Below are 448,988 nucleotides of genomic sequence, written 5' to 3' on the forward strand. Positions count from 1 at the left end.
TCGCATCCTCGACATGATCCGTACCATTCCCAACGTCACGTCCGACCTGTCTATCGCTGTCGCTGTCGCGCGCTGGGAAAAAGAGATGGACGTGCGCGAATATCTCTCCGCCAACGACGAATGAGTTTGCTATGCTCTTGCGCCGCTCGATCGCCGCCGCCGAGCTAGTCACCTGAATCTGAAGTTCGGCTCATTGTTTTTTGGCAGAAGCGTTTAACGGCGGCGAGTATTTCGTCGGCTGATTTGACCCATTTGTAGGGTTTGGGATTTTCGTTGTGAGCGGCGATGAAGGCGGTGATATCGGCCTCGAGTTCCGCCGTGGATCGGTGGACGCCGCGTTGCAGCTGCTTGAGCGGCATCATCTTCGTCAATCGCAATGGGCTGAGGTGGCGAGATGCGCCGAGAGAATATGGCCCGGCAAAGACGCTCTACAATCGCTGGAAGCGGTGGAGCGACAAGGGCATCTTCATCCGGATGATGGAAGGCCTGGCGACACCTCAGGCTCCCGATCGCAAGACGATCATGATCGACGCGACTTATTTGAAGGCCCACCGCACGGCGTCGAGCCTTGGAGTAAAAAAGGGGGCCGGGACGCCTGATCGGCCGCACGAAGGCCGGTATGAACACCAAGCTTCATGCCGTAACCGATGCAAATGTCCGCCCGATCAGCTTCTTCATGACCGCCAGGCAGGTCAGCGATTACACCGGCGCAGCTGCTTTGCTCGACAGTCTGCCCAAAGCGCAATGGATGCTCGCCGACCGGGGCTATGATGCCGACTGGTTCCGCGATGCCTTGCAGAAAAAGGGCATCACGCCCTGCATCCCGGGCCGGAAAATACGGAACAAGACCGTAAAATACGACAAGCGTAGTTACAAACGCCGCAATCGCATCGAGATCATGTTCGGCCGCCTCAAGGACTGGCGGCGCGTCGCCACACGCTACGATCGGTGCCCGAAGGCCTTCTTCTCCGCCATAGCCCTCGCCGCAACCGTCATCTTCTGGCTCTGATCAATGAGTCCTGACCCTAGGCCAGGAGCAGGAGGATCGTCTCAAGGTGCGGCAACGACTGGCCGCTCAGGATGCGATTCTCGAAATAAATGCCAGTGCCGAGCACGCGATAAACGCGTCCGGTCAAAGCGTAGGCTAGGCTATAAACCGAATGATCAAGGCGGGAAGTTCCGGTAATCAGCTAAATCTCTGGACCGGTCAAAAGCGCCATACTTGGGCTAATATTTACGCGCACAATGGACGCATTGGTTTTGAGGCCAGTATCCCTCCACTGCACTGGCATCGGCAGTGGGGTGTTGAAGTTTCCCGCGTGTTCCCCGCCATCATCACGAGCGCGCTAATAGGTCAGCCCCTATGTAAGCTCATCGAACATCCATTTTTGCAAGGATCGACCGAAATCACGGATGCGGAAAATGATTTTGGAATTCAAACCATCATTTCCGTATCGGACCCTGTTCGCGCGATCAAGTGGGAGGATTTGATTGCAGCTGCGCCATAATCGGGAGTTCGGGACGAAACCGGTTTATGTCAATCATATCCAGATGTCCGGACTGAACACATGTCATACTCGGATCGAACATTGCCGAAGCTGGATCTTCCTCGTGAGGAGTGGTCACCGAGACAGATCGCCCGCTCCGACGATGACGGACAACAGATGGCTTGTAAGCGCAGCCGCGCTCCTTCGATAGGCGATCTCTCCCCAATCATCCCAACGGTGCACCCGCTCGGCGAGCCAGGCGAAGAGGTCATCGCGCGATCTTGCACCGGCGAAGGATTGCGACCAGACGATATTGCGCGTCGGCATCCGAGCGCCAACCGTAAGCCCGGTCAACGTCACCAGGTATCGCCTTCCCAGATTTTCGCGCGCAAACAGATGGCGACGAAACCCAACCTGCTGCTCAAAGGTCATCAGCGCCCGCTCTCGTGCCTCGGCGTCGAGCCCCTTGTTCGCACTGACCGCCGCCACAACCGCCGACATTGGCAAACGCTCGAATCCCGGCTCGCGCGTGGCCCGCAGCATCATGAGGACCGACTTCCCCAATGAGCTCAGCCCCCCATCGAAGACGTTCCTCCCCTCCGATGTCTCGACCATACCGATGCTGGCGAGCCAGCACTGATAGAATCGCCAGAACATCATGTCCCCGCCGAAAACATCGTGGTTGCTCTCCGTGCCAAACCAGCTCGCGTTGATCGCGGTCATGACCCTCAGCATCAGTTCATGCTGTTCAGGTGCGAAGTGGACCGGGGGGAAGCCAAGTTCTCCTTCCCAGAAGGCGTCCCTGACGCTCGACCAATGGCGTCCCGCTGCATCCTCGTAGCCGCGCGGATTGGCTCGAAGCCACCAACCCCACGGGAGGTCGCCGGCGTGGCGATCAAAGTCGGCCACGGCCACCTCCGCGACGGGGATCGAGACCGATCGGCGGCGGCTGGTCGTCGCGCTGTGGCGCTGCGTCCCCCTCCGCGATCGCGCGCAGTTGAGCAGCGAGCGCGACCGTTTCCCGGACAACATAGGCATCGTCGCGATAGGTCCGTGCGAGTTCCGATGACTTAGGCCTGGAGGAAATCTGCGCATGTCTGGGAATGAGATCGTACGCATGATCGCAACTGAAGCCGAACCACCATGCGTGCGGGTCTTCGACCCGGTGATCGGTAGCGTGCGCTACCGGATGGTAGGCCGCCGGGCGTAATGTCACGTGGCAGATGCGGCGCGCCTCGACGGCTAAACGACGCGCCGGACTCGGCCCTTCCTCGCACAGTCGTGAATAGGTCAAACCGCCATGCACCTCGATCCCGATGTCCGACGGAACTGCGCCATTATCCCAGCCCCAGAGTGGGTGGTTGTGGGGAATGCCGACATATCCGGACAGAAAACCATCGTCCGTGTCACGCAACATGATGCAGTCATAGCCACTCGCCTCGTCGCGCCAGCTGACCTTGTCCGCCTCTCCGAGCCACGGACCCTTGCCACCGGGCCGCGGTGCCTGATCGTAGAATATTTCTTCCGCGGGGACGACGCCCGCGCGGGTCGCATAAGCGCGACCGGTTACGAGAACGACGCCGCCCTCTCGCATGACATCGCCTCCGTCGCCGATCAGCTTCGCCACAGCGAGGTCGGAGCCGAGGATCGGCAGCAGTGTGCCGTCCGTGGCGGGCGCAACGGCAACCGTGGCTGCCTTTCGCATGACGGTCGTCTTGCGCCGCCCAGCGGGCACTATCGCCTTGGACGTGGTAGTTTTAGCCATGTCTTCTCTCCAGCTTGATCTGCGGAACGGATGCTGATCGCTTCCGGCTACGCGTCATGGTGCTGCCCCGGTCGGTACACGGGCGCGTCTCGTTCCCGGACGTCGGCACGCGATGATCGGTCCAGCGCCCCGAGGCTTCCCTGCCGACTGCATTGCCCAGCTGCGAGGGCGGGAACGGTACGCTGACTACGGTTCATGCGATGCTTTGTAAGATTATTAGTTACAATATTGTTCGATATATCCGAAAACGACTAGAGTCAACCGGCCGGACGAAGTCGTTCGTTTGACCGAACGCTCGTTGATTTCTATGGGGTTGCTCTAATGTTAAGTTGTGTCGAAGGAGGTCATGGACATGTCGTTGGCGATGAGGCTGCAGAACCTTCGCACGGCAAAGCAGCAATCGCTTCAAACAGTAGCTGACGCCATCGGCGCGTCGAAGGCGCATATCTGGGAGCTTGAGAAAGGCACCGCCACAAATCCGTCGATCGAACTTGTCCGAAAGCTCGCCAATCACTTTGAGGTATCTATCGCAAGCCTTGTCGGTGAGAAGCCGGACGAAGATAGCGATGACGAGCATTTGCTCGTCATGTACCGTGATCTGAAATCTCTCGACCCCCAAGATCGCCTGGTCCTTGGGGATATCATCAAAGGCATGCAGAAGCGCCGCTCTGGGGGGTAGCGGAGCGGGCGCTCTCAGCACTGGTCTGAAGGCCCGACCCATACCCTCTTGGTTGTTACCGGCGCCACGTCCGCAGCAAAGGAGTTCGGCGCGGTCGGCGCTTTGGTCGATTCGGCTATTGCCGGTTCAGTCAGTCGGTCTTGGGGCGAATATTCGCATAGCGGATATTCGGCTCGATCGATCGAGGATGTTCAAGAAATTGGTAAGCTAACCGCGCTAAATTTCTTCCCATGAAATGGTTTTTTGTAATCGCACTGGCGCTGACCCCGCTTTCCGCGTCCGCGCAGGACATTAGTGGAACGGGCCGTGCAAAGGACGGCGACTCCCTCGACATGGCGGGGATCGTTGTCCGCTTACACGGCGTCGATGCCCCCGAGCTTTACCAGACATGTTCGCGTCAGGGTCAAAGCTGGGCATGCGGGAAAGAAGCGTCGGCGAAACTGGCGCAACTGGTCAATGGTGCCGAATTGCGCTGTGAGCAGCGCGATGTTGATGACTATGACCGGATCGTCGCCAGCTGCACCGCACGGCAAGTGGACCTGGGCCAGGCGATGGTTGAAGCAGGCCTTGCGGTCGCATTGCCACAGTTTAGCGATCGCTATCTCAGCGCCGAGGCGCGCGCCAAGGCCCTCAAACTGGGCATCTGGGCTTCCGACTTCCAGCAGCCGGCGGATTATCGGGCCGCCAATCCCAGGGCACATCGGCCTAAGCCGCAGGCATCCGTCGTGCGCCAGCCTATTGCATCGTCGGCGCCGTCCGGCGTCTATTACCGCAATTGCAATGCGGCATGGGCAGCGGGTGCCGCGCCGTTATACCGCGGCCAGACGACCGAGCGGATCGCCATCGCGCACGCGGTAAGTAGTCAGGAAGGTGAAATTGGCGCCCGCGGGCGCCGACGCCTTCGCATCGCGGAGCCGCTCAAGCAGCGAGAATTTCTGTCCGCCGATAAAATCGGGGTCGACGAAATCCTCGAAGCCGAAGCGGCCCCCATATTCGACATGCCATTTGACCTGATGATAGTCGGCCGGGACCTTCACCGGTCCCGAGCGCGCGATCGCGGGATCGTACAGAACCACCACATCGTCGAAGGCCTTCGGGCCGTCGGCCTCGAACGTCACTTCGACGACGCAGGATTGAGGCACGAGGAGGTTGAGCGCATTTTCCCAGAACACCCGCGCCTGGTAATTGTCGCCGTGCCAGCGCGCCGTGACCGCATTGCTCATGATCGCATCTCGCCTCGGGGGTTAGGACAGCGGAAACTTCGGACCGAAAAGCGCTCGCCACGCCTTCAGCGCCTCGCCATTCCGTCCGCGCCGCGCATGGTCGATGGCCAGCGTCGCCTCGCGGCTCGCCTGCTGGAGGAGGTCGCGTGCGCGAGTCTTGCGCGCGAGATCCATCCCGTCGCTGACCGGCGGTCCGAGGCCGGCCGGATCGGGCCACGCGTCGAAGATCCGGTCGGCGAGCGTCGAGAAGAAGGCCTGGATTTCATAATCGAAGCGGCCGTGCCAGCCGCCGTGGAGGCATTCGAGCGCCATCACCTCGATCAGGAACGACGGCTTGACCGGCTTCTCGCCGTGACGCGCCTGATTGTTCCAATATTTGACCATCCGGACGAGCCCCTTCCATTCGCTGGAAAAGGCCTGATGCGCGGTGGTCGCTTTCTGGGCGTGCGTTTCCGGGTTGGTGCGGATCCACTCGCCGAGGTCGCGGTCGGGAATCTCATAATCGTCGCCGTCGGCGAAGGACGGGACGACGTCGATGCTAAGCACGCGGTAATCGGTATTGTCGTCGGCATCGGGCACGACCCCGAACGAAATGCCGACCGACCGCCCCTGTTTGCGGACCGAGTCCTCGCCATATTTGTCGACCAGCGCCGCATGGAAATCGTCGATCACGACCGACGGCGTCTTCTGCCGGTATGCCTTTTCATCGTCACCGAGCACGAAGAAGATGTCAATGTCCTTGAGCGGCTTGGTCTTGGTCCAGCGCTTGTAAGAGCCCGTCAGAAAGTCGCGGTCGATCGCAAAGCGCGTCCGCAGAAAATCGCGGACTTCGGTGTGGCGCTTGCTCGCATTCGCCTGCTCCTTGTCGTTGAGCTCGAGCCGGCTCTTGAACTTGCGGAAGGCTTCCTCGGTCGTGAGCGTCATGCGCGCCTCCAATAGGCGGCGCTCGCGCCGAGCCCGTTATGATCGATGGTGCTGCCGAGCGCATGGCGTGTCAGCCCGGCGGTCGACCGGCACGCGCCGTCGCCCCAGCCGCTAACGCTCGGGTGCCCGGGCGTCACCTGAAGCACGATGTCATACTTGGCGTGCGACGGCGCGACGCCTGCTTTCTTCATCGCATATTTGAGCTGCTCCATGTCGGCATAGAAACTGCCGTCGCCGCCCGACCATTCATAAGCGATGTCGAGATCCCAGCGATGGATCAGTTCGTCGGTCACCGGATGAAAGATTTCGAGCACGACGCGGCGGAGATGCCCCGACTCCATCCACGAGCGGATCGCGCGCTGGTTCTTTTCCCAGTCGGCGACGAATTGCGCCGGGCTGAGCCCTGCTTCGCGGATGATTTCCTTGAAGCTTCTGAGGATATTGTCGGCCACGAAGGTGACCGAATGGGTGTAGCTATAGGCTGAAACGACGGTCATGATCCGAGAAACCCCGCTGCATCGAAGCTGAGCCCTGCGCTCGCCTCATGCGCAGTGGCTCTCCGATGTCTGCGCGGCCGACGCCGCGTCGACGACCGCGTGGCGCCAGCGCCGCGCGATCGTCCTCGGCGGCTTTTCGACGGGAGCCGACCTCCCCCACGACGCCGCCGACCTCGAAGGGTTCGGCCACAGTCCCGATCACGAGCGGCGGGCGCTGGCCGGCCTTCGTCTCGTCCGCGACGCGTCGGCGCGCCATTGGTGGCGGCAATTTGTCGAAGCCGAGAACGCCGACCAGGCTTTCGCGGCGCTCACTCTGTTGCGCCGGACCGCCGATCGGCGGTCGGCAGCGTGGCTCGGCGTCGACGTCCGCTTCGACCGCGACAGCGATCCGATCGCCTGGCGCAAGGCCGCGCATTGGGAGCTCAACGAGCGCGACTTCTGGAACGAGGCCAGCAAGCGCGAGAAAGAAGCTGCCCGCCAGTTTCTAGACAAGAAGATCTCAAGAAATATCGCGCCCTGGTACCGCGCGGGCAGCGCGACCTGACCGAACCCGGCCAGATCACGCGTCGCGGGGATCGACAATCCGCATCGTATCGGGGTCGATGAGCAAGCGATAGCCGCCCGCCTCGGCGAGCTTATGCGCATAGGCGTCGAGGTCGGGCACGTCGGCACTGACGTCGAGCGGCTTGAAGGCGGTCGAGCGGTAGCGAACCGCCCCCTCGACCGGCTCCATCCGGATCGCCACCGCAAAGCATATCGTATCGCCCGCAAGGTCGGCCCAGTTGTAATAGAGCGCTTCGATCGCCTCGCCCTCCGCCGCATCCAGCTCGGCGCCCTCGAACGCATCAATCTCGAAGCGTGCCACCGGCGCCTTGTTTAGCAAAACATCCCCGGCGATCGCGGCCAGCTCGGACTCCCATATCGCGTCGAAACGAAAGCTCTCGGCGGGCTCGACCCCCGCCCGCGCCCACGCCAAATCCGAACAGAGATGGGCCGATGGCGGCAAACACGCCAAAGGTCGCCATGGCATATGCCGCCGTTCGGGTGCCGCCATCGCTCATGGCAATGGCGAACAGGCCGTAAAACGCGACCGGCAGCAGGATCGTGGGCAGGATAAACTGCGGCATGCGCCAGCTCTTGCGAATTTCGGCCATACTCTCGATGGCGTAGAGCCGCGATTGAGGGACGAGCGATGGTGTGTCTGGGTTGGTCATTACGCGGCCTCCTCAAAACGGGTCTCGTCAGATTCTGGACGCATCAAGCTGGAAAGCGCATCTTCAAGGCTCGCAGCCTCGACCCGCAAATCCGTACAATCCTCCGCAATGTCCAAGAGCGAGCGCAGGGTCGCAGTGGCATCGTTGCATAGCATTCGAACCTCACCTCCCGATCGCTCCACGCGGATCGCGCCCGGCAGTTCGGCAAGCTGCGCTACGGAACGACGGGTGCGGCAGCGGATGGTCGAACCCGCAGTCCCTGCGCGGATGTCATGTGTCGAACCATCGGCGATCACGCGGCCCCGATCGATCACAACGATGCGATCGGCCAGCACCTCTGCCTCCTCGAGATAGTGCGTTGTCAAAAGCACCGCCGCGCCCTCATCGGCGGTGTCGCGAACGGTGCTCCACAGGCCGCGCCGGGCTTCGGCATCGAGGCCGGTGGTCGGTTCATCGAGGATCAGCAGATCGGGCCGCCCGCATATCGCAAGCGCGAATTGCAGTCTGCGCGTCTGCCCGCCCGAAAGCGCGCCCGCCCGGCGGCTGGCAAGATCGATCAGCCCGGCCAGGGCCAGTGTCTCCTCTACCGATCTGGGCATGGGATAATAACCGACCTGAAGCGCCACGATCTCCTCTACGGTCAGGACATCGGGCAGGCTGGCCGATTGCAGCATGATGCCGAGCCGTGCCCGCGCTGCCGGGCGGCGTGGATCGAGGCCGAAAAGCTCCGCCTCTCCGCGATCGGCCAGCAGACGACCCGTCAGAACGCCGACCGCAGTGGTCTTTCCCGCGCCGTTGGGCCCAAGCAACGCGGTCACTTCGCCGGGGCGGATATCGAGTTCGAACCCGGCCAGCGCCTGAACGCTGCCCAATCGCTTTTCCACGGCGATGAGCCGGGCAATGGCGGATAGGTCGGATGTCATGGCAATCTCCCTTGCTGGGTCCGGGTTTTGCCATCCGCGCAAAGCATTTTGCAGTGACATACGGCACTGCCAAAACATGACAAATGTCACTGCCCACGCCGGTGTAACGCGGTCTATCCGAAAGGCAGTCACCCGTTAAAAGGCGGACCTGCCGTCAAAAGAGGACCAGCATGACCAGCACACCCATAAGCCGCATCGTCCGAAAAGCCCTGATCTCAAGCATCGCACTGGTTGCGCCCGTAGCCGCCATCGCGCAGCCCACGCTTATCCGCGATGTGCGCGTGTTCGACGGGGTGGATGTTCACGAAAAGCGCTCAGTCCTGATCGACGGCAACCGGATCGTGGAAGACGACTTTCGGGGCCCCGCACCCGGCGATGCGTGGGTCGTGACGTGTGCTGGCTGCACGTTGATGCCCGGTTTGATCGACGCGCACGTGCACGCCTATGCCGGTCTGGACGATGCGCTGATGTTCGGAGTGACGAGCGTGTTCGACATGTTCACTTTGCCGACCATGACAGCGGCATCGCGGGCGCGCACCGCCGCCCATTTGAATCCCGGCGAAGCGGATCTGTACAGCGCCGGCATTCTAGCAACCGCACCGGGCGGCCATGGCACGCAATTCGGTATCGACGTACCAACCCTGACCGCGCCCGAAAAGGCCGACGCCTGGGTCGCCGCGCGCATTGCCGAAGGGTCTGACTACATCAAGATCGTGGTTGAAGAGGGTGGCGGGGTCATCGGTCGCAGCTTGCCGACGCTCGATCAGCGCATCGTGACCGCGCTGGTCGAGGCAGCGCACCGCCGGGACAAGCTGGCGGTTGTGCATACGATCACCAAGGCGGCTGCGCAGGTGGCGATTGCTGCGGGTGCCGATGGCCTTGTCCACTTCTTTGCCGATGCGCCCGTCGATGCGGAAATGTTGGCCGCGATGAAGGAGCGCGGCATGTTCGTCAGCCCGACCTTTGCGGTGTTCGAGAGTTTTGCCGGTCGCGGGGGAAGCGGCGAACTGGCCGAACATGCGGGGTTTGCCACGCTGCTCGGACGTGAGGCTGTTGCGAACCTTTCAGCGGCCACCGAAAGCGACCGGATAGGCGCCTTTGCCCCGGCTATGCAGGCGAACATTCTGGCGCTGACCAATGCGGACATCCCGATTCTGGCTGGAAGCGACGCGCCCAATCCGGGGACATGGTTCGGCGTGTCGCTGCACCGCGAACTGGAACTGCTCGTCCAGTCGGGCCTCAGCCCGCAACAGGCGCTGGTCGCTGCCACATCAGCTCCAGCGCAGGCGTTCGGGATCGCGGGTCACGGGAGAATCGCAGACGGTGCCTTTGCCGATTTGTTGCTGGTGCGCGGCGATCCGACACGCGATATCGCTGCCACCCGAGATATTGTCGAAGTCTGGAAAGACGGCCAGTCAGCAGAGCCGCTGCGCACGGAACGCCGCGAACAGATCGCTGCTGCCAGCGCTCAGGGCGGAACGGCGAAACCCTTGCCGCAGGATGGGAGGATCGCAACATTCGCGCAGACCGGCGAAACGGTGATGATCGAGGCGCCGTTCGGCAGCTGGAACGTCTCCACCGATGCAATGATGGGTGGCAAATCCACCGCGCAGGCGTCGCTGACCCCGGACGGCGCGCTGCGCCTGACGGGCACGGTCGCAGAGGGCAGTTTTGCACAATGGGCCGGAATTTCATGGATGCCCGGCGAGCGGATGATGGCACCCGCCAATCTTTCAAGCGCAACCGGCATTGCATTTCGCATTCGTGGCTCAGCGAGCGGCCCCGGCGTGATGGGCTTTTCCGAAGCGGGCGGCCAGCAGCCAGCGCTTTCGCAGATCGAGATCGGCGAAAACTGGCGCGACGTCACTGTGCCCTTCGCCGACCTCCCGCGCTTCGACAGCAGCGGAACCACCATGCTGCTGATCGGAATGTTCTCACCCGGCGATTACTCAATCGAGGTTGACCAGATACGGCTGGTTGTAGAGTGAGCTGGACCTTGACAAAAACCTCTCCCTTAGCAGTGTACCCATTCGATAGGCGAATAAGGTGAGCGTTACAGAAAGCATCACGAGCAGACATTCGGCAATCCAGCCGAAAGCACGACATTCACGCCAGACACTTTTTTTGACGAAACGCGCTATTGGCGCCTACAGAACAATTTACTGAAAGCTGGGTGAAACAACAGTTAGGTAAGTTCGACTCCGAACGAATCCATTGACACTTGTCCTGCGCACGATTATTGGAAAGTTGCGAGCCGGGCCCCTCTGGCGGACGATGTGTTAGAGTGCATTGTCTGCGATGTCGGATCGCTCCCCAGAAGGGGGGCTGATCGTCTGGTGCACACAATTCACACATCAGAACTCTGCTACCCTTCGGATCGACATCGAAGGAGGATTTATGGAACGATTTTTCAGGCGACGAGGTGGGTCTGCCGTCACGGGCATTCAATTTGATGCGGGACTGCGCAAGCACCTCACCGGGGTATTCGCCTATATGGGCGGCGGTCTGGTCCTGTCGGCAGCGATTGCTTTCGCTGTCGCCAATATAGTTCCGCTCGCGGCGCTGATTTTCGGCACACCGCTCAAATGGGTGGCCATTTTCGCCCCGCTGGCACTGGTGATGTTCGCCTCATTCCGCTTCGAGAAACTCTCGATGAGCGCGTTGCAGGGCCTGTTCTGGGGCTTTGCAGCGTTGATGGGTGTGTCCTTGGCCAGTGCACTGCTGCTCTTCACGGGCGCAAGCATCGTGCAGGCATTTCTTAGCGCGGCGGTCGTCTTTCTGGCGATGGCGCTGTGGGGCTACACGACCAGGCGCGACCTGTCCGGTTGGGGCAGTTTCCTGATGATCGGCCTTGTCGGGGTTGTCGGCGCATCAATCGTGAATCTGTTTCTGGCGTCCGGCATTCTGTCTCTCATTGTCTCGATCATCGGCGTGATCGTGTTTACCGGTCTGACCGCGTGGGACATGCAACGCCTGCGGAGCGAATATTTCGCCTATAGCGAGATGAACGCGGGCTCCGGGCAGATTAGCCTGGGAAAACTGCAGATGATGGGGGCGCTCTCCCTCTACCTCAATTTCGTCAACCTGTTTCAGATGCTGCTGAGCCTCTTCGGCCAGCGGCAGGAAGGATAAATCATGCGTACTCAAGAAACCGTCGCCTCGATGCTGTGCCCCGTTTGCAAGACCGGGCTATCGATGTCCGACCGAAGCGGCGTGGAGATCGACTTCTGCCCTTCCTGCCGCGGCGTGTGGCTGGACCGGGGCGAGCTCGACAAAATCATCGAACGCACGCAGCCGCCAACCGCTCGGGAAGCGGAAAGTCGCAGCCCGGGGCGGCGAGAAGGTTCGGGTGGGTTGATGGGCATGGCGGCATCGATGCTCCAGAGCGATGACGGTCGCTATGATCGCAGCCGCGATGACCGCTATGATGACCGCTACGACAAGCGGCGTCCACGAAAGAAGAAATCCATCCTGTCCGAATTTTTCGACTGAATGGCACAGGCGTCCGGTCCTTTCGAGAAAGGGCCGGACGCTTTCTTGCAAATATCAGGCGCTTGGGCACTGCGCTCTTTGAGGTCTCCCCATGACCATATCATTCCTCCTGCTCGACCTGTCCATTGTCGCGGCGGCATTTCTCTCTGGCATGTTCTGGTGGTTGGCGAGCCGGAAGCGGCTGCGCCGTATTTGCCGCGACGAAATGCTCGACCACGCTGATTTCAACCGAATGGTCGTTGCCTATAACCGAACCCAGATTCTGAACGCACGCGCCGCGATCGCGACCGCCATTGCGGGCATTTTGGCTGCAATTCGCTTGTCCGGCGCTATGATTGCCGAGCTAATCGCATGACAGTCCTCTTCATGATCGTTGGCCTGTTTCTCCTTGCGATCGGCGGTGATATTCTGGTCCGCGGCGCCGTCGGTGTCGCATCGAGGCTCGGTATCTCGCCCTTGCTAGCCGGACTGACGATTGTCGGCTTTGGCACCTCGACGCCAGAACTGGTCACCAGTCTGTTCGCCGCTTTCGAGGGCGCGCCCGGTATTGCGGTTGGCAATGTGATCGGCTCCAACGTTGCCAATATTCTGCTTATTCTCGGTGCATCTGCGCTGATCCTGCCTTTGGCGATTAACCCTGCGGGATTCCGGCGCGACGGTCTGGCGCTGGTCGGTGCGACCTTCGCCTGCCTGATCGCCGTACTCTTGGGTTACCTCAGCCGTCCGGTGGGCTTCGCGCTTATGGCTCTGCTTGTCGGCTATATCCTCTGGGCATATCGTAGCGAACGACGACGCCCTGACGCAGAAGCGGAAATGCACGAACATGTCGTGGCTGAAGTGACCATTCATGGCATGAGCCTGATCGCTGCATTGGGCCTCGCCATCGCGGGGATCATCGGCACGATCCTTGGTGCACGGCTGCTGGTTGATGGTGCGATTGTGATCGCTCGCGATTTCGGCGTAACGGAAACCGTGATCGGCCTCACTGTCGTTGCGGTCGGTACGTCACTGCCCGAACTTGTCGCCTGCATCATTGCGGCCTTGCGCCGGCACCCGGACGTTGTGCTGGGTAACATCATCGGTTCGAACATCTACAATGTTCTCGGCATTCTGGGCGTGACGGCGATTGTTCATCCAATCACGATTCCGCCGCAAATTGCAGCGTTCGATGTTTGGGTGCTGCTTGGCGCGACGGCGTTGTTGGGCCTGTTTTTACGGACGGGATGGACCCTCAAACGCTGGGAGGGCGGTGTATTTCTCATGCTCTATGCGGGGTATGTCTGGTATCTGACCGTTTGACTAAAGGCCCACCTGGATGAGCATGTCACCAAACCCTCCCACGCTTCGCCAACGCGTGCGTTCAATCGTCGAAACTCGCCAATTTGAGCATACCATCACCGCCGTGATCGTGATCAACGCGGTCGGACTTGGGTTGGAAACTTCGCCTGAAATTATGTCGAGCGTCGGCAGGGTCATCTACACCCTTGACCGGCTGGCAATAGCGATTTTCGTGGTCGAGCTTGCGCTGAAGCTATTCGTCTACCGCCTGAACTTCTTTCGCAGTGGCTGGAACGTCTTTGACTTCGTGATCGTCAGCGTAGCGCTGATACCGGCCTCGCAACAGTTTTCCGTGTTGCGCGCACTGCGTGTATTAAGAGCCCTCCGGCTAGTCTCGGTCGTGCCCAGCATGCGCAAGGTGATCGTAGGGCTGTTCAGCGCGATCCCCAGCATTGGCACGGTCATTCTTTTGCTGGGCCTGCTGTTCTATATCAGTGCGGTCATGGCCACCAAACTCTTTGGCGCGGCATTTCCCGAATGGTTCGGCACCCTCGGAGCGTCGCTGTATTCGCTGTTTCAGATCATGACGTTGGAAAGTTGGTCGATGGGGATCGTCCGCCCGGTAATGGAGCAATTTCCCTATGCCTGGGCCTTCTTCGTGCCCTTCATTCTGCTCACGAGCTTCATCGTCCTCAACCTTTTCATCGGTGTCATCGTAAACGCCATGTCCGAAGCAACCGACGAGGAAGCGCACGACGAACGCGAGGAAATCTTGAGCGAGTTGCGAGCGTTAGGTGAGGAATTGCGAAATCTTCGCAGGACTGTCGACGGAAAAAACTGAAGCGGGTCTTTTAGCCGCTCGTTCGCGGCGAATTTTCCGCTTATCGCCTAGAACGCCGCTACACTTGGCTCCTCCGAAATTGATCAAGCAACCATCAGTGCGGATCGATCGAAGTTGCCACAGACAGGACATCTCAGGACAGCTCGACCTGTCTTGCGCTACCTGTCCAAACTCTCAAAAAGCGAATTCGATCGATACCAGGGGTGCATGACCGATTACATCAGGTCCATCGTCCTCGAAATCCTGTTGACGCAGATAGACCAGGCCGAGCGAGAGATTGTCGTTCACATCATAGGAAACACCAACCTGAGTGCGCAGACCGGTTATCCCTTCGTCGCTGCCAACATTGTTGCCTCGCAACGTCCAGAACAGTTCCGCATCGGCCTTCGCCGACCATCGGCCTTCCGGATCGATCGGGACATACACGCCCAAGCGTGGACGCAGCCTCAGGCCCATGCGATCGGCATCGTCGACGAAGCGCTGTTCCAGGCGCAGCCGTGTTCGGAAGATGCCGTGACTGCCGGACAGCTGCTGCATCAGGCGCAACTCGTCGCTGCCGCCATCGTTGATGCGGCGTTCCACCGCGCCAGCGAGCGTGAACTCGTCAGACAGGTCCTGCTTCACCCATAAGCGCGCAAAATATGTATCGACCCTGCCGTCCTCACTGCTGCGAAAACGCTGCGCAGTCTCGAGTTCTATGCCGGTATCCTCATCCAGGTCGGTAGATACTGAAGGGTTCAGCCAGAACTCCAATGCTTCGTCCTGAGCCGAGGCCGGAGATGCCATAATGGCACCTCCGGCGGCGATGGCGGTAAGCAGACTACGCATCATTCAGATGGAGCCACGACCAGGCGGGTACCCTGCGGCTGAAGCGAACGGGCCGAGGGACCGAGCGCTCCTCGCAGTGTTGCGATCTGCTGCGCACTCGCCTCGACCGGAGTGTCGGCTACGTGCCAGTTCACCCCCTCGCTGCAGGGAGGCGTGGTGAGCGAACCCATATATCGATAGACGTCGAGGTCCTCCGGCACCATGCTGTCAATGTCGAAAGTCACCGCAGTGCCGTTGCCGCCCGCATGCGCTTCGAGAATGTTGGCGAGGCCAGCATTGCTCTCGCCTTCCTCGAACATCACGCCCAGAACGCCCAGTCTGCCGTCGTCGGTTGCGTGAACGAAATGGGCAACGAGCGGGAAGCGCTCGCCGTTGATCGCGTGCTCGGATGGCGTGTGGAAGTGAACCTGAAGCAGGTTGAACATCATCCCGCCCGAATTCATTCCCTTGCCTTGCGCGTCGGTAAAATCGACCTGCACCTTTTCTTCGCCCAGCGCCATCGTTCCCGATGCGCTTCCGAACATGGTCGCCAGTTCGACGTCGGCGCGCGCGTTCGGTGTGCCGAGGTCGATCGGCGACTGGTTAAGGCCGGCATCGCACAGCGCATAGTCGGTATTTTCGAGCGACCAACGCTCGTGGGTAACGCCGTCGCCGAAGCTCCAGTCCTTTTCCTGCGCCACGGCGACAGTCGAGATGCCAAGCGCGAGTGTGGAGGCAAAAATGAATTTTTTCATGATGTGTATCCTTGAGTAAAACCGGATCAGAAGCGGTATGCGAGACCTGCGCTCACGACCCAGGGGTCAAGCGCATGCTCGCTTTGCAGAGCGACCGTATCTCCGGCGGTGAAGGTCGCGGTGGTGCCGACGAAGTATCGCTTTGCGTCGAGCGAAAGCTTGAGGCCGCGATCGTTCAGCGGAACGTCGAGGCCTGCCTGCAGGACAAAACCGAATTCGTCCGACAGATCGACTTCGGTGGTGCCAAAAGCAGCGGCATCGGCACCTACATCCTCTCCGAATATCAGGAAGTAGGTCGGGCCTGCGCCGAGATAGGGCTTGAAGCCGCCGCCGAGATCGAAGTGATATTTGGCTGTCACGGTCGCCGGAAGGATGACCGCATCGTCGATGAGTTCGGCCCCGGCGAGCGCACCGGCGCCGCGCACGTCATGGGGCGTCACACAGCAGATCGTCTCGAGCGAGAAGTTCGGGGCAATGAAATACTCGATGGCAATCGTCGGCACATAGGAATCGGTGGCGCGGGTCTGCGACCCGGCCGGAAGGTCGATGAGATCCGTTTCGACCTCCTCGATTTCACCATTGGGGAGAACGCCGGTCGCGAACCCCTTGACCTGGATTGAGCCAGCCTCCTGGGCCACGGCGGGCGCGGCGAAGGGAAGCGTGAGGACGCTTGCTGCGAGCGCTGCTAAATATCTGGACATGTTGAAAATCCTTATGGCTCGGAGAACCGGCTCCCTCATCAGGGCGAGACCGGGTTCCGAGGGGATCAGTTGGTCTGGTAGGGGAGCGAAGAGTGATGGAGGACGATGCGAAGCTTGCCGTCCGCCCCGCGCACATAGCCCCAGGTCTTGTCGACGGTGGTGCGGTTGCCAGAAGCGTCGATGACCGTGACATTGCCCATGGAGGTCGCCGAATTACCGTTGGTCAGGATTCCAGCATTCTCGATTTCGTAGCTCCGCCAGCCCTTGAGGGCGAAGCCGCTGTCTCCGGGATAGGCGGGATTCCCTCCAACGAAATACGAGATGGCCCCGTCACGATCTGTACGGAAAGTGGTCGGCGCGGCTGCGAGGGTGGGTTTGAACAGGACCGGGCCAAGCCCGTAACCATAGGCGCTATCGATCACGTTCTCAGCAAGTTGCTTGGCTGCAGCATGCCCCTTTGTGTCGTATTCGGTCGCGATGGCTACGAGCGCATAGCCCCAGGCGCGCTGGGCGGCTTCTACCTCGGCGGCAGTGATCGGCGCATGTGTTGGCGCTGCGACCACATTCGAGCCGGCAGCAACAGCCGATTCCTGGGCCATCGCCGGGGTTGCCAGGGCAGCGAGGGGAAGAACGAGTGCAAGGCCCGCGCGGCGAAGGTTGGCATTCTTCATCTGACAACTCCTTTGTTCGGCAGCTAAGAAATTTCATCGCTGCGGGTCAGGTTTTAGATTGGCTGCATCGCCATGACGCTGAGATAGCCGCATGAATGAGGCCGCAAATCCGCCGGATGGCAGGCCTTTCGGCCTAGGCCACCTGGCCTATGCACTTTCCGCAACACGCTTTAGAGTGCGCGTAATGCGACAGGATTTTCCTCAATTGGCCGGCGACATCGAGACGGCCGCGGAATTGCGCGAACTCTACCGCGCCGCCGAAGCGCGAGCTGCTCGATTACGACTGTTATCGCTCAGCGGGCGGGAACTGGTTCAGGCCGAACCCGGGAGCATGGATTCTATCTTGCGCAAAAGCGCTGAAAGGCTTGCCTTGTTCTTGGGAAGCCGTTCGGGGAGCTTTACGCGGGATCCGAAATCTTCCGGCTTTCCGATTACAATCCCTGGCAAGGGCAATCTGGGCCATGCAGCGGTGGTTGTTGCCGGTTTTCGCTCCCTCGACGATATCATTGACAAGGAAGACCGCGACGCTTGTCAGACACTTCTCGGAATGATGGGGTCTGCAATAGACAGGGCCGATCGCGAAGATGCCGTAGAGAGCCTGCTCGAAACGCTGAAGGATCGCGAAATCCGTCTCGAACAACTCGTAAGCCGGATTTTCTCGGCGCAGGAAGACGAGCGTCGCCGGGTCGCGCATGATCTCCACGATGGCGTAGCGCAGTCAGCCACCGCTCTGGTGCGAATGCTCGAACGGTCAGCCGATCTCGCTCATCGAGCGGATGATGCAGACGCTTCGGCCCGAACGATCGAAGTCGCTCGCGGACTCGTAAAGGAACTGCGCAGGGTCATTGCAGGATTGCGTCCAACCATTCTAGACGATTTGGGATTGATCGCCGCTTTGCACGCGCTTGCAGACGCGTTGGAACAGGACGGGTATTCCGTGTCGCGAAGGATCGACGACGATTTCCGGCGACTGCCGGGCTACGCTGAAACCGCGCTTTATCGCGTAGCTCAAGAAGCATTCTCGAATATCCGCAAGCATGCCGGGGGGCCGTGTCCCGTCATCATTGAGGCCACGTCCGGCAGTGATCCTTACGGCCCCTCACTTCGCATTACGGACAATGGTCACGGTCCACAAAATGCCGCTTCCGGTCACGCTGCAACGAACGATGGGCACCAAGTGGGCATTGAAGGGATGAAGGAACGTCTGGCGGTCATTGGTGGCTCGCTCGACTGGGGAGTCGGCGAGCACGGTGGAGTGATAGTAGAAGCCAGACTTCCGGGAGCTGGCCAGCGATGAGCTTTCCGCGCATCCTCATCGTCGATGATCACCAACTCGCCAGAGAGGGTTTGAGGGCGGTGCTCGATGGCGCTGGCGCGGATGTTGTCGGAATGGCCTCGACCGGCGAGGAATCGGTCGAAATGACTGCGGCGCTCGAACCTGATATTGTTCTGATGGACGTGCGTCTTGGCGATGGCATTGACGGGCTTGAAGCGACGCGTCGCATCCAATCGCTCGGCTTGAACACGCGCGTCATCATGCTCACACTTCACGAAATGCCCGCCTATGTGCGCGAGGCCCTTGCTGCAGGGGCCGCCGGATATGTGCTCAAGGACACCGCGATCGGCGATTTGCGTGAGGCGATCGAGCAGGTCATGGCAGGACGCTCGGCCCTTCCTCTGGACCTGGTCGGAGCGGCAATGCGCGCGCCATCGCGGCCCGGCGGTCAGAGCGACCCGGCCGTCTTGCTGACCCCGCGCGAGCAAGATGTTCTTGTATTTGTCGCGGAGGGGCGAACCAATAAGGAAATCGCTCGCGAACTCGGCATCAGCCCGGCAACGGTGAAGGCGCATGTCGAGCGGATCATCGGCAAGCTCGGCGTGGCGGATCGAACTCAGGCGGCGGTCCTGGCCGTGACGATGAAGTCAGCGGCTTCCTGACCATGATCGACGGAGGCACCCGCAAAACTTCTCGGTTTTGGGCGGACCGGCCGCTCGCGGTTAAAGGTCTCGTAGTCGTCATTCTGCCGCTGGCAATTCTGCTCGGCTCGCTTGTGTCGCTCTATCTTGCGAGCAGTGCTGAAACACGCGCCGAGAATGACGTGCGCCGGGCGTTTGCCATCCAGCGCGACACATATCAGGTACACGCGTTGCTCGCCGAGGCTGCGGCAGGCGTGCGCGGCTATGTTTTGACAGGTGAGGAGCGGTTTCTTCAATCCTACCGGCAAGCGCAGGACGAGGTGCCAGCGACGATGGCGCGGCTCGATACGGCCATTGAAGACCCAGTCGTTCGCGGACATTTTGAGACACTGCGCCTGCGCGAGCGCGACAAGCAGGATGGCCTCAAGCAGATCGTCTCGCTGGCAGAAAGGGGGACGGAGGTGTCCAGCGAGGTCGAGGACGCGCTGATCGCCAACAAACTGGCTCTAGACGAGGTGCGCCGATGTATCGATGACATCCAACGCCGCGAAGCGATCGTACTCGACGAGCGCCGTGCGCGCGTGGACGAAGTGCGCCGCGGCTTTCTCGTCGTGACCGGCGTCAGCGCTCTTGTGGGCCTTCTGGGAAGCTTGTCGGCTGTTTATCTATTCTCGACCGGGATCGTGCGAAGGGTGCGCAAGCTCGAAGCCGACGCGCAGGCACTCGCCGAAGGGCAAAGACTGACCGATCGGCCCGAAGAGACCGACGAAATCGGCCGTCTCGCTCAGCGACTGGTCCGGGCCAGCGCACTACTACACGCGCGGGAACACGATCTGCGGACCAGCGAGGAGCGTTTCCGCCTGGTGATCGAGAGAGTGCGTGACTACGGCATCTTTGCGCTCGATCCGGATGGAAACGTGACGAGCTGGAACCTCGGGGCGGAACGGATCAAGGGCTGGCGCGCCGAAGATATTCTCGGTCGCCATTTCAGCAGGTTCTATCCGCCGGATACCAGGGATCACCTGCCAGCTGAAATGCTTGAGCGCGCCCGGCAGAGCGGCTCGGCCGAAGACGAAGGCTGGCGCGTCCGCAAAGATGGTACGCGCTTCTGGGCCAATGTCGTCATAACCGCGCTACGGGACGAGCAGGGGGAACTGCAGGGTTTCGCCAAGGTTACCCGGGATATGAGCGAACGTCGGCGTTCGGAAGATGCGCTCAGGACCGCGCGCGAGGAAGCCGAAGCTGCAAGCCTGGCCAAAAGCCAGTTCCTGTCGCGAACCAGCCATGAATTGCGAACTCCGCTCAATGCCATCCTGGGGTTCGGACAGTTGCTCGAAATCGACGAGGAGAACTTTCAAGGCAATCATCGCGAGGCAATTGGGCAGATCACCAAGGCCGGCAGGCATCTCCTGTCGCTCATCAACGATCTGCTCGACATCTCGAGCATCGAGGCAGGAGGATCGGATCTCAAGCTCAACCGGATCGAGATGAACGAGCTGCTCGACGAGGTCCATGCGCTTGCGTTTCCCATAGTCGCGAGCGCCGGCCTTTCCTACGAACTCGAACAGGCGGAACAGCCGGCATTCGTCCGCGCTGACAGCCGCAGGGTTACCCAGGTCATTCTCAATCTCGTTGGCAATGCTGCGAAGTACAACCGCGGGGGCACGTTCGTTCGCCTCGCCTGCATATCGGGCGACGATTTCGTGAAAATCACAGTGGAAGACGATGGCCCCGGTATTCCCGCCGAAGTAGCCGAGCGGCTCTTCACGCCGTTCGATCGCCTTGGCCAGCAAGACCGCGCCAAGATCGAAGGAACCGGTCTGGGGCTTGCTCTTTCCAAGAGCCTGATAGAATCCATGGGCGGCGAAATTGGGTACGAGCCCTTGCCCCGAGGCTCCCGTTTCTGGTTCAAGCTCCCGCGTCCGGTAGCCGAGGACGATACGCCCGCCGATGACCTTTCACCACTGACCGAAGAGACATCATGCCAGCTCGACTGATCGACACCGCCGAAATTGTCTCGCGCCGGATTCTAGCCATCGATGACGAAGAACCCAACGTCCTGCTTCTTCGCAGCCTGCTGGAGCGCGAAGGCTATACCGATATCCACTGCCTGACTGATCCGAAGTCGGCTCTGGCGGCCTACATCGATCTCGAACCGGACCTCGTGTTACTCGATCTCATGATGCCCGAGGTCGATGGGTTTCAGCTGCTGGAGGCTTTCGGACGCCACGACCGGGCGGAAGAATTCAGGCCGGTACTCGTCTTGACGGCTGATACGACCCTGCAGGCGCGCCGCCGGGCGCTGGCCTTGGGGGCAAAGGACTTCGTCGCGAAACCCTTCGACGTTGTCGAGGTCGCGCTGCGTATTTCAAACCTGCTCGAAACGCGGGTCCTCTACGAACGCCTCAGGGACTCCTGACCATTTGTAGAATGCCTGTCTTATCCCTGCGCGATCACTGCGAACAGGAACATGCAATTACCGAACACGAGCATTCCGCCGAACACACGTCCCACCCCTTGAATAGACATACCGCGCAGAGCACTGCGAGGAAGGAGACGGTCATGGATGTCCGGAAGCCGACGATCACTAACGCGACCATCAGGGGCATAACGCCAGCCTTTTTGCAAGGCCAACCGCGCGCATGACGGGGATCGCCTCCGACCAGTAGCGAGACCAGTCCCCCACAAGGGACCGCGCGTGACGAACAGTTCGGCCAGCGCCGCCAGCACATCGTCGCTCTTCAGCTTACGCGCCACGGGCAACGCCATGCACTCCCGGCTCGCCTCGTCGATGATCGACAGGATGCGGTATTTGCGACCATCGTGGGTGCGACCCTCGACGAAGTCATAGGACCAGACGTGCCCGGGATATTCCGGCCGAAGCCGGATGCACGATCCGTCGTTCAACCAGAGCCGCCCGCGCTTCGGCTGCCTTTGCGGCACCTTGAGCCCCTCGCGTCGCCAGATGCGCTCGACCCGTTTGCGGTTCACATGCCACCCTGCATTGCGCAGCAACGCCGTCACTCGGCGATAGCCATAACGACCATATTGCCGCGCCAGCGCAATGATATCCGCGGTGAGAGCTGCTTCGTCATCGGCCCCGCGAGGCACCTTGCGCTGTGTCGATCGATGTTGCCCGAGCACGCGGCAGACCCGTCGCTCGGACACCGGCATCATCATTCTGATGTGATCGATACAGCGCCTTCGGCGCGCGGGGCTCAGAAGTTTCCCCGGGCGGCCTCCTGCAATATCAGCTTGTCTAGCGTCAGGTCCGAGATCGCACGGCGAAGCCGCACATTCTCCTTCTCCAGATCCTTCATCCGACGTGCCTGATCGGTCTTCAGGCCGCCATATTCCTTACGCCACCGATAATAGGTTTGCTCGCTGACCGCGATCCGCCGACACGCCTCCGCGGTCGTCGCGCCCTGCGCCAGCACAACCTCCGCTTCACGCAGCTTGCCGATAATCTCTTCCGGGCGATGCTTTTTGCTCGGCATTCCATGTCTCCTTCGTAATCCAAAATATCATCAATTTTGGACCACTCAGAAGGGGGCAGATCAGATCGTCAGATCGACCATAGGCTCCTTGTTTGCGCTCACTTGCTTCAGGAGCGGGGCAATCACTTCAGGCGAAGGCTCCGCTTCAATATGGAACGAAACCAAATGCTCTCGTGGACATTTGGCTGCCATTGCGAAACTCCTTGACCCATATTGCGCAAATAGGCCGCCGGGTGCCACCGGCTGCGGCTTTCGACATCAGCCGCAGCCTTCACAGAATTAGTAACGAACCGTCAATTCCAGGCCGATCGTCCGCGGCGTGACGACTTCTACCTGGGTCATGGGTGTGAGTGAGAACGGGTAGAAATTGCGGTTCGTCCGGCCACGGCTTCCGCCGAGATTTTCCGCAAATACTTCTACCGACCATTGATCGGCATTCACGCCCAGACGGGCATTGACGATCGTATAGGCCGGCAGGCGGCTGTTCGCAGCCAGCGTCGGATTAAAGCGCGTGTTGCGGTCGCCGGTGTTCTGCACGCTAAGGAACGCAAAGCCCTCGAGCGTTTTGGACAGCGCATGCGTATAGTCGATCGAGCCGTTGAATTGCCATTTGGGCACGAAGGGCGCCCGGTCTCCTTCCCGGCCACCAACAAAGCTCAGATCTTCGGTCAGCTTGCTGTCGGTGTACCCCAGGCCGCCGCGCAGTGTCAGCCCTTCGGCGGGCCGGATGATCGTCTCAAGCTCGGTGCCCGTGATGTCGAGGCCCCCAGCGTTGACGAAGACGTTGAAACCGCATCCCAATTGCGCAGTGACCTGCGGGTTCTTCCACTTGATCTTGTAGGCGGACACATTGACCGTAAGCGCCCGGTCGAACCAGCTGGTTTTGGCGCCGACTTCATAATTCCACAAGCTGTCAGACTTGAAGCTGTCGGGAGCGGCGCTCAGGCCGCGCGCCGCGAGATCGGCTGCGCAGGTCGTGGCGGGGACCGGTTCGTTGGTACCGCCGAGCCGGAACCCCTTCGCCGCCTGCGCATAGACCATATGATCGCGGTCGAATTCATAGGCGAGGTTGAACTTGGGGTTGAACCCGTTTTCCTTGTTCCGGAAGGGAAAGGTGCCGGTGTTAGGATCCGCGAAGATGCCTGCGAACTGGACGATAGAGCTCTGTTTCGCGTCGAAGTAACGACCGCCAACCGTGGCCTTGAGTTTGTCGCCGATCGGCACGACGATTTCGCCGAACAACGCGATCTGCCGTTCTTTCAGATTGATGTCGCTGGCGAACAGCTGGTCACGATTCGCCCCGAATGCCGGGCTGCTGAAACCGCCCGCCGCATCGACGCCCGCCACAGTCAGGTCCTGATCAAAGTGGTTGCGCTTGTTTTCGTAAAAAGCGCCCACGGTCCACTGTACCGGCGAGCTCGATTTGGACGACAGGCGAAATTCGCCGCTATAATCGCGCTGGTCCGCATTGTTGCCGATCACCCCGAGCGGCAAATTGCGATAGGTCGGCGCCACGAAACTGACGAAGGTGCCAGTTTCGATCAGATAGCCCAGGTCCTTCTTGCGATAGGACCCGACCAGCGTGACGTCGAACGGGTCGAGTTCCTGGTTGACCGTCAGCGAGGCGATAAGATTGCGGTCGACATAAGGCTCGTTCACCGCGACCGTCGTGTTCAGATACCCCGCCTCCTCGGCATAGACACTACGCGCAGCATGACGGGATTTCTGATAGGAGACAAAACTGTCGATCGTTGTGTCGGCACTCGGCGTAAAGCGCGCGGCGATCCGTCCGCCCTTGCTCACTTCGCTGTTCACATTGTCCTCGCCGGTCACGACATTGTCGATGAAGCCGGCGTTATGCTTGTAGAAACCGACCGCGCGGATCGCGAATTTATCCTGTACGACAGGGATGTTGACCATCGCGTCGATCGTACGCGTCGTGCCGCCATGGTCGATGCCCGCCAGCTGGCCTTTGGCGCTCGCTTCGAAATCGCCGGCGTCAGGCTTTCTGGTGATCAGGCGAATGGCTCCAGCCATCGAACCCGCACCATATAAGGTGCCCTGCGGCCCGCGCAGCACCTCGACGCGCTCAAGGTCATAGAGCTTGAGGTTGGGGCTGAAGCGCTGGACCGCGATCGGCGTCTCGTCGATGTAGAGCCCGACCGTCTCCTTGATCTCGGCCTGGTCCTGATTAACGGGTCCGGTCGTGACCCCGCGCACGACGACCTGCGTGTTGGCGCGATTTCCGGTCAACGACAGACCGGGGGTCTGCCCGGCAAATTCTTCGATCGAGTCGGCACCAAGCTTCGACAATTCCTCCGAACCAAGCGCACGAATGCTTGTCGGGACATCTTGGACGGTCTCCGAGCGCTTGCGTGCGGTCACCACGATTTCGTTGCCGCTGGCTTCGCCCACCGCCTCATCGGCGGCTGGAGCAGCCCCCTGCGCCTGAGCCAGCGCGTGCGAGCCATGCATGCTGATGAAGCCGACGGTCAGCATCAGCACGGCGCGGTTTGAGAATGAAGCCACGGGGTCCCCCTTTTCGATTTCCAACGGTGTTTTCGATGACATGTCATTATTGTGTATTTTATCCAATATCAACGAGAATCTTTGTCGACGTCGAAGCACGGACATGCCTGCGCGGATGGAGAGCGCATTAAAATTTCAAATGGATTCGATCTATATATTTGATATTAATGTATAATATCTCGACCTCACACTCGCCTCCGCCCGACAGAGCAATTTTAGGAATGGAGATTTTATCCAATTGAACTTTCACGCCCTTAGCTGTATCAAAAGTGAAGAGACTGCCTTCCGGCATCCTCACGGGTCATTTTCGGGCAAGGATATGATGGACACTCTCGTCAAACAGCCGACTGGCAAGTTTCGCCGTATGACGGTTGCCGACTCGGCGACCGACGAAATCCGGCGCCGGATACTCGCGGGCGAACTTGCCGACGGAACACCTGTTCGGCAGGACGCGCTGGCGGAAGAACTCGGCAGCAGCCGCATTCCGATCCGCGAGGCGTTATCGCGCCTCGAAGCCGAAGGCCTGGTAGCGAGCTACCCGCATCGCGGATATGTCGTGACGGCGCTGTCGCGCGACGAGATCAAGGAGTTGTTCGAGCTGCGCGCGATGCTCGAGCCCGAACTGCTTCGCGTCGCCATCCCCCGGATGACCGAGGAGCATTTTGCGGAAGCACAGGCCGTGCTCGATCAATATACCGCCAATCTCGATAGCGAGGACGTCCATTTATGGGGTGAGCTCAACACCCGCTATCATCTGGCGCTTTATGCGGCATCGGAGCGGCGCAAGACGATCGAAATCGTCCGCAGCCTGCTGGTCAACACCGACCGCTATACACGGCTCGTCATCACGCTCGACCACGGCGTCGACAGCGCCAAGGATGACCATGGCGGCCTGCTGGATCTGTGCCGGCGCGGCGCAATCAACCAGGCGGTCGCGTTGACACGCGACCATATCCAGCGCGCCGAGGCTGGACTGCTCGACATGCTCGACAATCAGGCTCCCTGACGCATCATGACATCACAGAAAATAATCGATGTCGCCGTCGTCGGGGGCGGCATCATCGGCATCGCATCGGCGCTTGCGCTGCAGGCCACTGGCCGCTCGGTCGTCTTGATCGACCGTAGCGAACCCGGTGGCGGCTGTTCGGCAGGTAATGCGGGTGTGATCGCCACCTCGTTTGTCCTGCCGCTGGCGAGCGTCGCGCATATTCTTGCGGCACCGCGTATGCTCCTGAGCGCCACTGGCCCGCTATCGATGCCCCTGCAACACACGGGACATTATGCTTCATGGATGTACCGTTTCGCACGAGCGGCGACGCCGAAACGTCGGCTTCATGCGATCGCGTTGCTGAAACTGCTCAACGGCCGGGCCCTTGTCGCATGGCGCGATCTGTTGGGTCCGGGCCTTGCGGCTCAGTTCTTGCGCGAGAAAGGCATGCTCGACATCATTCGCGCAGATCGCCCCACGAAGAAACTATGGGCACACGCCGAAGCGCTCGCGTCAGAAGGCATCGCGCTCGATCGGCTTTCTCCCGACGAGGTTGCGGATCTTGAGCCATCGCTCACGCGGCGAATAAGCGCCGGCGTTCTGCACCGGGATGTTGCCCATGTGACCAATCCGCTGGACCTCTCGCGCGCTTTGGTGACCCGCTTTCGGACCGGCGGCGGCGAGGTGCTCCAGCGCGATGTCTCCACCGTGGCGCCTGAAGGCGACGCGGTTGCGATCCGCTGCGCCGATGATCGAATTCTGGCGGGCAAGGCGCTGATCGCGGCAGGCTGGTGGTCGCGCCAGCTCGTCGAGCCGCTAGGCCTCGCCTGCCCGCTGCGGGCCGAGCGCGGCTATCATGTCATGCTGCCCGGCAACGCCGATCTTCTCGGCAGGCCGGTGTCGTTTCATGAGGAGTCCTTCCTTGCCACCCCCATGTGGGGCGGGCTCCGCCTCGCCGGAACCGTCGAGCTGGCCCCGCCGTCCGCCAAACCGGATTGGCGGCGCGCGGATATGCTGCCCGATCTTGCCGAAGCCTATCTCCCGCCGCTCGACCGCGAGGGCAGCTTGCGCTGGATGGGCAGCCGGCCGTCGTTCGCCGACTCGCTGCCGGCGATCGGGATCGTGCCCGCCGCGCCGAACATCCTCTACGCATTCGGCCATCAGCATCTCGGGCTGACCCAGGCGGCGGTGACCGCAGAATATATTCGCGAACTGATCGCTGGCTCGGCGCCCGCTAATATCGAAAACTTCTCTCTCGCCCGGTTCGGCAGGGCTTCTGCACGCGCATTCGCAGACCAGGAGCTGGCAGCATGAAGCTCCTCGACGACCGACAGATCCTTGCGCTCGCGCTCCCCGACGAACTGATCGATGCCATCGAACATGCCTTTGCCAGCCCATTTGGCGCACCCCAGCGGATGCATTGCCACTTGCCGGGCGATGACAACGCAACCTTGCTAATCATGCCAGCATGGCAATCGCGCAGCGAACTCGGGGTCAAGATCGCGACGGTTGTGCCGGACAATTCGGTCAAAGGGCTTCCGACGATCAACGGCATCTACCTTCTGCTCGACGGCGATACCGGCATCCCGCAGGCCATATTGGATGCGCCTGCGCTGACTGCCTTGCGCACCGCCGCCGTCTCGGCCGTCGCGTCGCGTCACCTCTCACGCCCCGACGCGCAGTCGCTGTTGCTCGTCGGAACGGGTGCCTTGATTCCGCATCTCGCCCGCGCGCATGCCGCTGTCCGCCCCCTCGAACGCATCATGATCTGGGGCCGGAATCCCGACAAGGCGCGGCGCGCTGCGGATATGCTCTCCGGCGTGGCGGATCGGATCGAGGCCGTCTCCGATCTCGCGCGTCATGTTGCGAAGGCCGACATCATCAGCTGCGCGACGCTCAGCCGCGTCCCGCTAGTCGAAGCCGACTGGGTCGTCCCGGGTACACACATCGATCTCGTCGGGAGCTTCGCGCCGGATATGCGCGAAGCCGATAGCGACCTCTTCGCGCGCGGCCGCCTCGTGGTGGATACGCAGACCGCGCTTCGAGAAAGCGGTGACCTTATCGAGCCTTTGCGCCGGGGTCATATCGCCGATCCTGCCGTGGACCTTGCTGCATTGCTGGGCGACGCCCGCCTGGGGCGCCGGCATGACGCGGACATCACGATCTTCAAGTCCGTCGGGACCGGGCTCGCGGATATTGCTGCCGCCCGATATCTTCTGGCGAAGTCCGAGGCGGCAAACCGGACGATGGAAGTTCAGGCATGACTGGCACCCCGATGACATACCCGCCGAGAGAGCAAGCCTGGTGGATGGTTGCCGTCTTCTGCTTCGCCGGCTTCATATCCTATACGCACCGGCTGATCCTGAGCGTGCTGGTCGACCCGCTCCAGATCGACCTCGGCATCGGCGACGCCAGCATCAGCCTGCTGCAGGGGGCGGCCTTTGCCATCATCTACGTTCTGGCGGGACTGCCGCTCGGACGGCTGGCCGACCGTGGCCGCCGCCGCCGTATCCTGATCGGCGGCGCGCTGATCTGGTGTACCGGGTCGATCCTGTGCGGTCTCGCGCCGGGCTTCTGGACCCTGTTCGCCGCCCGCGCGGTTGTCGGTATCGGCGAAGCCGCGCTGGCCCCCGCCGCAGCGTCGATGATCGGCGACGCCTTTCCTCCGCATCAGCGTGGCACCGCAATCGGCGTGTTCTTCATGGGCATGGTGGTGGGCGGACCGGCGGCGGTCGGGATCGGCGGCGTCCTGCTGGGAGCGGCGCAAGACGGTGCGTTTCTGGCCGTCCCGTTGCTCGGCACCCTTGCGCCCTGGCGGATCGTGCTGATCCTGATCGGGGTGAGCGGGCTCCTCGTGCCGATCCTTTTGCTGACTGTACGCGAGCCCCAACGGTTGGAAGCGATTGAGCAAGCCCCACTTTCCCACGTCATCGCGCGGCTTGCCTCGGACCGTCTGGTCCTCGGTACATTGCTGATCGCGATCGCGCTGCTTTCGGTTGGCGACTATGGCCTGTTGTCCTGGGTGCCATCCGTTCTCTCCCGCCTGTTCTTGTGGAAGCCGGAGCAGATTGGTTCGATTTTTGGCCTTGTCACCGCCATCGCCGGTATCTTTGGTGCGTTGCTCGGCGGTGTGCTCTCCGATCTTTTCGCGCGACGCGGCGGCGTGCGCGGAAGGCTTGGCTTCAGCATGGCGGCGGCGTCTCTTGCAGGTGTTGGCGCCCTGCTCGTTGCAGCGCCGCATCCCGCGTTGGTGCTGCTCGGCCTGGGTCTGTGGACTTTATGCTCGGCGATCGCGGCAACCGCGGGCGTCGCGGCGCTTCAGGACGTCATTCCCGGCGACCTGCGCGGTATCGGCATGTCACTTGTGGCATTCTGCAACACTCTCCTCGGCCTGGGCATGGGGCCTACGGCTGTTGCCTTGGTCACCGAGCGCGGGTTCGGCAATCCTCTGGCAGTCGGTTATTCGGTGGCCTGCATCGTCGTGCCGGCGGCGATGCTGTCGATCGGACTATTCCATATGTCGCGTAGCGCACTGTTGCATAAACGAGGAGGACGCGATGGCTGAAACGACGAACCCGCTGCCACGCGGAATCCCGCAAGACGCGATGGTGTGGGACAATCACGCCTGCATGCCGCTGCGGCCCGGCGATGATGCCTTTCTCGATCAGCTCGCGCGATGCCGTGATGCCGGTTTGACCGCGATTTCGCTGAATGTCGGTTTCGGCGATCAAGGCATTGCCGAACATGTCCGCATGCTCGGTCATTTCCGTTCGTGGCTCGCAGCGCGGCCCGACGACTATATGCTGATTGGGTCTGCTCAAGATCTTCGCGATGCGAAGGCGAGCGGCAGGCTGGCTGTGCATTTCGACATCGAGGGCATGAATGCACTGGGCGAACAGGCGAGTCTCGTTCACCTATATTACGACCTTGGTGTCCGCTGGATGCTGATCGCCTATAACCGCAACAATCCGGCGGGCGGCGGATGCCTTGACGACGACGGCGGGCTGACCGCGTTCGGACGCGAAGTGATCGGCGAGATGAACCGCGTCGGCATGACGCTGTGCTGCACGCATACCGGTTATCGCACCGCGCGCGAAGCGATCGACCTGTCAGCCGATCCGGTGATCTTCTCCCACTCAAATCCACGCGCGCTGTGGGACAATCCGCGCAACATCCCCGACGACCTGATGCGCGCCTGTGCGGCGCGTGGCGGCGTGATCTGCCCGAGCGGCATCGGCATCTTCCTCGGCGACAATGACAACAGCACGGAAACCTTCGTCCGGCATATCTTGCATGCGCTCGATGTGGTTGGCGAAGATCATGTCGGGATCGGCCTCGATTATGTATTCGACCCCGCCGAACTCGACGAATATGTCACCGCCAACCCCGCCCTTTTCCCAAGCAAAGGGCAATATGGCGCGGGCATGAAAATGATTGCGCCGTGGCGTCTTCCTGAAATTTGCGACGCGTTGCGCGACCGGGGAGTAAGCGATCCAACTCTTTGCAAGCTGCTCGGCGGCAATCTTTTGCGGATAGCCGATCGAGTATGGCGCTGACCTGATGCCATCGTTGTGATCTCTGGTGCGGCCCCCTTTAATACTTGATCACCGCAGGGATAGTTGGCCGATTGCGGTCGGACAGCTTGCAAACACGAGTAGTGAAAAGCAGACGTGCCGGCGATCATTCAATCGCATGTAACTGCGACGCGTTCCGGACTCGACGCTGCCTCTTGCCGACGGGATCGCGGCCATAGGCGCCGGTATTGCGGCGCCACGCACAAGCCAATCCGACGCAAAGACGTGAAACGAAACTTTGTACCGTTATGAACCGGATCGTGGCCGACGTGATTGCAAAACCGCAATATTTGGTTCAAATATGCAAATGGTTCAACGAAACCAGACGCTATTCTCGCGCTATTCGAACGCGGAGGGGGACTTGGAATATAAATGTGCGGCTCGTTCGGGCCACACCCTGAAGAATGAAGAAAGCGGTCGCGGTCAATTGATCGGGGCCGTTGTAAATGCACGCGAAAGCAATCATTTCTTTAATCTTGAAGGCTATCGATCGCCGCCATTGCACGGGCTACCCTGGCAGCAACGGTGTCCGAGCAACCTTGACGCAGGCTCGGCATTGCGCATAGGGGCCACGCCGTGGCTATTGACTCAGGAGTCGAAAGATGAACTTCTTCGAGCAGAAACGGGGGGCCACAGCAACTATGTCGCAAGATACAACTGCACGGCAGCTCACACCGACGACATCGCAGCACTCGGTCGAACTGTGCGATGTCCGTCTCGACCTTCAATTGTCGCGCGAAACCTTGTCGCGCATGAGCGAGGTCGATCACCGCACGACGCGCGCCTTCACCACGGCTACCCGGTTCGCCTTTCGCTGATCCGTGCGGCATCGCCTGCCGCATGACGCAGCCCGAACTGCTCATTACCCAGCCTGTCGGCCTTCACGGGTTCGCCATCGACGATAGCGGTCGGTCGCAGCTCGCGGAAATGCTGAGTGCGGGACCCGGCAATGAAGCGGCCGGAGCGATCCTCGACCATGTCGCGCGTCTCGGTGGCTGCTACGCGATCGTCGAGGAACCGTACACCGACCAGGATTACTCGTCGGACTACGTCAATTTCTACGCGTCGGCGTTCAAGGACTATTCGCGGCGAACGAAGCGCAACCATTTCTTCAACGCCGACGTCGCCGACATTTTCAAGCAGTCGATTTCGGCGCAGATCGAGGCGCTTTCCGGGTGCAAATCCTATCTTGGCTTTACGGTTGTGCGTCCGATCCGCCAATCGCCTATCGGGCGGACCATCCTCCGATTCCCGGACAAGATCGCGGGCCACACGGTTCGTTGCGCAGCGCGGGCGAAGTTCCGTGCGCATTTGCTGGGGGCGGAGCTGCACGTCGAAGGGGCGCCCTTCATCCAGCAAGACGCGCGGGTAGGCGCCTGCGCCCAAGCGGCGATCTGGATGGCATGCCGGCCGATCCACGAGCGGCACCGCCGATCAGGATGGCATGCGGTCAGCGATATCACCCGGCTCGCGACCACGCCGACTGACAATGAATTGAGCGCGGCGCTGCCGCATGGGTCTAAGGGGCTCAGCCCTCTTCACATCGTTCGCGCCCTCCGCGGCATGGGGCACCAGCCCTATTGCGCGAACTATGGCGACGAGGATGTGGATGGTTCCGACGCTTCGGCGGTGGCTGATGTCGTAGAAGCGGATGCTTCCGCAACGGGCGATCCGGCAGCTCTAGCAGGCTGTTGAAAAAGTGGTAGCGCGCGAGGGCTGATCGTGATTCACTTTCCGGGATCTGGAGGTGATCGATGCGCGGTTCTGACGAAGGCACGGGAGCTTTGTTTTCCTATGTTGATATAGAGGCGCGGATAAGGCGGGATCATCCGCTTCGGCAGATCCGGCAGATAACCAATACGGCATTATCGGCGCTGGACGGGGATTTCGAGGCGCTTTACCCGCGCCGGCTCGGCCGGCCCTCGATCCCGCCGGAGCGGCTGCTGCGGGCCATGCTTCTGCAAGTATTTTACGGGCTTCGATCGGAGCGCCAGTTGATGGAACGGATCGAGTTTGACCTTCTGTTCCGCTGGTTTGTCGGATTGGGTGTCGACGAGGCGGTCTGGGACCATTCGAGCTTCAGCACCAACCGGGACCGGCTGCTCAGCGGAGAGATCGCCGCCAAGTTCCTGCGCGCGATTTTGGCCCAACCGAAGGTAAAGCGGCTGATCTCAAGCGATCATTTCTCGGTGGACGGTACGCTGATCGAGGCCTGGGCGTCGATCAAGAGCTTTCGCCGCAAAGATGGGAGCGACGATGACCCCCAGGGTCCGGGCCGCAATGCGACACGCAACTTCCACAAGGAGAAGCGGTCCAACGAGACCCACCAGAGCACGACCGACCCCGAGGCACGGCTCTACAAGAAGGGCGACGGCCAGCCTGCCAGGCTTTGCTATATCGGCCACGCCCTGATGGAGAACCGCAACGGGCTGGTGGTGGACGGCGGCATTACCCAGGCCAGCGGTACCGCCGAACGGGAAGCCGCGCTTGCGATGCTGGACCGGCGCCGACGGCGGCGTCGGATCACATTGGGTGCCGACAAGGCCTATGACGTGCGGCAGTTCGTGGAAGATTTGCGCGAGCGGTCGGTCACCCCCCACATCGCGATCAACGGGCATCTCTCGAAGAATGGCAAGGCGCGCGCGACTGCCATGGATCGGCGCACCACCCGTCACCCCGGCTATGCGATCAGCCAACGCTGCCGCAAGCGCATCGAGGAGGTGTTCGGATGGGGCAAGGCTTCGGCCGGCCTCGCAAAGGTCAAGCTGCGAGGACGGGCCAAGGTCGATGCGGTCTTCACCCTCGCCTTGGCCGCCTACAATCTGATCCGCTTGCCCAAGCTCCTCGGAGCGTTGGCATGAGCCCCGGCGGCAAATGGCGCATCGTCGAGATGCCTGACTTCCCGGCCGATTATCCCGATATGGTCGAGCCAGCCTATATCCTGTTCGAGCATAAGGGCGGAGGCGAGTTTGCCTTTGGCTGCTGCACCGGACACATATGGGAAGCGAGCAGCGCGGAGGCGACCAGGATCGACTTCTCCTGGGACGGCAGCGACGAAATGACCGAAGTATGCGGAGATGGCTCCGCCGAACTCCAGCCAGACGGCTCTCTCTACGGCGAAATCTGCTACCGACACGGCGACGAATATCCCTTCATCGCTCGCAAATGGACTTCTTCAACAGCCTGCTAGAGGCCGGCCTGCTCGACACTGCGATCCCCACCATCGTGCGCTATCTCGATTCTGCGCTCCCGGTGATTCTCGGCATGGCGAATATTCATCATGACGAGCGGGACGGTCATGCGATTACGGCGGTCGGCTATGTCGAGTCTTCGGCACCGGTCCGTGCTGGCGATAGCTACGATTGCTTCGTACGCGCGCTCGTCGTTCACGACGACCAGCATGGGCCGTATCGCCTTCTCGCGCTTACCGCCGACGACGTCGCCGCACTTCCCGCCGACCAGCTCTTGCGGATCGATGGAGAACCGGTGATCGCGGCCGATGAAGTCACCCATATTTTTGTGCCGCTGCCGCCAAGGGTCGTGCGGCTTGGCGATCACGCCGACCTGATCGCCAAGGAGGTGGTCGGCAAGATACGCGATCAGCACTTGCAACTCGGACAGGCGCTTAAGTCCTTGCCCAAGGAGGCGATCGACACGCTTCAGGCTTTCTTCGATCTCAAGGACAGCGGGCAGCTCGTCTTTCGGACCTATCTCACGACTGCCGCGCGTTATCGCCACCATCTCGCGGCGGCCGCGCTTCCCGAGGACGTAAAGATCCGGGCAATCAATCGCGAACTGCCGCATTTCATCTGGGTTACCGAGATTCTTGATCGCGACGCCTCGCCCGGAGCGCCGGGCGAACCGCGCGAACTGCTAGGTCATACGGTAGTCAATGCCACGAGCGCGATCGAGAACGACACCGACCTCTTGTTCGCGCACCTGCCGCATCTCGATTTTCAGCGCGACGTCAACCCGAAGGACGGCGAAGGCGACTTCCGCGACCACTTCACGGGCGTGAAGCTCGGTGGTTCATACCGTCAGCGTATCCGCAGCTAGGGGCGCGGCATAACCGACGGCAGGCTAACATTGTCCGGAAGCATCGCGCTCGTCGCCACCACCGCTTTGGGATTACGCAGCGTGAGATCGACAAAATCGCAATAGGTCCCGCTCGCGAGCGCCCGGCAGAGCTGTCCCACCTGAAGCGCGGCCGCGACGACCGCGGTCGATGGCACGCCAAGGCTCTGACCAGCGATCGCGAGCGCGCCGCATTGCGGGAGCCGACCTTCCACCACAAGCTTTTCGAGGCCGGGGTTGAGGGCAGCCTCGGTCGGGCCGGTGACATCCGGCCAGGCGGTCTGGGGAGTCATTCGGCCTGGGAAGGCGTGAAGGCGCAGATCGAAAATTTCCTCCGCGCTGCTGCCGAGCCCGGCGTCGATCACGAGGTCAAAGCGGCCATCGGCGGCGAGCCGCCGGGCGTCGAGATTATCGACGCCGGCAAGCGCTACTCGCGGCTCCCCGTCTTCGGGCCGGCTAGATGCCCCGAAACTGCGCTCGCAGATCCGGGTCTCGAAACCGAGGCGATCGGCATAGGCGCCGAGCATGCGGGCCTTGCGATGACCGATCCATGCCGGTTCGGTCAGGATTTGCGTCAGCCGATTTTCCTCACCGACGCGATCGCGATCCTGGACGAGGAGGTGGGTCAGCCGACGGTCGGCAAACGGCAGCAGCTCGAGAAGAAACATTGTCGCCTGGCCAAGATTTCCAAGACCGAGCAGCCAGAGCGACGCAGGCAGGCGCGTAATGTCGCCCGGGTCGATTTCGGGCGCGGCAGGATCCCACAGCGATAGGGTCAGGGGCTGGCGGCCTGCCAGCAGGTCGCCCAGAATATGTCGGCGAAAGGCTTCGCTGACCGCAAGGGCGCCGGCCGCGGCGCCGGCAATTACATTGCCCTTGCCTTCGCTTTGGGCGGGATAGGGTGCGACATGGGCTCGCCAGCCCGACACCGTCAAATAGAGATCGGCGGCCGACTGCGGATGGCTGCCGATGTGAAGGCGGTAGGGCTTGGCCGGGATATTGCGGCTACGGCATCCGGCCGCTTCCAGGGCGCGCATGAGCGGCGCCCCGACATGACTGCCGACAATCACGGGCACCGGATCGAGGCCACCGATAAAGACCCCGCCGCGAAACATGCGCGAAGCGGTAGCCGCGATGGCCAGCGCTGCAGCTTGCCCCCATTGCGTGGCCGCCGCTGCCGCATCGATCGACAGCTGGACCTGCCCGCCCTCGAGCCGCGCTCGCGCCAGATCGACGTCGGTTCCGATATCATGTTCCAGAAGCAGTTGCGCTATCCGGTCGTGCTCGAACTGAACGGTCATGCGAACCTCCGCAGACGAAAGAAGCCGGGGCCGCGGGCACTGTGATCCGCCCAGTCCGCACCGCCGAGATATTCGTAAATTCCGATTTCGCCCGGCCCCGTCCGGCGCGACGCGAAGTCGGGGACGATTAGCGCGAGATGACCGCGCCGGGGCATCATGGGGTGCGCCCGGTCGGTGCTGCTCTGACCATAGCCGCCGGGATGCGTGTGAACATCAGCCACGACGCGCCAGCCATGGCGCGCGCAGACGTCCCAGACCTTGTCCATCTGGCCGCCGTCGAACAGGATGATGCCCTGCAAGGCGTCCGGGTCGATATCGTCGTAGAGAAGATAGCCACGCACGAAGCGGTGGTCGCCTTCGATTGTGCCAAGCAGGAAGGCTCCGCTTTCGCGGCGGCCTTCGCCGCGCTGCGCAAGATCATGCAGCAAGCGGGACCACAGCCGCGCCGGGCAGTTCAAGCGAACCGGGGGCGACAGACGCGCCGCAATAAAGCGGATCAGCGAGAAGATCATGAACGGTCTCCAGATAATCGGTGATGTCGCAGCCGGCGCGCCAGGCAAGGTCGGCATATTGGTCGGGCCAGTGCGTTCGCCCGATCCGGTCGATGGGATGGTAGAGGCACGGACCCCAGGTCGAGAAGCTGGGCAGATACGCTCCGCCGCTCTGGCGGGGCCGCTCCTCCTGGATCAGCGCCCGGTCGAGCGCGCCGTGCCAGAGCTCGCCGGTGGGCGCGAGCGCGGGATAGCCGTCGCAGCGCAGCCGGAGCAGGAACCACTCGGGACTGTCCGGCATCGGCGGCGCCGCGATCTCGAAAAAGGCGAAGGGAAAGGCGAGTCGCGCGAGCCGCCAGCGGCCCCGCTCCTCGCCGATCCGAAACGCCCCGGCGACAAGATCGCGCCGCAGCGCGGCCTCGTCGGGCGGAAAGGCGGGCAGTTCCACGAGTCAGCCCTGCGGCTTCACATTGTGGACCAGCACGCCTTCCAGCGCGCAGGATCCGTGCGCGGCCTGACCGAGATGGGTATCTGGGGGCACAACGCGCCCGTCCACCTTCACCTGGAACTGGGCCGGCTTGCCTTCCAGACCGAAGGCCTCAGGCGAAATCGCCCAGCGGATGACGCGGCGGATCGTCGCATTCGGACGAAAAGCGCGCTCGTGCGACTGACCTTCGTAGGACAGGCGTACCTTGATACGCTGGCGCGTCGACGCGTGAAGGACACGGAACTCGCGGCGCAGGTCTTCGATGATCGTCGCCGCGTCGGCCAGCGGCTCGTCGGCATCTTCGAAAGCAAGCTCCTCGATGTCGGTACGGCCGGTTTCCTCGCGGATACGAGCGAGGATATGCGCCACGTCGGCGTCATCGGGAACGGCAAGCTCGATCGGCTTGGCCATGCCCTGCACGGTGAGGATGAGAGAGAAAGCGTTGATGGCGGTCATGTTGAAGGGCCTCCTTTTGAACCCTGCCGCCGCTTCACCATATTCCGGAACCGATGTCAATAACACAAACATCATGTGCCCGTTTTGCAAACCGTTTGCGTTGCAAACAAGGCCCTTGAGCTTGGCTCAACTGTTTGCTACGTTGACGAACCGCTCCCTAGAAACGGCCAACATGCAAGATCCGCTCTACACATTTTTCGGCAGCCGCGTCCGCGCGCTGCGCGAACGCCGGCAGGTCACGCAGGAAGAACTGGCGCGACGCGTCGACCTCTCCCGGACCTCGATTACCAATATCGAGAAGGGTCGCCAGCGCGTCCTGCTCCATCAGATCGTCGATCTGGCGCACGCCCTCGATGCGAAACCCGGGGACCTTTTTCCTGCACCGGCTGCGGCTGAAAAGCCGCTGCGTGACGATGTTGCACAGCTCGTCGAGAAGCTGAAGAACGAAACACCCGGACCTTGAGCGAATTGCCTATCGCCTATGCGCGGATACGCAAGGCGGCTTCGGACCTGATCGCCGGACAGGATGCTCCGCCGCTCGCGCTCGAACCTATTTTGGCAACACTGGGCGTCGAGCTAAGGCGCATCGACGTCGCCGACGATATTTCCGGAATATTGATCCGATCAGCGGAACGGAACGTCGTGGTCGTTAACGCCAAGCATTCGGAGGTCCGGCAGCGCTTTACGATTGCCCACGAAATTGCCCATCTCATGCTGCACGAGGGCGAGGAAGTGCATGTCGATTCGGCGTTCCGCGTCAATTTACGCGACCCACGCTCGGGCACTGCTGAAAACATTGAAGAGGTCGAGGCGAACGCGTTTGCTGCCAATCTGCTGATGCCCGCTGAATGGATACGCAAGGCGCTTGTCGGAACCTGGATCGACGTCAACGATGACAGCGAAGTCGCCCGCCTTGCCGACGTCTTCGCCGTCAGCCCGCAGGCCATGCTCATCCGGCTGACAAATCTGCTGCGACGCTAGTCCGCTAGGGGTTCGCGCGGTGCCACGATATCCAGCCATGACTGGATCGCCAGCGGAACATCGCCGCCATCGCGCATGTCGAACGTTACCTCATTCTGCTGTTGAATTCGGCACACCGAAAAAGCAAGTTTCTCTTCGCGGCTGTTGTCGACAAGGATCGCAGCATCGGCGACCGTTGCAGCGAGCCTGATGGCCATCTGAGTGCGCGGGAATCGGTCGGCAAGCTTGGCGGCGTCGACCGCGTGGCCGCCGCGGGCGACACGGGTCTGGACGCGAAGCGTGGAAAGTACGGCATTGGCGAGCCCGACGAACAGCAACAAAACGAAATAGCCATTGGCTTGCATCTGTTTGATCTGATCGATCTTTGACTCGATGCTGCCGTCCTCAAGCTCGCGCCAGTGAGAGAATACCGTCTCCATCGCAAAGGGCACGCCGTTGCTGAGCGCTTCGGCAACGAAGGCCTGTACGCCATTTTGCGCAACCTTCATCCAACTTTCATTCTGATCGCGCAGCGTTCGCGCCCACTCCGGGAGCGGCGCAGACGCGCTCGTCTCGGGAAGGATCGACAGCATCATGCGGTCGGCGTTCACCAGCGGAATCTGGAGTTGCGGTGCCAGATGCTGGTACCACATCGTCGACTTGCCCGACCCGTTATGACCCGCGAGGATGATGGCGAGCGGTTTGCCCGACGCGAGTTGCGCCGCCAATATGCCGTCGACCGCCCGGGCGAGGGACGTCATAGTTTCTGGAAGGTGCCGTTCACAAAGTGGCCGCGTTCGACTTTTCCATCGAGCTTGCGGATAACCTCCTCGGGCTTATCGGCGTCGACGTGATAAAGCGGAACATCCTTGCGCGGCGAGATGCGGACGCCCGGCTTGATGATCTTCATGCGCGCGCGCTTCAATGCCGACTGACCAAGAGCGACGTTAGCGGCGACTTGCGCTTTGGGGGGCACAGCCGCGCGAACGGTCACCGACCCGAAAGTAACAGAGCGCGTTTTTCCAACCGACTTTTTAACGGTCATGCGAGCCATTTGACACCTAGAATGTTTGCTTTGCTGACAATCAATTTGGCGCCTGCCGCGCATTTGTGCAAGCTAGAAAGTGTAAAGGCAATGTTTGCAACATAAACCAAGCCCCTACCGGAGCGTCGTCGACCCATCCCGTCGCGCGGCGCACAACTATGATCACAGAGCCCGATCACTGCCACTGGGATCGACGATCCGCATCGTGTCGGGGTCGATCAGCATGCGATAGCCACCCGCCTCGGCGAGCTTTTGCGCATAGGCATCGAGGTCGGGTACGTCGGCGCTGACGTCGAGGGGTTTGAAAGCGGTCGAGCGATAGAGGCCGGCCTCCTCTACCGGCTCCATCCGAATTTCTACGGCAAAGCAGATCGTATCGCCCGCAAGTTCGGCCCGGTTGTAATAGAGCGCTTCGATCGCCTCGCCCTCCGCCCCGTCCAGCTTCGCACCCTCGAAACTATCGATCTCGAAGCGCGCCACCGGCGTCTTGTTCAGCAAAAGATCTCCGGCGATCGCTGCCAGCTCGGACTCCCATATCGCATCGAAGCGAAAGCTCTCACCGGGCTCGACCCCCGCCCGCTCGAGAAGCTGGCGCCAGCGCTCGAGAATCGTGGCGATCTCGGGCATTTCATTAAGATAGGGGCCCGTCAATGGCTCGGTTAGCGCCGCCGTGACCGGGACCGCGTTATCGCGCCAGCGGTCGATCGTAAGCGATCCGCGCCCTTCGGCAAGATAGGTCAGCGCGCGCGTCAGCTTCATCCACGCATCGAGCGACTTGCGGCCGTCGTCGAACAGACCGACCGTCTGAAAATGCAGCCCGTCCCGCGACATCCGGATCGTGAAGTCGGCATGCTTCACATACAGTATCGCATCCGCCTCGATCGGCGGGATGACGACGATTTCGGCCTTGAACCGCACCGGCGGTACGAAGGAATCACCGCGGATGACGATCTCACAGTCCCCAACTTTTGGCGGGTCGACCCGAAACTCCTCGATCCGAGCAAGCAGCGGACCTTGATAGGGAATGCGGATGCCAAAGCGACGGTCGAACATAGTGAGGCGCTCGGGAACGAGCGGTGCAATCCCGAGCATCAGGTCCTTGAGATGATCCTGGCCCTCGATGCGCACCACCGCTTCGCCTTCCAGATGGCCATCCTCATATCCGAGTTCGGCAAGCTGGCGCTGCTTCTCGAAGACATAAGCCACCGGATCGTCACCCATCGCGGCGGCGAGCGCCATTTTGAGGCCCTCCGGCGTAAGCTCGAACGGCACGCCGATGCGGCGATAGTCGAAACTGATCGAAGCGCGGTTGATCGCATAGTCCTGTCGTGCCTCGGCCAGGCGAAGGCGCCGCAGAATGCGAGAGAGCTGCGGTCCGAGCAGATGGATAAGATAGCCGCGAAGCGGGTCGCCAGCGGGCGTCAGGCGAAAGACGATCACGAAAGCAGGCTGCGCGTTCTTCGCAATGAGGTCGACCGCCGACAGCTTCGCGGAGACGCGATTCCCGCGCTCGCCCGCCGTCGACTTCAGCTGGATGATACAGGTGGAGGGTTGGCGCTGATCGAGCGGCGTCGCGCGCCCAGCCTCTTCGAGCAGAAATTCGACGAGAAAGTCCCAGCCGGTGACGTCCTGTAAGCTCTTGTTTTGCCTCAGACGGGCACGATCGCAAAGATGGGCGAAGAGAGTCTCGCCGGCACGACCGAGTTCGTATGATGGAAGCGCATCATTCATGCTGCCCCGCTACCAGCTTTTGGGCGCCAATCGAAGCGGTCGCTGGACCATGTTCGATGAATTGCGGCGCCCGCCCTTGATGCGGCGACCGCGATTCTGCAGACACGGACGACATGGGCTGCTCCTGCCCGCTCTTCCCTAATCATCAGGACATTCGCTCCATGATCTCGACCATCTCAAATTGGCAGACCCTCATCGGAAGCTTCTTCGCTGTCGGCGCCGCTTTCGTCGGCGGCACTTATATTACGCGTCAGATCCATCAGGCAGACCGCCTCGAAAGCGGGCGGCTCCGTCGGCGTTTGCTCGCCGCGCGCGCGGTTCTGCCACTCGCCCTGAGCACGCTTTCGCATTACGCGCGCGATTGCGCGATCGAACTACAAAGAGCTTTGGGAACGATGCGCGGCGATCATCTCGGTCGGGCCGAAGTGCTCGTTTTTCCCGCGCCGCCTGCAGAAGCTATCACCAGTCTAACCGAGATCATTGAAGCCTCTGGCGACGATGACATCTCGTTTCCGATCTCCGAGCTTCTTTCCCGGCTTCAGGTACAAAGCGCCCGTCTCGCCGGTCTCGAGGACCGCGAACCGAGAAGGATCGTCGCAGAGCGCGAGCTGCGCGATCATCTGCTCTACACCGCTGAACTCGCAGCGCAGGTTGCGAACATGTACGAATACGCGCGCCGCGAGCGCGACGACATTCCTCTTCACCTGCAGCGCGGCGATGTGAACCGATCGCTCAGCATTTTCGGCATTTACGGCGACGAGCGCGAGGAGATGGCGGCGGCCGCCCTTCGGAGCTGGGATCGTGCGACGCTGCGTCGCCTGAAATCAGGCGAAAAGGATCCGGCGAGCCTTCTCACTCTGGTCGAACACAACCCCGACTATATCCAAGAGCAGCTCGGCATCGAAGCCGTCGACGAGCAATTCCGGTTCCGCGGCCATCGATACGACCGGCTGATCGATGCAGCCGCTTACGCTCTCATTCTTGAGTCCCGATCCGCTGCGCGCTCGATATAGCGGCGAAATCCGCACACCAATTCACTCGATTGTGAAGCGAAGACAGAAATTCATCATGAGCGCCTTGCAGTCAACCTGCTCGACAGGGGCGAGGAATTCTGTGCCATCGAGCGTGCCGCCAATCGAGGCGATGCCTGAACGTTTGTAAGTCGGCAGCGAAAAAGAATAGAGCAAAACATAGCCGCATTTCGTGCGTCAAATCCTATGGCCGCTTTCGCACTCAGGTTACTCGCTGTCGAATGCCAGTATGCAGGCGCGTTCCTGCCGGTAAGTTCTGAAAGGCCCGAAGGGCAGCTCTTAGGCATCGGTTTCGCGGCCGGCTATGACTGGGATCAGGCGCAAAGCAGCCTTTACAGATCACCTCACCAACGGCTATCGCGGCAGCGTGCTCGCAATCGTGAGTACACCTACTGAGTACACATGCGTCGTTTCACGTCGCGGAAAATGGCGGAAAACCGTGGGCTTCCAGCCCATCCGACCCCTCCCGTAGGGGTCACCACGGTCAAGCGCGCGGTCGGCGCGTTTTTTCTGAAAATTTCCGACCCAACGGCCCCTTCGTCTAGCGGTCAGGACGTCGCCCTCTCACGGCGAAAACACGGGTTCGATTCCCGTAGGGGTCACCAGCATTTCCGCGGGTTTGCGGGGATGGCTGGGGAATTTTTCTAATGCATCCCTAATATCCACTCTGCATCACGCTTACATTATAGGCTTGTTCAAGCCACACGCAGGCGCGGTTGCGCGCCTCGGTCGAGCGGCCAGGCAGCGCGAGCTGGTTGATGCCCCAAGGCTCCGGAAAACCGGTGTTGATAGAGTCTCCTCGATCATCGAGTCGAGTTCGGAATTACTGATCATGCCACGGCCTGCAATCCTTTGCGCTGGATGATCGAAAGCAACCGCAACGCGGGGCCACCCGGACGTTTCACACCCCGCTCCCAATCCGACACCAGATTACGCGATACGTTAAGATAGGCCGCGAACACCGGCTGCGAGACATGCTCGCGCTCGCGGATCGCGCGGATTTCGTCGCCCGCCAGCACCGGAGCCCGAGCAAGACACGCCTCATCAAAGGTGCGCAGCGTTGCACGCGACACAACTCCCGCGTCGTGCGCGTCGCTCATCATCTCATGGATCGCGCCCGCGATCTCGCTGCGATAGCCCTTATCCTTCGTCATCGTTGCCATCTTCGATCTCCACAGCGTTCCCGACTCCACCAGCCGGTCCAGTTCCTCGCCGTTCCATTCCAACGCTTCGGTTGCCGCGTCGCGCAACAGCGCCAGGTCGACTTTCGCTCCTTCCGCGCGAAGCGCTCGAACCAGCCTTTCTTAAAAATGCGCGTTATGGTCGGTTCTCCTCCTTAGCTATCCTTACAAAACACATAGCATTATATTTCAATATCGGGCATCGGCCTTCGAACGCGCCGAAGCGCCCATTCTTGCAGCTATCGGCACCATGGTGCCTCGCCTGAGCGATGTTGCAGGTCACATCCATCTGATCCTGCCCGAACCGACCCAGCACGCGGCCTGTTTTCGCGCATTGGCGGCGGGTGGCGACCGAATTGTTCGTTGCTTGGCCAGCGCCGACGATGGGATGGGGGGAGAAGCGATAGCGGCGGCGCCATCCTGCTCTTTCGCTGACAGGGTCGGCAAGGAAATGTTCCTTCCCCTGCCGACCCTATTCGTGTCCGGTCACAGCCAAGCGTTGTTCGGCGCGGCCCATCGACAACAGGATCGGATCCGATGCCTGCCGCGCGGCAAAATCAGCCTTGCTCGCGATCCCTTGCCAGGTGATGCCGATCAGCGATTGCGCAATCGCCCCGCCTAGCGTGTCGCCGGGGCCGGGCAGGATGATGACGTCGGGCGCATATTCTTTGACCGCGACCTGCACCGAGCGCGCAAAATCATAAGGCGCGAGGATCTGGTGGCCGAAGGTGTAGTCCCAGATCGCGGCGGGGTCGCTGGCGAAGCGGCGCCAGATGTGGCCGCGGCCATCGACCAGCGGGATCGCCGGGGTGCCGAACAGCGAGGTAGGCAGTTCGGCCTTGGCCTTGTCGGCGCTGCCGAACATCAACGGGGTGTGGAAGGGGCCGTGGCCGGCGAGGCGCAGCGGATCGCGGCCCGGGATCTGCGGCGCGGCGGCGAGCAGCGCGGCAAGGCCTGCCTCATTGCCCGCAAACACCAGCATTCCGGCGAGGTCGATCGACAGCGCGAGGGCGTGGTCGGGGCGCGCGGCGATGGCGGCGACGAGGCCCAGCAGTTGATCGCTGAGACCTGGGACCGGGCGCCAATTCTCCTCGACGACTTGCAGCAATATCTGCCCGCCGGGGCCGTGGGTCTGGCTGTTGAGACCCATCGCATTGCTGATGCGGAAACCGTCCTCGACTGACACCGCGCCGCCAAGCGCCAGCGCGCTGTACCAGCCCATCGAATTGCCCGCGACCGCGACAACGTCATATTGCTCGCGGTCGATGCTGAGAAAATCAAGCGCGGTTGCGGTGTAGATCAGCGGTGCCGCGACGTCGCCGCGCATATGCGTGGCAACGCTGAAACGCTCGGCGCCGTCGAGTTCGGTCACCGTCGGCTGGCCGCGGTCACGTCGCTGGGCGTCGAAATTGGCGATGACATCGGCGAAGCGCGTGCCGTGCAGCCGCGCGATGCTGCCGAGTTCGCCCTTGCCATAGGTGCCGCGGCCCGGGGCGACGACAAGCGCAGTTTTCCGCGCGGTCATGCGAGCATCTCCTTTGCGGCGGCATAGATCGAATCGCGGCTCGGCAGGGTCAGCGTCGCGGCCTTGCCCAGCGGAATGAAGCTGTCGTCGGCGGCGATGCGCTTCAGCTGTTTATCGGGAGTACGTTCGACGAAAGTCGCCATCAGCGCCTCGCTCTGCGAGCCGGTGATACGGCATTCGTCGACGATCAGGACGCGCTTCGCATCGCCGACCGCGGCGACGAGCTTGTCTTCGTCGACCGGGCCGAGCCAGCGCAGATCGATCACGCGCGCCTGGACGCCATCGGCGGCAAGCAATTTTTCCGCCTGCCGCGAGAGATAATAGCCATTGCCATAGGTCACGATCGCCAGATCGGCACCGCCGCCATGGATGCCGACGTCGCCGAAATGGATCGGCGCGCCGTCGCCCGGCGCTTCGTAGGTACTGGTCCACAGACCATCGCCCTCTTCGTGAAGATCGCGGGTCATATAGAGTGCGATCGGTTCGACGAAGACGACCACCCGCTGCTCTTCACGCGCCAGTCTGACGCACTCGCGCAGCATCGCCACCGCGTCGCGCCCGTTCGACGGCACCGCAAGAATCACGCCCGGAATATCGCGGAAGACGGCGAGGCTGTTGTCGTTGTGGAAATGGCCGCCGAAGCCCTTCTGGTACCCGAGCCCCGCAATGCGCAGCACCATCGGATTGGTATATTGGCCGTCCGAGAAGAAGCTGAGCGTCGCCGCCTCGCCGCGGATCTGGTCCTCGGCATTGTGGACATAAGCGAGAAACTGGATTTCGGGCATCGGCAGGAAGCCATTATGCGCCATGCCGATCGCGAGCCCGAGGATCGCCTGTTCGTCGAGCAAGGTGTTGACGACGCGCGCCGACCCGAAACGCTGGTGGAGCTTCGCGGTGACATTATAGACGCCGCCCTTTGGCCCGACATCCTCGCCCATGACGGCGATTTCTTTGTGCGCGAGCATCAGGTCGGCCAGCGCCCAGCTCAAAAGCCGCGCCATATGCTGCGGCTTGTCCATCGCGCCGGCATCGCTGCCGAACATCGTCTTGCGGTCTTCGTCCGACGGGGTGTTCACGCGGGTGATGTCGCGCCGGGGCGGGACGATGCTTTTCATGACGTGCGCGGCGGTGGTGATCTTCGGGCGCAGGATCGCGGCCTCGGCTTGCCGCGCGAGGGTGGCGCCGATCTCCTCATAGGCATCGGCGATGTCGGCGGGCGTCATCCACCCTTGCTGCGCCATCAACGCCGCGCCCGCGAGCAGCGGATCGCGTGCCTCGTCGGCCTCGATCAGCGCCTTGGGCAGATAGGCGCCCTGCACGTCGGACCCGGCGTGACCATAGAGCCGCACCGTCGCCATGTGGAGAAATACCGGCTTGCGATACCGCCGCGCATAGTCGGCGGCTTCGCACGCGCCGGCATAGGCCGACACAAGGTCGCTGCCGTCACATTTGATGTAATGCAGTCCGGCGCGGTGGCGGAACTGCGCCTCGATCCAGCCGGTTGGGGTGCGCGTCGAAATGCCGATCCCATTGTCTTCGCACAGGAAGATCAGCGGCATCGGCGAGCCCTGAAACGCTGCCCAGCCCGCGGTGTTGAACGCGCCCTGCGCGGTCGAATGGTTCGCTGAGGCGTCGCCGAAGCTGGTCAGCACGACGGCATCGTCGGGCAGTGGCAGCCCGGTCATGCCAATACGGCGCGCGATGCCGATCGAGAAGGCGGCGCCGACCGCCTTCGGCAGATGCGAGGCGATCGTCGAGGTTTGCGGCGGGATATTGAGCGCTTTCGATCCGATCACCTTGTGGCGCCCGCCCGAAATCTGGTCTTCGGATGAGGCCGCAAAGCTGAGCAGCATGTCCCAAGTCGGGGTCTGCCCCGGCACGTGCCGCGCGCGGTGCAGTTGGAAGGCGTTCGAGCGATAATGGAGGAACGCCATGTCGGTGACGCGCAGCGCCGCGGCGACCGCAGCGTTGCCTTCATGCCCCGACGATCCGATCGTGTAGAAACCTTCACCCCGCGCCTGTAGCGTGCGCGACAGCCGGTCCATCTGGCGGCTGGTCAGCTGCGACAGGAAAATATCTGTCGCGTCGGCGCGCGACAGGCCCGCGGTCGCCGGATCGGGTGCATCGGCGCGGTCCGGCAAGCGGCCGCCCGCCAACACGCCGAGGAATTTTTCATGTACTGCCTGCGCCGCGTCCACCGACATCCTCCTGTTCGGCCTTTTGCCTGATTGTCCACGTGGTTACGCGCGCAACCATCGGCCCCATGCGGCAGCGCGCTATAACGGGGCAGACCGGTACGCAAGCATCTCTTGCCTTGGCGCGCCGCCTCGCGCTACGCTTTGGCGCGATGACAATGCACGGCGGAACAGTCTTTTGGGCATGATGTCGCTGTGGATCACCCAGGCGTCAGCGGCCGCCGATGCTTCGAGCGCGGGCAGCGGCTGGCTGATCGATCCCGAGCTCGTCGATCCCGCCTATAGCCAGACGATCGCGGGCGGCGAAATCCAAACGGTATTTCCACCGCCCCCGCCCCCGCCGCCGCCGACCCCCGAATGGCTGAGGTCGCTGTTCGACATGATCAGCAGCTTTTTCCAATGGAGCGCGCCCGCTGCCAAGCCTTTGCTGTGGATCGGCGTCGCGCTGCTGGCACTGTTTTTGCTCTATCATTTTGTCCCCGCCTTTGCGCGCTGGGTCGACAATCTGCCGTTCCGGCGCAAGGCGGGCAACGATGACGGCACCGATGATGTCGGGCTGGCCGAAGCTGGGGCAGCGCGCGCGTTGCTGAGCGAGGCCGATGCGCTGGCGGCCGAGGGGCGCTTTGCCGAAGCCGTCCACCTGCTGCTCTATCGCAGCGTCGAAGATATCGAAGGCCGCCGCCCTGGGCTGGTCAAGCCCGCGATGACCTCACGCGACCTCGCCGAAGCGCGCGATTTGCCAGGGGTTGCCCGCGACGCATTCAGCCGCATCGCGCGTGCGGTCGAGATCAGCCTGTTCGGCGGGCGTTCGATCGACGCCAGCGCCTGGCAACAATGCCGCAGTGCCTATGCCGAACTGACGGTGCCAAAGAATTGGGCGCGGACATGAGCGGCGGGGTAGCAAGCGACGGCGGGTTCAACCCGCGCCTGATCGCGGGCGTCGTCGCGATCGGCGTGATCGCGTTCATCGCGCTGTGGGCGCTGATCGCGCTCGGTCCGCAGCTGAGCAGCGGCAACGACGGCGGCGGCCATGCGCTGTCGAAGGCCGCGCCGGGTTACGCCGGAATCGTCGACCTGCTCGAACGCAGCGACGCCGCGGTGGACCTGCGCCGCCGCGAAGAAGCGCCGATGCTGGAGGATCCCGAATTGTTGATCCTCACCCCCGGCCATACCACCAAGGCCGACGACCTTGCCCGTCTGATCAGCGAACAGCGCGGCGGGGCGGTGCTGATCATATTGCCGAAATGGCGGACCGGCCGCCATCCGTCGAAAGCGGGTTGGGCAGGGGGCGGCTTTGCGTCCGCGCCGTCGCCCAAGATGCTGCCGCCCGCTGCTGGACGCATCGACAAGATCGGCAGCGAGCCCAACGCGCGCGGCGCGCAAGCGAAAGGCCATCTGGGCGGCTCTCCGATGGCGCTGACGCTGCCCAACCTGCGCACGCAGGTGCTGAACGCGCCCGATCTGGAAACGATGATCGCCTTTCCGCACGGCGGCGCGGTGCTGGCGAAGCAGCCCGATGCCGCGATTTACATCCTGTCCGACCCCGATTTCGTCAACAATCTGGCGTTCTCAAGCCGCGATCGCGCCCGCGCGGCGGCGATACTGGTCGATGCGGTGGCCGAAGATGCGGGGGCCTATAGCGTCGCGTTCGACGTGACGCTGAACGGCTTTGGCAGCCAGCGATCGCTGCTGCGCTTTGCCTTTGTGCCGCCGTTCATCGGCATCACCCTGTGCCTGATCGCCGCGGGGCTGCTTGCATTGTGGCAGGCGTGGATGCGCTTCGGTCCGGCGCTGAAACCAGCGCGCGCAATTGCGGTATCGAAAGCGGCGCTGATCGCCAACAGCGCCGACCTGATCAAACAGGCGCGGCGTGAGCTCGACGGCGCCGATGCCTATGTCCGCAGCCAGCGCAGCGCGATTGCGCGGCGGTTGCACGCGCCGGACGGGCTCGACGACGCCGCGACCGACCGCTGGATCGACAAGCATCTGCGCGTCGGCGGCGAAACATTTTCCGCGCTCGCACGGCGGCTGCCGCTCGCACGCAACACTCATGAGTTTTTGGCAGACGCGCAGGCGCTGCACGACATCAGGAAGGATTTACTGCGTGACAGCCAATAATATCGCAACGGGAGTGGGAGGCGTCCAGGCGCTCGGCGCCGCGATCGAGGCCGAGGTCGCCAAGGTCGTGTTCGGGCAGGGACCGCTGACCCGCATGGTGACGATCGCGCTGCTCGCGGGCGGCCATGTGCTGCTCGAAGGCCCGCCGGGAACCGCGAAGACCTTGCTCGCGCAGGCGTTCGCGCGCGCGACGGGCCTCGACTTCGGGCGCATCCAGTTCACTCCCGACCTGATGCCGGGCGACATCCTGGGGTCGAACCTGTTCAACTTCCAGACGTCGAGCTTCACCCTGACCAAGGGGCCGATCTTTACCGAGCTGCTGCTCGCCGACGAAATCAACCGCACCCCGCCCAAGACGCAGGCCGCACTGCTCGAGGCGATGCAGGAACGCCGCGTGACGATCAACGGCGAGGCCCACGTGATGAGCCCGCGCTTCACCGTGCTGGCGACGCAGAACCCGATCGAGCAGCAAGGCGTCTATCCGCTGCCCGAGGCGCAGCTCGACCGTTTCCTGTTCAAGCTGGTCGTCGATTATCCCGCCGCCGACGAGGAACGACGCATCGTCGCCGACCATGGCGGGCGCTTTAAAAGTCCCGCAGTCGCCGATTTCGGAGTGACGAAAGTCGCGAATGCGAAAACGATCGAAGCCGCGATCGACACGATCGCCACGGTACGGCTGGCCGACGAGATCGTCGACTACATCGTCCAGCTCGTCCGGGCGACGCGCGAGAGCGCCGATCTGGAATGCGGCGCCTCGCCCCGCGCCGCGACATTGCTGGCGCGCGCCGCCTGCGCCGCGGCGGCGCTAGACGGGCGCGACTATGTCATTCCCGACGATATCCAGCGCCTCGCGTCGGGCGTGCTGCGCCACCGCGTCATCCTGTCGGCGGCGGCGGAAATCGAAGGGCGCAGCGTCGAAGAGGTCGTCGCGGCGCTGCTCGAGCGCGAAGAAGTGCCGCGGTGATCGGCACCTGCAATCGATCCTGCCTGTCGCGCAGCGATGGGGAAGGGGACCGTCGCCGAAGGCGATGGTGGAGGGGCGACGACGTTCGCGCCAAAGCCTCTCCGTCAGCGCTTCGCGCTGCCACCTCCCCAAGGCTCCGCCACAGGGAGGAACTATCCCCATGATCTACCCAACCCGCCGGGCGATCTATCTGCTGCTGCTCGGCGCCCCGATCGCGCTCGCGCTGGGGCTGGTGCGGCCCGAGCTGTGGCTGGTCGCGCCCGGGTGGATCGGGGTAATCGTCGCGTGCCTGATCCTCGACACCATCGCGGGCGCGAGTCCGCACCACCTCGCGCTCGACGCCCGTTTTCCGCATCTGGTCGGGGTCGGTGATCCGTTCGACCTAGCGCTGGCGGCGCGCGGCCCCGCGGTCCCGCCGCGCGCCGAACTGGCGCTCGCGCTCGACGAGCGGTTCGTTGAAGGCGGGCGGCTGGCAGGCGATATGCGCCGGACAAGCAGCGGCGAGGGCTTGACCCGCACCCTTTCGCTCACCGCCTCGCGGCGCGGACAGGCTTTGATCGAGGCGCTGTGGATCCGCTGGGCCGGGCCGCTCGGGCTGGTGTGGAAACAGCGCCGCTTTGCGATCGACGGCGCGATCAGCGTTGTCCCCAGCCTGCGCGCGGTCACCGACGAAGGCAGCCGGTTGTTCCAGCGCAACAGCTGGTTCGGACTGCGCCAGCAGCGCCTGCGCGGCGAAGGTACAGAATTCGAAGCGCTCGCCGAATATCAGCCGGGGATGGACCGCCGCGCGATCGACTGGAACGCGTCGGCGCGCCACGTCAAACTGCTCGCCAAGGAATATCGCGTCGAACGCGACAACCGCGTCGTGCTGGCGATCGACAGCGGGCGCACGATGGCCGAACCCGTCGGCGGGATGCCGCGCGTCGATCGCGCGGTGTCGGCGGCGCTGCTGCTCGCCTATGTCGGGCTGAAACTGAACGACCGGATCAGCCTGTTCTCCTTTGCCGCCAAGCCGCACACGCTGACCCCCGCCTATATGCACACGCAGGATTTTCCGGCGTTGCAGCGCACCGCGAGCCTGATCGATTATGCGCACGTCGAAAGCAATTTCACCCTCGCGCTGACAACGCTTGGCGCCCAGCTCAACCGCCGCTCGCTGATCATTCTGTTCACCGAATTCACCGACGCCACCAGCGCCGACCTGATGATCCGCGCCGCCGGACGATTGGTGAAGAAACACCGGCTGCTGTTCGTCGTCATCAAGGATGAAGAGGTCGAAAGCGAGGAACGTCGCCGCCCCGAAACCGGCGCCGACGTCACGCGATCGAACGTCGCCGCAGCAATGCTGCGCGACCGCCAGCTGGTGATCGCTCGGTTGCAAAGGCTCGGCGCCGATGTCGTCGAAGTGCCCGCTGACGCGATGGGGGCGAGAGCGGTCGAAGCCTATCTCGGCATCAAGCGGGCGGGCACCTTATGATCCCCGCGGCCGCCCCGACGCGCGCCCTCGACGCCCCGAGCTTTTCGACCGGCCGCTTTCGCGCCGAACGCGAGGCCGACTGGATCGCGTTCGACCTGCTGCTTACCAAGCTCGAGAAAAAGGGTGTCAAGGCGCTGACCAGCGACGAGCTGTTGCAACTGCCCCTGCTCTATCGCGCCACGCTGTCGTCGCTGTCGATCGCGCGCGCGACCAGCCTCGACAAGGCGTTGCTCGATCATCTCGAGGCGCTGTCGATCCGCGGCTATTTCCTCGTTTATGGCGTGCGCGAGACGCGTTGGAGCCGCATCCGGCGCTTCTTCCTGTACGACTGGCCCGCCGCGGTGCGGTCGGTGTGGAAAGAGACGATTATCATTTCGCTGATCATCCTGCTCGGCGCGAGCACCAGCTACTCGCTCGTCGCGAGCAACCCTGAATGGTATTATAATTTCGTCGGCGAAGACATGGCGGGCGGCCGCGATCCACGCGCCACCGCCGAATATCTGCAATCGACGCTGGGCCATGGCAAGGCGGCGAACGAGGGCGAAAGCGGCCTGCACGTCTTTGCGACCTATTTGTTCACGCACAACAGCCGCGTGTCGATCCTGTCCTTTGCGCTGGGATTTGCCTTTGGCGTGCCGACGATGATGCTGGAATATTATCAGGGGATTGGGCTGGGCGCGATGATGGCGCTGTTTTCGGCCAAGGGGCTGGGGTTCGACTTCGGCGGCTGGCTGTTCATCCACGGTACCACCGAATTGTTCGCCGCGGCACTGTCGGGCGCCGCCGGGCTGCGCATCGGCGCCGCGGTCGTGTTTCCCGGCGCGCGCAGCCGGTTACAGGCGGCGGCGGAGGCGGGGCGGACCGCGGGCAAGGTGATGATCGGGGTCATATTGATGCTGTTCATGGCCGGACTGCTCGAAGGGTTCGGCCGCCAGCTGATCACCGACACGATGCTGCGTTATGGCATCGGCACGCTGATGCTGCTGTTCTGGATCGCCTATTATTACATCCCGCGCCGCGAGGATGTGACATGAGCGCCGCTGCCGCGCAGGCCAACGCCAAATCGCGCAGCGCGCGGGCGAAAAAGGTCCGCCAGTTCATCACTCCCGAGGGGGTCGATCTGGAATTGCGCATCGCAAGTTCGGGGCTGCGGTTCGGGGCGCTGCTGGTCGATCTGATCCTGATCGTGCTGGCGTTATTCCTGTTCTCGCTCGTGATGCTGTGGATCGGCTTTGCCTCGCAATCGGACATCACCATGGTCGTCTGGATGCTTGGCGCCTTCCTGCTGCGCACCTTCTGGTTCATCGGCTTCGAGCTGGGATCGCGCGCCGCGACGCCGGGCAAAAGGCTGATGGGCATTCGCGTCGTGGCGCGCGACGGCGGGCGGTTGACCGCCGACGCCGTGGTGGCGCGCAATTTGATCCGCGAGCTCGAGCTGTTCCTGCCGCTGATGATGCTGGGGTTCGGCGCGGCGGAGGATATGGTGTCGGGCTGGACGATGGCGGCGGGGGTGCTGTGGTCGCTGACGCTCAGCCTGTTCCTGCTGTTCAACCGCGACCGGATGCGGATGGGCGATCTGATCGCCGGGACGTGGGTGGTGATGGCACAGCGGGTGAAGCTCGACGCCGATATCGCCACCGGCACGGCGGGCGACGCGATGACGTTCAGCGAGGCCGAACTGGCGGTGTACGGCATTTTCGAATTGCAGGAGCTCGAACGCGTCCTGCGCGGCAGAGACGCCCGCGCGATGCGCGAGGTCGCCGACACGATCCGCGCCAAAATCGGTCGCCCCGTCGCCGAAGAGGATGACGTCTTCCTGCTGAGCTACTACCGCCAATTGAAAGCCCGGCTCGAACGCAAATTGCTGTTCGGCAAACGGCGAGAGGACAAATATGCCAGTGACTGACCCGCATTCGGTAACCGCTGCGCTGCACCAGCGGCGATCGATCCGCAAATTTACCGGCCAGCCCGTCGATCAGGCGCTGCTCCGGGATATTTTCGCCGCAGCGCAGCGTGCGCCGTCGGGCGGCAATCTGCAGCCCTGGCAGGCGACGGTGCTGACCGGCGCACCCTGGGCGGCGGTGAAGGATGCGGTCGCGGCGCGGCTGGCGATGGGGCGTGAGGGCTATCAGCCCGAATATGACATCTATCCCAAGGGGCTGACCGATCCGTGGGAGACGCGGCGCTTCGGGGTCGGCGAGGGGCTCTATGCCGCGCTCGGCATCCCGCGCGAAGACAAGGCGGGTCGGCTGGCTCAGTTCGTGGAGAATTACCGGGGTTTCGGCGCACCGGTGATGCTTTTCCTCCACTGCTCGCGCATCATGGGGCCGCCGCAATGGTCGGACATGGGCATGTGGCTGCAATCGGTGATGCTGCTGCTCGTCGAGGCCGGCCTCGCCAGTTGTCCGCAGGAATGCTGGGCGATGTATGGCAAGACGGTGCGGGAGACACTGGCGCTGGGCGACGACCAGATTTTGTTCACCGGTCTCGCGATCGGCTATGCCGACGAAGACGCCGCGGTGAACCAGTGGCCGGTGCCGCGCGTAGGACTGGACGAAGTGATCGATTGGCAGGGATTTTGAATATGAAGCGGCAGCGGATGTGGACACAATATGGGCTGGCGGTGCCGTTGATGCTGGCGGTCGCGGGTTGCGCCGCGGTGCCAACCCCCGCCCCGCCACCGCCGCGTCCGGCTCCGGTCGCCGCCGCGCCGACCCCGGCACCGCTTCCGACCCCGACCAAGGGCTGGGAAGAGCGCGCCGTCGATAGTGGCGCGTGGCGTTATGATGCAGGCAGCCGCGCTGCGGCGTTCGTCCCGACCGGCAGCGCCAATCCGCTGCTCACCATGACATGCAGCGGCAGCGCGATTCGCCTGACCTCGGCACTGGCGGGCGCCGTCAGCCTGCGCACGAGCGCCGGGACCGACGAGATCCGCTTCGATGGCGGCAGCGCAATGCTGCCCAACCGCGATCCGCGGCTCGACCGCATCGCGTTCAGCCGCGGACGGTTCGCGCTGGAAACGCCGGGCGGCGGCGCGCTGACGCTGCCGGTGCAATCGGAGATCGGGCGGGTGATCGAGGATTGTCGATAAAAAGATCCTCCCTGTCGCGCAGCGATGGGGTGGTGGCAGTCCGAAGGACTGGCGGTGGGGCAATGGCGTGCCGTCGCAAGGCCGCTCCACCATTCGCTTCGCGAACGGTCCCCCTCCCGATGGCTTTGCCACAGGGAAGATGGGCAGTTATCCCCCCAGCTGTACCGTCCCGCCCTTGATCCAGCCCCAGCGGCACGGACCCTGATATTCACGCGCATTGGCGACCGATTTGCCGACCCCGCACATATCGGGGTCGGTCCCCGGGGCGGCAAAGACCACTCCGAACCAGGCGTCGTCATTGGTCGCTTCGCACAGCGACACATTGGCACCGCCCGCCAGCTTGGCCTTGACCGCGCGCATTTCGTCGGGCGCCCAATAGACGTCGGTACCGCCCGCCTTGACGCGACTGATGCTCGAACAAGCAGGCAGGCTTGGCCCCTCGGTGCCGATCATCACCGCGCGCGTCGCGAGCGGTTCGCCCGCCACGGCCGGAGCATTTTCGGCAGGCGGTTCGGGCTGGCTGCATGCGGCGAGCGGCAATGCCAGCGCAGCAGCCAGCGACAAAGCGATACGGGGGGAGCGATACGTTTTCATGCCCCGAATCTAGCCGCCGCGGCGTGACCATGCAACGCTCGTCGCGAAAGCACCAAGACCCGCATTTTCGCTTGGGTTTTGCCGCCTTCGACCCTATATAATCGGCATGACGGACACCCCTGAAAATACGGCGCCGAGCGCCAATGCCAACTTGCCCAATGCCAATGCTTATGGCGCCGATTCGATCAAGGTTCTCAAGGGCCTGGATGCAGTCCGCAAGCGCCCCGGCATGTATATCGGCGACACCGACGACGGGTCGGGACTGCACCACATGGTGTTCGAGGTGTCGGACAATGCGATCGATGAAGCGCTCGCGGGCCACTGCGACCTCGTCCTGATCACCCTCAACAGCGACGGATCGGTCAGCGTCGAGGACAATGGCCGGGGTATCCCGACCGGCATCCATGCCGAAGAAGGCATTTCGGCGGCCGAGGTCATCATGACCCAGCTCCACGCCGGCGGGAAGTTCGAGAACACCAGCGACGACAATGCGTACAAGGTGTCGGGCGGTCTGCACGGCGTCGGGGTCAGCGTCGTCAACGCGCTGTCCGAATGGCTCGAGCTGACGATCTGGCGCGACGGCGAAGAGCATTGGATGCGGTTCGAACATGGCGATTCGGTTGCGCCGCTCAAGGTCAACGGCCCCGCCCCTGCGGGCAAGAAGGGCACGCGCGTCACCTTTCAGGCATCGACCGAAACCTTCAAGAATGTCCTCGAGTTCGATTTCGAAAAGCTGGAACATCGCTACCGCGAACTCGCGTTTCTCAACTCCGGTGTCCGCATCAAGCTGGTCGATGCCCGCCACGCCGAGCATCAGTCCCACGATCTTTATTATGAGGGCGGCATCGGCGCCTTCGTCAAATATCTCGACCGCAACAAGAACGCATTGCTGCCCGATCCGATCGCGATCAGCAGCGAACGCGATGGCATCGGCATCGAGGTCGCGCTCGAATGGAACGACAGCTATTATGAAAATGTGCTGTGTTTCACCAACAACATCCCGCAGCGCGACGGCGGCACGCACCTTGCCGCATTCCGTGCCGCACTGACGCGCACGATCAACGGTTATGGCGACAAGTCGGGCATCCTCAAAAAGGAGAAGGTCAGCCTGACTGGCGATGACATGCGCGAAGGCTTGACCGCGATCGTGTCAGTCAAGCTGCCCGATCCCAAATTCTCTTCGCAGACCAAGGACAAGTTGGTCAGCAGCGAAGTGCGTCAGCCGCTCGAAAGCCTGATGGCCGACCGGATGACCGAATGGCTCGAGGAAAACCCTGCCTATGCCAAGGCGGTGATCCAGAAGGTCATCGACGCCGCCGCGGCGCGCGAAGCCGCGAAAAAGGCGCGCGAACTGACGCGGCGCAAGGGCGCGATGGACATCGCCTCGCTGCCCGGCAAACTCGCCGACTGCCAGGAACGCGACCCCGCCAAATGCGAATTGTTCCTGGTCGAGGGTGACTCGGCAGGCGGATCGGCCAAGCAGGGCCGCGACCGCAAGGTTCAGGCGATCCTGCCGCTGAAGGGCAAGATCCTGAACGTCGAGCGCGCGCGCTTCGACCGGATCATCTCGTCGAAGGAAGTCGGGACGCTGATCCAGGCGCTCGGGGCCGGGATCCGCGACGAATTCAATATCGAAAAGCTGCGCTATCACAAAATTGTGATCATGACCGACGCTGACGTCGACGGCGCGCATATCCGCACGCTGTTGCTCACTTTCTTCTATCGCCAGATGCCCGAGATCATCGAGGGCGGCTATCTCTACATCGCGCAGCCGCCGCTCTACAAAGTCGCCAAGGGGCGCAGCGAGGTTTACCTCAAGGACGACACTGCGCTTGAAAATTACCTCGTCGACGGCGGCATCGACGCGCTGATGCTCGAAACCACCGGGGGGGCGCGGTCGGGCAACGACTTGCGCGATCTGATCGACCATGGCCGCCGCCTGCGCGCGCTGATGCGCTATGTCCCGCGCGGGCATAATTACGAACTGGTCGAGGCGTTGGCGCTCAACGGTGCGCTCGATCCGGCGCTCGACAGCGCCGGGCGTGCCGCCGCGGGCGTGCGCGCCGCCGAATGGCTCAACGCCGCCGAACGCGCGCTGACCGGCGGGATCGAAGCAAAATGGACGATCACCGCCAGCGACGGCGGCTATACGCTGGAGAAGCGCTGGCGCGGTGTCAGCGACCATCATGCGATCGACGCCGCCTTCCTGGCGAGCCAGGAAGGGCGCCGCTTGCACAAGCTGGCCGCCGAACAAGCCGAGACCTATGCCCACCCGGGCCGGTTGGTGAAGGGTAGCAGCGCCGCGGCGATGGCCGCCGACGCCGCCGCGCTGGCGGCGGCCGAGGCCGCGGACGACGATGCCGAAGCGAGCGACAGCGACCTGCCCACCGCGAGCGTTGGCAAGGTTACCCCGATCACGCGGCCGTCCGAACTGCTTGAGGCGATCTTCGCGCACAGCCGCAAGGGGCTCGCGATCAGCCGCTACAAGGGACTGGGCGAAATGAATGCCGAGCAATTGTGGGAAACCACGCTTGATCCATCGAACCGCTCGCTGCTGCGCGTCGAGGCCGAACAGGCCGACATCGCGCACGAAATCTTTGAGCGACTGATGGGCGACGAAGTCGAACCGCGGCGCGAATTCATCCAGACTAACGCACTGTCGGTGGCGAATCTGGACGTATGATTTCGATTGGTTCCGCTCAAACGGTACCGATTCCAACCTCCGGACGCAAATAGACGTCAGTCCAACGCGCGGTGGCTTGCGTTGGTAAGCCACCGCTGCTTTTGGCGCTCCTTCGATAAGGGGATGATGTCATGCGGGTCTTTTCAGCGATGCTGATGCCGCTTGTGCTCACGGTTTCGGCCGCAGCGCAGGACGTAGAAGTTTCCGATCAGGCCATTGCCGCGATGGTCCAGGAAGCCGAAATCGGCAGCGGAGTCGCGAGCTATTACGGCCGCGAACTCGCTGGCAACCGCACCGCCAATGGCGAGCGTTTCGATCCCGACGAATTGACCGCCGCGCACCGCACCCTCGCCTTTGGCAGCAAGGTGCGCGTCACCAACACAGCCACCGGCGACAGCGTGATCGTCCGCATCAACGACCGCGGCCCTTTTCATCGCGGCCGGGTGATCGACGTCAGCCACGCTGCCGCGCGGGAAATCGGCATGCACCGCAGCGGCACCGCGCGGGTGAAGCTGGCGCTGCTGAACGACGATTGACGGGCGTAGAGTAAGGTCGGGTTGCGACCAATTGCAGTCATTGGCGGACAGTGGCACACGAGCCACATGTTATCGATAATTGCCGCCGCAGGAATTCTCTCAATGAGCTTGAATCAAGTTCCGATCGCGGCAGAGCGCCTAGCAAAAGAGGAGATGTCTGACGCTGAAATCGTCAGCGCCCTGAGGGACGCTGGAGACGTGCCCAATACCGTTCGAACGGTCAGCGTATATTTTGCTGGAGAGGATGGACCGATCAATCGGCTTAAAGGCGACGCAATTTCCTTAGGTTGGCGACTTGCTGATGTGAGTGACGCTAACGGCACACTCTATCTTTGGCTTGAACGAGAACAATCGACCACGCCAGAAGATTTGGCTCGTCTTCGGCAAGACACACTGAGGATGGAAGCTCATTACAAGGTGAAATATGACGGATGGGAAACATCGGTCGAAGCGGCAAACTACTGAACCGATCCCAACTTCGCGGCGCCCATTACGTTGTCCGCTCCCCACCCCAGTTCTGCCATTCATCCGCCGTTGGTCAATCGAACACCGACCATCCCGCCGCACAGGCGAAATGTTCGAGCGCGACGGCGCCCGCGAGCGAAGTCCCGGCCTCGTTAAGCCCCGGCGACCACACCGCGATCGATCCTTGCCCGGGGGCGATGCATAGTATGCCGCCGCCGACGCCGCTCTTGCCCGGCAGGCCGACGCGGAAGGCGAATTCGCCGCTGTTGTCGTAGTGGCCGCAGAGCATCATGATCGCGTTGATGCGGCGCGCGCGGTGCGCTTCGACGATCTGTTCGCCGGTGAGCGGATCGCAGCCTTCCATCGCCAGGAACAGCCCGGCACGCGCGAGCTGGCGGCAGCTCATCGCGATTGCGCATTGACGAAAATAGACGCCGACGACGGTTTCTACGGGGTGCCGCAAGTTACCGAACGCATCCATAAAATGGGCGAGGCTGCGGTTACGCGCGCCGGTTTCGGATTCGGAAAAAGCAACGTCGAAGTCGATTTCGACACGGTCATCGCCCGCGCGGGCGCAGATAAAATCGAGGATTTCTTCGGCGACCGCATCACCCTCGCGCCCGTCGATCAGCCGGTCGGTGGTTGCGATCGCACCCGCGTTGATCAGCGGGTTGCGCGGAATGCCCTGCTCGCTTTCGAGCTGGACGACCGAATTGAAGGCGCTCCCCGACGGCTCGCGACCGACGCTGGTCCACAGGTCGCTGCCGACGCGGCGCAGCGCGAGCGCGAGCGTGAATATCTTCGACACCGACTGGATCGAAAAGGCTTCATCCGCGTCGCCCGACGTGTGGACGGTGCCGTCTGGAAGGGCGAGCGCGAAACCGAGCTTGTTCGGATCGACCTTCGCCAGCGCCGGGATATAATCGGCGACGCGCCCTTGCCCCAGCTGCTCAGTCGCCAGCAGCATGGCCTCGTCGATATGATGGCGGAGGTTCTCGGTCATCCGCGATGCCTACCGCAGGAGCGCCGAACGGGAAAGGCTTGCCGCCGCCTCATCGCGGCCCCACGTTCTCCATATGAACCTCCCCGCCCCTTTTACCGACTGGTTCGCTGCGCGCGGGTGGCGGCTGCGGCGGCATCAGGCCGATATGCTCAGAGCTGGTGAGCGCGGCGAACATGCGTTGCTCGTCGCCGCGACCGGCGCTGGAAAGACGCTGTCGGGGTTTCTGCCGACGCTCGTGGACCTGACCGCGCACCCGACCGACCGGCTGCACACGCTCTACGTGTCACCGCTGAAGGCCTTGGCTGCCGATGTCGAACGCAATCTCCTCGGCCCGATCGCCGAGATGGGACTTCCCATCAGCGTCGAGAGCCGCAGCGGCGATACGTCGTCGGACAAGAAAGCGCGCCAACGCAGCCGGCCGCCGAACATATTGCTGACCACGCCCGAATCGCTGTCGCTGCTGATCTCCTATCCTGACAGTTTCTCGATGTTCGCCGACCTCAAGACGGTGGTGATCGACGAAATCCACGCCTTTGCGCCGGGCAAACGCGGCGACCTGCTCAGCCTTGCGCTGGCGCGGTTGCAGGCGATCGCGCCGGGCCTGCGCCGCGTCGGGCTGTCGGCGACGATCGCCGATACTACCGCGTACCGCGCGTGGCTGGCGCCCGACAGCGATGCTGGCAGCGTGACGCTGGTGGAGGGGGAAGCGGGCGCCGACCCCGACATCCAGATCCTGCTGCCCGAGGGCGCCGTGCCATGGGCGGGGCATTCGGGGCGTTATGCGGTGCATCAAGTGATGGCGGAGGTCGCCAAGAACCGCACCACGATCATCTTTTGTAACACTCGCGGGCTCGCGGAGCTGATCTTTCAGGAATTGTGGAAGGTCAACGACCTGTCGCTGCCGATCGCGATCCACCACGGCAGCCTCGACCGCGAGGCGCGCCAGCGCGCCGAAGCGGCGATGGCCGAAGGGCGATTGCGCGCGCTCGTCGCGACCTCCAGTCTCGACCTCGGACTCGACTGGGGCGACGTCGACTGCGTGATCCAGATGGGGGCGCCCAAGGGGTCCTCGCGGCTGCTCCAGCGCATCGGGCGCGCCAATCACCGGCTGGACGAGCCGAGTAAGGCGCTGATCGTCCCCGGCAATCGTTTCGAATATCTGGAGGCGCAGGCGGCCTTGGATGCAGTCAAGGCGGGCGAGCGCGACGCCGACCGCTTCCGCCCCGGCGCGCTCGACGTGCTGGCGCAGCATGTGATGGCGCTCGCCTGCGCGGCGCCGTTCCAGGAGGATGCGCTGCTGGCGGAGATCCGCTCGGCAGCGCCGTATCGCTGGGTTGATGCAACGCTCTTTTCCCGCCTGCTCGGCTTTGTCCGCGACGGCGGCTATGCGCTCAAAAGCTATGACCGCTTTCGCCGCCTTGCCCCCGACGGACAAGGCGGCTGGCGCATCGCACATCCCAGACTCGCCGCCCAGCACCGGCTCAACGCCGGGATTATCGTCGATGCGCCGACACTCGATGTGCGGTTCAAGAACGGGCGGCGGCTCGGCACGGTCGAGGAATATTTTGCGAGCACGTTAAGCCCCGGCGACACCTTTGCCTTTGCGGGGCTCAGCCTGGAGGTTGAGAGCATCCGCGACTCGGACGTCCTCGTTCGCGCCACGACGAAGCCGGCGCGCATTCCCTCCTATGTCGGCGCGCGCATGGCACTGTCGACGCGGCTCGCCGACCGGGTCCGCGGCTTCCTTGCCGATCCGACGAGTTGGGCACGCTTTCCCGCGGATGTCCGCTTCTGGCTCGAGATGCAGGCGCTCCGCTCGGTGTTGCCGCGCCCCGGCGAGCTGCTCGTCGAAACCTTCCCGCACGAGGGCAATCATTATCTCGTCGCCTATCCGTTCGAGGGGTGGAACGCGCACCAGTCGCTCGGCATGCTGATCACCAAAAGGATGGAGCGCGCCGGGTTGCAGCCGCTAGGCTTCGTCGCCTCCGATTATGCGCTGGCGATCTGGTCGCTGCGCCCGGTCGCCGACCCGGCCGCGCTGTTCGACGCGGCGATCCTTGAGGATGAATTTGTCGAATGGGTCGAGGGATCGCACCTGCTCAAGCGCGCCTTTCGCGAGGTGGCGGTGATCGGCGGGCTGATCGAGCGCCAGCACCCCGGCAAGCGCAAGACTGGCAAGCAGGTGACCTTTTCGACCGACCTGATCTTTGATGTGCTGCGCAAATATGAGCCCGACCATCTGCTGCTCGAAGCCGCCTGGGCCGATGCCCGCGAGCGGCTGACTGATGTTGCGCGGCTGGGCGACCTGCTCGACCGTGCGGCGGGGACGATGCTGCACCAGAAGTTGGAGCGCATCAGTCCGCTGGCGATCCCGGTGCTGGTGCTGATCGGGCGCGAAAGCGTCGCCGGCGCCGATGTCGATGATGCCCTGCTCGGCGAGCTGGCCGACAGCCTGGCCGATCAGGCGATGCGGCCGACGTAGCGGTGCCGTGCGGCGTTTCGCTTGCTGCCAGCCCGGATGAGGCGTAGATTACGCCCAAACATACAGAGGATGCCCGCGATGACCCACCTTTTCAGGCGGTCGATGTTCTGGACGGCACTACTCGCCGCGCCGGTGCTGATCGGCGCCAGCCAGACTCCCCCCGCGCCGCCCGCCGTCGCCGTTCCATCGGACGGCAATCTGGCCGACGTCCTTGTCGAACCCGGCACGGCCAGCGAGATCGTCCCGTTCATTCAGCCGTTTGACCTTGATGCGACGCGGCGGATGTCGGTGCAGGTCATGGTCGGCGGCAAAGGCCCGTTTGCTTTCCTCGTCGATACCGGCGCCGAACGGACCGTAATCGCACGCGAGCTCGCCGCACGGCTCGAGCTGGTCGAAGGTGCCAAGCTGCGGCTCGCGACGATCGGCGGGTCGGCGACGGTGCCCAGTTTCCGCGTTGCCGCGCTGCAAATGTCGAACCTGCACCTGGCGTCGGTCGAGGCGCCCGCCTTTCACGGTCGTCATATCGGCGCTGCCGGGCTGATCGGCGTCGACATGCTCGAAGAACGCCGGGTGCTGATCGATTTCCGCAACGAAAGGATGCAAATCCTGGAAACGCGCCGCCGCGCGCCGTCGCTGATCAAGGATGATGACGCAATCGTCGTCACCGCGCGCAATTCGGCCGGCCGGCTGATTCTGTCGGACGCGCGGCTGCACGGCAAACGCATCGACGTCATCGTCGACACCGGCGCGCAGACCAGCGTCGGCAACATGGCGTTGCAAAGACTGGTCGCGGCCCGGCGCGCTAACCGGCTGCCGTTTTCCGCGACCGAGTTGACCGCAGTGACGGGCGAGGATGTTCCCGCCTTGCGCACCGCGATCAAGCGCATCGTCATCAACGGGCTGGACATCAACGACCTGCCGGTCAGCTTTGCCGACAGTCAGGCGTTCCGTGTGCTGGGGCTCCACGACCGCCCCGCGCTGTTGCTCGGGATGGACAGCCTGTCGTTGTTCGACCGGGTGGAGATCGATTTCCCCAACCGGCGCGTCGTGTTCGACCTGCCCGACGGGGCGAACCGCCAGACTGGGCAGCGCTTTGCCGCGCACATGGTGCTGCCCGGCAGCTAGCGCGCTTGCGGGCTATCAGCAGCATTGCCATAGCGGCGCCATGTCCGCCGCCGCGCCCTTTGCCTATGCTGGCCAGTCTTTTCAGATGCTGCCCGACCGCGCGCTGTTCTGGCCGCGCCACGGCGCGCTGATCGTCGCCGACCTGCATCTGGAAAAGGCGAGCTGGTATGCGGCGCTGGGCCAGCCGCTGCCGCCCTATGACAGCCATGATACGCTCGACCGGCTCGCGCGGCTCGCCGCAGCAACCGGCGCGCGCGCGATCTGGTGCCTTGGCGACAGTTTCCACGACCGCGATGCTGCCAACCGCATTGTTCCCGCGATCGCCGCGCGCCTGCGCGGGCAGGCCGCCGCGACGCGGCTGCTGTGGATCGCGGGCAATCATGACGGGCTGACCGGCGGCGCGTGGGGTGGCGAGATCGCTGACGAGCATGTCGTCGACGGCATCGTCTTTCGGCACCAAAGTCTGGCTCACGAAACCCGGCCCGAAGTGTCGGGGCATTTCCACCCCAAGCTGCGGCTGAATGTCCGCGGCCGCCATGTGTCGCGCCCCTGCTTTGCGGGCAATGAACAGCGACTGATTCTGCCCGCCTTTGGCAGTCTGACCGGCGGAATCACCGCCACCGACCCGGTGATTGCCGAAAATTTCGCTGGACCCTACCAGGCGATGCTGGTGGTGCGCGGGCGCCGACTTTGCTTTCCCTGCCCTGGCGGCGTGCGCGATGACGCTACGGCAAGCCGCACCCTTGGCGCCAGCTAGCCGCTAAGCTTCACCGAACGCGCGCTTTTTGGCTGTGGCCGAAATGCATCACCCGACGAAAAACGACGCAAATACGGGCCTTCCGCTGGATCGAGCACGCAATTGAGTTATGTTCCGAAGGCAACAAAAATAATTAAAAGTTGAGAGGAGTGCCCGACATGAAATCATCTTCCCTTTGTGCTGCCCGATTTATGCGCACCACCGCGCTTGGTGTTTCAATCGCCATGGCGGTCGTCGCGATGCCCGCTTTCGCGCAAGACGCGACCGCTGACGAAGTCGTCGACGACAGCGACAACACCCCGATCATCGTCACCGCGCAGGGCCGTTCGCAGCTCCTGTCCGACGTGCCGGTCGCCATCTCGGCGGTGAACGCCGAAACGCTTCAGAACAGCGGCGCCAACGACATCCGCCAGCTCAACCAGATCGCGCCGTCGCTGCTCGTCTCGTCGACCGGCTCGGAAGCCAATGGTTCGGCGCGTATCCGCGGCATCGGTACCGTCGGCGATAACCCCGGCCTCGAAAGTTCGGTCCCCGTGTTCATCGACGGGGTTTATCGTTCGCGTTCGGGCATCGGCCTCAACGAACTGGGCGAGATCGACCGCGTCGAAGTGCAGCGCGGCCCGCAGGGCACCCTCGGCGGCCGTAACTCGTCGGCTGGCCTGATCAGCATCTATTCGAAAAAGCCCGAGTTCAACTTCGGCGCGAATGGCGAAATCACCTATGGCAATTATAATTTCTGGCGTCTTGCCGGCAGCGTCACCGGCCCGATCGGTGACACGCTGGCGGCGCGCCTCGACGGGGTGTGGGTCAAGCGCGACGGTTTTTACCGCGACACAACGAACAATACCGACGTCAACGACCGCGACCGTTATTTCCTGCGCGGCCAGTTGCTGTTCGAACCGACCGATGCGCTGTCGATCCGCCTGATCGCCGATTATACCTATCGCGACGAGAAATGCTGCGCCGCGACCTATGTCGACAACAGCGTCAATCCGTTCATCGGTAATCTGAACAACCCGTCGACGCCGCTCACGCCGTTGCAGGCCAATGGCAACAACATCATCAACGTACTGCGCGATCTTGGCCAGCCGCTGTCGGCGTTCGGCCAGGGCTATGGCCGCGCAATTTCAGTCAGCCCGGGGCGCAGCTTCGCTGGCGAGACCAAGGACTACGGCATTTCGGGTCAGATCGATTATGATTTCGGCGGCGCGACACTGACCTCGATCACCGGTTATCGCCAATATCGTTCGAGCCAGGCGTCGGACACCGACTATGGTTCGGTCGATATCCTGTATCGCGCGCCGAGCGACGATGCGTATCGCCAGTTCCACACCTTCACCCAGGAACTGCGCCTGCAGGGCGAAGCCTTTGACGGCACGCTCGACTGGCTCGTGGGCGGCTTCTACGCCAATGAAAAGCTGACGGTGCGCGACAATCTGCGCTTCGGTAGCCAGTATGGCCGCTTCGCCACGTGCCGCATCATCTCGGGTGGTGGCCTTGCCGGTCTCTACTCGCCGACCTCACCCGGCTGTCTCGCCGCACGTCCGGCCGCATTTGGCGCAGCGTCGCCGGCGATCTACGCAGCGTTCGACGTGCTCGACAGCATCAACGACCGCGGCACGACCAACGATCGCTATTTTCAGGAAGGCACCAACTGGGCGCTGTTCACGCACAATATCGTGCACATCACCGATCGCCTCGATCTCACGCTGGGGCTGCGCTATACTAACGACAAGAAAAAGTTCAACGCAACCTTCGGCAACGACAACACTGGTTGTACCACGGTGCAGGGACTTGTCGGCGGCTTTACCGGCGTTCCGGCGCTGGCGGCCGTATCGCAAGGCCTGATCGGTCTGTCCTGCCAGGGCAATTCGACCGCCGAGCTCAATGGCGTATCGATCAACGACGATCGCAGTGAAGACGAATGGACCGGTACGGCGATCCTGTCGTACAAGCCGACCGACGACCTGCTGCTCTATGGCAGCTTCGCGCGTGGCTACAAAGCGGGCGGGTTCAACCTCGACCGCTCGGCGCTCAAACCGCCGGTTGTTTCTTTCGCCTCACTTGGCGGCGCACAGGCGCTGGTGAGCAATCTGCAGTTCGATCCCGAACTGGTCGACAGCTATGAAATTGGCGCAAAATATTCGACAGGCCCGTTCAGCCTGAGCGTGTCGGCGTTCCGATCGGATTTCAGCAATTTCCAGCTGAACACCTTTAACGGTACGGTGTTTCTGGTTGCGACGGTCAATGGTTGCGACAATCTCATCGGCGGACCCGATGCCGATACCGACCTGAGCAACGCAACGGGCACCTGCGCGGCCGACGACGTTGGCTATGGCGTGCGCACCCAAGGTTTCGAACTCGAAGCCCAGCTTGTTCCAGCACGCAACTTCCGCATGGCCGCCGGCCTGACCTACGCGCGTACCAAATTCCGTGGCGATCTGGTGGGCAACAAAAACGGCTTGGCGCTTGATCCAGCACTGCGCAAGCTGCCCGGCGACAATCTGTCGAACGCGCCCGAACTGGTCGCCACCGGCAGCGTGACGTGGACGCCGGACATCGGTAGCAGCGGCCTCTCCGGCCTCGTCTATATCGATGGTCGCATGACCAGCGACTATAACACCGGGTCCGACCTGTTCCCGCAGAAGTCGCAGGATGGTTATGCACTGTTCAACGCACGCGTCGGGGTGCGCGGCCCCGACGAGAAATGGGGCGTCGAGCTGTGGGCGCAGAATATCTTCAACAAGAACTATGCGCAGGTCGCGTTCAACTCGCCGTTCCAGGCGGGGACAACGTCGGCACCGTTCACCGACCCGCAGTATCCCGGCGGCCGCCAGATTTTCTCGCAGTTCCTGGCTGAACCCAGGACCTATGGCGTGACGCTGCGCGGCAAATTCTGACCGCTAGCGATCCTTAGAATATTGAGGGCGGGGCCCGCGGCCCCGCCCTCTTTTTTTGTCCGCGGCACTGCCGCCGGAGTCAACCTGTCACCTCTGACGAGCTGTGGGGCCAGAATCTTTTCAACAAGCGCCATTACCCGATCGGCCCCGACATGCCGTTGCAGGGCGGCGGCACCTTCCGCGCCGTCGCGGCGCCCGCGGCGAGCGGACTCGGCGGCGCTGCCAACCAGTTATTCGTCGGTTTCCCCGGCGAACCGCGCACCTATGGTGTGACGCTGCGCGGCCAGTTCTGATCCGACCTCTTGCCCTCCCCCATGCGGGTAGGGCGTAGGGAGGGCCTGCCGCAGCCGGGCACTGTTGCGTCAGGCCCTTTCCTTTGGCGCTACCGCGCGCGCGCCGCCTGATGCGCGATGTCGGTCATCAGCTTGCGGAACAGCACCCCGCCCGGTGTGCCCGATGATTTGAGCGCGCGTTCGCAATCGATCAGGCGGCTCATCAACCGTGCGACACGCACCGAATCCCAGATGCGCAGCTGCGCAGTCACGGCATCGCGTTCCTTCCAGAAAATGCCGCTGGTGCGCGCTGCGACGACGGTTGCCGGATGCGCCCCGGCATCGACCTCGGCGCGCAACCGCGCGAGCGCCAGCGCGCGGATCGCCAGCGCGCGGATGATACGGATTTCGGCGACGCCGACCGCCGTCGCCTTCGCCAGCATCGCAGGCATTTCGTGCACCTTGCCGCCCAGCGCGACATTGATGCACTCGCTGACGTCTTCCTCATGCGTCGCGGCGCCCAGCGCGGCGATGTCGGCGGCGGTGACCTGGCGCTGGCGATCGGCGGCGGCGTCGAGATACAGCGCCATCTTCTCGATCTCGCGTCGCATCAGCGCTTGATCGCCCGACACCAGGTCGATCAGCAGCTGCGCGTCGGCATTGGCGAGCCGCAGCCCCTGTTCTGCGGCGGCGCTCATCGCGATACCGACCAGCGCGCGGCGGTCGGGCTGGTAACAGATCGCGGCGACGGCATGGTTCGACCCTTCGACCAGCTTGACCAGTTTCGACTTGGCGGTGACCGACGCGCCGGTCGCGATCACCGGGTTGATGACGGTGTCGGCGGCGAGCAGTGCCTCGACCGCGGGTACGCTGTCGTCGCCGCTGCCGGTGAGTTCGAGGCGGATGATCCGCGCCGGTGAAAACAGCGACATCGACGCGGCTTCGGCGGCGAGCAGCGAGGGATCCTGCGCGAGCTGCGATCCCGACAGGTCGAGCCGCTCGGCCTCCTTGCCCGCGAGCCCGACCAGATAATTCGCAACCGCGGCCATCGTCGCCTCATCGGGACCGGTCAGCAGGATTAAGCGGAGCGCGGGGTCGAGGCGCGACTGACGTTCGAGGTCGGCGGGCTTGACCGTCTTCATCGCCGGCTACGGAGTCGGCGCGGGCGTCGTCGCTGGCGCCTCGGTAGCAGTCCGGCCGCCGCCGCGATCAGCGAACACTGCGAGCCGCGTGACGATCTGGTCCGAAATCCCCGACGCCAGCCGTTCGAGCGCCGATGATTCGGCGGCGATCGTTGCATATTCGCTGCCGACGACGTCGATCCCGGCGTCCTGCGCCGCGGTCGCGTCGAGCAGCACTTCGCCCGAAGCGGCATCGACGAGCTGATAGCGGGCGCGAAGGGTGCGGCGTTCGCGCGTCACCGCATCATCGGCGCGGACGCCAAAGCCGGTGATCGAATCCTCGAGCCGCACATCGAGACGGAGGCGTTTGCCGGCACCCTGCCCGCCCTGCGTTGCCTGCAACCGGTCGCGCAGCGCGTTGCGGACGAGCCAGCCGCTATGCCCCTCGATCGGCGCGACGCTGACATCGGCGAGCACCGTCGCCACCGCGCCGCGGCTACCGTTCGCGTAGAGCGGACGCAGCCCGCAGCCGCCGACCAGCAGCGAGGCAGCAACGAGCGAGGAGATAAGGAGGTTACGCATGCTCAGAGGATGCCCCCAAATCCCGTTTGTGTCGAGCGAAGTCGAGACACGCTGACGGCGTGCAAGACCCATGGGCGTCTTGACTTCGCTCGACGCCAACGGAGATGGGGATGTTCGCCGGCAAGATCATGTCAGGGCACGATGTTGACGAGTCGGTCGGGCACTACAATCACCTTCTTCGGCGTCGCACCGCCGAGCAGTTCGGCAATGCGCGGGCGCGCGAGCGCCGCGGCTTCGACCATGTCCTTGTCGAGCCCCTTGGCGAGCGTCATCGTATCGCGCAACTTGCCCGCCATCTGGATCGCAATCGTCACCTCGTCATCGATCAACAGGGCGGGATCGGCGGTCGGCCATGCCGCATCGGCAACAAGCTTCGTTGCGCGCAACTGCGCCGGAAGCGCCGCCCACGCCTCTTCGGCAAGGTGCGGCATCATCGGCGCGACGAGGCGGATCAGCGTCAGGCACGCTTCGGCGCGGGTCGCTGACGGTTTGGCCTTTTCGATGTCGTTGGCGAGCGCATGAATTTTGGCGACCGCCTTGTTGAAGCCGAGCGCTTCGATGTCGGCACCGACCCCGGCGATCGCCTGGTGCAGCTTGCGCGCGAGCGCTTTGTCTTCACCGCCGTCGCCGACATTTTCGGTGTCGCCGAACAAGCGCCACAGCCGCTGGACGAACCGCCACGCGCCCTCGATCCCCGCCTCGCTCCACGGCAGATCGCGCTCGGGCGGGCTGTCGGAGAGCATGAACCAGCGCGCAGCGTCGGCGCCATATTGGTCAAGGATCGCGTCGGGATCGACGACATTCTTTTTCGACTTCGACATCTTGATCACACGGCCGACCTGCACCGGAGCGGCATCGGCGGTGAGCGTCGCGCCGTCGGCGCTGCGCTCGATCTCGTCTGGGGTGAAGTATAGCGGCGGCAGGCCTTCGCCCTGCTCGCGACTGTACGTCTCGTGCGTCACCATCCCCTGTGTGAACAGGCTCGCAAAGGGTTCGACGATGTCGATCATCCCCATCTTGTTGAGCGCGCGCGTCCAGAATCGCGCGTAGAGCAGGTGAAGGATCGCATGTTCGACGCCGCCGATATACTGGTCGACGGGCAGCCAGCGGCGGATCACCTCGGGATCGAACGGCCGGTCGCTCGGCGAACTGGCGAAGCGCAGGAAATACCAGGACGAATCGACAAAGGTGTCGAGCGTGTCGGTTTCGCGCATCGCGTCGCCGTCGCACGACGGGCAGCGGACATGCTTCCAGGTCGGGTGACGGTCGAGCGGGTTGCCGGGGATCGAGAAATCGACATCGTCGGGCAGGACGACGGGGAGCTGGTCCTTCGGCACCGGCACCGTGCCGCAGGCGTGGCAGTGAATGAACGGGATCGGCGTACCCCAATAACGCTGGCGCGAGACGCCCCAGTCGCGCAGGCGCCACACGGTGGTGCCCTTGCCCCACCCTTCATGCTCGGCGCGCGACACGATCGCAGCCTTCGCCTCGTCGATCGTCATCCCGTCGAGGAAGCGGCTGTTCACCAGCTTGCCGGGGCCGGTATAGGCCTCGTCACCGGTGAAATGCTGCGCGGTCTCGTCGCCATCGGCGATCACGCGGTGGACGGGCAGTTCATATTTGCGCGCAAAGTCGAGGTCGCGCTGGTCGTGCGCCGGGCAGCCGAAGATCGCGCCAGTGCCATAGTCCATCAGCACATAGTTCACGACCCAGACGGGCAGGTGCAGCGCCGGATCGAGCGGATGCTCGACGGTCAGACCGGTGTCAAAGCCGAGCTTCTCGCCGGTCTCCAGCTGTTCGGCCGACGTGCCTTGCCGGCGGCAATCGGCGATGAATTCGGCAAGCTCGGGCGCGTCGGCGGCGAGGCGCTCGGCGAGCGGATGGTCGGGCGAAATCGCGGCGAAGCTGGCGCCGTAGAGCGTGTCAGGGCGCGTCGTGAAGACGTCGAAACCGGCGGCGCCGCCGACGAGCTTGAACGAAAACTCCAGCCCCTGCGATTTGCCGATCCAGTTTTCCTGCATCAGCCGTACCTTGTCGGGCCAGCTGTCGAGACCGCCCAGGCCTTCGAGCAATTCGTCGGCGAAGTCGGTGATCCTGAGGAACCACTGCGACAGCTTTTTCTTCTCGACCAGTGCGCCCGAGCGCCAGCCGCGGCCGTCGATCACCTGCTCGTTGGCGAGCACGGTCATGTCGACCGGATCCCAATTGACGTAGCTTTCCTTGCGCGTCACCAGCCCCGCGGCGAACAGGTCGAGGAACAGCGCCTGTTCCTGCCCATAATAATCGGGATCACAGGTCGCGAGTTCGCGGCTCCAGTCGATCGCAAGGCCGAGGCGTTTCAGCTGGCCGCGCATCGCGGCGATATTGTCGCGTGTCCAGCCGCCAGGGTGAACGCCCTTTTCCATCGCGGCATTTTCGGCTGGCATCCCGAACGCGTCCCAGCCCATCGGGTGGAGGACGTCGTGCCCGGTCATCTTCTTGAACCGCGCGAGCACGTCGCCCATCGCGTAGTTGCGGACATGCCCCATATGGATGCGCCCCGACGGATAGGGGAACATCTCAAGGATATAGGCCTTGGGCTTGTCGGCCCCATCCGAGTTCTTGGAGTCGGTGGTGGCAAAGCTGTTCGCTGCCTCCCACGCCGCTTGCCAGCGGGCGTCGGCGGCGAGAGCGCCAAAGCGCGGTTCGCGGGTCATTCGTCGGTTACCCCGTTTGTCTGTGTGTCGGCGCGAACCCGCGCCGCCGGATTAGTCCTAGAAGGCGCTGCGGCGCAGGTCGCGGGCGCGGGTGAGGATGATTTCCTCAAGCTTTTGCACCGTTGCCGCCTGCACCGGTGCGTCGACCCAAGCGGCGCCCTGCGCGACTTGGCGCGAGGCCGCGACGCGGAGCGCGTCGGCGCGCAGATCGCGGTCGAGGATCGATACCGTCACCTTGATCCGCTCACCCGGGTTGCCCGGGTTTGCATACCAGTCGGTGATGATGACGCCGCCCGACGAATCGGCCTGAAGCAGCGGCATGAACGACAGGGCATCGAGCGAAGCGCGCCACAAATAGCTGTTCACGCCGATCGTCGTCACCTGGCTGGCGGCGAGGTCGGCGCGCGGCCGGTCCTTGCTGGCGCAAGCCGAAAGCCCGAGCGCCGCGAGCCCGAGCAGCGCGAACGCGACCGGACGACGACCGCGCGAAGCAAGGACGGAAAGCTGGGACATGCCGAAAACACCTTATCTTTTTGGGCGCTGCCGGATCGCAAGACCCGCGCGGCGCAGAACGATATTGCCAGCGTCTCTATCGCCCTTGCCGCCGCCCCGCAAGCGCGGCAATTTCGCCGCTGCCGCGGTTCAGATTCTGGTCAGATTCGGGGACGACTGTGGTGATCGCGCAACAATTTCACCCAAAAGCGGTTCTGCTGTAATAATTTGCTGGGATTCTCTGGCAAAATCGTCACAGGAGGCCTATCTCCTGAATCAGTTGGGGTTGGAGTCGCAGGGTTATGACGCGGAAGCCGCGGCATTTTTGGAAGGGCAGTCTCACCGCTTTGGCGGTGGTTTCGCTCGCCTTGCCGCCAGCACTCGCCGCGATGTCGCGCTCGGAGCGCATTCGCGATACCGCTTTGTCCGAGACGCTGCTGGGCCAGTTCACACCGGCATCGGGCGATCCGCGCCTGATCGCGCGCTACGCCAAAATGTCGGCCGAACAGCGCCGCAGCTTCAGCTTTACCCCTGCGCTTACCGATGACAGCCGCAAGAACCGCGCGATCACCGTGGTGATTCGCGCCCGCGACGACGCATCGAGCGCCGCGCGCACGTCGGCGTTGGCAGCGGGCCGCACCGCGCCGATCGCGATCACCCCGGTCGCTTATAATCTGGGCGCGTCGGTCGGGATCGAAAGATTCGTCACGCCCACGTTGCCGCGCGGCACCGACTTGCGCAACCTGCCGGTCGCCAAGGCGCCCGAACAGGCCGAAAAGAAGTCGCGCTTTGCAACGCGCATGATCAGCCGCCCCGCCGACCCGAGCGGCGCGACCGACCGGATCACCGCACCGGGCGACACCACCGCAGTCGATGTCGTCAGCAGCTATCGCCTGACCAAGAATATCGATGTCACCGCCGGGGTCCGCTATCGCAGCGACGACCGTGTCGAGCCGCTGACCGATGCCCGCCGCGACAGCCAGGCGGTTTATGTCGGAACTGCCTTCCGCTTTTAACGCGGTCGGCGTTTCGGCGCTGCTTTCTCCCAAGCATCAATCGCCGCCCAGGCTGGTTTGATACCGCTCGCCCCACGGTTGAGTTGACGCGCGCGCGCCGCCGTCATTCCGCCGAGTGCGACCCCTTGCGCTTGCGTCATTCGCGCCAGCCGCAGCCACGCAGCCGGACCGAGCGCCTCAGCTCGCGGATGCGAGCGGGTCCGATAGAGCGGTGAAATGAAGGCGCCGTCAGCTTTGGCACGGCGGGCGCGGCGGGCTTCGCGCGCGTCGTGCACCGGCATCGTGACGATCAGGCCCAGCCGGTGCGCCTGCGCGGCGCGGCGGGCGTCGTGCTGGCGGAGGTAAACGCCATCGGCGCCCCACCGCCGCGCCACGTCGGGCGTACCGGCGAGCACTATCGTCAAGCCGCGTGCCCGCGCCGCGCGCATCAGCCGTCGCAACAGGCGCCAGCGCGCGCTGGGGGCGAGGCTGTCATGGCGCAGGACGATCCCGCTGCCGGGTGGCAGCAGCGCCGCCAGCTGGGCGATTCCGACGATCAGCCGTTCGTCGCTGAATAGCCATTGCGGCGGCAGGGGCTGGCGTCGGATCATCGCCCTTCCTATAGGCGCGTCGCAGGCGCACGCAACGCGCCGGGATGGGAAGATGATGAGCGACGCGGCGGACAGACTGAACGAAGTACAGGCAAAGATCGCCGAATCAGCAACGCGCGCCCAGCGACGTGCCGACGACATCTGCCTGATCGCGGTGTCGAAAACACATGATGCGGCAGCAATCCGCCTGCTGATCGCCGCAGGCCAGCGCCATTTCGGCGAGAATCGGGTGCAGGAAGCCGCCGCGAAATGGCCCGAACTGCGCGGCGAAGCGCCGAACGTAACGCTTCATCTGATCGGCCGGCTGCAATCGAACAAGGCCGACGAAGCCGTGGCGCTGTTCGACGCGATCCATTCGGTCGATCGCTCGTCGCTCGTGCAGGCGCTGGCAAAGGCCAGCGAAAAGGCGGGCAGGCAGCCGCAGTTGTTCGTCCAGGTCAATATCGGCGACGAGGAACAAAAGGGCGGTTGCAAGGTTGCCGACCTTCCCGCGTTGCTGGCCGAAGCGAAGGACGCCGGGCTGATAATCAGCGGCCTCATGGCGATCCCCCCCGCCGACATCGAACCCGCGCCGTTCTTCGCGCTACTCGACGAACTGGCCGAGCGGAACGGCCTGGCAGGGCGCTCAATAGGGATGAGCGGCGATTACGAAACCGCGGTGATGCTGGGCGCGACGCATGTACGCGTCGGGACGGCGCTGTTTGGGGTGCGGGATGTGGCCAACGGCTAACGACCAAACCAACCGTCACCCCCGCGAAGGCGGGGGCCGCTGTCGGTCTACGCGGGAATAGAATCAAAAGCCGCTGGCGGCCTCCGCCTTCGAGGAGGCGACGATAGGGGCGAATGTCCACCCCCCATCAAATACCGCCTGTCCAACCTTTATTGATACTCCACCGTCACCGGAATCCGCCCGCGGTAGTCGCCGTCGTCGGCGCCCGCGATCTGCAGGCGGCCGCCAAAGCGGAATTGCAGGCGGCCGTCGGGGCCGAGCCGCGGAGCGGCGGACAGGTCGGTGATCAGGCCGGTGACGCGCGCGGTGCGGCCGTGACCGCCCTCGAGATCGACGCTGGTGGGCAGGATAACGCGCACTTCGGCACCCGGCGCCCCGCGCACCGTGACGGTACCAGAGAGCGCAAAGCCGCCGAGGTCGACGACATCGCCGCTGAGGCGGCGCGCGCCCGAGACCGGATCGACCGCAACCTCGCCGCCCATCGCGCCGACCGCGATGCGGCCCATGTCGAGCCGGGTTTCGACCACGACGCGCAGCGGCACCTCGGCCTCGCGCGCCGCCGCGCTGGTCAGCTTGTCGGGGGCGCAGAGCTGGCACTGCGCCGCCGCAGCGGGCGCGGTGGCGAAAGTCAGCACACAGGCAAGGAAAAGGCGCCGTTTCACAGCCGAACGCATAGCTGCACCATGGTTAACCCCGCGTAAAACGCCCGCACCGCTAATCGCTGGCTAGTTTTGCGCTTTTCGGCCACATGTGCGCGATGCAGACACCCCTGCCGTCCCCCCGGCTGAACGCGCTCGCCACCGCTGTGCCGGGCCATGATATCCATCAGGCCTTTATCGATTGGGCGACCCCGCGACTGGCCGACGAACGTGTGCGCGCGATCTTTTCGCGGATGACCGCGCGGTCGGGGATCGAGCATCGCTGGTCGGTGCTGCCCCCCACAGCGGCGGGCGGATCGCCGGTTGCGACGGGCGGATTCTACGACGTTCCGGGCCTGCCACCGACATCGGCCCGGATGCACGCCTATGCCGATCATGCCCCCGAGCTCGCGATGCAGGCGATTGCCGCGCTCGGCGATGCGTTTGACCCGGCGCGGATCACCCATATTGTCGTCGCCAGCTGCACCGGCTTTGTCGCGCCGGGGATCGACCAGATCCTCGCGCGGCGGCTGGGGCTGGCGGCGACCGTCGAGCGGGTGCTGATCGGCTTCATGGGCTGTTACGCTGGGGTCACCGCGCTGCGCACCGCACGGCATATCGTGCGATCGGAGCCGCAATCGGTCGTTCTGGTGGTCAGCGTCGAGCTGTCGACGCTCCACCTGCAGCTTGAAGACGCCCCCGAGCCCCTGCTCGCGATGCTCCAGTTCAGCGACGGCGCCGCGGCGGCGATTGTATCGACAGATCGCATTGGGTTCGAGCTGGGCGACGGGGCAAGTCTGGCGCTGGAGGACAGCGCCGATCTGATCCGCTGGGACATCGGCGACACCGGCTTTGCGATGCAATTGTCGGGCGAAGTGCCGGGACGGCTCCGGGATGCCTTGTCGTCCCCCGCGGTCCGAAACCAGTTGTTTGGCGCCGGGGATCCACCGCCGCTGCTCGCCGTCCATGCCGGGGGGCGCTCGGTGCTCGATGCGGTCGAGCATGCACTCGACGTTCCGCCCCAGACGCTTGCCGACAGCCGCGCAGTGCTCGCGCGCTTTGGCAATATGTCATCGGCGACGATCCTGTTCGTACTCGCCGACATGATGGCGCGCGAAGCGACGGGGGAGGGGCTGGCAATCGCCTTCGGCCCCGGCCTCGCCGCCGAAGCGATCCGCTTCACCGCGGCATGAACCCCCTCACGAGTCTTCGCGCGCCGATCGACGCCGAGGAGGAGATGGACGCAGCAGAGCTGGCGCCCGCGCGTTATGCCAAAGTGCTCGCCGACCTGTCGCGGATCAACGCGCTGACGCTGGCGGCGCGCCCAACGCTCGGTTTCCTGGACCGCGTAGCTGCCCGCGGGGTCGGCGACCGGCCGTGGCGGATCCTCGATGTGGGCTTCGGCAGCGGCGACATGCTGGCGCGGATCGCCCGATGGGGGACAAAGCGCGGCGTCACGCTCGACCTGGTCGGGATCGATCTTAACCCGAAAAGCGCGCCGGTGGCCCACGCACGGCTCGGCGGGCGGGCGCAGCTAATGACCGGCGACTATCGCGATCTGGCGGGACAGGGGTGGGACATCATCCTCTCCAGCCTCGTCACCCATCATATGACGGTGGCCCAGCGCACCGAATTCCTGCGCTTCATGGATGCCGAGAGCGCGCGCGGCTGGCTGGTGAACGACCTCCACCGTCAGCGCCTGCCTTTTGCCGGCTATCCGCTCCTCGCGACGCTGGCGCTGGTCGATCCGATCGTCCGCCGCGACGGCCAACTGTCGGTCGGACGCAGCTTTCGCCGCGCCGAATGGCAGGCGATGCTGGCTGCGGTACTTCCCGAAACCGCGATCCACGCGCGCGTCTTTCGTAGCTTTCCGTATCGGCTCTGCGTCGAGCGCATCCGGTGACCGACGCGATCGTCATCGGCGCCGGACCGGCCGGAACCGCCGCGGCGATCGGGCTGGCGCGCGCGGGTGCTAAGGTGCTGCTGCTCGAGCGGTCGCGCGAAACCGGCGACACGCTGTGCGGCGGGTTTCTGAGCTGGCAGTCGCTGGCGCGGCTCGACGCGCTGGGCATCGATCGCGCGGCGCTGGGCGGGCAGCAGGTCGGCCGAGTGCGACTGTTTGCCGGATCGCGCCGCAGCGAGACCAGCCTGCCGCAAGCGGCGATGGGGGTGTCGCGCCGCCGTCTCGACTCAGTGCTGCAGGCGGCGGCAGTCGCGGCGGGAGCTGAATTGCAGCGCGGGGTGCATGCGACAACGATCGACGGCCAAACCGTCCAGACGCGCGATGGCGCAACGCTCGCTGCACCCGCGCTCTTCCTCGCCGCGGGCAAGCATGGCTTTCGCGGCCAGCCGCGCGAAGTGGCGCCCTGGCAACAGCACGACCCGGTGATGGGCTTGCGGCTGCGACTGCCACACCACGCCGCGCTCGACCGCCTGATCGGCGATGCGGTCGAGCTCCACCTGTTTGACCGCGGCTATGCCGGGCTGGTGCAGCAGGAGGACGGCAGCGCGAACCTGTGCCTCGCCACCCACAAATCGCGGCTCGACGAAGCGGGGGGCGACCCCGGGGCGCTGCTGCGCGCGCTCGGCGCCGCGCATCCGATGCTCGGCGAGCGACTGGCCTATGCCGACTGGTCGTGCGGGATCGATGCAATCGGCCATGTCCCCTATGGCTGGCGCACCGCCGACACCGAACCGGGCCTGTTCCGCCTCGGCGATCAGGCGGGGGTTATCCCCAGCCTTGCGGGCGAGGGCATGGGGCTGGCGCTCGCCAGCGGCGACGCGGCGGCGGCGGCGTGGCGTCACGGCGGTGCAGGCGCCGCGCCCGTCTTCCAGCACCAGCTGGCGGCGCGCATGGCGCGGCCTTTTGCCATCGCCAACGTCGTCTGGCGCGCAGGCGAGAATCCCCGCACCGCGGGCGTATTGACGGCACTCTCTTCCTCGTTCCCGTCGCTCGTCCGTTGGATGTCACAAGCGACGCGGATCGCGGCCGGTTGACCGCGCCCCCCTTGCAGCGGCGCGATTTCGATCCGATATTGGCGGCAAAGCAGGCGCCGCCGCACATCGACCTGCGCCCAAGGAGACATCCATCATGACCGACCCGAACACCGCCAAGCCGCTCGACCCGATGGCGCACCATGTGCTGCGCGAAGGCGGCACCGAGCGCGCCTTCACTGGCAAATATACCGATCACAAGGGCGACGGCATGTACCGCTGCGCCGGGTGCGGCGAGCCGCTGTTCGACAGCCGCACCAAATATGACAGCGGCTCGGGCTGGCCGAGCTACACTGCGCCTGCCGAGGGCGGTGCGGTCAAGGAATTGACCGATACCAGCCACGGCATGGTCCGCACCGAAGTGCGCTGTGCGAAGTGCGAAGGCCACCTTGGCCATGTCTTCCCCGATGGCCCCGGACCGACCGGGCTGCGCTATTGTATCAACAGCGCGGCGCTTGACTTCGCGGGTCGCGCACCGGATGACGCCAACACCGACGCAGGCTGAACTGCCGTCGTCGAGGGGCTGACGTCACACGGGCTGTCGCGACAGGGCGCAGCGAGGGAAGGAATATATCGCTTTGCGCCGCGACCGACAGCCGTCATCGTCAGGAAAATCATCATCGTCGGGCAAAGGCCCGCGCACGTCTGACCTCGGCGAGCCATCGCGCTTTCGCGTCTGGGTGCGGCGGCTGTTTCGCTGGGGGCTCGGCCTCGCGGTCGTCGGCCTTGTCGCGCTGGCGGTCGCGGTCGGTATTGCCGTGCAGCGGATGCCGAGTTTCGAGGAGCTCAAGAAATCCCCCGCGGGGCAGACGATCCGCGTCCGCGCCGCCGATGGCACCGTCTTCCTGTCGATCGGCCCCAATTACGGCCGCTGGCTGTCGCTGCGCGAGACGCCGCAGGTGATGCAGGATGCGATGGTCGCCGTCGAGGATCGGCGCTTTCGCTATCATCCCGGGCTCGATCCGGTCGGCATGGCGCGCGCCGCGACGGTCGCGGTGCAGAACAGGGGCAGCGGGCGCCGCCTGCAGGGCGCCTCGACGATCACCCAGCAGCTGGCGCGCAACGTCTTTCTGTCCAACAGCTATAATTTCCGCCGCAAGGCGCGCGAGATGATCCTCGCGCTGGCGCTCGAATGGAAATTCTCGAAGGACGAGATCCTCGAACTCTATCTGAACAAAGTTTATTTCGGCGGCGGCAGTTACGGCATCGACGCCGCGTCGCGCCGCTTTTTCGGGCATAGCGCCACCGAAATGTCGTTGTCCGAGGCCGCCGTGGTCGCAGGTCTCGTCAAGGCGCCGTCGCGCTATTCGCCGACGGCCGACGCCGGAGCCGCACTCAGCCGCGCCGGGGTCGTGCTCGGCGTGATGGTCGACGCCGGGGTGATCACCCAGAGCCAGGCCGACAGCGCGGAACCCGCCAATGTCAAACTGGCGCAGGAAACCGGGCAGAACAGCGCCCGCTATTTCAGCGACTGGGCACTGCCGCAGCTCGACATGCTGATCGACGAGGGCAGCGAGGCGCTCGACGTCTACACGACGATCGACCTCAATATGCAGCGCGCCGCGACCGCGGCGATCCAGGCCAATACGCCCGGTGGAGTGCAGGGCGCGCTGGTGTCGCTCGACCGCGACGGCGCGGTGCGCGCGATGGTCGGCGGCAAGGATTATGTCACGTCGAACTACAACCGCGCGACGCAGGCGCTGCGCCAGCCGGGGTCGGCGTGGAAATTGTTCGTCTATATGGCGGCGCTCGAGGCGGGGTATAAGGTCGACGATCCGGTGGTCGATGAACCCGTGACGATCAACGGCTGGTCGCCGCGCAACTCGTCGGGGCGCTTTGCCGGCACGATGGATTTGCGCAGTGCCTTTGCCTATTCGGTCAACACCGTCGCCGCCAAGCTCGGCGACGAAATCGGCTTTTCGGCGGTTGCCAATATGGCGCGACGCTTCGGCATCACGACGCCGGTCAACACCCATCCGTCGATGGTGCTGGGCAGCGCCGAGGTGCGGGTGATCGACATGGCCGCCGCCTTTGCCGCGGTGTCGCGCGGCGGCATTTCGGTCGAACCCTATGGCATCACCAAGGTGACGACCGCCGATGGCCGCCTGTTGTACCAGCGCCCCGCCGAACGTGGGCAGGTGCTGGTCGACAATTGGGTCGCCGCGGGGATCACCGACCTGCTGCAAACCGCGGTCAACACCGGCACTGGCCGCGCCGCGCAGATCGGCCGCCCCGTCGCGGGCAAAACCGGGACGACGTCGAGCAACAAGGACGGCTGGTTCCTCGGCTTTTCGAGCGGGCTGACCACTGGGGTGTGGATGGGCCGCGACGATGCGAAAACAGTTGGCGGGCTGCAAGGCGGCCGCGCCCCGGCGCAGGCCTTTGCCGATTATATGCGCGTCGCCGTCGCGCGGCGCCCGGTCGAAGCGTTCGACACCGAGGTTGTGCTGCCCGAATGGCAGCTGGAGGACGAAGGCGAGGCCTATCTGGGCGAACCCGGCGAGGGCGCGTTGGTCGACGAGAATGGCATGCCCATCGAGCTGCCCTATGACATGCGCCCGCCCGAAGAAGCCGCGCCGCCGCCGCTTGAAGAGGGCCCGGTGCTAGACCAGCAATGGATCGAGGAACAGACCGGGCGTCGTGGATCCGGCGAAACCGGCGCACAGCCAAAAACGATTATGGCGCCAAAGACCGCGCCGCCAGTCACCAAATCATCGCCGCCGCCGCGACCGCAACCGGAAGATTTCAACTGAAACGGTAGCGGTGAAGCCCGCGCCCTTCGCGGCGCAGCCAGCCGCGCGCTGCGGCGACATCACCGTCGTGGAGTTCGTCGACCAGCGCGTGAAAAGCGGGGCCATGGTCCATGTGCACGAGATGCGCGACTTCGTGCGCCACCGTCGCGCGGCGGACATGGTCGGGCGCCATCACCAGCCGCCAGCTGTAGCGCAGGTCGCCATCATGGGTGCAGCTGCCCCAGCGGCTGCGCGGATCGCCGACCCCGACGCGGCCCACTGCTAGTCCAGCGCGCGCGGCAATCTCGCGGCTCTCACCCTCGAGCAACGCAAGCGCCTGAGCCTTGAGCCAGCGCTCGACCCGGCGTCCGACCGTTTCGGCGGGGCCGCCAACGCGCAGCGCGTCGGGATCGATCCCGATCGCGCGCGGTGCTGTCGGGATCCAGTCGACCCGGCGATCGATGCCCTGGAACGGCACCGATGCACCGGGACCGACGAGCACCGGCAGCGCCGCTTTGCCCACCTGCTCGGTGAGCCATTCCTGCTGCTCGCTTGCCCATTTGAGCGCCGCACGGACGTTGGTCCGCCGCGGCACCGTCAGCCGCAACTGGCCGCGCGCCGCGTCAAACACCAGCCGGTAGCGTCGCGACTGCGCGTGCTGGACGACGCGCACCGGCCACGCGTCATCGCCGACCTGGATGTGCGGCGCCTCGGCGCGCAAATTAAACCACGCGTTCGACAAGGTGATTTTCCAGTGGCCCGGCAATATCCTCGCTGACCGTCCAGCCAGCGATCGACTGGCCCGCGCGATGAACCGCATCGCGATCGCCGCACACGAGGTAATGCCATTCCGGCAAGGGCTCACCCTCGGCGCGCAGTCGATAGGCGCAGCTTTGCGGCAGCCATTCGATTGTACCGACCTTCGCCTTGGTCAGCGTCAGGCAATCGGGAACATGACGGCGGCGATGTTTGTAATCGCCGCAGCGCGCGGTGGTGAGGTCGAGCAGGCGGCACGCGACGTTGGTCGGATAAATCCGTCCCGTATCCTCATCCTCGATCTTGTGCAGGCAGCATTTACCGCAGCCGTCGCACAAGGCTTCCCACTGCCCGGCGTCGAGACTGGCGAGCGGCGCTTCCCAAAAGGGGCGTGGCGCCGCACCGCCGGTCACTGGACCCATTTCGCCAGATCGGCGGCGACCGCAGCGGGCGCGCCCTCGTCGGCGTCGGTCGATGGATCGTCGAGCGGCAGCAGCGCCAGCGGCTTGCCGGCGGGGTCCATCAGGAAGGCGAGCTGGCTGTGCGCCATCAGATAGCGATCGGGGGCCGAGCCATCGACCTTGTTGTAGGTGACGACATAGGCCTTGGCGACGGTGGCAATCTGTTCGGGGGTGCCGGTCAGGCCGAGCAGGCGCGGATGATAGCGCGCGACGAAGGGCTTCAGCGATTCGGGCGTATCGCGCGCCGGATCGACGGTAATGAACAGTGGCGCGATCTTGGCGCCGCGCGCCGGATCGGCCTTTTCGAACTGCGCCAGCCCGCGCATCAGCTTTTGCAGGTCGACCGGGCAGATGTCGGGGCAAAAGCTGTAGCCGAAATAGACGAGGCGATATTGTCCGGCGAAATCGGTGTCGCGGACCGTCTTTCCGTTCTGGTCGGTGAGCGTGAACGGGCCGCCGATGCGGGCGCCTTCGAGCGGCGGGGTCGCGGGCGGCGCATCGACTGGGCCACCACATCCTGCCAGCAGCGCGCCGAAAGCGACGATGAGGCTTGCACGGACAAGCTTTTGTCCCATATTCGCGATATTCATCATGGGGCCAGCCTTGGTCGGCTAGCCCGTGAAAATCAACCATTCTCGTCGCGGCGTCGCGACGGTTTTTGCCAGGGGTCCCCCAGATCATGTTCCGACGCGCGGAGTTCCGCCTCGCCGCCTTCCTCTTGGCCCTCGTAGGGGCGGCGGCGCTGCTCCCCGGGCCCGTTCAGGCGCAATTCCGCGGTGGCTATGCCTTTTTGCAGGCGGTCGAGAGCCGCGACGGGACCAAGGCGACCGACGCGCTGAAAGATGATCCGGCGCTGATCAACAGCAAGCATCCCGAAAACGGCGAGACCGCACTTGTCATCGTTGCCAAGCGCCGCGACGGGACCTGGCTGCGCTTCCTGCTCGCCAAGGATGCCGACCCGGCAATCGCCGACAAGCAGGGCATGACCCCGCTGATGCACGCCGCGCTGCTCAATTTCACCGATGGCGCCGAGGAATTGCTCAACGCCAAGGCACCGGTCGACCAGACCAACCGCCGCGGCGAGACCGCGCTGATCCTGGCGGTGCAGACCAAGAATGTCGCGATGGTGCGCCTGCTGATGCGGCGCGGCGCTAACCCCGACAAGGCCGATCATGCCACGGGCATGAGCGCGCGCGATTATGCCAAGCGCGACGACCGCACCGGGCAGCTGGTTACGATCCTGGAAGCGAAAGTCGGCGGCCCCGAGCGCGACTTGGGGCCAAGCATCGGACCCAATTGATCAAGACAATGTGATATGTAATTTGACAATCACATTACAGTGTGAGACATTGCCCTCATGTCCACACAGCTCATCGACCGCATCCGCGGCATTGTCGACGACGGGGCCATGTCCCGCTCTGGCCTCGCGCGCGCCGCCGGCCTCCACGCCAACAGCCTGCGCGACCTCGACTCGCCGGGATGGAACCCGACCGCCGAAACGCTGCGCAAGCTGGAGAACTGGCTCGCGCACGGCAGCGACCTCTCACCGATGGCGACGCCCGAAGAGATTATCGCCGAGGCGCGCAACGGCCGCATGTTCATCCTCGTCGACGACGAGGACCGCGAGAATGAGGGCGATCTGGTCATCCCGGCGCAGATGGCGACCCCCGATGCGGTCAATTTCATGGCGACCCACGGCCGCGGGCTGATCTGCCTGACCCTGACCAGGGCGCGTGTCGACCAGCTCGGCCTCGAACTGATGAGCCGCCAGAACGGCACCCGCCACGAAACCGCCTTCACCACCTCGGTCGAGGCGCGCGAAGGGGTCACCACCGGCATCTCCGCCGCCGACCGCGCCCGCACCGTGTCGGTCGCAATCGACGCCTCGAAAGGCCGCGACGACATCGTCACCCCCGGCCATGTTTTTCCGCTGATCGCGCGCGATGGCGGCGTGCTGGTGCGTGCCGGGCATACCGAAGCATCGGTCGATATCGCCCGCCTCGCCGGGCTCAACCCGTCGGGGGTGATCTGCGAGATCATGAACGACGACGGGTCGATGGCGCGGCTCGACGACCTGATCCCGTTCGCGCGGCGTCATGGGCTGAAGATCGGGACGATCGCCGACCTGATCGCCTATCGCCACCGCAACGACCGGCTGGTCGAATGCGTCGCCGACGATCCGTTCGAATCGGATTATGGCGGCGACTGGCGGCTGAAATCCTATCGCAACAAGATCGATGGCAGCGTCAATCTGGCACTGCAAAAGGGTGCGATCGATCCCGACGGGGTGACGCTGGTCCGCATGCATCCGGTGTCGATCTTCGACGACATCATGGGGCGTCCGGGGCCAAAGAAGCGCCGCCTGCAACGCTCGATGGAGGCGATCGGCCAAGCCGGATCGGGGGTCATCGTCATGCTGATGCGCCCGCTGCCCGGGTCTGCGGCGGCCGAGGAAATCCCGCCGCCGTCGGGTGGCATGGACCTCAGAACCTATGGAATCGGCGCCCAGATCCTCGCCGATCTTGGCGTGCACGCGATGGAATTGCTGACGCCGTCGCACAATAATCTGGTCGGGCTGGAGGGCTATGGCCTGTCGGTCGTCGGCGAACGCTCAATCCCCGGGGAGGCCGCATAATGGCGCATGTACTGATCGTCGAAGCCCGCTTCTATTCAGAACTAAACGACATGCTGCTCGACGGCGTGCGCAGCACGCTTGAAGCCGAAGGCCACAGCCATGAAACGGTGACCGTCCCTGGCGCACTCGAAGTCCCGGCGGCGATCTCGCTCGCCGCCGACACCGGCCGCTACGACGCCTATGTCGCGCTCGGCGTCGTCATCCGCGGCGAAACTTATCATTTCGAAGTCGTGTCGAACGAAAGCGCGCGCGGCATCATGGCGCTGACCCTCGACGGCCTCGCGATCGGCAATGGCATCCTCACGGTCGAGAATGACGAACAGGCGCTTGCGCGCGCCGACAAGACGCGCAAGGATAAGGGCGGCGAAGCGGCCAAGGCCGCGCTCGCCATGCTGGCCCTCAAGGAGCAATTCGGCATTGGTTGATAGCGCACCTCCCAGCCGTTTTTCTGTCGTGGAGCGCGGCGGCCGGCTGGTGGTGATCGACCGCGAAACCGGCCAGACGCCGCTTACCGCGGCGCAGCGCATGGAAATTCACGACCGCGAGTTGGGGATCGAACCGATCCGTCCCGAGCAGCGCGCCAGTTTACCCGATATGTCGGCAGCAGCGCGCGCCGAATCGGGGCTGAGCGCGCGGCCCGCACCGATCCAGTCGCCTGCGGCAATCCCCGTCCCCGCCAAGCCGCGCGTTGCCGCCGCGACGGCCGAACAGGGCAAACGGCCCTGGTCTTCAGCCCCGGGCGACCGGCCCGCGCTAAAGTCCAATGCACCCGCTCGCATCCCGAACCGTCCAGCACCGCCAAGCGGCGCCCGCAAGACGATCGTCACTGGCAAATGGTGGGATGCAAAAGGGCCGCGGACGATCGAACTTGGCCCCAAGGGGCAGCAGGTGCTGAGTGGCGGCTTTCTGACGTTGTTCGTCGTCGCAATCATCGCGGCGATTGTGGTGCTGTTCATCCAACCATTGCTGCTGTTCGTTGGCGCCTTCCTGCTGTTCCGTTTCGGCAACAACATCCTCGGTCCGCTCGGCGCCGGGATTGTCGACAAGGCGATCGCCGAGAAGGGTTAGCCCGACTTCCGCCAACCAATTTCCGTCATTGCGAGGAGCCGAAGGCGACGCGGCAATCCAGAGCAGGCGTATACCGCTCTGGATTGCTTCGCTCGGCTCGCAATGACGAATGTTTACGCGTCCACCAGCGCCGGATAGTCGGTGTAACCTTGCGCCCCCGGCGAGTACCAGGTCTGCGGGTTGTCGGCGGCCCATGCGGCGCCGCTCTTAATCCGTTCGACCAAGTCGGGGTTGCCGATGAACGGACGACCAAAGGCGATCGCGTCCGCCACGCCGCTGGCCAGCGCCGTTTCGGCCTCGGCGACATCATAGTCGCTGTTGAGGATCAGCGGCCCTTTGAACACCTTGCGGATTGCAGGCGATTGCTTCGGCACGTCGGTGTTGCCGAAGGTGCCGTCGGGCCCGGGTTCGCGCAGTTCGAGGAAACCAATGCCGAGCGCGTCGAGCGCCGCGGCGGCGGCGGTGAACAAAGGCTCCGGATTGCTGTCATCGACGCCCTGCGAATTGCCATTGGGAGACAGCCGCACCGACACGCGGTCGGCGCCCCAGACGCCGATCAGCGCTTCGGTGACTTCGCGCAGCAGGCGGACGCGGTTTTCAACCGGCCCGCCATAATCGTCGTCGCGCAAATTGCTGTTGTCGCGCAGGAATTGATCGATCAGATAACCATTGGCGCCGTGGAGCTGGACCCCGTCGAACCCCGCGCGCTTCGCATTCTCGGCGGACTTGGCGTAGTCGGCGATCAGGCGCGGAATTTCGGCAAGTTCGAGCGGGCGTGCAACTTCCAGATCGCGGCGACCAACCGGCGTGTGCGCGCGGCCTTCGCCCTGCGTCGCCGACGCCGACACAGGCAGCTTGCCATCGTTGAACACCGAATGGACGAGGCGGCCCATGTGCCACAGCTGCGCGACGATCCGCCCGCCCGCTTTGTGGACGGCGTCGGTCACAGGCTTCCAGCCTTCGACCTGCGCGTCGGTCCACAGGCCGGGGGCTGACGGCCAGCCGAGGCCTTCCTGCGAAATGCCGGTCGCTTCCGAAATGATCAGCCCCGCCGAGGCGCGCTGGCGATAATATTCGACCGCGAGTTCGGTCGGGACGAACCCGGCGGCGGCGCGGCCGCGGGTCAGCGGCGCCATGATGATGCGGTTCGGCGCCTCGATGGCGCCCAGCTTGATCGGGTCAAAAAGCGATACGGCCATAAATCCTCCACGTTCCAAAATCTGCGCGACGACCGATCAGGGCGCCGCTATGGCCCGCGAAGCTATGGTCGCCGCTGGGCCTGCACAATGGTCAGTATCAAAAGAAAATCTAAATGACAGCCAAGATCGAAAGCCTCGACCAGAAAGACGGTGCGGTCCGGCGGGCCGGGCGCTGGGCGTTTCTCGCGCTGCTCGCGGGCAATATCGCGCTGTCGCTGGGCGCCCTGCTCGTTCGCCTCGCTGATACCGGACCAACCGCCTCGGCCTTCTGGCGCATGGCCATCGCGCTCCCCTTCCTGCTGGCGCTGGCGTGGCGCGAGAGCGGCGGGCGGTTGCCGCCGAAAAACGCCATCGTCGTGGCCAGCGTCGCGGGCATCTTTTTCGCGTTCGATCTGGTCGCCTGGCATATCGGCATTCTTCAGACCAAGGTCGCCAACGCGACGCTGTTCGGCAATTGTGCCAGCTTGCTGCTCGTTATCTGGAGCATTTTGCTGGCACGCCGACTGCCCCGCGGGTGGCAGGCGGTGGCGATCCTGCTCGCCTTTGCCGGTTCGGCGCTGCTCATGGGGCAAAGTTACGAACTGTCGCCGGCCTACCTCGTCGGCGATCTGCTTAGCCTGTTCGCCGGGGTGCTCTACACCGGTTACGTCCTGTTGATGCAGCGCGTGCGCGGGACACTCGAACCCTGGACCGCGCTCGCCATTTCGTCGGTCGTTTGCGTCCCGATCCTGCTGGCCACCGCGCTCGGGCTGGGGGAGACGATCATGCCGCAGAACTGGACGCCGCTGATCCTGCTCGCGCTGACCAGCCAGATTATCGGCCAGGGGCTGATCACCTGGTCGTTGCCGCGTTTCTCGCCGCTCGTCATCGGGCTCACCCTGCTCGTCCAGCCCGCGGTGGCCGCGCTGGCGGGATGGCTGGCGTTTGGCGAGCTGCTCGGCCCGCTCGACATTTTTGGCGGCATGCTCGTCGGCGCGGCGCTGGTTTTGATCCGGTTGCCGAGCCGCCGCACAGCGCCTATCTGATGGGCATGGCCTCGATCCTTCCTGCCGATCCGACCCTCGACGAGATTCGCGCTGCACTGGCGCCGCTGATCGCGCAATCGGCGGCGTTCGACGGTTTCGGCGCCGCTGCGCTCGCCGACGCCGCGCGCCGCGCCGCGGTCGACCCCGACGTCGCCCGCCTCGCCTTTCCGGGCGGCGGACGCGACATGGTCGATGCCTGGTTTGCCGACATCGACACGCGCATGGCGGCGAAGTGGCCCGCTGAAAAGCTGGCGGCGCTGAAAATCCGCGAGCGGATCACCGCCCTCGTCGAAACGCGCATCGACCTGCTCGCTCCCGATCGCGAATCGCTGCGCCGCGCGCTCGCGCTGCTGGCGCTCCCGACCAATGTACCGCTTGCAGCGAAGCTCGGTTGGCGCAGCGCCGACATCATGTGGCGGCTCGCCGGCGACACTGCGACCGACTATAATCACTACAGCAAGCGCGCGATCCTTGGCGCGGTATATGCCTCGACGATGGCGGTGTTCCTGAATGACGAAAGCGACGGTTTTGCCGACACCCGCGCTTTCCTCGCGCGCCGGATCGACCAGGTGATGCGCTTCGAGAGCTGGAAATATCGCCGCGCCGCGCGCAGCCCCGAACGCCCCAGCCTCGCCCGCTTCGTCGGTCGGCTGCGCTATCCGGGGCGTTGACCGCAGCGATAAGGGACTGGCGCCGCTCGCCTGTTATTGATAATCGCTAGCAAATGAACCCAAAGCTCGATTCTGCCCAGCTCGGCGTAGCCGTCCGCATTTCCCGTATCGATTGGGATCAAATGTCGCATGACGAGGGGCGACGGCTGCGCGAATTCGGGTTGATGGAGGGCATCGAAGTCACCCCGCTGCACCGCGGCAGCCTGTTTTCGCGCGACCCGCTGGCGCTGGCGATCGGTCGGATGCAGGTGATCATCCGCGCGCGGCAAGCGGCGATGATCGAAGTGGCGTCGACCGCACCATGACCGCGGCCATCCCGGCGATCGCGCTGGTCGGCAATCCCAACGCCGGCAAATCGAGCCTGTTCAACGCGCTGACGGGCGCGCGGCAAAAGATTGCCAATTATCCAGGCGTCACCGTCGAGCGCAAGGCGGGCCACGCCAGCTTCGCCGACGGGCGGCCGATGTCGCTGGTCGACCTGCCCGGCAGTTACAGCCTGACCCCCGCCAGCCCTGACGAGGCGGTAACCCGCGATGTCGTGCTGGGCCAGCAGGCGGGCGAACGGCGTCCTGACGCACTGGTCGTCGTCGTCGATGCCGCCAATCTCGATAATCATCTCTGCTTCGCGCTCGAACTGATCGCGCTCGGGCTGCCGACGGTGGTCGCGCTCAACATGCTCGATCTGGCGGAGCGCGACGGGCTGACGCTCGATCCCGCGATCCTGTCGCGCGAACTCGGCGTGCCGGTGGTGCCGACCGTCGCCGTGCGCAAGCGCGGGCTGACCGACCTGCTCGCCGCGGTCGACGGCGCGATCCTGTCGCACCAGACGCAGACGACCCCGCAGTCCGCCCCGCCGCCGTCCGACGCGGCGCTGCACCAGCGCGCCCGCGCGATCGCGCGCGCCGCGACGCTGTCCGAAAATCCGGTGCGCCGCTGGACCCAGCGCGTCGATGCCGTGCTGCTTCACCCCGTCGCTGGCTTCCTGATCCTGCTCGCGCTGATGTTCGTAATGTTCCAGGGGGTCTACGCCTGGTCCGAAGCCCCGATCGGCTGGATCGAAGGCGGCATTGGCGCGTTGCAGGGCGCGGTTGATGCCGCGCTGCCCGACGGTTTCCTGCGCGGGCTGATCATAGAAGGGATCCTCGGCGGCGTCGGGTCGGTGGTCGTCTTCCTGCCGCAGATCCTGATCCTGTTCCTCTTCATCCTCCTGCTCGAGGCCACGGGCTATATGACCCGCGCCGCCTTCCTGATGGACGGCATCATGGCGAAGGTCGGGCTGTCAGGGCGCGGTTTCATCCCGCTGCTCTCCAGCTTTGCCTGCGCCGTCCCCGGGATCATGGCGACGCGCGCGATCCCTGATGCGAAGGACCGGCTGACTACGATCCTGATCGCGCCGCTGATGACCTGTTCGGCGCGGCTGCCCGTTTACACGCTGATCATCGGCGCCTTCATCCCGAACACCAATGTCGGCGGTTCGCCGGTCGGGTTGCAGGGGCTGGTGCTGTTCGGCCTGTATCTGTCGGGCATCGTCGGCGCGCTGGTCGTCGCGCTGGTGCTGCGCCGCACCCTCGCCAAGGGGACCGCGGCGGGCTTCATGATGGAAATGCCGCGTTACCAATGGCCGCGGCTGCGCGATGTCGGAATCGCGCTGTGGCAGCGCGCGTGGATCTTCCTGCGCCGCGCCGGGACGATCATCTTCGTCACCACGATCGCGCTGTGGCTGCTCCTCAGCTATCCCAAGGTGCCGACCGACAGCCGCGAAAGCCAGGTCGACTACAGCGTCGCCGGGCGCATCGCGAGCGGGCTGGAAGTCGTCGTCGCACCGATCGGGTTTAACCATGACATCGCGCTCGCGCTGATCCCCGCGATGGCGGCGCGCGAGGTTGCGGTGTCGGCGCTCGCCACCGCCAATGCGATCGAGGCGGGCGACGATGAGGAAGCGATGGCGCAGTCGCTGAGCGAGCGTTTGCAGGGCCGCTGGAGCATCGCGACCGCGCTCGCCTTCCTCGCCTGGTTCGTATTTGCGCCGCAGTGTATTTCGACGATTGCGATCACCAGGCGCGAGACAAACGGGTGGAAATGGCCGCTGTTCATGGTTGGCTATTTGTTCGCGCTCGCCTATGCCGCTGCTGGCATCACATACTGGACAGCCGTTGCCTTTGGACTAGGCTGATCCTTCCAACTTTCTAGCGGAGCGGAGCGGCATGGCTGGCAGCGTCAACAAGGTAATTTTGATCGGCAATCTCGGCGCCGATCCTGAAATCAAGTCGTTCCAGAATGGCGGCAAGATCGCCAACATCCGCATCGCGACCAGCGAACAGTGGAAGGACCGCATGACCGGCGAGCGCAAGGAGCGCACCGAATGGCATAATGTCGTGATCAACGGCGAAGGGCTGGTCGGCGTGGTCGAGCGCTATCTGAAAAAGGGCTCGAAGGTCTATATCGAAGGCTCGCTGCGCACCCGCAAATGGCAGGACCGCGATGGCAACGACAAATATACCACCGAAGTGGTGATTGCTGGCATGGGCGGCACGCTGACCATGCTCGACGGCGCGCCCGGCGGCGGCAGCGGCGGTTCGCGCAGCGGTGGTGGCGAGGATAGCTGGGGCAGCGGCGGCGGGTCGAGCGGTGGCTCGGGCGGCGGCTGGAACCAGGGCGGCGGCTCGGGCGGATCGTCCGGTGGCGGCAGCGGCGGCAGCGGCGGCGGACGCCCGCCGTTCGACGACGACCTGGACGACGACGTCCCGTTCTGACGATAAACTGACACGATGCTGAGCGAACAGATCACCGCCGCGGACGTTGCGCGCGGCGTGTGCCGTCTGTTCGCGCAGGCGGGGCTGGTCGCAATCCCTGAAGTGCCTTTGCCCAACGGGCGGCGCACCGACCTCACGGCCATCGATGCCAAGGGCAATATTACGATCGTCGAGATCAAGGTCAGCCGCGCCGACCTGCACGGCGACGGCAAATGGCCGGACTATTGCGACTGGTGCGACAATTTTTACTGGGCGCTTGCATCGGGGCTGGACCCTGCGATCCTCGATACGCCCGACTATCGCCCCGAAACTTCGGGCCTGATCATCGCCGACCGCTATGGCGCCGCGCTCGTGCGCGAAGCGGCAAGCTGCAACCTCGCCCCAGCGCGGCGCAAGGCGGAACTGCTGCGCGTCGGCAGGCTCGCAATGCGGCGGTCGATGGTGGCAACGGACCCCGAATTGGCGGCGGGATGGATGGAAACTTGACCGTCGCCTCGGCGAAGGCGGGGGGACGGATCAGGAACGCGCCTGCATCCGCGCCAGATAGCGCGCGAGGATGTCGATCTCGAGGTTGACCGGGCGCCCCGCCGCCGCTTCGTCGAGCGTCGTCATCGCCTGCGTGTGCGGGATAAGGTTCAAGGTGAAATGCGCGCAGCCATCGGGTTGGTCGGTCACGTCGTTCACTGTCAGCGACACGCCATCGATGGTGATCGATCCTTTCGGCGCGATATGCGGCGCCAGCGCGGCGGGCGCCGCGACGGTGACCGTCACGCTGTCGCCCACCGGGACGACCGACACGATGGTCCCTACTGCATCGACATGGCCGGTAACGATATGCCCGCCCAGTTCATCGCCGACCTTCAATGCGCGTTCGAGGTTCAGGCGGCGACCCGTGTCCCACATCCCTGCTGCGGTGCAGGCCAGCGTTTCGGCGCTGGCGTCGATCGCGAACCAATGACCATCGGCGTCCTGCCCCTTGTCGACGACGGTCAGGCACGCACCCGAACAGGCGATCGAGGCGCCCAGGTCAACGGTCGCGGTGTCGTAGCGGGTGGCGATGACTAGCCGCGTATCGCCGCGATCTTCGCGCGAACGAACGGTGCCGATGTCTGTAATGATGCCGGTGAACATGGGGCGCGTTATCCTTCTCTGATCCGCTCGTAAACGTCGAGCCGGTCGCTGCCAAGCAGGCGGCTGTCGGTCTGGCGCCAGCGGCCATGGGCGTCGGCCAGATCGGTCAGGCCGATGTCGCCGAGGGCGGACTTGCCGCCGCCGATCAGGATCGGGGCGCGGTAGAGCAAAAGCCGGTCGACGCGATCGGCGGCGAGGAAGGCCGACGCCGCCCCGGCGCCGCCCTCGACCAGCACCGAATCGACGCCGTCGATCGATTCGGGGGAAGCGACGGCCGTCCATCCGTCAGGTGCTTTGCCCGAAGTCAGCAGCAGCTTCGTCGGGCTGCGATCTTCCAGTCCCGCCAACCGCACGTCGAGGCTGGGGCTGTCGGCCACCAATGTCCCGCGCCCCACGAGGATTGCCTGATGGCTCGCGCGTTCCAGATGACCATGCGCACGGGCCCGCTCGCCGGTGATCCAGCGGCTCGATCCGTCGCCCATCGCGATGTACCCGTCGAGCGAAGTCGCGAGTTTGAGCGTGACAAACGGCCGTCCAGCGGCCTGCCGCGTCCACCAGGGCGCCATCACGGCGCGCGCTTCGGCCGCGAGCACTCCCGTGACGACCTCGATCACCGCCGCCCGCAATCGTGCGATGCCCTGACCATCGGTGCGGCGATCCGGATCCTGCGCGGCGAGGACGACGCGCGAGACGCCTGCGGCGATCAGCGTGTCGGTGCAGCAGGGGCCGCGCGGGCTTGGATGGGCGCAAGGTTCCAGTGAAACATAGGCTGTCGCGCCGCTCGCCATCTCGCCTGCCGCCGCCAGCGCCACCGCCTCGGCATGGGGTCGGCCTCCGGACTGCGTCCAGCCGCGTCCGACGACCCTCCCGCTCTTGACGATCAGGCAACCGACATTGGGATTGGGCGCCGCCGTCGGTCGGCCCCGCCGCGACAAGGCGATGGCGACCGCCATCCAGTCGGCATCGGCGGGAGCGCGCTGCATGCGCTCAGTTGGCGACTTGTGATTGCGGCCCGCGCGCCGCGCGCTCGGCGATGGTCGAGCGCTGGGCGGCCACCGGCTTTTTCTGCCGAGCCGCCGCCGCGGCTTCTTCGCCCAGCGTTTCGCGAGTCACCTCGTCGGCTTCGGCCGAATCATATTCGACCCCCATCATGTCGGCCAGTCGCTGATATTCGGCACGCTTTTCGGCGTTGCGACGCGTCGTTTCCTTGGCGCGGGCCACCCATTCGGCGCGAATCTCGTCCGCACTGCGGTCCGCCGCCCAGTTCTCGAAATAGATAATCTTTGTTTCGGGCTTTTCATAGGGGATGAGCTGCTGGGAAAAGCCATAGAAAATGACGAGCGGCAGGGTGATTGCGACGCCCCAGCTGGCCCAGCGGTGCGGGCGCGGCTGACGGATATAGGCCCAGAAATCGGACAGGCCGCCGCCGACATCAACAGTCTTAAAAAGTCCCATTGGCCCAATTTAGGCGATGTCGCGGCAATTTGCGAGGGGGATGGACGATTGCACCGAACGAAGGCAGCACCTGCTAACGATTGCAAAAAATGCAATAGCAGATGCTCATTTCGCAGTTGCACAATTTTTTGTGCGCTGCAATATGAGCATGCCTTTTAGGCATCCTCTCCCAAAACTTTCATGGGCCACCCTCGGGTGGCCCTTTTTTTTCGACCTTTTTGGTTGAGAGAAGCGGAGGTGAGCAGTTGCCCAGCGATTCGCGATTCACGCTTGCAGCGGCATCCGCTTTTCGAATCGGCGCACTTCGGCGATAAAACTGCCCGGCAACGCCGTCACGCCGCCGCTATCAAGGTCGATATGCGCATAGCTGATCGCGATGTCGGTCAGCCGCTCGATACCCCGAAAAATCGCGCAATGGACGGTGAAACTCGTCCGCTCGAAACGGCTCACCCGCGCCGCGATGGTGATCTGCTCGTCCAGTCGCGCCGGGGCATGATATTCGATTTCGCACCGCGTCTCGCGGATGTCCGTACCATATTGGTGAAAATAGGGTCCGGGCTGGCCTTCGCCAAGCGCGCGGAAATATTCGGTCACCCCGATATCGGCATAGATCAGATAATTGCCGTTGAAGACGATGTTCTGCCCGTCGATCTCGTTGAAACGCACCCGTACCGTCTCATGCACGCGAAAATCGTCCAGCGGCACATCCCAGTTGCTGCGGTCCAACACCAGCTTACGCCGCAAGTGCGGCAGCGGTGCGGTCGAGCGGCGCGCAGGCGGCTGCAAGCCAGCCGCGGTCGTCCGCGCTCATTCCCGGCGCCAGCTTTTCGAACACCTCGGCATGATAGGCATCAAGCCAGTCGGCCTCGGCGGACGACAGCAACGCGGTTTCGACCAGATTTTGCGCGATCGGGGCAAAGGTGATCGTCTCGAACCCCAGCATATCCTCTTCGGCGCCGTCGATGCTGAGCGGCACCACGATCACCAGATTTTCGATACGAATGCCGAAGGCGCCGGCCTTGTAATAGCCGGGCTCGTTCGAGAGGATCATCCCCGCGTGGAGCGGCTCCTCGGTCCCCGCCTGTCCGCCTGCGGGCTTGGCGATGCGCTGCGGTCCTTCGTGAACCGCCAGATATGTGCCGACACCGTGGCCGGTGCCATGCGCATAATCGACCCCGTCGGCCCACAGGTACTGGCGCGCGAGGATGTCGAGCTGGCTGCCGCGGGTCCCCTTGGGAAAGCGCGCGGTGGCCAGCGCGATATGACCCTTGAGCACTTGGGTGAAGCGGCGGCGCATTTCGGCAGTCGGCGCGCCGATCGCGATCGTGCGCGTGATGTCGGTGGTGCCATCGGCGTACTGCCCGCCGGAATCGACCAGGTAAAGTGTCCCCGTCTCGATCGCACGATTCGTGGTCTCATCGACCTTGTAATGCGGCAACGCGCCGTTCGGCCCCGCGGCCGAGATCGTGTCGAACGATAGATCGACAAGCCCGCCGCCCTCTTCGCGGAACGCGCGCAGCTTTGCCGCGGCGCCAAGTTCGTCGAGCCCACCCTGCGGCGCGACATCCTCCATCCATTGCAGGAAGCGCGCCACCGCGACACCATCGCGGACATGCGCGGCGCGGGTGCCGCCCAGCTCGGTCTCGTTCTTGATCGCCTTGGGCAGCACTGCGGGATCGCGGTGGCGTTCGATTTTCGCCCCGGCCGCTTCCAGCGCGGTGAAAATCGCCGCGACCGCGCGGTCGGGATCGACCGCGACTTTCTTGTCCTTGAGGTCAGAGAGCGCCGCTTCGAACGCGCCGCGATCATGGATCCGCACGCTGTTGCCCAGATGCGCGCGCACCGCGTCGGTGACCTTTTCAGGCGCGATGAACAGATCAGCGGTGGCATCCGAATGCAGTAACGCAAAGGCCAGCCCGACCGGGGTGTGGCTGACGTCGGTGCCGCGAATATTGAAGGTCCAAGCGATCGAATCGAGCGCGGTCATCACCGTGGTGTCGAGACCGTTTACATTCAGCCAGTCGGCGATCACTTCGCGCTTCTCGACCGCGCTCTGTCCCGCGAGCGCGACGTCGTGGACCGCGACCGGCGCCGCGCTCGGCGCCGGCTGGTCATCCCACGCCGCGTCGAGCGGATTGATATCGACCGCGACCAGCGTTGCACCCTTGGCGGTCAAAGCGCGGCCGAGCGAACGCGCCCAGTCGATGCCGTGCAGCCAGGGGTCGAAGCCAATCTTCTGCCCCGCAGCGACATTGGCACCCAGCCATTCGGCAACGCTCGACTGCGGTACCCCGACATAGTCGAACAGCGACCCGTCGACCTGGTCGCGCACCTGCACCGTATAGCGCCCGTCGACGAACACCGCGGCCTTGGTCGGCAGCACCGCCGCCGTCCCCGCCGAGCCGCCAAAGCCCGTCAGCCACGCCATGCGCTGCGCATAATCGCCGACATATTCGCTCATATGCTCGTCGCTGATCGGCACGACAAAGCCGTCGAGGCCCTGCGCTTTCAATGCGGCGCGGACGCGGGCGAGACGTTCTGCATGGATGGCGCTGGACATCAGACGTTCCTTGTTTCTACATCGCGGCGATCCCGCCCATATCGGGCGACACCGCGGGGGAATTTTTGATGCGCGCTATTTGGATGTTTCTGGCGGTAATTGCCACCCCGCTTGTCGCATCAACGCCCCTGCTCGCCCAACAGAAAGACGCCGCATTGACCAGCCCGACCCCTGCCCTGCCCGCCGCCCCGGTCGCCGAGAAGCGCCCGCACGAGACGGTTCTGCACGGCAAAACACTCTCAGATCCCTATCACTGGCTGAAAGACGAGAGCTATCCGGTGATCGATGACCAGGATGTGCTCGACTATGTGAAGGCCGAAAACGCCTATTTCGACGCGGCGATGAAGCCGCACGCGGCGCTCGTCGAAACCCTGTTCCAGGAAATGAAGGGCCGGATCAAGGAAGCCGATTCGAGCGTGCCGCAGAAGGACGGCGACTGGATCTATTGGGTCGAATATGAAGAGGGCGCCGAATATAAGAAATGGTACCGCAAGCCCGTCGCGGGTGGTGAAACGGCCCTGATCCTCGACGAAGTCGCGATGGCCAAGGACAAGGAATATTTCCGCCTCTCCGACGTTGCGGTCAGCCCCAACGGCAAGCTCATGGCCTATGCGGTCGACGACAATGGCTCCGAACGCTTCGAAGTCCGCTTCACCGATCTCACGACCGGCAAGGCGCTGCCCGACGTCATCCCCGGCACCTTGTCGTCGCTGGTGTGGACCCTGAACAGCGACGCGTTGCTCTATGGTCTCGCCAACGAGAATTGGCGCACCGACAATGTCCGCCTGCACAAGCTCGGCACCCCGCTGAGCGAAGACAAATTGCTCTATAAGGAAGCCGACATCGGTTTCGGGGTCGGCATCGGCAAGACCGCGGCGGACAATTATATCGTCATCGCGACGGGCGATAACGAGACGAGCGAAGTCTATCTCCTCCCCGCCGACAATCCCGAAGCCAAGCCACTGCTCGTGTCCGCGCGCAAAAAGGGCCGCGAGTACAGCGTCGATGAGCGCGAGGGGACGCTCTACATCCATACCAACGACGAACACGCCAATTTCCGCGTCGCCACCGCGAGCCTCGCCAAGCCCGGCGAGTGGAAGACGCTGATCCCCGGCTCGGACGCGACCTACATCACCGGACTCGCGATCTTTCGCGACTATTTCGTCGTCGAAGCGCGCGAGCAGGGCGTCGATCAGGTCGATATCCGTCGTTACGACGCCCCGCTGACCCCCGGCCGCATCCAATTCCCCGAGACGACCTATGTCGCGGGGCTGGGCGACAATCCCGAATATCATCAGGACAAGCTGCGCCTCGACTATGAATCGATGGTCACCCCCGACACGGTGTTCGATTTCGATGTCGCTGGCAAAAAGCTTGAAACGCTGAAGGTGCAAGAGATACCGTCCGGTTACACCAAGGACGAATATGTAACCGAATTGGTAAATATGCCCGCGCGCGACGGTACGCCAGTGCCGGTGTCGCTGGTGTACAAGAAAGGTACCCCGCGCGACGGCAGCGCGCCGATGCACCTCTATGTCTATGGCTCCTACGGCTACCGCGTCCCGCCGGGTTTCTCGACCACCCGGCTCAGCCTGGTCGATCGCGGCATGATCTATGCGATCGCGCATGTCCGCGGCGGCGACGATCTCGGCCGCGCCTGGTATCTCGCGGGCAAGACGACCGCGCGCAAAAATACCTTCAATGATTTCATCGACGCCGCCAAAGGCCTGATCGCGGCGAAATACACCAGCGCCGGCAAGATTTCGATCGAGGGCCGCTCTGCGGGCGGGCAGGTGATGGGGGTCGTCTACAACGAGGCGCCCGAATTATGGGGCGCGGTGCTCGCGGGGGTACCTTTCGTTGATGTCATCAACACGATGGTCGACGAAACGCTGCCGCTGACCCCCGGCGAATGGCCCGAATGGGGCAATCCGATCACCGACAAGGCGGCGTTCGACTTCATGTTGAGCTACAGCCCCTATGACAATGTGACCGCCAAAGCCTATCCGCCGATGCTGGTGTCGGCGGGGCTCAACGACCCGCGCGTGACCTATTGGGAACCTGCCAAATGGGTCGCCAAGCTCCGCGCGACGCGCACCAACGATGCCCAACTGCTGCTGCGCACCAACATGGGCGCGGGTCATGCGGGCAAGTCGGGCCGCTGGGGCGCGCTGCGCGAAGATGCCGAGGAATTTGCTTTTGTGCTGACGCAGCTCGGCGTGGAGAAATAATGTACCGGTACCGATAGCGCGCCGGTTGCGACAGGCGCGCGACATTTCGGTACAGGGGTGCGACAATTGGCAATCATTCCCTCCCCAGCACAGAGGGAGAGGATTTGATGACCATAAGATTGACGGTGCAGCTTCTGGGCGCAGGGGCGCTGCTCACAAGCGCTGTGTACGCCGAAGCCGAACCGGTTGCCGATGCAGCGACGATTTCCCAGCGCCTGCTCGACACGCTACGCGAGACCAACGGCGTGCCGGGCATGGGCGCCGCGGTGTGGCAGGATGGCCAGATCGTCTGGGATGGATCAAGCGGCCTGCGCGATGTAACAGGCGGCGCCCCGGTGACGCACGATACACTGTTCCGCCTTGCCAGCGTGTCAAAGCTGTTCACCGTCACCGCTGCCGCAAAGCTTGCGGAAGAGGGCAAGCTCGACCTTGACGCACCGGTACAAGCGCAGCTGCCATGGCTCGGTGCCCGCTGGCCCGCGATCACCCCGCGCCAACTCGCCGCGCATACATCGGGGCTGCCGCACTATCAGGACGTCGATCGCGATCGCGGCGCCGTGCATTATCAGACCGGGCGCGAGGCGGTCGCCATCTTTGCCGATCGCGACCTGCTAAGCCCGCCCGGCACCGCTTACAGCTACTCGTCATGGGGATACACGCTGCTCGGCACCTGGGTGGAGGAGCACGCTGGCCAATCCTTCCCCGACTATGTGACGCGGCAACTGGTCCCCGGGCTCGCGATCCGCGCCGACGCAACGCACAGCGGCGATACCAATGCGTCGCGCGCCTATGGTTTCGATGCCGGGCGCATCGTCGAAATGCCGCGGCATGACTTCAGCTATACCTGGGGCGGCGGCGGGCTGAGCGGGACGGCGGGCGCGGTGGCGACCTTTGGCGGGCAGATGATCGACGCAAAGATCGTCCGCCCCGCCACCTTCGACGCCATGCTGGTGCCGGTGCGGCTCGCCGATGGGCGCCCAGCGGGCGAGCTCGACTATGGCGTCGGTTTCGGCTGGCGCATCAGCCGCGACCCTGACGGCGCGCCCTTTGTTCACCACAATGGCAGCACGATCGGCGCGCGCAGCACCGTCGGACTATGGCGCGCCGAACGCACCGCGGTCAGCGTGCTGGCAAATGCCTCATGGGTGTCGCGGATGGAACCCACCGCGCAGATGATCGCGGCGCCGTTCCGGCCAGCCCCGGCAGGGCTTATCGCCACCGCCTGTCCGGTCGGCGCACAACGCTACCGCGGGACATTTGGCGATGCGGCGGTCGAAGGCGCCGTCCGTTTCCGCATCGAACAGGGGCTATGCATCGGCACTGCCGAACAGCACACCGCGATGCGCGGCTATTTTGGTACCGCGATGCAGCGAACCGACGCGCCGCTGACGCTGGTCGGGCTCGATCCTGAGGGCGGCCTGGCCCGCGCCAGCCTCGTCAACCCATTCGGCATCGCCGACCTGCGCGCGCAAGCCGACGGCAGCTTTACCGCCGAGATTGCCACCGGCCGCCGACTCGTCCTGCGCTTCGATCAGCCCGGCAAATAGCTACGGACCACCAGATCGCGCTCGAGCATCGCCGCGCCTTCGAACAAATGGCCGGCGATACCGAGTGATTCGGCCCCCGCGACATTGGCCGCCACGTCATCGACGAACAGAGCCCCCGCAGGGTCGATCCCGAATCGCTCGATAGCTAGGCGATAGATCGCGGGATCGGGCTTCATCAGCTTTTCAGTGCCGGAAACGATGATGTCCCGGAAGCGGTCGAAGATCGGCTGGGTGGGACGGAATCCTTCCCAGAATTCATGCCCGAAATTGGTGATCGCAAACAAAGGCACGCCCGCCGCGTCGAGCCGCTCGACGAGTTCGAGGCTGCCGGGCATCGGCGCCGGGATCGTTTCGTTGAAGCGCGCGGCATAGGCATCGATCAACGCGGCATGGTCGGGAAACTCGGCCTTGCGCTCGGGCAGCATGTCGGTGAGTGGGCGGCCCGCGTCATGCTGGAAATGCCACTGCGGCGTGACGACGTGCGTCACGAACCATTCCAGCTCGGCCTCATCGGCAATCAGCTTGGCGAACAGATGGCGCAGGTCCCAGTCAAACAGGACACGGCCGACGTCGAAGATCACGCTTTGGCGAATCATACGCCCTCCAGACACGCGAAAGCGCCGCCGGAAGCATCCGACGGCGTTACGCTGGTCATCAAAAGCAAACGGGGTGAAATCACCCCGCGCCGGGGCATCAGCCCTGGCGCGCCTTGAAGCGGCGGTTGGTCTTGTTGATCACATACGTGCGGCCACGGCGGCGGATAACGCGGTTATCGCGGTGGCGGTCCTTCAGCGACTTCAGGCTGTTGCGAATCTTCATGGTTCTTGTCCGTAAATCTTGGCGTATTGACGCGAAGCGGCGCAACTATGGGGATGCGGGTAAAAAGTCAACCGGCTGGCGAAGAGAAAACGTCGTCCCCGCGAAGGCGGGCACCGTTGTCCGGCTTACGCGACGCCGCTGCATAAACCGCCAGCGGCCCCCGCCTTCGGCGGGGGCGACGGGATCGCTACCCTGCCAGGGCCTTTTGCCGCCGTCTCTGCACCGACGAGCCAAACCCCATCGCCTCGCGATACTTCACCACAGTGCGCCGCGCGATGTCGTGGCCCTCGGCGGACAATTTCTGCGCGATCGTTTCGTCGGACAGAATAGCCTTGGCATCCTCGGCCTCGATCATCGCCTTGATCCGGCTCTTGATCGACTCGGATGACACCGCGCCGTCGCCGTCGGTCGCCGAAATGCCGCTCGAGAAGAAATATTTGAGTTCGAACAGCCCGCGCGGGCAGCTGAGATATTTGTTGCTGGTGACGCGGCTGACCGTCGATTCGTGCATGCCGATTTCTTCGGCGACCTGACGCAGGGTCAGCGGGCGCATGTGCGCGACGCCGTGCAGGAAAAAGCCCTCCTGCTGCTTGACGATCGCGCTTGCGACCTTGACGATCGTGCGCTGGCGCTGGTCGAGCGCGCGGACCAGCCAGTTGGCGCTCGCCAGCTGTTCGGACAGCCACGCCTTGCTCTTTGCCGCCGCGCCCGTCGCTAGCTCGGTGTAGTAACGCCGATTGACGAGCAGCCGCGGCAGGGTGCCGCTGTTGATCTCGACCGCCCAGCCTTTGGCGGTCTGGCGAATGAAAAGGTCGGGGACGACCGCCTGCGTCGCATCGCCGCCGAATTTCAGCCCGGGTTTGGGATCATAGTTGCGCAATTCGCGGATCATGTCGGCGAGATCTTCGTCGTCGACGCCGCAGATACGCTTCAATTGCGGAAAGGCACCTTTGGCGACCAGATCGAGATGCGCGATCATCGTGGCCATCGCGGGATCATAACGATCGGCTTCGCGTGCCTGAATCGCAATGCATTCGGCGAGGTCGCGCCCGCCGACCCCCGATGGGTCGAAACCTTGCACCCCCGCGAGGACGCTCTCGACCAGCGCGAGTGGCACGCCGAGCCGCTGCGCGACCTCGGCCAGGTCAGCGCGCAAATATCCGGTGTCGTCGATCAAGGCGACCAGCTGCTCGGCGATCATCGCTTCCAGCCCGCTGAAGCGTTCGCCGACCTGCGCGAGCAGATGACCGTGCAGCGTCTCGTCCTCGCCCGCGAAGCTGTCAAAATCGATGCCCTCGCTGTCGCTGCCCGACAGGCCGACATTGTCGCTGGCGCTGTCGTGGTGAAAGCTTTCAGCGGTCATATCGACATCGAGGTCGTTCGCGGTGCCGCTATCCGACGATAAGGCATGGTCGGCGTCGAGCGAGGCCGCCTCCGTCACGGGCGCGTCATCGCCCAGGCCGTCATTCGTGTCGGCTGCGCTGCCATCGTTATCGCCGGGCGTCGCATCGAGCAGCGGATTGCCTTCCAGCGCCTCGGCCAGATAGGCTTCGAGTTCGAGGTTCGACAGCGCCAGCAGCTTGATCGCTTGCTGCAGCTGCGGCGTCATCACCAGCGATTGCGACTGGCGGAGATCGAGGCGCGGACCCAACGCCATGGCGGCTATATTATTTCCCGCCGTGCTCCCGCGAAGGCGGGAGCCCATCTCTGGTCGGCGCTATTTCGAACCTACCGGAGACGGGTCCCCGCCTTCGCGGGGACACACGGAAATTTTTCTGGCGGCGGTCCGCAAAAATCACAGCGAGAAACCCTCGCCGAGGTAGAGGCGGCGCACTTCTGGATCCGCGACCAGCTCCTCGGGCGACCCCGCGAGCAGGACCTTGCCGTCATAAATGATGCAGGCTCGATCAACGAGGTCGAGCGTTTCGCGGACATTGTGATCAGTGATCAGTACCCCGATGCCGCGCGTCTTCAGATCGGCGACCAGGTCGCGGATGTCGCTGATCGACAGCGGATCGATGCCCGCGAACGGTTCGTCGAGCAGCATGATCGACGGATTGGCGGCCAGCGCGCGGGCGATTTCGGCGCGGCGCCGCTCGCCACCCGACAGCGCCATCGCCGCCGCATCGCGCAGCCGGGTCAGGCCGAATTCGTCGAGCAATTCCTCGAGCCGCCTCTCGCGCGACACCTTGTCGGGTTCGGCGAGTTCGAGCACCGCGCTGATATTCTGCGCCACCGTCATGCCGCGAAAGATCGAGGTTTCCTGCGGCAGATAGCCCAGCCCCAGGATCGCGCGGCGGTACATTGGCAGCGCGGTGATGTCCGACCCGTCGAGCATGATGCGCCCCGCGTCAGGCTTCACCAGCCCCATGATCGAATAGAAACAGGTCGTCTTGCCGGCGCCGTTCGGGCCGAGCAGGCCGACGACCTCGCCCTTGCCGACCGAGAGCGACACGTCGGACAGCACGACGCGCTTGTCATAGCTTTTGGCGATCGAAATGACCGCGAGACCGTTGCCCGCCGCCGCATCGTCGCGCGCATGCGCCTTATGCTCCGCGACGCCATGATCGGCGTCGGCTATCCGCGTCGCCGGGGTCGCTTCGTCGTGGGTCATGCTGGATCGCTTCCTGAGGACATATGCACGGGCGTTACCCGAGGAGCGCCGCCAAGGTCAATCTGGCAAGATATTTGCAGGGCTGCTCCCCTCCCTCCGAGGGATGGGTTAGGGGTGAGTCGCCGCAGGCTTTTTTTTGGCCGCATGCCCACCCCCGGCGCCTCCCTGGAAGGGAGATAGAGACTAATGCCCCGCTTGCGGTCCGCGTGCGATCCCCGACAGGGCGAGCTGTTCGTCGATCGCGGCGAGCAACCGCGCCAACGCCGCGTCGTCGTTCGCCTCGGCGCGCGCCACCAGCACATCCTGCGTGTTCGACGCGCGGAGCAACCACCAGCCGTCGTCGGTGAGCACGCGCGCGCCGTCGGTGCGATCGACCTTGGCGCCCGACGCCGTCAGCCGCGCCAGAACTTCGTCGACAATGGCGAATTTGCGCACCTCATCGACCTGGAAACGCAGCTCTGGCGTGTTGACCATCGGCGCCATCGCCGCGCGCAGCTCGGTGACGCTCTGCCCCAGCTTCGTCGCTGCTTCGATCAACCGCACCGCGGCATAGGGCGCATCGTCATAGCCATAATAGCGATCGGCGAAGAACACATGGCCGCTCATCTCGCCCGCGAGCGGGCTGCCGACCTCCTTCATTTTCGCCTTGATCAGGCTGTGGCCGGTTTTCCACATCAGCGGCGTCCCACCGAGTTCGCTGACCCGATCGAACAGCGCCTGGCTGGCTTTCACATCGGCGATGATCGTTGCGCCGGGCATGTCCTGCAGCAGCGCCGCGGCATAGATCTGCAGCAACTGGTCGCCCCATATCACCCGGCCGTCGCCATCGATCGCACCGATCCTGTCGCCGTCTCCGTCGAAAGCGACGCCGAAATCGAGGTTCCTCTCGGCGACAAGCTTACGCAAATCGGCCAGATTCTTCTCTTCGGTAGGATCGGGATGGTGGTTCGGAAAATGACCGTCGATGTCGGTGAACAGCAAATGATGCTCGCCTGGCAACTTCGCCGTCAGTTTTTCGATGACGGTCCCCGCCGCGCCATTGCCCGCATCCCAGCCGACCCGGTAGGCGCCGCCGGCAAAACCCTCGACCAGCCGGTCGACATAGGCATCGATGATATCGATGCTCTGCGTGACACCGTCGCCAACGGCCCAATCCCCCGCGGCAGCCATTTCGCCGATCCGCTGAATATCGGCACCATAGAAAGGCCGCCCCTGCATCACAAATTTGAAGCCGTTATAGTCGGGGGGATTGTGGCTACCGGTTATCTGGATGCCGCCGTCCACATCTTCGGTTGAGGCTGCGTAATAGAGCATTGGCGTCGGCCCGAGTCCGACGTTGAGGGCGTCGACGCCCGCGGCGTTAATCCCCGCGACCAGCGCATCGCACAGCATCGGCGACGACAGCCGCCCGTCATAGCCGACCGCGACACGCTTGCCGCCGCCGCGCGCAACCAGCGTCGCAAAACTGCGCCCGATGGCATAGGCGTCCTTGTCCGACAGCGTGTCGCCGACGACGCCGCGGATGTCATATTCGCGCAGCATCGTGGGGTGGAAGATATGGGTCATCGTTGGTCCTCGTTGGGAGAGAGAAATCTCAGGCGGCAGCGAACAGATCGCCGTCGGGATGAAACCGCTCGCGCGCGGGAAGGTTCAATCCGCCCATCGCCTCGCGCAGTTCCTGCCGCGCGACGACATGACCGATGCCCATGCCGCCGAGATGCGCCTTGTCGAGCAGGGTCAGCCCGGCGGGGAACAGCTCGCGATAGATGACGCGCTCGCCAAGCCCCGGGATGACGCGAAAACCGACGCGGCGCGAAAGCTGGCTCAGCGCCTCGCCGACGCGGCGCATATTGTGCGCGTCGACATGTTGGAGCCGGTTGCGCAGGATGATCCAGTCGATCGTCCGCCCGTCGGTCTTGGCGCGGGCTTTCCGCGTGTCCCAGATCAGTTCGGAGTAAAAGCTGGGGCGGGTGACCTGAAATGTCTCGGGGTCGACCTGGCCGATCAGGTCGAAATCGATGAAGCTGTCGTTGATCGGAGTGACCAGCGTATCGGCGGTCATCGCCAGATGGCGTGCAAAGACATCGTCGCGCCCCGGGGTGTCGGCGACAAAATAGTCGCAATCCGCGGTCATGCGCGCGACCTGCGCGTCGAGTTCTTCAATCGTCGCCCCCTCGAACACTTCAAACTGCGGCATCGGCAGTTCGATGTCGCGGCGCTTTGCCGTGTTGGTGCGATTCTCGAGATAGCGGTGAAAGGTGCGCTGGCGCGGATCGAGGTCGAGCCCGGCGACCTTCCAGCCCTGGCTCGCCAGCGCGACCGCAAAATGCACCGCGCAGGTCGATTTGCCGGTCCCGCCCTTTTCATTGGCAAAGATGATGCGATGCGGGGCGGGTTTGATCACGCTGTTCGTCATGGGCCGTTGCGATTTTCCTGTTGGCGCGGCATGGCGGCCGCGTCGGTGGTGCATAAGCGCCGCCATTATCGGAGGCAGGGCAGCCGTGCAAATCATCCGTGACATCGCCACGCTGCATCGCGCCATCGCCGCGCTGAAGCAGGACGGCAAAAGCGTTGCCTTGGTGCCGACGATGGGCGCGCTGCACGATGGTCATCTTTCGCTCGTGCAGATGGGGCGGCGCGTTGCGGACCATGTCGTCGTGTCGATCTTCGTCAACCCGACCCAGTTCGGCCCGAATGAAGATTTCGCCGCCTATCCGCGCCACGAAGCCCGCGATGCTGCGTTGCTCGTCGAGGAAGGTGTAGCACTTCTCTGGGCGCCCGATGTCGGGGTCATGTATCCGGGCGGTCACAGCACCCATATCGAGGTCGCCGAACTCGGCGCCGATTATTGCGGCGCCGCGCGCCCCGGTCATTTCGACGGGGTCGCCACCGTCGTCGCCAAATTGTTCAATCAGGTGCGCCCCGATGTGGCGATCTTTGGCGAAAAGGATTGGCAGCAGCTCGCGATCATCCGCCGCATGGCGCGCGATCTTGATTTTGCGCTCGACATTTTGGGGGCGCCGATCGCGCGCGACCCCGATGGCCTCGCGCTGTCGTCGCGCAACGCCTATCTCTCGCCCGAACAGCGCAGCGCCGCCGTCGCCTTTCCGGGCGCGCTCAGGACCGCGGCTGCCGCGCTGGCGAACGGCAGCGATATGTACGAAACGCTCGCGAAGGCCGAAGCGGCGATCGTCGCCGGCGGGTTCGACAGCGTCGACTATATCGCGCTTGCCGATGCCGACAGTCTGGAAAGGCTCGACATTTTTCGCGCTCCCGCGCGGCTGCTCGCCGCCGCGCGGATCGGAAAAACGCGGCTGATCGACAATTATCCGGTGGGTTGATGAAAGCGGAAACGGCCAAAATCAGCCGTTTGTGCATCCTATCCCCCAGAAATTGCCAATCAAGTTAACGCTTTGTTGACCATAAGCCGCAAGGGTGGACCTCGAAGCTTCCTGTGGGGGGAAGCGACAGGGGGTTTTTATGGCCAACAGTCTGAAGTCCGCGCAATATCTAATCGAAAGCCGCTTGCTCGACGCGGCGCGCGGCGACGCCAACGCGTATTTCGATCTCGGGATCGCCTTTTCGACCGGCACCGGCGGGGTCGATGTCGACCTGATCCAGGCACATAAATGGTTCAACCTCGCCGCGCTTGGCGGCAACAAGGAAGGCCAGCAATGCCGCGCCGACCTGTCCGATGAAATGAGCCGCGACGAAATCGCCGAGGCGCAGCGCCAGGCACGCGCCTGGCTCGATGAAACTGCGCGCCGTCCGGCCGCGCGGCGGTTTGCGGCCTAACAGGCTGTTGAAAAAGTGGTAGCGCGCGAGGGCTGATCGTGATTCACTTTCCGGGAGCTGGAGGTGATCGATGCGCGGTTCTGACGAAGGCACGGGAGCTTTGTTTTCCTATGTTGATATAGAGGCGCGGATAAGGCGGGATCATCCGCTTCGGCAGATCCGGCAGATAACCAATACGGCATTATCGGCGCTGGACGGGGATTTCGAGGCGCTTTACCCGCGCCGGCTCGGCCGGCCCTCGATCCCGCCGGAGCGGCTGCTGCGGGCCATGCTTCTGCAAGTATTTTACGGGCTTCGATCGGAGCGCCAGTTGATGGAACGGATCGAGTTTGACCTTCTGTTCCGCTGGTTTGTCGGATTGGGTGTCGACGAGGCGGTCTGGGACCATTCGAGCTTCAGCACCAACCGGGACCGGCTGCTCAGCGGAGAGATCGCCGCCAAGTTCCTGCGCGCGATTTTGGCCCAACCGAAGGTAAAGCGGCTGATCTCAAGCGATCATTTCTCGGTGGACGGTACGCTGATCGAGGCCTGGGCGTCGATCAAGAGCTTTCGCCGCAAAGATGGGAGCGACGATGACCCCCAGGGTCCGGGCCGCAATGCGACACGCAACTTCCACAAGGAGAAGCGGTCCAACGAGACCCACCAGAGCACGACCGACCCCGAGGCACGGCTCTACAAGAAGGGCGACGGCCAGCCTGCCAGGCTTTGCTATATCGGCCACGCCCTGATGGAGAACCGCAACGGGCTGGTGGTGGACGGCGGCATTACCCAGGCCAGCGGTACCGCCGAACGGGAAGCCGCGCTTGCGATGCTGGACCGGCGCCGACGGCGGCGTCGGATCACATTGGGTGCCGACAAGGCCTATGACGTGCGGCAGTTCGTGGAAGATTTGCGCGAGCGGTCGGTCACCCCCCACATCGCGATCAACGGGCATCTCTCGAAGAATGGCAAGGCGCGCGCGACTGCCATGGATCGGCGCACCACCCGTCACCCCGGCTATGCGATCAGCCAACGCTGCCGCAAGCGCATCGAGGAGGTGTTCGGATGGGGCAAGGCTTCGGCCGGCCTCGCAAAGGTCAAGCTGCGAGGACGGGCCAAGGTCGATGCGGTCTTCACCCTCGCCTTGGCCGCCTACAATCTGATCCGCTTGCCCAAGCTCCTCGGAGCGTTGGCATGAGCCCCGGCGGCAAATGGCGCATCGTCGAGATGCCTGACTTCCCGGCCGATTATCCCGATATGGTCGAGCCAGCCTATATCCTGTTCGAGCATAAGGGCGGAGGCGAGTTTGCCTTCGGCTGCTGCACCGGACACATATGGGAAGCGAGCAGCGCGGAGGCGACCAGGATCGACTTCTCCTGGGACGGCAGCGACGAAATGACCGAAGTATGCGGAGATGGCTCCGCCGAACTCCAGCCAGACGGCTCTCTCTACGGCGAAATCTGCTACCGACACGGCGACGAATATCCCTTCATCGCTCGCAAATGGACTTCTTCAACAGCCTGCTAAACCTCCCGAAATCTCTTCGTCGTCATGCCGGACTTGATCCGGCATCCATTCCGGCGATGACGCATGGACCCCGGATCGCGTCAGGGGTGACGAAATAGCCCAAGCTCATTCCGCCCGCCGGAACGGCATATGCCCTTCCAGCCAGTCCATCTCGGCTTCTTCGGCGCGGCGTTCCTGCTCCAGAAAATCGGCCACCGCGCGGCGGAACCCGGGATCGGCAATGAAATGCGCCGACCAGGTCGCGACCGGACCATATCCGCGCGCCAGCTTGTGGCCGCCCTGCGCGCCCGCCTCGACGCGCGCCAGCCCGCGTTCGATCGCGATGTCGATCGCACGGTAATAGCAAAGTTCGAAATGCAGATAGGGGATGTCGACAAGGCAGCCCCAATAACGCCCGTAGAGCGTGTCGGCCCCGACGAAGTGTAACGCCCCCGCCACGGGCCGAGCGTCATCATAGGCGAGTAGCAATACCACCTGCTCCGCCATCCGCGCGCCAATCAGGTCGAACGCCGCGCGGGTCAGATAGGGCTGCCCCCATTTGCGCGCGCCGGTGTCCTGATAGAACAGCCACATCGCGTCCCAATGCTCGGGGCGGATCGCGTCGCCGGTCAATTCCTCGATCCGCAGCCCTTCGACCGCCCGCGCCCGCTCCTTGCGCAGCTGCTTGCGCTTGGCGGACGTCAGCGTGGCGAGGAAATCGTCGAAGCTGGCGTAACCCGCATTGGCGAAATGGAACTGGATGTCGCGGCGCACCAGCCACCCGGCGCCTTCGAACAGCTGCATCTGATCGGGCGCGACAAAGGTCGCATGTGCCGACGACAGCCCGTTCTGCCGCACCACCGTTTCGGCGGCGCGGATCAACAGCCGCGCGTCGTCGCTGTCCGGCGCCAGCAATCGTGGCCCCGGCACCGGGGTAAAAGGCGCCGCGATCTGTAGCTTGGGATAATAGTCGCCCCCCGCGCGCGTCCACGCGTCGGCCCAGCCTTGATCGAAGACATATTCGCCCTGGCTGTGTGACTTCAGATAGGCGGGCGCGGCGGCGAGCAGCACGCCCGCCGCGTCCTCGACGAGCAGCGGCGCCGCCTGCCAGCCTGTACCCGGCCCGACACTGCCCGAGTCCTCGAGCAGCGACAGGAAAGCGTGGCCGACAAACGGATTGCTGCCGTCATGCAGCGCGTCCCACGCCGCGGCATCGACCGCTTCCACCCCGGTACCAAGCGAGATCGTCCGCGCCGGGGAGTCGGCTTCGGCCATTTACGCCGGGCGCACCGCGACAATCGCGTCGGCCTCGACCGCGGCGCCGAGCGGCAGAACCGCGACGCCGACCGCGGCGCGCGCATGGCGACCGGCATCGCCAAACAGCGTTTCGAACAGGTCCGACGCGCCATTGGCGACCTTCGCCTGATCGGTGAAGCTGGGGGCGCTGTTGACGAAGACGCCCAGCTTGACGACGCGCTCGACGCGCGACAGATCGCCGCCCAGCGCCTGGGCAATCTGCGCGATCAGCATCAGCGCGACGCGCTGCGCCGCATCCTGCCCGCCTGCGACATCCATGTCGTCACCTAAACGTCCGGTCACGACCTGCCCGTCGCGGAAGGGCAGCTGGCCGCTGACATAGAGCAGGCCGTCATGTTCGACGACGGGAACATAGGCGGCGACCGGCGCGGCGGCTTTGGGCAGTTCGAGCCCGAGTTCGGCAAGTTTCGCGGTGATATCCATGGTGATTCCTTCTTAAACGGGTTCGGGGGCCGGTGCGGGGACATTTTCGGCAAGCCGGGCGAGGATCCAGTCCTGCGCCGCCGCCCAGTCGTCGATGCGCGCATGGGCATGTTCGGCGGGCGCAATCTTGTCGGCGATCGCGGGTTCGCCGACCAGATGAAGCCGCCACACATCGGGCGCTTCCTGCGCGACCGAATGATGATGCCCCGCCAGATCGTCGATGAACAGCGCGACCGAGGGCTGATATTGCTCGATCAACCGGCGCACCGGCTCACCCTTGCCGCCGCGGCTGCCGATCACCGGCGCGTGAAAATCGTGCAGCGCGAGTTGCTCGATCCGTGCCTGCTGATGCTCGGGGCCGACGTTGGTAAGCACGACAATGTCGGCCTGCTCGGCGATCGCCGCCATTGCCTCAAGCGCGCCCGGGATCGGATATTGCCGCGCCATCTCGCCGCGGAAAAAAGCATCGAGCAGCGGCCAGACTTCGGCCGCTTCCAGCGGTGTCCCGCATTCCTTGCGCTTCAATGCTCCGGCAAAGCTGGCGTCCTCGATGCGGAACAGCACGCCATGTTCGGCGTCGACCCATTCGGCGAAAGGCACGACCATGTGCATCAGCACCTCGTCGCAATCGGTGATGACGAGTGGGCGGGTCATATACGCATTCCTTCAAGGCGCTCCGACGCTGCGGCGATGGTGGCCGGCGGCACCTGCAACGCATCGGCGCAGGCGACAAGGTCGTATTCATGGGCGGTCAGGAACGACAGGATCGCCGCCAAGGTTGCGCGTTCGCTCAGCGATGCGCGCAGCTCGTCGGGGGCAAGGCCGGTCAGCGCCAGCAGCCGCTCGGCGCGCGGTTCGTCGCTCAGGATCCACCCGAGCGCCTGAAGCGCCAATGCTGCGTCGTCGTCGTGCAAGGCAGTTTTCCCTTCAAAGGGAGGCAATTGTGTCATGCGGCCGATTCGCCTAAACGGGCGCCATACGCAAGGTGGGGAAGCGAATAATCATGGGCAAGACCATATTGGTCGTCGAAGATAATGAGCTGAACTTGCGCCTGTTCTGCGACCTGCTCAACGCCCATGGCTATACCGCTCACCCGGTGCGCGACGGTCGCGATGCGTTGGCCAAGGCGCGCGAGATTGCGCCCGACCTGATCATCATGGATATCCAGCTGCCGCATGTCGGCGGGCTCGAGCTGATCGGCCAGATGAAGGCCGACCCGACGCTGCGCGCCGTACCGATCATGGCGGTCACTGCCTATGCCGGGAAGGGCGATGAGGAACAAATCCGTGCGGCAGGGGCCGAGGCCTATGTCTCGAAACCGATTTCGGTGATCAAATTCATCGAGAGCGTCGGGGTGTTTGCCTGACGCAAACGGCCAGTTTCGACAAGAACCAGCCGCTCCCCGGCGAAAGCCGGGGTCCCGGCTTTCGCCGGGGAACAAACTGCCCCCGCATTCCAATTCAAACGCGACATCTTGGCCGCGCCCACGAAAAAGGGCGGCGCAGATGGCCGCCCTTTGATCGTGTTTCGGAGTCACGTGCCTCCGGATACCTTGCGCCGGATAATGCGTTTTCAAACCGCGCGGACATGCCGCGCGGGAAAATGCCTCACTTGATCTTCGATTCCTTAAACTCGACATGCTTGCGCACGCGCGGGTCATATTTGCGGACCGACATTTTTTCGGTCATCGTGCGCGGGTTCTTTTTCGTCACATAGAAAAAGCCCGTGTCGGCGGTGCTCACCAGCTTGATCTTGACGGTCGTCGGCTTGGCCATGGCCCTGTTCCTCGAAATATATGCACATCCGCCGGAGGTCCGAAGGATGTGGCGGGACTTTGGCCCCGACGTTGGTGTGAAAAACATAGAGGGCCGCGCACGAGGCGCCGCCCCCAATATCCGCGCGCCTCTGACCGGATTCGCCGCTTCTGTCAAGCAAAAGAGCGGGCGGACGGCGCACAGCTGTCCGCCCGGGAGGGGGTTCGGTGGGCGGCTAGGCGGAGCTGATCTCAAAGCGAACCGTCATCGTCTTCCAGCTTTCCTCGGCCACGCCACCGCGCGTCGCGGGCTTGAAGCGCCATTTGGCGAGGGCGCGGCGTTTGGTTTCGGCAAAAAAGCCCGGGCTGTCGGTGCTGACCAGTTCGACCGCCTTCACCCGCCCGTCGGTGCCGATCAGCACGCGAACTTTGGCGACGCCTTCGATCTCGCGGCGTTGTTCGCTCGCCGGATAGTCGGGCTGGAACGCCCCGGCGTAGCGCGGATCAAGTTCGGCGAATACCAGTTTGGGCAAAGCTGGTGGATCGGCGGGCCGGGCTGGAGGTCCAGGGTCGATCGGGCCAACGTCGACGATGACCGGCCCTTCGACTACACCATTATCAAAGGAAGGCATTGTTTCGACGAGAGGTTTCACCGTGTCGGTCGCGGACGCGGTTCTCGGCACGGGCTTTGCGTCGGGAGTCGGCTGGGGCGGCGGTGGAGGCGGCGGTAGTTTGATCAATGTTCCGACCATCGGGTCGGTCTTGGGTATCGTATCAACGATCATCGGCGACAGCGCCACCGCGATGACCAGCGCGGCGGGCAGGCCAACGGCAAGAAGTGCCGCGACCGGGTGGCGGCCGGGATCGCTGCCATAGATGTTGCGGGACGAGGTCGCCGATCGACCCGCGGGTGCCGTGGTCACTTCGGGGGCCGTCAGGATGGTCGAAATCAGTGGTATCAGGGTCATGGCATCTCTCCTTGCCTGTCAGACCCGGCCCCGCCGTGTTTCGACCACCGCTATCGGCCAAGTCAGATCGTAGTGATAATATATCATAACGCCTTTTGTCAAGCGCGGCAGTAGGCAAGAATGGTGGCGCTTTTGCACCGTGGTTCGGTTAGCTGGCGGCCAACCGCGCTATCGCCTGATCCTTGGCGATCAGCGGCAGCAGTTCGGCCATGTCGGGGCCGTGGTCGCGCCCGGTCAGTGCGCGGCGCAGCGGCAGGAACAACGCGCGGCCCTTGGCGCCGGTCGCCTCTTTTACGGCGGTGGTCAGCGCGTGCCAGGGGTCGGCGCTCCAGTCGATCGCGGGCGCCGCGGCGGCGGCGGAGTCCAGCACCGCTCGATCCATATCCTCGACCGGCGGCGGCGTGAGCGGTCCATCGAAAACAGCCGTCCAATCGGCCGCTTCGGCGACCGTCATCAAGTTCGGCCGAATCGCATGCCAGCGCGCCGCGGTGATCGCCGCGGGCAGGCGGTTCGCGACCGCTTCATATCCAGTGTGGTGCAGGATCTTCTGGTTCAGCAGCGCCAGCTCGGCTTCATCGAAACGCGCCGGGGCGCGGCCGAAGCGCGTAAAGTCGATATGCTCGATCAGCGGCGCCAGGCTCGTCACCGGTTCGACCGGGTCGCTGGTGCCGAGCCGCGCGAGCAGCGCCGCGAGCGCGATCGGCTCGATCCCCGCGTCGCGCAGGCTGGCCATGCCGAGCGAACCGAGCCGCTTCGACAATTTGCCCTCGGTCCCGACGAGCAACGCCTCATGCGCGAAGCGCGGCGGGGTAGCACCCAGCGCGGCAAACATCTGGATCTGCGTCGCGGTGTTCGACACATGATCTTCGCCGCGCACGACATGGGTAATCCCCATCGCAATATCGTCGATCACGCTGGGCAGCAGATAGAGCCAGCTGCCATCGGCACGCCGCACCACCGGGTCCGACATCGTTTTTGGCTCAAAGTTCTGCTCGCCACGAACCATATCGGTCCATTCGATCGGTGCGTCATGGTCGAGCCGGAAACGCCAGTGCGGCGCGACGCCCACGGGTACCGGGGCGTCGGCGGCTTTGCGCTCATAGACCGGCGGCAGCCCGCGTGAGAGCAGGATCTTGCGGCGGATGTCGAGTTCTTCGGGGGTTTCGTAACAGGCATAGACGCGGCCCGCCGCCTTGAGCTTGTCGAATTCGGCCTCGTACAGCGCGAAGCGCGCCGACTGGCGTTCCTCGCCGTCGATGTCGAAGCCCAGCCACGCCAGGTCGGCGCGGATCGCATCGACATAGTCTTCTTGCGACCGCTCGAGGTCGGTATCGTCGATGCGCAGCAGGAAGCGGCCGCCATGTTTGCGCGCCCACAGCCAGTTGTGAAGTGCGGTGCGGACATTGCCGACATGCAGGGTGCCGGTTGGCGAAGGGGCGAAGCGGGTCACGACGGTCATGCCGCGCGCCTATAACCGCTTCGCTCCCCGCATGCGACCCCGTCGTACAGCGTCAGCCCGCGCGGCGGCGCCCCGGCCAATAGGCCCAGGCGATAGTCAGCAATGAGACGATCAGGATGACGCTATATTCCACCCCGTTGCGCCCCGCGCCAACGACAAACCAGCCAAAAGGCAAATGGACCAGAATCATGCCGAGCGTCAGGATCGCGGCATGGCCCAACGCCGCAAAACTGGTCCAGCGGCGCGCCAGCATCAGCACCGGTCCAACCAGTTCGAACAGCGTTACGCCGAGCGCCCAACCAAAGCCCATGGGAAAGCCCAGCGTTTCCAGCCAGACACCGAACGGCGCCACGCCGCCGGCAACCAAGCGAAAAGTCCCGTGGATCAAAATCAGCAGCGCGACGGTGATCCGCAGCACGTCGAGCGCCCGCTCGGCCTTTTGCGGCGACGCCTTTTCTCCCAGCAACCCCATATCTCGCCCCCCGTATTGCAGTTTCCCGATCCGCAATCTTAGCACCGCCACACGGCCCTACGAGGATACACCGACGTACCGGTACCCGCAGGTCGCGGTCAGCCGGTGCGGAAACCGTGGGTGATCGGATAGCGCCGGTCGCGGCCGAAGTTGCGCGTCGACAGCTTGACCCCCGGCGGCGCCTGCCGCCGCTTATATTCGGCGAGCATCAGCAGGCGTTCGATCCGCACCACCGCGTCGCGGTCGAAACCATGCCGCGCCACGACATCGTCGACGCTCGCCTCCTCTTCGACCAGCATGTGCAGCATGCGGTCAAGGTCGGCATAGGGTGGCAAGCTGTCCTCGTCCTTCTGGTCGGGGCGCAGTTCGGCGCTCGGCGGTTTGGTGATAATCGTCTCGGGCATCACCGGGGCGACCGGATTGCGCGACAGCCGCGGCACATTTTCATTGCGCCATTTGGCGACGGCGAACACCGTCATCTTATAGGCGTCCTTCAGCGGGTTATAGCCACCCGCCATATCGCCATAGATCGTCGCATAACCGACGCTCATCTCGCTCTTGTTGCCGGTGGTCAGCAACATCGGCCCGAATTTGTTGCTGAGCGCCATCAAGGTCACGCCGCGGATGCGCGACTGGACATTTTCTTCGGTGATATCGACCTCGACATCGGCAAAGCTGCCAGCCAACATCGTGTCGAACGCCTCGACCGCGGGGACGATCGAGATCGTGTCGAGCCTGCACCCGATCAGTTCGGCACAGCTTGCCGCATCGTCGAGGCTCGCCTGGCTGGTGAAGCGGCTCGGCATCATCACGCACCACACCCGGTCGGGGCCGAGCGCGTCGGCGGCAATTGCGGCGCAGATCGCCGAATCGATCCCGCCCGACAGCCCGAGCACGACGCCGGGAAAACGATTGCGTTCGACATAGTCGCGCAAGGACACGATCATCGCGCTATAAATATCGGCCGGATGCGCCTCCCATTCGGCGATCGCGCCCGCTTCGCAGGTCCAGCCGTTCGCGCCCCTGGTCCAGCGCGTCACCCGCTCCTCTTGGTCCCAATCCTTGAGGCGGTGGGCAGTCGATCCATCGGCGTTCAGCACAAACGAACAGCCGTCGAACACCAGTTCGTCCTGCCCACCGACGCGGTTGAGGAAAATCAGTGGCAGCCCGGTTTCGGCGACACGCCCCGCGAACACCTGGCTCAACCGCCGTTCGTCCTTGTCGATTTCATAAGGGCTTCCATTGACCGAAATCAGCAGCTCGGCGCCCTGGTCGGCCAGATGCCGCGACACTTTGGGCAACCAGCCATCTTCGCAGATCGGCAGCCCGAGCCGGACCCCGCGCCAATCGACCACATCGGGGAGCGGGCCGGGTACGAAGATTCGTTTCTCGTCAAAAGTGCCGTAATTCGGCAACTCATGCTTTCGCCGCGTCGCAACAACTTGGCCTCCGTCGAGCAGCGCGACGATGTTATACAGGTCCGCCCCGTCGCGTTCGACCGACCCGACAAGCATCGCCGGTCCCCCGTCGGCGGTATCCGCCGCCAGCTCGGCGAGCAATCTCGCGGCGCGCTCGGCCAGGGCAGGCTTCAACACCAGATCCTCGGGCGGGTAACCGATCAGCTGGAACTCGGGGTAGAGGATCAGGTCGGCCCCGGCGTGCCGCGCCCGCACCGCGCGCATCGCATCGACATTGGCGGCCAGGTCGCCGACCGACTGCGTTATCTGGGCCAGGACGATGGTGAGCGTGTCGACTGCGTCGGTCATACCGCCGAGCCATACCCCCCGCCGCCGCGATTGCAATGACCCAAGGGGTCAGCGAACGCGCGGCGTCAACTTCACCCTTCCCCTATCGCCCCCCGCTGGCTAAGGGGCGCGCAATCCTATCCGCCGCGAAAGGGCCGCGCACCCCATGAAACTGATCTCCGGCAACAGCAACCTTCCCCTCGCCCGCGCGATCGCGGACTATCTGGAACTGCCGCTGACCGACACCAGCGTGCGCCGCTTTGCCGACGAGGAAGTGTTCGTCGAGATCCACGAAAATGTTCGCGGGCAGGATGTCTTCATTGTCCAGCCGACGAATTTCCCGGCCAACGACAATCTGATGGAGTTGCTGATCATCACCGATGCGCTGCGCCGCGCTTCGGCAAAACGTATCACCGCGGTCGTCCCCTATTTTGGCTATGCCCGCCAGGATCGCAAGCCCGGTCCTCGCACGCCCATATCCGCCAAGTTGGTTGCCAATCTGATTACCACCTCGGGCGCCGACCGCGTGCTCGCGATCGACCTGCACGCCGGGCAGATTCAGGGCTTTTTCGATATCCCGACCGACAATCTCTACGCCGCGCCGGTGATGAGCGCCGACATCCAGGCGCGCTTTGCGGGCAAGAATCTGATGGTCGTGTCGCCCGACGTCGGCGGCGTGGTGCGCGCCCGCGCGCTGGCCAAGCGGCTCGACAACGCCCCCCTGGCAATCGTCGACAAGCGCCGTGAACGCGCTGGCGAATCCGAAGTGATGAACATTATCGGCGACGTGTCGGGGCGCTTCTGCATCCTGATCGACGACATCGTCGATTCGGCGGGGACGCTGTGCAACGCCGCGGGCGCGCTGAAGGCGGCGGGGGCCGAGGGCGTTGTCGCTTATTGCACCCACGGCGTGCTGTCGGGCGGCGCGGTCGCCCGCGTCGAGGCCAGCGAACTCACCGAACTGGTCATCACCGATTCGATCCAGCCGACCGACGCGGTCAACGACAGCAAGAAGGTCCGCGCGCTCACCGTCGCACCGCTGCTCGGCGAAGCGATCAAGCGCATCGCCGACGAATCGAGCGTCTCCTCGCTGTTCGATTAATCCGTCATCGCGCCAGCACGGCGCCGACGATCAATTCCAGTTCGCGGCGAAAGGCCGCATGATCGGGCGCTGCATGGACAAGGCCCTTCGCGGTCCAGCACAGCGCCTGCGCCAGGCTGCCGGCGCGCGCGACCGCGGTCCCGGGACCGCCGCGCCGGATCGCATTCGCCATCGCCGCCACCAGTTTGCGTTCGGCCGCACGCACCGCTTCGCCCGGCGCGGGCGCGGCCATCGGGGCGACGTCGATCCCATGGGGCGAGGCGCGCAGCATCGCCATATGCTGGCCAACCCATGTATCGAGCGCAGTCGCCAACCGCGCAACCAAGGCGGCGGCGGGGTTTTCCAGAGCCCGCAACGCCTCCGCGAGCGACCGGTCGATCAGCGATTGGGTGGCCCATTCGAGCAGCGCGCCCTTCGATCCGAAGCGGTTGTAGAGCGCCTGACGCGACACCCCGGTGGCCTGCGCCAGATCGTCCATCGATGCCTTGCGAAATCCGGTGCGCGCGACAACGTTTAAAAGGGAATCGGCGGAAATACGGTCGGACATAAGCGCAATTTTACAAATTATACGATATTTGTAAAATTGATATATTCCGCAGCTCCGCCCGCAACGCGGTGGTCTGGGGCTGGCGGGAACAGCCGTGCTGCGCTAGCGCCGATGACATGACGATAACCTCTGATCTCATGCTCGCCAATCGCCTCGCCGACGCGGCTGGCGACGCCATCCGCCCGCTGTTTCGCGCCGCCTTTGCCCACGAAGCCAAGTCCGATGCCTCGCCGGTCACCGAGGCCGACCGCGCCGCCGAAGCGGCGATACGCCGACTGCTCGATGCCGAGGCGCCTCGCGACGGCATCATCGGCGAGGAATATGGTGCCGAGCGTCCCGACGCGGCGCGCCAATGGGTGCTCGACCCGATCGACGGCACCGTCAGCTTCATGGCGGGACGCCCGATTTTCGGTACGCTGATCGCGCTGCTGCAGGACGGCTGGCCGGTGCTGGGCATCATTGATCAGCCGATCAGCGGCGAACGCTGGGTCGGCGCGCTGGGTCGGCCGACCTTGTTCAATGGCGAGCCCGCGCGCACCCGTACCTGCCGTACCCTCGCCGATGCGACACTCGCCACAACCGGCCCGCAATATTTCGACGATCATGATGCCGAGCATTTCATGGCGCTCGCGGCCAAGACCGCGCACAAAAGGCTGATCTTTGGCGGCGACTGCTACAATTACGGCCTGCTGGCCAGCGGCCATGTCGATCTGGTGGTCGAGGCGGGGCTGAAGCTGCACGATTTCGCGGCGCTCGTTCCCATTGTCGAGGGCGCGGGCGGGACAATGTGCGACTGGAACGGCGACCCGCTCAACGCCGACAGCGCGGGCCATGTGATTGCGCTGGGCGATCCGGCACGGCTCGAAGACGTGATCGAAGGCCTCGCCTGCGCGCACTGACGTGCGGCGACCTCGGCCTCAGAAAATGCCGAGGAACTTCTTGCGCTGCTTGCCGCCCTCTTCCTTCGACAGTTTGCCATCCTCGCCCTTCGCCGTCGTGCCTTTGCCGACATCGTCGCGCACTTCGCCTTTCGTCGTGCGCTGCGCACTGGCGCGCGCACCCGCAAGGATTGGACCGCATTGCGCCGACTTCGCATCACCCGGATCGACGAAGGGGATGATCACGGCGAGCGGGGTGGCGACGATTGCCAGCCCCAGCCCTGCCCCCGCGCGGCCCATCAGCTGGTCGCTGATCGGATCGAGGCGCGGCGCCGCGAAATAGCCGCCGACGCTGACCGGCGACTGGCCCGAGAACAGGCTGAACTTCTTGCCGTCGGCGCGCACCGCCATGTCGATCGCCTCGGTACGGAACGAAAAACCGCCGCGCCCGACCATGACGTTCTTTTGCGTGTCAATCAGGATCGGGTCGGCAGCGCCGACGCCATTGCGCACGGTGAAAGCGATCACCCCGCAATTGATCTCGACCGGCTTCTTCAACTTATCCTCGAACAATTTCTGCACAAAGGTGCCGACGTCGAGCTCGGCAAGCTGGACGTTACGCGTCCAGAAACTGCCCTTCGGCAGGACGAAGGCCATGCGACCGTTCGAACTGGCGAGCGACTGGCGCAGGCTATCGCCATGGCCGACCATCTGGATCCGGCCGCTGACGGTGCCGGTGGTCCCCGATTCGGCCACCCCGAAGCGCGCCAGCAAGTTGCCGAGCCGCGTCGGCGAGAGGCGGATATCATAAGCGGTGCGCACGACCGCCGGCCGCGAATCGATCGAAACGTCACTCGCTACCTTGCCGCCGGCGAGCAGGAAGGTCAGCGGTTTCATTTCCATCAGTCCGCGCTTGAGCGACAGCGTCAGATCGACATTGCTGACCGGAAAACTCTCAGCGCGTACCTTGGCAACCTTGTAGCGCAGATCGGCGTCGAACGCTTTGAGCGAGTCGGCGCGCAGCGGCGAATCGGGAAGAACGCGCGGCCGGCCGCCGACGGTCCTGATCACGCCATCGGTGCCCATCCGGTCAAGCCGGTCGACCTCATAACCAATGAACGGCCCGGCATCGATGATATTGAGTGACCGGGTACTGAGGTTGGCGTCCAGATAGACGCGCCCTTTCGGCATACTGACTGCGAAGGTTCCCGCCAGGTCGCTGTCGCCAAAGACGCCTTTCAGACTGGTGAATTTCCAGACCGAACCGTCATAACCAAGCTTCGACGTCGCGCGGTACCGCCGGGTGTCGGGAATAGCGACGCCCAGAAAATCGAACAGGCGCGACAGGTTCTCGCCGCGCGCAGTCAGCGCCAGATCGGCACCGACCAGCTCGGTCGGGCCGGGCAGCGTGCCGACCAGATCGACGGTGTTCCCGAGCCCGATCGCGCGCATCGTCAGCCGGTTCTTGCCGCCCGCAACCGTCTGGTTCGGCGACGACAGCCGCCCGGTCAGCGTGAACGGCTGCGCGCGCATCGTCCCGCGCCCGTTGAACCCGATCGCTTCGTCGATCCGGCTGCCCGTCGAGCGCACCGTATCGATGTCGATATCAGCGAACAGGCGCAGCCGCGGGTCGCGATAGGTCAGCCCGCTCTTGGTGATCGCGGCGCGCTCGATCGTCGGCAGGTTGAGCGGCTCGGGCGGCCGATCGGGATCGCCAAAGGTCCAGCTGTTGTGCCGGTTCTGCGCGTCCCATTCGAGCGCCACCTGCGCCTGATCGATGTCGGCAAAGGTCATCACGCGCTTGCCGACGATCAGCGACAGCGTGGCCAACCGGGTATCGACGCGGCGGGCGGTAAAAAACTGTTTCGCCCGCGCCCATTCGGGATTGGCGATGCGGATGTCTTCGGCGAGGAATTTGACGTTGAAAGGCGCAAAATAGAGCTGGAAGTCGCCGCCGATCGCGACCTCCCGTTCCAGCTGCGACGACGCGACGCTTTCGAACGTCCCCTTCAAAAAGCGTCCCTTGGTGATGAACAGCACCAGCCAGATCGTCACCAGCAGCAGCAGCATGATCGCCGCCGTTCGTGCTGCGATACGCACCGCACGCGGCCGCTCTTTCAGCCAGCGGGGGGTCCAGATGCGGCGTGCAAAGCTCGACAGGACGCTAGACCAGCCCGAATCGGACGGCCCGCCGCCGGGGATGGCAGTCGCGGCGGGCGGATGGCCCATCTGTCCGGTGGGCAGGTTCATCCGCTGTGAACGAGCGCGAACACCCTTGGTTCCGCTGGCCCGGCCCGGTAGGCTTGCATTTGCGGGCGAATCCCCCTAAGCGCCCCGCTTCCGATTGTGTCGGCTGGCTGAAAGGGCTGCCAGGCCGATACGCAAACGGACTTCCAAAGGAGACCAAAATGCCCAAAATGAAGACCAAGAGCGGTGTGAAGAAACGCTTCAAATTCACCGCCTCGGGCAAAGTGAAGCACGGCGTTGCCGGCAAGCGTCACCGCCTGATTTCGCACAATTCGAAGTATATCCGCACCAACCGCGGCACCAGCGTGCTGAGCGATTCGGATGTGGCCCATGTGCGCCTCTGGGCGCCCTACGGCCTGAAGTAAGGAGCGCTAAGGCATGTCACGCATCAAACGCGGCGTCACCACGCGCGCCAAGCACAAACGCGTATTGGAACAGGCGAAGGGCTTTTACGGCCGTCGCAAGAACACCATTCGTATCGCCAAGCAGGCGGTCGAAAAGGCTGGCCAATACGCCTATCGCGACCGCAAGGTTAAGAAGCGCAATTTCCGAGGCCTGTGGATCCAGCGTATCAACGCCGCGGTTCGCGCCGAAGGCCTGACCTATTCGCAGTTCATGCACGGCGTGAAGCTGGCCGGGATCGATCTCGACCGGAAAATCATGGCCGACCTGGCGATGAACGAAGCGACGGTGTTCACCACCATCATCGCGCAGGCAAAAGCGGCGCTGCCCAAGGCAGCCTGACGTTTTTCAGCCAAGTGACGAGAAACAAGGGCGGTCCCGACGGGGCCGCCCTTTTTCGTTGGCGCGATCGCGTTGAAATGTCGTCAGGGAGCCAAAAGTCGACAGCGAACGCTCGTCACCCAGGACTTGATCCGGGGTCCAGCTTTGCACGCAAGGTCCGCGATCGCCGCAAGCAGCGGCATTAAGGGTCAAGCCCGGGATGACGAATGACGTGGCAGCACCCCACCCCACCGCCGCCATTCCCCCACGCGACCTTGCCATGCCGCCCCCAATCACTAAGCAGGGTCCGATGCCCGCCGCCGCTCCCAAACCCGCCAACAGCAACAGCGCCGCCCCCGCCGCGACGCCGATGATGGCGCAATATTGGGCGCTGAAGGCGCAGGCGGGCGGCTGCCTGCTGTTCTACCGCATGGGCGACTTCTTCGAGCTGTTCTTCGACGATGCGAAAGCCGCGGCAGCGACGCTCGACATCGCGCTGACGTCGCGCGGCGAGCATGAGGGTCAGCCGGTGGCTATGTGCGGGGTGCCCGTCCATGCCGCCGAATCCTATCTCGCCCGCCTGATCCGCGCCGGCCACCGCGTCGCGATCGCCGAACAGGTCGAAACCCCCGCCGAAGCCAAGGCGCGCGGCGGGTCGAAGGCGCTGGTGGCGCGCGCGATCGTCCGCTTCGTCACCGCCGGAACGCTGACCGAAGAAAGCCTGCTCGAAGGGCGCAGCGCCAACCGTCTCGCCGCAATGGCCGAGGTCGGCAGCGAGGGTGAGGTTGCGATTGCGGCCGCCGATATTTCCACCGGACGGTTCGAGGTCGTCGCGGTGCGGCCCGAGGCGGTCGATGCCGAACTGGCGCGGCTCGCGCCATCCGAACTGCTCGTTAGCGAGAGCGCGGGCGAGCTGCCGATTTCGTCGGCACGCCAACTCGTGCGGCGGCCCCCAGCCGACTTTTCGAGCACCGCGGCGCAAAAGCGCCTCGAAGCCTTCTTCGGCGTAAAGACGCTCGACGGTTTTGGCGCCTTTTCGCGCGGCGAAATCGCCGCAATGGGGGCGCTGGTTGCCTATCTCGACCATGTCGGCACCGGCGCGCCGACCTTTCTCCAGCCGCCGGTGCGCCATCTGGCGTCGGGGCGCATGGCGATCGACGCCGCGACGCGCGAAAGCCTCGAACTCGTCCGCACCATGGCTGGCACGCGCGACGGCAGCCTGCTCGGCACGATCGACCGCACCGTCACCGCAGCGGGGGCGCGGCTGCTCGCCGACGATCTCGCCAGCCCGCTCACCGACAAGGCGGCGATCCTCGACCGGCTCGATCTTGTCGATGGCCTTGCGCGCGATGCGCTGTGGCGCGGCGAACTTCGCGCCGCGCTGCGCGCGCTGCCCGACGCGGGACGCGCGCTCGGCCGCCTCGTCGCGGGTCGCGGCGGACCGCGCGATCTGGCGCAGTTGCGCGACGCGCTTGGCGGCGCGCGGCTCTTGCGCGAGCGCCTCGCGCACCGCCCTGATCTGCCGCCCTTGCTCGCTCGCCTGCTGCCTGCGCTCGACGGCCACGGCACGCTGGTTGACGAGCTCACTCGCGCACTGATCGAGACGCCCCCGGTCGATGCCGCGCAAGGCGGCTATATCGCCGAGGGTTACGATCACGCCCTCGACGCCTTGCGCGAAACGGCGCGCGATGGGCGCAAAGCCATCGCGCTGCTCGAAGCAGGCTATCGCGACCGCACCGGCATCGCTTCGCTCAAGATCCGCCACAATGGCGTCCTCGGCTATCATGTCGAAGTCCCCGCCAAACATGCCGACACGCTGATGGCGCCCGAATCGGGTTTCACCCACCGCCAGACGCTCGCGGGCGTCGTACGCTTCAACTCGTCCGACCTCCACGAAGCGGCGAGCCGGGTGACGCAGTCGGGAATCCACGCCGTCGCCGCCGAAGCCGCGCATCTCGAATCGCTCACCGAAGCCGCAACCGCGCGCCGCGAAGCGATCGCCGCGAGCTGCGACGTGCTGGCGCGGATCGACGTCGCTGCCGCACTCGCTGACCATGCGATGAGCCACAATTGGTGCCGCCCAGACCTCGCCGAAACGCCGTGCCTCGACGTCGTCGGCGGCCGCCATCCCGTGGTCGAGGCCGCGCTCGCGAAAGCGGGCGATCGCTTCGTCCCCAATGATCTGTCGCTATCCGAAACCGACCGGCTCTGGCTCGTGACCGGCCCAAACATGGGCGGCAAGTCGACTTTTCTGCGCCAGAACGCGCTGATCGTGGTGCTCGCGCAAGCGGGCGGGTTCGTCCCCGCTGCCTCGGCAAAGCTCGGCCTCGTCGACAAATTGTTCAGCCGCGTCGGCGCCAGCGACAATCTGGCGCGCGGACGTTCGACCTTCATGGTCGAAATGGTCGAAACCGCCGCGATCCTCGCCCAGGCGACCCCGCAAAGCTTCGTCATCCTCGACGAGGTCGGGCGCGGCACCTCGACCTATGACGGACTCGCGCTCGCCTGGTCGGTGGTCGAGGCGGTGCATGAGGTGAACAGGTGCCGCTGCCTGTTCGCGACCCATTATCACGAACTGACGCGGCTCGCTGAAACGCTGGGCGCGCTGTCGCTCCACCATGTCCGCGCGCGCGAGTGGCAGGGCGACCTGGTGCTGCTCCACGAACTCGCCGATGGCCCCGCCGACCGCAGCTACGGCCTCGCGGTCGCGCGCCTCGCCGGGGTTCCCGCGGGGGTCGTCAAGCGCGCCGAAGCGGTGCTGGCGAAGCTCGAAGCCGGGCGCGAGAAAACCGGCGGCCTCGCCGCGGGGCTCGACGACCTGCCGCTGTTCGCCGCCACCCTCGCCGCTGTGCCAGCCGAAAAACACGATGCGCTGCGCGACGCGCTGGCGCAAATCGACCCTGACGCGCTTGCCCCGCGCGAGGCACTCGACGCGCTCTATGCGCTCAAACACCTGCTGGCGGACGAAGCATGAGCGACATCTTCGACAAGCTCGAACAGCGCCGCGCGATCATCGATCGCCGCGCCCTCGGCGACCGGCTCGACGCCATCGCCGCCGAGACGCAGGATTCCGCCGCGCGCCGCCGCGCGATGGTAGCGCTGCTCAAGGCGGCGCTCGACGACGGGCGCGCCGAAATCGAACGGCGGCTGCTCGCGCACCCGTCGTCGGGCCGCCTCGCCGCCAGCGCCACCGCCTTCCTGATCGACCAGATCGTCCGCCTCAGCCATGATTTCACCGTCGGCCACCTTTACCCCTCGGGCAATAAATCGTCGGGCGAGCGGCTCACGCTAATCGCGGTCGGCGGCTATGGCCGCGGCGAAATGGCGCCGCACAGCGACATCGACATCGGCTTCCTCACCCCGTTCAAGCAGACAAGCTGGACCGAAAGCGTGATCGAGGCGCAGCTTTATACGCTGTGGGATCTGGGGCTGAAGGTGGGCCATTCCAGTCGTTCGGTCGACGAGATGGTTCGCGCCGCAAAGGATGATCTCACTATCCGCACCGCCTTGCTTGAAGGCCGCTTCATCTGGGGCGACCGCGAACTTTATGATCAGGCATCGGCGCGTTTCGATGCCGAGGTCGTCGCGGGCAATGCGCGCGCCTTTGTCGCCGACAAGCTCGCCGAGCGCGACGAGCGGCACAAGCGCATGGGCGATTCGCGCTACGTCGTCGAACCGAATGTGAAGGAGGGCAAGGGCGGGCTGCGCGATCTGCACACCCTGTTCTGGATCGGCAAGTTCATCCACCGCGTGCGGACCGTCCCCGAACTCGTCGACGCCGGGCTGCTGTCGGTCCGCGAGCTGCGCCAATTTGCCCGCGCCGAAAATTTCCTCCTCGCCGTCCGCTGTCACCTCCACACGATCGCGGGGCGCGCCGAGGACCGGCTGACCTTCGACGTCCAGCGCGAGATCGCCGCACGCATGCAATTCGCCGAACGCCCCGGCAAAAGCGCGGTCGAGCGCTTCATGCAGCTCTATTTCCTCCACGCCAAAAGTGTCGGCGACGTCACCGGCACCTTCCTCGCGCATCTCGACGACCAGATGGCGGCGCGCGGGCGGCGTTTCCTGCCGACGATCCGGCGGCGTCCGGGCAAGCTCAACGGCTTCGTCCTCGACCGCGGGCGGCTGGCGCTACCCAGCGACGATTTCTTTCAGCAGGATCCGGTGCGCCTCATCGAAATCTTCGCGCTGGCCGACAAGCACGGGCTCGAAATCCATCCGCAGGCGATGCGCCAGGCGCGCCACGAGGCCAAGCTGATCGAGACGCAGGGGGTGCGCCGCAACGCGCGCGCGAACGTGCTGTTCCTCGACGTGCTGACATCCCCACGCGATCCCGAAACGGTGCTGCGCTGGATGAACGAGGCGGGTGTGTTCGGCCGCTTCGTCCCCGATTTCGGCCGCGTCGTCGCGCAGATGCAGTTCGACATGTATCATCACTATACCGTCGACGAACACACGATCCGCGCCATCGGCCTGCTCGCCGACATCGAACAGGGACGGCTCAAGGAAGACCACCCGCTATCGACCGCGATCATGGACCAGATCCATTCGCGCCGCGTCGTCTATGTCGCGGTGCTGCTGCACGACATCGCTAAGGGGCGCGGCGGCGACCATAGCGTGCTCGGCGCCGAACTGGCGCTGCGCGTCTGCCCGCGGCTGGGGCTCAGCGACGCGGAGACCGAGACCGTCTCGTGGCTCGTGCGCTACCACCTGCTGATGTCGGCGACCGCGTTCAAACGCGACCTCGCCGATTTCAAGACGATCCTCGACTTCGCGCAGATGGTGCAAAGTCCCGAACGCCTCCGCCTGCTCCTCGTCCTCACCGTCGTCGACATCCGCGCCGTCGGCCCCGGGGTGTGGAACAGCTGGAAACGCCAGTTGCTGACCGAACTCTATGACGCCGCCGAAGAAGTGCTGCGCCTCGGCCACAAGCAAAAGGGTCGCGAACAACGCATTGCCAGCAAGAAAGAGGCGGTCGCGGCGCAATTCGGCTTCGACCAAAAGACTTTCGACAAGGTCGCAAAGCGCCTGCCCGAAAGCTATTGGATCGCCGAACCGGTCGAGGTCATCGCCGCCAACCTCGTCCATATCCGGCAGGCTGGCGATTCGCCGCTGCACATCGCCGCGGTCCCCGACGATGATCGCGGCGCGACGCTGGTGATGGTGCTCGCCGCCGACCATCCCGGGCTGTTCTATCGTATCGCAGGCGGCATCCACCTCGCCGGCGGCAACATCATCGACGCGCGAATCCACACCACCCGCGACGGCCTCGCGCTCGACAATTTCCTCGTGCAGGATCCGATCGGCCGCCCGTTCGACGAGCCGGGGCAGATCGGCCGGCTGACCCGCGCGATCGAGGATGCGCTTGCCAACCGCCACAAACTGCTCCCCAAACTCGAAGCCCGCGCGCTGCCGCGAACCCGCGCCGAAGCCTTCCGCATTGCCCCCAACGTCTTCGTCGACAATAAGGCATCAAACCGCTTCACCGTGATCGAGGTCAACGCGCAGGACCGCCCCGCGCTGCTCAATCAGCTCGCCTATGCGCTGTTTCAGTCCAAGGTGACCGTCCACAGCGCCCACGTCGCCACCTATGGCGAACGCGCGGTCGACACCTTCTATGTCACCGACCTGATCGGCGACAAGATCGACAGCGCCGCGCGCGTGAAGTCGCTGGAAAAACGCCTGCTGGAGGCGGCGACGAGCCAGAGCGAGGAAGCGGTGGCGGCTTAGGCCTTGCGCCCCAACTCGCGGGCGAGCGCCAGGAACGCCGCCAGCGCGGCCGATGGATGACGGCGGCCCGGATAATAGAGCGCGAGACCCGGAAACGGCGGGGTCCAGTCATCGAGCAGACGAACGAGCCGGCCCGCGTCGATGTCGGCAACAACATCCTGTTCAAAGAAGAAGCCGATCCCCACACCCGCAACCACCGCAGCGCGCGCGATCGTAACATCGTCGATCGTCATTGGGCCTCTCACCTCGACCTGCGCCGTCTCGGCGCCTTTCTCGAAATACCAGCGATAGAGCGAACCATCGGGCAGGCGCACGCGGATGCACGCATGGGTAGTGAGGTCGGTGGGAACACGCGGCGGCGCATGCGCGGCAAGATAGTCGGGCGACGCGACGACGGCAAACCGCTGCGCCTCGCCGAGCGACAGCGCGATCATGTCGGTGGGAACCAGCGACGCAACCCGTACCCCCAGGTCGAACCCTTCCGCGACAATATCGACCAGCCGTCCGTCGGTCACCACATCGACATGCACGCCCGGATAACGGCGCGCATATTCGAGGATCAGCGCCGCCAGCGCGGAGCGCGCCGCGAACGGCGGGGCATTGATCCGCAGCGTGCCCGATGGCGTTTCGCCGCGCGCGCGGACGATCTCGATCGCCTCGCGAACATCGAGCAGCGACGGCCCTATCCGGTCGACAAAGATATGTCCCGCGTCGGTCAGTGCAACGCTGCGCGTCGTCCGGTTGAACAGGCGGACCCCCAGCTCGGTCTCGATCCGCGCGATCATGTGGCTGAGCGCGGTTGTTGACAGGCCCAGGTCGATCGCCGCCTGTCGAAACGATCCGCGCCGGCCGACCGCGAGCACGGCGTCGAAATCGCGGAGCGCAAGACGCGTCATTATCCCGTAATTTTCATCAAAACATCCAACATTGGCCTTCTTATCCGGATGATGCCGCGGGTTTACATCGGAGGCAAGCCAAAGACCGGAGACTCGCCATGCAACTACCCCATCCCGTTCAAACCTATTTCGACGCCGACCAGCGCGACGACACCGCCGCCCTGATGACCGCCTTTGCCCCCGATGCGCTCGTGCAGGACGAGGGTCGTTCGTACTACGGCCATGCGGACATCGATTCATGGTGGCGCGACGCCAAACAGCAATTTGCGCATCAGGCGGCACCGTTTGAGATCAAAACCGAAGGCCGCAGAATCAGCGTTCGGGCAACGGTGACCGGCAATTTCCCGACCAGCCCGGCAACCCTCACCTATCATTTTGTGCTGGCGGAAGATCGCATCGCCGAGCTGGAGATTCTACCATGACCAGCTTTCTGTCGCTCGTCGGCAAGCGCGCGCTCGTCACATCGGGGACGAAGGGCGCGGGCAAGGCTACCGCCGATTTGCTCCGCGAACTCGGCGCGGCGGTGTTCACGGTCGCCCGCAACGCGCCCGATGACAGATCCGACGCCATGTTCATCGCTGCCGATCTGACGACGGCCGAAGGGTGCGAGCGCGTCGCCGCCGCCGCGCTCGACCGGCTGGGCGGCATCGACATTCTCGTCCATATGCTTGGCGGCTCGTCGGCCCCGGGCGGCGGCTTTGCCGCGCTCACCGACGCGCATTGGGAGCGCGAGCTTGCGCTCAACCTGTTTCCCGCCGTTCGGCTCGACCGCGCGCTCGTCCCCGCGATGACCGCGCAGAGGTCGGGCGTCGTCGTCCATGTCTCGTCGATCCAGCGCTTATTGCCATTGCCCGAAGCGACGACCGGCTATGCCGCAGCCAAGGCGGCGCTGTCGACCTACAGCAAGGCCTTGTCGAAAGAGGTCGCGCCACAGGGCGTGCGCGTCGTCCGCATCGCCCCGGGCTGGATCGAAACCGAAGCCTCGGTGCAGCTCGCCGAGCGCGTCGCGCGCGAGGCGGGGACCGATTATGCAGGCGGCAAGGCGATGATCATGGCTTCGCTCGGCGGCATCCCGCTGGGCCGCCCCGCAAAGCCCGAAGACGTCGCCAACCTGATCGCCTTCCTCGTATCGGACCGCGCCGCGTCGATAACCGGGACCGAATATGTGATCGACGGCGGGACCATCCCGACAGTATGATCGATGTTCAGCTGTCGATTGGAGCGCGGAGCGAAAAGGTCGGATCCGACTGCTACGCCCAAGGCATCGGCGTCGGGCCGACCGGTCAGTTCCAGGCGCGCGCCATGAAACGGTCCTTCGCGCCGTTCAGCACGTTTAGCGCTTGCTCGATATTGCGGGTGCGGGCCTCGTCGGACTTCAGCCGGGCGAAATAGCGCAGCATCTCTTTCTGCAGGCTCGGCGACAACTGGTCCCATCGCGCCTTGGCGACCGGGTTGGCGTCAAGGCGCGCGGCAAATTCGGCCGGCATCGCGTGCTCGGGACCGCCGCGATAGCTGTCGTCGAACGCCACGCTCACTTCGACGGTGTCGCCAACCGTGGTGACTGACGCCTTGCGGATCGGGCCGTTGAGATAGAGCAGGAAGCTGCCGTCCCCCGCGGGCATCATATTGACGCGCGCGGGCGGTTCGGGCTGACCGTTCACCTGCACCATCACCGGGATTGGCCGTTTCCAATCAGGCCGGATCTGCTGCGCCCGCGCTTCGCTGACCATCACATAGGGGTTGATACCCCGCAGCTCGATTTGGGCCGTGAACTTCATGGCTGACCGGCTGCCCAAGCGAGCATCACCCCCGCAGCACCGCCCCAACCTTCGCCGCCGCCGCGACCACCTTGTCGGCAATCGCCTTCAGCTCGGCGTCGGTGAAGCTCTTCTCGACCGGCTGCAACTCCACCTCGACCGCCAAGCTCACCTGCCCCTCGGGCACGCCCTGGCCGGTGAAGCGGTCGAACAGGCGGGCATCCACGATGCTCGCCTTGTCGGCGCCGCGGATCGCGCGCACCAGCTCGGCGGCCGTCAGGCTGGCCGGAGCCAGGAACGCGAAGTCGCGGCGCACCGATTGCAGCGTGGGCGGGGTGAACGCCGCGCGCGCGGGGCCGCTGGCGCGCTTTGCCGGGATCGCATCCAGGAATATCTGCACCGCCATCACCGGGCCGTCGACATCGAAATGGCGGGTTAGCAGCGGGTGGAGCGCGCCGAATTCGGCGAGCACCGCCTTGGGGCCGAGCCTCAGCGTCGCCGACTGGCCAGGGTGCCAGATGCTGCCCTCGCTCACCGCGTCCATCACCTGCAAGCGGTCGGCGGGCGCGCCCGCAGCGTCGAGCAATGCCAGCGCCGCGGCCTTGGCGTCGAACGCGTCGAACGGCGCGGCCTTGCCCGCCTGCCACCCGCGCGCGCGCTTGTCGCCGGCCATCAACACGGCCAGCGTCGGATGCTCGGCATCGGACAGGTAACGCCGCCCGATTTCGAACAGGCGAATACTGTCGGCGCCGCGGTTCTGGTTGCGCTGCGCCGCGGCGAGCAGGCCGGGGAGCAGCGACGGGCGCATGACCTTCAGATCTTCGCTGATCGGATTGGCGAGCGACCAGGCGCCGCCGCCGAATGGCGCCGCATCGCGGTCGCTGATGAATGACCAGGTCACCGCTTCGTGGAAACCCGCCGCCGCCGCGGCGCGGCGCATACGGCGCTCGAGCATCTGTTCGGCGGTCGCGGTCGGTTTGGCCACGCCGTCGCTGCGCGGGAGCGGCACCGATGCGATCGCGTCGAAGCCGGTGATGCGCGTGACTTCCTCGACCAGATCGGGGGCGCCATCGATGTCACGGCGCCAGCTCGGTACGGCGACCTGCCAACGGCCGCCCTGTTCGATGACGGTGAACCCCAGCGCAGCCAAAATCTCCAGCTGCCGCTCGGGCGCGATCGCGATGCCGCCCAGCGTCGCCGACAGCGCGGGATCGTAATCGACCGTCTTCACCTCGGCGGGCGGCGCCCCGGCGCGGGTGACTGCAGAGGGGGTGCCGCCGCAGATCGCCAGCACATGCGCGGTCACGATCGCAGCCGCGTCGTCCAGAAACGCCGGATCGACCCCGCGCTCAAAACGGCTGCGCGCGTCGCTGGTGAGCGCCAGCGCCTGCCCGGTCAGCGCGATTCGTTCGGGGGTGAAATAGGCGACCTCGATCAGCACATCGCTCGTCGTCTCGCTGCAACCCGAATGCTCGCCGCCCATGATTCCGGCGATGTCGTGCACGCCGATGTCGTCTGCGATCACCGTCATCGTGTCGGTGAGCGTATAATCCTTGCCATTGAGCGCGGTGACCGTCTCGCCCGCCTTGGCACGGCGCGCGACAAGCGGACCGGTCAACTTGACGCGGTCATAGATATGGCTGGGACGGCCCAGGTCGAACATCACATAATTGCTGATGTCGACGAGCGCCGAGATCGAGCGCTGCCCGATCGCTGCGAGGCGGCGACGCATCCATTCGGGCGCGGTGCCGTTGGCGACGCCGCTGATCGTGCGGCCGTAAAAGGCGGGGCAGCCCTCGGTATCGTCCGTCCGGATTTCGGTCGCGGGCTCACCCTCGCCGATGATCGTCGGGACGTCGAGCGGCTTCAACGTGCCAAGGCCCGCGGCGGCGAGGTCGCGCGCAATCCCACGCACGCCCATGCAATCCTGCCGGTTCGGGGTGATCGAAATGTCGATCACCGGGTCACCCGCGCCGCTATAATCGGCAAAGCTGGTCCCCACGGGCGCGTTCTCGGGCAGTTCGATGATCCCGTCATGGTCGTCGCCCAGCTCCAGCTCGCGCGACGAGCACATCATGCCGTTCGATTCGACCCCGCGCACAGCGGCGACCTTCAGCTCCATGCCGTTCGCGGGCACCACCGCGCCGGGCAGCCCGAGCACACCGATCAGCCCCGCGCGCGCATTCGGGGCGCCGCACACCACGGTCAGCGCCGCGCCGCCGTCGCCGGTATCGACGGTCAGCACCTGCAATTTGTCGGCCTGAGGATGTTTCTCGGCGGTCAGCACTTTGGCGACGCGGAAGCCTTTGAGCTTGTCGGCCGGGTTCTCGACGCTTTCGACCTCGTGGCCGATCCGGTTGAGGGTGGCGACCACGTCGTCGACGCTCGCGGATGTGTCCAGATGCTCTTTGAGCCAGTCGAGGGTGATCTTCATGCCGAAATCCCCCCGCTCAGCGTTGGGACACTCAGCGCCCCGAATCCATAGTGGCTGAGCCAGCGCAGATCGCCGTCGAAGAAGGCGCGCAAATCGTCCATGCCATATTTCAGCATCGCCAGGCGGTCGACTCCGACCCCGAAGGCAAAGCCCTGCCATTCATCGGGATCGAGCCCGCAGTTCGCGATCACGCGGCGGTTGACCATCCCGCTGCCGAGCAGCTCCATCCACGCATGGCCATCATCGTCGCCATGCCCGCCCACGATGCGGCGCCCCTTTTCCTGCTTGTAACCGACGTCGACCTCGGCCGACGGTTCGGTGAAGGGGAAATAGCTCGGGCGCAGCCGCAGCACGATGTCGTCGCGCTCGAAATAGGCCTTCAGGAACGTCTCGAGCGTCCACTTCAGATGCCCCATATGAATACCGCGGTCGATGACGAGACCTTCCACCTGGTGAAACATCGGCGTGTGCGTTGCGTCGCTGTCGCTGCGATAGACGCGGCCGGGGGCTATGATCCGGATCGGCGGTTCTTGCGACATCATCGTGCGGATCTGCACCGGCGAGGTATGGGTGCGCAGCAGCATCGCTCGGCCCTCGGCGTCGGTGTCGGGGAAATAGAACGTATCATGCATCGCCCGCGCCGGATGCGTCTCGGGAATGTTGAGCGCGGTGAAATTGCGCCAGTCGTCCTCGATCTCGGGACCGGTCGCGACGGCAAAGCCCATGTCGGCAAAGATCTCGGCGAGTTCGTCCATCACCTGACTGACCGGATGGACGCTGCCGCGCGGCGCGGCATCGGCGGGCAGCGACATATCGATTGCCTCGGCGGCGAGCTTGATGTCGAGCGCCGCGGCGTCGAGCGCGGCTTTGCGGTTGGCAAGCGCCGCGGTCACGGCTTCGCGCAGCGTGTGGATCTGCGGCCCCTGCGCCTGCCGCTCGTCGGGCGTCATGCCGCCCAGCGATTTGAGCAGTGCGGTAATGCTGCCCGCCTTGCCCAGCGCCGCGACGCGCAGCGCCTCGAGCGCGTCGAGATCGCCCGCCGCCGCTATGTCGTCGACCAGCCGGGTCTGGATCGCCTGAATATCGCTCATCGTTTCTCGTCCTGCAGCGGCCGCGCTTCGCCCGCGCCGCCGCTTGCACCGAAGGCGATGCATGGGTCAAGCCCTTGGCGGGTCAACTCCCGGGCTTGTGCAGCCCTTGTACCGCGGCGCCGGCGGCGGCGGCGCGGGCTTTGGCGGCAGCGCCCAGGATCGGCTTGGGCCGCGCGGCATATTCGCGCGGGCTCATCCCCATGAATTTGGTGAAGTCGCGCGTGAACTGCGCCTGATCGTAATAATGGTGATCCATCGTATCGATCCACGCCATCGACGGGTCGAGCATGAAGCGCGCCAGTGAGCGCAGGAAACGCTGGCGCCGCAGCAGCAGCTTGGGCGAAAAGCCGAAGGCGCGGTGGCTGAGCCGCTCGACCGAGCGTTCGGATAGCCCCAGCTTGGCCGACAGGTCGGCGACGGTCGACAGGTCATGGTCAACCAGCGCACGGTGCGCCGCGAGGATTGCGGGGTCGTCGGGCGGTGCGTCCCCCAGCAAAGCGCAGAAATGGGCGTCGATCATCGCCGCGGCGGCATCGACGTCATTCACCCCGCGCAAGGTTTCGCCGAGCGAGACGAAGGCAGCAAAGGCGGGGTGCGCCGCGGCGTCGCAAAAGCGGTCGGCCAGATCGTCGGCGGCCAGCGGGATGAATTTCGCCCAGCCCATCGGGACGATCCCGATCCCCCACACGCGCATATTGCCGGCGGCGAAATAGCTTGCGGTGCTGGTCGGGCCGGTGGCCACAAAGCGCGGCGTTGTAACCGCCGGGGCGCCGCCAAGGGACGCCAGCGGCAGCTCACCTTCGATAAAGCGCAGGTTAGCCCATTCGGGATGGAGATAGTCGGCGACGCGACTGCCCGCCGGCACTGACACTTCGGTCAGATAGATGGTGCTGAGATAGGGACGCAGCGCCGGCGACACCGCAAAGAAACGGGTGGCGATTCGGACGTCGGTCGGTTCAGGCTCGGGCGCGCTGGGTTCGGACATCAATCTCCCTCTAACGAGCATTAACGACGAAAAACAATATTTTGACGCTATTCCTTGTCGGGTTTGTACAATTTTCTATGCCCCAACTTCTTCATAGTTGCGCCCACCTCCTTTGGAGAAGCTCTCCAACGGACAATGAATTTGTGAACTTCACCCGGCCGGCAGCTTTCTGCGACCCACGGCTTTTCGGAACGGGCGGGGGGGCGATGGTTCCCAATGGAACCCTTGTCGAAGCGGCGCGGAGCGAAAGCTCCGTGCCGCTTCTTCGTTTCTGACGCGGGCAGCGGAGGCTTTGGGATTGAGAGCCGACGCCGACCACCAGATCACCATATTGGCGGGGTTACAATCGCCGCCGGTGACGTTAGGGAATGGGTTCGGGCGCGCGCCGGACAATTTGGATAGGGGATGGATGATGGACAGCGGCAGCAAGGTGCAGTTTTCGGACCGCGAGGCCCTGCTCTATCACGAACATGGTCGGCCCGGGAAAATCGAGATCGTCGCTTCGAAACCGATGGCGACGCAGCGCGACCTGAGCCTCGCCTATTCGCCCGGAGTTGCCGTCCCGGTGCTGGCGATCGCCGAAGATCCCGCCAAGGCCTATGATTACACGATCAAGGGCAATCTGGTCGCGGTGATTTCGAACGGCACCGCAATCCTGGGTCTTGGCAATCTGGGCGCGCTCGCCTCGAAGCCGGTGATGGAGGGCAAGGCGGTGCTGTTCAAGCGCTTTGCCGACGTCGATTCGATCGATCTCGAGGTCGATACCGAAGATCCCCAGCGCTTCATCGAAGCGGTCGAACTGCTCGCGCCGAGCTTTGGCGGCATCAACCTCGAAGACATAGCGGCGCCCAACTGCTTCATCATCGAGCAGGCGCTGAAGGAAAAGATGAACATCCCGGTGTTCCATGACGATCAGCATGGCACCGCGATCATCACTGCCGCGGGGCTGATCAACGCCTGTTACCTGACCGGGCGCGACCTCGCGACGGTCAAGGTCGTCGTCAACGGCGCCGGCGCCGCCGCCATCGCCTGTACGTCGCTGATCAAATCGATGGGGGTGCGGCACGAAAATGTCATCATGTGCGACCGCAAGGGCACCATCTATCAGGGCCGCCTCGAAGGCATGGATCAGTGGAAATCTGCGCATGCGGTGCCGACCGAAGCGCGCGACCTGACCGAAGCGCTCGTTGGCGCCGACGTGTTCCTGGGCCTGTCGGCGGCAGGCGCGCTCAAGCCCGCGATGGTCAAGGACATGGCCCCCGCGCCGATCATTTTTGCAATGGCAAACCCCGATCCCGAAATTTCGCCCCCCGACGCACGCGCGGCGCGGCCCGACGCGATCATCGCGACCGGGCGGTCGGACTTTCCGAACCAGGTCAACAATGTCCTGTGCTTCCCCTTCATCTTCCGCGGCGCGCTCGACGTCCGCGCGACCGCGATCAACGAAGAGATGAAGATCGCCGCCGCCTACGCGATCGCCGACCTCGCGCGCCAGCAGGTGCCCGAAGAGGTCGCCGCGGCTTATGGCGGGCGCGCGTCGAGCTTTGGCCCCGAATATATCATCCCCTCCCCCTTTGACCCGCGGCTGATGGAAATCGTCCCCGCCGCCGTCGCCAAGGCGGCGATGGAAACGGGGGTCGCGCAGAAACCGATCGCCGATCTCGACGCCTATCGCACCTCGCTCCGCGCGCGGCTCAACCCGACGACGTCGGTGCTGACGCTCGCCTATGAAGCGGCGCGCGCCAATCCGAAGCGGGTGGTGTTTGCCGAGGGTGAGGAAGAGGTTGTGCTGCGCGCCGCGATCCAGTTCCGCGATGGCGGCTATGGCACCCCGGTGCTGGTCGGGCGCGAGGGGCTGCGCGACAAACTGAAGGAGATGGGGGTCGCCGACCCCGAAAGTTATGAGGTCCACAACAGCGTCAATTCGCCGCATGTGCCTCAGATGGTTGAGATTTTGTACGAGCGCCTGCAACGGCGCGGATACCTGCGCCGCGATGTCGAGCGGATGGTCAACCGCGACCGCAACATCTTTGGCTCGCTGTTGCTCAAGCTTGGGCTGGGCGATGCGATGATCACCGGGGTCACGCGCACCTATTCGCAGACAATGCGCGAAGTGCGGCGGGTGATCGACCATGCCGAGGGCAAGACGCCGTTCGGCATCCATGTGCTGGTTGGCCAGCATCAGACGATCTTTATGTCCGACACCACGGTCAACGAGCGGCCGAGCGCTGAAATGCTCGCCGATATTGCCGAACGCACCGCGCAGGTCGCGCGGCGGATGGGGCATGAACCGCGCGTCGCGTTCCTGTCCTATTCGACCTTTGGTAATCCGCCGGGCAGCTGGCTCGACAATATTCGCGATGCGGTGGCAATCCTCGACCAGCGCAAGCCAGGTTTCGAATATGAAGGCGAAATGGCGCCCGACGTCGCGCTGAATGAAAAGGTGATGGCGAAATATCCGTTCTGCCGCCTGTCAGGACCAGCGAACGTGCTGGTCATGCCTGGGCTGCAATCGGCGAACCTGTCGGCAAAGCTGATGCGCGAACTGGGCGGCGGTGCCGTTATCGGCCCGATGCTGGTCGGGATGGAACATCCGGTGCAGGTCGCGACCATGGCGTCGCCGGCTTCGGATCTGGTCACGCTGGCGGTGCTGGCGGCGGGCGGGATCGCGCAGTAGTTTCTTTAATCCTCCCTGTCGCGCAGCGATGGGGAGGGATTGGCGTATATGCTTACTGCCCCGTGGGCGCACCCGCACCCGGCGCACCGACCGCGCCGATATTGCCGAAGATATCTTCAAAGAAGCTGCGCTCGCGGCCCAGCGTCGGGGTCTTGTCGCCTTCGGGGCTGATCCGGCTCACCAGTTCCAGCCCGGTGCGGTCGACTGCCGCGACATTGCCCGCGGTATCGAAGCGGACGCGCAGCACCTGCTGATCGATCGGGCGCGGCTTGGCAAAGGCGAGCTGGCGCGTTTCGCGCGAGACATAATAATATTCATTGTCGCTGAACTGGCCGACGAAGGTCGGGCGACCGAGCGTCTTTTCGACCGATTCGCGGTTGTCGACGCCGGGGGTGATCGCGCTGGTCAGCAGCGGATCGACGACATAGCCCTGCCGACCCTTGAGCTGCGAACAGCCGGTGGCCGCCACCGCGACGAGGACGCCAAGGGCGATCAGGCGCGCGCGAGGGGCGGCAAGCGAAAAGTTGAAATTCGACATCAATAATCTCCGTTGCGCCGGTCCACCGCTTCTGTCGGCGGTCGGCGCTGGCTCACGCGCCTCTTAACCGCAAGCGGACGCGGCGCACAAGCTGCTTGTGGCGCGGCAAAGCTTGCCAGAAGCTGACCGGCCCGGCGCGCTGCCACCCCTTTTCCGCGGCGCCGATTGCGCCTAAGCGGGGCGCATGTTCTCACTTCGCAATCTCTTTCGCTCGCAGCCAGACCCGCGTGAGGCGCGTCGCCCGCTGTGGAATGCCGTGGTGGCGACCGCGCGCGCGCCGCACTGGTATGCGTCGGGCGGTGTCCCTGACACGCTCGATGGTCGCTTCGACATGGTCAGCCTGGTGCTCGCACTTGTCCTTCACCGCATCGACGAAGACCCCGCGCAGGCCCGCGCCGGGGTCGAATTGACCGAATTGTTCGTCACCGACATGGACGGCCAGATGCGCCAGATCGGCTTTGGCGACATGGTCGTCGGCAAACAGATCGGGCGAATGGTCGGTGCGCTCGGCGGACGGCTCGGCGTTTATCGCGCTGCCGACGGGTCGGAGGAACTGCGCGCCGCGCTGGTTCGCAACTTGTGGCGCGGTAACGAGCCTGACGCGGCGGGGCTGGCGCATGTCATGGCCGAGGTTGCGAAACTGCGCGCGGCGCTGGCAGCGACGCCGGTGCCCGAGTTGATTGTCGCGGATCGGCTGGACGGAGCCGCGACGTGAGCGACGCACCCGAATTTTCGCTGATCCTGACGCTGGCCGACGCGGCGCAGGGGCGTTCGGTCGCGGTCGAGGCCGGTGCCGAGGCGCGCACGCGGATCGCGCAGCGGCTGGAGTTGATCGCGGTCGATCGCTTTGCCGTCACCGCCGAGATCCGCACCGTCGCGGGCGGCATCGGTGCCAAAGGCACGGTCGACGCCAGCGTCGTCCAGCCGTGCGCCGCGACCGGGCTGCCGGTCCCGGCGAGGCTGAGCGAGCCGTTCGACCTGCGCTTCCTGCGCGACATCGACGCGCCGGTTGATGCCGAGGAAGAGATTGAGATCAGCAGCGAGGATTGCGACCTGCTGCCGCTCGACGGCGACCGCGTCGATCTGGGCGAAGCGGCGGTGCAGACGTTGTCGCTCGCGCTCGATCCCTTTCCGCGCCACCCCGACGCCCACCGCGTGCTGGCGGAAAAGGGCGTGCTGAGCGAAGAGGCTGCGGGGCCGTTTGCGGCGCTGGCAAAGCTGAGCGGGACGCCCAACCTCTAAAGGCAGCACATTGATCCCAATCCGTTTGTGCTGAACTTGTCGAAGGGCGACCGGATCACATTCTGGCCTCGACGCTTAGCGGCGGCCTTCGGGCTCGGCCTTCAGCTCGTCCTCGACGAGATCGGCGACCGCGGCGTCGAGACCCGGCTCATCATCTGCGGGCGGCGTTTCGGTGGCAGGCTTGGCCGCACCCTCAGCCGCCGCAGCCGCCTTTTCTTCACGCGACGGCGGCAAAGCACCACCCAGCGCATTGGCCAGCCCCAGCAATTGTTCGCCGATCACCTGGTCAACCGCGGGCGCGATGTCGGCGACCTTGAAGCGCATATACCCCCCCACGACATAGTCGAAGCGAAGCGCACTGCCGGTTGGGGTTTCCTTGATCTGGATCGTCAGCGTGCCGTTCAGCGCCTCGCCCTGCAGCGGTCCGAAGGCACCCGACAGGCGGAGTAGCTGGCCGGGTTTCGAAAACAACACCCGAGCATGCTGGACGCTGCCGACCCCCGCGCCGGTGTCAGGCAATTTTTCGCAGAAGCAGCCGCCCGCCTGCGAATCGAGCCAGAAGTTCGCGGCGTCGCCCGACCAGCTGTGATCTTTCGACCACCAGTTCTGCGGCATGCGAAGCATTTTCCACACATCGGCGGGGGTCGCGGTGACCTGCGCGGTGTGCGCGACGGTGAAACCCGCCTCGCTCTGGTCGACGACCTTGGCGGTCGCGGCGGGCGCCAGAGCCAGTCCAGCCGTTGCTGAGATTGCCGCCGCCACTATTGCTTTGAAATTCATCACCCGTCCCCCCCCCTTGCCGCAACCGGACTTCGTCATTGCGAGCAAAGCGAAGCAATCCCGGGCGGCCCTGCACCGCGCTGGATTGCCACGGGGCCGTGACCGAGTCACGGTTTATCCTGAGCGGCTGGCTGGCCAACCAGCCGAAGGGACCCTCGCGCAATGACGATCAAGCGCGGGTGTTAGCCAGCAGGCGTCAGGACCGCTTCGATCGCGTCGTTGACCTGATCGATCGGTGCCATGCCATCGACCCGCGTCACGATGCCGCGCGCGTCGTAGATCGGCAGGATCGGCGCGGTCTTGGCGCGATATTCGGCCATGCGCGTGCGCACCGTTTCCTCATTGTCGTCGGGACGACGCTTGAAGTCGTGGCCGCCGCACTGATCGCAGGTGTCCGCGACTTTGGGTAGTTTGTAGCGATCGTGATAGCCCGCGCCGCAATTGCCACAGGAAAAACGCCCGGTGATGCGATCGACAAGCGCGTCTTCTTCGACCAGAAGTTCGATGACATGGTCGAGCTTGCGGCCACGATCGCTGAGGATCGTGTCGAGCGCGTCGGCTTGCGCCGCGGTGCGCGGGTAGCCGTCGAAGATCACTGAAACATCGTCGCCAAGCTGGTCGAGCCGTTCGCCGATCAGACCCGAGACGATTTCGTCCGACACCAGCTCGCCCGCGTCCATCACTGCCTTGGCCTGAACCCCGATCGGCGTTCCCGCCTTGACCGCAGCGCGCAGCATGTCGCCGGTCGACAGCTGGACCATGCCATGCTCGTCCTCGAGCCGCACCGCCTGCGTTCCCTTGCCCGCCCCCGGCGGACCGAGCAAAATAATATTCAGCGTCATGGAAGCCCCTGTTGCCTCTGCCGTATCGCAGTTGCCGTAGCGGGCGCGTTAGCGCCGCGCAACGCCGCCCTTCAATTTGGCCTTTTTGATTAGATCGCCATATTGATGCGCCAGCATGTGGCTCTGGATCTGGCTGATCGTGTCGATCGTCACGTTGACGATAATCAGCAGACTGGTGCCGCCGAGTGCGAAGGGCAGACCCGACTGGGCGATGAAATATTCGGGGACGAGACAGATCGCCGCGAGATAGGCTGCACCGAGCACGGTGATGCGCGTCAGCACATGGTCGAGATAGGCGGCAGTGTTCTTGCCGGGACGGATGCCCGGAATGAAGCCGTTCTGGCGCTTCAGATTGTCGGCGGTTTCTTCGGGATTGAAGACGACCGCGACGTAGAAGAAGCAGAAGAAGATGATACCCGCGGCATAGAGCGCCATGTAGAGCGGCTGACCGTGCGCCAGATACTGGTTCAGCGTGATCAGGAAATCACCGGTCGCGGTGTCGCTCTGGACATTATTGCCCATCATCTGGGTGACCGTCAGTGGCATCAGCAGCAGCGACGAGGCAAAGATCGGCGGGATGACGCCGGCGGTGTTGACCTTGAGCGGCAGATGGCTGCGGTCTGCCTGCATCCCGCCGCGCTGCGTTGCGCGCTTGGGATATTGAACGAGGACGCGGCGCTGGGCGCGTTCCATGAAGGCGATGAAGGCGATGATCAGGATCGCACCGGCGAACACTGCGACCACGGTGCCGCCGCCCATCGATCCTTCGCGCACCTGGGTGAACATCTGCCCAAAGCTGCGCGGCAGCTGCGCAAGGATCCCCGCCATGATGATCAGCGACACGCCGTTGCCGATCCCGCGCGCGGTGATCTGTTCGCCGAGCCACATCAGGAACAGGGTACCGCCGACGATGCTGATCACGGCGCCGACGCGGAACATCATCCCGGGGTCGACAACGGCGGCAATGCCCTGGCTGGCGCCAAGCGTTTCTAGCCCGACGGCGATGAAATAACCCTGGATCGCGGTCAGGAAGACGGTTCCGTAGCGGGTATATTGGTTGAGTTTCTTGCGCCCGCTTTCGCCTTCTTTCTTGAGGGCGGCAAGGCTGGGCGACAACGCCGCGGCCAGCTGCACAACGATCGAGGCGGTGATGTAGGGCATGACGCCGAGCGCGATGATACTCATGCGCTCCAGGCTGCCGCCCGAGAAAGTGTTGAAAATGTCGAGGACGCCGCCCGAGGCAGCCTGGCTGTACAGCGTCGACAGCGCGACGGGATCGACCCCGGGAAGCGGGACGAACGACAGGAAGCGGAAGACGATCAGCGCGCCGATCGTGAACCAGATGCGGTTCTTGAGTTCGGTCGCCTTGCCGAATTTCGAAAAGTTCAGATTGGAAGCAAGCTGATCGGCGCGAGAGGCCATGGGTATTTTCCTCGGGTTCCGGACCGCGCCCCCCGCGACCCGGCGCCTATGTGCGTTCGGAGGTCACGAAGCGCAAGGGGAAAGGCCCGATTCAAATGCGTCGGGGGCGGCGCGGCCCAATGCCGCCCGCCCCCAAAGACATTAGTTCTTCTTGGCAGCCGCTGCGGCTTTGCGCGTGGCCTTCTTGCCTTCGCCTTCGGGCTTGGCCTCGGGCAGTTCGACCTTGCCACCGGCCTTTTCGACCGCTTCGATCGCGCCCTTCGAAGCACCGGCAACGGCGAAGTTGAGCTTGGCGGTAAATTCACCCTTGGCGAGGAGGCGGACGCCGTCCTTGCCGCCGCGGGCCACACCAGCAGCCTTGAGAGCGGCGTGATCGATCACAGCCTTGGCATCGAGCTTCTTTGCGTCGACCAGCTTCTGGATCATGCCCAGATTGACGATCGCAAAGTCCTTGCCAAAGATGTTGTTGAAGCCGCGCTTCGGGATACGCATGTGAAGCGGCATCTGGCCGCCTTCGAAGCCGTTGATCGCGACGCCGCTGCGGGCCTTCTGACCCTTTTGGCCGCGGCCGGCGGTCTTGCCCTTGCCCGAGCCGATGCCGCGTCCGACGCGCATGCGGCCCTTGCGGGCGCCGTTGTTGTCACGAAGTTCGTTCAGTTTGATCGTCATGGTTGCACTCGCTTTCGCTGTGGTCGCGCTATGGACTGCCGCATTCCGGGGAAAGGCGTTCAGTCCGGTTCAATTTCACTCGATGGTTGAAAGCCGGGATACGCCCCGGCCTTTTCCATCACGATGGCCTGGGCGACATAGCCGCGGCCATCAACACTGGTGATCGACGGGCTGCCGTGGAGCTGCCAACCCCGGTTGAGCATTCCTTCGACGCGGGCGCAGAACGCGCTATCGTCGGGACCGGTCAACAGGCGGTAGAGCTTCACCGCACTTTAGCCCTCGACGACTTCCACCATGTGCGGCAGCTTGCGGATCATGCCACGCACTTCGGGGGTGTCGACCAGTTCGACCTCGCGGTGCATCTTGCCCAGGCCGAGGCCGGTCAGGATGGCGCGCTGGCTGCTCGGCCGACGGATCGGCGAACCGATCTGGCGAATCTTGATCTTCTTGTCAGCCATGATCTTACTCCGTCACCGCCGCGGCCTCGGCTTCGGCTGCACGGTCGGATGCACCGCCGCGCTTGATCAGATCCGACACCTTCTTGCCGCGACGCTGCGCGACCGACTTGGGGCTGGTCTGTTCGCCGAGCGCCTCAAAGGTCGCGCGGATCATGTTATAGGGGTTCGAGGTGCCGTTCGACTTGGTCACGACATCCGCCACGCCCAGCGATTCGAACACGGCGCGCATCGGGCCACCGGCGATGATGCCGGTACCGGCGGGCGCCGAGCGAACCGTGACGAGGCCAGCGCCGAAATGGCCGCGGCCATCATGGTGCAGCGTGCGGCCATCGCGGAGCGGAACGCGGATCATCGACTTCTTGGCGGCAGCGGTCGCCTTGGAAATGGCTTCGGGCACTTCGCGTGCCTTGCCATGACCGAAACCGGCGCGGCCCTTGCCATCGCCAACCACGACGAGCGCAGCGAAACCGAAGCGCTTGCCGCCCTTCACCGTCTTCGACACGCGGTTAATGTGGACGAGCTTTTCGATCAGCTCTTCGCCGCCGTCATCGTCACGCGGACGACGATCGTCGCGGCGACCACGGCCACCGTCACGGCCGCCACGGTTGCCACCCGGCCCGCCAGCGCCGCCGCCACGACCGCGGCGCGGAGGAGCCTGGCCCGTCACATCAGCGTTGGTCGTTTCGGGTGCCAGAACCGCTTCGGGCTGGTTGCCCTGCCCTGTGGTGTTTTCGTCAGCCATATTAGAACTCCAATCCGCCTTCGCGAGCCGCGTCGGCCAGCGCCTTGATGCGCCCGTGGAACAGGAAACCGCCGCGGTCGAACACGACCTGCGTCACACCCGCCTTTTTGGCGGCAGCGGCGAGGCGCTTGCCAACGTCGGCAGCCGCCGCGGTGGTCGCGCCGGTCTTGCCGCGGACATCCTTGTCCAGCGTCGAAGCCGCAGCCAGCGTCTGGCCGGCGGCATCATCGATAAGCTGAGCATAGATATGCCGGCCCGAACGGTGCACCGACAGGCGCGCACGCCCACCGGCCCGCTTGCGGAGGGCGGTACGAACGCGCTGACGGCGTTTTTCGAATTGGGTAAGATGTGCCATGGCTTACTTCTTCTTGCCTTCTTTGCGGAAGATGTACTCGCCGCGATATTTGATGCCCTTGCCCTTATAGGGCTCCGGCTTACGCCAGCGGCGAATTTCCGCTGCAACCTGACCAACCTGCTGCTTGTCGATGCCGCTGATCTCGATCGTGGTGTTATCGGGCGTCTTGATCTCGATGCCTTCCGGCACCGCGAAATCGACATCATGGCTGTAGCCGAGCTGCAGCTTAAGATTTTTGCCCTGCGAATTGGCGCGATAGCCGACACCGGTGATTTCGAGCACCTTGGTGAAGCCCTCGGTCACGCCCGTAATCAGGTTCTGAACCAGCGTGCGCTGCATGCCCCAAAAGGCGCGAGCTTCGCGGGTGGCGTTCGCGGGCTGAACCGAAATGCTGCCGTCGCCAACTTCATATTTGATGTTGTCAGACAGCGGCATCGCGAGCGTGCCCTTCGGACCCTTGACCGACAGCTGGCCACCATCGATCGCGGCGGTGACGCCGCTGGGGATCGCGACTGCTTTTTTACCAATGCGTGACATCAGAACACCTCCGCCAGCACTTCGCCGCCGACATTATGCTCGCGAGCCTCGGCGTCCGACAGGACGCCGCGCGGGGTCGACACGATGGTGATGCCCAGGCCGTTACGCACGATCGGCAGTTCTTTCGAACCCGAATAGATGCGGCGGCCGGGCTTCGAAACGCGCGCCACATGGCGGATCGCCGGCTGCCCTTCGAAATATTTCAGCTCGATGCGGATGCCCTTGTGCTCGCCCTTGGCACCCAGCGCTTCTTCGCTGTAGCCACGGATATAGCCTTCGCGCTGAAGGACGTCGAGAACGCGGACACGCAGCGTCGAGGCCGGCGTCAGGACGCTGTCCTTCTTCGCCGTCTGGCCGTTGCGGATGCGGGTGAGCATATCACCCAAAGGATCGGTCATTGCCATCTTGTCTGTCCCTTACCAGCTCGACTTAACAACACCGGGGATCAGGCCCTTGTTGGCCAGATCGCGGAGCTGAATACGGCACAGCCGGAATTTGCGATAATAAGCGCGCGGGCGCCCCGTCAGCTCGCACCGGTTACGGATGCGGGTCGGGTTACCATTGCGCGGGATTTCCGCCATCTTGAGGCGCGCAATCAGACGCTCGCCTTCGTCGAGCGAGGTATCCGCTGCAATCGCCTTCAGCTTCGCGTAACGACCGGCATATTTCTTCACCAGCTGCTTGCGACGCTCATTTTTGTTCGTCGAACTCAGTTTCGCCATGACTTAAGTTCTCTTTCCTTTTGAGAGAGAGCCAGCCTGATCCTTAAGGATCAAGCGGCTGCCTTTTCTTCGGCTGCGATCGGGAACGGGAAGCCGAACAGCTTGAGCAGTTCGCGGGCTTCGTCATCCGTGCGCGCCGTGGTGGTCACGATCACATCCATGCCGCGCACCTGGTCGATGCGGTCATAGTTGATTTCGGGGAAGATGATCTGCTCTTTCAGGCCCATGGCATAATTGCCACGACCGTCGAAGCTCGTCGCCGACACGCCGCGAAAATCGCGAATGCGCGGCATGGCGATGGTGATCAGGCGGTCGAGGAATTCGTACATGCGTTCGCGGCGCAAGGTGACCTTGCAACCGATCGGCATGCCTTCGCGCAGCTTGAACTGAGCGATCGACTTCTTGGCCTTGGTCACGACAGGCTTCTGGCCCGCGATCAGCTCCATTTCAGCAGCTGCCGCTTCGACCTTCTTCTTGTCCTGCGTGGCTTCACCGACGCCCATATTGAGCACGATCTTTTCGATCTTCGGCACTTCCATTGCGTTCTTGTACCCGAACTTCTCGGTCATCGCCTTGACGATCACATCGTCGTAGCGCTTCCACATGCGGGGGGTGTAATTATCAGCCACTGATGGTCTCCCCGGACTTCACGGCGACACGCACCTTTTTGCCGTCCTTGGTTTCGAAACGCACGCGCGTCGGCTTGCCGCTCTTGGGATCGGCAATCGCGACCTTGCTCGCGTGCAGCGGCGCTTCCTTGCGTTCCAGACCGCCCTGCGGGTTGGTCTGGCTCGGCTTGCGGTGCCGCGTGATGACATTGACGCCCGCGACCACAACCTTGCCGTCTTTTGGCAGGCTCTGCGTCACTTCGCCGGTCTTGCCCTTGTCCTTGCCGGACAGGATGACAACCGTGTCGCCCTTCTTGATCTTGGCCATACCCATGGTCAGAGAACCTCCGGTGCCAGGCTGATGATCTTCATATAACCACGGCCGCGCAGCTCGCGGACGACGGGGCCAAAGATACGGGTGCCGATCGGCTCCTCGTTCTTGTTGACGAGCACCGCAGCGTTGGTGTCGAAACGGATCACCGAGCCATCGGCGCGGCGCACGTCCTTGCGGGTGCGGACGATGACGGCGCGATGCACGTCACCCTTCTTCACCTTGCCGCGCGGCTGAGCTTCCTTGATCGACACGACGATGACGTCGCCGACGCCGGCAACGCGGCGCTTCGACCCGCCCAGCACCTTGATGCACTGGACGCGCTTGGCACCGCTGTTGTCAGCGACTTCCAATTGTGACTGCATCTGAATCATCGATGCATTTCCTTCTATTTTGGCCTACCGGGAAACCCCGGCGGTTCCGTGAACTGGTGTCAGCCTTCGGCCGCGGCGGGAGCAGCCGTTGCCGGCTTGCTGTGGGTGTCGACCTTGTCGAGCACCTTCCACGTCTTGAGCTTCGAAATCGGCTTCGTTTCCTCGATGCGGACGGTTTCGCCGGCCTTGATGGCGTTGTCCTCATCATGGGCGTGGTATTTTTTCGAACGGCGGATGATCTTGCCGTACAGAGGGTGCTTCACCTTCCGTTCGACCTTCACCACAACGGTCTTGTCGCCCTTGTCGGACACCACCGTACCGGTCAGAATGCGCTTCGGCATCGATAGTCTCCTTACTTCGCGGCCGAGCGCGTGCGCTCGGTCTGCTGCGTCTTGATGCGGGCGATCGAACGCCGGACTTCCTTGACGCGCGATGCTTTTTCAAGCTGGCCGGTGGCCGCCTGGAAGCGGAGGTTGAACGCCTCGCGCTTCAGTTCGCCAAGCTGTTCCGACAGCTGATCGTCGGTCTTGGCCTTGAAATCTTCGGTCTTGGACATGGCCCTTAACCCTCCAGGTGCGAGGTGTCGCCGAGACGGGCAATCACCTTGGTCTTGATCGGCAGCTTCATCGCCGCACGTTCGAATGCCAGCGCGGCCACGGGGCCGGGAACGCCGTCGAGTTCGAACAGGATGCGACCCGGCTTGACGCGTGCGGCCCAGAACTCCGGCGAACCCTTGCCCTTACCCATGCGGACTTCGGCCGGCTTCGACGACACGGGGACGTCGGGGAAGATGCGGATCCACAAACGGCCCTGACGCTTGATCGCGCGGCTGATCGCACGACGCGCCGCTTCGATCTGGCGCGCGGTGATCCGCTCGGGTTCCAGTGCCTTCAGCCCGTAGGAGCCGAAGTTCAGGCTGGTCCCACCCTTGGCATTACCATGGATGCGGCCCTTGAAGGCCTTGCGAAACTTGGTTTTCTTCGGTTGCAACATGTCAGTTGTCCTTAGCGGCGATCTTCACGAGCCGGACGGACGCCGGTCGTCTGTGCATCGAGCATCAGACGGTCGGTCGCCATCGGGTCGTGGCCGAGAATCTCGCCCTTGAAGATCCACACCTTGATCCCGCACACGCCATAGGCGGTGTGAGCGGTCGATTCGGCATAGTCGACATTGGCACGCAGCGTGTGCAGCGGCACCCGGCCCTCGCGGTACCATTCGGTACGTGCGATTTCCGCGCCGCCGAGACGGCCGGCGCAGTTGATGCGGATGCCTTCGGCGCCCAGACGCATCGCCGACTGGACCGCGCGCTTCATGGCGCGGCGGAACGCAACGCGGCGTTCGAGCTGGTCAGCAATACCCTGGCCGACGAGCTTGGCGTCAACTTCGGGCTTGCGGATTTCGACGATATTCAGCGACACGTCGCTGCCCGTCAGCTCGCCCAGCTTCTTGCGAAGCTTTTCGATGTCTGCGCCCTTCTTGCCGATGATGACGCCCGGACGGGCGGCATAGATCGACACGCGGCACAGCTTGGCCGGGCGTTCGATCACGACCTTCGAGATCGCTGCCTGCGGCAGGGTCTTGAACACAAACTGGCGGATCTTCAGATCCTCGACCAGCATGCGGCCGTAATCCTGACCTTCGGCGAACCAGCGGCTGTCCCAGGTGCGGTTGACCTGCAGGCGCAGGCCGATCGGATTGCTCTTCTGGCCCATATTACGCCTCTTCTTCCTGTTCGCGCACTACGATGCGGATGCGGCTGAACGGCTTGACGATCCGGGTCGACTTGCCGCGGCCGCGTGCGTGCCAGCGCTTCATCGAGATCGACTTGCCGACGCTTGCTTCCTGGATAACCAGCGCATCAACGTCGAGGTTGTGGTTGTTTTCCGCGTTGGCAACGGCGCTGGCGAGAACCTTGCGCACGTCGACAGCCATCGCCTTCTTCGAGAAGGTGAGGATGTTCATCGCGTCTTCGACCTTGCGGCCGCGGATCAGCGCGGCGACGAGGTTCAGCTTCTGCGCCGAACCGCGAATCTGCGTGCCGACCGAGAGAGCCTCATTATCCGCAACGCGGCGGGGGGACTTTTCCTTGCCCATTAGCGTTTGCCCTTCTTGTCGGCAGCGTGACCGGGGAAGAAGCGCGTCGGCGCAAATTCACCCAGCTTCATGCCGACCATGTCTTCGTTGACCGATACCGGCACGAACTTGCGGCCGTTATAGACGTTGAAGGTCAGCCCCACGAACTGCGGCAGGATGGTGGACCGGCGCGACCAGGTTTTGATAGGCGCATTGCTGCTGCCTTCCTGGGCCGTTTCGGCTTTCTTGAGCAGATGGAGGTCCACGAAAGGACCCTTCCAGACCGAGCGAGCCATGGCTTACCTCTTCTTTTTCGCGTGACGCGACCGGATGATCATCTTGTCGGTCGATTTGTTGTGGCGCGTGCGCGCACCCTTGGTCGGCTTGCCCCACGGGGTAACCGGATGACGGCCGCCCGAGGTACGGCCTTCGCCGCCGCCATGCGGGTGATCGACCGGGTTCTTCGCAACACCGCGGGTCAGCGGGCGCTTGCCGAGCCAGCGGCTGCGACCGGCTTTGCCGAGGTTGGTGTTCTGGTTGTCGGGGTTCGACACCGCGCCCACCGTACCCATGCAATCGCCGCGAATGTACCGCTGTTCGCCCGAACCGAGACGCACGATGACAAGACCGCGGTCACGACCAACGACCTGCGCATAGGTGCCAGCCGAACGGGCGATCTGGCCGCCCTTGCCCGGCTTCATTTCGATGTTGTGGACGATCGTGCCAACCGGCATCTGCGACAGTTCCATCGCATTGCCCGGCTTCACGTCGGTCTTTTTGCCTGCGATCACCTTGTCGCCGACTGCCAGGCGCTGCGGCGCCAGGATGTAAGCGACGCGGTCCTTGCCGGCATCGTCCTTGCCATAGTTGACGAGGGCGATGAACGCGGTGCGGTTGGGGTCATATTCCAGACGCTCAACCGTACCCTCGACGTCCCACAGGCGGCGCTTGAAATCGACGATGCGATAACGCTGCTTGTGGCCGCCGGCGATGCCGCGCGAGGTGACATGACCCTTGTTGTTGCGGCCACCGGTCTTGTTCTTGCCTTCGGTCAGCGCCTTGACAGGCTTGCCCTTCCACAGCGTCGATTTGTCGACGAGGATCAGGCCGCGCTGCGCGGGGCTGGTCGGATTATAGGATTTAAGTGCCATTTTCTTTGCCTCTTCCTACAATCAGACGCCGGTGGTGACGTCGATCGACTGGCCTTCGGCCAGGCGAACGATCGCCTTCTTCACGTCGCTGCGGGTGTAGGGCTTGCCCTTCCAGCGCTTGGTCTTGCCCTTGGTGATGAGCGTGTTCACGCCGATCACCTTGACATCGAACAGCGCCTCGACGGCGGCCTTGATGGCGGGCTTGGTCGCATCGCCTGCGACCTTGAACACCACCGCGTTAAATTCGCTGAGCATCGTCGATTTTTCGGTGATCACTGGAGCCAGGATCACGTCATAATGACGAGCGTCGACCGTTTTTGCCTTAGCCATTGAAGCGTGCCTCCAGCTTTTCGAGGCCGGCGCGGGTCAGGACCAGCGTATCGGCGCGCAAGATGTCATAGACGTTGGCGCCCATCGCCGGCATCGAGTTGATGCCGATCAGGTTGGCCGACGCCATGGCGAAGCTTTCGTGAACCGCATCGCCATCGATGAACAGTGCGCGATTGCCGAGTTCGAGCTTGCCGAGCTGGCCGGCGAGCGCCTTGGTCTTGGCATCCTTGAGCTCGAGCGTGTCGAGAACGAGGATCTTGCCGCCCTTCGCCTTGTCGCTCAGCGCCATTTTCAAGCCGAGGGTGCGGATCTTCTTGTTCAGCGAGTGGCCGAAGGTGCGCGCGCGAGGACCGTGCGCCTTGCCGCCGCCGATGAAGATCGGAGCTGCGCGGTCGCCGTGACGAGCGGTACCGCCGCCCTTCTGGTTGCCGAACTTCTTGCCGGTGCGCGACACATCGCTGCGTTCGCGGGCGGCGCGAGCCGGACCGCGGCGCTTTTCGAGCTGCCAGCTGACAACGCGGTGAAGGATGTCGGCCCGCGGGTCGACGCCGAACACATCGTCATTGAGATCGATGTCTGCGCCGGCCTTGCCGTCAATGGTGTGAACCTTGACCTTCATGATCAGGACTCCTGTGCGCCGTCGGTGGTGGCAGTGTCGACCACGGTGTCTTCAACCGGGGTTTCCACAGGCGCATCAGCCGGGGCTTCGTGATTGGCGTTCGCAGCGCTCTTGATGCCCGCCGGATAGGGAGCTTCGGGATGACGCGGCAGCTTGACGGCGTCGCGAACCATCAGCCAGCCACCCTTCGAGCCAGGGACCGAGCCCTTGACGAAGAGAAGGCCGCGCTCGACGTCGGTGCGGACGATTTCGAGATTCTGCTGGGTGCGATTGCGCGCGCCCATGTGGCCGGCCATCTTCTTGTTCTTGAAGACGCGGCCCGGATCCTGGCGGTTACCGGTCGAACCATGCGCACGGTGGCTGATCGAAACGCCGTGGGTCGCACGCATACCGCCGAAACCCCAGCGCTTCATCGCACCGGCAAAGCCCTTACCCTGGGTCACGCCCTGGATATCTACGATCTGGCCGGCGACGAAATGGTCGGCCGACAGTTCGGCACCGACATCGAGCGTCGCGTCGTCAGCGACGCGGAATTCGACGACCTTTGCCTTGGGCTCGACTTCGGCCTTGCCGAAAGCGCCGCGCTGCGGCTTGGCGACGTTCTTCGCCTTGGCCGATCCGGCACCGAGTTGGACGGCGACATAGCCGTCGCGTTCTTGTTCGCGCACAGAGATAACCTGACAGCCTTCGAGGCTCAGGACGGTGACGGGCACGTGGCGGCCGTCGTCCTGAAACAGGCGGGTCATCCCCATTTTCTTCGCGATCACGCCAGTCCGCATGATCATACTCCTCAACAGAGGCCGGGCGGACCATTCCGCACGGCGTGTGGGCCTCCGTCGGGGCGAACCCCGGTGGAAACCCTCCCAGCCCAGAATTTCGATGGTCGCCCCGTCCGGGCTGAGGTGCCGCCTTCCCAGAGGAGAAGCGGCGAGACGGGGGACGCAGCCCGGTCGATATGCCTTCCAAAGCAAGCGACCGGCGGTATCCACCCTATCGTCGGTCCGGAGCACTCCGGACAATGCAGTCACCGAAGGGACTGCCGATAGAGACCCCGGATCAGATCCGGGGCTGCGTTGGCTTAGGCCAACTTGATCTCAACATTTACGCCCGCGGCCAGGTCGAGCTTCATCAGCGCATCGACCGTCTGCGGGGTAGGCTGAACGATGTCGAGCAGCCGCTTGTGGGTACGCACCTCGAACTGCTCGCGCGACTTTTTGTCGATGTGCGGGCCGCGGTTCACGGTGAATTTTTCAATGCGCGTCGGCAGCGGGATCGGGCCGCGAATAAGCGCTCCGGTGCGACGTGCCGTATCGGCAATGTCGGTGGTAGCCTGATCGAGCACGCGGTGATCAAAGGCCTTGAGGCGAATGCGAATATTCTGCGTTTCCATGACTATTCCAGTCGAATCCCGTCTGACGATGCGAAAGAGCCGAAATGGCCTGTTCCGGCCCCCTAGTGGAAGCCGGCTCGGCCATCAAAAATCTTTAAGCTACGAGCCGCCCGAATCGCTTCCGAATCAGGCGGCTCGCGGCCCTATATTACTTTGTGATCGTCGCCACAACCCCTGCGCCGACGGTGCGACCGCCTTCGCGGATTGCAAAGCGCAGACCCGGGTCCATGGCGATCGGCGCAATCAGCTTAACCGCCAGCTGGACGTTGTCGCCCGGCATCACCATCTCGGTGCCCTCGGGGAGGATGACCTCGCCGGTGACGTCGGTGGTGCGGAAGTAGAACTGCGGACGATAGTTGGCAAAGAACGGCGTGTGACGGCCGCCTTCGTCCTTGGACAGCACATAGACTTCCGAGGTGAACTCGGTATGCGGCTTGATCGTGCCGGGCTTGCAAAGAACCTGGCCACGCTCGACTTCTTCACGGCCGACGCCGCGGATAAGCGCACCGACGTTATCGCCAGCCTGGCCCTGATCGAGCAGCTTGCGGAACATTTCGACGCCGGTCACGACAGTCTTCTTGGTGTCCTTGATGCCGACGATTTCGACTTCTTCACCCACCTTGACGATGCCGGTTTCGATACGGCCGGTGACGACGGTACCGCGACCCGAGATCGAGAACACGTCTTCGATCGGCATCAGGAAGGGCTTGTCGAGCGGACGTTCCGGCTGCGGGATCCACGCGTCGACGGCTTCCATCAGCTTCAGGATTGCGTCCTTGCCGATGGCGTCGTCGCGGCCTTCGAGAGCGGCAAGCGCCGAACCCGGGATGATGGGGATGTTGTCGCCGTCGAAGTCGCGCTTCGACAGTTCTTCGCGGATTTCGAGCTCTACGAGTTCGAGCAGCTCGGGATCGTCCAGCTGGTCGACCTTGTTCAGGAAAACGACCATGGTCGGCACGCCGACCTGCTTGGCGAGCAGGATGTGCTCCTTGGTCTGCGGCATCGGGCCGTCAGCAGCCGACACCACCAGGATCGCGCCGTCCATCTGGGCAGCACCGGTGATCATGTTCTTCACATAGTCGGCGTGGCCCGGGCAATCGACGTGCGCATAGTGGCGGGCGCCGGTTTCATATTCGACGTGTGCGGTCGAGATGGTGATGCCGCGCTCGCGTTCTTCGGGCGCCTTGTCGATGTTCGCGAAGTCGACGGCGACGCCGCCCGACGTTTCGGCGAGCACCTTGGTGATCGCTGCGGTCAGCGAGGTCTTGCCATGGTCAACGTGACCGATGGTGCCGATGTTGCAGTGCGGCTTGTTCCGCTCAAATTTTGCCTTGGCCATGATCTTACCCTTGTCCTTCGTCTGGCGTGTCTAAATGCTCAGAAATTGTTCGTTCGGCGGAACCGCCTGTTGAAACAGGCGCCGCCATTAGTCGGCTTTGCAGAAGAGGGCAAGCCCCGCGGGGTGAAAGCGGCCCGAAAGCCGTTCACCCCACAAAAAGCTTACGCCATTTTGGCTTTCACCTCTTCGGCGACGTTCGTCGGCACTTCTTCATAATGCGAGAATTGCATCGAGTAGCTAGCGCGACCCTGGCTGAAACTGCGCAGCTGATTCACATAGCCGAACATGTTTGCCAGCGGCACGATCGCTTCGACGACCTGGGCGATGCCCCGGCTGTCGGTGCCCTGAATCTGGCCGCGACGGCTGTTAAGATCGCCGATCACGTCGCCCATGAATTCCTCAGGGGTAACAACCTCGACCTTCATCACCGGCTCGAGCAGCTTGATGCCGGCCTTTGCCGCCACTTCGCGCATCGCCGCACGGCCCGCGATTTCGAACGCCAGCGCCGAAGAGTCGACGTCGTGATAGGCGCCGTCGGTTAGCTTGATTTCGAAGTCGATGATCGGGAAGCCGATCATGTGACCGTTTTCGGCCGACTCGCGCATGCCCTTTTCAACCGACGGGATGTATTCGCGCGGAATGTTGCCGCCCTTGATCTCGTCGATGAAGGTGATGCCCGCGCCGCGTTCGCCGGGAGCAACCGTCACCTTGACGCGGCCGAACTGGCCCGAGCCACCCGACTGCTTCTTGTGGGTATAGTCGACGTCCACGGCCTTCGCGAGCGATTCGCGGTATGCCACCTGCGGCGCGCCGACGTTGGCTTCAACCTTGAACTCGCGCTTCATGCGATCGACGAGGATGTCGAGGTGAAGCTCGCCCATGCCCTTGATGATCGTCTGGCCCGATTCATGGTCGGTCGACACGCGGAACGAGGGATCCTCGGCAGCCAGACGGTTGAGCGCGATGCCCATACGTTCTTGGTCGGCCTTGGTCTTCGGTTCCACCGACAGCTCGATGACCGGCTCGGGGAATTCCATCCGCTCGAGGATGATCGGCGCGCTGGTGGCGCAGAGCGTGTCCCCGGTGGTGGTTTCCTTGAGGCCTGCGAGCGCCACGATGTCGCCCGCAAAGGCTTCTTCGATGTCTTCGCGGCTGTTCGCATGCATCAGCAGCATGCGGCCAACCTTTTCCTTCTTGTCCTTCACCGAGTTCAGGTACGTGCCCTTGTTCAGGGTACCCGAATAGATGCGCGCGAAGGTGAGCGAACCGACGAACGGGTCGTTCATGATCTTGAAGGCGAGCAGCGACAGCGGCGCATCGTCGGCCGGCGGACGCGAATCGGGGGTTTCGCCGTCGAGCTTGAGACCCTGCACGTCGGGAATGTCGAGCGGCGACGGCAGATAATCGACAACGGCGTCGAGCAGCGTCTGCACGCCCTTATTTTTGAACGCCGAGCCGCAGAGGACCGGAACGAACGCCTGCGCCAGCGTCCCCTTGCGGATCAGCTTCTTGAGCGTGGCGACGTCGGGAACGGTGCCTTCAAGATAGGCTTCCATCGCGTCGTCGTCCTGTTCCACGGCGAGTTCGACGAGCTTTTCGCGATACTCAGCCGCCTTGTCGACGAGGTCGGCGGGGATTTCCTCATAGAAGAATTCGGCGCCGAGGCTTTCGTCCTTCCAGATGATCGCGCGTTCGTTGACAAGGTCAACGAGACCCTTGAAGTCGCCTTCGGCGCCGATCGGCAGATAAAGGACGGCCGGGGTCGCACCAAGGCGATCAATGATCGTCTGGACGCAATAATAGAAATCGGCGCCCGTGCGGTCGAGCTTGTTGACGAAGCACATCCGCGGCACTTTATACTTGTCGGCCTGGCGCCACACGGTTTCCGACTGTGGCTCAACGCCGGCAACTCCGTCAAACGCGGTGATCGCGCCGTCGAGCACGCGCAGCGAACGCTCGACTTCGATCGTGAAGTCGACGTGGCCGGGAGTGTCGATGATGTTCAGGCGATGCTCGGGGCCCTGGCCTTCTTCGGCCTTCCACAGGCAGGTGGTGGCCGCAGACGTGATCGTGATGCCGCGTTCCTGTTCCTGCTCCATCCAGTCCATCGTCGCGGCGCCGTCATGGACTTCGCCGATCTTGTAGGACTTGCCGGTGTAGTAAAGGATACGCTCGGTCGTTGTGGTCTTGCCGGCGTCGATGTGCGCCATGATCCCAAAGTTGCGATAATTTTCGAGCGGATGGCTGCGTGCCATGGTCTTTTCCTTGGATGTGGGGGACGGTCTTGCGAGCCGCCCCCGATATAGGAAGAATTGTTGCGATTGCGAGACGCCGGAGCGTCCCGGCAATTACCAGCGGAGTCTAACCTGCCCCGCTGTTACCAGCGGTAGTGCGAGAAGGCGCGGTTCGCTTCGGCCATACGGTGGGTGTCTTCGCGCTTCTTCACCGCGTTGCCGCGGTTGTTCGACGCGTCGAGCAGTTCACCCGACAGGCGCGCAGCCATCGTCGTTTCGCTACGGTTGCGCGCCGCAGTGATCAGCCAGCGGATCGCCAGCGCCTGCGCGCGGTCGGGACGGACTTCGACCGGAACCTGATAGGTCGCACCGCCGACGCGGCGGCTGCGGACTTCGATGTTCGGGCGGATGTTCGCCAGCGCTTCGTGGAACACGCCGATCGGTTCCTTCTTGGCACGGGCTTCAACCGATTCGAGTGCACCGTAAACGATGTTTTCGGCGACCGACTTTTTCCCGTCCAGCATGACGCTGTTCATGAATTTCGACAGCACCGTATCACCGAAACGGGGATCGGGCAGGATTTCGCGGCGTTCAGGACGACGACGACGAGCCATAGGTTATTCCTTTACAACAGCATCCCGGCGCGAAGCGCTCTGGGATGATCAAATAGCCGAAAAAGCGGTCCTTACTTCGGACGCTTCGCGCCGTACTTCGAACGGCTCTGCTTGCGGTCCTTCACGCCCTGCGTATCGAGCACGCCGCGCAGGACGTGGTAACGCACACCGGGAAGATCGCGGACACGACCGCCGCGGATCAGCACAACGCTGTGTTCCTGGAGGTTATGGCCTTCGCCGGGGATATAGGTGATGACTTCGCGCTGGTTGGTCAGGCGGACCTTCGCAACCTTACGGAGCGCCGAGTTCGGCTTTTTCGGGGTGGTCGTATAGACTCGGGTGCAAACGCCGCGCTTTTGCGGGTTTGCGTCCATCGCCGGGACCTTGGACTTCACCTTTTGGGGAGTCCGGCCCTTGCGGACCAGCTGGTTGATCGTGGGCATGAATGCTTCACCTTTAAATGTCCGCCCATCAAAGCGAACGGTTACTGTACCGCGGTGGATGAAGCATCGGTCCGAAACGCGCAGAAATCTGCGAAAAACGGGCAACCTTGTAACAGCAAAAGACCCCGGCTGATCATATCGATCTTCCGAAGGCTTCATCCGCGCCAGCAATGTTCAGCGCTGTTGTAACCGAAAAAGGCGGTTAAGCGCCGCTTTCGATCGACGCGGCCCCTAGCCGCGATTCCCCCGACGGTCAAGGGGCGAGCAAGATTGTTGCGCTGCCGCCGCCGGGCTATCGGTGGCCGATGCCCGCAGTTCGTCACGCCAGCTTTGCGCCCCAAATCGGCCCCGACACCCGGCTGCTGATCCTCGGCAGCCTACCCGGCGCGCGGTCGCTCGCCGAACACCAATATTATGCCCATCCGACAAACCAGTTCTGGCGCCTGATCGGCGCGGTGATCGACGAACCGCTCGCTGATCTGGATTATGACGAGCGCCTGCTCCGGCTGCGCGTTGCGAAGATCGGCCTGTGGGACGTCATCCGCACCGCCGAGCGGCGGTCGAGCAGCGATAGTGAGATACGGGAGGTTGAAGCGCACGATCTCGCCCCGCTGGTTACGGACTTGCCCGAACTGCGAATGATTGCGTTCAACGGTGGCACGGCAGCAGCCATCGGTCGCCGTCAAATGTCCCCGCCGCTCGGCATCACGTTTGTTGACTTACCATCGAGCAGTGCGGCGAACACCATCCGCTTTTCGGCGAAGCAGGAACAATGGCAGCAATTGGCTGAGGCGCTGATCGACGATTAATCCTCCCTGCGGCGAAGCCGTGGGGTGGTGGCAGCGCGAAACGCTGGCGGAGGGGCTTGGCGCTACCGTCGCGGCCCCTCCACCGCTACGCGACGAGGAGGATTAAGAACGATCAGTCGACCACCCGCCCCCGCGCCATCACGAAATCGACTTGCTTCAGAACCCGCACATCGGCGATCGGATCGCTGGCCACCGCTATGATATCGGCACTCTTGCCCACGGCAATGCTGCCGATGTCGTTCGAGAGGCCGAGCAGGTCGGCGGCGTTTACCGTCGCCGCTTTCAGCGCCGCGACCGGGGTCATGCCGTGTTGGACCATCAGCTCGAACTCGTCGCCGTTGCGGCCGTGTTTCGATACCCCGGCATCGGTCCCGAAGGCGATTCTCACGCCGCGCGGGACGAGCTGTTCAAGGCTCTTGCCGGTGATCGAGATGCGCCACTGAATCTTGGCCAGCACGTCGGGCTCATAGGCGGCAGCATTGGCCGCAATGCGTTCCTTATAGCCGTTCACTGTCGACAAGGTCGGGACATAATAGGTTTTCGATTTTGCCCACGCCGCGATCGTCGCTTCGTCGAGGATCGTGCCATGTTCGATCGAATCGGCCCCGGCATCGATCGCGAGGCGGATGCCGTCGGCGCCATGCGCGTGGACCGCGACCTTCTTGCCGAACAGGCGCGCAGTTTCGACGATCGCCTGCGCCTCGTCGTCAAACATTTGCTTGCCCAGTCCGGCGCCGATGCGGCTGTTGACCCCGCCGGTCGAGGCGAATTTGATCACGTCGGCGCCGCGGCCAACCTGAAGTCGCACCGCGCGGCGGCAATCGTCGGCGCCATTGCAGGTGTTGCCCGCGCCCGCAAAGAAGGGGCGAAGCTCGTCGCGATAGCCAAGCGAGCCGTCCATATGCCCCGCGCTGCCCGAAATGCTGGCCCCCGCATCGACGATGCGCGGCCCCTGCACCTTGCCCGCCGCAATCGCATCGCGCAGCGCCAGCGTCGCGCCGTCGCCATCACCGAGGTTGCGCACCGTGGTAAAGCCGGCACGCAGCGTCTTCATGCCGTTGACCTCGGCATTGAACGCCTGCGCCGCGGGGCTGAGCGTGATATCCTCCAGCTGACCCGCGATCCCGCCCGCGTCGCTGGTCAGGTGGACGTGGCTGTCGATCAGGCCGGGGAGGACATATTTGTCCTTGAGGTCGATCAGGGTCGCGCCGGGTTCGGCGGGTTGATAGCCGTCGGCGACCGCGATGATCCGACCGTTCTCGACGATGATCGTCGACGCGCCCCGCACCGGCCTGCCCGGCTCGGCGAGCAATTGCCCGGCGTGAATAACGGTGCGCGCGGGCGCCTGCGCGGCGAGCGGCGTAGCCAGCGCGGCGCCAACAAGCGCGAGCGAAAGACAATGGATCGGTTTCATGTTGGCATCCCCTGATTTGACGTTGGGCACCGTTAGAGCCGATCAGAAGCCCATCGTAAAGCGCAGCGCCGCGCCCTTGTCTTCGGGCATCGCGGCGATATGACCGGGATCGCGGCGGACCCAGCTGTTGGCGATCAGATCACCGCCCAGCAGCGACAATGCGTAGCTCGCCTCGACCACCAGTTCGCGGCCGGTCGGCGCAAGATTATAGGTACGGCGGCCGAAGTCGGTCTGGCCGCTGGCGTAATCATGCGCGACGGGCAGAAGCAGGTCGATGCCGCCGCGCGAGACGCGCAAGGGCTGGGCGAAACGCAGCGCGGCGCGATCGCCGGAACGGAAAAGCTGCGCCTTTGCGATGTCGAACGAAAAGGCCGACGACCACAGCGTCCCACCCGCTACGAGCCCGCCGCGATCGGGACGGGTCCACATCTGGCGCCAGGCGCCCGACAGGCTCCAGCCGTTGGCAAGGTCGATACCAAGGCTTGCGTCACCGACCAAGCTGGTTGCACCCCCGGCGCCGAAAACCGGGCCAAGCCGCGCGCCAAGCAAGCTGTCCGATTCGCGCAGCCAACTGCCGCCCAGCACGGCGCGGGCCGGACCGAAACGGGTGTCCCACGCAGCGCCGACCCGTTGGTAACGGCTGTCGCGGCCCGCACGATAGCGGAGGAGCGGATCGTCCTGCCAGCGCGAACCCGACACCCAGCCATTGTCCAATACGATGCTGATATGGTGATGAGGCGTTATGTTGTGGCGCAGCATCGACCCGATGCCGGGGCGAACGGCAAAACCCAGCCCCTCGTGCGCGCCGTCGCCGATCAGCATCGCATGTCCGCTCTCGCCGCGCTCGCCCGCGAGCAAGCCACCTGCCCCGCGCCCGGCGGCAAAGCCGATCCGCGTCCGCGCGTCGAGACGCGTCACCACCGATGCGGCAAGGGTGCGTGCGCGCTGCGCGTCGTGGAACGAGAGGCCTGCCAGCGCATCGTCCCCGCCTGCCCCCGGCGTCGTCACGAGCGACAGCGCCGTTGCGCGGCTGGCCGCGCTTTGCTGGCGAACCAGCCCACCGATCGCGCCCGGCAGTTTGAAATCGGGGCGGCGCAGCGCCAGCGACCGGCCGAAATCGACGCTGAACGCGCGTCCGAAACCGTCGGTGACGAGGCCGGTGGTCGTTCCCATGCCGGCAGTGCCCGCGTCGCCCATCGGCCCGCCGAGCATGCCGAGCGGCTGGCCAAGATCGACCGCAGTCACCGTGCCCGCAAGCGTCGTCGCCCCCATCGGCTGAAAAGCGCGGGCGATGTCGAGGATACCGCGCCCAAAAACTGCATCCTCGCCCGCCGCCCCGGCGTCGCGTGCCGATTGATAAAGCAGCTGGACGATCTGCTGGCCCGACAGGTTCGGAAACGCCTGCGCCAGCAGCGCCACCGCGCCCGCAACCTGCGGCGCCGCAAAGCTTGTCCCGTTGAGCAGGAAGACAAAATTGCCCTCGGTCCTGAGCGCGCCATTTTCGTAGGCGCAGCAAACCCCTTCGCCGAGCGCGGAGAGATAGGAACCCGAATAGACGCCGGCACGATTGCTGAAGGTGGAACTGGCGCCATTTTCGTCGACCGAACCGACGATGATGACGAGGCCGCCCCCGGCATCGCGCATCCCCTGCGCGAAACGACCCGGATTGTTCGGATCGTTGCCGTCTTCGGTCGTGTCGCCCTCATTGCCCGCTGACAGGATAATGATCACCCCTGCCGTGGTGGCGCGCTGTACTGCGCTGCGCAGCGTTGCGCCGGGCGGATCGCCGCCGCCAAGCGAAATGTTCACGACGCGCGCACCGGCGGTAACGGCCCGATCGAGCGCCGCAGCGATGGCGCTCCCCGGGAACTGGCAGCCGCTTTCCTCGGTGCCGGGATCTTCTGCGGCACAGCTGCCCGGCCGGTCAGCGCGCAGGACGAGCAGTCCGGCATTATAAGCGATGCCCATTGTCCCGGCATCATTCTTGGCTCCCAGCAGCACCTGCGCGACATTGGTGCCGTGGTTGCCTTCGCCGTTGATGCCGCGCGATCCCGCGACGTCGGCCGACAATGGCGAGATGCGCCCGGCAAACTCGGGGCTGTCCTCATCGATTCCATCGTCGACGACGCCCGCCAATATGCCCTGACCTGTTGCCCCCGACTGATAGGCAGAAATCGCGCCATGATAGTTGACCCCGTCGGATCGCCGCGTTTCGGCGGTGTTGAAATTGCCCGTCGGCGGAGGCGTTGGCGTTGGCGTTGGCGTGGGGGTCGGCGCGGGTGCCGATGGCGGCGCCGGAGTTGGCGAAGGCCGCGCCCCGCCCCCACCACCGCAACCGGCGAGCGGCAGCGCGGCGAGGCTGAGCAGCAGGGGTAAAGACCGCCCGGCTATCCGGCGGATGCGTTTGTGTCGTTTTTGATACGCCATCGCCGTTCCCTTTGCCCTGATCGCTGCTATCCTAGCCGAGCGAAGAGCGAAGCGGTAGCAAAGAGCGGTTAATTGGGGGTTCCAATCATCCCTGTCGCGCAGCGATGGGAAGGATTCCATTGCCGGCCTTGCCGCCGTCCACCCCAATCTTTATGCGCCGCGGCGACATGCCCGTTTCGCTTGACCATATCGACTGCTGGATCTTCGATCTCGACAACACGCTCTATTCGCCGTCGGCGAAGCTGTTCGACCTGATCGACGAACGTATGGGTGCTTTCATCATGCGGCTGCTCGACTGCGATGCGGTCGAAGCGCGGCGGGTGCAGAAGCTGTATTTCCACGATCACGGCACGACGATGGCCGGACTGATGCGCCATCACGGCGTCGACCCCGAAGATTTTCTGGTCGACGTCCATGACATCGCCCTCGACCGCATCGCGCCCGACGATCGGCTACGCGCGGGATTGGCCCGGTTGCCAGGCCGCAAGCTGGTGTTCACCAACGCCGACGCCGATTATGCGGCGCGCGTGCTCGAAGCGCGCGGCGTCGCCGACCTGTTCGGCGGCATCTGCGACATTCGCGCGACCGCCTATACGCCCAAGCCCGACCCCGCCGCCTATGCGGCGATGATCACGCACCTGGGCATTGACCCGGCGCGTAGCCTGTTCGTCGAGGATATGGCGCGCAACCTGACCCCGGCCAAGGCGCTGGGCATGACCACCGTCTGGCTGGACAATGGCAGCGAAAGCGGCCATCGCGACCACTTGCCGGACCAGGTCGATTTTCACGTGAGCGACCTTGCCGACTGGCTCGATAGCTTGCCTGCACCCTGGGGGATTTCATGACGACCGACCTGCAAACGACGATCGACACCGCGTGGGAAACGCGCGACACTTTGGGCCTGACGACGCAGGGCACAGTACGCGAGGCGGTCGAAACCGCGCTCGCCGGGCTCGACGACGGCAGCCTGCGCGTAGCGGAACGTGACGCGGGCGGGACATGGCAGGTCAACCAGTGGCTGAAAAAGGCAGTGCTGCTGTCGTTCCGCCTCAACGACATGGAACTCATCGAGGGCGGCCCCGGCGGCGCGCGCTGGTGGGACAAGGTGCCGTCGAAATTCGCCGGGTGGGGCGAGAACCGCTTTCGCGACGCGGGTTTCCGCGCCGTTCCCGGTTCGATCGTCCGTCGCGGCGCCTTCATCAGCAAGGGCGCGGTGCTGATGCCGAGCTTCGTCAACATCGGCGCCTATGTCGGTGAGGGATCGATGGTCGATGCCTGGGCCACCGTCGGCAGCTGCGCGCAGATCGGCGCCAACGTCCATTTGTCGGGCGGCGCCGGGATCGGTGGTGTCCTAGAACCGCTGCAGGCCGGACCGGTGGTGATCGAGGACGGCGCCTTTATCGGCGCGCGCGCCGAGGTCGCCGAGGGCGTGATCGTGCGCCAGGGCGCAGTGCTGTCGATGGGCGTTTACCTCGGCGCATCTACCAAGATCGTCGACCGCGCAACGGGCGAGATTTTCATTGGCGAAGTGCCACCTTACGCGGTTGTCGTCCCCGGCGCGATGCCCGGCAAGCCGCTGCCCGACGGGTCGCCCGGCCCGTCGCTTTACTGCGCGGTGATCGTCAAACGCGTCGATGCCAAGACGCGCGCCAAGACCGGGATCAACGAGTTGCTGCGCGACTGACGCCCCTCGCCGCTCGTCAAACGCTACCTCGGGTTGGTAGAACAGCCCCAAGTTGCGGCTCGACGCGATCAGCATGACTATACGAAAGGCGCCTTCGTCACCGCCTTTGTCGAACAAAAGAATGTCGCGGGGTTTACGCGTTCGACCGTACCGTGTTCGTCGACCGCCGCGACGGGCCGATCGCGATCAGCGAAAGCCGGCGGCGCAAGTTCGGGTAATATCTCCAGCTGACGATGACGGGGACACTTTGAGCACCGTCATCCCGGGGAAGGCCGGGATGACGAGGCAAGGGCGTCACGCCGCTTTTTACCGCTCGCTGAGATAATAGCGCTCGCGCGCGTTCAAATCGTCGTTGAGTTCGTAAACGATCGGCTGGCCGGTCGGGATTTCGAGGCTGGTGATGTCGGCGTCCGAAATCCCCGACAGATGTTTGACCAGCGCGCGCAGGCTGTTGCCATGCGCCGAGATCAGTACCGTCTTGCCCGCGGTCAGCTGCGGCACGATCGCGCTTTCATAATAAGGCAACACGCGTTCGATCGTATCCTTCAGGCTCTCGGCCGCGGGAATATCGATGCCGGCATAGCGCGGGTCGCTCGACAGATCCCATGGCGATCCGGCTTCGAGCGGCGGCGGCGGGATGTCGAAGCTGCGGCGCCAGATCTTGACCTGATCGTCACCATGTTTCGCCGCGGTCTCAGCCTTGTCGAGTCCGGTCAGCCCGCCATAATGACGCTCGTTCAAACGCCAGTCTTTGGTCACGGGAAGCCACAAGCGTCCCATCGCCTCGAGCGCCAGATTGAGCGTCTTGATCGCGCGCGACTGGACCGAAGTGAAGCAGGTGTCGGGGGCGATGCCCTTGGCCTTCATCAACTCGCCTGCCGCCCACGCCTCGGCGGCGCCCTTTTCAGTGACATCGACATCCCACCAGCCGGTGAAGCGGTTTTCGAGGTTCCACTGCGACTGGCCGTGACGGATGAGGATGAGCTGGGGCATTTCGGATCCTTCGGGTGGAGGGTTTCGCTGCCCCTTAGCGTGGCTTTCCTACGAACGCCAATGCCCCTCTTGAAATGGTTTAACCCGCACCCAGATTTGCAGCATCCGGTCGCCGAAACGGGGCCGGGTGGCGATCGCGGCGCGCCGCCGCGGTCCCTGACTTCGCTTTTGAGAAAGGAAGAATGACCATGCGTAACAGTTTTGACTGGACCCCCTATCGCCGTTCGACCGTCGGTTTCGACCGATTGTTCGATTTCCTCGAAACGAGCGGGTCGGGCGCGGAAAATTATCCGCCATTCGACATCGAAAAGATCGCCGATGATCATTTCCGCATCACCGTCGCGGTCGCCGGGTTCAAGAGCGACGAGATCGAGATCGTTGCGCAGCAGAATATGCTGACCGTCAACGGCCGCAAGGCACCCGCGGCCGAAGGCGAAGGTCGCCAGCTGCTGTACAGCGGTATCGCGACGCGCGCTTTCGAACGCCGCTTCCAGCTCGCCGATTTCGTGCGGGTCAGCGCGGCCGACCTGGCCGACGGGCTGCTGATCATCGATCTGGTGCGTGAAGTGCCCGAGGCGATGAAGCCGCACAAGATCGCGATCGGCGGCAATGCGACCCCGACGCTGGTCGAGGACAAGCAGGCGGCATAAGCGCCGCGAGCCCACGCCCTGCGGGGCATCGTGAGCGGGGTCCGGAGTCCCTTCCGGACCCCGCTTTCGTTTTTAGAGCGCGCACGTCATGAAGCGGCTGAACGGGTCGGGCTTGTAATCGGCGAACGGCGCGCAATCGTCGAAACCATAGCGGCGGTAGAGCGCAATCGCGGGTTCGAACGCGGGGCCCGATCCGGTTTCCAGACTGAGCCGCTGGAGCCCGCGACCATGCGCTTCGGCGATAATATGGTCGAGCATACGCGCGGCGACGCCGCGGCGCAGGAAGGCGTCGGCGGTGCGCATCGATTTGATCTCGCCATGCCCGGCACCGAGCATTGTGAGCGCGCCGCACCCCGCCAGCGCATCACCGTCATGGATCGACCAGAAGGTCACATCGGGCGCATTCAGACCATTGAAGTCGAGGAAGTGACAGCTGCCCGCGGGCGAATTGGCGAGCATCCCCGCGAAATGCTGTTCGAGCAGCGCGCGGATCGCGGCGCCGGACAGATCGTCTTCGACGATCCGCCAGCCGCCTTCCCGCGCGCTGGGCGTCACAGCATCTGATCGAGCGTTGCGAGGCACGCGTGCGCCAGCAGCTTCGAGCGTTCGGGCGACCAACCGGCGACCGGATCGGGCAGGTCATCATTGTCCTTGAATGGCATTTCGATCGTCATCGACACCGCGCCAAAGCGTTCGGCGAGCTGGGTCGTCGACATCGACAGATTCGCTTTGCCCGGCGCCGATTCGCTGTAGCCGAGTTCGACCTGGAAATCGGGGGTGTTCGCCGCCAGCGCGGTCTGGAACGCCTTGTATTTTTCCAGCTGCTCGGGCTTCAGCGACGGGATGCCTTCAAAGCCCGCGATGAACACCGCCGGGATCGCCTCGTCGCCATGGACGTCCATCGCCCAGTCGACACCCGTCTCGTCCATCGCGTTGCGGACACACAAGACTTCGGGGCTACGCGCGGTGGTCGGATTGTCCCATTCGCGGTTGAGGTTCACCCCGGCGAAATTGGTACGCAAATGGCCCCGGCACGACCCGTCAGGATTCATGTTCGGCACGATGTGGAAGCGGCATTTGTTGAGCAGCGAACGCGCATGCGGATCGGCGGGATCGGTGAGCTTTTCGAGCGCGCCCTCGACCCACCATTCGGCCATGCTCTCGCCGGGATGCTGGCGCGCATAGAGCCACACCTGCGTATCGCCGGTTCCCATTTCGAGGCAGTCGATCGGCTGGCCTTCGAGGCTGGTGCCGAGGCAGCGATAGGTGACGCCTTCGCACTCGGCGACCGAGGCGACGAGGTCGTGGTGACGCTCCATCGAGAAGGGGGCGAAATAGGCGAGGTAGAGGATCGGGCTTTCGGCGGTGTGGCGGATCGTCAACGTACCGGCATCGTAGCTGGTGTCGAGGCGGAACCAATTGTCGCGGTCATAACTCGCGCACGCCGCATAGCCGGGCCAGCCGTCGGGATAGGCTGAGGCATCAAGCCCGGTGATCGCCAGCTCAAGCGCATCGCCGACCGCGCACGACACGCGGAAGTGAAACCATTGAAAGAAGTCGGATTCGCGGTCCTTACGGATCGAAAGGCGCGCCGCGGTGCCGTCGATCGAATCCACGACGATGTTGCCGCTGTCAAAAGCGGCGTTGATGGTGATGGTCATGGGACGCTGATAGTGCGTCCCGATTCTCCGGGGAAGTCCTTGAATAAGGCTTCGGCCAATTTTGCCGCGGCGAGCGACGGCTGCGACGCGGGCGCCTTTACCGGAATCGCGGCGAGCGCGCGGCCTTCCCACAACGCCTGGCCGGTCGCGGCATCGTCGATGCGTACGGAGAGCTGCAAATCGACCATCCGCTTGGGACCGCCGCCGAGATTGAGACCGATGCCGAGCCCGACGCCCGACCCATAGCTGCCGGTCGAACCACCAACCCCGACCGATACCGGCGATCGTCGTCCCGCGCTGGATTGTTCGCTCCGTTCAAAGGCGACGCGGACCAGCAGCGGCGCACGCTCATTGCTGCCCGCCGCGACCAATCCCTGGCGCTGCAATTGCTGATCGACCGCGGCGCGATAGCTGTTCCATTCAAACGACGGCATGCCCGCGCCCGGGCCGTCGAGCGGCGCGGTTGCGATGGCGTAGCGCGTCCCCGGCGCCCAGCCGGGCACGGCGTTATGAAAGCGGGTAACCTCAACCGGCGGCACCGCGGTGGCGCAGCCGCCGAACGAAAGCGCCGCTGCACAGAGCAGGGCGACAGAAATTTGACGCGTCATTCGGGCATCATGCGCCACCAAATATGGCTTGGCAATGAACTGGGTGCTGCCGCGGCGCGGCGTCTTGCGCCTCAGCGATAGAAGATGTGATTGTCGATCTGCGCGATGCGCGTCTTGCGCCAGCCCGGCGAGACGTAGCGGGCATGAAAGAACAGCGCGCCCGGCGCATGATTCTTCCAGCTGCCGTCGCGGGCGATCTGCGCGATCGCGATCGCGTTGTTCCATTGCGCGCCCTCACGGATCGCCGGCATCTTGCCGCCGCGCACAAAGCTGAACTGGCTGCGCTGATGGACGACGCCGCACAGGCTTTTGGGGAAGCGGCCCGACTGGGCGCGGTTGATCACAACATGCGCGACCGCGAGCTGGCCGACGAGCGATTCGCCGCGCGACTCGAAATAGACGGTGCCGGCAAGGCAGCGCAGCTCGGGATCCATGTCCGCAGGGCGGGGGGTCGCGGCGACCAGCGCGGCGAGCGATTCGGCGGTGACCGGGGCCGGTTTCGAATCCGGGCTCGGCGTTTCGTCGGTATTTTCGATGATGCCATCGACCGGCGCATCGGCCTTGATCGACAGATCCGCCTGTTCAGCGACAACCGGCGTCTCGACGCTGGGTGCGATCAGGGCGGGAAGATTGGCGTCGGCAGCAAGATCGCTTGCAAAGCCGGGTTCCGCCAAAAGCAGCATGGTGGCGGCAGTCATGCCGACGGCAGCCACGCTGGCTACGTTCAAAATACGACTCATAGTGTCCGTCAAAAGTGCGGCCGATGAACCGAAACTTCCAAAACAGGTGGGGGGCTATGGCCCAATACCGCCTGCGGTCATCGTCCGACTGCGTGTCCAACCCGTTTTTCCGGGGCATCACCAGGGCGATGCAACCGACGGAGCGACCTACGCGTTATCGAATGCGCGCCACCTATGTTGCACCGCAACAGAGTCAAGTTAATGCGGCCCATTCCGCGACGAGTCGTGGCGCATCTGCGATGTCCAGTTCAACAATCCACAGATCGGGATCCGCCTTTTGCCGCCGGTCCTGGTAGTTGGCGCGCGATTCACCGTCTTTGGAGTCATCAGGGCCGACAGCCTCCCAGATATAGTGGCCGGTCGCCGAAAAACGCCGTTCAAGCAGCGGCCCGGGCTGCCCGCGCTCGGTACATTGGACCAGGATGATGCCCGAATGTTCGTCGCCCTTGGCGAGCACGGTCGCAAAGCCGCCCGCCGATTCGGTCCGGCGCAGCAACAGGTCGACGAGAAAACGGCTGGTGAGCCGCGTCACGGGAAAGGTTGCGCTGCGGCGTTATGCCGCGTCACGCGTTTCAGTATCGGCGAGCAGCGCATAAAGGGCCTCGTCGCTCTTCGCCCCGCGCAGGCGTTCGGCGATCGCTTCGTTGCGCAGCATGCGCGACACCCCGGCGAGCGCCTTGAGATGATCGGCACCGGCGTCGAGCGGCGACAGCAGCACGAACAACAGATCGACCGGCAGGCCATCGACCGCGTTGAAATCGATCGGGCGTGACAATTGCAGAAACAGCCCGCGCACCCCGGTGAGGTCCGCCATCTTGGCATGCGGCAGCGCGATACCGCGTCCGAATCCGGTCGAACCGAGCCGCTCGCGTTCGAGCAAGGCTTCGCTGACCTCGCCCGCGTCGAGGCCGAGCGAACGGCTGGCGAGGTCGCCCACAAACGGAAACAGCGCCTTTTTCGAATCGAGCTGCACATGCGCGCGCACGGTCGCGGGATAAAGAAGGGAAGAAAGATTCATGGTTCTGGTCAAATCTGTGTAGCCGCCGGGCGAAGGGGCCGGCCGTTCCTGGGCAATGGATTGCGGATCGGTCGTACCGGCGCCCCGCCATACCGGCATAGGACGTTGTTGGGCGCGGCCCTTATGCCGGTTGGCGAAGAAAATCCAGCCTTATCGTGGTTCGACCCAGCCGATCGTCCCGTCGTCGCGGCGATAGACCATATTATGCGCACCGGTCTTGCTGTTGACGAACAGCAGCGCGTTGGTGTTGCGCAGGTCGAGCATCATCACCGCGTCGGACACGCTGCTGCTGGGAATATCGACGCGCGTTTCGGCAATGATCGCCGGCGCGTCGCCGGCATCCTCGTCGCCGCCGACGTCGAACACGGTATAGCCTGCGTTATCCTCGATCTCGTCGACCGTCGGCGATGGCACCGCCACGCCGTTGTTATGGTCTTTCAAGCGCCGCATGTAGCGCCTGAGCTGCTTTTCGATGCGTTCGGCGGCGCCCTCGAACGCGACATGCGCGTCCTGCGCCTGGCCATGCCCCTTGAGCACCAGCCCCTGCATTACATGCGCAACGATGTCGCACTGAAAACTGTCGTGCGGTCCTTTGCCAAAGATCGCGTGCGCGCCGATCGCCCGGGAGAAATATTTGTCGGCAATCGCGTTCATCCGATCCGACACATGCGCCTGCAGCGCTTCGCCGGTTTCGATCTGGTGGCCAGAGACGCGGATTTCCATTTTTCTTCTCCTGCTATGTCCGATGCGATGACATCAAGGGAGCGTCATCACACCGTATCGAGCCACAGCGGCTGGTTGAGCCCTGCGACAAAGGCGGCATGGCGCGCCAGATCGGCGGCCGATGCCATATGGGGTCGGGGTTCGCGGAACGGACGGTCATGGCCACGCGCCGCCACGGGGGAGGGTGGGGACGCCGCCGCCGATCCGGCGGCAGACGAGGCCAGCCCCAGCCCGATCTGCCGCCCGCCGGTCATTTCGATGTAAAGATGGGCGAGTAGTTCGGCATCGAGCAGCGCGCCGTGCTTGACGCGGTGGCTGCGGTCGATGCCGTAGCGGGTGCAAAGTGCGTCGAGGCTGTGTTTGGCGCCCGGGTGGAGCTTGCGCGCCATCTGCACCGTGCAGCACATCCGCGCCATGTCGAGCGCGGGACGTCCGGCGCGCGCCAGCTCGGCATTGACGAAACCAAAGTCGAAGACGGCATTGTGCGCGATCAGCGGCGCGTCGCCGAGAAACGCCATCAGCTCGTCGATGCGCTCGGCAAACAACGGCTTGTCCGACAGAAACTGGATCGACAGGCCGTGCACCGCTTCGGCAGCGGCGGGCATGTCGCGTTCGGGGTTGAAATAGGCGTGGAAGGTCTGGCCGGTCTCGCGGCGGTCGACCAGTTCGATACACCCGATTTCGACCAGCCTGTCTCCGGTCTTGGGATCGAATCCCGTGGTTTCCGTATCGAAGATTATCTCTCGCATTGAGCGATCAATCTGGACCCTATCGGGCGCGGAAACAAGAGGCGATGGCGCGAATCTGGCGATGCGTCTCGCTTTTGGGTCCGCCCGTGTCGATGACGAAATCAGCGCGCGCACGCTTGACGCGGTCGGGAACCTGCAGGCGGCGGATCGCCTTCAGCCGTGCATAGGTCATCCCCGGGCGGCGCATCACCCGCTTGGTCTGCATCCACGTTGGCGCCGACACGACCGCGATCGCGCCAACGCGGCGCCAGCCGCCCTTTTCGAACAAGAGCGGGATGTCGAGCACAACGACATCGCGGGCGCGGTGGCGGGCGAGGAATTTCTTCTGCGCCCGAAACACCTCCGGATGGACGATCGCTTCGAGCGCGGCGAGCTCGTGGCGGTTGCCAAGCACCAGCCCGCCAAGTTTCTGCCGGTCGACGCCGCCGGGACCGGTCGTGCCGGGAAAGCGCGCCTCGATCGCCGCGACGAGCGCGCCGCCCGGGCCTTGCAACCGGTGGACTTCGGCGTCGGCGTCGAACACCGGCACCCCTTCGCGCTCGAACATCGCCGCCGCGGTCGACTTGCCCATCCCGATCGAGCCGGTGAGGCCGAGGATGAACGGCCGCCGCAGCCGCGAACCGGGGCGCGGCCGATGTGTCATGCGGTCAGCAGCGCGCGCAATTCCTCGTCACGGCCCTCGGGCGGCGCGGCGCCGAAGAACAGCTCGAAGGCAAGCGCGGCCTGGCCGATCAGCATGTCGAGCCCGTCGACGGTGTCGAGCCCACGCGCCGCGGCGGCCTTGAGTAGCCCGGTCTGGAGCGGAGCATAGACTAAGTCGTAAACGATCGCATCGTCGGGCAGCGCAGACAGATCGAGGTCGAGCGGCGGCTGGCCGGTCATGCCGAGGCTGCTCGAATTAACGAGCAGCGCGGCCGGCGGCAGCTGGGCTTCGAGACCGAGTACTTCGCCTTTCAAGCCAAAGGTCGCGAGTAGCCCCATTGCCTTCAGCGGGCTGCGATTGAGAATCGTCACATGCCCCACCCCGGCGCGCGCGAGCGCGAACAGCACCGCGCGCGCCGCGCCGCCCGCGCCGACGACGATAACCGGGGCACCCGAAAGGTCGATCTCGGCAAGCGGCGCATAGAATCCCGCCGCATCGGTGTTGGTGCCAATCACCGACCCATCGCGCTGGCGCACGATCGTGTTCATCGCGCCAATCGTGCCGCGGATATTGCCGGGGTCATCGACCAGATCCATCACGGCGACCTTATGCGGGATGGTGACATTGCAACCGCGCCAATCGGGATCCGTACGCCGCTGGTCGATAAAGGCCGCAAGCGCGTCGGCTTTGATGTGCGCGCGGCGATAGTCGCCCGCAAGACCGAGTGCATCGAGCCAGAAATTATGGATCAGCGGCGATTTCGATTGTGCGATCGGGTCGCCGATCACCTCGGCATAAGGGGTGCTGCTCATGATGTAGCCAATCCGGTTGTCCGCAGCCACGCCAGCAGCGGGAGCATCGGCATGCCGATGATCGTCCAGGGATCGCCCTCAACCTTTTCGAACAATTGCACGCCCGCTCCCTCGATCTCATAACAGCCAACGGTCCAGCGGATGCTGTCCCAATGCTGCGCGACATAGGCGGCGATGAAGGCGTCGGACAAGGGGCGCATCCACAGCTTCGCCTCGCCGATCGCGCGCCAGACCGGGGCACCGTCGCGCGCGGCGACCGCGGCGCTGAACAGGCGGTGCCGCGTCCCCGCCATGCAGCGCAGATGATCGGCCGCCTCTTCGGGCGTCTCGGGTTTCGAAAGCATTGTGCCGTCGTCGAGCGCGAGCGTCGAATCGGCGCCGATGACGGTGACGCCGGGCAGCCGCGACGAGATTTTGACGGCTTTGGCCTCGGCGAGGGCATCGGCAATATTGCGCGGCGTCTGGCCCGCGGTGAGCAGCGCCGCGGTCAGCGCCTCCTCGTCGACATGCGCCGCAGTCGTCTCGAATTCGAGCCCGGCGGCGCGCAGCATGGCGGCGCGGCCGCTGCTTTGCGAGGCTAAGAGAAGGGTCATGCGGCGCCGCGGTCCTCGACCAGCTTGATCACCGCCGCCGCGGTTTCCTCGATCGAGCGGCGCGTGACATCGATCACCGGCCAACCATTGTCGGCAAACATGCGCCGGGCATAGGCCAGCTCGGCTTTCACGCGTTCATCATCGACATAGGCGGTTTCGGGGGCCTGGTTAAGCGACAGCAGCCGGTTGCGCCGCACCTGCACCAGCCGGTCGAGCCCAGTCGTCAACCCCACGATCATCGGGCGTTTCAGTCGATACAGCGCCTCGGGCGGCGGCGATTCAGGGACAATCGGGATATTCGCGGTCTTGAAGCCGCGATTGGCCAGATAAATGCTGGTCGGGGTCTTCGATGTCCGCGACACCCCGGCAAGAACGATGTCGGCCTGTTCCCAATTTTCCCAGCCGATGCCGTCATCGTGCGCGACGGTGAACTGGATCGCCTCGACCCGCGCGAAGTAAGCGGCGTCGAGCTGGTGCTGACGCCCCGGGCGCGCTTTCGCTTCCTGGCCCAGCATCCGCGACAGCGCATCGGTCACCGCGTCGAGCGCGGGGACGAGCGGCAGGTTGAGTGCCCCGGCGCGGCGCTCGAGGCTGACGCGCAGGTCGCCATTGACCAGTGTGAACAAGATCATCCCCGGACTCGCCTGCACTTCGGCCATGATCCGGTCGAGATGCGATTCCGATCGCACCATCGGCCAGAAATGGCGCACCACCTCGACATCGTCGAACTGCGCGATCGCCGCCTTGGCGATATTTTCGAGTGTCTCGCCCGTGGAGTCAGATATGAGATGAAGGTGAAGCCGGCCCATCGCGGCACCATGGCGGGAAGCTGCGGAAAAAGGCAATCCCGGATCCGGTTCGAGGTATCGAAAAGCGGCCTGTGGATAAGTTTTGGACAAGCGTGGGGAGCAAATGGGGACGGGGGATTCATCCCCGACGCTGCCGATTCCACTCGATCACTTGTCCACAAGGGATGGAATCTATCCACAGGCTGTGAATTAAGGGCACAGCGGGCCGCGACTCTGGAGCAAAGGGCGGCATGATGAGAGTCAAGCTGTTGGCAAAAACGACGCCTCCGCCTAAAGCCGCGCTGTTCGCCGACCAACAAACCACCACAATATTATCTAATATTCTATTGCAGAGAGAAAGAGGGGCCGTGTGAAGGCGTCACCGAAGAGTTTGCTGGCGGTGCTGCGCGGGGCGCGGCAGGAACGCCCGCCCTTGTGGCTGATGCGTCAGGCCGGGCGATATCTTCCCGAATATCGCGCGCTGCGGGAGACCAAGGGCGGTTTCCTCGAGCTTTGCTATGATCCTGAAGCGGCGGCGGAGGTCACCCTGCAGCCGATCCGGCGGTTCGGGTTCGACGGGTCGATCCTGTTTTCCGACATCCTGATCGTCCCCCACGCGCTGGGACAGAAATTATGGTTTGAGGCGGGCGAGGGGCCAAGGCTGGCCCCGCCGCTGGTCGATAGCGCCCTGGCGCAACTCGAAGCGGCGCCGGAACGGCTTGACCCCATTTATGCAACCGTGGCCCGCGTCGCCGCTTCACTCCCTGCTGAGACGACCTTTCTGGGCTTTGCCGGCAGTCCGTGGACGGTCGCGACCTATATGGTGGCGGGGCAGGGGTCGAAGGATCAGGCCGCAGCGCGGCGACTGGCATTTGGCGACCCCGCGGCGTTCCAGGCCATCATCGATGCAATCGTCGATGTTACCGTAATTTACCTGTCGGGGCAGATAGAACATGGCGTCGAGGCGGTGCAGTTGTTCGACAGCTGGGCCGGCAGCCTGAGCCCGGCGCAATTCGAACGCTGGGTAATCGCCCCGAACGCGGAAATTGTCCGCCGCCTGAAAGTGATGCATCCTGACACGCCAGTGATCGGTTTTCCCAAGGGGGCGGGCGGCAAGCTGCGCGCCTATGCCGATGAAACCGGGGTCGATGCGATCGGTCTCGACGAGACCGTCGATCCCGACTGGGCCGACCGCGTGCTGCCGCAACATCTGCCGGTGCAGGGCAATCTTGATCCGCTGGCGCTGGTGGCGGGCGGCGCGGCACTGGACGCCGCGATCGATCGTATCCTTGCGGCTTTCCCGGCGCGTCCCCATATCTTCAACCTCGGCCATGGCATCGTCCCCGACACGCCGATCGCCCATGTCGAGCATCTGATCAGACGGGTTCGCGGCGGATAAAATGGCAGACTGGGCAGGATTTCTGGGGGCGACGATGCTTTGGGTCAAAGCGGCGCATATCATTTTTGTCATCTTCCTGATGGCCGGGCTGTTCATGATGCCGCGCTTCTTTGTCTATCACCACCAATGTGCCGTCGGATCGGACGAGGATAAAAAGTGGATCGAGCGCGAAGACCGCTTGCGCCGCATCATCCTGAACCCGTCGCTGACGATCGTCTGGGTGCTCGGGTTGCTGCTCGCCTTCAATGGAAATTATTGGGGCGAGACCTGGTTCATTGCCAAATTCATTCTGGTGTTTGCGCTGTCGGGCTACCACGGCTGGATGATCGGCTATTTCAAGAAGCTGCAACAGGGACAGCGGCCGCTCACCGAAAAGCAGCTCCGGCTGCTCAACGAAGTTCCCGGCGTGGCGGCCGCGATCATCGTCATTCTGGCGGTCATTCGGCCCTGATATCCGCTGTTCCCGGCGCAGGTCTGATTGACTTGCTCCCGCGGCGGTTATAGGGGCCGTGTCAATCCCGCCAGTCGGGCGGCGCTTCCCAAGCGCCGAAGCTATCGCAAACGGTCGTCCCACGGCCGGATAGGCACCCCAGCGGTGCAATGAAAATCGACTGCCAATTGTCCTGAAATTCACCTGGAATCCATCCATGCATCTTAAAGAACTCAAAACGAAATCGCCCGCCCAGCTGGTCGAAATGGCCGAGGAACTGGGGGTCGAAGGCGCTTCGACGCTGCGCAAGCAGGATCTGATGTTCTCGATCCTCAAAGAGGTCGCCGAGGATGAGGAAATCATCGGCTCGGGTACGATCGAAGTGTTGCCGGACTCGTTCGGTTTTCTGCGTTCGTCCGAAGCCAATTATCTCGCCGGTCCCGACGACATCTATGTCTCACCGAACCAGGTCCGCAAACATGGCCTGCGCACCGGCGACACCGTCGAGGGCGAGATCCGCGCACCGCGCGACGGCGAACGCTATTTTGCGCTGACCAAGCTGATCAGCGTCAATTTCGACGATCCCGATGTCGTTCGTCACCGGGTTAATTTCGACAATTTGACCCCGCTCTATCCGAACCAGAAGCTCTCGCTCGACACCGTTGATCCGACCGTCAAGGATAAGTCGGCGCGGGTAATTGACCTCATCAGCCCGCAGGGCAAGGGCCAGCGCGCGCTGATCGTCGCGCCGCCGCGCACGGGTAAAACCGTACTGCTGCAGAATATTGCCAAAGCGATCACCGATAACCACCCCGAGGTGTATCTCATCGTCCTGCTGGTCGACGAACGACCCGAGGAAGTCACCGACATGCAGCGCAGCGTGAAGGGTGAAGTCGTCTCCTCGACCTTTGATGAACCTGCAACGCGTCACGTCCAGGTCGCCGAAATGGTGATCGAAAAGGCCAAGCGCCTCGTCGAGCACAAAAAGGATGTCGTCATCCTGCTTGATTCGATCACGCGTCTGGGCCGTGCCTACAACACCGTTGTGCCGTCGTCGGGTAAGGTGCTGACCGGCGGCGTTGACGCCAACGCGCTGCAGCGCCCGAAGCGCTTTTTCGGCGCCGCGCGTAATATCGAGGAAGGCGGGTCGCTATCGATCATCGCCACCGCGCTGATCGATACCGGCAGCCGCATGGACGAAGTGATCTTCGAAGAATTCAAGGGCACGGGTAACTCCGAAATCGTCCTCGACCGCAAGGTGGCCGACAAGCGCATCTTTCCGGCGCTCGACGTCGGCAAGTCGGGCACGCGCAAGGAAGAGCTGCTCATGGAGAAGGACAAGCTCAGCAAAATGTGGGTGCTGCGCCGCATCCTCATGCAGATGGGCACCATCGATGCGATGGAATTCCTGCTCGACAAGATCAAGGATTCGAAGACCAACGAGGATTTCTTCGATTCGATGAACCAATAGGCCGGATGCGCGCGGCATGATCGTCGAGCACGCGCTGTTGCAGGTTCGTGCCGGCGAAGGGGCCGCGTTTGAAAGCGCTTTGGCCAAAGCGCGCCCGCTAGTCGCCGCGTCGCCCGGATTTCTGGGTATGGAAGTGCGGCGCGGGTGCGAAGCGGTGGAAACCTACTTGCTGATCGTGCATTGGGACCGCATGGAAGACCATCGTGATGGTTTCCGCTGCTCGGATCGATATGACGCGTGGCGGACGCTGTTGCATCATTTTTATGACCCCATGCCTGTCGTGCAATATTTCGGAGAGCCTGTGTGATTGACCTTTTGTTGACCGCTGCCACCACGGCTGCGCAGGGACTGGGTGGCCCCAGCGAGATGTGGGGCCATATCGTCAATGATTTTTCGAACATTACCGAACCAGCGGCAATGGCAGCCTTTATGCAGGTTCTGCTGATCGATCTGGTGCTGGCGGGCGACAATGCGATCGTCGTTGGCGCGCTCGCCGCGGGCCTGCCTGCCGACCAGCGCCGCAAGGTGATCATCATCGGAGTTCTGGCCGCGCTGGTACTGCGGATCGCCTTTGCGCTGGTGGTTACCCAGTTGCTGCAGATCGTCGGACTGATCTTCGTAGGCGGCTTGCTGCTCGCCTGGGTGGCGTGGAAGATGTGGCGCGAACTGCGCGAGGGCTCACATTCGGCAGGATCGCCCGAAATCGCAGGGGATGAGCATTCGGGCCTGAGACCCGCCAAGAGTTTTGCCGCCGCCGCCTGGGCGGTCGCTATCGCCGACGTCAGCATGAGCCTCGATAACGTGCTTGCGGTCGCCGGTGCGGCGCGCGAACATCCGGGGATCATGATCGTCGGCCTGATCGTCGCGGTCATCCTGATGGGCGTCGCGGCGAACATTATCGCCAAGTACATCGAGCGGTATCGCTGGATCGCCTATTTCGGCCTTGCAGTTATCGTCTATGTCGCGGTCAAGATGATCTACGACGGCTGGGTCGATCCGTCGGTCGGGCTCGGAACCTTGCTGGGCTAGACAGCATAGATGTCCCGACGCCGACTGGTATCAGACCAGTCGGCGTCGGGACTATCGCGGCGTGTCGGCTTGGTTTTCGCCGTTCCCGCACCATTTAGGCTCAATGTCCCCACTCCATCTCACCAAGGTCGCGGTTGGTTGCGCGCATGTCGAGACGTTCGCGCGCCGGGTGGCGACGCGCGTGCGCGATGGTGAGTTGCGCGTGCCGACGCGGATGCGGCCCAAGCGGATGGACGAGCTTGTTGGCGGTTACCTGCACTGGATCATCAAGCACCGCATCGTCGCGCGGCAGCAGATTTTGCGCTTCGATGATCGCAAGGATGGCCGCGTCGACATCGTCTGTTCGGAAGATCTGGAGATTCTGCCGCCGCTGTCGAAGCGCGCGCATCAGGGTTGGCGCTATCTGGCCGATGACGACGCGCCCAAGGGCATGGCCGACCATGACGGCGTTGCCGACCTGCCGCCGCACCTTTACCGCGAACTAGCGGCGCTGATGCTGATCTAGCACGGCGCGAACGCTATCCCTGCGCGGCGAGCATTTCTCCCATCTTCTCCCAGACCTTGTTGATGGCCTTGAGCGGGCGCACCATCACCTTGAAATCGATGATCTTTCCGTCGTTGTTCCAGCGGATGATGTCGACACCGTTGATATGGATGCCGTCGAGCGTCGTCGCGAATTCGAGCATCGCCTGGTCGCCGTCAATGATCTCGCGCTCGTAGCGGAAATCGTCGCCGCCGAGCACATGGCTGGCGGCATGGAGATAGGCGAAGACCTTGTCGCGGCCAGCCTGCGGCGAATGGACGACGGGCGAGTGGAACACCGCATCTTCGGCAAGCATATCGCGGAGCGCCTGCGGGTCGCCGCCGCCTTCCATATAAGCGTGCCAAGCCGCAACGCCTGCTGCGGCCGTCATGCCAGATGCTCGGCTAAAAACGCTTTGGTGCGGCCGTCGGCGAGCTGCGCGCCCGCTTCATTGCGGCGATTGCCGCCGGTTGCGGCAAAGCCATGATCGAGGCCTTCATAATCGTGGAGGGTGACCTTGGGATGCGAATCGAGCCCTTCGTGCATCTTCGCCTGTGCTTCGGGGCCGACAAGATGATCGGCCGTCGGGATATGCAGCATCAGCGGATGCGCGATGGCGTGGCTTTCGTTGAGCATCTGGTCGATCATCACGCCATAATAGCCGACCGACGCGTTCACGTCGGTGCGTGCTGCCGCCATATAGGCCAGCCGACCGCCGAGGCAGAAGCCGACGCAGCCGACCTTGGTGGCGCCCTGCGCGTGGAGCCAGCGGATCGCCGCCTCAATATCCTTGACCCCGTCGTCGGCATCATATTGGCCGAAATAGCCAAAGGCTTCCTGCAACTCCGCCTCGACATCGGGATCAAGCTCGACTCCCGGCGCAAAGCGCCAGAACAGGTCTGGAGCGATTGCCAGATAACCCTGCGCCGCCCAATCGTCGCATTTTTCGCGAATCCCCGCGTTCACCCCAAAAATTTCGGGAATGACGATGATCGCGCGCGACGAATCGGCATCGGGGCGCGCGACATAGGCGGGGATCGTATTTGTCGCGTCGAGCGCGGGGATCGTGATGTTCGTCGCGGACATGAGGGGGGTTCCTGACTCTTGCTAAATGGCGTTGAAAGCGCGAAGCTAGCGGGGCTGCGGGCATGGCTCAAGCGGCTTACCGGTTTATCGGGGCGGAGACAGGCGATGAAGTTCAATATCGAGATCGATTGCACCCCGCAGGAAGCGCGGCAGCTGTTCGGCTTGCCCGATCTGGAGCCGCTGCACGATGTCTATCTTGACCGCGTCAAGGAACTGATGGCGAAGGGGATTACCCCCGACATGGTGCAGGCGATGGTCAAGACCTGGGTGCCGATGGGCGAGAGCGGGCTGGGGCTGGTCCAGTCGCTGCTCGGTCAGTTTGGCGGCGGGCTGATGGGCGGCGCGAGCAAATCGGCTGCCGCGGACGACGAAAAGCCGGCGCGAGGGCGCAAGAGCTGAATCAAGACAGCGTAAACGACACGATCTTTGCCCTGTCGAGCGGGATGCCGCCGGCAGCGATTGCCGTCGTGCGCGTCAGCGGGCCGCAGGCGGGTGCCGCGTTGCAGATGCTGGCGGGGCGTTTGCCCGCGGCGCGGCGGGCGACGCTCGCCGAGATCAAGTCCATGGACGGGGAGCCCCTCGATCGCGCGCTGATCCTGTGGTTTCCCGGTCCGGCAACAGCGACGGGCGAGGATTTGGCCGAGCTGCACCTGCATGGTGGACGCGCGGTTGTCGCCGCGGTCGAGGCAGCGCTGGCGGCGCTGCCGGGGTTTCGGCGCGCCGAAGCCGGCGAATTTACCCGGCGGGCGTTCCTCAGCGGGCGTATCGATCTGGCCGAGGCCGAAGGGTTGGCCGACTTGCTGGCCGCCGAGACCGAAAGTCAGCGGGTGCAGGCTTTGGGCATGGCGAGCGGACATGTGTCGCGGGCGGTCGCGGGGTGGCAGGAACGGTTGCTGACGCTGATGGCGGGAGCCGAAGCGGAGCTGAATTTTGCCGATGAGGATGATGTCCAAGCTGGCGAAATTGTCACTCTAAAGTTGGTCGCTGGAATGACGGATTTGGGTCAAGAACTCGCCGGGTGGCTGGCGCGGCCGGCGGCGGAGGTGATCTCCGAGGGGTTGTCGGTGGTGATCGCCGGGCCGCCGAATGCAGGAAAATCCACACTTATCAATGCGTTAGTTAGGCGTGAGCTAGCGATCGTATCGCCGGTGGCGGGGACGACGCGCGATGTGATCGAGACGCCATTGGCGCTCGACGGGATTGCGATGCGTTTTTCGGATACGGCGGGGCTGCGTTCCGAAAGTGCCGACAACATCGAGATGATCGGGATCGATCGCGCGAAGGCGGCTGTCGAGGGAGCGGATATTCTGCTCTGGCTGGGGGCGCCGAACGATGTCCCGAACCACCCGCGCACGATCCTGATCGCGGCGCAGGCGGATCGGTGGCGCGGCGATGCGGCGGCGGAGGCCGAGGCGGCGCGGTACGACTTGATCCTGTCGGCGGCGACGGGGGAGGGGATGGAGGCGCTGCATCGCATGATCGTCGAGATGGCACGAACGCTGTTGCCGCGCGAGGGCGAGGCGGCGCTGCGGCAGCGGCAGCGCGCCGCGCTAGGCAAGGCACGCGACTGGCTGCGGATTGCCGCGGGGTCGCGCGAAGCGTCCGACCTGATCCTGCTCGCCGAGCGGCTGCGGCTTGCCAGCGGTGCGCTTGATCGAATCACGGGGCGCGCAGGGGTGGAAGTCATGCTCGACACGCTGTTTGGACGTTTCTGCATCGGAAAATGATGTTCCACGTGGAACTGCGCTCTTGAGAAAATCTTGTGTGCGCCCTTTTTCTGTGTGAGATTATGAGAGCCTTCGCGCGGTGGATTTCACATGGGCTTTCGGCTATGCGCCGACCCAATCATGCATAGCAGCACAATATATGATGTCATCGTCGTCGGCGGGGGGCACGCCGGCACGGAGGCGGCGGCCGCGGCGGCGCGGCTTGGCGCGCGGGTGGCGCTCGTCAGTTTTGATCCGGCGTTGATCGGGACGATGTCGTGCAACCCGGCGATCGGGGGCCTCGGCAAAGGGCATCTGATGCGTGAGGTCGATGCGCTTGATGGCTGGATGGCGCGCGCGGCCGACAGCGCCGGGATCCATTATCGGATGCTCAACGCGTCGAAGGGCGCGGCGGTGCAGGGGCCGCGGATCCAGGCCGACCGGACGCGCTATCGCGATGCGATCCAGCACCTGCTCGCGGCCGAGGTTGGCATCACGGTGATTGCGGGCGAAGCGGCGGCGCTGCGACTGTCGGATGATGAAGCGGTTGTCGAAGGGCTTGAACTCGGCGACGGAACGTCGCTGAGTGCGTCCGCCGTCGTGCTCGCCACCGGCACCTTCCTGGGCGGGCGGATGTTTCGCGGCGAGGAGCGGATGATTGGCGGCCGTATTGGTGAGGATGGCGCGCATCGGCTCGCCGAGCAGTTGCGCGCTGCCGATCTGCCGATGGCGCGGCTCAAGACCGGGACGCCGCCGCGGCTCGACGGGCGAACGATCGACTGGGCGCGGCTGGAAGAACAGCCGTCGGACGGCGGAACATGGACCTGTTCCACGTGGAACAACGCGCGTTCAGTGCCGCAAATTTTTTGCGCGATCACGCGCACCAACGCCGAATCGCACCGGATCATTGCCGACAATCTGCATCGTTCGCCGCTGTTCACCGGCGCGATCGGGGCTGCGGGGCCGCGCTATTGCCCGTCAATCGAGGACAAGATCCACCGCTTTTCCGATCGCGACGGGCATCAGGTGTTTCTGGAGCCCGAAGGGCTGGACACCTATCTCGTCTATCCGAACGGCATTTCGACGTCGCTGCCTGCTGATGTCCAATTGACCATGTTGCGGACGATGGAGGGGCTGGAAGCGGTCGAGATGGTCGTGCCGGGTTATGCGGTCGAATATGACCATATCGACCCGCGGGCGCTCGACCGGACATTGCAGGTGCGCGCGATGCCTGGTCTCTATTGCGCGGGACAGATCAACGGCACGACGGGTTATGAAGAGGCGGCGGCGCAGGGGCTGGTCGCGGGCGCCAATGCGGCGCTGGCGGTGCAGGAGCAGGCCCCGCTGATCCTCGACCGCTCCGAATCCTACATAGGGGTGATGGTCGACGACCTGGTGTTGCAGGGGGTGACCGAACCCTATCGCATGCTCACCGCGCGCGCCGAATATCGGCTGCGGCTTCGCGCCGACAATGCGGCGACGCGGTTAACGCCAAAGGGGATCGATCTCGGTTTGGTGCGACCAGCAACAGCGACGCTGTTCGCGGCGCGGCAGGCAGCGCGCGCCAAAGCCGAAGCCTTGCTTGCGGTGGCGGTGACAAGCAACGACTATGGTGCGATTGGCATGGGAATCCCGGGCGATGGCATCGCGCGGACGCGGATCGAGCTGCTCCGGTTTCCGGATGTGTCGATTGCGACCTTGGCGCGGCTCGCACCCGAACTCGATGCGATCGATCCGACGATCCTCGCCGAGCTGTTCGAGGATGCGCATTATGCGCCCTATATCGCGCGGCAGGATGCTGAACTACGGTCGCTGGCGGCCAACGAGGCGATCAGCCTTGATCCGGCGCTCGACTATGCGGCGATAGGCGGGCTGTCGCGCGAGATGGTCGAGCGGCTGGGCAAGGCACGGCCTGAGACTCTGGGTCAGGCAGCGCGGATCGACGGGGTGACTCCGGCGGCGTTGACCGCGATCATGGTGCATAGTCGGCGCCGGGCGGCATGAGACCATAGCGGCAGGTTATTGGAATCTAACACAAAAATACAAATATGGCGGCTTCGTCTGCGGCGGACGATTTCGGCTACGGCGCGAAGCTTAATGCCGATGGGGGTTGTCGCCGTTCGTCCCTGGCGCGCCTTACGGCTCATCTGATCGAACGGAAAACATAGGTGACGCTGAATCAATGTGCACGAGGATCACGATGAATGTCAGGCGCATCTTGGAGCGCGTCGACATAAACGGGAATCGTCATTGCGAAGTGCGAAGCGACGCGGCAATCCTGAGACTAGGTAAGCCGCTCTGGATTGCTTCGCTTCGCTCGCAATGACGAAGAGGGACCGATGTAATTTCATCAGGCTCCAGTATTTTTGTGTCTTGGTGTGGGAAATTCATGTTGGCCCGATGTCGGGCTACTTGTTGGCGCCTTTGCGCCTTTGCGTGAATTTTATGGGATCACGCGAAGGCGCCAAAAAGTGGGAACGGGGATTCGTGCTTGCGAGGGAATGACGGATTGGAACGTGGATGATGGACAACGGTGACGCGATACTGGGCAGTGAAGCGGCGGCGCGTGACTGGATCGAGGCAACCTTTGCTCCGTCAGCCGAGAATTGGGGGCGGCTGGAGCGGTTTGCGGCGATGCTGGTGGCCGAGAGTGGGCAGCAAAATCTGATCGCTGCGTCGACGATTCCGATCTTGTGGGTGCGGCATATCGCCGACAGCGCGCAACTTCTGGCGCTCGATCGCGATCGCGACGGGCTGTGGCTCGACCTGGGGAGCGGGCCGGGTTTGCCGGGACTCGTCGTCGCGCTGCTGAGCGAGCGGCCGATGATGCTGGTTGAATCGCGCAAGCGGCGGTGCGATTTCCTGCGCGCGGTGGTCAGCGAACTGGCGCTGCCGCATGTCGAGATCATCGAGGCGCCACTCGAACGCATCGAAACGCGCGCTGCAGCGACGATCAGCGCGCGCGCTTTTGCGCCGCTCGATAAACTGATCGACTTGTCCGCCCGTTTTTCCACCGAATCGACGCGCTGGCTGCTACCAAAGGGGCGAAATGCGGTTAAGGAACTGGCGTTGTTGCCGCAGGCATGGCAGAATCTGTTTCACGTGGAACAAAGCCTTACCGACGCCGACAGCCAGATTCTGGTCGGAACCGGGCAAATCACGGATAAGAAGCGAGGAAAAGCATGATCCGCATTTGCGTGGCGAACCAGAAGGGCGGGGTTGGCAAGACAACGACCGCGATCAACCTGGCGACCGCACTCGCGGCGACCGGCTGGCGGACGCTGATCATCGACCTCGATCCGCAGGGCAATGCCTCGACCGGGCTGGGGATCAAGCAGGCGCAGCGCGAATATTCGAGTTACGAGTTGCTGCGCGGCGACGCGACCTTGCGCGAATGCGCGATCCCGACCGCGGTGCCGCGGCTCGACATCGTGCCCGCGACGGTTAACCTGTCGGGGGCCGAGATCGAGCTGATCGAATTTCAGGACCGGTTGCACCGGATGCAGCAGGCGCTGTCGGGACCGGACGCGGCGCATTGGGATATCTGCCTGATCGATTGTCCGCCGTCGCTGGGGATGCTGACGCTCAACGCGCTGATCGCCGCCGAATCGCTGATCGTGCCGCTGCAATGCGAATTTTTTGCGCTCGAAGGATTGAGCCAGCTGCTCACGACAGTCGAGCGGGTGCGCGAGCGTTTCAACCAGAAATTGTCGATCCTGGGCGTAGCGCTGACGATGTTCGATCGCCGCAACCGCTTGACCGACCAAGTGTCAGACGATGTGCGCGAGGTGCTCGGCCCGGTGGTTTTCGACACCGTCATCCCGCGCAACGTCCGCCTGTCCGAAGCGCCGAGCCACGGCCTGCCGGCGCTGATATATGATCATCGTTGCGCCGGGTCGGCGGCTTATATCGCATTGGCGCGCGAGCTGATCGATCGCCTTCCCAACGTCCGCAAGGCTGCATAAATGGTTGATAAACAAGACGAAACTGGACCTTCACCAGCGCGCAAGCGGCCGTCGGGGCTGGGGCGAGGGCTGAACGCGCTATTCGGCGATGTGGCGGCTGAAGCGCCGGTGCTGGCGACGGCTGGAAGTGCCGCAAAGGCGGTGCCGACGGTGTCGGGCGACGCGGTGCAGCATGTGCCGCTGGGGTCGATCCGCCCGTTGCCCGGCCAGCCGCGGCGTCATTTCGACGACAACGCCATTACGGAGCTTGCCGATTCGATCGGGCTGCGCGGACTGTTGCAGCCGATCATCGTGCGCCGCGATCCCGACGGTGACGGCTACCAGCTGGTGGCGGGCGAGCGGCGCTGGCGCGCGGCGCAGCGCGCCGGCCTTCACCAGATTCCGGCGCTGGTGCGCGAACTCGACGATGCCGCGACCTATGAAATCGCACTGGTCGAAAATATCCAGCGCCAGGACCTCAACGCTATCGAAGAAGCGGGCGCCTATCGCCGCCTGATCGACGATTTCGGGCATAACCAGGAAGCGCTGGCCAAGCTGGTCGGCAAATCGCGCAGTCATGTAGCGAATCTGATGCGGCTGCTCGACCTGCCCGACACGGTGCAGGCGCTGGTCGGCGACGGATCGCTGGCGATGGGGCATGCACGCGCGCTGATTGGCGCCGAAGATGCCGAGGCGATTGCGCGGCGCGTGGTCAAGGAAGGCCTGTCGGTGCGCGCGGTCGAAGCGCTGGTGCGCGAGGGCAAGGGCGGCGGCCGCAAGGCGCCGCTGGAATATAAGAGCATGGATGGCGTCGGGCGCGACCCCGACATCGTTGCGGTCGAGCGCCACTTGTCCGAGCTGCTCGGGATTGGCGTGGCGATTCAATATGCGGGGGGCGGCAAGGGCAATCTGACGTTGAAGTTCGCGTCGCTCGATCAGCTTGATATGATTTGTCAGCGGCTGAGCGGCGAAGCGATCTGATCCGCTTCAGTTTGCTATTTGATTCGCGCAGAGGTCGAAGAGAGACGATTTCAAAATCTCTGCGACCTCGGCGCGAAATCCTCCTTTCACCGATTCGAGCTGGCGCCGCGCGCTTAATTTGTGCCAGTCCGGGCCGTTAAAGAAAGACAAGCGGTCCCCACGACCCCTCAACATCAGGCTAAGACCCTGATTTAACTCGCTTACCATGGGTAAGGCGGGCCGATTCCTACTGCGCTGTTAACCAAGCTTGCTGGCAAAAGCTGAACTTGTCGCCCGCTAAACAAGTCGGCGAATGGGGTGGGATATCCATTCGCGTTTCGACAATCAGTTTTCGAATTAAGGGACCAAACATATGCGCAAATTTGGAATGAAGCGCGCCATCGTCGGCGCCGCGATTGCTGCTCTCGCCCTGAACGCCCCGGCGGCGCATGCGGCTTCGGCAACGGGTACGGCCACGGCCAAGATTCTTCGTCAGATCACGCTGACCAACATCAGCGCCCTGCAATATGCGACGATCATCAGCGGTGCGTCGGCCTCGACGGTCGCCGTTTCGACTGCCGGTGTCCGTACTTGCGGTGCAAGCCTGAGCTGTCTTGGCACGGCGACCGCCGCCAGCTTCAATGTTGACGGCACCGAGGGCGCCGTGGTCCTCGTCGGTGGCGACTCCAGTGTTTCGCTCGCCGGCTCGCTCGGCGGCACGATGACCTCGTCGCTGACCTACTCAGCGGCGAACATCACGCTCGGCGCGACGGGCGGTAGCTTTCAGGTCGGCGGTACGCTGAGCGTCGGCGCCAACCAGGCAGCGGGTGATTACACGGGCACGTTCAACGTGACTGCCGACTACCAATAAGGTGGGGGATATGGCGGGCTGAATAGTCCGCCAGCAAATTAAGGGGTCGCCGGGCGCAGGTCTGGCGACCCCTTTTCTATGCGCGGCGTCCAAGTGATGGACATGGCAATTCACCGCCGTGGTTAGCGAAATATCAACCATGTTGGCGCAGGCAGGATGCGACCATCGGAAGGGTGTGGGCCTTTCCGGACAAACGATTGTGGGGATCGTATCCATGTTACGCTTTTTTAAAGGCTTCGGCCTGCTTTCTGTCGTTTTGCTCGGCGTCGTGACGGTGCCGGTTCAGGCGGCGGGCGACCTCCTCGTCGCGCCGACGCGCGTCGTGCTCGACGGTTCGCGCGGGACCGAGGTGGTGCTGAACAATATCGGCGCCGAACCCGCGACCTATCGTATCAGCCTAGAAATCAAGCGGATGACCGCGGTCGGCGGGCTCGACGAGATCGCCGAGGAAAACGCCACCCCTGCCGAGCGCACCGCGCTCGGCATGATCGCGTTCAGCCCGCGCCGCGTCACCCTGCCGCCCAATCAGCCGCAGGTGATCCGCGTCGGGGTGCGGATTCCCGAAGGCACGCCGCCAGGCGAATATCGCGCGCATATGTTGTTCCGCGCCGTCCCCGATGCGGCCGCCGCGGTCGCCGCCGATGCCGCGAAGCCCGCGGCGACGGGCGTGTCGATTGCGCTGATACCGATTTACGGCATCACCATCCCGGTGATCGTCCGCGTTGGCGATCTCGGAGCCGAGGCGGTGATCGGCGACGCATGGGTCGCCGAGACGCCCGACGGCCCGGCGTTCAATTTCGGGCTGACGCGGACGGGCAACCGCTCGGTCTATGGCGATATCGAGGTCACGCGGCCGGGGGCGAACGAGCCGTTGCTGCGCGCGCGCGGCATCGCGGTCTATCCCGAGGTTGGCGCGCGCGAGGTTTCGCTGCGCGTCCCACCCGAACTCGCCGCCAAGCTGAAAGGCCCGGTGCGCATCCGCTATACCGAGGACCGCGAAGTCGGTGGTGGTACGATCGACGAGGCCGAGCGGGTGGTGAAGTGACGGTTTAAGGACGGGGCGAAAGCCCAAGCCGTGATCCGCGCGGCGCTGACCCGATCGAAACCGGCGATCCTTGCCGGACTGGCGCTGGTGGGACTGGTTCCCGCTGGCGCTCAGGCCGTTGATAAAGCGCCGGTTTCGCTGGCGGCCGACAGCTGGGCGCCGAACGAAGACGACAGCTGGCTGTTCGACATGCGGTCGGGGCAATATCAGCTCGGCGACGGGGTGCGCGGGTACCAGACGCCGCAGGGGATTTGCGCCGACCTGGCCGACGTCGTGCTCGCGCTCGACCTGGCGGTGCGTGTCGACAAGAAGTTGCGCCGCGCAACCGGTTGGGTGTTCGACGAGCGACGCAGTCTGACGATCGACCGTGATGCGGGTGAAGTGCGCGCGGGCAGCCAGAGTTTCCGGCTCTCCGCATCGATGATCCGCGACACGCCTGCGGGCTGGTGCGTCGATCTCGATAGTTTGAACGACTGGCTGGGGGTGCCAATCGTCGCCGATCTGTCGAACGCGGTGCTGCGAATCGAATCGAAGGATAAGCTGCCGTTCCAGCTCGCCGCCGAACGGCGCGCGCGCGCGGCGGGGATCGGGCCGCAGGCGAAATTCGACCTCGCCAGCCTGCCGCAGGCGTCGCGGCCGTATCAGGCGTGGGCGACGCCGTCGGTCGATGTCGTCGCATCGGCGGGGTTCGTGTCGGACAAGCGCGGCGGTTCCTATATCCAGGGGCGCTACGAGGTTTTTGCGGCAGGCGAGGTGCTGGGGCAGAGTTTCGACGCGCGGCTGTCGTCTGACAATGAAGGGGTGCCCGACAGCCTGCGGATGCGGCTGTATCGCACCGATCCCGAAGGGCGACTGCTCGGGCCGCTGAAGGCGACGCATTATGCGGTCGGCGATGTCAGCCTGCTGTCGACCGGTGCGGTCGCGTCCTCGGCGCCCGGACGCGGCGCGGTGGTAACCAATCGCCCGATCGAACGCCCCGACAGTTTCGACAAAACGACCTTCCGCGGCGATCTGCCGTCCGGGTGGGACGCCGAACTCTATCGCAATGGTCAATTGCTGGCGTTCACCAGCCCCAATGGCGACGGTCGCTATGAATTTCTCGACGTACCGCTGCAATATGGATCAAACCGCTTCGAAATCGTGCTTTATGGTCCGCAGGGCCAAATCCGGCGCGAAATCAAACAGGTGCAGGTGGGGATGGATTCGATCCCGCCCCAGCAGACCTGGTATTGGGCGGGGTTCGCGCAGGAAAATGCGGACCTGATCGAGTTCGGCGGTCGGCGGCGTGGGCCGTTCCGGCGCGGCTGGCGCGGGACGCTGGGGATCGAGCGTGGGCTCGATACGCGCACGTCGGTCGCGGCTTATGCCCACAGCCTGATGATCGAGGACGTCCGGCGCAATTATGCCGAGGTGGCGCTGCGCCGCTCGATCGGACCGACCTTGCTCGAAGTGGGCGCCTCCCAAGCCGACGATGGCGGTGGCGCGGTGCGCGCGAGTTGGCTCGCGGCGTTCGGCGAAACCTATGTCCGCGCCGATGCGATGCGCGGCTGGAACGATTTTGTTTCGGACCGTTTTATAAGAAATATCAACGGTCTCTATTCGATCTCGGTCGATCAATCGGTCAAATTGGGGCAGGCCGTGCTGCCGCTGCACTTCGATGTTCGTCATATCGAACGACGGTCGGGGATCGATAGTATCGAGGCCAGCGCACGCGCGTCGGCGAGTTTCCGGGCGCTGACCTTTACCGGCCAGCTTGACTGGAGCCGCACCAAGGCGCCGATCGGCCCAGACCCGCCCGACAATCTGACCGCCAGCCTGCTCGCCAATGCCCGGATCGGGCGCGTCCGCCTGCGTGGTGAGGCGCGCTTTGCGCTGTCGGGCGACAGCAGCGATACGCGCGTGGCGCTGGTCGGCGAATGGGCGGGCGCCGGACGATCTGGGGGCGACGCCGAATGGCGCGCCGAGCTGGGCTATGATCGCGGGCTCGAACGCGCGCGCGTTGGCGCTGGATATACACGCCGTTTCAATCACTTGCAGCTGAGCGGCTTTGGCGAAGTGGCGAGCGATGGTTCGCTCGCGGCGTCGCTGTCGCTCGCCTTCAGCCTGGGACCAAAGCCGAACGGGGGCTGGCGCGTCTCGAGCGAAAAGCTCGCAAGCCGCGGCCAGGTGATCGCCGACGTGTGGATGGACGATAATGGCGATGGCGTCCGCCAGCCGAGCGAAGCGGCGCTGGCGGGGGTGCCGCTGACCGCTGGCCATGCCTATATCGAGCAAGCGACCGGCAAGGATGGTCAGGGGGCGATCGACGGGCTTGAACCATTTCGCCCAGTGCTGATCGGCATCGACGCCGGCAGCTTGCCAGATCCCTATGTTCAGCCCGCACGGCCGGGCGTGGTGGTCACGCCGCGGCCCGGCGTCGCGACGCGAGTTGCTTTGCCGATGGTTGCGGCAGGCGAGATCGAGGGGACGCTGCGCCGCGATGGCGGCAACCCGGTCGAGGGGCTGAGCCTCGAGCTGATCGACGCCGAAGGGCGCGTGCGCGCCACGACGCTGACCGAGTTCGACGGCTATTTCCTTTTCGAAAGCGTCGCTTACGGGCGCTACACGGTGCGGCTGGGCAAGGCGTCGGCGGCGACGCTGCGGCTTGATGGCGGCTTTGCGATCGCCGCGGTGCCGGGCACGGCAACGCCGCGGGTGCGGCTGGGCACGCTGGCGCTGCAGCCGCTGCGGCGCGATGTGGCGGTTCAGGATGAAGCGGCGACGGGCGCGGGCAATGGCGCGCGCGGGCCGCCGGGGGCATCGCCCGATGGCGAAGCAGCCTTGGTGGATTTGACCGTATTGCCCGGCGCCATCCGACGCGAATAAGATATAAAGAAATCTTTATATCCTTGTTGACATGGCCACCGGTAGCGCTAGGTTGGCGATCGTCGAGGTTCTTTGCGTCGCCGCGCGGCGTAAAGCTAAGACGGGAAGCCGGTTAAAAACCGGCGCTGCCCCCGCAACTGTAAGCGGTGAGCGGCGGTCGATACGTGTCACTGGTTCGCAAGGAACCGGGAAGGCCAGGCTGCCGTGCTGATCCGTGAGCCAGGAGACCTGCCTCGTCAGATACGTCCTCCGGCGGGGTGTCCGGTCAGGTCGCATGCATGGCTGCGCCCGACCCTTGCTTCGCGGGCGCGGAGCACCGTGTTTGTGCGTCTGCCTGTCGCCCTTGCCCTTTTGCAAGGTGCCAAACATGACTGTCAGCGTCGCCACCCTCGGCTTTCCCCGTATCGGCCTTCGCCGCGAACTCAAATTCGCGCTTGAAAACTATTGGTCCGGCAAGTCGTCCCTCGCCGCGCTGCAAACCGCCGCGTCGGCTCTCCGCGTGGCGGGCTGGGCGCGGCAGAAGGCGCTGGGCGCCGATATCCTGCCCTCGAACGACTTCTCGCTCTACGACCATGTTCTCGACACCAGCGCGCTGATTGGAGCGGTTCCGGCGCGCTACGACTGGTCCGGCGACACCGTCGAGGCCGACACCTATTTCGCGATGGCACGCGGCGCACAGGGGCCGTCGGCTTGTGGCCACAGTCACGACACCACCGCGCAGGAAATGACCAAATGGTTCGACACCAATTATCATTTCATCGTCCCCGAACTCACCGCGGGTCAGACCTTCAAAATCGCCTCGACCAAGATTTTCGATGAATTTGCGGAAGCGAAGGCGCTCGGCTACGCAACCCGCCCCGTCCTGCTTGGCCCGGTCAGCTATCTGATGCTTGCCAAGGGCAAAGCGGTCGAGCCGCTCGCGTTGCTGCCGCAACTGCTCGACGTTTACGCCGAAATCCTGTCGCGTCTCGCCAAACTGGGTGCCGAGTGGGTCCAGATTGACGAGCCGTGCCTCGTGCTCGACCTGTCCGACCAACAGCGCACCGCGTTCGAGCGCGCTTACGCCCGCCTCGCCACCCGCGGTCCAAAGCTGATGCTCACGACCTATTTTGGCGGCCTCGGTGACAATCTCGACCTGGTTGCCGACCTGCCGGTCCACGGCCTGCACCTCGATCTTGTCCGTGCCCCGGATCAGCTCGAACCCGCGCTGGCGAAGCTACAGCCGCACGTGCTGCTCTCGCTTGGCATCATCGACGGGCGCAATGTCTGGCGCGCCAACCTTCCCGATCTTTACTGGCGTTTCAAGGACCTGGCCGGAAAACGCGACCTGATCCTCGCACCGAGCTGCTCGCTGCTTCACGTTCCCGTCGATCTCGCGCTCGAAACCGCGCTTGATCCCGAGATTGCCCAATGGCTGGCCTTTGCGGCGCAAAAGATCGAAGAACTCGCCGCGCTCGCCAGGGCGCTGAACGAGGGCGAGGACGCCAGTTTTGTCGCCTTTTCGGCCTCGCGCATCGCTGCGGTTGCGCGGCAGACCTCGCCCAGGATCCACGATCCCGCCGTCGCCGCGCGCCTCGCCGCGCTCGATGACGCCGCGACACACCGCGCCTCGCCCTTCGCCGCGCGTCGCGACGCGCAGCAGGATCGTCTTGCGCTTCCCGCCTACCCGACCACGACGATCGGCTCGTTCCCGCAGACCCCCGAGGTCCGCAAAGCGCGTGCCGCCTTTATCAAGGGCGAGATCGACGCCGCCGCCTATGACCAATATCTGCGCGTCGAAACACGCGCTGCGGTCAAATGGCAGGAGGACATCGGCCTCGACGTCCTTGTCCACGGCGAGTTCGAGCGCAACGACATGGTGCAGTATTTCGGCGAGCAGCTGCCGGGCTTCGCCTTCACCCGCGCGGGCTGGGTGCAAAGCTATGGCTCGCGCTGCGTCCGCCCACCGATCCTCTACGGTGACGTCTCGCGTCCCGCACCCATGACGGTCGCGTGGTGGCGCTACGCGCAGGACCAGACCGACTTGCCCGTTAAGGGCATGCTCACCGGCCCCGTCACCATCCTCAACTGGTCGTTCGTCCGCGACGACCAGACCCGCGCGGCGAGCTGCCGCCAGATTGCGCTGGCGATCCGCGACGAGGTACGGGATCTGGAGGCAGCCGGTGCCGCGATCATCCAGATTGACGAGGCGGCACTGCGCGAAGGCCTGCCGCTGCGCCGCGCCGAATGGCAGCCGTATCTGGACTGGGCGGTCGAATGCTTTCGCGTTGCTTCGTCGGGCGTGCGCGACGACACGCAGATTCACACGCATATGTGCTATTCGGAGTTCAACGACATCATCAGCGCGATCGGCGCGATGGACGCCGACGTCATCTCGATCGAGACCGCGCGCTCGCAGATGGAGCTGCTCGACGCCTTCGCCTCCTACGCTTATCCGAACGAGGTCGGCCCGGGTGTCTATGACATCCACAGTCCGCGAATCCCCGCCGAACGCGAGATGACCGACCTGCTGACGCTGGCGGGCAAACATTTGCCGCCGCAGCAAATCTGGGTGAACCCCGATTGCGGGCTCAAAACGCGCAAATGGGACGAGGTGCGCCCGGCATTGGTGGCGATGGTCGCGGCGGCTAAATCCATGCGTAACAGCGCCCGCATCAAGGAGGCTAATGATGCAAACTGAACCCAGGATACCCGACGGCCAGCCGGCGGTGCGCGTCACGGCGATGCCCGCCAATGCCAATGTCTATGGCGACATTTTCGGCGGCTGGCTGATGGCGCAGATGGACCTGGCGGCTTCGTCGGTGGCGTCGCGCCACGCACGCGGCCGTGCGGTGACGATTTCGGTGGAAGGCATGACCTTCCACCGTCCGGTCTTTGTTGGCGACGAGGTTTCGGTATTCGCCCGTCTTGCCAAGGTCGGGCGCACGTCGATGCACGTCGAGGTCGAAGCGTGGTCACGTGACCGCCACGCCGACGAGGATAACCGGGTCACCCAGGCGGTGTTCATTTTCGTCGCAGTGGGGCCGGACCGGCGACCACGGGCGGTGACCCCCCTCGTCGCCGTTTAGCCAGCGGCATATTCAGAAGGCCAAATTAACCACTTTTTATCCATGATTGGCCACAGCGGAGGGGAGCATGAATTTGCCTGTGGGGAAGTCAATCAATGTCCAATCGATCCGGTTCGCCGAAAAACCGTCCGACCAGCGCCGATGTTGCCATCATTGGCGCCGGACCGGCCGGGTTGACCGCGGCCTATCAGTTGACCCAGCAGGGGTACCGCGTGACGGTGATCGAAAAGGATCCGGTCTATGTCGGCGGCATCAGCCGCACGGTCGAGCATGAAGGCTTTCGCTTCGACATCGGCGGCCATCGTTTTTTCTCGAAAAGCCGCGAAGTCGTCGACCTGTGGAACGAGATCCTTCCCGACGATTTCATCGAGCGCCCGCGGATGAGCCGCATCTATTACGAGGGCAAATTTTATAGTTATCCGCTGCGCGCGTTCGAGGCGCTGTGGAATCTGGGCGTCGTCCGCTCGACTTTGTGCATGGTGAGCTACGCCAAGGCGAAGCTGTTGCCGAACAAACAGGTTCGCAGCTTCGAGGATTGGACGATCAACCAGTTCGGGCAGAAGCTCTATTCGATCTTCTTCAAAACCTACACCGAGAAGGTGTGGGGCATGCCGTGCGACGAAATGTCGGCCGACTGGGCGGCGCAGCGCATCAAGGGGCTTTCGCTCGGTGGCGCCGTGCTCGACGGGTTCAAGCGCAGCCTGGGGCTCAACAAGCGTCCGAATGACGGCATGGCGACCAAGACCTTGCTCGAAACCTTTCGTTATCCCCGGCTGGGCCCGGGCATGATGTGGGACGCGACGCGCGACAAGGTCGTTGCGGGCGGCAACCATGTGCTGATGGCGCATAGTTTCAAGCAGCTGACACAGGATCAGGTGAGCGGCCGCTGGCGGCTGACCGCGAACGGTCCCGACGGCGACGTTGTGATCGACGCGGCGCATGTGATCAGCTCGGCGCCGATGCGCGAGCTGGCGGCGCGTATCCATCCGCTGCCCGCCTGCGCGCTGAATGCCGCGCCGAAGCTGAAATATCGCGACTTTTTGACCGTCGCGCTGAAAATCCGGTCGGAGGATCTGTTCCCCGACAACTGGATCTATATCCACGACAGCAAGGTGCAGGTCGGCCGGGTGCAGAATTTCCGCAGCTGGTCGCCCGAAATGGTCCCCGATCCGGAGCTCGCGTGCGTCGGGCTCGAATATTTCTGTTTCGAAGGCGACGGGCTGTGGGCGTCGAGCGATGACGATCTGATTGCGCTGGCGACGAAGGAAATGGCGATCCTTGGCCTTTGCGATCCCAAGGACGTCGTTGGCGGCGCGGTGGTGCGGCAGGAAAAGGCCTATCCGGTCTATGACGATGATTATGCCGCGCATGTCGAGACGATGCGGTCCGAGCTGGAAGCGCGCTATGCGACGCTGCACATGGTCGGGCGCAACGGCATGCACCGCTATAACAACCAGGATCATGCGATGATGACCGCGATGCTGACGGTGCGCAATATCGTCGCGGGCGAGCGGGTCTATGACATCTGGGGCGTCAATGAGGACGCCGAATATCATGAGAGCGGTACCGAGGGGGAACAGGCGGCGCTGGCGTCGGTCCGCGAAGTTCCCGCGCGCGTGACGAAGGCCGCCTGAGGGCGCTGGCCGGAGGCGCTTTGCCATGCTCCCCGTCACCAGATTGATCGGATCGATCCGGCGAGGCGAAATTCGCTGGCTGAACTATCTGCTCGCCAGCGTGCTCGCGCTGGGGAGCGACGCGGCGCTGTTCCTGCTGCTGCTCGATTCGGGGCTGGCGCCGATGCCGGCGTCGGCGGTCGGTTATTGCGCCGGCATCCTCGTCCATTGGCTGGTTTCGAGCCGGCTTGTCTTTGCCGACGGCGCCGCGGCGCGCGGCACGGGTGAGCGGCACCGCCAGAAGATGTTGTTCGTCGGGTCGGCGCTGGTCGGTCTTGCCGTCACTACGGCGATCGTCGGCACCGGCAGCGCGTTCGGGTTCGACCCGCGACTCGCCAAGCTGGGGGCGATCGTCGTCAGTTTCCAGACCACCTATCTGCTCCGCCGCCATATCGTTTTCCGGGCCGCGGCAACGTGACCGAAGCCGCAGCGCCTGTTGTTGGCGGCGCGGTGTTGCCTCCGTCGTCAATTTCGGATGGAGTGGGTGTGAGCCCCTGGTTTACGCCGGTAAGGATCGCGCTGATCCTGTGGGCGGCGATGAGCCTGATCGCGATTATCGTGAACTGGCAGGCGATCGGTGCGCTCGACCTGTCCGATACCGACGATGCGATGCGGATGGCGCAGGTGCGCGACCTGCTTGCTGGGCAAAGCTGGTGGGATCTCAAGCAATATCGCGTCAATCCGGCGGGCGGCGGGGTGCTGATGCACTGGTCGCGGATCGTCGATGCGCCGCTTGCGGCCGGCCTATTGGTTCTGGAGCCGCTGTTCGGGCAGGACATGGCCGAACGGATTGTGATGACCTTGTGGCCGCCGATGCTGGGCGCGGCACTGTGCGCTGCCTGCGCGCTGGGTTATCGTAACCTGTCCGACTGGCGGATCGCCTATATCGTGCCGCTGTTCCTGATCATGGCGGGGTTCATCGTCATGCAATTCCGCCCGCTGCGCGTCGATCATCATGGCTGGCAGATTCTGCTGGCGATGCTGCTCATGGCACAGGCGCTGCGTCCTGCGAGTTGGCGTGCGGGACTGTGGGGCGGACTGTTTGCCGCGGCGCTGCTGGCAGTATCGATCGAAGGTTTGCCGATCGTGGCGCTATTTGCCGCGCTTGCGGCGCTGCGCTGGGCGTTGCACGGTCGCACTGTCGATCGTGATCGTCTGTGCGGCCTTATGGGCGCGCTGGCGGGCGGCGCTCTTCTCGTTCAGTTCGCTACGCGCGGCCCGATCGGGCTGGTCGGAACCTGGTGCGATTCGCTTTCGGCGCCCTATATGGCGGCGTTCGCTGCGGGGGCGGCGCTGACTTTTGCCGCGGCGCGGGCGAACCCGGCGGCGCCCTGGGCACGGTTTGGTCTGTTAGGAGCTGCCGGTTTGGCGGCGGCGGGGGCGCTGGTGTGGACCGAACCTGCCTGCGCCAAGGGGCCTTTTGCATCGCTTGACCCGATTGTGGCCGAATATTGGTATCGGCATGTGCTCGAAGGCCAGCCGTTATGGATGTCGAAGCCGCACGATGCGATCCACGTCCTGGTGCCGTCGCTGATCGGGCTCGCCGGATCGGTGCTGGCGTGGCGGGGGTGCCGCGAGATGGCCGATCGCCGCAATTGGGCGACGGTGATTGTCGCGCTGCTGGGCGCCGCGGCGCTGTCGCTGCTTGTCCTGCGCAGCGCTGCCACCGCGCATCTGTTCGCGCTGCCTGGCTGCGCGTGGCTTGGGCTGCGCCTGTGGACGTGGGCGCGGACAATTTCATCGGTTGTCCCGCGTATTGTCGGTTCAGCCGCCGCGGCGCTGACCCTGCCATTGATCGGCAGCACTGCGGTTGCGGCGGTGCTCACGGCTATTGTGCCGTCGCTGCAAGCCGAGGAAGCACGGGCTGCGGCGAAGAAGGCGACGGAAAGTCGCTATCAAACGACGTGCCTCGACCCTGCCGCGATTGCGGCGCTCGATATTCTGCCAGCGACCACGGTCCTGACTCCGATCGACCTTGGCGCGCCGGTGATCTTCTGGACCCGGCATAGCCTGGTTGCGACGCCGCACCACCGCAACAAGGATGCGATGGCGGACAGCATCCGCATCTTTGCGGGTGATCCGGCGAAGGCCGAGACGCTGGTCCGCCAACATGGCGCGACGCTGATTGTCTTTTGCCGGACCGCCAACGATCTGACCAAATATCGCCACGCGCGCAAAGATGCGCTGGCGGCGCAGCTTTACGCCGGGAAGCCGCCGACGTGGCTTGAAGCAGTGCCGATTGCGTCGCGTGCCGGACTCTCGGTTTGGCGGGTCAAGCCCGCCGCAAGGTGACGTCTCGGCGTCAATTGGGGTGGCATCAGGCAGGGCGGAAGGTCAGCGCGGCGCCGTTCATGCAATAGCGCTTACCGGTCGGTTTCGGCCCGTCGTTGAAAACATGACCAAGATGGCCACCGCAGCGTTTGCAATGCACCTCGGTGCGTGCATAGCCAAGGTCATAGTCGGTCGATGTCGCGATACCGCCCTTGAGCGGCGCCCAGAAGCTGGGCCAGCCGGTCTTGCTGTCATATTTGGTTGTGCTCGAATAGAGCGGCAGCGCGCAGCCGGCGCAGACGAAGGTTCCGGCGCGTTTTTCCTTGTCGAGCGGATGACTGAACGGGCGTTCGGTGCCGGCTTCGCGCAGCACATAATATTGCTGCGCGGTCAGACGCTTTTTCCATTCGGCGTCGGACAGGCGCCAGCCGGGTGCGGCCTGTGGGCGCGCCGATTTGGCCATCAGCATCGGCGCGGCGATGATACCGACGCCAAGGGCGAGGCCAGCGAGCAGGTAACGGCGGTCGATCATGGCGGACTCCTGACCCGGTGGTCGGGTCTTCACGCTAGATACGTGGTTCGGCGGCGCCAGGTTTCAAGCGGCGTCAATATTTCTCCAGCTCGACCTGCATATGGCGATAGCCATGGACGAAGCTGGCGTGGACGCGCTCGGGTTCGGCGAGCACATTGACGCGCAGGCGGCGCTTCTGCATTTCGGAGATCAAAGTGGTGAGCTGCAATTCGGCGACGCGCGCGCCGACGCAGCGGTGGATGCCATAGCCGAAAGCGAGGTGGCGGCGCGCGTTATCTCGGTCGACGATGATCCGGTCACCGTCGGGGAAAACGCTCTCGTCACGGTTCGCCGAGGCGTACCAGAGCGCGATCTTGTCGCGCTTTTTGATCTGGTGGCCGAAAAGCTCGGTATCTTCCATCGCGGTGCGGCGCATGTGCGCGAGCGGGGTCTGCCAACGGATGATTTCGTGCATCGCGTTGACCGCGAGTTCGGGGTCGTGGTTCGCCTCGAGCTTGGCGCGTTCTTCGGGGAAACAGTGCAGGCCATAGGCATAGGCCGACATCGAATTGCGCGTCGTGTCGTTACCGCCGACGATGAGCAGGATCAGATTGCCCATGAATTCATGCTCGCTCATATGCTTCATCGCGTCGGATTGCAGCATGATCGAGATGAGGTCGTGCTCGCCGGGGTTGAGCGCCTTGCGATCCCACAATTCCTTGAACGCGGCGCCCATTTCAAACGCCTTCGCGGTGCGCGCATGGCGCAGTTCGGTGGTGTCGAACGATTCGATGTCGCCGAGCGCGTCGGACCAGGCGGTCAGCCGGTGGCGTTCCTCCCAGGGAAAATCGAACAGGATGGCGAGCATGTCGGTGGTGAGTTCGATCGACAGTTTTTCGACCCAGTCGAAGGGCTCCCCGACCGGCAGGGTGTCGATCAGCGCCGCGGTGCGCGCGACGGTGTCGGCGCGCATGCGCTCGATTTCGGACGGGCCGAAGGCGGGGGCGACGGTGCGGCGCTGCGCCGTGTGCTGCGGCGGATCCATCGCGATGAACATCGGCAGCGGGATCTCGCCCTCTTTCAGATGCTCGACGCCATCGCCGGCGACGGTGATCCCGCCATATTCCCACGATGAGGAGAAAATCTTGGGCAGTGCCTCGATATGTTGGATCGGTTTGTAGGTGGTCACCGACCAATAGGGGCCGAATTTCGAATCTTCGCAGCGATAGATGGGCGATTCGGCGCGCAGCTGGCGCATGGGTTCCTGCCAGCGGTCCTCGCTCCATAATTCGGCGCGGCTGACGTCGAGCGGGTTGGCGATTTCGGGGGCGGTGCGAATTTGGGTGGCCATGGGGCAGCTCCTCTGAAGGGCCGTCTCGTGCGGCCGATTCAGTTGCAGAATGCCACTATTTACAGCTTTGTCAATGACGGTCGGCGGCCTGCGCAGTTGCAGCGGCAGCGGTAGCGGCAGGCGCTGCCGCCCGTCCGCTGCGCCGCCAGAATTTCCAGCTGCCGCCGCCGCTGAGCACTCCGGCGCGGAAGAGACGCACCGAGAGGAAGATCACGAGCGCGACCCAGATTGCCTGCCAGCCGAGCGCCAGCAGATGCACCGCCTTGCTGTCGTCGGTCGCGGCGCGTGCCGCCATCGCGAGGGGTGACGACAGGGGGAAAATCTGCGCGATCGTTGACAGGCTGCTGCCCGGAGCGCTCGCGGCGGCGGTCGACAGGCTGAACATGCCGACCTGAAAGATGGTGATCGGCAGGCTGAGCATCTGGATTTCTCGCACCGTCGCTGCCTGCGCGCCGACGCCGAGGAATACCGCGCCGAGGAGAAGGAAGGACAGAATGAAATAGACAAAACCGATGCCGAGGAAAAAGGGCCAGCCGGTGGCAGGCGCCGCGGCGAGCGCCGCGGTCGCCTTGCTGGCGCTTTGCACCGACGCGAGCGCCGCCGGATCAATTTGCAGCGCGGCGATCAGTCCGCCGACAAGCGCCATCGCCAGCCAGAAGGCGATGAATAACACCGCGACGCCCAGAAAACCGAGCAGCTTACCGAGGAAGACGCTTTCGAGCGGCACCGCGGCGGCGAGGATTTCGATGACCTTGTTGCCCTTTTCTTCGGCGAGCGAACTGACCGTCTGGCCGGCAAGGAGGAGGGTGAGCAGGAAGATGATGAAGACCGCGCCGAAGCCCAAAGATTGCTGGAGCGCGATGCTGGTGCCGCCGCTCGACAAGGCTTCGAATTTGGGTGCCACGGGAGGTAGGGGCCCCGCGGCCTTCGATCGCAGCACATCGTCGGCGAGCAGCGCGAGATAGTGACCCGCGTTGCTGTCGGCCTCGCGCTCGATGATGCGCGGGGCGGCGAGCGGGCCGCTGAGCACGGCGTAGGTGTCGCTGCCCTTCTCGCGCGCGATGGCGATCGGGTCGGTGGTGGCGGGGCCGGCGATGCGGACCTCAAGTACGGGCACGCGGCGCGCGACGCTGGCGCGCAGCCGTGCATCGGCGGCGCGCAGCGCTTCGACATCGTCTGCGCCGACCACCGCGACGATGCGCCCTGCGCCGCGCGCGCTGTCGGCCAGCTGCGAGGCGCCCATGCCCCCCGCGAGCCCCATGCCGACCATGAACAGCGGCGCGAGCAGGAACAGCAGGAAGGTCGGGGTGGCGACGATCGCCAGAAAGTCGCGGCGCGCGATGACGAGCATGTTTTTGAGAAAGGGGGTCATGCCAGCGCCTCCTCGACCGCGTCGGTACTCGCATCAGCATCGAAACTCGCATCGACCTGCCGGACGATATGGACAAAGGCGTCGTGGAGCGCGGGGCGGGTGATCGACAGCCCCGCAACACCCAGCCCGCTGCCCGTGATCCGCGCCAGCAGTGGTTCGACGTCGGCATCTTCGATCGGGAAGAACCAGCTGTCGCCGCGCGGCTCGGCACCGGCGGGGAGCAGCGCCGCGATCGCCGCCGCATCGGCGTCGGCGCGCGGTGTGTAACGCACCTGCATCGGCAGCAGGCTGCGTGCGTCGTCGACCGTGCCTTCGAACCGGCGCTGCGAGCGGGCGATGATCGCGAGCCGGTCGCACAGACGCTCGGCATGCGCCATGACATGGGTCGAAAACAGGATCGTCGCGCCGCGATCGCGTTCGCGACGGACGAGCATTTCGAGTCGTTCCTGATTGACCGGGTCAAGCCCCGAGAAAGGCTCGTCGAGGACGATGAGGTCGGGGGCGTGGACGATCGACCCGATCAGCTGGATCATCTGCGCCATGCCCTTCGACATCTTGCGGATCTTTTCGTCGATGACGCGTTCGAGCCCGAGCTCGGTCATGAAGGTCGCGGCGCGGCGGCGGCCTTCGGACCAGTCGAGCCCGCGCAGCGCGCCCATGAAGGCGATGGCTTCGCGCGCTTTCATCCCCGGATAGAGCCCGCGTTCTTCGGGCAGATAGCCGATACGGTGGCGCACCGCCTGCGGCCGTTCGCCAAAGACGCGGCTGGTACCCTCGTCGGGGTCGATGATCCCCAGCGTCATGCGCAGGCTGGTCGTCTTGCCCGCGCCATTGGGGCCGAGGACGCCATAGATGCTGCCGGTCGGCACCGTCAGGCTGACATCGTCAACCGCCTTGAAATCGCCGAAATATTTGGTGAGGCCTTTGGCCTCGACGCTGAAATCGTTCAAGCTGCAGTCCCTGGTCTGATCATCCGTAAGCTATGGCACGGACAGGCGGCTCGCGTATAGAGCGGCAATGGTTGCCGAAGCCTTGTCTGTGTTGGAAGACCGCCTGGAGGCGGTGGCGCGCGCGCATGGCTTTGTTGCGTTCGGGATCGCCGACGCGGGCTCCGCGCCGCAAACCGCCGAGCGGTTGAATCAGTGGCTCGCTGAAGGCCGGCACGGCGACATGATCTGGATGGAAAGCCGCGCCGCGCAGCGCGGATCGCCACAGGGGCTGTGGCCCGAGGTGCGATCGGTGATCGCGCTGGGGATGAGCTATACCCCGGCGCATGACCCGCTGGTGCTTGCTGAGCACCCCGACCGCGGGCGAATTTCGGTCTACGCGCAGGGCGGTGATTATCATGACGTCGTCAAACGGGCGCTGAAGGCGGTGGCACGCTGGCTGGTCGCCGAGGCTCCCGGCGCCGAAGTCAAAGTGTTCGTCGATACCGCGCCGGTGATGGAAAAGCCGTTATCGGCGGCGGCGGGCCTTGGCTGGCAGGGCAAGCACAGCAATCTGGTCAGCCGCGAGCATGGCAGCTGGCTGTTCCTCGGCGCGATCTACACGACGCTGGAGCTGGTTCCGAGCAATCCGGGGCGTGACCGTTGCGGCAGCTGTACCGCATGTCAGGACGCCTGCCCGACACAGGCGTTTCCGGCGCCGTACCAAGTCGATGCGCGGCGCTGTATTTCCTACCTGACGATCGAGCATGATGGCGCGATTCCGCATGAGCTGCGCCGCGGGATCGGTAACCGGGTCTATGGCTGCGACGACTGTCTCGCCGTCTGTCCATGGAACAAGTTCGCCGAGACCGCGCACGCGCACCGGGCCTTCCTGCCGCGCGCCGAGCTGGTCGCGCCGTCGCTGGGCGACCTGCTCGCGCTCGACGATGCCGCGTTCCGGCAGGTGTTCGCGGGATCGCCGATCAAGCGCATCGGGCGTGGGCGAATGGTCCGCAACGCTGCGATCGCGGCGGGAAACAGCGGCGATGCCGGGTTTCGGCCGGTGCTGGAGCGGCTGACGGAGGATGAAACGCCGATGGTGGCGGAGGCGGCAAGGTGGGCGCTGGACGAATTGGCGTCGTGACGTCAACCTAGCGGCGCAGCGCCTCGATACAGCTCGGCACATTGGCGTCGCGGCCGTCGGGGGTGCGTGCGTCGACATGGGTCGCGAGCGGATCGGCGCCTTGTTTCGGCGCGTAATAATAGACGTCGAGGATGCAGGCGGCGCCAGCGAACTGCAATTTGCGCGCTGCGCCTTCGGCGACGTCAAGGCGCGGCTTGCCGAACAGGCTGAGCGCCGAATTTGCCGAGCGGCCGATCAGGCTGTTGTTTTGCGTCGGCCGCGGCGCGGTGATCGGACCTGCCGCCGGGGGCGCCTTGGGCGGGGTCGCGCGCGGAATCGCGTTACCCGCACAGCCGCCGAGCAGCAGGGCGAGGCCGGTGAATATCGCCAAGCGATTGTTGTTGATCATTACTTCCGGTCCCCGCTCCGCAAATGGAGCATGTGGACCGCCATAGCGGCGCTGACGATCGGCGCCAACAGATTGGCGACGGGCACCACAAAGCTTGCGGCGGACAGCAGCCCGAGCGACCAGCGCGCGGGCCGGTCGAGCCGCGGGCGGTCGGGGTGGCGCGCCAGCACCATCGCCTCAAGATCGCGGCCGAGCAGCAGGCCGTTGACGAACAAAGCGAAAATTGGGGTTCCGATGCCGGTGACGAGTAGCAGGATGTAGATCGGCAGCGCGAGCAGATTGCCGCCGATCAGCCGCACCACCGACGCAAGCGCGAGACGGATATTCTGCCGCCAGCCGACATCGACGGCGCGGGCGGCGGCGGCGGGATAATGGCGTCCTTCGACATCGGCGACGATCGCGTCCGCGAACAGCCCCACGACGACGATCGCGACGGCGCGGAACAACAGCCAGCTGCCCGCGATGATCGCAAGGACGACCAATATTCCCGCCATGTCGCGCTCGCTCGCGCCGAGCCATTGCCAATGATCGAGCGCCCAGCGCGCCGCGAAATAGAGCGCAGCGCCTACGACGATCAGCAGGAGGAGGGTGAGCGCCAGACTTTGCAGCAGGATGCGCAGCACGCGCGGGTTCGGCACATCGCGGAGCGCGAGCAGAAAGGCGCGGACGGCACGGGTCATGTTTGGGGGATGCGAGGGGGCGGGGCGCGCGTCAAGCGCCGCGCTTGCCTTGCCGCGCCGCCATCACTAAAGCGCGGCAGCTTTTTCTCCCGCATCACAGGATATTTTATGGCCTCCACCGCCCGTTTCGACGTTGTTGCCATTGGCAATGCCATTGTGGACGTCCTTGCCCGCGCCGACGACGCGCTGATCGAGCGTGAAAATCTGGTCAAGGGGTCGATGCGGCTGATCGACGCCGACGAGGCCGAGCGGCTCTACGGGGCGATGGGGCCGGCGATCGAAATGTCGGGCGGCAGCGCGGCGAACACCTTGGCGGGCATGGCGGCGCTTGGACGCCGCTGCGGCTTTATCGGCCAGGTCGCCGACGATCAGCTGGGGCATGTGTTCACGCACGACCTCACCGCGCTGGGGGTCGCGTTCGACACACCGCCGTCTGACGGGGGCGCGCCGACCGCGCGCTGTCTGATCCTCGTCACCCCCGACGGCCAGCGGACGATGAACACCTTCCTGGGTGCGTCGCAGAATCTGGGCCGCGAATCGCTCGACGCAGCGCTGATCGCCGACGCCGACATCCTCTATCTCGAAGGCTATTTGTGGAACGCCGATGCCTCACGCGCCGCGATGGCGGAAGCGATCGGGCTCGCCAAGGCGGCGGGTCGGCGCGTCGCCTTTACCCTGTCCGACACTTTCGTCGTCGCGGGGCATGGCGAGGATTTCCGCCGCATGACGGCGGCGCGTGATATCGACATCCTGTTCGCCAACGAAGCCGAGCTGCTCGTGCTGGCGCAGGAAGGCGATTTCGAAACCGCGCTCGCCAAGGTGGCTGCCGATGTCCCCTTGCTGGTCGCGACGCGCGGCGCGCATGGCGCGGTCGCGGTCACGAACGGCGAGCGTACCGCAGTTGCAGCCGAGGCGATCGATGATGTCGTCGACACGACGGGGGCGGGTGACCTGTTTGCCGCGGGCTTCCTGTCGGGCCTGGCCGAAGGGCGCCCGATCGCCGACTGTCTGACGATGGGCGCCGTATGTGCGCGCGAAATCATCGCCCAAGTTGGCCCGCGGGCGCAGACCGACCTGCGCGCCAAGGTTGCGAAACGGCTGGGTTAGGAACCTTCGCCGGTCCGAAGCGTCCTATCCGCCAAATGGCACAGGAGGATGATATGGCCGACGAAATTCACGAAACGCGCGCGCCCGACGGGTCGACGCACACCACGACGATCATCGATCGCGAACCGCGGCGCGGCGGTGGGTTGGGCATGGGCCTGATCCTGCTGGTCGTGCTCGCGGTCGCAGGCTTCGTCGCATTCCAATTCCTCGCCAACGACAGCGCCGAAACGGGCGCGATCACCGAGGCGGCGCAAAAGGTTGGCGATGCGGCGCAGAATGTTGGCGATGCCGCACAGGATGCGGTGAAATAAGCTACGCCCGACTTTAGACGGCGGTCGGTTCACCGGTCGCCGTCTCCGGGTGTTTCTTGAACAGCGCGCGATCGGCGGGGCCGAACCCGCGGGTCCAGATCAGCCACGAATAGATGCCGAGGATGACCGGCACGCCGATCAGCAGTTCGGCCCATTCGGGCAACTGCGTTGCGCCCCAGCCAAGGATCGCGGCGCCCGCGGTTGCCCACACCAGTGCCCAGCGCAGGCTGTTCACCGGGGCTTGCAGCACATGCGCGAGCAGCCGCGCTTTTACCACCGAGGCAAAGCCGAGCGCGAGCATCAGCGCGACCGCGACCGCGGCGGCGTAGGTGATCGGCGGTAGCCCCATCGATTTAGCGATCAGGATCAGCGTGACGCTCAATATCGCCTGCAGCGCCAGCGTCGCCATGCTGATCAAAAGATTACGGTGGCGCGCGACATAGACCAGTGCCGCTTCGCTGACGACGGCGGTCGCGGCGACGACTTCGGCGGCGAGCAGGAAGGCGAGCGCCGCAGTTCCGCTGACGAATTCGGGGCCAACGAGGCCCATGACGGCCTCACCCGGAATGCCCAGCGCAAGCGCGACCCCGGCCTGCGCCGCGATGATCCAGAAGCCAACCTGGCTGACTTGTGCCGCCACGGCGGCAAGGCGCTTTTCGGCAAGATTGCGGGTGATGACCGGGCCGAGGATCGGCTCGAAGCTGGTTTTCAGCTTTTGCGGCAGCGAGGCGACCTGCTGCGCCATATAATAAATGCCGTAGATCGTCGGCGAGGTAAACTGGCCGAGGATGAACAGGTCGAGGCGGCGCGTGCCCCATTCGATCGCGTCGGCGGCGGCGAGCGGCGCGTTGCGCCGCGCAACTGCGATCAGGTGCGCGGGGTGCGGTTGCCAGCCGCGCGGCCCGCCATAATGGCGCAGCATCGGAATCAGCGCGGTCAGGAAGGCGCCGAGCATGGCGGCGGCGTAGGACAGCATCAGCCCGTCGCGGACCGACACGAACCAGAAACCCGCCGCCGCGGCGCTGATCACCCAGGGTTCGACAATCGCGCGCGCGCGCACCGTCGCGCCGATGTCGAAGCGGTAAGCACAGGCGGCGAGCGCGATATCGGTTCCGGCAATGGCAAAGACGAGCAGCGCCATCCAGCGATCGGCGCCGCCGATGTCGCCTGCGGGATACATGAGCTGCGGCAAGGCGAAGAGCAGCGCCGATCCCGCCGCCGAGGCGAGGAAGGCTACGAACATCCCGTCCCACACGACCGTGCGATGATCGGCGCCGTTCAAACTCAACTGTTCGGCGAGGCCGCGTTTGAGCCCGAGCGTCGCGAGCTGCGCAACGAGTTCGATGACGAGCACGGCAAAGGCGAATCGCCCGACCGCTTCTGGACCGTACCAGCGGCCCGCGACGTAGAGAAAGGGCAGGCGCGCCACGAGGCGCAGGATGAAGCCGAAGAAATTTGTCCGCCCGCCCTTGGCGAGCGCGGCGGTGTCGGCGTCGCCCGAGGGGGCTGGTGCCGATGCGGGCGCGGCTGCGCTGTCCGTCTGGCTCAAGCCCGCCGCCCCTTCTGCTGGTCCCCGGCGCGCAGTCTAGCGCGATGCGGCGGTGCAGGCAATTCTCTGCTAAAGCTCACCGACCCTCGGATCGCAGCGGGCGGCTGAGCAGGGCCTGAATGGCATCAGCAACGCGCGTTTCGCCCGCGACCAGCCGCGCCACGGTATCGCAGATCGGCATGTCGATGCCGTCGGCGCGCGCCGCTGCGGCGATCACCGGGGCGCTGAACGCCCCTTCGGCGACGGTGCGGCGGTCGGCCATCAGCGTCTCGGCATCTTCGCCGCGCCCCAGCCCCTGGCCGAGCGTGAAGTTGCGCGAATTGGATGAGGTGCAGGTCAGCACGAGGTCGCCGAGCCCGGCGAGGCCTGCCAACGTCTCCGCTTGGGCGCCGCGCGCCAGGCCGAAACGCGTCATTTCGGCAAAGCCGCGGCTGATCAGCGCGGCGCGGGCGTTGAGCCCGAGCCCGGCGCCGTCGACGATGCCGCAAGCGATGGCGAGGATATTCTTGATCGCGCCGCCAATCTCGGCGCCGATGACGTCGGTCGAGACATAGGGGCGAAAATGCGGGCGCGCGATCGCGCCCGCGATGGCGGCGGCAAGGTCGCGATCGGCCGCGGCGAGGGTGATTGCGGTCGGCAGCCCCGCGGCAACCTCATGCGCGAAGGTCGGTCCCGACAGCACCGCGTGCGGTCGCTGCGGCGCCAGTTCGCGCGCCATGTCGATCGGGAAAGCGAAGCTGCCCGCCTCCATCCCCTTGCTGCAAAAGATCAAAGGTGCGTCGCCCGCCGGGAGTTCGGCGAGCACGGCGCGCAGGAACGGTACCGGCACAACGACGAGCAGCGCGTCGCAAGCGGCCATGTCGGTGAGTGCGCTGGTTGCGGTCAACGAGGCCGACAGCGCCGCGCCGGGCAGAAAGACCGGATTGCGATGGTCGGCGTTGATCGCGGCGACGACATCCTCTTCGCGCACCCACAGGCGGACGGGCGCGCCGTCGGCGGCGAGGAGTTGCGCCAGCGCGGTGCCCCAGGCGCCGCCGCCGACAACGCCGAAGTTGCGATATGACGTCATGCTTTCACGTGTCATGCTTTGACTCCGGCACCGCGCACGGTTTCGGCCGCAGGATCTAGCGGCCAGCGCGGGCGCGCGGCGACCGACAGATCGTCGAAAAGCCCCGCGGCGAAGCGCTCGGCTCCGGCCCAGGCGATCATTGCGCCATTGTCGGTGCACAGCCACAGAGGCGGCGCGACGAAAGGCCGGCCGAAGCGTGCCGCGAGATCGGTCAGCGCGGCGCGGATCGCGCCGTTGGCGGCCACCCCGCCCGCAACGACGAATGCCGTTGCATCGGGACAAGCCGACAGCGCGATACGGCTGCGATCGACGAGGCAGTCGACGACCGCTTGCTGGAACGAGGCGGCTAGATCGGGGATGCTGTGCGTTCCGGTGGCGGCAGCACGCGCGACAGCGCTTTTGAGCCCGGCGAAGGAGAAATGCGGCTCGGCGCTGCCGACCAGCGGTCGCGGCAGCGGCACGGCGTTCGGATTGCCGTCCTGCGCGATCCGCTCGACCGCGGGGCCGCCGGGATAGCCGAGCCCGAGCAGCTTGGCGGTCTTGTCGAACGCTTCGCCCGCGGCATCGTCGATCGTGGTGGCAAGGCGGCGATAATCGCCGACGCCCTTGACCAGCAGCAACTGGCAATGACCGCCCGAGACGAGCAGCAGCAGATAGGGAAAGGCGAGGCCGGGTTCCACGAGGCGGGGCGACAGCGCATGGCCTTCGAGATGGTTCACCGCAATCAGCGGTTTGCCCGCGGCATGGGCAAGGGCCTTGCCGGTGACAAGCCCGACCATCACCCCGCCGATCAGGCCGGGACCGGCGGTCGCGGCAATCGCGTCGACGTCGGCGAGCGAGACGCCAGCATCGGCGAGGACGCCGGCAATGATCGGTGCCAGCCGGTTGACATGCGCGCGCGCCGCGATTTCCGGAACGACGCCGCCGAAGGGGCTGTGCTCGGCCTCTTGCCCCGCGACGCGGTGCGCGAGGATGCGCCGGTCGCTGTCAACAAGCGCCGCTGCAGTTTCGTCGCAGCTCGATTCAAGGCCAAGGATGAGTGTCATAATCGTTCGCATCCCTTACCCGCCCCTTTATCGGCAGGGCAAGCCGCGCTAGCAGCGTCGCGATGACTGACTTACCAACAATCGAACAGCCGCTGCGGATCGGTACCCGCGCATCGCCGCTGGCGATGGCGCAGGCGCATATGACGGTGGCGGCGCTGATCGCGACGCATGGCCTTGCTCCCCAAGCGCTTACCATCGTGCCGATGACGGCTACCGGCGACCGCATTCAGGACCGCGCGCTCGCCGAGGTTGGGGGCAAGGAGTTATGGACGCGCGAGCTTGACGCCGCGCTCGACGCCGGGGTGATCGATATCGCGGTCCATTCGCTGAAGGATGTCGAGACGCTGCGCGATGCGCGGTTTGCTCTCGGCGCGATGCTCGAACGCGCCGATCCGCGCGACCGGCTGGTGGTGCGCGAGGGGATGGAGGCGACGAGCGTCGCCGACCTGCCGCACGGCGCGCGGCTGGGGACGAGCAGCCCGCGCCGCGCCGCGCAAATCCGGCGAATCCGCCCCGATGTGGCACCGGTGCTGCTGCGCGGCAATGTCGCGACGCGGCTGGCGAAGCTGGCGGCGGGCGAGGCCGATGCGACCTTGCTCGCGGCGGCGGGGCTCGACCGGCTGGGGATGCATGCGGTCGGTACGGCGCAGGACACCGCGGTGCTGCTGCCCGCGGCATCGCAGGGCGCGATCGGCATTGAGTGCCGCGCCGACGATGGCGACACGCTCACGCTGTTGCTGGCGATCGATCATGCGCCAACGCACCGCGCGGTGGCGACTGAGCGCGCCTTTCTGGCAGCACTGGGCGGCGATTGCCGCTCGCCGGTCGCAGCGCACGCGCACTGGCGCGATGACGGCATGCTGCAACTCGACGCCGAGATTTTCTCCGAAGACGGCGCCGATCATGCCGCGGGTCACGCGCTGATTGACCATGCCGATGCGGCGGCGGCGCTGGCGCGGCGGTTGCTCGATGACGCCCCCGAGACGGTGCGGCGGCTGTTCGCGGCATGAGCCGCGGCCTGCCGCTGATCGTCACCCGCCCCGAACCGGGCAATAGCGCCACCACCGCGCGCGCGACCGCGCTGGGATTTGATGCCCATGCGATGCCGCTGTTTGCCGCGCGGGCGCTGCCGTGGACGGCGCCGGCGCCGCAAGATTTCGACGCGATGCTGCTTACCAGCGCGCAGGCGGTGCGGTTGGCCGGACCGCAGCTGACGCGCCTCGCTCCGCTACCGGTTTATACTGTGGGCGCCGCGACCGCCGATGCGGCAAAGGCGGCGGGACTGACGGTCGTTCAGACGGGCGAGGCCGACGCTCAAAGCCTTCTTGATGGCATGACGTCAGGCAAAACCTCCCGAATTCTTTGGCTTTGTGGCCGCGAGCGATCCGAATTCGATCCGCGCGGATCGGCGCTGGAACCGGTCGCCTGTTATGCGATCGATGCGGTGGGGCCACCCCCTGCGTGGGCGCCGCTGGTCGCCGCACCCGCCGTGCTGCTCGCCCATTCGGCGCGCGCGGCGAAGCGGATTGCCGACCTTGTCGGCCCACATCGCGCGCATCTGGCGCTGGTCGCGATCAGCCCCGCGGTCGCGGTCGCGGCGGGAGAAGGCTGGGGCGAATTGGCCGCGGCAGCGGCGCCGACCGACGCGTCAATGTTGGCACTGGCGCATGCTTTGTGCCACAAGGCGGAAAAATAGGGTCGTTCGAAAGAGACATATGGCAATCGACAGCATCGACACCCCCTCGCCCATGGCCGAGGCGGTCCCGGCGAGGGGACCATCGTTTCGCCTGCTCGCCATCGGGGCCCTGCTCCTGCTGCTGGTCGGCGTTATCGGCGGTGGCTGGGCGGTGAATCGCTGGTTGACCGGCGATGCTACCGCACCTGCGGCGAAAGCGATCGACACGCAGGCGGTCGGCGATCTCACCGACCCGGCGCTGCTCGCGGGCGCCGCGCCGAAAGGCGCCGCGGTCGGACAGCCGTTGATCGTCGCGCCGGTCGATGGCGCCAATGCGCTGGCGGCGCGCGTTGCCGAACTCGAACAACGGCTGTCGCGGATCACGCTTGAGGCCGAATCGGCGTCGGGCAATGCGTCGCGCGCCGAAGGGCTGCTTGTTGCCTTTGCAGTGCGCCGCGCGCTCGATCGCGGGCTGTCGCTCGGCTATCTCGACGCCCAGCTGCGGCTGCGTTTTGGAGACGACCAGCCCAACGCGGTGAAAACGATCATCGAAACGTCGCGCGAACCGGTGACGCTCGAACAATTGCGCACCGAACTCGACACGCTGGCACCGCAGCTCGTCGGGCGCGGTGGCGACGACAATGGCAGTCTGTGGACGGGTTTTCGCCGCGAGCTAAGCGAGTTGTTCGTTGTGCGCGCCGCGGGAACGCAGTCGCCGCGCGCCTCAGAACGGCTCGAGCGCGCGCGCCGCTATCTTGGCGCGGGTCAGGCCGACAAGGCGATTGCCGAGGTTGAAGCGATGCCCGGCGCCGCGATGGCGAATGACTGGCTGATCGATGCGCGGCGCTATCATGAGGCGCGGCGTGCGCTTGACCTGATCGAGACCGCCGCGATATTGGAGCCGCGCGACAGCCCGGCTGCCGCAATCGCCCGCAACACCGCGGCACCGACCCCCTAGCGCGCGTCCCGATAGGGGCTGCCCGCCTTTAAGAGAAAGCGTCTTTGCATGGCCCTCGCCGACCCGCAGCGCATCGAAGCGCTCGACCCGCTCGACCCTCTTCAGCTCGATGCCGAGCTCAGCGAAGAGGAGCGGATGGTGCGCGACACGGCGCGTTCCTATGCAACCGATGCCCTGTTGCCGCGCGTTACGTCGGCGTTTCTCGATGAGCGGTTCGACCGCGAGATCATGTCCGAAATGGGCGCGCTCGGCCTGCTCGGCGCGACGATCGATCCCGAATATGGCGGCGCCGGGCTGAACTATGTCAGCTACGGGCTGATCGCGCGCGAGGTCGAGCGCGTCGATTCGGGCTACCGGTCGGCTTGCTCGGTGCAGAGCAGCCTCGTGATCCACCCGATCAACGCTTATGGCAGCGAGGAGCAGAAGCGGAAGTACCTGCCCGGGCTGACCTCGGGCGAACTCGTCGGCTGTTTCGGGCTGACCGAGCCCGACGCGGGCAGCGATCCCGGCGGGATGCGGACGCGCGCCGAAAAGATCGCAGGCGGTTACCGCCTCAAGGGCGCGAAGATGTGGATCACCAACTCGCCGATCGCCGATGTGTTCGTCGTGTGGGCGAAGTCGGAGGCGCATGACGGCGCGATCCGCGGCTTTGTGCTCGAAAAGGGCATGAAGGGTCTGTCGGCGCCGAAGATCGAGGGCAAGGTGAGCCTGCGCGCATCGGTCACCGGTGAGATCGTGATGGATTCGGTCGAGGTGAGTGAAGACGCGTTGCTGCCGCATGTGTCGGGGCTGAAAGGCCCGTTCGGTTGCCTCAACCGCGCGCGCTACGGCATCGGTTGGGGCGCGATGGGCGCGGCGGAGTTTTGCTACGAAGCGGCGCGCAATTACACCGGCGAGCGCAAGCAGTTCGGGAGGCCACTGGCGGCCAACCAGCTCATCCAGTTGAAGCTCGCCAATATGATCACCGAAATCACGCTGGGGCTGCACGCGGCGCTGCGCGTAGGGCGGTTGATCGACGAGGGGCGGCTGATTCCCGACGCGATCAGCCTGCTCAAGCGCAACAATTGCGGCAAGGCGCTCGATATTGCGCGCGTGGCGCGCGACATGCACGGCGGCAACGGCATTTCGGCCGACTATCATGTCATCCGCCATGCGGTGAACCTCGAGACGGTGAACACCTATGAGGGTACGCACGACGTTCACGCGTTGATCCTGGGCCGCGCGATCACCGGCATTTCCGCTTTTGGCGGATAGCATTGCGAAGCCACTCGCAGACATCCGCGTCGTCGAACTGGCGCGGGTGCTTGCGGGGCCATGGTGCGGGCAATTGCTCGCGGACCTCGGCGCCGAGGTGATCAAGGTCGAGCGGCCGGGGTTCGGCGACGACACGCGCAGTTGGGGACCGCCATTCGTTACTGGCGTCGACGGTGAAAATCTCGGCGCGGCCTATTATCACAGCACCAACCGCGGCAAGAGCGGGGTGGCGGTCGATATTGCGACCGCCGAGGGGCAGGCGCAGGTCCGTACCCTGATCGCCGACGCCGATGTGGTTATCGAAAACTACAAGGTCGGCGGGCTGGCGAAATATGGTCTCGACCCTGCGACGCTGATTGCCGATTTCCCGCGGCTGATCGTCTGCTCGATTACCGGTTTCGGGCAGACCGGGCCTTACGCCCATCGCGCGGGTTATGATTTCATCATCCAGGCGATGGGCGGCGCGATGTCGCTGACGGGCGAGCCCGACGGGGCGCCGCAAAAGGCGGGGATCGCTTATGCCGACATCTTTACGGGGATGTATTCAACCGCGGCGATTCTTGCGGCGTTGCGGCGGCGTGACGCCACGGGCCGCGGGGCGCATATCGACATGGCGCTGCTCGATTGTCAGGTCGGGGTGCTCGCCAATCAGGCCGCCAATTATCTGGCGAGCGGCGTGTCGCCGGGGCGGATGGGCAATGGCCACGCCAATGTCGTCCCCTATCAGGCGTTCGCGACCGCCGACGGCCAGTTGGTGATCGCGGTCGGCAATGACGGTCAGTTTCGTAAATTATGTATGATTTTGGGCGAGCGGGGTTGGGCCGATGATGCGCGTTTTGTCACGAATGCGGCGCGGCTTGCCAATCGCACCACGCTGATTCCGCTGCTCGCCGCCAAGATCGCAAGCTGGGACGCGCAGCCGCTGGCGCTGGCGCTGGAGACGGAGGGTGTCCCCGCAGGACCGATCAACGACATCGCAGCGGTGTTTGCCGACCCGCAGGTTGCGGGGCGTGGGATGCGGTTTCGGCCCGAGGGTGCGTTTGTTGACGGGCTTGCCAGCCCGATCGTCATTGATGGCGAACGAATGGTCGCGGCTGGCGGGGCGCCGCCGCTCGCGGGCTAGAAAAAAGGGGCGCCGTTGCCGACGCCCCTTTCCCCCTTTTTTCCGATATTCAGTAGCTCAGAACTTCACCGTGCCGGTGACAAAAACCTGGCGCGGGTTGCCGTAGAAAGCGGTCAACGTGCCTTCGGTGCCGAGCGCCGAGGTCGGCAGGCCGTTGCCGCCGATCACCGGCACGCCCGTGGTCGGGTTGACGTTGATGAAGTTATAGCCCGAGGTCTTATATTCCTTGTCGGTCAGATTTTTGCCGAATATGCCGATGCTCCAGCGATCGTCGGGGGCGGTATAGACGATGCTGGCGTCGAGCAGCGCAAAGCCCTTCTGGTCGATGTAGGGGTTGGGGATTTCGAACTGATAGGTCTTGCTGCGGTACGATAGCGTCGTCCCGAAACTGAGGTCACCGTCGCCGATCGGTGTTGCGTAAGCGAGGGTGCCGCTGGCGGTCCATTTCGGCGTATTCTGCACTTCACGGAAATCGGCGACGTCGGTCGGCACGCCGCCGATGTTCGACACATATTCCTTATAGTCGGCGTCGATGTAACCGAGTGCGGTCGACAGCGTCAGCCGGTCGCCCGCCGCCGCCAGATCTTCACCAAGTCGAACACGGCCTTCGAATTCGACGCCCTTGAAGGTCGCCTTGCCGGCGTTCGACACGACGCCGCAGAAACTGGGCAGGCCGCTAACGGTACAGGCGACCGAGCCCGGGATCTGGACGTCGGTGTAATCGGCATAGAAACCGGCGATCGCGACATTGACCGCGCCGTCCATCAGGCTGCCCTTATAACCCACCTCATAGCTTTCGACCTGTTCGGGACGGAAGCTGAGGAACGCGGCGATTTCGTCGTCGCTGCGGGTGCCGTTGCCGTCGGTGTCGGGGGCGTTGACGCCGACGCCGCGCGGATCGAAGCCGCCGCCTTTGAAGCCCTGCGAATAGCTGGCGTAGAGCGTGTGGTCGGGAGTCGGCTTGAACGACAGCGAGGCACGCGGGGTGAATTTGTTAAAGCTGCGCTTGCCGTTGAAATCGGTCCCCGGGGCGCCGAAAGGAACCCCGGCGCCGCCGAAGACGGGCGATCCGCCGCCGAGATAATTCTGGCGCAGGATCGATGCTTCGCGCGTGTCCCACGTATAGCGGCCACCGACCGACAGGCTGAGCTGGTCGGTAAAGTCGAACGTCGCATCGCCGAACACGGCGAAGGTCGTGGTGTCGACATCGGCTTCGGTAAAGGCGGTCAGCCCGGCGAAGGTATTAAAGATGCGGACGTCGAACAGGGTGTCGGCGGTCGCGTCGAGATAATAGAAGCCGAGCAGACCTTTCAGGCGGTCGCCCTCATAGAGCAGCTGGAATTCCTGGCTGATCTGTTCGTTGAAGTAGAAGCCGGGAACGTCGACGTCGACCGCGGGCAGCGCGTCGAAGTCGATCGGGGTTGCGGACGTGTCCTTGCGCCAGGCGCTGATCGACCGCAGCGTCAGCGTGTCGGTCAGTTCGGCAGTGACATTCATCGCGAGGCCGTAGGATTCGATCTCCTGCGTCGGATCGACAAGGCCGCCGCGGCTGTCGAACACATTGTCGAGCACCGGCGCGCCGGTGGCGATCGACGGGATCAGGCGGTGGCCGCCGCGCGGCGCGCTCTTGTCCTTGGTGTAGTCGCCCGAAATGCGGATTAGCACCGGCTGGCCATAGCCGCCGAGCTCAACGGTGCCGCGGCCGGCCCAGACGTCCTTGTTGTAATTTTCCAGGCCGGTGGTCAGATTGTCGCCGAACCCGCCGCGCGACAGCCGCGCGATCGAACCGCCGACGCGCAGCAGGTCGCCGATTGGGGCGCTGGCGGTGACAACCAGATCGGCCTGGTCATAGGTTCCGAGCGTGCCCTTGATCTTGAGCGAAAATTCCTCCGGCAACTGCTTTGTCACATATTTGACCGCGCCGCCGATGGTGTTGCGGCCATAGAGCGTACCCTGCGGCCCGCGCAGGATTTCGATGCGTTCGACGTCGTAGATATCGAGCACCGCGGCCTGCGGGCGGTTGAGATAGACGTCGTCGAGATAGAGGCCGACCCCCTGTTCAAAACCCGAAACCGGGTCCTGCTGCCCGACGCCGCGGATGAAGGCGCTGAGCGTCGAATTGGTGCCGCGCGATACTTCAAGCGTCGTGTTCGGGGTGGTCTGGCCGATGTCGGTAATGTCGATCGCGCCGGCCTTGGCGAGCGCCTCGCCCGAATAGGCGGTGATCGCGACCGGAACGTCGATCAGGCGCTCATCGCGGCGGCGCGCGGTGACGATGATTTCGTCATCGCTGGTATTGGCGTTGGCGCCTTCGTCTTGCGCAAAGGCGGCGGGCGCAAAGGCGAGCATGGACAGCGCGCTCGAAGCAAGAACGGCGCGGCGCAGCGAGCGAGCGAAAGGACGCATGTTGGACTCTCCCATGTAAGAAGCGGCCGCTTGCCGCCCTTTTCGTTTTTCTTGGGCTCGGTGCTTGCCAAGCCGCGACGCACCCAATAATGAAACATGAACCAAGTTTCAACTTGGAATATGACTTCGACGTTTTTTGCTTGCCAGTGGTGCGAAAAAGCCACGATGCAGCGAGGGGCGTGCGGAAGGGAGACGGGAAAGAGTCATGGATCAGCCGCAAGACGGAGCACCGGACACCGCGGGCGAAGCGCGCGACAAGACGCCGCGTACCGAACGCGGGCGCCGAACCTTGCGCAAGCTGCTTGACGCGGCAGCGGTCGAGTTCGGCGAGCGCGGTTTTCATGAAGCGTCGATCAGCGGCATCACGCGGCGTGCGGGGACTGCGCTGGGCAGCTTTTACACCTATTTCGATTCGAAGGAGGAAATCTTCCAGGCGCTCGTCCGCTACATGAGCGAGCAGTTGCGCGACCATGTCACGCCGCTGGTCCAGGCGGCGCCCGACGAGATCAGCGCCGAACGCATCGGACTTGAATCGTTCCTCGGCTTTGTGCGCGAGCATAAGGAAATCTACCGGATCATCGATGAGGCCGAGTTCGTCGACTATGCGAGCTATCGCCGACATTATGAAACGACGGTGGCGCGCGTGCGGCAGCGGCTGGAGGCAGGCGCAGGGCGCGGCGAGATTCGCGCCGATGTGGGAGAGATCCACGCCTGGGCGATCGGCGGGATGAACGTTTTTCTGGGTATGCGCTATGGCCTGTGGGACGAGGACGCCGATATTTCGGAGATTGCGCGGATCGCGAATGATTTTGTCGCGAACGGGTTGCTAAAGCGGAACTAACGCGTCGCCGCCGCGAAGTGGCCGGCAGTCACGTCCTTCCCGACACGGCCACTGGCAACCTTGAGCTACGCCGATAGCGGCCGCGTTCAGAGGCGCGTGACTCTGAAATCCCCTTCGCGGAGGCGACCGACTAGCGCGAAATCAAGAAAATCGCATGTTCGGCGCGCCAGGTTGCCGCGGCGGCGCTCGTCGGTCTGTCTCCCGACAGATACCAGGCCGCCTCGACCCCGATCCCCTTGGCGCGTAGCAGGTCACGGAAATCGCTGACCGTAACATGGTGGATATTGGGGGTTTCGTACCAAGCGACGGGCAACAACCGCGTCACCGGCATCCGCCCGCCCCAGAGCAGGTCGAGCCGGACGCGCCAATGGGCGAAATTGGGGAAACTGACGAAGGCACGCGGCGCGATGCGGAGTAGTTCGTCGACCACCCGGTCGGGGCGCTCGGTCGTTTGCAGCGTCTGCGACAGGATCGCATAGTCGAACGCGTCGCCCGGATAATCGGCAAGGTCGCGGTTGGCGTCGCCCTGCACCACCGACTGGCCGCGCGCGATCGCGGCGGTGACATTCACCGGGTCGATTTCGAGCCCGCGCGCATCGACGCCCTGATCCCTGAGCGCCGCCATCAACTCGCCATCGCCGCAGCCGACATCGAGCACGCGGCTGCCCGTCGGCACTGCGGCGGCGATGATCGCGAGGTCGGGACGCAGCGCCATCGTCAGAAACCCCCGCCGAGCGCGCCGGCGACGATGCGGTCGAGCGCGGGAACGTCGAGCAGGAAGGAATCATGGCCGAAGGGTGCCGACAGTTCGACGAAGCTGGCCGACGCGCCGACGCTTTGCAGAGCCTGGACGATGCGGCGCGATTCGGCGGTCGGGTAGAGCCAGTCGGTGTCGAAGCTCACAAGCGTGAAGCGCACGTCCTTTGCCGCGCTGAACGCGCCCGACAGGCGGCCGTCGTGCGGATCGGCGAGGTCGAAATAGTCCATCGCGCGCGTAATATAGAGATAGGCGTTGGCATCGAAGCGGTCGGTAAAGGCGAGCCCCTGATGGCGGAGATAGGATTCGACCTGGAAATCGGCGTCGAAGCCGAAGCTCTTGATGTCGCGCGCCTGCAGGCGGCGGCCGAATTTCTCGGTCAGCCCTTCTTCCGACAAATAGGTGATGTGCGCCGCCATGCGCGCGACCGCGAGTCCTTTGGTCGGCGCGCGCTCGCTCGCATAATATTGGCCGTCCTGCCAGTCGGGGTCGGCCATGATCGCCTGCCGTCCAACCTCGTGAAATGCGATGTTCTGCGCCGAATGGCGCGCCGCGCTGGCGATGACAACCGCTGACGCGATCCGTTCGGGGTAGGCCGCAGACCAGGCGAGCACTTGCATCCCGCCCATCGACCCGCCGACGACGGCATGAAGTCGTTCGATCCCAAGCTGGTCGAGCAGCATCGCCTGCGCGCGCACCATGTCGGCGATGGTGATCACCGGAAACGCCATGCCGAGGGGTGCGCCGGTAACGGCGTCGGGGGTTGCGGGGCCGCTCGACCCCATGCAACTGCCCAGCACATTGGCGCAGATAACATGAAAGCGATCTGTATCGATCGGCTTGCCGGGGCCGACCATCCGCGCCCACCAGCCGGGCTTGCCCGTCGCGGGATGGTCGCTCGCGACATATTGGTCGCCGGTGAGCGCATGGCAGATCAGCACCGCGTTCGACTTGTCGGCGTTGAGCGCGCCATAGCTTTGATAGGCGATCGTCACCGACGGCAGGCTTTGCCCGCTGTCGAGCGGCAGCGATGATGCGATCGTCACGCTGTGATGCTGGATCTGGTGGAGCAGGCTGGCCATGGTTTGCGCGGGGCTAAGCGGGCGCGCGAAGCCTGTCAACGTGCTGGACTTGGGCGTCCTAGCCGTTAAACGGCGCGGCATGACCGACACGACGCAAATGCTCACCCCGAAGCCGTGGATCAGCGGCATCGCTCCCTATGTTCCCGGCAAGTCGGCGGGGGCCGACGGGCGTCCGCTGATTAAACTCAGCGCGAACGAGAATCCGCTGGGTACGGGTGAGAAAGCCCGCGCTGCATTCGCTGCGGCGCAGGCGGCACCCGACGCCTTGTCGCGCTATCCCGATCCCGGGTCGGTCGAGCTGCGCGCGGTGATCGCGGCGAAGTTCGGGCTCGATCCGGCGCGGATCATCTGCGGCAACGGGTCGGACGAGCTGCTGCACTTGGCCGCGGGTACCTATGCCGGCGTCGGCGACGAGATTTTGTATGTGCGCTACGGCTTTGCGGTGTACGAGATCGCGGCGCGGCGCGTTGGCGCGGTCCCGGTCGAGGCTGATGACCGCGACTATGCGACCGACGTCGATGCGTTGCTCGCCGCAGTAACCGAGCGCACCCGCGTCGTCTATCTCGCCAATCCGAACAACCCGACCGGGACGCTGGCGTCGAAGGACGAGGTTGCACGGCTCTACGCCGGGCTGCCGAAGGATGTGCTGTTCGTGATCGATCAGGCCTATTCCGAATATCTGACCGACGCCGAGGACGACGGCGGGCTCGAACTTGCGAAGACGCAGCCGAACGTCATTATCACCCGCACCTTTTCGAAGATCCACGGGCTTGCCGCCGAGCGCATCGGCTGGGGCTATGCCTCTGCCGACGTAATTTCGGCGCTGCACCGTATTCGCCTGCCTTTCAACGTCACACGCGCGGGGCAGGCGGCGGCGATCGCGGCTATCGGCGACGAGGAATTCGTCACTGCCAGCCGCGAGCATAATGCCAAGTGGCGGAGCTGGCTGGCTGACGAACTCGAAAGCCTCGGAAATCATGGCGTGCGTGTGGTTCCTTCGGCGTGCAATTTCCTGCTCGTCCTGTTCGAGGGCGATGTGAGCGCTGAGACGGTATACAACCGGCTGATGGAGGCGGGCTATATAGTCCGCTGGCTGCCGGGGCAGGGATTGCCCGGCGCGCTGCGGATGACAATTGGCACCGAGGACGAGACGCGCGGGCTGGCGGCGGCGATCCGCGCGGCGCTGAACGTCTGATTGTGTCGCGGCGCGTCGAACGGCTGGCGATCATCGGGCTTGGCCTGATCGGATCGTCGATCGCGCGCGCGGTGAAGGAACGCCTGCCCGATGTGATGGTCACCGGCCATGACGCCAGCGCCGACGTGCGCGACATCGCGCAAACGCTGGGGCTGTGCGACGCGGTGATCGATGATGCTGCGGGCGCGGTCGCCGATGCCGATCTGGTCATTCTGGCGGTGCCGGTGGGTGGCATGGCCGCGGCGGCGTCGGCGATGGCGCCGGGACTGGGCAAGGACACGATCATCTCCGACGTCGGATCGTCGAAGGCCAGCGTCGCCGAGGCGTTGGGACATGCGTTGCCCGGCCATATCGTCATCCCCGCGCATCCGGTCGCGGGAACCGAAAACAGCGGCCCCGCCGCTGGCTTTGCCAGCCTGTTCGATGGGCGCTGGTGCATCGTTACCCCCGATGCCGCGGCACCCGCCGACGCGGTCGCGGCGCTGACGGAGTTCTGGGAGGCACTGGGCGCCAAGGTCGACGTCATGGACGCCGCGCACCACGACATGGTGCTCGCGGTGACGAGCCATTTGCCGCATCTGATCGCCTATACGATCGTCGGCACCGCCAGCGAGCTGGAGGAGGTCACCGAGAGCGAGGTGATCAAATATTCGGCGGGCGGCTTCCGTGATTTCACCCGCATCGCGGCGAGCGACCCGGTGATGTGGCGCGATGTGTTCCTGGCCAACAAGGATGCGGTGCTTGCGACCCTGCAGCGGTTCAACGAAGATCTGACCGTGCTGCAGCAAGCGATCCGACGCGGTGATGCCGACAAGTTGGAAGACTGGTTCACGCGGACGCGCGCGATCCGGCGGTCGATCATCGCCGAGGGTCAGGATGACCCGGCGCCTGATTTCGGGCGGAAGCATTAGCTGAACGTCAACCCCGCGAAGCGCGTATCAGAGTCACGCGCCTCTGAACGCGGCCGCCATCGGCTTTGCGCTACTATTCCAGCGGCCCCCGCCTTCGCGGGGGCGGCAATCAGGCTTTCAACAACGCCTCAGGGGGATTGAGCGCATTGATCGCCACCCGCACGCGCTCCTCGGCCTCTTCGCGCGGCAGCCCTGCAGGAATCGTCTCGCCGATCTTGTAGGTGATCGTGCCGGGCCATTTGACCCATCGGCGTGGCGGAAAGGCGAGGCCACTGTTCACCGCCACCGGGATCACATCGACCCCGAGTAGGCGGTACATGCCGGCAAAACCTGGGCGTAGCGGCGGCGCTTCGCCATGCGGTACCCGTGTCCCCTCGGCAAACAGCACCAGCGGGCGGCCCGCGGCCAGCGCGGCCTTCGCCGCGTTCAGCATTGCGCGCATCGCCTTTCCGCCGCCATCGCGGTCGACGGGGATCAGGCCATAGAAACGCGCTGCCTGCCCCCAAACGGGAATCGAAAACAGCTCTTCCTTGGCGAACACCGCAGGATGTTTGAACAGCCCCGGTTGTTCGACCGTCTCGAATGCCGACTCATGCTTGAACACGTACAGCACCGGGATGTCGGGCATCTCGCCCTCGACCACAATCGTCTGGCCGAGCAGGAAACGGCAGAACAGCCGGTGCGCCTTCGCCCAGATGCGCACGAAAAAGATCGTGCCGCGGTGCGAGATCGGCAGCGCGACAACCCCGCCGATCGACGAGATGGCACTCATCACGAAAAAGGCGAACCAGAACAGGATCGAGCGGATCAGGGCGATGGAGTAGCGCATCGACGTTGCGCTTACAGGCCGAGTAGGCCGCCCGCCAGCCCCGCGAGATATTTGTGATATTCGCGAAACAGCGTGGCAAAATTGGGCTCGCTGCGCACCGCGTCGGGCAGGATCGTCACCTTGTCGCCGATCGCGCGGCCGATTTCATATTCGGCGCGGCGCATGTGCCAGTCGGTGGTGACCAGCCGCACCGTTTTATAGTTGCGCCGCGCAACCCAGGTCGCGACCTCGGTCGCGTTCGATCGCGTATCCTCGGCCTCGAACCCCAGCGCGATACAGCAATCGAACAGCGCCGTCGGGCGCCTGTATTCGGCGGCGAGTTCGCGTGGTTTCACCTCGCGCGCGACGCCGCTGATCAGCAGCCGCTTGGCATCGCCCGCCTCGAGCCGCTCAAGCGCCCGGTCGATGCGACCCGGTCCGCCCGTCAGCACCACGATGGCGTCGGTTTTTTGCGCCGCCGCGGGCAAGGGCGGCAGCAGCGCGAACCACGCAAATCCCAGCACCCAGGCCAGGAAGAGAAGGGAAATCAGGCGCTTGATCATAAAATCTTCTTGAGCGCGGCGAGCAACGTCTGGCGCGCCGTCAGGGCTGCGAGCGCGATAGCCAATAGCGGCAGCGCCAGCAAGAGCGCCCAGCCGGTCGGCCCGAGCGAGGCGGTGGCGGCGAGCCCCGACGTGATCCCCGCCCATTGCCAGCCGATCAGCAGCAGAATCGCCGCGGCGACGACGCTGCCGAGCGCAATGCCATAGGCGGTGTCGATCGCGATCCGACGCTGGAACAGCCGGGTGATCTGGCGGTCGGTCGCGCCGATCAGATGGAGCATCTCGATCGTCGCAAAATGGGTGCCGAGCGCGGCGCGTGCGGTCATGATCACTACCGCGGCGCTGGCGAGCGTCATCAACAGGACCAGCCCGCCGGCGATCCACGCGAGCGAGGCGATCAGCTGCGCGACCGGACCCAGCCATTCGGCATGCGGGATGATCCGGGCGCCGGGAGCTTCGGCGGCGACCAGTGCGCGCAGTTGCTCCATATGGCGACTGCGGTTTTCGCCGACAAAATCGATGTCGACCAAGGCGGGAAGGGGGAGCGAGTTCAGCACCGGATCGTCGCCATCGGCGCTGCCGAACCATTGCCCGAGCGTCGCCTGCAATTCCTCGCGGTCGACCGCGCGCGCTGACAGGACAAAGGGCTGCGCGGCGGCGGCACGGCGCAGCGCCGCGGCCTGTTCGGCGCGCGTCACCGGGTTGGGGGTGACGATCTGTACCGTCACGCGCCCCGCGATCGCGCTGCCGATCGCGTTCGCCGAGCGCGCCAGCCCTACTCCCGCGGCGGCGGCGAGCAGGGTCAGCATCATCAATATCGCGATGACCCACGGCGTCGGCCCCGACAGACGGCGGTCGGGCAGCAGGCGGCGGTGCTGGATGGGGACGCGCGGGATGATCATGGGCGCCCCGTCATGCCCTGTTTGCCGGGGGATAGCGCAAGGCGCCGGTGGGATCGGCGAGCCGCCCCTTTTCCAGCCGCATCATCTGGGCATTTTCGATCCGGCTGATCAGGTGGATGTCGTGGGTCGCGACGACGACGGTGGTCCCCAGGCGATTGAGCGCCTCGAACAAGCCCAGCAGGCGCATTGCCATTTCGGGATCGACGTTACCCGTCGGCTCGTCGGCGACGAGCAGCTGCGGCCGTGCGATCACCGCGCGCGCGATTGCGACGCGCTGCTGCTCGCCGCCCGACAGCGTGGCGGGGCGCGCATCGGCGCGGTCGCCGAGCCCGATCCAGCTGAGCATTTCGCCGACCGGCCCCGACAGATCCTCCTCGCTGACTCCCGCGATGCGCAGCGGCAGCGCGATATTGTCGCGCGCCGACAGATGCGGGATCAGGCGGAAATCCTGAAACACCACCCCGATGCGGCGGCGAAAGCCGGGCAGGCGCTGGCGCGGCATGTTGACCAGATCCTCGCCGAACAGGCGGACGATGCCGCGGCTCGGCCGCTGCGCCAGATAGAGCATCTTGAGCAGCGACGTCTTGCCCGCGCCGGATGGTCCGGTGAGGAAATAGAAGCTGCCGGGTTGCAGGTTGAAGCTGATGTCGCACAGTACTTCGGCGTCGGGGCCGTAGCGTAGGCCCACCCCGTCAAATTCGACCATCGCGCCGCCGGGACGCGGGCTTGGTGCGTCCGTCATGGCGTCACGCGCGCGTTCGTTTGCGCGGTAAAATGGGAACGAAAAAGGGGCGCGGCGGCGCTCATGCCCCGCCTGTTACACGGCTGCTGTGTCAGGTAAAGCCGGGAGTGGACGCCTCGCGGCGACGCGGCGCTTGCAACACCGCGAATCAGCGTGTTTAGAAGGGGACCATGATCCTCGCCTGCCCGTCCTGCCACACACGTTATGTCGTCCCCGATACGGCGATCGGCCCAACCGGGCGCACCGTGCGCTGCGCCAGTTGCCGCCACAGCTGGTTTCAGGAGCCCGCGAAGATCGACCCGGCGGCGGCTGCGCCTGTGGTTGAGCCGGTCGCGGCCCCGGCAGCCGAACCCGTGCCATCCTTTACCGAAAGCCCGGCGTCGGTGGCTGAGCCGCCGCCGTCGCCACCCCAAGCCTTTGCCGCCGATCCGGCACCGCGGCCGGCACGCACGATCGTTGACGAAGCGCCGCTGCCATTCCGACGCCCGCGCCGCAACCCGGCGAAGCGCTGGACGCTGATCGCCGCAAGCGCCGCGGCCTTGATGATCACCGCGACAGCTGGACTCATTTATTTCGGCCTGCCCAGCTGGGCACAGGGGCTGGGGCTGCCCGGCATGACTGCTGAGCCCGATCTGGTGATCGAACTACCCCCCAATCAGGATCATCGCGAACTCGCCGATGGCACCATCTATTTCGCCGCATCGGGGGTGATCATCAATCCGACCGACCGCGAACAACGCGTCCCGCCGATCCTCGCCGAATTGCGCGATGCGCAAGGGACGATCGTCTATAGCTGGACAATCAAGCCGCCGGTGCGGATGCTGCCGCCCAATGAAAAGGTCAATTTCAGCGAGGCTAAGCTCGACATTCCGCGCCGCGCCACGCAGCTGACGGTCAGCTGGTCTTTGCCGAAAAGCTAAGTCTTACAAAGATATGGCATGAGGCCACGCCGTCATAAACTCAGCGCAGCGGCCAGCGACAACAGAAAACTGGTCACCGTCGCGACGACGATCGGCGCAAAGCTGCGCCACCCCTGATCGAGCAGCAGATGCAGCCGCGCTTTCATCGCGGTCGCGACGATTGCGAGCAGGAGCAGCGCCTGTGCACCCGTTGCGGCTCCGTCCTGAACGGGCACGGGAATGGCTAAGAGTGAATTGATCGCAGCGACGGCGAGGAAGCCGACGATAAACCAAGGTAGCCGGAGCGGGATTTTCCGCGTCCCATCGCCTTCACCGCGGCGCCCCAGCCACAGCGCGACAAGCATCAGCATGGGAGCGAGCAGCGCGACGCGGGTCAGCTTGACGATTGTCGCCACCTCACCCGCCGCCGGCGAGAAGGAAAAACCACCGCCAATCGCCTGCGCGACGTCATGGATCGACGCGCCGATCAGGAACCCCGCCTGCGCGTCGGTCAACGCCAGCTCGGCGGCGAGCACCGGATAAAGCGTCATCGCAAAGGCGCTGGCGACGGTGATGCCGACCAAAGTCAGCGTGAAACGCGCCTGATCGACGCGCTTGTCGCCGATCAGCGAATAGAGCGCGAGCGCCGCCGATGCGCCGCAAATCGCGGTCGCGCCGCCCGCGAGCAGCGCCGCGTGGCGGTCCTGCGCGAACAGCCGCGCGGTCGCGACGGTGACGACGATGACCGCGAGCATGATCAGCACGAGCAGCGCGAAGGGCAGCGGGCCGAGCTCGACCAGCTGGTCGGCAGTGATCCGCGCCCCGACGAGGACGATCCCGATCCGCAGCGCGGTCTGCGACATCAGGTCGAGTCCGGCGTGGGTGCGCTGATCCTGCGACAGAAAACTCATCGCCAGCCCGATCAGCAGTCCCATCAGCACCAGCGGCGCGGCATAATGATCGGCGAGCCAGGCCGCGGCGAGCGCCGCGATCGCGGTGACGAGCACCCCGGGCAGATAGTCGCGCCAGCGGCGTTTGGCGGGCGGATGCGCTTCAAGCTGCATCTCGCCATACAGGTCGGCGGCCATCGGCCAGTTTCGTTCGGATGGTGCGTTCACGCAGCGTTCCCCATGCCCATGGCGCCGCTTCGCACATCGCCGCGCGATGGTCGATAGGCCAATGCTGCGCGGCGACGCTCTTGCTAGAGGCCGCGCTCTATTGGCACCCGTAGCTCAGATGGATAGAGCGCTGCCCTCCGAACTGGTAAAACGGGCCATCCCTTATGTGCGAGATCGCGCGCTAAGATACTATTATTGGCTGACTAATCTGGAAAGTCTCTAGGGGCGGGCCGACATCCGTATCCGGGGGTTCGCTGCGACTTTCGTCCGCGAGCTTACGCCTCGCTTACGACAAAAGTCAGACCGGAGAATTGCCATGCCGAGACTGACCAAACGCCTTGTCGATGCCGCCAAACCGATGGCAACGGATTAAATCATCTGGGACGATGGCATTCCAGGGTTTGGTCTTCGCGTCCTGAAATCGGGCCGGCGTAGCTACATCATTCAATATCGTGCGGCAGGCCGGTCGCGTCGCTTCACGATCGGCGTCCATGGCATCTGGACACCTGAGAAGTCCCGGCAGGAGGCGATGGCACAGCTCGGTCGGGCCGCCTCGCAGGCCGGAGACGGGCGGGGCGGCGGGCAGCGTTCCTGGGCTATCGCGTGCCACCTTGATATATCCTAAAGGATATGTTTCTAAGGTATAATATCGTTTGAGATATATGACCTTGCAAATATCTGAGGAAATGATATCTGGCATGATATAAATCGGTTTCAGTATATCGTGAAAGATATGAGTTACGCTAGTGATGACATGATAGCGCTGCTGCGCGCGGCGCGCCTCGCCCAAGGCCTGACGCAGCGTGAACTCGGCGAACGCGTCGGTTCGCCGCAGAGCTATGTCGCGCGTCTCGAGGCGGGCGGGACCGATCCCAAAATGTCGAGCCTCGTCGAAATCGCGCGGGCCCTCGACCTCGATCTCAAACTTGTCCCGCGCCAGGCGGTGCCGGTCGTCGACGCTGCGCTGCGCGCCAACAGCCTCGGCCAATTATCCGGCGATGCGACGAGCCGGGCAGTCATGACGATCCGGAATTTCCTGACGCGGCTCAATGGCCTGACGCATCTCGACGAGAAGACGCGCGGCACCCTGGTGAACGAACTCGCGGACCTCGAACTGCTCCGATACGCCGATTTCGACTATCAGGCATTGCAGGCCGCGCTCCGCCCGATGAATCGCGTTCTGGAAAAAGTCGAGGGCGGGAAGACGATCGACGCGCACTGGCCGCGCCGGCTTCGCGACACGCGCGAGAAGCTTAAGAGTCTGCGCAACATGATGGCGCAAGCCCGCCCCGAAGCCCGCCGCTCGGCGTTCGCCCTGGATCACGACGATGCCTAAAACGCTCGCGCTCGCCATTCGTCTCCACGGTGTCCAAATCGGAACGATCGTGCGCCTCGACGGTGATCGGACGATCTTTGCGTTCGATCCGGCCTATATCGCGGATGAGGCGTCCCCCGTCCTGTCGCTGTCGTTCCGGTCGGTCGCGGGCGATCTTCTCACCGAGCATAAGGCGCGCAAGACGCACCTCATGCCCTTTTTCTCGAACCTTCTCCCCGAGGGCATGCTCCGGCGCTATCTCGCGCGCCACGCGAACATCTCCGAACACGCAGAATTCGATCTTCTCGCAAAGCTCGGCGCCGACCTGCCCGGCGCGATCACCGCCATACCGCTGGACGCCGCCGTTCCGGTTGCCGACGTCGACGAGGGAGCGGCGACAAACGAGGGTGCTTCGCCCGCCGACCAGCTGCGCTTCTCGCTCGCCGGCGTGCAGCTCAAATTCTCGGCCCTCGAAAACAAGGGCAAGGACGGCGGGCTCACCATTCCCGTCGGCGGCGTCGGCGGGTCATGGATCGTCAAGCTCCCCTCGACGAAACATGAGGGCGTTCCCGAGAATGAATATTCGATGATGGGAATCGCGCGCGCCATCGGGATCGACGTTCCGGAGACCCGCCTCCTCCCCATCCGCGATGTCGTAGGGCTGCCGGACGATATCGAAAAGATCGGCGACACAGCCTTCGCGATCCGGCGCTTCGACCGGACCGCCGAGGGGCCGGTGCATATCGAGGATTTCGCGCAGGTCTTCGGCCTCTATCCCGACCGCAAATACGACCGCGCGAGCTATCGCAACATCCTCGATGCCCTCGCGAGGGCCGCTGACTTAGGCAGCGCGGTGGAGTTTATGCGCCGCCTCACCTTCTCGGCGCTGATCGGCAATGGTGATATGCATATCAAGAACTGGTCGCTCATCTACCCCGACCGGCGGCAACCGCTCCTCTCGCCGGCCTATGACCTGCTCTCGACCCTGCCCTATGTGCCGGGTGACGACAGCGCGCTCAAATTCGCGCGCGTCTCGCGCTTTCGAGACTTCGACCGCGACGAGATCGCCTATATGGCCTCGAACGCGGGCCTGCCCGAAGCGCCGCTGCTCGCCGCCGCCGATGAAACCGTCGAGCGGTTCATGGAACATTGGCAGGCCGAGAAGTCCCATCTGCCCCTGTTCCCGGGCGTCGCCGATCAAATCGATCGGCATATGGAGACCCTGGCTATCCTAAGCGCTGAGGCCTAGTTCAGCAGGCCCGGAAAGGGGAGCTGGCGCGCCGCCTCATTCGCCTTGTCCTTTGAGAGCTTGAGCGCGTGCGCGACCGACACCGTCGCAGCGGCATCGCCCGCCGCGAGTGCGTCGTCATAGGCCTTCTGCTTGAGTTCGTCAGTTAGGAGATTTTCTGATTCGTCAGTCTTCTGCATAGTTTCCCCCAAAACCCTTAAAACGATCGGAGCAAGATGCAAAAATCGGAAAGAGGGGCAAAGAAGAGCCCGTAAAAATCGGGGTGAACGGGGCGGACAAGTGCCGGATGTCCTACCTGCAAGGCATTTGACTGCGCGATTGCCAGAACGGCATGCTGAACTTCGACGGTCATGGCGCACCCGACAGGATTCGAACCTGTGACCTTCGCCTTCGGAGGGCGACACTCTATCCAGCTGAGCTACGGGTGCGTGCGCGTTGGCCCTAGCCGCTGGAAGTAACTGCCGTCAACGGATTCGGTTTGCACCCCAATTTTGGAGTCGAATCGCCGAGCGCACCCCAATCCCGTCCGATGCTATCCAATGCCTCTCTGGAAGCTGCTTACGAAGCCCTTTTTGCGCCGAGCTATGTTGTAACGGGTAAATTCTCAGTGACTTGAAAATAAGAGATAAAATGTTACAGGAAGTGCCAAAGCGGCGCGCTTGTCGCCTGCCCGCCGAAGGCAAAGGCCAGGGGTTCGAATCCCTTCGGGTGCGCCATTTCCGTTCGATGCTGAGCACTGGTTTTGCGTTATGGTCGAAGTCCGGCCAACCGCATGCTCCAATGCCTTGGTCGATCCGGGTATCGACAGATCGTTCTTAGCCTGTTTCGATGTCGACAGGCGCAAATAGATACAAGCGGGCATTGCGGCAGTGGGTCATTTTTCATGCCTGCCCAAAGAGCTGGCGAACCCGGCTCCAAGCAGTTCGTTCATCGCTTTTGTCTCGTTCGGTGGGAATTGGCCCGATGCGACATCGCTCGACGTGGATTTCAAAGCGCCATTGTGCTGGCATAGTCTGAATCGAATTCTATTTGGCCTGGACGTCGTAATTCCGCGCTTGTCCCGAGGTGTGGTTTCGCGCGATGATTGGGTTGTCTGTGTCTATCGGTTCGATTGACGTGTCGGCTCGTCTGTGGAGGACTCATGAAAGGCTTTGCTCTCGGGCTTGCTGTATCGCTCGCCGCCATAAGCACGCCGACGTCGGGTGAGACGCCTCGCAGCGCGGGTATCTTTGTAGATCCGAATGGCACGACGAAACAGGCCGCCGCCCGGCTGGAGGGTCAATCGGGGCGCGACGCCCTGCTGTTGTCACGCATCGCATCAGCGTCCTGGTTCGCCAGTGGCACACCCGAAGCGGTTGAAATCAAAGTCCGCGACATTGTGGATCGTGCAGCGGCCGCAGGGCAAATTCCGGTCGTTGTCGCTTATGACATACCGTTCCGGGACTGCGCGCTCTATTCGGCAGGGGGGGCGTCGGATAGCGCGGCTTATCTTTCGTGGATAAGGGGTTTCGCCGCCGGCATCGGGGAGCGTCGGGCCATCGTCATTCTCGAACCCGATGGCCTGGGCATCATACCATGGCACCGCACGCTCGATGGGAAAGTCGAACATTGCCAGCCCGCCGGGCAGGACAGCCGTGCGGCTGATGCGCGATATGAACAGTTACGCGGCGCTGTCGCGATCCTCGCCGCCCTCCCCAATGTGCGCTTGTATCTCGACGGCACCGGCAGCAGCTGGCTCGCGCCCGGGGAGACCGCAAGTCGTCTGATCAAAGCCGACGTCGGCCGCGCCACAGGGTTCTTCCTCAATGTGTCCAATTTCGAAAGCGACGCGCGCGTTGTTCCTTATGCGCGCTGGGTGAGCGATTGTATCGCGCTGGTGACGCGCGGTGGCATCGACCCCCGCGACTGTCCCAGCCAATATGGGCCTGCGGATTTCAAGGATCATGGGACATGGGGCGCGACCGACGCAGCATATGACCGCTTGTTCGAAAAGGCAGGGCTGCGGCGCAATCCGGTATCGCAGAAGCATGCGGTGATCGATACCAGTCGCAACGGCAGAGGATCCTGGCAACCGCCGGTTGGCAAATATTCGGATGCCGAAGTCTGGTGCAACCCGCCGGACCGCGGACTGGGTCGCCGACCTACGCTTGAAACGGGCACTCCTTATGTCGATGCGTTTCTGTGGATCAAGATACCCGGGGAATCAGACGGAGAATGCCATCGCGGGCTTGGTGGTCCAGTGGATCCGGAGCGCGGCGTCACAGCGCCGCCCGCGGGATCCTGGTTTGCGCAGCAGGCGCGCGAACTGATCGAATTTGCCAACCCGCCGATTTCACAGGATTGATCGGCGGCGCGATCGCGACTTTGATTATCCTGTCGAAGCGGGCGGGGCGGTCGAAGCGCGAACGAGCAATTCGTGCAGATGATCGCGACGGCGTGGCGCGTCAGAATCGGTGTCCCCATCGAGCATGGCAATGAGCCGGTTTGCCGCGTCCCACGCCATTTCGCGCACGGGTTGATGGACGGTGGTGAGCGGCGGCCAGGCTGTTCGCGACACTTCGGAATTGTCGAAGCCGGCGACCGAGAGATCTTGCGGAACGGACAAGCCAAGGTCGCGTGCCGCTGCAATCGCGGCGACCGCCATGTCGTCGTTCTGGGCAAGAATCGCGGTGGGGCGGACAGGGCGGTCGAGGAGTTCCAGCGCGACCCGGTAACCGACATCATAAGTGAAGTCGCCCGTGCCGACGAGCGAATCGTCGATCGTAACTGCGCCGTCCTGGAACGCCTGCCGATAGCCTTCTAGGCGTCCCCGGCTCGCGGCGTGCGAAGGATCGCCAAGGATGATGCCGACGCGGCGATGCCCGAGCGACAAGATATGCGCGGCGACGGTATGCCCAGCCGCGACCTCGTCCATCGCGACCACCAGACCGCGATCGAGGTCGCTGTGCGGGGTGATGCGGGCGTAAGGAAGCCGCTGCCGTTCGATCATGTCGAGCAGCACCGGCTGATCGCAGGCAGGGGGCGCAAGCAGTACCCCGTCGAGCCCGGCGCGCAGCAGCAGCTTGCCGAGTTCTTCGGGGCGACTGGCGACATGGTTGAACGGAAGCACGACGAGGCGGTAGCGCTCGTTTTCGAGGCGGCCGAGCGCGCCGTTCTGCAGTTCGACGACATAGCTCGGGCTGGGACGTTCGTATGTCAGCCCGATCAGATACGAACGCCGCGCGATCAGGCTCTGTGCGGCGAGGTTGGGGTGATAGTCGAGCGCGGCCGCGGCCTCCTTGACCTTACGGCGCACCGCTTCGCTGACATGGGGGGCGTCGTTGAGTGCGCGCGACACCGTCTTGGGGGTGACCCCCGCGACGCGCGCAATATCGACGATCGTTGATCGTTTAGAAATTTTCTTCTCCGATCAACTAGATAGATCTCCTTTCGACATTGCTGCCGCGTCCCGCATTTCTCTTTAGCGCCTCTATTGACTTCTGTCGAGAATCGACGGTAAACGTTGACCGATAAAACGGTAAACGTTGACATAGATGGGGAGAGGGAATTGAGTCTGTCACGCGCAGCTGTCTTGGCGCTCGGGGCGACGTCGCTCGTCGCGCTCCTTGCTCCCAATTTTATCGAGCGCGCCGCCGCCCAAACGGCTGACGCAGCAATGAACGCACTTGCTACGCCCGAAAACTGGCCTGCGCGCGCGGCGACAGTTGTTGCGGATCCGGCGGTGGAACGCCGGGTCGACGCGCTGCTGGCCGCGATGTCGATCGAACAGAAGGTCGGGCAGATCATCCAGGCCGACATCGCCAGCGTCACGCCCGACGACGTCTATCGCTATCATCTCGGCTCGGTGCTCAATGGCGGCAATTCGGATCCGGGCGGGCGCTATAACGCGCCGGCAAAGGACTGGCTGGCCGCCGCGGACGCCTTTTACGCCGCGTCAATGAAGCGCCATGGCAAGTTGCCCCGTATCCCGGTGATCTGGGGAAGCGATGCGGTCCACGGCCATAACAATGTCGTCGGCGCAACGCTGTTCCCGCATAATATCGGCCTCGGCGCGGCGCGCAATCCCGACCTCATCCGCCGGATCGGCGCGGCAACGGCGATCGAGATGCGCGTCACCGGGCTTGACTGGACCTTTGCCCCGACGCTGGCCGTCGTCCGCGACGACCGCTGGGGCCGCACCTATGAAGGCTTTGGCGAGACCCCCGAAATCGCGACCAGCTATGCCGCGCCGTTGATCGAAGGGCTGCAGGGCAGGATTGGCGACAAGGACTGGCTGCGCGGGCCGCATATTGTCGCCACCGCAAAACATTTCCTCGGCGATGGCGGCACCAGCGGCGGCAAGGATCAGGGCGACGCCGTGATGCCCGAAGCGCAACTCCGCGACCTGTTCAGCCCGCCCTATCTGCCCGCGCTCGACGCGGGCGTGCAGTCGGTGATGATCAGCTTCTCAAGCTGGAACGGCGTCAAAATGCATGGGCATCAGTCGCTGATGACCGGCGTGATGAAGGACCGCTGGAATTTCGACGGTTTCCTCGTCGGCGACTGGAACGGCCATGGCCAGGTCGCAGGCTGCACCGCCACCGATTGTCCACAATCGGTAATCGCCGGGCTCGATATGTACATGGCGCCCGATAGCTGGAAAGACCTGTATCGCACGACGCTCGCCCACGCGAGGGGCGGATCGCTGCCGATGGCGCAGCTCGACGATGCCGTGCGCCGCATCCTGCGCGTCAAGGTCCGCGCCGGATTGTTCGAGGCGGGCAAGCCGTCGTCGCGGCCCTACGGCGGCCGGTTCGAGCTGCTCGGGAGCAAAGAGCATCGCGCACTGGCGCGCGAGGCGGTGCGCGAATCGCTCGTGCTCCTTAAGAATGCCGGCGGGTTGTTGCCGCTCAAGGCGGGTGGCCACATATTGGTCACGGGCGACGGCGCCAACAATCTGACCAAGCAGACCGGCGGCTGGACGCTCAGCTGGCAAGGCACCGGCACCAAGCGCAGCGACTTTCCCAATGCTCAGTCGATCTGGGAAGGAATCGATGCGGCGGTCAAGGCCGCTGGCGGTACCGCAACCCTTTCGGCGGATGGTCGCTATTCCCGCAAGCCCGACGTCGCAATCGTCGTGTTTGGTGAGGATCCCTATGCCGAATTCCAGGGGGATCGCCCCGACGTCGGCTATGACGACACCAAAAACCTAGCTTTGCTGCGTTCGCTCAAGGCGGCGGGTGTACCGACGGTCGCGGTGTTCCTGTCGGGGCGTGCCATGTGGGTCAATCCCTTCCTCAATACGTCGGACGCGTTCGTCGCGGCCTGGCTTCCGGGGTCGGAAGGCGGCGGCGTAGCGGACATCCTGTTCGGCAAGGCCGATTTTCGCGGCAAACTGCCTTACAGCTGGCCGCGATCGAGCGACCAGACCGCAGTCAACGTCGGCGACGCCAACTATGATCCGCTTTTCGCCTATGGTTTCGGCCTGACTTTTGCGGACAAGGGCGATCTTGCGCCGTTGCCTGAAGCGCGCGCGAGCGCCGCGATAGCCGATCCCGGCGTGCTGTTCACTGCCGGCAAGCCGGGAAGCGGGCGCCGCCTGTTGCTGGGAGCGCCCGGCGCGCTGTCTACTAATCCCGGCCCGCAATTGATCGAAGCGCGCCCTGCCGACCGGACAGCGCAGGAGGATTCAGTACGTCTCCGCTGGACGGGGGCAGGTCATGCTGTTGCGACAATCGCCCAGGAAACGCCCGCCGATCTGACCCGCCAGACCAACGGTGATCTCGCGCTGGAGCTTGAGATGAAGGTCAACGCAGCGCCGTCCGCCGACGTCAGCCTTTTGATGGGATGCGGCGCGAACTGTGCGGGGGGCATCCCGGTGCGCAGCCTGCTCACCGAAGCGGCGAAGTCGGACAAATGGACGCGCATCGCTGTCCCGCTTCGCTGCTTTGAAAAGGCGGGCGTCGACATGGCCCGCGTTGAAACACCGCTGACGCTTGCGACCGCCGGCAGCCTCGACATCACGTTATCCTCGGCGCGCATCGTCTCGCCGTCAGGCCCACAACTTGCATGCAAATAACAAGACAAATTAGGGAGGATGTTATGAACAAGGGAATTTTTGGGCGTTCCGCGCTGTTGGTGCTGCTTTCCACCGTCGCCGCCATTCCGGCTTATGCGCAGGAGCCATTGGCCACCGAAACGGCCGCCGATGAGCGCGACGATGTCATCGTCGTGACCGCAAACCGCCGCGAGGAAAATCTGCAGGATGTTTCGGGCGTCGTCCAGACGCTTGGTGCCGACCAGTTGCGCCGCGACGGCATCAGCGATCTGCGCAATCTGCAGGTCGCTATCCCCGGCCTCAGCATCTCCAATCAGGAGGGCAATGTCGAAATCTTCATCCGCGGCGTGGGCTCGGCGAACAGCACCGAGCTCGGCGATCCCGGCGCGGCACCCCACCTTAACGGTACCTATATCCCGCGCCCGCGCGGGCTGGGGCTGATGTTTTATGACCTCGAACGCGTCGAGGTGAACAAGGGGCCGCAAGGCACGCTCTATGGCCGCAACGCGGTAGCGGGAACGCTCAACATCATCACCGCGAAACCGCGCCTCGGCGAATTTGGCGGTTATGCGCAGGCCGAGTTCGGTAACCGCTCCTCCTACGGCGCCGAAGGCGCGATCAACATTCCGCTCGGTGACACCTTCGCGCTGCGCGCCGCGGCCTATTATATCAATCGTGACTTTGGCTTCAAAAATGTCTCGACGGGCGCCCCCGCGAGCGACCTGACGCCCGCGGGGCTCGAAGAGAATTATGCCGGTCGTCTGTCATTGCTCTGGGAACCCAGCGACCAGCTCAGCATCTCGATCGTCGGCGACTATGGCAAGGAAACCGGCACCGGCTATCCGGGCGCCAACATCTTCAGCGCCGTTCAGGCGACCGGCCTCCGCCCCGACAAACTCAACCTCAAAAATGTTGTCTATCGCGGCCTGCAGGGCGAAATGGAAAACGAGCTGTGGGGCGTTCAGGGCAAGATCAACTATGATTTCGGCAGCTTCGGCGCCGAACTGACCGGCAGCTATCGCTCGGTTGATTTTTACCAGGTGAATGCGTCGAGCGAAGGCATCGACTATCCGGGCCGCGATCTGTCCGCTGTGCTGTACGACAATTATTCGGGCAATTTCTGGCAAACCAAGTCAAAAAGCCAGGTCTATGAGGCGCGGGTGTTTGCCAATGAGGATCAACGTTTCCGCTGGAATCTCGGCGGTTTCTACTTCAACGAAGACCAGGAGGTCGGCTATCTTGCGCTCGCGGACCGGGGCTACTGCTGCTACTCCGGAACCGAGTTCACGATGCCCGACGTCAACGGCGAGAGCTATGCCTTCTATGCCGATGGCACGTTCGATGTCACCGACCGGCTACGCTTCCTGGCCGGCATCCGCTACACCGACGAAAAGAAATCGCGCTACGGCATTGGCGGCAACTGGGCGCTGACGCTGGGCGGCGAAGACTTCGCCTGCTGCTTTGCGACCCGCCTCGGCACCGAAGGCTTCAAGCCCAACCTGCTCGACCGGCCCAACTTCGACGTCACCGGAATCAACACGCCGCAGGGGCTGGCGCAATTCCTGATCGAAGGCATCAAGACGCCGGGGCTGCGCGACACGCTGATTGCTCAGATCGGCGCGATCGCCAACGGCACCAACCCGAACGGCACCTGCATCGACCGGCCCGACATCGACAATGGCTTCGTCAACTGCCCGGCGCTCAACCCGTCCAACACGAATGGCGGGTTCAGCTATGCGAACCTGACGATCCCGGGGCAGCAGGTCGGAAGTTCGGAGTTCAACTTCGTCGATTGGCGCGCGGGCATCGAGTTCGACGTCAGCGATGACAATATGCTCTATGCGAAGGTTTCGACCGGTCACAAGTCGGGCGGCTTCAACGACAGCTTCAACGGATCGACGATCCCCGAGACCTTCAGCCCCGAAAAGCTGCTCGTTTATGAAGTCGGCAGCCGCAACAGCTTCGACGCCTTTGGACGGCGGGCGGTCTTGAACCTGACCGGCTTCTATTATGACTATTCGAACCAAGTGTTCCAGGATCTCACCTGTATCAACCTTGACAGCACCCAGACCCCGCCGGTCTGCAACGGCTATTCGTTGGTCAACCGCAACATCGGCGCATCGCGTATCTATGGCGCCGAGGCCGAGCTGCGCCTGAGTCTGCCCGGCAATTTCGGGCTCGACATCAACGCCGCCTATCTGGACACCAAGATCACGCGCGGCACTGTGGCCGATGCGCGCGCACAGGATTTTGGCGCCGGCGGCAATTCGCCGCTGATCAGCTTGGTCGGCAACCGTTTGCCGCTCTCGTCGAAGATGAACGTCAGCGCGCGGTTGTCGCAATGGTTCGACGCAGGACCGGGCCGTCTCGACTGGCAGGCGCTGCTCAATTACCGCTCGTCTTACTTCCTCAGCCAGTTCAACGAGGATGATATCGTGTTCCTGAGCGGGGCGCGGCTGACGTCGCTCGCGGCGGGTTTCCCGGATCGGCAAAAGGGCTATGCGACGCTCAATCTGGGGATCGGCTATACGATCGACAATTTCCGCCTCGAAGCGTGGGCGAGCAACTTCCTCAACGAAGAAGTCTCGCAAAAGGCGTTGGTCGGTTCGTCGCTGAACATCCGGTTCCTGAACGACGCGCGCAGCTATGGTCTGCGGGCGCGCGTGACCTTCTAAAAAAAGGGGCAGCCGCCCGGGCCGCGACGTGGTCCGGGCGGCTGTATTATGCCGGTTGGTACCGCTATGCAGGCCGTAATGGGCGGCATGCCCAAGCGGAGGCTTGAAAGCATTGGCGATGGACAATGGAGCCCAAGGAGCGGCGCGGCAGCCACTCGGCTTCCTGCTTCTCTATGCGCTCGCCTATGCGGGCGGCGTCACGGCCTACACCCCCTTTCTCATGCTCGTCCTCCCGGCGCGGATTACCGACCTCGCCGGCGCCGAAGATATTGTCTGGCTGGGCTATATCGTCTTCGCGGGCGCGGTCGCGGCCAGCGTTTCGGGTGTCCTGTCGGGATGGCTGAGCGACCGCACGAGCAGCCGCCGTCTGTGGGTCGCCGTTGGCATGGTCGCGACGATCCTCCTCCAGCTTGCCATGACGCAGTGCGACAGCATCGGCGCCCTGCTCTGGTTGGTCGTGGCGTGGCAGCTGGCGCTCAACCTGATGCTCGTGCCGCTGATCGCCTGGGCCGGCGACTTCGTTCCCGACACGCAGAAAGGGCTGCTCGGCGGCCTGCTCTCGATTGCGCCGGCATTGGGGGCATGGTCGGGCATCTTGTTCGCGGCCGGGGCGGTGGCCTCTTTCGAGGGCAAAGCCGTGATCATCGCGGCGATGACCGCTGCGTTGGTGCTGCCGTTGCTGCTTCTGGGCCATCCACGGCGCCTCACGGCATCGCCGGGCGTAACACCGGCGAGCCAAGCCACGTCACCGCACCTCAAATCGGCCGCGGCTCGCATGTGGGTCGCGCGTCTCCTGATGCAGATTTCCGGCGCGGCGCTCGCCAGCTATCTCTATTTCTGGCTCCGCGCGCTCGACCCCGCGATGGGGGATGGGGAGAAGACTATCTTGTTCGCGGGCGGCCTGTCGGCGTCGATCGTCGTCGCGCTGTTCCTCGGTCGCTGGTCGGACAGACGTGGTCATCCTTTTGCGGTCTTGTCCTTGATTTCGGCGCTCGCGGGTTTGGCGCTCGCCGCGATGGCGCTTGCCGACGACCCGGCGATGGCAAAGCTTGCCTATGTCCTGTTCGGAATCGCCGGCGCGACCTTTCTTGCGCTGCACGCGAGTCAGACGCTCCGCGTTTTACGCGACCCCGCGCAGCGCGGGCTGGGCATCGGTTTGTTCAACCTGACCAACACCGCGCCGTCGCTCGTCATGCCTTGGATCGCCATCTCGGTGGTTCCAGGCTTCGGCTTCGGCAGACTATTTTTGGTGCTCGCGCTACTCGCACTATGCGCCGCCGCGCTGCTTGCGACGATGCCGCGCGATGTTTGATGTACCAGCGACCTTGCGTGGGCGAGCAACCGTGCCGGACGGTCCAACCGGCAGCCAAGCGAGACTTTGTTCGGATTATCGGGCAGCATGCCCACGCCTTTTGAGGGAGACATAGACATGGCGATTGTGCCGCACGATAGCGCGATGGATGCGGGCAGGGGAACCGAGCCGGGCGGCCATGTCGATGCCCCCGAGCTGCGCCTGTTCGTGATGGGCCTCTTCTTCATCTTCGGCGGCATCACGTCATTGAACGATGTGCTGATCCCCAAACTCAAGGAGCTGTTCACGCTCAACTACACCCAGGCGATGTTGGTGCAGTTCTGCTTCTTCACCGCCTATCTGCTGATCGGTATCCCGGGGGCCAAGCTGGTCAAAAGGATCGGCTATATGCGCGGCGCGGTGGCCGGACTGGTGACGATGATGGTCGGTTGCCTGCTCTTCATCCCCGCATCGCAGACCGCCACTTACGGGCTGTTTCTCTTTGCGCTGTTCGTCCTCGCGAGCGGGGTGGTGATCGTGCAAGTCGTCGCCAACCCGCTGATCTCGCTGCTCGGCAAGCCCCAGACTGCGCACAGCCGCCTGACCTTTGCGCAGGCGTTCAATTCGCTCGGTACCACCATCTTTCCGCTCGTCGGCGCGGGCCTGATCCTCGGTTCGCTCAAGGATGTATCGGCCGAGGATCTGTCGGGCACGGCGCTGGAGGCCTATCGCGTCGCCGAGAGCCAGGCGATCGTTCATGGCTATCTCGGGATCGCGGCGGCGCTCGCGGTCGTTGCCGTGGCGGTGTGGATGTTCCGGGGTCGGCTCAAGGACGAGAAGCATGAAGCCAGCAGCGGCTTTGCGGGCCTCGATCTTCTCAAGCGTCCGCGCTTCAGCTTTGGCGCGCTGTGCATCTTCCTTTACGTCGGCGCCGAGGTGTCGATCGGCTCGCTGGTCATCAACTATCTCGCGCTCGAACGCGTGCTCGGCCAGCCCGAGTCCGCCATCGGCTGGATGATTGCGCTCTATTGGGGCGGCGCGATGCTCGGGCGCTTCATCGGCTCGGGTGTCATGTATCTGGGCGTCAGTCCCGGCAAATTGCTCGCGGCGGTGGCGGTCGGCGCTATCACGCTGATCCTCGTCTCCGCCAGCAGCAGCGGGACCGTCGCGGCCTATTCGCTGCTCGCGATCGGCCTGACCAATGCGATCATGTTCCCGACGATCTTCAGCCTCGCGTCCGAAAAGCTTGGACCCCGCGCGGCCGACGGGTCGGGCATCATCAACATCGCGATCTTCGGCGGCGCCGTCGTCCCACTCGCGACCGGTGTGCTCGCCGACCTGACCGGCAGTCTTGCGTTCGCGTTGTTGTTGCCTGCCCTTTGCTATGCGGTGATCGCATGCTTCGGCTATTATGCGAGGCGCCCGGCGCTGTAGCCCGCCCGCGCCGTGCATTTGTGGTTTGCGTCCGACATCCGCATGTGAGGCATAGTGCATGTAGAGGTGGCGCCTTTGTAACGTTGCCACACATTGCGGTGAATTTGGAAAAATGACGTAGGCGCGACTATGGTTCGTGAATGTCATTCTCAAAACCAGCCAGCGCCAGCCGGTTGGCGTCCCCCGCGCCCCTGAACGCGTTGAACGCCAGCCTTCTGCTCGATTTCGACGGGACGCTTGTCGACCTTGTCGACCGTCCAGACGCGGTCGTTGCGGACCTGCCCCTCAAAGCCCTTCTCGACCAATTGGCCGGAACCTTCGAAGGGCGCATAGCTTTGGTAAGTGGGCGCTCGATCGCGCAGCTAACGGGCTTCTTTGGTCAACCCTTGATCGAGTTCGGTTGTGTCGGGAGCCACGGCGCGGAAGTACAGGTTGGCGGGTTGCGGGCTGCGCCCGTTCGTCCCGCCGCTCTGAGCGTGGTTGAGCAAGCAATGATGTCGGCGTTTGGAAAGACGGAAGGTATCATCGTCGAAACCAAATCGCACGGTGTTGCGCTGCACTATCGCCTCGTGCCTGCGGCCGAATCGAAGGTTCGGGAATTGGCCGCCCGGCTTGCCCAGTCGAGTGGATTAATGATTCAGGAAGGCAAGATGATGATCGAACTTCGCGCTTCCGGGCATGACAAGGGGACCGGGATTGTCGATTTGATGGCGCATGCCCCCTTCTTGGGTACGCGCCCGATCTTCATCGGTGACGATCTTACCGACGAAGCCGGCTTTGCAGCCGTCGAACGGATGGGCGGATTCGGCATTCTGGTCGGGACGGAACGGCCAACCGCTGCACGCTATCGGCTCGATAATGTAGCCGCTGTGCGCAGCTGGCTGGGGGAAGCGACATGACCGCAACGCTCGACCTTTGGCCGATCGGAAATTGTCAGGTCTCGGCACTCGTTGATCGCGCCGGCCGTTTCGTCTGGGGCTGTACGCCGCGGGTCGATGGCGACCCCGCCTTCTGCTCATTGCTCGACGACGCGCCGCCCGCCGGCGAACAGGCTTTCGGCTTTTGGGAAATCGATCTCGACGGTGTCGTCGAAACGCATCAATCCTATCTTCGTAACACGCCGGTGCTTGTCACCCGGCACGTCGACGAGCGCGGCAATTCGATCGAGGTCATCGATTTTTGTCCGCGCTTCAAGCGCAGCGGCAGAATGTACCGCCCCGTCGCGTTCGCCCGTATCGTTCGCCCGCTGTCGGGAAGCCCGCGCATCCGGGTGCGCCTGCGTCCGGCGCGCCAGTGGGGCGCGTCGCGCGCGCCGACAACGCGCGGCTCAAACCATATCCGCTATCAGGTGGATAGCAGCGTGTTACGACTTTCGACCACCGCGGCGATCGGTTGGCTCGAAGACGAGCGCCTGTTTCGCGTTGAGCGGCCACTCTATTTTTTCCTCGGCCCCGATGAGAGCTTCGTCGGCGAAATTGGCAGCAGTTTGGAATCGATGCTCGATCAAACCGTCGACGAGTGGCGGAACTGGGTTCGCGGCCTCGCAACGCCCTATGAGTGGCAGGAGGCCGTCATTCGCTCGGCGATCACGCTCAAGCTGTGCCAGCATGAGGAGACCGGCGCGATCGTCGCGGCGCTGACCACCTCGATCCCCGAACATGCAGGGTCGGGGCGCAATTGGGACTATCGCTACTGCTGGGTGCGCGACGCCTATTATACCGTGCAGGCGCTCAACCGGCTGGGCGCACTCGACGTGCTCGAGGGCTATCTCGAATATCTGCGCAATATCGTCGACAACGCCGCCAGCGGTCACATCCAGCCGCTCTACGGCGTGGGCGGCGAAGCGACACTGGTCGAGCGCGAAGCCAAGGCGCTCAGCGGCTATCGCGGCATGGGTCCGGTTCGTGTCGGCAATCAGGCCTATGAGCAGATCCAGCACGATGCCTATGGTCAGATCATCCTCTCCAACGCCCAGGCCTTCTTTGACCATCGCTTGCTGCGCGTCGCAGGCGTCGAGGATTTCGCGGCGCTGGAACCGGTCGGCGAGCGTGCCTGGGAAAATTTCGACAAGCCCGACGCGGGGCTTTGGGAGCTGCGCACCAAAAGCCACGTTCACACCTATTCGGCCGCCATGTGCTGGGCCGCCTGCGACCGGCTGGCGAACGCCGCCGATGTGCTGGGGCTCGCGGACCGGCACGCCTTCTGGAGCGACCGCGCGGCCAAGATGCGGCTGCGGATCGAACAGGCGGCCTGGCGGGCGGACAGCGATCGCTTGTCCGCAACCTTTGCGGGCGACGATCTTGACGCGAGCCTCCTGCAACTGCTCGATCTCAGATTTCTTGCCCCCGACGACCCACGCTTTCTGGGGACGCTGGCGGCGGTCGAGAACGGCCTGCGGCGCGGGTCGCATATGTTGCGCTATGCGATCGAGGATGATTTCGGACTGCCGCACACCGCATTCAATGTCTGTACCTTCTGGCTGATCGAGGCTTTGCATTTCACCGGCCGTGACGCCGATGCGCGCTTGCTGTTCGATGAGATGCTCTCGCGCCGGACGCCAGCAGGGCTTCTGTCCGAAGACATCGATCCGGTTACGGGCGAGCTGTGGGGCAATTACCCCCAAACCTATTCGCTGGTTGGGCTCATCAACTGCGCCGTGCTGCTCAGCAAGCCATGGAGTGCGATCCGATGAGCCGGTTGATTGTCATATCGAACCGTGTGTCAGCCCCAACGGCGGACCAGCCTGGGGCGCAGGGTGGGCTTGCGGTCGCCCTCACCGCGGCGCTGCGTGAGGCCGACGGAATCTGGTTCGGCTGGTCGGGCGAAACCGGAGAGACGGTTGCCCCCAAGTTCGAAACTTATGACGGGGTCACGTCCGCGACGATCGATCTGCCCGAGCAGGACGTTGAGGAATATTATGACGGCTATGCCAATCGGACCTTGTGGCCGCTGTTCCACTACCGTCTCGGCCTGACCGAATTCGAACGCGATTTTCAGGGCGGCTACGAGCGCGTCAACCGCCTGTTCGGCGAGTTCATCGGCCCGCATATCCTGCCGGACGACCTGATCTGGGTGCATGATTATCACATGATCCCGCTCGGTTGGGTGCTCCGCCAGCGCGGCCTGACCAATCGCCTGGGCTTTTTTCTGCATATCCCCTGGCCGCCGACGCGCCTGCTCACCGCCTTGCCCGACCATCGGCGTCTGGTCGAAGCCCTGTTCGCTTACGATGTCATTGGCTTTCAAACACAGGAATGGCTCGAAACCTTCCACGACTATGTCGTTACCCAAATGGGCGGGTCGATCCACGATGATGGTTCGATCACGGTTGGCGGCCGCACCATCTGCGCCATCGCCTGTCCGATTGGCATCGACGCCCGCGAATTCATCGCCGGGGCGAGCAGCCCGCAGGCTGTCGCGACGCATCGCCGGATGATCGAAAGCTCGATCGGGCGCAGCCTGATCGTCGGCGTCGATCGGCTCGATTATTCCAAAGGCCTCGAAGAACGCTTTAACGGCTATCAGCGTTATCTAGAAACAAGGCCCGAAGCGCGCGCTGTGGTTTATTTGCTCCAGATTGCGCCACCGTCGCGCGCTTCGGTTCAAAGCTATCAGGACATTCGCGCGCAGCTCGATGCGCTGTCGGGCCGTATCAACGGCGCCTTCGCCGACATCGATTGGGTGCCGCTGCGCTACGTCAACCACGGCTATCCTCGCGACGTGCTGGCGGGCGTTTACCGGGCGGCCCGCATCGGCCTGGTAACGCCGCTGCGCGACGGTATGAACCTGGTCGCCAAGGAATATGTCGCCGCCCAAGACCCGGAAAACCCAGGGGTGCTGATCTTGTCGCGCTTCGCCGGCGCCGCGACCCAGCTCGACCAGGCACTGCTGGTAAACCCCTATAGCCCCGATGACATTGCCGATGCCATCGAACGGGCTCTTGCCATGTCCAGAGAAGAACGTTTGGCCCGCTGGAAACCAATGTTCGCCAATATTTGCAACGAGGACGTCAACTGGTGGCGCGAGCAGTTTACCGCCCGTCTTGGGGGCGCGTGAGTGTGAGAGCTCGGGAGAGAGTTCGTTGTGCCGCGGCAGCGGCGACATCATGCTAAGTGCAATATCACGCCACAGCTGGTGTAATGGGCGGGGCAATTGACGTGACATCGTCCGCTGTGGAAACATCTTTTCTCATAGCTGCTCGCCGGCAAGCGGCCAGTTCCGCACTTGCGACGCGGACACTTGGTTCGAAGGCAGAGGCCAAGGGTTCAAAGCCCTTCGGGTGCGCCATTTCTCTTTCATCGATATTCGTACCGCGCGCCGTGCGCTATTCGCGCGGCCGCCGCCCTGCGGCGCATGCGTGTCGCTTTGTTCGCCGGCTCGCAAACGGCGCTGGCGACCAGCACGCTTTCGCGCAGTTTTGCGGCAATGATCACAGCTGTTTGCGCATCGAGATCGTCCAGCGCGGTTTCAATATGAATAAGGCCGCCGCGTAGCTGCGCCGACATCATCGAAGGGATCAGCGATCGTTGCGCAAAGATACCGGCGATGCGCGGTAGCGTCTGCGCGTCAGGAACCGCGACGATCCGGAAACAGTGGCTCACGCCGCGAGGCGCCCTGCCGATGCGATCAGGCGCTCGGCAGTTTCGTCGGCGGCGGTGGCGGGGGAGATGTCGCGGCGGGCCGCTTCCTCCAGAATCGCGGTGACGCGCGGGCCGATCTGGGCGACACGGCTCGCGACGCTCGCGGCGCTCTCGCCCAGATATTCGGCCGACACGCTGATGATGCCCCCCGCGTTGGCGACATAGTCGGGGACATAGGTGATCCCGTGCTCGCGGAGCATGCCCGCGATTTCAGGCGTCGCGAGCTGGTTGTTGGCGCCGCCGCAGACGAGCTTCGCCTTCATCGCCGCGACGGTTGGTTTATCGAGCACGCCGCCGAGCGCGCAGGGGACGAAGACGTCGGCCTCGACCGATGCGATCGCATCGGCGCTGACGACGCGCGCGCCAAGGATCGTGGCGAGCCGGTCGCGGCGGCCGGGTGCGACATCGGCGATGACCAATCGTGCGCCTGCATCAGCAAGGCGGCGGCACAGCTCGCCGCCGACACTGCCGGTCCCCTGCACCGCGACGGTGAGCCCCTTGAGATCCGAGCCGAGCGCGAAGGCTGCGCTGGCCTCGATCGCGCCGAACACGCCTTGCGCGGTCCATGGCGACGGATCGCCGCCTGCCGCCGCGCCGACCGCGGCCAGCCCGGCGACATGGCGGGTCTCGCGCGCCACCTCTTGCATGTCGGCGACGGTCGTTCCGACGTCCTCGGCGGTGACATAACGGCCGCCTAGCGCCGCGACGGCGCGGCCAAAGGCTTGGAACAGCGCGGCGCGGTCGAACGGTCCGTCGGGACGACGCAGCACCGCTTTGGCGCCGCCAAAGGGCAGTCCCGCCATGGCGTTTTTGTAGCTCATTCCTTCGGCGAGCCGGAAGGCGTCGGTGAACGCCTGATCGAGGTCGGGATAGTGCCACAGGCGGCAGCCACCCGCGCCCGGCCCCAATGTCGTCGAATGGACGACGATGATGCCGTCGAGCCCGGCGCTCTTGTCCTCCAGACGGACGGTTTCGAGCGCGGGCAAGCGACCTGAAAATTGCACAACCATGACGGCCTCCTGTTCTGCGCCACTTATGGCAGAGGGGCCGAGGTCAATCTTGCTCGATATTTCGACTTTTTGCCGCTATGTCGGTCAATATAACTCAGATACTCGCCTATTGAGGTTGAAATGACCGATCTGGATCCTTTCGAGAAAAATATCATTCGCGAGCTGCAACGCGACGCCAGCCTGACCACTGCCGAGCTTGCCGAGCGCGTCGGGCTGTCGCCGTCGCCATGCTGGCGGCGCATCGACCGGCTCGAACGCGATGGCTATATCAAGGGGCGGGTGGCGGTGATCGACCGGCGCAAGGTCGGGCTGCACGCGCATATTTTTGCGCAGGTCAAACTCAACGCCCACGGCCGCGCCAACCTCGACGAATTCAGCGACGCGATCGCGGCCTTTCCCGAAGTGCTCGGCGCTTATGTGCTGATGGGCAATATGGACTTCATGCTGCGCATCGTCGCCAAGGACATCGACGCCTATGAGGCGTTCTTCTTCGAGAAGTTGAGCAAGCTGCCCGGAGTGCAGGAAATCAATTCGACGGTGGCGCTGTCGGAGATCAAGTCGACGAACGAGCTGCCGATTATCTAGGGTTCGATAGGTCGCTTGGCTAAGGTGACCAGTTTGACTCGCGCCGCCGGGTGCGCCAGATGCCCCGGCATGGCGGTTTCGGCCAAACATGGGAGGGAAGCAGCACCACATGTACGACCTGCTGACCGGCCTGTCGGTGATCGAAGCCTCATCCTTCGTCGCCTCGCCCACCGCCGGGCTCTATTGCGCGCAAATGGGGGCCGAAGTGATCCGCGTCGACCAGATCGGCGGCGGTCCTGACTATCGCCGCTGGCCAGTAACCGCGGGCAATGACTCGCTCTACTGGGAAAATCTCAACCGCGCCAAAAAGTCGGTCGCGCTTGATTTGGTTCGGCCCGAGGGCCGCGATCTGTTGCAGGCGCTGGTGCGCGCGACGGGCCAGTTCATCACCAACTTCCCGGTCGGCGGTTTCTTGTCGCATGATGTACTCGCCGCGGAACGCCCCGACCTGATCACCGTCCGCATCATGGGCTGGGCCGACGGCGCGCCCGCGCTCGATTATACCGTCAACAACAGCGTCGGTTATCCGATGCTCACTGGTACCGGCCCCGCGCCGGTCAACCATGTGCTGCCCGCATGGGATTTGCTCAGCGGCGCTTACGCCGCATTTGCGCTGCTCGCCGCGATCCAGCGGCGGACGGCAACCGGCGCGGGCGGCGAGGTGCGGGTTCCGCTATCTGATGTCGCGATCGGCACCGTCGCCAATCTCGGCGGGGTGGCAGAGGTGCTGTATTCGGGCGCCAACCGCCCGCGGCTCGGCAATGCGGTCTATGGCCTGTTCGGGCGCGATTTTGTGACCGCCGACGGCCAGCGGACGATGATCGTCGTCGTGACGGCGCGGCAATGGGCCAATCTGGTCGCGGCGCTGGATCTGGGTGGGGCGATCGCAGCGGTCGAATCGGCGCGCGGGGTGTCTTTTGCGACCGACGACGGTCTGCGCTTCACCCATCGTGACGCGCTGTATCCGCTGTTCGAACGCGCCATCTCTGGCCGAAGTCATGCCGACCTCGCTGCCGCATTCGATGCGGGGGGAATAGTCCATTCGCCCTATCGCACGATGCTCGACGCCGTGCAGGATCCGGGGCTGGTCGCGAGCAACCCCATCTTTGGGCAGGCCGACAACCCCAGCGGTTTCGCCTATCCCGCCGCGGGCGCCTTTGCGACCTTGCCGCAGGACGCGCGCCAGCCGCCGTGCCCCGCGCCGCGCAATGGTCAGCATAGCGAAGAAATTTTGGCGGACCGCCTTTCGCTGCCACCCGGCGAGATTGCTCGGCTGATCGATGCCGGTATCGTCGGGGTGGTCTGACATGCACTCGATCTTTTTCTGTTCCCTCGCACAGGCGGGGGCCCATCACCGCCCTTCTCGTTGCCCGACGTCCGTTCGTGTGCGCCGCATGGGTCGGTTGATGGACCCCTGTCTGCGCGGGGAAGCAGCGAACGCATGTGATCTGACAAGCAAATCTGGAGAATGACATGACCCTGCGCCGCGCCGCCATCGTTGCCCCGATCCGTACCGCCGTCGGCAAATTCGGCGGTGCGCTCGCCAGCCTGGATGCAGGGCAGCTGGGTGCCGTGGTGCTCAAAGCCTTGATCGAGCGCACCGCAATCGACCCGGCGCGCGTCGATGATGTCGTTTTTTCGCAGGGCTATGGCAATGGCGAGGCGCCGAGCATCGGCCACTGGTCGTGGCTGGCCGCGGGGCTTCCGCTCGAAGTGCCGGGCTACCAGCTCGACCGCCGCTGCGGCTCGGGGCTGCAGGCGATCGCCAACGCCGCGATGATGGTGCAGACCGGCATGTCCGACGTCGTCGTCGCGGGCGGGGTCGAATCGATGTCGAACGTCGAACATTACAGCATCGATGTCCGCAAGGGCGTGCGCGCCGGCAATCTGGTGCTGCACGACCGGCTGACCCGCGGGCGGTTGATGTCGCAGCCGATCGAACGCTTCGGGGTGATCAGCGGGATGATCGAGACCGCCGAAAATCTCGCCAAGGATTATGGCATCACGCGCGAAGCCGCCGACGCCTATGCGGTGGGCAGCCATCAGCGCGCCGCGGCGGCGTGGGCCAAGGGGCTGTTTGACGACGAGCTGGTCCCGGTCGCGGTGCCGCAGCGCAAGGGCGATCCGGTGATCTTTGCCCATGACGAGGGCTATCGCGCCGATGCGACGCTGGAATCCTTGGGCGCGCTGCGCGCGATCGAGGCGAAGAATATCCCTGGCGCGGTGGTGACTGCGGGCAATGCCAGCCAGCAGAATGATGCCGCCGCCGCGTGCCTGGTCGTCGCCGAGGACAAGCTCGACGAACTCGGGCTCGAACCGATCGCCTGGTTCCACAGCTGGGCGGCGGCGGGCTGTGACCCCAGCCGCATGGGGATTGGCCCGGTTCCCGCAGTCGAGCGTCTTTTCGCGCGCACCGGGCTCGGCTGGGACGACATTGATCTGGTCGAATTGAACGAAGCGTTCGCGCCGCAGGTGCTCGCCTGCCTGAACGGCTGGGGCTGGGCGGACGATGACAGCCGCCTCGCCATGCTCAACGTCAACGGCTCGGGGATCTCGCTCGGCCACCCGATCGGCGCGACCGGCGGGCGTATTTTGGCGAACCTGACGCGCGAGCTGGTGCGCCGCGACGGGCGCTACGGGCTGGAGACGATGTGCATTGGCGGCGGGCAGGGCATCGCCGCGATCTTCGAGCGCGCCGCCTGATGGATTTGCGGCAAGCGCTGCAAGCGGCGGACATCTATCGCGCCGCCTCGGCGGAGGCGCTCGCCGCACGGTTGGCCGTGCGCCCGATCGATCATGAGCAGCGCGCCGCGCATGGTTTTGCGTGGGTCGCGACGACGGTGGCGGCGCTCGATGCGGTGCAGGCGTGGTGCGAGTCCGGCCAAGGCGCGAACCCGCTTGATGCGAAGATTGCGGCCCTCGCCTTTGCCGAAGGGATCGGCCAGCTCGTGGGCGGCTTGGCGATGGGACAGAACGAGATATTCCGCCCCGCCGATCTCGGGGTCGGTGCGGCGGCGCGGACGCTCGCCAACAGCTGCAGCGACCTGCTCGACTCCGACCATGCCGCGATGCGGGCAGAAATCGCGGCGGCGCTCGCCGACGGCCACTGGCCCAGCGAAACGCTGCACGATGCCGACCTCGACGCGATCCGCGACCAGTTTCGCCGCTTCACCGATGCCGAGATCGTACCGCACGCGCATGGCTGGCACCTTGCCAACGCGTTGATTCCCGACGCCGCGGTGCGGGCGATGGCCGATCTTGGCACCTTCGGCGTCTGCATCCCTGAGGATTTTGGCGGGCTGGGCCTGTCCAAGCTGGTGATGTGCATCGTCACCGAGGAATTGTCGCGCGGCTGGATCGGCGCGGGATCGCTCGGCACGCGGTCGGAGATCGCAGGCGAGCTGATCGCGATGGGCGGTACCGACGCGCAGAAAGCCCACTGGTTGCCGCGGATTGCGAGCGGCGAAATTCTGCCGACCGCGGTGTTCACCGAACCCGACGTCGGATCGGACCTTGGCTCGCTCCAGACGCGCGCGCGACAGGAGGCGAGCGGGATGTGGGTCATCGACGGGGCGAAGACGTGGATTACCCATGCCGCGCGGTCGGACCTGATGACCCTGCTGGCGCGCACCTTGCCCGACGCGAAGGGCTATGCCGGGCTGTCGATGCTGCTCGTCCCGAAGCCGCGTGGGACCGAGAGCGACGCCTTTCCGGCTGCGGGGATGAGTGGCAGCGAGATTGAGGTGCTCGGCTATCGCGGGATGCGCGAATATGCGTTGCAATTCGATGCGATGGCGGCGCCTGCCGACGCTTTGCTCGGCGGCGAAGAGGGGGAGGGGTTCAAACAGCTGATGCGGACCTTTGAAGGCGCGCGCATCCAGACCGCGGCGCGCGCGGTGGGGGTGGCACGGCGGGCGCTCGAACTGGGGCTGGACTATGCGTTGACCCGCAAACAATTCGGCAAGGCGATCCTCCATTTCCCGCGCGTCACCGACAAGCTGGCGATGAGCCTGGTTGATTTCGTCACGGCGCGCGAGCTGAGCTATGCGGCGGCGCGCGCCAAGGACAGCGGCAGGCGCTGTGATATCGAGGCGGGGATGGCGAAGCTGCTCGCCGCGCGCGCTGCTTGGTCGAACGCCGACGCCAGCCTGCAAATCCACGGCGGCAACGGTTATGCGCTCGAATATGAGATTAGCCGGGTGCTGTGCGACGCGCGCATCCTCAACATTTTTGAAGGCGCGGCGGAAATTCAGGCGCAGGTGATCGCGCGAGGGCTGATCGAGCGGCGTAACTGATCCGCGGCTGGGGTAACGCTGCGTTTTTACCGCGTCCCAAAAAAATAATTTGCCTCGTAACAGGGTTAATGCGAGGGGCGCCAATCGCCGCGAAGCGAGCATTTGGGGGGTGAATTTCGTTTCGGTCGCGCAGAGCGAGACCGCGTGTCTCCGCTACCAAAACTTGATTTCGACTCGTGATGCTCTATTCAAATCCCGTGCACGGCGACCCTGACAATTACATCAGCTTGCTGTCTGTCGCGCAGATTGAAACGTTGCGACACGTTTATGAGCACAAAAATTCCAAACAAATCGCCCGTCTGATGAATGTTTCGCCGCATACGGTGGACGAGAGAGTGCGGCGATCGTTAAAAAAGCTTAATGCTTCCAATCGGATAGAGGCGGCCCGTATCCTGGCAGTTAACGGTGTCTTCGACCATGTTACCCCTTATCAGCCTTTGACATATCAATTGATCGACCTAGGCGACACCGCCTCACCCTCCGATGCCGAGCCGGGGCGCAGTTCGTTTCGGCGACTATTCGATATCGGTTTGCCGTTCCCGACCGCGTCCCAGCCGACCAATCGGCATGGGTTGATGGAAAGGATTATCTGGCCAATTTTGATCGCCTTTGCGACCATCTTGGCGTTTTCCGCTCTCTATTCGATCCTTGTCGGACTTGGTCAGCTGATGTCCTGAACGTCCGTGCCGAATGCTGCGGGGGGGAAACCGGTAGCATTCTTTTTCAAGGAAAAAGAACATGCTGAATGAACGAGTTTCGGCGGCGAAAAAAATTGCGGCCGACCTGCACCAGGCCGAAGATGCCATCGACGAAGCGATGATCCGCATCGCCCAGCTGGCGGCCACCCTGCCCACCGCGCGCCGCGACACCAATATGTCGGCGATCGTCGGCCAGACCGCGATGTCGAAGGTTGCGAATGCGCTCGCCGCCGCCGGCGAAGTCCGCCAGTTGTTGACCGACGCGCATCTCGCGCTGACGGTAACGCAAAAGGAAGTTGGACTGGGAACGCGCATGTTCGGCGCCGGTGTCAAACCTGCCGCCGCCAAGCTTCGCGACGAGGGCAGCAACGACCAGGCCGCAACCGAAGTCGCCGCAGCGCCTTTCGCGCGGGCCGTTTGAACATCAGGAAAGGTTGACAGCCACAATGTGGTCCGTGGCGATTTACTATACAGTACTGCTCATTACGGTCGCCGTTGCCCTCCGGCGCGGCGGTCCGTTTGAGCGGTGGGCGGCCTACACCGCCCTGATCGCCTCGGTTCTCACCAGCGCTGTGTCTCCGTTCCCGACCTGGGCCGATATTGAATTTAATATCTTTGTCATTGATGTGCTGGTGTTGCTCAGCTTCTGGTTCATTACCCTGAAGACGCAGAGTTTCTGGCCCTACTGGATCACCGGCTGGCAATTGATCGCCATTTTCGGCCATATCCAGAAATTCATGTTCGCAGAGATATTGGCGCGACCCTATTCGCTCCTGTCAGTTTATATATCGTATCCGATTCTGTTGCTGATCATTTATGCAGCGGGTTCATCCAGCCGGAAGCGTGACGTCGCAGCCTGATGTTTGTGGCACCCCAAAGGGTTTCCGCGCATGCAGCAATTTTCGAACCAAGAAGTAGCAGAACTAAAGTCGCGGATCGACGAGATCCACGAACTGCTGGCGGGCCGCGGCGGTGAATTGTCGGCGCCCCCGACAGATCGTAGCGGCAACGGAGGCAGCGAAGGCTCGCCCCAGGCGGTGTTGCTGAACCAGCTGTCGCTCAGCATCCAGATCCGCCGGATCCGCCGCAACCATTTTGGTAGCGCTGAACTGGCGGGACCGATCTGGGACATGATGCTCGACCTGATGCTCGCCGAAAGCCACGATCGCGCGCTCAGTGCCAGCGATCTGGCGACCGGCGCCGGGGTGCCGCTGTCGTCGGGGCTGCGGATGATCAGCACGCTCGAGCGGCTTGGGCTGGCGCAGCGCTCGATCGACGAACGCGACCGGCGGCGGACGATCGTTCGCCTGACCGGTAGCGGAACCGAACGCATGGCGAGCTACTTCGAAAAAATCGGCGTGGCCTCGCAAAACAACCACATGCTCGCGGCCTGACCTCCCCCGACCGGGTGCGATGGCCGAGCGGGTCGCACACGCCGCACCCGGTCACCCCTCCGATCTGCCCAACTAGTCGGTCATCTGGCGCATCATCCGATCGATCTTGGCCATCGCCTCGCGCTTGATCTGGCAAATCCGCGCCGCGCTGACGTCGAGGGTCAGACCGATTTCATGCAGATTGAGCTCTTCGAAGAAGTAGAGCTGCAATACCATCTGCTCGCGGTCGGACAGACAGCTGATGCACTGGCGCAGCGCCCCCATCAGATCGGCCTGCTCGCATTGCTCGCCCGCACCGACGCCCTCGTCGGGTAGCAGGAAGGCGCCGATGTCGGTCAATTCGTCGAGCGAGGTCGAACGGCCATGCGTCGCATTGCGTTCGAGCGCGAAATAATCCTCGGGTGACAGGTCGAGCGCCGCCGCCATTTCGGTGGCGGCGGGCGCCCGCATCAATTGCTGTTCCAGGGCCGCGCGCGTCGCCTGGATGCGCTTGGCTGCGACCATTGCCGAGCGGCCGACATCGGCCTCGCGGCGCAACTGGTCGATCATCGCGCCGCGGATGCGCGTCGTTGCATAAGTGGCGAAGGCAAAGCCGCGCTCTTCATAATTCTGGCTCGCCTCGATCAGCGCGATCAGACCGGTCTGGATCAAATCGTCGAGTTCGCTCGTCCGCGACACGCGCGAAAACACCTGCCAGGCGATCTTGCGGACCAGCGGCGCATATTCGTCGACCAGCGCCTCGACGCTTTCGCCATAGCCGCGCACGCGCGGGGCGCGGGCCATCGGCGCCGCGAATTGCTCGGCGGGCTCAATTCTCATGCACTTGGTCCTCCATATGGGCGTCCGGCCCGGTCGCAAGGCGCGGCACGTCGGCGCCGATCGTCGCGACGATTTCGGTCTGTTTGCTGGCCGGGATCTCGAGGTAAGAGATCACGGCAACGTCGGGAAAAGTGGCGCGGATCAGCCGCGACAGCGCCGAACGACAGATTGGCGAGGCGACCAGCGCAAAGCTGCGTGTCTGGAGCAGGAGCGGTTCGACGGCCTGCCCGACCTGTTGGATGATCTTCATCGCCATGCCGTGTTCGAACGGCCATTCGGCGCCCGGATTGGCGCGCACCGACTGGTTGAGCAGCACTTCGATCTCGGGACTGAAGGTGACGACGGGCAGCGGCATGCGGCTCGGCACGATCGTCTGGACGATCAGCGCGCCGATGCGCTGACGCACCGCTTCGACCAGATCGACTTCGCCCAGTTGCTGCGCCGCGGTCGCGACCATCGCCTCGGCAATCTTGCGGAAATCGCGCAGCGGCACCCGCTCGACCAGCAGCGACTTGCACAGGCTGGCGACGCGCGGCAGCGGATAGCCCTGCGGACTGAGGTTTTGGGCGAGCTGCGGATAGTGGATCTTGAGGTTGTCGATCAGCGACTGCGCATCGTCGATCCCGAACAGGTCGGCGGCGGCGCCTACGATGCTGTTGTTGAGGTGGGTGGCGACGACAGTCGCGGGGTCGACGACGGTATAGCCTGCGGCGATCGCGTCATTCTGCGTCGCCTTCGGAATCCACAGTGCGTCGAGGCCGAAGGTCGGATCCTTGCACGGCCGCCCCAGCACCTTGGTGACGAGGTCGCCCGAATCGAGCGCGAGCATTTCGTTGGGGAATACCTCGTCCTCGCCAACGATCACACCGGCGACCGAAATGCGATAGACGTTGCCGGGCAGCGACAGATCGTCGCTGACTTTTACCGGCGGGACGACGAAGCCGAGCTCTTTCGACAATTGGCGGCGGATGCCGGTGATCCGGGTCATCAGCGGCGCGCCCTTGCCGTCGTCGACCAGGCTGACCAGCGCATAGCCGATTTCGAGCTGGCAGGCGCTGGCGTCGCTGACGTCGGCCCACTCGATCAGCGACGGGTCGGGCGCGATGGCGACCGGCGGCGGCGCGTCGGCGATGGCAGCGGCGCTGCGGCGCAATTGCCAGCCGACCGCAAAGGACAGCGCGGCGGCGGGCAGGACCAGCAGCTGCGGCATCGCCGGAACCATGCCAAGGATGAACAGAATGCCGCCGACCGCCATCCAGACCGACGGTGCGGCAAACTGGCTGCTGATCTGACCGCTCAGGTTGAACGGCGACGCGACGCGGGTGACGATCGCTGCCGCGGCGATCGACAGCAGCAGCGCCGGGATCTGTGCAACCAGCGCGTCGCCGATCGCGAGCGTGACATAGGTGCTGCCGGCTTCGGAAAAGCTGAGACCGTGGCTGAAAATGCCGAGGATCAGGCCGCCAACGATGTTGACGAACAGGATCAGCAGCCCGGCGATCGCGTCGCCCTTCACAAATTTCGAGGCACCGTCCATCGAGCCGTAGAAATCGGCCTCGGTCGCGACTTCGACGCGGCGTGCCTTGGCCTCTTCGGGGGTGAGCAGTCCGGCGTTGAGATCGGCGTCGATCGCCATCTGCTTGCCGGGCAAGGCGTCGAGGGTGAAGCGCGCCGACACTTCGGACACGCGCCCGGCGCCCTTGGTGATGACGACCATGTTGATGATCATCAGGACGAAAAAGACGAACAGGCCGACCACATAGTCGCCGCCGATCAGCACTTCGCCAAAAGCCTCGATGACATGGCCCGCCGCGGCGGTACCCTCATGCCCGTGGACGAGCACGACGCGCGTCGAAGCGACGTTCAGCGCAAGGCGGAACAGCGTGGCGAGCAGCAACACCGTTGGGAAGGACGAAAAATCGAGCGGTTTGGCCGCCGACAGCGCGACCATCAGGATCGCAAGGCTGATCATGATGTTGGCGACAAAGCTGATGTCGAGGATCAGCGGCGTGACCGGGATCACCATCAGCCCGACAAGGATCAGCATCCCGACGGGCAGCGCCGAAGCGCCTGCCATCCGGCCGATATTACCGAGGTTCAGGCCGCCGGTCATGCCGCACCGCCCGTCATCGAAGCGAGCCGCCGATAGGCATCGGCGGCAAAGCCCATCGAAAGTTTGCGCGGCATCGGCTTGATTTCCATCATCTGCAGCGGGGGACGTCCCCCACCGCCCGCCAAACCGCTCGAGCTGCTCGCCGAAGCGTGCCAGCCGGCGGGGGCGAAGGGTTTCATATTTTCGATCTTGCCGCCGTTCTCGAGCTTGACGCGAAAGCGGTCGCGAATCTCGGCGAGGCTGCGCATGCTGCCGTCGGGAGCGTAAAAGACCGAGCGGTTGGCCGCAGCTGCTTCGGGCATCATTGGCGCGCCCGGCTGGTCGGGATTGGCGTCGAGCGCGGTCAGAAATTTGGCGGCGCCGCCGCTGCCCAGAAAATGAGCGAGATAGAGATCGACGGGTTCGGCGCCGCGGCCGATCCGGCTTTCCAGATAATCGCGATTGTCGCCGGTCAGCGCTGCGGCCATCGTCGAGGCAGCGGTCGGATCGTCGCGCAGGTCGAAAATCTGTTGGCGCAGCGCCGGGTCGGTGACGGTCAGCCGTCCAGAGGCATCGCGGCCGATCGCGTCGGCGGCCCAGGCAAGCCCATGGTTGGCGCCGTGGCGGTCGAGCGTGGCGAGCCACGTTTGTTTGGTGAACTGATAAAGTCCGCGCGCCGACGAGGTTGATGCCTTGGCGGTCGGATTATAGCCGCTTTCGACGCGGGCGACGTCGACCAGATAGTCGAAATCGACGCCCGTTCGTACCGACGCGTTCTGCATCGCATCCATCACGGGTGCGGCGACGCGGCGCGCGGCTTGGGAATTGTTGATTGCGTTCATAATCTGGTTCCGCTGATGCAGCCGGGCTGTCTCAGCAAACCAAAAGCAATCATCGTGCCATTTACGGCTAACGGCAGAAACCTATAGCATAATCAGTAGCTTAATGCCGCTCCGCGGTGATGGGTGCCACGGATTTCGTGGTTCCTGTCAATCCGCTGACGCGTCCAGTCCTTCAGGACATTGACGCGGATCGCCGCGGCTTCGAGCTGGCGCAGCGTTTGGCCGATCAGCAGCTCGGCGCGCTGTTCGCTGCCCCGGGGGATGCCCGCGCCGCGAAACAGGATCACCGCGGTCGCCAGCTCTTCGGTGGCGGCGATGATTGCGCCGGCGTCGTGGCCGTCGAGCGCGCCGACCAGCATATCAAGCCGCGATTGCACATTGTCGAGCATCATTCGACCCCGCCGGCGTGAAAATCAATCATCGCGCTGGCGATGATCGCGGGGTGGACGCCATAGCTGCCGTTCGCGATCGCATTGCGCAGCGACGCGACGCGCGCGACATCGACCGGCGGCGCCTGGGTCGCGAGACTGCCCGCGAGGCGAATCAGCCGCGCGGCGGGCAGGCTGTCCGGCGCAGCGGCAAGCTGCGTGGGTGCGTGTGCCGCTCGCGCCGCGGTTTCGCTGGTGGCGCTGCGCAGCGGGGTCGTGCGGACAATGCCGCCGACGGGTCCGATCTTGCTGCTGTCACCCGACATAAAGGCCTCCATCCGATGCCGTCAGAAAAGTGACGGCGCGGTTCACGAAGGCTTTAACGGATGCGGATCGGGGCGATTAAGTCAGCTTGCCGCAAAAAGACAAAAGAAAGGCCCGGTGACGTCGGAAAGCCGACAGTCACCGGGCCAGTGGGCAGGGTAAGGTGAGGTAAAGGGTTGGGATCAGTCGTCGAGGCGGGCGCGGCCGGGGCCGATCACCTTGGCACTCAGCGAAGATCTGGCGTCGTTGCCGCGCAGCGCGATTGTTTCACCGACGCGGCCATCTTCGGCGGCGACCGCGGCATAGCTGACCGAGAAGCTTTCGGTGTCGATCGTCACGCGGACATTGTCGCCGCGGCGGATGACCGGGGCGCTGGCCGCGAGCCGGGTAAAGCCCGCAGCGGCGGGCGCGACGTTCGCCGGTCCCGACATCGGCACGCGCAGGCGCCAGCCGAGCGAGGCGCAGCGTACCGCCAGCGCATTGGCATCGATCGCGGTCACCGACGCCTGTTCGGGGCAGCGCGCCAGCTTGATGCGGCGATCAACCGGGGTCGCGGTGCGGCCCAGCGCGCTGGCGACCATGGCGGTCAACACGTCGATCGTCTGCCAATCTTCATTGGCCTGCTGGGCAAAACTGGGATTGGCGGCGGTACAAATGGCCAGGCCAGCGGCCAGGCTTGCGATAACAGGACGGGACACGATCCATCTCCTTCGGTCCAAAATGGTCACCCACCATTTTGCAGGAAGCGTGCCAGTCGCGGTTTGCGGCGCGATTGGCGCACGTGCCGCGCAGCGTTGTCGGTTTTTTGACGAGGGTCGCAAGCGGCGATGGCCGGATCTTTCTAAGTTACGTAAAAACAACGAAAAAAGGCGTTTGGCACGGCGATTGCATCGTTCTTTGTGTTTTCCGCGCGTCGGCACCGGCAGGACCGGACCCGGCAAGCGGCGAAAGAAGGAATTTGATGATGGCATCCGAGAAACTCTTTGGCCTGCACGCGACGGCGCTCCAGCTGCGCAGTCAGCGCATGATGATGCTCGCGTCGAACATCGCCAATGCCGCGACGCCGGGATATAAGGCGCGCGATCTCGATTTCGCAAAAGCACTCGACCTGGCCCGGCAGGGCGGCTCGACCGCCCATGCCGTCGAGGGCGCGATGGCCTATCGCGTCCCGGTGCAGGCGTCGCTCGACGGTAACACCGTCGAAATGGCGACGGAGCAGACCGCCTTCGCCGAAAACGCGCTCGCTTACCGGTCCAGCCTTTCGTTCCTCAGCGGCCGCGTCAACACGCTGACCCGCGCGATCAAGGGCGAATGACGATGGCCAGCAATTTCTCGGTCTTCGACATCAGCGGCCGCGCGATGTCGGCGCAGCTCGTCCGGCTCAACACCACCGCATCGAACCTCGCCAACGCCGGGACAATAGCGGGCAGCGAAGCCGAGGCCTTTCGCTCGCTTAAGCCGGTGTTCCGCACGGTGATGGATGACCATGGCCGCGCGACGGTCCAGGTCGATCAGGTGACGACGTCGAAAATGGCGCCGTCGAAACGCCACGATCCGTCGAACCCGCTCGCCGACAAGGACGGCAACGTCTGGCAGGCGGCGGTCGATAGCGCGGCGGAGATGGTCGAGATGGTCGAGACTGCGCGCCAGTATCAAAACAATGTCCAGGTCCTCGAAACCGCCAAGGGCCTGATCAACGAAACCCTCAGGATGGGACAATAGAATGGCCGTCAACAACGTCACCAACGCCAACAACGTCGTGCTCCAGCCGAAGGGCGCCGGGCAGCAGATGGGGCAGAGCGATTTCCTGCGCCTGATGACCGCGCAGCTGTCGCAGCAGGATCCGTTCAACCCGGTCGATAACCAGCAGATGGTTGCCCAGATGGCGCAATTTTCCAGCCTCGCCGGGATCAGCGAAACCAACACGACGCTGCAACAGATTTCCGAACAGCTCGCGGCGCAGACCCAGCTGCTCAAAGACATTAAGGCCGCCACCCCGGCGCCCGCACCCACCACCTAAGGAAGGATAAGCCATGTCATTCTATACTTCGCTTTCGGGCCTCAAGGGCGCCCAGACCGACATGTCGGTCATCTCGAACAACATCGCCAACGCCGGATCGATCGGGTTCAAGCGCAGCAAGGCGCAGTTCGGCGACATTTTCGCTTCGTCGCCGACCCAGTCGACCAAGATGATCGCCGGCCAGGGCCAGCGCCTGAACGGCATCAGCCAGCAGTTCACGCAAGGCTCGTATGAATCGAGCGAAAAGACGCTCGACATGGCGATCGTCGGCGAGGGCATGTTCGTGGTGAAGGGCGATCCGCCGCGCGAGCAGGTGACCTACACCCGCAACGGCGCCTTTACCGCGACCCCCGACCGCAACGTGATCGATTCGACGGGGCAGAAGCTGCAACTTCTGCCGGTCGATGCGAGCGGCAACGTCACCAACAACACGCTGGCCGGTGCGTTCGACTTTGTGTTGCCCGCCGGCGCGCCGAGCGACCCGACCGCGCAGCTCGTCAATGTGTCGATCGGCCTCGACGGGCTGGTCTCCGCGACCTTTGCCAATGGCGAAGCGCAGGTGCTCGGCAAGGTGGCGATGGCGACCTTCCCCGCGATGGAGGGGCTGCGCCCCGTCGGCGACGCGCATTGGCAGTCGTCGGGCGAAAGCGGTCCGCCGACGATCGACGCCGCGACCAACGGCCCGATGGGCGCGCTCCGCTCGGGCGCGCTCGAACGCTCGAACGTCGATATCACCGAAGAACTGGTGATGCTGATCGGCGCGCAGCGCAATTTCCAGGCGAACGCCAAGGCGATCGAGGGCGCGTCGCAGCTGTCGCAAACCATCATCAATATGCGCTGATCCGGCGCATTTAGCCGACTGCCGGGAGCTTCCCAATGGACCGCCTCATCTACACCAGCCTTACCGCGATGCGGGGCAGTCAGGCCCGGCAGACGGCGATCGCCAACAATCTGGCGAACGCACAGACGCCCGGGTTTCGCGCCGACATGGCCGAGGCGCAGGCGCTGTGGCTGAACGGCAGCGGGCTCGATGCGCGCGCCATGTCGTCGGAGGAAGTGCTCGGCGCCGACATGCGCGCCGGCACCGTCACCGCGACCGGGCGCGATCTCGACATCGCGGTGCAGGGCGACGCGCTGCTCGTGGTGCAGGCGAAGGACGGCACCGAGGCCTATACAAGGCGCGGCGATTTACAGGTGTCGCCGAGCGGACTTTTGACCACCGGCGATGGCCACCCTGTCCAGGGTGGTCAGGGTCCGGTAACCATCCCGCCTGCCGACGCCGTCACGATCGACGTCGAAGGCCGGGTCTGGATCGTCCCCGCGGGCGGCGATGCCGAAAATCCGCAGGAGGTCGACCGGATCCGGCTCGCCACTCCGACCGGATCGGACATTGCCAAGGGTCTCGACGGTCTGTTCCGCGTCAAGGGCGACGGCATTTTGCCCGACGATCCCGAAGCGCGGCTGATCACCCGCTCGATCGAAGGATCGAACGTCGCTGCCACCACCGCGCTGGTCGACATGATCGAGGCGAGCCGCAGCTGGGATACCCAGCTCAAGCTGGTCAGCGACGCGCGCGACATGGACAGCGCGACCGCCAATCTGATGCAGCTTCCGCGTTAAGGAGAATATGAAATGAGCTTCGGTGCCTTGCACGTCGCGCGAACCGGTCTGGATGCCCAGGGCTTCCGGATGCAGGTGATCGCCAACAACCTCGCCAACGTGAACACAACGGGCTTCAAGCGCGACCGTGCCAGCTTTGAAACGCTGAGCTATCAGATGATGACCGCGCCGGGTGCGCCTTCGTCGGCCGAAAATCGTTATGCGACCGGGCTCAACCTTGGCACCGGCGTGTCGCTCGGCGGCACGTCGCGGATAGACACGCAGGGGACGTTCGCCACCACCGGCAACGCGCTCGACATGGCGATCGACGGCGCCGGCTATTTTCAGGTCGAAATGCCCGACGGACGCACCGGCTATACCCGCGCGGGCAATTTCGGTCGCTCGCCCGATGGCACGATCGTGACGTCGGACGGCAAACCGCTGACCCCCGCGATCCAGATTCCCGAGGACAGCACCAATGTATCGATCGGCGCCGATGGCACCGTGTCGGCGACCGGTCCCGACGGCACGCTGACCGAACTTGGCCGCATCGAACTCGCACGTTTTGCCAATCCGGCGGGTCTGCAGGCGATCGGCGACAATATGCTCGTCGAAACCGCCGCCTCGGGCGCGCCGCAGGTAGGGGCCGCCGGGCTGGAAGGCCGCGGCAGCTTGCGCGGCGGGATGCTCGAAGGATCGAACGTCAACGTCGTCGAGGAACTCGTCGACATGATTGAGACCCAGCGCGCCTACGAGGTCAATTCCAAGATGATCCAGGCCACCGACGAAATGATGAAAAATGCCGCGCAGACCCTCTAAACTGTCGGTCGGTGTGGCCTTTGCCCTCGCGCTCGTGCCGTCTGGCGCGGCGGCGAAGGACAAATTGCCGCCCGACGCCTTTGCTGCGGCGACGCCGGTTCCCCCGGCGCCGCTGCCCGGGAATGGCTCGATCTTTCAGGGCAGCTATGTGCCGCTGACTTCGGGCGGGCGCGCCGGGCAGGTTGGCGACATCCTGACCATCCAGCTCGTCGAGCGCACCGCGGCGACCAAAAGCAATGCCGCAGGAACGCAGCGCGATGGCAATATCGGCCTGACGCCGCCCGCCACCGGGCCGCTGTCGCTGTTCAACCCCAGCGATATCGCGATGGGCGGCGGCCAGCAATTCAAGGGCAAGGGCGACGCATCGCAATCGAACGCGCTGTCGGGCGAGGTCAGCGTGACGATCGCCGCGGTCTATCCGAACGGTACGATGCTGGTGCGCGGCGAAAAGCTGCTGACGCTCAACCGCGGCGACGAACGCGTCCAGATCTCGGGCATTGTCCGCGCGATGGATATCAGCCCCGACAACCGCATCCTGTCGACCCGCGTCGCCGACGCCAACATCCGTTACGTCGGCAAGGGCGAAATCGCGCGCGCCAGCCAGCAAGGCTGGTTGCAGCGTTTCTTCTCGATCATCAGCCCGTTCTGAAAAGGAATATCTCCGTGACATCGCGTCCCACCCTGTTCGCGCTCCTGGCGCTCCTGATCGCTAGCCTGACCTTTGCAGCGCCGGCGCAGGCCCAGCGCATCAAGGACATGGGCCAGTTTCAGGGGCTGCGCGCCAACCAGCTGACCGGCTACGGCATCGTTGTCGGGCTCGCGGGGACAGGCGACGACAGCCTCGATTATTCGACGCTGGGCATGAAGGGCGCGATTTCGCGCTTTGGCCTGACTTTGCCGCCGGGGGTCAACCCGGCGCTGAAGAATGCCGCGGCGGTGATGATCACCGCCGAGCTGCCCCCTTTCGCCAAGCCGGGCCAGCGCCTCGACGTGACCGTTTCGGCAATCGGCAAGGCCAAAAGCCTGCGCGGTGGTACCCTCGTGCTCGCGCCGCTCTATGGCGCCGACGGTCAGATTTACGCAATGGTGCAGGGCAACCTCGTCATCGGCGGACTCGGGGTCGATGCCGCCGACGGGTCAAAAGTGACGGTAAACGTCCCGTCGAGCGGCCGCATCGCCAGCGGCGCAACGGTCGAGCGCGCGGTCGATACCGGCTTTGCGTCCAGCGAGTGGCTGACCTTCAACCTCCACCAGTTCGACGCGACCAACGCCAAGCGCGTCGCCGACGCGATCAACGCGGCGATCCCCGGGAGCGCATCGATGATCGACGGCGCCAGCATCGCGATCCGCGCCGCGGGCAATGGCGACGATCGGATGCGGCTGATGTCGCAGATCGAAAATCTCGGCGTCCAGCGCTCCGAACCCTCGGCCAAGGTGATCGTCAATGCGCGCACCGGTACGGTGGTGATCAACGGCGCGGTCCGCGTCGGCACCGCCGCGGTCAGCCACGGCAAGCTCACCGTCTCGATCAAGGAATCGCCGACGGTGGTCCAGCCAGCGCCGTTCAGCCGCGGCGAAACCGCGATCGAGCCATCGAGCGAGATAGAGGTCGCCGAGGATGTGCGCCCGGCCTTTTTGATGAAACCCAACGCCTCGCTCTCCGAACTCGTCGATTCGATCAACCGTCTGGGTGTGTCGCCTGGCGATCTGGTCGCGATCCTCGAGGCGCTGAGCCAGGCGGGTGCCCTCACAGCAGAGTTGGTGATCATATGACGTCGCCTGTTTCCTCGACTCCCGCAGCGCGGCCGTTCGTGCCGGCTTCGGCCACCCCGACCCTTGGCGGCGGGGACGGCGACGGCGGGCTGCGCAAAGCGGCCGAGCAGTTCGAGGCGGTGATCCTGCGCCAGCTGCTGGCGTCGATGCGCCAGGCTAAACTCGGCGACGACATGATGGGATCGAGCGCCACCGACAATTTCCGCGAAATGGCCGACGCGCGCACCGCTGATTCAATCGCTGCGATGCGTCAGTTCGGCATCGCCGACATGGTCGAGCGCCAGTTCCGCGGGCGTCTGGGCAATGCGGCTGGAGGCATACAATGAGCGATCTTCTCGGCATCGGGTATAGCGGCCTCAAGGCCTATTCGCGTGCGCTGTCGACGATCGGCGACAATATCGCCAACGCGCAGACCCCTGGTTATGCGCGGCGGCGGCTCGATATGATGGAGTCGGTTAGCGGCAATGACTCGGTCTTTTATCGCGGCAGCGTCAACCCGTCCGGGGTCGAGATCCGCGGCGTCAACCGATCGGTCGATGCCTGGCTGATCGAGGACTCACGACTTTCCGGCGGCGACTCCGAACGCGCGGCGACGAAGCTCGGCTGGCTGGGTAAGGTCGAGGGCGCGCTCAGCGACGAGAGCAACGGGATCAAGACCGGCCTCACCAACTTATTCACCACCGCCGACCAATTGACCGCCGATCCCGCGAACAGGACGCTACGTAGTCAGTTCCTCCAGTCGGCCGACGACATCGCATCGGGTTTTCGGACCGCGGCCAGCCAGCTCGACAAGATGTCGGACGGGGTCGAGGGCGCGGCGGCGAGCACGGTCGAAGATTTCAACGCCAATCTGAATGCGCTCGAACAGATCAACATCGGGCTGCGCAAGGCGCGCCCGGGATCGACCAACCAGGCGAGTCTGCTCGACGAACGCGACCGGCTGCTCGATAAATTATCGTCGCAGGCCGGGGTCAGCGCGACCTTTGAAAATAACGGATCGGTGACGTTGCGCGCCGCCGGGTCGGGCGACCTGCTCGTCGGCGGCGGCGCGGTCAACCCGATCGCGGTGACCGCAGCGCCCGACGGGCGGCTGTCGTACAGCGTCGGCGGGTCGCCGCTGACGATCGCGACGGGCTCGCTCGCCGGTTTGTCGGAGGCGGCCAATCATGTTGCCGACCAGCGCGCCGGGCTCGATACGATGGCAACGTCGTTCGCCGCCCAGCTCAACGCGGCGCATCAGGCGGGCACCGATGCCAATGGCAATCCGGGCGCGCCGCTGTTTACCGGCACCAGCGCCGCAACGCTGACCGCGAGCGCGCTGGCGCCCGAACAGGTCGCTGCCGCCAATGCCTCGGGCAGCAACGGCAATATGCTCGCGCTCGGCACGCTGCGCGGCGCGGGCGATCCCGAAGCGCGCTGGTCAGGACATCTGGCCACCCAGGCCCAGTCGACCGCGTCGGCGCGCGCGCAGGACGCCGCCGCCATGACCCGCGCCGACGCCGCTGCCGCGGCGCGCGACGGGGTGAGCGAGGTCGATCTCGACAAGGAAGCCGCCGAGCTGCTGCGCTTCCAGCAAGCCTATCAGGCCGCGGCGCGCACGATCCAGGTCGCGCGTGAAACGATGCAAACGCTCTTGAGCTCGATCTAGGAAGGCGACGACGATGATTAACGCCGTGGGCAATCGCATGACGCGCGAGATCGCGCGCCAGCAGAAACTCGCCGATCAGATCGAACGGACGCAGATCCAGATTTCGAGCGGCAAGCGGCTGCAACGCATGTCGGACGATCCGGTGTCAGCGCGGCGGATCGCCACGATCGGCACGGCGCAGTCGAGCCTCACCGCGTGGAACAGCAATATCAATACCGCGACGGCGCTCGTGTCGCAGGCCGACGCGGCGCTGAAATCGGTGAGCAACCTGATGACGCGCGCGCGCGAACTGACGGTTGCCGCAGCGAACGACACGACCAGCCCCGCCGACCGCGCGACGATCGCCGCAGAACTCGGCACGATCGCCGACGAAATCGACAGCCTGGCGGCGACGCGCGATTCGAATGGCGAGCCGGTGTTCGCGAGCAGCACCGCGCGCGTTATGCGCTTCGATGGCGACATCAGCTTTGCGCCGGTTCCGGCCGCCGCCGATGTGTTCGTCATCGCCGGCAACAGCCTGTCGACCGGCATCCGCGATGCCGCGACCGCGGTCGCGGCGGGCAACAAGCCGGCGATGGGCGCCGCGCTGACCGCGCTCAACACCGCGATTGGCCATGTCGCTGACCGCCATGCCGCGCTCGGCCTGTCGGCGGGGCGGCTCGAACGCATCGGCGACGGGCTGGCGGCGCGCGGCATCACGCTCAAGGATGAGCGCTCGTCGGTCGAGGATACCGATCTGTCGGTCGCGATCGCCGAACTTAACGCACAGGATCTGACCCTCGGCGCCGCGCAGGCTGCCTTTGCCAAGATCAACCGCCAGACCCTGTTCGATATTTTGAACTGATCGCGCTCAATTTTGCGGCGCTGCTGCCGTTAAGCATGAAGACGCATTTTGAATTTGGGGCTTTCGGCCCGGATGGAGTTACCCCCGCATGTTTCCCGTAATCGGCATCGTTGTCCTGCTGCTGCTGGTATTCGGGGGCTTTGCGCTGACCGGCGGCAACCTCGGCCCCGTCATGCACGCCTTGCCGCACGAGATGCTGATCATCGGCGGCGCCGCGATCGGCTCGCTGATCATCGGCAATTCGGGCGCCGACCTGAAGGCGCTCGGCGGCGGGCTCGCGAAAGTGTTCAAGGGACCGCAATATCAGAAGCAGGACTATCTCGACTGCATCCTGCTCGTGTCGACGCTGATGAAGATGATGCGGACCGAAGGCCCAGTGGCGGTCGAACCGCATATCGAGGATCCGAAAAACTCGACGCTGTTCCAGCAATATCCCAAGCTGCTCAAGGACGACACGCTGGTCCACCTGATCTGCGACACGCTGCGGCTGGTCGTGGTGTCGTCGGGGACGCTCGATCCGCATGCGGTCGAGGACGTCATGGACGCCGCGCTGAAAAATCATCACCACCATGCGATCAAGCCCGCCGATGGATTGCAGAACCTCGCCGACGCGCTCCCCGCGCTCGGCATCGTCGCCGCGGTGCTCGGCGTCGTGAAGACGATGGGGTCGATCGACCAGCCGCCCGCGATCCTGGGCGGTATGATCGGGTCGGCGCTGGTCGGTACCTTCCTTGGCGTGCTCCTCGCTTATGGGCTGGTCGGTCCGTTCGCGACGCGCGCGCGCACCGTGATCGAGAGCGACGGCGCCATCTATCATACGGTGAAGCAGCTGATCATCGCCTCGCTCCACGGCCATCCGCAGCCGCTGGTGATTGAGGCGGCGCGGTCGGGGGTCGAGCATTCGAACCAGCCGAGCTTCGCCGAGGTCTTTGACGGAATGCGCGGCCGCTGATGGCCGCGCGCCCGAATACCCCGCCGCGTCCGATCATCGTCAAGAAGATCATCGAGGCACCCCACGCCGGCCATCATGGCGGGGCGTGGAAGGTCGCCTATGCCGATTTCGTCACCGCGATGATGGCGTTCTTTCTGCTGATGTGGCTGCTCGGCGCGACGACTGAAAAACAGCGCAAGGCGCTCGCCGACTATTTTGCGCCGACGATCGTCCAGTCGAAGCAGGACACAGCGGGATCGAACGGCTTTTTTGGCGGTGACTCGCTCGTCTCCGCCGACAAATATCCGCATGGCGCGGCGCAGACCGGGACCAAATCAATGACGATCCCGCGCGACGCCGTCGGCGGTCCCAAGGAAGCGTCGGGGCGCGAGCGCGAACGGCTGAAATTCCAGCGCGTTGCCAAGGCGCTCGCCGAGCGGGTGCAGACCAAGGGCGAGCTTCGGCGCTTCGCGCGCAACCTGCGCTTTACCGAGACGGTCGAAGGTCTGCGGATCGACGTGATCGACGATGCTGATTTTTCGATGTTTGCGATCGGGACCAGCCAGCTGACCCCCGCCGGTGTGCGGTTGTTCGGCGAGATTGCCGGCCCGGTCGCCGAAATGCCCAATCAGGTCATGGTGCGCGGCCACACCGATGCCGCGCCTTGGTCGGCCAAGTCGGGGACCAACAATTGGCGCCTGTCGGTCGACCGCGCCGAGGTCACGCGTCATTTTCTGGAGTATCGCGGCATCGACAAAAGCCGCTTTGCGCGCATCGAAGGCGTCGCCGATCGTGAGCCCTATGTCCCCTCTGACCGATTCGACCCGCGCAACCGCCGCATCTCGATCACGCTGGGCTGGCGCACTGCTTCCAACAATTAGTGCCATTTTGGCAGCATATCCGATCGTCAACAACAGGAATGCGCCGCTATTGCATCCAGTCTGGCAATAACCCTTTGTTCTGAAAGGGTTATACAGGGTTGGATAATCTTTTGTTTACCACTTTCGTCAATCTCTGGGTCCATCGAAAAGGCGCCGGATTTGGGGGGCGCGGTGGAGACCAAAATGACCGTGGGGCAGAACAACAATGCAGCGCTTGAGGCGCTGATCATCGGCAGCAGCGCGGCCGCCGCGCAGCTGCGCGACATGATCCGCCGCGTGGCGCGGTCGAATGCGTCGGTCATGCTCTGCGGCCCGTCGGGCTCGGGCAAGGAACTCGTCGCCCGCGCCATCCACGACGAAGGCGTCCGCGCCGGCAAGGCTTTCTCGGCGATCAACTGCGGCGCCATCCCCAGCGACCTGATCGAATCCGAATTGTTCGGGCATGAAAAGGGCAGCTTCACCGGCGCCCATGCTCGCCGCATCGGCCATTTCGAAGCGAGCGAGGGCGGTACGCTCTTCCTCGACGAAATCGGCGACATGCGTTTCGACATGCAGGTCAAACTGCTCCGCGTGCTGGAAGAACGGACGATCGTCCGCGTCGGCAGCAGCGATGTGAAGGCCATTGACGTTCGCGTCATTTCGGCCACCCACCAGGATCTCGGCGCCGCGATCGCCGATGGCAAATTCCGCGAAGACCTGTTCTTCCGGCTCGGCGTGGTTGTGTTGCAGGTCCCCAGCCTCGCCAGCCGCGTCGAGGATATTCCCGCGCTCATCCGCCATTTTCAGCGCAAGATGCCGGGCGAGGCCAAGTGCCGCTTCGACGGCGAGGCGCTGGCGCTGCTGATGCAGCATCGCTGGCCGGGCAATGTCCGCGAACTGCGCAATTTTGTCGAACGCGCCAGCGTGCTGCACGGCGGCGAAACGCTCGGCGCCCATGACGTCGCCATTCTTTTGAACCCCACCGCAGCGCTTGCGCCGCGGCAGGCTGCCCCCAGCAGCTTTGCCGCGGTGCAGGCCAGCGCTGACGAACCTGTCCCGGCGATGCCGCATAGCAAGGCACCCGCGCCGGGCCGCCCGATCGACCTCAAGCGCGAGATCGAGACGATCGAGCTCGAACAGATCCACGTCGCGCTCGACCTCGCCGACGGCATCATTTCCGAAGCCGCGCGCCTGTTGACGCTGAAGCGCACGACCTTGATCGAAAAGATGCGCAAATATGGGGTTCAGCAGCAGGCTGCCTGACCGGCGCCCGCGACACGAGTTTCAGCACCCGCTGAAATAAGGGGGCTCTGGTCCGCCCCTAACCACCCGGCCGCCCGTCCCCACCCAGGGCGGCCGGGTACCCCGCGGGATTTTTTCAAACAGCATCGGCCCGCACCCCTACCCCGGGGTGCGGGCCGATGCTGTTTTGGCGATGGATTACGCCGGGTTCAGCGCAACTGGCGCCACGCGGCGCTGACGGTCAGCACCCCGTCGAGCAGGTCGGCGAGCGCCTCGCCGTCGTTTTGAGCCACCGATTCGTCGAGCTTGCGGCGCATGCTGCGATAGACGCGCGATAATGCGGCAGCGACGTCGCCGCCGGCATCGCGGTCGAGCCCGGCGTCGAGGCCGATCAGGATCGCGCGCGCGCGGTGCGCGGGCTCGGTTGCCGAAATGCGCTGACCCTGGCGGACCATCGACCCGAGCACACCGATCGCGGTTTCCAGCTCATCATACAGCATCGTCACCAGCTCGACCGGGTCGGCGGCGGCGGCGCGGCTTTCATGCTGCAAGCGGCGATAAAGTCCGGTCGCCCGGACGGTCGAGGCGGTAGCGGTCACGGTCGGCACCCTTAATCGTTACCCTGGTTGGTCCACATCTTGATCTGTTGCTCAAGATAGGATTGCGTCGCCTTGAACGCGGCCAGTTTGGCGTCGAGCGAGCCATATTGCTTCTCGAGCCGGGCGCGATACGCGTCTTCGCGCATCTCGATATTCTCGAGCTGGTCGGCAAGCGTTTCCTTGCGGCTGTTGAGCGACTTGGTCACGCGGTCGATCACCCCATCGGTCGCGATCGCCCGGTCGCGGATGCTGTCGAGGACAAAGGCGATGCCGGGGTCGCTCGTCTCGGTGCGCCCGCCGTCGCGGCGCGGGTTGAACATCGCCTCGACCGCGCCGGCGTCTGCCGCCAACACCTGCGCAAGTTTGGTTTCGTCGAGCGCGAGCAGACCGTCCTTGGTCGTCGATACGCCGATGTCGGTCAGCTTGTTGATGGTCGGATGGCTGGAGATCACGGTGCCAATCAGGCCCGACAGCTCGCGCTCGAGTTCGCGCAGCGCGGTCGTCGATCCCGACTGACCAGCGGCCGACGACAGGCTTTTCTTGAGCTGGTTATAGACCGAGACGAAATCACCGACGGTTTGTTTGATCATGTCGAGCGGGCGGCTGGCGCCGATGTCGACCGGCTGGCCGGGGGCCGCCTTTTTCAAGGTCAGCGACATGCCGGGAACGACGTCGTCGATGGTGTTCGAGGCGCGGCTGAACGCGACGCCGTCGATCGAGAATTCGGCGTTGGCGGCGCTCTGGCCCAGCGTCATGCCGCCGTCCGCGCCATAGGCAAAGGCGGAAAGACCCGGGTCGGCGTTGGCGTCGGCGGCGAGGGTGAAGGCATTGGTGGCGCCCGAGGGACCTTTCAGGATCAACCGGTGGCCGCCCTGATCGGCGATGATCGACGCGGTGACCCCGCCGCCGCTCGAATTGATCGCGTTGGCCAGCCCGTCGAGGCTGTTGTTGGCGGCGTCGATGGTGATCGTCGTGGCGACCCCGCCGACGGTCAGCGTCATCGTGCCGGTGCCGATCGCCGCGGTGCGGTCGGCGACAACCCCCGAATAGGTGCTTTGCGCGTGCGCCAGCTGGTTGACGACAACCGTCGCCGCAAAACTGTCGGCGTGGATTCCGGCGCGCGCGGTGGCGCTGAGCACGCTGTCGTCGGACACCGTCGGGGTGCTGCGCAGCGTTCCGTCGCTGATCATTTGCGCCAAAGAATCGGCAAAGCCTTCGAGATCGGATCGCGCCTGCGCCAGCGCGCTGATCCGCGTCTGGTTCTGCTGCGTCAGCGTATTGATGCGCGCCACCTTGGGCTCGCGCGACGCCGCGGCCAGGTCGGTGACCAGCTGCTTGGTGTCAATGCCTGACCCAAAGCCCAGGCTGTTGATGATGGAAGTGACCATGGCGAAATATCCTTCGCACCTGTTAACGGCGGCGCGCGGACGATTTTAAGCCTGCCGGCGTCCGTCGGGGTCGAAACGATGCGTCGGCGGCACATCGACCACTGGCTGCCCATGGCCCTCGGCGACCATGCGTTCGAGCTGGAAGACGAAGGCGAGCACGGTGGCGACCGCGACGAACAATTCATCGGGAATCACGCGCCCCGCGCGCGCGGTGAAATAGATGGCGCGGGTCAGCTGCGGATATTCGAGCAACGGTACATTGGCGCCGCGTGCCAGCTCGCGGATCGACAGCGCGACGTCGCCGCGCCCGCGCGCGACGACGACCGGCGCGGCGTCGACCCCGGGGCGATAGCGCAGCGCGACCGAGAAATGGGTTGGGTTGGTGAGCACGACGGTCGCGTCCGACACCGCCTTGCGCGCCGATCCGCTCAGGATGTCGTGCGCGCGCTGGCGCTGCGCCTGTTTGAGTTCGGGGGCGCCGTCGGACTGGCGCATCTCGTCCTTGATTTCCTGTTTACTCATCATCAGCCGCTTGTTGCGCTGCAACCACTGCACCGGGACGTCGATCAACGCGATGACGACCAGCCCGCCGGCGAGCATCAGCATCGCATGGCCGATCGCCTGTCCAGCCAGCCCGACTGCGGCGAGCAGGTCGGTCGATGCCATCGTCATGATCGCAGGCAAATTGCGGCCGACCAGCCAGTAGCCGATGGTGCCAAGCAGCAGCACCTTCGCCAATGCCTTGCCGAGTTCGGTCGCGCCCTGCAGTCCGAACATCCGTTTGAGCCCGGTCATCGGGTTCATCCGGCTGCCCTTGAAGTGCAGCGCTTTGCCGCGCCAGCCGAACGAGCCGAGCAGGGCCGGCCCGGCGACCGCGGCGCCGAGCGCGAGCGCGAACAGGCTGGCGAGCGGCAGCAGGATTTCGGTGCCGTTGCGCATCAGCGCCTCGGCGGGCGCAAAATCGGCGACGTCACTGGCGGTCAAGGTCAGTCCGCGGCGGACGAGGTCGCCCGCCGATAGCACGAACCAGCCGCCCGCGGCGACGATCCAGCCTGCAGCAGCGAGCATCATCAGCGCGGTGGCCAGCTCGCGCGACATCAGCACATCGCCTTCGCGCGCCGAATCGCTCAGCTTTTTGGGGGTGGGCTGTTCGGTTTTCTGGTCTTGCTCGGGCTTGCTCGCCATCGCGTCAGAGCCCCGCGAACATGCGCGCGGCGTCGAGCGCGTCGGACAGGATGCGCATGATCGCCTCGGCCATCGCTGGGGTCGCGACGCCGAGCAGGATTATGCCAGCGAGCAGGGTAGCCGGAATACCGACCGCGAACAGGTTGAGCGCGGGGGCGGAGCGGCCGATGACGCCCATGATGATCTGCACCAGGATCAGGACAAAGCCGACCGGCATCGCAATCGTCAGCGCCGCGGCGAACATCAGGCTGCCGAACCGGATAACGCCGCCGATCGCGTCGAACGAGGGAAAAGCGTTGCCGGGCGGAAGCGCGACATAGCTGTCGACGATGATCCCGATCAGCACGAGGTGGCCGTCGGCGGCAAGGAACAGCGCGGTCGCCAGCATCGACAGGAATTGGCCGATCGCCGAGCTCGACGCGCCGCTGATCGGATCGACCATCGACGCAAAGCCCAGCCCCATCGCGTTGCTGATCGCCTCACCCGCCAGCAGTGCGGCGGCGAGACCCATTTGCAAGACGAACCCGATGCCGAGACCAATCACGACTTCGCCGATGACGAGCAGCAATCCGGGAACCGAAACAATGCCTTCGGGGGGCAGCGCCATGCCCGACGCGGCGACGGCGGGGACGCCGACCGCCAGTGCGATCACCAGCCGCAGCTGGACCGGCACGCTGGTCGCGCCGAACACCGGCGCGGCGATGAACGCAGCGCCGGGGCGGATCATCCCCAGCATCCACAGCTGCAGCATCGCTTCGATATTCGGGATGTCGGCGGGGTTCACGGCGGATTTAGCGGACGACGTTCGGGATCTGCGCGAAGATGTCGCGGGTGAAGTCGGTGAGCAGCACGAGGATGCTGCCGCCGAAAATCGCGAGGCAGATCGCCGCGACGATCAGCTTGGGCACAAAGGTCAGCGTCTGTTCGTTGATCGACGTCGCCGCCTGCACCATGCCGAGCAGCACCCCGATGACAAGCACCGGCAGCAGTAGCGGCGCCGAGGCGAGCGCGAGGATCCACAGCGATTGCTGGGCCATGCCGATGAAATAGTCCGTTTCCACGTTGGCCCCCTAGGTCCCGAACGAGGCGGCGAGCGAGCCCATCGTCAGCGCCCAGCCATCGACGAGCACGAACAGCAGCAGCTTGAACGGCATCGAGATGATCGTCGGGGACAACATCATCATGCCGAGCGACATCAGCGCCGACGCGACGATCAGATCGATGACGAGGAAGGGCAGGAAGATCAGAAAGCCGATCTGGAACGCGGTCTTGAGCTCGCTGGTGACAAAGGCGGGCAGCAGGATCGAGAAGGGGACGTCCTTGGGGCTCGCATAGGCCGGCGCCTTGGCGATCTTGGCGAACATCATCAGGTCGGACTTGCGCGTTTGCGACATCATGAAGCCATGCAGTGCGACCCCCGAACGCGACACCGCTTCGCCGATGTCGATCTGCTCCTGTCCATAGGGCTCGATCGCAACGCGGTTCACTTCGCTGATCACCGGCTGCATCACGAACAGCGACAGGAACAGGCTCAAACCGACCAGCACCTGGTTCGGCGGCGTCTGTTGAAGGCCGAGTGCATGGCGCAGGATCGACAGCACGATGATGATGCGGGTGAAGCTGGTCATCATCAGCAGCAGCGACGGCAGCACCGTCAGCAAGCTCATCAGGACGAGGATTTGCAGCGACAGGCTGAGCGGGCGCCCATCGCCGCCGATGTCGTTTACCGCGCGGCTGAGCCCGTCGGCGGTCTGGGCATAAGCGGCGGGCGCGGCGATCAGCAGCACGAGGCCGCTGATCAGCGCCGCGGCGCGCAGCCCGGTCTTGCGATCAATCTGCATGGAAGTCGCCCTGGCTATCGTCGGCAATTCGCGTGATGCCATTGCGCGAGACCGCGACCAGGATCCGCTGTCCGGCAAATTCGACCACCGCGAGCTTCGATCCCGGACCCAGCGGCAGCACATCGACCATCTCGACCGCGCGCGTCTTGGCGCCGCCGCCGACAAGCGGCACGCCCATCTGGACGCGCTTCCACAGCCACAGGCTGCCCCACGCCATGCCGCCGATCAGCGGCAGCAGGATGAGCAGGCGGAGGATATATTCGAACATCAGCCTCTCCGCTCGAAGCCTTCGAGGCCGCGCGCCGGGGCGACGACTTCGGCGACCTGGATGCCATAACGGCCATCGACGCTGACGATCTCGCCCTTCGCGATCAATGTGCCGTTTGCATAGATATCGAGCAGGTCGGTTGCCGCGCGGTCGAGTTCGATCACGCTGCCCTCGTCGATCGCGAGCAGTTCGGCGAGCGTCATCGAGGTCGATCCGACCTCGACCGACACGCGTAGCGAGACACCCGCGAGCAGGTCGAAATTGGGCGCCGCGGCGATATTCTTATTGTCGCGGCGGTCGGCGCGGGGCGCCGTCGGGGCGTCGCTGAGGTCAGTCATGGTTCGGTCCTTTTTCGATATGTTCGATCATGATGGCGGCGTTGCCATTGGCTTCGCCGATGCTGCCGACCGCAAAGCTGCGGCCCGCGACGGTCACCGGCACATGGCGCGGCATGCCGAGCGGAATGATGTCGCCAACCTCGAGCGCGAGCAGCTTGACGAGGCTGATTTCGGGGCGCGCCAGCACCGAGCGCACGGGCAGTCGCACGTCGCGCAGCGCCTTGTTGAGCGCGCCCGCCCACACCGGGTTGGCGGCGCCGGGCATTTCGGCCACAGGCTCCGCCCCGGCGACACCGCGCAGCGCGGCGAGCGGATAGGCGCAGGCGATCGTCCGCCCCTCGAACGGCGCACCGCGCAGGATGAAGCGCTGCACGAACAATTCGTCGTCGGCGCGAACTGCGGCGAGTTTGGCGGGATCGCCGGTGACGCAGTCGAGTTCGGGTTCCATCGCCAGCTTGTCGCCCCATGCGGCGGCGAGTTGCAGCCCCATGTCGCGGCCGAGCCGGGCCGCGAAGCGTTCTTCGGCATCGGTCAGCTCTTCGCGTTCGGCCGCAAGGCCGCCCTTGCCGCCATAGAAAATGTCGACAAGTTGGAGCAGCAATGGCCGCGGCGCCGCAAGCAGCACCGGCCCCTTGAGCGGCGGCGCATGATAGCGCCAGAAGATCGCGGGCGCGGTCGATGCGGTCCAGTCGGCGAAGCTGATCGTTTCGGCATCGCCGCGCTCGACCTGGATCGACGACACGCCGAGCGCGCGGATCAGGTCGCGCAGGCTGCGGCCGAACTGGATCGCAACGCTGTCGAGCGCCGGAAAGGCATAGCTGTCCGCCGCCTTGCGCAGCAGCAACGACGCCTTGGCGTCAACCGCGTCGGTGGTCGGGGCGGCCGGCGGCTTCACGGCTTTGACGGATTTTTCGCGAACACTCACTGGATCACCAGGCTCGTGAAATAGACATAGTCGACACCACCAAAACCTTCTTTCTCGCGCAGCACATCGTTGATTGCCGCGGTCAATTGCCGCTGCAGCCGTTGTTTCCCCTGCGATGTCGAGAGCAGCGCCGGATCCTGTTCGGACAGCACCATAAGCACGACCGAGCGGATCGGCACCGCCTGGCGTTTGATATTATTGATAACCTTGCCGTCATAGAAGGTCGAAAGGCTGATACCCGCCTGCAAAAAGCCCGACCCGTCGGCGAGGTTGGTGGTGAAGGCGTCGGGGATCGCAAAATAAGTGACTTCATATTTGCGCGGGTCGACCTTGAACTTGTCGTTGGGCACCGACACGGTGCCAACCTTGGGCGCGGGTTCCTTGTCTTTTCCGTCGGCGGCGGGGGCTTCTTCTTCGCCGCTGCTGCGCACGACCAGCTTGGGATAATGATCCTCGGGCTTGGCCTCATGCGCCGACAGCGCGCCGAAATAGATGCCCGCACCGGCGCCCGCGCCGATCAGGACGAGCGCGCCGACGCCGATGAACAGCAGTTTCTTGAGCTTGCCCTTCGGCTTGGGCGCGGCATCGGTTTTATCCTTGGTCATCGTCATATCCCTTATGGTCAGGCGAAGCGGCCGCGGCGGTCGGCGGCCTCTTCGGGATCGCGCGCCTTGACGCGCTCGGTAACGGTTTCGATCAGGTGGCTGACGTCCTGTGCGCCGGGGCGGCCCTGACCCTGCGACTGGCCCTGCATCTGGCGGCTGGTGTCGCCGGGGGTGCAGGTGACTTCGCTGCCGGAGATGCGGACGCCCTGCTGGCGCAGGTCTTCGACCAGGCGGCCCTGCGCGGCGGTGACGATCGTCGCGGTGGCTTCATGCTGGGTGTCGAGTTTCAGTGACATGCCTTCGTTGCCCATCACCATCGCGACATCGAGGCGGCCGAGGTGGCGCGGCATCAGGCGAAAGCTGATGTCGCCGCTGTCCGATTTGGTCGCGGCGATGTCGTGCGCCAGCTGGTCGATCCACGCGCCATCGCTGGCCAGGTCGAGTACGCGTTCGGCAATTGTGACCGGCGCGGCGGTGCCGGCCAGCATCGCGGCGCTCGTCGTCATCGGCTGGGCGAACTGGATTGTCATCGATGGCGCAGCGTCGGCGGGCTTGGCGGCGACCGGTTCGGTCGCGGTGAAAGCGGGGCTAGCGGGTGTTGCGGCGCGCGCCTTGCCCGCCGTTGGCGCCGTGATCGCCGTTTCGATCTCTGCCGCAGCGGGCTTGGCTTCGGCGCTGCGCGGCTTGTCGCCGGTCGGCGCAGGGGCAATGCTCTCGGCAGTCGGCGCCGCGTCGCCAGTGGGAAGCGCGGTGGTGTCGTTCGCCTTCGCCGGTCTGCCCACGACCGCAGCAATCGCCACCGCGGCGACCGGCAGCGCCGCTGCGGGCGCCGGGGTTGTCGTCGTAGCGGGGGTTTCGGGGACCGCGACAGTTTCAGCGGGTTTGGTGGCTGTGGTACCGTTTTCAGCTGCCGCTGTGCCGTCGCCCTTGACCTCGGTTTCGACCGCCTTGAGCGATTTCATTTCGGGCGTGGCGGCGCTGCCGTTCAATTCGATCAGCAATTTTACCGCCGATGCAGCGACCGTGTCGGGATTGGTTTTAGGCGCATCGTCCTTCGCCTCCGCGCCCGGCGCATCGAAAGTGATACCCGCGGCGACCATTTCGGCCGCAACGGGAACAGCTGGGGCCGACGTCACGACGGCAACCGGCGTCAACGACGTGGCCTTGGCCGCAGCGGCATCGACCGTCGGAATGGCCGCGAGCAGTTGCTCGAAACCACCGACCTCGCCGCCGTCCGTCGGCGCCTGGCCAAGCGTGCTGAGGAAGGCCGCAAAGCCCGCGGGCATCGACGCCTGCGGGTTGGGCAGAGAGGCCGCACCCATCATGCCGCGCCGCCTTCGATCAGGCGCAGACGCATGCCGCCGCGTGCACGGTGCGGGCGGTTGGCGTCACGGCGGCGTTCGGCCTCGGCTTCAGCCGATTTGCGGCTGCGTTCGTACAGGCGGACCGCCGATTCTTCCTTGGCCATCGCGCTTTGGGCGAGTACTCCGGCGTGGTCACGGCGGGCGCTGGCATTGACCAGCGGCGCGGTCAGATTTTCCTGCGCGATGTCGAGCCGCATCGCGAGTTCGCCGATCGTGTTGAGCGCGCCGCCGGCAACCGCACCCTTGGCCATCGCCAGGTCGACGCGCAGCGTTTCAAGGCGGCGGGCGAGTTCGAGCAGGCTGGCAAGCTCGCCATTGGCCCGCGCCAGATTGGCTTCCGCCATCTGATGTTCGACGGTGCGCACGCGGATGATACGTTTGCGGCGTGCGGTACGGGCGGTCATGCGGAATATCCTTCAATCAGGGTCTGGCGGGAAATATCGTAATCGACCCGCGCCTTGGCGGGCTGGGTCACAAAGGCGAGCTGGTCGGCGTGGCAGGCGATGGCGGTGTCGAGCACCGGATCGCCGCCGGCGACATACGCGCCCATCAGCATCAGATCGCGGTTCTCTTCATATGTCGACCACAGCTGGCGAAAGCGCGCGGCGGCGGCGGCATGCTCGGGATCGACCGAATCGACCATCGTGCGCGACAGCGACCGCGCGACGTCGATCGCGGGATAGACTCCCTGTTCGGCCAGCTGGCGCGACAGGATGATATGGCCGTCGACGATGGCGCGGGCGCTGTCGACGACGGGGTCATCGATGTCGCCGCCATCGGCGAGCACGGTATAGAGTGCGGTAATCGATCCACCGGTTTCGCGGTCAATCCCGGCGCGCTCGCACAGCGAGGGAATCAGCGCGAACACCGACGGCGGGTAACCCTTCATCGTCGGCGGTTCGCCCAATGTCAGCCCGATCTCGCGCTGCGCATGCGCAACGCGGGTCAGGCTGTCGATCAGCAGCAGCACCTTCTTGCCGTCGGCACGAAATGCCTCGGCAATCGCGGTGGCGCGCATCGCGGCGCGCAGGCGCAGCAGCGGCGGATGGTCGGCGGGAACCGCGACGACGACCGCCTTTTTGCGGACTTCGGGGGGCAGCTTGGTTTCGACAAAGTCGCTGACCTCGCGGCTGCGTTCGCCGATCAGGCCGACGACGATGACGTCGCATTCGGTACCGGCGATCATCTGACCCATCAGCACCGATTTGCCGACGCCCGACCCCGCGATGATCGCGACGCGCTGGCCTTCGCCAACGGTCAGCAGCGCGTTGATCGCGCGCACGCCCATGTTGAGCGGGCGGGTGACGCGGCCGCGGCGTAGCGGATTGACCTTGCGCCCGGCGAGCGGCCACTGGAATTGCGATTTGACCGGCGGGCGGCCGTCGAGCGGATTGCCCTGCGCATCGATGATGCGGCCGAGCAGCGCCTTGCCGCACGCGACCATGCTGCTCGCGCCATGCGGCTCGACCGGCGCACCGGTGACGAGGGGCATATTGGTGTCAAAGGGGAGGACCAGGCTGCTCTGGCCGCGAAAGCCGACGACCTCGCCATAGACATAGTCGTTGTTTGCCGACTTGATGCGGACGTTGCTGCCCAGCGGCTGCGGGAACCCCGACACTTCGAGCATGATGCCCTCGTGCGACACGAGCGTGCCGATACGGCGCGGGCTGGCATTGGTCAGGTCGATCGGATCGAGCAGCTGCTGCGCGGAGAGGGCGAGGCGGCGCGTCATGCGGCCGCTCCTTCGCCCAGCGCCACGCACAGTTCGTCGAGATAGACGGCGCGGCCATGTTCGATCCAGCCGGTCGAGGTTTCGATGCGGACGGTGCCGCGCATCATCCCCGGGTCGCTGGCGAGCGCCAGCGGCAGCGGGCAATCGGTCAGCAGCGCGGCATCGTCGGGGTGAACCCACAACGTGCGGGCCTTGTCGGCGTCGGCAACGAGCGCCGCAGCGGTTTCGGCCTGTGCCTGAAGCCAGGCGGCGTCGATCGGGGCGTCGGCGACGATCTGATGCACCAGCCGTTCGACGGTGCGTGCGATCAGCTGCGCCAGTTCTTCGCTCGGTTCGTCCTGCAACGCCTCTGCATTGGCGAGCAGCGCAAGCAATTGGTGGCGTTCGGCGACATAAGCCGCTTCGGCGACGCGCTGCCCTTCGGCCAGGCCGCGGGCAAAGGGGTCGTCGAGGTCGAGTTCGGTGGCGCTGCCGTTGGTAGTTTGCGGCGCGCGCGCGTTGCCGGCAAAGGCCAGCGGGCGAAAGCCGCTGCTCCGCGCCATCGCTTCGGCGAGGGTGACGGGGGCAAAGCCGGCTTCGGCGGTGCGATCAGACATAATCGTCGCCCCCGCCCGCGATCATGATGTCGCCCGAGGCGGCCATCTGGCGCACGATCGTCATCACGGTCTTTTGCGCATCGTCGACATCGGCGCGCTTGACCATCGTCATTTCGGCCATCTCGTCGCGGATCGTTTCCGACGCGCGTTTCGACATGGTGGCAAGGCACAGGTCGACCATGTCGTCGTCGGCACCCTTGAGCGCCACCGCCAGCTGCGCCGCGTCGACCGAGCGCAGGACCGACCCGAGGCTCTTTTTGTCGAGATCGCGGAGGTTTTCGAAGATGAACATCTCTTCTTCGATCGCTTGCGCGAGCGCCTTGTCGGTCTTCTTCAGCGCGCGGATCGTGCGCTCGCTCAGCGACTTCGGCATTTTCTTCATGATCTTGGCGACGTCGCTGGGGCCGCCAATCGCCTGTTTGGCGACGCGCTGGCCATCGACATTGGCGCTGGCGAGCACCGATTCGAGATCTTCGATCGCCGCGGCGGGGACCGAGGTCAGCATCGCGGCGCGCAGCACCAGATCGGCCTGCAGGATTTCGTCGAGCGTTTCGATCGCGCGCGCCGCGACGTCGGGGACGAGCACTGACAGGATCAGTGCGCCGACCTGCGGATGTTCCTGCGCGAGCAGGCCGCTGATTGCCTCGACGTCCATCCAGCGAAGGATTTCGAGCGAGGCGGCGCTGCGCTGCGGCGCGACGGCGGCCAGGATATTGTCGGCGCGGACATTGCCCACCGCCTGATTGATGACGGTGCGGATGCGGACGTCGGCGCCGATCGCCAGCGCGCTGACATCGCGGCTGCGCACGACAAAACGGTCGAGCGCCTGCCCGATCTGCTGCTCGCTGGCGTTGGCGGTGTCGAACATCGCCTTGGCGAGCTGGCGCACTTCGTCGGGGGCGAGATGTTTCAGGATCGTGGCGGCTTCGTTTTCGTCGAGCAGCATCAGCAGGATCGCGGCGGCAGCCGATCCTTCGATTGCGGGTTTCGTCGGCGTGTCCATCATCTCGGCGGCGTCAGGCACGGGCGCCCTCCTGCATCAGCTGGCGGACGACGAGCGCGGCGCGCGCCGAATCCTGACGGACAAAGGCGCGGACAAGGTTGGCGCGCGTTTCATAGCTTGGCGCCTGTTCGATCATTTCGAGCGTGATTTCGCGGCCTGCGGCGGGGCCGGCGAGCGCGGGACGCCCGTCGGTCGCGGCGAGCAAAGTTTCCTCCAGCGCGGCGTTGCGTTCGGCGCGTTCGGCGGAGCGCGCCTTGGCGGCGCGGATCAGCGGACGACCGATGAACAGGAAGGCGAGCAGCGCGGCAAAGATCGCCCCGACCTGCTTGACCAGCGGCAGGAACCACGCCTGATCGTAAAAGGCGGGCTCGGTGGTTTCGACCTGCACGAACGGGCGCTGGCTGATCGCCACCTGATCGCCGCGCGTCGCGTCGAAACCGATCGCGCCTTTGACCAGGCTGTCGATCTTGGTCATGTCGGCCTGGGTCAAAGCCTTCTTGCCCTGATTGAGCGCGACGGCGACTGAGACGCGGCGGATCTTGCCCTGCGGCGAGTGCGTCACCGAAATCTCGCGGCCGACTTCAAAGGCTCGCGCGGCATTTTCGTTGCTCTCGGTGCCGGGGGTTGCGGCCGGGGTGGGCGTCGGGATCGGCGCGTTGGCGGTGACCGTCGTCGCCTGCGGCGGCTGGTTCGACAGCGCGCCGGGGATGCCGACGGCGGGCGGGGTGCCCTGACCGCTGACGGTGCGGGTAATCTGTTCGCTGGTCATCGCGCGGTCATTTTCGGGAAAGCTTTCGCGCGTCGCCTGGCTTTCGGACATATCGACGTCGGCGTGAACCTCGACGCTATAGTTACCAGCACCGAGCATCGGGCCGAGCAAGGTGTCGAGGGCGCGGCGGAAACGGTCTTCGACCTGCACCTGTAACTGGAACGCCTTCATGTCGCTGCCCGACGCGGTGTCGGACAACAGCGCGCCGCGCTGGTCGATCACCGATACCTGATCAGCGTTCATGCCGGGCACCGAAGAGGCGACGAGGAAACGGATCGCCTGCACCTGACCGTCGCTCAGCGAGCGGCCGTTCTGCAGGGTCAGCATCACCGATGCGGTCGAGGGCTTGTCGTCGCGTACGAACAGGCTGGGTTCGGCGGCGGCGACATGGACGCGCGCGCTTTTTACGGCGTCGATCGTCTCGATCGTGCGCGCCAGATCGGCTTCGCGCGCCGAGCGCAAGGCTTCGCCTTCGATCGCGCGGCTTGATCCCATCGGCAGCGCCGCGATCAGACTGTCGCCGCTCGGCGCCGCCTTCGGCAGACCCTGTCCCGCGAGCGCGATGCGGGCCTGATGCAATTTATCGGCATCGACGGTCAGCGCACCGGTGCTCGCGTCGATGCTGTGCGCGATGCCCTGTGTCTGGAGCGCCTCGGCGACCGCCGATTTGTCCATGTCGTCGAGGCCGGCGAACAGCTGCGCCTGCGGCGAAGATTGCATGGTGAAATAGGCAAGCGCCGCGATGCCGATCGCCGACGTCATGGCGATCGCGGGCAGTGCGCGCTGCACCGCGGGCTGGCGGACGAAGCCGGTGAGCGGGGCGAGGCGGTTCCCGAATGCCGGGGCGGGCAGGCGGTTCGCATGACCGTCGTCGACGGGGGTGAGGATCTGGGTGTCGGCCATGGGTTAAACCGGCATGTTCATGATGTCGCGATACGCGGACAGCAGCTTGTTGCGGACCTGCAACGTGGTTTCGAAACCGAGCGAGGCTTTCTGCCGCTCGATCATCACGCTGACGATGTCGTGGGTATCGCCGCGCTCATAGGCTTCGGTGATCTCACTCGCCTTGGACTGCTGGGCGTTGACCTGTTGCAGCGCGTTGTTGATCGCGGCGCCGAAATCGGGGGTTCCGCCAGCGCCGTCGACGCCGCCCTCAGCGGTGCCAATGCCGCCGCGACCGGCGGCGCGTTGCAGCGCCTGGTTCTGATTGAGGATCGAACTGCGCATCTGCAGCAGCCGGCTCGGGTCAATCGTGCTCATTGCTTTCCATCCGTCCTGTGCGCAGCGGTGCGCCGCACGCAAAGAACGATGCAAAGGCCATGCCAAAAAATTTAACAGTTATGTTTCAACAGGTTAATTCGTCTCGCCAGTTGCAGCGGACAACCTTCGGCATTTTTTTGACGGCGTGGGCTTAAGCGCCGCCGCTACCCGCCGTTACTGCTTTCCGTGACCGCTCCTCGAGCCCTCACATAACGGGAATGGCCATCGAGGCCGGAAAGGAACAACAATGACTGTCATCAACACCAATGTGAGCGCGCTTCGCGCCCAGAACAATTCGCGTGTTGCCGAACGCGCCCAGTCGCAGGCGATGGAACGTCTGTCGAGCGGCAAGCGCATCAACAGCGCGAAGGACGACGCCGCCGGCCTTGCCATCGCCACCCGCATGGACGCCAGCGTCCGCGGCCTGACGCAGGCGGTTCGTAATGCCAACGACGGTATTTCGCTGGCGCAGACTGCCGAAGGCGCGATGGGCGGCATTTCGAACATCCTGGTTCGTATGCGCGAACTCGCTGTCCAGTCGGCCAACGGCACCAACAGCACCACCGACCGCACCGCGATCCAGACCGAAGTTACCGCGCTGATCTCACAGATCGGTGATATCGCCACCCGCACCACCTTCAACGGCACCAACCTGCTGTCGGGCGGCGCGAGCATCGACATCCAGACCGGTACGGCTTCGGGTGAGACGGTCAATATCGCGATCGGCGACCTAACCGCCACTGGGCTCGCCGTTGCCGCAGTCGACCTGTCGACCGCTGCCGGCGCCGCGACGGCGCTGGGTCTGCTCGATACGGGCATCCAGTCGGTCGCTACCCAGCGCGCCAACCTTGGTGCCCAGCAGAACCGCCTCGAATCGGCTGTCGATAATTTGACGTCGACTGTCACGAATCTGGCAGCCGCCAAGTCGCGCATCGAAGACACCGACTTCTCGGCGGAATCGACCAAGCTGGCTGCGGCATCGATCCTGTCGCAGGCATCGACCGCGATGCTCGCCCAGGCGAACCAGAGCCAGCAGGGCGTGATGAACCTGCTCCGCGGCTAATCTTCCGCGAACCACTTTCAGGCTATATTCGGTTGGTCCCTTAGATAGCCTGATCCGATGCCCCGGCCCCCACAGCCGGGGCATCACTTTTTGTCTGTTCGGCGCAGCCGTTCGCCGACGTCAGTCGGCTACCATCAATGAAAATCCCGCGACTTGGGCAGGATGCGGACGTCGCGTGGGTGGCCGTGCTTCGCCGCATAACCGCGCGGCCGTTGCGGATGCACAACCTCGTCGGCGCGGCACAGGTCGGGACGCACTTCGCGCCCGTCGCCCAAAGTGTCGAGCATCGCCGTCCGATCGACAATGCGCGTCGCCATCAGGTGGATGACGCCCTCCTTGCTCCGCTGCACCTCACCCTCGGCCAGCATCAGCCGTGACGCCATGACGGCGCGGCGATAGCGTTCGAAATGGCGCGCCCACAGCAGGATGTTGACGACCCCGCCCTCATCCTCGAGCGTGATGAAGATCGCATTGCCCTTGCCCGGGCGCTGGCGAATCAGCACGACCCCCGCGGTACGGACGATCGAGCCATTCTTTGCCGCCATTACCTGCGCCGCGCTCAGCACCCCCTCGCGTGCGAAATCATCGCGCAGAAACGCCATCGGATGGCCTTTCAGCGATAGCCGCGTCGTCTGGTAATCGGTGAGGACATTTTCGACGAGCGGCGTGGGAGGCAGCTCGGCATCTTCTTCGGCGCCGAGTTCGTCTGCTTCGGCGGCACCGAACAGCGGCAGCACCCCCTGTCGTACCCGGCGCGCGTTCCACAGCGCCGGACGCCGATCGAGCCCCATCGAGCGGCAGGCATCGGACTCGGCCAGCAGGCGCAGCGCGCGCGAGGGCAGGTCTGCGCGGCGGGCAAGTTCCTCGACGGCGGTAAATGGCGTAGCCCGTGCCGCGACGATCTGCGCCGCCCAAGCCTCGCGAAAGCCATCGACCTGCCGAAAGCCGAGGCGAAGCGCGAGGTTGCCGTCATCCCTGCGCTCAAGGCTGCTGTCCCACCTGCTCGCGTTGACATCGACTTCGCGCACTTCGACGTCATGCTCCTGCGCGTCGCGCACCAGCTGCGCGGGGGCATAGAAACCCATCGGCTGCGAGTTGAGCAGACCGCAAGTGAAAACCGCGGGGTGGTAATGTTTGATCCATGACGAGACATAGACGAGCCGGGCGAACGACTGCGCATGGCTTTCGGGAAAGCCATAGCTGCCAAACCCCTCGATCTGCTTGAAGCAGCGTTCGGCGAAATCCTGCTTGTACCCGCGCGCGACCATGCCGCCGACCATCTTCTCACGGAAATTGTCGATCGTGCCGACATTGCGAAAGGTCGCCATCGCGCGGCGCAGGCCGTTGGCCTCCTCAGGAGTAAACTCGGCGGCGGTGATCGCCAGATTCATCGCCTGTTCCTGAAAGAGCGGCACACCGAAGGTGTGGCCCAGAACTTCGCGCAATTCATCGGGGTCATGAGGCGGGTCAGGCGACGGATATTCGACCTCTTCCTCCCCGTTCCGCCGTCGCAGATAGGGATGCACCATGTCGCCTTCGATCGGTCCGGGACGGACGATCGCGACCTGCACGACCAGATCGTAGAGCTTTCGCGGGCGCAGGCGCGGCAGCATGTTGATCTGCGCGCGGCTTTCGACCTGAAAGACCCCGATGCTGTCGCCCTTGCACAGCATGTTGTAAACCGCCGGATCCTTGGAATCGATGTCGAGTTCCAGCGTGTGATCGCCCAGCCCATGTTCGCGCATCAGGTCGTAACATTTGCGGATGCAGGTCAGCATGCCGAGCGCGAGGATGTCGACCTTCATCAGCCCGAGCGCGTCGATGTCGTCCTTGTCCCACTCGATGAAGGTGCGATCCTCCATCGCGGCATTATGGATCGGAACCAGTTCGTCGAGCCGCCCCTGCGTGAGCACAAAGCCGCCAACATGCTGCGACAGGTGCCGCGGCGCTTTCAGCAATTCGCCGACAAAGCGGTGCAGCCGTTCGATCTCGCCATTGTGCGGCTCGAGCCCCGCTTCGATGAGTCGTTCGACCGGCACTTCATCACCCCAGCTTCCCCAGCTCGTGTCCGCGAGCCGCGCCGTGACATCCTCGCTGAAGCCCAGCGCCTTGCCGACCTCGCGGATCGTGCTGCGCGGGCGATAATGGATGACGGTCGCGGCGATCGCGGCGCGGTCGCGGCCATAGCGATCATAGATATATTGAATGACCTCCTCACGCCGCTCATGCTCAAAATCGACATCGATGTCAGGTGGCTCATCGCGTTCGGCGGAGACGAAGCGCGAGAAGAGCAGCTTATGCTCGACCGGGTCGACCGAGGTGACGCCGAGCAGGAAACAGACGATCGAATTGGCGGCGGATCCCCGGCCCTGGCAGAGGATCGGCGGATCCTGCGCGCGCGCAAAGCGGACGAGGTCGTAAACGGTGAGGAAATAATAGACATAGTCGCGCTTGCGGATCAGCCGGAGTTCGTTGCCGATGAGCTTGCGAACCTTGGGCAGCAGAGGAGCGCCATAGCGTTCCTCTGCTGCCGTCTTCACCAGATGGTGTAGATAGTTGAACGGTTTCCATCCGTCCGGCACCGGCTCGTGCGGATATTCATAGCGCAGGTCGTCGAGCTGGAAGTGGATGCGCGCGAGCAGCGCGGCGCTTTGCTCGATCGCCTGGGAGTGCTGCTGGAACAGCCGCATCATTTCGGCGGGGGCTTTCAGATGGCGTTCGCCATTGGCGCGCAGCAGTTTGCCCGCCTTGTGGATGTTCACCCCCTCGCGGATGCAGGTGATGATGTCGTGCAGCGGGCGCTGCGCAATGCTCGCATAGAGCGCGTCGTTGGTGGCGAGCAGCGGGATGCGCGTCGCCGCAGACAGGCGTTCGCGTGCGGTGAGCTTTCGTGCATCGGCGCCCGCACGCGGCATCGTTGCGGCGAGCCAGACCGATTTCGGTCGCGCGTGTTTGAGGGTGCGGAGCAGGGCTTCATCGCCATCCATCGCGATCAGCAGCAGGTCGTCGCAATGCTCCAGCAAATCCTCCAGATGGAGAATGCAATCGCCCTTTTGCGCGCGCAGGTTGCCGGTCGAGAGCAGCCGGGTCAGCCGCCCCCAACCATGGCGCGTCGTCGGATAGGCGACGATGTCGGGGGTGCCGTCGGCGAAGGCGAGGCGGGCGCCGACGACGAGGCGGAAATTGGCGACACTTTCAGGCTGCTTGACCTGGAGCTCTTTCAGAAATGCCCACGCCCGCACCACCCCTGCCACGCTGTTGCGGTCGGCGATACCGATGCCGGGCATGCCCAGCGCAATCGCTTCGGCGACCATCTCGGCGGGATGCGAGGCGCCGCGCAGGAAGCTGTAGTTGGTCGCGGCGACCAGTTCGGCAAAGGCGGGTGCGGGTGCGGGGTCTGGGCTCATGCGAACAGCCCGTGGATATACCAGCGCGGGTCGGGCTTTTCGTCGTACAGCCCATGGCGAAACAGCCAGTAGCGGCGGCCGCGGTTGTCCTCGACGCGGTAATAGTCGCGGGTCAGCCCGGTATTGTCCTTGCGGCGCCACCATTCACTCGCGATCCGTTCCGGCCCCTCGTAACGGCGGATCGCGTGGGTAGCGCGGCGCCAGCGAAAGCGGTGCGGCGGGCCGTCGGGCACCTCGGCGATCACCTCGATGACCTGCGGCGGATCGAAGAGATAGAAGGGGCGCAGCGGCGGTTCGCCGGGTTCGGGGGCGGGCCAGGACGTCGGCGGCGGGGCGTCGATCGCGGGCAAGGCGAGCTGCGCCTGCTCAGGAATATGCGTGTCGACAGCGGCGAATTTTCGGACGCCGCCACGGCCGATCCGCGTCGCCAGCCGGTCGACCAGTTCGGTCATCGCCGCGGCGCGCACTTCCCCGCCTTCGAGCTTGAGCTGGGTCGCGGCAAGCGCTTCGAGCCGCGGCACCGCGAGGCGCATCATGTCGAAGCCGAAGCCGGGGTCGAGCGGATCGCGCAGTCCATCCATCCGCTCGGCGAACAGACGCATGACGAGGCTGCTGTCGCGCGTGGGATGGCCGGTCTCGACCGCGATGCTGCGCGCGAGGCCGTCGCTGCGAAAAAAGGTGGCGCGGAAATGGCGCCCGCCCTTACCGCGTTCGGTCAGGGCCGCGATCGCTTCGCCGACCAGTTCGGTGAGGATCCGGGTCGCGTGCGGCATGCTGGCGACGGGTTCGGCAAAGCGGCGTTCGGTGGCGATCGGCGGCGGGGTAATGCGCGGATCGAGCGGGCTCGGCGCGTCGCCGAGCAGGCGGCGCAGCGCGGTCGCGGCGTCGGCGCCAAAGCGCGCGGCGATGTTCGCCATCGGCCGCGCCGCGAGGTCGCCGATCGTCTTGAGCCCGGCGCGGACGAGCGCGGTTGCCGCCTCGGCTTCGAGTTCGAGCGCGGTGACGGGCAAGCGGCGGATCGCAGTCGCCTCGTCGGGGGCGGGGCGTGTCTGATAGCGCGCGAGCGCGCGCGCGGCGTCGGCGGTGGGGCCAAGCGCATGGCGCAAGGTCATGCCGAGCCGGGTCAGCCGCCGGTCGATGTCGTCGATCAATCCCGCCTCGCCATCGAACAAATGGGTGCAGCCGGTGATGTCGAGGATCAGCCCGTCGGGCGAATCGAGCGCGACAAGCGGGGTGTAGCGCGCGCAGCCCTGCGCGAGCCGGTCGAGCCAGTTCTGGTCGAGGACGGGATCGTGCGGCACGATGGCAAGGTCAGGCACCTGCGCCCGCGCGTCGGCGAGCGGCATGCCGACGCGAAGCCCCAGCGCCTGCGCGCGCGCATCGATGCTCGCGAGGCGCAGCGCGCCGCGCTGCTTCTCGGCAAAGACGAGCGGGAGGTCAGGCGGCTTCGGCGCCGAGCGGGTGAACCGTTCGGCGGGCAGCCAAGGGAAGAACAGCGCCAGATAGCGCCGCGTCCCGGAAAGCTTGCTCATCTTTATCCCAATCGAGTCGCCAGCGCGTTCCGGCAGGGCCGCCGCGCCAGCGCAGCAGTTCGAGGTCGAAGGCGGGCGCGCCGGGGGCGTCGGCTCCAAGTTCGCGCGACGTTGCGGCGACGATACTCCAGCGCGTGTCGGCGACGCTCGGCGTCGGCGCGGCATTCAGGCGCAGCATCAGCAGCGTCGTCCCCGCATCGCGCGCGCCGAGCGTCAGGCGGCGACCGGCGGTGAGATCGAGCAGCGGGAATTTGCCCCAGCTTTCGACGATCACTGCCGCCGATCCGGCGCAGCGCACCGCATCATTGGCGCAGGCGAGCAGCATCTTGGGGTCGGCGGTCTCGATCAGCAGCAAACGGCCCGGATCGCCGCCAAGTTCGGCGATGCCGGGGGCATAGATATGCCCCGTGCGGCGCCCGGCATCGACGGTGCGCAGCCACAACAGCGGCACCTTGCCCGGGGTGCGCAACGCGACCAGTGCCGCAAAGGCAGCAGCGCTGGCCCCGTCGAGCGCGTCGGCGGCGAAAAATTCATGCGTGCGACCCACTGCCAGTCCGCCGCCGAGCGCCGAATCGAACGCGTCATGCCCCGTCGCCAGCCAGCCCTCGGCCGGGCGGCTTTCGGGGCCACCAGTGGCGGCCAGCCGGGCGATGCGCTGGCGCAGCCCGGCGAGAGGTTGGGACGACTCGCGCATATATGTTCCTGATTTGTTCTATTAGCGCGCGAGCGAGGGGGATTGTCAAGGTGAGTCCGCCATGACGAAGGTTAGGACGTTGCGGCGCCCGCGCCGCCATCGCCGCCCAGCGCACGGAACAGCGCAACCCGGGTCTGCACCAGCAGCAGCTGGGTCGCGATCTCGGTGCGCCGCGCCGCATAGAGGCTGCGCTGCGCGTCGAGGCTGGCGAGGAAGCTGTCGACCCCGCCCTTATAGCGCGCGTCGGAAAGCATCGCGGTATCGGCGGCGGCGGCAGTGTTCGCCGCCGCGGCGCGCACCCGCTCGGCGATCGTGCCCTGCACCGCAAGCGCATCAGCGACTTCGCGAAACGCGGTCTGGATCACGCCTTCATAGCCCGCCAGCGCGGCGTCACGCTGCGCTTCGCTGACCGCAACGCCCGCGCGGCGACCGCCCGCGTCAAAGATCGGCGCGGTGACGTCGCCGCCCGCCGACCAGCTGAACGATCCACTGTCGAACAGGCTGGACAGGGCGTTGCTGGCAAAGCCGAGCAGTCCGGTCAGCGAGATCGACGGGAACAGCTGTGCACGCGCGACCCCGATGTCGGCATTGGCGGCGCGCAGGCCATATTCGGCCTCGATCACATCGGGGCGGCGGAGCAGGATTTGCGAGTTTACCCCCGCTGGGAGGGAAGCGATAGCAGGCGTGACGTCGGCCAGCCCGTTGGGCAGCAGCGCACGATCGACATCGCCGCCTACGAGCAGGCGGATGAGATTCTCGTCCTGCGCCAGCGCGCTCGTCTGCGCCGCAATCGCATCCTCGGCGGTCGCCAGAATCTGTTCGGCCTGGCGAAGATCGGTGCGCGGTGCGACGCCGCCGTCTAGCCGAGCGCGGGTCAGCCGGACATTTTCGCGCGCATTGGCGGCGGTGTCCTGTGCAATCGCGAGCAGATCGCGGTCGGCGCCATAGGTCGCCCACGCTTCGGCCAGATTGGCGATCAGCGCGAGCCGCACGGTGCGCGACGCGGCCTCGGTCGCCAGCGCGCGGTTGCGGTCGGCCTCGCTCGCATTGGCGAGCTTGCCGAACAGGTCGAGTTCGAACGCGGTGACCCCGCCGCGCAGCGAGAAATCGCCGCTGCCGCTCGCACCATTACTGTCGGAATAGCCCGCGCCGCCGCTGATTCCGATGGCGGGGAACTGCCCGGCTCGCGTGACGCGCGCCTGCGCCCGCGCCGCGGCGACATTGGCATAAGCGACGCGCAGGTCACGGTTGTTCGTCAGCGCCTGCTCGGCCAGCGAATGAAGGCGCGCATCGGTGAAGACGCTTTGGTACGACAGGATCGGCAGCGCCGCCTCGCTTTGCAGCAGATAGGCGTCACCGACCGGCCAGCTTTGCGGGACCGGCGGCGCGGGCAACACCGTCTTGGGCGCTAGCGAGCAACCGACGAGCGCCAGCGTGCTCGCCAGCAACAGGGCGCGCGGGCCGATCATGCCGGCACCTCGGCGGCGCCGCCGGCTTTGCCCTTGCCAAAGCGTGTGCGGACAGCCGCGATCCCGTCGCGTACCCCGCGGCGGACGAGGACGAAAAACAGCGGGATGAAGAAGATCGCAAGCAGGGTGGCGGTCAGCATCCCGCCGATTACTGAGGTGCCGATCGCGATGCGGCTGTTTGCGCCCGCGCCCGACGCGAGCGCGAGCGGCAGCACGCCGAATATGAAAGCAAAGCTCGTCATCAGGATCGGGCGCAGACGAATCCTCGCTGCCGAAATTGCGGCCTCGATCACGCGCTTGCCCTTGCGTTCTTCCTGCTCGGCAAACTCGATCATCAGGATCGCATTCTTGGCGGCCAACCCCATCGTCGTGAGCAGCCCGATCTGCAAGTAGACGTCATTTTCCAGCCCACGCAGGGTGACGGCAAAGACCGCGCCGACCAGTCCAAGCGGGATGACCAGCAACACCGCGACCGGGATCGACCAGCTTTCGTAAAGCGCCGCAAGACAGAGGAAGACGACGAGCAGCGATAGCGCATAGAGCAAAGGCGCCTGTCCCGACGACAACCGTTCCTGATAGGAAGCGCCCGACCAGGCGACGCTGGTGCCGGGGATTTCGGCTGCGAGCGCCGCAATCTCGTCCATCGCTTCGCCCGAACTGGTGCCAGCGGTCGGCTGGCCCGAGATTTCGAAGGCGGGGACGCTTTGGAAGCGCGCGGTGGTGCTGGGTGTGGTCGACCAGCTGATCTGCGAAAAGGCGGAAAAGGGAGACATCTCGCCATCGGCCGACCGCACATACCATTGGCTGAGGTCTTCGGGCTTGGAGCGATAGGGTGCATCGCCCTGGACATAGACGCGCTTCACCCGGCCTTCGTCGATGAAGTCGTTGACGTAGCGGCCGCCCCAGGCGGTCGACAGCGTGTTGTTTACATCGGCGTTGGTGAGCCCATAGGCGGTCAGCCGCTGGGTATCGACGTTGATCTTCAACGTTGCAAGGTCGGGCAGATCGCTCAGGCGGACCGAGGTCAGCTTGGGATTGGCGTTGGCGGCAGCAATCAGGCGGTCACGGGCGGCGGCGAAATCTTCGCGCGTCATGCCGCTGCGGTTCTGGAACTGCATCGTAAAGCCCGACGTATCGCCCAGCCCGCGCACCGAGCCGGGGACGAGCGCAAAGACCTGTGCGTCGCGCAGGCCGGAAAAGGCCTGGCGGGTGCGCTCGGCAATCGCGTCGGCGCTATTTTCCTTGCCTGGCCGGTCGTCCCAGTGGACCAGATTGACGAAACCCTGTCCGGTATTCTGCCCCGACGCGCCGCCACCGCCGCCGCCGGCGTTAAGGAACAGCGATTCGATATTCGCCTTTTCGGCGCTGAGCATATGATCCTCGATCGCGTCGCGGACCTCAAGCGTGCGTTCCTGCGTCGCGCCAGCGGGCAGGCGGAACTGGATCTGGACCCGGCCCTGATCCTCGCCGGGCAGGAAGCCGCTGGGCAGGCGCAGGAACATAAACGCCAGCAGGACGAGGATGATCAGGTAGAGCCCTAGGAAACGCCATTTGCGCTCGACGACGCGCTCGACGCTGCCGACATAGCGGTCGGTCGTGCGCTCGAAGCTGGTGTTAAACCAAGTTTTGGCGCGGGTTAGCGCGGCGTTGGCGCGCGGAAAACGCGGCGGCGGCGGTTCGCCATGGTCACGCGGCTTGAGCAGGGTGGAGGTCAGCGCCGGGCTGAGGATCAGCGCGACGAACACCGACAGCGCCATGGCGGAGACAATGGTGATCGAGAATTGGCGATAGATGACCCCGGTCGAACCGCCAAAGAAAGCCATCGGCATGAACACCGCCGACAGGACAAGCCCGATCGCGATCAGCGCGACCTGCAATTCCTTCATCGACTGGATCGTCGCCTCGCGCGCCGTCATGCCAGGGTTTTCTTCCATCAGCCGCTCGACATTCTCGACGACGACGATCGCATCATCGACGAGCAGCCCGATCGCCAGGACCAGGCCGAACAAGGTCAGCGTATTGATCGTGAAGCCCGCAAGATAGAAAACCGCGAAGGTGCCGAGCAGCACCACCGGCACCGCGATCGCCGGGATCAGCGTCGCGCGCCAGCTTTGCAGAAACACGAACATGACGATGATGACGAGCAGGATCGCTTCGAACAGCGCTTTCTGCACTTCGCTGACCGACAGGCGGATGAAGGTCGTCGTGTCGTTGATATAGGCATAGTCCAGCCCCTCGGGCATGTTCCTCGCCAGGTCGGCCATCCGCTGCTTCACCCGGTCGACGGTCGCCAGCGCGTCGGCCCCCGGTGACAGCGAAATCGCCATGCCCGAACTCGGCTGGCGGTTGAGCCGTCCCACCGAGTTGTAGCTTTCGGCGCCGATTTCGACCCGCGCGACGTCGCGGATGCGGACCGCCGAACCGTCGGGCAGCGTCTTCAGGACGATATTCTGGAACTCTTCGGGCGTTTGCAGCCGCGACTGAGCGGTCACAGTCGCGGTCAGCAGTTGGCCCTGCGGCGATGGCAGGCCGCCGACTTCGCCTGCGGCGACCTCGCTGTTCTGGGCCGTGATCGCCGAGATGACGTCGCCGGGCATCAGCGACACCGCAGCGAGCCGTTGCGGGTTCAGCCAGATCCGCATTGCGTGCGGCGACCCGAAGATATTGACGTCGCCGACCCCCTCGACCCGTGACAGCGGATCCTGAATATTGGTGGTCAGATAATCGGACACGTCATAATTGTTGCGGGTCCGCGTTTTGTCAAAAACGCTGACGATCAACAGCGTGTCCGAATTGGATTTGCTGACCCGCACGCCCTGCTGCTGTACCTGTTGCGGCAGGCGCGACACCGCGGATTCGATCTTGTTCTGCACCTGAACCTGCGCGATGTCGGGGTCGATGCCCTTGTCAAAAATGGCGGTGATACTCGCCTGTCCGCGCGAGCTGGAACTCGAACTGAAATAGAGCAGGCCGTCGATCCCGGTCAGCTGTTGCTCGAGTATCTGGGTGACGCTGTTCTCGACCGTTTCGGCCGACGCGCCCGGATAGCTGGCGCGGACATTGACCTGCACCGGCGCGATATCGGGATATTGTTCGATCGGTAGCGAGCGCAGCGCGCCGAACCCCGCGAGCATGACAACGATTGCCAGCACCCAGGCAAAGATCGGCCGGTCGATGAATATCCGCGACATGAGGGGCTATTTCGCCTTTTCTGTGGCTTTGTCCGTAGCGGGCGCCCCCACCCGCTGCGGACTGCTCGCCGGGACCGGCCGAACGTCGGCGCCGTCGCGAAGATTGCCAACCCCCTGCGTGATGACGCGATCGCCTGCGCGCAGCCCATCGGTGACAATCCAGCTGCCGCCAACCGTCCGCGACGTCGCGATCTTGCGGCGTACAGCCTTATTGTCCTTGCTCGCCAGATAAACAAAGGCCGAACCATCGAAATCGCGCTGCACCGCTGGCTGCGGTACCAGGATTGCAGTCGGATCGATCGCCTGGTCGAACATCGCGGTCACGAACATGCCGGGCAGCAACAGGCCGTTGGGATTGGGAAAGCGCGCGCGCAAGGTCACGGTGCCGGTCGCCTCGTTCACCGTCATCTCGGAAAACTCGACCGTACCGGCAAAGCCATAGGCGCTGCCGTCTTCGAGCCGCAGGCGCACGGCGGCGCCGCCTTGTGAAATGCCGCCGCTGGCGATCGCCTGACGCAGCGTCGTCAGCTCGGCGCTCGATTGCTGCATGTCGACATAAATCGGGTCGATCCGCTGGATCGTGGTCAGCGGACTTGCCTGGCTGGCACTGACCAGCGCGCCGGGGGTCGCGAGGCTGCGGCCGATGCGGCCGCTGATCGGCGCTGTAATCGTCGCATAGCGCAGCGTGATGCGCGCAGTCTCAAGCGCGGCATTATTCTGGGCGACCGCGGCGCGCGCGACGCGCGCCTCGGCGAGCGCGTCGGTATAATCCTGCTCGGCAATCGCCTGCATCTTGGCGAGCGGGGCGAAGCGGCGGACGCGCTCGTCGGCCGCCTGCGCGCTAGCGCGGGCGCTGGCAAGGTTGGCGGCGGCCTGCTCGACCGCGGCCTGATAGAGGCTGGCATCGATCTGGTAGAGCGGCTGACCGGCGCGAACGAACCCGCCCTCGGTGAACAGGCGGCGGCGGATCAGGCCATTGACCTGCGGTCGGACTTCGCTGGTTTCAAAGGCGACGGTGCGCCCGCCGAGTGACGTAGTGACCGGCACCGGCTCGACCTGCACCACGACAAAGCCGACCTGCGGCGCGCCGCGGCCGTTCTTGCTCTCGTCTTCTTGCCCCGAGCACGCGCCGAGCGACAAGGTCGCGGCGCATAATGCTCCGGCCAGCAACAGCGACCTTGTCTCCAGCATAAGGGTCATTTTCATAGCGGTTCTTTGGGGAAGGGGAGGAATCGGGCCTATTCAACCGATTGATTTGTCGCATGCAAGCGCAATGCGGGCTTTGCGACAAATTACGACAATTTTCCGCGTCTTGGCGCCGCCGCCTATCGTTGCGGCGAGGCGACCGACTGGCGCTGGATGAAGGTTGAGTTCAGCACCCCGCTGTCGCTCTCGTCAACCTTGCCGGCAAGCGGCAAAAAGTCGGGGACGAGCGTCTTGGCGGCGCGCACCCCCATTTCGCGGATCGGCCAGCGCACGGTGCTCAGTGCAGGCCAGATGTGGGTGGCGGTGGGGCTGTCGTCGAAGCCGATGATCGACAGCGCCCCCGGCACATCGATACGCTTGGCATGCGCGACGCTCATCACGCCAGCTGCCATTTCGTCGTTCGAACAGAAGATTGCGGTCGGCGGCTCGGACAGCGACAGCAACGCCTCGCCCGCTTCGATCCCGGCGGCGTAGCGATAATTGCCCGGCGCGTTATAGGCGGCGGGCAGGTCGAGCCCCGCCTCGGAGAGCGCTTCCATAAACCCCTTTTCGCGCTCGGCGGCGGAGCGGAAGCCCTGCGGGCCGCGCACAAAACCGATGCGGCGATGCCTGAGCGCGATCAGCGCGCGCACCGCCTCCGCAACGACCTCGCGGTCGTTCGATGACACGCAATGCTTGGCATCGTCGAGCGGCGCCGATCCGACGCGGACATAGCGCACGCCCAGGTCTTCGCAGAGCGCCGCAAGGTCATCGTTTTCAGAGATCGGCGGCAAGAGCAGCGCGCCGATCGGCCGCTGCTTTTCCAGAAAGGTGCGCACGTCGTCGAGCATCCGTTCCGATCCGCGATCGACCGGGCGGACAAGCAGCGCGAGGTCGCTGTCCTTGATTGCGTCGAGCACGCCTTGCTGAAAGTTCAGCACCGTCTGGGCATTGGGATTGTCGTGGAGCAGCGCGATCAGGAAGTTGCGCCGGAACGCCAGCGCGCGCGCCTGCGGGTTGGGGACGAACCCCAATGTTTCGATCGCCTGCTCGACGGCCTTGCGCGTCTTTTCGGTCAGGAATTCGGAGCGGTTGATGACGCGGCTGACGGTCTTTTTCGATACCCCGGCAAGCGCGGCGACATCGTTGATCGTCGGCTGTTTGCCGCCTGCGCCCTTTTTTTGTGCCGCCATGTGCGTCCAATCCTCTGCGGGTTCGGGCTGCTGTCCCGCCAATCGCCCGGTGTGATGGGCGCTCGGCGTGGCGAAATCAACCGCGACAAACCGTCATCTGCCGAAAATGGATACCGGTGTCTAGGTCAGCCTCGCAATCCCATTGGCATCAATATTGACACCGGTTACCAAAATGACTAGCTTGTCGCAAAATCCAGCAAAGGAACCGCATCATGAAGATCGCGCTGATCACCGAAAATAGCCAGGCCGCCAAGAACAGCATCATCCACGAAGCGCTGACCACGGTCGCCGAGCCGCTGGGCCATGAAGTGTTCAATTATGGCATGTACTCGGCCGACGACACAGCGTCGCTGACCTACATCATGAACGGCCTGCTCGCCGGCATCCTGCTCAACGCGAAGGCCGCCGATTTCGTCGTGACCGGTTGCGGCACGGGCATGGGTTCGATGCTGGCGTGCAACGCGATGCCCGGCGTTTTCTGCGGTCTGGTGATCGATCCGACCGATGCGTTCCTGTTCGGCCAGATCAATGACGGCAACGCCATTTCGATGCCCTATGCGAAGGGCTTCGGCTGGGCCGCGGAGCTCAACCTGCAGGATGTCTATCGCAAGCTGTTCGACGGCGAACGCGGCCTGGGCTACCCCAAGGAGCGCGCCGAAATCATGCGGACGAACCGCGGCATCCTGAAAGATCTCAAGGCCGCGTCGTGCCACGACATGCTGACCGTGCTGAAGACGGTTGATCAGGATCTGCTGCGCGCGGCGACCGCGGGCGAGAAGTTCGCGGAGTATTTCTACGCCAATTCGCAGGACGATGCGATCAGCACCTATCTGAAGAGCCTGTCGGCGGAGCGGGCGCTCGCCTGACATGGCCGGGCTGTTTGATCTCTCAGGCAAGGTCGCGCTGGTTACCGGCGCCAACACCGGCATCGGGCAGGGGATTGCGCTCGCGCTCGCCGAAGCCGGGGCCGACATTGCTGCGGCGGGGCGTTCGGCGGCGGACGAGACTGTCGGCAAGGTGCGCGGGCTGGGCCGCAAGGGTGAAAATTTCGCCGCCGACCTGTCGAGCGTCGGCGCGGTGCAGCCGCTGGTCGATGCGGTGCTCGCCCAGTTCGGGCGCATCGACATCCTCGTCAACAATGCCGGGATTATCCGCCGCGCCGATGCGGTCGATTTCACCGAAGAGGATTGGGACGTGGTGATGGATACCAATCTCAAGACCTTGTTCTTCCTCTGCCAAAGCGTGGGGCGCCACATGATTGCGCGCGGGAGCGGCAAGATCATCAACATCGCCTCGATGCTGACCTTTCAGGGCGGTATCCGCGTGCCGAGCTATACCGCGTCGAAATCGGGCGTCGGGGGGCTGACCAAGTTGCTCGCCAATGAATGGGCGGCGAAAGGCATTCAGGTCAACGCGATCGCGCCGGGCTATATCGCGACGAACAATACTGCGGCGCTGCAAGGTGACGAGACGCGCAATCGCCAGATCATGGAGCGTATCCCGGCAGGGCGCTGGGGCGATCCCGGCGACCTCGGCGGTGCGGCCGTGTTCCTGGCGTCAAGCGCGTCGGATTATGTCCAGGGCCATATCCTCGCCGTCGACGGCGGCTGGCTCGCGCGCTAGCATCGCGCAATGACCGGACGCTTAGTCTTTTTCGGCGAATTGCTGATCCGCCTGACCGCGCCGGGCAACGAGTTGTTGATGCAGTCGCCGTCGCTGGCGCTTCACGTCGGCGGCGCCGAGGCGAATGTCGCGATCGGCCTTGCGCATCTCGGCCATGATTGCGCGATGGTCAGTAAAATTCCCGCCAATGCGCTGGGGCGCGGGGCTGCGGCGGCGGTGCGCGGTGCGGGCGTTGATTGCAGCGCTGTCACCAGCGGCCCAGGCCGCATGGGGCTCTATTTCCTCAGCGTCGGCGCGGGTCTGCGATCGTCCGAAATCGTCTATGACCGCGCCGGGTCGAGTTTTGCAGCGACCGGCGCGGAGGATTATGACTGGGATGGGCTACTTGGCGACGCTCGCCTACTCCACCTGTCAGGGATCACCCCTGCGCTCGGGCCGCGCTCGGCTGACGCAGCGTTGGCGGCTGCGCGCTCAGCCAAGCGGCTCGGCGTGCCGGTCAGCTTCGACGGCAATTACCGCGCCATGCTGTGGGAGGCATGGGACAGCGACCCGCGTGCGGTGCTGTGCGAGCTGATCGGCCTGACCGACATCTTGTTCGGCAACCACCGCGACCTGTCGCTGGTGTTGGGCCAAGAATTCAGCGGCGAGGGCGCGGATCGCCGCCGTGAGGCCGCGGAGGCAGGTTTTGCAGCATTCCCCGACCTCAAGCTGATCGCCTCGACAGCTCGGCACACCGTCACCGCCGATCACCACCGCATCGCGGCGCGCGTCGATTTAGGTGGTGGCGGCCACCAGACCGACGAGATCGACGTTACCGGCATCGTCGACCGCATCGGCGCCGGCGACGCCTTTGCCGCCGGGGTGCTCCACGCGCATCTGGCGGGCGGCGATGCGCAGGCGATGGCCGAATCGGGGCTTGCACTGACCGCGCTCAAACATTCGCTGCCCGGCGATGCGAGCCGTTTCGGGCAGGCCGACATCGATGCCTTCCATGGCGGCGGGCTCGATGTCCGGCGATAGGCTGACGCGGCGTAGCCTGCTCGCGGCAGGCACGGCGTCGCTGCTGATGCCACTGGTCGCTAAGGCCGAGATTTTTACACCGACCCACCATGTTGGCGGGGTCGAGGCCCGGGACGGCTTCTATCGATCGAGCGCGCGGGGAAGCATTGGCAATGGGTCGGCGTGGGCCTTCACCGGGATTCGCTACGCGCGCGCGGCGCGCTTTGCGGCGCCGGTTGCGGTGACCACGGCCGAGCAGTTGAAAGGCGACAGTTTCGGCCCAGCCTGTCCGCAGAGCGGCAACCGTTATCAGCCGCAAGCAGAGGACTGCCTGTTCCTCAATGTCTGGACGCCCGCCATCGAGGAACAGCGCAAGCGCCCGGTGATGGTCTATTTCCACGGCGGCGCTTATTCGACCGGGAGCGTCACCGACCCGATCAACGATGGAACGATGCTTGCTGCGCGCGGCGATGTTGTGGTGGTGACGGTGAATCACCGGCTGAACGCGCTCGGCTATCTCTATCTCGCGCGGCTCGATCCGCGCTATTCCGACAGCGGCAATGCAGGACAGCTTGACCTGATCGCCGCGCTGCAATGGGTGCAGCGTAACATTGCGGCGTTCGGCGGCGATCCCGCCAATGTCACCGTGTTTGGTCAGTCGGGCGGCGGGGCCAAGATCGCGACCTTGATGGCGATGCCCGCGGCGAAAGGCTTGTTCCACAAGGCGATCACGATGAGCGGGCAGCAGGTCACCGCCTCGGGGCCGCTCAACGCGACCAGGCGCGCCGAGGCGTTCCTTGCGAAGCTAGGCGACGGCGTCGATCCCGCGACCGCGCCCGTCGAGCAACTCGTCGCGGCGCTCTCGGCAAGCGACCCGATCCTTGGCGGCGGCGTCTATATGGGGCCGGTGCTCGACATGACGCATCTGGCGCGCCACCCCTTCTGGCCCGATGCGGCGCCGCAGTCGAACGGCATCCCGATGATGCTCGGCAACACGGCGCTGGAAACGCGCGCCTTCTACGCGCCCGATAGCAAGCAGCTCGCGGGGCTGAGTTTCGACAATCTCGCCGTCCGCATCGCGCCCGAAATGCGCATCGACGCGCACCCGGAATGGGTCGTGGGCCAGTTCCGAGCGCGTTATCCCAACGCCGCACCGCTTGACCTGTTCCACCGCATCGTCACCGCCGCGCGCAGCTGGCGCGGTCAAGTCGAGGAGGCCGAGGCACGCGCGCGGGCAGGCGCCCCCGCGTTCGTCTATCAGCTCGACTTCGAGGATGCGAAACACACCGACGATATCGGTCTCAGCTTTGGCACCATCCCTGACCCGACCCTCACGCAGCAGGCAATGAGTGAGCGGGTGATGAACGCGTTCGTCCGCTTTGCCCGCACCGGCGATCCGGGCTGGCCCGCTTATGACCTGAAACATCGCCAGACGATGATCTTCAATACCGAGAGCCGGGTCGAACCAGATCCCCGCCGGTGGGAGCGCGAACTGTTCGCGCGGGTGCCCTACATCCAGCCTGGCAGTTGACCGGATCGACGCCCTATCGCACTTTGATCGCGCTTTTTTTGGGGGAGGGAAGCGGTCAGCGGACTTGATCGAGACCGTCAGCTGGCCCGATGCTCGCCGCGTACCCAGCGCACCGTGCCCGACGATGCGCGCATCACGACGGTTTCGGTGGTCATCACCCCGTCGCGGCGGTGCTTGACGCCGCGCAGCAGCGACCCGTCGGTGACCCCGGTGGCGGCAAAGATCACGTCGCCTTTGGCCAGATCTTCCAGGTCATAGACGCGGTCGAGATCCTCGACCCCCCATTTCGCCGCGCGTCTGCGCTCGTCGTCGTTGCGGAACAGCAACCGGCCCTTGAACTGGCCGCCGACGCAGCGCAGCGCCGCGGCCGCCAGCACGCCCTCGGGCGCGCCGCCGCTGCCCATATAGATGTCGACATTGGTGTCGGGGTTGGTCGTCGCGATCACCCCGGCAACGTCGCCGTCGGGGATCAGCGCGACGCCGCAGCCGAGTGCGCGCAACTCGGCAATCATCGCTTCGTGGCGCGGGCGGTCGAGCACACACACCATCACGTCGGCGGCGGTGCAGCCCTTTTCCTTGGCGACGGCTTCGACATTCTGGCGGATGCTGTTGTCGAAATTGACGATGTTCGGCGAATAGCCGGGGCCGACCGCCAGCTTGTCCATATAGACGTCGGGGGCGTTGAGCAGACAGCCTTCTTCGGCGATCGCCAGCACCGCGAGCGCGTTGGGGCCGGCCTTGGCGGTGATCGTCGTGCCTTCCAGCGGATCGACCGCGATGTCGATCTTCGGGCCCTTGCCCGGCGCACTGCCGACCTTTTCGCCGATATAGAGCATCGGCGCTTCGTCGCGTTCGCCCTCGCCGATGACGATGGTGCCATCCATATATAGCGTATTGAATGCGGTGCGCATCGCTTCGACCGCGGCTGCGTCGGCGGCTTTCTCGTCGCCGCGCCCGATCAGCTTGGCGGCGGCGATCGCCGCGGCTTCGGTGACGCGCACCATTTCGAGTACGAGCACCCGGTCGAGGTTGCTGCCGCTGGTCGTCATGTCCGCTGATCTCCGTCTTTGGTCTTGCCTTGCCGCCCCGGTCGGGCATGGTGCGCGCCATATGGCCGGTCGCACCGCTTGTCGAGGACGCTTCGCCCGAATCGGAGCCGCTACCCTGCTAGCGTGCGTCATCCCCGTGACCGGACAAGCACAGGTTCAAGGTCCGCCCGCGCCGCCGCCGCCGCGCAACGCCGAAGCCGCGGCGGCCAATGCCAAAGAGCTGGTCGACCCGATCCGCCGCTGCAAGCCCGCCGATGACGGGTCGATCAATGTGTGCGGCACCGATACCGAACGTCACCGGCTGACCCCTGAATTGCGCGCGATCGCGCAGGAGGGCCGTGAAGCGCCGCCCAGGCTTCCGCGCGCCGAGGCGAAGGCGATGAGCCTCGACAAGCTGCCTTACAACTGGATATCGATCGGCGGCCGGATGAAACCCGGCCCCGAATATAACGCGCTTTACGAACAGGCAAAGCGCGCGACTGATCCCGAAACCGGCCAGCCGCCGCCCGAACCCGAGCTTTAGGCGAAGATCTCGCTTGCCGCCGCGGCAGGCTCGCTCGTTCGATAGAAGCCGGCAGGGATCAGGATCTGGCCGAGGAAATAGAGCGCGAACAACAAAATCCAGCCAAGGCTCATCATTGTTTCGGCAAAACTGCTAGGGGCATTGTTCAGGATGATCGCGCCGTGCACGACGATCAGCGCCGCCGCGGCAATGCCATAGGGCAGGCCATAGAGGAGGTAAAAGCCGAACAGCCTGGCTTGTGCCGTGCCGGTGCGGCGCCACGATTCGGCGAACGCCGACACCGGTTCCAGGCTGCCGCGGCTGCCCATGATCGCGCCCGCCAGACAAAAGCGCGCCGCGACCCAGCTGCCGACCAAAGTCACTAGGAGCCGATAGACGGCCATCGCGATAGCGAGCGGATCGCTGCCGCTGACGACGGCTGCGGGGCCAAGCACGAGCAGGGGGGCGGCGGTGAGCAACCCGAAACCGATGGCAAGGATCAGATTGGCAATCAGGTAAGCGAAACCGGCAACCATGCCGAACATGATCTCGGACAAATAACCTTCGCGCATCTCGGCCAAAAGGCCGTTCCACGCGGCCTGCATCGATCCCGCCACGATCACCGCGACGATCGCGAGCAGATACAGCGGCCCGGTGAACGATCCGCCGATCCGGTACGACCATGGATCGGACAGGATCGCCATGACCGTGCGCAGGCTGAAAATCGGCTCACTCGCGAGCAACAGAAATGGCACGACCACGCCCAGCGCGACATAGGCCGCCAGCATATTGCGATGCGCTGCCGCCAATGCCCACGCGTCGGCCAGTCCGCGCCGGATATTGATGTCCATCTTTGCCCCCCGTTTCCCGGTCAACGGGGTAACAAGGCGCGCAGCAATATCAACCGGGGTTAAAGCGCTAGTATCGGCATCAGCATCGGCGTGCTGACAACATGGTCCGACCCCGCCAGGATCGCCAGCGCCGCATGGATCGCGCGCGCCGGACCTGCGTGGGTGACGAGCACGATGACGACGCCATCCTCCTCGTCGGTGCCGCGCTGGATGAAGCTTTCGATCGACACCTCGGCATCGCGCATCGCGGCCGCGATTTCAGCGAGGACACCGATGCGGTCCTCGACGATCAGGCGGACATAATGTTTGCCAATGCGCGCGCCTGCGTCGGCGACCGGCGCGGCGTCGAGCGAATCGACCGGCATCGCAAAGGCGGGGCCGTATTCATCGCGCGCGATGTCGATAATGTCGGCAACGATCGCCGACGCCGTCGGCCCCGCCCCCGCGCCCGCGCCCTCGAAGAATAGCCGCCCGACAAAATTGCCTTCGGTGACCACCGCGTTGAGCGCGCCTGGAACATAGGCGAGCGGATGGTCGGCGGGGACCAGGCACGGCTGGACATGCTGGTACAGGCCATCTCCGTTCCGTTCGGCCATGCCGATCAGGCGGACGCGGTGCCCCAGCGCTTCGGCCTCGCGAATATCGGCAGCGATCAGGCCGCGGATGCCGTCGGCGGCGACCGCCCCGATGTCGAGCCTTGTACCGAAGCAGAGCGCGGCCAGGATCGACAGCTTGTGCGCGGCGTCGATGCCGTCGACGTCGAAGGTCGGGTCGGCCTCGGCATAACCCTCGGCCTGCGCCGCGGCGAGCGCATCGGCAAAGCTCGCGCCATTCCGCTCCATTTGCGTCAGGATGTAATTGCAGGTGCCGTTGAGGATGCCGTAAACACGCGCAATCTCGTTCGCCGAAGCACCCTCGCGGATCGCCTTGATCACCGGGATACCGCCGGCGACTGCGGCTTCATATTTCAGCGGCGTGTCCGTTTCTTCGGCGAGTCGTGCGAGATCCAGCCCGTGATGCGCGATCATCGCCTTGTTTGCGGTGACCAGCGCCTTGCCCGCGCCGAGCGTATGGCGCGCCAGCGTCAGCGCCGATCCATCGGCGCCGCCGATCATCTCGACGACGACATCGACATCGTCCGCCGCGACCAGCGCGTCCATGTCGTCTTCCCAGCGATAGCGCGACAGGTCGATGCCGCGGTCCTTGTGCCGATCGCGCGCCGACACTGCGACGATCTCGATCGTGCGCCCGGCGCGGCGCGCGATCAGATCGCGGTTGGTTTCGAGCAGCCGCACGACGCCGCCCCCGACAACCCCGATTCCCGCAAGCGCCACACGCAGCGGCGGACGGGGAGCGGTCGGGGCGGGATGGGGCGACATGGGGGACTCCGTATTAGGCGCGGAGCCACGCCCCGCCGGTGCGAGCGCCCTATCGGCTTTTGCCATGGAAACAACCCCGGCGCGATTTGGCCGCGGCGAAGCTGATCTTTATCCGACCGGGGGCTTACGTGTGCGGGAGCATTCGCCGAGTGCGCCCAGCACGATGCCATAGTCTGACGCCGCCTTGCGGCGATCTTCTGGCGCGGTGCCTGCCAGCTTGCTGAGCGGCAACTGGCGTGGCAGCCCGCAAGCAAGTCGATACCAGGCGAGCGTATTGCGCGCCGGCACCGCCGCCGATCCGTCGACGATTTCGCCAAACGCTGCGGCCCAGCGCCGCGACCCGTCGGCGGCGGTCAAAATGGTCAGCGACACCGGCTCGCCGGTGCTGGTGTTGAGGAACAATTGTGTCTCGCCCTCGCCAGGCAAGGTACCGGGGACGTGGAAGCCGTTGGCGATGCCGGTGATCGCGGGCGGAGCGCCGGGCTTGACCAGTTCGGTCAGCACCGCGCGCAACTGCGCCTCGGTCGCAGCGTCCCACGGAAGCTGCGCGTCGGGGGCAACCAGCCGGACGCTGCCGGTGCTGCTGCGGCCCGCCGCGGCGCCCGCGACGGGCCGGGCAAAGAGCAGGACCGGCTGTTTCTTTTTCAGCTTTGGCGATTTGCCGCGGGCATCGAGCGGCAGGTCTACCAGATAGGCGATCCGCGATGCCAGGGGTCCCGACCCGCGAATCAGGCTGACGACGTCGGCTTCGACGTAGAATCGGCTGTGGCCCGCCGCGACGCCCGGCGCCCGCGCCGGTTTGAGCGCCACCGCGCTGTGAATTCGGGCATGGAGCACCATCGGTGCAGCGGCGGCCAGATCGGCGATGTCGGCATAGCTGTATGGGCTCGCTGCCGCCATGGGTGCCGCCGCCTGCATCGCGGAAACGCCAGAGAATCCGGGGGTCAGGGCCAAAAGTCCGGCAATCGCGGCCGACTGATACACGCGCATGGTCGATTACTTTCCATCGTTGTTGACACCGGTGGCGGTGCGTTGGTCCCCATCATGGGACATGCCACATTAACCGCTGATAAAGGGTTTGCGAACTTGCCGCCACCGCGATAGGACGGGCGGCGAAACGTCCGGCAAAAACATAACATGCCGGACGAAGCTCCGCCGGGTCTGTGGAACGCATCGGAAATCATCCGGGCATTTGGCAACTGAACCCGTCGGGTGGGAATTGGTGTCAGGATGATCTAGCAAGGAGCGTCGTCCCTGAATGGCTTATGGTGATAATGTCGACCCTAAAAGCAGGGTGGTCTCGATCGTCTTGGTGGGCTTTTTGACGGCGATGATGGGCTACGGCCTCGTCAACGGCCTGAATATCAGCATCGTCAAGACGATTGCCGAAAAATTGGATGTGGTGGACGTCGAAGAACCGCCGCCGCCGGAAGAACCGCCGCCGCCGCCGCCGCCGGACAATGTCCTGCCGCCGCCGCCCCCGGTCGTGACGCCGCCGTCGCCGTTCCCGCCGCCGGTTTCTGCGCCGCAGATCCAGTCGGTCCGCGAACCTCCGCCGTCGCCGCCGCCGGCTATCTATGTGCCGCCGGCGCCGCCGGCGCCGCCGCCGACGCCCGATCTGAGTGCCGCCGGTTCGCCGCGCGGCAACCCGGGTCGCTGGGCAACGAACGACGACTATCCGGCGCGCGCCATGCGCGAAGAGCGTGAAGGAACGACGGGTTTCCGCGTTACCTATGGCGCCGATGGCCGGATTACTTCGTGCGACGTGACCTCGTCGAGCGGTCATGCCGATCTTGATGCCGAAACCTGCAAACTTATCACGCGTCGTGGCCGGTTCAATCCGGGCAAGGATCGCGCGGGTAACCCGCAGGGCGGCACCTACAGCAATCGTATCCGTTGGCAGATCCCGCGCTGATTCAGCGTGTGATCGCCGATCATTCGAATTTTACCGAATTTCTTGAGAGGGAATATCCATTATGTTTAATCTGATCGCAAATGCCGCTGCGGCGGCACCGGCCCACGACGTCGGCCTCACCCTGATGCCTGCGGCGCTGTGCGTGAAGGAAGAAGGCGCCAGCCCCTACGGCATGATCCCCGCGCTGTGCGACGGCGGCATCGTCGGCCAGCTGACCTTCCTTGTGCTGCTGATCATGTTCATCGGCACGCTCTACATTCTGTTCACCAAGCTGTTCGAACAGAATAAGGTGATGAACCAGGGCAAGGCGGTCGATGCCAATTTCTGGCGCGCGCCGACGCTGGCCGAAGGTGCAGCGAAGCTGGAAAAGAACAGCGCCTATCGTCAGGTTGTCGAAGACGGCCTGCGCGCCAACGAAGAGCATAACAAGCTGACCGACCCCGTCGAAGCGCATGACTGGATGCACGGCACGCTCGAGCGTTCGCAGAACCACATCAACTCGAAGCTGAATGGTGGCCTTTCCTTCCTCGCAACCGTCGGTTCGACCGCTCCGTTCGTCGGGCTGTTCGGTACCGTTATCGGTATTCTGCGCGCCCTCGTTAAAATCGGTGCGTCGGGTCAGGCGTCGATCGACACCGTCGCCGGACCGGTCGGTGAAGCGCTCATCATGACCGCCATCGGTCTGATTGTGGCGGTCCCCGCGGTGCTTGCGTTCAACTGGCTGCAGAGCCGCAACAAGTCGATCGCCCGCCGCCTGTCGACCTTCTCGAACGATATTCTCGGTTCGATCATGTCGAATGGCCAGGTGAAGCCGGTCATGACCGGTCCGGCTCCGAAGGCTGCCGCTCCGGCCGCTGCGCCGAAGAAGGCCTGAGGCGATTTGGGGATTTCCGCCCTGCGCCGGAAGGCGGGGGCGGAATCCACTGGACAGGGTGAGCGTGGCTATGCGGCCTGCAAGCCCGATGTCCGTGACATGAATTTTAGTGACAGGATACTGATCCTATGTCGATGAGTGTAGGTGACAAGGCGGGCGAAGATGCCCCGATGTCCGAGATCAACACGACCCCGCTCGTGGATATCATGCTCGTGCTGCTCATCATCTTCCTCATCACGGTTCCCGTGGTGCTGGAGACGGTGAACCTCGAGCTTCCCGACGTGGCGTTCGAGGTGACGACGACGAAACCCGAAAATGTGCTGTTGTCGGTCCGCTCGGCGGATACCGATGGCGACGGCCTGCCCAATCCGGAAAGCACCGCTTGCGAAGTCTATTGGGGCCAGACCCCGGTCGATTCCAAACAGTTGCTGGAACGCGGGCAGACCAAACTGGAACAGCTGATCGAGGATATCGGCGGCGTCGAGAATATCACCGAGGATAATTTCCCCGAAGTGCATATCCGCGGCGACGTTGCGACCCCGTACCAGTGCATTGGCGGCGTGATCTATACGATGCAATATGCCGGTTTCCAGAAGATCGGGTTCATCTCCGAACCTGCTGCTGGGTCGGGCACGGTCAGCCGCCTGTAAGGGTGTCGGCGATTTTACGAATGAAGGAATAACCCTATGTCGATGTCAGTCGGAGAACGGGACGACAATGAACCGATGATGGACATGAACACGACGCCGTTGATCGACGTCATGCTCGTGCTCCTCATCATGTTCATCATCACCATCCCGGTCCAGACCCATGCGGTAAAGATCGACCTGCCGGTACCGACCGACAGCCAAAGCAATGTCGATCCCGAAAAGAACAAGGTGATGATTGATCCCGCCGGGACGATCACCTGGAACGGCGCGCCAATCGATCTGGCGCAGCTGGCGCAATATCTGGAACAGACTAAGGCGCTGCCGGTCGAACCCGAGTTGCAGGTCCAGCCCGATCCCTATGCGCGGTATATCGTCGTCGACAATGTGTTGGCGGTGATCAAGCGCAGCGGCGTCGGCAAGCTGGGCTTCGTCGGTAATGAACAATATTCCCGCGTCTTCTGATATTTGATCGGAGTCGTTCGGCAGAATAGTTAGGGCCGCGAAGCAATTCGCGGCCCTTTTCTTTTGACGGTGCCCGGATGGCGGCTGGCGACCAGTTGTTGCCATGACCGATCCTCCCTGGAACGTGGAGGATCGGTTTCGCCCGCGCCGCACCTCAAATCTACCATAGAAGCTTGGAACTTGCCGCGAATAAGGGCATCGTCCTCTGCGAAGGGATCGAGATCGCCGCTACGGCGTTCTACGTCCGAACCGTCACTTGGGGAGCAGAATATGATCAAGCCACCATATGCGAAAACCTGGTCAATTCCGGCCGCCACACTGATCGGCGCGCTGGCGCTCGCGGGCTGCGCCAATATGGGCAAGACGCCGACCTCCAAGCTGCCGGTCCCCGACGCCTATGCCAATCTGGTCGATGCGCGCGGCGCCGACCGCGGGCGCGTCGACATTTTCAAAGACGGCAGCGGGCTGCGGCTCGAACTCGTCGCGCGCGGCTTTGGTGCCGGTACCTATGGCATGCATGTCCACGCCACCGGCCTATGCGATGCCCCGAAATTCACCACTGCCGGCCCGCACTGGAACCCGACCGCGGCACAGCATGGCCGCGAGAACCCGATGGGCGCGCACCATGGCGATCTGCCCAATCTGGTCGTCGAACCCGACACCATCGGCCGCGCGACGCTGCAACTGGTCGGCACCCGCCTGATGGGTGAGGGCGCGATGCTTGACGCCGATGGCGCCGCGTTCGTGATTCATGCCGGTCCCGACGACATGAAGACCGACCCCAGCGGCAACAGTGGTGACCGCATCGCCTGCGGCGTGATTATGGCTGCCCCGGCGGGCTAGTCACCCGCCGGTCAAGCGACGGCGCGGGTCAAGCCGCGGCGCGTTCGACGATCGTCGCTTCAGCCTGCGGCACCGCGCGATACGCATAGAGCAGAAGGATCAGCGCGATCGGCGCTACCCCGATCAGCGACAAAATACCGGTGCGTAGGTCGCCGACAGGCTTGCCGTCGACGATTGTCCCCGCCAGATCCGAAATCTGCCCGACCATATAGGGGCCGAACGACAGCCCGACCAAGGTCGTGCCCAGGAAGAAGGCGGCGGTTGCTGTCCCGCGCATCCGCGGCAGCACCAGATCCTGCGTCGTTGCCGCAGCAGCGCCGAGGGCGGTCGCGCCGAACATCCCGGCAAGGAAGTTCATCACATAGAACAGGCTTGTATTGTCGGTCGTATAGCCGACCCAGATCGGCACAATCGGCGCAACGACGCCAAAGATGATCATCAGGATCCGTCCGGCCGGGTTCTTTGCGCGCAAGGCGTCGGCGATCCGGCCACCGATGATTACTCCGATAAAGCCGCTGATCGCGCCGTTGGCGCCCAGCCAGAACGCCAGCTCCTGCTTGGGCAGACCCAGCACGATTTCGGCATAGGGCGCCGACCAGAAAGCGAGGGCATAGGCGGCGAGTGAAACCAGTCCATAGCCCAATGTCGTGCAGATAAACGCCGGGGTGCCCCAGATCAGCCGGAAGGTCGCCGTATCGCGCGCGCGCAGCGTGCAGGCCCAGGAAAACACGGCATAGTAGCCCAGCCCCACCGCCGACCATTGCGGCAGATTGCCGGTCAATTCGATCATCCACCAGGCAAAGGCGGCGATCGCGGCGGCAAAGCCGATATTGATCGCCAGCGCCGCGGGGCCACGCTGCCAGGCGCCCATCAGCGTGAACGGTGGGACGATCGTCGACAGATCCTGCGCAAACTGACGGAAGGGCGCGGGCGAACTCGGGCTCGCCACGCCGTCCATCGCGCCGCGCACGGGTTCGCGCAGTGTTGCCACCCATAGCGCGACGAGCAGGCCGGGAATGCCGACCGCCAGGAACGCCGCTTGCCAGCCGACCAGATCGAGCGGGCCGCCGCCGGGATAGGCCTCGTTCCACGCCTTGACGATCAACGCGCCAATGAACAGCGACACGCCGCCTCCGATGTAAAGCCCCGACGAATAGATCGCGAGCGCCGTCGCGCGCTGCTTTTTGGGAAAATAGTCGGAGATCAGCGAATAGGCGGTCGGGCTCGCGGTCGCTTCGCCGACACCGACCCCCATGCGGGCAAAGGTCAGCGTCATCTGGTCGCGCGCAAAACCCGACAAGGCGGTCATTGTCGACCAGAGGGCGAGGCCGATCGACAGCAATTTAACCCGGCTCCAATTATCGGCCAGCCGCCCCAGCGGGATGCCGAACAGCGCGTAGAAGACCGCAAAGGCGGCGCCGCCGAGGAAGCCCATATCGGCGTCGGTCAGCCCCAGATCGGCCTTGATGTCGACCGCCAGGATGCTCAGGATCTGCCGGTCGATGAAATTCAGGATATAGACGACGACCAGCACCGACAGCACGTACCAGCTGTAACCGGTCGCCTTGGGCTCGTGAAATCCCGGCGCTGCGGCCGCGTTGGTTTCGCTGGCGGTCTCGGCCATCTGGCAACCCTCTCCCTGACCCACTATCTGTTATGACGCATGGCTAGCAGAGCCGGAAAATGGCGCAAGTTGAAAGTCGGTTCAACTTTACCGCGAAAGGACCAGGATGCGCGCATACAGACCTGATGGCCCCGCGATCCTGTTCCTTTGCCTCGGCAACATCTGTCGCTCGCCACTCGCCGAAGCGGCGGCACGCGTCGCTTTCGCCAATGCGGGAATCTCAGCCACGCTCGATTCTGCGGGGACCGGCGACTGGCATGTCGGCCGACCGCCCGACCGCCGCGCGCAGGCCGAAGCGCGGCGCCGCGGCACGGACATTTCGGACCTGCGCGGCCGGCAATTGGCCGCCGAAGATTTTTACCGCTTCGACCTGATCCTCGCCGCCGATGCGAACAATCTGCGCGAAGCGCGCGCGCTCGCACCGTCCGACGCGACGGCGCGCCTGCGACTGATGCTCGACCTGGTGCCGGGCCGCCGCGGTGAGAGCGTGACCGATCCCTATTATGGCGCCGACGACGGCTTTGCCGAAACCTGGGCCGATGTCAGTGCGGTCGCCGCGGCGCTCGTCGCCGAAAGGTCGAGCGGATAGCGTGAGACCGGATGATAGCGCGAGCCGCCATGCCCCATCTCGCTTTCGTACAGGATGACGTGATCGAAGGCGAAGGATGCGCTCGCCAGATCGCTGTGCAGCGTCAGGAAGGGTGCGACCGGCCCCGCCGATCGGTTCAGCCGCGCCAGCGTGATATGCGGCACAAAGGCGCGCGTTTCGCTCTCAACTCCGACGCGCGCGAGCGATTGATCGACCTTGCGCTTCAGCGCCGCGAGCGGCGCCAGGGGCTCGACCCCTGCCCACACCGTATGCGGGGTGTCCCTGCGGTCGAATAGCCCGACCCCCGCGATCCGCGCGCTGATCGCGGGAGCGTGGAGCGCCCCCAATGCAGCGGCAATATCTTCGGCACGGTGCCGATCGACTTCGCCGATGAAGCGCAGCGTCAGGTGGAGCTGGTCGTCATCCTGCCACCGCGCCGCCGAAATACCGTGCATCGCGGCGCGCAACAGCGCCCGGATCGGTTGCGGTGGCCGCAGCGCGACGAACAGGCGATGGCTCGACATGGCACGGCGAACATAAGCATTTGCCACCGAGTAACCACCCAAAGTTGCGCGATTTCCGGTTTCGCTTGAAAGCGGACAGAAAAATCACGATATTGCCCTCTACGGTCGGTATGGGCTGGCCGGTGATGGAGTAATGACAATGGCGAATTGGAACGACCCCAATATGGCGGCTTCCGGTTTTGGGGCCGGCGCGAATGCAATGGACCAGGCCGTCGATGCCGGCCTGCGGTCGTACATGCTGTCGGTTTACAATTATATGGGCTCGGGCGTGCTGCTGACCGGCATCGTCGCGATGCTGGCGTTTCAGTCGGGCTTTACCGCTTCGATGGTCGGCACGCCCCTGATGTGGGTGGTGATGTTGGCGCCGCTGGCGTTCGTGCTGGTGCTCAGCTTTGGTATCAACAAGCTGTCGACGGCCGCCGCGCAAGTCCTGTTCTGGGTCTATGCCGCGGTGATGGGCCTGTCGATGTCGACGATCTTCCTGGCCTTTACCAGCACCTCGATCGCGCAGACCTTCTTCGCGACCGCGGCGGCGTTTCTTGGGCTTAGCCTCTATGGCTACACGACCAAGAAGGATCTGTCGGGCTTCGGCACCTTCCTGATCATGGGCGTTGTCGGCCTGATCGTCGCGATGCTGCTCAACACCTTCGTGTTCCAGTCGGGCGCGATGGCGATGGCAATCAGCGTCATCGGCGTGCTGATCTTTGCAGGCCTCACCGCCTATGACACACAGAAGATCAAGAGCATGTATTTCTATGTCCGCGGGACCGACTTTGTCGGCAAGTCGGTGGTGATGGGCGCGCTGACGCTCTACCTCGACTTCGTCAACATGTTCACCTTCCTGCTCAATATCCTGGGCAGCCGCGAATAAACGGACGGACAGACGCGAAACAAAGGAGCCCGGCGAAGCGATTCGCCGGGCTCTTTCTTTCTGAGGGGGAGGGGGCGGCGATGAAAGCCATATGGAGCGCGGTTGTTGCGGCGGCGATACTGGTGGCGATGCCCGTGGCGGCACAGGAAAGCGCGAGCTGCGCGGTCGAGCGGCGCACCGATGGCGATCTCAAAGCCTTTGCCGGTCGCTATTTTGCCGACGCTGACAAAGCCGCAATCGACGCGCTGATCGCATGTCTGGGAGACCCCGATTCGGCGGTTCGTGACGATTTTGCCTTTGGGCTATGGACGCAGGGGTTGCGCGGCAAGCATCTGAAGCCGGACGGGCTGCGTCATGCGGCCGCGCGGCTGACCGCAATCCTTGCGGCATCCGACGACGAGGTCGGTTTTCACCGCCCCTTTGCGGCGTTGGCGCTGTCCGAAGTCGCCCGCGCCGACCGGGTTGAACCCTTTCTGACCGAGGCCGAACTTCACGCGCTCGCCGAAACCGGGACGACCTACCTGCGCGGTGTGACCGATTATCGCGGTTTCATCGCGGGGGAGGGCTGGCGGCATGGCGTCGCGCATGGCGCCGACCTGTTGATGCAGCTGTCGCTCAACCCGCGGCTGACGCGCGCTGATGCCGACCTGTTGCTGGGCGCGATCGCGGCGCAGGTCGCGCCAGCGGGGTCGCACGCCTATGTCCATGGCGAGGCACGGCGGCTCGCGCGGCCGCTATTGTTCCTCGCAAAACGCACTGACATCGACGATGCGGGGTGGGCGGCATGGTTTCAGTCGCTGCATCCGGGCGAAGTACCGCGCTGGAAAGCACCCTACGCCAGCGCCGAAGGGCTGGCGGCGATCCACAACAGCAGCGCATTCGGCGATGCAGTCTATGTCGCAGCGAGCGAATCGCAGGATCCGCAGGTCCGGCGGCTTGCGCCGCTCGCCGCCGGATTGCTCAAGGCACTGCCTTAGGCAGGATTTGCCGCCTGCATCTCGGCAATCAGGGCATTGTCGATCTCCTTGGCCCGCTTGTACGCCGCCCGTTCGCGCAGCGGCGCGACATAGGCTTCAAACGCCGGACGCGACGCGATCGTACCGAACTGCAGTCCCCAGTCGACCTGGCTGCCGACATAGACATCGGCGGCACTGAAGCAGTCGCCCGCGACGAACGCCTTGCCCGCGACCGCAGTCTCAAGCGCGTCGAGCGCGGCAGGTAGCGAGCCGAAGCCCGCCGATCGCTGCTGGTCGGTATCGGGTTCGATACCAAAATGCTTGGCGGTGATCGCCTGTTCGACCGGCCCCGCGGTGAAGAACAGCCAGCGGTAATAATCGGCGCGATCGGCGGGGGCGGGAGCCAACCCGGCATCGGGGAAGGCATCGGCCAGGTAGGCGCAGATCGCCGCGCATTCGGTCACGACCTTGCCGTCGTGGACGATTGCCGGAACCTTGCCCATCGGATTGACCACCAGATAGGCTGGGTCCTTCATCGTTGTGCCATAATCGAGGATGCGCGGCTCATAGGGCGCGCCGACCTCTTCGAGCATCCAGCGGACAATCTGGCCGCGCGACATCGGGTTGGTATAGAAAATCAGTGCGTCGGCCATCGCGGCTCTCCCTTGTGCATTGCGAGTCGAATATGAACATAACAAGAACAAAGATGCAGGTCCACCGGACTTGTTTTGTCACGGCGTCCGGCTAAGGCAAAGCGATGAGCGACGAACGCATCTGGACAGCCGCCGTGCTGGTGATCGGCGACGAGATTCTCTCGGGCCGCACCCAGGACAAGAATATCGCCCAGATCGCGACTTGGCTCGATGTCCAGGGTATCCGCCTGCGCGAAGTGCGCGTTGTCCCCGATATCGAGGACGAGATCGTCGATGCACTGAACGCGGTGCGCGCGCGCTACGACTATGTGTTCACCACCGGCGGCATCGGCCCGACCCACGATGACATCACCGTCGATGCGGTGGCGAAGGCGCTGGGTGTCGGCGTGATCGTCCATCCTGAAGCACGCGCGATCCTCGAACGCTATTACAGCGGGCGCGGGATCGAACTGACCGAAGCGCGGCTACGCATGGCGCGCACCCCCGACGGTGCAGAGCTGATCCCCAACCGCATGTCGGGCGCGCCGGGGATCCGCATCGGCAATCTGTTCGTGATGGCCGGGGTGCCGCACATCACGGCGGGCATGCTCGACGCGCTGACTGGTCAGCTCGAAGGTGGTGCGCCGCTGATCGCCCACACGATCGGCGCCTGGTCACCCGAAAGCGAGGTCGCCGACTTGCTGCGCCAAGGCGAAAAGGACCATCCGGGCGTCGTGATCGGCAGCTACCCCTTTTTTCGCGACGGCAAGGTCGGCGCCAATTTTGTGATCCGGTCGACGTCGGCCGCTGCCGTCGCCGCCTGCGTCGCAATGCTCACGGCGGGACTTGAAGCCGCAGGCTATGCGGTAACCGACGGTGGCATCTGATCGGGCGCGTCGTCGCTGGTCCGTGTCACCCGTGGCAGGCGGCGCAGCATAAGGATCGCGAGCAGGCCGAACAGCGCCGACACAATGAACGCGGCGCCCGGAAAATGCACCGGCGCCTTGGCCGCGGTAAAATAGGCCATGGTGCCGGTTAGCACGATCGGCGCCACGAGCTGGCCCAGCCCCATTGCCATCGCCGATATTCCCTGCACCTCGCCCTGCGTCTCGGCGGTGGCCCGCCGCGACATCAGCGCGTTCAGTGATGGCTGCACGGGCGCCTGCAAGGCGATCGGCAGGAGCAGCAGGAAGGCGCCCCAGGTCGATGTGACAAACGCAAAGCCGACATAATTGGCGACCGCGATAGCTATCCCGATCGTCGCCGCGTCGCGTTCGCCAAAGCGCGCGACCATGGGCCCGACGACAAAGGTCTGCCCCAGCGCGATCATCACCCCGACCGCCGCCAAGCTGGCGCCGATCATCCCCGGGGTCCAGCCGAGCTGAGCGATGCAATAGAAACTCCACGTCATCGGATAGACGAGGCTGGCGATCTGCCACAGCGTCAGCACGCTTGCGACCCCGCCCATGCCGGGCAGGCCGCGCATCGTCTGCAGCGCGCCGAGCGGATTCGCACGCCGCCAGCTGAAGGGGCGACGGCGTTCGGGCGCCAGCGTTTCGGGGAAAATGAACAGGCCATAGAGCATGTTGGCGGCGGCAAGGACCGCTGCGGCGACGAACGGCGCGCGCGGGCCGATCTCGCCGAGGAAGCCGCCGATCGCGGGTCCGGCAACAAAACCGATCCCGAAGGCCGCGCCGACGAAGCCGAAATTGCGCGCGCGTTCTTCAGGCTTGGTGATGTCGGCGATCGCCGCTTGCGCCGCCGCATAGCTGCCGCCGAACACCCCCGACAGTGCGCGCGCGACGAACAGCCATGGCAGCGTGCCGACGACGGTGAGCAGCGCATAGTCGATGGTCAGCCCCGCGAGCGACAGCAGCAGCACCCGCCGCCGCCCGAAGCGGTCGGACAGATTGCCGAGCACCGGCGACGCCAGGAAGGTCGCGACGGCCATCACCAGCCCGATCCACGCCCCGACCTCGATCGCGTGCGGCAGGTCGATGCGACCAACCTCCATCACGAGCTGCGGCAGCACCGGCATGATGATGCCAAACCCGACCGCATCGATAAAGATCGTCGCGACAATAAAGGGAATGGTACGCGATGCGGTCACAAAATATCCCAGCGAAAAGGGTTGGCGGCCCATAGCGCGGCGGCGTCGAATCGCGTCAATGCTTTTCGCCAGTGTTTTTCGATTGTGCCGCGGTTTTTATCGCCCTAGCGGCACCGATCCCGCTTTGGAGCGTTACCAGCCGATGAAACTCGCAATCACCGCCGCGCTCGACTATCGCCTCGGCGATCCGGTCGACCTGATGCTGCATATCGAAGCGGCGGCGATCCCCGAACAGCTGATCGTCAACGCCGTGCTCGACGTCGGCAATTGTGAGTATTTTGCGCGCGTTGCGGCGCAGGACATGATCGGCGACCGCATCTGGCTGCGCCGCGGCGGCGAACTGAACGTGCGCTATCGCACGACGGTCGAAATCCAGCGCGACCTCACCGATTACCGGACGCTGGACAAGGTGCCGATGCACCGATTGCCCGGCGAGACGGTCCAGTATCTCAATGAATCGCGATATTGCCCGGCGAACAAATTCATCCACTTCGTCCAGGACGAGTTCGGCGATGTCGAGGGCGGCGCCAAGATCGGCCGGATGCGCGACTGGATCGAGACACATTTCACCTATGTGTCGGGGTCGAGCGATGCCGAAACGGGTGCCCTCGACAGCTTTGTCGAACGGCAGGGTGTGTGCCGCGACTATGCGCATGTGATGGTCAGCCTGGCGCGCGCCGCGGCGATCCCGGCGCGCATCGTCAGCGTCTATGCGCTTGGCGTTGAACCGCAGGATTTCCATGCGGTGGCCGAAGTGTTCCTCGGCGGCGCCTGGCATCTGGTCGATGCGACCGGGATGGCGAAAGCGGGCGAGATGGCGAAGATTGCCGTGGGTCGCGACGCCGCCGATATCAGCTTCCTCACAGCGTACGGCGAGATCGAGATGTTGAACCAGCGGGTGACGGTGGAGGCGGTAGCGTAAGATGGTCTGGCGCGGCAAAGCCGCGCCGTCAGATCCGCTTTGCAGGCTGGCCGGACTTTCGCGGACCGGCCGAGCAGGCCGGCAAAGACAAGGATTGTCGTGGCAAATCGAGTTCGAGGCGTCAAATCGAGTTCGCCAGCCAAAAAGTTTCATTCTGAACCCAATTGCGCGGCGCGGGCTTGCCCTGACGCTACGGCCAGCTATGCTGGTCGGGCACCGGGCCAGAAGGCGCGCGGTGCCGGAACGTAAGAATTCTGCTCGGGCCTTTATGATATTCCCATCCGTTGCCGGGTGGCCGACGCGTATGTCCAGGCTTTCGGGCTAAAGGCGGCGGCGCATATTTTTCCGAGTATGTTCTTACCTCCCGGCATCTCGTCTTCCGGTCCGACCGGAAGGCGATGGACATGGATTTCGATGACGAACAGAACCGCGCGCACGCCCTGAGCAGCAGCGACCCCGTGCCGCCGTCCGACTGGACGGGCTTTGGTCAGGCGGCCAGCATGGAAGCGATCTACAATGCGCATCAGCCTGCGCTCGCACGCTATCTGCGCCGGCGCGCGCCGAAGCAGGATCTCGGCGATCTCGTCCAGGAATGCTTTCGCCGCCTTGCCATGGCGAAGGGCGGAAAGCTGGCACTGATAGAAAAGCCCGGAGCCTATCTCGTCAGCACCGCCCGCAACCTGCTCACCGACCACGCGCGCGCAGACAATGCGCGCCAGACTTCGCTGCATCACAGTTTCGAGGATGAGGATATCGCTGGCCCTGACCCCCATGCAGCGCTCGAGGCGCGCGACACGATGCGGCGGGTCGGCGAGGCGATCGAGAAACTAAAGCCGCAAACTGGTTCCATATTCGTGATGCATCGGTTCGATGGCCTGAGCTATGAAGAAATCGCGATAGCGAAAGGAATTAGCGTGAAGGGCGTTGAATGGCATATCGCGCAAGCGATGATTGCAATCCGCAAGGCGCGGGCCGACTCTAAGTGAGCGACCGCGACACCGAGGCCGCGCATTGGTTTGCGCGCATGCGCACGCCCGGCGCCGAGGCGGACCGGGCAGAGTTCGCTGCCTGGCATTCGGATCCCGAAAATGCCGAGGCCTATGCAACCGCCAAAGAAGATTGGCTCATCATTGGCGGCGTGGCGGAAGAACATCTCGCCGCGCACCGCCAAGTGCCATCAAAGGCCACACCCCCGTCCCGCGCACACTGGGCGCTTGCCGCCGCGCTGGTCCTCGCGATCTCGCTCGCCTTTGCCTGGGTGCTGCTCGGCAATGGCGGCACCGATCCGATCGTCGCGGTCAATGCGACCGGCGAGGTCGTACTCGAAGACGGCACACAGGTAGCCCTGATGGACGGCGCCCGCGTCGAAGCAAAGTTCGCGCCGGGCGAACGGCGCGTGTTGCTTGTCGGCGGCCGGGCCCGGTTCACCGTCGCCCATGACAGCGCGCGGCCGTTCCGTGTGGAAGCCGCGGGAAGCGAAACCACCGCTCTCGGGACAATCTTCGAGGTCGATCTGACGGGGCGGCGGCCGGTCGTCCATCTTGTCCAGGGGTCGGTAGAGGTGCGCGCCACCGCGACGCCCGACGCCCCGCTCCGCCTCCGTCCCGGCCAGCGCGCGGCGATCGAGAAGGACGCGCCCATGCTCATCGAGACCAGGCCGGCCGGCGAGACCGCCTCCGTGGACGATCCTGCCGACAAGTCCGAAGAGCCGAACCTTCTCCTCGCCGAAGGGCTACCGCTCGGTGCCGTCATCGACCGTGCCAATCGGGTCAACAGCGCCAAGATCGGGACCGCCGACACGGCCATCGCCGGGCGGCTGGTCAGCGGTCGCTTCGATGTTTCGGACGCGCGATCGCTCGCGCGCCAGCTCGCGGCCGCGCTCGACCTCGATGTGAAAGAGCAGGCGGGCGGCTATGTCCTGATGCCGAAATAGCCTACTAGGAGTTCTTCGACCCAATCCGTCTTGCCCCCTCAGACGGCCATGCAGGCCGCTGGGAGGATGGGATGAACAAGAATTTTCTGGCCGCTTTTCTGGCCATGGGGTGCGCTGTTGGTGCACTTTGTCCGATCGCCGCGCAGGCGCAGACCGAGCAGCGCGATTATGACATTGCGGCACAGCCGCTCGGCGACGCGCTTAGAGAATATTCGGAAGTTTCGGGGCGCCAGATCGTCTTCGCGACCGATCTGGTCAAGGGGCGGCGTTCGATCTCGCTGCGCGGACGAATGTCATCGGATAGGGCCCTTTCGCGACTACTGGCAGGATCGGGGCTACTGACAGAACTTGTCGACGGCGCGCTCGTGCTTCGCGCGGGAAACCGCGCTGCGGCCGACAAGGGGTCGACTGAAAACGGCGCGGATGGTGCGATCGTCGTGACCGGCTCGCGCATCCGGGGAGCGGGGCCGACTGGTTCGCCGGTCGTGACGATCGACCGGGAGGCGATCGAGAAGAGCGGCTACGGCACGGTTCAGCAATTGCTCCAGTCTCTGCCCCAAAACTTCGGGGGCGGTCCAACCGAGACGACCCTCGGCGCGACAACACGCAACGGCGCCGGCAGCGATGCAACCTATGGTAGCAGCATCAACCTGCGCGGACTCGGCGCTTCGTCGACGCTCGTCCTCATCGACGGCGCCCGCCCCGCGCTAGGTGGCATCGGCGGGGTCTTTGCCGACATCTCGCTGATCCCGATGAGCGCGGTGGAGCGGATCGAGGTGCTGACCGACGGAGCCTCGGCAATCTATGGCGCCGATGCCGTTGGTGGTGTGGTCAATGTCCGGCTCCGCAACCGCTTCGAAGGCGCTGAAATTATCCTCCGTGCGGGAACCGCCGACGGAGATATGACTGAGATTCAGTTCGGCCAGCTCCTCGGCAAAAGCTGGAAGGGTGTCCATGTCACGCTGGCATATCAATTTTCGCAGCGTGGCGCCCTTGCCGCAGGCAAGCGCGATTTCGCCCGCGAGGATCTTCGTTCTTTCGGAGGTCCGGACTTCCGATCGGGATTTGCCGTGCCGGGAACGATTGCCGCAGCCAATGGGCTGGTCTTCGCAATCCCTATGGGTCAGGATGGTAGCGATCTCGATGCTACCGACTTGCTTCCCGACGTCCGCAATCTTCGCGACGCGCGCGCCGAGAGCGAGCTCCTGCCGCGCCAGCGCACGCACAGCCTCTATGCCGCCGGTGATTTTAAGATCACCGACAGTCTGACATTCCGCGCCAGCGCCCTCGCCGCCGAGCGCCGTTACCGCAAGGTCGGGATCGGCGATTTCCTGCAAGCCGCGAGCGTGCCGGTATCCAATCCCTTCTATGTCGATCCGATCGGCACCAATGAACCGGTCGAAGTCGCCTACAGTTTCGTGAACGACCTCGGACCGCAGCTCGACGTCGGACGTGTGCGCGCCATCACCGCCAACGCGGGGCTCGAACAGGCGTTGGGTGCGTGGCGCGTCCAGCTCGGCGGGGTCTATGGCCGGCAGAAGGGCAAGGCCGAGACGCTCAACGCGACAAACCGCGCACGGCTGCGCGCCGCGCTCGCTGACACCAATCCGGCGACCGCCTTCAATATCTTCGGCGACGGCAGCGCGAACAATCCCGCAACGATCGCGAACATAAGGGGGAGCTATTCGACGCTCGATGATTTTGAGAGCTGGTCGGCGGCACTGCGCGGTGACGGGCCGCTGTTCCGCCTTCCCGGCGGCGAGGTCCGGCTGGCAATCGGCGCCGAATACCGCCGCGAGCGATATCAATATGTCACCAAGAACGACATCAGCTTTGTCGCCCCGCTAACCGAGCCTCTCGCCGGGCTCCCGGGTCCGCGCCATGTCAAATCGGCCTATGCCGAGTTGCTCGTGCCGATCTTCGGCGCGGACAATGGAATGCCGGGCTTCCGCAAACTCGAACTTTCGCTCGCCGGCCGCATCGAAGACTATAGTCAGTTCGGCCGCACGACGAATCCCAAGCTTGGCGTGCGATGGGAGCCTGCGGACGGCATCGCGCTGCGCGGCTCCTATGGCACCTCCTTCCGGGCTCCTGCATTCGACGAGCTGATCGGGCCTGCGGTTTCGCTCTATACGACGTTCCAGGCCGCCGACCCCGCCTCGCCTACCGGGACATCGAACGTGCTCGCCCTGTTCGGCTACGCGCCGAACATCGGTCCCGAGGAAGCGACGACCTGGACCGCCGGCTTCGATCTTGCCCCACCATCGCTGCCGGGATTCAAGGCGTCGCTCACCTATTATGCCGTCGACTATAAGAACCGCATCGGCACCGCGAGCGAAGATTTCACGCGATTCCTCACCAATCGCGAAATATTTGGCGGAGTGATCATCGACAATCCGTCGCTGGAACTCCTCCAGGGCTATTTTGACGCGCCGACCTTCAGCAACCCGTTCGGGCTGGCGCCGACCGATATCGTCGCGATCCTCGACGGACGCATTCGCAACCTGTCGGCGGTCCGCCAGCGCGGACTCGACTTCGAAATCGGCTATGCGCCCGCATTCGCGGGAGGCGTCCTCGACCTCGGCATTGCCGGCAGCCATATCTTCTCGATCGACCGGCAGCTGACCCCCGGTGCGCCCGCAACCGATGTTGTCGGCACTTATGGCAATCCGGCGAAGTGGCGACTGCGCGGGCGACTCGGCTGGTCTTCAGGCGGCTTCTCGGCCAACGCCTTCGTCAACTATATCGACGGCTACGACAATCAGGTGGTGACGCCGGTCGAACAAGTGTCGTCATGGACGACGGTCGATCTCACCATCTCGCAGCGTATCGGCGACGAAGCGGGCGAGCGTGGCCTCAACCTCGCGCTCAGCGTCATCAATCTGTTCGATCGCGATCCGCCCTATCTGACGAATCGCAGCAATACCTCGGCTCTCGGTTACGACCCCGAGAAGGCGAACCCGCTCGGGCGCATGATCTCGCTCCAGGCGACCGTGCGATGGTAGCGCGCGCCGCTCTGGCAATCGCTCTGCTGGCCGCGGCATTGCCCGCGGCCAGCCAGACGAACCCGCGCGGAATTACCGAGACTGCCGATTTCTCGGGCCTGACAGCCTCGCCCGACGGGCAATGGGTCGCTTACAGGATCGAGCGTCCGTCGGTCGCCACGAACCGCATTGATGTCGACTGGTACGTCGTCGCCAGTGACGGCAGCTCGCCGCCGCACGCGCTCGGGCGGCTCGGCACGGCGATGTGGAACGACGTCGGCGTGGTGTTGCCGGGAGAGGCTAGGTGGACGCCGGACAGCAAAGCCCTGATCGTCCGCGCGCTCGTCGATGGCCGCATCGCGCTGTGGCACAGCGATACCGAAGGCTCGGGCTTCACGCGGCTTGTCGAGCGCGACGGAGATATCGAAAGTTTCGCCGTCGCGCCGTACGGCGCCCTTATCTTCAGCGAGGGGCCGGCGCGAGATGCGATCGCGCGCGCCGAGGAATATGAACGGGAAAGGGGCATTTTGGTCGATGGGAAGACCGACCTCGCCCAACCGCTCTTCCGCGGCGCGCTGATCAGCGGCCGCGCGGCAACCCAGCGCTTCTCGGGCAACTGGTTCGAGCGCGTGCAACTGCTGGCCGATAAGCCGCGCATGATCATCCGGCGCGATCTGCACAACGGGACGGAAAGCATCGCCTCCGCCGATGAACAGAAACTTCTCGTCGAGCCTGCCGAAGATGCGGTGCCGCCCGCCCTGGAAGCGCTCCTTGGCAGCGCCGACGCCTGTACAGCGGCGGGGGGATGCTCCGACCTCGCATGGCGACTAGTCACGCAATTGCGCCTGCCCGACGGGCGGGTCGCCATCACCTTGCGCGATAAAGCCTTCCGCCAGAAATTGCTCATCTGGTCGCGCGAAGCCGTGACGCTCGCGCCGCTTGCTATATCGAGCGGCCTCCTCTCCGGCGGCCGCGACGAGTCCAGCCCCTGTGCGGCGGCACTTACCGCACTTTACTGCGTGGAGGCCGCGGCCGATTTGCCGCCCCGGCTTGTGCGGATTGCGTTCGATGGCGCCAAGAAGATCGTCGATTTCCCTAATTCCGATCCTGACCGCGATGGGCTCCTTGCCGAGGTGATCGCATGGCAGGTGGGCGGCAGCCGTGCGTCGGGCGTATTGATCCGCCCGAAGATCCCCGGACGGCTGCCGCTCTTCGTCACCTATTATCGATGTCCGGGCTGGCTCCGCGGCGGGCTCGGCGACGAATGGCCGCTCCGTGCGCTGGCCGCTAATGGGATCGCGGCGCTCTGCATCAACACGGTGCAAGGCGGCAAATCGGCCCGCGATCGCTATGCTCTCGGCCTCGAGACGGTACGGGCCGCAATCGACGTGCTTGCGGGTCGGGGAGATATCGATCCTGCCAGGGTCGGCATGGGTGGTCTCAGCTTTGGCAGCGAAGTGACGATGTGGACTGCGCGCCACAGCGACTTGCTGAAGGCGGTGTCGATCGCCTCGGTGCAGATGGAACCTGCCTATTATTGGTTCAATGCTCGGCCCGGGCGCGAGATGTTTACCCGGAATCTGCGCGGCCATTGGAAACTTGGACCGCCGGACCAAGATGCTCGGGCATGGGGTGGGATGTCGGCAGCTCTCAACATCGACCAAATTCATGCGCCTGTGCTGATGCAGCTCCCCGAGCATGAGGCGCGACAAGCAGTCGAACTGCAGAGCAAGCTTGCGTTGGCGCGTATGGGCGAGATGCATATCTTTCCCTTCGCGCCGCACATCAAGGTCGAGCCGCGGCAGAAATGGGCCGCCTTCGAGCGCAATCTCGACTGGTTCCGCTATTGGCTGACCGGCGCGATCGATCCCGATCCCGCGAAAGCCACGCAGTATCAACGCTGGTCGCGGCTCGGTCCGCAGCCCGGCGCAGCCTCGACCGACCGCACCCAGCGCTCCGCATCGGCTATTTCGAGCAAGCGGAAATAGTCGAAATTTCCATCGAGATTGTCGCGCTTGAAAAAGCCATCGATCGCCACGCGATCGAGCAGCCCGCGCGCCGCTAGACGTCCGCCGAGCAGGAGTTCGCGGAGCGCCGGGCGTTGGCGCAGATAAGCTGCGATGCAGAGTGACTCGATACGGCCCTTTCCGCGTCGCCATGCAACTTCGGGCGGCAGCCTTGGTGCGAAGGCCGCGCGCGCGACGGAGCGATCGCGCCCGCCGGCAACCCAGGTCCAGCTCGGAATCGCGAGGCAAATTTCGACGACGGGTTGGGAAAGTAACGGCGCGACCACATCGCGATCGTGCCAGCGCTCTGGGCGATCAAGAAAATCGAGGATGCGCCGGATTGCCTCTACATGATTGCGTTTCGCCTGTGATGCGCCCCGCGCGCCCTCATCCCACGGATGCGCAAAGGGACGATCGGGAACGGCGCCTTCGGCGAGGAAGGTCCGGTCCTGTTCCCACTGCCGGCGCGGGCCTTTCCGCCGCGCGCGGTAGGTGAGCCGCATGGCATCCCAAAGCGAGGCATTGGCGGCGCGGGCCACGTCGCGCATTGTACGGAAGGTCTGGCGACAATATCCGAAATGGTCCGCGGCTTCGAGGATCGGCGCTACCGAATTGTCGAAGGCAAAGACATTGTCTCCGCCGATTCCTCCGAAAATCGAAATCTCCCGGTCGCCGACCGCCCTGTCGAACGCCCGGTCGATGCCGCCTAGAACGGCATAGGCACCGGGTCGGAAATGACGATTAGTGGGCGGGCCCACCAGGTCGATCGTGTGGTCATCGTGCTCGATCTCAAGCAATTCGATATCGCACCGAGCAGCCACGGCGCGGGCATAAAGCCGCTCATCGCCATCGGCACCAGGCGTTGCAAAAGTGATTGCCGAGCAACGGGCCCCGGCCGCCGCGAGCGCTGCGGCGACGATCGATGAATCGAGCCCGCCTGAAAGTTCGAGAACGATATCCCCCCTGCCCAGAGTCCAGGCTGCAACACTTGCCACCAGCTGCTGTTCCAGCGCGGACGCCACTTCGGCCATCGGCAGAGAATTGGCCCGGCCAACGTGATCCCAGGGCGACCAGATTTGTTCGACTTGAGCCCGCGCACCGTCCACTTTGAGGCGGGAGCCCGGCAGCAATTCGGTAATACCGGCGATCCCAGTCCGCTGGGTCCTCAAATTCCTGTATGCCAAGCCATGCGCGACAAACTCCCAGTCGATTGATGCATCGAAGGGCAGTTCCTCGACCAGGGCGAGATGCGACGCGCAGATTATCCCACCTCCAAGCCGTCCCCAGTACAGCGCGGCGCCGGTGAGCGGCGCACGCTCGGCGAACAGAATGTCGCCCAAACGCCCGAACGCGAGATAGTTGCCCCAGCCATCGCTGGACGCCAGGCAGGTTTCGCCGGCGCGCGGGAATATGTCTCCAACAATGATCGACCCGTCGGCGAGGAGCTCGGTACGGACGGCCTCGCCGACAAAGAGCGAAAGGCCAGGAAATTTCGTTACGGGCAGTAGCCTATTCCGCGTCGCGGCTTCGGCAATGGCGACGCGTGCATCGCCCAACATCGCGAGGACGCCGCGCTTCATCCGACCACCAAGATGGGTGTAAAATTGCGTGCCTCCGCCGCTGTACCGGTGAGAACGGCCTCCGGTGTCTGAAGCCAGCTGTGCGCCGCGAATGGCTGCGTGCGGACACCGAAGACAAGGGTTGCGGCATGACCGCGTTTCAGCAGCACATGGTCGAGCGCTAGCGCATCGACGAGGCAGCGTGGCGATATGGGGACGACCCAGCGGCTTGCGGCATAGCCCGCGGCGATCGCAAGCATTTCACCCTCCCGGCCAACAGAGCGGATCTTTCGCTTGGCCGTGGCCAATTCGGCAACTGTTCCGGCGATTCGAGAGGGGCGCATCGCACGCCGAGCCCAATAGAGCGCGCGAGCCGCCACTATTCCCGCCGTCAGACTGAAACCGTCGTCGGCCGAAGACAAGTCCGGCGCCGGCACGATCGCGCTCGCCGGTTCGAGCCCGCCGACGCCATCGGAGCGGACAAGGAGGCCGGTGCGAACGAGCCGGGTCATGGCATCGCTGTCGTTGAACTCTCCGGAGCGTAGACGCTCGAACGACGCGCGCTCTGCACCCCGGAGCGCAAAGTATCGATCGCGTGCAAGGTCGAGAAAGACAAGCTCCCCGCCCGCTTCGCAATAGCCAACCCCAGGTGCGAGCATCCAGTTCATGTTCAGCGCCCGCAACGGGAGCCGCACGCAGCGCGGCTCCCGCGCGCTTGCTCAGTCCTGCGCGAGACCGGGAACATGCATCCGGCCGCCCATTTCGAAGACGACACCCGAATCGCCGGCAGTATCGTCCGTGACATTCCCGAGTTCGACAAGATTTTCTGCTTCGCGTTCCATGATCGCTTCCTTTCGGTTTGCACGACGGTTGGAGAAGGTGCCGGGAGCCGGCGAGAGACGGCTCCCGGTGCCATCAATCATTCCTGGCTCAGGCCGGGAATGTTCTGGAGGCCGCCCAGTTCGAAGGGCAGGCCCTTCTGGCCGGCGGTGTCGCGGCTGACGCTGCCGAGTTCGACGAGGTCGTTGGTTTCACGATCCATGATCGTTTCCTTTCAGATTTGCCGCGGAATTGCGGCACCGACGATCTTACGCCGCTGGAAAAGATAGAATTTATGTGTTTTCACGATCCGGAGAATATCATTCGATTGTTTGCGAGCGCGGCCGAAGTTCGGCGACGACCCGGCCCGCCCGCGCTACCCGCCGACGGTGAAATGCGGCGCTTTTGCTGCGAAGTTCGGCCCAGCGCTGCGCCTGATATGCCGTCTCCATTGTGGCTAATTGCTCCTCTGCACCGGGATCGGTCCGCACTTCGACCGGGCGAAAAAACTCGCTCCGCTCGACGGAATTGACGATCGCGTAACGAAGCTCACGATTGTCGCTGAGAAGGGCGATCGCCCGGAACAACCGCGCGACTCGCGCCGGATAATCTTCGACCTCCATCGCCACGAGCGATGTCGCTGGCTCTATAGACCGAATTGCTGGCGCGCCGAGCGCAAGCCCGACGAGCGCGCCGGTCCAGCGATAAATGTCGCTGAGGTCGGATTCGGCGAAGATCGGTTGCCGGAATCCTTCCTGGTGCCAGCTGTCGACAATGCGTTCGCCCGACAGGCGATGGAGCGCTTCACGCACCGGCGTCGGGCTTGCGGCAAACCGCTTGGCGAGGTGGAAGGGATCGAGGCGCGTCCCCGGCGGATAGGCACCGCCGACGATCCGCGCCTTGAGATCGAGATAGACCCGCTCCATCGTCGAGCCGGCGTTCATGCCGCTCGCTCACTATGCGCGGATCGTTGCCGGCCTATATGATCTGCAAGCAGCGCGCCCTGGTCGGGGCGGAGCGCGTCGACCGCGGCGAGCGGCTCGGCAGGGTAGCCGCCGAACAGGACCGACGGACATTGGCCTTCGAAGTTGCCGAGGTTGGGGCGGTGCTGCGCATAACCTGCCAGCGCCGCAAGGTCGGCCGAAAAGTCTTTCGCGACCTCGGGCGGATAGGCCAACCATTGGTTTTCATAGGGCTTGAGCCACCCGAGACAGTAGCTGACGATGATGCCGCGCCGCGCGACCACGCTGCGATTCGCCCCCGCGCCGTGCAGGGTGGAGCCGAGAAAGACGATCGCGTCGCCCGGCTCCGCTTCCGCGACGATCGGCGGCTCGGCCGGCTGCTCGACGAGCGCTGCGACACCATGGCTCCTTGGCCAGATCAGCGTTGCCCCGTTCGTCTCGGTGAAACCGGTCAGCGGCCACATGACATTGACGAGATATTCTACCTCGCCGAGGGAGCCCTGCCACATGTCCTGATCGCGATGCGGAAACTGTGCGAGCGCGCCGGGATGAAGTTCAATCGCCTGCGCGAGGTTGAGCTGGATCCTCTCGCACCAGTTCCCGAGCGCGAGTTCCGCAAGATCGAGGATCGGCTGGTGCATCACCAGGTCGCCCATAAGCGGCGAGCGGATGAGAAGTCGGCCGAAGCGCTTGGTACGCTCGCCGTAAAATCCGCCTTCGCAAAAGGGCGTCGCCGCGAAACGCGGTTCGAGATCGCGCGCGACGCCGCCGATCAGCGAAGCGGAAGCCGCACCGCGCAGGATTGTATAGCCCTGTTCGAGCAACTCACATCCTGCGGGCGAATGGCAGGCAGTCATTACTGCCATGTCCGGATGAGCAATCATCATGCCCTCCTCACGCGGCGCGCGCCGCGGAGACCGCGGCCGCCTTGCTGACAATGCCCGCTGCGGCGAGGCGGGAGATGGTGGAACCGTCGAGGTCGATGCGAAGCGCCGTGAGCGCCTGGCCGCCGTGAAGGCAGGGCGCGCCGAGCGCCCGGCAGTCCCAGCCGAAAGCCTCGATCTGCCGGAACCAGCCGGGCTCGGCGACGCCGGTATAGGTGCGGATAGAGTTAGCGAGTGCGAATTCGACAAGTCCCACCAGCAGCGAATCGCGCGCGACCCTCCGCTGCCGCGCCCCGATCCCTGGCGACAGGCAGAAGCGGGTGATTTCGAGAACCTCGGGTCCCTGCGGGACCGGTCCGTCAACGAGCTGGGGGAACAGACTGTCCAGAAGCCCGGGCTGCGTGGTGAGAAGCAGCCGCGCCGAGGCGAGATGCTCGCCATCGCCATCGGTCACGATGAGATAGGTCGCATCGACATCGTCGAAATGGTCGAGCTCGAACCGGCCGGCAAGCGCCGGAAGGTCCCATTTTAGAAGGTCGATGAAAACACGCTTACGCGCCTCGAACATCGAGCGAAGGGCTCGATGTTCGCGCGCGCGGTTCTGATGGTCGATGATAAGTAACATGGATGCCTCCTTTCAAAGAGGCGATCCAATTGAACCGCTTTTTTCAGCTGCACCATAGCATGATAGGGGGGTGCAGGCGTTTTTAGCGGTGAACGAGATCGGCGAAGCTGATGTCGCCATTATAAAGCGCTCGAACCGTCAGCACGGTGCCGCCATTGGCGCCATAGCGCTGGCGGGCGTTGCGCAGGTGCTCGCGCACGGTGTCCGGCGAGATGTCGAGATGGAGTCCGATCTGCCGAATTGGATTGCCCTGAGCGGCCCGGATGAGGCATTGCCGCTGGCGGTGGGTCAGGCGCGGACCGATGTGCAGTCTTTCGGGAGGGGCGATCCGGTGCGCCGCTTCGAAGGCGGCGCCGCCGATCATGCGCGCAAATTGGAGCGCGTCCGGATCGGCCGCGGAGCCGGGCCGCCACGCAAATGACACCGAGCCATGGGCATCACCGGGAAGATGGGCGGGCACTGTCAGCCCGTCGCCGATGCCATGGCGCCGGGCTTCGGCGAGGATGATCTCATCACCGGGGCGCGGTGCATCGTAGCGCCGCATGTCGTGCCAGAGAAAGCCCGCCCTGCTGCGCTGGCTCGCCCGGTGTACCGGATCGGACGGCCCGAGGCGGTTCTGATCGAACCAATAGGCCCACTCGTCCGGATAATTGTGAAGCCGCACACCCTTCTCGGGCGTGGCGAGAAAATCGACATGGTGGCTGAGCGCGAACCAGGCGCAGCCCATGTAGGCGCAGGCGTCACGAAGCAGGTCGGCCAGATTGGTCCCGTTTTTTACATGCGCGAACTCCAGCTCGAAGGCGTGGGCGGTGTCGATCGTCGGCATTACGAATCCTGGCGCGCCGACCGCCGTTTCCGAACCAGTCGATCTGCGTGCCCCTCGTAAGGGCCGGCATGCCCCGCCCTCTTACAAGGCCGGCCGCCGACAGCGGGACCGCCGCTGGTCCAGGCGATCGTGGGAGAATGTGAAAATGGCGGCTTAGCTCATATATTCCTACTATATTCGAGAGATAGAACCAGATTGAGGCTAATTTCCAAAACGGCGCGCCGCGCGGCTTCAGCTTGATCTGTTCCGAAAATCCCAGATCGGAATTCCCATCTTGCGCGCCTTGTGGGCGAAATTGTCCTGAATTCCGGTTCCAGGATAGACGATCACCCCCGACGGGCAGCGCGTAGAGCATCGGGACGTTCCGCTTAAACGGCGGCGCTTTTCCGTGGCGGTTCCAGTCGGGTCGAAAGGCGACCTGAACGAGACCCCGGCTTTCAGCCCAGCATGCCGCTGCGCGCTCGGCGCCCGTCAGCGTCGCGCCATGCAGCAGTATCATGATGGAATGTCGATTTCGCGCCCGGTCGAGACAGTCCCAGACCGCGCGGTGATTCGAAATGGACCCGTCGCAGAGCGATCTGGACGCCATCCGTTCGCATTGAACGCCATAGCTCAGACCGTCTGATGACTGTGGATCGGTCCATATCCTCCTTTTCAGCCGCAACGCGGTTTTCCTCGACGGTAACGGGTATAGCAATGCCGATCCGGCGTTGGAGGAAGAAGCCAGCGCTTGGGCCGCCAACTTCCTCGTTCCGCAAGCCGACTTGCATCGTTTTATTGCCGACTTCGCCGGCAGTCCGGAGGAAGTGAAACGTTTTGCGGCAGCGCAGGGCGTCGCGCCCGGCATCGTTGTCGGCCAGCTGCAGATAAGAGGCATTTTAGCCTATAGCTGTATGAACAAGTTGAAGGACCATTATCAGTGGTCTGACGACTAGTACCGAGCGCTTGAACGCGTGTGAGACGCCCATGATCATCGTATTGGCTTCAAAGGCTGACAGAATGTTATAGAAATATTGTAATCTTCGTATTACATAAAGCTGGTTTTGTGGAAAGCGAAGTTTACATGCCTACTCCTCATCATCCTCCGGCCGCCGTGCGCCGCACATTGCGTAAACTCGGGCGTGACATCCACGACGCGCGCCGCCGTCGGCGGCTGCCAATGGCGATCGTTGCCGAGCGCGCTTTCACGTCGCGGCCAACTCTGCAGAAAGTCGAGGCCGGTAACGCCAATGTGGGCATCGGTATCTATGCGGCCGTCCTGCAGGCGCTCGGCCTACTCGAGGGTCTCGGAGAGATTGCTGACATAGGTCGCGATACACTTGGCCAGACGCTTGCCAGCAGCGACCTACCCACTCGAACGCGGCTGGCCCCGCGGCAAAAGCCTTAGTCTGTGGATCGGCACCGAAGTGTAACCCTGCCTCTGCGCCGCGCAACTATTTGAGATAAATTGCGAAGAAGGGATATCGATGGGGTCCAAATCAGCGCCGATCGGGACCCCGGCGTCAGATCGTTTCCCGTTCAATTGCAGAGAGTTGGCTGAAATCTGACGGGGTCCCGCTTCCGAGCCGATCCACAGCCATCGAGCTATTATGACCGCATCATCGATGTCGCCGAGGAGCTTGTGCGGTTCACTGTGCTCACGCGCGGCCATGCCGATCAGCTTGTCGATCGCTATTCCGAGCGCAAGGATCGCAACGAACCGGTGTTGACCCCGGCGGAGCTTGCCAAAATTCCGGGCGCATCGGCGGCGTAGGCGAAGAAAAAGCCTGACGGCGCGTCGCTGCGCTGTTCGGCCAGTGTCCGTTGCCCCGGGAAGATCGCCCTCATACCTTCTTTCTGTAGAGCGGGTAGGATGATTCGCGCGATTAAGTTGAGTTGGTCGGTTAACCGCTAGCTTCGCCTGTCCGAAAGCCCAATTGCGGCGTCCCGAAATTCATTCACCTACGATTTCTGCCTGGACCGATTTTGGAAATACTTTCCCGGGGTGAAGCCCGTGGCCTGGCGGAACATACGTATGAAATTGCTCGCCGAACCAAATGACAAATCAAGGGCGATATTGGTGATGGGCTCTCCTTCGGCCAAGCGTACCAGAGCCGCCCGAAGTCGCGCCTGCTTTCTGTAGGCAGTGAAAGTCATATTCGCTTCACGCTCGAATGCGCGGGCCAAGGTTCTGCTGGTCGCGCCCAGTTCGTTCGCCCACTGCGATAGGGGTTTGTCATTCCCGGGCTCCCTCGAGAGCGCGGCCTCGATTTTTCTGAGACGCGAGGAATGCAGCTGAGGGACAAAGAGGCGCGGGGCGCTATCGACAGACACTTCTTGGGCAAACAGGATTGCCAAACTGACGCGCCGGGAGCGCGGCCCTGCCGTTTCGAGGGCAAAGATGCACTCGCGCAGAAGGCCACTCACCGCGACGACACCGGGAGCCGCGGGCAGCCGGCTGAGCACGCTCCCGCGGCAGTAAACGCTGAGCATTTCGAAACCCGCCGAGCTTTGCACCCGGTGATTTTCAGCGGAAGGAAGCCAACAGGCTTGATGGGGCGGGACCACCCAGCATCCAGCTTCCGTCTCGAGCATCATCACACCTCGACCAGGATAAATGAGCTGCGCTGCCGGGTGGCTATGCCACATCCCTTTGAACCCCGCTGGGAAGACTGCACGCTCGACTGAAAGAGCGTCGGCCGTGCCTGCGCTATTGGTCATACTGTGTCCGATACTGAACATTTCTTGTCGTCGGAGCACATATACGACGTCGTTTGGATTGCCTACCAGAGCTCATCAGGTGGAGTTGCAAATGTCATTGAAGATGATCCAACGGCAGGAGCCCGAAGAGAGGCCCCGCCCGCACACAGAGTATCGCAAAGAATTCCTGTCCCGTGTGCTTTCCTTCGAGCCTTCGTCGGTACTGGATGTGGGATGCGGCAATGGCGCTTCGATGCAGGCACTCCGGGAGGCCCATGTCGCTCATTGCGTCGGCATAGACCCGGAGGAAGAGGCAGTAGCGGAAGCCCGCGCGATAGGGTTGGACGTTCGGCACGCCCGCGCAGAGGCGCTTCCATTCGCGGACCAGAGCTTTGATGTGGTGACTTTGGAATATGCCGCGCACCATCTGGAGACGCTTCACAGAGGGCTTCAGGAAGCCATCAGGGTGGCCCGGCTCGGTGTCGTTGTGTTGGATTGCTGGTACGACGTGTCGATTCCATCGCAGCTGGCAGCACAGCGATACGACGAGTGGCTGAAGCTAATCGATCGCCGGGTCGGCCTTGTCCACAATTCCTGCCCCCAGCCGGCTGAACTTGCCGCCCCATTTCTCACCGCCGGCTTTAAGCTCGACTATTCCTGCAGACTTCTTCTCGTGCCTCTCTCGGTTCCGCAGATGGAAATATCGGCAAAACAGAGGCTTCACTCTATCCCGGAAGCTTGCGGGTTGCGTGACGATCTGGAGAGGTTGCTAGATGTAGCCCGATTAAATGGTCTTTCGGATGACGGTGCGATAATCTTCTCGGCAACGCGTGGGGATTAGCATGACGACCGACATAATCGACATATTCTATTCCGGGCCCGATGGCTGGCCGCTCTGCGCTGCGCTGGTCGATCCCAATCACCGGCTGTCGACCTCCCACGTCGTTATAATGATGCATGGCGGCGGCCCCGACCACCAGAGCCTGATACCGTTGGCGCGCCGGCTGTGCGACCGGCGTGCGGTAGTGCTGCCCGATATCCGTGGCTATGGCCGGTCCCCTTGCAGCGAAAACGCGAAACATACCTGGACGTCCTACTCTGCCGACGTGATGTCGCTTCTCGATCACCTGAAAGTCGATTCCGCCATCGTCGGCGGCGCGGGACTTGGCGCCACGATCACTTTACGAACCGCACTCGCCCACAAGGAGAGAGTGAGAGCGGCCATTTTGATCAGCGTTGAAGACATCGAAGACGACGAGGCCAAAGCGGCTGAAACGGCATTCATGCGCGAGTTCGCGACGCGCGTCCGCGAGGAAGGGCTTCATGCGGCGTGGGCGCCAATCCTGCCGAATCTCGCGCCGGTCATTCGCGAGATGGTTTACGACGCGATTCCGCGAAGCACTTCCGCCAGCATTGCGGCTGCGGCGGCAATCGGTGAGGACCGCGCCTTCCGCAGCGTCGGCGAACTCGCAGACATAAATATGCCGGCGTTGGTCATTCCAGGAATGGATGAGAGGCATCCCATAGCCCTAGCGAAGCAGCTCGCTCACCTGCTGCCGCACGGCAAGCTTGCTGCGGCAGAAATGTCGGACGCGATAGTGACAACCGAAGATTTTGCGCGATGCTTCGCGCCTGCCATTCGCGAATTCCTGAACGAGCTTTCGGCGCTGCCCACAGCATCCGCATGAAATCAGCCTCCTCGGGTCGCAGTCGCGCCGATGCCGCCGACCCTGTGCCGCAGCCGTATGACTTTGTAAGGCCTATCGGAAATTCATGTCGGAACACTTGGAATTTGGACGGTCTCACCTGTATAGACGGGTGATGGAAATTCCTTTTCGAACAAGCTCAAACGGGATCGACCGATCGCCGGCCGGACATGGCACCCAAGACGCTCCTCCTCGCTATGCCGCGATCAAGCAGAGCATATCGGATGCGGTTCGTAACGGGAGCTTGAAGCCTGGCGATCGCATCCCGTCGGAATCCGAGCTCGTCGAGAAATTTGACGTGTCGCGCATGACCGCAAATCGGGCGCTTCGCGAGTTGCAATCGGCAGGTGTTATCACCCGGCGCGCAGGCAGCGGCTCATTCATCGCCGAGCCGAAACCGATCGGGCACATGATCGAAATCCGAAACATCGCAGATGAAATTCGCGGACGCGGTCACGACTACCGGGCCCGGGTCATCCAGAATAGCGAAGAGAAGGCCGGCGCCGAAACCGCGGCGCTGCTCGAAGTGTCGGTGGGTACGAAAATCTTCCATTCGATCATTGTCCACCATGAGGCCGAGTTTCCGATCCAGCTTGAGGAGCGGTTCGTGCTCGCGTCGGCGGCGCCAGACTATGGCGCGCTCGATTTCACCCAACTCACGCCGAACGAATATCTGACGCGCACCGCCCCGCTCGAGCGGGTCGAGCACCGCGTTTGCGCGACGATGCCCGATGCGCGCACGCGCGGCATGCTCGGCCTGAAGGAGGGGGAGCCTGTCCTGCGGATGACCCGGCGGACCTGGAGCCGCGGGCGCCTGGTGTCGCACGCCTGGCTTTCCCATCCGGGCACGCGCTTCGAGCTTTCGGCCGCCTTTTCGGTCGACGGCTGATACGTCAGGTCGTGCTGGCGGTCACTTGGGGCTTGCGGCGGCGGCGCAGCCAGCGGAAGTCGGCGCGGCTGAAGCTCTTGAACAACAGGTAGAAGCCGGTCCCCGAAAGCCACAGCGCGCCAAAGGCGACGAAGATGATCAGCGGGTGGTTGAAGCTCGACCGGTTGATGTAATCCATATTGTGGAGCATCCAGAAGAAGTCCCAAGTGCGCCAGGTATCGCCGCGCATCACCAGAAAACGCGCGGTGTCGAGCGAAACATAGGCGCTGCTATTCTCGGCATCGGCAAAGTCGACGCGCCACATGGCGCCTTCGAAATCGCGCGATTCGAGGTTCGGCTTTGCGAGCACGCTCACCTTGCGGATCGGCGCCTCGTTCATCATCACCGCGACGTCGCGGGCAAGCGCCGCGTCGACACGAACATCCTCGCCGCTCGTCGCATCGACCAGCCGGACGCCCTTGGCCGAGCGCAGCTCATACACCGGCCGGGCGCCAAGATCGCGCAGGACCACGCCGGTGACGGGTTCACCGCGCGGCAAGGCGGCGACGTCGAAATATTCACCCGCCGGCAAGGGATGCGCGTGGCTCATCCCGCCGCCGTGACCGCCGACCTTGTCCTTGTCGAGCAGCGCCATCACCGAGCCGCTCAAGGCCCAAAGCAGGAACTGGAGCCCGAGAATGAGTCCGACCCATTTGTGGATGCGCCGGAAGAAAAGCGGCGAGAGGCGTATCATCTTCATGCCTTCTTCCTCTTGCGGCGCTTGAAGGACCAGATCAGCAGCCATGCGCCCGTCAGTGCCATGGCAAAGGCGCTCCAGGTCGCGACGCGGAGCAGCGGATTGTTCACGTCGGTGCGCTCGTCATAATCCATGATGTGGAGCATCCACGCGAAGTCGAAGACGCGCCACAGCGCGTGGCGACGCGAGATCAACTCGCCCGTCTGCGGCGACAGGTAGAGCGTCGGGCGGTTCCAGCCTTCGAACTCGACCTGCCAATAGGGCGGTTTGCGCGACTGCATTTCCTGCGGCGCTTTGGTAAGCAGCCGCACCGCAACGATATCGCCGTCGCCGGCATAGATGCGCCGCGCCTGCTCGCGAACCTGGGACTCGGTCAGGAGAGGCAGCGGCGCACCCGAGCGGCCGTCGAACAGGCGCGGCCCGTCGGGCGTTTCAGCGCGCCAGACCGGACGGCCCGAAAAGCGCTGGAGGCGGATTTCGGAGACCCCCGGCGCGGCCGCGACGACCTTCGACGGCGCTGCGAGGCCGTCGAGGTCGAAGGGCTGGGTCACCGGGGAGCGCACCAGATGATCGCCGTGGATGGTGTCGATGTGAACGACCACCATGTAGAAGCCGGTCAATGTCCAGAGCAGCGCCTGGACGCCGACCACCAGCGCCAGCCATTTATGCGTCCGCCGAACAAGCAGCGGCCAACGGATCGCCATCTTCGAATTCCTCAGAAGGCGGTGCGGAAGCCGACATAGAAGCGCCGGCCGAGCAGGTCATAGGTCATCGTATCGGTGTTCGCATCGGTGAAGCTCTGGATATAGGGCGCCTTGCGATCGAACAGATTATCGACTCCGACCTGGAACCGCGTTTTCTCGTCGATCTCAAAAGCGACCTGAAGATTATGATAGAAGACGTTCGGCGTGCTGTAGCCGATTTCTCCGGGCGCGGCGTTGAAGTCGGTCGCCTTGCCGATCCACTGCGTCGACCAGGTCGCGCTGATCCCGTCCTTTTCGGCCGTCAACACGCCATAACCGCGCCACTTCGGATAGCCACCATTACCGCCGCCGATGAAGCCGTCGAAATCGATCGGCGCGCCGCCCGGGAAAGGCAGGACGACATATTTGTTTAGGTAGGTCAGGTTGACGTCGAGCGAGATGTTCACGCTGCCGATGTCGTTGTTGTAGACAAGACCAAGATCGAGGCCATTCATTTCCTCACGCCCGGTGTTGATCGGCTGAGCGGAGAGGAAGGTGACCTCGCCGGTCAGCGGGCTGCGCGTAAAATCTTCGCAGAAAGGATGCGAGAGATTCTGGCTCGCGTAGCATATTCCGAGCTTGGTCGACCCGGGGATTGCACGGATCGCGTCCTTGATCTTGATGTCGAACCAGTCGGCGGTGAGCGAAAGGCCCGGGATGAGCCCCTTCGGGGAGATGACCGTGCCGACTGTCCAGGTCGTCGAACTCTCGGGTTTCAGATTCTCGTTGCCGCCGACCGTCGTCAGGATCGTCGTGCCCAACTGGACATAATTGGCCGGTACGCCCGACGCCTGACAATTGGCGATCAGCGTCGCATTGCCGCTGGTCGCATAGCGCGAGCAGGGATCGGTGGTGGTGAGATTGCCCTCGGATACGCCGCCGAACAGTTCGGGAACGTTGGGGATGCGGAATCCCGTGCCGTAGGTGCCGCGCAGACGGAAGCTGTCGCTGATCATCCAGTCGAGGCTGGCCTTGTAGTTCCAGTCGCTGCCGAACAGGTCATAGTCCGAATAGCGCACCGCTCCGCCCGCCGTCAGCGATTCGAAGAAGGGCTTGCCGGCAAGAATCGGAACCGACAGTTCCAGATAGGCTTCCTTCGCCGTGCTCGTCCCCGAGATCGGATCCTGCTGGTTGGTATTGGCGATGCCGAGCACGGTCAGCGGATCGGGATCGCGCCAGCCCTTCTCCTTGCGGTAGACGACGCCGGCGGCGAACGACACGGGGCCCGCGGGCAGCTTGAAGAGGTCGCCGTTCAGATCCGCGGTGACGGTCGCGAGTTCATTGCCTCCCCGATCGCGCGAGGTGAAGAGGATATAGTCGAGCGCTTGCGGGGTCAGATCGCCGAAGCCCAAATAGTCAGCGCAGGGGATCGACGCGCCCGCGGCGAGGCTGCACTTGCTGGTATCGAGCGTGTTGGCGACGCGCTCGAGATTGGCGATATTTGTCGAACCATCAACCGCGGTGTTGCGGCCGAACGCGCCGGCGACTTCCCAGCCCCAGTTGTTCGACAGCTTGCCGCGCAAACCGAAGGTGCCCTGCCAGGTGTCGGTTTCCTGGAAGAACTGGCGCGGTCCCGGCTCGGCAAGGCGCCGCTGGACTAGGACGATGTTCTGGCCGGTGGGGTTGGTCGGATTGCTTGCCGCGATCGACAGGTTGCGCAGCGTTCCGGGGGTCGCGATCTGGTTCGACTTGCGAAAGGTATAGAGAAATTCGCCAAACGCCTCGATGTTGTCGCTGAGGTCATAGTCGGCGAAGAAGGCCGTGCTGACGCGCTCGACCGGGCTCACCGCGTTGAGGAACGGGTTCGAATTGAAATTATGCTTCGCTGCGCTGTAGGGCTCGAAGAAATTGCCGTTGCCGCCGAGCACCTGGTTGAAGTTGATCTGCTGGCCGTTCGGCAGCACCGCGCGGCCGCCGATCGTCGATGCGCTGTTGACGCAGCTCAGCTGGCCTGGCGTGGTTTCGGCGAGCGAACAGGGCGCGCGCGATGCCATATTGACCGCGCTGGTCTTCTGATAGGTAACAGCGGCCATGAAACCGCCGCGATCGTTCCGGACGCCCCACAGAAGATCGGCGGTGAAGTCCGAGCCGTCGCCCTTTTCGGTGATCCCCTGCCGCACGCTAAGGCCGAGACCTTCATAGTCGGTGCGGGTCACGAGGTTGACCACGCCCGCCATGGCGTCGGCGCCGTAGATCGCCGATGCACCGTCCTTGAGGACATCGGTGCGCGCGAGCGCGGCGACCGGGATCATGTTGAGGTCGGGCGACGAGTTCGCACCCGTGCCACCCGCGACGAGGCGGCGGCCGTTGAGCAGCACGAGGGTGCGCTTGATGCCGAGGCCGCGCAAGTTGACCTGCGCCGTGCCATAACCGTTGTTCGCCCAATAGGCCGAGGTCTGGTTGCCCGCAAAGCCGGCGTTGGCGGGAAGGCGCTGCAGCACCGTTTCTATATTGACGACCCCGGTGTTCTCGATCTGCTCGGCCGACACGACCGTCGCGGGACCGACGCCGGCGAGGTCCTGCCTGCGGATGCGCGATCCGGTCACGACGATGTCCGATCCGTTCGGCGCGTCCTCGGCGGCGGGTGACTGCGGAGCAGTCTCGCTCTGCGCGAACACTGGCGTTGCAAAGGTGGCGACCGCCGCGGCGCTGGCGAGCAAAATTGTCCTGGTCATCATAGCGAAACCCCCTGATGGTTACTTGATTCCCGTCAGAAAGCACCAAATGTATATACAGGTCAATAGCAATTTATTGAATCATATCAATTAGTTATGATGAAAATCGCGGACGCATGATACATATTAAATACGCATCCGGGCGCTGTACCCCTCACCAAATTTGAAATTTTTTTGCTGGCTCAAGCCTTTTTGCGCAAGGAGGCGGCCGGCTACAGCTGTGGCCTGCTCATGAAATGACAGGATAACTGGGTCGGCGCAACGCGAGACGGCCGATATGAGATCGCTCAGTGCGAAAGTATCTGTTCGAGAAAGGTCCGTGCGCGCTCGCTTTTCGGCGCGGCGAAAAAATCGGCCGGTCTTGCGTCTTCGATGATCTGCCCTTGGTCCATGAAAAGAATGCGATCGGCCGCCTCGCGCGCGAATCCCATTTCGTGCGTTACGCACACCATCGTCCGTCCTTCACCAGCAAGCGCCGTCATCACATCGAGCACCTCCTTGATCATCTCGGGATCGAGTGCCGAAGTCGGCTCGTCGAAGAGGAGAATCCGGGGTTCCATCGCCAGCGCGCGGGCTATAGCCGCCCGCTGCTGCTGCCCGCCCGAAAGCTGCCCCGGATATTTGCCCGCCTGGTCGCCGATCCTCACTTTGTCCAAATAGGATATGGCGCGCGCTTCGGCCTCCGGAAGAGACAGGCCGCCAAGCAGGACCGGCGCCAGGGTGCAATTTTCGAGCACCGTCTTGTGCGGAAACAGATTGAACTGCTGGAAGACCATGCCGACGGCGCGGAGCGCCGCCGCTGCCTCCCGCGACGCCTCTGTTACCTTGACTCCCTCGATCAGAACGGAACCGGAGTCGGGCGCCTCGAGCATGTTCATGCAGCGAATGAGCGTTGATTTGCCGGAGCCCGAAGGCCCGCAGATCACGATCCGCTCGCGCGGGGCGATTTCGAGGTCTATCGCGCGGAGCGCATGATAGGCGCCATAATATTTCTCGACCAGTCGCAAGCTGACGGCTGCGCGGTCCGAACCGTCGGTCATGACGCCTGCCCCGGACCGCGCAACGCCCGTACGCGCGCGAACGCCGCATCAAGGTCCGCGATCAAATCTTGCGGCGCTTCGAGTCCGGCGTGGATACGGATCAGGGCCCCATCGGTCTCACCATTGGGAAAATCGCGGATTGGGGCAGGCCACGCCGGAACCGCGAGACTTTCGAAACCGCCCCAACTCGACCCCAACTGGAAAAGCGCGAGCTCGTTAAAAAAGGCACTGGTTTCCAGCGGCGTCAGGCGATCGAGCTGAACACCAAATAATCCGGACGCACCGGTGAAATCCCGCTTCCAGATCGCATGACCGGGATCGGCGGGATGGGCCGGATAGCGGACCGCGATCACTTCGGGTTGCTCGACGAACCAGTCGATCAGCGTCGCAGCGGTGCGTTGGTGGCGTTCGAGCCGCGCATCCAGCGTCCTGATGCCCCGGTGGACCAGATAGCAATTGTCGGGACTCGCGCAGTTCCCCCAGCGCGCCGCCGCGTCCTTGAGCTGGCGGTAGACAGCATTGCTGGCGGCCGTCATCGTGCCGAGCAGACAGTCGGAATGTCCGGAGAGATATTTGGTCGCCGAAGCAAGCGAGATATCGACCCCATGGGCCAGGGGCTTGAAGAAGAGCGGAGTCGCCCAGGTATTGTCCAGAGCGGTCAAAATACCCCGGCTGCGCGCGACCGCCGTAATAGCGGGCACGTCGATCATGTCGAATGTCTGCGAGCCCGGGGTCTCCATATAGATGAGCCGTGTGTTGCTGCGGCACAGCCCGGCAATCTCCGCGCCGATATCGGGCCGGAAATATTCTACCTCGACCCCCAAACGTGCGAGCACGTCGGTCAGAAACTTACGTGTCGGCCCATAGACGCAATCCGCAACGAGCAGATGGTCGCCTGCGGCCACGAAAGCCGTGAGAGTGAGCGCGATCGCGCTCGTTCCAGACGAGGTGATGACGGTAGCACAGCCGGCTTCGAGCTCGCTGACGGCTTCGGCGAGCGCAAAGGTCGTTCGCGTACCGTACAGGCCATAGATGACCTCATCGTAGAGGCCTTGATGCCGATCCATATAGGCCTCGACGCTGTCATAGATAATGGTCGATGCCCGATCGACGGGCGGATTGATGAGGCCCCGCTGATCGCGCGGCCGGGGACCGCCGTGCACGGCACGCGTCGGATCCTGCCAGGCGCGACCCTTCGGGTTCACCGGCTCCCCGGGCCACTGTGCGTCGTGATTATCCTGCATAGTTTAGTTTCCGTTCGATCTTCATGCTGAGCCGGGACAGGGAGAAGCAGAGGAGAAAAAAGATTGTCCCGGTAAAGAGATAGGCTTCGGCGAAATAGGGGCGCCATTGCGCCTCGACATAGGAAAGACGGGTCGTCTGCAACAAATCGAAGACCCCGACGATGAGGACGAGGGTTGTATTCTTCACCTCGCTGATCGAGGTGTTGACCAGCCCCGGCACGCTGACTTTCAGGGCCTGCGGCAACAGGATGTGGCGCCGCGCCTGCCACTTGGTGAGACCCAGCGCCTGTGCGGCCTCGGCTTGCCCAACGGGAACCGCCATCAGGCCGCCCCGGATGACCTCGGCCATATAGGCGGCGGTGAAGAGAATAAGCGCGATCTGGACGCGCGGCAGGCTGTCGATCGAGAGATAGGAGGGTACGAACAGCGGGAACAGAACCGCAGCGAGAAAGAGCACGCCGATCAGGGGCGTTCCGCGGACCAACTCGATGAAGGCGACGCTCGGCCAGCGCACGCCGCGCCGCGTGGATCTACGGCCGAATGCGAGGAGTATGGCCAAGGGAAAAGCGCCGACCACCGCGAGGCTCGCGAGCAGCAGTGTGACCGGCAGGCCGCTCCACTTCTCCATCGGCACATAGGAAAGGCCCGCGAATCCGCCGTGCATCAGAAGCACTGCGACCGCGATCGCGCCGAGCCAGGCAAGACCGAGGCGGCTGCGCCAAAATCGCGGGACGAAGGAGATCGCGAGGCATGAAAGCAGCGCGGTTGCGGCGGCGGCGGACCGCCACTGCTCGGCTTCGGGATAGGTCCCAAAGAGAATGAGCCTCGCATTTTCGCGAAGGAACGGCCAACAGGCGCCGCTGGCCAAACGGCACTCGGCCGCGCCTCCGGCGAATGTCGCTTCGAACAACAACCACGAGAATCCCTTGCCGACGAGAGCCGCGGTCAAGGTGAGGATAGCGAAGGTCAGGATCGATTGGCGCCTTCCGCTGACCAGATTGCGCCGCACCCATGTCGGCCAAGCCGCGATCGAGCGCAGCGGAAATGATTCGCGTGTCACCTGGATGCTCCGGCCGGGCTGCCCGGCGACGCTCCAGCCCAACCGGCGAGCATAACGGCCGGTGACGAACGACAAGGACAGCGAAAGCAGGAGGAAGGTGGCGACGATCAGGCCAACGCCTTCGATCGCCTGGCCTGTCTGGCTGATGACGGTATCGACCACGGAGACAAACTCGGGATATCCGATCGCCACCCCCAGGGAGCTGTTCTTGATCGTGTTGAGATGCCAGCTCGTCATCGGCGGTATCGCAATGCGCAGCGCCTGGGGAATCACGATCCGTCCCATCGTTTGCGCGGGCGACAGACCGAGCGCTTTGGCGGCCTCGCTCTGTCCTGCGGGAACCGCGAGGATCGCGCCGCGGAATATCTCGGCCAGATAGGCCGAGGCATAGATCGATAGGCTGGCGACCAGTGTCAGAAACTCGGTGGAGAGCGACAATCCGCCAATGGTTCCGAAGCGCCCCGCCCTCGGCAGATCAAATCCGCCCCACAACATCAGCGGAACCACAGCAATGCCGGCGAGGGCCAGCGCGGTGCGCACGCGAACCCACCTCCGCCGCACGGCAGCGAACAGGATCGCCCAGGCGATGATAGCGATCAGCAGGGCGGGCATAGCCGGATCGGCAAGGGTAAGCGCCGGGACGTGCAATCCTCGATTGTCGAGGTCGAACGCACCGACGGCGCCTGGACCGGGGCCGGGCAGACCGAACAGCAGCACGGCGTACCAGACGAACATCTGGAGCAGCAGCGGAATGTTGCGGACCAGCTCGATATAAAGACCAGAGAGGCTCGCAAGCAGCCAGCTGGAAGACAGGCGCGCCATACAGACCGCGAGGCCGAGGAGGGTCGAGAAGATGATGCCCAGCGCCGCTATCAGAAGCGTGTTGAGCAGCCCCACGGTCAGCGCAGCGGCATAGGAGTCGCCCGGCGCGTAGCTGATCAGCGTTTCACCGATCGCGAAGCCCGCCCGGTCGAACAGGAAGCCGAATCCCGTCCGGATATTCCGGTCCGCCAGATTGTCCGCCAATGTCGCGAACAGGCCGTAGGCGGCCACAAGCCCGCCCGCCAAAAACAGCCAGGGCAGCGCAGCGATCGCGAGCCGTCTCGGCGCCGCGATCATCGCATCGGCAGCGGGTAGATCAGCCCGCCGTCCCGATAGAGCTTATTCTGCCCGCGCTCGACGCCGAGCGGCGTAATGTGCCGGTTGAAGATCTCACCATAATTGCCCGTCGCCTCGATCGCCCGATATGCCCAGTCATCATCGAGGCCGAGTGACTTGCCAAATCCCGGCAAGCCGCCGAGCATCTTGCGAACTTCAGGGTCGCGCGAGGTTATGCGCATGCGCGCCGCATTCGCCCGGGTGACGCCCATTTCCTCAGCCGCGAAGAGCGCGTTCAGCACCCATTTGTTAATCTCGAACCATTGCTCGTCGTCGCTGCGCACGACGGGGCCGACCGGCTCCTTGGTAAGCCGCTCGGGCAGCACCACATAATCGTCCGGACGCGCGGCATCGGCGAGGCGGATCACGGTCAGCGTGAAGGCGTCGGTGGTCATCGCGTCGCAGCGCCCGGCAAAGAAGGCAAGCTTTGCTTCCTCGGGATTCTCGAACACGACCGACTGGAAGCGCAACCCCTTGCGCTCGAAATATTCAGCGGTGTTGAGTTCGGAAGTCGTCCCCTTGGTGATGCAGATCGATGCGCCCTCGAGATCCGCTGGCAGCCGCACGCCCGATCGCCGGGGCACCAAGAAGCTCTGCCCGTCATAATACATGGTGCCGACGAAATTTACCCCGAGGTCGGTATCGCGGGTCAGCGTCCATGTGGTCGTCCGCGAGAGGACATCGGCCTCGCCCGTCTGCACGATCGTGAAGCGCTTGTTCGAGGCGACCGGCATGAAGCGGACCTTGCGGGCATCGCCGAGGACCGCAGCGGCGAGCGCCCGGCAGTAGTCGACGAAGAATCCCTGCCAGCGTCCCCGTTTGTCGAGGTAGGACATGCCAAGCTGACCCGTATGAATGGCGCAGTTAAGCGTTCCGCGCGAGCGAATCCGCGCGAGCGTCGATCCCTTCGCCGCGGCAATCTCGTATCCGCCGGTAGCCGCCGGCTCGCTGTCGCAGCCGGCAAGTAGCACGGCGCTGGCGGCGAGCAGCGCCGGAAGCCAGTGGCGCCGAGCATGCGACCTATTCATGAACAAGGCTTTCGATGCTAGTGCCATAAGAAATAGCTATAGGGAGCAATGTCCGATGAACCTCCGTCACCTCGAAGCCTTCAGGGCCGTGATGCTCTCGGGATCGGTCACCCAGGCCGCGCAGTCGCTTAACCTGTCGCAACCCGCGGTGAGCAAAATGCTTGCCGAGCTCGAGCATCAGCTGGGCTTTCAGCTCTTCCTGCGCTCGCGCGGCAGCGCGCTCACCGTGACGCCGGAAGCCGATGCCTTTTTCTATGAAGTCGAGCGGAGCTTCTCGGGAATTGCGGCCTTGAAACGGGTAGCGGAAGACATCCGCAACATGGCGACCGGCACGCTCCGGATCGCCGCTCTGCCGGCGCTCGCGGTCAGTTTCCTGCCGCGGGTGATCGCCGCCTTTCGCGAGACGCATCCCGGCGTCACCGTCCAGTTGCAAACCCGCAGTTCCTCGACGGTGCGGCAATGGATGGCAAACCAGCAGTTCGACATCGGACTCGCGACGCCGGCGCGCGAATTGCCCGGAATAAGTATGGAGCGCTTCCTGCGCTGCCCGGGCGCCTGCGTTCTCCCTGCCGGTCACCGACTGGCCGCCAAGGACGTCATCCGGCCGGCCGATCTCGAAGGCGAGCCCTTCATTTCGCTCGCGCTCGAGGACGGCGTGCGCCACCGCATTGACCGCATTTTCGAGGACGCGGGCGTTCAGCGCGAGATGGTCATCGAGACCCAATATGCGATGACCATCTGCGCCCTTGTCATGCAGGGCGTCGGATGTTCGATCCTCAACCCCGTGACCGCCGCTGATTACGCCGAGCGGGGCCTTACGGTCCGTGATTTCGCGCCGGAGGTCCATTTCGAATATATGCTCTTCACGCCAAAGTTGAGGCCGATGTCCCAAGTCGCTGCGGCCTTCATCGCGGTGCTCGTATCGCACCGCGACGCGATGTTCGGCTCCGACGCCGGTTGAAGACGCAAGACGCCGCACGGCGGTCACGGCCATCAATCAGAAGGAAGCGGTCGCGCGGACGTACCAGAAACCCCCGTTGAACCCGGTCGGCGCGAAGCGGAGATAACGGATCCCGTTGTTGATCTGGGATTGCCGCGCCTCGACGTCGGGATAATTGTCGAAGATATTCTCGCCGCCGACCGCGAGCTTGAGCATATCGCTGACGCGGTAGGACAGCTCGAGATCGACCAGCAGTTCGGCGCCGCCCGTCTGGTCGGCAGTCGGCGCCGCGCCATAATCGGTCCATTTGCCATAATAGTTGGCGCGCGCGACGAAGCCGAAGCGCTCGCCCGCATAAGTGAAGGACGCATTGCCCTTCCACTTCGGAACAAAGCCCTCAAGTTCAAGCAGCCGCTCACGGTCCGCGGTGATCACCGGCGAGGCCTTAATCACGTCGGTCTTGGTATAATTGCCGTTGAGGCCCAACGTGGCCTTGCCGCCGCCAAGGTCGAAGCCGACTGTCAGCACGGCATCGACGCCTTGGGTGCGGCTGTCGAAGGAGTTGGTGAAGAAGCTCACCTGCTGGAAGGAGTCCCCGCCGGGAATGCCGAGCGCAGCAAGCTGTGCGCGCTGCGCCGGGGTGAGATTGAAATTGCCCGACACCGCGATCCGGTCTTCGACCTTGATGTTGAAATAGTCGAGCGTGAAGGTGATGCGATTGGAAGGCTTTACCACGAGGCCTCCGGCGAAATTGAACGAATTTTCGGGCTTAAGCGGCGTCGCGCCAAAGAATTGCGCCACCGGATTGTTCGGCGCGATAATGCCCGCCGTCAGCGGCGCGCCGGTTACGGAGTCGATGTTGGTCTGGACTTGCGAAGCGTTCGACTGGCCAGGCGTCGGCGCACGAAAGCCGGTGTTGACCGATCCCCGCACCGCGAAAACGTCCGAGAAATCATATCGGCCATTGACCTTCCAGGTGAATTTCGAGCCGAAGTCGGAATAATTCTCGTAGCGGCCCGCGAGACCGAATTGGAGCGCGTCGGTGAGATTGCCTTCAAGCGACGTATAGGCGGCCCAGTTGCTGCGCGCGAACTCACCCGCCTGGATGGGGCTGAAGCCCGGGAACCCGTTAGCGCCGACCGGCAGTCCCACGCGGTTCCCGGTATCGGGATCGATAACCGAGGCGAAGGGTCCGACCTGCCATGATGCGATATCGCCGGCCGTGATCTCATAGGTCTCGCGCCGATACTCGAGACCGCCGGCAAGAGTCAGCGGATCAGAGGTGCCGATCGCGATGGGGTAGGTGAGATCGAGATTGAAAGCGAGTTCGCGCTGCTCGAGCTGCCCCGGCTTGAAGGACGTCGGCGACGCGAGGCCAAGTGACGGATTGACCGTATTGTCGATCCGGTAGGACGCATGATTCTGCCCGTAGGAAGCGCTAAGGTCATAGGTCAGGCCCGAGGAGAATTCACCCTTGAGGCCGGCAGCAAGCGCGGCATCGGTCACTGTCGCGCCGAACTCCGGGGTAAAGCCGCCGGGAAAGAACTGGCGGAAGCTGAATCGCTGTCCGCCCGGCGTATTGGTGAGCGGAATCGAGGTGGAAATGAAACTGGCATTGGGATTGCGGTAGAAGAAGGCCGTCGTGCCGCGGCTCCAGCTGTAATTGCCGAAGGTGTAGAACTCCATCTCGTCCGACAGATCGATGCCCGCGTTGACGAAGATACGCGCCGCCTCGCTCTCGGGATTTCCCCAGCGCTGCGCCGGAACCGGGACATCCTGAACGCCGGCGTCGATAAGCGCCTGCGCGTCGGGACGCTGGATGCCGCGCGATGTCGTGCTGGCGTTCACATACTCGCCGCTGATGTTGACGAAACCCGCATCGGTGAAGGGGAGCCCGACATTGCCCTGGACGAGAAAGTCCTCGCCATCGCCCTTGTAGAATTGACCATAGCGGGCGATCAGCAGGCCGCCCTCGCGGTCGCGGCGCAGACCGAAATTCAGGACGCCCGCGATCGCATCCGACCCATAGAGTGCCGACGCCCCGTCGCGCAGGACCTCGAGCTGGCCGATCGCGATCGACGGGATCGCCGAGAGGTCGGGCCCCTGCGATCCGCGAATATAGGGTACATTGGTGAACTGGACCGTCGCGCCGCGATGGCGCCGCTTGCCGTTCACGAGGACCAGCGTCTGGTCCGGCGGCAGGCCGCGGAGCGAGAAAGGCCGGGTAAACACGGCGCCGTCGTTGCTGACGAGGCGCTGGACGTTGAGCGACGGGACCTCGGTGCGGAGAAGGTCGTTCATATCGGCGGTGCCCTTTTCGAGCAGTTCGGCGCCGGTGATGATGTCGATCGGCTGGGCGGAATCGGCCGCCTTGAGGTCGTTCCGCCGCGTGCCCGTCACGACGATTTCGCCCTGTGTCGTTTCCGCTCGCGGCGCTTCTTCGGCGCTATCCTGTGCGATGGCGGCGCCGGCCGACATGGCTGCCAGGACGGCGATAATCGAGCCACTCGTGCGAAGCAATTTCCTCATGGTCCCCTCCCATTTGCGAAAGCTCTCGGCTTCAATACCGAGCTATCTTCACGGCATCGGCATGACCAGAAATAATCACTACTCATCGCTATAAACGAGATGGTTATTCCATATGGTTATATCTCACTTCCATACGCCAAGGCAGGTTCGAACCGCTCTCACCCCGTCAGCACCGCACGCGAAGACGAACGCGTCGGCGCTTCTGTCGTCCTTTTGTGCAGCGGCTGCCGGGCATGGCGATACCAAACAAATCGCGAAGCTTGCCCAAGCAGCGGGGCGACATGCCGTATCGGCACATGCCCTCTTACATTTTGTCCACATCATGCCCGGCATGGGGATCGGTCTCGGGTTCAACAGGTTTGGGCGCGTCCGGCACGACCTTTGCCCGCGGCGGCACAGTCGCTTTCGCGGCGGGTTCCTGCTTGGGCCGGGCTTTCTCCGGAGGCCTTGCCTTTTGGGTCGCTATCGCCGGGTCGGATGCGGTTGACGTCTCTTCCGCGACAGGCGCGGGCTCGACCATGGCCGGGGTCTGAGTGGCAGGGACCTCGCTCGGTTCCGGTGTGGCGTCGCTCTCCTGCGCCGGTTCGGCGCCGCATCCCGCGAGAGCAAGCATCAGCGCGGTGATAGCCGCTAGGGGAATGAATCTCGTCATATCTGTCTCCTTATCTTGCCGGCAGGTCATGCGCGGAATTCAGAAATCTCGCCGTCGCCGCTGAACTGCATCACTTCGAATGCGTCCACGCTTCCATCTGGCATTTCCATCCCCGGAGACCCGCGCGGCATGCCGGGCACGGCGATTCCGCGAATGTCGCGTGGTTTGTCGCGGAGGAGTTTCGCCACATGCCGCATCGGCACATGACCCTCGATCGCATAGCCGCCGATAACGGCCGTGTGGCACGACGCCAGTCGCGCCGGCACGCCATATCGGACCTTGACGGCAGCCATGTCGGCGCGGTCCTCGACGACCACCCGATAGTCAGCTTTGCGCGCAATGTCCGCCCAGGCTTCGCAGCAACCGCATTCGGGATCGCGATAGACGAGCATCTGCCTCGCATTCGCCGTATCGACGCGCGGCGCCCGGGCGGCGTCTTTCTCGCCGGTCGCACTTGGTCCCGACGAAGGTTTGCAAGCCGCAAGCGCCATCCCCGATCCAGCCGCAACCAGACCGAGAAGATGGCGTCGGGTCATCGGGCTTGTCATGTCATTTCCTCGCGAGAATGGTCTTCATCTGTTCGATTTCGGCTGCCTGTCCCGCGATGATGCCACGGCAGAGCTCGCGTATTTCGGCGTCCTTGAGCGATGCCTGTTCGCACATGAGAATGGCGCCCGAATGGTGCGGGATCATCGAACGCAAGAAGGCCGTGTCACCGATCGTCGTCTGCGTCCGGATGAGCGCAAAGCTCCCGAAGAAGGCGACCGCCGATCCCAGCAACAGGACCGCGTTGAGACGCTTCGACGGAAACATGTCGCGCATCGCGACGATCATCAGCACGACCATCGGCGAGACCATCATCAGCGTCATGTAGAGCATGTTGAGATTGTTGTAGAAGCTCGAGAGGCGGTCGATCATGACGAACATCACGAGATACATGATGATCCCGCTGACGATCGTCTGCAGCGCAAGGCTGCGATAGGCTGGTTTCACGGCATTTCTCCTCAACCTGTCGCCACCCCGCGAAACTTCTAGAACCAGGCCCGCACCCCCATCACGAAGCTGACACCATTGGTGTCCTCGCCCGCTGCCCGCGCGAAGCGCGCGGTGTCGCCGACCTTGCGTGCCCATTCGACACCCACATAAGGCGCGAACTCCTTCACGACTTCGTAGCGAAGGCGAAGCCCGAGTTCGACGTCCGAGAGGCCTGAGCCGATGCCGGTCTCGGGCACGTCCTGCAGCGCGAAATTGACCTCCGCCATAGGCTGGAGGATCAGTTTTTGGGTGATGCGCTGGTCGTAATAGCCTTCAAGCCGGGCGAGCAGGTCGCCCTTGTTCGAAAGGAACAGCGCGCCCTCGACTTCGAACCAATAGGGTGCGAGCCCCTCGAAGCCGATGGTCGCATAGGTGCGGTCGGGGCCGGGTCCGAGATCCTGCCTGATCCCTGCCTGCGCGTTGAAATAGGGGCCGATCGCCCGGCTGTAGAGTGCCTGCACCTCGGCGCCCTCGATGCCTTCGCCGAAAACGCCCTCGCCTTCGCTCTTGAGCGTCAGCCGGTTGATGTCGCCGCCATACCAGGCCTCTCCGTCCCAACGGAACCCGTCACGGCCCTTGCGCGCCTGATATTCGGCGAGATTGAAGCTGATAAAGGCGATGGTCTGAGCGCCATTTTCCTTCATCATGTCGTGGCGCGAGTGGTCCATTTCGGCTTTGGGGTAGATGCGATCGGCGTACCAGTCGCCCGGGGGCGCCGGCGCGGTGGCATCGCCCGGCGGCAGGTCGGTGCCGCTCTTTCCGGTCGTGCCCTCGATTCCCCCCATGGCATCCGCGGGTGCTGTTTTCGGTGTGCAGTGGCCCATCTTGGCGTGCTCGGGCGGACAATCCGGATCGGCCGCCGGGACCATGTCATGATCCATAGCTCCCTTATCGGGTTCTTTCTTGTCGGGAGCATCCGCCTCCGGCGTGCAATGGCCCATCGCCGCATGCTCGGGCGAGCATTCCGACGCCCGCGACTCCATGTCCATGCCCTGCATGCTGCCCTGATCCATCTGCTCCATCGGCTTTTCGGCGGGCGCTTCAGGCGCGGGCTGCGCTACCGGGGCAGGGGCCGGGCTGGTTGCGGGAGCAGGCGTCGAGCCGTGCATCGAATGATCCATCGACTGGGCTGCGGCGGGGACTGTGAAAGCGAGCGGCGCGATGCTCGAAAGAAGGAGCGCGATGCGGGTCATTGCATGTCTCCCTTCGGGCGAACGCTGACGACGCGCATCATCCCGGCGTGCATATGGTAGAGAAGGTGACAGTGGAACGCCCAATCACCGACCGCGTCGGCGGTGAAATCGAAGGTCGCGATTCCCCCGGGCTGGACAAGTACGGTGTGCTTGCGCGGCGAACGGTCGCCCTTGCCCGTCACCAGTTCGAAGAAATGACCATGCAGATGGATGGGGTGGCTCATCATCGAATCATTGATGAGCTTGATCCGCACCCGCTCGCCTTCGATGAAGGGAATAGGCTCATGATGGTCGGACATCTTCACGCCATCGAACGACCACATGAAGCGTTCCATATTGCCGGTCAGATGGATGTCGAGCGACCGCTCGGCGGCGCGCACGTCGGGATTGCGTTCGAGCGCCACAAGATCGTGGTAGGTCAGCACCTTGTGCCCGACATCCTCGAGCCCCTGCCCCGGCTCGCCCATGCGATCGACCGGCATAGGCGAGATCGTCTGGACGCTGGGGTCACGCTTGACCTGCGGCGCAACGCTGAAGTCGCGCATGCTGTGCTGCATGCCACCCGATCCATGATCCATGCCCGCCATCGAGCCGGCTTCGCCCGCGGGCGTGCAATGGCCCATCTTGGCATGTTCGGGAGAGCAGGAGGGGTCGCCCGCCGGCATGGGCATGGCGCCCATGTCTTCGCCGCCTGAATGGTCCATGCCGGCCATCGAGCCGCCCGACATATCCATATCGCCCATCCCCATGTCCTTCATGGTGGCGAGCGGCCGTTCGCGGAGCGGCGGAACCTCGGCGACCATGCCGGCGCGCGGCGCGAGCGTCGCACGCCCCATGCCCGACCGGTCGTTCGCCTCGGCGACCAGCGTGTAGGCGCGGTCCTCCACCGGGGTCACGACGACGTCGTAGGTTTCGGCAACGGCAATCTGGAATTCGTCGATCTCGGTCGGCACGACATTGAGCCCGTCGGCCTGCACGACGGTCATCCGAAGGCCCGGAATGCGGACATTGAAGATCGTCATCGCCGAGGCATTGACGATGCGTAGCCGCACACGCTCGCCCGGGTTGAACAGCGCGGTCCAATTGTCGCGCGGGCCGTGGCCATTGACGAGGAAGGTGTATGTGGATCCGTTGACATCCGCGACGTCGGTCGGGTCCATCCGCATCGCGCCCCATTCGACGCGTTCCTTCAGCGACTGGTCCTTGCCCGCGAGCAACCCCGACAGAGTCTGGCGCTGCATATTGAAATGGCCGGGATTGACCTTGAGCTTGCGGAAGATCGCCTCGGGCGAAATCTGGCTGTGGTCCGACAGCACCACAACATGCTCACGGTCGTAACCGATCGGGTCGCCGCCGGCGGGGTCGATGACGATCGGCCCGTAGTGGCCGAGTTGCTCCTGAAGCCCCGAATGGCTGTGATACCAATAGGTGCCCGACTGAACGACCGGGAATTCATAAACGAATTTGGAGCGCGGCCTGATGCCGGGAAAACTGACGCCGGGTACGCCGTCCATCTGAAAGGGCAGGATCAGGCCGTGCCAGTGGATCGAGCTGTCTTCGTCAAGATCGTTGACGACGGTGAGGCGTGCGGTCTGTCCTTCCTTCAGCCGGACAAGCGGCGCCGGCACCGTGCCGTTGATCCCGATGGCACGACTGAGCCTGCCGTCGATCCGCATCGTCTGCCGCGCAATGCGCAGGGTGATGTCGTTGCCGGATACGGTGGGCAAGGGCGCGGTGATCCCCGACGAGACCGGCTGTGCCCAGGCCGGGAACCATGCGGCCATCGCCGCGGCCGCGCCGCCGCCTAAAGCTCCACTGACGAACCGACGCCTTTCCATCTGCATATTCTTTCCGACCGTTGCTGACTGTTCCTAAAGCCATACGCAGGCGAGACGGTCGCCCCTCAATAAAAATGCCACGATGAGGGGCCACCGCCTGAATGAGCGGTCCAAATATCAACCCCGCGCATTCGCGGATGTTCCGGCGAGCAATTCCCTGAGCTTGGTGCGCGCACGGTAGAGGCGGGTCTCGACGGTCTTCTCGCTGACCCGCAGAATCACTGCGGTTTCAGCTTGGCTCACATCATCGACACCGCGGAGAAGAAGTACCTCGCGTAAATTCTGCGGCAGCAGATCAATCGCCCCGCGAACTCTCGCAAGCTCGCGCTTGTCGGTCGCCTCGGAATCGGGTGTGGGGCCATCGCTCGCCACATGCTGCGCGCTTTCGAGCGGAAGCGCGCGGGAGAAAAAGGCACGCACCTTCCGTCGGCGAGCCCAGTCGCGACATTTGTTGAGCGCGATGCGGGCAATCCACGTCCGGAACGATCGATCGCCATCATAGCGATCGAGCGCCGAGAAGCCGGCTACGAAGCTTTCCTGCGTCAGGTCCATCGCCTCGTCGGCATCGCCGATCTGCTTGACGATGAGCCGATAGACGCCTGTCTTGTACCGGCGCAACAATTCGCGACAGGCTTCCTCGCGGTGCGCGCGAGCGAGAATCGCCAGTTCCTGGTCGCTACACTGCGATAGGTCGGCGGTCACCGCGCATCGGCGGTCAGCGCCTTGACCACGCTCTTGTCGAACATTTCCGCCTGATCGGGGGACAGGACCCCGCGCATCGCGAAAAGATGCTGGAGCGTTTCCTTCTGCAAAGTCCCCATCACCTCATGGGTATGGTCAATCGCCTCGGTGACGCGCGGCCCATAGCCATGTTCGGCTTCGATCGCCTGCGCGAGACGGACATTGGCGGCGCGCATCTCGAGCTCGAGCGCCCGGCGGCGCCCTGCGAAGTCGGCCTCGATGCGCTCAAGCTTCGCTTGCTGCTCCGTCGTCATATCGAGTTTGCCGTGGAGAAGCGCATGAAGTTCGGTTTCGCTCGCTCTGGGCGCGTCCGATACGATGCGCCCGACGAATACGCCGGCGATGGCAGCGGCGAATGCAATGAGACCCACGAGCAATAGGCGGCGCGACGGCATCGCTACTGCGTTCCCAGCAAGGTGGAGGGTGCCAACGCGCTAGGCGGACCGAACGGGGTTAGGGGGCTCGCCGCGACCGCTGGCTGGGAGACCGCGCTGCCCACGATAATGCCGCCACCGAGCGAGACAAAGGCCGCCAACGCCATCAGGCGGCGCGTCGCCAACGCTTCGCGCCGGCGGATCGCCAATGCGCCCATGATGCGATCGTCCAGCGCGTCGAGCGCTGCAGGCAGATCGATCCTGTCCAAAATGCGAAGCTCCTCATCCATCGATCGTCTCTTCAAACCTTTCCATCAATGTACATACGCGCCGAAGCGCTCCACCCCTCACAACAGAATATTATCCCAGAATATTTGAGGGCCATGCCGACATGCTGCGTATTAGCAGGACAGACACGCAATTGGAGGTGGTTATGTTCAAGTCTCTTCTCCCCTCAGCAGCGGCGGCTTTCGCCCTGCTCCTCATGCCGGCCGCGGCGAGCGCGCACACCAAGCTCATCGGCTCGACGCCGGCCGCCAATTCGACCGTTTCGAAGGTCACGTCGGTCAATCTCAAGTTCAACGAAAAGGTGGTCGCCTCGACCCTCAAGACCGAGCTTGTCATGACCGGAATGCCCGGCATGGCCAATCATGCGCCGATGAAGGTGCCTTACTCGTCGATGATGGGCAAAGACGGCAAGTCGGCGACGCTCATGCTCAAGCGGCCGCTGACGCCCGGGACCTACAAGGTCAAATGGTCGGCGGCGGGTGCCGACACCCACCGCATGGGCAGCGAATTCAGCTTCACCGTCAAGTAAGACGGTGGGCGATCCCGTCCTGATCGGCATCAGGTTCGCGCTCTATGCGGACCTGATGCTTGTTGCCGGTCTCGCTGCGTTCCCGCTTTATGCGCTGACACGAAGCGAACGCCTTGGGCCGCAACCGATGGCCGCGATCTGGCGCGCCGAGCGATGGCTCTGTGCCGCCGGTCTGCTTCTTTCCGCTCTCGGGATGGGCGTGCTCGCGGCTTCGATGCAGGGCGTGGGCCTATTATCTCTGGAGTTTCAGCCCTTCTGGGATCTCGTTCGTGAGACAGATGTCGGGTGGGGCTGGATCTACCGGAGCGCTGCGCATTTGCTCGCGCTGGCGGCGGCCATCTGGATGACCCGGTGGCCGACAACGGCGGCGGCCATAGTCGCGGCCGCCGGCTCGGTTGCCGTCGCAACGCTGGTATGGTCCGGCCATGCGGGCGCGACCGAAGGCACTGCGGGCACCGTCCACCGGATCAGCGACATATTGCATATGATCGCAGCCGCCGTCTGGGTCGGCGCGATCGGCGCCTTCCTTCTGCTGATTTCGCCGCAGCGCATCCGCGAAATACCGGGCGGACTGAGCATTACCGCGCGGAGCCTCGAGCAATTTTCGCTCGTCGGCACGATCTGCGTCCTCGTCATCGCCGCGACCGGCCTCATCAACAGCCAGTTGATCGTCGGCGTCGATAATGTTGGCCGGTCTCTTGGCTCCCCCTATGGACAATTGCTCCTTGCCAAGCTCGCGCTGTTCGCACTGATGCTTGCGCTCGCAGCGGCCAACCGCTGGCGGCTGACACCTGGTCTTGCGGCGGCCATCGCCAACGCCGATACCGAAAGCGTCGATGCCGATCCCGACCGGGCGATCGCGGCCATGCGCAAGAGCTTGGTCCTCGAAGCAGCGGCAGCACTTTCCATACTCGCGCTGGTCGCCTGGTTCGGCACGCTCGAACCTTTCCCGGTTTGACCCCCAACAACGTTTCCTGGACCGGTTCGATCATGCTCGGGACCGGCTGGGCGTTGATCGATGCGCGCATTGGAAGCAGCCGTCCCCATAACCATCTGGCGCATCAGATCAGCCTCGCTGTCGAGTGCGATCTGGAGATTTCCGGCGACGCCGACATCACGGTGCCGACCGGGCATGCGGTCGCCATACCCTCGCATGTGCGCCACCGCCTGGGACCCGAGGGTGCCGTCGTGCGATCTTTCTATCTCGATCCGCTATTTCGCGCCGATGCGCGCCTATCCGCCGGATCGGCACCCGTGCTGCTGGCGCCGGCGGAAACGGCCGGCCTCGGCGGGATCGCAGGCGCCGCGGATGCGAAGCGCTGGGCGTCCGACTATCTCGCCCGGTCGCAGGCGAATCCGGTAGATGCACGCCTGTCCTTAGCGCTCGCGGACCGCGGCGATGTGTCGACCGCGCGCGCTCTTGCCGATGTCGCCTGCCTCTCGCCCTCGCGCCTTCGTGAAATCGTCAGCCGGGACTTTGGCGTACCTCCAGCGAAATTGCTGCAATGGCTCCAGCTCCAGCGGGCGATGCGAGCGCTGGTCGGCGGCGGGGGCCTCGCCGACGCGGCTGCGGCGGGAGGCTTTGCCGATCAATCGCACTTCACGCGTCGCTGCGCCCAATGGCTCGGGGTGACGCCCTCTGCCGGCCTCGTGGGTTTCGCATTCGAAATCGTGCCCTGAGCAAGTCCCGCGTCGAGTCGCCTTGTTCCGGCGAAACGTTCAAGACGGTGTCCTTGCCTGACCCTATTCGGCTTCTCGAGGCCGGTACGCAATCGCAATCCCCGCGGCAGGCTAAAAGCCCAAAAGGAAACGGACCATGCCCGAAAGGAAACCCTCGCCGCGTTCCTACACGCCGGCGGCAGGCTATCACGTACTTACACCCCTTTATGATTTCGGCTTGGCCGTGACGACGCGCGAGCGCGTGTGGCGCGACCGCCTCGTTTACCACATGGCTCTCACCGAGGGCGAGGTCATTCTCGACATTGGTTCGGGTACGGGCAATCTCGCGCTGGCGATCGCACGCCATAGCCAAGGTGTGCGCTACCTAGGAGCCCGTCCACGAACTCTTTTTCGCAGGTGTCGCGGCGGACATGACGGCGTTCGCGCCGGGTTTTGACCTGAGGGGTGGTAGAATCGCGGTGATTGGGTCCGAATGCCGGGTTGGTTGCGGCCTGTGGCGCTGAAGAGACGCAATCGAAGAGGGCAGAACTACGCTACGGCCCAGAGCTTGGTGATATTGTGGGCGATGCAGACGAGGCTCCATTCGTCTTGGACTTTGTCGAGACCGCGCAGGAGGAACTGACGGAATCCGCGCGCTTGCTTGATCTGTCCGAAAACCGGTTCGGGCAGTTGTTTGCGTAAACGATAGCGACTGCGGTGTCCGCCAAGCTTGAGCTTCTGGCGCATCGCCTGGGTGAGCGGTCCGCCCACCTTGCCTCCGGTCGTCGGGCGCTTGGCCTGGCCCGTGGCGATGTAAGCGGAAATCTCGCGATCCTTGAGCCCGGCCAGATTGGCTTCGGAGCAATAGCCGGCGTCCGCCGAGATCTCCCTGGCCTTCTTGCCCTCCATGTTCCGGGTGACAGCGTCGGTGAGCGGGATCAGGCAAGTGGAATCGGCTGACGAGTTCGACAGCGAATGCGCCACGATTATTTGCGCGGTCGCATCGACGGCGATCTGACCGTTATACGCCTGAATGAAGCCATCCTTGCCCGGCATGATCCGACTGTCCGGGTCGGTGAAATTGCGCTGTGCCTTGGGCTTGGGCGTTCCTGGCGGATGCTTGGGCTTGCGGCCTGGCCGCGGTCCATCGCTGCGATCGTCATCATCGCCCTTCGCCTTGGCCTTGGCATCTTCCTTTGCTCGGGCCTCGGCTTCGAGCGCGACCTTGGCCTCACGGATCCTGGTCAGGCGCTGCTGTTTGTCGGCAACCCAGTCGGGCAACTCGTCGCCGCGCTGGCCGGCGCCGAGGCTCGCATCATCGCGGCGGTCAGCGGCCTCGGCAGACTTGAGCCAGCTTGCCACTTCGGCCGCAAGCGCCGCTTCGGCCTTCTGCATGCGGGCATAGCTCATCGCCTTGTGCTTGGACGCATTGGCTTTGATCTTCGTACCGTCCAGCGCGACATGGCCGAGCTTGACCAGGCCAGCCTCGGCGCACAGCTTCAGCACCTGTACGAACAATCCCGACAGCGCTTTGAGATGCCGCTTGCGAAACTCTGAGATCGTCCGAAAATCCGGCTTCGAACTGGCCGTCACCGCATGGAAATCGAGCCGGTCTTCGCAAGCCCGCGCGATCCGTCGCGAGGAATAGAGGCCCTGCGTGTACGCGTACAGCAGCAGCGCCGTCATCATCGCAGGATGAAACGCCGGCGCCCCACGAGCATCGTCATACGATGCATAGACCGCTTCGAGATCCAGCTCGTCGCGCACCAGATCCCGAACAAAATGGGCAGGGTGCGAGGACGGGACATAATCCGACACCGAAGGCGGAAACAGGGATACCTGATCAACATCCCAGGGAAGAAAGCGCTTGCTCATCCCCCGACTGAATCAAAACTCATCGCCGCAGTCCAGCCCAAATATGCTAAATCGTGGACGGGCTCCTAGGCATAGATCCCGATGAAGCCGCGACACGAATTGCCCGGGCCAAGACCGCGCAGCTTGTTCCGGCGCCGGAATTTCTCGTCGGTTTCCTCTCGGCTTCTACCGTCGCCCACTGGCCGGCACCGGCAAAGATCGCGATCTGTCTGGTCTTGCACCAGGTGGGGCTGACAGAGAAGGCACGCCTGTTGCGCGAGGCTTGGCACAAGCTCGCTCCCGGCGGCGAGCTTTATGTCGCCGATTATGGAGAGCAGCGCAGCCGCTTCATGCGTTTGCTGTTTCGACTGACGGTGCAGCAACTCGATGGCGTCCACGATACACAGCCCAACGCCGACGGGATGCTGCCAGTCCTGATGCGGGAGGCAGGTTTTGGAGATATTCGCGAGATCGAGACCTTTCGGACACCGACCGGCACGATCGCTATCCTGCGAGCGGGCAAGTCCGACGCCTGATCGGGTATGCAAGAAAATCCGAGGGGCGGGGGCCTTTCTTGCGTATCGATAGAAGCGGCCCCATTTTGTGCCGCGAAGAGACGGCGTCGGTAGGGAGCGAACCCGATCGCAGCGCGGGTGCGCGTCCCCGCCGAAGGGCACGCTTTAGCGACAGGAGCGGTGACGATGCACGATCATCAGGATGCAGACAAAGGCAGCGGGAGCACGACCGATCCGGTCTGTGGCATGGCGGTCGACCCGGCCACCACGCCGCACAGCGCGACGCACGGCCGCGAGCATCATTATTTTTGCAGCGCAGGCTGCCTCGCCAAATTCGAGGCCGATCCCGATCGCTATACCGAAAAACGCGAGCCGACCGCAGCCAATCCATCCGAGGGCGCCATCTGGACCTGTCCGATGCACCCCGAAATTCAGCGTCCGGGACCCGGAAGCTGCCCGATTTGCGGCATGGCACTTGAGCCCGTCATGCCGACCGCATCGGACGGTCCCAGCGAAGAATATCGAGACATGCGCCGCCGCTTCTGGGTCGGGCTGCTTCTCGCCCTTCCCGTGGTCGCGCTCGAGATGGGCGGCCATATGACGGGCCTCCATCAATATGTCGGCCGCCAGACGAGCAACTGGATCCAAATGTTGCTTGCGACGCCCGTCGTGCTGTGGGCGGGCTGGCCCTTCTTCGAGCGCGCCTGGCTCTCGATCCGCAACAAGAGCCTCAACATGTTCACCCTCATCGCGATGGGGACAGGCGTCGCGTGGGGCTACAGCATGATCGCCGCGATCACGCCGCAGATATTCCCCGCCGCCTTCCGCGCCGCCGACGGCTCGGTCGCGGTCTATTTCGAGGCCGCGGCGGTCATCACGGTGCTGGTACTGCTCGGACAGGTGCTCGAACTGCGGGCGCGCGAGACGACAAGCGGTGCGATCCGCGCGCTTCTCGACCTGACGCCAAAGCTCGCAAGGCGCGTCCGCAGCGACGGAAGCGACGAGGAGATCGCACTCGACGCGGTCGTGGTCGGCGACGTGCTGCGGATCCGCCCGGGCGAAAAGGTCCCGGTCGACGGGATCGTCCTCGAAGGCCGCGGCACGGTCGATGAGTCGATGGTCACTGGCGAGTCGATGCCGGTGACCAAAGAGGCCGGCGCCGCCCTCATCGGCGGGACGATCAATCAGACCGGCGGCTTGCTCATGCGCAGCGAGAAGGTCGGGAGCGACACGATGCTCGCCCGTATCGTGCAAATGGTCGCCGACGCACAGCGCAGCCGGGCGCCGATCCAGCGCCTCGCCGATACCGTTTCGGGCTGGTTCGTGCCCGGCGTCATCGTCGTCGCTGGGGCCGCTTTCCTCGTCTGGTCCCTCCTCGGTCCCGCGCCCGCCATGGCTTATGGCCTGATCGCCGCGGTCTCGGTGCTGATCATCGCCTGTCCCTGCGCGCTCGGCCTTGCGACGCCGATGTCGATCATGGTCGGCGTCGGCCGCGGCGCTGAGGCCGGCGTGCTGATCAAGAATGCCGAGGCGCTCGAGCGGATGGAGAAGGTCGACACGCTCGTCGTCGACAAGACCGGCACCCTCACCGAAGGCAAGCCGTCGGTGGTCGCCATCGAAGTCGCGGACGGGTTCGAGGAGAATGACCTGCTCCGGATTGCCGCGAGCCTCGAACGCAGCAGCGAGCATCCGCTCGCGGCGGCGATCGTCAAAGCGGCCGAGGATCGCGGGCTCGCGCTCGTCGAGCCATCGGGGGTCGACCAGCCGGTCGGCAAGGGCATTGTCGGGGTCGTCGATGATAAGGCGATCGTTCTGGGCAATGCCGGCTTCCTCGAAGAATATGACATCGATTTGGGCGCGCTTGCGGAGGCGGCAGACCGCCTTCGCGCGGATGGCGCGACTGCGATCTACATTGCGGTCAATGGTAAAGCAGCCGGCGTCATCGCCATCGCAGATCCGGTCAAAGAGACAACCGGCCAGGCGCTCGCGGCGCTACGCGAGGCCGGAATCAAGGTCATCATGCTCACCGGAGACAATCGCGTGACCGCCGAGGCGATCGCGCGGCGTCTCGGCATCGATGACGTCGAGGCCGACGTCCTTCCCGACCAGAAGAGCATGGTTGTCCAGCGGCTGCGCGAGCAAGGCCGGATCGTCGCCATGGCGGGTGACGGGGTCAATGACGCGCCGGCGCTGGCGGCCGCCGACGTCGGCATCGCGATGGGCTCGGGAACCGATGTCGCCATCGAAAGCGCAGGTGTGACGCTGCTGCGCGGCGACCTTCTGGGCATTGTCCGGGCGCGGCACCTCAGCCACGCGACAATGGGAAACATCCGCCAGAATCTCTTCTTCGCCTTCGCCTATAATGTCGCGGGCATTCCGGTGGCGGCGGGCGTGCTTTATCCGGTCTTCGGGCTGCTCCTGTCTCCGATCATCGCCGCCGCTGCGATGGCACTGTCCTCGGTGAGCGTGATCGCCAATTCGCTGCGGCTGCGGTTCGTGAAAATCTGATCGAAACATCGCGGCGGGCGCGCATCGCGGCCGCCGCACGGAAAGGGAGAATGAGGATGAGATGTATCACATCTGCGGCGATCGGCCTCGCGCTGGTCATGGCGGTTCCCGTCGACGCGGCCCCGGCCCCGGATTATCAAGCGGCGAGTGCGACGCTGGCGCAATATAAGCAGGCGATCGAGAGCCGCGATCTGTCGGGGGTCGATGCGCTGTTCGCGCCCGACGCCCAGATATTCGAGTCGGGCGGCATCGAAGGGAATTTCGCGCATTATCGCGACCATCATCTTGCGCCCGAACTCAAGGCGTTCAAGTCCTTCGCCTTCCGCGACTACAAAGTTTCGGTCCGGGGCGAAGGGGACGTCGCGATCGCAACCGAGACCTATTCCTACACGATCGTCCTTCCGAGCGGCGAGACTGTCGCGCGCGATGGCGTTACAACAAGCGTCCTCAAATGGACCGACGGCAAATGGCAGATCATCAACCTCCACAGTTCATCCCGCAAACCGAAGGCTTGAGCGACCATAGTTGGCGCCGCCGGTCCGGCCGATGGACCGGCGCCTCATGCCCAAAAATCTGTTTGACGATGATTTCAGTAAGGATCATGCTTTCGTCATGAAGCGCTGCTTCTCCCTCCTTCTCCTCTTAGGAGCCCTGCTGGGTCTCCTGGCCCAGGAAGCTGCGTTCGCTTCCGCGCCGGCGATGCCGATGCAGGGCACGGAGATCGCCGCCCCGGTGATGAGCGACGAGTGCGCGGAGATGATGGGGATCGACAGGCTGCAAGACGAGGGGCCTTGTCAGGGGCTCACTCTCGACTGCATCGCCAAGATGGGCTGCGCGCTGCCGCCTGCCGTCGTATCGGCGGCCATACCGCTCACGGTCGAAGCTCACATCCCCGGATTGCTCGATCCGCTTCCCGTCCGGCGGCTGAATGGCCGGACAATTGGCCCCGAACCCGATCCACCCCTACTTCTCGGCTGAATTGCGCGATGCGCGCCGGCCCGTTCCGGCGTGCATCTTCGAGCTTTTCAACTGAGGAATTCGACATGAAGACGATATTTGCCGTTGCCGCGCTCGCGGCAGCAACGCTTGCCGCCCCCGTTCTCGCACAAGAGGCGTCCGGCGGCCATTATGAATGGCAGACCCGCCAGGTGCCCGGACCGAACAAGGCCAACACGACCTCGCGGGTTCGGGTCTGGGTCAAGGACAGGCCGGCTCAAGTGGCCGACTGCAACTGCGACATGATGAAGTCCAATCCGGCCGACTGTATGAAGAAGATGGCCGGCGACCCCATGGCGCATCCCGGAGCGTAAAGCTCTCCGCCCCCGGCGCCATTGCGCCGGGGGCGGTCCTGCCCGGTCCACAAAAGGGGGACATCATGCGCCTATTCCTAGCGGCAGCTCTGCTTGCGCTGCCCACGGCCCTTCGCGCCGCACCCATATCGTTCGACGAAGCACTTCGGCTTGCCGAAATCCGTGCACCCGAATTGCGCGCCCGCGAAGCGAGCGTCGACGCGGCCACATCCGCGGCCATCGCGGCCGACCGCTTGCCCGACCCCAAGCTCGATCTTGCGATCAAGGATCTCCCGGTGACCGGCCCTGACGCGGGCCGGTTCAACCGCGATGACTTCACGATGCAGGTCATCGGCATAAGCCAGGAATTCATCAATCCCGCCAAGCGCCGCGCCCGCGCCTTGCGCGCGCATGCCGACATCGACGTTGCCGAAGCCGAGCAGGCGGTCGCAGCCCAGGATATCCGGCTGGCAACCGCGCTGGCGTGGATCGATCTTCACTATGCGAAGAGGCGGCTGAAGGAACTCGATCTGCTCGATGGCGAGCTCGACGATCTGCAGGCAACGGTAAGCGCCCGACTCGCCAGCGGCGCGGCACGTCCGGCGCAGGCGCTCGAACCCGAACAACTGCGCGCCCAGCTCGCCGACAGGCGCAGCGCGCTCACCGCCGATATCGCGCGATACCGGGCGCAGCTTACCCGGTTTACCGGCGATACCGCGGCCGATACGACGGGCGACTTGCCGCCGCTCGCCGTCGATGGCGACGCGCTTCGCGCCGGCCTCGCCGCCTTGCCGCTGCTGCGCGCCTATGACGCACGGACATTGGCCGCCGACGCCGAGACCGGGCTCGCACGCGCCGACAAGCGACCCGACTGGACGGTCAATGCCGCATACGGCCGGCGCGAACCAAATTTTGGCGATCTCGTCACGGTCGGGGTGACGATCGACCTGCCGCTGTTTGCGAAAAAACGGCAGGATCCCAGAATTGCGGCACGCGCGAGCGAAGCGACGCGCGCGCGCCTCGATCGCGAGGCGGCCGAACGCGAGGTCGCCGCGGCGCTTTCCGCCGACCTCGCCATGCACCGCATGCACGACGAGCAGCTTGCCAATGCCCGCACAAGACTGGTGCCGCTCGCGAAGCAGCGCGCCCAGCTCGATCTCGAAAGCTTCGGGGCGCGGCGTCTCGATCTCGGCACCGCGCTCCTGTCGACGCTCGCGCTTGCCGAAGCCGAGGTCGATGCACTGGCACGCGAAGGCGAGGTGGCGCGCGACGCGGTGCGGATCATTTTCACTTATGGGGAGGCACGGCGATGACCGATGCAACGACGGCGGCACGGTGGCGTGCCGCAATATTGGCCGCCGTGCTCGTGGCGGGCGGCGGGGGCTATTGGCTCGGACAGCGCGGGACCAACGAGATGGCGTCGGAGGCGGCCGGCACCGACGGCGGCAAGGTCCTCTATTATTACGACCCGATGTTCCCGAACCAGAAGTTCGACAAGCCCGGCAAGTCGCCCTTCATGGATATGCAGCTCGTGGCGAAATATGCCGACGAAGGCGGCACCGCGCCCGGCGTCGCGGTCGATCCCTCGGCGCGGCAAAGCCTCGGCATTCGCGCGGTTGCCGCCGAAATGGGCAGCCTCGCCGCGACGCTCGACGTCACCGGGACGGTCGATTTCAACCAGCGCGACGTCGCGATCGTCCAGGCCCGCTCGGGCGGTTTCGTCGAGCGCGTTTACCGGCTCGCGCCGGGCGACGTCATCGGCGCGGGCGCACCGATCGCCGACCTGCAATTGCCCGAATGGGGCAGCGCGCAGACCGAATATCTCAGCGTCAAACGGCTCGGCAGGCCCGACCTCACCGCTGCCGCCCGGCAGCGGCTCCGCCTGATGGGGATGCCCGAAGCGGTGATCGCGCAGGTCGATCGCAGCGGTCGCACCGGCGGCACGGTGACGGTGCGCGCGCCGATCGGTGGCGTCGTCCAGACGCTGGGTGCGCGCGCTGGCGTGACCTTGGCCGAAGGCCAGACCCTCGCCGAAATCTCGGGGCTGGGAACGGTGTGGCTGAATGCCGCGCTCCCCGAAGCCCAAGCGGGCGCGGTGCAGGTCGGCCAGCGCGCGACCGCCAAGCTCACCGCCTTTCCGGGCGAAGCCTTCGGCGGCCGTGTCGTTGCCATCCTGCCGACTGCAGCGGCGGATAGCCGGACGCTGACGGTGCGCGTCGAGCTCGCCAACCGCGGCGGGCGCCTTCGCCCGGGCATGTTTGCAAGCGTGGCACTGGGGGGCGATGCCAAGCCCGCGCTGCTGGTGCCGAGCGAAGCCGTCATCCGCACCGGCACCCGCAGTATCGTGATGCTCGAGACGGGCGACGGGCGCTATCATCCCGCCGAAGTCCAGACCGGGCGCGAGGGCGGCGGCAAGACCGAAATCTTGCGCGGCCTCGCGGCCGGCGAGAAGGTCGTCGCCTCGGGCCAGTTCCTGCTCGATTCCGAAGCAAGCCTGACCGGCATCGCGGTGCGGCCGCTGGACGGTGCGAAATGATCGAACGGATCATTCGCGCATCGGTCGCCGCGCGCGGGCTGGTCGTGGCCGCGGCGCTGATCCTGACGCTGATCGGGATCGCCGCCGTGCGGACGACGCCGGTCGATGCCCTCCCCGACCTCTCCGACGTGCAGGTCATCATCCGCACCACCTATCCCGGCCAGGCGCCGCGCATCGTCGAGGATCAGGTCACCTATCCGATCACGACGACGATGCTCTCGGTTCCCGGCGCGCGCGTCGTGCGCGGCTATAGCTTTGTCGGCGACAGCTTCGTCTATGTCCTCTTCGAGGACGGCACCGACCTTTATTGGGCGCGCAGCCGGGTGCTCGAATATCTCAGCCAGGTGCAGAGCCGCCTTCCCGAAGGGGCGAAGGCATCACTTGGCCCCGACGCCACCGGCGTCGGCTGGATCTATGAATATGCGCTCGTCGACAAGAGCGGGCGCCACGATCTGGCTGCGCTGCGCAGCCTGCAGGACTGGTTCCTGCGCTTCGAGCTCAAGGCGGTGCCCGGCGTCGCCGAGGTCGCGAGCATCGGCGGCATGGTGCGCCAATATCAGATCCTTGTCGATCCGCAGAAGCTCGCCGCGTTCGGCGTGACCGCGCAGGATGTGACCGACGCGCTGAAGCGCGCCAATCAGGAGAGCGGCGGCGGGACGGTCGACATGGCCGAAGCCGAATATGTCGTGCGCGCCGGCGGCTATCTCAAAAGTCTCGACGACTTTCGCGCCGTGCCGCTCCGCACCGCAGCGGGCGGCATTCCCGTGACGATCGGCGATGTCGCGACCGTCCAGATCGGCCCCGACATGCGGCGCGGGATCGCCGAACTCAATGGCGAAGGCGAAGTCGCGGGCGGCGTGATCGTGATGCGTCAGGGCCAGAACGCCCGCGAGGTGATCGATGGCGTGCGCGCCAAGCTCGGCGAGCTGAAGCGCGGCCTGCCGCCAGGGGTCGAGATCGTCACCACCTATGACCGGTCGGGACTGATCGATCGCGCGGTCGATAATCTCACCTCGAAGCTCGTCGAAGAATTTATCATCGTCGCCATCGTCTGCGCGCTGTTCCTGTGGCACGCGCGCTCGGCGCTGGTCGCGATCCTCACCCTGCCGCTCGGCATATTGATCGCCTTCATCGTCATGCGGTTCCAGGGACTCAACGCCAATATATTGTCGCTGGGAGGCATCGCGATCGCCGTCGGCGCGATGGTCGACGCCGCAGTCGTGATGATCGAAAATGCCCACAAGCATCTCGAGCATTGGGAAAGAGATCATCCGGGCGAGGAGTTGAAAGGCGCCGAACGCTGGCGCGTGATCACCGATGCCGCCGCCGAAGTCGGACCGGCGCTGTTCCTGAGCCTCCTCATCATCACATTTTCCTTCCTCCCCATCTTCTCGCTCCAAGGACAGGAAGGGAAACTGTTCGGGCCGCTCGCCTTCACCAAGACCTATGCCATGGCGGCGGCGGCGATCCTCTCGATCACGCTCGTCCCGGTCCTCATGGGCTGGCTCATTCGCGGGCGCATCCCGAACGAGCAGGCCAATCCGGTCAATCGCTGGTTGACACATGCCTATCGCCCGGCGCTCGATTGGGTTCTCCGTCGCCCCGGAAGGGCGCTGGCAATAGCCGGGCTGGTCTTTGCGACCAGCCTGTGGCCGCTGACCCAGCTCGGCGGCGAATTCATGCCCCAGCTCGACGAGGGCGACCTCCTCTATATGCCATCGGCGCTGCCAGGCATCTCGGCGGCCAAGGCCTCGAGCCTGCTCCAGCAGACCGACCGGCTCATCAAGACGGTGCCCGAGGTCGAGAGTGTGTTCGGCAAGGCCGGGCGCGCCGACACCGCGACCGATCCCGCCCCGCTCGAGATGTTCGAGACGACGATCCGCTTCAAGCCGCGCGATCAATGGCGCGCTGGCATGACCCCCGAAAAGCTGGTCGCCGAGCTCGACGCGCGCGTGAAGGTTCCGGGTCTCGCCAATTTCTGGATCCCGCCGATCCGCAACCGCATCGATATGCTGGCGACCGGGATCAAGAGCCCGGTCGGCATCAAGGTGGCGGGATCGGACGTCGCCGAGATCGACCGCACCGCGAAGCGGATCGAGGATGTCGTCCGCAAGGTTCCGGGCGTCGCCTCGGCGCTCGCCGAGCGGCTGACCGGCGGGCGCTATATCGACATCGACATCGATCGCGCCGCCGCCGCGCGTTACGGTCTCAATGTCGCCGACGTGCAGGCCATTGTTGGCGGCGTCATCGGCGGCGAGACCATCGGGCAGACCGTCGAGGGGCTGGCGCGATATCCGATCAGCGTGCGCTATCCGCGCGAACTGCGCGACAGCCTCGGCAAGCTCGAAAACCTGCCGATCCTCACGCCATCGCGCCAGCAGATCACGCTGGGCACCGTGGCAAGAGTGCGGATCAGCGACGGCCCGCCGATGCTGCGGACCGAGAACGCCCGGCCGGTAACCTGGATCTATGTCGACGGCCGCGACCGCGACCTGCAGACGCTGGTCGGCGATATCCAGCAGGCGGTCGCGCGCGACGTCAAACTGCCGCCGGGCGTCAGCATCTCCTACACAGGCCAGTTCGAATTCCTCGTTCGCGCGACCGAGCGGATGAAGGTCGTCGTGCCGGTCACGCTCGCGATCATCCTCGTCCTGCTCTACCTGACCTTCCGGCGCTGGGACGAGGCGCTGCTCATCATGGCGACGCTGCCCTTCGCGCTCACCGGCGGGCTGTGGCTGCTCTATCTGCTCGGCTATAATCAGTCGGTCGCGAGCGCGGTCGGGTTCATCGCGCTCGCGGGGGTCGCCGCCGAGTTCGGCGTCGTGATGCTCATCTATCTGAAGCAGGCGCTCGCGGCACGCGGCGACGGTCCGATCGTTGCGGCGGTCCGCGACGGAGCCTTGCTCCGGGTCCGCCCCAAGGCGATGACCGTCGCGGTCATATTGGCGGGGCTGTTCCCGATCCTCGTCGGCACGGGGACCGGCTCCGAGGTAATGAGCCGGATCGCCGCGCCGATGATCGGCGGGATGATCACCGCACCTCTGCTCTCGATGTTCATCATCCCCGCCGCCTATCTGTTGATGCGCCGGCGATGGCCCGATCAACAACCGTTGAAAACCCCGAAGACGTGACATGAAAACAAGGAGAATGAATATGAAATCGATGCGCATTCTGGCTGGCGGCATGGTGCTGCTGATCGCCGTTTCGGCGTGCAGCCCCGCAGCCGACAAACAGACCACCACCGCTCCCAAGGAAGCAGCCGGTGCGACAGCATCTTCCGAAGTGCAGCATGGCAAGGGCGAAGGAACGATCACCGCGATCGACGCAGCCAAAGGAACGGTTACGCTCGATCATGGCGAAATCGCCGCCCTGAAATGGCCGCCGATGTCGATGGGGTTCGAGGCATCGGCGGATTTGCGCAAAGGTCTGAAGGTCGGCGATCGCGTCGCTTTTGAACTCGACTGGAATGGCGCCACGGGCCGCATCACGCGGATCGAGGCTCTTCCCCCGTCCTGATAGCGGTTGCGGCCCGGGCTTCGCGCGTCGCGTCAGTTTCGCGTAGCGCCGCGCATCGGCTCGAGAGTCTGAATGATCTTGCAGTCGCCGACCTTTCCCAAGCGGCAGCCGCCGATGACGCGTGCGAGTTCGTCGCGCATTTGGGACAGGTCGGCGATCTTGCGCTCGATTGTCACGAGATGGCTACTCGCGACCGCATCGACGGCGCCGCAGGGCTGGTCGCGATCGTCGGCGAGCGCAAGAAGCTCGCGGACTTCGTCCAGCGAGAATCCGAGGTCGCGCGCGCGCCGGATGAAGGACAGCCGCAACAGCTCTTCGGTTCCATAGGAGCGATAATTGCCGCCCGTCCGTGCCGGCGGCGCCAGCAGGCCCGCTCCTTCATAGTAGCGGATGGTTTCGACCTTGGTGTCGGTCGCACGCGCGAGTTCGCCAATTTTCATCGCTTGACCCTATAGTTGCTAGAGGGTGCATATAGCTGTCCGACTCGCAACGGGAAAGGACGGATGACATGAGCGATTGTGGCTGCGAAGCCGACGAAAAGCGCGCGGGCGTCGACCCCGCCTACCGGCGCGCGCTCTGGATCGTCGTCATCCTCAACCTCGGCTTCGGCGTGATCGAACTGGCCGGTGGCTTCCTCGCGCGGTCGCAGGCGCTCAAGGCCGACTCGCTCGATTTCATCGGCGATGGCTCGATCACCCTTATTGGACTGATCGCGCTTGGCTGGACCGCCGTCGCGCGTAGCCGCACGGCGCTGGTTCAGGGCTGCTTTCTGGCTGTTCTGGGGCTCGGGATTATCGGATCGGCGATCTGGCGCTCCTTCCATGCCATCGCGCCCGAAGCCGACCTCATGGGGGGCATCGGCGTCGTGGCACTGCTCGTCAACATCTCGGCGGCGCTGGTGCTCAGCCGTTTCCGCAACGAAGGCGATGCTACGGCGCGCGCGATCTGGCTGTTTTCAAGGAACGATGCCCTCGCCAATGTCGCCGTCATCGTCGCGGCGGGTCTGGTTGCCGTGACGGGCGAAGCCTGGCCTGACCTTCTGGTCGCCGGTGTCATCGCGCTGCTCTTCCTCCATTCGGCCTATGATATCATCCGTGACGCGCTTGGTGAGATTTCTTCGCACAAGCCGGGACAGACCGCACAGTAGCGCAGGACGGAAACCCGCCCTTATCCATGCCTGCAATCACGCGGTTTCTTGCGGGGCGCCGCTAGGCCGCGTGCGGCGCCCTCGCCCGGTTGAACCAGAAACCCGCGGCCAAGACGATCGCGGCCGCCAATTGTGCGAGAAGCGTCTGAACCGTCGGGTACACCCCCAGTATCGGGAATCGCGGAAACGCTGCCAGCGGCGTGACGCCGAGCAGGCCCGCTTCCTGCAGCCCGCCAATGCCCTTGCCGGCCAGGACGATCGCCAGCACTGCGATCAGGGCCGCACTCCATGAGAAGAATTGCGTGATCGGCAAGCGGGCGCTGAAGCGGAGCATGGCCCAGGCGATCAGACCCAACAATATGGCGGCCACCGCCGCGCCTGCCAGCATGGCGCCGCCATTTCCCTGCGCCCATATGGCGGCGTAAAAGAGGATGGTCTCGAAGACCTCGCGATAGACAACGAGGAAGGTCAGACCGAAGAGGAACCACGCCGACCGGCGCGACAGGGCAGCGGAGATCTTCTCCTTGATATACCGCTGCCAAGTTTCGGCATTGCTTTTGCCGTGCATCCAGATGCCCACCGAGATCAGGATGATCGCGGCGAAAAGCGAGCCAAAGCCTTCGGTGAGCTCGCGCGACGCCCCGCTGATTCCGATGAAATAGGTCGCGACGAACCAGGTCGCCGCCCCGGCGGCTAGAGCGGAAACCCAGCCGCCATGGACATATCCCATGACGTCAGTTCGCCCGGTTTTGCGAAGGAAGGCCATCATGGCGATGACGATCAGCAGCGCTTCAAGACCTTCGCGTAGCAGGACTCCGAATGCGCCGAGAAAGCTCGACGATGCGCTTGCCTGTTCAGGCGCGAGGGCCGCCTCGGCTTCGACGAACAGGCGGGCCACTTCGGCATTCGCCGCCTTCACCTCCGTGAGCGGGCGACCCTTTCCTATCGCCGAGCGCAAATTCCCCATCGCCATCTCGATCTTCGCCATGAGGTCAGGATCGCGGGCCGCAAGGACCGGCTCGACGGGCTCGAAACCATCGAGATAGGCGGATAGTGCCAAGTCGGACGCGGCGCCACGGTCGCCGGCCGCATAGGCCTTTAGGCTCGCGTCGAGGCGCTGGCGCGACAGCGCCAGCGAGCCGACCGGCTTCGCAACGACGGCCGCCGGCTGGCGGCGCAAAAAGGCGGTCAGCGGCCCGGCCTTTCCGTCGCCCAGTTCACGGGCGATATCCGCGGGAGTCTTGCCGACGAGAGTCGCAAGATCGGGGATGGCGGCACGAACGCGCGCGTCCTTTTCCCATATCTGTCGGCCCTCCGATTGCGACGATTCCGGAAACGCGATGCTTCCGACGTAAAAGGACAGGGCCCAGCGGTCGCTGTCGGGGAGGGCTTCGAAGCTCGCCATCGACGTCCCCTCGAGCCCCTGCGAAATCACCTGATAGAGGGCGAACAGGCTGCGCTCGCGTGCGCGCGCCGCGTCGGTGAAGGCGATCGGGGGCGGATCGAGCCCCGCAGCGCCCGGACCGTTTCCGGCACCGGTCGCGCCGTGACACATGGCGCAGTTTTCTGCATAGAGCTTCGCGCCGCGCGCCAGATCAGGAGCCGAGCGCGGCGCGAGCGGAACGGGATAGCTTGCAAGCAAGGCCCCGGCGAGCCGCCGCGACTGTGTTTCGATGGTAGCCGGTGCAGATTTCGCGGCGATCGATTGGCGCAAGGCTGCGGCCTGGTTGACCAAATTCGGCTTGGCGGTCTTCTGCGGCAGGCGTTTCAAACGCGTTTCGACCTGCGCCGCGAATTCGGTCATCTCGGCATATTCCGCCGGACTGACGACCTTGCCGCCGGACACCGCACCCGGATAATCCACTGCGACATAGTCAAGCAGCCGCCAAATGGTCTGAACCTCGGGCTCGCTCGCGCGCGCTGGCTGGAGAGCGACCAGCGCCAGCAGCAGGAAAGCAAGCGCCCCCCTGCCCAGGGCACGCATCAACGCGAAGGAAACGCTTTTGGAGAAAATCGCCACGCCAGCTGCCTTTATTGAGAATGATTTGCATTGGCCGATCCGAGCGTGGCAATCAACGCAGAATCGGCTCTTGGCAATCTGGAAGTTGCCAGCGACAGCCTCACCCGCAGCAGGATTTGTCGCCGCTCTCCTGAATCGGCGGGCAAGGGATATCGCCGTAGGAACAATAGACGCAGCAGTCGCCAGGCTTGGGCTTGAGAACCGCACCGCAGCCGCGGCAATCGTAGAAATATTGGCACGCGTTGGTCGGCATGGTCTCGGTCGACTGGTGGCCGCATTTCGGACAGGTCAGGGTCGAAAACAGTTGGATCGCCGCGTCAGACATAGGTGTAACCCGCCCAGAGCAGCGCCGCGCCGAGAAGCAGGCCAAAAAATGTGAGAATGCGCATCCAGCGCGGCGTGCACAGGCCGCCGGGGCCGCAGCGCGCGGCAATCAGCTGCTGCCGCGTCAGCAACATGGCACCGACAATGAGGCACAAGGCGCCGATGACGAGCAAGGGCGTTCGATATGGAGCCGCCACGATGGCCACGCCGCCAAGCCACGCCGCACCGATGCCGACCGACGCGAAGAGAAAAGGCAGCGCGCAACAGGCAGCTACGCCGAACGCGGCGGCGAGACCCGCCAGAGTTACGGTGGCGGTAGCGATCCCCTTGGGCTGATTTGGCGGGTCGATCATGGGAGACTCCTTGCGAGGGGCATCGGAGCGCTCTACCATCTGTAGTAACTACAGATTCAAGAGGTATTTTTGCGATGGCGGCGAGCGGCGCGATCCAGATCGGCGAACTCTCGCGCCGCACCGGCTGCAACATCGAGACGATCCGCTATTATGAGAGAATTGGCCTCTTGCCGACGCCCTCTCGTCGGGGCCGTTTTCGCAGCTACGCACGCGAAGATGTTGCTCGCCTCGGCTTCGTGCGACGCGCGCGGGAACTGGGCTTCACCTTGGACGAAGTGCGCGCGCTGCTCGGACTCGCAAATGGCGGCGAGAGCCGCTGTGCCGACGTCCGCGACCTCGCGGCGTCGCATCTGAAGGACGTGCGCGAACGGATCGCGGACCTTGAGAGAATGGAACGCGTGCTGGCGGATTCGGTGCGTGCCTGCGACGCCGGTTTGGAGCCGGGATGCCCGCTGCTCGACGCGCTTGGCGCAGGATCGCGGGACGCAGAAGCCGCGTAGCCACCGCGCGCGCATCCGCTGCAATAAATGAAGAAATGAGGTAGGAACGACGGGGTTGACGGGCGACGGCTTGTCGCATTCACCGGGCGGCAAGGGATTACAAACAGGTATGGGGCGCGCAAATGAAGCTACGATCGCGATGCGGATCGTCATCGATCGGCCCGTCGTTGGCGTGACACACAGCCTTCAAACGAAGGATAATCAACCGATCGATGCAAAATGTTCGGCCGCCGGCGAATCCCTGTCGTTCGATTTTCCAGTCCGCATCGCCCCTGGACCGAAATTCCTTGGCGAGCATGTACGACGCGAAGGTGCCGAAAGACGGTTTGTCTATATCTGCATCGGACAATCGGCCGGGGACGAAGCCTCCCCTTGGACGCGCCGGATGAAGATCGACATCCATGACATGGAGCAGGAGCTTCTGGATCGTGCGCTACGGGGCGGTATCATCGAAATAACGGTCAGTGGAACGGGCAAAGATGGCACACCTGCCTGCGCCACGACCCGGCCGATCGGATGGCGGATCGCCTGATCAAAACTTAGCCCTTGCGCCCTTCATAAATCGAAATCGACCCGCTCGGGGTTTGAATGACCTTTGCCTCGGTCACGCCGGCAAACCCCGCCGCTTCGAAGATGCCGGGCATGCAGCCCTTGGCGTTGGGCTCGGTCATGTCGAAGCCATCGAGCAACTGCACCTGCCGGAATAATGTCCGCATGAGCAGGTTTCGCTGCAGGCCATAGTCGGCGACCAGCATCAGGCCGCCCGAGGTAAGGGCCCGATACATGGCGTGCGCGATCGCTTGCTTGGTTTCGATGGCGCATTGGTGGAAGACGAGGCTCGAGACGATGACGTCGCAGCTTCCCACTATAGCATCGGCCCGGTCGCCCATCGCCTGTTCCCATTGCACCGCGACCCCGGCCGCCTCGGCCTTGCCGCGGGCGAGGTCGAGCGCCGGAGGGTCGGGGTCGATCCCGATGACTTCGGCGTCGGGGAAGGCCTGCTTGATGGCGATAGCGAGCGTGCCTGTTCCGCAACCAATATCGACGATCCGCGCATCGTTTGTCGGCGGGACGCGGCGTATGAGTTCCGAGCGCCAACGCTTTTCGCGTGTCATGAGGGCGATCGCCCGATCATATTGGTCGGTGAGTTCGTGTCGTCCGAGCGGCGGGACATAGTCCTGCTCTTGCGCATTTGTCTGGGTCATGCCGACACGCTAGCGCGCACGCGGCGGACGGGCTTGAACGAAGCGGCTACGTCGCGCGAATTGCTGAGACGCCAGGCCTAGGCCGCGAACAGCTGGCTCGCATTGACGCCGAACATATGTTTGATCGTTCGCGCAAAATGCGCAGCGTCAGAAAAGCCGCCGCCGTGCGCCGCCTCTGTCACATTCTCCCCGGCCGCAAGCCGCTGTGCCGCAAGGCGCATCCTGCGCCAGAGAATATAACGGCGAAGCGGGATGCCTAGCTGCTCGACGAAGAGATGCCGGAAGCGATCGGGCGAAAGGCCTGCGGCGCCGGCGAGCGCTGCGAGACGAACAGGACCAGTCTCGAGCTGACTGTCGAGCAGCCACATAGCATCGATCAGCCGGCGATCGCGCTGCGCCGGCTCTTCCTTCGCCAGCCAGCCCTCCCAGAAGGCGATACCCGAAGGTTGCGAAACGAGCCGATACGGCCCAGCCGAAATCGCTGCAACGAGCTCGGGAAGCACCGCGTGCCTTGTCGGTTCGACGAAATAGAGGTCGGCTAAAGGGCGCGGACGAAGGCGATGCGGAACATTTGGTTCGATCAGGAGCGTCGGCGCTTCAATGACCGCGCCCGCATGCTCGACACTGGCCGATGGCGCGGCGATAACGGCCTGTGCGGCAAAATGACTGTGCGACAGAGAATCGCCGACCGCACCACGCCAGCGCGCCGAAAATTCGCCGATCTCGAGAGTGCCGGGCCAATTGCGCGCGTCCGTCACCGCCATGTCCCTTCCGATCAGTTTAGCGTTTGCTCGCTTCTACTTCGGCACGGACCTGTGCGTAGAGCGGCTCGGGACCGAATTCTGCCAAGGGCTTCCCGTTGACGAAGAAGGTGGGCGTTCCCTTGATGCGGAGCGTGTTCGCGTCGGCGATATCGGCCTCCATATTCGCGCGTGCAATATCGGTTGGCATCGCCTTCGCTTTCTCGACATCGAGGCCGGCCGCCTTTGCAGCCGCCCAGGCGCCGTCCATCTGGCCATCGTGCCATGACGGCTGGGCCTCTAGAATAGCCTCCATTACAGGCTCCAAAACCCCCTGCTGGCGCGCCGCCTCAAGAATGACGATTGCTTCCGCCGATCCCGGATGAAGCGGGAGGTAGCGCATCACGAGGCGGACATCCTTCGGATAGGTGGCGAGGATCTGCTTCACCGCAGGATAGAATGCGCGGCACGCTTCACACGACGGATCGAAGAATTCGACGATCGTCACGGGCGCCTTCTTGGGTCCGATCACGGGCGAGTGAGGCCGGACAAAGGTCTCGGCGGGCAAGGCTGCCGCCACAATCGGCGCCGGCTCGCCTGCGACTGACGCGCTGTATAAAGTGACGCCGGCCGCGAACGCCCCGGCGGCGATCAGTCCCATCAGGACGACAGCGGATTGTCTTTTCATGATTTCGAGTTCCGATAGCAAAATATGAGGAAAAGGATGATGGCGGTGAAGGCGCAGAGCGACAGCAGCGGTATGGGAAGGCTGCCGTATAGAGTCATGGCGCCCTCGGCGCACGATGGTCCGGTGCCGCAGGGCTGTAGCCCTTCAGACACGACGCCGAGATAGAGGAGCAGATGGTATAAGGCGACGACCCAGCCGATCGCGGCTAGCGGCGCGGCATAAACGATGACGCTTCGGTCGGAGCGAAACGCGGCAATGGCCAGGATGATTGCCAACGGGAACATGAAGGCCCGCTGGAACCAGCACAAGACACAGGGGGCCTGCCCCATTACCTCGCCAATAAAAATCGCCCCGAGACTTGCCGTCAGCGCCACAAGCCACGCCCCGATAAGTGCGAGCCATGCGGCAAGAGCGGTCGCGCGCCTTTCCCGGATGATCATGTTCATGGCCGCCGCCCCTTCTTCGCGCGAATGGCTTTCGCTGCCGGGTTGGTCCGCGGCCGCGCGAGATATTGCGTCAGGAAACGGTCGGTCTCGCTCAGAAGCACTTCGAAATTTCGGCGAGTCTTGGGCAGGCTCAAGCGAGCGATCAGCCCCTTGCATCTTATGCTATGGGTCAACCGCGCACCTTCCGGCACCCGCTCGATTTTGAAATGTTCCTCGATCGACAACAGCATCCCGCCGAGTTTCACGTCGAACGCGAGGTGCTCACCTGGGTCGCAATGTGATATGGTTGCCGTGACGCGCCAAAAGCGCGGGTTGGCCGGGTTCATTCGGAAGGCATATTCGACCTCCGCCCCGCGCTCGGGGAGGCCTTTGGGCCGGACATAGGGATTCCAGCGTTCATATTGGTCGAAGTTCGCCAACACCTCCCAAAGCTGCGCCGGCGATCGCGGCAGCAGCGTCTCCCTCGCAATCTCAAACACAGTCACCTCCCAAATTCACTACAGCACTCCGAGGGCGCAGCTACTCGCGGTACGCGAGCAGGCGAAGCGCGTTGGCTACGACGACGAGGGTCGATCCCTCGTGCGCCGCGACGGCGGGGCCGATACCGAGACCGAAGATCGTCGCGGGAACCAGCACGACGACGACGCCGAGGCTCACGACCATATTCTGACGGATGATCGAGCGGGTGCGGCGGCTGAGCCCGATCGCGAAAGGCAGATGCGCGAGATCGTCCGCCATGAGCGCCACATCGGCGGTCTCGAGCGCGACGTCCGAGCCGGCGGCGCCCATAGCGATACCGACAGTGGCGCTCGCCATCGCCGGGGCGTCGTTGACGCCGTCGCCGACCATCGCCACGGGCATCTCGGCGCGTAGCTTCTTGATCGCATCGACCTTCTGCTCTGGCATCAGGTCGCCCCAAGCTTCGCTGATGCCGACTTCGGCGGCGATCGATTCGGCGACCCGCTGATGATCACCGGAAATCATGATCATCCGCCCGATACCCAGTTCGCGCAGACGCGAGATCGTCTCACGCGCGGCGGCGCGCGGCGTGTCCATGAGCCCGATCGCGCCCAGGTCGCGCGAGCCCTTGCGGACTATCATCGTCGTGCGGCCATTCTCCCGCAATCGCTCGATCGCGTCGGCCATTTCGGGCGAGAGGGGGGCAATGCCGTCGGTCCCGAACATCTCCGCCTTGCCGATGCTGACCGTCTCGCCATCGACCTGCGCCTGGACGCCGCGCCCAATCAGGTTTTTGAGGTCAGCGGCAGCAGGAAGCGGCGCATCCTTGAGCATCTCGCGCCCGTCGCGCGCGATGGCCGCGGCGAGCGGATGATCGCTGAGGCTCTCGACCGCAACCGCGACCGCGAGCAGTTCGGTATCGGTCGCGCCGGTCGCCGGGACCACGTCAGTGATGCGCGGTCGTCCTTCGGTCAGCGTTCCCGTCTTGTCGAAAGCAAGCGCGGTCAGCGAGCCGAGGTTTTCGAGCGGCCCGCCGCCTTTGACGAGGACGCCGCCGCGCGCGGCCCGCGCCACCCCGGACAGCACCGCGCTTGGGGTCGCGATGGCCAGGGCGCAGGGACTCGCCGCGACGAGGACGGCCATGGCCCGATAGAAGCTATCGCGGAACGGCTCGTCGACAACGAACCCCGCGAAAAGCAGGAGGAAAACGAGCCCGAGGACGCTCGGCACGAAGATGCGCTCGAACTTGTCGGTAAAGCGCTGGGTCGGCGATTTCTGCGTCTCGGCCTCGTTGACCATCTTGACGACTTTCGCGAGCGTCGTGTCGGTGGAAAGCCGGGTCACCGCGATTTCGATGGCGCCTTCGCCGTTGATCGTGCCGGCGAACACGCGGTGTTTCGCCTCAAGCGCGTCGGCGCGCAACGCGGCTTCTTTCGCGTCGACGACCGGCTCCTTGTCGACAGGCACGCTCTCTCCGGTCACGGGAGCCTGATCGACGCTCGACCGGCCCAGGATCACGAAGCCATCGGCGGGAAGCCGCTCATTGGGCTTCACAATGACGATGTCGCCGACAAGCAGCTCCTCGACCGGCACCTCGCGCGGTTCGCCGTCGCGGCGAACGAGCGCGGATTGCGGGGCCAGTTCGGCCAGCGCCTCGATGGCGCGCTTCGCACGTCCCATGGCATAATGTTCGAGGGCATGGCCGAAGCTGAACAGGAAGAGCAGCAAGGCGCCCTCGGCCCAGGCACTGAGCGCGGCGGCGCCGGCAGCGGCAACGAGCATCAGCGTGTCGATCTCGAACCGCTTGAGCTTCAGATTCTCGATCGCCTCGCGCAGCGTGAACCAGCCACCGAGACCATATGCGGCGATATAGAAACCCAGCGGCACCCAATCGGGGAGCGCCGTCAGTTTCTCGATCGCAAAACCGATGCCGAGAACCACGCCGCACAGCAGCGCGACATAGAGCTCGGTGTTCGCACCGAAGATACCGCCATGGGCATGACCATGATCGCCCTCGCCATGCTCGCCATGATCATGGCCGCTATGGTCGTCTTTCTCGGAATGCCTCTGCTTCGCTAGCATCGGTTCGGCCGCTCCCACAGTCTTCTTCTGGTAGACGCCCATATCGGCGAGCGCCTGACGGATCTGGTCGAGTGAAATATCGCTCGTGCGGAACTCGGCGCGGATCACGCCCGCCGCGCTAGCCTCCGCCTCGACGATGCCGGGAAGCTGACGCAAACGATCGCTCACCGTGCGAGCGCGCCGCGTGTGTCCGAGCCCCTCGACGTCGGTCCAGAGAAGATGCTGATATTGCTCGGTCAGCGCCGCCCCGGCGCTCCGGGCGAGCTGGCGCACCCGTTCCAGCGGGACGATGTCGGGATCATAATGGATGCAAAGCTGCGCGGGCGCGTCGCCCTGCGCGGCTACGACATGCGCCTTTTCGACGCCCGGCCGGCCCTGCAATTCACCTGACAGCCGTTCGATACAGCGGTCCGCCTCGTCGGGCACTTCCGGGAGCAGGAGTTCGATATCGAGCCTGACCGTTTCCGTCATTGTTCAATCCTCAATATTCCAACCATTTGCTGGACCTTTTCTGATAATTCCCAGGCTCCCGGCAACAGCGCTGCCTTTTGTCCGCATGGCGATCGGTTTCACCTGACATCGGCTCATTCGTGGGAGGCGGGCCCGTTGTGTTACGGCAACCAGGTCAAGCATGTATCGCGTCCTCATCGCCACATGCGACGGTCTCGGTCTGAATTGTCGAGTGCTGGATATTGAACTGCGTGCCCAGCATCGCGGCGACCGCGCCGCGCAGCGCCTCGGGATCGGCGCCCGCCGCGAGGACGATATGGGCGGTCAGGCTGGCATCGTCGCCAGCGACCGACCAGACGTGCAGATCGTGAACGCCCGCCACGCCATCGACCGAGCCCATCGCAGCGCGCACGGTGTCGAGATCGATGCCACCGGGTACGCCCTGGAGCAGGATGTGCGTGGTGTCGCGCAAGAGCGACCAAGTGCGCGGCAGCACCCAAAGGCCGATGGCGATGGCCACGACCGGATCGATCCAGGTCTTGCCCGTGAGCCAGATCAGCACCGCAGCGCCGATTACGCCAATCGATCCGAGCATGTCCGCCCACACTTCGAGATAGGCGCCCTTCATGTTCAGGCTTTTCTCGACGCCGCCGGCGAGCAAGCGCATCGCAACGAAGTTCACGATCAGGCCGATGGTCGCAACGACCAGCATGCCCACCGATTCCACCGGCTGCGGATCGACGAAGCGCGACACGCCTTCATAGAGGATATAGGCGGCCACCACGAACAGCAGCACGGCGTTGAAGGCCGCAGCGAGAATCTCGAAGCGGCGGTAGCCATAGGTTCGCTGCTTGTCGGCTTGCTTCTGGCCGACCTTAACCGCCACGAGGGCGATCGCCAGTGCAGCGGCATCGGTAAACATATGCGCCGCGTCGGACAGCAGCGCGAGGCTGCCGAACCAATAGGCCCCGATCAGTTCGGCGACGAGGAAGGTGGAGGTAAGGCCGAGCGCGATGGCGAGCCGCCCCGAAGTCGCACCTGCGCCATGGCTGTGGCCACTCTCGCCGGCGTTCTTGGCGTCAGCGGCGTCGTCGGCATGATCGGGAGCCGCGGTCATGTCAATTCGCCTTCGGCGGGCTTTGGGGCATCGCCTTTTCCCGACGTTCCAACCAGCTTTGCATCACAGCGACCTCCTTTTCCTGCGCAGCTATGACCGATCGGGCGAGTTCGCGCACCTCCGGGTCTTTGCCATATTGCAGCGCGACCTTGGCCATCCCCACCGCGCCCTGATGATGCGGAATCATCGACCGCATGAAGTCGGTGTCGGCGTCGCCCGTCAGAACCACTGCCATATCCTTGTGCATCCTGTCGGCCGCCGCCTCGAACGCCTTGGCCGCCGGCGTCGAGGTGGCCGCAGCCGCATGCTGCATATCGCCATGTCCGGCGCTGTCCGCGTCGGTGCTCGGCTTTCCGGATGAACAGGCCGCAACTAAGAGTCCAAGCAGCAATATGGGGGTCTTCATCACCCTGCCTCCCGGGAAAGCCGATGGCGGCGGTGAGCCGCCATCGGTTTCGTCCTGCGTGGCATGAGGAGCTTGATGCTCGCTCATGCCGGTTTGCCGCCCGTATCGTCACCGGGCAGGAAGACCCGTTCTCCGAGCGCGGTGACGTCGGTGTAGTCGCCGGCAACATGCTTGTTGTGCCGGCCGCGAAGCAGCAGATGGCTGATCGCGGGCAGGACGAACAAGGTCAGCAAGGTCGAAGTGATCAGCCCGCCGATGACGACGATTGCGAGCGGCTTCTGCACTTCGGCGCCGGTCCCGGTCGCAAGGGCCATCGGTACGAAGCCGATCGCGGGCACGATGCCCGTCATCAGCACCGCGCGGACGCGTTCCATGACGCCCTCGCCGATCGCGACATCGACAGGTTTGCCTTCGTCGATGCGCTGGTTGATGCTCGACATCACGACCAGCCCATTGAGCACCGTCACGCCCGAAAGCACGATGAAGCCCACGGCCGCCGATACCGAGAAGGGCAGCCCGGTCAGCAGGAGCGAGAAGACGCCGCCAGCCAGCGCGAGAGGGATTGCGGAATAGACCGCGATCGCCTGGCGCACACCGCCCAATGCCATGAACAGGATGCCGAATATCGCCGCGAAGATGATCGGGATGACGATCGACAGCCGCGCCGATGCGGCTTGCAGATTCTCGAACTGCCCGCCCCATTCGATAAAGCTCCCTGTAGGAAGCTTGACCTGCGCATTCACCTTCTCCTGCGCCTCGGCGACGAAGGAGCCCAAGTCATTGCCGCGGACATTGGCTTGCACCACGACGCGCCGCTTGCCGTTTTCACGGCTGACCTGGTTCAACCCTTCGGAGAAGCCGAACTTGGCGAGTTCGCTGAGCGGCACCGATGCCCGCGATCCGCCCTCGCCGGGAAGGAGCACAGGAAGCGCCCCTACCGCGTCGAGATCGTCACGCGTGGCGCGGTCGAGACGGACGACGATGTCATAACGCCGGTCGCCTTCGAACACGATCCCGGCCTCGCGTCCGCCAAGTGCGGCGGCGACCGTATCGCTGACGTCCTGCAAGGTCAGGCCGTACCGCGCGATGGCATCGCGGTCGAACTGAACGTCGAGCACGGGGAAGCCCGCGGTCTGTTCGACCTTGACGTCGGCGGCGCCCGGAACGGTGTTCAGGATCGCTGCCACCTGCTGCGCAGCGCGGCCCATTTCGTCGAGATCGTCGCCGTAGAGCTTGATCGCGATGTCGCCGCGCACGCCGGCAATCAGCTCGTTGAACCTGAGCTGGATAGGCTGGCTGATCTCGAACGCATTGCCAACGAGCGGTTCAAGCTTCTTCTCGACCCGCGCGATCACATCATCCTTGGTGCTGACGCCATCAGGCCATGCGTCCTTTGGCTTCAGGATGATGAAGGTATCCGACGCGTTTGGCGGCATCGGATCGCTGGCGACCTCGGCCGTACCCGTCTTCGAGTAGATGAAGGCGACTTCGGGGAGAGTCGATACGGCCTTCTCGACCTGTAGCTGCATCGCCTGCGACTTGTTCAAGGATGTCGACGGGATACGAAGCGCCTGCATCGCGAGATTGCCTTCGCCCAGCACCGGGATGAACTCGCTGCCGAGCATGCCGAACACCAATATGGCCGCGGCAAAAGTACCGCCACCGGCACCGATCCACGGCCAGGGGCGCGCGATGACGCGCTTGAGCACGGGCTCATAGCGGGTCTTCACCCAAGCGATCGCGCGCACTTCCTTCTCGGCGACCTTGCCGCGAAGAAGCAGTGCGACCATCGCGGGGACGAAGGTCAGCGATGCAATGAACGCACCGGCCAGAGCCAGCAATACCGTGATCGCCATCGGCGAGAAGGTCTTGCCCTCGACGCCGGTGAAGGTGAGCAAAGGCACGAACACGAGGAAGATGATCGCCTGCCCGTAGATCGTCGGCTTCACCATTTCGCGCGAGGCTTCGAATACCTCGTGCAGACGTTCGCTCAGCGAGAGCAATCGCCCTTCATGATGTTGCCTCTCAGCCAGTCGCCTGAGGCAGTTTTCGATGATGATGATCGAGCCGTCGACGATGAGGCCGAAGTCTAGCGCGCCGAGGCTCATCAAATTGCCCGACGTGCCGGTGATGTTCATGCCCGTCCCCATGATCAGGAACGAGATCGGGATGACAAGCGTGGCGATCACCGCCGCACGGAAGTTGCCGAGCAGCCAGAACAAAACCGCCGCGACAAGCAAGGCGCCTTCGGCGAGGTTCTTCTCGACGGTGCCGATCGTCGCGTCGACGAGCTGCGAGCGATCGAGCACGGGTTTGACGACGATGCCCGCGGGCATGGATTTCGTGACGTCTTTCAAGCGTTCGGCTGCGGCCGATGCCACGATCCGGCTGTTGCCGTTCGCCAGCATCAAGACCGTGCCGACAACCAGCTCCTTGCCATTTTCCGATGCCGACCCGGTCCGCAATTCGCCGCCGATCTGCACGGTCGCAACGTCACGAACCATGACGGGAACCCCGCCGCGGCTTGCAACGGTGGCGCGACCGATCTCGTCGAGCGTGCGGATGCGGCCATCGGCGCGCACGAGAAAAGCCTCCCCGCCGCGTTCGACGAAGTTGGCGCCGACCGAGATGTTGGCGCGTTCGAGAGATTCAGCGAGCTCGGAAAAGCTGATGCCGTAGGTTGCCAATTTTGTCGCATCGGGCTGGACGACGAACTGCTTTTCATAGCCACCGATCGAGTCAATGCCGGCAACGCCGGATACCGAGCGCAGTTGCGGGCGGATCACCCAGTCTTGCACCGTCCGCAGGTAACCGAGCTTGGCCACCTCGTCGGTCAGGACTTCGCCCGTGGGCGTAATATAGGATCCGTCGGGCTGAGGTCCTGGCTTTCCCGCGATCTTGGGCGTTTTGGCCGTGCGGTCGAAATCGACGGTGTACATCAGCACCTCGCCGAGCCCGGTCGAAACCGGACCCATTTGCGGTTCGGCGCCGTCAGGCAGCGTGCCCTTCGCTTGGTTGAGCCGCTCGGCCACCTGCTGGCGGGCGAAATACAGGTCGGTGTGATCTTCGAAGATCACCGTGACCTGGCTGAACCCGTTGCGCGAGATCGAGCGCGAACTTTCCAGACCGGGGATTCCCGCCATCGCGGTTTCGACTGGAAAGGTTACCAGCCGTTCGATGTCGAGTGGCCCGAGATTGGGCTCGACCGTATTGATCTGTACCTGCTTGTTGGTGATGTCGGGGACGGCATCGATCGGCAGCTTCAGGAGCTGGGTAAGGCCATAAGCGGATATGATGAGGGTGAGGATGACCACACCCCAGCGAAAGCGTATCGACGCGTCGAGAAGTTTTTCGATCATCTCAATGCTCCGCCTCGCCCTTGCCGATTTCGGCTTTGAGCAGGAAAGCACCCTTGGTCGCGATGACCGCGCCCGGTTTCACCCCGTCGACAATCTCGATACGGCCGCCGCCGCGCTTGCCGGTAACCACCGTCATGGCCTGGAAGCCTTTGGCGGTCTTGACGAAAACGACCTCGCGGCCTTCGACGGTCTGCACCGCTTCCTCCGGCAGCGCGATCAGGCTCGACCCGGCAGCGTCGCGCGGCTTGATCCGCGCACGCAACCCCTGGCCGGGCGTCAGGCCGCCGATGCCATCGGGGACGAGGACAATCGTCGCCGTCTTGCTTTCCGCGTCGAGGCTCGGGGTTGCCGACCGAACCACCGCATTCACGGTCTCGCCGCCCAGCAGTTCGATGACCGCGGTATCGCCCGGGCTGATCCGCCGCGCATCTGCGGCGAGCACCGAGGCGTTGATCTGGATGCGGCGGGGATCGGAGACCCGGAACAATTCGGTGCCCGCAAGCACATAGGACCCGAGTTTCGCGTCCGACTTGGTGACCCGTCCAGAAATCAGGCTCGTCACCGCCAGCGTGCGGCCGTCGCCCGATACCTTGGCGGCGGCGGCAGCCGATTGCGACCGCCGTGCTTCGGACTCGGCCTCTGCGAGCGCCGCCGCGGCGGCCTCGAGATCCTGCTTCGCCGTAATCCGCGCATCGAATAGCTTCTTTTCGCGGGCATAGGTCGAGCGCGCAAGCGCAAGTCGCGCCGTCGCCGAGCTGCGCTCGGATGCGATCGCCGCCGCGTCGCGGCTTTCCATCACCGCGACCGCCTCGCCGGCACGAACCTCGTCGCCGAGACGGCGGTTTATGCGGGTAATCGCGCCGTCGGCGCGCGCCGTCAGCACGGCCTCGCCTTCGGGGGTCGACGCGACGACGCCCTGCGCGAGGATTTCCGAGCCGAGGCCGCCGGCTTGGATCGTCTCGGTGACGATGCCCGCGCCCTTGGCGCGCGCCTCGTCCATCAGGATCTGGCCTTCGACATGGCCTTCCTCTTCTTCCTCGGCAGGCGCCGCAGCAGGTGCTGCGACGGGTGCGGTCATCGACCGGCCGATCAGGATGCCGCCGCCGCCGAGCACGAGTGCCCCGACCGCCACAGCGGCCATCAGGCGATTTTTATTTTCGAAGATTTGCATGTTGTGAGTCCCCTATTGCGCGTTCGCGCGGCCCAGCGCAGCCAAGGCGCGGGCGCGGTCGAGTTCGGCTTCAATGAGTTTGAGATTGGCGCTGGTCAGCGCCTCCTGGGCATCGATCAGCTCGATGAGCGTGAATTTGCCCTGCTGGTATCCGATTTCGGCAACCCGGGCCGCTTCACTCGCCTGGAACAGTCCGGCGCCCGACAAGGCCGTCACACGCTCTGTGGCGGCCGAGAGCATCAGCTCGGCGTCGCGCCGCGAGAAGCGGGTATCGAGACGCGTCTGGGCAAGCTGGGCTTCGGCGGCTTCGCCGCTCGCGCGCGCTGCATAGATATTGCCGCGATTGCGGTTGAAGACCGGAAGCGGGATCGATACGCCGACGATGAACGCGGTATCCTTGCTTTCGCGGAAGTTTCGGACACCCCCCGACGCCGTGATGTCGGGAACGCCCTCGGCCTGAGCCAGGCGCACCCGCGCCGAAGCCGCATCGCGCTCTGCTGCCGCGAGACGTTCGTCGAGGCTCTGGGCCTCGGCCGGCAAGGCGGGCGGCGTCGGAATATCCTGAGCGATGGCCGACAGCTCGGGATCCTCGCTGCCGATGCGCAACGCCAGTTCCTGCCGCGCCGACAAAAGCTCCGATTTTGCGCGCAGGCTTTCGGCCTTCGCCTCGGCGAGCAGCGCGTCGGCGCGCAACTTGGTCAGCGGCGGATCGCGTCCGACGTCGACCAGCGTCTCGGCGATCCGCGCGAGTTCGACCGCCCTGGCATAGACGCTGTCGGCGAGCTTCGCGCGATCCTCGGCCGCGCGCAATTCGGCGTGCGACACGATGATGTCATATGCTAGGTCGGCCTCGGCCTTGCGGAGCGCGATTTGCGCAAAGTCCCGCTCGGCCGCCGCGACCTCTTTGCGGGCGCGCCTCTTGCCGCCGAGCTCGAACGGCTGCGACACCGCGACTGTGGTCTCTGTCTGGCCAAAGGTTCGATAGGGTCCGGTGCCGCTAAAATTCTCGACTTCGGCGGATATGGTGGGGTTCGGCCGTACGCCCGCCTGCATGGCGCGACCTTCGGCCGCCTTCAGTTCGGCTTTCGCTTTGGCAATTCGAGGGGAGACATCCTGACCGCGCGCGAGCGCGTCGGACAGCGAGACAGGTTCGGCGAACGCCGGCTGGCTTGCCATGGTCAGCATCCCTGCAAACAGCAGGGTGCCCAATGATTTCGACATAAATACTCCTGATCAATGCGTGACGACGCAGGCGAAAGCCTGCGCGAAGCAGTGATCAGGCGGCGGGAGGTTCGGTGGGGGGGGCGGTCGCGCGCGAAGCGAGCACCGCGGCCGTGCGAGCGAGATGAATGTCACGGTTCGGCAACCAGCTGCCGTTCGCGTCGGACGCGTCGACGGCCAATCCCGCGGGGCAGTGATGATGGTGCACCAGTTCGGCGCCCCCACTCGTAGGGCTGCTGTCGTCGGGGGCCGCGTCTTCGGCGACCTCCGCAAACCCATGCTGATGCGCGTCGATGCCAATCGGCGCGGCGTCATAGGCCATGACCGGCGTATCCGGGCAAGCCATAAGCGCCACTATGAGCAACAGGAACTGGATCGCGCGATTTCGCATCGTCCGCCGGTTAGCAGCCCGGCGAGATACAGGCAAGTCGCCGGTCACGGCCGATCCAGCCGCAGATAAGGCAGCAAATCCTCGGGCACCGGCATTGGTGCGAAGGCGCTGATGCGAGCGCGGCCGGTATTGCCGGTCGGGAGGCGACCGGTCAGCGCGCCAAGCGGAACGAGGGCAATGCGCAGCAACTGACCGATGATTTCGCGGACGTCGCGCCGAGAAATAGCGAACGTCAGCATCGCGGCATGCGAGACGAGATGCAGACGGAATATCGACTGGGCAATGATGTGAGCGCGCCCGAGGTGATGCCATGCCGCAGACCAATCGCGGATATCGCGCGCGTGCCGATAGGATCGCATTTCCACCGCAATGGCCGAGCGCATGATGTCCAATCCGGCGTCGGCCGGTTGAACGGCGTCGGAGGCGAAGCGATGGTCGGGCACTGTTTTCCTCTCGCGCTGTCTCGAGTCGGACGCACAGATACACCCTGTAGCGGCTACAGGGTCAAGCCCGCCGAGAGCAAATTCGGCTCATCGGTTTGCAGCCCCCTGTCTTGGCCGGGGTGAAGCTCCCCGTCAGCGCCGCCGCCGCTCAGACGCGAAGGCCCGATCGGTCGCCATGAAGCGTTCGATCATCGGCACCGCGATTTTTTCAGGCGGCAGAGGCTCGGGGAGGCCAGTGGCCTTCGCATGGACTTCGGCATAGGCGAGCAGCTCGCGGTGAAGAGCGCCGGGCAGTTCGACCGATAACTTCACGGGCTTATCGTCAGCGATCGGGCCGAGCCTGAGCTTGCTCATGGCGCGGTTCCGCCCTCGGGATCGAGGATCAGATCGCGCGTCACGATGACGCGCAGCGCAAAGCCGGGACGGATTGTGATAGTCGGCGGTATGTTCATCTGGCGCTCGACGAGCCGCCGGCCCGACTGGTTGATCGTATCCTGCGACCCGTCGCGAAGCGCCCTTATGAGTGCGTCATCGCCGTCCGAACCAAGCTCGGCACCGACGCCGAGCAAGGTCGAGATCAGCGCTGCGCGCAGCGTCGATCCCCAATGATGGTCGGTGCGATCGGCGAGCCCCGCCATGCCGCGCGCATCGGCGCCGGGCTGGCGATCGAGCCGGATCGACCGGCCGCCGGGCAGAATCAGCCGGTCCCAAGCAAGCAGCACCCGTTCCTGCCCCGCAGCGATCTCGCTGTCATAGTTGCCGACGAGCCGTGCGCCCTGCGGAATGAGCAAGGTGCGACCGGTTGGGCTGTCATAGACATTTTGCGTCACCTGCGCGGTGACCTGCCCGGGAAGATCGGAGCGGATGCCGGTGATCAGCGCAGCCGGGATGACGCTCCCGCTCTGGAGAATGTAGGGCGAGCTGGGTCTGCCAATGCGTTCGGGACTTTCGTTCGGTTTGCCGGCGCCGCCTTCGAGAAAGGCGCGGCGTGCCGCGTCCGGACTCCGCTCACCGGCTACCGGCGCCGGTGCGGCCACGGCAGGCTCGATCGATCCGCGCAGCGTCTCGGCCATGCCTTCACCCGCGGACCTTCCGCCAAGGAAAAGACGACTGGTGGTGGCGGCTTCGCGCTCCTGCCGCGCCCGGTCGCGCGCGTCGTCGGTCGGTGAGCGCGCGCCAGCTGGCGAACTGCCCATCGGCGGCACCGGGACGATTTCGCCATCGCGCTGCGCCGCCACGATCGGCCGCCCGAGGTCGCCGGGAAGCGGCGGTCCCAGTTTCGGCACTTTGCCATAATCGGCGGGCGCGCCGGTCACGACCTCGGCGCGGTTCGCCGTATCGGCCGAATAGAGATTATCGGCCGTCTTGGGTGCCGAGGGTTGCAGCGCCCAGAGCAAGGCGCCGCCGATCGCGATTCCCCCAGCCGCACCGATGCTCGCCAGCGTCTTGCGCGACAGGCGCATGACCCGCGGCGGTTCCCCGCGCAGACGGAAGGCGTCGACGGCTGGCGGCTGCGCGGCGCGATTTTCATCGCCCGGCTCCTCGGCTGGCGGCACGGCCTGGTCCTCGCGCTCGGTCATGACCGGCCCCGGGGGCGCGGCGTCTCGCGCTCGATCCGGACGGTCCGCGCCTGTTTCCCGGCCCCCAAGCGAAGTTCGCCGCGCTCGAACAGGCGGTCGACGATCATATAGCGCCCCTGCACCCGGTAGTTGACGAGTTCGGCTTCGCCGCTGCCGCCGATGACGAACAGCGGCGGCATGTCGCCCGTGGCGATATCCGCTCCGAACTCGATGAAGAGCTGGCGCGTGTCGTCGAACGCGCGGACCGGGCGCCAAGCGACCTTGTCGCCCGCAATCCGGTAGCGGAAATTGAGCGCCGCGAGATCGATCGCCCCGGCCACGGGCGCGGCGCGCGCCGCCTCGGCCTCGGCGACTTGCAAGGCGATGAGCTCGTCGGCGGGATAGGTCCAGGAGACCGACGCCATATAGGATGCGGCGGTCGCGCGCAGTTCGACATGATAGGTACGCCGGTCGGTGTTGATGATCATGTTGGTCATGATGTCCGAGCGGGTTGGCTTCACGAGAATATGGACGCGGCGCCGTGTGCCTGCACCGCTCACCGTGTCGCCGATGATCCAGCGCACCGTGTCGCCCGACGCGACGGGACCCGGACCGACGAGCTGTTCGCCTTCCTGCAAGACGATCTCGGTGACCTGCCCGGGCGCGGCATAGACCTGAAAGAGCGCGCCTTCGGACCAGGCATATTGCTGGATAGCATTTCGATAGCCTTGGCGGTCGGGCTGGACCCGTGCCTCGGCGTTGGCGCGACCGACGCGCTGGCGGGGATCGGCCGGATTGCTTGCCGCGGCGGGCACGGCGAGCAAGGCAAGGGCGGCCCCGAGCGCAATCGGGAGGGAATGTGGCGTCGTCATTGGCTGAGTTCCTTCGACCAGTTGATGGCGGTGACAAAAAGCCCGAGCGGATTTTTCGTGATCGCGTCGGGGGTGCGCGGCGGCTGGAGCGTGACGGTGACGATCGCCGACCAGCGCGAGCGCTCGATCAGGCTTCCGTCCTGATAGCGGCGCTCGGTCCAGGCGATGCGGAAACTGTCCTTCGAGGCGCGAATGACGCTCGAGACGTCGACCGCGACCTGAAACTTGCCGACCTCGGCGAAGGGATCGTTGGTCCGAGCATAGTCATTGAGCGCCTGCGCCCCGGTGGCGCTCGCGAAATCATAAGCGCTGAGCCAGCCGGCGCGGAGCACGACCGGATCGGCGGGGATCGAGCGGACATGCTCGATGAAGCGGGCGAGGTGGAAGGCGATCTGCGGATCGGTCGGCCGATAGTCGCCGTCGGCAGGCGCGACGGCACGCGCGGCGCCAAGCTTGTCCACCTCGACGACCCAAGGCGTGATTGTGCCGCGCGCGGCCTGCCAGACGAGCCCGCCGGCCAGCCCGCCCGAAATGAGGAGCGCGCCGAAGAAAGCGAAGCGCCAGCTGCGGGCTTGGACGCGCGCCGATCCGATCCGGTCGTCCCAGACCTGTTGCGCGCGCTGATAGGGTGTGACTGGCTCGGGCGCGCGGCCATAATGATTGGAGGGTCTTTTGAACATGGGATCAGTCCTTTTCGCTGATGTTGGGCGCCGATCCGGCGCCATGGCTGTCGCCGCCCTTCAGGGTCTGGGCGCCGATGGTCGCGCCCTGCGTCATCGTCTGGCGCCGCCGCATCGCGGCGGCCCAGGGCGGGGGTCCATCCGCGCCGCGCGCGGGCGCGGCGCCGCCCGCTGGCCCATCGCGGCCAGCCGCGAAGTTCGCCCGGATGCGCTCGGCCATGCTGCGAACCGGGGCAGCAGCGCCGCTGGCCGCCATAGCGCTGCCGGGCGTTGCGCAGATGCTCGCGCACGGTGTCAGGCGAGAGTTCGAGATGGCGTCCGATCCGCCAAATCGGATTGCCTTGGGCGGCCCGGATGAGACATTGCCGCTGCCGGTTCGTCAGGCGCGGACCAATATGCATGCGGTCGGGATTGGCGATGCTGTCTGCCGCTTCGAAGGCGGCGCCGCCGATCATGCGGGCAAATTGCAGCGCATCCGGTTCGGCAGCACACCCCGGCCGCCATGCAAAGGAAACCGAGCCATGGGCATCACCCGGAATATGCGCCGGCACCGTTAGCCCGTCGCCGATGCCATGGCGCTCGGCTTCAGCGAGGATGGTCTCGTCGCCCGGGCGCGGCGCGTCGTAGCGACGCATATCGTGCCAGAGAAAGCCGGCCCTGCTGCGCTGGCTCGCCCGGTGCACCGGATCCGATGGCCCCAGTCGGTTCTGATCGAACCAATAGGCCCATTCCTCCGGATAGTTGTGAATACGCACACCCTTCTCGGGCGCGGCGAGAAAATCCAGATGGTGACTGAGCGCGAACCAGGCGCAGCCCATGAAGGCGCAGGCCTCATAAAGCAGATCGGCAAGCTCGGCTCGGGTCTTTGCACGCGCGAATTCAAGCTCGAAGGCGTGGGCGGCGTCGATCGTCGGCATTACGAACCATGGCGCGCCGACCGCCGTTTCCGAACCAGCCGATCCGCGTGCCCCTCGTAAGGGCCGGCAAGCCCCGCCCTCTTACAAGGCCGGCCGCCGACGGCGTGACCGCCGCTGGTCCAGGCGATCTTGGGAGAATCTGAAAATGGCGGCTAAGCTCATATATTCCTACTATATTCGAGAGATAGAACCAGATTGAGGCTAATTCTCAAAGCGGCTCGCAGCGCGGCTTCAGCTCGATCTGTTCCGAAAATCCCAGGTCGGAATTCCCATCTTGCGCGCCTTGTCGGCGAAATTGTCCTGAATGCCGGTTCCAGGAAAGATGATGACCCCCACTGGCAGCGCGTCGAGCATCCGGTCGTTCCGCTTGAACGGCGCCGCCTTTCCGTGGTGGTTCCAGTCGGGCCGAAAGGCGACCTGAACCACGCCCCGGCTTTCGGCCCAGCATGCCGCTGCGCGCTCGGCGCCCGTCGGCGTCGCGCCATGCAGCAGGATCATGTCGGGATGTCGATTTCGCGCCCGGTCGAGACTGTCCCAGACCGCACGGTGATCCGCATCCGCGCCGCCAGTGAAGGCGATGCGCGTGCCCTCGGGTAAGAGTGACGCCGCTTTCTGCCGAAGGCGGGCGTCGAGAAAGTCGCGGCTATCGATCAAGGTGGCCGTCAGCGCCTTTTGATTGGCCCGCGAGCCGGTGCGAGGCGTCCAGGCCTTTCGCAATAATGCGCGATAATGGTCGGAAGCGGCTTCGCGGAAAAATTCCATCGCGTCCCGCCGCTCGATGAGCGAAATGCCCTCGCGGATCGCCCTTTCCAGCTCGACCGAGCGGATTTCGCTGCCATCCTGTTCGCGCTGCAAGCGGCGTTGCAGCTGCTCATTGTCATCGAGCTTCCGGTCGGCATTGCTGCCAGCGCGATGGAAAATATTGACGAGATTCCAGAGGAGGTCGTCGAGATCGGGCTCGATGCGGGTATCTTGCAGGCATCCGGCAAGCGCATCGAACATGTCGGCGATCGCACCGGCGGCAAGTCGCGCATCGGGCAATGGGCGAGGATCGGGCTCGTCTTCGAAAGGACGATATCCAAAGAGCTGCACCTCCTGAAGAAGCAGATGGGTCGGCCCCGTCTCGAGGGGGCATTCATCAAAGCTGTCGTTCGCATCGGTCATCTGAGGTCTCCGCGTTGCGCCGCGCTCTCGCGGCCTTCACGGCGGCAAGAGCGGCAGGCGGGCCGGGCCCGCACCACGGCGCGCGAGCGCCGAGGCCGGAGCGGCAGCGGAGGATGGCGGCCGAAGGCTATTTTGTTTCGCGATGCAAAGGGACCAAGGGTCCCGGCGGAAAATAGCCGCGCGGTTGCCATTGCGGCGCCCGGGGCGCCTGCCGCAGTCGCCCTCTTAAGAAGGCCGGGGCGCGGCCCATTCGCGCACGGATAGCCGATGCTGCCTGCCGATGCCCTGCCGTTCCGGCGGCACGAAGATCTTCAGAAATGCTCGAACCGGTCGGTCCGACAAAGTTGGCCCTTGATTGCCCTTCCGAGCCGCTCGTGACCCAATGTGGTCAGATCGGCATTGAAGTCCCCCAACTCGGGATCAAGAGGATGGAGCTCGATGTCTGCGCTGCTTGCGCGATCGGCAATCGTTTCGAAGGCAAGTCGACCAGCTTCATCATCATCACGCGCAACGTAGAGTCGCCTCAGTCCGTCAGGAAAAGCGATCGCCGCGAGATGTGCTGCCGACAGGCCGGCGATCATCGGCAATGCGGGCAGGATATCGCGGACGGACAGCAATGTTTCCAAGCCCTCGCCAAAGACCATCACGGGACCAGCCCGTCCGAACCGGACGCCATGACCAAGCAGGTTCCCCATGGCGCGGCGCGGATAGGCAACAGGCGCCTTTCCGCCTGCGGGATCGAGCCAGGTACGATGGACCCCGGTGATTTCGCCGACGTCATCGGTGACGGCCGCGATGATCGCGGGCCAGGCGGGCCGGCAATCCGCGGCATCGTCCTCGGAGGCGCGATAATAGCAGTTCGGGTGAAATCGAAGCGAGTCGGCGCTGGCACCGTTCAGGATGCGTCGGCCAAGGAAGTAAGCTTGACCGAGACTGCCGACGAGAGGTTTCGAGCCGGCCCAGAGGCGCAGGGCGGCTTGGGGCGTTCCAGCCGGATGCTTGCGTGGCGCGGGGTTTATCGTTGCAGGCGGTTCCATGGGCAGGCTCAGGAAGCGCCGTGCCTCTTTGAGCGTTTCGCGAAAGCTGGCGTGTCCGCAACTCGCAGCGATGATGTCGAGGAGGTCGCCATGGTCCCCGCTCTCCGCATCGGTCCATTTGCCCGCCGATAGCGCTCCGTCGTGATGGGATGGGAGCCGCACATAGAGGCTGCGGCCGCGCTCGTTGTGGATATTGCCGACCATCCAATAATGACCCTCGCGCCGGCCGTTGCCGAGGTAGCGGCGGCAAACGGCTTCGGCATTTTCGCCGAGACGACGAGAGATATCGGCAGTGGAACTGGACATGCGGGGCTCCTTTGCATCGCGGCCCGCGCGTCGGCTCTCCTTGGAGCGACATATGCGGGCCGTCCCAGCAGCCCCTGCCGGTGACGAGCATCAGATGTTCGTCGCGAGACCTGAAGTTTCAAGGCCGGGGCAGAAAAAAGGGAAGTCCGGCGCGAGGCCGAACTTCCCGGAAGGTGGTCACGGAAGGTTCCTATTCGGCAGCCACGGCGTCGATCGCATCGCCGTCTTGATCTTCGTCATGGTTCGCCTCGTCGTCATTCGCCGGCTCCGGATCCTCAACCGCAACAGGCTCGGGCGTGCGGAGCGGCTTGGCAAGCCAGCCCTTGCCCTGCACGAGCTCCTCGGCAGCGCTCGCCATCTCCGGCTTCTTCATGCCGCCGAGACGGACCGCAACGTCCGTACCGCAGGCTTCTTCGACCGCCGCGAGGATTTGCGGTTTGGTCACGCGGCCGAAATAATTGGCCACGGTCGCCGTCCAGCCGGCCGCCACCATGTCGAGGTTCGCCGCTCGTGCGAGGATATGCGAATGCTCGATGCGGTTCGCGACTGCACGCGCGGAGACCCGGCCTTCATTATAACGGGTCGCCGGCTCCCAAACCGCATCGATGCCGAACGACACGCAATGGGCGAAGATCGCGGCTTGCTCGTCGGCATCGAACGTCGCCAGCGCCGCCCATAGGTCGCCGGAGTCATCGGGTAGCCGAGCCGACCAGCATTCATGACGGGCCTGGATCGACTTCGCCGACACGGTATCGTTGAGACCGGTCCCACAGCCGATTAGCCGGTTGGCGCGCATTGCGATGCCCAGACAGCTCCCCGACGTCGCGTAGGTGTAAAAGGCCTCGAGAACCAGCGTGTGCAAGATGGCGGCGAAAGCGACCATAGGGCTCGAGGCCACAGCATCGCGAAGAGCTAGCGTGCGGTGGGCCGTCAGATCCGTAACGAGGCTGTCCGGCAGCGGACGAAGGAGGTCGTCGGGATCCTCCTCATCGGGGCTTTCCTCGGCCGAAACAACATTGTCGTTCGCCGCGATCTCGCCGATCCGATCCCCGCCGCTAGCGCTCATGTCCGTCTCAGCGTCGGCATCCTCCGCCACCTCGACAGGCTCATCCTCGGGCCGAACGAAACCGCGTTCGACGTGAAGCGACCCGTCCACATCGATGCTGACGAATGCGCCAGCAATGGCAACCTCGGCGGCATCGTAGGTGAGCGGCCTCGACACAAGCGGCGCGATCTCTTCGTCGATCGCCTGGATACGGGCCGCGACTTCATCGGGGATGTCGTCCTCGCCAGCCCATTGGTCTTCCAGCCGGTCGGCTTCTTCTCGAAGCGCTTCGAGCCGCGCCTCGTCTTCCTCGCTGGAAGCAGACTCCTCGCCATCGAGTGGACGGAGGCCGAAGGTGTGCCCGTAAGGGAAGTCGACGGCGGCCTCGACCCACTTCCATCCCTCCGCGGCGATCGCGGCGACCTCGGTCTCGAGTTTCTCGGTTTGCAGCCGATCGAGCAACGCGACATCTTCGAGCCAGCCGCCGTCATCGCTTTCGAAAAGATCGCGAAGCACAGGCCCTCCCGCCGCGAGATAAGCTTCGAGCGTCACGAACCGCACCCGCTTGTCCGATGCGCGCACCTTGTCCTCGGTGAGCCGGGCGCGAATGAACCAGGGCTGCTGGTTGTGGCTCGTCTGGAGCATGTCCCAGACCTGTTCCTGCCTCGCATGATCGCTCGCGACCGAGAAGGCCATCAACTGATCAAGGGTCATGCCGTCTTCGGCGTAGATATCGTGCAGCTTCGGCGACACATCCGCGAGCTTGAGCCGCTGCTTCACGACCGCCGACGTGACCATGAAGGTCGCTGCCAGGGTTTCGATGTCGCTGCCCTGTTCGACGAGCTTCTGCATGGCGCGAAACTGGTCTAGCGGGTGTAGCGGCTCGCGATGGACATTCTCGGCCAGCGAATCTTCCTCAGCTGACACGGCGTCATCGTCGCGCACGATGCAGGGCACCGGCTCCGTCTTGGCCATGCGACGCTGCTTCACGAGCTGTTGCAGCGCCCGAAAGCGGCGCCCGCCGGCAGGGACTTCGAAGCGCCCCGTCTCGTTGCCTTCTTCGTCGCGCTGCGCCCGAACCGTCAGGCTCTGGAGCAGGCCGCGCCGTTCGATGTCGGCCGCAAGGCCGTCGATCGACACACCCGCCTTGACGCGCCGCACATTGGCCTGGCTCAGCATGAGGGCACTGAACGGGATGTCCCGCGCGCCACTGAGCGTGATCTTCGCATGTTTTGTCATGACTCGTCTCCATGACGGGCCGCCGCGAGACTCTCTCCCGGCTTTCAACCCGCCATGGCTCCGGCGCAGCCCTCTTCCTCTGAGGAAGCGGGCCACGCCGGACGAAAAGGCGACTGCAGATTAGCGCACAAGAGCGAGTAGTTTTGCCCCCTTTCCTTCAAGTTCCAGCCGCGCGTCCTGGTGCGGCCGATCGCGCGCCACGGCATTGATGCCTTGCACGAAGTCGAAGATTGAAGTTGGCGGATGCCCTTCTTCCTGGAGGACAGTGGCGATGATCTTGTCGGTCTCGCTTTTCGAGAATCCGCGCTTGCGCAGGAAGTTCTGCCGTTCGTCGCCGTCGCGCGCGACGATGGCGGCTCGCGCGGCCTTGATGCCATTCAGGAAGGAACCCGCCGAAGACGCAGCGAACCGCTCAAGCGCTGGCGCAGCCTCCTGCGCGAATCGTCCAGCGGCGAACTTGCTGTGGCGGATGCTGATTTCCTCGAAGCCTTCCGCGCCCCAGATATTCCGGTTCATGCAAACAGCTCGGAGGTAGAAGGTCGCCATGCCGAGCGTTTTCGATCCGACTTCGCTGTTCCAGCAATAGAAGCCGCGAAAGAAGAGATCGGGATCCCCGTCGGGCAGTCGACCCGCCTCGATCGGGTTCATATCGTCGACGAGAAAGAGAAACACATCGCGGTCGCTCGCATAAAGCGTCGTCGTGTCCTTTGTGACCTCCACCAATGGATTGTGCCGCATCGTCGACCAGTCGAGCATGCCCGGCACTTTCCAGCGCGTGTCGCCCGTTCCATTGCCCGCGATCTTCATAACCGCCGACACCAGCTCATGGTCCCAGATGCGCCCATAATCCGGGCCGGTGACGGCACGCAGTTCGGTGCGGCCGTCGCCAGTCTCCAGGGTTTTCACCAACTCGCCGCGATGCGCGAGCAGCCCGTGCTGCATGTTGATCCCCGCCAGGGCCGCAGGCAGCTGGCGCAAATAGCCCGTAGGTGCGCCCACAAGGCTGCAGAGCTGGCCGAAGGACCAATGGGTCGGCGCCACAGGCGCGTCGCGGTCAGGAAGCAGGAGGGTGAGCCGCTCCGGATTGTCGGTGGCGGCCTCGACGCGGATCGCGCGCGTCTCGACTGTCCGGGCCGTTGCGGCCTCGGCACGCGCGCGGACCGCGTCAAAAAGCTCGTTCAAGGAAAGGTAGCGCTCGTCCTCGGGGCGCGAGAACCATTCGGATGAAACGCGGCCAATGCGCTGACCGCGCGAGATATCGACCTTGTAGCCCGGCGCGTGATCGGCGGTCGCCGCTTGGATAGGGTGGGTCATGGCAAATCTCCGCGACGAGCGCCCGGAGCCTCTCTCCAAGCCCTTGCCCGTCACGGGTTTCCCCGTTCCCCTCTCACTCTATGGGCCAGCGGGCGGAGCGCGCCGGGCCCTCGGACTGGCGCGGCGCATGCCGCGCGCGAGACAGACTGGCCACGCGAAAGCTGCCGCGCCTATCCGTATCTGCGATATTTTTTGGAGACATTGTGGAGACAATGCGGTGGGTCATTGCCCGTGTCACCACAAAACGCGCTGACCGCGCGGCACTAAGTGGCTGATTTTCTAAGGAAAACTGGAGCGGGCGAAGGGATTCGAACCCTCGACCCCAACCTTGGCAAGGTTGTGCTCTACCCCTGAGCTACGCCCGCTCTGGCGGCTGAAACCGGTCGGTTCCAGCGGGTGAGGCGGGCGCTTAGCATCGGGTTTTTGAGTCGGCAAGCCCCTTCATGCTTTTCGCATCTTATCGCGGGCGAAGGGTTGGCATATTCGCCGCAGTTCCCACATAGATGGTCCGGTATTTTGAACAGGAGCATGACGCGTGGCCACTTTGGGTCTGAACCCCACCGAGAAGGAAGCCGTCGAAGCCTTCCGCCGCGATGTCGTCGAACCGTCGATGACCAATCTGGTGATCCTTGATTTCTGGGCCGAATGGTGTGGGCCGTGCAAGCAGCTGACCCCGATTTTGGAAAAGGTCGCCGCCGATTATGCCGACAAGGGCGTGCTGCTCGCCAAAATCGATGTCGATGCGAATCGCTTCATCGCCAGCCAGTTCCAGGTCCAGTCGATCCCGACCGTCTATGCGATTTTTCAGGGGCAGCCGGTCGCCAATCTTACCAACGCGCGCACGGAAAGCCAGTTGAAGACAATGATCGACCAGCTGCTCGCGCAGCTGCCGATTGAAAGCGAGGCGAAGGCGCGCGCGGTCGAAATCGCGCCGCTGATCGAAATGGGTGAAACCGTGCTGGCCGAAGGCGACGGGACACGCGCAGCCGGCATTTTTGGGCAGATCATTGAGATGGCGCCCGACAACGCCGCGGCGCATGGAGGGTTGATCCGCGCCTTTGTGCTCGCGGGTGACCTGTCGAGCGCGCAGGGCGTGCTCGACATGGTGCCCGCCGAACTCGCCGACGATCCCGCGATCGCGCAGGCGAAAAGCGCGCTGGCGCTCGCCGCCGATGCCCCCGACGCTGGTGAACTGGCCGCGTTCGAAGCCGTGGTGGCAGCGAACCCCGACGACCATCAGGCGCGCTTTGACCTCGCCAGCGCACAGATCGGCGCGGGCCAGCGCGACGCCGCCGCCGACAATCTGCTCCACATCGTCGGCGCCGACCGCGAATGGCAGGAGGATGCCGCGCGCGCCAAATTGCTGGCGCTGTTCGAAGCCGTCGGGTTGGAAGATCCGTGGGTTGCAGCGCAGCGCCGCCGCCTGTCACTGATCCTGTTCGGCTGATGGGCGAAACCGCGCCCCTGACCATCCAGCGGATCGCGATTTTTCCGCTGCCCGGCGCGGTGCTGTTTCCCGGGCTGCACTTGCCGCTGCATATTTTCGAGCCCCGCTATTCGGCGATGGTGCAGGAAGTGCTGGCGCGCGACCGTCAGATCGGGATGATCCAGCCGCGCCAGTTGCCCGGCGAAGAAAGCCGCGAGCCGCCCGCGCTTTATGATGTCGGCTGCGTCGGACGCATCGTCGATGTCGAGGCGCTTGACGAAGGGCGCTTCAACCTCGTGCTCGAAGGCGTCGCGCGCTTTCGCGTCCGCCGCGAGCTCGATGTCGTCACCCCGTTTCGCCAGGTCGAGGCTGAGATCGAAACCGAGATCGAGGACGACGCGGTGCTTTCGAGCATCGAACGCGCCAGCCTGGAGCGCGAGGCCAAGCGCTTTGCGGCGCGGCAGGGCTATGTCGTCGACTGGGATTCTGTCGGTCAGCTCGACGATGCGACGCTGGTCAACGGCATCGCGCAGGTCGCGCCCTTCGATGCCGCAGCGAAGCAGGCACTGCTGGAGGCGACCCCGATCGACGCGCGCGCCGAGCTGGTCGTCCAGCTGATGCAATTTTTCGGCCGCTATGACAGCGACGACGGGCGCGCGACGCTGCAATAGGCGGGTGCTCAGTTCAATTTGCGAGGCGCCATATGGCGCATGTTGTCGGTCAGCGCGCGGCGCACGATATGATGGTCCAGTCCCATCGTGCCGCGGCGTTGGTGCCGCGGTGCCGGGGATAGGCAAATATGGTGAGCGGCGGGCTGATGGGATGTAAGTAGAAATAGGTACAATCCCGTTCGGATCTAGCGAAATCAGATGCCCCCTCGACGATGCCCTTCGACAATGCGCAAGACCGCGAGGTGTCTCGACGTCGCTCGACACGAACGGGCTAAGAGGTTGCGTTTAGACCTCCGCCCCGGCGAGCAGCCTTGGCAAATCGCCCGCCTCGCCGCGCGCCTCGTCCATGAAGAAGCGCTTGAGCATCGGCAGGCGCTCCACCGCTCCCAAGCCGGTGCGGCGCACCGCGGCGGCGGTCCGGCCGGGGATGCCGAACAGGCGGGTCAGACCGTCGGTGGCGAGGCTGACCATCATATTGTCGAGCCCGCGCCAACGCTGATAGCGCGCGAGCAAGGCAGCATCGCCGAGGTCGAGCCCGAGACGTGCGCCCTCGACGAGCACTTCGGTCAGCGCCGCGACGTCGCGCAGGCCGAGGTTGAGTCCCTGCCCGGCGATCGGATGGATGCCATGTGCGGCGTCGCCGACCAGCGCGATGCGCTCGGCGACGATTGACGCGCTGTGGTGGAAGCCGAGCGGATAGGTCATGCGCGGCGCGACGAGCTGCATCGCGCCAAGCACCCCGCCCGCGCGCTTCTGCAATTCGGCGACAAAGCCGCGGTCACCGAGCTTGGCGAAACCGGGACCGTCATTTTCGGCGACCGTCCACACGAACGCCGAGCGATGCCGTCCCTCGGAGTCATCGACCAGCGGCAGCAGCGCGAAGGGGCCGGTGGGGTAGAAGATTTCGTGCGCGACATTGTCGTGCGTCCGTTCATGCGACACCGCGCCGATCAGGGCATGGTGGTGGTACGACCAGTTGGCAATGCTGAATCCTGCGGCGTCGCGCGTCGGCGAACGGCGGCCTTCCGCGACGATCAGCAGCGGGGCGACGAGCTTTGTCCCGTCAGCGAGGGTCAGCGTGACGCCATGGCCATCGATATCGCGCGACACGACCGCGGCGGGCATATGCAACCGGACCAGCGGCGCATCGGCAAGCCCCGCGGCAAGCGCAAGGCGGAGCTGGCGGTTCTCGATCATCGTACCGAGCGGCGGGTCGCCGTCAGCGGTGACGAAATCGAGATTACCGCCGCGGCCGCTGTCGGGGGCGCCGTCGGCGACCTGAATGGCGCGGATCGGGCAGCCATGACCCTTGAGCCGCACGGCGATCCCCAGCACTTCGAACATCTGCCAAGTCGCGCTGGCGATCGCCGAAGCGCGGCCATCGAAGCCCGGCGCGATCGTTGTGACCGGGTCGGCGGGATCGACGATCTGGACCGACAGTCCATGGTGCGACAGGGCCAGGGCGAGCGCCTGACCGACGAGGCCGCCCCCCGAGATCAGGACATCGCTGCGCAGCGTTTCACTCATGAACCTGCCCTAGCGCGCGGCGGGGCGCTTGGAAAGGCTGTGGACACGCGCTGCCGCGCGCTTGACGGCGAGTCCGGCGCATGTGCATATCGCCGTGGTTAACTGATAGGGACGGTAAACAGCATGGCCAGCCGCAAGGGCGCACCGGCAAAGGCCGATTGGCGCACCGTTTTCCGCCAGAGCATCGCGCGATCGCTGGTGATCAGCGCCGCGGCGGCGCTCGCGCTGTTCACGCTGTTCCTGACCCTTGCGCTCGTCACCTATGACAGCACCGATGCCGCGCTCAACACCGCCGCGCACGGCGCCGCCGCCAATTGGATGGGCAGCGCGGGCGCGTGGTTCGCCGATCTCGGCCTAGCAATCGGCGGCGTCGGGATTGCCTTGCTGCTGCCGCTGCTCGGCTTGCTCGCATGGCGGCTGTGGCTAGGCGCGCCGCAACCCTATTGGCGGCGCCAGCTCGCCTACAGCTTCATCGGCATTCTGCTCGTCGGGCTGGGCGCCGAGCTGTGGGCGCCCGCGACGAGCGCACCGATGCCCGCGGGCTGGGGTGGCATTATCGCGCTGCTGATCGGCGGCGCGATCACGCCGCTGTTTGCGACGGCGGGCGAACCCGCGGCGGCGCTGATTCGCATTGCCACCATCCTGCTGCTCGTCACCATCGGCCTGTGGCTCGCGTGGCGCGCGCTGCGGCTGGAAAAGGGATGGGAGTCGCGCTTCCGCCTGCCCGCCGCCGATCGCAGCCGCATCGCCGAGCCGGCGCGCGTCGCCGACGACGGTGGCAGGGCGCCGAACCTGATGGAGCGCGTCGTGCGCCCACGCGCGATCGCCGAACCCAGCGACCGCGCGCCGCCAGAGATCGCGGACCCCGCTCAGCGCACCGCGCCGTCGAAGCCCCGGCCCAAGCCGCAGACCGAGCTGTTCACCAATTATCAGCTGCCGTCGATCGACCTGCTCGCGCCGCCGCCGCCGGGACCGACCGGCCAGATCGACAAGGCCGGGCTGGAGCGCAACGCGCGCCTGCTCGAATCAGTGCTAGAGGATTTTCAGGTCAAGGGCGTCGTCACTGCGGTCCGCCCCGGCCCCGTCGTCACCATGTACGAACTCGAACCCGCTCCGGGGACGAAGGCGAGCCGCGTGTCGAACCTCGCCGATGACATCGCGCGCAACATGTCGGCGCTTTCGGCACGCATCGCGCCGATTCCGGGCCGCACCGTGATCGGCATCGAACTGCCCAACGCCAACCGTGAGTCGGTGGTGCTGCACGAAATCATCGGCAGTGCCTTGTTCCAGGACCAGACCGGGGCGCTGCCGATCATCCTCGGCAAGAATATCAGCGGCGACCCGATGATCGCCGATCTCGCGCCGATGCCGCACCTGCTGATCGCGGGCACCACCGGCTCGGGTAAGTCGGTCGGGCTCAACGCGATGATCCTGTCGCTGCTCTACCGCCTTGGCCCCGACCAAGTGAAGATGATCATGATCGATCCCAAGATGCTGGAACTCAGCGTCTATGACGACATCCCGCACCTGCTCGCCCCGGTGGTGACCGAACCCAAAAAGGCGATCCGTGCCTTGAAATGGGCGGTTGAGCAGATGGAAGACCGCTACCGGATGATGTCGTCGCTGTCGGTGCGCAACCTCGCGAGCTACAACGACAAGGTCCGCGGCGCGCTCGCCAAGGGCAAGTCGCTCGGCCGCCGCGTCCAGACCGGCTACGACCCTGACACCGGACAGCCGGTCTATGAGGAAGAGGCGCTCGACTATGCGCCGCTGCCGCAGATCGTCATCGTCGTCGACGAGCTCGCCGACCTGATGATGACCGCCGGCAAAGAGGTCGAATTTCTGATCCAGCGGCTCGCGCAAAAGGCGCGCGCGGCGGGCATCCACCTGATCCTCGCGACACAGCGCCCGTCGGTCGACGTCATCACCGGCGTGATCAAGGCGAACCTGCCGACGCGCATCAGCTTTAACGTTACGTCGAAGATCGACAGCCGCACCATTTTGGGCGAGGCGGGTGCCGAACAGCTGCTTGGCAAGGGCGATATGCTCTATGTCCCCGGCGGCAAGCAGATCACGCGTATTCATGGTCCGTTCGTGTCCGACGACGAAGTGCGCGCGGTCGCCGATCATTGGCGCGGGCAGGGCCGCCCCGACTATGTCGAGAGCGTCACCGAGGATCCCGAGGATGGCGGCTTTGCGATGGAGGGCGCTCCCGCGGGCGGCGACAGCGCCGAGGACCGCATGTATGCAAAAGCCTGCCAGATCGTCGTCGAAAGCCAGAAGGCGTCGACCAGCTGGCTGCAACGCCAGCTGCGCATCGGGTACAACAGCGCCGCGCGGCTGATCGAGCGGATGGAGGAGGAAGGGCTGGTCAGTCCGCCCAACCATGTCGGCCGCCGCGATGTGCTGACCGATCAATATGGCCAGCAGCGGTGAGGAACCTTCGCCCGTCTCGCGGTTTGAACCGCGTCTGACGAGCAGGTTCACGGCGGGTTCAATGCCAGCCTGCGATGAGCCGAGCGAACATAGAACAGAATGAGAGTCCCATGACCCTGAAGAATCCCCTCACCCGCCTTGCCGCCTGGATGCTGACGCCATTGACCGTCGCCGGGCTCGCGATCGGCGTTCCTGCGATCGCGCAGTCGTCGACCACCCTCGCGGCGGTGCAGTCGCATCTCAAATCGACCGGGTCGATGACCGCCGATTTCGTCCAGACCGACCGCAACGGCCAGCGCCTGTCGGGCAAGCTGACGCTCAAACGCCCCGGCAAGATTCGGTTTCAATATCAGAAGGACGTCCCGTTGCTGATCGTCGGCGACGGGAGTTCACTGACGATGATCGATTACGAGGTGCGGCAGGTGCAGCGCTGGCCGGTGAAGAATTCACCGCTCGGCGCGCTGCTCGACCCCGATCGCGACCTGACCAAATATGCCAAGGTCATCCCCACCGGCAGCAACGATGTGCTGAGTGTCGAAGTCAAGGATACCAAACGCCCCGAATATGGCACGATCACGATGGTGTTCGTGCGCGATAGTGGCGCACCCGCCGGACTGCGTCTGCGCGGATGGGTCGCGCTCGATTCGCAGAACAACCGGACGCGGATCGACCTCAGTAACCAGAAATTCAACGTCGCGGTCGCCGATTCGGCGTTCCGCTGGACCGATCCTCGCCCGAACAAGCGTGGTCGCTGACCGAAGCTGAACGAAAAATTCGGGCCGGGGCGTTTTCTTGCAAAATTCCCCGGCCTTTTTCCGCCGAACCGTCGCCCAGCATCGACGAACTGCAAAATCGGCGCTGTGCCGCCGTTTTTCGTTCAGCTTGGCGACAGGGACGCGGGGCTAATTCAACTCTCGAAGACGCCAACACGGCCCCGGATTTGGGTTTCCCCCTGTTGCCCCACCCGGATTGCCCGGTGTCTTCATTCAAGAGCGTGACGAACGCTGACCTTGAACCCCCGTTCCACCGCCCCTGGGACGGGGGTTTATGATTCTCGGCGCTGGCACACCCCAAGCATCCTCGTTGCGCCGCGCGCGCGGCGCCGATAGAGCCACCGCATGACTCGCACCAGCATCGCTTCGTGGAATATCAACAGCGTCCGCGCCCGCATCGGCATCGTCGAAAAATTCCTGCGCGAAGAAGCACCGGACGTCCTGTGCTTGCAGGAAACCAAAGTCGAATGCGGCACCTTTCCGCAGGATATGTTCCGGGCGCGGGGCTATACCCACATCGTCACCCACGGCCAGCGGATGCACCATGGCGTCGCGATCGTCAGCAAGGTGCCGCTGACCGAAGTGCGCAAATATGACTGGCAGGCGAATGGCGAGGCGCGCCACGTCGGGGTGACTTTGCCGTCGGGGGTCCGGCTCGACAATGTCTATATCCCGGCGGGCGGCGACATTCCCGATCGCACCCTCAACCCCAAATTCGGGCAGAAGCTCGATTTCTTTGGCCGTATGACCGAATGGTCGGGGGCGCTGAATGGCACCCCCACCGTGCTGACCGGTGATTTCAACGTTGCCCCGCTCGAAAGCGATGTGTGGAACCATAAGGCGCTGCTCGATGTCGTCAGCCACACGCCGGTCGAGGTCGAAACGCTCGCGCGGTTGCAGGCGGCATCGAATTGGGTCGATCTTGGCCGCCATTTCATCGCGGCGCCGACCCCGCTGTTCACTTGGTGGAGTTACCGCGCGAAGGATTGGGAAGCGTCGAACCGCGGCCGCCGCCTCGACCATATGTGGGTGACGCCCGACCTGCTCGACAAAGCGGTGTCGCACCGCATCGTCCAGCCGGCGCGCAGCTGGGAACGCCCGTCGGATCATATCCCGCTGGTGACGGAATTTGCTTTTTGAGCGACGCCGACCATAGGGGCGCCCGCCGGGCCGCGCGCGCGATCGACGCGCTGCGACGGGGCTGGCCCTTTCGCGTCGAAGGGGCGGAGGGCGCGCTCGACCTGCTCGCGGTCGAAAGCGCGCGCGACGACGCGCTCGTGGAATTTGCCAGCCACGATGTCCTGCTGTCGGGCGAGCGCGCGGTAACGCTGAAGCTGACCAATCAGCGTGTCGCGGCGGCACCTGGTCCGGTGCGCCTGACTTCAGCCGCCAGCACCGTCACCGCGGCGCTGGCGATCGCCGACCCGGCGCTCGATCTCGCCCACCCGCTCAAAGGTCCGTTTCGTACCATCGCCACCGGCGGTGACACCGCCGCGGCCGCCGCGATGACGATGGCTCGCCATGCGGGCCTGCTTCCGGCTTTTTTTGTCCGCGACGCTGTCGGTGAAGCCGAGACAGGATGCACCGCCGACGATGTCGCCACGCTGCTCGACCCGGCGCGCCTGCAGATCGCCGCGCGCGCGCGCCTGCCCGTTGCGGCCAGCGAAACCGCCGAAATCATCGCTTTCCGTTCGCCCGAGGAAGCTTCGGATCATGTCGCGCTGGTCATCGGCCAACGCGACGGCAATCCGCCCGTCGTCCGCCTCCACAGCGAGTGCCTGACCGGCGACGTGCTCGACAGCCTGAAATGCGATTGCGGGCCGCAACTCCACGCCGCGCTCCACGCGATGGCCGACGCACCATGGGGGGTGCTGCTGTACCTGCGGCAGGAAGGGCGCGGCATCGGGTTGGTCAACAAGCTGCGCGCTTATGCGCTGCAGGATCAGGGCTACGACACGGTCGACGCCAATTTGCGGCTCGGCTTTCCGGTCGAGGCGCGCGATTTCGCAATTGCCGGGCGCATGCTGGAATTGCTGAACATCCCGCAGATCCGGTTGATGACCAACAACCCCGAAAAAGTCGCGCGACTGGAGAAAGAGGGCGTCGAAGTGGTCGAGCGCCTGCCGTTGGCGCTGCCGGCCAATCCGCACAACGAGCAATATCTGGCGACGAAGCGAGATCGGACCGGGCATCAGCTTTAGGTCCATCACCCCCGCCTTCGCGTGAGCGAGGATCATCCCGCGGAGCGGGGCTCGTCCGTTTCCCACCATCCCAAATCGGACATTATAACCGCTCCGCCTGCACCACCGTGTCCGACGCGCGCAGCGCTGACAGGATCCGCATAACATGGTGGACGTCGCGCACTTCGACGACGACGTCATAGGTGTGAAAACCGCCCTCGCGGTTCGACAGCCGCAAATTGGTGATGTTCGCTGAATTGGCGGCCAAAATGCCCGACATTTCGGCCAGCGTGCCGGGTTCGTTGAGGATGACGATGCACAGCCGCGCGTTGCCGCCCTCGCTGTCCTCCTGCCAGCGCAGGTCGATCCAGTCGGCATCCACCCCGTCGGCCAGGCTGGGGCAGTCGATGACATGCACCTCGATCCCCTCGCCCGGGCGCGCCAGGCCGACGATACGGTCGCCGGGGACGGGGTGGCAGCAATCGGCGAGCTGGTACGCGACGCCCGGAGTCAGTCCGGCGATCGACACCGCGGCGCCCTGTCCAAACTTGCCGGGCTTGGCTTTCATTTCGGCGGTAATGCCGGGAACCAGCGCTTCGAGCACCATATTGTCGGTCAGCCGCTGCTTGGCGATCGCGACATAGAGCGCGCTGTCATCGTCAAGCTTGAGCCGCTTCAGTGCCGCGCTGCGCGCCTTGTCGCCGACCTTGTTCGGCAGGCGCAGCGCAATTTCGTCGTACATCTTGCGGCCCAGCGCGGCGAGCTCGACCTTTTCCTTCGACCGCACATGGCGGCGAATCGCGGCGCGAGCCTTGCCGGTGACGGCGAAACCTAGCCAAGTCGGCTGCGGCGTCTGTTTGTCGGATGAGAGAATTTCGACAGTGTCGCCATTGGCGAGCTGCGTCCGGAGCGGAACCAGCCGACCATTGACCTTGGCGCCCACGGTGCGGTCACCCAGCCCGGTGTGGACGGCGTAGGCAAAGTCGACTGGGGTCGCACCTTTGGGCAGCTGGTGCAGGCTGCCCTTTGGGGTGAAGGCAAAGATGCGATCCTGGTACATCGCGATGCGCGTGTTTTCGAGGAACTCCTCGGCATCGTGCGTCTGTTCGAGAATCTCGATCAGGTCGCGGATCCAGCCCGCCTGACCGTCAGGGGCGGCGCCGCCCTGCTTGTACGCCCAGTGGGCGGCGAAGCCGAATTCGGACTGTTGGTGCATACCCAGGCTGCGGATCTGGATCTCGATCCGCATATTCTGCTGGTGCATGATCGTCGTGTGCAGCGACTTGTAGCCATTGCGCTTGGGGGTCGAGATATAATCCTTGAAGCGGCCGGGGACCATTTTCCATTTGCGGTGGATCAGCCCGAGCGCGGCATAGCAATCGGCGTCGGTCGGGGTGACGATGCGAAATGCGATGATGTCGGTGACCTGTTCGAAACTGACATGGCGTTCCTGCATCTTGCGCCAGATCGAATAAGGATGTTTTTCGCGCCCCGAGATCTCGGCCTCGATTCCCGCGGCGGCGAGCAGTTCTTTGAAGTCGCGGCTGATCCCGGCGACCTTGTCCTTGCCCCCGGCGGTCAGCTTCGCGAGACGGCCGGTGATTGTCGCATAGGCTTCGGGCTCAAGCTCGCTGAACGCCAGCAACTGCATCTCGCGCATATATTCGTACATGCCGATCCGCTCGGCGAGCGGGGCATAGATATCCATCGTCTCCTTGGCGATGCGCCGCCGCTTTTCCGGGTTCTGGATAAAATGCAGCGTGCGCATATTGTGCAGCCGGTCGGCGAGCTTGACCAGCAGCACCCGAATATCGTCCGACATCGCGAGGAGGAATTTGCGCAGATTTTCAGCAGCACGCTCATTCTCGGTCTGCGCTTCGATCTTGCTGAGCTTGGTCACCCCGTCGACCAGCCGCGCGACATCGGCGCCGAACAAGCGTTCGATCTCGTCGGGGGTAGCCAGCGTGTCCTCCAGCGTGTCGTGGAGCAGCGCAGTAACGATTGTCTCGCAATCGAGGTGGAGGTCGGTCAAAATCCCCGCGACTTCGACCGGGTGGCTGAAATAGGGATCGCCCGAGGCGCGTTTCTGGCTGCCATGCTTCTGGACGGTGAACACATAGGCGCGATTAAGCAGCGCCTCGTCGACGTCGGGATCATAAGCGCGTACGCGCTCGACAAGTTCATATTGACGCAGCATTGCGACCAATGTCGTTCATGTCGGCCCAATTGCAATGCGAAATCTGATTGCGCGCGTCGCCTGTGCGTTAGCAACTTTGGTAAAGGCGATTGGAAGCTTCGGTCGTCGCGGTTAGGACAAGTGCCTGATGGGGACCGATACGCTCGATTCGACCACGTCGCCACGGGTGTCGATGGTGATGCCCGTGCACAATGGGGCGCGCTGGCTCGCCGAAGCGATAGACTCGGTGCTTGCGCAGGATTTTGCCGATTTCGAGCTCATTCTGGTCGATGACGCCTCGCGCGACGAATCGCCCGCGATCATGGCCGCCGCTGCCGCGCACGATCAACGCGTCCGGCTGTTGCAGCTCGATACCAATGTCGGCCTGCCTGCAGCGCTCAATGCGGGCTTTGCGTTGGCGCGCGGCGCGTTTCACAGCTGGACCTCGGACGACAATTTGCTGCGGCCACAAATGCTCGGCCGCCTCGTCGAGACGCTCGACGCGCATCCGGAAGCCGACATCGCACACGCCGCCTTCACCCTGATCGACGAACATGGCGCGGAACTGGGACAGTCAAAAGCTGGTCCGGTCGAGCGGCTTCTGCTCGGTAATAATATCGGCGCCTGCTTCCTGTATCGCGCTCGTGTGACCCAAGCGTTGGGCGGGTATGACGTCGATCTGTTCGGCGTCGAAGACTATGATTTCTGGCTGCGCGCGGCCCGGCAATTCGGCTTTGTCACTCTCGATGAAGATCTTTATCTCTATCGCAAGCATGGCGGCAGCCTGACCAACCAGCGCGGTGACGCGATTCAGGCGCTCACGGCGCAGATCGTCGAGCGCGCCCTTCCCGACACGCTGCCGCCGCGCCGACGTAGCGAAATATTGCTTGGGCTGGTGCTGCGCAGCCACTGGCGCTGGCGCGGTGATCTCGTGCTCCGCGCTTTCCAGGCTGATCCCTGGCATGTCGCCAGCCGCTTGCTGACACTCACGCGCTGGTGGGTTATCGTGGCGCGTAACCGGATCACGTCCTGACGCAATCTAGCGCGCGCGCCGGTCGCGTTTGCCGTAGCGGCAATCTATCCCGTTGCGAAACGCAACGCAGGCCCTATATTTTTTTGGTGCGGCGGCTGATTTTGCGTTAGGGCTTGGGTTATGGGAAAATTACGCGAAGTCTTGAACGACATGGACGGGGGCAATTGCGCCCTGCCGCTGGCGCTGGAAGCGATGGGTGAACGCTGGTCGTTCATGATCCTGCGCGCGGCCTTTAACGGCGTCCATCATTTCGAGGAATTTCAGCAGGAACTGAACATCGCGCGCAACATATTGTCGAACCGGCTGTCACGGCTGGTCGACCACGGCATCATGGCGCGCGAAGTGATGACCGAAGACCGCCGCAAGGTGCGTTACCAGCTGACCCAAAAGGGCATCGAACTGTTGCCCGCGATGATCGCGCTGCGCCAATGGGGCGAAAAATGGGGCGCCGGCGTGCCGTCTACCCCGGTGCTGGTCGATGCGCGCGACGAACAGCCGATCGGGCCGGTGACGCTGACCGCGCACGATGGCCGCGTGATCAACTACAAGGAATTGTTGTGGAAGCATCGCGCCGAACTTCAGCCGCTCGGTCAGGCGCGGGTCCGCGCCGAGGGTGGACTGGCGCCGGTGGCCGCCGAATGACCGGCCGCGCCGGTATGCATCTTCGCGCGCGGAGCCGCTGACCATCTCCACCCTACGGACCCCCATGCCGCTGTTTCGCCTGTCTTCGCCGGGGCCTTTTTTCGACAATAAGGTCCGCGCCTTCTGGAATCTTCAGATATTGGGCTGGGCCGCGTGGCTCGGCCTGCGTGGGGTGTCGGGGCTCGCCAATGGACAACCTCTCACCTTCTTGGTCCCGCAGACGATTTCGGCGATCACCGGCTTCTCGCTCTCGCTCATCCTTGCGGTGTGCTACCGCGCATTGATCAGCCGCCGACCGCTGCTGATGTGGGGGGTCAGTTTTGGCCTGTCGGGCATCGCTACCGCACTATGGGCGTTTATCGATGCCTGGGTTGCGCAGATCCAGAATCCGAACAGCGAAGCGGGGTTTACCAGCCTGCTGCTTGGCGCGGTCTATATCGACGCGACCTCGCTCGCGGCATGGTCGGCGCTCTATTTCGCGATCAACTATTTCCTCCAGCTTGAGGAACAGAATGACCGCGTTATCCGGCTCGAAGCGCAGGCAGCCTCGGCGCAGCTCGCGATGCTGCGTTATCAGCTCAACCCGCATTTTCTGTTCAACACGCTGAACAGTATTTCGACGCTGGTGCTGCTCAAACAGACCGAGCCCGCCAATGCCATGCTGTCGAGGCTGTCAGCTTTCCTGCGCTACACGCTCGCCAATGAACCCACCGCGCAGGTCACGCTGGCGCAGGAGATCGAGACGCTGAAACTCTATCTCGACATCGAAAAAATGCGTTTCGAAGAGCGGCTGCGCCCCCATTTCGCTATCGACCCGGTGGTTGCACGCGCCCGATTGCCCTCGCTGCTGCTGCAACCTTTGGTCGAAAACGCGATCAAATATGCGGTCACGCCGCAGGAAGACGGCGCCGATATAACGATTTCGGCACAGCTGGCCGGTCAAAATGTTCGGATTACCGTGTCCGACACCGGGGCGGGATTGTCAGCCGACCGCGCGGACCCCACCACGGGCCTTGCAACGGAATCGACCGGCGTGGGTTTAGCCAATATCAGGGACCGTCTGGCGCAGGCTTTCGGCGACCAGCACCGGTTCGATGCCCAACGCGGCGCTGATGGCGGGTTCACGGTGATTATCGAGTTTCCGTTTCAGCCCGATGGGCAAATGACGATTGGAACCGAACGAACATGACGATCAGAACCATCCTGGTGGATGATGAGAAACTGGCTACCCAGGGCCTGCAACTGCGGCTGGAACCGCATACCGATGTCGAAATCGTCGACACCGCGCAAAATGGTCGCGAGGCGATCCGCAAGATCAAGACCCACAAGCCCGATCTGGTGTTCCTCGACATCCAGATGCCGGGCTTCGACGGATTTTCGGTGATTCAGGGACTGATGGAGGTCGAACCGCCGCTGGTCGTGTTTGTCACCGCTTACTCGGATCATGCGATCCGGGCCTTCGAAGCGCAGGCGGTCGATTATCTGGTCAAGCCGGTCGAGCCCGAGCGGCTCGCCGACGCGCTCGATCGGGTGCGCCAGCGCCTCACCGAGAAGCGCGGCGTGGCCGAGGTCGAACGGTTGAAAACGGTTCTCGCCGAGGTCGCTCCCGATGCAGTCGATGATTATGACGCCGAAACGCAGCCGGATGCGCATGCCGCCGACCGCTATGAAAAGATGATCAACATCAAGGATCGCGGCCAGATCTTCCGCGTCGATGTCGACAGCATCGAACGCATCGATGCCGCGGGCGATTATATGTGCATCTACACTGCCGACAACAGCCTGATCCTGCGCGAGACGATGAAGGATCTGGAAAAACGGCTCGACCCGCGCAACTTCCAGCGTGTCCACCGTTCGACGATCGTCAACCTGTCACAGGTCAAGCAGGTCAAGCCGCACACCAACGGAGAATGTTTTCTGGTGCTCGGATCGGGCGCACAGGTGAAGGTGAGCCGTAGCTATCGCGACGTGGTGGCAAGGTTCGTTCACTAGGACGCTCGCCCTAAGCGACCGCTAACATTTGCAAGTGGTCCCGCCAAGGCGGGGGCCACGGCTGGTTTTGGTCGTTACCCGCCTTCGCCATCAGTTCGCGTAAACCAGCGGCGGGCGCCACGCGTCCTGATCGACCTCGTCGCGGACCTTGTACACCAGCCCCTTGCTGTTGAGGAACAGCTTCTCCATTTCAGGCCGGGTGAACGGTCGCGATCCGAGACGCCCGAACACCGCCATCTGGCCGCCGGTTTCGTCGACCCCGCGGTCGCGGTCTAGCCCCTTCGACAGCGCGAGCGCGGGCGATGGGGTTTTGGCCCAGGCGATCAGTTCGGGGGTCGGTTTGGGCGAGAAGCCGTAGAGGCCGGGGTTGTCGGGGCTGGTCAGCTGGATCACCTTGATGCCGCCGCGCCCGTCGGCGACATAACCGAATAGCGACGCGTTGGTCGAGGCGACGATAACGTCCTCGGCGTCGGTCATTGCACCGCCAAAGGTCAGCCCCGGCCAGACGATCGGCGCCGCGGGGCGGGTTACATCGACGATGACGAGGCCGTCGGCCTTCGCCGCGACATACATATAGGTGCGTGCCAGGTAGATTTTGCGCGCATTGGCGAGGCGGACGGTCCCCTCCGGCACCGCGACCGGCACCGCCAGATTGGTGACGTCGAACAGCTTCACCCCCTCGGCGTCGGTGACCCACAGGTAGCGGAACTGCACCGCACTGGCGCGCGCGTCAGTCAGCGGCAGTTGCGCGGTCACCTTGGGTGCAAGCGGCGTTGAGAGGTCGAGCACGACCAGTCCGGCGTCGGTGGTGATATAGGCCATGCTTCCCGCCAGCGTGACATGCCGCGCCCCCGCCAGTACATTGCCCTCGTTCCACGTCAGCGCGCGCGTCAGTTTGTTGTTGCGCAATTCGCCGTCGGCCATCGTGTCAATGTCGACGAGCACCAGTCCCTCGACGCTGTCGGTGATGACGGCGTAGCGGTAGATGTCGTGCATCACCTGTTCGTGGTTCTCGGGGAAATTCTTGACGATATTCTCGTTGCGGCTGACGCTGATCGGCTGCGTCGTTGCGATTGCCATGCAGGTCGCATTCTTCGTCTTCACATGCGTGTCATGGCCGAGCGCCGAGAACGGCGCGCGGATGATGCGTTCGGAGAAACCCTTGTTGCCGATCGACGCGACGTCATAGATACGAAAGCCGCCGCGTCCTTCGGCAACGAACATATATTCGCCGCGCTGTTGGAGGCAATTGACCCGGCCGCTGGTGTCCTGGACGATATTCTCAAACTCTTCGAGCGCCTGCGTTTCGCCCGATCCCTTTTTGTCGAAGGTCTTGCCGCGCACCCATTTCTTGAGCTCGCGGCCGTTCTGGTCGACGTGCAGCTTCCAGTAGTCGGGATAGCTATATTTGTGGAGGTAGCTGCCGATCACCGCCTGCGGCTCGTCCCATTCGGTGACGCGGGTGGCCTGGAAACCATCTTCCATTCCCGACCAGACGTTGAGGCCGACGAAGTTTACGAAGTTGGTGCCGAGTAACATCAGCTGCGACATGATCGCATTATTGTCGTCACTCGCCGACACGTGGCAGTCGCTGCACTGCTTGGTTTCGGAACGGCGCACGGTGTGCGGGAAATGTGGCGCGAAGGCCTGGCTTGAATAACCCGCCGACGAGATCGGCGGCTGCTGCACATAGATACGCTCGCGGTTGATGTTGGTCGACGACAAGATCAGCGCCGAGGTCGATCGGACGGGCGTGATGATGCCGCGGACCTCGCCGTTCGGACCGGGTTCGCCGGGCTTGGTCAGCTGGTGCCGGCCAAGCTGGAACATCTCATCGCGCGCCACTTGCGGGTTGTAGGTCGCGAAGTTGCGTGTCTCCTCGCCCTCGAAATGGTGCATCTTGGTTTTCCAGTTTGCCTCGATCGGCAAATGGCAACCGCCGCAGCTCGTCGTCCACGACAGGTGGCAGGTAAAGCAGGTCAGCTTGTCGTCGCCATGCGCGCGGTCTTCCTTCGCGACCCCCGGCCCCCACTCAAACTTGCCGTCGTCGCTGCCCGCGCGCGCCATCAGCTTGGCGCGCGCCGCCTTGGCGTTGAAATGCGGCCCCGGCGTCACCGCCTGCTTGACCAGGCTGACCTGCCATTCGAGCTTGGGATCGACGATCGAGCGCTGGATCAGCCCGATCACCTCGGCATCGTCATTATACTGGAATTCGAAGCGGCGCCGTCCGTCGGGGTTACGCAGCAGCGCGAGATTGTTGCCCTGCGGCCGCGCCGCGACGTTCGACGTGAGCAAGTTGGGGAAGGCGTCGGCAGTGCCGTGGCAATCCTTGCAGCTGATCTCGACCGCATTGGCCACTTCGCCCTGGATATAGCCATTGCCATGGCTGTCCTGCGCGAAGTGGCAATCGGCGCATTGCATCCCCTTTTCGGCGTGGATGTCCATCATATGGACCGACTTGCCGGGGTTGATACCGGGCGGCACGAACTTGCCTTCGACCCCCGGTTTGCCGGGATCGGCGCTCGACAGGCACAGGTCGCGCTCCTTGGGATCGGTGTAATAGCTGCAGCTTTTGCGCCATTTTTCGGGATCCCGGGGGTCGATGATGTTCGCGGTATCGGTGCCGTAGGTCGACATATTGCCGTCGGCGCTGAGCAGATTGCCATTGCGGTCGCGCTTGAAGATGCCGCGGAAGTTCCAGCCATGGCCGTGATAATCGGCGAACTGTGTATCCTTGTTGCTGTCGTTGACGTCATAGACGTCGCGCAGAAACTCGACGTCGGCCCATAGTCCGCGCGTCGCCGCGGCCTCGGGGTTGCGTTCGAGCACCGCATGCGCCTCGGCCGCGGTCGGATAGCGCTGCTGCTTGTACTTTTTCTGATAGTCCTCGTCGCTCATCCCCGGCGGGCGCGGCGCGCTATTGTCGGGGCCGGGCCACATCTGAGGCGCGTCGGATTCATAATCCCACATCGTGTAGCCGAGATACGAGTTCAGGAAGATGTTCGGCTGGTGCATGTGGCACGTCATGCACTGCGAGGTCGGGATCGCGCGGGTGAAGGCGTGGCTGATCGGATGCCCCGATTCGCGGCGCGGGCGTGGTTCGCGTTGCGGCGCGCCGGGCGCTGCGGCGGCTGGGTCGATCAACCCGCCATGTCCGGTTTCGCCAACAAAGCCGTCGTCGGGGGCCATATGCGATGCCTCGGAATGGCCGCCACCCGCAAGCTTCTTGTCGCCGTCATGGCCGCCGCCAGTCCAAAGCTTCTCGCGGATCGTCGGATCGACGGTGTCGGTTTCGCCGTCGCGGCCATATTTAGCATAGGTCAGGCTATGCCGCGGCTCGCGGTCGTTGGCATAGACGACGTGGCAGCCCGAGCAGCCCGAATGGCGGTAATCGCCGGGCTGGTCGTTCGTCCCCATGAACCACATCAAGGGATCGTTGAGACGCGTCTTGTGGATGTTGAGCACCGGGATCGCGACGCGCAGTCCCGTGCCGGGGCCGCGGTTCGACTGTTTGAGGTCGGGGCGCCCGGGCTCCTCGAGCCGCTGGATGCTGCCGGACGGGTTGGGCAGGCCGATTTCGGGGAATTGCGTCGCGATGTTGCGCCCACCGCGTTCGAAGACGCGGAACACGTCGCCCGGCGGGATCACGCTCCAGCGCGGCAGCGGATACATTTTGGCCAGTGCGCCGCGCTTTTTCTCGTCGTCGGTCAAGATCTTGTCGAACCCGAAGCTGGGCTTGCACGCCTCCTTATATTCCTCGGCGGTCAGCCGCGAAGAGGGCGAAAGGATGCAGGCGGCCTCGCCAGTGCGCGTGTAAGCCTCTCCAAACACGTAATTCTTATACGGCACGATGCCATTGTTATACGCCGCGCCGCCCCACAGCATCGCCGAGGTCGACATCAGCGAGCGTTCGGTGGCCTCGATCACTTCGAGGTGGCACGCGCCGCACGCCTCGCGCGCGACGCGGTAGTCGCTGGGGTTCACGAAGCGAATGAATTCGGGCGATTCCTTGTTGAGCAGGGTGTAGCTGCGCTGCGGGTTCGCCGAGCTGTCGTGCCAGGCGCCGGGCAAGGTCGGCTGCGGATGCGCGAGCGCCATCACCGCCTTGTTGGTGGCGTGCGTGTACCCGAGCGAGGGGGTGCCGACCTGGCTCGCGTCGCCGCCGTGGCAATCGGTGCAGCCCAAACGCACGGCAGGGGTCGCGTGCATCGACGGCTGGTCGGTGCGCGTGTGGCAGCTGTAGCAGCCCTCCGACTTTGCGCTGACATCGGCCTCGCTTTGTTCGCGCGGCGCGGGCGGCGTGAAGCGATAGGTGATCTTGAGCGGCTTCTCTTCCTCGGCGGCGCGAACCACGCTGGCGCCAAAGGCGGCGCACATCGTGACGAAGGCCAACAGGGCAAAGAGTTTGCGCATCATCATCATCAAAAACTCAAAATCACATTGGCGAGGATCGACACATAGGCGTCGTTCTTCTGCTTGTTATCGAACAGATCCTTGAACCCCTTGCCGGGGATCAGCACCGCGCCGCTGAGACGTCCGACGATGTTCTGCGTCGCCTTCGGCCGCCAGATCGTCGCGACCGACAAGTCGAAGCCAATATCCTTGGGGATCGATCCTTCGGTGCGCAGCGCCTGCAAGGACGAGGTATTTTCGAACCACAGATGATTGGCGTTGGCGCTGACGCGAAATTCGGGGGTCAGGTCGAAATCGGCGCCGACGCCGACGAACACGGTGCCGGGGTTGTTGAAATTCGACTGCCCCTCTTCCTTCGAAGAGCGTAGCGAATTCAGGATGCCGTTGCGGCCGTTGATCGAAATGACGCGGCCGCCGCCAGCAAAGGGGATCGTCTGGCGGATCCAATAGCTGGTATCGGCGCCGCCGAAGATCGGGTTTTCGAAAATCGCGTCGAAGCCGCCCTCGGTGTTGTTATACGGATCGCCGTCGCCGGTCGCGTAGAGGCCCGAGAGACGGAAGCGCATCCAGTCATAGTCGTAGCTAAGCTCGACTGCGCCAAAGCCCGCACGAATTTGCGCCGGTTTGCTGGTGAAGAAGCTGTTCCGGTCTTCGCCGAGCGCCGCATAGAAGCTTGCGGTCAGATTGATCCGCCCGATCCGTCCGTCGGCGCTGTAACCAAGATAAACGACATCATATTCACGCCCGCGCAGGTCGCCGAGCAGCGCCGGACGCACCGGGAAGCCGTTATGGTCGATCTGCACGTCGTTCTTTTCGCGGTTCATATTGTAGGTCACGCTGACCTGGCTGGTCAGCCCGACGACCGGAAAATCCTGGCGATAGAGGTTGGCGGTCAGGACGAAGTCGTCGCGCGGAGACTGGGTGATGTCGTTCAAACCCGAATTGGTGTCTTTTTCGAGCCGCCAGAAGGCCGCGAAATTATATTGGAAACGGTTGTTGTCGCGATTGCCGAAAAAACGCAGCCCGAGCTGGCTGTCATTGAACAGGAAGCCGCGAAAATCGCTCTGGAACGGCTGGATACCAAGCCGCACCGAATAAAAGTCATAACGGTCCGACGTGTTGCCGAGATGCTTGTCGACGAAGAATTCCTGCACCCCCAGGAACGAGTCGTAGCGATGGCTCGCCTTCGACGGGCGCACGTCGAGGACGCGCCGTTCGGGGACGTCGACATAATTGGCCTGATAGGCAAGGGTGACGCGATATTCGATGTCGGGCGGCTTGAACGCAGTCGACCCCTTGATCAGCGCCGCGCCGACGATGAAGGTCTGGGCAAAGACAAAGCTGCGGTCCTTGCCGAACACGTCGAGGCTGCCAGGGCGTTCGGTGGTCTGAACCCCAACGGGGATCGGGAAGGTGCGCGGTTCGAGCACGGTGTCGGACACCGCATTGGCGACGATGAACCAGTCGTCGCCCTTGATCGGCAACCACGGCACCTTGCTACGGTCGATCGCGCGGTCGCCCTTATAGGTGTTCTGGTGATAGGGGTCGAACCAGCGTTCCTTGACCACGCCGAGCGACTCGATGAGGCGCCAGCGGTCGGGGACCGGCAACTGGTCCTCCATTCCCGGAAACGCCTGCGGTGGCGGCGGGCGCAGCGCGCCGACATTGTCCTGGCTGAGCGCGTCGGGCAGGTCGGGGCGATAGCCGGGACGGCGTCGCCCTTCGATGATCTGGGTGACCAGATCGTCCTTGATCATGTCCTGCCAGTCGACGGGCGGCGGCGGCGGAATCAGTTCGTCGGCGGGCTGTTCGGTAGTCGCAGCGTCCCCGGCAACTGGCGGATCTTCGGGCGCGGGTGGCGGCGGCGTCACCTCGGCCCCAGGCGCGCCCTGCGCCGCGAGGCTCGCGATGATCGGCCAAAGGCTGCCCCCCGCCATCATCGCCTACAGCCCGTCGCAGACATTTTGCTGCGCCGTGTCGAGGAACGGCGCGAACGGGCAGCTGATATAGCGCAGTCGCACCGTCCGGTTGTCGGCGAGTGTCACGACGACGCGGTCGGAGCGGAGGGTGGCCGGGGCATTGCCGATGCTGCCGACGCGCGCGCCGCCGTTATGCGCGCCGAGAAAGCTGATCATATCGTCCTGATCGATGCCGTCGCCCGACACCCCGATCGCCCCGACCAGCTGGTTGCCGCGATAGATGGGGACCGAGCCGGGAAAAATCTGGATGCCGTTCTGCAGCCGGTTCTGCCCCGCCGCGACGTCGGGCAGCGTCGTACAGCGTTGCGGCGTATCGGTCGGACTCGCACCCGAAATGAAGCCCAGATGCGCGCCGAGATTACCGATGATGAGTGCCGATTGCAGCCCGGTCGAGAAGGGATTGAACTGCGCGATCGGACGCGACAGCGGCCCCGGCGGACGTCCTACTTCGCCATCGGGGAAATAGGGTCGCGAAAGATTTCCATTGGCGCGGTCGGAGAAGGCGATCGTGCCGGTGAGCGCGGCGGGATCGTTCAGGAAGGTGCGCGTCGCGGGGACAAACTGGCGGATGTCGGCGCTGGCATTGGCGCCGAGCTCAGTCGCGGCCTGTGCGCCCGAGAAAAAGGCCGCGGTGCGTGCTTTTTGCAGGCTGACGTCGGTCCCGAAAATCGGCGCGTCGGGCGAACGGACGATGCCGAGCACCGATCCGTGCGTGTCGACGATACTGATCGTCACCTGCGCACGGCTGTCGAGCGGGCGCCGGATCTGCGCGCGGGCGCGGCTCATCACCGTGAACGCCTCTTCGAGCACCGCGCGCGCCTCGGCCTGCGTCAGCGGCGCGCCGTTGGTCGCGCCGTCGGTCCCGGCGCGCAGCGGATAGCGGTTGGTGCCGCTGCCGTCGGTCAGAACAAAGGCATCGCGGTTCGAAAATTCGGCGGCAGTCGAAGCGCGAATGCCCGACGCTTCGCTGCCATAGGCGGTCCCCGCGGTCACCGCGGCATTGGCATAGCCGATCACCGCGACCAGACTGCCCACGCTGCCGTTGAGGCTAGCAAAGCTCGCGCCGCCGCTGGTCATCACCCCGGCAAAACTCGCGTCGGAAAAGCGCAAGCTGGTCCCATCGACGGTGATCTTGTCGGCGGTGATCGTCGAGGGCGCTTCGAACCCGCGCGTTCCCGCCAGCGCGATGAATTCCTCGGGGTCATTGTCGATGTCGAGGATATTGGGATCGCTGCCATAGACACCGTCGCCCATCACCCCGATGCCGCCGACGAGCACGCCATTCTTGTAAAGCGGCAGCCCGCCCGGATCGGCGGCGAGGCCGAGCGGGGAGCGTTTCGGGCCGATCAGCGCTGCGCCGCCTGCCGCGCCGAAACGGGCCGACAGGTCGCTGCATGGCAGCTGGCTGAACTGCACCCCGAACAGCGGGCCGCTTTCGAGCCCGACGGTCGTCGGCGCGGGCGGGAAATGTTCCTGGACGATCTGGCTGGCGGTGCGGGTCGAAAAGGCGTTGCCGCCGCTCGACAGATACGCACCCGTCACCGCCTTAGCGATCGCGCCGCTTTCGGCTGGAAAAGTGACATTCTGCGCGTCGATGTTCACGCCGTTCGGCGCGCCGGCGGTCGTCGCCGTCGCGCGCGCGCCGGTCATGCGGAACACGCCGAGGACATTGCCGACGCGGTCGGTTACCGCGATCACCGAGGGCAGGCCGCGCGCTTGCGCTTCCGCTATGCCTTGCGCCAGCACGCGTTCGACGTCGCTGGTTGTCAGCGCCTCGGCGGCGGGCGGGGTGTAGAGGCCGCCAGTCGGGGTCGGGGTGGGTGAGGGGGTCGGACTTGGCGTCGGCGTGCTGCCTCCGCCGCCTCCACCACCGCACGATGTCAGCAGCAACGCCCCCATCGCGGCAAAGGCCGCTGAGCGGAAAAACTGGCTCCTGTTTCGCATGATCTTACCGTAGCGCCCGGATCGCGCGCACTGCGCTGCCGAGCGACGCCTGGAATTCGGCGGGTTTATAGGCGTTGGGATCCTTCACCGCGGCATAGGCCCGGTCGATATCGCCGCGGATGCCCGCTGCGGCGCCGACGGTGACGCGCCCCGACGACACCATCGCATTGAGCAAGGTATCGACCCCCATCACCGCCTGCTGCGACCCCGAATAATCGGTGAAGCGGTCGCCGATTGCTTTCGCCGAAATCGCGTCGACCATCGCAAAGGCGTCGGTCCCCGTGAAGCTGCGCGCCGCAAAGGCGCTCTTGAGCGCCGCGACGGTCTGCGACAACTGCGCCGCGGCGGCGACCGCGCTGGGGCGGTCAGTCGCCATCGCCTTGTGGAACGCCGCGGTGCGCGCCGCGAGCTGGTCGGCGAGCGCGGGAGCGGCCAGCCGCGCGGCGGCGGCGAGCATGATCAGATTTTCGTCATTATAGGGCGGCATCCCCTCCGGAATTTGCCGCCCCGGATTGTCGACGCCAGTCCGCACCGGCTTCGCCTGATCGAAAATGCGGCGATGGCAGCTGTGGCAATCGAGGAAATAGAATTCGGGGAACATCCCTTCGGTCCCGCGCCGCGACTGGAACAGCGCCAGGCTGCGCTCGATCGCGGTCGCCTGCCCCACCGCCCACATCTGGACATGGTCGGTGCGCGCGTTGGCGGCGCCGAATTTGCGCCAGCCATAATCGGCATCCTCCTGATGATGCGCCTGCAGCGAGGAGAAGAGGTCGAGCTCGAACGCGATGCGCGGATGCCCCGCCGCCATGATGCGGTGGGTGACGAACTGCCCGTCGCTGGCCGACCCGAAATGACAGTCGACGCATACCCCGGCGCGGACCACCGGATCCTCCAGCTTTTTCAGCCCCGCCGACAGGTTGGCGAGATGCTTCTGGCGCATTTCGGCGTCGGGATTGGCGCTGGTCCCGACCCCGGCATAATGGCTCGCCAGCCAGCCGCCCGCCGGCCCATGACAGGATTCACACCCGACACCATCCTCGGTCGGCACGCTGCCGCGCATCGCGCCCTTGGCGGCGACCGCACCGGCGGTCGCGTGACAGCCGATGCACATCTGCGCGGTGGCGGGATCTCCAATGCCCAGGTTGCGCGCAATGAACTGGCTGCGATTGTTGCTGAGCACCGCCCAGGCGCGGCTGTGCGCGCCGCCGGGGGTCGAGGGTTCCTGCCATTTCATCAGCTCGTCCTGGCGCACGACGGTCCCGTCGCCCTCCATCCGGCCGTGGCAGGTCGATCCGGCGCACGACGCAACGCCGGTATAAACTGCGGCGCTTTCACCCTGCGAGCGGGCGGGGGGTGCGAAGACAAACGCCGCCGCGGCCAGCGCGAGCAGCATCAGCGCCAGAGCCGCAAACGCAGCCCAAGGCCGATCGCCGCGCTCCTTCCCAGCGTGCGTCGTCATTCGCGAATACCCCTTTTCCCCCGGCCCGGCGCTTTTTACGCCTTAGGGCCGCAATTACACTACCCCGAAAGCCAGCATCGCGTCAGCGACTTTTTTGAAGCCGCCGATGTTGGCGCCCTTCACATAATCGATATAGCCGCCGCCCTGATCGCCATAGGTGATGCAGCTTTTGTGAATGCCGTCCATGATGTCTTTGAGCATCTGCTGCAGCTCGGGCTCGCTCCAGCTGCGACGCCCGCTGTTCTGGCTCATTTCCAGCCCCGACACCGCGACGCCGCCGGCATTGGCCGCCTTGCCCGGCGCGAACATGATCTTCGCATCTTTGAAGACATGCACGCCTTCCAGATTGGTCGGCATGTTGGCGCCTTCGCTGACCGCGATACAGCCATTTTTGACCAGTTCGCGCGCGTCGTCGCCGAGCAGCTCATTTTGCGTCGCGCACGGAAGTGCGACGTCGCACTTCACGCCCCACGGCGTTTTGCCCGCGGTGAAGCTGGCACCCTTAAATTCGTCGCAATATTCCTCGATCCGGCCGCGGCGGTGGGTCTTGTGGGTTTTGACCCAATTGATCTTTTCCTGATCGATGCCGTCGGGATCGTGGATGAAGCCGCCCGAATCGGAGAGGGTCAGCACCTTGCCGCCGAGCTGGACGATCTTTTCCGCCGCGTGCGTCGCGACATTGCCCGAACCCGAGATAACCGCAGTCTTGCCGACCAGATCCTGTCCCTTGGCGGCGAGCATGTTGGCGAGGAAATAGACCGCGCCATAACCGGTCGCCTCGGTGCGGATCAGCGAGCCGCCCCATTCGAGCCCTTTACCCGTCAGCACCCCGGTGAACTCGTTGGTGATCCGCTTATACTGGCCGAACATGAAGCCGATTTCGCGCCCGCCGACCCCGATGTCGCCCGCGGGCACGTCGATGTCGGCGCCGATGTGGCGATACAGCTCGGTCATGAAGCTCTGGCAAAAGCGCATGATCTCGCGCACGCTCTTGCCCTTGGGATTGAAGTTGGACCCGCCCTTGCCGCCGCCCATCGGCAGCCCGGTCAGCGCGTTCTTGAACGTCTGTTCGAACGCAAGGAATTTGAGCACCGATTCGGTGACCGAGGGGTGGAACCGGATGCCGCCCTTGTACGGGCCGATGGCATTGTTGTTCTGGACACGCCAGCCGCGCTGGACGCGGACATTGCCGTTGTCATCCTCCCAGCAGACGCGGAAAGACACGACTCGATCGGGTTCGGCAATGCGCCGCAGGATCTGCTGCGCGTGATATTCTTCCTTGTCGGCAATGAAGTCGAAAATATCCTCCGATACTTCCTGAACAGCCTGCACGAACTCGGGTTGCCCCGGGTTACGCTTCTTTACGCCTTCCATGAACGTCGAAAAATCGACGTGATCCGAAACTGCCATGCACCCCTCCCCTGGTATGACTGGGAAAGCCGGTGCGACCCCGACGATTTAATCGTTGACCGACCTTGTATGTCAAAGGCTACACCATCGCCGAGCAAAGGCAATATGACAGCGCGCACAGGCGGCATTTTTTCACTGGCCGCACCAAGGGGCAAAAATGAGCGAGACCAAGAGCATGGCCGAAGGCGCGAAGCGCGGCATGACCGGCACCAACCGTGCGATTCTCATCGCCGCTTTTGTGCTGCTGGCGGCGGCGATCGGCTTTGCGATCTGGCGCGATTCGGCGTCCACCGGTGCCGATCCGGTGGCGCCGGGCGCCACCGCGCCGTCCGACCAGCTTGCCGCTCTGGAAGCGCGCACCCAGAGCGAACCGAACAGCGCCGAGGCGTGGACCGCACTCGGCGCGGCGCGATTCGACCTCAGCGATTTTGCCGGGGCCGCGGCGGCCTATGAGAAGGCGACCGCGCTGTCGCCCGAGTCGGCCGGGCTGTGGTCGGCGCTGGGCGAGGCGCGGGTGATGGGCAGCGACAGCGACCCGATGCCCGCCGCTGCGCTCGCCGCGTTCGACAAGGCGATTGCGCTTGATGCCAGGGATCCGCGCGCGCGCTATTTCCTCGCGGTGAAAAAGGACATTGGCGGCGATCATCAGGGCGCGATCAACGACTGGTTCGCGCTGCTTGCCGACACGCCGCAGGGCGCGCCGTGGGAGGCCGACCTCCGCCGCACGATCGAACAGGTCGGTGCGATCCACAAGATCGACGTCACCAGCCGCCTCGCCCGTACGCAGGCGCGCCCGCTAACCGCCGAGGAAATGCCCGTCGCCGCCCGCGGCATTCCAGGGCCGAGCCGCGCCGACATGGAAGCCGCGTCCCAACTGCCCAAGGGTCAGCAGGATCAAATGATCCAGGGCATGGTCGACGGGCTGGAGGCCAAGCTGAAGGCCAATCCTGCCGACGTCGACCGCTGGATCATGCTCATGCGCAGCCGGATGACGCTGGGCGAAACCGCGAAAGCCGCGCAGGCGCTGAAGGACGGAATTGCTGCGAACCCCGGGGCGGCGGGGCGGTTGAAGGCGCAGGCGCAGTTGCTGGGGGTGCCCGGCGCGTGATTTTTCGGTTCACGCGGAGACGAGGAGACGCGGAGAGTATCTTTCAGCCTCGTTCGTGCTGCGCTTGTCGAAGCACTTTTCTTCTCTTCACCGTTGCAAGAAAGAGCAGCCCTTCGACAAGCTAAGGGCAAATGGTGAGGATAGATTCTCCGCGCTTTCGCGTGAACCCCGTTACCCCGCCATCAACGCCGCATTGCCGCCCGCCGCGGTGATGTCCGTGCTGATCGTCTTTTCCTCGGCAAAGCGGTGCAGATAGTGCGGGCCGCCCGCCTTTGGCCCGGTCCCCGACAGCCCGCGCCCGCCGAACGGCTGCGAGCCGACGATGGCACCGATCTGGTTGCGGTTCACGTAGACGTTGCCGACCTGCGCGCGCGCCGCGATATGCGCCGCGACCCCGTCGATGCGAGTGTGGACCCCGAGCGTCAGGCCATAGCCCGAGGCGTTGATCGCATCGATCAGCGCGTCGAGCTCGCCGCCCTTCCATGTCGCGACGTGCAGCACCGGGCCGAAAATCTCGCGCTTCAAATCGGTGACATGATCGAGACGGATCACCACCGGCGGGACGAAATGGCCGCCCGCGGGCAGGTCGGTGCGCTGCGCTTGGGCGATCACGCGCCCCGCGGCGCGCGCTTCGGCGACATAGGCCGCAATTTTGGCCTGGGCCTCGTCGTCGATGATCGGGCCGACGTCGGTTGATAGCAGCGCGGGCTCGCCAACATTCAACTCGGCCATCGCGCCTGCAACCATCGCGATCATCGTGTCGGCGACATCCTCTTGCACGCACAGCAGGCGCAGCGCCGAACAGCGCTGGCCCGCCGACTGGAACGCGCTCGCCACCGCATCGCGCGCGACCTGTTCGGGCAGCGCGGTCGAATCGACGATCATCGCGTTGGCGCCTCCCGTCTCGGCGATCAAAGTGGCGATCGGGCCGTCGCGCAGCGCGAGGCCGCGGTTGATCGCGCGCGCGACTTCGGTCGATCCGGTAAAGGCGACGCCGATGATATCGGGGTTGCCGGTGAGCGCCGCGCCCACCGTCTCGCCGCGGCCGGGGAGATAGTGAAGCACGTCGCCGGGGATTCCTGCCTCAAGCAACAATTCGACCGCGGCGTGGGCGATCAGCGGCGTTTGTTCGGCTGGCTTCGCAAGCACACTATTGCCTGCGGCGAGCGCTGCCGCGACCTGGCCTAGGAAGATCGCGAGCGGGAAGTTCCACGGGCTGATGCACACGAACACCCCCTTGCCCTCGAGCATCAGCTCGTTGCGCTCGCCGGTCGGACCGGGCAGCGCGACGGGGTAGGTGAAATCGGCGCGCGCCTGACCCGCATAATAGCGCAGGAAATCGACCGCCTCGCGCACCTCGGCGATCGCGTCGACCAAAGTCTTGCCCGCCTCGTCGATCGCGAGGCCAAGGAAGAGCGCATCATGCTCTTCGAGCAGATCGGCAGCGCGTTCGAGCCGTTCGGCGCGAAAAGCGCCCCCCGCGAGGCTCCAATTGCCGTGCGCGGCGCGTGCTGCGGCGACGGCATCGGCAACCGCCGCGCGATCGGCCTCGATCACCTGACCGACGACGGCGCCTGTCGCGGGGTTGCGCACCGGCTCGCCTGCACCCGCGCGCGCTGCGCCGCCAACGATCGGTGCCGCGACGCGGTCGCCGCGCCGCGCCGCGCCGATCGCGGCGACCAGCGCCTCGGGCATACCGGGCTCGCCCAGATCATAGCCGCGCGAATTGCGGCGCGCCGGATCGAACAGGCCAAGGCCGGTCGCAATCTTTGACGTCGCGGCGCTCGCGACGCTGCGCGGATCGACCGCGAGCTGTTCGGCGCTGACATCGGGGTCCGAGAATTGATGCACGAAGCTGGAGTTCGCGCCATTTTCGAGCAGACGGCGGACGAGATAGGCGAGCAGGTCGCGGTGTGTGCCAACGGGGGCATAGACGCGCACCGGGCGCGGCGGCGGGAACAGCGCGACGAGCGCATCGTGCGCGCCCTCTCCCATGCCGTGCAGCCGCTGCAGTTCATAGTCGGCGCCCGCGAATAATTCGGCGACAAAGGCTAGCGTCATCGCATTATGGCTGGCGAACGCCGGATAGATGCAATCCTGGCAATCGCGCAGCAACTGGGCGCAGCGCATATAGTTGAGGTCGGTGTGGAGTTTCGCGGTGAACACCGGGAAGTCGCCGAGCCCCAACGTCTGCGCACGCTTGATCTCGGTATCCCAATAGGCGCCCTTGACCAGCCGCATCGACAGCTTCACCCCGCGCGTCCGCGCGCGGTTCGCGAGCCACTCGATCACCGCGGGCGCGCGCTTCTGATACGCCTGGATCACGATGCCGAGGCCGGTCCAGCCATCGGCGATCCCCGCGTCGATCAGCGCCGCGAACACATCCATATGCGGTTCCAGCCGGTCGCTTTCCTCAGCGTCGATCATCAGCGGAATGTTCAACGCCCTCGCCGCTTGCGCGAGCTCGATCACCCGCGGCACCAGCTCGCCGATCACCCGCGCGCGCTGGAGATATTCGTAGCGCGGGTGGAGCGCCGACAGTTTGATCGAAATGCCGTGGTTGGCATGCGGATCGCCGGGCTTGGCGTCCTTCCCGATGCGGGTAATCGCGTCGGCATAGCTGCCATAATAGCGCGCGGCATCCTCGGCGGTGCGGGCCGCTTCGCCGAGCATGTCGAAGCTCGCCAGCTCCGATTTCTGCTTGTCGGCGCGCTTGACCGCAGCGTCGATCGTCTCGCCCATCACGAACTGCTGGCCCAGCAGCTTCATCGCCGCGAGCGCCGCCTGACGGATCACCGGCTCGCCCGAGCGGCGGACCATCGATTTGAGCAAGGTCAGCGGGTTCGCTTTGCTGCCCATCGCGTCGAGCATCAAGGTCGCCGACCCCAGCGACAGGCCGCGTGCCGACAGCGCCACGATCAGCGGGCTGTCCTCGTCGTCGCCTTCCTTCCAATGCCGCCCGGCGATCTTGTCGCGGATCAGCGCATTGGCGGTCGCGCTGTCGGGGACGCGCAGCAGCGCTTCGGCGAGGCACATTAGCACGACGCCTTCTTCGGTCGACAGGCGGTAGCGGTTCATCAACTGCGCGACGAGCGTCTCGCGGTCACCCTCGGCCTTGGCCCTGCGGATCAGGTCGAGCCCGCGCCGGGTCACCGCCTCGACGCTCGCGGTCGAGGTCGAAAGAGCGGTGCGCAGTTCTGCGACGACGTCGGATTCGTTACGACGGGCGAGGGCGCGGATGGCGGCGCGGTCGGTGGGCTGGGTCATGGCCGCACCATATCGCAGGATCGATCGGCGATCTGACTGAATTTCGACTTCTGAAATTATATTTTGACCTATTACGTGGCCAGTTTTAGGTGATTGGCATGAAAAATGCGATCTTCGCAGTCGATCTGGACGATTTCGACCGGAAAATCCTGGCGATTCTGCGCCAGGACGGCCGCATCACCTTCACCGATCTCGCGCAGCAGGTCGGCCTGTCGAAAACGCCATGCCAGCAACGCGTCCGGCGGCTGGTCAAAAAGGGCGTGATCACCGGCTTTGCAGCGATCGTCGATCCCGCCAAGGTAGGGCTCGATCATGTCGCCTTTGCCGAGGTGAAGCTGTCCGACACGCGCGAGGCGGCGCTCAAGCAATTCAACGCCGCGGTGCGTGCGATTCCCGAGGTCGAGGAATGCCACATGATAGCAAGCAGCTTCGACTATCTGCTCAAGGTCCGCACCGTCGACATCCGCCGCTATCGCATCGTCTTGGGCGAGAAAATCTCCAGCTTGCCGCACGTCGCCAGCACGTCGACCTTCGTTGCGATGGAAACGATCAGCGAAGCGACGCGCTGATACGAATATTGACCGACGCCCGCACCTGTGCCAATCGCGCAGCGCCGAGCGGGTGTAGCTCAATGGTAGAGCTTTTGCTTCCCAAGCAAGTGACGAGGGTTCGATTCCCTTCACCCGCTCCAGTTTGCTGCCCGCGCGCAGTCGCTGATGGTTGAAAAAATCCCGAAAATCCGCTAGTTCTTGAGCATTCGCTAGCTTCTGGTGATTGCCAATGATCGCGCGCAACCGAACGGTTCGGGGGCATATCCGGGGGCCTTTCCAAAGTCCCTGATTTGCGAGGCCCCCAAATGGCGCTCACTGACACCGCGATCCGCAAAGCGTAACGGGGACTGATCCAATTGGAAACGATCCGCCCGGAAAACTGGTTGGGATCTGCAGGCCTGTATAACTCGCCAAATTTGGCGATGTAGGAGCCAATTTTAGGAAAATATCGTCAAAAGTGACGAGAAGAGGTGTTGATCTATAAATCTGCAATTCTCGTCATTTTTGGCGAATTATATTTGCATTCTGGTAACAGTTCGCCATATATGGCGAGTTATGAAGATTTCTCCTACCATGCCTGAAAACGTGATGCTGTCCGAGCTTGGGAAGCGTGCGCAACAATATCGTGTCGGCATGAATCTGACTCAAGGCGAACTCGCGAAGAATGCCGGCGTGTCGCAGCGGACGATCGAGCGGCTCGAAAACGGCAGTTCGGTCCAGCTCGAAAAGATGCTACGCATCCTGAGAGCGCTTAGACTGTCCGACAATCTCGACCAGCTCATTCCCGAGACCAGCATCCGTCCGATTCAGCTGGTGGGTTCCAAGTCCGAAGTGCGGCACCGTTCGTACAAGCGGCGCAGCACTGCGCCCAAAGGACAGAACTCTGGGTGGGTCTGGGGTGATAAGAAGTGACGACAGCCGAAGTCTCGCTCTGGGGCACCCGGATTGGTGCAGTCACGCTACCTGGCGGGGAGCGGTTCGCGAGCTTTGAATATGATCCCCATTTCCAGCGCAGCGGTATACAGCTTGCGCCGCTGATGATGCCGCTGAGCGGACAAGTCTATCGCTTCCCGGCGCTGGCGCCGGAGAGCTTCCACGGCTTACCTGGCATGCTTGCCGATGCACTGCCTGACAAATATGGCAATGCCCTGATCGATGCCTGGCTCGCGACCCAAGGTCGCACCGGTGTCGATTTCAACGCCGTCGAGCGCCTCTGCTACACCGGAACGCGCGGCATGGGCGCTCTCGAGTTCATACCTGCACAAGGCCCCGCCTCGATCAACGCAGATAAAATCGAGATCGGCGACCTCGTCAAACTCGCCTCCGAAGTGCTTGTGCACCGCTCGGAGCTCAACGTGACCTTTGCCGGTACGGACAAGGCCGAGGCACTGCGCGAAATCCTCCGCGTCGGGACGTCTGCCGGTGGCGCGCGCGCCAAGGCTATCATCGCGTGGAATCCCGCGACCAACGAAGTGCGCTCGGGCCAAGTCACGGCGCCCGCAGGCTTCGAATATTGGCTGATGAAGTTTGACGGCGTCGACAACAACAAGGACCGCGATCTCGCCGATCCGCTCGGCTACAGCGCAATTGAATATGCCTATTCGCTGATGGCCGGCGAGGCGGGCATCGAAATGGCCGAGTGCCGGCTATTCGACGAAGGACCGCGCCGGCATTTCATGACTCGACGCTTCGATCGGCTTGCCGATGGTGATAAGCTCCACATGCAGTCCCTGGCCGCAATCGCTCATCTCGATTTTAACCAGCCCGGCGCGAATAGCTACGAACAGGCGTTCACTGCTATCCGCGAGCTAGGCCTCGGCCAAATTGCCTTAGACCAGCAGTTTCGCCGCGCCGTGTTCAACATCGTCGGTCGCAACCAAGATGACCATGTAAAGAATATTGCTTTCCTCATGGATCGCTCAGGTCAGTGGCGGCTCGCTCCGGCCTATGACATCTCCTATCAATATAATCCATCGGGCACTTGGACGAACCAGCACCAGATGTCGCTCGGCGGGAAGCGCGACTTCTTCTCGCTTGAGGATCTCGAAGCGGGCGGCAAGATAGCGGGCTTGTCGAAACGAGCCGTCCGCGAGACCGTCGGTGAGGTGACATCCACGATTCGACGTTGGCCGGAAATCGCGGAGAGTGTGGGCGTGCGTCCCGACTTCATCGACGAGATCGAGGCGCGGCAACGACTCGATATTCGCTAAGCCCGCGCATCGCTTCCGTCTCACCCCAAAATTCTGGATTCCCTTCACCCTCCAGTTTTTCCGATATCATGTCCTGTTACGTCGGTCCGACCTTGCGTTCGGGGTTTTTGCCGGGTCGGATCCCTTGCCGACACGATGGCAGATACCGTGCGGTATCGACGGAGCGCAAAATCGCAGCGGTCAGGCCGCCCGCGACCTTACAAACCCGCCGCCGCCCCCCATATGGAATCCATGCCGCTGGACCGCGCCGCGTTGTAACATGGCGGGCCACCTGTCGGGCATCGTCTCCTGTCGATCAAAATGGCTTTGGTTGGATTTTCCGGGACAGGAAACTGATCGCGCATCCGGTGGGCTGACAGCTTGGGTAGGCGGTTCGAAAGGCATGCTCAAATGATCGGCTATTTCATCCTCCTTCACCGCTTTCCTGAACAGTTCAAACGGATGTTCCGCGCCATTTATGCACCCGGGAACAGCTATGTGATCCATGTCGACAAAAGTTCGGGCGCGGAATTCGCCGCCGACATCGGAGAGTTCGTCAAACCTTATCAGGGCGTCGCGATCATCGAATCGAAAAAGGCGTTGTGGGGCGGCTATAGCCTGGTCGATGCCGAGCTGCGCGGCATGGCCAGATTGCTGGCGATGAGCAGCAGTTGGACGCACTATATCAACCTCAGCGGCCAGGATTTCCCGCTGAAGTCGGAAGCCTACATCCGCGACTTCCTGCGCGCCAACCCGCGCCGCCAGTTAATCCGCACGCTCGACCAGCGAAAAGTCCGCCCCGACACGATGAACCGCGTCAACCGCCTGTGGGTCGAGGCGCTGGGGCATGTCGTCAGCACCCCCCTGCCGCGCGCGTTTCTCAAAGGCGCGACGCCCTTCATCGGGACGCAATGGAAAGCGGTGACCCGCAGCTTCTGTCAATTTGCAGTCCACCACCCGAGCGCCGAGCGCTTCAAGGCCTTCTATCGCCGCAGTTTCATCCCCGACGAGGCGTTTTTCCAGACGCTGATGATGAACAGCCCCAATCAGGGCGAGGTGATCAATGACGATCTGCGGACAGTCGACTGGATACCCTATGGCAAGAACGCGCTATGCCCGCGGGTGTTCGGCGCTTCTGATGCGCTGCGCCTGACGCTCAGCCCCGACCTGTTCGCGCGCAAGTTTGACATGGACGAGGATGCGGGGATTTTTGATCTGCTTGAGGCGCATCTGAAAACACCCGCGGCGATGGACTATGTCGGCGATATTGCGATCAAGCCGACCCGACCGCGCGCCAAACCTATCGAAGCCCTGACTCCCGGCTGAAAAAGCCGCCGGGCTGAAACAGCAAGGGCTCCGCCGATGGTTCGGCGGAGCCCTGCGCGCGGCGATGAGCCGAGATGGATCAGCCGTTCAGGCGATCCTTGACTGCCTTGGCCGGGCCAAAGGTCAGCTTCTTGGCGGCCTTGATCTGGATCGTCGCGCCGGTCGAAGGGTTACGGCCTTCGCGTGCCGGGGTCGCCTTGACCTTGAACTTGCCAAAACCGTTGACCGAAACTTCGTCGCCCTTGGCGGCGGCATCGGCAATCGCGGCGAAGACGGCATCGACGGCCTTGCGTCCGTCGGCTTTGCTGAGGTCCAGCGACGCGGCGACGGCGTCCGACAGTTCGGCGTGATTCATAAATTCTCTCCTGGTTTCGGCCGGGCGATTCCCAACCAATGCGCTGCCATAGACGCATGATGCACGCTTCGCCAAGCCCGCGATTGCAGGGGATTGGGGGCATAGACAGCAAATTCGTGTCGCCTGGCCCGCGCCGTCACCGCACGGTCGCTATCGCGAGCAGCGCGTCGAGGTCGGCGTGGACCTCCAGCTCGGCCGCAATCTCGTCGAGTGCCGCATCGACATTGGCGGCATAGTCGTGCGCGCCGCCCGTCACCCCAATGCGTTCAAGCAAGGCACGGCGCACGTCGGCGGAGGCGAACAAACCGTGGATGTACGAGCCGAAAACGCGGCCATTACCGCTGATCGCGCCGTCGCTGGCGCCGTCGGCGAGCAGCGCAAAGGGGCGCGCCGTGCCGGGGCCGCGTGTTTCGCCCATATGAATCTCATACCCTGCCAGCGTCGCGCCCAGCGCGGCCCCCGTGACGTGCCGTAGCGTCTTGGCGGGGGAGAGCGTCGTTTCGACGTCGAGCAGCCCCAGTCCCGTGACGTCGGTCGCCGTCCCCTCGATCCCCAGCGGATCCGCGATCCGCTGCCCGAGCATCTGATAGCCACCGCACAGCCCGACGATCATCCCGCCGCGCCGGTGGTGCGCCAATATATCGATGTCCCAGCCCTCGGCGCGCAGCGCGCCCAGATCGGCGATCGTCGCTTTCGATCCCGGCAGCACGATGATCGCCGCCTCGGCGGGGATCGGCCGTCCCGGCGGCACCATCACGACTTCGACTCCGGGTTCCAGCTTGAACGGATCGAGATCGTCGAAATTGGAAATGCGCGGCAGGATCGGGCAGGCGATCATCCGCCGCCCTTCGCGCGGATCGGCGCGGCGCTCCAGGATCACCGCATCCTCGCTCGGCAACCGCGCCGCGGCGCTGAGCCAGGGAATGACGCCAAAACCCGGCCAGCCGCTACGTCGTTCGATTTCGCGATAGCCATCGTCGAACAGCGCCGGATCGCCGCGAAACTTGTTGATCAGGAAACCGCGGATCATCGCGGCATCCTCGGGATCGATCACGGCGCGGGTGCCGACGACCGACGCGATCACCCCGCCGCGGTCGATGTCGCCGATCAGGATGACGGGGACATTGGCGGCGCGCGCAAAGCCCATATTGGCGATGTCACCGGTGCGCAGGTTGATCTCGGCGGGCGACCCCGCCCCCTCGACGACGACGACATCGCACTGCGCCCGCAGCCGGTCGTAGCTTTGCGTGACCTCGGTGAGCAGCGCGCCGCGCGCCGCGCGAAAATTGCCGCTCCCCAGCGTGCCGCGCACCTTGCCGTGGACGATCAGCTGCGACGTGCGGTCGGCCTGCGGCTTCAACAGCACCGGGTTCATATCGCTATGCGGCGGGGTGCGACAGGCGATCGCCTGCAACGCCTGCGCGCGCCCGATCTCGCCGCCGTCGATCGTCACCGCCGCGTTGTTCGACATATTCTGCGGCTTGAACGGGCGGACGACGAGCCCGCGATTGGCAAAGGCGCGGCACAACCCCGCCACCAGCACCGATTTGCCGACGTCGGAGCCGGTGCCCTGCAGCATCAATGCCGTCACGCGCGGCGCTCCTGACGGAGCGCGCGGGTCAGAACAGCCCCGGCAATTCGCGCTGCGCCGCGCTCGGCCGGTCGCCGACCAGCATTTCGGGTTCGGCAGCGATACGCGCGCTGCTGCTTTGCGCCGCTGGACCGACGCTGGCCTCGGCAATCCGTGTCGGGCACCCGGCGCCAGACAGGAAATCGATCGCCCGGCGCACCGACGCTTCGCGCGCGTCGCCCAGCGGCAGGCTCAAATCGTCGGTTGCGGCGCAGCTGTTCGCGATCTTCGGCGCCAGCCCGTCGTAATAGTCGCTCGCACCGGTCGAATTGCCGGTGGCAAAGGCGACGACGCGCATCCGGTCGTCGCATTCGGCCTTGTCGAGCGCGATCTGACCGACCGGCTTGCCAAAGGTGTTGCTGCCGACCAGCGTCATGTTGGTGCCCAGATAGGGCAGCATCGAATTGATCACCAGTTCGCTCGCCGATGCGGTCGATCCGGTGCCGATAAAGGCGATGCGCGTCGGCGCAATCGATTCGGGCTGCGGCCCGAAGAAATGCCGGTCGTTCTCGACCGCCTTTGACGGACGAAAATTGGTTTGCGAGAATAATTCGCTCGATGTGCGGTTGCGCCCCAGCAGGTCACCCATCAGCTCGGCGGTCGATACCAGCCCGCCACCATTATAGCGGAAATCGATGATGATGTCGGTCACGCCCTGGTTGCGAAAATCCAGGAAGGCGGTGCGCAATTGCGGGTTTGCCGACGAGATGAAGGTGCGCAGGTTGAGGTAACCATAGTTGCGCCCGCCCTCACTGATGATCTTGGCGCCATAACGATCCGAAATCGGGTCGAGCGAATAATCCGCCTTGGCGACGGTCACGTCGCGCGTTCCGGCGGCGTCGGTGATCCGCAGGACGCGGGTCACGCCGGGGTCGCTCGGCCCCAGCGCGTTGGTGATACCCGCCGTGCCTTCGGACGCGACGATATTGGCAATGGTGCGGACATTGCCGCTGTTGGTGCCGATCCCGACGATGGCGGTGCCGCGATCGATCCCTGCCGCAAAGGCAGGGGCGGTCTCATAGGCTTCGGCGATCAGGACGCGCTGATTTGCCGCGTCATAGACCAGACGAATACCATATCCGGCGCTCGACCCGCTGGCGAAAAAGGCGTTCTCCTCGGCAATCGAGGTGATGTAGGTAAAGAAACGGTCCTTGTTCAGCGCGCGCGCCGGGGCGACCAGCGCGTCGATATAGGCATCGACGGTGCCAAAGCTCGCCGGATTGACCCCGGTCGCCACGTCGGTGGGGAACAGATACCATTCGTCGATCACCGCCTTGGCGAAGGACTGCCGCGCGGAAAGGCCGCAGCCCGCGGTCGGTGCCGGCGTCGGTGAGGGGGTCGGCGCGACCGTGATCGGCCCGCCTCCGCCCCCGGTCGACCCGCCACCCCCGCCGCCGCACGAGGCTAGAAGGAACGACAGGACGGTCAGTGACGCAACGGCGCTACGCATATATTTTCCCCGGTATAATCAATGGTTCCGAGAATAGTCATATCGGCCATGAATTGGAAATGAAGAAGCAATGTCCGCATGCGACCCGTTACGGGCCTAAGCAATCCTCCCCCAACGCGGTCACCTGTTCATACGCCAACGGTGACGCCGACCTGTCAGTCGCCTGCGTCCGTTTCACGCCGCCCCTTGAAACCCTGCGCGACGACATAGAGTTCGGGCGACCCCTTGCGGCTCGCGGGCGGCTTGGCGTGCTTGATCGTCGTGAAGTGTTTTTTCAGCAGCGTCAGCAGCGTGTGGTCGGCGCCCCCCGCAAACACTTTGGCCACGAACGCACCGCCGGGTCGCAGCGTCTGCACCGCAAAATCGGCGGCGGTTTCGGCCAGCCCGATCGTGCGCAGATGGTCGGTTTGCTGATGGCCGACGGTGTTCGCCGCCATGTCCGAAATCACCAGATCGGGGGCGCTGCCCAGCGCTTCAATCAGCGCATCGGGCGCCGCATCATCCATAAAATCCATCTCGAGGATTTCGACACCCTCGATCGGCTCGCACGCCAGCAGATCGATGCCCGCGACGCGCGCGCGCGGATTATTTTTGCGCACGACCTGCGACCAGCCGCCCGGGGTGATGCCCAGGTCGACGACCGCGCGCGCCTTTTTGATGAAACCGAATTTGTCGTCGAGCTCGATCAGCTTGTACGCGGCGCGCGATCGATAACCTTCGGCCTGCGCGCGGCGGACATAGGGATCGTTGAGCTGGCGTTGCAGCCAGCGCGTCGACGACACGCTGCGCTTTTTCGCGGTCTTAACGCGCACATGCAGTCCGCCGCGACCGCTGCCGCCGCCCTTGCTGCTTCCACTGCCGCCGCTCATTTGCGATACTCCCGGCGCGTCACCGGCACGTCGCGGCCCTGCATCGCCAGCGTGCGCAAAATGCCCTCGCGGATGCCGCGGTCGGCGACGCCGACGCGTGCCGCGGGCCACAGATCGATGATGCTCTCTAAAATCGCGCAGCCGGCGACGACCAGATCGGCACGCTCGCGGCCGATGCACGCGATGTCGGCGCGGTCGGCGATGCTGGCATCGGCCAGCCGGCGGCTGATGTCACGCATCGCATCGGTCGGCACGACCAGCCCGTCGACGGCGCGGCGATCATAGCGTGGCAGGTTCAGGAACACGCTGGCCAGCGTCGTAACCGTGCCGCTGGTGCCGAGCAGGCGCAGCTCTTGCCCGGCAAATTGTTCGGCGCGCCCGGCAAAGGCGGCAAAGGCGGTGCGCGTCACTTCGCGCATATGTGCATAGGCCGCCTGTCGCCCCGCCAGGCTGTCGTCGGGCAGTGGTGCATGTTCGGTTAGCGACACGACGCCCCATGGCACGCTGATCCAGTCGTGGATCTGGACGTCATGATTCGACACATCGACGTGCATCAGCTCGGTCGAACCACCACCGATGTCGAAAATCAGCGCCGGACCTTCGCCGGGTTCCATCAGATTGTGACAGCCGAGTACCGCGAGTCGCGCCTCTTCGGCGGGAGAAATGATGTCGAGGACGATGCCCGTTTCGCGCCGAACCCGCTCGGCCAGTTCGACGCCGTTGGCGGCGCGGCGGCAAGCTTCGGTTGCGACCGCGCGCGACAGCGAGACGTGGCGGCGGCGCAGCTTGTCGGCGCAGATCGCCAGCGCCGCGACGGTGCGGTCCATCGCCGCATCGCTGATCCGCCCGCTGAGGTGCAGACCCTCGCCCAGCCGGACAATACGCGAAAAGGCGTCGATCACGACCAACTCACCGTCCTGCGGCCGGGCGATGAGCAACCGGCAATTGTTGGTGCCCAGGTCGATCGCGGCATAGCTGCGCGGTCGCACGAAATGCGCTGCGCGCGCGGCGGGTTCTGCCGGGTTTCGCCCTTTCGCCGCCGGTCCCGTCCTTGAACCTGGCCGCGGCGGTCGCCCTGATGGCGCTGCCATTTGCCGCATGGCTAGTATTACCTGTCTCTCTCACGCACCCGCCAATCGCGGATGTGCACTTGCGCAAGAACCTAGGCTTTGGTGGCCTTTTAGGCAACCCCGTCTGCTTCGCGGCGCCACGACACAAAGAAAGCCCCGCCCGGCGTTGGCCGGACGGGGCATGTAGGGGGGACTGCAAATTATTGGAGGTCGGGACTGCCCTTAACGACAGCCGTCATTCCCCTTGTCGATCGCGCGGCCGGCGATTGCACCGACTGCGCCACCGATGATCGTGCCGACGGCGCGGTCGCCGCGGCCGGCGATTTCATGGCCGGCGAGCCCACCGGCGATCGCGCCGATGATCGTGCCGCCGGTGCCATTGTCGCACTGGCGATAATTGCGCTGGTTGTACCGCTGCTGGTTGTAGCGACGGTCCTGGCGATAATCGCGGCGGTCGGCGCGGCGATCGTAACGACGGTCATAACGGCGGTCGTCGCGGTCATAGCCAACATTGTAGCTCGAATAGCCGCGCTGGTCGTAATAGCCGTTCTGCGCCGCAGCGGGAGCCGCCATGCCCAGAGTCGCGGTGGACATCAGGGCGGCGATCGAGAGGGTCACCATCTTTTTCATCGTCGTTCTCCTTCTTTCGTCGTTTGGCCCTTCTGGGCGTTGTCGATGAAGGGGTTATGAGCGATTCGCATTGAGCCGACCCTGAACGCGCTTGTTGGCTGCCGTTCAGCTTCGCGTCCCGCCACGCTTTCCTTTCGCGCGCCACCGCCCTAACCGGCGCCGATGCGCCGCCTGTTTTTCGCCGCCTTGATCTTTCTCGCGCTCGGCCCGGCGCTGGGGACGGTGCATCGCTTTCCCGTCGATAACCTGACCCAGCGCGCCGCCGCACGCCCGCTGGTCTTTGCGCCGCAGACGCGCGGCCCGATGCGCTTCGTGCGCGGCTGGCACCTCGTCAGCCCGCACAGTTACTTCGGCGGCTTTTCGGGGCTCGCGCGGATTGGACCCGGCACGTTCCAGCTGATCGGGGACAATGGCTACGCGGCGCAACTGACCATGGATGCCAGCGGCCGGTTCGCCGCGGTTCATATCCGCCCGCTGCCGACCCCCGACGGCCGTCCCGCAACCAAGACGATGGCCGACACCGAGGCGCTGTTTGTCGATCCGGCGCGTGGTCAGGCCTGGATTGCGCTCGAAGGGATCAACCAGATCTGGCGCCTTGATGCCAATCTTGCGACGATCGAAGCGCGCCGTAGGCTGCCCGAACCGCGCTGGCCCGCCAATCGCGGAGCCGAGGCGATGGCGCGGCTCGCCGATGGGCGAACGGTGGTTTTTTCCGAAGGTGCCGACGACCATCCGCACGGGACTGAGGCGCTGTTGTACACGGGTGATCCCGCGGCGCCCGGGCCACCACCGATTCGCTTCTTCTATGATGCGCGCGGCAAGGGATTGGCCAGCGATGCCGCGGCGCTGCCTGACGGCCGCTTCCTGCTCGTCCACCGGCGGCTCGGCTTCGATCCCGTATTCACGACGATCATCAGCATCGTCGATCCCGCCGACATCGCCAAGGACGCGGTGGTGCGGTCGCAAACGATCGGCCGCGTCCCCCGCCCACTCGCCGAAAATTACGAAGGCGCCGCGGTGACGGTCGAGCAGGGACGGACCTGGCTGTGGCTGGCGTCCGACAATAATTTCAACGCTTGGCAGCGCAGCCTGCTGCTCCAGTTCGAGCTTGTTGATCTGCCACCAGCAAAAACCCCGGACAGCAAAAAGGCCGCGCGGAAACCGGCGGCCTGATTGCGGTTAGCGATGGGAAAGTGCTTAGGCGGCCTTTTCGGCCAGCTTCTTTGCGACTTCCTTCTTCACCTTGCGTGCCGAATCGGACAGCTGGTCATCGCCGGCCTTCAGCAGCCAGTTGTCGAGGCCGCCATTATGCTCGACGGTGCGCAGGCCGTGGGTCGACACGCGCATCTTGACGCCCTTGCCCAGCGCGTCCGACAGCAACGTCACATTCTGCAAATTGGGCAGGAAGGTGCGCTTGGTCTTGTTGTTGGCGTGGCTGACATTGTTGCCGACCATACGACCCTTGCCGGTCAGTTCGCAGATGCGCGACATGATGTTTGTCCTCGTACAAAAATATCGGTTCGGCGTCCGGGTGCTTCCCGTGAAATCGGGGAAGGCAGGACCGGAGTGAGCCGGGAAAGGCGCGCGCTTATCGGCTTGCCGCAGATTCGTCAAGCGACTAGCGGGAAAAGCGATGCCGCAATTTCCGCTGCCCGAACCGATGCGCCGCGCGCTCGACCTCGCCAAAACCGCAGCGGACCGGGGCGAAGTGCCCGTCGGCGCCGTGGTCGTCAAGGATGGTGCGATAATCGGCGAAGGCCACAATCGCCCCCGCGAATCGCACGATCCCACCGCGCACGCCGAAATCGTCGCGATTCGCGCTGCGGCAGCCAAGCTCGGCAATGAACGTCTCGAAGGCTGCGATTTGTATGTGACGCTGGAGCCCTGCGCGATGTGCGCGGGCGCGATCGCCCACGCCCGCATCGCGCGGCTCTATTATGGCGCCGACGATCCCAAGGGTGGCGGTGTCATCCACGGCCCCCGCGTGTTCACGCAGCCGACGGTGCATCATCGGCCCGAGGTGTATGACGGTATCGGGGCAGGGGAGGCGGCGGGGCTGCTCAAGGATTTTTTCGCGGCGCGGCGTTAAGTTTAAGTAAGCAAAACCTCCTCCACCCATTGCGGCACCACCACACTTGCCGGCCCATGCCGCGCCTCGCTGAACCAGTAACTCCCCTGGCTCGGTTCCATATTCAGCTCCAGCGTCCTCGCGCCCGCCGCGCGAGCCTCGCGCACGAACCCTGCCGCCGGATATACCGCGCCCGACGTGCCGATCGACACGAACAGGTCGGCGCGGTTCAGGGCGGCGTAAATCTCGTCCATCCGGTACGGCATTTCGCCGAACCACACGATGTCGGGGCGCAAGGTGCCGACGACCCCGCACGCCGCACAGGCGGGCCGATCGAGTAGCGGCCCGGTCCAAGGCAGCCGCGCATTGCATGCCGCGCACCAGGCGTTCAGATGCTCGCCATGCATATGGATCAGCCGTTTGGCCCCGGCGCGCTCGTGCAGGTCGTCGACATTCTGCGTCACGATCAGCAACTCGCCCGGCCATTTCGCGTCGAGCCGCGCCAGCGCTTCATGTGCCGCATTCGGCAGCTTGGTCTGGATCGCCTCGCGCCGCGCATCATAGAATCGCAGCACCAGATCAGGGTCGCGCGCAAAGGCCTCAGGAGTTGCGACATCCTCGACGCGGTGCTGTTCCCACAATCCGCCGCCGTCGCGAAACGTGTCGATGCCGCTTTCGGCCGACACCCCGGCGCCGGTCAGGATGACGATGTTCTGAATATCCTTCATCCTCCCTCTCTATTCGTTCGTGTCGAGCAAAGTCGAGACGCCTGTCGATGAAACCCTCCAGTGCTGACCCTCATTGGAGGGATGGGCCTGACCCGTCTTCCGTTCGTCCTGAGCTTGTCGAAGTACTGCCCTTCCTCTTATGGCGGTGACAGGACAAGTACGGCCCTTCGACAAGCTCAGGGCGAACGGGGATTTGGGATCATGACCAGCATCGGCATTATCGGCAGTGCAGGGCGGATGGGCGTCGCACTCGCCGCGGCGATTTCTGAAGCGGGGCAGCGGCGCTGCGGCATCGACAAGGGCGGGGATGTCGGAAAACTGGCTGACGACGCCGACGTCCTCGTCGATTTCTCGTCGCCCGCGGCGCTCGAAACCACCCTCGACGCCTGCGTGGCAGCAAAGAAGCCGATCGTCATCGGCACCACGGGGCTTGAGGAACGCCATCATTATCTCATCGATGATGCGGCCGCTGACATCGCGGTGCTCCAGACTGGCAACACCTCGCTCGGCGTGACCCTGCTCGCGCATCTGGTGCGCGAGGCGGCGGCGCGGCTCGATCCCGAATATGATATCGAGATCGTCGAAATGCATCACCGGATGAAGCTCGACGCGCCCAGCGGCACCGCGCTGCTGCTCGGGCAAGCCGCCGCCGAAGGGCGCGGCATCAGCCTTGCGACCTGCTCCGAACGTGGCCGCGACGGCGTCACGGGCGCGCGGGGCCATGGCAAGATCGGCTTTGCCAGTCTGCGCGGCGGCACCGTCGCGGGCGATCACGACGTGATCTTTGCCGGGCCGGAGGAAATGATCACCCTGTCGCACCGCGCCGAGAACCGTATGATTTTCGCGCGCGGCGCTGTCCGCGCGGCGCTGTGGCTGACCGGACAAAAGGCCGGGCGCTACACGATGCCGCAGGTGCTGGGGCTGAACTGACGGAGACGGCGGCGGACCAGTTGGTCCGCCGCCCGCCAGTGGCTATTTGAACTTGAATTCGCGCAGTAGGAAGCTCCCCATCACCGTGCGATATTTGGCGCGATCGCCCGATTCCGCTTCCATCTGGGCATCGTTGCGCTTCATATGTTCGCGATAGGCGGCGTTGCGCCGTTCATCTTCCGCCGCGTCGGCGAAATTGGCAAAGGTCACCGACAGATAAAGGTCGGGTTCGCCCGGCCGCGAATTATAATTGCCATAGACTGCATAGCTGATGATCCAGCCTTGCGCCTTCGCGAACTCCTGCGCCTTGCGTCATTCGGTCGCCAGATAGTTGGCATATTGCAGGCCGCCGCCATCGGCGATGTCGATCATCGATACTTCGGTATAGTTGCCCGGGGAAAAGGGATAGTTTTGCGCCGCCGCGGGTGTGGGCATGGCAAACGCCAAGGTTGCGGCCAGCGTGGCCGCTTTCAGCAAGTTGGACATGGTCTGGTCCTCCAGGTCGAAACGAGAACCCCCTGGCCCCCTTGTCCGACCTCCCCGGTGCCGAATCCTTTCGCGGGAGCCGTGAAGCGACTCGCCATCAAGGTAGGCGAAGGCTAGGCCTCTCGGTACAGGAGTCAAACCGCGCCCGATGGCCGCGTAGTCGGGAAAGCGCCGATGAGAAGAGCCGATATTTTCGAATTCTACCGCCGCCTCGCCGAGCTCAACCCGAGTCCCGAGACCGAGCTGGCCTATGGCAACACCTACCAGCTGCTCGTCGCGGTCGTGCTATCGGCGCAGGCGACCGATGTCGGGGTGAACAAGGCAACGCGGCGGTTGTTTGCCGAGGTGACGACGCCGCAGCAGATGGTCGACCTGGGCGAAGCCGGGCTGAAAGAGCATATCAAGACGATCGGGCTGTTCAACCGCAAGGCGAAGAACGTCATCGCCCTCTCCGAAATCCTCGTCCGCGACCATGGCGGCGAAGTCCCTGCTGATCGCGACACGCTCGTCGAACTGCCCGGGGTCGGGCGCAAGACCGCCAATGTCGTGATGAACTGCGCGTTTGGCGCCGAAACCTTTGCCGTCGACACCCATATCTTCCGCGTCGGCAACCGCACCGGGCTCGCCCCGGGCAAGACCGTTCTGACGGTCGAAAAGGCGCTGGAAAAAACCACCCCGGCGCCGTTCCGCGTCGGCGCCCACCACTGGCTGATCCTCCACGGCCGCTATATCTGCAAGGCGCGCACGCCCGAATGCTGGCGCTGCCCTGTCGACGACCTGTGTCGGTTCAAACCGAAGACGGCGGCGCCAAAGGCGAAAAGGGCAGCGTAATAGGGCGTCACGCAGAGGCGCAGGGTACGCAGAGATTTGGGCTCACGCGGAGAGGCGGATCCGCGGACAGAATATCTTTCCCTTCTCTGCGACCTCCGCGCCTCTGCGCGCATTTCTTCTGCGCCCTCTTGCGCCGCGCCACCCACGCGCCATAGTCCGCCCTCATGCGCAACCTTACCACCCCGCTCGCCCTCGCCGCCGCAATGCTCGCCGCCGCGCCCGTCCACGCCAAACCCGCCGATGCCGACGCCGCGAAGCAGATCCTGAAAGACAGTATCGCGATCCCGACTGTTCAGGGCCGCGGCAAGGTGCCCGAACTCGCGGCCTATTACGCCGGGGTGCTAAAGGCCGCAGGTTATGCCGACAGCGACATCGAAATCACCCCGATAGGCGAAACCGCAACCTTTGCTGCGACGCTCACCGGTACGACCCAGAAAAAGCCGATCGTGCTGCTCGGCCATATGGATGTGGTCGAGGCCGACGCAAAGGACTGGACGCGCGACCCCTTCGTCCCGGTCGAGGAGGATGGCTATATTTTCGGCCGCGGGTCCGAAGACAACAAGTTCGACGTCTCAATGATGGTCGCGACGATGGCGCAGCTGAAAAAGGACGGCTTCAAACCCAACCGCTCGATTATCCTGCTGCTCTCGGGCGACGAGGAAACGCAGATGCTGACGACGCGCGCGCTCGCAGCGAAATACAAGAGCGCCGAATTTGCACTCAACGGCGACGGCGGCGGCGGTACGATCGCCGAAGACGGCAGGCCGCAATATTATGGGCTGCAGGCGGGCGAAAAAACCTATGCCGATTTCACCCTCGAAGTCACCAACCCCGGCGGCCACAGCTCGCGCCCGTCGCCCGTCAACGCGATCGTCCAGCTGTCGAATGCGCTGGCCAAGGTCGGCGCCTATAAATTCGCCGCGCAGCAGAATGAGCTGACCAAGGTCGGCATGCCGATCGTCGCCGACCAGGTCGGCGGCAATATGGGTGCCGCGCTCAAGGCCTTTGCCGCCAACCCGGAGGATGAGGACGCGATCACCAAGATTCGCGCCGACCCCGAATATGTCGGCCAGATCGGCACCACCTGCGTGCCGACGCTGGTGAAGGGCGGTCATGCCGAAAATGCGCTGCCGCAGCGCGCCACCGCGAACATCAACTGCCGCATCTTCCCCGGCGTCCCGGTCGAAAGCGTGCGCGCGGAGCTGGAGCGGTTGATCGCCGACCCCGCGGTCAAGGTGAACCCCGATCCCGACGCCAGCGCCAGCGACGCCTCGCCGCTGCGCCCCGACGTCATGGCGGCGGTAAAGAAAGCCGTCCACGCCCGCGCCCCCGGCCTGCCGATCATCCCGTCGATGAGCGCCGGGGCGACCGACAGCTACCACTTTCGGATTGCCGGGGTGCCGAGCTATGGCGTCGCCGGGTTGTTCTCGAAAGCAAGCGACAGCTTCGCGCATGGCCTCAACGAACGCGTCCCGGTCGATGCGATCGCCCCCGCGCTGGCGCATTGGGACAACCTGCTGCGCGATTTGTCGAAATGATTGAGCGCCGCCCCCGCCTGCGCCGGGGCGACGGACTAAACCAACGCCGCCACCGCGCGCTCGACCATCGCCACCGCCGCCTCGGCGCCGAAGCTTTCGGCGTCGAGCGATAGTTCGAGCCACAGCCCGTCGACCATCGCGGTCAGCATGATCGCCAGCCGTTCGGCATCGGCGGCGCCGCAGGCGGTGAGCAGCTCGCCCAGCCGCGCGCGGTAGCCCGCGTAGCTATCGGCGTGAATATTCGCCATCCGCGCATTGCTGCGCGCCAGCGCCCAGAACGCCGTCCACGCCCCCAGCAGCTCGGGATCGGTCACCGGCGGACGGAAGCTCGCGGTCAGATACGCCAGCAACTGCGCGTGCGGGTCAGTGCCGGCGCCCGCCACTGCTTCGGCAAAAATCGCGTCCATGCGGTCGCTCGTCGCCTCGTAAGTGGCGGCGACCAGATCGTCGATGCCGGCGAAATAATGGCGTAAAAGCCCGGGCGACACTCCGGCGCGGGCGCAGATTGCGCGGACGCTGGTTCCCGTCATGCCAACTTCGGCCAGGCACGCGGCGGTCGCGTCGATCAGGTCGCCGCGACGGGCATCGGCGCTTTCGCGCGTAAAGGCTTGGCGAGCGGGTTGCATCTTGTTATACGTTTGTACAACAAGGATCGACTCATGGCAACGCTGCGCGACACTTTCATTCGTCAAGACCCGCAAGACGGCTGGTCACTCCCCGCATGGACGTACAGCGATCCCGACTTTTACGCGGCCGAAATGGAGCGCATCTTCCGCCCCAGCTGGCAGGTCGTCTGCCACGACAGCGATATCCCGAACCCCGGCGATTGGCACAACATCGACTATTGCGGCGAAAGCGTGGTCGTGGTGCGCGGCACCGACCGCATCGTGCGGGCCTTTACCAATGTGTGCCGCCACCGCGGCTCGCGGCTGCTCGATGGCGCTACGGGCTGCGTGAAAAAGCTCGTCTGCCCCTATCACGCCTGGACCTACGAACTCGACGGCCGCCTGACTGGGGTCCCTGATTCGGCCAGCTATCCGATGCTCGATCGCGGCAAGGCGGGGCTGGTTGGGGTCGATCTCGAGCAATGGCGCGGCTTCTGGTTCGTGCGCCTCACCGACGATGGCGGCCCGTCGGTCGCGTCGATGATGGCGCCGTATGAGGAACAAGTCGCGCCCTATCGCTTCGAAGACCTCGGCGCCCTCGGCCGCGTCACGCTGCGACCGCGCGAAGTGAACTGGAAAAATGTCGGCGACAATTATTCGGACGGCCTCCATATCCCTGTCGCGCACCCGGGCCTGACCCGGCTGTTCGGCAAAAGCTATGGCGTCGAGGCGACCGATCATGTCGACCGCATGTGGGGCGACCTGATCGACCGGCCATCGGTGAACTGGTCCGAACGCATGTACCAGCGGCTGCTGCCGCCTGTCCCGCACCTGCCTGGGGACAAGCAACGCCACTGGCTCTATTTCAAACTCTGGCCCAACGTGGCCTTCGACATCTACCCCGACCAGGTCGACTTCATGCAGTGGCTGCCGACCGGCCCGACCAGCTGCCTGATCCGCGAAATCAGCTACGTCCTGCCCGATGACCGCCGTGAGATGAAGGCGGCGCGCTACCTCAACTGGCGGATCAACCGCCAGGTCAACGCCGAGGATACGCTGCTAATCACCCGCGTCCAGCAGGGGATGGCGTCGCAAAGCTTCACCATGGGGCCGCTCAGCGACAAGGAAGTCTGCCTCAAGCATTTCTGTTCGCGGATGCGCTACCTGATCCCCCAATCCCGCCTCGAACAAGCCCCGCGTGCGGGATGGAGCAAAGCATGACCAAGCACTATGACGCGATCATCATCGGCGCCGGCCATAACGGCCTCGTCTGCGCTTTCTATCTCGCCAGGGCGGGGTTTAAGGTGCGCATCGTCGAGGCGCGCGACGTCGTCGGCGGCGCCGCGGTTACCGAGGAGTTCGCGCCGGGCTTCCGCAATTCGGTCGCGAGCTATACGGTCAGCCTGCTCCAGCCCAAGGTCATCGCCGACATGAAGCTCGCCGATCACGGCTATCGCGTCATCGAACGGCCGATCAGCAATTTCCTGCCGCAGGAAGACGGCGGCTATCTGAAACTCGGGGGCGGGCTGGAGCGCACGCAAAAGGAATTTGCCCGTTTCTCCGCGCATGACGCGGCACGTCTCCCCGAATATTATGACATGCTCGAAGGCGTCGCCGACGTGCTGCGCGACCTCGCGCTCAAATCGCCGCCCAATGTCGGCGACGGGTTCAAGACGCTGATCGATGCGGCGCGCCAGGGGCGCGGGCTGACCAAGCTCAGCCTGTCGCAGCAGCGCGACGTGCTCGAACTGTTCACCAAATCGGCGCGCACCTTCCTCGACAGCTGGTTCGAGAGCGAAGCGGTGAAAGCGGCATTCGGCTTCGACGCCGTCGTCGGCAACTACGCCAGCCCCGACACCCCGGGCAGCGCCTATGTCCTGCTCCACCACGTCTTCGGCGAAGTGAACGGCAA

453 protein-coding genes, 4 tRNA genes, 6 pseudogenes and 1 riboswitch (2 of these 464 only partly in view) are annotated in these 448,988 nt (G+C 64.4%); of the genes and pseudogenes, 215 read left to right on the plus strand and 248 right to left on the minus strand.

The annotated features are described in order from the left end of the window. Positions 1-124: the 3' portion of a dicarboxylate/amino acid:cation symporter gene (locus CDQ92_RS01915; protein WP_088439586.1), read on the plus strand. It extends 1,187 nt beyond the left edge of the window; the window shows 124 of its 1,311 coding nt (coding positions 1,188-1,311); the start codon falls outside the window, past its left edge; its stop codon occupies positions 122-124. A 40-nt stretch (positions 125-164) separates the two neighbouring features. Here CDQ92_RS01915 and CDQ92_RS01920 read toward each other — a convergent pair. Further along, positions 165-350: pseudogene (locus CDQ92_RS01920) on the minus strand (IS630 family transposase); the annotation flags it as partial. Here CDQ92_RS01920 and CDQ92_RS01925 point away from each other — a divergent pair. Beyond that, positions 349-1,009 (plus strand): annotated as a pseudogene (locus tag CDQ92_RS01925) (IS5 family transposase); the annotation flags it as partial. The pseudogenes CDQ92_RS01920 and CDQ92_RS01925 sit on opposite strands and share 2 nt — an antisense overlap. A 151-nt stretch (positions 1,010-1,160) precedes the next feature. Next, positions 1,161-1,508 carry a hypothetical protein gene (locus CDQ92_RS20720; protein WP_144035670.1) on the plus strand — a complete coding sequence of 116 codons (348 nt, stop codon included), beginning with the start codon at positions 1,161-1,163 and terminating at the stop codon, positions 1,506-1,508. 114 nt (positions 1,509-1,622) lie between these two features. On the opposite strand, the gene CDQ92_RS01930 is transcribed toward CDQ92_RS20720, so the two are convergent. Further along, a complete protein-coding gene (locus tag CDQ92_RS01930) occupies positions 1,623-2,396 on the minus strand; it encodes a hypothetical protein (protein ID WP_088440518.1) in 774 nt (257 codons plus the stop codon). Continuing rightward, positions 2,383-3,252: a hypothetical protein gene (locus tag CDQ92_RS01935; protein ID WP_088439588.1), complete on the minus strand. Its 870-nt coding sequence runs from the start codon at positions 3,250-3,252 to the stop codon at positions 2,383-2,385. Before CDQ92_RS01935 ends, CDQ92_RS01930 begins: the two co-directional genes overlap by 14 nt. Before the next feature lie 346 nt (positions 3,253-3,598). Between CDQ92_RS01935 and CDQ92_RS01940 the strand changes: the two genes are divergently transcribed. Beyond that, entirely contained in the window at positions 3,599-3,931 is a 333-nt protein-coding gene (locus CDQ92_RS01940) for a helix-turn-helix domain-containing protein (protein ID WP_088440519.1), read from the plus strand. 332 nt (positions 3,932-4,263) lie between these two features. Next, positions 4,264-4,521 (plus strand): annotated as a pseudogene (locus tag CDQ92_RS21525) (thermonuclease family protein); the annotation flags it as partial. 219 nt (positions 4,522-4,740) lie between these two features. Here CDQ92_RS21525 and CDQ92_RS01950 read toward each other — a convergent pair. Genes CDQ92_RS01950 through CDQ92_RS01960 form a run of 3 tightly spaced genes read right to left on the minus strand, consistent with a single transcriptional unit; the run spans position 4,741 to position 6,575 of the window. Further along, a complete protein-coding gene (locus tag CDQ92_RS01950; RefSeq protein WP_201792021.1) occupies positions 4,741-5,154 on the minus strand; it encodes a hypothetical protein in 414 nt (137 codons plus the stop codon). Between the two features lie 21 nt (positions 5,155-5,175). Continuing rightward, positions 5,176-6,078: a CBASS oligonucleotide cyclase gene (locus CDQ92_RS01955; protein ID WP_088439590.1), complete on the minus strand. Its 903-nt coding sequence runs from the start codon at positions 6,076-6,078 to the stop codon at positions 5,176-5,178. After that, positions 6,075-6,575, minus strand: coding sequence for an HORMA domain containing protein (locus CDQ92_RS01960; RefSeq protein WP_088439592.1), 501 nt, complete (start codon positions 6,573-6,575; stop codon positions 6,075-6,077). The genes CDQ92_RS01955 and CDQ92_RS01960 overlap by 4 nt, the downstream gene beginning before the upstream one ends. 316 nt (positions 6,576-6,891) lie before the next feature. Here CDQ92_RS01960 and CDQ92_RS01970 point away from each other — a divergent pair, with 316 nt between their 5' ends. Further along, complete coding sequence (locus CDQ92_RS01970) at positions 6,892-7,119, plus strand: hypothetical protein (protein WP_088439596.1); 228 nt, start codon at positions 6,892-6,894, stop codon at positions 7,117-7,119. 15 nt (positions 7,120-7,134) lie between these two features. Here CDQ92_RS01970 and CDQ92_RS01975 read toward each other — a convergent pair whose 3' ends face one another. From CDQ92_RS01975 to CDQ92_RS01980, 3 genes are read right to left on the minus strand one after another with little or no spacing between them, the layout of a single operon-like run. Then, the gene (locus CDQ92_RS01975) at positions 7,135-7,440 is read right to left on the minus strand and encodes a hypothetical protein (protein ID WP_144035671.1); all 306 of its coding nucleotides are present in this window, start codon (positions 7,438-7,440) and stop codon (positions 7,135-7,137) included. Further along, entirely contained in the window at positions 7,421-7,789 is a 369-nt protein-coding gene (locus CDQ92_RS20725) for a hypothetical protein (protein ID WP_144035672.1), read from the minus strand. The genes CDQ92_RS01975 and CDQ92_RS20725 overlap by 20 nt, the downstream gene beginning before the upstream one ends. Beyond that, the gene (locus CDQ92_RS01980; protein ID WP_229667644.1) at positions 7,789-8,802 is read right to left on the minus strand and encodes an ABC transporter ATP-binding protein; all 1,014 of its coding nucleotides are present in this window, start codon (positions 8,800-8,802) and stop codon (positions 7,789-7,791) included. The genes CDQ92_RS20725 and CDQ92_RS01980 overlap by 1 nt, the downstream gene beginning before the upstream one ends. A gap of 80 nt (positions 8,803-8,882) precedes the next feature. Between CDQ92_RS01980 and CDQ92_RS01985 the strand changes: the two genes are divergently transcribed. The 6 genes from CDQ92_RS01985 to CDQ92_RS02010 all read left to right on the plus strand — a co-directional run bounded on the left by CDQ92_RS01985 (position 8,883) and on the right by CDQ92_RS02010 (position 14,323). Then, the gene (locus CDQ92_RS01985; protein ID WP_088439602.1) at positions 8,883-10,700 is read left to right on the plus strand and encodes a CIA30 family protein; all 1,818 of its coding nucleotides are present in this window, start codon (positions 8,883-8,885) and stop codon (positions 10,698-10,700) included. 409 nt (positions 10,701-11,109) lie between these two features. Further along, the gene (locus CDQ92_RS01990) at positions 11,110-11,844 is read left to right on the plus strand and encodes a Bax inhibitor-1/YccA family protein (RefSeq protein WP_088439604.1); all 735 of its coding nucleotides are present in this window, start codon (positions 11,110-11,112) and stop codon (positions 11,842-11,844) included. 3 nt (positions 11,845-11,847) lie between these two features. Continuing rightward, positions 11,848-12,204: a TFIIB-type zinc ribbon-containing protein gene (locus tag CDQ92_RS01995; RefSeq protein ID WP_088439606.1), complete on the plus strand. Its 357-nt coding sequence runs from the start codon at positions 11,848-11,850 to the stop codon at positions 12,202-12,204. Positions 12,205-12,295: 91 nt separating this feature from the next. Further along, positions 12,296-12,559 (plus strand): hypothetical protein, encoded by a 264-nt coding sequence (locus tag CDQ92_RS02000; protein WP_088439608.1) that lies wholly within the window; start codon positions 12,296-12,298, stop codon positions 12,557-12,559. After that, positions 12,556-13,503, plus strand: coding sequence for a calcium/sodium antiporter (locus CDQ92_RS02005; RefSeq protein ID WP_088439610.1), 948 nt, complete (start codon positions 12,556-12,558; stop codon positions 13,501-13,503). Before CDQ92_RS02000 ends, CDQ92_RS02005 begins: the two co-directional genes overlap by 4 nt. A 16-nt stretch (positions 13,504-13,519) precedes the next feature. Then, the gene (locus CDQ92_RS02010) at positions 13,520-14,323 is read left to right on the plus strand and encodes an ion transporter (protein WP_088439612.1); all 804 of its coding nucleotides are present in this window, start codon (positions 13,520-13,522) and stop codon (positions 14,321-14,323) included. A 174-nt stretch (positions 14,324-14,497) separates the two neighbouring features. Here CDQ92_RS02010 and CDQ92_RS02015 read toward each other — a convergent pair whose 3' ends face one another. The 4 genes from CDQ92_RS02015 to CDQ92_RS02030 all read right to left on the minus strand — a co-directional run bounded on the left by CDQ92_RS02015 (position 14,498) and on the right by CDQ92_RS02030 (position 17,257). Then, positions 14,498-15,154, minus strand: coding sequence for a DUF2490 domain-containing protein (locus CDQ92_RS02015; RefSeq protein ID WP_229667645.1), 657 nt, complete (start codon positions 15,152-15,154; stop codon positions 14,498-14,500). Beyond that, entirely contained in the window at positions 15,151-15,885 is a 735-nt protein-coding gene (locus tag CDQ92_RS02020) for a carbonic anhydrase (protein WP_088439614.1), read from the minus strand. Before CDQ92_RS02020 ends, CDQ92_RS02015 begins: the two co-directional genes overlap by 4 nt. A gap of 26 nt (positions 15,886-15,911) precedes the next feature. Then, positions 15,912-16,586, minus strand: a complete 675-nt coding sequence (locus CDQ92_RS02025; protein ID WP_088439616.1) for an OmpW/AlkL family protein — start codon at positions 16,584-16,586, stop codon at positions 15,912-15,914. 65 nt (positions 16,587-16,651) lie between these two features. Next, positions 16,652-17,257, minus strand: coding sequence for a phosphoribosyl-AMP cyclohydrolase (locus tag CDQ92_RS02030; RefSeq protein WP_088439618.1), 606 nt, complete (start codon positions 17,255-17,257; stop codon positions 16,652-16,654). Between the two features lie 205 nt (positions 17,258-17,462). Between CDQ92_RS02030 and CDQ92_RS02035 the strand changes: the two genes are divergently transcribed. From CDQ92_RS02035 to CDQ92_RS02050, 4 genes are read left to right on the plus strand one after another with little or no spacing between them, the layout of a single operon-like run. Beyond that, positions 17,463-18,554, plus strand: coding sequence for a sensor histidine kinase (locus CDQ92_RS02035; protein WP_201792022.1), 1,092 nt, complete (start codon positions 17,463-17,465; stop codon positions 18,552-18,554). Further along, positions 18,551-19,195 (plus strand): response regulator, encoded by a 645-nt coding sequence (locus tag CDQ92_RS02040; RefSeq protein ID WP_088439622.1) that lies wholly within the window; start codon positions 18,551-18,553, stop codon positions 19,193-19,195. The genes CDQ92_RS02035 and CDQ92_RS02040 overlap by 4 nt, the downstream gene beginning before the upstream one ends. Positions 19,196-19,197: 2 nt before the next feature. After that, entirely contained in the window at positions 19,198-21,171 is a 1,974-nt protein-coding gene (locus tag CDQ92_RS02045) for a sensor histidine kinase (RefSeq protein WP_088439624.1), read from the plus strand. Then, positions 21,156-21,593 carry a response regulator gene (locus CDQ92_RS02050; protein WP_088439626.1) on the plus strand — a complete coding sequence of 146 codons (438 nt, stop codon included), beginning with the start codon at positions 21,156-21,158 and terminating at the stop codon, positions 21,591-21,593. The genes CDQ92_RS02045 and CDQ92_RS02050 overlap by 16 nt, the downstream gene beginning before the upstream one ends. A 272-nt stretch (positions 21,594-21,865) precedes the next feature. Here the strand turns inward: CDQ92_RS02050 and CDQ92_RS02055 are convergent. The 3 genes and pseudogenes from CDQ92_RS02055 to CDQ92_RS02060 form a co-directional block, all read right to left on the minus strand. Next, positions 21,866-22,671 (minus strand): annotated as a pseudogene (locus CDQ92_RS02055) (IS3 family transposase); the annotation flags it as partial. Positions 22,672-22,731: 60 nt separating this feature from the next. Next, entirely contained in the window at positions 22,732-22,863 is a 132-nt protein-coding gene (locus CDQ92_RS21780; protein ID WP_268239238.1) for a hypothetical protein, read from the minus strand. Between the two features lie 87 nt (positions 22,864-22,950). Next, on the minus strand, positions 22,951-25,200 hold the full coding sequence (locus CDQ92_RS02060; RefSeq protein WP_158213750.1) for a TonB-dependent receptor: 2,250 nt from the start codon (positions 25,198-25,200) through the stop codon (positions 22,951-22,953). 319 nt (positions 25,201-25,519) lie between these two features. Here CDQ92_RS02060 and CDQ92_RS02065 point away from each other — a divergent pair, with 319 nt between their 5' ends. The 9 genes from CDQ92_RS02065 to CDQ92_RS02100 all read left to right on the plus strand — a co-directional run bounded on the left by CDQ92_RS02065 (position 25,520) and on the right by CDQ92_RS02100 (position 33,952). Beyond that, a complete protein-coding gene (locus tag CDQ92_RS02065) occupies positions 25,520-26,206 on the plus strand; it encodes a GntR family transcriptional regulator (RefSeq protein ID WP_201792023.1) in 687 nt (228 codons plus the stop codon). Positions 26,207-26,212: 6 nt separating this feature from the next. Further along, a complete protein-coding gene (locus tag CDQ92_RS02070; protein ID WP_088439630.1) occupies positions 26,213-27,502 on the plus strand; it encodes an NAD(P)/FAD-dependent oxidoreductase in 1,290 nt (429 codons plus the stop codon). Next, complete coding sequence (gene lhpI / locus CDQ92_RS02075; RefSeq protein ID WP_088439632.1) at positions 27,499-28,452, plus strand: bifunctional Delta(1)-pyrroline-2-carboxylate/Delta(1)-piperideine-2-carboxylate reductase; 954 nt, start codon at positions 27,499-27,501, stop codon at positions 28,450-28,452. Before CDQ92_RS02070 ends, lhpI begins: the two co-directional genes overlap by 4 nt. Then, positions 28,449-29,753, plus strand: coding sequence for an MFS transporter (locus CDQ92_RS02080; RefSeq protein ID WP_088439634.1), 1,305 nt, complete (start codon positions 28,449-28,451; stop codon positions 29,751-29,753). The genes lhpI and CDQ92_RS02080 overlap by 4 nt, the downstream gene beginning before the upstream one ends. Further along, positions 29,746-30,744, plus strand: a complete 999-nt coding sequence (locus tag CDQ92_RS02085; protein WP_088439636.1) for a dipeptidase — start codon at positions 29,746-29,748, stop codon at positions 30,742-30,744. The genes CDQ92_RS02080 and CDQ92_RS02085 overlap by 8 nt, the downstream gene beginning before the upstream one ends. Before the next feature lie 659 nt (positions 30,745-31,403). Beyond that, positions 31,404-31,580 (plus strand): hypothetical protein, encoded by a 177-nt coding sequence (locus tag CDQ92_RS21025; RefSeq protein ID WP_158213751.1) that lies wholly within the window; start codon positions 31,404-31,406, stop codon positions 31,578-31,580. 22 nt (positions 31,581-31,602) lie between these two features. Then, on the plus strand, positions 31,603-32,457 hold the full coding sequence (locus CDQ92_RS02090) for a hypothetical protein (RefSeq protein WP_088439638.1): 855 nt from the start codon (positions 31,603-31,605) through the stop codon (positions 32,455-32,457). Positions 32,458-32,516: 59 nt separating this feature from the next. Then, a complete protein-coding gene (locus CDQ92_RS02095) occupies positions 32,517-33,623 on the plus strand; it encodes an IS5 family transposase (protein ID WP_088439640.1) in 1,107 nt (368 codons plus the stop codon). Beyond that, positions 33,620-33,952, plus strand: coding sequence for a hypothetical protein (locus CDQ92_RS02100; RefSeq protein ID WP_088439642.1), 333 nt, complete (start codon positions 33,620-33,622; stop codon positions 33,950-33,952). The genes CDQ92_RS02095 and CDQ92_RS02100 overlap by 4 nt, the downstream gene beginning before the upstream one ends. Here the strand turns inward: CDQ92_RS02100 and CDQ92_RS21030 are convergent. Continuing rightward, positions 33,949-34,275 carry a hypothetical protein gene (locus tag CDQ92_RS21030; RefSeq protein ID WP_158213752.1) on the minus strand — a complete coding sequence of 109 codons (327 nt, stop codon included), beginning with the start codon at positions 34,273-34,275 and terminating at the stop codon, positions 33,949-33,951. The genes CDQ92_RS02100 and CDQ92_RS21030 overlap by 4 nt on opposite strands. Here CDQ92_RS21030 and CDQ92_RS21035 point away from each other — a divergent pair. Then, a complete protein-coding gene (locus CDQ92_RS21035) occupies positions 34,249-34,818 on the plus strand; it encodes a hypothetical protein (protein ID WP_158213753.1) in 570 nt (189 codons plus the stop codon). The two genes, CDQ92_RS21030 and CDQ92_RS21035, sit on opposite strands and share 27 nt — an antisense overlap. Here the strand turns inward: CDQ92_RS21035 and CDQ92_RS02110 are convergent. The 4 genes from CDQ92_RS02110 to CDQ92_RS02125 are packed head-to-tail and all read right to left on the minus strand — an operon-like array spanning position 34,815 to position 37,571. Next, the gene (locus CDQ92_RS02110; protein WP_088439646.1) at positions 34,815-36,137 is read right to left on the minus strand and encodes a hypothetical protein; all 1,323 of its coding nucleotides are present in this window, start codon (positions 36,135-36,137) and stop codon (positions 34,815-34,817) included. The two genes, CDQ92_RS21035 and CDQ92_RS02110, sit on opposite strands and share 4 nt — an antisense overlap. Then, positions 36,134-36,565: an MPN domain-containing protein gene (locus tag CDQ92_RS02115; protein ID WP_088439648.1), complete on the minus strand. Its 432-nt coding sequence runs from the start codon at positions 36,563-36,565 to the stop codon at positions 36,134-36,136. The genes CDQ92_RS02110 and CDQ92_RS02115 overlap by 4 nt, the downstream gene beginning before the upstream one ends. Further along, on the minus strand, positions 36,555-37,076 hold the full coding sequence (locus CDQ92_RS21040; protein ID WP_088439650.1) for a DUF7665 family protein: 522 nt from the start codon (positions 37,074-37,076) through the stop codon (positions 36,555-36,557). Before CDQ92_RS21040 ends, CDQ92_RS02115 begins: the two co-directional genes overlap by 11 nt. Positions 37,077-37,079: 3 nt before the next feature. Then, the gene (locus CDQ92_RS02125) at positions 37,080-37,571 is read right to left on the minus strand and encodes a hypothetical protein (RefSeq protein WP_137752254.1); all 492 of its coding nucleotides are present in this window, start codon (positions 37,569-37,571) and stop codon (positions 37,080-37,082) included. Here CDQ92_RS02125 and CDQ92_RS21405 point away from each other — a divergent pair. Next, on the plus strand, positions 37,561-38,034 hold the full coding sequence (locus tag CDQ92_RS21405; RefSeq protein ID WP_201792024.1) for a helix-turn-helix domain-containing protein: 474 nt from the start codon (positions 37,561-37,563) through the stop codon (positions 38,032-38,034). The genes CDQ92_RS02125 and CDQ92_RS21405 overlap by 11 nt on opposite strands. Beyond that, the gene (locus tag CDQ92_RS02135) at positions 38,031-38,552 is read left to right on the plus strand and encodes an ImmA/IrrE family metallo-endopeptidase (protein ID WP_088439656.1); all 522 of its coding nucleotides are present in this window, start codon (positions 38,031-38,033) and stop codon (positions 38,550-38,552) included. Before CDQ92_RS21405 ends, CDQ92_RS02135 begins: the two co-directional genes overlap by 4 nt. On the opposite strand, the gene CDQ92_RS02140 is transcribed toward CDQ92_RS02135, so the two are convergent. From CDQ92_RS02140 to CDQ92_RS02145, 3 genes are all read right to left on the minus strand, one after another. Further along, the gene (locus CDQ92_RS02140) at positions 38,549-39,292 is read right to left on the minus strand and encodes a zeta toxin family protein (RefSeq protein ID WP_088439657.1); all 744 of its coding nucleotides are present in this window, start codon (positions 39,290-39,292) and stop codon (positions 38,549-38,551) included. The genes CDQ92_RS02135 and CDQ92_RS02140 overlap by 4 nt on opposite strands. Beyond that, positions 39,289-39,585, minus strand: a complete 297-nt coding sequence (locus CDQ92_RS20730; RefSeq protein WP_158213754.1) for a hypothetical protein — start codon at positions 39,583-39,585, stop codon at positions 39,289-39,291. The genes CDQ92_RS02140 and CDQ92_RS20730 overlap by 4 nt, the downstream gene beginning before the upstream one ends. Before the next feature lie 153 nt (positions 39,586-39,738). Continuing rightward, a complete protein-coding gene (locus CDQ92_RS02145) occupies positions 39,739-41,307 on the minus strand; it encodes a hypothetical protein (protein WP_088439658.1) in 1,569 nt (522 codons plus the stop codon). A gap of 161 nt (positions 41,308-41,468) precedes the next feature. On the opposite strand from CDQ92_RS02145, the gene CDQ92_RS02150 reads away from it, so the two are divergent. Then, positions 41,469-42,320, plus strand: a complete 852-nt coding sequence (locus CDQ92_RS02150; RefSeq protein ID WP_088439660.1) for a hypothetical protein — start codon at positions 41,469-41,471, stop codon at positions 42,318-42,320. Between the two features lie 548 nt (positions 42,321-42,868). Beyond that, a tRNA-Glu gene (locus tag CDQ92_RS02155) sits at positions 42,869-42,943 on the plus strand. A gap of 225 nt (positions 42,944-43,168) precedes the next feature. Here the strand turns inward: CDQ92_RS02155 and CDQ92_RS02160 are convergent. The 3 genes from CDQ92_RS02160 to CDQ92_RS02170 all read right to left on the minus strand — a co-directional run bounded on the left by CDQ92_RS02160 (position 43,169) and on the right by CDQ92_RS02170 (position 47,248). Continuing rightward, entirely contained in the window at positions 43,169-43,588 is a 420-nt protein-coding gene (locus CDQ92_RS02160; protein WP_444544649.1) for a helix-turn-helix domain-containing protein, read from the minus strand. 403 nt (positions 43,589-43,991) lie between these two features. After that, positions 43,992-45,044, minus strand: coding sequence for an ACP S-malonyltransferase (locus CDQ92_RS02165; protein ID WP_088439662.1), 1,053 nt, complete (start codon positions 45,042-45,044; stop codon positions 43,992-43,994). Next, entirely contained in the window at positions 45,041-47,248 is a 2,208-nt protein-coding gene (locus CDQ92_RS02170; protein WP_229667571.1) for a dehydrogenase E1 component subunit alpha/beta, read from the minus strand. The genes CDQ92_RS02165 and CDQ92_RS02170 overlap by 4 nt, the downstream gene beginning before the upstream one ends. A gap of 175 nt (positions 47,249-47,423) precedes the next feature. Between CDQ92_RS02170 and CDQ92_RS02175 the strand changes: the two genes are divergently transcribed. The 8 genes from CDQ92_RS02175 to CDQ92_RS02210 all read left to right on the plus strand — a co-directional run bounded on the left by CDQ92_RS02175 (position 47,424) and on the right by CDQ92_RS02210 (position 54,889). After that, positions 47,424-48,128, plus strand: a complete 705-nt coding sequence (locus CDQ92_RS02175; RefSeq protein WP_088439664.1) for a DUF4129 domain-containing protein — start codon at positions 47,424-47,426, stop codon at positions 48,126-48,128. Continuing rightward, on the plus strand, positions 48,125-49,357 hold the full coding sequence (locus CDQ92_RS02180) for a hypothetical protein (RefSeq protein ID WP_088439666.1): 1,233 nt from the start codon (positions 48,125-48,127) through the stop codon (positions 49,355-49,357). Before CDQ92_RS02175 ends, CDQ92_RS02180 begins: the two co-directional genes overlap by 4 nt. A gap of 94 nt (positions 49,358-49,451) precedes the next feature. Beyond that, positions 49,452-50,321 carry an AAA family ATPase gene (locus CDQ92_RS02185; protein WP_229667580.1) on the plus strand — a complete coding sequence of 290 codons (870 nt, stop codon included), beginning with the start codon at positions 49,452-49,454 and terminating at the stop codon, positions 50,319-50,321. 160 nt (positions 50,322-50,481) lie between these two features. Beyond that, positions 50,482-51,798 carry a DUF58 domain-containing protein gene (locus CDQ92_RS02190; protein ID WP_088439668.1) on the plus strand — a complete coding sequence of 439 codons (1,317 nt, stop codon included), beginning with the start codon at positions 50,482-50,484 and terminating at the stop codon, positions 51,796-51,798. Further along, positions 51,795-52,832 (plus strand): stage II sporulation protein M, encoded by a 1,038-nt coding sequence (locus tag CDQ92_RS02195; RefSeq protein WP_088439670.1) that lies wholly within the window; start codon positions 51,795-51,797, stop codon positions 52,830-52,832. Before CDQ92_RS02190 ends, CDQ92_RS02195 begins: the two co-directional genes overlap by 4 nt. Next, positions 52,829-53,704: an RDD family protein gene (locus tag CDQ92_RS02200; protein ID WP_088439672.1), complete on the plus strand. Its 876-nt coding sequence runs from the start codon at positions 52,829-52,831 to the stop codon at positions 53,702-53,704. The genes CDQ92_RS02195 and CDQ92_RS02200 overlap by 4 nt, the downstream gene beginning before the upstream one ends. Beyond that, positions 53,691-54,380: a nitroreductase gene (locus CDQ92_RS02205; RefSeq protein WP_088439674.1), complete on the plus strand. Its 690-nt coding sequence runs from the start codon at positions 53,691-53,693 to the stop codon at positions 54,378-54,380. The genes CDQ92_RS02200 and CDQ92_RS02205 overlap by 14 nt, the downstream gene beginning before the upstream one ends. A 2-nt stretch (positions 54,381-54,382) precedes the next feature. Next, the gene (locus CDQ92_RS02210; RefSeq protein WP_229667572.1) at positions 54,383-54,889 is read left to right on the plus strand and encodes a hypothetical protein; all 507 of its coding nucleotides are present in this window, start codon (positions 54,383-54,385) and stop codon (positions 54,887-54,889) included. Positions 54,890-55,036: 147 nt separating this feature from the next. Here the strand turns inward: CDQ92_RS02210 and CDQ92_RS02215 are convergent, their stop codons facing one another. Continuing rightward, positions 55,037-55,483: a hypothetical protein gene (locus CDQ92_RS02215; protein ID WP_144035674.1), complete on the minus strand. Its 447-nt coding sequence runs from the start codon at positions 55,481-55,483 to the stop codon at positions 55,037-55,039. Between the two features lie 106 nt (positions 55,484-55,589). On the opposite strand from CDQ92_RS02215, the gene gyrB reads away from it, so the two are divergent. The 3 genes from gyrB (at position 55,590) to CDQ92_RS02230 (ending at position 59,167) form a co-directional block, all read left to right on the plus strand. Continuing rightward, positions 55,590-58,166, plus strand: a complete 2,577-nt coding sequence (gyrB, locus tag CDQ92_RS02220; RefSeq protein ID WP_088439678.1) for a DNA topoisomerase (ATP-hydrolyzing) subunit B — start codon at positions 55,590-55,592, stop codon at positions 58,164-58,166. Between the two features lie 131 nt (positions 58,167-58,297). Continuing rightward, complete coding sequence (locus CDQ92_RS02225; RefSeq protein ID WP_088439680.1) at positions 58,298-58,702, plus strand: septal ring lytic transglycosylase RlpA family protein; 405 nt, start codon at positions 58,298-58,300, stop codon at positions 58,700-58,702. Between the two features lie 66 nt (positions 58,703-58,768). Beyond that, positions 58,769-59,167: a ribonuclease E inhibitor RraB gene (locus tag CDQ92_RS02230; RefSeq protein WP_088439682.1), complete on the plus strand. Its 399-nt coding sequence runs from the start codon at positions 58,769-58,771 to the stop codon at positions 59,165-59,167. A gap of 73 nt (positions 59,168-59,240) precedes the next feature. Here CDQ92_RS02230 and CDQ92_RS02235 read toward each other — a convergent pair whose 3' ends face one another. Further along, the gene (locus CDQ92_RS02235) at positions 59,241-60,170 is read right to left on the minus strand and encodes a glutaminase (protein ID WP_188682435.1); all 930 of its coding nucleotides are present in this window, start codon (positions 60,168-60,170) and stop codon (positions 59,241-59,243) included. Between the two features lie 73 nt (positions 60,171-60,243). Here CDQ92_RS02235 and CDQ92_RS02240 point away from each other — a divergent pair, with 73 nt between their 5' ends. The 5 genes from CDQ92_RS02240 (at position 60,244) to CDQ92_RS21045 (ending at position 67,727) form a co-directional block, all read left to right on the plus strand. After that, complete coding sequence (locus CDQ92_RS02240) at positions 60,244-62,652, plus strand: ligase-associated DNA damage response DEXH box helicase (RefSeq protein ID WP_088439684.1); 2,409 nt, start codon at positions 60,244-60,246, stop codon at positions 62,650-62,652. A gap of 78 nt (positions 62,653-62,730) precedes the next feature. Continuing rightward, a complete protein-coding gene (locus tag CDQ92_RS02245) occupies positions 62,731-63,777 on the plus strand; it encodes a retroviral-like aspartic protease family protein (protein ID WP_088440527.1) in 1,047 nt (348 codons plus the stop codon). A 40-nt stretch (positions 63,778-63,817) separates the two neighbouring features. Continuing rightward, a complete protein-coding gene (pdeM, locus tag CDQ92_RS02250) occupies positions 63,818-64,534 on the plus strand; it encodes a ligase-associated DNA damage response endonuclease PdeM (RefSeq protein ID WP_088439686.1) in 717 nt (238 codons plus the stop codon). Positions 64,535-64,692: 158 nt separating this feature from the next. Then, the gene (locus CDQ92_RS02255; protein WP_188682437.1) at positions 64,693-67,434 is read left to right on the plus strand and encodes a TonB-dependent receptor; all 2,742 of its coding nucleotides are present in this window, start codon (positions 64,693-64,695) and stop codon (positions 67,432-67,434) included. A gap of 152 nt (positions 67,435-67,586) precedes the next feature. Beyond that, positions 67,587-67,727 carry a hypothetical protein gene (locus CDQ92_RS21045; RefSeq protein ID WP_158213755.1) on the plus strand — a complete coding sequence of 47 codons (141 nt, stop codon included), beginning with the start codon at positions 67,587-67,589 and terminating at the stop codon, positions 67,725-67,727. Between the two features lie 89 nt (positions 67,728-67,816). On the opposite strand, the gene holA is transcribed toward CDQ92_RS21045, so the two are convergent. The 4 genes from holA to CDQ92_RS02275 all read right to left on the minus strand — a co-directional run bounded on the left by holA (position 67,817) and on the right by CDQ92_RS02275 (position 72,618). Then, on the minus strand, positions 67,817-68,848 hold the full coding sequence (gene holA, locus CDQ92_RS02260) for a DNA polymerase III subunit delta (protein WP_088439690.1): 1,032 nt from the start codon (positions 68,846-68,848) through the stop codon (positions 67,817-67,819). Positions 68,849-68,854: 6 nt separating this feature from the next. Next, the gene (lptE, locus tag CDQ92_RS02265) at positions 68,855-69,409 is read right to left on the minus strand and encodes an LPS assembly lipoprotein LptE (protein ID WP_088439692.1); all 555 of its coding nucleotides are present in this window, start codon (positions 69,407-69,409) and stop codon (positions 68,855-68,857) included. A 131-nt stretch (positions 69,410-69,540) separates the two neighbouring features. Then, positions 69,541-72,105: a leucine--tRNA ligase gene (leuS, locus tag CDQ92_RS02270; RefSeq protein ID WP_088439694.1), complete on the minus strand. Its 2,565-nt coding sequence runs from the start codon at positions 72,103-72,105 to the stop codon at positions 69,541-69,543. Positions 72,106-72,162: 57 nt separating this feature from the next. Then, positions 72,163-72,618, minus strand: a complete 456-nt coding sequence (locus CDQ92_RS02275; protein WP_088439696.1) for a DUF3576 domain-containing protein — start codon at positions 72,616-72,618, stop codon at positions 72,163-72,165. 281 nt (positions 72,619-72,899) lie between these two features. Here CDQ92_RS02275 and CDQ92_RS02280 point away from each other — a divergent pair, with 281 nt between their 5' ends. After that, positions 72,900-73,613, plus strand: coding sequence for a hypothetical protein (locus CDQ92_RS02280; RefSeq protein WP_088439698.1), 714 nt, complete (start codon positions 72,900-72,902; stop codon positions 73,611-73,613). Here the strand turns inward: CDQ92_RS02280 and CDQ92_RS02285 are convergent. Further along, complete coding sequence (locus tag CDQ92_RS02285) at positions 73,610-74,203, minus strand: thiamine phosphate synthase (protein WP_088439700.1); 594 nt, start codon at positions 74,201-74,203, stop codon at positions 73,610-73,612. The two genes, CDQ92_RS02280 and CDQ92_RS02285, sit on opposite strands and share 4 nt — an antisense overlap. 55 nt (positions 74,204-74,258) lie before the next feature. On the opposite strand from CDQ92_RS02285, the gene CDQ92_RS02290 reads away from it, so the two are divergent. Next, on the plus strand, positions 74,259-74,933 hold the full coding sequence (locus tag CDQ92_RS02290) for a YggS family pyridoxal phosphate-dependent enzyme (protein ID WP_088440528.1): 675 nt from the start codon (positions 74,259-74,261) through the stop codon (positions 74,931-74,933). Between the two features lie 149 nt (positions 74,934-75,082). Here the strand turns inward: CDQ92_RS02290 and CDQ92_RS02295 are convergent, their stop codons facing one another. Then, the gene (locus tag CDQ92_RS02295) at positions 75,083-75,595 is read right to left on the minus strand and encodes a DUF4402 domain-containing protein (RefSeq protein WP_088440529.1); all 513 of its coding nucleotides are present in this window, start codon (positions 75,593-75,595) and stop codon (positions 75,083-75,085) included. Positions 75,596-75,681: 86 nt separating this feature from the next. Between CDQ92_RS02295 and CDQ92_RS02300 the strand changes: the two genes are divergently transcribed. The 5 genes from CDQ92_RS02300 to CDQ92_RS02320 all read left to right on the plus strand — a co-directional run bounded on the left by CDQ92_RS02300 (position 75,682) and on the right by CDQ92_RS02320 (position 81,318). After that, entirely contained in the window at positions 75,682-76,764 is a 1,083-nt protein-coding gene (locus CDQ92_RS02300) for a type III polyketide synthase (RefSeq protein WP_088439702.1), read from the plus strand. Continuing rightward, on the plus strand, positions 76,761-77,474 hold the full coding sequence (locus CDQ92_RS02305) for a methyltransferase domain-containing protein (RefSeq protein WP_229667574.1): 714 nt from the start codon (positions 76,761-76,763) through the stop codon (positions 77,472-77,474). The genes CDQ92_RS02300 and CDQ92_RS02305 overlap by 4 nt, the downstream gene beginning before the upstream one ends. After that, on the plus strand, positions 77,471-78,568 hold the full coding sequence (locus CDQ92_RS02310; protein ID WP_088439704.1) for an FAD-dependent monooxygenase: 1,098 nt from the start codon (positions 77,471-77,473) through the stop codon (positions 78,566-78,568). Before CDQ92_RS02305 ends, CDQ92_RS02310 begins: the two co-directional genes overlap by 4 nt. Before the next feature lie 94 nt (positions 78,569-78,662). Then, entirely contained in the window at positions 78,663-79,070 is a 408-nt protein-coding gene (gene msrB, locus CDQ92_RS02315; RefSeq protein WP_088439706.1) for a peptide-methionine (R)-S-oxide reductase MsrB, read from the plus strand. A gap of 175 nt (positions 79,071-79,245) precedes the next feature. After that, positions 79,246-81,318 carry a transglycosylase domain-containing protein gene (locus tag CDQ92_RS02320; protein ID WP_229667581.1) on the plus strand — a complete coding sequence of 691 codons (2,073 nt, stop codon included), beginning with the start codon at positions 79,246-79,248 and terminating at the stop codon, positions 81,316-81,318. Here CDQ92_RS02320 and CDQ92_RS02325 read toward each other — a convergent pair. From CDQ92_RS02325 to CDQ92_RS02335, 3 genes are read right to left on the minus strand one after another with little or no spacing between them, the layout of a single operon-like run. After that, a complete protein-coding gene (locus tag CDQ92_RS02325; protein WP_229667575.1) occupies positions 81,311-82,039 on the minus strand; it encodes a M48 family metallopeptidase in 729 nt (242 codons plus the stop codon). The genes CDQ92_RS02320 and CDQ92_RS02325 overlap by 8 nt on opposite strands. After that, positions 82,020-82,466 (minus strand): YcgN family cysteine cluster protein, encoded by a 447-nt coding sequence (locus CDQ92_RS02330; RefSeq protein WP_229667576.1) that lies wholly within the window; start codon positions 82,464-82,466, stop codon positions 82,020-82,022. The genes CDQ92_RS02325 and CDQ92_RS02330 overlap by 20 nt, the downstream gene beginning before the upstream one ends. Then, positions 82,463-83,107 carry an SCO family protein gene (locus CDQ92_RS02335; protein ID WP_188682439.1) on the minus strand — a complete coding sequence of 215 codons (645 nt, stop codon included), beginning with the start codon at positions 83,105-83,107 and terminating at the stop codon, positions 82,463-82,465. The genes CDQ92_RS02330 and CDQ92_RS02335 overlap by 4 nt, the downstream gene beginning before the upstream one ends. A gap of 86 nt (positions 83,108-83,193) precedes the next feature. Here CDQ92_RS02335 and CDQ92_RS02340 point away from each other — a divergent pair, with 86 nt between their 5' ends. From CDQ92_RS02340 to CDQ92_RS02355, 4 genes are read left to right on the plus strand one after another with little or no spacing between them, the layout of a single operon-like run. After that, positions 83,194-83,814, plus strand: coding sequence for an ankyrin repeat domain-containing protein (locus CDQ92_RS02340; RefSeq protein WP_088439714.1), 621 nt, complete (start codon positions 83,194-83,196; stop codon positions 83,812-83,814). Between the two features lie 57 nt (positions 83,815-83,871). Further along, a complete protein-coding gene (ribB, locus tag CDQ92_RS02345) occupies positions 83,872-85,149 on the plus strand; it encodes a 3,4-dihydroxy-2-butanone-4-phosphate synthase (protein ID WP_088439716.1) in 1,278 nt (425 codons plus the stop codon). Further along, positions 85,149-85,574, plus strand: coding sequence for a 6,7-dimethyl-8-ribityllumazine synthase (gene ribH, locus CDQ92_RS02350; RefSeq protein ID WP_088439718.1), 426 nt, complete (start codon positions 85,149-85,151; stop codon positions 85,572-85,574). Before ribB ends, ribH begins: the two co-directional genes overlap by 1 nt. Before the next feature lie 28 nt (positions 85,575-85,602). Further along, a complete protein-coding gene (locus tag CDQ92_RS02355) occupies positions 85,603-86,217 on the plus strand; it encodes a hypothetical protein (RefSeq protein WP_088439720.1) in 615 nt (204 codons plus the stop codon). Positions 86,218-86,330: 113 nt separating this feature from the next. Here CDQ92_RS02355 and CDQ92_RS02360 read toward each other — a convergent pair whose 3' ends face one another. Further along, positions 86,331-87,416 carry an alkene reductase gene (locus CDQ92_RS02360; RefSeq protein ID WP_088439722.1) on the minus strand — a complete coding sequence of 362 codons (1,086 nt, stop codon included), beginning with the start codon at positions 87,414-87,416 and terminating at the stop codon, positions 86,331-86,333. Positions 87,417-87,529: 113 nt separating this feature from the next. On the opposite strand from CDQ92_RS02360, the gene CDQ92_RS02365 reads away from it, so the two are divergent. Genes CDQ92_RS02365 through CDQ92_RS02390 form a run of 6 tightly spaced genes read left to right on the plus strand, consistent with a single transcriptional unit; the run spans position 87,530 to position 92,351 of the window. After that, positions 87,530-88,441, plus strand: coding sequence for a DMT family transporter (locus tag CDQ92_RS02365; RefSeq protein WP_088439724.1), 912 nt, complete (start codon positions 87,530-87,532; stop codon positions 88,439-88,441). Beyond that, the gene (locus tag CDQ92_RS02370; RefSeq protein WP_088439726.1) at positions 88,441-89,112 is read left to right on the plus strand and encodes a COQ9 family protein; all 672 of its coding nucleotides are present in this window, start codon (positions 88,441-88,443) and stop codon (positions 89,110-89,112) included. The genes CDQ92_RS02365 and CDQ92_RS02370 overlap by 1 nt, the downstream gene beginning before the upstream one ends. Positions 89,113-89,165: 53 nt before the next feature. Next, entirely contained in the window at positions 89,166-89,417 is a 252-nt protein-coding gene (locus CDQ92_RS02375; protein ID WP_088439728.1) for a FeoA family protein, read from the plus strand. Next, positions 89,414-91,285: a ferrous iron transporter B gene (feoB, locus tag CDQ92_RS02380; protein WP_088439730.1), complete on the plus strand. Its 1,872-nt coding sequence runs from the start codon at positions 89,414-89,416 to the stop codon at positions 91,283-91,285. The genes CDQ92_RS02375 and feoB overlap by 4 nt, the downstream gene beginning before the upstream one ends. A gap of 31 nt (positions 91,286-91,316) precedes the next feature. After that, a complete protein-coding gene (gene ssb, locus CDQ92_RS02385; RefSeq protein WP_088439732.1) occupies positions 91,317-91,865 on the plus strand; it encodes a single-stranded DNA-binding protein in 549 nt (182 codons plus the stop codon). A gap of 15 nt (positions 91,866-91,880) precedes the next feature. Continuing rightward, complete coding sequence (locus tag CDQ92_RS02390) at positions 91,881-92,351, plus strand: MmcB family DNA repair protein (RefSeq protein ID WP_088439734.1); 471 nt, start codon at positions 91,881-91,883, stop codon at positions 92,349-92,351. 30 nt (positions 92,352-92,381) lie between these two features. On the opposite strand, the gene CDQ92_RS02395 is transcribed toward CDQ92_RS02390, so the two are convergent. The 5 genes from CDQ92_RS02395 to CDQ92_RS02415 form a co-directional block, all read right to left on the minus strand. After that, positions 92,382-92,996, minus strand: a complete 615-nt coding sequence (locus CDQ92_RS02395; RefSeq protein ID WP_088439736.1) for a riboflavin synthase — start codon at positions 92,994-92,996, stop codon at positions 92,382-92,384. Positions 92,997-93,004: 8 nt separating this feature from the next. Next, the gene (gene ribD / locus CDQ92_RS02400; RefSeq protein ID WP_088440532.1) at positions 93,005-93,949 is read right to left on the minus strand and encodes a bifunctional diaminohydroxyphosphoribosylaminopyrimidine deaminase/5-amino-6-(5-phosphoribosylamino)uracil reductase RibD; all 945 of its coding nucleotides are present in this window, start codon (positions 93,947-93,949) and stop codon (positions 93,005-93,007) included. Between the two features lie 34 nt (positions 93,950-93,983). Beyond that, entirely contained in the window at positions 93,984-94,451 is a 468-nt protein-coding gene (locus CDQ92_RS02405) for a hypothetical protein (protein WP_088439738.1), read from the minus strand. A 264-nt stretch (positions 94,452-94,715) separates the two neighbouring features. Beyond that, complete coding sequence (locus CDQ92_RS02410; RefSeq protein ID WP_229667577.1) at positions 94,716-95,180, minus strand: acyl-CoA thioesterase; 465 nt, start codon at positions 95,178-95,180, stop codon at positions 94,716-94,718. A gap of 4 nt (positions 95,181-95,184) precedes the next feature. Continuing rightward, positions 95,185-97,011 carry an aminopeptidase P family protein gene (locus tag CDQ92_RS02415; protein ID WP_088439740.1) on the minus strand — a complete coding sequence of 609 codons (1,827 nt, stop codon included), beginning with the start codon at positions 97,009-97,011 and terminating at the stop codon, positions 95,185-95,187. Positions 97,012-97,079: 68 nt separating this feature from the next. Here CDQ92_RS02415 and CDQ92_RS02420 point away from each other — a divergent pair, with 68 nt between their 5' ends. Both CDQ92_RS02420 and CDQ92_RS02425 read left to right on the plus strand, forming a co-directional pair. After that, the gene (locus tag CDQ92_RS02420; RefSeq protein ID WP_229667578.1) at positions 97,080-99,242 is read left to right on the plus strand and encodes a S9 family peptidase; all 2,163 of its coding nucleotides are present in this window, start codon (positions 97,080-97,082) and stop codon (positions 99,240-99,242) included. 107 nt (positions 99,243-99,349) lie between these two features. After that, a complete protein-coding gene (locus tag CDQ92_RS02425) occupies positions 99,350-100,789 on the plus strand; it encodes a serine hydrolase domain-containing protein (protein WP_088439742.1) in 1,440 nt (479 codons plus the stop codon). Here CDQ92_RS02425 and CDQ92_RS02430 read toward each other — a convergent pair. The 6 genes from CDQ92_RS02430 to CDQ92_RS02455 all read right to left on the minus strand — a co-directional run bounded on the left by CDQ92_RS02430 (position 100,774) and on the right by CDQ92_RS02455 (position 106,626). Then, a complete protein-coding gene (locus CDQ92_RS02430) occupies positions 100,774-101,385 on the minus strand; it encodes an HAD family hydrolase (RefSeq protein ID WP_088439744.1) in 612 nt (203 codons plus the stop codon). The genes CDQ92_RS02425 and CDQ92_RS02430 overlap by 16 nt on opposite strands. A 97-nt stretch (positions 101,386-101,482) precedes the next feature. Then, positions 101,483-101,608, minus strand: a complete 126-nt coding sequence (ykgO, locus tag CDQ92_RS02435) for a type B 50S ribosomal protein L36 (RefSeq protein WP_003046794.1) — start codon at positions 101,606-101,608, stop codon at positions 101,483-101,485. A 187-nt stretch (positions 101,609-101,795) separates the two neighbouring features. Beyond that, positions 101,796-103,265: an RNA polymerase factor sigma-54 gene (gene rpoN, locus CDQ92_RS02440; RefSeq protein ID WP_088439746.1), complete on the minus strand. Its 1,470-nt coding sequence runs from the start codon at positions 103,263-103,265 to the stop codon at positions 101,796-101,798. A 138-nt stretch (positions 103,266-103,403) separates the two neighbouring features. Continuing rightward, positions 103,404-104,222, minus strand: a complete 819-nt coding sequence (lptB, locus tag CDQ92_RS02445; RefSeq protein ID WP_088439748.1) for an LPS export ABC transporter ATP-binding protein — start codon at positions 104,220-104,222, stop codon at positions 103,404-103,406. A gap of 183 nt (positions 104,223-104,405) precedes the next feature. Next, positions 104,406-105,788 carry a phosphoglucomutase/phosphomannomutase PgmG gene (gene pgmG, locus CDQ92_RS02450; RefSeq protein ID WP_088439750.1) on the minus strand — a complete coding sequence of 461 codons (1,383 nt, stop codon included), beginning with the start codon at positions 105,786-105,788 and terminating at the stop codon, positions 104,406-104,408. A gap of 28 nt (positions 105,789-105,816) precedes the next feature. Further along, complete coding sequence (locus CDQ92_RS02455) at positions 105,817-106,626, minus strand: division plane positioning ATPase MipZ (RefSeq protein ID WP_373289673.1); 810 nt, start codon at positions 106,624-106,626, stop codon at positions 105,817-105,819. A gap of 97 nt (positions 106,627-106,723) precedes the next feature. Here CDQ92_RS02455 and panC point away from each other — a divergent pair, with 97 nt between their 5' ends. The 4 genes from panC to CDQ92_RS02475 all read left to right on the plus strand — a co-directional run bounded on the left by panC (position 106,724) and on the right by CDQ92_RS02475 (position 109,523). Further along, positions 106,724-107,563 (plus strand): pantoate--beta-alanine ligase, encoded by an 840-nt coding sequence (panC, locus tag CDQ92_RS02460; RefSeq protein ID WP_088439754.1) that lies wholly within the window; start codon positions 106,724-106,726, stop codon positions 107,561-107,563. Positions 107,564-107,702: 139 nt separating this feature from the next. After that, positions 107,703-108,017, plus strand: coding sequence for an SEL1-like repeat protein (locus CDQ92_RS02465; RefSeq protein WP_054589726.1), 315 nt, complete (start codon positions 107,703-107,705; stop codon positions 108,015-108,017). A 70-nt stretch (positions 108,018-108,087) separates the two neighbouring features. Next, positions 108,088-109,194, plus strand: coding sequence for an IS5 family transposase (locus CDQ92_RS02470; protein WP_088439640.1), 1,107 nt, complete (start codon positions 108,088-108,090; stop codon positions 109,192-109,194). Further along, complete coding sequence (locus tag CDQ92_RS02475; protein WP_088439642.1) at positions 109,191-109,523, plus strand: hypothetical protein; 333 nt, start codon at positions 109,191-109,193, stop codon at positions 109,521-109,523. Before CDQ92_RS02470 ends, CDQ92_RS02475 begins: the two co-directional genes overlap by 4 nt. Before the next feature lie 105 nt (positions 109,524-109,628). On the opposite strand, the gene CDQ92_RS02480 is transcribed toward CDQ92_RS02475, so the two are convergent. From CDQ92_RS02480 to CDQ92_RS02495, 4 genes are read right to left on the minus strand one after another with little or no spacing between them, the layout of a single operon-like run. Next, positions 109,629-110,777 (minus strand): GNAT family N-acetyltransferase, encoded by a 1,149-nt coding sequence (locus CDQ92_RS02480; RefSeq protein WP_088439756.1) that lies wholly within the window; start codon positions 110,775-110,777, stop codon positions 109,629-109,631. Beyond that, positions 110,778-111,242, minus strand: a complete 465-nt coding sequence (locus tag CDQ92_RS02485) for a RidA family protein (protein WP_088439758.1) — start codon at positions 111,240-111,242, stop codon at positions 110,778-110,780. It lies immediately after the preceding gene. Positions 111,243-111,254: 12 nt separating this feature from the next. After that, positions 111,255-111,896 (minus strand): HAD family hydrolase, encoded by a 642-nt coding sequence (locus CDQ92_RS02490; RefSeq protein WP_088439760.1) that lies wholly within the window; start codon positions 111,894-111,896, stop codon positions 111,255-111,257. Beyond that, on the minus strand, positions 111,893-112,156 hold the full coding sequence (locus CDQ92_RS02495; protein WP_088439762.1) for a DUF3572 family protein: 264 nt from the start codon (positions 112,154-112,156) through the stop codon (positions 111,893-111,895). The genes CDQ92_RS02490 and CDQ92_RS02495 overlap by 4 nt, the downstream gene beginning before the upstream one ends. 89 nt (positions 112,157-112,245) lie before the next feature. Here CDQ92_RS02495 and CDQ92_RS02500 point away from each other — a divergent pair, with 89 nt between their 5' ends. Next, positions 112,246-112,608: a response regulator gene (locus CDQ92_RS02500; protein ID WP_088439764.1), complete on the plus strand. Its 363-nt coding sequence runs from the start codon at positions 112,246-112,248 to the stop codon at positions 112,606-112,608. A gap of 241 nt (positions 112,609-112,849) precedes the next feature. Here CDQ92_RS02500 and rpmG read toward each other — a convergent pair whose 3' ends face one another. The 5 genes from rpmG to CDQ92_RS02525 form a co-directional block, all read right to left on the minus strand. After that, positions 112,850-113,017 (minus strand): 50S ribosomal protein L33, encoded by a 168-nt coding sequence (gene rpmG, locus CDQ92_RS02505; protein ID WP_058818055.1) that lies wholly within the window; start codon positions 113,015-113,017, stop codon positions 112,850-112,852. A gap of 214 nt (positions 113,018-113,231) precedes the next feature. Further along, on the minus strand, positions 113,232-113,963 hold the full coding sequence (locus CDQ92_RS02510) for an energy transducer TonB (protein WP_088439766.1): 732 nt from the start codon (positions 113,961-113,963) through the stop codon (positions 113,232-113,234). A gap of 148 nt (positions 113,964-114,111) precedes the next feature. Beyond that, on the minus strand, positions 114,112-115,422 hold the full coding sequence (gene gltX / locus CDQ92_RS02515) for a glutamate--tRNA ligase (protein WP_088439768.1): 1,311 nt from the start codon (positions 115,420-115,422) through the stop codon (positions 114,112-114,114). Positions 115,423-115,474: 52 nt separating this feature from the next. Next, the gene (locus CDQ92_RS02520) at positions 115,475-115,894 is read right to left on the minus strand and encodes a DoxX family protein (protein ID WP_088439770.1); all 420 of its coding nucleotides are present in this window, start codon (positions 115,892-115,894) and stop codon (positions 115,475-115,477) included. 98 nt (positions 115,895-115,992) lie between these two features. After that, a complete protein-coding gene (locus CDQ92_RS02525) occupies positions 115,993-117,660 on the minus strand; it encodes an NAD+ synthase (protein WP_088439772.1) in 1,668 nt (555 codons plus the stop codon). A 145-nt stretch (positions 117,661-117,805) separates the two neighbouring features. Between CDQ92_RS02525 and CDQ92_RS02530 the strand changes: the two genes are divergently transcribed. After that, positions 117,806-118,741: a ribose-phosphate pyrophosphokinase gene (locus tag CDQ92_RS02530; RefSeq protein ID WP_088439774.1), complete on the plus strand. Its 936-nt coding sequence runs from the start codon at positions 117,806-117,808 to the stop codon at positions 118,739-118,741. A gap of 4 nt (positions 118,742-118,745) precedes the next feature. Here the strand turns inward: CDQ92_RS02530 and CDQ92_RS02535 are convergent, their stop codons facing one another. Further along, positions 118,746-119,288: a TetR/AcrR family transcriptional regulator gene (locus CDQ92_RS02535; protein ID WP_088439776.1), complete on the minus strand. Its 543-nt coding sequence runs from the start codon at positions 119,286-119,288 to the stop codon at positions 118,746-118,748. Positions 119,289-119,404: 116 nt separating this feature from the next. On the opposite strand from CDQ92_RS02535, the gene hisN reads away from it, so the two are divergent. Beyond that, positions 119,405-120,187 carry a histidinol-phosphatase gene (hisN, locus tag CDQ92_RS02540; RefSeq protein ID WP_088439778.1) on the plus strand — a complete coding sequence of 261 codons (783 nt, stop codon included), beginning with the start codon at positions 119,405-119,407 and terminating at the stop codon, positions 120,185-120,187. Positions 120,188-120,205: 18 nt separating this feature from the next. Here hisN and CDQ92_RS02545 read toward each other — a convergent pair whose 3' ends face one another. Next, positions 120,206-122,416, minus strand: a complete 2,211-nt coding sequence (locus CDQ92_RS02545) for an AsmA family protein (protein ID WP_229667198.1) — start codon at positions 122,414-122,416, stop codon at positions 120,206-120,208. A 158-nt stretch (positions 122,417-122,574) separates the two neighbouring features. On the opposite strand from CDQ92_RS02545, the gene rpmI reads away from it, so the two are divergent. From rpmI to CDQ92_RS02565, 4 genes are all read left to right on the plus strand, one after another. Then, positions 122,575-122,778, plus strand: a complete 204-nt coding sequence (gene rpmI / locus CDQ92_RS02550; RefSeq protein ID WP_088439780.1) for a 50S ribosomal protein L35 — start codon at positions 122,575-122,577, stop codon at positions 122,776-122,778. 13 nt (positions 122,779-122,791) lie between these two features. Continuing rightward, positions 122,792-123,157, plus strand: coding sequence for a 50S ribosomal protein L20 (gene rplT / locus CDQ92_RS02555; RefSeq protein ID WP_088439782.1), 366 nt, complete (start codon positions 122,792-122,794; stop codon positions 123,155-123,157). 289 nt (positions 123,158-123,446) lie between these two features. Further along, on the plus strand, positions 123,447-126,110 hold the full coding sequence (gene mutS / locus CDQ92_RS02560) for a DNA mismatch repair protein MutS (protein WP_088439784.1): 2,664 nt from the start codon (positions 123,447-123,449) through the stop codon (positions 126,108-126,110). Next, positions 126,107-128,866, plus strand: a complete 2,760-nt coding sequence (locus CDQ92_RS02565; protein ID WP_088439786.1) for a [protein-PII] uridylyltransferase — start codon at positions 126,107-126,109, stop codon at positions 128,864-128,866. The genes mutS and CDQ92_RS02565 overlap by 4 nt, the downstream gene beginning before the upstream one ends. Here the strand turns inward: CDQ92_RS02565 and CDQ92_RS02570 are convergent. Further along, positions 128,863-129,762 (minus strand): LysR substrate-binding domain-containing protein, encoded by a 900-nt coding sequence (locus CDQ92_RS02570; RefSeq protein WP_088439788.1) that lies wholly within the window; start codon positions 129,760-129,762, stop codon positions 128,863-128,865. The two genes, CDQ92_RS02565 and CDQ92_RS02570, sit on opposite strands and share 4 nt — an antisense overlap. Positions 129,763-129,860: 98 nt before the next feature. On the opposite strand from CDQ92_RS02570, the gene CDQ92_RS02575 reads away from it, so the two are divergent. Next, a complete protein-coding gene (locus tag CDQ92_RS02575) occupies positions 129,861-130,184 on the plus strand; it encodes a nuclear transport factor 2 family protein (protein ID WP_088439790.1) in 324 nt (107 codons plus the stop codon). Further along, positions 130,181-130,960 (plus strand): SDR family oxidoreductase, encoded by a 780-nt coding sequence (locus CDQ92_RS02580; protein WP_088439791.1) that lies wholly within the window; start codon positions 130,181-130,183, stop codon positions 130,958-130,960. The genes CDQ92_RS02575 and CDQ92_RS02580 overlap by 4 nt, the downstream gene beginning before the upstream one ends. An 85-nt stretch (positions 130,961-131,045) precedes the next feature. On the opposite strand, the gene CDQ92_RS02585 is transcribed toward CDQ92_RS02580, so the two are convergent. The 4 genes from CDQ92_RS02585 to CDQ92_RS02600 form a co-directional block, all read right to left on the minus strand. Further along, complete coding sequence (locus tag CDQ92_RS02585) at positions 131,046-131,540, minus strand: YdeI/OmpD-associated family protein (protein WP_088439792.1); 495 nt, start codon at positions 131,538-131,540, stop codon at positions 131,046-131,048. A 25-nt stretch (positions 131,541-131,565) separates the two neighbouring features. Beyond that, positions 131,566-133,953: a phenylalanine--tRNA ligase subunit beta gene (pheT, locus tag CDQ92_RS02590; protein ID WP_088439794.1), complete on the minus strand. Its 2,388-nt coding sequence runs from the start codon at positions 133,951-133,953 to the stop codon at positions 131,566-131,568. Further along, a complete protein-coding gene (gene pheS / locus CDQ92_RS02595) occupies positions 133,950-135,044 on the minus strand; it encodes a phenylalanine--tRNA ligase subunit alpha (protein WP_088439796.1) in 1,095 nt (364 codons plus the stop codon). Before pheS ends, pheT begins: the two co-directional genes overlap by 4 nt. Before the next feature lie 82 nt (positions 135,045-135,126). Then, positions 135,127-136,029 carry a helix-turn-helix domain-containing protein gene (locus CDQ92_RS02600; RefSeq protein ID WP_088439798.1) on the minus strand — a complete coding sequence of 301 codons (903 nt, stop codon included), beginning with the start codon at positions 136,027-136,029 and terminating at the stop codon, positions 135,127-135,129. A 412-nt stretch (positions 136,030-136,441) separates the two neighbouring features. Between CDQ92_RS02600 and CDQ92_RS02605 the strand changes: the two genes are divergently transcribed. Further along, positions 136,442-138,706, plus strand: a complete 2,265-nt coding sequence (locus CDQ92_RS02605) for an NADP-dependent malic enzyme (protein ID WP_088439800.1) — start codon at positions 136,442-136,444, stop codon at positions 138,704-138,706. A gap of 52 nt (positions 138,707-138,758) precedes the next feature. Here the strand turns inward: CDQ92_RS02605 and CDQ92_RS02610 are convergent, their stop codons facing one another. Beyond that, the gene (locus tag CDQ92_RS02610) at positions 138,759-139,244 is read right to left on the minus strand and encodes an outer membrane protein assembly factor BamE (protein WP_088439802.1); all 486 of its coding nucleotides are present in this window, start codon (positions 139,242-139,244) and stop codon (positions 138,759-138,761) included. Positions 139,245-139,428: 184 nt separating this feature from the next. On the opposite strand from CDQ92_RS02610, the gene CDQ92_RS02615 reads away from it, so the two are divergent. Together CDQ92_RS02615 and CDQ92_RS02620 are read left to right on the plus strand one after the other, a co-directional pair. Continuing rightward, positions 139,429-139,959: a ubiquinol-cytochrome C chaperone family protein gene (locus tag CDQ92_RS02615; protein WP_088439804.1), complete on the plus strand. Its 531-nt coding sequence runs from the start codon at positions 139,429-139,431 to the stop codon at positions 139,957-139,959. Next, a complete protein-coding gene (locus CDQ92_RS02620; RefSeq protein ID WP_088439806.1) occupies positions 139,956-140,486 on the plus strand; it encodes a YceD family protein in 531 nt (176 codons plus the stop codon). Before CDQ92_RS02615 ends, CDQ92_RS02620 begins: the two co-directional genes overlap by 4 nt. A gap of 75 nt (positions 140,487-140,561) precedes the next feature. Here CDQ92_RS02620 and CDQ92_RS02625 read toward each other — a convergent pair whose 3' ends face one another. The 29 genes from CDQ92_RS02625 to rpsL form a co-directional block, all read right to left on the minus strand. Then, a complete protein-coding gene (locus tag CDQ92_RS02625) occupies positions 140,562-141,266 on the minus strand; it encodes an RlpA-like double-psi beta-barrel domain-containing protein (RefSeq protein WP_088439808.1) in 705 nt (234 codons plus the stop codon). A 182-nt stretch (positions 141,267-141,448) separates the two neighbouring features. Continuing rightward, complete coding sequence (locus CDQ92_RS02630; protein ID WP_188682297.1) at positions 141,449-142,108, minus strand: adenylate kinase; 660 nt, start codon at positions 142,106-142,108, stop codon at positions 141,449-141,451. Between the two features lie 48 nt (positions 142,109-142,156). Further along, positions 142,157-143,530, minus strand: a complete 1,374-nt coding sequence (gene secY, locus CDQ92_RS02635) for a preprotein translocase subunit SecY (protein WP_088439810.1) — start codon at positions 143,528-143,530, stop codon at positions 142,157-142,159. A gap of 141 nt (positions 143,531-143,671) precedes the next feature. After that, complete coding sequence (gene rplO / locus CDQ92_RS02640) at positions 143,672-144,199, minus strand: 50S ribosomal protein L15 (protein WP_088439812.1); 528 nt, start codon at positions 144,197-144,199, stop codon at positions 143,672-143,674. A 59-nt stretch (positions 144,200-144,258) separates the two neighbouring features. Beyond that, positions 144,259-144,465, minus strand: a complete 207-nt coding sequence (locus tag CDQ92_RS02645) for a DUF1737 domain-containing protein (RefSeq protein ID WP_088439814.1) — start codon at positions 144,463-144,465, stop codon at positions 144,259-144,261. Between the two features lie 6 nt (positions 144,466-144,471). Continuing rightward, positions 144,472-144,657 (minus strand): 50S ribosomal protein L30, encoded by a 186-nt coding sequence (rpmD, locus tag CDQ92_RS02650; protein WP_088439816.1) that lies wholly within the window; start codon positions 144,655-144,657, stop codon positions 144,472-144,474. 4 nt (positions 144,658-144,661) lie between these two features. Beyond that, on the minus strand, positions 144,662-145,399 hold the full coding sequence (rpsE, locus tag CDQ92_RS02655; protein WP_088439818.1) for a 30S ribosomal protein S5: 738 nt from the start codon (positions 145,397-145,399) through the stop codon (positions 144,662-144,664). Between the two features lies 1 nt (position 145,400). After that, on the minus strand, positions 145,401-145,754 hold the full coding sequence (rplR, locus tag CDQ92_RS02660; protein ID WP_088439820.1) for a 50S ribosomal protein L18: 354 nt from the start codon (positions 145,752-145,754) through the stop codon (positions 145,401-145,403). Between the two features lie 3 nt (positions 145,755-145,757). Continuing rightward, on the minus strand, positions 145,758-146,291 hold the full coding sequence (gene rplF / locus CDQ92_RS02665) for a 50S ribosomal protein L6 (RefSeq protein WP_088439822.1): 534 nt from the start codon (positions 146,289-146,291) through the stop codon (positions 145,758-145,760). Next, the gene (gene rpsH, locus CDQ92_RS02670; RefSeq protein ID WP_088439824.1) at positions 146,291-146,695 is read right to left on the minus strand and encodes a 30S ribosomal protein S8; all 405 of its coding nucleotides are present in this window, start codon (positions 146,693-146,695) and stop codon (positions 146,291-146,293) included. The genes rplF and rpsH overlap by 1 nt, the downstream gene beginning before the upstream one ends. A 12-nt stretch (positions 146,696-146,707) precedes the next feature. Beyond that, entirely contained in the window at positions 146,708-147,013 is a 306-nt protein-coding gene (rpsN, locus tag CDQ92_RS02675; protein ID WP_088439825.1) for a 30S ribosomal protein S14, read from the minus strand. A gap of 50 nt (positions 147,014-147,063) precedes the next feature. Continuing rightward, a complete protein-coding gene (gene rplE / locus CDQ92_RS02680) occupies positions 147,064-147,642 on the minus strand; it encodes a 50S ribosomal protein L5 (protein ID WP_088439826.1) in 579 nt (192 codons plus the stop codon). Continuing rightward, complete coding sequence (gene rplX / locus CDQ92_RS02685) at positions 147,635-147,955, minus strand: 50S ribosomal protein L24 (protein WP_088439827.1); 321 nt, start codon at positions 147,953-147,955, stop codon at positions 147,635-147,637. The genes rplE and rplX overlap by 8 nt, the downstream gene beginning before the upstream one ends. A 2-nt stretch (positions 147,956-147,957) precedes the next feature. Further along, a complete protein-coding gene (gene rplN / locus CDQ92_RS02690) occupies positions 147,958-148,326 on the minus strand; it encodes a 50S ribosomal protein L14 (RefSeq protein ID WP_088439828.1) in 369 nt (122 codons plus the stop codon). 59 nt (positions 148,327-148,385) lie between these two features. Next, positions 148,386-148,667 carry a 30S ribosomal protein S17 gene (gene rpsQ, locus CDQ92_RS02695; protein ID WP_088439830.1) on the minus strand — a complete coding sequence of 94 codons (282 nt, stop codon included), beginning with the start codon at positions 148,665-148,667 and terminating at the stop codon, positions 148,386-148,388. An 11-nt stretch (positions 148,668-148,678) separates the two neighbouring features. Further along, entirely contained in the window at positions 148,679-148,882 is a 204-nt protein-coding gene (gene rpmC / locus CDQ92_RS02700; RefSeq protein ID WP_088439832.1) for a 50S ribosomal protein L29, read from the minus strand. A gap of 5 nt (positions 148,883-148,887) precedes the next feature. Continuing rightward, entirely contained in the window at positions 148,888-149,319 is a 432-nt protein-coding gene (rplP, locus tag CDQ92_RS02705; protein ID WP_088439834.1) for a 50S ribosomal protein L16, read from the minus strand. 11 nt (positions 149,320-149,330) lie between these two features. Next, positions 149,331-150,038, minus strand: coding sequence for a 30S ribosomal protein S3 (gene rpsC, locus CDQ92_RS02710; protein ID WP_088439836.1), 708 nt, complete (start codon positions 150,036-150,038; stop codon positions 149,331-149,333). Between the two features lies 1 nt (position 150,039). Continuing rightward, positions 150,040-150,420 carry a 50S ribosomal protein L22 gene (gene rplV / locus CDQ92_RS02715; protein ID WP_088439838.1) on the minus strand — a complete coding sequence of 127 codons (381 nt, stop codon included), beginning with the start codon at positions 150,418-150,420 and terminating at the stop codon, positions 150,040-150,042. Beyond that, a complete protein-coding gene (gene rpsS / locus CDQ92_RS02720; RefSeq protein ID WP_039578279.1) occupies positions 150,420-150,695 on the minus strand; it encodes a 30S ribosomal protein S19 in 276 nt (91 codons plus the stop codon). Before rpsS ends, rplV begins: the two co-directional genes overlap by 1 nt. A 3-nt stretch (positions 150,696-150,698) precedes the next feature. Further along, positions 150,699-151,550, minus strand: coding sequence for a 50S ribosomal protein L2 (rplB, locus tag CDQ92_RS02725; RefSeq protein WP_088439840.1), 852 nt, complete (start codon positions 151,548-151,550; stop codon positions 150,699-150,701). 21 nt (positions 151,551-151,571) lie between these two features. Next, positions 151,572-151,880: a 50S ribosomal protein L23 gene (locus CDQ92_RS02730; RefSeq protein WP_088439842.1), complete on the minus strand. Its 309-nt coding sequence runs from the start codon at positions 151,878-151,880 to the stop codon at positions 151,572-151,574. Then, positions 151,873-152,499, minus strand: coding sequence for a 50S ribosomal protein L4 (gene rplD / locus CDQ92_RS02735; RefSeq protein ID WP_088439844.1), 627 nt, complete (start codon positions 152,497-152,499; stop codon positions 151,873-151,875). The genes CDQ92_RS02730 and rplD overlap by 8 nt, the downstream gene beginning before the upstream one ends. A 2-nt stretch (positions 152,500-152,501) precedes the next feature. After that, entirely contained in the window at positions 152,502-153,278 is a 777-nt protein-coding gene (gene rplC / locus CDQ92_RS02740; RefSeq protein ID WP_088440537.1) for a 50S ribosomal protein L3, read from the minus strand. Positions 153,279-153,577: 299 nt separating this feature from the next. Then, the gene (rpsJ, locus tag CDQ92_RS02745; RefSeq protein WP_011543089.1) at positions 153,578-153,889 is read right to left on the minus strand and encodes a 30S ribosomal protein S10; all 312 of its coding nucleotides are present in this window, start codon (positions 153,887-153,889) and stop codon (positions 153,578-153,580) included. A 148-nt stretch (positions 153,890-154,037) separates the two neighbouring features. Further along, positions 154,038-155,228, minus strand: a complete 1,191-nt coding sequence (gene tuf, locus CDQ92_RS02750) for an elongation factor Tu (protein ID WP_088439845.1) — start codon at positions 155,226-155,228, stop codon at positions 154,038-154,040. Positions 155,229-155,389: 161 nt separating this feature from the next. Beyond that, a complete protein-coding gene (fusA, locus tag CDQ92_RS02755) occupies positions 155,390-157,483 on the minus strand; it encodes an elongation factor G (protein ID WP_088439846.1) in 2,094 nt (697 codons plus the stop codon). Positions 157,484-157,605: 122 nt separating this feature from the next. Continuing rightward, positions 157,606-158,076, minus strand: coding sequence for a 30S ribosomal protein S7 (gene rpsG / locus CDQ92_RS02760; protein WP_088439847.1), 471 nt, complete (start codon positions 158,074-158,076; stop codon positions 157,606-157,608). Positions 158,077-158,147: 71 nt separating this feature from the next. Beyond that, complete coding sequence (gene rpsL, locus CDQ92_RS02765; RefSeq protein ID WP_037515637.1) at positions 158,148-158,519, minus strand: 30S ribosomal protein S12; 372 nt, start codon at positions 158,517-158,519, stop codon at positions 158,148-158,150. A 305-nt stretch (positions 158,520-158,824) separates the two neighbouring features. Here rpsL and CDQ92_RS02770 point away from each other — a divergent pair, with 305 nt between their 5' ends. Next, on the plus strand, positions 158,825-159,328 hold the full coding sequence (locus tag CDQ92_RS02770; protein WP_088439848.1) for a DNA-deoxyinosine glycosylase: 504 nt from the start codon (positions 158,825-158,827) through the stop codon (positions 159,326-159,328). 112 nt (positions 159,329-159,440) lie between these two features. On the opposite strand, the gene CDQ92_RS02775 is transcribed toward CDQ92_RS02770, so the two are convergent. After that, positions 159,441-160,742, minus strand: coding sequence for a metal-dependent hydrolase family protein (locus CDQ92_RS02775; RefSeq protein ID WP_088439849.1), 1,302 nt, complete (start codon positions 160,740-160,742; stop codon positions 159,441-159,443). 42 nt (positions 160,743-160,784) lie between these two features. Then, complete coding sequence (locus CDQ92_RS02780) at positions 160,785-163,169, minus strand: S8 family peptidase (protein WP_144035675.1); 2,385 nt, start codon at positions 163,167-163,169, stop codon at positions 160,785-160,787. Positions 163,170-163,336: 167 nt separating this feature from the next. Between CDQ92_RS02780 and CDQ92_RS02785 the strand changes: the two genes are divergently transcribed. Next, complete coding sequence (locus CDQ92_RS02785; protein ID WP_088440538.1) at positions 163,337-164,014, plus strand: pyrimidine 5'-nucleotidase; 678 nt, start codon at positions 163,337-163,339, stop codon at positions 164,012-164,014. Further along, positions 164,011-164,853: a 2,3,4,5-tetrahydropyridine-2,6-dicarboxylate N-succinyltransferase gene (dapD, locus tag CDQ92_RS02790; protein WP_088439851.1), complete on the plus strand. Its 843-nt coding sequence runs from the start codon at positions 164,011-164,013 to the stop codon at positions 164,851-164,853. Before CDQ92_RS02785 ends, dapD begins: the two co-directional genes overlap by 4 nt. 306 nt (positions 164,854-165,159) lie before the next feature. On the opposite strand, the gene gpmA is transcribed toward dapD, so the two are convergent. Continuing rightward, positions 165,160-165,846 (minus strand): 2,3-diphosphoglycerate-dependent phosphoglycerate mutase, encoded by a 687-nt coding sequence (gpmA, locus tag CDQ92_RS02795; RefSeq protein WP_088439852.1) that lies wholly within the window; start codon positions 165,844-165,846, stop codon positions 165,160-165,162. A 188-nt stretch (positions 165,847-166,034) separates the two neighbouring features. Here gpmA and CDQ92_RS02800 point away from each other — a divergent pair, with 188 nt between their 5' ends. Then, positions 166,035-166,496: an Hsp20 family protein gene (locus CDQ92_RS02800; RefSeq protein WP_188682299.1), complete on the plus strand. Its 462-nt coding sequence runs from the start codon at positions 166,035-166,037 to the stop codon at positions 166,494-166,496. A 72-nt stretch (positions 166,497-166,568) separates the two neighbouring features. Here the strand turns inward: CDQ92_RS02800 and CDQ92_RS02805 are convergent, their stop codons facing one another. The 12 genes from CDQ92_RS02805 to CDQ92_RS02860 all read right to left on the minus strand — a co-directional run bounded on the left by CDQ92_RS02805 (position 166,569) and on the right by CDQ92_RS02860 (position 174,852). Beyond that, positions 166,569-167,051: a GNAT family N-acetyltransferase gene (locus CDQ92_RS02805; RefSeq protein ID WP_088439854.1), complete on the minus strand. Its 483-nt coding sequence runs from the start codon at positions 167,049-167,051 to the stop codon at positions 166,569-166,571. After that, positions 167,048-168,157: a M14 family metallopeptidase gene (locus CDQ92_RS02810; protein WP_088439855.1), complete on the minus strand. Its 1,110-nt coding sequence runs from the start codon at positions 168,155-168,157 to the stop codon at positions 167,048-167,050. The genes CDQ92_RS02805 and CDQ92_RS02810 overlap by 4 nt, the downstream gene beginning before the upstream one ends. After that, positions 168,154-168,765, minus strand: a complete 612-nt coding sequence (locus CDQ92_RS02815; RefSeq protein WP_088439856.1) for a DUF4136 domain-containing protein — start codon at positions 168,763-168,765, stop codon at positions 168,154-168,156. Before CDQ92_RS02815 ends, CDQ92_RS02810 begins: the two co-directional genes overlap by 4 nt. Before the next feature lie 71 nt (positions 168,766-168,836). Further along, positions 168,837-169,505 carry a cell wall hydrolase gene (locus CDQ92_RS02820; protein ID WP_088439857.1) on the minus strand — a complete coding sequence of 223 codons (669 nt, stop codon included), beginning with the start codon at positions 169,503-169,505 and terminating at the stop codon, positions 168,837-168,839. A 193-nt stretch (positions 169,506-169,698) separates the two neighbouring features. Then, entirely contained in the window at positions 169,699-170,037 is a 339-nt protein-coding gene (locus CDQ92_RS02825) for a DUF1491 family protein (RefSeq protein ID WP_088439858.1), read from the minus strand. Between the two features lie 21 nt (positions 170,038-170,058). After that, positions 170,059-170,523 carry a PTS sugar transporter subunit IIA gene (locus CDQ92_RS02830; RefSeq protein WP_088439859.1) on the minus strand — a complete coding sequence of 155 codons (465 nt, stop codon included), beginning with the start codon at positions 170,521-170,523 and terminating at the stop codon, positions 170,059-170,061. 150 nt (positions 170,524-170,673) lie between these two features. Then, on the minus strand, positions 170,674-171,246 hold the full coding sequence (gene hpf / locus CDQ92_RS02835; protein ID WP_088439860.1) for a ribosome hibernation-promoting factor, HPF/YfiA family: 573 nt from the start codon (positions 171,244-171,246) through the stop codon (positions 170,674-170,676). 47 nt (positions 171,247-171,293) lie between these two features. Next, positions 171,294-171,995, minus strand: coding sequence for a DNA polymerase III subunit epsilon (gene dnaQ, locus CDQ92_RS02840; protein WP_088439861.1), 702 nt, complete (start codon positions 171,993-171,995; stop codon positions 171,294-171,296). Positions 171,996-172,014: 19 nt separating this feature from the next. Next, positions 172,015-172,638, minus strand: a complete 624-nt coding sequence (gene coaE / locus CDQ92_RS02845) for a dephospho-CoA kinase (protein ID WP_088439862.1) — start codon at positions 172,636-172,638, stop codon at positions 172,015-172,017. After that, on the minus strand, positions 172,635-173,450 hold the full coding sequence (gene aroE / locus CDQ92_RS02850) for a shikimate dehydrogenase (RefSeq protein WP_088439863.1): 816 nt from the start codon (positions 173,448-173,450) through the stop codon (positions 172,635-172,637). The genes coaE and aroE overlap by 4 nt, the downstream gene beginning before the upstream one ends. Next, complete coding sequence (locus tag CDQ92_RS02855) at positions 173,447-174,043, minus strand: Maf family protein (protein WP_088439864.1); 597 nt, start codon at positions 174,041-174,043, stop codon at positions 173,447-173,449. The genes aroE and CDQ92_RS02855 overlap by 4 nt, the downstream gene beginning before the upstream one ends. Next, positions 174,040-174,852: a pyruvate, water dikinase regulatory protein gene (locus CDQ92_RS02860; RefSeq protein ID WP_088439865.1), complete on the minus strand. Its 813-nt coding sequence runs from the start codon at positions 174,850-174,852 to the stop codon at positions 174,040-174,042. Before CDQ92_RS02860 ends, CDQ92_RS02855 begins: the two co-directional genes overlap by 4 nt. Positions 174,853-175,201: 349 nt before the next feature. Here CDQ92_RS02860 and hemE point away from each other — a divergent pair, with 349 nt between their 5' ends. From hemE to CDQ92_RS02890, 6 genes are all read left to right on the plus strand, one after another. Next, positions 175,202-176,230: a uroporphyrinogen decarboxylase gene (gene hemE / locus CDQ92_RS02865; protein ID WP_088439866.1), complete on the plus strand. Its 1,029-nt coding sequence runs from the start codon at positions 175,202-175,204 to the stop codon at positions 176,228-176,230. Between the two features lies 1 nt (position 176,231). Continuing rightward, entirely contained in the window at positions 176,232-176,681 is a 450-nt protein-coding gene (locus CDQ92_RS02870) for a CopD family protein (RefSeq protein WP_088439867.1), read from the plus strand. Positions 176,682-176,877: 196 nt separating this feature from the next. Then, complete coding sequence (gene rho, locus CDQ92_RS02875) at positions 176,878-178,131, plus strand: transcription termination factor Rho (RefSeq protein WP_088439868.1); 1,254 nt, start codon at positions 176,878-176,880, stop codon at positions 178,129-178,131. A gap of 16 nt (positions 178,132-178,147) precedes the next feature. After that, entirely contained in the window at positions 178,148-178,438 is a 291-nt protein-coding gene (locus CDQ92_RS02880; protein WP_088439869.1) for an antibiotic biosynthesis monooxygenase family protein, read from the plus strand. Next, positions 178,435-179,160, plus strand: coding sequence for a TerC family protein (locus CDQ92_RS02885; protein WP_088439870.1), 726 nt, complete (start codon positions 178,435-178,437; stop codon positions 179,158-179,160). Before CDQ92_RS02880 ends, CDQ92_RS02885 begins: the two co-directional genes overlap by 4 nt. 103 nt (positions 179,161-179,263) lie before the next feature. Continuing rightward, entirely contained in the window at positions 179,264-179,665 is a 402-nt protein-coding gene (locus CDQ92_RS02890; RefSeq protein ID WP_088439871.1) for a DUF1489 family protein, read from the plus strand. Between the two features lie 13 nt (positions 179,666-179,678). Here CDQ92_RS02890 and CDQ92_RS02895 read toward each other — a convergent pair whose 3' ends face one another. Continuing rightward, a complete protein-coding gene (locus tag CDQ92_RS02895) occupies positions 179,679-180,074 on the minus strand; it encodes a nuclear transport factor 2 family protein (protein ID WP_088439872.1) in 396 nt (131 codons plus the stop codon). After that, positions 180,071-180,769: a dienelactone hydrolase family protein gene (locus tag CDQ92_RS02900; RefSeq protein WP_088439873.1), complete on the minus strand. Its 699-nt coding sequence runs from the start codon at positions 180,767-180,769 to the stop codon at positions 180,071-180,073. Before CDQ92_RS02900 ends, CDQ92_RS02895 begins: the two co-directional genes overlap by 4 nt. Positions 180,770-180,874: 105 nt before the next feature. On the opposite strand from CDQ92_RS02900, the gene CDQ92_RS02905 reads away from it, so the two are divergent. The 14 genes from CDQ92_RS02905 (at position 180,875) to CDQ92_RS02975 (ending at position 199,193) form a co-directional block, all read left to right on the plus strand. Further along, a complete protein-coding gene (locus tag CDQ92_RS02905) occupies positions 180,875-181,168 on the plus strand; it encodes a DUF6489 family protein (protein ID WP_088439874.1) in 294 nt (97 codons plus the stop codon). 23 nt (positions 181,169-181,191) lie between these two features. Further along, complete coding sequence (gene mnmE, locus CDQ92_RS02910) at positions 181,192-182,496, plus strand: tRNA uridine-5-carboxymethylaminomethyl(34) synthesis GTPase MnmE (protein WP_268239144.1); 1,305 nt, start codon at positions 181,192-181,194, stop codon at positions 182,494-182,496. A gap of 120 nt (positions 182,497-182,616) precedes the next feature. Continuing rightward, positions 182,617-184,479: a tRNA uridine-5-carboxymethylaminomethyl(34) synthesis enzyme MnmG gene (gene mnmG / locus CDQ92_RS02915; RefSeq protein ID WP_088440539.1), complete on the plus strand. Its 1,863-nt coding sequence runs from the start codon at positions 182,617-182,619 to the stop codon at positions 184,477-184,479. A gap of 516 nt (positions 184,480-184,995) precedes the next feature. Then, entirely contained in the window at positions 184,996-185,661 is a 666-nt protein-coding gene (rsmG, locus tag CDQ92_RS02920; RefSeq protein ID WP_229667202.1) for a 16S rRNA (guanine(527)-N(7))-methyltransferase RsmG, read from the plus strand. Next, positions 185,658-186,440: a ParA family protein gene (locus CDQ92_RS02925; RefSeq protein WP_088439877.1), complete on the plus strand. Its 783-nt coding sequence runs from the start codon at positions 185,658-185,660 to the stop codon at positions 186,438-186,440. The genes rsmG and CDQ92_RS02925 overlap by 4 nt, the downstream gene beginning before the upstream one ends. After that, the gene (locus CDQ92_RS02930) at positions 186,441-187,400 is read left to right on the plus strand and encodes a ParB/RepB/Spo0J family partition protein (protein WP_088439878.1); all 960 of its coding nucleotides are present in this window, start codon (positions 186,441-186,443) and stop codon (positions 187,398-187,400) included. It begins immediately after the preceding gene. Positions 187,401-187,767: 367 nt separating this feature from the next. Then, positions 187,768-188,250, plus strand: coding sequence for a DUF4402 domain-containing protein (locus CDQ92_RS02940; protein ID WP_229667208.1), 483 nt, complete (start codon positions 187,768-187,770; stop codon positions 188,248-188,250). A gap of 214 nt (positions 188,251-188,464) precedes the next feature. Continuing rightward, on the plus strand, positions 188,465-189,295 hold the full coding sequence (locus tag CDQ92_RS02945) for a fimbrial biogenesis chaperone (RefSeq protein ID WP_088439881.1): 831 nt from the start codon (positions 188,465-188,467) through the stop codon (positions 189,293-189,295). Positions 189,296-189,325: 30 nt separating this feature from the next. Further along, the gene (locus CDQ92_RS02950) at positions 189,326-192,160 is read left to right on the plus strand and encodes a carboxypeptidase-like regulatory domain-containing protein (RefSeq protein WP_088439882.1); all 2,835 of its coding nucleotides are present in this window, start codon (positions 189,326-189,328) and stop codon (positions 192,158-192,160) included. 48 nt (positions 192,161-192,208) lie between these two features. Continuing rightward, positions 192,209-192,410: riboswitch (cobalamin riboswitch) on the plus strand. 117 nt (positions 192,411-192,527) lie between these two features. Then, complete coding sequence (gene metE / locus CDQ92_RS02955) at positions 192,528-194,840, plus strand: 5-methyltetrahydropteroyltriglutamate--homocysteine S-methyltransferase (RefSeq protein WP_088439883.1); 2,313 nt, start codon at positions 192,528-192,530, stop codon at positions 194,838-194,840. Continuing rightward, entirely contained in the window at positions 194,827-195,228 is a 402-nt protein-coding gene (locus CDQ92_RS02960) for an acyl-CoA thioesterase (protein ID WP_088439884.1), read from the plus strand. Before metE ends, CDQ92_RS02960 begins: the two co-directional genes overlap by 14 nt. A gap of 95 nt (positions 195,229-195,323) precedes the next feature. Beyond that, on the plus strand, positions 195,324-196,862 hold the full coding sequence (locus tag CDQ92_RS02965) for an NAD(P)/FAD-dependent oxidoreductase (RefSeq protein WP_088439885.1): 1,539 nt from the start codon (positions 195,324-195,326) through the stop codon (positions 196,860-196,862). Between the two features lie 25 nt (positions 196,863-196,887). Next, on the plus strand, positions 196,888-197,319 hold the full coding sequence (locus tag CDQ92_RS02970) for a GtrA family protein (RefSeq protein WP_088439886.1): 432 nt from the start codon (positions 196,888-196,890) through the stop codon (positions 197,317-197,319). A gap of 68 nt (positions 197,320-197,387) precedes the next feature. Continuing rightward, a complete protein-coding gene (locus CDQ92_RS02975) occupies positions 197,388-199,193 on the plus strand; it encodes a hypothetical protein (protein ID WP_088439887.1) in 1,806 nt (601 codons plus the stop codon). Positions 199,194-199,218: 25 nt separating this feature from the next. On the opposite strand, the gene msrB (CDQ92_RS02980) is transcribed toward CDQ92_RS02975, so the two are convergent. From msrB (CDQ92_RS02980) to CDQ92_RS02995, 4 genes are all read right to left on the minus strand, one after another. Continuing rightward, positions 199,219-199,704 carry a peptide-methionine (R)-S-oxide reductase MsrB gene (msrB, locus tag CDQ92_RS02980; protein WP_088439888.1) on the minus strand — a complete coding sequence of 162 codons (486 nt, stop codon included), beginning with the start codon at positions 199,702-199,704 and terminating at the stop codon, positions 199,219-199,221. A gap of 73 nt (positions 199,705-199,777) precedes the next feature. Then, positions 199,778-201,034, minus strand: coding sequence for a cytochrome P450 (locus CDQ92_RS02985; protein ID WP_088439889.1), 1,257 nt, complete (start codon positions 201,032-201,034; stop codon positions 199,778-199,780). A gap of 70 nt (positions 201,035-201,104) precedes the next feature. Beyond that, positions 201,105-202,406 carry an ABC transporter permease gene (locus CDQ92_RS02990; protein WP_088439890.1) on the minus strand — a complete coding sequence of 434 codons (1,302 nt, stop codon included), beginning with the start codon at positions 202,404-202,406 and terminating at the stop codon, positions 201,105-201,107. Next, entirely contained in the window at positions 202,403-203,356 is a 954-nt protein-coding gene (locus CDQ92_RS02995; RefSeq protein ID WP_088439891.1) for an ABC transporter ATP-binding protein, read from the minus strand. Before CDQ92_RS02995 ends, CDQ92_RS02990 begins: the two co-directional genes overlap by 4 nt. 67 nt (positions 203,357-203,423) lie before the next feature. Here CDQ92_RS02995 and queG point away from each other — a divergent pair, with 67 nt between their 5' ends. Then, the gene (gene queG / locus CDQ92_RS03000; protein WP_088439892.1) at positions 203,424-204,476 is read left to right on the plus strand and encodes a tRNA epoxyqueuosine(34) reductase QueG; all 1,053 of its coding nucleotides are present in this window, start codon (positions 203,424-203,426) and stop codon (positions 204,474-204,476) included. 7 nt (positions 204,477-204,483) lie between these two features. Here the strand turns inward: queG and CDQ92_RS03005 are convergent, their stop codons facing one another. Then, positions 204,484-204,864, minus strand: a complete 381-nt coding sequence (locus tag CDQ92_RS03005) for a hypothetical protein (protein ID WP_088439893.1) — start codon at positions 204,862-204,864, stop codon at positions 204,484-204,486. After that, on the minus strand, positions 204,864-205,544 hold the full coding sequence (locus CDQ92_RS03010) for an EI24 domain-containing protein (protein ID WP_088439894.1): 681 nt from the start codon (positions 205,542-205,544) through the stop codon (positions 204,864-204,866). Before CDQ92_RS03010 ends, CDQ92_RS03005 begins: the two co-directional genes overlap by 1 nt. Positions 205,545-205,652: 108 nt before the next feature. Here CDQ92_RS03010 and CDQ92_RS03015 point away from each other — a divergent pair, with 108 nt between their 5' ends. Next, positions 205,653-206,651, plus strand: coding sequence for an adenosine kinase (locus tag CDQ92_RS03015; protein WP_088439895.1), 999 nt, complete (start codon positions 205,653-205,655; stop codon positions 206,649-206,651). A 53-nt stretch (positions 206,652-206,704) separates the two neighbouring features. Then, positions 206,705-206,962 (plus strand): hypothetical protein, encoded by a 258-nt coding sequence (locus CDQ92_RS03020; protein WP_088439896.1) that lies wholly within the window; start codon positions 206,705-206,707, stop codon positions 206,960-206,962. Between the two features lie 13 nt (positions 206,963-206,975). Here CDQ92_RS03020 and CDQ92_RS03025 read toward each other — a convergent pair whose 3' ends face one another. From CDQ92_RS03025 to tsaD, 3 genes are all read right to left on the minus strand, one after another. Beyond that, on the minus strand, positions 206,976-208,511 hold the full coding sequence (locus CDQ92_RS03025) for a lipopolysaccharide biosynthesis protein (protein WP_088439897.1): 1,536 nt from the start codon (positions 208,509-208,511) through the stop codon (positions 206,976-206,978). A 76-nt stretch (positions 208,512-208,587) separates the two neighbouring features. Then, positions 208,588-209,595 (minus strand): NAD(P)H-dependent glycerol-3-phosphate dehydrogenase, encoded by a 1,008-nt coding sequence (locus CDQ92_RS03030; RefSeq protein WP_229667210.1) that lies wholly within the window; start codon positions 209,593-209,595, stop codon positions 208,588-208,590. Continuing rightward, positions 209,592-210,626, minus strand: coding sequence for a tRNA (adenosine(37)-N6)-threonylcarbamoyltransferase complex transferase subunit TsaD (gene tsaD, locus CDQ92_RS03035; protein ID WP_088439899.1), 1,035 nt, complete (start codon positions 210,624-210,626; stop codon positions 209,592-209,594). Before tsaD ends, CDQ92_RS03030 begins: the two co-directional genes overlap by 4 nt. Positions 210,627-210,688: 62 nt before the next feature. On the opposite strand from tsaD, the gene hemC reads away from it, so the two are divergent. The 5 genes from hemC to CDQ92_RS03060 are packed head-to-tail and all read left to right on the plus strand — an operon-like array spanning position 210,689 to position 215,636. Then, on the plus strand, positions 210,689-211,636 hold the full coding sequence (gene hemC / locus CDQ92_RS03040; RefSeq protein WP_088439900.1) for a hydroxymethylbilane synthase: 948 nt from the start codon (positions 210,689-210,691) through the stop codon (positions 211,634-211,636). Beyond that, positions 211,633-212,322: a uroporphyrinogen-III synthase gene (locus tag CDQ92_RS03045; RefSeq protein WP_088439901.1), complete on the plus strand. Its 690-nt coding sequence runs from the start codon at positions 211,633-211,635 to the stop codon at positions 212,320-212,322. The genes hemC and CDQ92_RS03045 overlap by 4 nt, the downstream gene beginning before the upstream one ends. Positions 212,323-212,341: 19 nt before the next feature. Further along, positions 212,342-213,259, plus strand: coding sequence for a mitofilin family membrane protein (locus CDQ92_RS03050; RefSeq protein ID WP_088439902.1), 918 nt, complete (start codon positions 212,342-212,344; stop codon positions 213,257-213,259). A gap of 48 nt (positions 213,260-213,307) precedes the next feature. After that, positions 213,308-214,513, plus strand: a complete 1,206-nt coding sequence (locus CDQ92_RS03055) for an acyl-CoA dehydrogenase (RefSeq protein WP_088439903.1) — start codon at positions 213,308-213,310, stop codon at positions 214,511-214,513. Further along, entirely contained in the window at positions 214,503-215,636 is a 1,134-nt protein-coding gene (locus CDQ92_RS03060; protein ID WP_373289613.1) for a CaiB/BaiF CoA transferase family protein, read from the plus strand. The genes CDQ92_RS03055 and CDQ92_RS03060 overlap by 11 nt, the downstream gene beginning before the upstream one ends. 57 nt (positions 215,637-215,693) lie before the next feature. Here CDQ92_RS03060 and CDQ92_RS03065 read toward each other — a convergent pair whose 3' ends face one another. Next, on the minus strand, positions 215,694-218,042 hold the full coding sequence (locus CDQ92_RS03065; RefSeq protein ID WP_088439904.1) for a TonB-dependent receptor: 2,349 nt from the start codon (positions 218,040-218,042) through the stop codon (positions 215,694-215,696). Between the two features lie 205 nt (positions 218,043-218,247). On the opposite strand from CDQ92_RS03065, the gene CDQ92_RS03070 reads away from it, so the two are divergent. After that, the gene (locus tag CDQ92_RS03070) at positions 218,248-218,883 is read left to right on the plus strand and encodes a TetR/AcrR family transcriptional regulator (protein ID WP_088439905.1); all 636 of its coding nucleotides are present in this window, start codon (positions 218,248-218,250) and stop codon (positions 218,881-218,883) included. A gap of 130 nt (positions 218,884-219,013) precedes the next feature. Here CDQ92_RS03070 and metW read toward each other — a convergent pair whose 3' ends face one another. Both metW and metX read right to left on the minus strand, forming a co-directional pair. Then, positions 219,014-219,598 carry a methionine biosynthesis protein MetW gene (metW, locus tag CDQ92_RS03075; RefSeq protein WP_088439906.1) on the minus strand — a complete coding sequence of 195 codons (585 nt, stop codon included), beginning with the start codon at positions 219,596-219,598 and terminating at the stop codon, positions 219,014-219,016. Positions 219,599-219,600: 2 nt separating this feature from the next. Further along, entirely contained in the window at positions 219,601-220,722 is a 1,122-nt protein-coding gene (gene metX / locus CDQ92_RS03080) for a homoserine O-acetyltransferase MetX (RefSeq protein WP_088439907.1), read from the minus strand. Between the two features lie 79 nt (positions 220,723-220,801). Here metX and hisC point away from each other — a divergent pair, with 79 nt between their 5' ends. Both hisC and CDQ92_RS03090 read left to right on the plus strand, forming a co-directional pair. Further along, positions 220,802-221,917 carry a histidinol-phosphate transaminase gene (gene hisC, locus CDQ92_RS03085; RefSeq protein WP_088439908.1) on the plus strand — a complete coding sequence of 372 codons (1,116 nt, stop codon included), beginning with the start codon at positions 220,802-220,804 and terminating at the stop codon, positions 221,915-221,917. Between the two features lie 2 nt (positions 221,918-221,919). Further along, on the plus strand, positions 221,920-222,828 hold the full coding sequence (locus CDQ92_RS03090) for a prephenate/arogenate dehydrogenase family protein (RefSeq protein WP_088439909.1): 909 nt from the start codon (positions 221,920-221,922) through the stop codon (positions 222,826-222,828). Positions 222,829-222,937: 109 nt separating this feature from the next. On the opposite strand, the gene CDQ92_RS03095 is transcribed toward CDQ92_RS03090, so the two are convergent. Genes CDQ92_RS03095 through ftsE form a run of 4 tightly spaced genes read right to left on the minus strand, consistent with a single transcriptional unit; the run spans position 222,938 to position 225,843 of the window. Further along, positions 222,938-223,657 carry a lysophospholipid acyltransferase family protein gene (locus CDQ92_RS03095; protein ID WP_088439910.1) on the minus strand — a complete coding sequence of 240 codons (720 nt, stop codon included), beginning with the start codon at positions 223,655-223,657 and terminating at the stop codon, positions 222,938-222,940. A gap of 11 nt (positions 223,658-223,668) precedes the next feature. Beyond that, positions 223,669-224,199 (minus strand): YdcF family protein, encoded by a 531-nt coding sequence (locus CDQ92_RS03100; RefSeq protein WP_088439911.1) that lies wholly within the window; start codon positions 224,197-224,199, stop codon positions 223,669-223,671. Beyond that, positions 224,196-225,101 (minus strand): cell division protein FtsX, encoded by a 906-nt coding sequence (locus CDQ92_RS03105; protein WP_088439912.1) that lies wholly within the window; start codon positions 225,099-225,101, stop codon positions 224,196-224,198. Before CDQ92_RS03105 ends, CDQ92_RS03100 begins: the two co-directional genes overlap by 4 nt. A gap of 10 nt (positions 225,102-225,111) precedes the next feature. Beyond that, on the minus strand, positions 225,112-225,843 hold the full coding sequence (ftsE, locus tag CDQ92_RS03110) for a cell division ATP-binding protein FtsE (RefSeq protein WP_088439913.1): 732 nt from the start codon (positions 225,841-225,843) through the stop codon (positions 225,112-225,114). 170 nt (positions 225,844-226,013) lie between these two features. Between ftsE and CDQ92_RS03115 the strand changes: the two genes are divergently transcribed. Continuing rightward, positions 226,014-226,763 carry a zinc-ribbon domain-containing protein gene (locus tag CDQ92_RS03115; protein ID WP_088439914.1) on the plus strand — a complete coding sequence of 250 codons (750 nt, stop codon included), beginning with the start codon at positions 226,014-226,016 and terminating at the stop codon, positions 226,761-226,763. A gap of 32 nt (positions 226,764-226,795) precedes the next feature. Here the strand turns inward: CDQ92_RS03115 and CDQ92_RS03120 are convergent, their stop codons facing one another. Then, positions 226,796-227,830, minus strand: a complete 1,035-nt coding sequence (locus CDQ92_RS03120) for a YeiH family protein (protein WP_088439915.1) — start codon at positions 227,828-227,830, stop codon at positions 226,796-226,798. 328 nt (positions 227,831-228,158) lie between these two features. Continuing rightward, positions 228,159-228,560 carry a hypothetical protein gene (locus tag CDQ92_RS22025; protein ID WP_444544647.1) on the minus strand — a complete coding sequence of 134 codons (402 nt, stop codon included), beginning with the start codon at positions 228,558-228,560 and terminating at the stop codon, positions 228,159-228,161. A gap of 33 nt (positions 228,561-228,593) precedes the next feature. Here CDQ92_RS22025 and CDQ92_RS03130 point away from each other — a divergent pair, with 33 nt between their 5' ends. Together CDQ92_RS03130 and CDQ92_RS03135 are read left to right on the plus strand one after the other, a co-directional pair. After that, positions 228,594-229,196, plus strand: coding sequence for a helix-turn-helix domain-containing protein (locus tag CDQ92_RS03130; RefSeq protein WP_088439916.1), 603 nt, complete (start codon positions 228,594-228,596; stop codon positions 229,194-229,196). Next, entirely contained in the window at positions 229,189-230,424 is a 1,236-nt protein-coding gene (locus CDQ92_RS03135) for a type II toxin-antitoxin system HipA family toxin (RefSeq protein ID WP_088439917.1), read from the plus strand. The genes CDQ92_RS03130 and CDQ92_RS03135 overlap by 8 nt, the downstream gene beginning before the upstream one ends. On the opposite strand, the gene CDQ92_RS03140 is transcribed toward CDQ92_RS03135, so the two are convergent. Both CDQ92_RS03140 and CDQ92_RS03145 read right to left on the minus strand, forming a co-directional pair. After that, positions 230,421-230,603, minus strand: a complete 183-nt coding sequence (locus tag CDQ92_RS03140; protein WP_088439918.1) for a hypothetical protein — start codon at positions 230,601-230,603, stop codon at positions 230,421-230,423. The genes CDQ92_RS03135 and CDQ92_RS03140 overlap by 4 nt on opposite strands. Before the next feature lie 172 nt (positions 230,604-230,775). Beyond that, positions 230,776-230,852 (minus strand) — tRNA-Arg (locus tag CDQ92_RS03145). A 713-nt stretch (positions 230,853-231,565) separates the two neighbouring features. Between CDQ92_RS03145 and CDQ92_RS03150 the strand changes: the two genes are divergently transcribed. Further along, positions 231,566-232,768 (plus strand): glycoside hydrolase family 6 protein, encoded by a 1,203-nt coding sequence (locus CDQ92_RS03150; protein ID WP_088439919.1) that lies wholly within the window; start codon positions 231,566-231,568, stop codon positions 232,766-232,768. Between the two features lie 24 nt (positions 232,769-232,792). Here the strand turns inward: CDQ92_RS03150 and CDQ92_RS03155 are convergent, their stop codons facing one another. Beyond that, positions 232,793-233,821: a LacI family DNA-binding transcriptional regulator gene (locus CDQ92_RS03155; RefSeq protein ID WP_088439920.1), complete on the minus strand. Its 1,029-nt coding sequence runs from the start codon at positions 233,819-233,821 to the stop codon at positions 232,793-232,795. A gap of 150 nt (positions 233,822-233,971) precedes the next feature. Between CDQ92_RS03155 and CDQ92_RS03160 the strand changes: the two genes are divergently transcribed. From CDQ92_RS03160 to CDQ92_RS03190, 7 genes are all read left to right on the plus strand, one after another. Next, a complete protein-coding gene (locus tag CDQ92_RS03160; protein ID WP_088439921.1) occupies positions 233,972-236,482 on the plus strand; it encodes a glycoside hydrolase family 3 protein in 2,511 nt (836 codons plus the stop codon). Positions 236,483-236,505: 23 nt separating this feature from the next. Next, complete coding sequence (locus CDQ92_RS03165) at positions 236,506-239,136, plus strand: TonB-dependent receptor (protein WP_088439922.1); 2,631 nt, start codon at positions 236,506-236,508, stop codon at positions 239,134-239,136. 118 nt (positions 239,137-239,254) lie between these two features. Continuing rightward, entirely contained in the window at positions 239,255-240,448 is a 1,194-nt protein-coding gene (locus CDQ92_RS03170; RefSeq protein ID WP_088439923.1) for an MFS transporter, read from the plus strand. Positions 240,449-240,565: 117 nt separating this feature from the next. Beyond that, positions 240,566-241,861 (plus strand): sugar MFS transporter, encoded by a 1,296-nt coding sequence (locus CDQ92_RS03175; RefSeq protein ID WP_088439924.1) that lies wholly within the window; start codon positions 240,566-240,568, stop codon positions 241,859-241,861. Between the two features lie 173 nt (positions 241,862-242,034). Continuing rightward, positions 242,035-242,760, plus strand: coding sequence for a trehalose-phosphatase (gene otsB / locus CDQ92_RS03180; protein ID WP_237246107.1), 726 nt, complete (start codon positions 242,035-242,037; stop codon positions 242,758-242,760). Continuing rightward, positions 242,757-244,553: a glycoside hydrolase family 15 protein gene (locus CDQ92_RS03185; RefSeq protein WP_088439926.1), complete on the plus strand. Its 1,797-nt coding sequence runs from the start codon at positions 242,757-242,759 to the stop codon at positions 244,551-244,553. The genes otsB and CDQ92_RS03185 overlap by 4 nt, the downstream gene beginning before the upstream one ends. Continuing rightward, positions 244,550-245,917, plus strand: coding sequence for an alpha,alpha-trehalose-phosphate synthase (UDP-forming) (locus CDQ92_RS03190; RefSeq protein ID WP_088439927.1), 1,368 nt, complete (start codon positions 244,550-244,552; stop codon positions 245,915-245,917). The genes CDQ92_RS03185 and CDQ92_RS03190 overlap by 4 nt, the downstream gene beginning before the upstream one ends. A gap of 239 nt (positions 245,918-246,156) precedes the next feature. Here CDQ92_RS03190 and CDQ92_RS03195 read toward each other — a convergent pair whose 3' ends face one another. Together CDQ92_RS03195 and CDQ92_RS03200 are read right to left on the minus strand one after the other, a co-directional pair. Continuing rightward, positions 246,157-246,369, minus strand: a complete 213-nt coding sequence (locus tag CDQ92_RS03195; RefSeq protein ID WP_144035676.1) for a hypothetical protein — start codon at positions 246,367-246,369, stop codon at positions 246,157-246,159. An 89-nt stretch (positions 246,370-246,458) separates the two neighbouring features. Further along, the gene (locus tag CDQ92_RS03200; RefSeq protein WP_088439929.1) at positions 246,459-247,511 is read right to left on the minus strand and encodes a Leu/Phe/Val dehydrogenase; all 1,053 of its coding nucleotides are present in this window, start codon (positions 247,509-247,511) and stop codon (positions 246,459-246,461) included. A gap of 120 nt (positions 247,512-247,631) precedes the next feature. On the opposite strand from CDQ92_RS03200, the gene CDQ92_RS03205 reads away from it, so the two are divergent. From CDQ92_RS03205 to CDQ92_RS03240, 8 genes are all read left to right on the plus strand, one after another. Next, positions 247,632-248,096, plus strand: coding sequence for an Lrp/AsnC family transcriptional regulator (locus CDQ92_RS03205; RefSeq protein WP_088439930.1), 465 nt, complete (start codon positions 247,632-247,634; stop codon positions 248,094-248,096). 109 nt (positions 248,097-248,205) lie between these two features. Next, a complete protein-coding gene (locus CDQ92_RS03210) occupies positions 248,206-249,402 on the plus strand; it encodes a CoA transferase (RefSeq protein WP_088439931.1) in 1,197 nt (398 codons plus the stop codon). Positions 249,403-249,569: 167 nt separating this feature from the next. Next, the gene (locus CDQ92_RS03215) at positions 249,570-250,799 is read left to right on the plus strand and encodes an acetyl-CoA C-acetyltransferase (RefSeq protein WP_088439932.1); all 1,230 of its coding nucleotides are present in this window, start codon (positions 249,570-249,572) and stop codon (positions 250,797-250,799) included. Then, the gene (locus CDQ92_RS03220) at positions 250,799-252,391 is read left to right on the plus strand and encodes an acyl-CoA dehydrogenase family protein (RefSeq protein ID WP_088439933.1); all 1,593 of its coding nucleotides are present in this window, start codon (positions 250,799-250,801) and stop codon (positions 252,389-252,391) included. The genes CDQ92_RS03215 and CDQ92_RS03220 overlap by 1 nt, the downstream gene beginning before the upstream one ends. Before the next feature lie 179 nt (positions 252,392-252,570). Further along, entirely contained in the window at positions 252,571-253,068 is a 498-nt protein-coding gene (locus CDQ92_RS03225; RefSeq protein ID WP_229667214.1) for a response regulator transcription factor, read from the plus strand. 61 nt (positions 253,069-253,129) lie between these two features. Then, positions 253,130-253,510: a hypothetical protein gene (locus CDQ92_RS03230; protein WP_088439935.1), complete on the plus strand. Its 381-nt coding sequence runs from the start codon at positions 253,130-253,132 to the stop codon at positions 253,508-253,510. A 25-nt stretch (positions 253,511-253,535) separates the two neighbouring features. Beyond that, positions 253,536-253,949, plus strand: a complete 414-nt coding sequence (locus tag CDQ92_RS03235; RefSeq protein ID WP_088439936.1) for a hypothetical protein — start codon at positions 253,536-253,538, stop codon at positions 253,947-253,949. A 30-nt stretch (positions 253,950-253,979) separates the two neighbouring features. Next, positions 253,980-254,483, plus strand: a complete 504-nt coding sequence (locus CDQ92_RS03240) for a MarR family winged helix-turn-helix transcriptional regulator (RefSeq protein WP_088439937.1) — start codon at positions 253,980-253,982, stop codon at positions 254,481-254,483. A 72-nt stretch (positions 254,484-254,555) separates the two neighbouring features. On the opposite strand, the gene CDQ92_RS03245 is transcribed toward CDQ92_RS03240, so the two are convergent. From CDQ92_RS03245 to CDQ92_RS03270, 6 genes are all read right to left on the minus strand, one after another. Then, complete coding sequence (locus CDQ92_RS03245; RefSeq protein ID WP_088439938.1) at positions 254,556-255,302, minus strand: sigma-70 family RNA polymerase sigma factor; 747 nt, start codon at positions 255,300-255,302, stop codon at positions 254,556-254,558. After that, entirely contained in the window at positions 255,292-257,415 is a 2,124-nt protein-coding gene (gene flhA, locus CDQ92_RS03250; protein WP_088439939.1) for a flagellar biosynthesis protein FlhA, read from the minus strand. The genes CDQ92_RS03245 and flhA overlap by 11 nt, the downstream gene beginning before the upstream one ends. Continuing rightward, positions 257,412-258,236: a transglycosylase SLT domain-containing protein gene (locus CDQ92_RS03255; RefSeq protein ID WP_088439940.1), complete on the minus strand. Its 825-nt coding sequence runs from the start codon at positions 258,234-258,236 to the stop codon at positions 257,412-257,414. The genes flhA and CDQ92_RS03255 overlap by 4 nt, the downstream gene beginning before the upstream one ends. A 92-nt stretch (positions 258,237-258,328) precedes the next feature. Next, positions 258,329-258,628: a hypothetical protein gene (locus tag CDQ92_RS03260; RefSeq protein ID WP_088439941.1), complete on the minus strand. Its 300-nt coding sequence runs from the start codon at positions 258,626-258,628 to the stop codon at positions 258,329-258,331. Next, positions 258,625-258,930: a flagellar biosynthesis anti-sigma factor FlgM gene (gene flgM / locus CDQ92_RS03265; RefSeq protein WP_158213756.1), complete on the minus strand. Its 306-nt coding sequence runs from the start codon at positions 258,928-258,930 to the stop codon at positions 258,625-258,627. The genes CDQ92_RS03260 and flgM overlap by 4 nt, the downstream gene beginning before the upstream one ends. A 180-nt stretch (positions 258,931-259,110) precedes the next feature. Continuing rightward, a complete protein-coding gene (locus CDQ92_RS03270) occupies positions 259,111-259,626 on the minus strand; it encodes a flagella basal body P-ring formation protein FlgA (RefSeq protein ID WP_088439943.1) in 516 nt (171 codons plus the stop codon). Positions 259,627-259,889: 263 nt separating this feature from the next. Between CDQ92_RS03270 and flgB the strand changes: the two genes are divergently transcribed. From flgB to CDQ92_RS03340, 14 genes are all read left to right on the plus strand, one after another. Continuing rightward, entirely contained in the window at positions 259,890-260,243 is a 354-nt protein-coding gene (flgB, locus tag CDQ92_RS03275) for a flagellar basal body rod protein FlgB (RefSeq protein ID WP_088439944.1), read from the plus strand. Then, entirely contained in the window at positions 260,240-260,650 is a 411-nt protein-coding gene (flgC, locus tag CDQ92_RS03280; RefSeq protein WP_169714527.1) for a flagellar basal body rod protein FlgC, read from the plus strand. The genes flgB and flgC overlap by 4 nt, the downstream gene beginning before the upstream one ends. A gap of 1 nt (position 260,651) precedes the next feature. Continuing rightward, positions 260,652-260,948, plus strand: coding sequence for a flagellar hook assembly protein FlgD (locus CDQ92_RS03285; protein WP_088439946.1), 297 nt, complete (start codon positions 260,652-260,654; stop codon positions 260,946-260,948). Positions 260,949-260,961: 13 nt separating this feature from the next. Then, positions 260,962-261,789 (plus strand): flagellar hook-basal body complex protein, encoded by an 828-nt coding sequence (locus tag CDQ92_RS03290; protein WP_088439947.1) that lies wholly within the window; start codon positions 260,962-260,964, stop codon positions 261,787-261,789. A gap of 35 nt (positions 261,790-261,824) precedes the next feature. After that, a complete protein-coding gene (locus tag CDQ92_RS03295; protein ID WP_088439948.1) occupies positions 261,825-262,568 on the plus strand; it encodes a flagellar basal body rod protein FlgF in 744 nt (247 codons plus the stop codon). A 12-nt stretch (positions 262,569-262,580) separates the two neighbouring features. After that, entirely contained in the window at positions 262,581-263,366 is a 786-nt protein-coding gene (flgG, locus tag CDQ92_RS03300) for a flagellar basal-body rod protein FlgG (RefSeq protein ID WP_088439949.1), read from the plus strand. Further along, positions 263,347-264,015, plus strand: a complete 669-nt coding sequence (locus tag CDQ92_RS03305) for a flagellar basal body L-ring protein FlgH (RefSeq protein ID WP_088439950.1) — start codon at positions 263,347-263,349, stop codon at positions 264,013-264,015. Before flgG ends, CDQ92_RS03305 begins: the two co-directional genes overlap by 20 nt. Positions 264,016-264,029: 14 nt before the next feature. Continuing rightward, complete coding sequence (locus tag CDQ92_RS03310; RefSeq protein WP_169714528.1) at positions 264,030-265,139, plus strand: flagellar basal body P-ring protein FlgI; 1,110 nt, start codon at positions 264,030-264,032, stop codon at positions 265,137-265,139. Next, on the plus strand, positions 265,136-265,465 hold the full coding sequence (locus CDQ92_RS03315) for a rod-binding protein (RefSeq protein ID WP_088439952.1): 330 nt from the start codon (positions 265,136-265,138) through the stop codon (positions 265,463-265,465). The genes CDQ92_RS03310 and CDQ92_RS03315 overlap by 4 nt, the downstream gene beginning before the upstream one ends. After that, positions 265,462-266,787, plus strand: coding sequence for a flagellar hook-associated protein FlgK (gene flgK, locus CDQ92_RS03320; RefSeq protein WP_088439953.1), 1,326 nt, complete (start codon positions 265,462-265,464; stop codon positions 266,785-266,787). Before CDQ92_RS03315 ends, flgK begins: the two co-directional genes overlap by 4 nt. A 13-nt stretch (positions 266,788-266,800) precedes the next feature. Next, entirely contained in the window at positions 266,801-267,631 is an 831-nt protein-coding gene (locus CDQ92_RS03325) for a flagellin N-terminal helical domain-containing protein (RefSeq protein ID WP_088439954.1), read from the plus strand. An 88-nt stretch (positions 267,632-267,719) separates the two neighbouring features. Next, positions 267,720-268,583: a flagellar motor stator protein MotA gene (motA, locus tag CDQ92_RS03330; RefSeq protein ID WP_088439955.1), complete on the plus strand. Its 864-nt coding sequence runs from the start codon at positions 267,720-267,722 to the stop codon at positions 268,581-268,583. Continuing rightward, positions 268,583-269,443, plus strand: a complete 861-nt coding sequence (locus CDQ92_RS03335; protein WP_088439956.1) for a flagellar motor protein MotB — start codon at positions 268,583-268,585, stop codon at positions 269,441-269,443. Before motA ends, CDQ92_RS03335 begins: the two co-directional genes overlap by 1 nt. Before the next feature lie 183 nt (positions 269,444-269,626). Beyond that, complete coding sequence (locus CDQ92_RS03340) at positions 269,627-270,685, plus strand: sigma-54 interaction domain-containing protein (protein WP_088440541.1); 1,059 nt, start codon at positions 269,627-269,629, stop codon at positions 270,683-270,685. 188 nt (positions 270,686-270,873) lie between these two features. On the opposite strand, the gene CDQ92_RS03345 is transcribed toward CDQ92_RS03340, so the two are convergent. From CDQ92_RS03345 to fliE, 17 genes are read right to left on the minus strand one after another with little or no spacing between them, the layout of a single operon-like run. Continuing rightward, a complete protein-coding gene (locus CDQ92_RS03345; protein ID WP_088440542.1) occupies positions 270,874-271,263 on the minus strand; it encodes a flagellar export chaperone FliS in 390 nt (129 codons plus the stop codon). Between the two features lie 11 nt (positions 271,264-271,274). Next, on the minus strand, positions 271,275-272,651 hold the full coding sequence (fliD, locus tag CDQ92_RS03350; protein WP_088439957.1) for a flagellar filament capping protein FliD: 1,377 nt from the start codon (positions 272,649-272,651) through the stop codon (positions 271,275-271,277). A gap of 45 nt (positions 272,652-272,696) precedes the next feature. Further along, positions 272,697-273,836: a flagellar type III secretion system protein FlhB gene (flhB, locus tag CDQ92_RS03355; RefSeq protein ID WP_088439958.1), complete on the minus strand. Its 1,140-nt coding sequence runs from the start codon at positions 273,834-273,836 to the stop codon at positions 272,697-272,699. A gap of 4 nt (positions 273,837-273,840) precedes the next feature. After that, positions 273,841-274,620, minus strand: a complete 780-nt coding sequence (gene fliR / locus CDQ92_RS03360) for a flagellar biosynthetic protein FliR (protein ID WP_229667215.1) — start codon at positions 274,618-274,620, stop codon at positions 273,841-273,843. A gap of 7 nt (positions 274,621-274,627) precedes the next feature. Further along, positions 274,628-274,873 (minus strand): flagellar biosynthetic protein FliQ, encoded by a 246-nt coding sequence (locus CDQ92_RS03365; protein WP_088440544.1) that lies wholly within the window; start codon positions 274,871-274,873, stop codon positions 274,628-274,630. Positions 274,874-274,906: 33 nt separating this feature from the next. Beyond that, positions 274,907-275,677: a flagellar type III secretion system pore protein FliP gene (gene fliP / locus CDQ92_RS03370; protein WP_088439959.1), complete on the minus strand. Its 771-nt coding sequence runs from the start codon at positions 275,675-275,677 to the stop codon at positions 274,907-274,909. Continuing rightward, the gene (locus CDQ92_RS03375; RefSeq protein ID WP_088439960.1) at positions 275,667-275,945 is read right to left on the minus strand and encodes a flagellar biosynthetic protein FliO; all 279 of its coding nucleotides are present in this window, start codon (positions 275,943-275,945) and stop codon (positions 275,667-275,669) included. The genes fliP and CDQ92_RS03375 overlap by 11 nt, the downstream gene beginning before the upstream one ends. Beyond that, on the minus strand, positions 275,945-276,283 hold the full coding sequence (gene fliN, locus CDQ92_RS03380) for a flagellar motor switch protein FliN (protein WP_088439961.1): 339 nt from the start codon (positions 276,281-276,283) through the stop codon (positions 275,945-275,947). Before fliN ends, CDQ92_RS03375 begins: the two co-directional genes overlap by 1 nt. After that, positions 276,276-277,178: a FliM/FliN family flagellar motor switch protein gene (locus tag CDQ92_RS03385; RefSeq protein WP_229667217.1), complete on the minus strand. Its 903-nt coding sequence runs from the start codon at positions 277,176-277,178 to the stop codon at positions 276,276-276,278. Before CDQ92_RS03385 ends, fliN begins: the two co-directional genes overlap by 8 nt. Positions 277,179-277,204: 26 nt before the next feature. Continuing rightward, entirely contained in the window at positions 277,205-277,813 is a 609-nt protein-coding gene (locus tag CDQ92_RS03390; RefSeq protein ID WP_088439963.1) for a flagellar basal body-associated FliL family protein, read from the minus strand. 17 nt (positions 277,814-277,830) lie between these two features. Beyond that, complete coding sequence (locus CDQ92_RS03395) at positions 277,831-279,138, minus strand: flagellar hook-length control protein FliK (protein WP_144035677.1); 1,308 nt, start codon at positions 279,136-279,138, stop codon at positions 277,831-277,833. Then, a complete protein-coding gene (locus tag CDQ92_RS03400) occupies positions 279,135-279,581 on the minus strand; it encodes a hypothetical protein (RefSeq protein ID WP_088439965.1) in 447 nt (148 codons plus the stop codon). The genes CDQ92_RS03395 and CDQ92_RS03400 overlap by 4 nt, the downstream gene beginning before the upstream one ends. Next, positions 279,578-280,909: a FliI/YscN family ATPase gene (locus tag CDQ92_RS03405; protein WP_088439966.1), complete on the minus strand. Its 1,332-nt coding sequence runs from the start codon at positions 280,907-280,909 to the stop codon at positions 279,578-279,580. Before CDQ92_RS03405 ends, CDQ92_RS03400 begins: the two co-directional genes overlap by 4 nt. Next, complete coding sequence (locus CDQ92_RS03410) at positions 280,906-281,505, minus strand: FliH/SctL family protein (RefSeq protein WP_088439967.1); 600 nt, start codon at positions 281,503-281,505, stop codon at positions 280,906-280,908. The genes CDQ92_RS03405 and CDQ92_RS03410 overlap by 4 nt, the downstream gene beginning before the upstream one ends. Continuing rightward, on the minus strand, positions 281,498-282,529 hold the full coding sequence (fliG, locus tag CDQ92_RS03415; RefSeq protein ID WP_088439968.1) for a flagellar motor switch protein FliG: 1,032 nt from the start codon (positions 282,527-282,529) through the stop codon (positions 281,498-281,500). Before fliG ends, CDQ92_RS03410 begins: the two co-directional genes overlap by 8 nt. Next, on the minus strand, positions 282,522-284,180 hold the full coding sequence (fliF, locus tag CDQ92_RS03420; protein WP_088439969.1) for a flagellar basal-body MS-ring/collar protein FliF: 1,659 nt from the start codon (positions 284,178-284,180) through the stop codon (positions 282,522-282,524). The genes fliG and fliF overlap by 8 nt, the downstream gene beginning before the upstream one ends. Positions 284,181-284,183: 3 nt before the next feature. Next, positions 284,184-284,537, minus strand: coding sequence for a flagellar hook-basal body complex protein FliE (gene fliE / locus CDQ92_RS03425; RefSeq protein ID WP_088439970.1), 354 nt, complete (start codon positions 284,535-284,537; stop codon positions 284,184-284,186). Between the two features lie 247 nt (positions 284,538-284,784). On the opposite strand from fliE, the gene CDQ92_RS03430 reads away from it, so the two are divergent. After that, entirely contained in the window at positions 284,785-285,600 is an 816-nt protein-coding gene (locus CDQ92_RS03430) for a flagellin N-terminal helical domain-containing protein (RefSeq protein ID WP_088439971.1), read from the plus strand. 134 nt (positions 285,601-285,734) lie between these two features. Here the strand turns inward: CDQ92_RS03430 and CDQ92_RS03435 are convergent, their stop codons facing one another. The 7 genes from CDQ92_RS03435 to CDQ92_RS03465 form a co-directional block, all read right to left on the minus strand. Continuing rightward, positions 285,735-289,007: an error-prone DNA polymerase gene (locus CDQ92_RS03435; protein WP_088439972.1), complete on the minus strand. Its 3,273-nt coding sequence runs from the start codon at positions 289,005-289,007 to the stop codon at positions 285,735-285,737. Beyond that, a complete protein-coding gene (locus CDQ92_RS03440; protein WP_088439973.1) occupies positions 289,004-290,539 on the minus strand; it encodes a Y-family DNA polymerase in 1,536 nt (511 codons plus the stop codon). The genes CDQ92_RS03435 and CDQ92_RS03440 overlap by 4 nt, the downstream gene beginning before the upstream one ends. After that, the gene (locus CDQ92_RS03445; RefSeq protein ID WP_088439974.1) at positions 290,445-291,233 is read right to left on the minus strand and encodes an ImuA family protein; all 789 of its coding nucleotides are present in this window, start codon (positions 291,231-291,233) and stop codon (positions 290,445-290,447) included. Before CDQ92_RS03445 ends, CDQ92_RS03440 begins: the two co-directional genes overlap by 95 nt. A 71-nt stretch (positions 291,234-291,304) precedes the next feature. After that, positions 291,305-292,702 (minus strand): efflux transporter outer membrane subunit, encoded by a 1,398-nt coding sequence (locus CDQ92_RS03450; RefSeq protein ID WP_088439975.1) that lies wholly within the window; start codon positions 292,700-292,702, stop codon positions 291,305-291,307. Next, complete coding sequence (locus tag CDQ92_RS03455) at positions 292,699-295,893, minus strand: efflux RND transporter permease subunit (protein WP_088439976.1); 3,195 nt, start codon at positions 295,891-295,893, stop codon at positions 292,699-292,701. The genes CDQ92_RS03450 and CDQ92_RS03455 overlap by 4 nt, the downstream gene beginning before the upstream one ends. Positions 295,894-295,899: 6 nt before the next feature. Further along, positions 295,900-297,099, minus strand: a complete 1,200-nt coding sequence (locus CDQ92_RS03460) for an efflux RND transporter periplasmic adaptor subunit (RefSeq protein WP_229667219.1) — start codon at positions 297,097-297,099, stop codon at positions 295,900-295,902. A 119-nt stretch (positions 297,100-297,218) separates the two neighbouring features. Continuing rightward, positions 297,219-298,271, minus strand: a complete 1,053-nt coding sequence (locus tag CDQ92_RS03465; protein ID WP_088439977.1) for a LacI family DNA-binding transcriptional regulator — start codon at positions 298,269-298,271, stop codon at positions 297,219-297,221. Positions 298,272-298,483: 212 nt separating this feature from the next. Between CDQ92_RS03465 and CDQ92_RS03470 the strand changes: the two genes are divergently transcribed. Genes CDQ92_RS03470 through CDQ92_RS03485 form a run of 4 tightly spaced genes read left to right on the plus strand, consistent with a single transcriptional unit; the run spans position 298,484 to position 302,424 of the window. Next, positions 298,484-299,137, plus strand: a complete 654-nt coding sequence (locus tag CDQ92_RS03470) for an RpiB/LacA/LacB family sugar-phosphate isomerase (protein WP_088439978.1) — start codon at positions 298,484-298,486, stop codon at positions 299,135-299,137. 1 nt (position 299,138) lies between these two features. Then, complete coding sequence (gene kduD / locus CDQ92_RS03475) at positions 299,139-299,894, plus strand: 2-dehydro-3-deoxy-D-gluconate 5-dehydrogenase KduD (protein WP_088439979.1); 756 nt, start codon at positions 299,139-299,141, stop codon at positions 299,892-299,894. Positions 299,895-299,903: 9 nt separating this feature from the next. Next, entirely contained in the window at positions 299,904-300,914 is a 1,011-nt protein-coding gene (locus CDQ92_RS03480) for a sugar kinase (protein WP_088439980.1), read from the plus strand. Then, complete coding sequence (locus CDQ92_RS03485; RefSeq protein ID WP_188682301.1) at positions 300,901-302,424, plus strand: carboxylesterase/lipase family protein; 1,524 nt, start codon at positions 300,901-300,903, stop codon at positions 302,422-302,424. Before CDQ92_RS03480 ends, CDQ92_RS03485 begins: the two co-directional genes overlap by 14 nt. Before the next feature lie 77 nt (positions 302,425-302,501). Here the strand turns inward: CDQ92_RS03485 and glpX are convergent, their stop codons facing one another. Beyond that, the gene (gene glpX, locus CDQ92_RS03490; RefSeq protein WP_088439981.1) at positions 302,502-303,473 is read right to left on the minus strand and encodes a class II fructose-bisphosphatase; all 972 of its coding nucleotides are present in this window, start codon (positions 303,471-303,473) and stop codon (positions 302,502-302,504) included. 136 nt (positions 303,474-303,609) lie between these two features. Here glpX and CDQ92_RS03495 point away from each other — a divergent pair, with 136 nt between their 5' ends. Continuing rightward, positions 303,610-303,996 (plus strand): hypothetical protein, encoded by a 387-nt coding sequence (locus CDQ92_RS03495; protein WP_229667221.1) that lies wholly within the window; start codon positions 303,610-303,612, stop codon positions 303,994-303,996. Here the strand turns inward: CDQ92_RS03495 and CDQ92_RS03500 are convergent. The 3 genes from CDQ92_RS03500 to CDQ92_RS03510 all read right to left on the minus strand — a co-directional run bounded on the left by CDQ92_RS03500 (position 303,993) and on the right by CDQ92_RS03510 (position 307,195). Beyond that, positions 303,993-304,826: a hypothetical protein gene (locus tag CDQ92_RS03500; protein WP_088439983.1), complete on the minus strand. Its 834-nt coding sequence runs from the start codon at positions 304,824-304,826 to the stop codon at positions 303,993-303,995. The genes CDQ92_RS03495 and CDQ92_RS03500 overlap by 4 nt on opposite strands. Before the next feature lie 59 nt (positions 304,827-304,885). Beyond that, positions 304,886-306,205: a homoserine dehydrogenase gene (locus CDQ92_RS03505; RefSeq protein ID WP_088439984.1), complete on the minus strand. Its 1,320-nt coding sequence runs from the start codon at positions 306,203-306,205 to the stop codon at positions 304,886-304,888. Between the two features lie 108 nt (positions 306,206-306,313). Beyond that, a complete protein-coding gene (locus CDQ92_RS03510) occupies positions 306,314-307,195 on the minus strand; it encodes a hypothetical protein (RefSeq protein WP_088439985.1) in 882 nt (293 codons plus the stop codon). Between the two features lie 268 nt (positions 307,196-307,463). Between CDQ92_RS03510 and CDQ92_RS03515 the strand changes: the two genes are divergently transcribed. From CDQ92_RS03515 to CDQ92_RS03535, 5 genes are all read left to right on the plus strand, one after another. Continuing rightward, entirely contained in the window at positions 307,464-308,120 is a 657-nt protein-coding gene (locus CDQ92_RS03515; RefSeq protein WP_088439986.1) for an energy transducer TonB, read from the plus strand. Between the two features lie 61 nt (positions 308,121-308,181). Then, complete coding sequence (locus tag CDQ92_RS03520) at positions 308,182-308,994, plus strand: MotA/TolQ/ExbB proton channel family protein (protein WP_188682303.1); 813 nt, start codon at positions 308,182-308,184, stop codon at positions 308,992-308,994. 128 nt (positions 308,995-309,122) lie between these two features. After that, on the plus strand, positions 309,123-309,644 hold the full coding sequence (locus CDQ92_RS03525; protein ID WP_088439987.1) for an ExbD/TolR family protein: 522 nt from the start codon (positions 309,123-309,125) through the stop codon (positions 309,642-309,644). Between the two features lie 36 nt (positions 309,645-309,680). Continuing rightward, on the plus strand, positions 309,681-310,106 hold the full coding sequence (locus CDQ92_RS03530) for an ExbD/TolR family protein (protein ID WP_088439988.1): 426 nt from the start codon (positions 309,681-309,683) through the stop codon (positions 310,104-310,106). A 270-nt stretch (positions 310,107-310,376) separates the two neighbouring features. Then, a complete protein-coding gene (locus CDQ92_RS03535; protein WP_229667223.1) occupies positions 310,377-310,949 on the plus strand; it encodes a superoxide dismutase family protein in 573 nt (190 codons plus the stop codon). A gap of 28 nt (positions 310,950-310,977) precedes the next feature. Here the strand turns inward: CDQ92_RS03535 and CDQ92_RS03540 are convergent, their stop codons facing one another. Beyond that, on the minus strand, positions 310,978-312,573 hold the full coding sequence (locus CDQ92_RS03540) for a spinster family MFS transporter (protein WP_088439989.1): 1,596 nt from the start codon (positions 312,571-312,573) through the stop codon (positions 310,978-310,980). A gap of 106 nt (positions 312,574-312,679) precedes the next feature. Between CDQ92_RS03540 and CDQ92_RS03545 the strand changes: the two genes are divergently transcribed. Next, complete coding sequence (locus CDQ92_RS03545) at positions 312,680-313,162, plus strand: low molecular weight protein-tyrosine-phosphatase (protein ID WP_088439990.1); 483 nt, start codon at positions 312,680-312,682, stop codon at positions 313,160-313,162. Here the strand turns inward: CDQ92_RS03545 and thpR are convergent. Continuing rightward, on the minus strand, positions 313,075-313,686 hold the full coding sequence (thpR, locus tag CDQ92_RS03550) for an RNA 2',3'-cyclic phosphodiesterase (RefSeq protein WP_088439991.1): 612 nt from the start codon (positions 313,684-313,686) through the stop codon (positions 313,075-313,077). The genes CDQ92_RS03545 and thpR overlap by 88 nt on opposite strands. 139 nt (positions 313,687-313,825) lie before the next feature. On the opposite strand from thpR, the gene CDQ92_RS03555 reads away from it, so the two are divergent. Beyond that, positions 313,826-314,557 carry a Bax inhibitor-1/YccA family protein gene (locus CDQ92_RS03555; protein ID WP_088439992.1) on the plus strand — a complete coding sequence of 244 codons (732 nt, stop codon included), beginning with the start codon at positions 313,826-313,828 and terminating at the stop codon, positions 314,555-314,557. Between the two features lie 80 nt (positions 314,558-314,637). Further along, positions 314,638-315,534, plus strand: a complete 897-nt coding sequence (locus CDQ92_RS03560; protein ID WP_088439993.1) for a DUF2785 domain-containing protein — start codon at positions 314,638-314,640, stop codon at positions 315,532-315,534. On the opposite strand, the gene CDQ92_RS03565 is transcribed toward CDQ92_RS03560, so the two are convergent. Next, on the minus strand, positions 315,531-316,166 hold the full coding sequence (locus tag CDQ92_RS03565; RefSeq protein WP_088439994.1) for a glutathione S-transferase family protein: 636 nt from the start codon (positions 316,164-316,166) through the stop codon (positions 315,531-315,533). The genes CDQ92_RS03560 and CDQ92_RS03565 overlap by 4 nt on opposite strands. Positions 316,167-316,270: 104 nt before the next feature. Here CDQ92_RS03565 and CDQ92_RS03570 point away from each other — a divergent pair, with 104 nt between their 5' ends. After that, positions 316,271-317,032, plus strand: a complete 762-nt coding sequence (locus tag CDQ92_RS03570) for a competence/damage-inducible protein A (protein WP_088439995.1) — start codon at positions 316,271-316,273, stop codon at positions 317,030-317,032. Here the strand turns inward: CDQ92_RS03570 and CDQ92_RS03575 are convergent. After that, positions 317,005-318,288 carry a TCR/Tet family MFS transporter gene (locus CDQ92_RS03575; RefSeq protein ID WP_229667225.1) on the minus strand — a complete coding sequence of 428 codons (1,284 nt, stop codon included), beginning with the start codon at positions 318,286-318,288 and terminating at the stop codon, positions 317,005-317,007. The genes CDQ92_RS03570 and CDQ92_RS03575 overlap by 28 nt on opposite strands. Positions 318,289-318,397: 109 nt before the next feature. Here CDQ92_RS03575 and CDQ92_RS03580 point away from each other — a divergent pair, with 109 nt between their 5' ends. The 5 genes from CDQ92_RS03580 to CDQ92_RS03600 all read left to right on the plus strand — a co-directional run bounded on the left by CDQ92_RS03580 (position 318,398) and on the right by CDQ92_RS03600 (position 326,082). Then, entirely contained in the window at positions 318,398-319,177 is a 780-nt protein-coding gene (locus CDQ92_RS03580) for a transglutaminase-like domain-containing protein (protein ID WP_088439996.1), read from the plus strand. A 404-nt stretch (positions 319,178-319,581) separates the two neighbouring features. Beyond that, positions 319,582-320,163 (plus strand): RNA polymerase sigma factor, encoded by a 582-nt coding sequence (locus CDQ92_RS03585; protein WP_158213757.1) that lies wholly within the window; start codon positions 319,582-319,584, stop codon positions 320,161-320,163. Further along, positions 320,160-321,110 carry a FecR family protein gene (locus CDQ92_RS03590; protein WP_088439998.1) on the plus strand — a complete coding sequence of 317 codons (951 nt, stop codon included), beginning with the start codon at positions 320,160-320,162 and terminating at the stop codon, positions 321,108-321,110. Before CDQ92_RS03585 ends, CDQ92_RS03590 begins: the two co-directional genes overlap by 4 nt. Before the next feature lie 71 nt (positions 321,111-321,181). Further along, entirely contained in the window at positions 321,182-324,115 is a 2,934-nt protein-coding gene (locus tag CDQ92_RS03595; protein ID WP_088439999.1) for a TonB-dependent receptor, read from the plus strand. Next, on the plus strand, positions 324,109-326,082 hold the full coding sequence (locus CDQ92_RS03600; RefSeq protein ID WP_088440000.1) for an Atxe2 family lasso peptide isopeptidase: 1,974 nt from the start codon (positions 324,109-324,111) through the stop codon (positions 326,080-326,082). The genes CDQ92_RS03595 and CDQ92_RS03600 overlap by 7 nt, the downstream gene beginning before the upstream one ends. Here the strand turns inward: CDQ92_RS03600 and CDQ92_RS03605 are convergent. The 9 genes from CDQ92_RS03605 to CDQ92_RS21535 all read right to left on the minus strand — a co-directional run bounded on the left by CDQ92_RS03605 (position 325,989) and on the right by CDQ92_RS21535 (position 332,364). Continuing rightward, complete coding sequence (locus tag CDQ92_RS03605) at positions 325,989-327,680, minus strand: asparagine synthase-related protein (RefSeq protein WP_088440001.1); 1,692 nt, start codon at positions 327,678-327,680, stop codon at positions 325,989-325,991. The genes CDQ92_RS03600 and CDQ92_RS03605 overlap by 94 nt on opposite strands. After that, complete coding sequence (locus CDQ92_RS03610; protein WP_144035678.1) at positions 327,677-328,327, minus strand: lasso peptide biosynthesis B2 protein; 651 nt, start codon at positions 328,325-328,327, stop codon at positions 327,677-327,679. Before CDQ92_RS03610 ends, CDQ92_RS03605 begins: the two co-directional genes overlap by 4 nt. 51 nt (positions 328,328-328,378) lie before the next feature. Beyond that, the gene (locus CDQ92_RS21785; RefSeq protein ID WP_268239143.1) at positions 328,379-328,501 is read right to left on the minus strand and encodes a hypothetical protein; all 123 of its coding nucleotides are present in this window, start codon (positions 328,499-328,501) and stop codon (positions 328,379-328,381) included. A 77-nt stretch (positions 328,502-328,578) separates the two neighbouring features. Next, positions 328,579-328,701: a benenodin family lasso peptide gene (locus CDQ92_RS20735; protein ID WP_144035679.1), complete on the minus strand. Its 123-nt coding sequence runs from the start codon at positions 328,699-328,701 to the stop codon at positions 328,579-328,581. Positions 328,702-328,798: 97 nt separating this feature from the next. Beyond that, on the minus strand, positions 328,799-329,422 hold the full coding sequence (locus CDQ92_RS03620; protein WP_088440004.1) for a GntR family transcriptional regulator: 624 nt from the start codon (positions 329,420-329,422) through the stop codon (positions 328,799-328,801). Then, positions 329,419-330,324, minus strand: coding sequence for a phytanoyl-CoA dioxygenase family protein (locus CDQ92_RS03625; RefSeq protein ID WP_237246114.1), 906 nt, complete (start codon positions 330,322-330,324; stop codon positions 329,419-329,421). The genes CDQ92_RS03620 and CDQ92_RS03625 overlap by 4 nt, the downstream gene beginning before the upstream one ends. 10 nt (positions 330,325-330,334) lie before the next feature. Further along, the gene (locus tag CDQ92_RS03630) at positions 330,335-330,949 is read right to left on the minus strand and encodes an acyl-homoserine-lactone synthase (protein ID WP_088440006.1); all 615 of its coding nucleotides are present in this window, start codon (positions 330,947-330,949) and stop codon (positions 330,335-330,337) included. An 82-nt stretch (positions 330,950-331,031) separates the two neighbouring features. Further along, positions 331,032-331,775 (minus strand): LuxR family transcriptional regulator, encoded by a 744-nt coding sequence (locus CDQ92_RS03635; RefSeq protein ID WP_088440007.1) that lies wholly within the window; start codon positions 331,773-331,775, stop codon positions 331,032-331,034. Then, positions 331,690-332,364 (minus strand): DUF2493 domain-containing protein, encoded by a 675-nt coding sequence (locus tag CDQ92_RS21535; protein ID WP_308423602.1) that lies wholly within the window; start codon positions 332,362-332,364, stop codon positions 331,690-331,692. The genes CDQ92_RS03635 and CDQ92_RS21535 overlap by 86 nt, the downstream gene beginning before the upstream one ends. A 121-nt stretch (positions 332,365-332,485) precedes the next feature. Between CDQ92_RS21535 and CDQ92_RS21540 the strand changes: the two genes are divergently transcribed. The 3 genes and pseudogenes from CDQ92_RS21540 to CDQ92_RS03650 all read left to right on the plus strand — a co-directional run. Further along, the gene (locus CDQ92_RS21540; protein ID WP_229667229.1) at positions 332,486-332,710 is read left to right on the plus strand and encodes a hypothetical protein; all 225 of its coding nucleotides are present in this window, start codon (positions 332,486-332,488) and stop codon (positions 332,708-332,710) included. Between the two features lie 158 nt (positions 332,711-332,868). Further along, positions 332,869-333,162: a helix-turn-helix domain-containing protein gene (locus CDQ92_RS03645; RefSeq protein ID WP_229667231.1), complete on the plus strand. Its 294-nt coding sequence runs from the start codon at positions 332,869-332,871 to the stop codon at positions 333,160-333,162. 186 nt (positions 333,163-333,348) lie between these two features. Then, positions 333,349-333,528: pseudogene (locus tag CDQ92_RS03650) on the plus strand (arsenical resistance protein ArsH); the annotation flags it as partial. Between the two features lie 188 nt (positions 333,529-333,716). Here the strand turns inward: CDQ92_RS03650 and CDQ92_RS03655 are convergent. Further along, positions 333,717-334,475, minus strand: coding sequence for an AraC family transcriptional regulator (locus CDQ92_RS03655; RefSeq protein ID WP_158213758.1), 759 nt, complete (start codon positions 334,473-334,475; stop codon positions 333,717-333,719). Positions 334,476-334,566: 91 nt separating this feature from the next. Between CDQ92_RS03655 and CDQ92_RS03660 the strand changes: the two genes are divergently transcribed. From CDQ92_RS03660 to hutC, 3 genes are all read left to right on the plus strand, one after another. After that, entirely contained in the window at positions 334,567-335,295 is a 729-nt protein-coding gene (locus CDQ92_RS03660; protein ID WP_088440010.1) for a class I SAM-dependent methyltransferase, read from the plus strand. A gap of 109 nt (positions 335,296-335,404) precedes the next feature. Beyond that, entirely contained in the window at positions 335,405-336,142 is a 738-nt protein-coding gene (locus tag CDQ92_RS03665; RefSeq protein WP_201792025.1) for an alpha/beta fold hydrolase, read from the plus strand. 133 nt (positions 336,143-336,275) lie between these two features. Beyond that, the gene (gene hutC, locus CDQ92_RS03670) at positions 336,276-337,049 is read left to right on the plus strand and encodes a histidine utilization repressor (protein ID WP_088440012.1); all 774 of its coding nucleotides are present in this window, start codon (positions 336,276-336,278) and stop codon (positions 337,047-337,049) included. A 4-nt stretch (positions 337,050-337,053) separates the two neighbouring features. Here the strand turns inward: hutC and CDQ92_RS03675 are convergent, their stop codons facing one another. The 7 genes from CDQ92_RS03675 to CDQ92_RS03705 form a co-directional block, all read right to left on the minus strand. Then, positions 337,054-337,788: a PepSY domain-containing protein gene (locus tag CDQ92_RS03675; protein ID WP_088440013.1), complete on the minus strand. Its 735-nt coding sequence runs from the start codon at positions 337,786-337,788 to the stop codon at positions 337,054-337,056. After that, positions 337,785-338,489 carry a PepSY domain-containing protein gene (locus CDQ92_RS03680; protein WP_088440014.1) on the minus strand — a complete coding sequence of 235 codons (705 nt, stop codon included), beginning with the start codon at positions 338,487-338,489 and terminating at the stop codon, positions 337,785-337,787. The genes CDQ92_RS03675 and CDQ92_RS03680 overlap by 4 nt, the downstream gene beginning before the upstream one ends. A gap of 11 nt (positions 338,490-338,500) precedes the next feature. Next, a complete protein-coding gene (locus CDQ92_RS03685) occupies positions 338,501-341,206 on the minus strand; it encodes a TonB-dependent receptor domain-containing protein (RefSeq protein ID WP_088440015.1) in 2,706 nt (901 codons plus the stop codon). Positions 341,207-341,490: 284 nt separating this feature from the next. Further along, positions 341,491-342,243 (minus strand): amino acid ABC transporter ATP-binding protein, encoded by a 753-nt coding sequence (locus CDQ92_RS03690; RefSeq protein WP_088440016.1) that lies wholly within the window; start codon positions 342,241-342,243, stop codon positions 341,491-341,493. Next, positions 342,240-343,487, minus strand: coding sequence for a cystathionine beta-lyase (metC, locus tag CDQ92_RS03695; RefSeq protein WP_088440017.1), 1,248 nt, complete (start codon positions 343,485-343,487; stop codon positions 342,240-342,242). Before metC ends, CDQ92_RS03690 begins: the two co-directional genes overlap by 4 nt. Then, the gene (locus CDQ92_RS03700) at positions 343,477-345,666 is read right to left on the minus strand and encodes an ABC transporter permease subunit (RefSeq protein WP_088440018.1); all 2,190 of its coding nucleotides are present in this window, start codon (positions 345,664-345,666) and stop codon (positions 343,477-343,479) included. The genes metC and CDQ92_RS03700 overlap by 11 nt, the downstream gene beginning before the upstream one ends. Continuing rightward, positions 345,663-346,733 carry an amino acid ABC transporter substrate-binding protein gene (locus CDQ92_RS03705; protein WP_229667234.1) on the minus strand — a complete coding sequence of 357 codons (1,071 nt, stop codon included), beginning with the start codon at positions 346,731-346,733 and terminating at the stop codon, positions 345,663-345,665. Before CDQ92_RS03705 ends, CDQ92_RS03700 begins: the two co-directional genes overlap by 4 nt. A gap of 55 nt (positions 346,734-346,788) precedes the next feature. On the opposite strand from CDQ92_RS03705, the gene CDQ92_RS03710 reads away from it, so the two are divergent. Continuing rightward, a complete protein-coding gene (locus CDQ92_RS03710) occupies positions 346,789-347,694 on the plus strand; it encodes a LysR substrate-binding domain-containing protein (protein WP_088440020.1) in 906 nt (301 codons plus the stop codon). 36 nt (positions 347,695-347,730) lie between these two features. Here CDQ92_RS03710 and CDQ92_RS03715 read toward each other — a convergent pair whose 3' ends face one another. The 9 genes from CDQ92_RS03715 to CDQ92_RS03755 all read right to left on the minus strand — a co-directional run bounded on the left by CDQ92_RS03715 (position 347,731) and on the right by CDQ92_RS03755 (position 356,304). Beyond that, a complete protein-coding gene (locus CDQ92_RS03715) occupies positions 347,731-350,202 on the minus strand; it encodes a TonB-dependent receptor plug domain-containing protein (protein WP_088440021.1) in 2,472 nt (823 codons plus the stop codon). Between the two features lie 304 nt (positions 350,203-350,506). Continuing rightward, a complete protein-coding gene (locus CDQ92_RS03720; RefSeq protein ID WP_144035681.1) occupies positions 350,507-350,854 on the minus strand; it encodes a hypothetical protein in 348 nt (115 codons plus the stop codon). A gap of 26 nt (positions 350,855-350,880) precedes the next feature. Continuing rightward, entirely contained in the window at positions 350,881-351,390 is a 510-nt protein-coding gene (locus tag CDQ92_RS03725; RefSeq protein ID WP_229667236.1) for a DUF411 domain-containing protein, read from the minus strand. Positions 351,391-351,403: 13 nt separating this feature from the next. Next, the gene (locus CDQ92_RS03730) at positions 351,404-351,793 is read right to left on the minus strand and encodes a DUF305 domain-containing protein (protein WP_229667245.1); all 390 of its coding nucleotides are present in this window, start codon (positions 351,791-351,793) and stop codon (positions 351,404-351,406) included. 92 nt (positions 351,794-351,885) lie between these two features. Next, entirely contained in the window at positions 351,886-353,082 is a 1,197-nt protein-coding gene (locus CDQ92_RS03735) for a copper resistance protein B (protein WP_088440025.1), read from the minus strand. Further along, positions 353,079-354,926, minus strand: a complete 1,848-nt coding sequence (locus CDQ92_RS03740; protein ID WP_088440026.1) for a copper resistance system multicopper oxidase — start codon at positions 354,924-354,926, stop codon at positions 353,079-353,081. Before CDQ92_RS03740 ends, CDQ92_RS03735 begins: the two co-directional genes overlap by 4 nt. Positions 354,927-355,037: 111 nt before the next feature. Next, positions 355,038-355,622 (minus strand): RNA polymerase sigma factor, encoded by a 585-nt coding sequence (locus tag CDQ92_RS03745; protein WP_088440027.1) that lies wholly within the window; start codon positions 355,620-355,622, stop codon positions 355,038-355,040. After that, positions 355,619-356,056, minus strand: a complete 438-nt coding sequence (locus CDQ92_RS03750; protein WP_088440028.1) for a periplasmic heavy metal sensor — start codon at positions 356,054-356,056, stop codon at positions 355,619-355,621. Before CDQ92_RS03750 ends, CDQ92_RS03745 begins: the two co-directional genes overlap by 4 nt. 2 nt (positions 356,057-356,058) lie before the next feature. Then, entirely contained in the window at positions 356,059-356,304 is a 246-nt protein-coding gene (locus tag CDQ92_RS03755) for a hypothetical protein (protein ID WP_144035682.1), read from the minus strand. Positions 356,305-356,468: 164 nt separating this feature from the next. Here CDQ92_RS03755 and copC point away from each other — a divergent pair, with 164 nt between their 5' ends. From copC to CDQ92_RS03775, 4 genes are all read left to right on the plus strand, one after another. Further along, positions 356,469-356,852 carry a copper homeostasis periplasmic binding protein CopC gene (gene copC, locus CDQ92_RS03760; RefSeq protein WP_088440030.1) on the plus strand — a complete coding sequence of 128 codons (384 nt, stop codon included), beginning with the start codon at positions 356,469-356,471 and terminating at the stop codon, positions 356,850-356,852. 4 nt (positions 356,853-356,856) lie between these two features. Continuing rightward, the gene (copD, locus tag CDQ92_RS03765; protein WP_088440031.1) at positions 356,857-357,810 is read left to right on the plus strand and encodes a copper homeostasis membrane protein CopD; all 954 of its coding nucleotides are present in this window, start codon (positions 356,857-356,859) and stop codon (positions 357,808-357,810) included. Positions 357,811-357,842: 32 nt separating this feature from the next. Beyond that, positions 357,843-358,532 (plus strand): AraC family transcriptional regulator, encoded by a 690-nt coding sequence (locus CDQ92_RS03770; RefSeq protein WP_088440550.1) that lies wholly within the window; start codon positions 357,843-357,845, stop codon positions 358,530-358,532. A 136-nt stretch (positions 358,533-358,668) separates the two neighbouring features. Next, positions 358,669-358,968, plus strand: coding sequence for a class I SAM-dependent methyltransferase (locus tag CDQ92_RS03775; RefSeq protein ID WP_229667238.1), 300 nt, complete (start codon positions 358,669-358,671; stop codon positions 358,966-358,968). 92 nt (positions 358,969-359,060) lie between these two features. On the opposite strand, the gene CDQ92_RS03780 is transcribed toward CDQ92_RS03775, so the two are convergent. Continuing rightward, a complete protein-coding gene (locus CDQ92_RS03780) occupies positions 359,061-360,386 on the minus strand; it encodes an IS1182 family transposase (protein WP_088440032.1) in 1,326 nt (441 codons plus the stop codon). Positions 360,387-360,439: 53 nt separating this feature from the next. Between CDQ92_RS03780 and CDQ92_RS03785 the strand changes: the two genes are divergently transcribed. The 9 genes from CDQ92_RS03785 to CDQ92_RS03825 all read left to right on the plus strand — a co-directional run bounded on the left by CDQ92_RS03785 (position 360,440) and on the right by CDQ92_RS03825 (position 370,729). Then, complete coding sequence (locus tag CDQ92_RS03785) at positions 360,440-360,901, plus strand: class I SAM-dependent methyltransferase (protein ID WP_229667486.1); 462 nt, start codon at positions 360,440-360,442, stop codon at positions 360,899-360,901. Positions 360,902-361,066: 165 nt separating this feature from the next. Then, positions 361,067-363,388, plus strand: coding sequence for a heavy metal translocating P-type ATPase (locus CDQ92_RS03790; protein ID WP_088440033.1), 2,322 nt, complete (start codon positions 361,067-361,069; stop codon positions 363,386-363,388). A gap of 50 nt (positions 363,389-363,438) precedes the next feature. Further along, positions 363,439-363,903 (plus strand): YybH family protein, encoded by a 465-nt coding sequence (locus CDQ92_RS03795; RefSeq protein WP_229667485.1) that lies wholly within the window; start codon positions 363,439-363,441, stop codon positions 363,901-363,903. Between the two features lie 31 nt (positions 363,904-363,934). Continuing rightward, entirely contained in the window at positions 363,935-364,366 is a 432-nt protein-coding gene (locus CDQ92_RS03800) for a hypothetical protein (RefSeq protein ID WP_229667483.1), read from the plus strand. Between the two features lie 65 nt (positions 364,367-364,431). Beyond that, the gene (locus tag CDQ92_RS03805; RefSeq protein ID WP_088440035.1) at positions 364,432-364,698 is read left to right on the plus strand and encodes a hypothetical protein; all 267 of its coding nucleotides are present in this window, start codon (positions 364,432-364,434) and stop codon (positions 364,696-364,698) included. A 65-nt stretch (positions 364,699-364,763) separates the two neighbouring features. Continuing rightward, on the plus strand, positions 364,764-365,990 hold the full coding sequence (locus tag CDQ92_RS03810; RefSeq protein WP_088440036.1) for a TolC family protein: 1,227 nt from the start codon (positions 364,764-364,766) through the stop codon (positions 365,988-365,990). Then, on the plus strand, positions 365,987-367,213 hold the full coding sequence (locus tag CDQ92_RS03815) for an efflux RND transporter periplasmic adaptor subunit (RefSeq protein WP_088440037.1): 1,227 nt from the start codon (positions 365,987-365,989) through the stop codon (positions 367,211-367,213). Before CDQ92_RS03810 ends, CDQ92_RS03815 begins: the two co-directional genes overlap by 4 nt. Beyond that, positions 367,210-370,344 carry an efflux RND transporter permease subunit gene (locus tag CDQ92_RS03820; protein ID WP_088440038.1) on the plus strand — a complete coding sequence of 1,045 codons (3,135 nt, stop codon included), beginning with the start codon at positions 367,210-367,212 and terminating at the stop codon, positions 370,342-370,344. Before CDQ92_RS03815 ends, CDQ92_RS03820 begins: the two co-directional genes overlap by 4 nt. A 22-nt stretch (positions 370,345-370,366) precedes the next feature. Continuing rightward, positions 370,367-370,729: a copper-binding protein gene (locus CDQ92_RS03825; RefSeq protein ID WP_088440552.1), complete on the plus strand. Its 363-nt coding sequence runs from the start codon at positions 370,367-370,369 to the stop codon at positions 370,727-370,729. Positions 370,730-370,761: 32 nt separating this feature from the next. Here the strand turns inward: CDQ92_RS03825 and CDQ92_RS03830 are convergent, their stop codons facing one another. Further along, a complete protein-coding gene (locus tag CDQ92_RS03830; protein ID WP_088440039.1) occupies positions 370,762-371,169 on the minus strand; it encodes a MerR family transcriptional regulator in 408 nt (135 codons plus the stop codon). Positions 371,170-371,237: 68 nt separating this feature from the next. Here CDQ92_RS03830 and CDQ92_RS03835 point away from each other — a divergent pair, with 68 nt between their 5' ends. Continuing rightward, a complete protein-coding gene (locus CDQ92_RS03835; RefSeq protein ID WP_088440040.1) occupies positions 371,238-371,876 on the plus strand; it encodes a cation efflux transmembrane domain-containing protein in 639 nt (212 codons plus the stop codon). Positions 371,877-371,937: 61 nt separating this feature from the next. Here the strand turns inward: CDQ92_RS03835 and CDQ92_RS03840 are convergent, their stop codons facing one another. The 3 genes from CDQ92_RS03840 to CDQ92_RS03850 all read right to left on the minus strand — a co-directional run bounded on the left by CDQ92_RS03840 (position 371,938) and on the right by CDQ92_RS03850 (position 374,573). Continuing rightward, positions 371,938-373,860 (minus strand): cytochrome c/FTR1 family iron permease, encoded by a 1,923-nt coding sequence (locus CDQ92_RS03840; RefSeq protein ID WP_088440553.1) that lies wholly within the window; start codon positions 373,858-373,860, stop codon positions 371,938-371,940. A gap of 136 nt (positions 373,861-373,996) precedes the next feature. Further along, positions 373,997-374,221, minus strand: coding sequence for a GDCCVxC domain-containing (seleno)protein (locus CDQ92_RS21790; RefSeq protein ID WP_088440041.1), 225 nt, complete (start codon positions 374,219-374,221; stop codon positions 373,997-373,999). Then, positions 374,214-374,573, minus strand: a complete 360-nt coding sequence (locus CDQ92_RS03850; RefSeq protein ID WP_088440042.1) for a mercuric reductase — start codon at positions 374,571-374,573, stop codon at positions 374,214-374,216. Before CDQ92_RS03850 ends, CDQ92_RS21790 begins: the two co-directional genes overlap by 8 nt. 74 nt (positions 374,574-374,647) lie before the next feature. Between CDQ92_RS03850 and CDQ92_RS03855 the strand changes: the two genes are divergently transcribed. Together CDQ92_RS03855 and CDQ92_RS03860 are read left to right on the plus strand one after the other, a co-directional pair. Beyond that, positions 374,648-375,073 (plus strand): MerR family transcriptional regulator, encoded by a 426-nt coding sequence (locus CDQ92_RS03855; protein ID WP_088440043.1) that lies wholly within the window; start codon positions 374,648-374,650, stop codon positions 375,071-375,073. Between the two features lie 109 nt (positions 375,074-375,182). After that, positions 375,183-375,605 (plus strand): DUF5990 family protein, encoded by a 423-nt coding sequence (locus CDQ92_RS03860; RefSeq protein WP_088440044.1) that lies wholly within the window; start codon positions 375,183-375,185, stop codon positions 375,603-375,605. A gap of 7 nt (positions 375,606-375,612) precedes the next feature. Here CDQ92_RS03860 and CDQ92_RS03865 read toward each other — a convergent pair whose 3' ends face one another. The 24 genes and pseudogenes from CDQ92_RS03865 to CDQ92_RS03985 form a co-directional block, all read right to left on the minus strand. After that, positions 375,613-376,278 (minus strand): class I SAM-dependent methyltransferase, encoded by a 666-nt coding sequence (locus CDQ92_RS03865; protein ID WP_088440045.1) that lies wholly within the window; start codon positions 376,276-376,278, stop codon positions 375,613-375,615. Positions 376,279-376,355: 77 nt separating this feature from the next. Further along, entirely contained in the window at positions 376,356-377,042 is a 687-nt protein-coding gene (locus CDQ92_RS03870; protein WP_088440046.1) for a helix-turn-helix transcriptional regulator, read from the minus strand. Between the two features lie 16 nt (positions 377,043-377,058). Beyond that, positions 377,059-377,706: a DsbA family protein gene (locus CDQ92_RS03875; RefSeq protein WP_088440047.1), complete on the minus strand. Its 648-nt coding sequence runs from the start codon at positions 377,704-377,706 to the stop codon at positions 377,059-377,061. After that, positions 377,703-378,152: a disulfide bond formation protein B gene (locus CDQ92_RS03880; RefSeq protein WP_229667480.1), complete on the minus strand. Its 450-nt coding sequence runs from the start codon at positions 378,150-378,152 to the stop codon at positions 377,703-377,705. The genes CDQ92_RS03875 and CDQ92_RS03880 overlap by 4 nt, the downstream gene beginning before the upstream one ends. After that, entirely contained in the window at positions 378,149-378,631 is a 483-nt protein-coding gene (locus tag CDQ92_RS03885; protein WP_158213759.1) for an SRPBCC family protein, read from the minus strand. The genes CDQ92_RS03880 and CDQ92_RS03885 overlap by 4 nt, the downstream gene beginning before the upstream one ends. Positions 378,632-378,671: 40 nt before the next feature. Further along, positions 378,672-381,164 carry a heavy metal translocating P-type ATPase gene (locus CDQ92_RS03890; RefSeq protein ID WP_088440049.1) on the minus strand — a complete coding sequence of 831 codons (2,493 nt, stop codon included), beginning with the start codon at positions 381,162-381,164 and terminating at the stop codon, positions 378,672-378,674. Between the two features lie 154 nt (positions 381,165-381,318). Beyond that, on the minus strand, positions 381,319-382,260 hold the full coding sequence (locus tag CDQ92_RS03895; RefSeq protein WP_088440050.1) for a cation diffusion facilitator family transporter: 942 nt from the start codon (positions 382,258-382,260) through the stop codon (positions 381,319-381,321). A 1-nt stretch (position 382,261) separates the two neighbouring features. Further along, positions 382,262-382,666 (minus strand): CopM family metallochaperone, encoded by a 405-nt coding sequence (copM, locus tag CDQ92_RS03900; protein ID WP_188682406.1) that lies wholly within the window; start codon positions 382,664-382,666, stop codon positions 382,262-382,264. Positions 382,667-382,749: 83 nt separating this feature from the next. After that, complete coding sequence (locus CDQ92_RS03905) at positions 382,750-386,025, minus strand: efflux RND transporter permease subunit (RefSeq protein WP_088440052.1); 3,276 nt, start codon at positions 386,023-386,025, stop codon at positions 382,750-382,752. 1 nt (position 386,026) lies between these two features. Continuing rightward, positions 386,027-387,196, minus strand: a complete 1,170-nt coding sequence (locus tag CDQ92_RS03910; RefSeq protein ID WP_088440053.1) for an efflux RND transporter periplasmic adaptor subunit — start codon at positions 387,194-387,196, stop codon at positions 386,027-386,029. 12 nt (positions 387,197-387,208) lie between these two features. Continuing rightward, positions 387,209-388,417, minus strand: coding sequence for a TolC family protein (locus tag CDQ92_RS03915; protein WP_088440054.1), 1,209 nt, complete (start codon positions 388,415-388,417; stop codon positions 387,209-387,211). Between the two features lie 55 nt (positions 388,418-388,472). Beyond that, positions 388,473-388,808, minus strand: coding sequence for a hypothetical protein (locus CDQ92_RS03920; RefSeq protein ID WP_088440055.1), 336 nt, complete (start codon positions 388,806-388,808; stop codon positions 388,473-388,475). Between the two features lie 44 nt (positions 388,809-388,852). Further along, positions 388,853-389,251 carry a DUF3703 domain-containing protein gene (locus tag CDQ92_RS03925; RefSeq protein ID WP_229667478.1) on the minus strand — a complete coding sequence of 133 codons (399 nt, stop codon included), beginning with the start codon at positions 389,249-389,251 and terminating at the stop codon, positions 388,853-388,855. Positions 389,252-389,383: 132 nt separating this feature from the next. Beyond that, positions 389,384-389,605: a DUF2274 domain-containing protein gene (locus CDQ92_RS03930; RefSeq protein WP_088440056.1), complete on the minus strand. Its 222-nt coding sequence runs from the start codon at positions 389,603-389,605 to the stop codon at positions 389,384-389,386. Further along, entirely contained in the window at positions 389,602-390,831 is a 1,230-nt protein-coding gene (locus CDQ92_RS03935; RefSeq protein ID WP_088440057.1) for a TraB/TrbI/VirB10 family type IV secretion system protein, read from the minus strand. The genes CDQ92_RS03930 and CDQ92_RS03935 overlap by 4 nt, the downstream gene beginning before the upstream one ends. Beyond that, the gene (gene trbG, locus CDQ92_RS03940) at positions 390,828-391,682 is read right to left on the minus strand and encodes a P-type conjugative transfer protein TrbG (RefSeq protein WP_088440058.1); all 855 of its coding nucleotides are present in this window, start codon (positions 391,680-391,682) and stop codon (positions 390,828-390,830) included. Before trbG ends, CDQ92_RS03935 begins: the two co-directional genes overlap by 4 nt. Further along, complete coding sequence (trbF, locus tag CDQ92_RS03945; RefSeq protein WP_088440059.1) at positions 391,679-392,362, minus strand: conjugal transfer protein TrbF; 684 nt, start codon at positions 392,360-392,362, stop codon at positions 391,679-391,681. The genes trbG and trbF overlap by 4 nt, the downstream gene beginning before the upstream one ends. Positions 392,363-392,366: 4 nt before the next feature. Next, a complete protein-coding gene (locus CDQ92_RS03950) occupies positions 392,367-392,582 on the minus strand; it encodes a hypothetical protein (protein ID WP_188682404.1) in 216 nt (71 codons plus the stop codon). 97 nt (positions 392,583-392,679) lie between these two features. After that, a pseudogene (locus tag CDQ92_RS21940) lies at positions 392,680-393,279 on the minus strand (autoinducer binding domain-containing protein); the annotation flags it as partial. Between the two features lie 231 nt (positions 393,280-393,510). Then, a complete protein-coding gene (locus tag CDQ92_RS03965) occupies positions 393,511-394,443 on the minus strand; it encodes a DUF2493 domain-containing protein (protein ID WP_088440061.1) in 933 nt (310 codons plus the stop codon). Between the two features lie 311 nt (positions 394,444-394,754). Continuing rightward, on the minus strand, positions 394,755-395,786 hold the full coding sequence (locus CDQ92_RS03970) for a DUF7146 domain-containing protein (protein WP_088440062.1): 1,032 nt from the start codon (positions 395,784-395,786) through the stop codon (positions 394,755-394,757). A gap of 190 nt (positions 395,787-395,976) precedes the next feature. Next, positions 395,977-398,070 carry a ParB/RepB/Spo0J family partition protein gene (locus tag CDQ92_RS03975; RefSeq protein ID WP_088440063.1) on the minus strand — a complete coding sequence of 698 codons (2,094 nt, stop codon included), beginning with the start codon at positions 398,068-398,070 and terminating at the stop codon, positions 395,977-395,979. 120 nt (positions 398,071-398,190) lie between these two features. Continuing rightward, on the minus strand, positions 398,191-399,384 hold the full coding sequence (locus CDQ92_RS03980; RefSeq protein ID WP_088440064.1) for a DUF932 domain-containing protein: 1,194 nt from the start codon (positions 399,382-399,384) through the stop codon (positions 398,191-398,193). A gap of 290 nt (positions 399,385-399,674) precedes the next feature. Continuing rightward, positions 399,675-399,749 (minus strand) — tRNA-Gly (locus CDQ92_RS03985). A gap of 170 nt (positions 399,750-399,919) precedes the next feature. On the opposite strand from CDQ92_RS03985, the gene CDQ92_RS03990 reads away from it, so the two are divergent. Together CDQ92_RS03990 and CDQ92_RS03995 are read left to right on the plus strand one after the other, a co-directional pair. Next, positions 399,920-400,831: a tetratricopeptide repeat protein gene (locus CDQ92_RS03990; RefSeq protein ID WP_088440065.1), complete on the plus strand. Its 912-nt coding sequence runs from the start codon at positions 399,920-399,922 to the stop codon at positions 400,829-400,831. Beyond that, positions 400,831-401,481 carry an LON peptidase substrate-binding domain-containing protein gene (locus tag CDQ92_RS03995; RefSeq protein ID WP_088440066.1) on the plus strand — a complete coding sequence of 217 codons (651 nt, stop codon included), beginning with the start codon at positions 400,831-400,833 and terminating at the stop codon, positions 401,479-401,481. The genes CDQ92_RS03990 and CDQ92_RS03995 overlap by 1 nt, the downstream gene beginning before the upstream one ends. Positions 401,482-401,766: 285 nt before the next feature. On the opposite strand, the gene CDQ92_RS04000 is transcribed toward CDQ92_RS03995, so the two are convergent. Beyond that, positions 401,767-403,008 carry an FAD-dependent monooxygenase gene (locus CDQ92_RS04000; protein ID WP_088440067.1) on the minus strand — a complete coding sequence of 414 codons (1,242 nt, stop codon included), beginning with the start codon at positions 403,006-403,008 and terminating at the stop codon, positions 401,767-401,769. A gap of 123 nt (positions 403,009-403,131) precedes the next feature. Between CDQ92_RS04000 and CDQ92_RS04005 the strand changes: the two genes are divergently transcribed. The 4 genes from CDQ92_RS04005 (at position 403,132) to ribA (ending at position 408,418) form a co-directional block, all read left to right on the plus strand. After that, the gene (locus CDQ92_RS04005; protein ID WP_088440068.1) at positions 403,132-405,444 is read left to right on the plus strand and encodes an FtsK/SpoIIIE family DNA translocase; all 2,313 of its coding nucleotides are present in this window, start codon (positions 403,132-403,134) and stop codon (positions 405,442-405,444) included. A gap of 110 nt (positions 405,445-405,554) precedes the next feature. Continuing rightward, positions 405,555-406,199 carry a LolA family protein gene (locus CDQ92_RS04010; RefSeq protein ID WP_188682403.1) on the plus strand — a complete coding sequence of 215 codons (645 nt, stop codon included), beginning with the start codon at positions 405,555-405,557 and terminating at the stop codon, positions 406,197-406,199. 363 nt (positions 406,200-406,562) lie between these two features. Next, positions 406,563-407,357 (plus strand): exodeoxyribonuclease III, encoded by a 795-nt coding sequence (locus CDQ92_RS04015; RefSeq protein WP_088440069.1) that lies wholly within the window; start codon positions 406,563-406,565, stop codon positions 407,355-407,357. Beyond that, on the plus strand, positions 407,354-408,418 hold the full coding sequence (ribA, locus tag CDQ92_RS04020) for a GTP cyclohydrolase II (RefSeq protein WP_088440070.1): 1,065 nt from the start codon (positions 407,354-407,356) through the stop codon (positions 408,416-408,418). Before CDQ92_RS04015 ends, ribA begins: the two co-directional genes overlap by 4 nt. A gap of 82 nt (positions 408,419-408,500) precedes the next feature. On the opposite strand, the gene CDQ92_RS04025 is transcribed toward ribA, so the two are convergent. Continuing rightward, positions 408,501-410,594 (minus strand): RelA/SpoT family protein, encoded by a 2,094-nt coding sequence (locus tag CDQ92_RS04025; RefSeq protein WP_088440071.1) that lies wholly within the window; start codon positions 410,592-410,594, stop codon positions 408,501-408,503. A gap of 127 nt (positions 410,595-410,721) precedes the next feature. Between CDQ92_RS04025 and CDQ92_RS04030 the strand changes: the two genes are divergently transcribed. The 4 genes from CDQ92_RS04030 (at position 410,722) to CDQ92_RS04045 (ending at position 414,240) form a co-directional block, all read left to right on the plus strand. After that, positions 410,722-411,606: a glycosyltransferase family 2 protein gene (locus CDQ92_RS04030; RefSeq protein ID WP_088440072.1), complete on the plus strand. Its 885-nt coding sequence runs from the start codon at positions 410,722-410,724 to the stop codon at positions 411,604-411,606. Positions 411,607-411,726: 120 nt separating this feature from the next. Then, positions 411,727-412,248 (plus strand): winged helix-turn-helix transcriptional regulator, encoded by a 522-nt coding sequence (locus CDQ92_RS04035; RefSeq protein ID WP_088440073.1) that lies wholly within the window; start codon positions 411,727-411,729, stop codon positions 412,246-412,248. Positions 412,249-412,312: 64 nt separating this feature from the next. Then, entirely contained in the window at positions 412,313-413,437 is a 1,125-nt protein-coding gene (locus CDQ92_RS04040; RefSeq protein WP_088440074.1) for a sensor histidine kinase, read from the plus strand. Next, entirely contained in the window at positions 413,434-414,240 is an 807-nt protein-coding gene (locus CDQ92_RS04045; RefSeq protein WP_088440075.1) for a LytR/AlgR family response regulator transcription factor, read from the plus strand. Before CDQ92_RS04040 ends, CDQ92_RS04045 begins: the two co-directional genes overlap by 4 nt. Positions 414,241-414,330: 90 nt before the next feature. Here CDQ92_RS04045 and CDQ92_RS04050 read toward each other — a convergent pair whose 3' ends face one another. Genes CDQ92_RS04050 through gdhA form a run of 5 tightly spaced genes read right to left on the minus strand, consistent with a single transcriptional unit; the run spans position 414,331 to position 425,445 of the window. Further along, on the minus strand, positions 414,331-418,656 hold the full coding sequence (locus CDQ92_RS04050) for a hypothetical protein (protein WP_373289660.1): 4,326 nt from the start codon (positions 418,654-418,656) through the stop codon (positions 414,331-414,333). A 5-nt stretch (positions 418,657-418,661) separates the two neighbouring features. Beyond that, positions 418,662-420,593, minus strand: coding sequence for a hypothetical protein (locus tag CDQ92_RS04055; protein WP_188682401.1), 1,932 nt, complete (start codon positions 420,591-420,593; stop codon positions 418,662-418,664). Between the two features lie 3 nt (positions 420,594-420,596). Then, a complete protein-coding gene (locus CDQ92_RS04060) occupies positions 420,597-422,576 on the minus strand; it encodes a heme-binding protein (RefSeq protein WP_088440077.1) in 1,980 nt (659 codons plus the stop codon). 4 nt (positions 422,577-422,580) lie between these two features. After that, complete coding sequence (locus tag CDQ92_RS04065) at positions 422,581-424,035, minus strand: multiheme c-type cytochrome (RefSeq protein WP_088440078.1); 1,455 nt, start codon at positions 424,033-424,035, stop codon at positions 422,581-422,583. Positions 424,036-424,089: 54 nt separating this feature from the next. After that, positions 424,090-425,445: an NADP-specific glutamate dehydrogenase gene (gene gdhA / locus CDQ92_RS04070; protein ID WP_088440079.1), complete on the minus strand. Its 1,356-nt coding sequence runs from the start codon at positions 425,443-425,445 to the stop codon at positions 424,090-424,092. A 157-nt stretch (positions 425,446-425,602) separates the two neighbouring features. On the opposite strand from gdhA, the gene CDQ92_RS04075 reads away from it, so the two are divergent. After that, a complete protein-coding gene (locus CDQ92_RS04075) occupies positions 425,603-426,553 on the plus strand; it encodes a tetratricopeptide repeat protein (protein WP_088440080.1) in 951 nt (316 codons plus the stop codon). A gap of 171 nt (positions 426,554-426,724) precedes the next feature. On the opposite strand, the gene putA is transcribed toward CDQ92_RS04075, so the two are convergent. After that, on the minus strand, positions 426,725-429,820 hold the full coding sequence (gene putA, locus CDQ92_RS04080; protein ID WP_088440081.1) for a bifunctional proline dehydrogenase/L-glutamate gamma-semialdehyde dehydrogenase PutA: 3,096 nt from the start codon (positions 429,818-429,820) through the stop codon (positions 426,725-426,727). Between the two features lie 98 nt (positions 429,821-429,918). Between putA and CDQ92_RS04085 the strand changes: the two genes are divergently transcribed. The 5 genes from CDQ92_RS04085 to CDQ92_RS04105 all read left to right on the plus strand — a co-directional run bounded on the left by CDQ92_RS04085 (position 429,919) and on the right by CDQ92_RS04105 (position 433,886). Beyond that, positions 429,919-430,389 (plus strand): Lrp/AsnC family transcriptional regulator, encoded by a 471-nt coding sequence (locus CDQ92_RS04085; protein WP_088440558.1) that lies wholly within the window; start codon positions 429,919-429,921, stop codon positions 430,387-430,389. Between the two features lie 48 nt (positions 430,390-430,437). Then, a tRNA-Gly gene (locus CDQ92_RS04090) sits at positions 430,438-430,511 on the plus strand. 433 nt (positions 430,512-430,944) lie between these two features. Then, positions 430,945-431,283 carry a helix-turn-helix transcriptional regulator gene (locus CDQ92_RS04095; protein WP_158213760.1) on the plus strand — a complete coding sequence of 113 codons (339 nt, stop codon included), beginning with the start codon at positions 430,945-430,947 and terminating at the stop codon, positions 431,281-431,283. Next, positions 431,280-432,581: a type II toxin-antitoxin system HipA family toxin gene (locus CDQ92_RS04100; protein ID WP_088440083.1), complete on the plus strand. Its 1,302-nt coding sequence runs from the start codon at positions 431,280-431,282 to the stop codon at positions 432,579-432,581. Before CDQ92_RS04095 ends, CDQ92_RS04100 begins: the two co-directional genes overlap by 4 nt. Positions 432,582-432,971: 390 nt before the next feature. Continuing rightward, on the plus strand, positions 432,972-433,886 hold the full coding sequence (locus CDQ92_RS04105; RefSeq protein WP_088440084.1) for a beta-1,6-N-acetylglucosaminyltransferase: 915 nt from the start codon (positions 432,972-432,974) through the stop codon (positions 433,884-433,886). A 79-nt stretch (positions 433,887-433,965) separates the two neighbouring features. Here the strand turns inward: CDQ92_RS04105 and CDQ92_RS04110 are convergent, their stop codons facing one another. The 6 genes from CDQ92_RS04110 to CDQ92_RS04135 form a co-directional block, all read right to left on the minus strand. Continuing rightward, a complete protein-coding gene (locus tag CDQ92_RS04110) occupies positions 433,966-434,241 on the minus strand; it encodes an HU family DNA-binding protein (RefSeq protein ID WP_088440085.1) in 276 nt (91 codons plus the stop codon). Between the two features lie 136 nt (positions 434,242-434,377). Continuing rightward, positions 434,378-435,832, minus strand: coding sequence for a cobyric acid synthase (locus tag CDQ92_RS04115; protein WP_088440086.1), 1,455 nt, complete (start codon positions 435,830-435,832; stop codon positions 434,378-434,380). A 28-nt stretch (positions 435,833-435,860) separates the two neighbouring features. Continuing rightward, positions 435,861-437,321, minus strand: coding sequence for a S41 family peptidase (locus tag CDQ92_RS04120; RefSeq protein ID WP_088440087.1), 1,461 nt, complete (start codon positions 437,319-437,321; stop codon positions 435,861-435,863). 155 nt (positions 437,322-437,476) lie between these two features. Then, the gene (locus CDQ92_RS04125; RefSeq protein WP_088440088.1) at positions 437,477-438,190 is read right to left on the minus strand and encodes an RlmE family RNA methyltransferase; all 714 of its coding nucleotides are present in this window, start codon (positions 438,188-438,190) and stop codon (positions 437,477-437,479) included. Beyond that, a complete protein-coding gene (locus tag CDQ92_RS04130; protein WP_088440089.1) occupies positions 438,187-439,290 on the minus strand; it encodes a Ppx/GppA phosphatase family protein in 1,104 nt (367 codons plus the stop codon). Before CDQ92_RS04130 ends, CDQ92_RS04125 begins: the two co-directional genes overlap by 4 nt. 192 nt (positions 439,291-439,482) lie before the next feature. Beyond that, positions 439,483-439,890, minus strand: a complete 408-nt coding sequence (locus CDQ92_RS04135) for a glycine zipper 2TM domain-containing protein (RefSeq protein WP_088440090.1) — start codon at positions 439,888-439,890, stop codon at positions 439,483-439,485. A gap of 162 nt (positions 439,891-440,052) precedes the next feature. Here CDQ92_RS04135 and CDQ92_RS04140 point away from each other — a divergent pair, with 162 nt between their 5' ends. After that, positions 440,053-441,063: an esterase-like activity of phytase family protein gene (locus tag CDQ92_RS04140; RefSeq protein WP_088440091.1), complete on the plus strand. Its 1,011-nt coding sequence runs from the start codon at positions 440,053-440,055 to the stop codon at positions 441,061-441,063. Positions 441,064-441,087: 24 nt separating this feature from the next. Here CDQ92_RS04140 and rpmB read toward each other — a convergent pair whose 3' ends face one another. Next, positions 441,088-441,381, minus strand: coding sequence for a 50S ribosomal protein L28 (gene rpmB, locus CDQ92_RS04145; protein ID WP_088440092.1), 294 nt, complete (start codon positions 441,379-441,381; stop codon positions 441,088-441,090). Between the two features lie 142 nt (positions 441,382-441,523). Here rpmB and tadA point away from each other — a divergent pair, with 142 nt between their 5' ends. Further along, complete coding sequence (gene tadA, locus CDQ92_RS04150) at positions 441,524-441,979, plus strand: tRNA adenosine(34) deaminase TadA (protein ID WP_088440093.1); 456 nt, start codon at positions 441,524-441,526, stop codon at positions 441,977-441,979. A gap of 2 nt (positions 441,980-441,981) precedes the next feature. Here the strand turns inward: tadA and CDQ92_RS04155 are convergent, their stop codons facing one another. After that, positions 441,982-442,686: an NAD-dependent deacylase gene (locus CDQ92_RS04155; RefSeq protein ID WP_088440094.1), complete on the minus strand. Its 705-nt coding sequence runs from the start codon at positions 442,684-442,686 to the stop codon at positions 441,982-441,984. A gap of 201 nt (positions 442,687-442,887) precedes the next feature. Between CDQ92_RS04155 and dapB the strand changes: the two genes are divergently transcribed. Next, complete coding sequence (gene dapB, locus CDQ92_RS04160; RefSeq protein WP_088440095.1) at positions 442,888-443,616, plus strand: 4-hydroxy-tetrahydrodipicolinate reductase; 729 nt, start codon at positions 442,888-442,890, stop codon at positions 443,614-443,616. Between the two features lie 42 nt (positions 443,617-443,658). On the opposite strand, the gene CDQ92_RS21555 is transcribed toward dapB, so the two are convergent. After that, a complete protein-coding gene (locus tag CDQ92_RS21555; protein ID WP_229667475.1) occupies positions 443,659-443,826 on the minus strand; it encodes a hypothetical protein in 168 nt (55 codons plus the stop codon). Positions 443,827-443,928: 102 nt separating this feature from the next. Next, positions 443,929-444,102 carry a hypothetical protein gene (locus tag CDQ92_RS21560; RefSeq protein WP_229667473.1) on the minus strand — a complete coding sequence of 58 codons (174 nt, stop codon included), beginning with the start codon at positions 444,100-444,102 and terminating at the stop codon, positions 443,929-443,931. Between the two features lie 174 nt (positions 444,103-444,276). Here CDQ92_RS21560 and nth point away from each other — a divergent pair, with 174 nt between their 5' ends. Next, positions 444,277-444,933, plus strand: a complete 657-nt coding sequence (gene nth / locus CDQ92_RS04170) for an endonuclease III (protein WP_088440096.1) — start codon at positions 444,277-444,279, stop codon at positions 444,931-444,933. 164 nt (positions 444,934-445,097) lie between these two features. Then, positions 445,098-446,471, plus strand: coding sequence for a M20/M25/M40 family metallo-hydrolase (locus CDQ92_RS04175; protein WP_088440097.1), 1,374 nt, complete (start codon positions 445,098-445,100; stop codon positions 446,469-446,471). A 35-nt stretch (positions 446,472-446,506) separates the two neighbouring features. On the opposite strand, the gene CDQ92_RS04180 is transcribed toward CDQ92_RS04175, so the two are convergent. Next, on the minus strand, positions 446,507-447,097 hold the full coding sequence (locus CDQ92_RS04180) for a TetR/AcrR family transcriptional regulator (RefSeq protein ID WP_088440098.1): 591 nt from the start codon (positions 447,095-447,097) through the stop codon (positions 446,507-446,509). A gap of 33 nt (positions 447,098-447,130) precedes the next feature. On the opposite strand from CDQ92_RS04180, the gene CDQ92_RS04185 reads away from it, so the two are divergent. Next, a complete protein-coding gene (locus CDQ92_RS04185; RefSeq protein WP_088440099.1) occupies positions 447,131-448,297 on the plus strand; it encodes an aromatic ring-hydroxylating oxygenase subunit alpha in 1,167 nt (388 codons plus the stop codon). Beyond that, positions 448,294-448,988, plus strand: partial view of a phytoene desaturase family protein gene (locus tag CDQ92_RS04190; protein WP_088440100.1) — the start only. Its footprint extends 925 nt past the window's final position; 695 of the gene's 1,620 nt are visible here — the first part of the coding sequence; it begins with the start codon at positions 448,294-448,296; its stop codon lies off the right edge, out of view. Before CDQ92_RS04185 ends, CDQ92_RS04190 begins: the two co-directional genes overlap by 4 nt.

It is taken from the genome of Sphingopyxis bauzanensis (genome assembly GCF_002205675.1).
GTDB lineage: Bacteria > Pseudomonadota > Alphaproteobacteria > Sphingomonadales > Sphingomonadaceae > Sphingopyxis > Sphingopyxis bauzanensis.

Coding starts and splice junctions, on each gene's coding strand:
- CDQ92_RS20720 (WP_144035670.1), top strand. CDS start 1,161: ATGATCAAGGCGGGAAGTTCCGGTAATCAGCTAAATCTCTGGACCGGT.
- CDQ92_RS01935 (WP_088439588.1), bottom strand. CDS start 3,252: ATGGCTAAAACTACCACGTCCAAGGCGATAGTGCCCGCTGGGCGGCGC.
- CDQ92_RS01940 (WP_088440519.1), top strand. CDS start 3,599: ATGGACATGTCGTTGGCGATGAGGCTGCAGAACCTTCGCACGGCAAAG.
- CDQ92_RS01950 (WP_201792021.1), bottom strand. CDS start 5,154: ATGAGCAATGCGGTCACGGCGCGCTGGCACGGCGACAATTACCAGGCG.
- CDQ92_RS01955 (WP_088439590.1), bottom strand. CDS start 6,078: ATGACGCTCACGACCGAGGAAGCCTTCCGCAAGTTCAAGAGCCGGCTC.
- CDQ92_RS01960 (WP_088439592.1), bottom strand. CDS start 6,575: ATGACCGTCGTTTCAGCCTATAGCTACACCCATTCGGTCACCTTCGTG.
- CDQ92_RS20725 (WP_144035672.1), bottom strand. CDS start 7,789: ATGACCAACCCAGACACACCATCGCTCGTCCCTCAATCGCGGCTCTAC.
- CDQ92_RS01985 (WP_088439602.1), top strand. CDS start 8,883: ATGACCAGCACACCCATAAGCCGCATCGTCCGAAAAGCCCTGATCTCA.
- CDQ92_RS01990 (WP_088439604.1), top strand. CDS start 11,110: ATGGAACGATTTTTCAGGCGACGAGGTGGGTCTGCCGTCACGGGCATT.
- CDQ92_RS01995 (WP_088439606.1), top strand. CDS start 11,848: ATGCGTACTCAAGAAACCGTCGCCTCGATGCTGTGCCCCGTTTGCAAG.
- CDQ92_RS02000 (WP_088439608.1), top strand. CDS start 12,296: ATGACCATATCATTCCTCCTGCTCGACCTGTCCATTGTCGCGGCGGCA.
- CDQ92_RS02005 (WP_088439610.1), top strand. CDS start 12,556: ATGACAGTCCTCTTCATGATCGTTGGCCTGTTTCTCCTTGCGATCGGC.
- CDQ92_RS02010 (WP_088439612.1), top strand. CDS start 13,520: ATGAGCATGTCACCAAACCCTCCCACGCTTCGCCAACGCGTGCGTTCA.
- CDQ92_RS02015 (WP_229667645.1), bottom strand. CDS start 15,154: ATGATGCGTAGTCTGCTTACCGCCATCGCCGCCGGAGGTGCCATTATG.
- CDQ92_RS02020 (WP_088439614.1), bottom strand. CDS start 15,885: ATGAAAAAATTCATTTTTGCCTCCACACTCGCGCTTGGCATCTCGACT.
- CDQ92_RS02025 (WP_088439616.1), bottom strand. CDS start 16,586: ATGTCCAGATATTTAGCAGCGCTCGCAGCAAGCGTCCTCACGCTTCCC.
- CDQ92_RS02030 (WP_088439618.1), bottom strand. CDS start 17,257: ATGAAGAATGCCAACCTTCGCCGCGCGGGCCTTGCACTCGTTCTTCCC.
- CDQ92_RS02040 (WP_088439622.1), top strand. CDS start 18,551: ATGAGCTTTCCGCGCATCCTCATCGTCGATGATCACCAACTCGCCAGA.
- CDQ92_RS02045 (WP_088439624.1), top strand. CDS start 19,198: ATGATCGACGGAGGCACCCGCAAAACTTCTCGGTTTTGGGCGGACCGG.
- CDQ92_RS02050 (WP_088439626.1), top strand. CDS start 21,156: ATGCCAGCTCGACTGATCGACACCGCCGAAATTGTCTCGCGCCGGATT.
- CDQ92_RS21780 (WP_268239238.1), bottom strand. CDS start 22,863: ATGGCAGCCAAATGTCCACGAGAGCATTTGGTTTCGTTCCATATTGAA.
- CDQ92_RS02065 (WP_201792023.1), top strand. CDS start 25,520: ATGATGGACACTCTCGTCAAACAGCCGACTGGCAAGTTTCGCCGTATG.
- CDQ92_RS02070 (WP_088439630.1), top strand. CDS start 26,213: ATGACATCACAGAAAATAATCGATGTCGCCGTCGTCGGGGGCGGCATC.
- lhpI (WP_088439632.1), top strand. CDS start 27,499: ATGAAGCTCCTCGACGACCGACAGATCCTTGCGCTCGCGCTCCCCGAC.
- CDQ92_RS02080 (WP_088439634.1), top strand. CDS start 28,449: ATGACTGGCACCCCGATGACATACCCGCCGAGAGAGCAAGCCTGGTGG.
- CDQ92_RS02085 (WP_088439636.1), top strand. CDS start 29,746: ATGGCTGAAACGACGAACCCGCTGCCACGCGGAATCCCGCAAGACGCG.
- CDQ92_RS21025 (WP_158213751.1), top strand. CDS start 31,404: ATGTCGCAAGATACAACTGCACGGCAGCTCACACCGACGACATCGCAG.
- CDQ92_RS02090 (WP_088439638.1), top strand. CDS start 31,603: ATGACGCAGCCCGAACTGCTCATTACCCAGCCTGTCGGCCTTCACGGG.
- CDQ92_RS02095 (WP_088439640.1), top strand. CDS start 32,517: ATGCGCGGTTCTGACGAAGGCACGGGAGCTTTGTTTTCCTATGTTGAT.
- CDQ92_RS02100 (WP_088439642.1), top strand. CDS start 33,620: ATGAGCCCCGGCGGCAAATGGCGCATCGTCGAGATGCCTGACTTCCCG.
- CDQ92_RS21030 (WP_158213752.1), bottom strand. CDS start 34,275: ATGGGTGACTTCATCGGCCGCGATCACCGGTTCTCCATCGATCCGCAA.
- CDQ92_RS02110 (WP_088439646.1), bottom strand. CDS start 36,137: ATGACCGTTCAGTTCGAGCACGACCGGATAGCGCAACTGCTTCTGGAA.
- CDQ92_RS21405 (WP_201792024.1), top strand. CDS start 37,561: ATGGCGGTCATGTTGAAGGGCCTCCTTTTGAACCCTGCCGCCGCTTCA.
- CDQ92_RS02125 (WP_137752254.1), bottom strand. CDS start 37,571: ATGACCGCCATCAACGCTTTCTCTCTCATCCTCACCGTGCAGGGCATG.
- CDQ92_RS02140 (WP_088439657.1), bottom strand. CDS start 39,292: ATGACGTCCCTCGCCCGGGCGGTCGACGGCATATTGGCGGCGCAACTC.
- CDQ92_RS20730 (WP_158213754.1), bottom strand. CDS start 39,585: ATGGCTCGCATGACCGTTAAAAAGTCGGTTGGAAAAACGCGCTCTGTT.
- CDQ92_RS02145 (WP_088439658.1), bottom strand. CDS start 41,307: ATGAATGATGCGCTTCCATCATACGAACTCGGTCGTGCCGGCGAGACT.
- CDQ92_RS02150 (WP_088439660.1), top strand. CDS start 41,469: ATGATCTCGACCATCTCAAATTGGCAGACCCTCATCGGAAGCTTCTTC.
- CDQ92_RS02165 (WP_088439662.1), bottom strand. CDS start 45,044: ATGACCGCGCGGAAAACTGCGCTTGTCGTCGCCCCGGGCCGCGGCACC.
- CDQ92_RS02170 (WP_229667571.1), bottom strand. CDS start 47,248: ATGTCGGTGGACGCGGCGCAGGCAGTACATGAAAAATTCCTCGGCGTG.
- CDQ92_RS02175 (WP_088439664.1), top strand. CDS start 47,424: ATGATGTCGCTGTGGATCACCCAGGCGTCAGCGGCCGCCGATGCTTCG.
- CDQ92_RS02180 (WP_088439666.1), top strand. CDS start 48,125: ATGAGCGGCGGGGTAGCAAGCGACGGCGGGTTCAACCCGCGCCTGATC.
- CDQ92_RS02185 (WP_229667580.1), top strand. CDS start 49,452: ATGGTGACGATCGCGCTGCTCGCGGGCGGCCATGTGCTGCTCGAAGGC.
- CDQ92_RS02190 (WP_088439668.1), top strand. CDS start 50,482: ATGATCTACCCAACCCGCCGGGCGATCTATCTGCTGCTGCTCGGCGCC.
- CDQ92_RS02195 (WP_088439670.1), top strand. CDS start 51,795: ATGATCCCCGCGGCCGCCCCGACGCGCGCCCTCGACGCCCCGAGCTTT.
- CDQ92_RS02200 (WP_088439672.1), top strand. CDS start 52,829: ATGAGCGCCGCTGCCGCGCAGGCCAACGCCAAATCGCGCAGCGCGCGG.
- CDQ92_RS02205 (WP_088439674.1), top strand. CDS start 53,691: ATGCCAGTGACTGACCCGCATTCGGTAACCGCTGCGCTGCACCAGCGG.
- CDQ92_RS02210 (WP_229667572.1), top strand. CDS start 54,383: ATGAAGCGGCAGCGGATGTGGACACAATATGGGCTGGCGGTGCCGTTG.
- CDQ92_RS02215 (WP_144035674.1), bottom strand. CDS start 55,483: ATGAAAACGTATCGCTCCCCCCGTATCGCTTTGTCGCTGGCTGCTGCG.
- gyrB (WP_088439678.1), top strand. CDS start 55,590: ATGACGGACACCCCTGAAAATACGGCGCCGAGCGCCAATGCCAACTTG.
- CDQ92_RS02225 (WP_088439680.1), top strand. CDS start 58,298: ATGCGGGTCTTTTCAGCGATGCTGATGCCGCTTGTGCTCACGGTTTCG.
- CDQ92_RS02230 (WP_088439682.1), top strand. CDS start 58,769: ATGTTATCGATAATTGCCGCCGCAGGAATTCTCTCAATGAGCTTGAAT.
- CDQ92_RS02235 (WP_188682435.1), bottom strand. CDS start 60,170: ATGACCGAGAACCTCCGCCATCATATCGACGAGGCCATGCTGCTGGCG.
- CDQ92_RS02240 (WP_088439684.1), top strand. CDS start 60,244: ATGAACCTCCCCGCCCCTTTTACCGACTGGTTCGCTGCGCGCGGGTGG.
- CDQ92_RS02245 (WP_088440527.1), top strand. CDS start 62,731: ATGACCCACCTTTTCAGGCGGTCGATGTTCTGGACGGCACTACTCGCC.
- pdeM (WP_088439686.1), top strand. CDS start 63,818: ATGTCCGCCGCCGCGCCCTTTGCCTATGCTGGCCAGTCTTTTCAGATG.
- CDQ92_RS02255 (WP_188682437.1), top strand. CDS start 64,693: ATGAAATCATCTTCCCTTTGTGCTGCCCGATTTATGCGCACCACCGCG.
- CDQ92_RS21045 (WP_158213755.1), top strand. CDS start 67,587: ATGCCGTTGCAGGGCGGCGGCACCTTCCGCGCCGTCGCGGCGCCCGCG.
- holA (WP_088439690.1), bottom strand. CDS start 68,848: ATGAAGACGGTCAAGCCCGCCGACCTCGAACGTCAGTCGCGCCTCGAC.
- lptE (WP_088439692.1), bottom strand. CDS start 69,409: ATGCGTAACCTCCTTATCTCCTCGCTCGTTGCTGCCTCGCTGCTGGTC.
- leuS (WP_088439694.1), bottom strand. CDS start 72,105: ATGACCCGCGAACCGCGCTTTGGCGCTCTCGCCGCCGACGCCCGCTGG.
- CDQ92_RS02275 (WP_088439696.1), bottom strand. CDS start 72,618: ATGTCCCAGCTTTCCGTCCTTGCTTCGCGCGGTCGTCGTCCGGTCGCG.
- CDQ92_RS02280 (WP_088439698.1), top strand. CDS start 72,900: ATGACGCGGAAGCCGCGGCATTTTTGGAAGGGCAGTCTCACCGCTTTG.
- CDQ92_RS02285 (WP_088439700.1), bottom strand. CDS start 74,203: ATGATCCGACGCCAGCCCCTGCCGCCGCAATGGCTATTCAGCGACGAA.
- CDQ92_RS02290 (WP_088440528.1), top strand. CDS start 74,259: ATGAGCGACGCGGCGGACAGACTGAACGAAGTACAGGCAAAGATCGCC.
- CDQ92_RS02300 (WP_088439702.1), top strand. CDS start 75,682: ATGTGCGCGATGCAGACACCCCTGCCGTCCCCCCGGCTGAACGCGCTC.
- CDQ92_RS02305 (WP_229667574.1), top strand. CDS start 76,761: ATGAACCCCCTCACGAGTCTTCGCGCGCCGATCGACGCCGAGGAGGAG.
- msrB (WP_088439706.1), top strand. CDS start 78,663: ATGACCGACCCGAACACCGCCAAGCCGCTCGACCCGATGGCGCACCAT.
- CDQ92_RS02335 (WP_188682439.1), bottom strand. CDS start 83,107: ATGATGAATATCGCGAATATGGGACAAAAGCTTGTCCGTGCAAGCCTC.
- CDQ92_RS02340 (WP_088439714.1), top strand. CDS start 83,194: ATGTTCCGACGCGCGGAGTTCCGCCTCGCCGCCTTCCTCTTGGCCCTC.
- ribB (WP_088439716.1), top strand. CDS start 83,872: ATGTCCACACAGCTCATCGACCGCATCCGCGGCATTGTCGACGACGGG.
- ribH (WP_088439718.1), top strand. CDS start 85,149: ATGGCGCATGTACTGATCGTCGAAGCCCGCTTCTATTCAGAACTAAAC.
- CDQ92_RS02360 (WP_088439722.1), bottom strand. CDS start 87,416: ATGGCCGTATCGCTTTTTGACCCGATCAAGCTGGGCGCCATCGAGGCG.
- CDQ92_RS02365 (WP_088439724.1), top strand. CDS start 87,530: ATGACAGCCAAGATCGAAAGCCTCGACCAGAAAGACGGTGCGGTCCGG.
- CDQ92_RS02370 (WP_088439726.1), top strand. CDS start 88,441: ATGGGCATGGCCTCGATCCTTCCTGCCGATCCGACCCTCGACGAGATT.
- CDQ92_RS02375 (WP_088439728.1), top strand. CDS start 89,166: ATGAACCCAAAGCTCGATTCTGCCCAGCTCGGCGTAGCCGTCCGCATT.
- feoB (WP_088439730.1), top strand. CDS start 89,414: ATGACCGCGGCCATCCCGGCGATCGCGCTGGTCGGCAATCCCAACGCC.
- ssb (WP_088439732.1), top strand. CDS start 91,317: ATGGCTGGCAGCGTCAACAAGGTAATTTTGATCGGCAATCTCGGCGCC.
- CDQ92_RS02390 (WP_088439734.1), top strand. CDS start 91,881: ATGCTGAGCGAACAGATCACCGCCGCGGACGTTGCGCGCGGCGTGTGC.
- CDQ92_RS02395 (WP_088439736.1), bottom strand. CDS start 92,996: ATGTTCACCGGCATCATTACAGACATCGGCACCGTTCGTTCGCGCGAA.
- ribD (WP_088440532.1), bottom strand. CDS start 93,949: ATGGCGGTCGCCATCGCCTTGTCGCGGCGGGGCCGACCGACGGCGGCG.
- CDQ92_RS02405 (WP_088439738.1), bottom strand. CDS start 94,451: ATGGGACTTTTTAAGACTGTTGATGTCGGCGGCGGCCTGTCCGATTTC.
- CDQ92_RS02415 (WP_088439740.1), bottom strand. CDS start 97,011: ATGTCCAGCGCCATCCATGCAGAACGTCTCGCCCGCGTCCGCGCCGCA.
- CDQ92_RS02420 (WP_229667578.1), top strand. CDS start 97,080: ATGCGCGCTATTTGGATGTTTCTGGCGGTAATTGCCACCCCGCTTGTC.
- CDQ92_RS02425 (WP_088439742.1), top strand. CDS start 99,350: ATGACCATAAGATTGACGGTGCAGCTTCTGGGCGCAGGGGCGCTGCTC.
- CDQ92_RS02430 (WP_088439744.1), bottom strand. CDS start 101,385: ATGATTCGCCAAAGCGTGATCTTCGACGTCGGCCGTGTCCTGTTTGAC.
- ykgO (WP_003046794.1), bottom strand. CDS start 101,608: ATGAAGATTCGCAACAGCCTGAAGTCGCTGAAGGACCGCCACCGCGAT.
- rpoN (WP_088439746.1), bottom strand. CDS start 103,265: ATGGCGTTGGGTCCGCGCCTCGATCTCCGCCAGTCGCAATCGCTGGTG.
- lptB (WP_088439748.1), bottom strand. CDS start 104,222: ATGACCCACGACGAAGCGACCCCGGCGACGCGGATAGCCGACGCCGAT.
- pgmG (WP_088439750.1), bottom strand. CDS start 105,788: ATGACCCATATCTTCCACCCCACGATGCTGCGCGAATATGACATCCGC.
- CDQ92_RS02465 (WP_054589726.1), top strand. CDS start 107,703: ATGGCCAACAGTCTGAAGTCCGCGCAATATCTAATCGAAAGCCGCTTG.
- CDQ92_RS02470 (WP_088439640.1), top strand. CDS start 108,088: ATGCGCGGTTCTGACGAAGGCACGGGAGCTTTGTTTTCCTATGTTGAT.
- CDQ92_RS02475 (WP_088439642.1), top strand. CDS start 109,191: ATGAGCCCCGGCGGCAAATGGCGCATCGTCGAGATGCCTGACTTCCCG.
- CDQ92_RS02480 (WP_088439756.1), bottom strand. CDS start 110,777: ATGGCCGAAGCCGACTCCCCGGCGCGGACGATCTCGCTTGGTACCGGG.
- CDQ92_RS02485 (WP_088439758.1), bottom strand. CDS start 111,242: ATGGATATCACCGCGAAACTTGCCGAACTCGGGCTCGAACTGCCCAAA.
- CDQ92_RS02490 (WP_088439760.1), bottom strand. CDS start 111,896: ATGACCCGCCCACTCGTCATCACCGATTGCGACGAGGTGCTGATGCAC.
- CDQ92_RS02500 (WP_088439764.1), top strand. CDS start 112,246: ATGGGCAAGACCATATTGGTCGTCGAAGATAATGAGCTGAACTTGCGC.
- rpmG (WP_058818055.1), bottom strand. CDS start 113,017: ATGGCCAAGCCGACGACCGTCAAGATCAAGCTGGTGAGCACCGCCGAC.
- CDQ92_RS02510 (WP_088439766.1), bottom strand. CDS start 113,963: ATGACCCTGATACCACTGATTTCGACCATCCTGACGGCCCCCGAAGTG.
- gltX (WP_088439768.1), bottom strand. CDS start 115,422: ATGACCGTCGTGACCCGCTTCGCCCCTTCGCCAACCGGCACCCTGCAT.
- CDQ92_RS02520 (WP_088439770.1), bottom strand. CDS start 115,894: ATGGGGTTGCTGGGAGAAAAGGCGTCGCCGCAAAAGGCCGAGCGGGCG.
- CDQ92_RS02525 (WP_088439772.1), bottom strand. CDS start 117,660: ATGACCGACGCAGTCGACACGCTCACCATCGTCCTGGCCCAGATAACG.
- CDQ92_RS02530 (WP_088439774.1), top strand. CDS start 117,806: ATGAAACTGATCTCCGGCAACAGCAACCTTCCCCTCGCCCGCGCGATC.
- CDQ92_RS02535 (WP_088439776.1), bottom strand. CDS start 119,288: ATGTCCGACCGTATTTCCGCCGATTCCCTTTTAAACGTTGTCGCGCGC.
- hisN (WP_088439778.1), top strand. CDS start 119,405: ATGACGATAACCTCTGATCTCATGCTCGCCAATCGCCTCGCCGACGCG.
- CDQ92_RS02545 (WP_229667198.1), bottom strand. CDS start 122,416: ATGAACCTGCCCACCGGACAGATGGGCCATCCGCCCGCCGCGACTGCC.
- rpmI (WP_088439780.1), top strand. CDS start 122,575: ATGCCCAAAATGAAGACCAAGAGCGGTGTGAAGAAACGCTTCAAATTC.
- rplT (WP_088439782.1), top strand. CDS start 122,792: ATGTCACGCATCAAACGCGGCGTCACCACGCGCGCCAAGCACAAACGC.
- mutS (WP_088439784.1), top strand. CDS start 123,447: ATGCCCGCCGCCGCTCCCAAACCCGCCAACAGCAACAGCGCCGCCCCC.
- CDQ92_RS02565 (WP_088439786.1), top strand. CDS start 126,107: ATGAGCGACATCTTCGACAAGCTCGAACAGCGCCGCGCGATCATCGAT.
- CDQ92_RS02570 (WP_088439788.1), bottom strand. CDS start 129,762: ATGACGCGTCTTGCGCTCCGCGATTTCGACGCCGTGCTCGCGGTCGGC.
- CDQ92_RS02575 (WP_088439790.1), top strand. CDS start 129,861: ATGCAACTACCCCATCCCGTTCAAACCTATTTCGACGCCGACCAGCGC.
- CDQ92_RS02580 (WP_088439791.1), top strand. CDS start 130,181: ATGACCAGCTTTCTGTCGCTCGTCGGCAAGCGCGCGCTCGTCACATCG.
- CDQ92_RS02585 (WP_088439792.1), bottom strand. CDS start 131,540: ATGAAGTTCACGGCCCAAATCGAGCTGCGGGGTATCAACCCCTATGTG.
- pheT (WP_088439794.1), bottom strand. CDS start 133,953: ATGAAGATCACCCTCGACTGGCTCAAAGAGCATCTGGACACATCCGCG.
- pheS (WP_088439796.1), bottom strand. CDS start 135,044: ATGAGCGATATTCAGGCGATCCAGACCCGGCTGGTCGACGACATAGCG.
- CDQ92_RS02600 (WP_088439798.1), bottom strand. CDS start 136,029: ATGTCCGAACCCAGCGCGCCCGAGCCTGAACCGACCGACGTCCGAATC.
- CDQ92_RS02605 (WP_088439800.1), top strand. CDS start 136,442: ATGGACAGCGGCAGCAAGGTGCAGTTTTCGGACCGCGAGGCCCTGCTC.
- CDQ92_RS02610 (WP_088439802.1), bottom strand. CDS start 139,244: ATGTCGAATTTCAACTTTTCGCTTGCCGCCCCTCGCGCGCGCCTGATC.
- CDQ92_RS02615 (WP_088439804.1), top strand. CDS start 139,429: ATGTTCTCACTTCGCAATCTCTTTCGCTCGCAGCCAGACCCGCGTGAG.
- CDQ92_RS02625 (WP_088439808.1), bottom strand. CDS start 141,266: ATGAATTTCAAAGCAATAGTGGCGGCGGCAATCTCAGCAACGGCTGGA.
- CDQ92_RS02630 (WP_188682297.1), bottom strand. CDS start 142,108: ATGACGCTGAATATTATTTTGCTCGGTCCGCCGGGGGCGGGCAAGGGA.
- secY (WP_088439810.1), bottom strand. CDS start 143,530: ATGGCCTCTCGCGCCGATCAGCTTGCTTCCAATCTGAACTTTTCGAAA.
- rplO (WP_088439812.1), bottom strand. CDS start 144,199: ATGACGATCAAACTGAACGAACTTCGTGACAACAACGGCGCCCGCAAG.
- rpmD (WP_088439816.1), bottom strand. CDS start 144,657: ATGGCTGACAAGAAGATCAAGATTCGCCAGATCGGTTCGCCGATCCGT.
- rpsE (WP_088439818.1), bottom strand. CDS start 145,399: ATGGCTGACGAAAACACCACAGGGCAGGGCAACCAGCCCGAAGCGGTT.
- rplR (WP_088439820.1), bottom strand. CDS start 145,754: ATGGCACATCTTACCCAATTCGAAAAACGCCGTCAGCGCGTTCGTACC.
- rplF (WP_088439822.1), bottom strand. CDS start 146,291: ATGTCACGCATTGGTAAAAAAGCAGTCGCGATCCCCAGCGGCGTCACC.
- rpsH (WP_088439824.1), bottom strand. CDS start 146,695: ATGGCAATGACCGATCCTTTGGGTGATATGCTCACCCGCATCCGCAAC.
- rpsN (WP_088439825.1), bottom strand. CDS start 147,013: ATGGCGAAACTGAGTTCGACGAACAAAAATGAGCGTCGCAAGCAGCTG.
- rplX (WP_088439827.1), bottom strand. CDS start 147,955: ATGGGTATGGCCAAGATCAAGAAGGGCGACACGGTTGTCATCCTGTCC.
- rplN (WP_088439828.1), bottom strand. CDS start 148,326: ATGATTCAGATGCAGTCACAATTGGAAGTCGCTGACAACAGCGGTGCC.
- rpsQ (WP_088439830.1), bottom strand. CDS start 148,667: ATGCCGAAGCGCATTCTGACCGGTACGGTGGTGTCCGACAAGGGCGAC.
- rpmC (WP_088439832.1), bottom strand. CDS start 148,882: ATGTCCAAGACCGAAGATTTCAAGGCCAAGACCGACGATCAGCTGTCG.
- rplP (WP_088439834.1), bottom strand. CDS start 149,319: ATGTTGCAACCGAAGAAAACCAAGTTTCGCAAGGCCTTCAAGGGCCGC.
- rpsC (WP_088439836.1), bottom strand. CDS start 150,038: ATGGGCCAGAAGAGCAATCCGATCGGCCTGCGCCTGCAGGTCAACCGC.
- rplV (WP_088439838.1), bottom strand. CDS start 150,420: ATGGGCAAGGAAAAGTCCCCCCGCCGCGTTGCGGATAATGAGGCTCTC.
- rpsS (WP_039578279.1), bottom strand. CDS start 150,695: ATGGCTCGCTCGGTCTGGAAGGGTCCTTTCGTGGACCTCCATCTGCTC.
- rplB (WP_088439840.1), bottom strand. CDS start 151,550: ATGGCACTTAAATCCTATAATCCGACCAGCCCCGCGCAGCGCGGCCTG.
- CDQ92_RS02730 (WP_088439842.1), bottom strand. CDS start 151,880: ATGGCTAAGGCAAAAACGGTCGACGCTCGTCATTATGACGTGATCCTG.
- rplD (WP_088439844.1), bottom strand. CDS start 152,499: ATGAAGGTCAAGGTTCACACCATTGACGGCAAGGCCGGCGCAGACATC.
- rplC (WP_088440537.1), bottom strand. CDS start 153,278: ATGCGGACTGGCGTGATCGCGAAGAAAATGGGGATGACCCGCCTGTTT.
- rpsJ (WP_011543089.1), bottom strand. CDS start 153,889: ATGGAAACGCAGAATATTCGCATTCGCCTCAAGGCCTTTGATCACCGC.
- tuf (WP_088439845.1), bottom strand. CDS start 155,228: ATGGCCAAGGCAAAATTTGAGCGGAACAAGCCGCACTGCAACATCGGC.
- fusA (WP_088439846.1), bottom strand. CDS start 157,483: ATGGCACGCAGCCATCCGCTCGAAAATTATCGCAACTTTGGGATCATG.
- rpsG (WP_088439847.1), bottom strand. CDS start 158,076: ATGGCTCGTCGTCGTCGTCCTGAACGCCGCGAAATCCTGCCCGATCCC.
- rpsL (WP_037515637.1), bottom strand. CDS start 158,519: ATGCCCACGATCAACCAGCTGGTCCGCAAGGGCCGGACTCCCCAAAAG.
- CDQ92_RS02770 (WP_088439848.1), top strand. CDS start 158,825: ATGCCCGCAGTTCGTCACGCCAGCTTTGCGCCCCAAATCGGCCCCGAC.
- CDQ92_RS02775 (WP_088439849.1), bottom strand. CDS start 160,742: ATGAAACCGATCCATTGTCTTTCGCTCGCGCTTGTTGGCGCCGCGCTG.
- CDQ92_RS02780 (WP_144035675.1), bottom strand. CDS start 163,169: ATGGCGTATCAAAAACGACACAAACGCATCCGCCGGATAGCCGGGCGG.
- CDQ92_RS02785 (WP_088440538.1), top strand. CDS start 163,337: ATGCCCGTTTCGCTTGACCATATCGACTGCTGGATCTTCGATCTCGAC.
- dapD (WP_088439851.1), top strand. CDS start 164,011: ATGACGACCGACCTGCAAACGACGATCGACACCGCGTGGGAAACGCGC.
- gpmA (WP_088439852.1), bottom strand. CDS start 165,846: ATGCCCCAGCTCATCCTCATCCGTCACGGCCAGTCGCAGTGGAACCTC.
- CDQ92_RS02800 (WP_188682299.1), top strand. CDS start 166,035: ATGCGTAACAGTTTTGACTGGACCCCCTATCGCCGTTCGACCGTCGGT.
- CDQ92_RS02810 (WP_088439855.1), bottom strand. CDS start 168,157: ATGACCATCACCATCAACGCCGCTTTTGACAGCGGCAACATCGTCGTG.
- CDQ92_RS02815 (WP_088439856.1), bottom strand. CDS start 168,765: ATGACGCGTCAAATTTCTGTCGCCCTGCTCTGTGCAGCGGCGCTTTCG.
- CDQ92_RS02820 (WP_088439857.1), bottom strand. CDS start 169,505: ATGAGTCGTATTTTGAACGTAGCCAGCGTGGCTGCCGTCGGCATGACT.
- CDQ92_RS02830 (WP_088439859.1), bottom strand. CDS start 170,523: ATGAATCTTTCTTCCCTTCTTTATCCCGCGACCGTGCGCGCGCATGTG.
- hpf (WP_088439860.1), bottom strand. CDS start 171,246: ATGGAAATCCGCGTCTCTGGCCACCAGATCGAAACCGGCGAAGCGCTG.
- dnaQ (WP_088439861.1), bottom strand. CDS start 171,995: ATGCGAGAGATAATCTTCGATACGGAAACCACGGGATTCGATCCCAAG.
- coaE (WP_088439862.1), bottom strand. CDS start 172,638: ATGACACATCGGCCGCGCCCCGGTTCGCGGCTGCGGCGGCCGTTCATC.
- aroE (WP_088439863.1), bottom strand. CDS start 173,450: ATGAGCAGCACCCCTTATGCCGAGGTGATCGGCGACCCGATCGCACAA.
- CDQ92_RS02855 (WP_088439864.1), bottom strand. CDS start 174,043: ATGACCCTTCTCTTAGCCTCGCAAAGCAGCGGCCGCGCCGCCATGCTG.
- CDQ92_RS02860 (WP_088439865.1), bottom strand. CDS start 174,852: ATGGGCCGGCTTCACCTTCATCTCATATCTGACTCCACGGGCGAGACA.
- CDQ92_RS02870 (WP_088439867.1), top strand. CDS start 176,232: ATGGCAGACTGGGCAGGATTTCTGGGGGCGACGATGCTTTGGGTCAAA.
- rho (WP_088439868.1), top strand. CDS start 176,878: ATGCATCTTAAAGAACTCAAAACGAAATCGCCCGCCCAGCTGGTCGAA.
- CDQ92_RS02880 (WP_088439869.1), top strand. CDS start 178,148: ATGATCGTCGAGCACGCGCTGTTGCAGGTTCGTGCCGGCGAAGGGGCC.
- CDQ92_RS02890 (WP_088439871.1), top strand. CDS start 179,264: ATGTCCCCACTCCATCTCACCAAGGTCGCGGTTGGTTGCGCGCATGTC.
- CDQ92_RS02895 (WP_088439872.1), bottom strand. CDS start 180,074: ATGACGGCCGCAGCAGGCGTTGCGGCTTGGCACGCTTATATGGAAGGC.
- CDQ92_RS02900 (WP_088439873.1), bottom strand. CDS start 180,769: ATGTCCGCGACGAACATCACGATCCCCGCGCTCGACGCGACAAATACG.
- CDQ92_RS02905 (WP_088439874.1), top strand. CDS start 180,875: ATGAAGTTCAATATCGAGATCGATTGCACCCCGCAGGAAGCGCGGCAG.
- mnmG (WP_088440539.1), top strand. CDS start 182,617: ATGCATAGCAGCACAATATATGATGTCATCGTCGTCGGCGGGGGGCAC.
- rsmG (WP_229667202.1), top strand. CDS start 184,996: ATGATGGACAACGGTGACGCGATACTGGGCAGTGAAGCGGCGGCGCGT.
- CDQ92_RS02925 (WP_088439877.1), top strand. CDS start 185,658: ATGATCCGCATTTGCGTGGCGAACCAGAAGGGCGGGGTTGGCAAGACA.
- CDQ92_RS02930 (WP_088439878.1), top strand. CDS start 186,441: ATGGTTGATAAACAAGACGAAACTGGACCTTCACCAGCGCGCAAGCGG.
- CDQ92_RS02940 (WP_229667208.1), top strand. CDS start 187,768: ATGAAGCGCGCCATCGTCGGCGCCGCGATTGCTGCTCTCGCCCTGAAC.
- CDQ92_RS02945 (WP_088439881.1), top strand. CDS start 188,465: ATGTTACGCTTTTTTAAAGGCTTCGGCCTGCTTTCTGTCGTTTTGCTC.
- metE (WP_088439883.1), top strand. CDS start 192,528: ATGACTGTCAGCGTCGCCACCCTCGGCTTTCCCCGTATCGGCCTTCGC.
- CDQ92_RS02960 (WP_088439884.1), top strand. CDS start 194,827: ATGATGCAAACTGAACCCAGGATACCCGACGGCCAGCCGGCGGTGCGC.
- CDQ92_RS02965 (WP_088439885.1), top strand. CDS start 195,324: ATGTCCAATCGATCCGGTTCGCCGAAAAACCGTCCGACCAGCGCCGAT.
- CDQ92_RS02970 (WP_088439886.1), top strand. CDS start 196,888: ATGCTCCCCGTCACCAGATTGATCGGATCGATCCGGCGAGGCGAAATT.
- msrB (WP_088439888.1), bottom strand. CDS start 199,704: ATGATCGACCGCCGTTACCTGCTCGCTGGCCTCGCCCTTGGCGTCGGT.
- CDQ92_RS02985 (WP_088439889.1), bottom strand. CDS start 201,034: ATGGCCACCCAAATTCGCACCGCCCCCGAAATCGCCAACCCGCTCGAC.
- CDQ92_RS02990 (WP_088439890.1), bottom strand. CDS start 202,406: ATGACCCCCTTTCTCAAAAACATGCTCGTCATCGCGCGCCGCGACTTT.
- queG (WP_088439892.1), top strand. CDS start 203,424: ATGGTTGCCGAAGCCTTGTCTGTGTTGGAAGACCGCCTGGAGGCGGTG.
- CDQ92_RS03005 (WP_088439893.1), bottom strand. CDS start 204,864: ATGATCAACAACAATCGCTTGGCGATATTCACCGGCCTCGCCCTGCTG.
- CDQ92_RS03010 (WP_088439894.1), bottom strand. CDS start 205,544: ATGACCCGTGCCGTCCGCGCCTTTCTGCTCGCGCTCCGCGATGTGCCG.
- CDQ92_RS03015 (WP_088439895.1), top strand. CDS start 205,653: ATGGCCTCCACCGCCCGTTTCGACGTTGTTGCCATTGGCAATGCCATT.
- CDQ92_RS03020 (WP_088439896.1), top strand. CDS start 206,705: ATGGCCGACGAAATTCACGAAACGCGCGCGCCCGACGGGTCGACGCAC.
- CDQ92_RS03030 (WP_229667210.1), bottom strand. CDS start 209,595: ATGACACGTGAAAGCATGACGTCATATCGCAACTTCGGCGTTGTCGGC.
- tsaD (WP_088439899.1), bottom strand. CDS start 210,626: ATGACACTCATCCTTGGCCTTGAATCGAGCTGCGACGAAACTGCAGCG.
- hemC (WP_088439900.1), top strand. CDS start 210,689: ATGACTGACTTACCAACAATCGAACAGCCGCTGCGGATCGGTACCCGC.
- CDQ92_RS03045 (WP_088439901.1), top strand. CDS start 211,633: ATGAGCCGCGGCCTGCCGCTGATCGTCACCCGCCCCGAACCGGGCAAT.
- CDQ92_RS03050 (WP_088439902.1), top strand. CDS start 212,342: ATGGCAATCGACAGCATCGACACCCCCTCGCCCATGGCCGAGGCGGTC.
- CDQ92_RS03055 (WP_088439903.1), top strand. CDS start 213,308: ATGGCCCTCGCCGACCCGCAGCGCATCGAAGCGCTCGACCCGCTCGAC.
- CDQ92_RS03065 (WP_088439904.1), bottom strand. CDS start 218,042: ATGCGTCCTTTCGCTCGCTCGCTGCGCCGCGCCGTTCTTGCTTCGAGC.
- CDQ92_RS03070 (WP_088439905.1), top strand. CDS start 218,248: ATGGATCAGCCGCAAGACGGAGCACCGGACACCGCGGGCGAAGCGCGC.
- metW (WP_088439906.1), bottom strand. CDS start 219,598: ATGGCGCTGCGTCCCGACCTCGCGATCATCGCCGCCGCAGTGCCGACG.
- metX (WP_088439907.1), bottom strand. CDS start 220,722: ATGGCCAGCCTGCTCCACCAGATCCAGCATCACAGCGTGACGATCGCA.
- hisC (WP_088439908.1), top strand. CDS start 220,802: ATGACCGACACGACGCAAATGCTCACCCCGAAGCCGTGGATCAGCGGC.
- CDQ92_RS03095 (WP_088439910.1), bottom strand. CDS start 223,657: ATGCGCTACTCCATCGCCCTGATCCGCTCGATCCTGTTCTGGTTCGCC.
- CDQ92_RS03100 (WP_088439911.1), bottom strand. CDS start 224,199: ATGATCAAGCGCCTGATTTCCCTTCTCTTCCTGGCCTGGGTGCTGGGA.
- CDQ92_RS03105 (WP_088439912.1), bottom strand. CDS start 225,101: ATGATCATCCCGCGCGTCCCCATCCAGCACCGCCGCCTGCTGCCCGAC.
- ftsE (WP_088439913.1), bottom strand. CDS start 225,843: ATGACGGACGCACCAAGCCCGCGTCCCGGCGGCGCGATGGTCGAATTT.
- CDQ92_RS03115 (WP_088439914.1), top strand. CDS start 226,014: ATGATCCTCGCCTGCCCGTCCTGCCACACACGTTATGTCGTCCCCGAT.
- CDQ92_RS03120 (WP_088439915.1), bottom strand. CDS start 227,830: ATGGCCGCCGACCTGTATGGCGAGATGCAGCTTGAAGCGCATCCGCCC.
- CDQ92_RS22025 (WP_444544647.1), bottom strand. CDS start 228,560: ATGCCAGATATCATTTCCTCAGATATTTGCAAGGTCATATATCTCAAA.
- CDQ92_RS03130 (WP_088439916.1), top strand. CDS start 228,594: ATGAGTTACGCTAGTGATGACATGATAGCGCTGCTGCGCGCGGCGCGC.
- CDQ92_RS03135 (WP_088439917.1), top strand. CDS start 229,189: ATGCCTAAAACGCTCGCGCTCGCCATTCGTCTCCACGGTGTCCAAATC.
- CDQ92_RS03140 (WP_088439918.1), bottom strand. CDS start 230,603: ATGCAGAAGACTGACGAATCAGAAAATCTCCTAACTGACGAACTCAAG.
- CDQ92_RS03150 (WP_088439919.1), top strand. CDS start 231,566: ATGAAAGGCTTTGCTCTCGGGCTTGCTGTATCGCTCGCCGCCATAAGC.
- CDQ92_RS03165 (WP_088439922.1), top strand. CDS start 236,506: ATGAACAAGGGAATTTTTGGGCGTTCCGCGCTGTTGGTGCTGCTTTCC.
- CDQ92_RS03170 (WP_088439923.1), top strand. CDS start 239,255: ATGGACAATGGAGCCCAAGGAGCGGCGCGGCAGCCACTCGGCTTCCTG.
- CDQ92_RS03175 (WP_088439924.1), top strand. CDS start 240,566: ATGGCGATTGTGCCGCACGATAGCGCGATGGATGCGGGCAGGGGAACC.
- CDQ92_RS03185 (WP_088439926.1), top strand. CDS start 242,757: ATGACCGCAACGCTCGACCTTTGGCCGATCGGAAATTGTCAGGTCTCG.
- CDQ92_RS03190 (WP_088439927.1), top strand. CDS start 244,550: ATGAGCCGGTTGATTGTCATATCGAACCGTGTGTCAGCCCCAACGGCG.
- CDQ92_RS03195 (WP_144035676.1), bottom strand. CDS start 246,369: ATGATGTCGGCGCAGCTACGCGGCGGCCTTATTCATATTGAAACCGCG.
- CDQ92_RS03200 (WP_088439929.1), bottom strand. CDS start 247,511: ATGGTTGTGCAATTTTCAGGTCGCTTGCCCGCGCTCGAAACCGTCCGT.
- CDQ92_RS03205 (WP_088439930.1), top strand. CDS start 247,632: ATGACCGATCTGGATCCTTTCGAGAAAAATATCATTCGCGAGCTGCAA.
- CDQ92_RS03210 (WP_088439931.1), top strand. CDS start 248,206: ATGTACGACCTGCTGACCGGCCTGTCGGTGATCGAAGCCTCATCCTTC.
- CDQ92_RS03215 (WP_088439932.1), top strand. CDS start 249,570: ATGACCCTGCGCCGCGCCGCCATCGTTGCCCCGATCCGTACCGCCGTC.
- CDQ92_RS03220 (WP_088439933.1), top strand. CDS start 250,799: ATGGATTTGCGGCAAGCGCTGCAAGCGGCGGACATCTATCGCGCCGCC.
- CDQ92_RS03225 (WP_229667214.1), top strand. CDS start 252,571: ATGCTCTATTCAAATCCCGTGCACGGCGACCCTGACAATTACATCAGC.
- CDQ92_RS03230 (WP_088439935.1), top strand. CDS start 253,130: ATGCTGAATGAACGAGTTTCGGCGGCGAAAAAAATTGCGGCCGACCTG.
- CDQ92_RS03235 (WP_088439936.1), top strand. CDS start 253,536: ATGTGGTCCGTGGCGATTTACTATACAGTACTGCTCATTACGGTCGCC.
- CDQ92_RS03240 (WP_088439937.1), top strand. CDS start 253,980: ATGCAGCAATTTTCGAACCAAGAAGTAGCAGAACTAAAGTCGCGGATC.
- CDQ92_RS03245 (WP_088439938.1), bottom strand. CDS start 255,302: ATGAGAATTGAGCCCGCCGAGCAATTCGCGGCGCCGATGGCCCGCGCC.
- flhA (WP_088439939.1), bottom strand. CDS start 257,415: ATGACCGGCGGCCTGAACCTCGGTAATATCGGCCGGATGGCAGGCGCT.
- CDQ92_RS03255 (WP_088439940.1), bottom strand. CDS start 258,236: ATGAACGCAATCAACAATTCCCAAGCCGCGCGCCGCGTCGCCGCACCC.
- CDQ92_RS03260 (WP_088439941.1), bottom strand. CDS start 258,628: ATGATGCTCGACAATGTGCAATCGCGGCTTGATATGCTGGTCGGCGCG.
- flgM (WP_158213756.1), bottom strand. CDS start 258,930: ATGTCGGGTGACAGCAGCAAGATCGGACCCGTCGGCGGCATTGTCCGC.
- flgB (WP_088439944.1), top strand. CDS start 259,890: ATGATGGCATCCGAGAAACTCTTTGGCCTGCACGCGACGGCGCTCCAG.
- flgC (WP_169714527.1), top strand. CDS start 260,240: ATGACGATGGCCAGCAATTTCTCGGTCTTCGACATCAGCGGCCGCGCG.
- CDQ92_RS03285 (WP_088439946.1), top strand. CDS start 260,652: ATGGCCGTCAACAACGTCACCAACGCCAACAACGTCGTGCTCCAGCCG.
- CDQ92_RS03290 (WP_088439947.1), top strand. CDS start 260,962: ATGTCATTCTATACTTCGCTTTCGGGCCTCAAGGGCGCCCAGACCGAC.
- CDQ92_RS03295 (WP_088439948.1), top strand. CDS start 261,825: ATGGACCGCCTCATCTACACCAGCCTTACCGCGATGCGGGGCAGTCAG.
- flgG (WP_088439949.1), top strand. CDS start 262,581: ATGAGCTTCGGTGCCTTGCACGTCGCGCGAACCGGTCTGGATGCCCAG.
- CDQ92_RS03305 (WP_088439950.1), top strand. CDS start 263,347: ATGCCGCGCAGACCCTCTAAACTGTCGGTCGGTGTGGCCTTTGCCCTC.
- CDQ92_RS03315 (WP_088439952.1), top strand. CDS start 265,136: ATGACGTCGCCTGTTTCCTCGACTCCCGCAGCGCGGCCGTTCGTGCCG.
- flgK (WP_088439953.1), top strand. CDS start 265,462: ATGAGCGATCTTCTCGGCATCGGGTATAGCGGCCTCAAGGCCTATTCG.
- CDQ92_RS03325 (WP_088439954.1), top strand. CDS start 266,801: ATGATTAACGCCGTGGGCAATCGCATGACGCGCGAGATCGCGCGCCAG.
- motA (WP_088439955.1), top strand. CDS start 267,720: ATGTTTCCCGTAATCGGCATCGTTGTCCTGCTGCTGCTGGTATTCGGG.
- CDQ92_RS03335 (WP_088439956.1), top strand. CDS start 268,583: ATGGCCGCGCGCCCGAATACCCCGCCGCGTCCGATCATCGTCAAGAAG.
- CDQ92_RS03340 (WP_088440541.1), top strand. CDS start 269,627: ATGACCGTGGGGCAGAACAACAATGCAGCGCTTGAGGCGCTGATCATC.
- fliD (WP_088439957.1), bottom strand. CDS start 272,651: ATGGTCACTTCCATCATCAACAGCCTGGGCTTTGGGTCAGGCATTGAC.
- flhB (WP_088439958.1), bottom strand. CDS start 273,836: ATGGCGAGCAAGCCCGAGCAAGACCAGAAAACCGAACAGCCCACCCCC.
- CDQ92_RS03365 (WP_088440544.1), bottom strand. CDS start 274,873: ATGGCCCAGCAATCGCTGTGGATCCTCGCGCTCGCCTCGGCGCCGCTA.
- fliP (WP_088439959.1), bottom strand. CDS start 275,677: ATGCAGATTGATCGCAAGACCGGGCTGCGCGCCGCGGCGCTGATCAGC.
- CDQ92_RS03375 (WP_088439960.1), bottom strand. CDS start 275,945: ATGTTCGAATATATCCTCCGCCTGCTCATCCTGCTGCCGCTGATCGGC.
- fliN (WP_088439961.1), bottom strand. CDS start 276,283: ATGACTGACCTCAGCGACGCCCCGACGGCGCCCCGCGCCGACCGCCGC.
- CDQ92_RS03390 (WP_088439963.1), bottom strand. CDS start 277,813: ATGACCAAGGATAAAACCGATGCCGCGCCCAAGCCGAAGGGCAAGCTC.
- CDQ92_RS03395 (WP_144035677.1), bottom strand. CDS start 279,138: ATGATGGGTGCGGCCTCTCTGCCCAACCCGCAGGCGTCGATGCCCGCG.
- CDQ92_RS03400 (WP_088439965.1), bottom strand. CDS start 279,581: ATGACCGCCCGTACCGCACGCCGCAAACGTATCATCCGCGTGCGCACC.
- CDQ92_RS03405 (WP_088439966.1), bottom strand. CDS start 280,909: ATGACGCGCCGCCTCGCCCTCTCCGCGCAGCAGCTGCTCGATCCGATC.
- CDQ92_RS03410 (WP_088439967.1), bottom strand. CDS start 281,505: ATGTCTGATCGCACCGCCGAAGCCGGCTTTGCCCCCGTCACCCTCGCC.
- fliF (WP_088439969.1), bottom strand. CDS start 284,180: ATGGCCGACACCCAGATCCTCACCCCCGTCGACGACGGTCATGCGAAC.
- fliE (WP_088439970.1), bottom strand. CDS start 284,537: ATGAGCACGATTGACCCGAGCCGGCTGCTGCAGATGCGCAGTTCGATC.
- CDQ92_RS03430 (WP_088439971.1), top strand. CDS start 284,785: ATGACTGTCATCAACACCAATGTGAGCGCGCTTCGCGCCCAGAACAAT.
- CDQ92_RS03435 (WP_088439972.1), bottom strand. CDS start 289,007: ATGAGCCCAGACCCCGCACCCGCACCCGCCTTTGCCGAACTGGTCGCC.
- CDQ92_RS03440 (WP_088439973.1), bottom strand. CDS start 290,539: ATGAGCAAGCTTTCCGGGACGCGGCGCTATCTGGCGCTGTTCTTCCCT.
- CDQ92_RS03445 (WP_088439974.1), bottom strand. CDS start 291,233: ATGCGCGAGTCGTCCCAACCTCTCGCCGGGCTGCGCCAGCGCATCGCC.
- CDQ92_RS03450 (WP_088439975.1), bottom strand. CDS start 292,702: ATGATCGGCCCGCGCGCCCTGTTGCTGGCGAGCACGCTGGCGCTCGTC.
- CDQ92_RS03455 (WP_088439976.1), bottom strand. CDS start 295,893: ATGTCGCGGATATTCATCGACCGGCCGATCTTTGCCTGGGTGCTGGCA.
- CDQ92_RS03460 (WP_229667219.1), bottom strand. CDS start 297,099: ATGAAAATGACCCTTATGCTGGAGACAAGGTCGCTGTTGCTGGCCGGA.
- CDQ92_RS03465 (WP_088439977.1), bottom strand. CDS start 298,271: ATGGCGGCACAAAAAAAGGGCGCAGGCGGCAAACAGCCGACGATCAAC.
- CDQ92_RS03470 (WP_088439978.1), top strand. CDS start 298,484: ATGAAGATCGCGCTGATCACCGAAAATAGCCAGGCCGCCAAGAACAGC.
- kduD (WP_088439979.1), top strand. CDS start 299,139: ATGGCCGGGCTGTTTGATCTCTCAGGCAAGGTCGCGCTGGTTACCGGC.
- CDQ92_RS03480 (WP_088439980.1), top strand. CDS start 299,904: ATGACCGGACGCTTAGTCTTTTTCGGCGAATTGCTGATCCGCCTGACC.
- CDQ92_RS03485 (WP_188682301.1), top strand. CDS start 300,901: ATGTCCGGCGATAGGCTGACGCGGCGTAGCCTGCTCGCGGCAGGCACG.
- glpX (WP_088439981.1), bottom strand. CDS start 303,473: ATGACGACCAGCGGCAGCAACCTCGACCGGGTGCTCGTACTCGAAATG.
- CDQ92_RS03500 (WP_088439983.1), bottom strand. CDS start 304,826: ATGGACATCAATATCCGGCGCGGACTGGCCGACGCGTGGGCATTGGCG.
- CDQ92_RS03505 (WP_088439984.1), bottom strand. CDS start 306,205: ATGTCGCCCCATCCCGCCCCGACCGCTCCCCGTCCGCCGCTGCGTGTG.
- CDQ92_RS03510 (WP_088439985.1), bottom strand. CDS start 307,195: ATGCGCGTGTATCAGTCGGCCGCGATTGCCGGACTTTTGGCCCTGACC.
- CDQ92_RS03515 (WP_088439986.1), top strand. CDS start 307,464: ATGGCTTATGGTGATAATGTCGACCCTAAAAGCAGGGTGGTCTCGATC.
- CDQ92_RS03520 (WP_188682303.1), top strand. CDS start 308,182: ATGTTTAATCTGATCGCAAATGCCGCTGCGGCGGCACCGGCCCACGAC.
- CDQ92_RS03525 (WP_088439987.1), top strand. CDS start 309,123: ATGTCGATGAGTGTAGGTGACAAGGCGGGCGAAGATGCCCCGATGTCC.
- CDQ92_RS03530 (WP_088439988.1), top strand. CDS start 309,681: ATGTCGATGTCAGTCGGAGAACGGGACGACAATGAACCGATGATGGAC.
- CDQ92_RS03535 (WP_229667223.1), top strand. CDS start 310,377: ATGATCAAGCCACCATATGCGAAAACCTGGTCAATTCCGGCCGCCACA.
- CDQ92_RS03540 (WP_088439989.1), bottom strand. CDS start 312,573: ATGGCCGAGACCGCCAGCGAAACCAACGCGGCCGCAGCGCCGGGATTT.
- CDQ92_RS03545 (WP_088439990.1), top strand. CDS start 312,680: ATGCGCGCATACAGACCTGATGGCCCCGCGATCCTGTTCCTTTGCCTC.
- thpR (WP_088439991.1), bottom strand. CDS start 313,686: ATGTCGAGCCATCGCCTGTTCGTCGCGCTGCGGCCACCGCAACCGATC.
- CDQ92_RS03555 (WP_088439992.1), top strand. CDS start 313,826: ATGGCGAATTGGAACGACCCCAATATGGCGGCTTCCGGTTTTGGGGCC.
- CDQ92_RS03560 (WP_088439993.1), top strand. CDS start 314,638: ATGAAAGCCATATGGAGCGCGGTTGTTGCGGCGGCGATACTGGTGGCG.
- CDQ92_RS03565 (WP_088439994.1), bottom strand. CDS start 316,166: ATGGCCGACGCACTGATTTTCTATACCAACCCGATGTCGCGCGGCCAG.
- CDQ92_RS03570 (WP_088439995.1), top strand. CDS start 316,271: ATGAGCGACGAACGCATCTGGACAGCCGCCGTGCTGGTGATCGGCGAC.
- CDQ92_RS03575 (WP_229667225.1), bottom strand. CDS start 318,288: ATGGGCCGCCAACCCTTTTCGCTGGGATATTTTGTGACCGCATCGCGT.
- CDQ92_RS03580 (WP_088439996.1), top strand. CDS start 318,398: ATGAAACTCGCAATCACCGCCGCGCTCGACTATCGCCTCGGCGATCCG.
- CDQ92_RS03585 (WP_158213757.1), top strand. CDS start 319,582: ATGGATTTCGATGACGAACAGAACCGCGCGCACGCCCTGAGCAGCAGC.
- CDQ92_RS03595 (WP_088439999.1), top strand. CDS start 321,182: ATGAACAAGAATTTTCTGGCCGCTTTTCTGGCCATGGGGTGCGCTGTT.
- CDQ92_RS03600 (WP_088440000.1), top strand. CDS start 324,109: ATGGTAGCGCGCGCCGCTCTGGCAATCGCTCTGCTGGCCGCGGCATTG.
- CDQ92_RS03605 (WP_088440001.1), bottom strand. CDS start 327,680: ATGAAGCGCGGCGTCCTCGCGATGTTGGGCGATGCACGCGTCGCCATT.
- CDQ92_RS03610 (WP_144035678.1), bottom strand. CDS start 328,327: ATGAACTGGATGCTCGCACCTGGGGTTGGCTATTGCGAAGCGGGCGGG.
- CDQ92_RS21785 (WP_268239143.1), bottom strand. CDS start 328,501: ATGGAACGCGAAGCAGAAAATCTTGTCGAACTCGGGAATGTCACGGAC.
- CDQ92_RS20735 (WP_144035679.1), bottom strand. CDS start 328,701: ATGGATCGTGAAACCAACGACCTCGTCGAACTCGGCAGCGTCAGCCGC.
- CDQ92_RS03620 (WP_088440004.1), bottom strand. CDS start 329,422: ATGAACGCCGGCTCGACGATGGAGCGGGTCTATCTCGATCTCAAGGCG.
- CDQ92_RS03625 (WP_237246114.1), bottom strand. CDS start 330,324: ATGATTGCTCATCCGGACATGGCAGTAATGACTGCCTGCCATTCGCCC.
- CDQ92_RS03630 (WP_088440006.1), bottom strand. CDS start 330,949: ATGTTACTTATCATCGACCATCAGAACCGCGCGCGCGAACATCGAGCC.
- CDQ92_RS03635 (WP_088440007.1), bottom strand. CDS start 331,775: ATGCCGACGATCGACACCGCCCACGCCTTCGAGCTGGAGTTCGCGCAT.
- CDQ92_RS21535 (WP_308423602.1), bottom strand. CDS start 332,364: ATGGCGTCCAGATCGCTCTGCGACGGGTCCATTTCGAATCACCGCGCG.
- CDQ92_RS03655 (WP_158213758.1), bottom strand. CDS start 334,475: ATGACCAATAGCGCAGGCACGGCCGACGCTCTTTCAGTCGAGCGTGCA.
- CDQ92_RS03660 (WP_088440010.1), top strand. CDS start 334,567: ATGTCATTGAAGATGATCCAACGGCAGGAGCCCGAAGAGAGGCCCCGC.
- CDQ92_RS03665 (WP_201792025.1), top strand. CDS start 335,405: ATGATGCATGGCGGCGGCCCCGACCACCAGAGCCTGATACCGTTGGCG.
- hutC (WP_088440012.1), top strand. CDS start 336,276: ATGGAAATTCCTTTTCGAACAAGCTCAAACGGGATCGACCGATCGCCG.
- CDQ92_RS03675 (WP_088440013.1), bottom strand. CDS start 337,788: ATGAAGATGATACGCCTCTCGCCGCTTTTCTTCCGGCGCATCCACAAA.
- CDQ92_RS03680 (WP_088440014.1), bottom strand. CDS start 338,489: ATGGCGATCCGTTGGCCGCTGCTTGTTCGGCGGACGCATAAATGGCTG.
- CDQ92_RS03685 (WP_088440015.1), bottom strand. CDS start 341,206: ATGATGACCAGGACAATTTTGCTCGCCAGCGCCGCGGCGGTCGCCACC.
- CDQ92_RS03690 (WP_088440016.1), bottom strand. CDS start 342,243: ATGACCGACGGTTCGGACCGCGCAGCCGTCAGCTTGCGACTGGTCGAG.
- metC (WP_088440017.1), bottom strand. CDS start 343,487: ATGCAGGATAATCACGACGCACAGTGGCCCGGGGAGCCGGTGAACCCG.
- CDQ92_RS03700 (WP_088440018.1), bottom strand. CDS start 345,666: ATGATCGCGGCGCCGAGACGGCTCGCGATCGCTGCGCTGCCCTGGCTG.
- CDQ92_RS03705 (WP_229667234.1), bottom strand. CDS start 346,733: ATGAATAGGTCGCATGCTCGGCGCCACTGGCTTCCGGCGCTGCTCGCC.
- CDQ92_RS03710 (WP_088440020.1), top strand. CDS start 346,789: ATGAACCTCCGTCACCTCGAAGCCTTCAGGGCCGTGATGCTCTCGGGA.
- CDQ92_RS03715 (WP_088440021.1), bottom strand. CDS start 350,202: ATGAGGAAATTGCTTCGCACGAGTGGCTCGATTATCGCCGTCCTGGCA.
- CDQ92_RS03720 (WP_144035681.1), bottom strand. CDS start 350,854: ATGACGAGATTCATTCCCCTAGCGGCTATCACCGCGCTGATGCTTGCT.
- CDQ92_RS03725 (WP_229667236.1), bottom strand. CDS start 351,390: ATGACCCGACGCCATCTTCTCGGTCTGGTTGCGGCTGGATCGGGGATG.
- CDQ92_RS03730 (WP_229667245.1), bottom strand. CDS start 351,793: ATGTATCTCGTGATGTTCGTCATGATCGACCGCCTCTCGAGCTTCTAC.
- CDQ92_RS03735 (WP_088440025.1), bottom strand. CDS start 353,082: ATGACCCGCATCGCGCTCCTTCTTTCGAGCATCGCGCCGCTCGCTTTC.
- CDQ92_RS03740 (WP_088440026.1), bottom strand. CDS start 354,926: ATGCAGATGGAAAGGCGTCGGTTCGTCAGTGGAGCTTTAGGCGGCGGC.
- CDQ92_RS03750 (WP_088440028.1), bottom strand. CDS start 356,056: ATGCCGTCGCGCCGCCTATTGCTCGTGGGTCTCATTGCATTCGCCGCT.
- copC (WP_088440030.1), top strand. CDS start 356,469: ATGTTCAAGTCTCTTCTCCCCTCAGCAGCGGCGGCTTTCGCCCTGCTC.
- CDQ92_RS03770 (WP_088440550.1), top strand. CDS start 357,843: ATGCTCGGGACCGGCTGGGCGTTGATCGATGCGCGCATTGGAAGCAGC.
- CDQ92_RS03775 (WP_229667238.1), top strand. CDS start 358,669: ATGCCCGAAAGGAAACCCTCGCCGCGTTCCTACACGCCGGCGGCAGGC.
- CDQ92_RS03780 (WP_088440032.1), bottom strand. CDS start 360,386: ATGAGCAAGCGCTTTCTTCCCTGGGATGTTGATCAGGTATCCCTGTTT.
- CDQ92_RS03790 (WP_088440033.1), top strand. CDS start 361,067: ATGCACGATCATCAGGATGCAGACAAAGGCAGCGGGAGCACGACCGAT.
- CDQ92_RS03795 (WP_229667485.1), top strand. CDS start 363,439: ATGAGGATGAGATGTATCACATCTGCGGCGATCGGCCTCGCGCTGGTC.
- CDQ92_RS03800 (WP_229667483.1), top strand. CDS start 363,935: ATGGACCGGCGCCTCATGCCCAAAAATCTGTTTGACGATGATTTCAGT.
- CDQ92_RS03805 (WP_088440035.1), top strand. CDS start 364,432: ATGAAGACGATATTTGCCGTTGCCGCGCTCGCGGCAGCAACGCTTGCC.
- CDQ92_RS03810 (WP_088440036.1), top strand. CDS start 364,764: ATGCGCCTATTCCTAGCGGCAGCTCTGCTTGCGCTGCCCACGGCCCTT.
- CDQ92_RS03815 (WP_088440037.1), top strand. CDS start 365,987: ATGACCGATGCAACGACGGCGGCACGGTGGCGTGCCGCAATATTGGCC.
- CDQ92_RS03820 (WP_088440038.1), top strand. CDS start 367,210: ATGATCGAACGGATCATTCGCGCATCGGTCGCCGCGCGCGGGCTGGTC.
- CDQ92_RS03825 (WP_088440552.1), top strand. CDS start 370,367: ATGAAATCGATGCGCATTCTGGCTGGCGGCATGGTGCTGCTGATCGCC.
- CDQ92_RS03830 (WP_088440039.1), bottom strand. CDS start 371,169: ATGAAAATTGGCGAACTCGCGCGTGCGACCGACACCAAGGTCGAAACC.
- CDQ92_RS03835 (WP_088440040.1), top strand. CDS start 371,238: ATGAGCGATTGTGGCTGCGAAGCCGACGAAAAGCGCGCGGGCGTCGAC.
- CDQ92_RS03840 (WP_088440553.1), bottom strand. CDS start 373,860: ATGCGTGCCCTGGGCAGGGGGGCGCTTGCTTTCCTGCTGCTGGCGCTG.
- CDQ92_RS21790 (WP_088440041.1), bottom strand. CDS start 374,221: ATGTCTGACGCGGCGATCCAACTGTTTTCGACCCTGACCTGTCCGAAA.
- CDQ92_RS03850 (WP_088440042.1), bottom strand. CDS start 374,573: ATGATCGACCCGCCAAATCAGCCCAAGGGGATCGCTACCGCCACCGTA.
- CDQ92_RS03855 (WP_088440043.1), top strand. CDS start 374,648: ATGGCGGCGAGCGGCGCGATCCAGATCGGCGAACTCTCGCGCCGCACC.
- CDQ92_RS03860 (WP_088440044.1), top strand. CDS start 375,183: ATGGGGCGCGCAAATGAAGCTACGATCGCGATGCGGATCGTCATCGAT.
- CDQ92_RS03865 (WP_088440045.1), bottom strand. CDS start 376,278: ATGACCCAGACAAATGCGCAAGAGCAGGACTATGTCCCGCCGCTCGGA.
- CDQ92_RS03870 (WP_088440046.1), bottom strand. CDS start 377,042: ATGGCGGTGACGGACGCGCGCAATTGGCCCGGCACTCTCGAGATCGGC.
- CDQ92_RS03875 (WP_088440047.1), bottom strand. CDS start 377,706: ATGAAAAGACAATCCGCTGTCGTCCTGATGGGACTGATCGCCGCCGGG.
- CDQ92_RS03880 (WP_229667480.1), bottom strand. CDS start 378,152: ATGAACATGATCATCCGGGAAAGGCGCGCGACCGCTCTTGCCGCATGG.
- CDQ92_RS03890 (WP_088440049.1), bottom strand. CDS start 381,164: ATGACGGAAACGGTCAGGCTCGATATCGAACTCCTGCTCCCGGAAGTG.
- CDQ92_RS03895 (WP_088440050.1), bottom strand. CDS start 382,260: ATGACCGCGGCTCCCGATCATGCCGACGACGCCGCTGACGCCAAGAAC.
- copM (WP_188682406.1), bottom strand. CDS start 382,666: ATGAAGACCCCCATATTGCTGCTTGGACTCTTAGTTGCGGCCTGTTCA.
- CDQ92_RS03905 (WP_088440052.1), bottom strand. CDS start 386,025: ATGATCGAAAAACTTCTCGACGCGTCGATACGCTTTCGCTGGGGTGTG.
- CDQ92_RS03910 (WP_088440053.1), bottom strand. CDS start 387,196: ATGCAAATCTTCGAAAATAAAAATCGCCTGATGGCCGCTGTGGCGGTC.
- CDQ92_RS03915 (WP_088440054.1), bottom strand. CDS start 388,417: ATGTCGAAATCATTGGGCACCCTGCTGTTTGCAGGGATGCTGACCATG.
- CDQ92_RS03920 (WP_088440055.1), bottom strand. CDS start 388,808: ATGCGAAATCGCGCGATCCAGTTCCTGTTGCTCATAGTGGCGCTTATG.
- CDQ92_RS03930 (WP_088440056.1), bottom strand. CDS start 389,605: ATGAGCAAGCTCAGGCTCGGCCCGATCGCTGACGATAAGCCCGTGAAG.
- CDQ92_RS03935 (WP_088440057.1), bottom strand. CDS start 390,831: ATGACCGAGCGCGAGGACCAGGCCGTGCCGCCAGCCGAGGAGCCGGGC.
- trbG (WP_088440058.1), bottom strand. CDS start 391,682: ATGACGACGCCACATTCCCTCCCGATTGCGCTCGGGGCCGCCCTTGCC.
- trbF (WP_088440059.1), bottom strand. CDS start 392,362: ATGTTCAAAAGACCCTCCAATCATTATGGCCGCGCGCCCGAGCCAGTC.
- CDQ92_RS03950 (WP_188682404.1), bottom strand. CDS start 392,582: ATGGCCGAGCGCATCCGGGCGAACTTCGCGGCTGGCCGCGATGGGCCA.
- CDQ92_RS03965 (WP_088440061.1), bottom strand. CDS start 394,443: ATGACCGATGCGAACGACAGCTTTGATGAATGCCCCCTCGAGACGGGG.
- CDQ92_RS03970 (WP_088440062.1), bottom strand. CDS start 395,786: ATGTCCAGTTCCACTGCCGATATCTCTCGTCGTCTCGGCGAAAATGCC.
- CDQ92_RS03975 (WP_088440063.1), bottom strand. CDS start 398,070: ATGACAAAACATGCGAAGATCACGCTCAGTGGCGCGCGGGACATCCCG.
- CDQ92_RS03980 (WP_088440064.1), bottom strand. CDS start 399,384: ATGACCCACCCTATCCAAGCGGCGACCGCCGATCACGCGCCGGGCTAC.
- CDQ92_RS03995 (WP_088440066.1), top strand. CDS start 400,831: ATGGGCGAAACCGCGCCCCTGACCATCCAGCGGATCGCGATTTTTCCG.
- CDQ92_RS04000 (WP_088440067.1), bottom strand. CDS start 403,008: ATGAGTGAAACGCTGCGCAGCGATGTCCTGATCTCGGGGGGCGGCCTC.
- CDQ92_RS04005 (WP_088440068.1), top strand. CDS start 403,132: ATGGCCAGCCGCAAGGGCGCACCGGCAAAGGCCGATTGGCGCACCGTT.
- CDQ92_RS04010 (WP_188682403.1), top strand. CDS start 405,555: ATGACCCTGAAGAATCCCCTCACCCGCCTTGCCGCCTGGATGCTGACG.
- CDQ92_RS04015 (WP_088440069.1), top strand. CDS start 406,563: ATGACTCGCACCAGCATCGCTTCGTGGAATATCAACAGCGTCCGCGCC.
- CDQ92_RS04025 (WP_088440071.1), bottom strand. CDS start 410,594: ATGCTGCGTCAATATGAACTTGTCGAGCGCGTACGCGCTTATGATCCC.
- CDQ92_RS04030 (WP_088440072.1), top strand. CDS start 410,722: ATGGGGACCGATACGCTCGATTCGACCACGTCGCCACGGGTGTCGATG.
- CDQ92_RS04035 (WP_088440073.1), top strand. CDS start 411,727: ATGGGAAAATTACGCGAAGTCTTGAACGACATGGACGGGGGCAATTGC.
- CDQ92_RS04040 (WP_088440074.1), top strand. CDS start 412,313: ATGCCGCTGTTTCGCCTGTCTTCGCCGGGGCCTTTTTTCGACAATAAG.
- CDQ92_RS04045 (WP_088440075.1), top strand. CDS start 413,434: ATGACGATCAGAACCATCCTGGTGGATGATGAGAAACTGGCTACCCAG.
- CDQ92_RS04050 (WP_373289660.1), bottom strand. CDS start 418,656: ATGATGCGCAAACTCTTTGCCCTGTTGGCCTTCGTCACGATGTGCGCC.
- CDQ92_RS04055 (WP_188682401.1), bottom strand. CDS start 420,593: ATGATGGCGGGGGGCAGCCTTTGGCCGATCATCGCGAGCCTCGCGGCG.
- CDQ92_RS04060 (WP_088440077.1), bottom strand. CDS start 422,576: ATGCGAAACAGGAGCCAGTTTTTCCGCTCAGCGGCCTTTGCCGCGATG.
- CDQ92_RS04065 (WP_088440078.1), bottom strand. CDS start 424,035: ATGACGACGCACGCTGGGAAGGAGCGCGGCGATCGGCCTTGGGCTGCG.
- gdhA (WP_088440079.1), bottom strand. CDS start 425,445: ATGGCAGTTTCGGATCACGTCGATTTTTCGACGTTCATGGAAGGCGTA.
- CDQ92_RS04075 (WP_088440080.1), top strand. CDS start 425,603: ATGAGCGAGACCAAGAGCATGGCCGAAGGCGCGAAGCGCGGCATGACC.
- putA (WP_088440081.1), bottom strand. CDS start 429,820: ATGACCCAGCCCACCGACCGCGCCGCCATCCGCGCCCTCGCCCGTCGT.
- CDQ92_RS04085 (WP_088440558.1), top strand. CDS start 429,919: ATGAAAAATGCGATCTTCGCAGTCGATCTGGACGATTTCGACCGGAAA.
- CDQ92_RS04095 (WP_158213760.1), top strand. CDS start 430,945: ATGCCTGAAAACGTGATGCTGTCCGAGCTTGGGAAGCGTGCGCAACAA.
- CDQ92_RS04105 (WP_088440084.1), top strand. CDS start 432,972: ATGATCGGCTATTTCATCCTCCTTCACCGCTTTCCTGAACAGTTCAAA.
- CDQ92_RS04110 (WP_088440085.1), bottom strand. CDS start 434,241: ATGAATCACGCCGAACTGTCGGACGCCGTCGCCGCGTCGCTGGACCTC.
- CDQ92_RS04120 (WP_088440087.1), bottom strand. CDS start 437,321: ATGCGTAGCGCCGTTGCGTCACTGACCGTCCTGTCGTTCCTTCTAGCC.
- CDQ92_RS04125 (WP_088440088.1), bottom strand. CDS start 438,190: ATGAGCGGCGGCAGTGGAAGCAGCAAGGGCGGCGGCAGCGGTCGCGGC.
- CDQ92_RS04130 (WP_088440089.1), bottom strand. CDS start 439,290: ATGCGGCAAATGGCAGCGCCATCAGGGCGACCGCCGCGGCCAGGTTCA.
- CDQ92_RS04135 (WP_088440090.1), bottom strand. CDS start 439,890: ATGAAAAAGATGGTGACCCTCTCGATCGCCGCCCTGATGTCCACCGCG.
- CDQ92_RS04140 (WP_088440091.1), top strand. CDS start 440,053: ATGCGCCGCCTGTTTTTCGCCGCCTTGATCTTTCTCGCGCTCGGCCCG.
- rpmB (WP_088440092.1), bottom strand. CDS start 441,381: ATGTCGCGCATCTGCGAACTGACCGGCAAGGGTCGTATGGTCGGCAAC.
- tadA (WP_088440093.1), top strand. CDS start 441,524: ATGCCGCAATTTCCGCTGCCCGAACCGATGCGCCGCGCGCTCGACCTC.
- CDQ92_RS04155 (WP_088440094.1), bottom strand. CDS start 442,686: ATGAAGGATATTCAGAACATCGTCATCCTGACCGGCGCCGGGGTGTCG.
- dapB (WP_088440095.1), top strand. CDS start 442,888: ATGACCAGCATCGGCATTATCGGCAGTGCAGGGCGGATGGGCGTCGCA.
- CDQ92_RS21560 (WP_229667473.1), bottom strand. CDS start 444,102: ATGTCCAACTTGCTGAAAGCGGCCACGCTGGCCGCAACCTTGGCGTTT.
- nth (WP_088440096.1), top strand. CDS start 444,277: ATGAGAAGAGCCGATATTTTCGAATTCTACCGCCGCCTCGCCGAGCTC.
- CDQ92_RS04175 (WP_088440097.1), top strand. CDS start 445,098: ATGCGCAACCTTACCACCCCGCTCGCCCTCGCCGCCGCAATGCTCGCC.
- CDQ92_RS04180 (WP_088440098.1), bottom strand. CDS start 447,097: ATGCAACCCGCTCGCCAAGCCTTTACGCGCGAAAGCGCCGATGCCCGT.
- CDQ92_RS04185 (WP_088440099.1), top strand. CDS start 447,131: ATGGCAACGCTGCGCGACACTTTCATTCGTCAAGACCCGCAAGACGGC.